The organism is Cryptosporangium arvum DSM 44712, from assembly GCF_000585375.1.
Taxonomy (GTDB): Bacteria; Actinomycetota; Actinomycetes; order Mycobacteriales; family Cryptosporangiaceae; genus Cryptosporangium; species Cryptosporangium arvum.
In genome coordinates, this window is record NZ_KK073874.1 from 3,463,752 (window position 1) to 3,925,124 (window position 461,373).

General features: G+C 71.3%; 308 protein-coding genes and 20 pseudogenes (2 of these 328 running past the window's edge). 165 read left to right on the forward strand and 163 right to left on the reverse strand.

Annotated features, from left to right (window positions below; genetic code table 11):
* Together CRYAR_RS15985 and CRYAR_RS15990 are read right to left on the reverse strand one after the other, a co-directional pair.
* Nucleotides 1–779, reverse strand: the 5' portion of a protein-coding gene (locus tag CRYAR_RS15985; RefSeq protein WP_035851700.1) for an NAD(P)/FAD-dependent oxidoreductase. Its footprint begins 541 nt before the window's first position; only the first 779 of its 1,320 coding nucleotides appear in the window; it begins with the start codon at nt 777–779; its stop codon lies off the left edge, out of view.
* 30 nt (nt 780–809) lie between these two features.
* A complete protein-coding gene (locus CRYAR_RS15990) occupies nt 810–1,562 on the reverse strand; it encodes an SDR family NAD(P)-dependent oxidoreductase (RefSeq protein ID WP_051570338.1) in 753 nt (250 codons plus the stop codon).
* A 108-nt stretch (nt 1,563–1,670) separates the two neighbouring features.
* Here CRYAR_RS15990 and CRYAR_RS15995 point away from each other — a divergent pair, with 108 nt between their 5' ends.
* From CRYAR_RS15995 to CRYAR_RS16010, 4 genes are read left to right on the forward strand one after another with little or no spacing between them, the layout of a single operon-like run.
* Nucleotides 1,671–2,588, forward strand: a complete 918-nt coding sequence (locus CRYAR_RS15995; protein ID WP_035851701.1) for an AraC family transcriptional regulator — start codon at nt 1,671–1,673, stop codon at nt 2,586–2,588.
* 58 nt (nt 2,589–2,646) lie between these two features.
* Complete coding sequence (locus CRYAR_RS16000; protein WP_035851703.1) at nt 2,647–3,069, forward strand: MerR family transcriptional regulator; 423 nt, start codon at nt 2,647–2,649, stop codon at nt 3,067–3,069.
* Between the two features lie 5 nt (nt 3,070–3,074).
* Complete coding sequence (locus tag CRYAR_RS16005) at nt 3,075–4,046, forward strand: SDR family oxidoreductase (protein ID WP_035851705.1); 972 nt, start codon at nt 3,075–3,077, stop codon at nt 4,044–4,046.
* A gap of 40 nt (nt 4,047–4,086) precedes the next feature.
* The gene (locus CRYAR_RS16010; RefSeq protein WP_157017751.1) at nt 4,087–4,518 is read left to right on the forward strand and encodes a hypothetical protein; all 432 of its coding nucleotides are present in this window, start codon (nt 4,087–4,089) and stop codon (nt 4,516–4,518) included.
* Nucleotides 4,519–4,690: 172 nt separating this feature from the next.
* Here the strand turns inward: CRYAR_RS16010 and CRYAR_RS16015 are convergent, their stop codons facing one another.
* Nucleotides 4,691–7,582 carry an AAA family ATPase gene (locus CRYAR_RS16015; protein WP_169745041.1) on the reverse strand — a complete coding sequence of 964 codons (2,892 nt, stop codon included), beginning with the start codon at nt 7,580–7,582 and terminating at the stop codon, nt 4,691–4,693.
* Nucleotides 7,583–7,635: 53 nt separating this feature from the next.
* Here CRYAR_RS16015 and CRYAR_RS50175 point away from each other — a divergent pair, with 53 nt between their 5' ends.
* Nucleotides 7,636–7,758: a hypothetical protein gene (locus CRYAR_RS50175; protein ID WP_281174587.1), complete on the forward strand. Its 123-nt coding sequence runs from the start codon at nt 7,636–7,638 to the stop codon at nt 7,756–7,758.
* A 28-nt stretch (nt 7,759–7,786) separates the two neighbouring features.
* The gene (locus CRYAR_RS16020; RefSeq protein ID WP_035851709.1) at nt 7,787–8,347 is read left to right on the forward strand and encodes a TetR/AcrR family transcriptional regulator; all 561 of its coding nucleotides are present in this window, start codon (nt 7,787–7,789) and stop codon (nt 8,345–8,347) included.
* 8 nt (nt 8,348–8,355) lie between these two features.
* Here the strand turns inward: CRYAR_RS16020 and CRYAR_RS16025 are convergent, their stop codons facing one another.
* The 6 genes from CRYAR_RS16025 to CRYAR_RS16050 all read right to left on the reverse strand — a co-directional run bounded on the left by CRYAR_RS16025 (nt 8,356) and on the right by CRYAR_RS16050 (nt 15,455).
* A complete protein-coding gene (locus CRYAR_RS16025; protein WP_035851710.1) occupies nt 8,356–9,156 on the reverse strand; it encodes a class-II aminoacyl-tRNA synthetase family protein in 801 nt (266 codons plus the stop codon).
* A complete protein-coding gene (locus CRYAR_RS16030; protein ID WP_035851711.1) occupies nt 9,153–10,292 on the reverse strand; it encodes an acyl-CoA dehydrogenase family protein in 1,140 nt (379 codons plus the stop codon). The genes CRYAR_RS16025 and CRYAR_RS16030 overlap by 4 nt, the downstream gene beginning before the upstream one ends.
* The gene (locus CRYAR_RS16035; RefSeq protein WP_035851714.1) at nt 10,289–10,546 is read right to left on the reverse strand and encodes an acyl carrier protein; all 258 of its coding nucleotides are present in this window, start codon (nt 10,544–10,546) and stop codon (nt 10,289–10,291) included. The genes CRYAR_RS16030 and CRYAR_RS16035 overlap by 4 nt, the downstream gene beginning before the upstream one ends.
* Before the next feature lie 31 nt (nt 10,547–10,577).
* Nucleotides 10,578–11,774 carry a hypothetical protein gene (locus CRYAR_RS16040; RefSeq protein WP_157017753.1) on the reverse strand — a complete coding sequence of 399 codons (1,197 nt, stop codon included), beginning with the start codon at nt 11,772–11,774 and terminating at the stop codon, nt 10,578–10,580.
* 64 nt (nt 11,775–11,838) lie between these two features.
* Nucleotides 11,839–13,716, reverse strand: coding sequence for an ABC transporter ATP-binding protein (locus CRYAR_RS16045; RefSeq protein WP_035851719.1), 1,878 nt, complete (start codon nt 13,714–13,716; stop codon nt 11,839–11,841).
* Nucleotides 13,713–15,455: an ABC transporter ATP-binding protein gene (locus CRYAR_RS16050; RefSeq protein WP_035851722.1), complete on the reverse strand. Its 1,743-nt coding sequence runs from the start codon at nt 15,453–15,455 to the stop codon at nt 13,713–13,715. The genes CRYAR_RS16045 and CRYAR_RS16050 overlap by 4 nt, the downstream gene beginning before the upstream one ends.
* A gap of 113 nt (nt 15,456–15,568) precedes the next feature.
* On the opposite strand from CRYAR_RS16050, the gene CRYAR_RS16055 reads away from it, so the two are divergent.
* Nucleotides 15,569–16,231: an O-methyltransferase gene (locus CRYAR_RS16055; RefSeq protein ID WP_035851724.1), complete on the forward strand. Its 663-nt coding sequence runs from the start codon at nt 15,569–15,571 to the stop codon at nt 16,229–16,231.
* 6 nt (nt 16,232–16,237) lie between these two features.
* On the opposite strand, the gene CRYAR_RS16060 is transcribed toward CRYAR_RS16055, so the two are convergent.
* Genes CRYAR_RS16060 through CRYAR_RS16075 form a run of 4 tightly spaced genes read right to left on the reverse strand, consistent with a single transcriptional unit; the run spans nt 16,238 to nt 19,552 of the window.
* Nucleotides 16,238–17,305, reverse strand: coding sequence for an HAD-IIIC family phosphatase (locus CRYAR_RS16060; RefSeq protein ID WP_035851725.1), 1,068 nt, complete (start codon nt 17,303–17,305; stop codon nt 16,238–16,240).
* Nucleotides 17,306–17,307: 2 nt separating this feature from the next.
* Nucleotides 17,308–18,423 carry an acyl-CoA dehydrogenase family protein gene (locus CRYAR_RS16065; protein ID WP_035851727.1) on the reverse strand — a complete coding sequence of 372 codons (1,116 nt, stop codon included), beginning with the start codon at nt 18,421–18,423 and terminating at the stop codon, nt 17,308–17,310.
* Nucleotides 18,416–18,706, reverse strand: a complete 291-nt coding sequence (locus CRYAR_RS16070) for an acyl carrier protein (protein ID WP_035851729.1) — start codon at nt 18,704–18,706, stop codon at nt 18,416–18,418. Before CRYAR_RS16070 ends, CRYAR_RS16065 begins: the two co-directional genes overlap by 8 nt.
* Before the next feature lie 9 nt (nt 18,707–18,715).
* Nucleotides 18,716–19,552 carry a 3-hydroxyacyl-CoA dehydrogenase family protein gene (locus CRYAR_RS16075; protein WP_157017755.1) on the reverse strand — a complete coding sequence of 279 codons (837 nt, stop codon included), beginning with the start codon at nt 19,550–19,552 and terminating at the stop codon, nt 18,716–18,718.
* A 133-nt stretch (nt 19,553–19,685) separates the two neighbouring features.
* Here CRYAR_RS16075 and CRYAR_RS49605 point away from each other — a divergent pair, with 133 nt between their 5' ends.
* From CRYAR_RS49605 to CRYAR_RS48715, 4 genes are read left to right on the forward strand one after another with little or no spacing between them, the layout of a single operon-like run.
* Nucleotides 19,686–47,186 carry a type I polyketide synthase gene (locus CRYAR_RS49605; RefSeq protein WP_035851732.1) on the forward strand — a complete coding sequence of 9,167 codons (27,501 nt, stop codon included), beginning with the start codon at nt 19,686–19,688 and terminating at the stop codon, nt 47,184–47,186.
* A 15-nt stretch (nt 47,187–47,201) separates the two neighbouring features.
* Entirely contained in the window at nt 47,202–57,626 is a 10,425-nt protein-coding gene (locus CRYAR_RS47070; protein ID WP_051570342.1) for a type I polyketide synthase, read from the forward strand.
* Nucleotides 57,562–61,278, forward strand: coding sequence for a type I polyketide synthase (locus tag CRYAR_RS47075; RefSeq protein WP_051570344.1), 3,717 nt, complete (start codon nt 57,562–57,564; stop codon nt 61,276–61,278). The genes CRYAR_RS47070 and CRYAR_RS47075 overlap by 65 nt, the downstream gene beginning before the upstream one ends.
* Before the next feature lie 32 nt (nt 61,279–61,310).
* Nucleotides 61,311–79,169, forward strand: a complete 17,859-nt coding sequence (locus CRYAR_RS48715) for a type I polyketide synthase (protein WP_051570346.1) — start codon at nt 61,311–61,313, stop codon at nt 79,167–79,169.
* 47 nt (nt 79,170–79,216) lie between these two features.
* Here CRYAR_RS48715 and CRYAR_RS16095 read toward each other — a convergent pair whose 3' ends face one another.
* Nucleotides 79,217–80,590: a glycosyltransferase gene (locus CRYAR_RS16095; RefSeq protein WP_035851734.1), complete on the reverse strand. Its 1,374-nt coding sequence runs from the start codon at nt 80,588–80,590 to the stop codon at nt 79,217–79,219.
* A gap of 180 nt (nt 80,591–80,770) precedes the next feature.
* On the opposite strand from CRYAR_RS16095, the gene CRYAR_RS50180 reads away from it, so the two are divergent.
* The 7 genes and pseudogenes from CRYAR_RS50180 to CRYAR_RS16120 all read left to right on the forward strand — a co-directional run bounded on the left by CRYAR_RS50180 (nt 80,771) and on the right by CRYAR_RS16120 (nt 175,387).
* Nucleotides 80,771–124,297, forward strand: coding sequence for a type I polyketide synthase (locus CRYAR_RS50180; RefSeq protein ID WP_035851737.1), 43,527 nt, complete (start codon nt 80,771–80,773; stop codon nt 124,295–124,297).
* Between the two features lie 51 nt (nt 124,298–124,348).
* A pseudogene (locus tag CRYAR_RS49625) lies at nt 124,349–150,094 on the forward strand (type I polyketide synthase); the annotation flags it as partial.
* Nucleotides 150,095–150,188: 94 nt separating this feature from the next.
* Nucleotides 150,189–150,344 (forward strand): hypothetical protein, encoded by a 156-nt coding sequence (locus CRYAR_RS47200; RefSeq protein WP_157017759.1) that lies wholly within the window; start codon nt 150,189–150,191, stop codon nt 150,342–150,344.
* Nucleotides 150,345–150,494: 150 nt separating this feature from the next.
* Nucleotides 150,495–172,550, forward strand: coding sequence for a type I polyketide synthase (locus CRYAR_RS48880; RefSeq protein ID WP_051570351.1), 22,056 nt, complete (start codon nt 150,495–150,497; stop codon nt 172,548–172,550).
* 68 nt (nt 172,551–172,618) lie between these two features.
* On the forward strand, nt 172,619–173,956 hold the full coding sequence (locus tag CRYAR_RS16110; RefSeq protein WP_035851739.1) for a glycosyltransferase: 1,338 nt from the start codon (nt 172,619–172,621) through the stop codon (nt 173,954–173,956).
* 25 nt (nt 173,957–173,981) lie between these two features.
* Nucleotides 173,982–175,178, forward strand: coding sequence for a cytochrome P450 (locus CRYAR_RS16115; RefSeq protein WP_035851741.1), 1,197 nt, complete (start codon nt 173,982–173,984; stop codon nt 175,176–175,178).
* An 8-nt stretch (nt 175,179–175,186) separates the two neighbouring features.
* Nucleotides 175,187–175,387, forward strand: a complete 201-nt coding sequence (locus CRYAR_RS16120; RefSeq protein ID WP_035863166.1) for a 4Fe-4S domain-containing protein — start codon at nt 175,187–175,189, stop codon at nt 175,385–175,387.
* 24 nt (nt 175,388–175,411) lie between these two features.
* Here CRYAR_RS16120 and gmd read toward each other — a convergent pair whose 3' ends face one another.
* Nucleotides 175,412–176,422: a GDP-mannose 4,6-dehydratase gene (gene gmd / locus CRYAR_RS16125; protein WP_035851743.1), complete on the reverse strand. Its 1,011-nt coding sequence runs from the start codon at nt 176,420–176,422 to the stop codon at nt 175,412–175,414.
* A 140-nt stretch (nt 176,423–176,562) separates the two neighbouring features.
* On the opposite strand from gmd, the gene CRYAR_RS16130 reads away from it, so the two are divergent.
* Genes CRYAR_RS16130 through CRYAR_RS16150 form a run of 5 tightly spaced genes read left to right on the forward strand, consistent with a single transcriptional unit; the run spans nt 176,563 to nt 182,070 of the window.
* Nucleotides 176,563–177,339, forward strand: coding sequence for a thioesterase II family protein (locus CRYAR_RS16130; protein WP_035863174.1), 777 nt, complete (start codon nt 176,563–176,565; stop codon nt 177,337–177,339).
* Nucleotides 177,339–178,208, forward strand: coding sequence for a metallophosphoesterase family protein (locus CRYAR_RS16135; RefSeq protein ID WP_035851745.1), 870 nt, complete (start codon nt 177,339–177,341; stop codon nt 178,206–178,208). Before CRYAR_RS16130 ends, CRYAR_RS16135 begins: the two co-directional genes overlap by 1 nt.
* Before the next feature lie 10 nt (nt 178,209–178,218).
* Nucleotides 178,219–178,914, forward strand: coding sequence for a 4'-phosphopantetheinyl transferase family protein (locus CRYAR_RS16140; protein ID WP_211247479.1), 696 nt, complete (start codon nt 178,219–178,221; stop codon nt 178,912–178,914).
* 9 nt (nt 178,915–178,923) lie between these two features.
* A complete protein-coding gene (locus CRYAR_RS16145) occupies nt 178,924–179,979 on the forward strand; it encodes a DegT/DnrJ/EryC1/StrS family aminotransferase (RefSeq protein ID WP_035851746.1) in 1,056 nt (351 codons plus the stop codon).
* 48 nt (nt 179,980–180,027) lie between these two features.
* Nucleotides 180,028–182,070, forward strand: coding sequence for an SDR family NAD(P)-dependent oxidoreductase (locus tag CRYAR_RS16150; protein ID WP_051570353.1), 2,043 nt, complete (start codon nt 180,028–180,030; stop codon nt 182,068–182,070).
* A 72-nt stretch (nt 182,071–182,142) separates the two neighbouring features.
* On the opposite strand, the gene CRYAR_RS16155 is transcribed toward CRYAR_RS16150, so the two are convergent.
* Nucleotides 182,143–182,349: a DUF5988 family protein gene (locus CRYAR_RS16155; RefSeq protein WP_035851750.1), complete on the reverse strand. Its 207-nt coding sequence runs from the start codon at nt 182,347–182,349 to the stop codon at nt 182,143–182,145.
* A gap of 24 nt (nt 182,350–182,373) precedes the next feature.
* Nucleotides 182,374–183,069, reverse strand: a complete 696-nt coding sequence (locus CRYAR_RS16160; protein ID WP_211247480.1) for a helix-turn-helix transcriptional regulator — start codon at nt 183,067–183,069, stop codon at nt 182,374–182,376.
* A 599-nt stretch (nt 183,070–183,668) separates the two neighbouring features.
* Here CRYAR_RS16160 and CRYAR_RS16165 point away from each other — a divergent pair.
* Nucleotides 183,669–184,430 (forward strand): DeoR/GlpR family DNA-binding transcription regulator, encoded by a 762-nt coding sequence (locus CRYAR_RS16165; protein ID WP_035851753.1) that lies wholly within the window; start codon nt 183,669–183,671, stop codon nt 184,428–184,430.
* A 115-nt stretch (nt 184,431–184,545) separates the two neighbouring features.
* Here CRYAR_RS16165 and CRYAR_RS16170 read toward each other — a convergent pair whose 3' ends face one another.
* Nucleotides 184,546–184,722: a hypothetical protein gene (locus CRYAR_RS16170; RefSeq protein ID WP_157017761.1), complete on the reverse strand. Its 177-nt coding sequence runs from the start codon at nt 184,720–184,722 to the stop codon at nt 184,546–184,548.
* Between the two features lie 5 nt (nt 184,723–184,727).
* The gene (locus CRYAR_RS47255) at nt 184,728–184,868 is read right to left on the reverse strand and encodes a hypothetical protein (RefSeq protein WP_157017763.1); all 141 of its coding nucleotides are present in this window, start codon (nt 184,866–184,868) and stop codon (nt 184,728–184,730) included.
* A 932-nt stretch (nt 184,869–185,800) separates the two neighbouring features.
* Here CRYAR_RS47255 and CRYAR_RS16175 point away from each other — a divergent pair.
* The 3 genes from CRYAR_RS16175 to CRYAR_RS16185 all read left to right on the forward strand — a co-directional run bounded on the left by CRYAR_RS16175 (nt 185,801) and on the right by CRYAR_RS16185 (nt 187,806).
* Entirely contained in the window at nt 185,801–186,073 is a 273-nt protein-coding gene (locus CRYAR_RS16175) for a hypothetical protein (RefSeq protein WP_035851758.1), read from the forward strand.
* Between the two features lie 72 nt (nt 186,074–186,145).
* On the forward strand, nt 186,146–187,054 hold the full coding sequence (locus CRYAR_RS16180; RefSeq protein WP_035863208.1) for an ATP-binding cassette domain-containing protein: 909 nt from the start codon (nt 186,146–186,148) through the stop codon (nt 187,052–187,054).
* Nucleotides 187,051–187,806, forward strand: a complete 756-nt coding sequence (locus CRYAR_RS16185) for an ABC transporter permease (RefSeq protein ID WP_035851762.1) — start codon at nt 187,051–187,053, stop codon at nt 187,804–187,806. The genes CRYAR_RS16180 and CRYAR_RS16185 overlap by 4 nt, the downstream gene beginning before the upstream one ends.
* Nucleotides 187,807–188,010: 204 nt before the next feature.
* Here the strand turns inward: CRYAR_RS16185 and CRYAR_RS47260 are convergent, their stop codons facing one another.
* Together CRYAR_RS47260 and CRYAR_RS51285 are read right to left on the reverse strand one after the other, a co-directional pair.
* Entirely contained in the window at nt 188,011–188,214 is a 204-nt protein-coding gene (locus CRYAR_RS47260) for a hypothetical protein (RefSeq protein WP_035851763.1), read from the reverse strand.
* Between the two features lie 110 nt (nt 188,215–188,324).
* A pseudogene (locus tag CRYAR_RS51285) lies at nt 188,325–188,499 on the reverse strand (recombinase family protein); the annotation flags it as partial.
* Between CRYAR_RS51285 and CRYAR_RS47265 the strand changes: the two are divergent.
* Nucleotides 188,473–188,679, forward strand: a complete 207-nt coding sequence (locus CRYAR_RS47265; RefSeq protein WP_157017765.1) for a hypothetical protein — start codon at nt 188,473–188,475, stop codon at nt 188,677–188,679. The pseudogene CRYAR_RS51285 and the gene CRYAR_RS47265 overlap by 27 nt on opposite strands.
* Before the next feature lie 313 nt (nt 188,680–188,992).
* Here the strand turns inward: CRYAR_RS47265 and CRYAR_RS16200 are convergent, their stop codons facing one another.
* From CRYAR_RS16200 to dnaK, 8 genes are read right to left on the reverse strand one after another with little or no spacing between them, the layout of a single operon-like run.
* Nucleotides 188,993–189,607, reverse strand: a complete 615-nt coding sequence (locus CRYAR_RS16200) for an HdeD family acid-resistance protein (RefSeq protein ID WP_035851768.1) — start codon at nt 189,605–189,607, stop codon at nt 188,993–188,995.
* A 20-nt stretch (nt 189,608–189,627) separates the two neighbouring features.
* Entirely contained in the window at nt 189,628–191,310 is a 1,683-nt protein-coding gene (locus tag CRYAR_RS16205) for an FAD-dependent oxidoreductase (protein ID WP_035851770.1), read from the reverse strand.
* A complete protein-coding gene (gene trxA / locus CRYAR_RS16210; protein WP_035851772.1) occupies nt 191,307–191,729 on the reverse strand; it encodes a thioredoxin in 423 nt (140 codons plus the stop codon). Before trxA ends, CRYAR_RS16205 begins: the two co-directional genes overlap by 4 nt.
* Nucleotide 191,730: 1 nt before the next feature.
* Nucleotides 191,731–194,355: an ATP-dependent chaperone ClpB gene (gene clpB / locus CRYAR_RS16215; RefSeq protein ID WP_035851774.1), complete on the reverse strand. Its 2,625-nt coding sequence runs from the start codon at nt 194,353–194,355 to the stop codon at nt 191,731–191,733.
* On the reverse strand, nt 194,346–194,630 hold the full coding sequence (locus tag CRYAR_RS16220) for a chaperone modulator CbpM (RefSeq protein ID WP_245620466.1): 285 nt from the start codon (nt 194,628–194,630) through the stop codon (nt 194,346–194,348). Before CRYAR_RS16220 ends, clpB begins: the two co-directional genes overlap by 10 nt.
* A gap of 44 nt (nt 194,631–194,674) precedes the next feature.
* Nucleotides 194,675–195,649 (reverse strand): DnaJ C-terminal domain-containing protein, encoded by a 975-nt coding sequence (locus CRYAR_RS16225; protein WP_035851779.1) that lies wholly within the window; start codon nt 195,647–195,649, stop codon nt 194,675–194,677.
* Entirely contained in the window at nt 195,650–196,180 is a 531-nt protein-coding gene (locus CRYAR_RS16230) for a nucleotide exchange factor GrpE (protein WP_035851782.1), read from the reverse strand.
* A 7-nt stretch (nt 196,181–196,187) separates the two neighbouring features.
* Nucleotides 196,188–198,095: a molecular chaperone DnaK gene (gene dnaK, locus CRYAR_RS16235; RefSeq protein ID WP_035851783.1), complete on the reverse strand. Its 1,908-nt coding sequence runs from the start codon at nt 198,093–198,095 to the stop codon at nt 196,188–196,190.
* A 546-nt stretch (nt 198,096–198,641) separates the two neighbouring features.
* Here dnaK and CRYAR_RS16240 point away from each other — a divergent pair.
* Nucleotides 198,642–199,781, forward strand: a complete 1,140-nt coding sequence (locus tag CRYAR_RS16240; protein ID WP_169745043.1) for a hemerythrin domain-containing protein — start codon at nt 198,642–198,644, stop codon at nt 199,779–199,781.
* Here the strand turns inward: CRYAR_RS16240 and CRYAR_RS16245 are convergent, their stop codons facing one another.
* The 4 genes from CRYAR_RS16245 to CRYAR_RS16255 are packed head-to-tail and all read right to left on the reverse strand — an operon-like array spanning nt 199,782 to nt 200,848.
* Nucleotides 199,782–200,051 (reverse strand): UBP-type zinc finger domain-containing protein, encoded by a 270-nt coding sequence (locus tag CRYAR_RS16245; RefSeq protein ID WP_035851788.1) that lies wholly within the window; start codon nt 200,049–200,051, stop codon nt 199,782–199,784.
* Between the two features lie 18 nt (nt 200,052–200,069).
* Nucleotides 200,070–200,132, reverse strand: a complete 63-nt coding sequence (locus CRYAR_RS51290) for a hypothetical protein (RefSeq protein ID WP_425389393.1) — start codon at nt 200,130–200,132, stop codon at nt 200,070–200,072.
* 20 nt (nt 200,133–200,152) lie between these two features.
* On the reverse strand, nt 200,153–200,401 hold the full coding sequence (locus CRYAR_RS45695) for a DUF1931 family protein (protein ID WP_211247973.1): 249 nt from the start codon (nt 200,399–200,401) through the stop codon (nt 200,153–200,155).
* 21 nt (nt 200,402–200,422) lie between these two features.
* A complete protein-coding gene (locus tag CRYAR_RS16255; RefSeq protein ID WP_035863219.1) occupies nt 200,423–200,848 on the reverse strand; it encodes a membrane protein in 426 nt (141 codons plus the stop codon).
* 164 nt (nt 200,849–201,012) lie between these two features.
* On the opposite strand from CRYAR_RS16255, the pseudogene CRYAR_RS50730 reads away from it, so the two are divergent.
* The 14 genes and pseudogenes from CRYAR_RS50730 to CRYAR_RS50735 all read left to right on the forward strand — a co-directional run.
* Nucleotides 201,013–201,126: pseudogene (locus CRYAR_RS50730) on the forward strand (BON domain-containing protein); the annotation flags it as partial.
* 106 nt (nt 201,127–201,232) lie between these two features.
* Nucleotides 201,233–201,688 carry a BON domain-containing protein gene (locus CRYAR_RS16260; protein WP_211247483.1) on the forward strand — a complete coding sequence of 152 codons (456 nt, stop codon included), beginning with the start codon at nt 201,233–201,235 and terminating at the stop codon, nt 201,686–201,688.
* A 165-nt stretch (nt 201,689–201,853) separates the two neighbouring features.
* Nucleotides 201,854–203,137, forward strand: a complete 1,284-nt coding sequence (locus tag CRYAR_RS16265) for a winged helix-turn-helix domain-containing protein (protein ID WP_051570355.1) — start codon at nt 201,854–201,856, stop codon at nt 203,135–203,137.
* 26 nt (nt 203,138–203,163) lie between these two features.
* Nucleotides 203,164–204,035, forward strand: a protein-coding gene (locus CRYAR_RS45700) for an IS5 family transposase (RefSeq protein ID WP_169744990.1) whose coding sequence is annotated in 2 segments (ribosomal slippage) — nt 203,164–203,550 and nt 203,553–204,035 — 870 coding nt in all. Because the reading frame shifts where the segments join, the coding sequence is not laid out codon by codon here.
* A gap of 97 nt (nt 204,036–204,132) precedes the next feature.
* Nucleotides 204,133–205,293: a LuxR C-terminal-related transcriptional regulator gene (locus CRYAR_RS16280; protein WP_035851789.1), complete on the forward strand. Its 1,161-nt coding sequence runs from the start codon at nt 204,133–204,135 to the stop codon at nt 205,291–205,293.
* Nucleotides 205,294–205,481: 188 nt separating this feature from the next.
* On the forward strand, nt 205,482–206,591 hold the full coding sequence (locus tag CRYAR_RS16285) for a hypothetical protein (RefSeq protein ID WP_035851792.1): 1,110 nt from the start codon (nt 205,482–205,484) through the stop codon (nt 206,589–206,591).
* Between the two features lie 121 nt (nt 206,592–206,712).
* Complete coding sequence (locus tag CRYAR_RS16290; RefSeq protein WP_035851795.1) at nt 206,713–207,630, forward strand: PrsW family intramembrane metalloprotease; 918 nt, start codon at nt 206,713–206,715, stop codon at nt 207,628–207,630.
* Between the two features lie 38 nt (nt 207,631–207,668).
* A complete protein-coding gene (locus CRYAR_RS16295) occupies nt 207,669–208,478 on the forward strand; it encodes a SigB/SigF/SigG family RNA polymerase sigma factor (RefSeq protein ID WP_211247484.1) in 810 nt (269 codons plus the stop codon).
* 185 nt (nt 208,479–208,663) lie between these two features.
* Nucleotides 208,664–209,206 carry an SRPBCC family protein gene (locus CRYAR_RS16300; protein ID WP_035863243.1) on the forward strand — a complete coding sequence of 181 codons (543 nt, stop codon included), beginning with the start codon at nt 208,664–208,666 and terminating at the stop codon, nt 209,204–209,206.
* A complete protein-coding gene (locus CRYAR_RS16305; RefSeq protein ID WP_035851796.1) occupies nt 209,203–210,378 on the forward strand; it encodes a zinc-dependent alcohol dehydrogenase in 1,176 nt (391 codons plus the stop codon). The genes CRYAR_RS16300 and CRYAR_RS16305 overlap by 4 nt, the downstream gene beginning before the upstream one ends.
* A gap of 30 nt (nt 210,379–210,408) precedes the next feature.
* Nucleotides 210,409–211,050 carry a DUF2267 domain-containing protein gene (locus CRYAR_RS16310; RefSeq protein ID WP_084700569.1) on the forward strand — a complete coding sequence of 214 codons (642 nt, stop codon included), beginning with the start codon at nt 210,409–210,411 and terminating at the stop codon, nt 211,048–211,050.
* A gap of 175 nt (nt 211,051–211,225) precedes the next feature.
* The gene (locus tag CRYAR_RS16315) at nt 211,226–212,935 is read left to right on the forward strand and encodes a PucR family transcriptional regulator (protein WP_035851802.1); all 1,710 of its coding nucleotides are present in this window, start codon (nt 211,226–211,228) and stop codon (nt 212,933–212,935) included.
* Between the two features lie 13 nt (nt 212,936–212,948).
* Nucleotides 212,949–213,548, forward strand: coding sequence for an MEDS domain-containing protein (locus CRYAR_RS16320; protein WP_035851804.1), 600 nt, complete (start codon nt 212,949–212,951; stop codon nt 213,546–213,548).
* Between the two features lie 9 nt (nt 213,549–213,557).
* A pseudogene (locus CRYAR_RS50735) lies at nt 213,558–214,031 on the forward strand (DUF1345 domain-containing protein); the annotation flags it as partial.
* Nucleotides 214,032–214,135: 104 nt separating this feature from the next.
* On the opposite strand, the gene CRYAR_RS16325 reads toward CRYAR_RS50735, so the two are convergent.
* The 4 genes from CRYAR_RS16325 to CRYAR_RS43175 all read right to left on the reverse strand — a co-directional run bounded on the left by CRYAR_RS16325 (nt 214,136) and on the right by CRYAR_RS43175 (nt 217,026).
* Nucleotides 214,136–214,426 (reverse strand): STAS domain-containing protein, encoded by a 291-nt coding sequence (locus tag CRYAR_RS16325; protein WP_051570357.1) that lies wholly within the window; start codon nt 214,424–214,426, stop codon nt 214,136–214,138.
* A gap of 72 nt (nt 214,427–214,498) precedes the next feature.
* Complete coding sequence (locus CRYAR_RS16330; RefSeq protein WP_051570359.1) at nt 214,499–215,116, reverse strand: response regulator transcription factor; 618 nt, start codon at nt 215,114–215,116, stop codon at nt 214,499–214,501.
* 436 nt (nt 215,117–215,552) lie between these two features.
* Nucleotides 215,553–216,350 (reverse strand): VOC family protein, encoded by a 798-nt coding sequence (locus CRYAR_RS45710; protein ID WP_084700571.1) that lies wholly within the window; start codon nt 216,348–216,350, stop codon nt 215,553–215,555.
* A 4-nt stretch (nt 216,351–216,354) separates the two neighbouring features.
* Nucleotides 216,355–217,026, reverse strand: coding sequence for a TetR/AcrR family transcriptional regulator (locus CRYAR_RS43175; RefSeq protein WP_051570362.1), 672 nt, complete (start codon nt 217,024–217,026; stop codon nt 216,355–216,357).
* Nucleotides 217,027–217,264: 238 nt separating this feature from the next.
* Between CRYAR_RS43175 and CRYAR_RS51295 the strand changes: the two are divergent.
* Nucleotides 217,265–217,465 (forward strand): annotated as a pseudogene (locus CRYAR_RS51295) (DDE-type integrase/transposase/recombinase); the annotation flags it as partial.
* 57 nt (nt 217,466–217,522) lie between these two features.
* Nucleotides 217,523–217,756, forward strand: coding sequence for a hypothetical protein (locus tag CRYAR_RS16345; RefSeq protein WP_035851807.1), 234 nt, complete (start codon nt 217,523–217,525; stop codon nt 217,754–217,756).
* 157 nt (nt 217,757–217,913) lie between these two features.
* Here the strand turns inward: CRYAR_RS16345 and CRYAR_RS49630 are convergent, their stop codons facing one another.
* Nucleotides 217,914–218,456, reverse strand: a complete 543-nt coding sequence (locus CRYAR_RS49630) for a TetR/AcrR family transcriptional regulator (protein ID WP_035851808.1) — start codon at nt 218,454–218,456, stop codon at nt 217,914–217,916.
* 90 nt (nt 218,457–218,546) lie between these two features.
* Between CRYAR_RS49630 and CRYAR_RS16355 the strand changes: the two genes are divergently transcribed.
* From CRYAR_RS16355 to CRYAR_RS16375, 5 genes are all read left to right on the forward strand, one after another.
* Nucleotides 218,547–218,951: a nuclear transport factor 2 family protein gene (locus tag CRYAR_RS16355; RefSeq protein ID WP_035851811.1), complete on the forward strand. Its 405-nt coding sequence runs from the start codon at nt 218,547–218,549 to the stop codon at nt 218,949–218,951.
* Nucleotides 218,948–219,754 carry a Rossmann-fold NAD(P)-binding domain-containing protein gene (locus CRYAR_RS16360; protein WP_035851814.1) on the forward strand — a complete coding sequence of 269 codons (807 nt, stop codon included), beginning with the start codon at nt 218,948–218,950 and terminating at the stop codon, nt 219,752–219,754. Before CRYAR_RS16355 ends, CRYAR_RS16360 begins: the two co-directional genes overlap by 4 nt.
* Nucleotides 219,755–220,021: 267 nt before the next feature.
* Complete coding sequence (locus tag CRYAR_RS16365; protein WP_157017767.1) at nt 220,022–220,279, forward strand: hypothetical protein; 258 nt, start codon at nt 220,022–220,024, stop codon at nt 220,277–220,279.
* Between the two features lie 14 nt (nt 220,280–220,293).
* The gene (locus CRYAR_RS16370; protein WP_035851816.1) at nt 220,294–221,805 is read left to right on the forward strand and encodes a sensor histidine kinase; all 1,512 of its coding nucleotides are present in this window, start codon (nt 220,294–220,296) and stop codon (nt 221,803–221,805) included.
* Nucleotides 221,806–221,815: 10 nt separating this feature from the next.
* Complete coding sequence (locus CRYAR_RS16375; RefSeq protein WP_035851817.1) at nt 221,816–222,484, forward strand: response regulator; 669 nt, start codon at nt 221,816–221,818, stop codon at nt 222,482–222,484.
* A gap of 175 nt (nt 222,485–222,659) precedes the next feature.
* Here CRYAR_RS16375 and CRYAR_RS48100 read toward each other — a convergent pair whose 3' ends face one another.
* A complete protein-coding gene (locus tag CRYAR_RS48100) occupies nt 222,660–222,878 on the reverse strand; it encodes a hypothetical protein (protein ID WP_035851818.1) in 219 nt (72 codons plus the stop codon).
* A gap of 58 nt (nt 222,879–222,936) precedes the next feature.
* Between CRYAR_RS48100 and CRYAR_RS45720 the strand changes: the two are divergent.
* Both CRYAR_RS45720 and CRYAR_RS16385 read left to right on the forward strand, forming a co-directional pair.
* A pseudogene (locus CRYAR_RS45720) lies at nt 222,937–223,207 on the forward strand (helix-turn-helix domain-containing protein); the annotation flags it as partial.
* Between the two features lie 390 nt (nt 223,208–223,597).
* On the forward strand, nt 223,598–224,266 hold the full coding sequence (locus tag CRYAR_RS16385; RefSeq protein ID WP_211247485.1) for an arginase family protein: 669 nt from the start codon (nt 223,598–223,600) through the stop codon (nt 224,264–224,266).
* 665 nt (nt 224,267–224,931) lie between these two features.
* Here the strand turns inward: CRYAR_RS16385 and CRYAR_RS51300 are convergent.
* Nucleotides 224,932–225,477 carry a hypothetical protein gene (locus CRYAR_RS51300; protein WP_425389369.1) on the reverse strand — a complete coding sequence of 182 codons (546 nt, stop codon included), beginning with the start codon at nt 225,475–225,477 and terminating at the stop codon, nt 224,932–224,934.
* A gap of 87 nt (nt 225,478–225,564) precedes the next feature.
* On the opposite strand from CRYAR_RS51300, the gene CRYAR_RS16405 reads away from it, so the two are divergent.
* A complete protein-coding gene (locus tag CRYAR_RS16405; RefSeq protein WP_035863285.1) occupies nt 225,565–225,855 on the forward strand; it encodes a hypothetical protein in 291 nt (96 codons plus the stop codon).
* A gap of 19 nt (nt 225,856–225,874) precedes the next feature.
* Here the strand turns inward: CRYAR_RS16405 and CRYAR_RS16410 are convergent, their stop codons facing one another.
* Complete coding sequence (locus tag CRYAR_RS16410) at nt 225,875–227,389, reverse strand: ISL3 family transposase (RefSeq protein WP_425389394.1); 1,515 nt, start codon at nt 227,387–227,389, stop codon at nt 225,875–225,877.
* Nucleotides 227,390–227,622: 233 nt separating this feature from the next.
* Here CRYAR_RS16410 and CRYAR_RS16415 point away from each other — a divergent pair.
* The 3 genes and pseudogenes from CRYAR_RS16415 to CRYAR_RS16425 all read left to right on the forward strand — a co-directional run bounded on the left by CRYAR_RS16415 (nt 227,623) and on the right by CRYAR_RS16425 (nt 230,930).
* A pseudogene (locus tag CRYAR_RS16415) lies at nt 227,623–229,091 on the forward strand (IS21/IS408/IS1162 family transposase).
* A gap of 13 nt (nt 229,092–229,104) precedes the next feature.
* Nucleotides 229,105–229,859 (forward strand): annotated as a pseudogene (gene istB, locus CRYAR_RS50740) (IS21-like element helper ATPase IstB).
* A gap of 144 nt (nt 229,860–230,003) precedes the next feature.
* A complete protein-coding gene (locus CRYAR_RS16425) occupies nt 230,004–230,930 on the forward strand; it encodes a leucine-rich repeat domain-containing protein (protein WP_157017769.1) in 927 nt (308 codons plus the stop codon).
* Between the two features lie 129 nt (nt 230,931–231,059).
* Here the strand turns inward: CRYAR_RS16425 and CRYAR_RS51305 are convergent, their stop codons facing one another.
* Nucleotides 231,060–231,704: a glycoside hydrolase family 2 TIM barrel-domain containing protein gene (locus tag CRYAR_RS51305; protein ID WP_425389395.1), complete on the reverse strand. Its 645-nt coding sequence runs from the start codon at nt 231,702–231,704 to the stop codon at nt 231,060–231,062.
* A gap of 871 nt (nt 231,705–232,575) precedes the next feature.
* Here CRYAR_RS51305 and CRYAR_RS43180 point away from each other — a divergent pair.
* Nucleotides 232,576–233,010, forward strand: coding sequence for a peptidoglycan-binding domain-containing protein (locus CRYAR_RS43180; RefSeq protein WP_084700573.1), 435 nt, complete (start codon nt 232,576–232,578; stop codon nt 233,008–233,010).
* Nucleotides 233,011–233,092: 82 nt separating this feature from the next.
* Here the strand turns inward: CRYAR_RS43180 and CRYAR_RS50750 are convergent.
* From CRYAR_RS50750 to CRYAR_RS16455, 5 genes and pseudogenes are all read right to left on the reverse strand, one after another.
* A pseudogene (locus CRYAR_RS50750) lies at nt 233,093–233,431 on the reverse strand (TauD/TfdA family dioxygenase); the annotation flags it as partial.
* 50 nt (nt 233,432–233,481) lie between these two features.
* Nucleotides 233,482–235,077: a dipeptide ABC transporter ATP-binding protein gene (locus CRYAR_RS16440; RefSeq protein ID WP_035851842.1), complete on the reverse strand. Its 1,596-nt coding sequence runs from the start codon at nt 235,075–235,077 to the stop codon at nt 233,482–233,484.
* Nucleotides 235,074–236,063 (reverse strand): ABC transporter permease, encoded by a 990-nt coding sequence (locus tag CRYAR_RS16445; protein WP_035851845.1) that lies wholly within the window; start codon nt 236,061–236,063, stop codon nt 235,074–235,076. Before CRYAR_RS16445 ends, CRYAR_RS16440 begins: the two co-directional genes overlap by 4 nt.
* A complete protein-coding gene (locus CRYAR_RS16450; RefSeq protein ID WP_035851848.1) occupies nt 236,060–236,992 on the reverse strand; it encodes an ABC transporter permease in 933 nt (310 codons plus the stop codon). Before CRYAR_RS16450 ends, CRYAR_RS16445 begins: the two co-directional genes overlap by 4 nt.
* The gene (locus tag CRYAR_RS16455; protein ID WP_035851851.1) at nt 236,989–238,683 is read right to left on the reverse strand and encodes an ABC transporter substrate-binding protein; all 1,695 of its coding nucleotides are present in this window, start codon (nt 238,681–238,683) and stop codon (nt 236,989–236,991) included. Before CRYAR_RS16455 ends, CRYAR_RS16450 begins: the two co-directional genes overlap by 4 nt.
* A gap of 580 nt (nt 238,684–239,263) precedes the next feature.
* Here CRYAR_RS16455 and CRYAR_RS47270 point away from each other — a divergent pair.
* Nucleotides 239,264–239,407: a hypothetical protein gene (locus tag CRYAR_RS47270; protein WP_157017771.1), complete on the forward strand. Its 144-nt coding sequence runs from the start codon at nt 239,264–239,266 to the stop codon at nt 239,405–239,407.
* A 672-nt stretch (nt 239,408–240,079) separates the two neighbouring features.
* Here CRYAR_RS47270 and CRYAR_RS16460 read toward each other — a convergent pair.
* The 3 genes from CRYAR_RS16460 to CRYAR_RS16470 form a co-directional block, all read right to left on the reverse strand.
* Nucleotides 240,080–240,550: a hypothetical protein gene (locus CRYAR_RS16460; RefSeq protein WP_035851855.1), complete on the reverse strand. Its 471-nt coding sequence runs from the start codon at nt 240,548–240,550 to the stop codon at nt 240,080–240,082.
* Between the two features lie 62 nt (nt 240,551–240,612).
* Nucleotides 240,613–241,047: an SRPBCC domain-containing protein gene (locus tag CRYAR_RS16465; protein WP_035851860.1), complete on the reverse strand. Its 435-nt coding sequence runs from the start codon at nt 241,045–241,047 to the stop codon at nt 240,613–240,615.
* On the reverse strand, nt 241,040–241,378 hold the full coding sequence (locus tag CRYAR_RS16470; protein WP_035863304.1) for an ArsR/SmtB family transcription factor: 339 nt from the start codon (nt 241,376–241,378) through the stop codon (nt 241,040–241,042). Before CRYAR_RS16470 ends, CRYAR_RS16465 begins: the two co-directional genes overlap by 8 nt.
* A gap of 65 nt (nt 241,379–241,443) precedes the next feature.
* Here CRYAR_RS16470 and CRYAR_RS16475 point away from each other — a divergent pair, with 65 nt between their 5' ends.
* On the forward strand, nt 241,444–242,826 hold the full coding sequence (locus CRYAR_RS16475) for an MFS transporter (RefSeq protein ID WP_035851863.1): 1,383 nt from the start codon (nt 241,444–241,446) through the stop codon (nt 242,824–242,826).
* Between the two features lie 50 nt (nt 242,827–242,876).
* Here the strand turns inward: CRYAR_RS16475 and CRYAR_RS51315 are convergent.
* Both CRYAR_RS51315 and CRYAR_RS16485 read right to left on the reverse strand, forming a co-directional pair.
* Nucleotides 242,877–243,073: pseudogene (locus tag CRYAR_RS51315) on the reverse strand (IS5/IS1182 family transposase); the annotation flags it as partial.
* Nucleotides 243,074–243,539: 466 nt separating this feature from the next.
* On the reverse strand, nt 243,540–244,517 hold the full coding sequence (locus CRYAR_RS16485; protein ID WP_035863315.1) for a phosphotransferase family protein: 978 nt from the start codon (nt 244,515–244,517) through the stop codon (nt 243,540–243,542).
* A gap of 106 nt (nt 244,518–244,623) precedes the next feature.
* Between CRYAR_RS16485 and CRYAR_RS16490 the strand changes: the two genes are divergently transcribed.
* Nucleotides 244,624–244,866, forward strand: a complete 243-nt coding sequence (locus CRYAR_RS16490) for a DUF1877 family protein (protein WP_245620706.1) — start codon at nt 244,624–244,626, stop codon at nt 244,864–244,866.
* Between the two features lie 203 nt (nt 244,867–245,069).
* Here the strand turns inward: CRYAR_RS16490 and CRYAR_RS16495 are convergent, their stop codons facing one another.
* Entirely contained in the window at nt 245,070–246,644 is a 1,575-nt protein-coding gene (locus CRYAR_RS16495) for an alpha/beta hydrolase (protein ID WP_035851866.1), read from the reverse strand.
* Nucleotides 246,645–246,728: 84 nt separating this feature from the next.
* Here CRYAR_RS16495 and CRYAR_RS16500 point away from each other — a divergent pair, with 84 nt between their 5' ends.
* Nucleotides 246,729–247,493, forward strand: a complete 765-nt coding sequence (locus tag CRYAR_RS16500; RefSeq protein WP_035851869.1) for a MerR family transcriptional regulator — start codon at nt 246,729–246,731, stop codon at nt 247,491–247,493.
* A gap of 55 nt (nt 247,494–247,548) precedes the next feature.
* Here CRYAR_RS16500 and CRYAR_RS16505 read toward each other — a convergent pair whose 3' ends face one another.
* The 3 genes from CRYAR_RS16505 to CRYAR_RS16515 are packed head-to-tail and all read right to left on the reverse strand — an operon-like array spanning nt 247,549 to nt 249,301.
* On the reverse strand, nt 247,549–247,953 hold the full coding sequence (locus CRYAR_RS16505) for a (4Fe-4S)-binding protein (RefSeq protein WP_035851872.1): 405 nt from the start codon (nt 247,951–247,953) through the stop codon (nt 247,549–247,551).
* Entirely contained in the window at nt 247,946–248,275 is a 330-nt protein-coding gene (locus CRYAR_RS16510) for a GNAT family N-acetyltransferase (protein ID WP_051572073.1), read from the reverse strand. The genes CRYAR_RS16505 and CRYAR_RS16510 overlap by 8 nt, the downstream gene beginning before the upstream one ends.
* A 36-nt stretch (nt 248,276–248,311) precedes the next feature.
* A complete protein-coding gene (locus CRYAR_RS16515) occupies nt 248,312–249,301 on the reverse strand; it encodes a zinc-binding dehydrogenase (RefSeq protein WP_211247490.1) in 990 nt (329 codons plus the stop codon).
* Nucleotides 249,302–250,097: 796 nt separating this feature from the next.
* Here CRYAR_RS16515 and CRYAR_RS16525 point away from each other — a divergent pair.
* From CRYAR_RS16525 to CRYAR_RS16535, 4 genes are all read left to right on the forward strand, one after another.
* On the forward strand, nt 250,098–250,403 hold the full coding sequence (locus CRYAR_RS16525; RefSeq protein ID WP_035851879.1) for a DinB family protein: 306 nt from the start codon (nt 250,098–250,100) through the stop codon (nt 250,401–250,403).
* Nucleotides 250,400–250,540 carry a hypothetical protein gene (locus tag CRYAR_RS48905; RefSeq protein ID WP_211247491.1) on the forward strand — a complete coding sequence of 47 codons (141 nt, stop codon included), beginning with the start codon at nt 250,400–250,402 and terminating at the stop codon, nt 250,538–250,540. The genes CRYAR_RS16525 and CRYAR_RS48905 overlap by 4 nt, the downstream gene beginning before the upstream one ends.
* 356 nt (nt 250,541–250,896) lie before the next feature.
* Nucleotides 250,897–252,309: an alpha/beta hydrolase gene (locus tag CRYAR_RS16530; protein WP_051570371.1), complete on the forward strand. Its 1,413-nt coding sequence runs from the start codon at nt 250,897–250,899 to the stop codon at nt 252,307–252,309.
* 528 nt (nt 252,310–252,837) lie between these two features.
* Nucleotides 252,838–253,476 (forward strand): hypothetical protein, encoded by a 639-nt coding sequence (locus CRYAR_RS16535; RefSeq protein ID WP_035863368.1) that lies wholly within the window; start codon nt 252,838–252,840, stop codon nt 253,474–253,476.
* 21 nt (nt 253,477–253,497) lie between these two features.
* On the opposite strand, the gene CRYAR_RS47275 is transcribed toward CRYAR_RS16535, so the two are convergent.
* The 5 genes and pseudogenes from CRYAR_RS47275 to CRYAR_RS16550 all read right to left on the reverse strand — a co-directional run bounded on the left by CRYAR_RS47275 (nt 253,498) and on the right by CRYAR_RS16550 (nt 255,767).
* Nucleotides 253,498–253,659, reverse strand: coding sequence for a hypothetical protein (locus CRYAR_RS47275; protein ID WP_157017773.1), 162 nt, complete (start codon nt 253,657–253,659; stop codon nt 253,498–253,500).
* Between the two features lie 69 nt (nt 253,660–253,728).
* Nucleotides 253,729–254,025: pseudogene (locus CRYAR_RS16540) on the reverse strand (ATP-binding cassette domain-containing protein); the annotation flags it as partial.
* Between the two features lie 90 nt (nt 254,026–254,115).
* On the reverse strand, nt 254,116–254,805 hold the full coding sequence (locus CRYAR_RS16545; RefSeq protein WP_211247492.1) for a GOLPH3/VPS74 family protein: 690 nt from the start codon (nt 254,803–254,805) through the stop codon (nt 254,116–254,118).
* Complete coding sequence (locus tag CRYAR_RS50195; protein ID WP_281174593.1) at nt 254,802–254,936, reverse strand: hypothetical protein; 135 nt, start codon at nt 254,934–254,936, stop codon at nt 254,802–254,804. Before CRYAR_RS50195 ends, CRYAR_RS16545 begins: the two co-directional genes overlap by 4 nt.
* Nucleotides 254,937–255,011: 75 nt before the next feature.
* On the reverse strand, nt 255,012–255,767 hold the full coding sequence (locus CRYAR_RS16550) for a helix-turn-helix domain-containing protein (protein ID WP_051570377.1): 756 nt from the start codon (nt 255,765–255,767) through the stop codon (nt 255,012–255,014).
* A gap of 160 nt (nt 255,768–255,927) precedes the next feature.
* Here CRYAR_RS16550 and CRYAR_RS16555 point away from each other — a divergent pair, with 160 nt between their 5' ends.
* Nucleotides 255,928–256,629 (forward strand): GOLPH3/VPS74 family protein, encoded by a 702-nt coding sequence (locus CRYAR_RS16555; protein ID WP_035851882.1) that lies wholly within the window; start codon nt 255,928–255,930, stop codon nt 256,627–256,629.
* A gap of 48 nt (nt 256,630–256,677) precedes the next feature.
* Here CRYAR_RS16555 and CRYAR_RS16560 read toward each other — a convergent pair whose 3' ends face one another.
* Nucleotides 256,678–257,031, reverse strand: coding sequence for a MerR family transcriptional regulator (locus CRYAR_RS16560; protein ID WP_051570379.1), 354 nt, complete (start codon nt 257,029–257,031; stop codon nt 256,678–256,680).
* A 110-nt stretch (nt 257,032–257,141) separates the two neighbouring features.
* Between CRYAR_RS16560 and CRYAR_RS16565 the strand changes: the two are divergent.
* A pseudogene (locus CRYAR_RS16565) lies at nt 257,142–259,784 on the forward strand (ATP-binding protein); the annotation flags it as partial.
* 45 nt (nt 259,785–259,829) lie between these two features.
* Here CRYAR_RS16565 and CRYAR_RS49640 read toward each other — a convergent pair.
* The 7 genes from CRYAR_RS49640 to CRYAR_RS16595 are packed head-to-tail and all read right to left on the reverse strand — an operon-like array spanning nt 259,830 to nt 265,985.
* Nucleotides 259,830–260,621 (reverse strand): MFS transporter, encoded by a 792-nt coding sequence (locus CRYAR_RS49640; RefSeq protein WP_157017775.1) that lies wholly within the window; start codon nt 260,619–260,621, stop codon nt 259,830–259,832.
* A gap of 25 nt (nt 260,622–260,646) precedes the next feature.
* The gene (locus tag CRYAR_RS47285; RefSeq protein WP_157017777.1) at nt 260,647–260,802 is read right to left on the reverse strand and encodes a hypothetical protein; all 156 of its coding nucleotides are present in this window, start codon (nt 260,800–260,802) and stop codon (nt 260,647–260,649) included.
* Nucleotides 260,803–260,817: 15 nt separating this feature from the next.
* The gene (locus tag CRYAR_RS16575; protein ID WP_035851888.1) at nt 260,818–262,095 is read right to left on the reverse strand and encodes an LLM class flavin-dependent oxidoreductase; all 1,278 of its coding nucleotides are present in this window, start codon (nt 262,093–262,095) and stop codon (nt 260,818–260,820) included.
* The gene (locus tag CRYAR_RS16580; protein ID WP_035851889.1) at nt 262,092–263,126 is read right to left on the reverse strand and encodes an LLM class flavin-dependent oxidoreductase; all 1,035 of its coding nucleotides are present in this window, start codon (nt 263,124–263,126) and stop codon (nt 262,092–262,094) included. The genes CRYAR_RS16575 and CRYAR_RS16580 overlap by 4 nt, the downstream gene beginning before the upstream one ends.
* 11 nt (nt 263,127–263,137) lie before the next feature.
* Complete coding sequence (locus tag CRYAR_RS16585) at nt 263,138–264,199, reverse strand: LLM class flavin-dependent oxidoreductase (protein WP_035851892.1); 1,062 nt, start codon at nt 264,197–264,199, stop codon at nt 263,138–263,140.
* Nucleotides 264,196–265,305: an LLM class flavin-dependent oxidoreductase gene (locus tag CRYAR_RS16590; RefSeq protein ID WP_035851894.1), complete on the reverse strand. Its 1,110-nt coding sequence runs from the start codon at nt 265,303–265,305 to the stop codon at nt 264,196–264,198. The genes CRYAR_RS16585 and CRYAR_RS16590 overlap by 4 nt, the downstream gene beginning before the upstream one ends.
* Nucleotides 265,302–265,985, reverse strand: coding sequence for an LLM class flavin-dependent oxidoreductase (locus CRYAR_RS16595; protein ID WP_035851895.1), 684 nt, complete (start codon nt 265,983–265,985; stop codon nt 265,302–265,304). The genes CRYAR_RS16590 and CRYAR_RS16595 overlap by 4 nt, the downstream gene beginning before the upstream one ends.
* A 177-nt stretch (nt 265,986–266,162) precedes the next feature.
* Between CRYAR_RS16595 and CRYAR_RS16600 the strand changes: the two genes are divergently transcribed.
* From CRYAR_RS16600 to CRYAR_RS16620, 5 genes are read left to right on the forward strand one after another with little or no spacing between them, the layout of a single operon-like run.
* Nucleotides 266,163–267,239: an LLM class flavin-dependent oxidoreductase gene (locus tag CRYAR_RS16600; RefSeq protein ID WP_035851896.1), complete on the forward strand. Its 1,077-nt coding sequence runs from the start codon at nt 266,163–266,165 to the stop codon at nt 267,237–267,239.
* Between the two features lie 23 nt (nt 267,240–267,262).
* Nucleotides 267,263–268,831: an ABC transporter substrate-binding protein gene (locus tag CRYAR_RS16605; protein WP_245620468.1), complete on the forward strand. Its 1,569-nt coding sequence runs from the start codon at nt 267,263–267,265 to the stop codon at nt 268,829–268,831.
* 3 nt (nt 268,832–268,834) lie between these two features.
* Complete coding sequence (locus CRYAR_RS16610) at nt 268,835–269,815, forward strand: ABC transporter permease (RefSeq protein ID WP_035851899.1); 981 nt, start codon at nt 268,835–268,837, stop codon at nt 269,813–269,815.
* The gene (locus CRYAR_RS16615; protein WP_035851901.1) at nt 269,812–270,666 is read left to right on the forward strand and encodes an ABC transporter permease; all 855 of its coding nucleotides are present in this window, start codon (nt 269,812–269,814) and stop codon (nt 270,664–270,666) included. Before CRYAR_RS16610 ends, CRYAR_RS16615 begins: the two co-directional genes overlap by 4 nt.
* Nucleotides 270,663–272,249 carry a dipeptide ABC transporter ATP-binding protein gene (locus tag CRYAR_RS16620; protein WP_084700579.1) on the forward strand — a complete coding sequence of 529 codons (1,587 nt, stop codon included), beginning with the start codon at nt 270,663–270,665 and terminating at the stop codon, nt 272,247–272,249. Before CRYAR_RS16615 ends, CRYAR_RS16620 begins: the two co-directional genes overlap by 4 nt.
* Before the next feature lie 350 nt (nt 272,250–272,599).
* Here CRYAR_RS16620 and CRYAR_RS16625 read toward each other — a convergent pair whose 3' ends face one another.
* Nucleotides 272,600–273,052, reverse strand: a complete 453-nt coding sequence (locus tag CRYAR_RS16625) for a MarR family winged helix-turn-helix transcriptional regulator (RefSeq protein WP_063725916.1) — start codon at nt 273,050–273,052, stop codon at nt 272,600–272,602.
* A 93-nt stretch (nt 273,053–273,145) separates the two neighbouring features.
* Between CRYAR_RS16625 and CRYAR_RS16630 the strand changes: the two genes are divergently transcribed.
* A complete protein-coding gene (locus CRYAR_RS16630; RefSeq protein WP_051570383.1) occupies nt 273,146–273,607 on the forward strand; it encodes an SgcJ/EcaC family oxidoreductase in 462 nt (153 codons plus the stop codon).
* A 428-nt stretch (nt 273,608–274,035) separates the two neighbouring features.
* On the opposite strand, the gene CRYAR_RS16635 is transcribed toward CRYAR_RS16630, so the two are convergent.
* Together CRYAR_RS16635 and CRYAR_RS16640 are read right to left on the reverse strand one after the other, a co-directional pair.
* Nucleotides 274,036–275,352, reverse strand: coding sequence for an FAD-binding oxidoreductase (locus tag CRYAR_RS16635; RefSeq protein WP_051570385.1), 1,317 nt, complete (start codon nt 275,350–275,352; stop codon nt 274,036–274,038).
* Complete coding sequence (locus CRYAR_RS16640; RefSeq protein ID WP_035851904.1) at nt 275,349–276,227, reverse strand: LLM class flavin-dependent oxidoreductase; 879 nt, start codon at nt 276,225–276,227, stop codon at nt 275,349–275,351. Before CRYAR_RS16640 ends, CRYAR_RS16635 begins: the two co-directional genes overlap by 4 nt.
* 82 nt (nt 276,228–276,309) lie before the next feature.
* On the opposite strand from CRYAR_RS16640, the gene CRYAR_RS16645 reads away from it, so the two are divergent.
* Nucleotides 276,310–276,705 carry a winged helix-turn-helix transcriptional regulator gene (locus tag CRYAR_RS16645; RefSeq protein WP_051570388.1) on the forward strand — a complete coding sequence of 132 codons (396 nt, stop codon included), beginning with the start codon at nt 276,310–276,312 and terminating at the stop codon, nt 276,703–276,705.
* Nucleotides 276,706–276,733: 28 nt separating this feature from the next.
* On the opposite strand, the gene CRYAR_RS16650 is transcribed toward CRYAR_RS16645, so the two are convergent.
* The 3 genes from CRYAR_RS16650 to CRYAR_RS16660 form a co-directional block, all read right to left on the reverse strand.
* Nucleotides 276,734–278,842: a transglutaminase TgpA family protein gene (locus tag CRYAR_RS16650; RefSeq protein WP_169745045.1), complete on the reverse strand. Its 2,109-nt coding sequence runs from the start codon at nt 278,840–278,842 to the stop codon at nt 276,734–276,736.
* A gap of 77 nt (nt 278,843–278,919) precedes the next feature.
* Complete coding sequence (locus CRYAR_RS43185) at nt 278,920–279,990, reverse strand: DUF58 domain-containing protein (RefSeq protein ID WP_169745046.1); 1,071 nt, start codon at nt 279,988–279,990, stop codon at nt 278,920–278,922.
* 70 nt (nt 279,991–280,060) lie between these two features.
* Nucleotides 280,061–280,969 carry an AAA family ATPase gene (locus tag CRYAR_RS16660; protein WP_084701918.1) on the reverse strand — a complete coding sequence of 303 codons (909 nt, stop codon included), beginning with the start codon at nt 280,967–280,969 and terminating at the stop codon, nt 280,061–280,063.
* Nucleotides 280,970–282,225: 1,256 nt separating this feature from the next.
* Here CRYAR_RS16660 and CRYAR_RS47290 point away from each other — a divergent pair.
* Complete coding sequence (locus tag CRYAR_RS47290) at nt 282,226–283,305, forward strand: hypothetical protein (protein WP_157017781.1); 1,080 nt, start codon at nt 282,226–282,228, stop codon at nt 283,303–283,305.
* Nucleotides 283,306–283,316: 11 nt separating this feature from the next.
* Here the strand turns inward: CRYAR_RS47290 and CRYAR_RS16670 are convergent, their stop codons facing one another.
* On the reverse strand, nt 283,317–286,118 hold the full coding sequence (locus CRYAR_RS16670) for a toll/interleukin-1 receptor domain-containing protein (RefSeq protein WP_035851914.1): 2,802 nt from the start codon (nt 286,116–286,118) through the stop codon (nt 283,317–283,319).
* 375 nt (nt 286,119–286,493) lie between these two features.
* On the opposite strand from CRYAR_RS16670, the gene CRYAR_RS16675 reads away from it, so the two are divergent.
* Nucleotides 286,494–287,054, forward strand: coding sequence for a YciI family protein (locus CRYAR_RS16675; protein WP_035851917.1), 561 nt, complete (start codon nt 286,494–286,496; stop codon nt 287,052–287,054).
* Nucleotides 287,055–287,168: 114 nt separating this feature from the next.
* Here CRYAR_RS16675 and CRYAR_RS16680 read toward each other — a convergent pair whose 3' ends face one another.
* The 4 genes from CRYAR_RS16680 to CRYAR_RS16690 all read right to left on the reverse strand — a co-directional run bounded on the left by CRYAR_RS16680 (nt 287,169) and on the right by CRYAR_RS16690 (nt 290,264).
* A complete protein-coding gene (locus tag CRYAR_RS16680; protein ID WP_035851919.1) occupies nt 287,169–288,095 on the reverse strand; it encodes a TIGR03619 family F420-dependent LLM class oxidoreductase in 927 nt (308 codons plus the stop codon).
* A 294-nt stretch (nt 288,096–288,389) separates the two neighbouring features.
* Entirely contained in the window at nt 288,390–288,992 is a 603-nt protein-coding gene (locus tag CRYAR_RS16685) for a DUF3455 domain-containing protein (RefSeq protein WP_211247494.1), read from the reverse strand.
* 498 nt (nt 288,993–289,490) lie between these two features.
* Entirely contained in the window at nt 289,491–289,619 is a 129-nt protein-coding gene (locus CRYAR_RS50200; RefSeq protein WP_281174596.1) for a hypothetical protein, read from the reverse strand.
* Nucleotides 289,620–289,829: 210 nt separating this feature from the next.
* On the reverse strand, nt 289,830–290,264 hold the full coding sequence (locus CRYAR_RS16690) for a hypothetical protein (protein WP_035851925.1): 435 nt from the start codon (nt 290,262–290,264) through the stop codon (nt 289,830–289,832).
* Nucleotides 290,265–290,797: 533 nt separating this feature from the next.
* Between CRYAR_RS16690 and CRYAR_RS49645 the strand changes: the two are divergent.
* Nucleotides 290,798–290,959, forward strand: a pseudogene (locus CRYAR_RS49645) (RraA family protein); the annotation flags it as partial.
* Nucleotides 290,960–290,966: 7 nt separating this feature from the next.
* On the opposite strand, the gene CRYAR_RS16695 reads toward CRYAR_RS49645, so the two are convergent.
* Nucleotides 290,967–291,419, reverse strand: coding sequence for an ATP-binding protein (locus tag CRYAR_RS16695; protein ID WP_035851928.1), 453 nt, complete (start codon nt 291,417–291,419; stop codon nt 290,967–290,969).
* A 124-nt stretch (nt 291,420–291,543) separates the two neighbouring features.
* On the opposite strand from CRYAR_RS16695, the gene CRYAR_RS16700 reads away from it, so the two are divergent.
* Complete coding sequence (locus CRYAR_RS16700) at nt 291,544–291,975, forward strand: STAS domain-containing protein (RefSeq protein ID WP_035851929.1); 432 nt, start codon at nt 291,544–291,546, stop codon at nt 291,973–291,975.
* A gap of 370 nt (nt 291,976–292,345) precedes the next feature.
* Here CRYAR_RS16700 and CRYAR_RS16705 read toward each other — a convergent pair whose 3' ends face one another.
* Entirely contained in the window at nt 292,346–293,230 is an 885-nt protein-coding gene (locus tag CRYAR_RS16705) for an alpha/beta fold hydrolase (protein ID WP_051570393.1), read from the reverse strand.
* Nucleotides 293,231–293,324: 94 nt separating this feature from the next.
* Between CRYAR_RS16705 and CRYAR_RS16710 the strand changes: the two genes are divergently transcribed.
* The gene (locus CRYAR_RS16710; protein WP_035851935.1) at nt 293,325–294,212 is read left to right on the forward strand and encodes an AraC family transcriptional regulator; all 888 of its coding nucleotides are present in this window, start codon (nt 293,325–293,327) and stop codon (nt 294,210–294,212) included.
* On the opposite strand, the gene CRYAR_RS16715 is transcribed toward CRYAR_RS16710, so the two are convergent.
* Complete coding sequence (locus tag CRYAR_RS16715; RefSeq protein ID WP_035851939.1) at nt 294,206–294,703, reverse strand: SRPBCC family protein; 498 nt, start codon at nt 294,701–294,703, stop codon at nt 294,206–294,208. The two genes, CRYAR_RS16710 and CRYAR_RS16715, sit on opposite strands and share 7 nt — an antisense overlap.
* Nucleotides 294,704–294,774: 71 nt before the next feature.
* Between CRYAR_RS16715 and CRYAR_RS16720 the strand changes: the two genes are divergently transcribed.
* Nucleotides 294,775–295,644 carry a helix-turn-helix domain-containing protein gene (locus CRYAR_RS16720; protein WP_035851943.1) on the forward strand — a complete coding sequence of 290 codons (870 nt, stop codon included), beginning with the start codon at nt 294,775–294,777 and terminating at the stop codon, nt 295,642–295,644.
* A gap of 209 nt (nt 295,645–295,853) precedes the next feature.
* Here the strand turns inward: CRYAR_RS16720 and CRYAR_RS16725 are convergent, their stop codons facing one another.
* On the reverse strand, nt 295,854–296,297 hold the full coding sequence (locus CRYAR_RS16725) for a MarR family winged helix-turn-helix transcriptional regulator (RefSeq protein WP_051570395.1): 444 nt from the start codon (nt 296,295–296,297) through the stop codon (nt 295,854–295,856).
* 169 nt (nt 296,298–296,466) lie between these two features.
* Here CRYAR_RS16725 and CRYAR_RS16730 point away from each other — a divergent pair, with 169 nt between their 5' ends.
* A complete protein-coding gene (locus tag CRYAR_RS16730; protein WP_063725722.1) occupies nt 296,467–297,945 on the forward strand; it encodes an FAD-dependent monooxygenase in 1,479 nt (492 codons plus the stop codon).
* A 167-nt stretch (nt 297,946–298,112) separates the two neighbouring features.
* Here the strand turns inward: CRYAR_RS16730 and CRYAR_RS50755 are convergent, their stop codons facing one another.
* From CRYAR_RS50755 to CRYAR_RS16740, 3 genes are all read right to left on the reverse strand, one after another.
* Nucleotides 298,113–298,529, reverse strand: a complete 417-nt coding sequence (locus CRYAR_RS50755; RefSeq protein WP_157017783.1) for an NUDIX domain-containing protein — start codon at nt 298,527–298,529, stop codon at nt 298,113–298,115.
* Nucleotides 298,530–298,700: 171 nt separating this feature from the next.
* Nucleotides 298,701–298,832: a hypothetical protein gene (locus CRYAR_RS50760; protein WP_342673832.1), complete on the reverse strand. Its 132-nt coding sequence runs from the start codon at nt 298,830–298,832 to the stop codon at nt 298,701–298,703.
* 49 nt (nt 298,833–298,881) lie between these two features.
* On the reverse strand, nt 298,882–299,130 hold the full coding sequence (locus tag CRYAR_RS16740; RefSeq protein WP_035851945.1) for a hypothetical protein: 249 nt from the start codon (nt 299,128–299,130) through the stop codon (nt 298,882–298,884).
* A 208-nt stretch (nt 299,131–299,338) separates the two neighbouring features.
* Here CRYAR_RS16740 and CRYAR_RS16745 point away from each other — a divergent pair, with 208 nt between their 5' ends.
* Entirely contained in the window at nt 299,339–300,169 is an 831-nt protein-coding gene (locus CRYAR_RS16745; RefSeq protein WP_084700587.1) for an alpha/beta fold hydrolase, read from the forward strand.
* Between the two features lie 81 nt (nt 300,170–300,250).
* On the opposite strand, the gene CRYAR_RS16750 is transcribed toward CRYAR_RS16745, so the two are convergent.
* Together CRYAR_RS16750 and CRYAR_RS16755 are read right to left on the reverse strand one after the other, a co-directional pair.
* Nucleotides 300,251–300,811: a hypothetical protein gene (locus tag CRYAR_RS16750; RefSeq protein ID WP_035851947.1), complete on the reverse strand. Its 561-nt coding sequence runs from the start codon at nt 300,809–300,811 to the stop codon at nt 300,251–300,253.
* Entirely contained in the window at nt 300,811–301,926 is a 1,116-nt protein-coding gene (locus CRYAR_RS16755) for an acetamidase/formamidase family protein (RefSeq protein ID WP_211247495.1), read from the reverse strand. Before CRYAR_RS16755 ends, CRYAR_RS16750 begins: the two co-directional genes overlap by 1 nt.
* Before the next feature lie 190 nt (nt 301,927–302,116).
* Between CRYAR_RS16755 and CRYAR_RS43195 the strand changes: the two genes are divergently transcribed.
* The gene (locus CRYAR_RS43195) at nt 302,117–302,896 is read left to right on the forward strand and encodes a helix-turn-helix transcriptional regulator (RefSeq protein WP_051570399.1); all 780 of its coding nucleotides are present in this window, start codon (nt 302,117–302,119) and stop codon (nt 302,894–302,896) included.
* On the opposite strand, the gene CRYAR_RS16765 is transcribed toward CRYAR_RS43195, so the two are convergent.
* The 3 genes from CRYAR_RS16765 to CRYAR_RS16775 form a co-directional block, all read right to left on the reverse strand.
* The gene (locus CRYAR_RS16765; RefSeq protein WP_051570401.1) at nt 302,878–303,522 is read right to left on the reverse strand and encodes a DNA-3-methyladenine glycosylase family protein; all 645 of its coding nucleotides are present in this window, start codon (nt 303,520–303,522) and stop codon (nt 302,878–302,880) included. The two genes, CRYAR_RS43195 and CRYAR_RS16765, sit on opposite strands and share 19 nt — an antisense overlap.
* Before the next feature lie 140 nt (nt 303,523–303,662).
* Nucleotides 303,663–304,259 carry a DUF6461 domain-containing protein gene (locus tag CRYAR_RS16770; protein WP_035851952.1) on the reverse strand — a complete coding sequence of 199 codons (597 nt, stop codon included), beginning with the start codon at nt 304,257–304,259 and terminating at the stop codon, nt 303,663–303,665.
* A 46-nt stretch (nt 304,260–304,305) separates the two neighbouring features.
* Complete coding sequence (locus CRYAR_RS16775; RefSeq protein ID WP_169745047.1) at nt 304,306–306,327, reverse strand: AfsR/SARP family transcriptional regulator; 2,022 nt, start codon at nt 306,325–306,327, stop codon at nt 304,306–304,308.
* Nucleotides 306,328–306,717: 390 nt separating this feature from the next.
* On the opposite strand from CRYAR_RS16775, the gene CRYAR_RS16780 reads away from it, so the two are divergent.
* Nucleotides 306,718–309,450, forward strand: coding sequence for an AAA family ATPase (locus CRYAR_RS16780; protein WP_051570406.1), 2,733 nt, complete (start codon nt 306,718–306,720; stop codon nt 309,448–309,450).
* Nucleotides 309,451–309,473: 23 nt separating this feature from the next.
* Here CRYAR_RS16780 and CRYAR_RS16785 read toward each other — a convergent pair whose 3' ends face one another.
* The 4 genes from CRYAR_RS16785 to CRYAR_RS16800 form a co-directional block, all read right to left on the reverse strand.
* Nucleotides 309,474–310,124 (reverse strand): helix-turn-helix transcriptional regulator, encoded by a 651-nt coding sequence (locus tag CRYAR_RS16785; protein ID WP_035851956.1) that lies wholly within the window; start codon nt 310,122–310,124, stop codon nt 309,474–309,476.
* 155 nt (nt 310,125–310,279) lie between these two features.
* Nucleotides 310,280–311,089, reverse strand: a complete 810-nt coding sequence (locus CRYAR_RS16790; protein ID WP_035863545.1) for an alpha/beta fold hydrolase — start codon at nt 311,087–311,089, stop codon at nt 310,280–310,282.
* A gap of 58 nt (nt 311,090–311,147) precedes the next feature.
* Nucleotides 311,148–314,309, reverse strand: a complete 3,162-nt coding sequence (locus tag CRYAR_RS16795) for an ATP-binding protein (RefSeq protein WP_051572077.1) — start codon at nt 314,307–314,309, stop codon at nt 311,148–311,150.
* An 82-nt stretch (nt 314,310–314,391) separates the two neighbouring features.
* Complete coding sequence (locus tag CRYAR_RS16800; protein WP_211247496.1) at nt 314,392–317,457, reverse strand: ATP-binding protein; 3,066 nt, start codon at nt 317,455–317,457, stop codon at nt 314,392–314,394.
* Between the two features lie 240 nt (nt 317,458–317,697).
* Here CRYAR_RS16800 and CRYAR_RS16805 point away from each other — a divergent pair, with 240 nt between their 5' ends.
* The gene (locus CRYAR_RS16805) at nt 317,698–320,754 is read left to right on the forward strand and encodes an ATP-binding protein (protein ID WP_035851958.1); all 3,057 of its coding nucleotides are present in this window, start codon (nt 317,698–317,700) and stop codon (nt 320,752–320,754) included.
* 4 nt (nt 320,755–320,758) lie between these two features.
* Here the strand turns inward: CRYAR_RS16805 and CRYAR_RS16810 are convergent, their stop codons facing one another.
* Complete coding sequence (locus CRYAR_RS16810) at nt 320,759–323,956, reverse strand: ATP-binding protein (protein WP_051570409.1); 3,198 nt, start codon at nt 323,954–323,956, stop codon at nt 320,759–320,761.
* 288 nt (nt 323,957–324,244) lie between these two features.
* On the opposite strand from CRYAR_RS16810, the gene CRYAR_RS16815 reads away from it, so the two are divergent.
* The 3 genes from CRYAR_RS16815 to CRYAR_RS16825 all read left to right on the forward strand — a co-directional run bounded on the left by CRYAR_RS16815 (nt 324,245) and on the right by CRYAR_RS16825 (nt 325,661).
* A complete protein-coding gene (locus CRYAR_RS16815) occupies nt 324,245–324,937 on the forward strand; it encodes an alpha/beta fold hydrolase (RefSeq protein WP_035851960.1) in 693 nt (230 codons plus the stop codon).
* Between the two features lie 135 nt (nt 324,938–325,072).
* Nucleotides 325,073–325,321, forward strand: a complete 249-nt coding sequence (locus tag CRYAR_RS16820) for a hypothetical protein (protein ID WP_035851962.1) — start codon at nt 325,073–325,075, stop codon at nt 325,319–325,321.
* Nucleotides 325,322–325,403: 82 nt separating this feature from the next.
* Nucleotides 325,404–325,661, forward strand: coding sequence for a hypothetical protein (locus tag CRYAR_RS16825; protein WP_035851964.1), 258 nt, complete (start codon nt 325,404–325,406; stop codon nt 325,659–325,661).
* Between the two features lie 20 nt (nt 325,662–325,681).
* Here the strand turns inward: CRYAR_RS16825 and CRYAR_RS16830 are convergent, their stop codons facing one another.
* The 3 genes from CRYAR_RS16830 to CRYAR_RS16840 form a co-directional block, all read right to left on the reverse strand.
* Complete coding sequence (locus CRYAR_RS16830) at nt 325,682–326,083, reverse strand: DUF6924 domain-containing protein (protein ID WP_084700589.1); 402 nt, start codon at nt 326,081–326,083, stop codon at nt 325,682–325,684.
* A gap of 66 nt (nt 326,084–326,149) precedes the next feature.
* Nucleotides 326,150–326,929 (reverse strand): SigB/SigF/SigG family RNA polymerase sigma factor, encoded by a 780-nt coding sequence (locus CRYAR_RS16835; RefSeq protein ID WP_035851965.1) that lies wholly within the window; start codon nt 326,927–326,929, stop codon nt 326,150–326,152.
* A 229-nt stretch (nt 326,930–327,158) separates the two neighbouring features.
* A complete protein-coding gene (locus tag CRYAR_RS16840) occupies nt 327,159–327,986 on the reverse strand; it encodes an oxidoreductase (protein WP_035851967.1) in 828 nt (275 codons plus the stop codon).
* Nucleotides 327,987–328,107: 121 nt separating this feature from the next.
* Between CRYAR_RS16840 and CRYAR_RS16845 the strand changes: the two genes are divergently transcribed.
* Together CRYAR_RS16845 and CRYAR_RS16850 are read left to right on the forward strand one after the other, a co-directional pair.
* The gene (locus CRYAR_RS16845) at nt 328,108–328,974 is read left to right on the forward strand and encodes an AraC family transcriptional regulator (protein ID WP_051570411.1); all 867 of its coding nucleotides are present in this window, start codon (nt 328,108–328,110) and stop codon (nt 328,972–328,974) included.
* A 256-nt stretch (nt 328,975–329,230) separates the two neighbouring features.
* A complete protein-coding gene (locus CRYAR_RS16850) occupies nt 329,231–330,829 on the forward strand; it encodes an ISL3 family transposase (protein WP_063725720.1) in 1,599 nt (532 codons plus the stop codon).
* A 19-nt stretch (nt 330,830–330,848) separates the two neighbouring features.
* On the opposite strand, the gene CRYAR_RS16855 is transcribed toward CRYAR_RS16850, so the two are convergent.
* The 3 genes from CRYAR_RS16855 to CRYAR_RS16860 form a co-directional block, all read right to left on the reverse strand.
* Nucleotides 330,849–331,139, reverse strand: coding sequence for a hypothetical protein (locus CRYAR_RS16855; RefSeq protein ID WP_035863285.1), 291 nt, complete (start codon nt 331,137–331,139; stop codon nt 330,849–330,851).
* Between the two features lie 1,018 nt (nt 331,140–332,157).
* Nucleotides 332,158–332,316, reverse strand: coding sequence for a DUF6578 domain-containing protein (locus CRYAR_RS47295; protein WP_157017785.1), 159 nt, complete (start codon nt 332,314–332,316; stop codon nt 332,158–332,160).
* A gap of 197 nt (nt 332,317–332,513) precedes the next feature.
* The gene (locus tag CRYAR_RS16860; protein ID WP_035863626.1) at nt 332,514–333,182 is read right to left on the reverse strand and encodes a formylglycine-generating enzyme family protein; all 669 of its coding nucleotides are present in this window, start codon (nt 333,180–333,182) and stop codon (nt 332,514–332,516) included.
* Between the two features lie 616 nt (nt 333,183–333,798).
* Between CRYAR_RS16860 and CRYAR_RS47300 the strand changes: the two genes are divergently transcribed.
* Nucleotides 333,799–334,869: a hypothetical protein gene (locus CRYAR_RS47300; protein WP_157017787.1), complete on the forward strand. Its 1,071-nt coding sequence runs from the start codon at nt 333,799–333,801 to the stop codon at nt 334,867–334,869.
* A gap of 308 nt (nt 334,870–335,177) precedes the next feature.
* Here CRYAR_RS47300 and CRYAR_RS16870 read toward each other — a convergent pair whose 3' ends face one another.
* From CRYAR_RS16870 to CRYAR_RS16880, 3 genes are all read right to left on the reverse strand, one after another.
* Nucleotides 335,178–335,702: a DUF3995 domain-containing protein gene (locus CRYAR_RS16870; RefSeq protein ID WP_051570414.1), complete on the reverse strand. Its 525-nt coding sequence runs from the start codon at nt 335,700–335,702 to the stop codon at nt 335,178–335,180.
* Nucleotides 335,703–336,351: 649 nt separating this feature from the next.
* Nucleotides 336,352–336,480, reverse strand: coding sequence for a hypothetical protein (locus CRYAR_RS50205; RefSeq protein ID WP_281174598.1), 129 nt, complete (start codon nt 336,478–336,480; stop codon nt 336,352–336,354).
* A gap of 158 nt (nt 336,481–336,638) precedes the next feature.
* Nucleotides 336,639–336,965, reverse strand: a complete 327-nt coding sequence (locus CRYAR_RS16880; RefSeq protein WP_051570416.1) for a hypothetical protein — start codon at nt 336,963–336,965, stop codon at nt 336,639–336,641.
* A 393-nt stretch (nt 336,966–337,358) separates the two neighbouring features.
* Here CRYAR_RS16880 and CRYAR_RS16885 point away from each other — a divergent pair, with 393 nt between their 5' ends.
* Both CRYAR_RS16885 and CRYAR_RS16890 read left to right on the forward strand, forming a co-directional pair.
* On the forward strand, nt 337,359–338,651 hold the full coding sequence (locus CRYAR_RS16885; protein ID WP_051572081.1) for an alpha-hydroxy acid oxidase: 1,293 nt from the start codon (nt 337,359–337,361) through the stop codon (nt 338,649–338,651).
* An 84-nt stretch (nt 338,652–338,735) separates the two neighbouring features.
* Nucleotides 338,736–340,181, forward strand: a complete 1,446-nt coding sequence (locus CRYAR_RS16890) for an Nramp family divalent metal transporter (protein WP_035851972.1) — start codon at nt 338,736–338,738, stop codon at nt 340,179–340,181.
* Between the two features lie 312 nt (nt 340,182–340,493).
* Here CRYAR_RS16890 and CRYAR_RS16895 read toward each other — a convergent pair.
* Nucleotides 340,494–340,712 (reverse strand): annotated as a pseudogene (locus CRYAR_RS16895) (alpha/beta hydrolase); the annotation flags it as partial.
* Between the two features lie 601 nt (nt 340,713–341,313).
* On the opposite strand from CRYAR_RS16895, the gene CRYAR_RS16900 reads away from it, so the two are divergent.
* Nucleotides 341,314–341,898, forward strand: a complete 585-nt coding sequence (locus tag CRYAR_RS16900; protein WP_084700595.1) for a peptidoglycan-binding domain-containing protein — start codon at nt 341,314–341,316, stop codon at nt 341,896–341,898.
* A gap of 538 nt (nt 341,899–342,436) precedes the next feature.
* Here CRYAR_RS16900 and CRYAR_RS16905 read toward each other — a convergent pair.
* Nucleotides 342,437–343,235 (reverse strand): annotated as a pseudogene (locus CRYAR_RS16905) (transposase family protein).
* Nucleotides 343,236–343,351: 116 nt separating this feature from the next.
* The gene (locus CRYAR_RS16910; RefSeq protein ID WP_051570420.1) at nt 343,352–344,017 is read right to left on the reverse strand and encodes a class I SAM-dependent methyltransferase; all 666 of its coding nucleotides are present in this window, start codon (nt 344,015–344,017) and stop codon (nt 343,352–343,354) included.
* 446 nt (nt 344,018–344,463) lie between these two features.
* On the opposite strand from CRYAR_RS16910, the gene CRYAR_RS47305 reads away from it, so the two are divergent.
* Nucleotides 344,464–344,823 carry a hypothetical protein gene (locus CRYAR_RS47305; RefSeq protein ID WP_157017789.1) on the forward strand — a complete coding sequence of 120 codons (360 nt, stop codon included), beginning with the start codon at nt 344,464–344,466 and terminating at the stop codon, nt 344,821–344,823.
* A 160-nt stretch (nt 344,824–344,983) separates the two neighbouring features.
* Here the strand turns inward: CRYAR_RS47305 and CRYAR_RS16915 are convergent, their stop codons facing one another.
* Genes CRYAR_RS16915 through CRYAR_RS16925 form a run of 3 tightly spaced genes read right to left on the reverse strand, consistent with a single transcriptional unit; the run spans nt 344,984 to nt 347,776 of the window.
* A complete protein-coding gene (locus tag CRYAR_RS16915) occupies nt 344,984–345,763 on the reverse strand; it encodes a citryl-CoA lyase (protein ID WP_035851977.1) in 780 nt (259 codons plus the stop codon).
* Nucleotides 345,760–346,950, reverse strand: coding sequence for a CaiB/BaiF CoA transferase family protein (locus CRYAR_RS16920; RefSeq protein WP_035851979.1), 1,191 nt, complete (start codon nt 346,948–346,950; stop codon nt 345,760–345,762). The genes CRYAR_RS16915 and CRYAR_RS16920 overlap by 4 nt, the downstream gene beginning before the upstream one ends.
* 55 nt (nt 346,951–347,005) lie before the next feature.
* A complete protein-coding gene (locus CRYAR_RS16925; protein WP_051570424.1) occupies nt 347,006–347,776 on the reverse strand; it encodes an IclR family transcriptional regulator in 771 nt (256 codons plus the stop codon).
* Nucleotides 347,777–348,165: 389 nt separating this feature from the next.
* Here CRYAR_RS16925 and CRYAR_RS16930 point away from each other — a divergent pair, with 389 nt between their 5' ends.
* From CRYAR_RS16930 to CRYAR_RS16960, 7 genes are read left to right on the forward strand one after another with little or no spacing between them, the layout of a single operon-like run.
* On the forward strand, nt 348,166–349,581 hold the full coding sequence (locus tag CRYAR_RS16930; protein WP_035851981.1) for an aldehyde dehydrogenase family protein: 1,416 nt from the start codon (nt 348,166–348,168) through the stop codon (nt 349,579–349,581).
* Nucleotides 349,581–350,585, forward strand: coding sequence for a zinc-dependent alcohol dehydrogenase (locus CRYAR_RS16935; RefSeq protein WP_035851983.1), 1,005 nt, complete (start codon nt 349,581–349,583; stop codon nt 350,583–350,585). Before CRYAR_RS16930 ends, CRYAR_RS16935 begins: the two co-directional genes overlap by 1 nt.
* Complete coding sequence (locus tag CRYAR_RS16940) at nt 350,582–352,306, forward strand: thiamine pyrophosphate-binding protein (protein WP_035851984.1); 1,725 nt, start codon at nt 350,582–350,584, stop codon at nt 352,304–352,306. Before CRYAR_RS16935 ends, CRYAR_RS16940 begins: the two co-directional genes overlap by 4 nt.
* Nucleotides 352,307–352,358: 52 nt before the next feature.
* Nucleotides 352,359–353,483 carry an ABC transporter substrate-binding protein gene (locus tag CRYAR_RS16945; protein ID WP_035851986.1) on the forward strand — a complete coding sequence of 375 codons (1,125 nt, stop codon included), beginning with the start codon at nt 352,359–352,361 and terminating at the stop codon, nt 353,481–353,483.
* A gap of 52 nt (nt 353,484–353,535) precedes the next feature.
* Nucleotides 353,536–354,405 carry a branched-chain amino acid ABC transporter permease gene (locus CRYAR_RS16950; protein WP_035851989.1) on the forward strand — a complete coding sequence of 290 codons (870 nt, stop codon included), beginning with the start codon at nt 353,536–353,538 and terminating at the stop codon, nt 354,403–354,405.
* Nucleotides 354,402–356,297 (forward strand): branched-chain amino acid ABC transporter ATP-binding protein/permease, encoded by a 1,896-nt coding sequence (locus tag CRYAR_RS16955; protein WP_051570426.1) that lies wholly within the window; start codon nt 354,402–354,404, stop codon nt 356,295–356,297. The genes CRYAR_RS16950 and CRYAR_RS16955 overlap by 4 nt, the downstream gene beginning before the upstream one ends.
* Nucleotides 356,294–357,025: an ABC transporter ATP-binding protein gene (locus CRYAR_RS16960; RefSeq protein ID WP_035851991.1), complete on the forward strand. Its 732-nt coding sequence runs from the start codon at nt 356,294–356,296 to the stop codon at nt 357,023–357,025. The genes CRYAR_RS16955 and CRYAR_RS16960 overlap by 4 nt, the downstream gene beginning before the upstream one ends.
* 85 nt (nt 357,026–357,110) lie before the next feature.
* Here CRYAR_RS16960 and CRYAR_RS16965 read toward each other — a convergent pair whose 3' ends face one another.
* Complete coding sequence (locus CRYAR_RS16965) at nt 357,111–358,055, reverse strand: ThuA domain-containing protein (RefSeq protein ID WP_035851992.1); 945 nt, start codon at nt 358,053–358,055, stop codon at nt 357,111–357,113.
* A 225-nt stretch (nt 358,056–358,280) separates the two neighbouring features.
* Between CRYAR_RS16965 and CRYAR_RS16970 the strand changes: the two genes are divergently transcribed.
* From CRYAR_RS16970 to CRYAR_RS17000, 8 genes and pseudogenes are all read left to right on the forward strand, one after another.
* Nucleotides 358,281–360,464: an outer membrane protein assembly factor BamB family protein gene (locus tag CRYAR_RS16970; protein WP_169745048.1), complete on the forward strand. Its 2,184-nt coding sequence runs from the start codon at nt 358,281–358,283 to the stop codon at nt 360,462–360,464.
* 104 nt (nt 360,465–360,568) lie between these two features.
* Entirely contained in the window at nt 360,569–361,252 is a 684-nt protein-coding gene (pqqC, locus tag CRYAR_RS16975; RefSeq protein WP_051570430.1) for a pyrroloquinoline-quinone synthase PqqC, read from the forward strand.
* Nucleotides 361,249–361,698: a hypothetical protein gene (locus tag CRYAR_RS43200; RefSeq protein ID WP_157017791.1), complete on the forward strand. Its 450-nt coding sequence runs from the start codon at nt 361,249–361,251 to the stop codon at nt 361,696–361,698. The genes pqqC and CRYAR_RS43200 overlap by 4 nt, the downstream gene beginning before the upstream one ends.
* A 133-nt stretch (nt 361,699–361,831) precedes the next feature.
* Nucleotides 361,832–362,044 (forward strand): annotated as a pseudogene (locus CRYAR_RS50210) (SPASM domain-containing protein); the annotation flags it as partial.
* A gap of 96 nt (nt 362,045–362,140) precedes the next feature.
* A complete protein-coding gene (locus CRYAR_RS16985) occupies nt 362,141–362,794 on the forward strand; it encodes a TetR family transcriptional regulator (protein ID WP_035863723.1) in 654 nt (217 codons plus the stop codon).
* A 90-nt stretch (nt 362,795–362,884) separates the two neighbouring features.
* The gene (locus CRYAR_RS16990) at nt 362,885–364,207 is read left to right on the forward strand and encodes an MFS transporter (protein WP_035851995.1); all 1,323 of its coding nucleotides are present in this window, start codon (nt 362,885–362,887) and stop codon (nt 364,205–364,207) included.
* Complete coding sequence (locus CRYAR_RS16995; RefSeq protein ID WP_035851996.1) at nt 364,204–364,959, forward strand: N-acyl homoserine lactonase family protein; 756 nt, start codon at nt 364,204–364,206, stop codon at nt 364,957–364,959. The genes CRYAR_RS16990 and CRYAR_RS16995 overlap by 4 nt, the downstream gene beginning before the upstream one ends.
* A 3-nt stretch (nt 364,960–364,962) precedes the next feature.
* Nucleotides 364,963–366,630, forward strand: coding sequence for an FAD-dependent oxidoreductase (locus CRYAR_RS17000; RefSeq protein ID WP_035851999.1), 1,668 nt, complete (start codon nt 364,963–364,965; stop codon nt 366,628–366,630).
* On the opposite strand, the gene CRYAR_RS50765 is transcribed toward CRYAR_RS17000, so the two are convergent.
* The gene (locus CRYAR_RS50765) at nt 366,533–367,225 is read right to left on the reverse strand and encodes a phosphotransferase-like protein (RefSeq protein WP_342673868.1); all 693 of its coding nucleotides are present in this window, start codon (nt 367,223–367,225) and stop codon (nt 366,533–366,535) included. The genes CRYAR_RS17000 and CRYAR_RS50765 overlap by 98 nt on opposite strands.
* On the opposite strand from CRYAR_RS50765, the gene CRYAR_RS47315 reads away from it, so the two are divergent.
* Nucleotides 367,215–367,730: a hypothetical protein gene (locus CRYAR_RS47315; RefSeq protein ID WP_035852008.1), complete on the forward strand. Its 516-nt coding sequence runs from the start codon at nt 367,215–367,217 to the stop codon at nt 367,728–367,730. The two genes, CRYAR_RS50765 and CRYAR_RS47315, sit on opposite strands and share 11 nt — an antisense overlap.
* Before the next feature lie 225 nt (nt 367,731–367,955).
* Here the strand turns inward: CRYAR_RS47315 and coaE are convergent, their stop codons facing one another.
* Together coaE and CRYAR_RS17015 are read right to left on the reverse strand one after the other, a co-directional pair.
* The gene (gene coaE / locus CRYAR_RS17010) at nt 367,956–368,879 is read right to left on the reverse strand and encodes a dephospho-CoA kinase (RefSeq protein WP_051570436.1); all 924 of its coding nucleotides are present in this window, start codon (nt 368,877–368,879) and stop codon (nt 367,956–367,958) included.
* Between the two features lie 157 nt (nt 368,880–369,036).
* Nucleotides 369,037–369,399, reverse strand: coding sequence for a VOC family protein (locus CRYAR_RS17015; protein WP_035852010.1), 363 nt, complete (start codon nt 369,397–369,399; stop codon nt 369,037–369,039).
* A gap of 413 nt (nt 369,400–369,812) precedes the next feature.
* On the opposite strand from CRYAR_RS17015, the gene CRYAR_RS50770 reads away from it, so the two are divergent.
* Complete coding sequence (locus CRYAR_RS50770) at nt 369,813–370,139, forward strand: tyrosine-type recombinase/integrase (protein ID WP_157017793.1); 327 nt, start codon at nt 369,813–369,815, stop codon at nt 370,137–370,139.
* 49 nt (nt 370,140–370,188) lie between these two features.
* Here CRYAR_RS50770 and CRYAR_RS45760 read toward each other — a convergent pair whose 3' ends face one another.
* Nucleotides 370,189–371,013 carry a pentapeptide repeat-containing protein gene (locus CRYAR_RS45760; RefSeq protein WP_084700609.1) on the reverse strand — a complete coding sequence of 275 codons (825 nt, stop codon included), beginning with the start codon at nt 371,011–371,013 and terminating at the stop codon, nt 370,189–370,191.
* Between the two features lie 955 nt (nt 371,014–371,968).
* Here CRYAR_RS45760 and CRYAR_RS17030 point away from each other — a divergent pair.
* Both CRYAR_RS17030 and CRYAR_RS45765 read left to right on the forward strand, forming a co-directional pair.
* On the forward strand, nt 371,969–372,202 hold the full coding sequence (locus tag CRYAR_RS17030; protein WP_035852014.1) for a hypothetical protein: 234 nt from the start codon (nt 371,969–371,971) through the stop codon (nt 372,200–372,202).
* A 571-nt stretch (nt 372,203–372,773) separates the two neighbouring features.
* Nucleotides 372,774–373,580: a toll/interleukin-1 receptor domain-containing protein gene (locus CRYAR_RS45765; protein ID WP_084700611.1), complete on the forward strand. Its 807-nt coding sequence runs from the start codon at nt 372,774–372,776 to the stop codon at nt 373,578–373,580.
* A gap of 326 nt (nt 373,581–373,906) precedes the next feature.
* Here CRYAR_RS45765 and CRYAR_RS17035 read toward each other — a convergent pair whose 3' ends face one another.
* Nucleotides 373,907–374,371, reverse strand: a complete 465-nt coding sequence (locus tag CRYAR_RS17035; protein ID WP_035852015.1) for a hypothetical protein — start codon at nt 374,369–374,371, stop codon at nt 373,907–373,909.
* A 232-nt stretch (nt 374,372–374,603) separates the two neighbouring features.
* Between CRYAR_RS17035 and CRYAR_RS17040 the strand changes: the two genes are divergently transcribed.
* Complete coding sequence (locus tag CRYAR_RS17040; RefSeq protein WP_035863750.1) at nt 374,604–374,915, forward strand: NIPSNAP family protein; 312 nt, start codon at nt 374,604–374,606, stop codon at nt 374,913–374,915.
* A 104-nt stretch (nt 374,916–375,019) separates the two neighbouring features.
* On the opposite strand, the gene CRYAR_RS50215 is transcribed toward CRYAR_RS17040, so the two are convergent.
* From CRYAR_RS50215 to CRYAR_RS17050, 3 genes are all read right to left on the reverse strand, one after another.
* The gene (locus CRYAR_RS50215; RefSeq protein WP_281174599.1) at nt 375,020–375,148 is read right to left on the reverse strand and encodes a hypothetical protein; all 129 of its coding nucleotides are present in this window, start codon (nt 375,146–375,148) and stop codon (nt 375,020–375,022) included.
* A gap of 421 nt (nt 375,149–375,569) precedes the next feature.
* Nucleotides 375,570–376,022 (reverse strand): hypothetical protein, encoded by a 453-nt coding sequence (locus CRYAR_RS17045; protein ID WP_169745049.1) that lies wholly within the window; start codon nt 376,020–376,022, stop codon nt 375,570–375,572.
* A gap of 529 nt (nt 376,023–376,551) precedes the next feature.
* Nucleotides 376,552–376,998: a GNAT family N-acetyltransferase gene (locus CRYAR_RS17050; protein WP_035863763.1), complete on the reverse strand. Its 447-nt coding sequence runs from the start codon at nt 376,996–376,998 to the stop codon at nt 376,552–376,554.
* Nucleotides 376,999–377,140: 142 nt separating this feature from the next.
* Between CRYAR_RS17050 and CRYAR_RS50775 the strand changes: the two are divergent.
* Nucleotides 377,141–377,664: pseudogene (locus tag CRYAR_RS50775) on the forward strand (HAD domain-containing protein).
* 18 nt (nt 377,665–377,682) lie between these two features.
* Here the strand turns inward: CRYAR_RS50775 and CRYAR_RS50780 are convergent.
* The 7 genes from CRYAR_RS50780 to CRYAR_RS48925 form a co-directional block, all read right to left on the reverse strand.
* Nucleotides 377,683–377,853 (reverse strand): hypothetical protein, encoded by a 171-nt coding sequence (locus tag CRYAR_RS50780; protein WP_342673833.1) that lies wholly within the window; start codon nt 377,851–377,853, stop codon nt 377,683–377,685.
* 86 nt (nt 377,854–377,939) lie between these two features.
* Nucleotides 377,940–378,263, reverse strand: a complete 324-nt coding sequence (locus CRYAR_RS50220) for an Imm21 family immunity protein (RefSeq protein WP_211247501.1) — start codon at nt 378,261–378,263, stop codon at nt 377,940–377,942.
* 390 nt (nt 378,264–378,653) lie between these two features.
* On the reverse strand, nt 378,654–379,280 hold the full coding sequence (locus CRYAR_RS17065; protein ID WP_211247502.1) for a GNAT family N-acetyltransferase: 627 nt from the start codon (nt 379,278–379,280) through the stop codon (nt 378,654–378,656).
* A 1,070-nt stretch (nt 379,281–380,350) separates the two neighbouring features.
* Nucleotides 380,351–380,884: a hypothetical protein gene (locus CRYAR_RS17070; RefSeq protein ID WP_035852019.1), complete on the reverse strand. Its 534-nt coding sequence runs from the start codon at nt 380,882–380,884 to the stop codon at nt 380,351–380,353.
* A 67-nt stretch (nt 380,885–380,951) separates the two neighbouring features.
* Complete coding sequence (locus CRYAR_RS17075; RefSeq protein WP_035852021.1) at nt 380,952–382,388, reverse strand: CU044_5270 family protein; 1,437 nt, start codon at nt 382,386–382,388, stop codon at nt 380,952–380,954.
* The gene (locus CRYAR_RS17080) at nt 382,381–383,016 is read right to left on the reverse strand and encodes an RNA polymerase sigma factor (RefSeq protein WP_084701920.1); all 636 of its coding nucleotides are present in this window, start codon (nt 383,014–383,016) and stop codon (nt 382,381–382,383) included. Before CRYAR_RS17080 ends, CRYAR_RS17075 begins: the two co-directional genes overlap by 8 nt.
* Nucleotides 383,017–383,123: 107 nt before the next feature.
* Entirely contained in the window at nt 383,124–383,666 is a 543-nt protein-coding gene (locus CRYAR_RS48925) for an antibiotic biosynthesis monooxygenase family protein (RefSeq protein WP_211247503.1), read from the reverse strand.
* Between the two features lie 286 nt (nt 383,667–383,952).
* Here CRYAR_RS48925 and CRYAR_RS47325 point away from each other — a divergent pair, with 286 nt between their 5' ends.
* The gene (locus CRYAR_RS47325) at nt 383,953–384,246 is read left to right on the forward strand and encodes a hypothetical protein (RefSeq protein WP_157017795.1); all 294 of its coding nucleotides are present in this window, start codon (nt 383,953–383,955) and stop codon (nt 384,244–384,246) included.
* Between the two features lie 125 nt (nt 384,247–384,371).
* Here CRYAR_RS47325 and CRYAR_RS43205 read toward each other — a convergent pair.
* Nucleotides 384,372–384,734: pseudogene (locus CRYAR_RS43205) on the reverse strand (GNAT family N-acetyltransferase); the annotation flags it as partial.
* A 21-nt stretch (nt 384,735–384,755) separates the two neighbouring features.
* A complete protein-coding gene (locus tag CRYAR_RS17100) occupies nt 384,756–385,700 on the reverse strand; it encodes an NAD-dependent epimerase/dehydratase family protein (RefSeq protein ID WP_035852025.1) in 945 nt (314 codons plus the stop codon).
* A gap of 70 nt (nt 385,701–385,770) precedes the next feature.
* Between CRYAR_RS17100 and CRYAR_RS17105 the strand changes: the two genes are divergently transcribed.
* Nucleotides 385,771–386,208 (forward strand): MarR family winged helix-turn-helix transcriptional regulator, encoded by a 438-nt coding sequence (locus tag CRYAR_RS17105; RefSeq protein WP_035852032.1) that lies wholly within the window; start codon nt 385,771–385,773, stop codon nt 386,206–386,208.
* Between the two features lie 30 nt (nt 386,209–386,238).
* Here the strand turns inward: CRYAR_RS17105 and CRYAR_RS17110 are convergent, their stop codons facing one another.
* The gene (locus tag CRYAR_RS17110; RefSeq protein WP_051570442.1) at nt 386,239–388,065 is read right to left on the reverse strand and encodes an AfsR/SARP family transcriptional regulator; all 1,827 of its coding nucleotides are present in this window, start codon (nt 388,063–388,065) and stop codon (nt 386,239–386,241) included.
* Nucleotides 388,066–388,203: 138 nt separating this feature from the next.
* Between CRYAR_RS17110 and CRYAR_RS17115 the strand changes: the two genes are divergently transcribed.
* The 3 genes and pseudogenes from CRYAR_RS17115 to CRYAR_RS17125 form a co-directional block, all read left to right on the forward strand.
* Nucleotides 388,204–389,049, forward strand: a complete 846-nt coding sequence (locus CRYAR_RS17115; RefSeq protein WP_035852034.1) for an SDR family NAD(P)-dependent oxidoreductase — start codon at nt 388,204–388,206, stop codon at nt 389,047–389,049.
* Nucleotides 389,050–389,071: 22 nt separating this feature from the next.
* Nucleotides 389,072–389,527: a cupin domain-containing protein gene (locus CRYAR_RS17120; RefSeq protein WP_157017797.1), complete on the forward strand. Its 456-nt coding sequence runs from the start codon at nt 389,072–389,074 to the stop codon at nt 389,525–389,527.
* Nucleotides 389,528–389,582: 55 nt separating this feature from the next.
* Nucleotides 389,583–390,347: pseudogene (locus tag CRYAR_RS17125) on the forward strand (NAD(P)-binding domain-containing protein); the annotation flags it as partial.
* Between the two features lie 254 nt (nt 390,348–390,601).
* On the opposite strand, the gene CRYAR_RS45770 reads toward CRYAR_RS17125, so the two are convergent.
* A protein-coding gene (locus tag CRYAR_RS45770) for an IS5 family transposase (RefSeq protein WP_245620473.1) occupies nt 390,602–391,473 on the reverse strand; the annotation gives its coding sequence in 2 pieces (ribosomal slippage) (nt 390,602–391,084 and nt 391,087–391,473; 870 coding nt in all).
* Nucleotides 391,474–391,741: 268 nt separating this feature from the next.
* On the opposite strand from CRYAR_RS45770, the gene CRYAR_RS17140 reads away from it, so the two are divergent.
* Nucleotides 391,742–392,596, forward strand: a complete 855-nt coding sequence (locus CRYAR_RS17140) for an MBL fold metallo-hydrolase (protein WP_035852038.1) — start codon at nt 391,742–391,744, stop codon at nt 392,594–392,596.
* Between the two features lie 36 nt (nt 392,597–392,632).
* On the opposite strand, the gene CRYAR_RS17145 is transcribed toward CRYAR_RS17140, so the two are convergent.
* Nucleotides 392,633–393,544 carry a LysR family transcriptional regulator gene (locus CRYAR_RS17145; protein WP_035852040.1) on the reverse strand — a complete coding sequence of 304 codons (912 nt, stop codon included), beginning with the start codon at nt 393,542–393,544 and terminating at the stop codon, nt 392,633–392,635.
* Between the two features lie 108 nt (nt 393,545–393,652).
* Between CRYAR_RS17145 and CRYAR_RS17150 the strand changes: the two genes are divergently transcribed.
* On the forward strand, nt 393,653–394,585 hold the full coding sequence (locus CRYAR_RS17150) for an NAD-dependent epimerase/dehydratase family protein (protein ID WP_035863832.1): 933 nt from the start codon (nt 393,653–393,655) through the stop codon (nt 394,583–394,585).
* Nucleotides 394,586–394,932: 347 nt separating this feature from the next.
* Here the strand turns inward: CRYAR_RS17150 and CRYAR_RS47330 are convergent, their stop codons facing one another.
* The 3 genes from CRYAR_RS47330 to CRYAR_RS17165 form a co-directional block, all read right to left on the reverse strand.
* Nucleotides 394,933–395,352: a hypothetical protein gene (locus tag CRYAR_RS47330; protein WP_157017799.1), complete on the reverse strand. Its 420-nt coding sequence runs from the start codon at nt 395,350–395,352 to the stop codon at nt 394,933–394,935.
* Nucleotides 395,349–395,858 (reverse strand): peptidoglycan-binding domain-containing protein, encoded by a 510-nt coding sequence (locus CRYAR_RS45780; RefSeq protein ID WP_157017801.1) that lies wholly within the window; start codon nt 395,856–395,858, stop codon nt 395,349–395,351. The genes CRYAR_RS47330 and CRYAR_RS45780 overlap by 4 nt, the downstream gene beginning before the upstream one ends.
* Nucleotides 395,859–395,932: 74 nt before the next feature.
* A complete protein-coding gene (locus tag CRYAR_RS17165; protein WP_035852043.1) occupies nt 395,933–397,339 on the reverse strand; it encodes a protein kinase domain-containing protein in 1,407 nt (468 codons plus the stop codon).
* 194 nt (nt 397,340–397,533) lie between these two features.
* Here CRYAR_RS17165 and CRYAR_RS17170 point away from each other — a divergent pair, with 194 nt between their 5' ends.
* From CRYAR_RS17170 to CRYAR_RS17180, 3 genes are all read left to right on the forward strand, one after another.
* On the forward strand, nt 397,534–398,256 hold the full coding sequence (locus CRYAR_RS17170) for a hypothetical protein (protein WP_051570452.1): 723 nt from the start codon (nt 397,534–397,536) through the stop codon (nt 398,254–398,256).
* Nucleotides 398,246–399,805, forward strand: a complete 1,560-nt coding sequence (locus CRYAR_RS17175) for a serine/threonine protein kinase (RefSeq protein WP_035852044.1) — start codon at nt 398,246–398,248, stop codon at nt 399,803–399,805. The genes CRYAR_RS17170 and CRYAR_RS17175 overlap by 11 nt, the downstream gene beginning before the upstream one ends.
* Nucleotides 399,806–399,892: 87 nt before the next feature.
* Nucleotides 399,893–400,498, forward strand: a complete 606-nt coding sequence (locus CRYAR_RS17180; protein ID WP_035852046.1) for a TetR/AcrR family transcriptional regulator — start codon at nt 399,893–399,895, stop codon at nt 400,496–400,498.
* Nucleotides 400,499–400,514: 16 nt separating this feature from the next.
* Here CRYAR_RS17180 and CRYAR_RS17185 read toward each other — a convergent pair whose 3' ends face one another.
* From CRYAR_RS17185 to CRYAR_RS17195, 3 genes are read right to left on the reverse strand one after another with little or no spacing between them, the layout of a single operon-like run.
* The gene (locus tag CRYAR_RS17185; RefSeq protein WP_035852050.1) at nt 400,515–401,432 is read right to left on the reverse strand and encodes an alpha/beta hydrolase; all 918 of its coding nucleotides are present in this window, start codon (nt 401,430–401,432) and stop codon (nt 400,515–400,517) included.
* 10 nt (nt 401,433–401,442) lie between these two features.
* The gene (locus CRYAR_RS17190) at nt 401,443–402,159 is read right to left on the reverse strand and encodes an ABC transporter permease (RefSeq protein ID WP_035852053.1); all 717 of its coding nucleotides are present in this window, start codon (nt 402,157–402,159) and stop codon (nt 401,443–401,445) included.
* Nucleotides 402,160–402,169: 10 nt separating this feature from the next.
* Nucleotides 402,170–403,075, reverse strand: coding sequence for an ABC transporter ATP-binding protein (locus CRYAR_RS17195; protein WP_035852056.1), 906 nt, complete (start codon nt 403,073–403,075; stop codon nt 402,170–402,172).
* 197 nt (nt 403,076–403,272) lie between these two features.
* Between CRYAR_RS17195 and CRYAR_RS17200 the strand changes: the two genes are divergently transcribed.
* The 4 genes from CRYAR_RS17200 (at nt 403,273) to CRYAR_RS17215 (ending at nt 406,515) form a co-directional block, all read left to right on the forward strand.
* Nucleotides 403,273–404,025, forward strand: coding sequence for an SDR family NAD(P)-dependent oxidoreductase (locus tag CRYAR_RS17200; RefSeq protein ID WP_035863879.1), 753 nt, complete (start codon nt 403,273–403,275; stop codon nt 404,023–404,025).
* A gap of 35 nt (nt 404,026–404,060) precedes the next feature.
* On the forward strand, nt 404,061–404,408 hold the full coding sequence (locus CRYAR_RS17205) for a MerR family transcriptional regulator (RefSeq protein WP_051570456.1): 348 nt from the start codon (nt 404,061–404,063) through the stop codon (nt 404,406–404,408).
* A gap of 20 nt (nt 404,409–404,428) precedes the next feature.
* Complete coding sequence (locus CRYAR_RS17210) at nt 404,429–404,818, forward strand: DUF2255 family protein (protein ID WP_051570459.1); 390 nt, start codon at nt 404,429–404,431, stop codon at nt 404,816–404,818.
* 125 nt (nt 404,819–404,943) lie between these two features.
* Complete coding sequence (locus CRYAR_RS17215) at nt 404,944–406,515, forward strand: alpha/beta hydrolase (protein WP_084700623.1); 1,572 nt, start codon at nt 404,944–404,946, stop codon at nt 406,513–406,515.
* Nucleotides 406,516–406,635: 120 nt separating this feature from the next.
* Here CRYAR_RS17215 and CRYAR_RS17220 read toward each other — a convergent pair whose 3' ends face one another.
* Nucleotides 406,636–407,040, reverse strand: a complete 405-nt coding sequence (locus tag CRYAR_RS17220; protein ID WP_084700625.1) for a putative glycolipid-binding domain-containing protein — start codon at nt 407,038–407,040, stop codon at nt 406,636–406,638.
* 56 nt (nt 407,041–407,096) lie between these two features.
* Here CRYAR_RS17220 and CRYAR_RS17225 point away from each other — a divergent pair, with 56 nt between their 5' ends.
* Nucleotides 407,097–407,792 (forward strand): hypothetical protein, encoded by a 696-nt coding sequence (locus tag CRYAR_RS17225; RefSeq protein ID WP_157017805.1) that lies wholly within the window; start codon nt 407,097–407,099, stop codon nt 407,790–407,792.
* A 30-nt stretch (nt 407,793–407,822) separates the two neighbouring features.
* Here the strand turns inward: CRYAR_RS17225 and CRYAR_RS43210 are convergent, their stop codons facing one another.
* Nucleotides 407,823–412,514: a TIR domain-containing protein gene (locus tag CRYAR_RS43210; RefSeq protein ID WP_051570463.1), complete on the reverse strand. Its 4,692-nt coding sequence runs from the start codon at nt 412,512–412,514 to the stop codon at nt 407,823–407,825.
* Nucleotides 412,515–413,560: 1,046 nt separating this feature from the next.
* Between CRYAR_RS43210 and CRYAR_RS47335 the strand changes: the two genes are divergently transcribed.
* The 6 genes and pseudogenes from CRYAR_RS47335 to CRYAR_RS17255 all read left to right on the forward strand — a co-directional run bounded on the left by CRYAR_RS47335 (nt 413,561) and on the right by CRYAR_RS17255 (nt 416,696).
* Nucleotides 413,561–413,701, forward strand: a complete 141-nt coding sequence (locus CRYAR_RS47335) for a hypothetical protein (RefSeq protein WP_157017807.1) — start codon at nt 413,561–413,563, stop codon at nt 413,699–413,701.
* A gap of 13 nt (nt 413,702–413,714) precedes the next feature.
* A pseudogene (locus tag CRYAR_RS50790) lies at nt 413,715–414,361 on the forward strand (response regulator).
* Between the two features lie 87 nt (nt 414,362–414,448).
* Nucleotides 414,449–414,943, forward strand: coding sequence for a DUF6301 family protein (locus CRYAR_RS17240; protein ID WP_157017809.1), 495 nt, complete (start codon nt 414,449–414,451; stop codon nt 414,941–414,943).
* Nucleotides 414,933–415,331 carry a TY-Chap domain-containing protein gene (locus tag CRYAR_RS17245; RefSeq protein WP_157017811.1) on the forward strand — a complete coding sequence of 133 codons (399 nt, stop codon included), beginning with the start codon at nt 414,933–414,935 and terminating at the stop codon, nt 415,329–415,331. The genes CRYAR_RS17240 and CRYAR_RS17245 overlap by 11 nt, the downstream gene beginning before the upstream one ends.
* A gap of 124 nt (nt 415,332–415,455) precedes the next feature.
* Nucleotides 415,456–415,947, forward strand: a complete 492-nt coding sequence (locus CRYAR_RS17250) for a SigE family RNA polymerase sigma factor (RefSeq protein WP_035852065.1) — start codon at nt 415,456–415,458, stop codon at nt 415,945–415,947.
* 14 nt (nt 415,948–415,961) lie between these two features.
* Entirely contained in the window at nt 415,962–416,696 is a 735-nt protein-coding gene (locus CRYAR_RS17255) for a hypothetical protein (RefSeq protein WP_035852068.1), read from the forward strand.
* A 45-nt stretch (nt 416,697–416,741) separates the two neighbouring features.
* Here CRYAR_RS17255 and CRYAR_RS17260 read toward each other — a convergent pair whose 3' ends face one another.
* Entirely contained in the window at nt 416,742–417,329 is a 588-nt protein-coding gene (locus tag CRYAR_RS17260; RefSeq protein WP_035852071.1) for a TetR family transcriptional regulator, read from the reverse strand.
* Nucleotides 417,330–417,430: 101 nt separating this feature from the next.
* On the opposite strand from CRYAR_RS17260, the gene CRYAR_RS17265 reads away from it, so the two are divergent.
* From CRYAR_RS17265 to CRYAR_RS45795, 9 genes are all read left to right on the forward strand, one after another.
* Nucleotides 417,431–417,970, forward strand: coding sequence for a cupin domain-containing protein (locus tag CRYAR_RS17265; RefSeq protein WP_063725724.1), 540 nt, complete (start codon nt 417,431–417,433; stop codon nt 417,968–417,970).
* Nucleotides 417,971–418,017: 47 nt separating this feature from the next.
* Nucleotides 418,018–418,611: a carboxymuconolactone decarboxylase family protein gene (locus CRYAR_RS17270; protein WP_035852073.1), complete on the forward strand. Its 594-nt coding sequence runs from the start codon at nt 418,018–418,020 to the stop codon at nt 418,609–418,611.
* 127 nt (nt 418,612–418,738) lie between these two features.
* Entirely contained in the window at nt 418,739–419,281 is a 543-nt protein-coding gene (locus CRYAR_RS17275) for an RNA polymerase sigma factor (RefSeq protein WP_035852076.1), read from the forward strand.
* Nucleotides 419,278–420,105: a hypothetical protein gene (locus CRYAR_RS17280; protein ID WP_035852079.1), complete on the forward strand. Its 828-nt coding sequence runs from the start codon at nt 419,278–419,280 to the stop codon at nt 420,103–420,105. Before CRYAR_RS17275 ends, CRYAR_RS17280 begins: the two co-directional genes overlap by 4 nt.
* Nucleotides 420,102–420,776 (forward strand): hypothetical protein, encoded by a 675-nt coding sequence (locus CRYAR_RS43215; RefSeq protein WP_051570467.1) that lies wholly within the window; start codon nt 420,102–420,104, stop codon nt 420,774–420,776. Before CRYAR_RS17280 ends, CRYAR_RS43215 begins: the two co-directional genes overlap by 4 nt.
* The gene (locus tag CRYAR_RS43220; RefSeq protein WP_051570469.1) at nt 420,773–421,552 is read left to right on the forward strand and encodes a hypothetical protein; all 780 of its coding nucleotides are present in this window, start codon (nt 420,773–420,775) and stop codon (nt 421,550–421,552) included. The genes CRYAR_RS43215 and CRYAR_RS43220 overlap by 4 nt, the downstream gene beginning before the upstream one ends.
* 11 nt (nt 421,553–421,563) lie before the next feature.
* Nucleotides 421,564–422,487 carry an ABC transporter ATP-binding protein gene (locus CRYAR_RS17295; RefSeq protein WP_051570470.1) on the forward strand — a complete coding sequence of 308 codons (924 nt, stop codon included), beginning with the start codon at nt 421,564–421,566 and terminating at the stop codon, nt 422,485–422,487.
* A 129-nt stretch (nt 422,488–422,616) separates the two neighbouring features.
* On the forward strand, nt 422,617–422,868 hold the full coding sequence (locus CRYAR_RS48935; protein WP_211247506.1) for a hypothetical protein: 252 nt from the start codon (nt 422,617–422,619) through the stop codon (nt 422,866–422,868).
* Nucleotides 422,869–423,325: 457 nt separating this feature from the next.
* Nucleotides 423,326–423,586: a hypothetical protein gene (locus CRYAR_RS45795; RefSeq protein ID WP_157017813.1), complete on the forward strand. Its 261-nt coding sequence runs from the start codon at nt 423,326–423,328 to the stop codon at nt 423,584–423,586.
* 130 nt (nt 423,587–423,716) lie between these two features.
* Here CRYAR_RS45795 and CRYAR_RS17305 read toward each other — a convergent pair whose 3' ends face one another.
* The 3 genes from CRYAR_RS17305 to CRYAR_RS17315 form a co-directional block, all read right to left on the reverse strand.
* The gene (locus tag CRYAR_RS17305; RefSeq protein ID WP_169745050.1) at nt 423,717–424,169 is read right to left on the reverse strand and encodes a nuclear transport factor 2 family protein; all 453 of its coding nucleotides are present in this window, start codon (nt 424,167–424,169) and stop codon (nt 423,717–423,719) included.
* 84 nt (nt 424,170–424,253) lie between these two features.
* On the reverse strand, nt 424,254–425,720 hold the full coding sequence (locus tag CRYAR_RS17310; protein ID WP_035852086.1) for an MFS transporter: 1,467 nt from the start codon (nt 425,718–425,720) through the stop codon (nt 424,254–424,256).
* Nucleotides 425,721–425,793: 73 nt separating this feature from the next.
* Nucleotides 425,794–427,992, reverse strand: coding sequence for an MMPL family transporter (locus CRYAR_RS17315; protein WP_035852089.1), 2,199 nt, complete (start codon nt 427,990–427,992; stop codon nt 425,794–425,796).
* A 323-nt stretch (nt 427,993–428,315) separates the two neighbouring features.
* On the opposite strand from CRYAR_RS17315, the gene CRYAR_RS43225 reads away from it, so the two are divergent.
* Nucleotides 428,316–429,581, forward strand: a complete 1,266-nt coding sequence (locus CRYAR_RS43225; protein WP_157017816.1) for a sensor histidine kinase — start codon at nt 428,316–428,318, stop codon at nt 429,579–429,581.
* The gene (locus CRYAR_RS17325; protein ID WP_035852092.1) at nt 429,578–430,252 is read left to right on the forward strand and encodes a response regulator; all 675 of its coding nucleotides are present in this window, start codon (nt 429,578–429,580) and stop codon (nt 430,250–430,252) included. The genes CRYAR_RS43225 and CRYAR_RS17325 overlap by 4 nt, the downstream gene beginning before the upstream one ends.
* 121 nt (nt 430,253–430,373) lie before the next feature.
* Here the strand turns inward: CRYAR_RS17325 and CRYAR_RS47340 are convergent, their stop codons facing one another.
* Complete coding sequence (locus CRYAR_RS47340; protein WP_157017818.1) at nt 430,374–430,691, reverse strand: hypothetical protein; 318 nt, start codon at nt 430,689–430,691, stop codon at nt 430,374–430,376.
* Between the two features lie 516 nt (nt 430,692–431,207).
* On the opposite strand from CRYAR_RS47340, the gene CRYAR_RS43230 reads away from it, so the two are divergent.
* On the forward strand, nt 431,208–431,654 hold the full coding sequence (locus CRYAR_RS43230; RefSeq protein ID WP_051570473.1) for a helix-turn-helix domain-containing protein: 447 nt from the start codon (nt 431,208–431,210) through the stop codon (nt 431,652–431,654).
* Nucleotides 431,655–431,676: 22 nt separating this feature from the next.
* Nucleotides 431,677–431,943: a transposase gene (locus CRYAR_RS17335; RefSeq protein ID WP_051570474.1), complete on the forward strand. Its 267-nt coding sequence runs from the start codon at nt 431,677–431,679 to the stop codon at nt 431,941–431,943.
* Between the two features lie 10 nt (nt 431,944–431,953).
* On the opposite strand, the gene CRYAR_RS17340 is transcribed toward CRYAR_RS17335, so the two are convergent.
* Nucleotides 431,954–432,493 (reverse strand): GrpB family protein, encoded by a 540-nt coding sequence (locus CRYAR_RS17340; RefSeq protein WP_035852094.1) that lies wholly within the window; start codon nt 432,491–432,493, stop codon nt 431,954–431,956.
* A gap of 250 nt (nt 432,494–432,743) precedes the next feature.
* Between CRYAR_RS17340 and CRYAR_RS17345 the strand changes: the two genes are divergently transcribed.
* Nucleotides 432,744–433,235: a hypothetical protein gene (locus CRYAR_RS17345; protein ID WP_035852097.1), complete on the forward strand. Its 492-nt coding sequence runs from the start codon at nt 432,744–432,746 to the stop codon at nt 433,233–433,235.
* Between the two features lie 153 nt (nt 433,236–433,388).
* Here the strand turns inward: CRYAR_RS17345 and CRYAR_RS17350 are convergent, their stop codons facing one another.
* Nucleotides 433,389–434,042: an NAD(P)-dependent oxidoreductase gene (locus CRYAR_RS17350; protein ID WP_035852100.1), complete on the reverse strand. Its 654-nt coding sequence runs from the start codon at nt 434,040–434,042 to the stop codon at nt 433,389–433,391.
* A gap of 79 nt (nt 434,043–434,121) precedes the next feature.
* Between CRYAR_RS17350 and CRYAR_RS17355 the strand changes: the two genes are divergently transcribed.
* Nucleotides 434,122–434,736 (forward strand): TetR family transcriptional regulator, encoded by a 615-nt coding sequence (locus CRYAR_RS17355; RefSeq protein ID WP_063725725.1) that lies wholly within the window; start codon nt 434,122–434,124, stop codon nt 434,734–434,736.
* 33 nt (nt 434,737–434,769) lie between these two features.
* Here CRYAR_RS17355 and CRYAR_RS17360 read toward each other — a convergent pair whose 3' ends face one another.
* Nucleotides 434,770–435,588 carry a GNAT family N-acetyltransferase gene (locus CRYAR_RS17360; RefSeq protein ID WP_035852103.1) on the reverse strand — a complete coding sequence of 273 codons (819 nt, stop codon included), beginning with the start codon at nt 435,586–435,588 and terminating at the stop codon, nt 434,770–434,772.
* Nucleotides 435,589–435,814: 226 nt separating this feature from the next.
* On the opposite strand from CRYAR_RS17360, the gene CRYAR_RS17365 reads away from it, so the two are divergent.
* Genes CRYAR_RS17365 through CRYAR_RS17385 form a run of 5 tightly spaced genes read left to right on the forward strand, consistent with a single transcriptional unit; the run spans nt 435,815 to nt 439,917 of the window.
* Entirely contained in the window at nt 435,815–436,357 is a 543-nt protein-coding gene (locus CRYAR_RS17365; protein ID WP_035852106.1) for an RNA polymerase sigma factor, read from the forward strand.
* Nucleotides 436,354–437,145, forward strand: coding sequence for a zf-HC2 domain-containing protein (locus CRYAR_RS17370; protein WP_035852109.1), 792 nt, complete (start codon nt 436,354–436,356; stop codon nt 437,143–437,145). The genes CRYAR_RS17365 and CRYAR_RS17370 overlap by 4 nt, the downstream gene beginning before the upstream one ends.
* Before the next feature lie 8 nt (nt 437,146–437,153).
* Nucleotides 437,154–437,951 carry an ABC transporter ATP-binding protein gene (locus CRYAR_RS17375; RefSeq protein ID WP_035852111.1) on the forward strand — a complete coding sequence of 266 codons (798 nt, stop codon included), beginning with the start codon at nt 437,154–437,156 and terminating at the stop codon, nt 437,949–437,951.
* Nucleotides 437,951–439,303, forward strand: a complete 1,353-nt coding sequence (locus tag CRYAR_RS17380; protein WP_035852113.1) for a hypothetical protein — start codon at nt 437,951–437,953, stop codon at nt 439,301–439,303. The genes CRYAR_RS17375 and CRYAR_RS17380 overlap by 1 nt, the downstream gene beginning before the upstream one ends.
* Nucleotides 439,300–439,917 (forward strand): hypothetical protein, encoded by a 618-nt coding sequence (locus CRYAR_RS17385; protein ID WP_035852126.1) that lies wholly within the window; start codon nt 439,300–439,302, stop codon nt 439,915–439,917. The genes CRYAR_RS17380 and CRYAR_RS17385 overlap by 4 nt, the downstream gene beginning before the upstream one ends.
* A 340-nt stretch (nt 439,918–440,257) precedes the next feature.
* On the opposite strand, the gene CRYAR_RS17390 is transcribed toward CRYAR_RS17385, so the two are convergent.
* Nucleotides 440,258–441,019 carry a nuclear transport factor 2 family protein gene (locus CRYAR_RS17390; RefSeq protein WP_035852127.1) on the reverse strand — a complete coding sequence of 254 codons (762 nt, stop codon included), beginning with the start codon at nt 441,017–441,019 and terminating at the stop codon, nt 440,258–440,260.
* A gap of 76 nt (nt 441,020–441,095) precedes the next feature.
* Between CRYAR_RS17390 and CRYAR_RS17395 the strand changes: the two genes are divergently transcribed.
* Nucleotides 441,096–442,031: a helix-turn-helix domain-containing protein gene (locus CRYAR_RS17395; protein ID WP_084700633.1), complete on the forward strand. Its 936-nt coding sequence runs from the start codon at nt 441,096–441,098 to the stop codon at nt 442,029–442,031.
* A 233-nt stretch (nt 442,032–442,264) separates the two neighbouring features.
* The gene (locus tag CRYAR_RS17400; RefSeq protein ID WP_035852130.1) at nt 442,265–443,353 is read left to right on the forward strand and encodes a PDDEXK family nuclease; all 1,089 of its coding nucleotides are present in this window, start codon (nt 442,265–442,267) and stop codon (nt 443,351–443,353) included.
* A 77-nt stretch (nt 443,354–443,430) separates the two neighbouring features.
* Here the strand turns inward: CRYAR_RS17400 and CRYAR_RS17405 are convergent, their stop codons facing one another.
* The 8 genes from CRYAR_RS17405 to CRYAR_RS17435 all read right to left on the reverse strand — a co-directional run bounded on the left by CRYAR_RS17405 (nt 443,431) and on the right by CRYAR_RS17435 (nt 451,275).
* Complete coding sequence (locus CRYAR_RS17405; RefSeq protein ID WP_157017823.1) at nt 443,431–445,002, reverse strand: hypothetical protein; 1,572 nt, start codon at nt 445,000–445,002, stop codon at nt 443,431–443,433.
* Between the two features lie 51 nt (nt 445,003–445,053).
* The gene (locus tag CRYAR_RS17410; protein WP_051570481.1) at nt 445,054–445,530 is read right to left on the reverse strand and encodes a S26 family signal peptidase; all 477 of its coding nucleotides are present in this window, start codon (nt 445,528–445,530) and stop codon (nt 445,054–445,056) included.
* Complete coding sequence (locus CRYAR_RS17415) at nt 445,527–447,350, reverse strand: ABC transporter ATP-binding protein (RefSeq protein ID WP_211247507.1); 1,824 nt, start codon at nt 447,348–447,350, stop codon at nt 445,527–445,529. The genes CRYAR_RS17410 and CRYAR_RS17415 overlap by 4 nt, the downstream gene beginning before the upstream one ends.
* Nucleotides 447,351–447,403: 53 nt before the next feature.
* The gene (locus CRYAR_RS17420) at nt 447,404–447,658 is read right to left on the reverse strand and encodes a hypothetical protein (protein WP_035852138.1); all 255 of its coding nucleotides are present in this window, start codon (nt 447,656–447,658) and stop codon (nt 447,404–447,406) included.
* Nucleotides 447,659–447,893: 235 nt separating this feature from the next.
* Nucleotides 447,894–448,070 (reverse strand): hypothetical protein, encoded by a 177-nt coding sequence (locus CRYAR_RS47345; protein ID WP_157017825.1) that lies wholly within the window; start codon nt 448,068–448,070, stop codon nt 447,894–447,896.
* Nucleotides 448,071–448,189: 119 nt separating this feature from the next.
* The gene (locus CRYAR_RS17425; protein WP_051570486.1) at nt 448,190–450,064 is read right to left on the reverse strand and encodes an AfsR/SARP family transcriptional regulator; all 1,875 of its coding nucleotides are present in this window, start codon (nt 450,062–450,064) and stop codon (nt 448,190–448,192) included.
* Between the two features lie 220 nt (nt 450,065–450,284).
* The gene (locus tag CRYAR_RS17430) at nt 450,285–450,530 is read right to left on the reverse strand and encodes a hypothetical protein (protein ID WP_169745051.1); all 246 of its coding nucleotides are present in this window, start codon (nt 450,528–450,530) and stop codon (nt 450,285–450,287) included.
* Nucleotides 450,531–450,561: 31 nt separating this feature from the next.
* Nucleotides 450,562–451,275 (reverse strand): hypothetical protein, encoded by a 714-nt coding sequence (locus tag CRYAR_RS17435; protein ID WP_157017827.1) that lies wholly within the window; start codon nt 451,273–451,275, stop codon nt 450,562–450,564.
* Between the two features lie 269 nt (nt 451,276–451,544).
* Between CRYAR_RS17435 and CRYAR_RS17440 the strand changes: the two genes are divergently transcribed.
* Nucleotides 451,545–451,769 carry a hypothetical protein gene (locus tag CRYAR_RS17440; RefSeq protein WP_157017829.1) on the forward strand — a complete coding sequence of 75 codons (225 nt, stop codon included), beginning with the start codon at nt 451,545–451,547 and terminating at the stop codon, nt 451,767–451,769.
* A 174-nt stretch (nt 451,770–451,943) separates the two neighbouring features.
* Here the strand turns inward: CRYAR_RS17440 and CRYAR_RS17445 are convergent, their stop codons facing one another.
* A complete protein-coding gene (locus tag CRYAR_RS17445) occupies nt 451,944–452,684 on the reverse strand; it encodes an SDR family NAD(P)-dependent oxidoreductase (RefSeq protein ID WP_035852149.1) in 741 nt (246 codons plus the stop codon).
* Between the two features lie 166 nt (nt 452,685–452,850).
* Here CRYAR_RS17445 and CRYAR_RS17450 point away from each other — a divergent pair, with 166 nt between their 5' ends.
* The 3 genes from CRYAR_RS17450 to CRYAR_RS48940 all read left to right on the forward strand — a co-directional run bounded on the left by CRYAR_RS17450 (nt 452,851) and on the right by CRYAR_RS48940 (nt 454,364).
* Entirely contained in the window at nt 452,851–453,759 is a 909-nt protein-coding gene (locus CRYAR_RS17450) for a LysR family transcriptional regulator (RefSeq protein ID WP_035852153.1), read from the forward strand.
* 146 nt (nt 453,760–453,905) lie between these two features.
* Entirely contained in the window at nt 453,906–454,130 is a 225-nt protein-coding gene (locus tag CRYAR_RS17455) for a hypothetical protein (protein ID WP_157017831.1), read from the forward strand.
* 87 nt (nt 454,131–454,217) lie between these two features.
* Nucleotides 454,218–454,364: a hypothetical protein gene (locus tag CRYAR_RS48940; protein WP_211247508.1), complete on the forward strand. Its 147-nt coding sequence runs from the start codon at nt 454,218–454,220 to the stop codon at nt 454,362–454,364.
* A 353-nt stretch (nt 454,365–454,717) separates the two neighbouring features.
* Here CRYAR_RS48940 and CRYAR_RS17460 read toward each other — a convergent pair whose 3' ends face one another.
* Genes CRYAR_RS17460 through arsM form a run of 3 tightly spaced genes read right to left on the reverse strand, consistent with a single transcriptional unit; the run spans nt 454,718 to nt 456,836 of the window.
* Nucleotides 454,718–455,158 carry an arsenate reductase ArsC gene (locus CRYAR_RS17460; RefSeq protein ID WP_245620474.1) on the reverse strand — a complete coding sequence of 147 codons (441 nt, stop codon included), beginning with the start codon at nt 455,156–455,158 and terminating at the stop codon, nt 454,718–454,720.
* A 2-nt stretch (nt 455,159–455,160) separates the two neighbouring features.
* Complete coding sequence (locus CRYAR_RS17465) at nt 455,161–455,964, reverse strand: aquaporin (RefSeq protein WP_211247509.1); 804 nt, start codon at nt 455,962–455,964, stop codon at nt 455,161–455,163.
* Entirely contained in the window at nt 455,964–456,836 is an 873-nt protein-coding gene (gene arsM / locus CRYAR_RS17470; protein WP_063725726.1) for an arsenite methyltransferase, read from the reverse strand. Before arsM ends, CRYAR_RS17465 begins: the two co-directional genes overlap by 1 nt.
* 93 nt (nt 456,837–456,929) lie before the next feature.
* Between arsM and CRYAR_RS17475 the strand changes: the two genes are divergently transcribed.
* Nucleotides 456,930–457,304, forward strand: a complete 375-nt coding sequence (locus tag CRYAR_RS17475; RefSeq protein ID WP_035852160.1) for an ArsR/SmtB family transcription factor — start codon at nt 456,930–456,932, stop codon at nt 457,302–457,304.
* Between the two features lie 368 nt (nt 457,305–457,672).
* On the opposite strand, the gene CRYAR_RS17480 is transcribed toward CRYAR_RS17475, so the two are convergent.
* Complete coding sequence (locus tag CRYAR_RS17480) at nt 457,673–460,393, reverse strand: helix-turn-helix transcriptional regulator (RefSeq protein ID WP_035852162.1); 2,721 nt, start codon at nt 460,391–460,393, stop codon at nt 457,673–457,675.
* Between the two features lie 598 nt (nt 460,394–460,991).
* On the opposite strand from CRYAR_RS17480, the gene CRYAR_RS17485 reads away from it, so the two are divergent.
* Nucleotides 460,992–461,373: the 5' portion of a cupin domain-containing protein gene (locus CRYAR_RS17485; RefSeq protein WP_035864112.1), read on the forward strand. It continues 155 nt past the right edge of the window; only the first 382 of its 537 coding nucleotides appear in the window; its start codon is at nt 460,992–460,994; its stop codon lies off the right edge, out of view.

Genomic DNA, 461,373 nt, shown 5'->3' on the forward strand with positions numbered 1-461,373 from the left:
GACTCGACTCCGGTCACTGTCTCGACCTTCACCCCGAGTTCGTCGAGCCCGACCACCCTGGCACCGAGACGGACGTCCACGCCGATCTTGCGCAGTCGGCGCTCGGCCTTGGCGGACAGGCGCGGGTCGAAGGTCGGCAACACCCGGTCGACCGCGTCGAGCAGGACGATGTGCGCCTGCCGAGGGTCGATGCGCCGGTATTGCCCCGGCAGGGTGCGGTGGGCGATCTCCGCGATCTGCCCGGCCATCTCGACGCCCGTGGGGCCTGCGCCGACGATCGCGAACGTCAGCCAGTGCTGCTGTTCCGCGCGGTCGGTGGCGAGTTCGGCCATCTCGAAGGCGCTGAACACCCGCCCACGAATCTCCAGTGCGTCGTCGATCGTCTTCAGGCCGGGGGCGTACGTGGCGTATTCGTCGTGCCCGAAGTACGACTGCGTGGCGCCCGCCGCGACGACGAGCGTGTCGTACTCGATCCGTCGAGTGGTGCCGTCGGACGCGGTCACGGTGACGTTCCTGGACGACGGGTCCACGTCGGTGACGGTGCCGAGCACGAACTCGGTGTTCCGCTGCCTGCGGACCACCTCGCGGACCGAAACGGCGACCTCGCCGGGGGAGAGGATGCCGGCTGCCACTTGGTAGATGAGCGGCTCGAAGATGTGGTGGTTGGTCCCGTTGATCAGAGTGACGTCCGCCGGGGCTCGCTTCAGGGCCCGGGCGGCGTACAGCCCGCCGAAACCAGCGCCGACGATCACGACCCGGTGCCGCGCCTGCTCGGTCATGTCAGGCTCCTCGTGTGTCCGTTGTCGTCCTCAGGACGCCGGCGCGGACGAGAACGTGACACCCACGAGCGCAGGAATCGTCGCCTCGAAGCGCCGGCGGTGGGCGACCATTTCCCAGTACGCGTCCGCCAGTTCCTCCGGGGCGATGCTCGGCAGCTCCACCCCGGGCGGCAGTGCCACGGGTAGTTCGCCGGAGGTGATGGCCCGGTGCCCGGCGCTACCGCGGACCAACGCGTTGACGTTGATCGTTCCCACGTAGACGCCGTGGTCGGCCAGTTCGCCGTGCAATGAGGCCAGGTAGTTGCGGGCGGCCGCCATCGCCGGGCCGACGCCGCTCATACCGGGCATCGGCTCGACCGCGGAGGCGCCGTGCGTCACCAGGATCGCGCCGTCGCCGCGTGCGATCATGCCCGGCACGACCGAGCGCACGATCGCCATCGGCGTGAACACGTAGAGGTCGAGGTAGCGCTGGAGCGCCTCCGGCGTCAACTCGGCTGCGGGGGTGAACGGCGCGGTGGTGATCGGCGCGTATTCCACGACGTCGATCGGCCCGAGCTTTTCCTCGACGGCGGCGAGCAGCGCCGGCACGTCCGCGGTGGCGGTCAGGTCGGCCGGAAACGCGTACGCCTCGACGCCGCCCGCGGCCAGCTCGCGGACGAGATCGTCGAGCGGCGCCGGTCGACGGGCGACGAGTGCGACACGGTAGCCCTCACGGGCGAATCGACGGGCAATCGCGCTGCCGAGGCCGGTGCCGGCGCCGAAGACGGCGATGGTGCGAGACATGGAGCTCCTCGTGCTGGTGAATGTGCACACTCACCGTAAGTGGGCGTCAACGAGACGATCCATGTCTTGGATCACGGCTATTCATATCCGTTCGTCTATCCTGCGGGGGTGGATGTAGTTGGAGAGGCGCTGATGGCAATGCGTGCGGGTCCGGCGGTTTCCCGCCGGGCCGCGCTCCGCGGCCCGTGGGGGCTGCGCGTTGCCGGCGGGCCCGGGCTCGGTTTCCACGTGGTACTTCAGGGATCGGCCTGGCTCGTGCCGCCGGACGCCGCGAACCCGACCGAGCTGACGACCGGCGACGTCGTCCTCGTGCGCAACGGCTCCGGTTACGGTCTCGCCGACCATCCGGGCAGCCCACTTCCCGACGTGGCGGTTCTGGAGCTTTCGGGAGACGAGGACCTCGCTGTCATCGGCACCGACGGCGAGCCGTCGACCGTCGTCCTCTGCGGATCGTTCGCCTTGCGCCACAATCGTCCGCACCCGTTGATCGCCGGCCTACCCGAGGCGGTGCACCTCCCCGCGCGGACGGGCGTCGACCAGCGACTGCGGTCGGTCGTGGACCTTCTCGGCGCCGAACTCGACGGCGACGCGCCGGGTACCAGCGCCGCGATTCCCGCGTTGCTGGACCTGCTGCTCCTGTATACCGTCCGCACCTGGTACGACCGGCAGGCCGACCGCGGCGTCGGAGGCTGGGCGGCGGCCCTCCGCGATCCGGCGATCAGCCGCGCTCTGTTTCACCTCCAACGCGCGCCCGAGCGATCGTGGACGGTCGCGGACCTAGCGTCCGTAGCGAGTCTGTCCCGGCCGGTGTTCGCCCGCCGCTTCACCGACCTCGTCGGGCAACCACCGCTGACGTACCTGACCTGGTGGAGGATGACGCTCGCCGGCCGGATGCTGCACGCCGACGACAGCACGCTCTCGGTCGTCGCGGCCCGCGTGGGCTATGCCTCCGAGTTCGCGTTCAGCAAGGCGTTCCGCCGGGCCTTCGGCGTTTCCCCCGGAACCTACCGACGTTCGGCGTCCTGATCACCGGGCCGGCTACATCCCTTGACTTGAAGCGCTTCAGGTTCTGCACACTCGGGGCATGGTTCCGATCCAGGAAGTCGCGCGCCGGAGCGGGCTGCCCGAGGCGACGCTCCGGTACTACGAGCGCATCGGGCTGATCGCGCCCGTTCCGCGCGACGAGAGCAGCGGGCACCGCCGCTACGACCCGGACATCGTGCAGACGATCGAGGCCCTGGCGTGCCTGCGCACGGCCGGGATGGGCATCGACGACATGCGTGCCTACCTGCGCGGAATGTCGGACGCCCCCGACGCGGCGGGACGCCAGCGCGAGCTGTTCGAGAAGCACGCGGCCCGGATCGCCGAACAGATCGACACGCTGCGCAGTCGACAGCGGTACCTCGAGGCGAAGGTGCTGCTGTGGGGGTCCAGGGAGCGCGGCGACGGCGCGGCCGAAGAACGGGCGATCGACGAGGTCACCCGGGCCGCATCCGAGTTGAGGTGAGTTGGATGGCACAGGTATTGGTCACCGGCGGCAGCGGTTTCGTCGGTGCGCACACGATCGTCCGGTTGCTCGACGCCGGTCACGAGGTCCGCACGACGGTGCGGTCGCTGCGGAGGGCCGGGGAGGTCCGGGCGATGGTGGCCCGCCCCGGCGCCGCGCTGACGTTCGCCGAAGCCGACCTGACGGTCGACGACGGGTGGGTTGCCGCCGTCGAGGGGTGCGAGTACGTCCTGCACGTAGCGTCCCCGTTCCCGGCGGGTGAGCCGTCGGACCCGGAGGAGATCATCGCGCCGGCGCGCGACGGCGCCGTGCGGGTGCTGCGTGCGGCCTCCGCGGCCGGTGTCCGCCGGACCGTGCTGACGTCGTCGTTCGCGGCGATCGGTTACGGGGATGCGCTCGACCGGCCGTATGACGAGTCGGACTGGACGGATCCGGCCGGCGATCTGCCCGCCTACATCCGCTCCAAGACGATCGCCGAGCGCGCCGCCTGGGACTACGCCGCCTCGGTGGGGGCGGAGTTGGCTGTGATCAACCCGACCGGCATTTTCGGACCCGTCCTCGGACCGGACTACTCGACGTCGATCGGCCTGGTCAGAGCCATGCTCGACGGCAGGATGCCCACCGTGCCCAAGGCGTCGTTCGGCATCGTCGACGTGCGTGACGTGGCCGACGCGCACATCCGGGCCATGACGACGCCGGACGCCGCCGGCAAGCGGTTCCTCTGCACCTCGGCCGCGGCCGACGACCCGTTCGCCGGAGCACAAGGCAGCTACCTGGAAATCGCCCGGATCCTTCGGCGCCGGTTCCCCGCGCTGGCCGATCGATTCCCGACCGAGGAAGCAACCGGGCCGGAGGTACCGGCGAAGGCGTACCGGATCGAGCGGATCCGGACCGTCCTCGGCTGGGATCCCCGCTCGGCAGAGGGCGCGGTGGTAGCGACAGCGGAGAGCCTGGTACCCCTCGCCGACGCCGCATAGGTCACTGTCACGAACTTCCGGGATGCGGAGTCCTTGTCGCATGACATGGGAGACCTCTTGGCGCTGGATGCGCGTCGGCTTGATTCTGCTCGCCGGCCTCGACGGGCTGGTCGGTGCGTGGCAGTACTTCTTTCCGCGGTCGTTCTTCGACGACTTCCCGACCGTGCGGCTCGACCCGCCGTACAACGAGCACCTGGTGGCCGACGTCGGCGGGCTCAATCTCGCGATCGTCACCGTGCTGGTGATCGCCGCCGTGGTACTGGAGTACAAGATCGTGATGGCCGGACTGGCCGGCTTCGCGGTGTACTGCGGGACGCATTTCGTGTATCACGTGACGAACTTCGACGGGTTCCCGGTGCAGGACGCGGTGGCGGTCGGGACCGGACTCGGCATCGAGTTCGTACTGACGATCGCTCTGCTGTTCTTCGGCTATCACATCCGGACGCGCGAGCCTTCCGCTGCGGAAAGGTGACTGCAGGTCGTCAAACGGCGGGTACACGTCGGCCATCACTGCCCCGACCGCGTCTTCGGCCTGCGAGACCGTCGCGCCGCAGAAACACGACTACCTTGACCAGTTTTTGGTACACCTCCCGGAGGAAGTCGTCGAACGTACCGGCGCGCGACATTGCGCGCCGGTGCATTCGTCACAGCCGGGCCGTGCCTTCCGCGCGCAGCGCATCCGCCAGGTCACGCCGGGACCGGACGCCGCGCTTCAGGAACACCTTGCGGAGGTGGTACTCCACCGTCCGGACGCTAAGAAACAGGCGGGCGGCAATCTCGCGGTTCGACAGGCCGTCCGCAACCAGGCGCGCCACGTTCGCCTCCTGCACCGTCAACGCGTCGCCGGGATCGACCAGGCGGCTCAGGGCCGTTTCCCCGGTCGCTTCGAGTTCGCGGCGTGCCCGCGCGGCGAACGCGGCCGCGCCACGACCGGACAGCAACTCGTACGCGGTGCGGAGTTCGCCCCGGGCATCGATGCGGCGGCGACGGCGGCGCAGCCATTCCCCGTAGGCCAGCCGAGCGCGGCCCTCGTACACAGCGAGACCACCCCGCCGGTAGCGTTCGACCGCTTCGCGGTGGTGGGCCTCGGCGTCGGCCGGATCGCTGGTCAGCGCCCGGCCGGCCGCGAGCATGCCCAGCGCCCAGTCCCCGCCGACCGGCTCGGTGAGTGCGGTGAGCTCAGCGAGCGCGCGGTCGGCGATGGCTCGGTCGCCGACCCGCACCGCCGCCTCGACCAGTTCGGCCAGGATGCGTGAGCTGTAGGTGAGCAGGTGGATCTGATCCAACTCCCCACGGCCGACCCGCAACACGTCCTCCGGGTTGCCGACACCATTGGCCAGAATCGCCTCGGCGAAGTTGGCGATGGTCGGCGTGACCAGGTCTCCCGCGGCGACGTTCTGCCGGAGCTCACTGGCCAACCGCGACACGGTCCCGGTGTCTCCGCGCCAGGCCGCGGTCAGCAACCGGTGGGTCCGCCGGAACGGGTGCCCGATCGCGTCTTTGATCACGTCGATCTCGTCCGCGATGAGTTCGGCCTCGGCGAGTCGGCCCTGCGCCAACCGGGCGGCGCCGGCGTACGACAGGACCAGCGGAAGCACGGTCAGCTGCCCGTCGGCACGCGCCAGCCCGACGTGCCGATCGGACAAGGTCCACAGCGCGTCCACGTCCCAGGTTTCGATGGCGGCGTTGCTGTCCAGGCCGGCCGATCGGGAGGGGATGAGGGGCGCGGACGCGTCGATGAGGCCGGCCACGGCGCGGCGGAGCACTGGGATCGCCTCCGCGCGTTTTCCGAGCCCGATCAGCGCGCGGCCACGCAGCAACAGGTCCATCGGGTGAGTGGAGTCGGCGTCGGTCGCGTCGAACACCGCCCGGCAGAGATCGCTGAAGGGGACATCACCTGTGCCGGGATCAGACCGTGTACCTCCGAGTGTGTACTGCGCGATGAACAGAGCCTCGTAATGCGCTTTGCGCACGAAGTCCGCGTCGTGGACGTCTGGCCAACTCGCAGCGGCCAGGATCTCACGCACGACTCTCGGGCTCCGGCGCCGGGCGAAGTCGGCCTGCGCACGGAGGAGCGCGACCTGGGCCGTGCCGATCGGATCGAGGGCATCGGCCGGCAGGACGCTCAGCAACCGCTCGGCGGCCTCCGGGGCGCCGGCTTCGAGTTTGGCCCGCGACGCGGCCAGCAGCCGGCGTGCCCGGTCGGCCGGCCTGGGGGTGAGAGCGGCCGCCCGCTCCAAGAACGCCGCGGCCGCGGCGACGCCTCCGCGACCCCGTGCCCGCACGGCCGATTCCTCCAGCACCCCGGCGATCTCCTCGTCCGGCTCGACCGCGGCCTGGCCGCGGTGCCAGGCACGCCGGTCCGGATCGAGTTCGACCGGTGTCGCTTCGGCGAGTGCGGCGTGTGCTCGGCGCCGGTCGGGCGGTGACGCGGTGCGATAGATCGCCGAACGGATCAACGGGTGCCGGAAACCGACACGTGTACCGAGGGTGAGCGCGCCGGAGCGTTCGGCCTCGTCGATCGCGTCCGGGCTCAATGACAGCCCACGGACCGCCGCCCGGAGCAGCTGAGGATCGCCGGTCGGGTCCGCTGCGGCCACCAGCAGTACCCGGCGGGCGGCCTCCGGCAGGCTGCCGAGTTGATCCAGCAGACTCTTTTCGATCCGGGTGGTCAGCGTCGTATTCCCCGCGACCGTGTAGCCCCCGGCGATCTCGGTGGGGCTCAGAGCCGACGGCAGTTCATGCAGCGCGAGCGGATTCCCGCGTGCCTCGGAGACGAGGCGGTCTCGGACCCGCGCGTCGATCCGGCCGGGCAGAACCTGGGCCAATAGCCCGCGGGCGTCGTCGTCGTTCAGACTGGGCACGGCCAACTCGGGAAGTCCGCGGAACGTCGCGTCGACCGTTCGCATCACAAAGACCAGCACGACGCCTTCGGAACCCAACCGGCGGGCGCTGAAGGCCAGGGCTTGTCGGGAAGCGTCGTCGAGCCACTGCGTGTCGTCGATCAAGCAACAGATCGGTCCCTCGACGGCCACCTCGGTGAGGAGCCCGAGAACGGCCACACCGATGAGAAAAGGGCTCGGGGCGTCACCGGTGCGTAGGCCGAGTGCTCTCTCCAGCGCGTCGCGCTGAGGGGCTGGTAGACCGGCAGCCCGATCGAGCATTCCCGCGGTCAGCTGATGCAGGCCGGCGTAGGGCAGCTCCATCTCCGATTCGACGCCGACCGTGCGCTCGACCCGCATCCTGGTCGTGAACCGGCCGAGTGCCGCCTCGGCGAGCGCGGTCTTGCCGATGCCCGGATCGCCGTGCACCACCAGGGCTGCGCTGTTACCGGCGCGGGCGTCGTCGAGGAGCTTGCGGACGACCTCCAGTTCCGCGACGCGGCCCCGCAGCTCCGACCCGGTCGAGGGGGCCACGTCAAGTCGCCGGTTCCACTCAACCACAGATGCGAACGCCCTGAGCCGGCTGCGTAACCACGCACGCGAACATGAACGAACCCTATCTACGCCGGGGCGCTCCTGCGACGCGATGTCCATGGTCGGCCGAGAGGTCGAGCTGGCCTTGATGAACGAGTTGTTGGACGATCGCGATGTTCTGGGCGCGGCTGCGCACGGGCTTCGACCTGGATGCCGACGAGATCTGCGACGCGTTCGACCGCGCCGTGGGCACCGTGCTCGCTCGTCTGCCCGAGGCGACGTGGGCGCAGCCATGACCGAGGGCGGCGCGGGGCGGGTGCAGCGGTGACCCCGGCGCTGAGTGGCACGCAGCCGGCGATCCTCGCCGCCTACGCCGAGCTGATCGAGGAGGTGGGCAGCGACGACGTGTCCAACCGGGCCATCGGGCGCCGGGCCGGTATCGGCGAGCGCACGGTGTTCCGCAACTTCCCGACGCGTGTCGACCTACTGCTGGCGACCGCGGCGTGGATCGAGGCGACGCTGTTCGCCCGGGAGGAGTCGGCCTCGATCTTCGACGTCCCACTGGCGATCCGCGACGCGATGCAGCGGTACGACGCGCGGCCGGAGCTCGCGCACGTCGTCGCCGAGACCGCGATGCGCGGTGTGAGCGGCGCGGCGCCGTCACCAGGCCGGGCGCAGCTCGAGCGGCTGCTGGACGCCGAGGTGCCGTCCCTCGGCGCGGCGGAGCGCCGGTCGGTCGTCGCGGCGCTGTCACACCTGGACTCCGCCGGGGCCCGGGTGACGTTCCGCCGCGAGTTCGGGATGGACCGGCGTGACATCGCCGACGCCGCCGCGTGGGCGGCGGAGGCGGCGCTCGACACGATCCGCGACCGCGCCGCCCCGTAGCGGGGGACCTACGACAGCAGCGACCGGACCTCGGGCGGCCACCCGGACACGTCGTCGCCGTGGCGTCGGCGCAGGGCGAGCACGACGCGGTCGAGACCGAACGCCAGGCACGAGCTGTGCGCCGTACCGGCGTCGGCGTCGGCGATGCCGAACACCTCCCCGAAGTGTTCCTTGTGGTAGTTGACCGACGCGATCGCCTGCACGAGACCGTCGTCGACCTCGGCGGTGAACTCCGACTTGAGCCCCTGCGACCGTTGCGTCGACGCCAGCAGCACCCCGGTCCGGCCGAAGAACGGGTCGTTGGCGGCGACGACGTTGATGCCGAGCCCCAGCTCCCGCAGCCATCCGGCGGCACCGGTCAGCGTGCGGTCGCGCCACTCCTCGACCGCGCCGGCCGGGCCGAGGCACACCACTTCGTACATGCGGAACGACCGCAGCCGCCCGGTCTCGCTGGTCGCCTCGCCGCGGTAACACGCGGCCTCGACGCTGGCGACGACCGGCGACGCCAGCGCGCGGTCGGCGAACACGGGATAGAGGTGGTGGCAGGCGGCCGCGGTGAGCACGAGGTCGGTGGCGGCGACGGGCCCGCCCTGCGGTGCGCCGTACACCGACCCCAGCAACTGCGGGAACGACTCCGGGTAACCCACCAGCTCGACGACGCGGCGGTCGATCACCGGTGGCGCGACGAAATGCTCCACGCAAGGGCCGAAGCGCCGGTCGATACCCCTTCGCAACCCGTCGACCAGCTCGGCCTCGGACCGCGGCGTCAGCCGGACGCCGGGAGTGCCCAGCGTGCTGGACGTCGTCACCGTGCGCCGCCGGACATCAGCAGCATCTGGGAGTTGGCCGCGACCAGGCGGCTGTTGCCGATCATCACCGGACCCGACAGCACGTCACGCATGATGCGGGCGACGGAGTACGGGCCGGCCTCGCCGAACCCGGCCAGGCCGCAGACGCCGAGCGCGAGCCGGACGACGTCGACAGCGCCCTCGGACACGCCGATCTTCAGGTCGTTGAGTTCGACGGTGAGCGCCAGGGTCGGCTCCTCGTCGCCGACGAGGACCGGGTCGGCGGCGAGCGTCGCCGCGGTCAGCTGCGCCTTGAGCCCGGCCAGCCGGACGTGCGCGAGGCCGAGGTTGGGGTTGTCCGCGACGGCGGGGCCGCGGCTCTTGGCCCGGCTGGCCCGGATCGCCCGGTCGACGGCCTCGGTCGCGAGCCCCACCCAGATGGCCGCCCACAGCAGGTGCGACATCGGCACCATCGTGCGGGCCGCGATGTCGCGGAACGGCACCGGGAGGATCTGGTCCTGGTCGAAGACCATGTCGAGGTGGAAGGCCGGGCTGCAGGTGCCGCGCATCCCCAGCGTGTTCCACGTGCCGGTCTGCTCCAGTGTGGTCTGTTCCCGGCTGACCAGCACGGAGACCTGGTTACCGGCCACCGCGCCCTCGTCGGCGCGCGCGGTCACCAGGTAACCCTGGGAGTGGGCGCCGTAGGACACCGCGCTGGCCTGCTTCACCAGCGTGTGCGATCCGCCCTCGCCACCGCCCACCCCGGCCCGGCTGCTGCGCAGGTCGCCGCCGATGCCCGGCTCGCTCGCCACCGACGAGACCAGCCACTGCTCGTCGATCGACCGCTTCACCATCGCCGATTCGGGATGATGGCGGACCATGCAGGCGAGGTGGATCTGGTGCATCGCCCACACCATCGCGGTCGCGCCGCAGGCGCGGGCGAGCCGGGTGGAGATCGTGACCAGCTCGGCCGGGTTCAGGCCCAGGCCACCCATCTCGACCGGCGCCGCGGCGTTGAGCAGGTTGCCTTCGCGCAGCGCGGCCACCGCCTCGGACGGGAAGCGGGCGTCGCGGTCGACCTCCGCCGCCGCCTCGGCGGCCCGGTCCGCGGCGTACGCCACGGCTTTGTCGACGTCATCGGTCCAGCCGTTGTTCATCGGGTGACCCCTTCCCGGGACGCCACGACCGCGGAGACGGCGGCGGCGATGGCCTGGATGCTGCCGAACGTGTCGCGGGTGAGCGCGTCCTCGCTGAACTGCAGGTCGAAGTGGTCCTCCAGCCGCACCATCACGTGGACGCTCGTCAACGAGTCCATCCCGGCGGCCCACAGGTCCGCGTCGACGGGGAGCGTGTCGACGACACCGGCCAGCTTCGGCACGGTGCGCAGCACCGCCCTCACTTCCTCGTGCATGTCACTTCCTCTCTGCGAGCACTGCGGATCCTCAGGCGGGCAGTGCCGCGAGTGAGGTTTTGATGCCGTCCAGCAGCCGGCCGCCGAGTCCGGCCATTCCGGGACCGTCGTCGCCGCACAGCACGAGCTCGGTCCGTTTCGCGGTCTCGACGATCGTCAGCACCGGCATGACGTTGAGCCCGCACGTCGGCAGCACGTAGGCCGTGCTCGCGGCGAAGCCCCCGCCGCTGTACGCGGCGAGGTCGAGGAGCCCGAAGTGGGCCAGCGCGAACGCCGGCTGCGGCACTCCGCCCCGGGCCAGCAGGCCGTCCGCGGTGCGCACCATCGGCCGGAGCACGCCCATCGGCAACCGCCCGAACGCGTCCATCAGCCGCGGCCCGCCGAGCGTCCAGAGGTCCTGGTTCGCGGTCAGCGCCCGCTGCAGCTGCCGGTACACCTGCAGCCAGGTCGCGTCCTCGGCGGCGGACACCAGCACCGCTCCGGACAGGTTCGCGGTCGAGCGGACGTCCGGTACGTGCCGGCGCAGGTCGATCGGGATCGTGAAGTAGCCGGTGCCGAGCGCGCACAGCCGGGTGAGCGCGACCGCGATCTTCGGCACGCTCGCCCAGTGCGGGGTCGGCAGCGTGCGGCGCAGGAAGAACGTGCCGCGCCGCTCCAGCGTCGCGCGGGCCCGCAGCGGCGGTGCCGAGGTCATCCGCGGTGGCGGCGGGCGTTCGCCGGGGCCGTGCGCGCGCAGTACGTCGGACATCGTCAGGTCGGAGACGGCCGGCTGCGGTTCCTCGCCACGCAGCGCGCGGAAGACCTCGCCGGCCCAGAGCAGCAGGCCCATGCCGTCCATGGCGGCGTGGTGGACCCGGAACACCAGGCCGGGGCGCGCGCCGGTCAGCTGCACCACCTCGCAGGTCGGCGCGCCGCATTGCCCGGACAGCGGGCGGAACATCGTGTCGAGGCCGTCGAACGTGTACCGGTCCAGGGTGTCGCCGTCGTGCACCCGGACGGCCGGTGGCGTCGTGCTGTCGACCCAGCGCCGGCCCCGGCGGGTCAGGCGCGCTCCCGGGCAGGCGTCCGACGCGGCCGCGACCGCCGCGGACAGCGCGCGCGGGTCGAGCGTCCCGGTGCCCTCGACGAACAGCTGGATGTACGTGTGGATGCCCGGTGGGTTGGCGAGCTGGACGCGCTCGGCGAGCGACATCTTCCGGGAGTAGGGCTTTCCAGCGACAGGCCGCATGCCGGCTCCCGAGGATCTCGAGGAAACTGAACGCCATCGAAGCACCGGGTGCGGCGGGAAATCCCTAGCGTTCATCTGCCCCGCCGTCTTCTTCGAGCGGCGCTGCCGTGCCCGTCGCGTACAGCCGGGCGTAGCGGCCACCGGCCGCGACCAGCTCGTTGTGCGCGCCGATCTCCACGATCCGGCCCGCGTCCATCACCACGATGACGTCGGCGTCGCGGATCGTGGAGAGCCGGTGCGCGACGACGAACGTGGTCCGCCCGGCTCGCAGCGACCGCAGCGCCCGCTGGATCAGCACCTCGGTGCGGGTGTCGACCGAGCTGGTCGCCTCGTCCAGGATGAGGATCGCGGGGCGGGCCAGGTAGGCCCGCGCAACCGTGACGAGCTGCTTCTCCCCGGCGCTGAGCGTCGTGTGCTCGTCGTCCAGCCGGGTGTCGTAACCGTCGGGCAGACCGCGCACGAACTGGTCGACGCAGGTCGCCTCGGCGGCGGTGACGACGTCGGCCCGCGAGGCGTCCGGCCGCCCGAACGCGATGTTCTCGGCCACCGTGCCGCGGGTGAGCCAGACGTCCTGGGAGACGAGCCCGATGCGCGAGCGCAGGTCGTCGCGGGTCAGGTCGCGGATGTCGGTGCCGTCGAGCAGGACGCGGCCGGCGGTGGGCTCGTAGAAGCGCATCAACAGGTTGCCCAGCGTCGTCTTGCCCGCGCCGGTCGGCCCGACGATCGCGACCGTCTGCCCCGGTCGGGCCACCAGCGACAGCGACTCGATCAGCGGAGTGTCGGGGGAGTACCGGAACGCGATCCGGTCGAACTCCACCCGCCCGACGGTCGGGCCCGGCACGACCGGGGGCCACGGGTCCGGGCTCTGCTCCGGGGTGTCCAGCAGCTCGAAGACCCGCGCGGCCGACGCCAGGCCCGACTGCAGCTGCGCGGCGATCGCGGCGAGCTGCCCGACCGGCTGGTTGAACTGCCAGGCGAACTGGATGAACGCCTGCACGGAGCCGATCGACAGCGAGCCCGACGCCACCCGCAGCGCACCGACGACCGCGACGAGCACGTAGTTGAGGTTGCCGGCGAACGTCATCACCGGCTCGAGCGTGCCGGACAGGAAACGGGCCCGGGCCCCGGCGAGGCGCATCGCGTCGTTGTGCCGGTCGAACGCCTCCGCGGCCAGGTCACGGCGGTCGTAGCCGACGACGAGCGCGTGTCCGCTGTAGATGTCCTCGATGTGGGCGTTCAGCGCGCCGGTGGCCGCCCACTGCGCGTCGAACCGCGGCTGCGAGCGCTTGCTGATGAGCGTCATCACGGCGATCGACAGCGGCGTACCGGCGAGCACGAGGACGGCCAGCAGCGGCGAGAGCGCGAACATCACGGCGATCACCGCGACGATCGAGAACGCCGCGCCGATCAGCTGCCCGACGCCTTGCTGCACCACCTGCTGGAAGTTGTCGACGTCGTTGGTGACCCGGCTGAGCAGCTCACCCCGCGGGTGACCGTCGAAGTAGCTCAGCGGCAGCCGGGTGAGCTTGCGCGCGACGTCGCGGCGCAGCCCGGCGGCCACCCGCTGGACGATGCGCGCGGTCAGCCGGTCGCGGACCGCGGTGAGCACCGACGCGGCGACCATGAGCACGAGGGTCAGGCCGAGGAGCCGCCCGACGGCGGCGAGGTCGATGCCGGCGCCGGGAGCAAAATCCACTGTGGAGAGCACGGCGGCGAGGCTGTCGCGGTTTTGCGCGCGCAGCGCGGCGATCGCCTCCGCGCTGGTGGTACCGGACGGCAGCCCGCGGCTGAGGTAACCGGCGACGACGAGGTCGGTTGCCCGCCCCATGAGCAGCGGGCCGACCAGGTTGAGCACGGCGCTGAGCAGCCCGAACGTGATGATGACCAGCACGGCGGGGCGGAACGGCCGCAGCATGCGCAGCAGACGCCGGGCTGGGCTCATCGCGCCACCTGCGCGGTGAGCTGGGAGAGCGCGAGCTCGCGGTAGGGCGCACAGTCGCGCATCAGCTCGTGGTGGGTGCCGGTGCCGACCGCCCGGCCCTGCTCGAGCATGACGATCCGGTCAGCCCGGCTGACCCGGCCGACCTGCTGGGTCACCAGGATCACGGTGGCGCCGTGCAGGTGCGGTGCCAGCGCGTCCTGCAACGCCTCGTTCGTCGTGTTGTCCAGCGCCGAGAAACAGTCGTCGAACAGGTAGACGCGGGGCCGGTGCAGCAGGGTGCGCGCGATGCCTAGGCGCTGCCGCTGGCCGCCGGAGAAGTTCGCGCCACCCTGGGAGACCGGCGCGTCCAGGCCCAGCGGCAGCCGCTCGACCTCGGCCAGGACCTGGGCGATCTCCAGCGCGCGCCACATGTCGTCGGCGGTCGCTTTCGGGTTGCCGAACCGCAGGTTGCTCGCCACCGTGCCGGCGAACAGGTACGGCCGCTGGGGCACCAGGCCGACCGCCGCGGCGACCGCGGACGGCTCGAGCTCACGCACGTCGACGCCGTCGAGCAGCACCGCGCCCGCGGTGGCGTCGTACTGCCGCGGTGCCAGGCCCAGCAGCGTCGACTTGCCGCTGCCGGTGCGGCCGAGCACCGCCACCGTCTCGCCCGGCGCCGCGCACAGGTCGACCCCGTGCAAGGCCGGCCGGGCCGCCGCCGGGTAGCGGAACCCGACGCCGCGCAGCTCGAGGACGGCACCGCGGGAGGCCGTCGGAGCCGGAGTGCGCGGGTGCGCGGGTGCCACCACGCTGGCGTGTGTCTCGAGCACCTCGGTGATCCGCTCGGCGCAGACGTGCGCCCGCGGCGCGCTCAGGAACATCAGCGTGGCCATGATGACCGAGACCAGCACGAGGACCAGGTAGCCCAGGAACGCGGTGAGCGTGCCGGGTGCCATCAGCCCGTCGTCGATGCGCAGCGCGCCGAACCACAGCAGCGCCACGGTGAAGCCGGTCGTGACGATCAGGATCACCGGGTACATCACGGCGACCAGCCGCCAGACCCGCAGGCTGACGTCGGCCAGGTCGTGGTTGGCGCGCTCGAACGACGACAGCTCGTGCTGGTCGCGCCGGTAGGCGCGGATCACCCGGACGCCGGTGATCTGGTCGCGCAGCATCCGGTTCAGCCGGTCGACGCCGGCCTGCAGCAGGTCGTGCAACCGGCTCAGGCGGCGCAGCGACACCACCACGACGACGCCGATCACCAGCACGAATCCCAGCACCATCAGCGCCAGCGCGCTGTCCTGCCCGAAGGCCAGCACCACCGCGCCCACGCACATGATCGGCGCGGTCACGGCGGCGCCCGCGGCCAGCTCGACGAGCGTCTGCACCTGCTGGACGTCGTTCACGGTGCGGGCGATCAGCGACGGCGCCCCGAAGCGGGCGACCTCCCGGCCGGAGTAGCTCAGCACCCGGTGGAAGACCGCCGCGCGCAGGTCGCGACCGATCGACATCGCCACCGTCGGCCCGAGGTACGCGGCACCGGCCGCGCACGCGAGCTGCCCGATCGCGACGAGCACCATCACGACGCCGAGCCGCCGGATGTAACCCGGGTCGCCCTTGATCAGCCCGTTGTCGACGACGGCCGCGTTGAGCGTCGGCAGCAGCAGCGAACCGGCCACCTGGCCGAGCTGGAGCACCACGAGCACGACCAGATGCCGGCGGTACGGCCGGGAGTAGCTTCGCAGCAGTCGGATCAGCACCTGCGGCGCTCCTGAATACGGTGTCAGTGGGTGCAGTCCACCGCAGTCCGGGGCCGGGATTCACCAGTCTTTGACTGGGGATTTGCCGGGCTGGGCGCGGTTACGGTCGCGCCATGGCCGGACAACTCTCGATCACCCCGGAACTATCGGAGTACGTGCGACGCGTGTCGCTGCGCGAGGACGAGATCCTGCGCTCGCTGCGCGAGGAGACCGCGCTCCTCCCGATGGGCACCGCCATGCAGGTACCGGCCGAGGAGGGGCAGTTCCTCGCCTTCCTCGTCGGGCTCACCGGCGCGTCCACCGTCGTCGAAGTCGGCACGTTCACCGGGTACAGCACGCTGTGCATGGCCCGGGCGGTGCGCCCCGGTGGCCGGGTCATCACCTGTGACATCAGCCCGAAGTGGCCCGACATCGGCGCGCCCGCGTGGAAGCGCGCCGGCGTCGCGGACCGGATCGACCTGCGGATCGGCGAGGCCACCCGGACCCTCGCCGCGCTGCTCACCGAGCTGGGCCCCGGCTCCGTCGACCTCGTTTTCATCGACGCCGACAAGGCCGGCTACGCGCGGTACTACGAGGCGGCGCTGGCGCTGCTCGCGCCGGCCGGGCTCATCGTCGTCGACAACACGCTGTTCTTCGGCCGGGTCGTCGACCCGGCCGCGACCGACGTCGACACCCGGGCGATCCGGGAGTTCAACGAGCTCGTGCGCGACGACCCGCGGGTCGAGCTGACCCTGCTCCCGACGGCCGACGGCATCACGCTGCTCCGTCGGGTGTGAACTCCGTCAGCGAGCGGTCCCCGCGGGCTCCGGCGCCTCCAGCGTCATCGTGTCCGGCGGGGGCTGCTCCGCGGTGACCAGGTGCAGCCGCTGCAGCCCGTCCCCGGCGAAGCCGAGCGCGGCGCGGCAGGCGCAGTCGTCGTCGGTGAAACCGCTGAACCGGTAGGCGATCTCCATCATCCGGTTGCGCTCGGTGCGCCGGAAGTCGGCCAGGATGTGTGCACCGGCGCGCGCGGCCTGGTCGTCGAGCCAGCGCAGCAGCACCGCACCCGCGCCGAACGCGACCACCCGGCACGACGTCGCCAGCAGCTTCAAGTGCCACGCCGGGCCGCCGACCTCCATGAGTACGACGCCCACCGCGCCGTGCGGCCCGAACCGGTCGGCCATCGACACGACCAGCACCCGGTGCGCCGGATCGTCGAGCAGCGCCCGCAGCGCCTCGAGCGAATAGTGGACGCCGGTGGCGTTCATCTGGCTGGTGCGCAGCGTCAGCTCCTCGACCCGCAGGAGGTGCTCCTCGGTCGCGTGCTCGATGCGCATCACCAGGTCCAGCGAGCGGACGAAGTCGGCGTCCGGGCCGGTGTGCTCCTCGCGTGCGCTGTCCCGGCGGGCGGCGGCCCGGTACATGCCGCGGCGGTTGCGCGAGTCGGCGGTGACCACGGGCGGCGTGAGGTCGGGTAGCGCACCCAGCTCGGGGATCCGCGCCGCGTCGTAACAGCGGACGTCGGGCCGGTGGTACTCCACTTCGGCCCGTTCGGCCGGCTGGTCGTCGATGAACGCGATCGTCGACTCGGCGAAGCGGAGCTCCTCGGCGATCTGCCGGACCGACTCGGACTTGACCGACCAGCCGATCCGCGCGGCTACGAAGTAGTCGGCCACGCCGAGCTGTTCGAGCTTGGCCCAGGCGTGGTCGTGGTCGTTCTTGCTCGCCACCGCCTGCAGGATGCCGCGCGAGTCGAGCAGTTCGAGCAGGTGCCGGGCCTCGGCCGTGACCTGTACGTCGTCGCCCTCCAGCAGCGTGCCGTTCCAGAGGGTGTTGTCGAGGTCCCAGACCACACATTTCACGGTCTTCATCGTCACCGTCCTCGTGTCGTACCGGACACGGCGTGTTGGGCGAGCAGCAGCCGGCAGATCTCGTTCGTGCCTTCGATCAGCTCCATGAGCTTCGCGTCGCGGTAGGCGCGGGCGACCACGTGCCCGTCGCGCGCGGCCACCGACCCGAGCACCTGCACGGCGTCGGCCGCGCAGCGCGCCGCCGACGTGGAGCTCACGTACTTGGCGACGACGGTGGCCATCACGAGCTCCGGCGACCGGTCGTCCCAGCAGCGGCTCGCGTGCTCGCACACCGCGGTGGCCGCGCGTTCGGCGGCCAGCAGATCGGCGAGGTGCCCGGCGACGAGCTGGTGCTCGGCCAGCGGCTTGCCGAACTGGTGCCGGCGCGCGGCGTGCGCGGACGCCTCGGTCAGGCACGCGCGCAGGATGCCGACGCACCCCCAGGCGACCGACATGCGGCCGTAGGCGAGCGCGGTGGTCACGAGCATCGCCAGCTGCTGGCCGCCGCCGAGCACGGCGTCGGCGGGCAGCCGTACCCCGTCGAGGCGCACGTCGGCATGCCCCGCGGCACGGCAGCCGCTCGGGTGGGCGACCGGTGTCACGGTCACGCCGGGCGCGTCCGTCGGCACGACCACCGCGGCGCCACCGTCACCGTGGCGACCGACCACGACGATGAGGTCCGCGTAACGCGCGGCAGTGGTCCACACCTTCTGCCCGTCCACGACGACGCCGTCGCCGTCGGACGTGATCGTGGTCGCGATCGCCGACAGGTCGCTGCCGGCATCGGCCTCGCTGAACGCGACAGCGGCCAGATCACCGTCGACGAGCCGGGAGAGGTACCGCCGGCGTTGGCCGGCGTCGCCGAGCCGGCTGATCGTCCACGCGGCCATGCCCTGCGACGTCATGACGCTGCGCAGCGAGCTGCACAGCGCGCCGGCGTGGGCGGTGAGTGCCCCGTTGTCGACGCTCGTCGCGGCCAGGCCGCCGTAGGCGGCGGGCACCTCGGCGCAGAGCACACCGCGCTTGCCGAGCGCGCGCAGCAGGTCCTCGGGGAGCAGCCCGGCGAGGTCCCACTCCGCGGCCGAGTCGCCGACACCGGCGTCGAGAACCGCGCGGGCGTCGGCGAGCCAGTCAGGCATCGCCGCCGTCCGGCGCGGCGGACAGGCGCTGGACCAGCGCCGCCATCTGCGTGATCGTGCGGAAGTTGTCCAGCCGCAGGTCCGGGCCGACGATCGCGACGCCGTACGTCCCTTCGAGATGGACGACGAGCTCCATCGCGAACATCGAGTTGACGAGCCCCGCCGCGAACAGGTCGGTGTCGTTCGGCACGGGGGTGTTGAGTCGCTCCCGCAGGTAGGCGCCGAGCTCCTGCTCGACGACGTCGGCGGAGACCCGTTCGGTCTGCTCCGGAACTGTGCTCACGAAAGCCTCTCAGTACTCGTAGAAACCCTGACCTGACTTGCGCCCGAGGTGCCCGGCCGCGACCTTCTCCTCGAGCAGCTCGCACGGCCGGTAGCGATCGATGCCGGTCCGATCGGCGAGCGCCCGCAGCGCGTCGGCCAGGTTGTCCAGTCCGATGAGGTCGGCGGTGCGCAGGGGCCCGGTCGGGTGGCCGAGACACGCCTGCATCAGCTCGTCGACCGCCGCCGCCGACGTCACGCCCTCGCCCACGATGCGGGCGGCCTCGTTGATCATCGGGTGCAGCAGCCGGCTGGTGACGAAGCCGGGGGAGTCCCGCACGACGATGCCGCGCCGCCCCATCCGGGCCAGCAGCGCGGTGATCGTGTCCATCGCCGCGTCGCCGGTCGCGCTACCGCGGGCGACCTCCACCGTGGTGATCAGGTAGGCGGGGTTCATGAAGTGGATCCCGACCAGTTCGTGCGGCCGGCCGACGGCCTTGGCCAGCTCGTCGATCGGGATGCCGGACGTGTTGGTCACCAGCGGTGTGCCCTCGTCCAGCCGCGCGCAGACGTCACCCAGCAGGGACGTCTTCACCTCGACGTCCTCGACGACGGCCTCGACCACCGCGACCGCGTTCCCGACGGCACCGCGGTCGGTGCTCGTGGTGAGGGCCGCGACCGCGCCCGGCACGGCCCCCATCAGCTGGGCGTGCCGCAGCTGTTGCCGGACCCGGTCCCGCGCGTCGGCGAGCACCTCGTCGGAGACGTCGATGAGCGTCACCGGGATGCCGTGCGCGAGCGCGAGCGTGGTGATGCCCGTGCCCATGACGCCGGCGCCCAGGATCGCGAGACCACGCTCCTGTGTCATCAGCAGTCCTCCCCTCGTCATCGCCGGCTCACGGTAACGCCGGTCCAGGCGTCCTGTTCCTAAGGTTTTTCCCGAACCGTCGTGCCCAGGATGTGGAGCCCGGACCAGTGCCCCGCCGAGATGGGTTGAGTGGATGGACAACGAGCAGAAGCTGCGCGACTACCTGCGGCGGGCCGGAGCCGACCTGCAGCGCACCCGGCAGCGGCTGCGCGAGGTCGAGGCCGCCGCGCACGAACCGATCGCCATCGTCGGCATGGCCTGCCGGTACCCGGGCGGCATCCGCGGGCCTGAGGACCTGTGGCGGATGGTCGACGCGGGCGAGCACGGCATCTCCGGGTTTCCCGACGACCGCGGCTGGAGCCCTGAGCTCGTCGCCCAGGCCGCGATCCAGGCCGGGGGGTTCCTGCGCGGGGCCGCCGAGTTCGACGCGGACTTCTTCGGCATCTCACCCCGCGAGGCGCTCGCGATGGACCCGCAGCAGCGGCTGCTGCTGGAGGTGTCGTGGGAGGCGCTCGAGCGCGCCGGCCTCGACCCGACCTCGGTGCGCGGCACCGACACCGGCGTCTTCATGGGAGCGATGGCGCAGGACTACCGGGTGGGGCCCGGCGACCGCATCGACGGCTTCGGGCTCACCGGTGGCATGAACAGCGTGCTGTCCGGACGCGTCGCCTACACGTTCGGTCTCGTCGGCCCGGCCGTCACCGTGGACACCGCGTGCTCCTCGTCGCTGGTGGCGATGCACCTGGCGTCGCAGTCGCTGCGGGCAGGCGACTCCTCGCTGGCACTGGCCGGCGGGGTCACCGTCATGTCCAGCCCGGCCACGTTCATCGAGATGGGACGGCAGGGTGGCCTGTCCGCCGACGGGTTCTGCCGGTCGTTCGCCGACGCCGCCGACGGTACCGGCTGGGCCGAGGGTGTCGGCGTGCTGGTGCTGGAGCGGCTGAGTGACGCCCAGCGGCTCGGGCACCACGTCCACGCCGTGCTGCGCGGCTCCGCGGTCAACCAGGACGGCGCCTCCAACGGCCTGACCGCGCCGAACGGCCCCTCGCAGCAGCGCGTTATCCGGCAGGCGCTGCGCAACGCGCGCCTGAACGCCCACCAGGTCGACGTCGTGGAGGCCCACGGCACCGGCACCACGCTGGGCGACCCGGTCGAGGCCCAGGCGCTGCTGGCGACGTACGGCCAGGACCGGGACACGCCGTTCAAGCTGGGCTCGATCAAGTCGAACCTCGGGCACTCCCAGGCCGCCGCGGGCATCGCCGGCGTGATCAAGATGGCCATGGCGATGCGCCACGGCCGGCTGCCGCGCACGCTCCACGTCGACCGGCCGTCGTCCCACGTGGACTGGACAGCCGGCGCGGTGCACCTGCTCACCGAACCGGCCGACTGGCCCCGCGGCGACGAGCCGCGGCGCGCCGCGGTGTCGTCGTTCGGCATGAGCGGCACCAACGCGCACACGATCCTGGAGGAACCCCCGCCGGTCGACGCCCCGGAGGCCGACCGCGCGGAACCCCCGGGCTCGCTGCCGATCCTCGTCTCCGGCCGTACCGCGGAGTCGCTGCGGGCGCAGGCCGCGTCGCTCGCGACCGTCGCGGGCGGGCTCGACTTCGCGTTCTCGGCCGCCACCACGCGCGCGAGCCTCGAGCGTCGCACCGTGCTGCTCGCCGACTCGCCGGAGCAGGCCAGGGCCGCGCTGCTGGCCGTCGCCGACGGCGCCACGCCGCCGGACGCCGTGGAGGGCGTCAGCCGCGGCCGACGGCGGGTGGCTTTCCTGTTCACCGGGCAGGGCGCGCAGTCCCTCGGCATGGGACGCGGGCTCTACCAGCGGTTCGAGGTCTTCGCCGAAGCGTTCGACGCCGTCACCACCGAATTGGACCGGCATCTGGACACCCCGCTGCGCGAGGTCGTCTGGGGCGACGACGAGGAGCGGCTCGCCCGCACCGGGTACACCCAGCCCGCGCTGTTCGCCGTCGAGGTCGCGCTGTTCCGGCTGGCCGAATCGTGGGGCCTGCGTCCGGATCTGCTCATCGGCCACTCGATCGGCGAGCTGGCCGCCGCCCACGTGGCCGGGGTGCTCGACCTTCCGGACGCGTGCCGGATCGTCGCCGCCCGCGGCACGCTGATGCAGGCGCTGCCGGCCGGAGGGGCGATGGCCGCGGTCGAGGCGACCGAGGCGGAGGTGGTGGAGTCGCTGCCGGCGGGTGCCTCGATCGCCGCCGTGAACGGGTCGCGCGCCGTCGTCGTGTCCGGCGACACCGCGGCCGTCGACGAGGTGGCGGCCCGGATGACCGCGGAGGGGCGCCGGGTCAAGCGGCTGAACGTCTCCCACGCGTTCCACTCCCATCACATGGACCCGATGCTCGACGAGTTCCGCGCCGTCGTGCGGGAGGCTTCGACGCAGCCGCCGCTGATCCCGTTCGTGTCCGGGGTGACCGGTGAGCCGGCGACGGTCGAGCAGGTGACCTCGGCCGACTACTGGGCCGCGCAGATCCGCGAACCCGTGCGCTTCGCCGGCGGTCTCGCCTGGGCGCGCGAACACGACATCGACGTGTTCCTCGAACTCGGCCCGGACGGAGTCCTCACCGCGATGGCGGGAGGCGACTCGGTTGCTGCGTTGCCGGCGATGCGCGTCGGCCGCGACGAGGTCCGCACGATCACCACCGCGCTCGCCGGCCTGCACGTACGGGGTGTGCCGGTGCGCTGGGACGAGTTCTTCGCCGGCACCGGGGCCCGCCGCGTCGACCTGCCGACGCAGGTGTTCCAGCCCCGCCGGTACTGGCCGAGCGGTGACTACGCGCAGGTCGCGGACGTGCGCGCGGCCGGTCTCGGCGCCGCCGGGCACCCGCTGCTGGCCGCCGCCGTCGCGCTCGCCGACTCCGAGGGCGCGCTGCTCACCGGGCGGCTGTCGCTGCGCTCGCACACCTGGCTGTCCGATCACGTCGTCGGTGGGGCCGCGCTGCTGCCGGGCACCGCGTTCCTGGAACTCGCGATCCGCGCCGGTGACGAGGTGGGCTGCGACCGGGTGGAGGAGCTGACGCTCGCCGCGCCGCTGGTGCTGCCGGCCGAGGGCGGCGTGCAGGTGCAGCTGTGGGTGGGGCGCCCGGACGACGCCGGTCGTGCGCTCAAGATCTTCTCGCGTCCCGAGGGCGGCGACGATCCGTGGACGTTGCACGCGACCGGCCTGCTCGGAGTGGGGCCGGGATCGGTGCATGTGGACGCGGAGTGGCCACCGCTCGGTGCCGAGCCGGTCGACCTCGAGGGGCTTTACGACCGGCTGGCGGGCGACGGTTTCGAGTACGGCCCCGCGTTCCGTGGTCTGGCGGCGGCCTGGCGGCTCGGCGACGAGGTGTACGCCGAGGTGCGGCTGCCGGAGGGCGTCTCCGCGGAGGCGTTCGGTGTTCACCCGGCGCTGTTCGACGGGGTGCTGCACACGATCGGGCTCGTCGGCCTCGGTGAGGAGGCCCGTGGGGCGATGCCGTTCGTCTGGGAGGGCGTGACGCTGCACGCGTCCGGCGCGACGGACGTCCGGGCCCGGATCAGCCCGGCCGGGCCGGCGGTGGTGTCGATCGCGCTGAGTGACGCGGCGGGTGGTGCGGTCGCCTCGGTCGAGTCGCTGACCCTGCGCGCCGCGCCCCGGGAGCAGCCCGACCGGATCGTCCGCGACGCGCTGCTGCATCTGGACCGGGTACCACTTCCGCCCGACCCCGGGAGCGCCGCGGTCTCCGTGGCGGTCTCCGGCGACGACCCGTTCGGCTTGGCGGAGGCGTTCACCGGGGCGGACGGTCCGTCCCTGGGTGGGGTGCTGCTGGTCTCGGTGCGCACCGAGGCGGGCTCCGACCCGGCCTTGGTCGCTCATGACCTGGCCGCGGACGCCCTGGTGCGCCTGCGGGACTGGCTGACCGGTGAGCGGGCTCCCGGCTCGCGGCTCGCGTTCGTGACCCGCGGCGCGACGGACGGCCGGGACCTCGCGGCCGCGGCCGTATGGGGCCTGGTGCGCTCGGCGCAGTCCGAGAACCCCGGCCAGTTCGTCCTGCTCGACCTCGAAGACGGCGCACCCGTCGACCCGGGCGCGCTGCGTGCGGCGCTGGCGTCCGGTGAACCGCAGATCGTGGTGCGCGACGGCGTCCCTTACGCGCCGCGCCTCGCGCGGACGTCCGCCCCCACCGGGGAAGCCCCCGCCTGGAATCCCGACGGCACGGTGCTGATCACCGGCGGCACCGGCTACCTGGGCCGGGCGCTGGCCCAGCACCTCGTCGCCGCGCACGGCGTCCGGCACCTGGTGCTGATGAGCCGCGGCGGCGCGACGACGGACCCCGGTGACCTGGCCGGCCTCGACGCCGACGTGCGGATCGTGGCCGGCGACGCCGCCGACGCCGACGCGCTGCACCGGGCACTTGCCGACATCCCCGCAGACAATCCGCTGACCGCGGTGATCCAGACGACCGGCGTCCTCGCCGACGGCGTCATCGAGACGCTCACCCGCGAGCAGCTCGACACCGCGCTGCGCGCCAAGGCCGACGCCGCCTGGAACCTGCACCGGGCGACCGCTGACCTGAACCTGGCCGCGTTTGTGCTCTACTCGTCGGCTGCGGGTGTGCTCGGCTCGGCCGGTCAGGGCGGTTACGCGGCCGGCAACGCGTTCCTCGACGCGCTCGCCGCTCACCGCCGGGCCGCCGGGCTGCCTGCGGTGTCGCTCGCCTGGGGACCGTGGCAGGCCGACGGCGGCATGACCGGGGCGCTCGCCGACGCCGACGCCCGGATGGCCCGCACCGGGCTGCCGCCGCTCACCGTCGAACAGGGTCTGTCGCTGTTCGACGCCGCGCTGGCCGGCGCCGAAGCGGTGGCCGTCCCGCTGCGGCTCGACCTGGCGACGCTACGCGCGGCGGCCGACGCCAGCGGCGCGGTACCGCCGCTGCTGCGCGGCCTGGTGCGGACGCGGTCGCGGCGCCGCACGGCCACCGGCGAGGACCTCGCGACCGGCCTGCAGCAGCGGCTGCACCAGCTCGACGAGCCGCAGCAGCGCACGCTGCTCGCGGAGCTGGTGCGCGGCCAGGTCGCCGCCGTGCTGGGCCACGCCGACGCCGAGGCGATCGACCCGGACCGGCCGTTCCAGAGCCTCGGCTTCGACTCGCTCAGCGCGGTGGAGCTGCGCAACCGGCTCAGCACGGTCACCGGTCTGCGGCTGCGCGCCACCCTCACGTTCGACTACCCGAACGCCGGTGTGCTCGCCGGGTACCTGCTCGACGAGTTGCGCGGTGCCGCGACGCCCGTCGCCGCGCCGGTCGTGCGCGGCGCGGTGGCCGACGATCCGATCGTCATCGTGTCGATGGCCTGCCGGTACCCGGGCGGGATCGAGTCGCCGGAGGACCTCTGGCGGCTGGTCTCCGACGGCACCGACGCGATCTCCGGCTTCCCGGCCAACCGCGGGTGGCCCCTGGACGCGCTGTACCACCCCGACCCTGACAACCCGGGCACGTCGTACACCCGCTCGGGGGGCTTCCTGCACGAGGCCGGTGCGTTCGACCCGGAGTTCTTCGGGATGAGCCCGCGCGAGGCGCTGGCCACCGACGCGCAGCAGCGGCTCCTGCTCGAGGCGTCGTGGGAGGCCCTCGAACGGGTCGGCCTCGACCCGGTCTCGTTGCGGGGCAGCCGCACTGGTGTGTTCGTCGGCGTCATGTACAGCGACTACAGCGCGGTGCTGGGAGCCAGCGCCGAAGGGTTCCAGGGCAGCGGCACGTCGCCGAGCATCGTCTCCGGGCGGGTCTCCTACACGCTCGGGCTGGAGGGCCCGGCCGTCACGGTCGACACCGCGTGTTCGTCGTCGCTGGTCGCGGTGCATCTCGCGGCGCAGGCGCTGCGCGCGGGGGAGTGCTCGCTCGCGATCGCCGGCGGCGTCACCGTGATGTCCACGCCGTCGGTGTTCGTCGAGTTCTCCCGGCAGCGCGGGATGGCCGCCGACGGGCGGTGCAAGGCGTTCTCGGACTCGGCCGACGGTGTCGGCTGGTCGGAGGGCGTCGGGATCGTCGCGCTGGAGCGCCGGTCCGACGCCCGGCGCAACGGCCACGAGATCCTGGCGGTGCTGCGGGGGAGTGCCGTCAACCAGGACGGCGCCTCGAACGGCCTGACCGCCCCGAACGGCCCCTCTCAGGAGCGGGTGATCCAGCAGGCGCTGGCCGCGGCCGGGCTGTCGACGGTGGACGTCGACGTGGTGGAGGGGCACGGGACCGGTACGACGCTCGGCGACCCGATCGAGGCGCAGGCGCTGCTGGCGACGTACGGCCGGGACCGGGACCCGGATCGCCCGCTGCTGCTCGGGTCGGTCAAGTCGAACCTGGGGCACACGCAGGCCGCTGCCGGGGTGGCCGGGCTGATGAAGATGGTGCTCGGGATGCGGCACGGGGTCGTGCCCAGGACGTTGCACGTCGGTTCGCCGTCGTCGCACGTCGACTGGGAAGCCGGTGCGGTTGAGCTCGCCACCGAACAGGTGCCCTGGCCGGAGACCGGCCGCCCGCGCCGGGCCGGCGTGTCGTCGTTCGGCATCAGCGGCACAAACGTCCACACAATCGTCGAAGCGCCCCCGGCGGTAACCCCCGCGGCGCCGGCCGAGATGGCGGTCGCACCGGTTGCGTGGGTGCTCTCTGGGCGGACTCGGCCGGCGTTGCGGGCGCAGGCCGCGCGGTTGCGGTCCCATCTGGATGGCCACCCCGACCTGTCCCCGGCTGACGTCGCGTACTCGCTCGCCACGACCCGGTCCCGGTTCGCGCACCGCGCGGCGGTCGTCGCCGATGACCGCGACGCACTGCGCCGGGCGCTCGGCGCGCTGGCCGACGACGAACCCGACCCGGGCATCGTCACGGCACCGGCCGCGTCCGGCCGCACCGCGCTGCTCTTCTCCGGGCAGGGCAGCCAGCGGATCGGCATGGGCCTCGACCTGGCCGAACGCTTCAGCGTCTTCGCCGAGACCCTCGACGCCGTCCTGGCCGAACTCGGCCTCGACCGCGACGTCCTCACCGACCCCGAGCGGCTGGACCGCACCGGCTGGACCCAGCCGGCGCTGTTCGCCTACGAGGTCGCCCTCTTCACGCTCCTGCGTCACCTGGGCGTCCGCCCTGACCTCCTCGCCGGGCACTCGATCGGCGAGCTCGCCGCGGCACACGTCGCCGGCGTGCTCTCCCGGGCCGACGCCTGCGCGCTCGTGTTCGCCCGCGCGCGCCTCATGCAGGCCCTGCCGCCCGGTGGTGCGATGGTCGCCGTCCGGGCGAGCGAGGACGAGGTCACCGCGCTGCTCACCGCCGGGGTCTCGATCGCGGCCGTCAACGGCCCCGAGGCCGTCGTCATCGCCGGTGACGAGCGCGAGACGCTCGACCTCGCCGCCCGCCTCGCCGCCGACGGCCGCCGCACCACGCGGCTGCGGGTCAGCCACGCGTTCCACTCGCCGCTGATGGAGCCGATGCTCGCGGAGTTCCGGCAGGTCGCCGAGGGGCTCACCTACCACCCGGCGGAGATCCCGGTGGTGACCGGAACCGGCGGCGACGTGAGCACCCCGGAGTACTGGGTGCGCCACGTCCGCGACACGGTCCGGTTCGGCGACGCGGTCACCGCGCTGCGCGCCGCCGGAGCGGGCACGTTCGTCGAGGTCGGGCCGGACGGCGCGCTCGCGGCGATGGTGCCGGGCATCCTCGGCGACGGCGTCGACGGGATCGCCGCCCAGCGCGCCGACCGCCCCGGGACGACGGCGCTCGTCGCTGCCCTGGCCTGCCTGCATCTCGCCGGCGCGACACCGGACTGGGCGGCGTTGCTCGGCCCGGTCCGTCGGGTCCCGCTGCCGACGTACGCGTTCGAGCACGAGTTTTTCTGGCCCGAGGCGGTCGCGGTGCCGGACACCGCCGGCTCCGCACCGGGCGACCGGCGGCTGTGGGCCGCCGTCGAGCGCGGCGACGACGGCGAGCTCGCGGCGCTGCTGCGCCTGGAGGACGCCCAGCGCGAGTCGCTCGCCGCGCTGCTGCCCGCGCTGTCGTCGTGGCGGCACAACGCGGCCGAGAAGACGCGGCTGGACGCCTGGCGCTACCGCGTCGAGTGGCGGCCCGTGCGCCCGGCGCCGGACCGGGTGCCGTCCGGCACCTGGGCCGTGCTCACCACCGACGACGTCGACCCCGCGCTCGCCGCGGCCGTCGGCGAGGCGCTCGGCGCACCGCTGGTCACCCTCGACGACGACTGCCTCGACCCCGACGTACTCGCCGCCCGCCTCGCGCCCGCCACCGGTCTGGTCTCGCTCGTCGCGCTCGACGAGCGGCCGGTCGAGCGGTACCCGTCGACCACCCGCGGGCTCGGCCTCACGATCGCCCTGCTCCGCGCGGACGTCGACGCACCGGTGTGGGCACTGACCCGCGGCGCCGTCTCGACCGGCCCCGCCGACCCCGTCACCCGGCCGCACCAGGCCGCCGTGTGGGGCCTCGGCCGGGCCACCGCCCTGGAACAGCCGGGCCGCTGGTCCGGCCTCGCCGACCTCCCCGAGAACCTCGACACCGCGGCCCTGCGCCGCCTGGTCGACGTCCTCGCGCAGCCCGCACCGGCGGAGGACCAGGTCGCGATCCGGACGCACGGCGTGCTCGGGCGTCGCCTGGGCCGCCACCCGGTCGGGGACATCCCGGCCGCGCGCGACTTCACCGTGCGCGGCACGGTGCTGGTCACCGGCGGCACCGGCGCGCTCGGCGCCGAAGTGGCCCGCTGGCTGGCCCGCGCCGGAGCCGCCCACCTCGTGCTCACCAGTCGCCGCGGCCCGGACGCGCCCGGCGCCGCCGAGCTGGCGGCCGAGCTCACCGCGCTCGGTGCCGAGGTGAGCGTCGTCGCGTGCGACGCCGCCGACCGCGCCGCGCTCGCCGACGTGGTGGCGCGCTACCCGATCACCGGCGTGGTGCACGCCGCTGGCACCGGGCAGGCGTCCTCCCTCGCCGAGACCGGGCCGGCCGAGGTCAACGCGGTACTGGCGGCCAAGCTCACCGGCGCCGCGAACCTCGACGAACTGCTGCCGGACGCCGAGCTGTTCGTGCTGTTCGGGTCGCTCGCCGGCGTCGTCGGCAGCGCCGGGCAGAGCGCCTACGGCGCGGCCAACGCGTACCTCGACGCCCTCGCCGACTACCGCCGGGGACGCGGCGCCGCGGCGACGTGTGTCTCCTGGGGCCCGTGGGCCGGCGGCGGTATGGCCCTGGACGACGCCGTCTCCGAGAGCCTGCTCCGGCGTGGCCTGCGGTTCCTGCAGCCGGACGCCGCGATCGCCGAGCTGCGCCGGGCGATCCTGCAGCGTGACACCGCGGTCACGGTCGCCGACCTCGACTGGGACCGCTACCACCCGCTGTTCTCCTCGGTGCGGCCCAGCCCGCTCCTCGCCGATCTGCCCGAGGTCCGTGCGCTCACCGAAGCCGCGTCGCAGCGGAGCGGGGCCGCGAACGAGCTGGTCACCCGGGTGCGTTCGCTCGGCGAGAGCGACCGCCGACGTGTGCTGGTCGACCTCGTGCGCCGCGACGCCGCCGCGGTGCTCGGGCACGCGTCGACCGAAGCCGTCGGCGCCGAGCGCGCGTTCCGCGACGCCGGGTTCGACTCGCTGACCGCTGTCGAGATGCGCCGGCACCTCGCCGCCAGCACCGGTCTGACGCTGCCGAGCACGATCGTTTTCGACCATCCCAACCCGATCGCCCTCGCCGAGCACCTCGCGGCGCTGATGCTCGACGCCGAGGCCCCGGACACCGTCGCTCCCGCGATGGCACCTGCCGCCGACGAGCCGATCGCCATCGTCAGCATGAGCTGCCGTTTCCCCGGCGACGCCTGCTCACCCGAGCAGCTGTGGGAGCTGCTCGCCGCCGGGCAGGACGCCATCACCGACTTCCCGGCCGGTCGGGGCTGGGACGCCGCGGCGCTCTACGACCCCGACCCGGAACGCGGCGGCACCACGTACTCGACGCGCGGCGGGTTCCTGCACGACGCCGGTGACTTCGACCCGGACTTCTTCGGCATCTCCCCGCGCGAGGCCCTCGGCATGGACCCGCAGCAGCGGCTGCTGCTGGAGACCGCGTGGGAGGGCATCGAGCGGGCCGCGATCGACCCCCGCACCCTGCGCGGCAGCCGGACCGGCGTCTTCGTCGGCTCCAGCTACCAGGAGTACGGCCGGGGCGCCGGGGACGGTTCCGAGGGGCACATGGTCACCGGGAGCAGCCCCAGCCTGCTGTCCGGCCGCCTGGCGTACGTGCTCGGCCTGGAAGGCCCGGCGGTCACCGTCGACACGGCGTGCTCGTCGTCGCTCGTCGCGCTGCACCTCGCGGCGCAGGCCCTGCGCAACGGCGAGTGCGACCTGGCGCTGGCCGGCGGCGCTACCGTGATGACCACCCCGGCGGCGTTCATCGCGTTCAGCCGTCAGCGCGCGCTCGCGGCCGACGGCCGCTCCAAGGCCTTTTCCGACGACGCCGACGGGATGACGCTCGCCGAGGGCGTCGGGCTCCTGCTCGTCGAGCGGCTCGCCGACGCCCGCCGCCACGGCCACGAGGTGCTGGCCCTGGTGCTCGGCAGCGCGGTCAACCAGGACGGCGCGTCCAACGGCCTCACCGCGCCCAACGGCCCGTCGCAGCAGCGGGTCATCCGCCAGGCGCTGGCCGCCGCCCGGGTGTCCGCGGCGGACGTCGACGCCGTCGAGGCGCACGGCACCGGCACCGCGCTCGGCGATCCGATCGAGATCCAGGCCCTGCAGGCGACCTACGGGGCGGGGCGGACCGCCGATGATCCGGTGCGGCTCGGCTCGATCAAGTCCAACATCGGCCACACCCAGTCCGCGGCGGGTGTCGCCGGGGTCATCAAGATGGTGCAGGCGATGCGCCACGGTGTGCTGCCCGCGACGCTGCACGTCGACCGCCCGACGTCGCACGTGGACTGGTCGGACGGGACGCTGGAGCCGCTGACCGAGGCGGCCGAGTGGCCCCGCGGTGACCGGGTGCGCCGCTGCGCGGTGTCGTCGTTCGGGATCAGCGGCACCAATGCCCACGTCGTGCTGCAGGAGGGGCCATCGCCGGCGGCCGTGGACGCGGAACCGGGAACGGCGCCCGCGCTGGCGTGGGTCGTCTCGGCCCGGGCCGAGGCCGCGGTGGCCGAGCAGGCCGCCCGGCTCGCCGCGCACCTGGACGAGCGACCCGGCCTCGCCGCGGCCGACGTCGGCCACACGCTGACGACGGCCCGCTCCTCGTTCGAGTACCGCGCGGTCGCCGTCGGCCGCGACCGGGAGGGGCTGACCGGAGCCCTGAACGCCCTTTCCGCCGGCGCCCCACACCCCGGCGTCGTGCGCGGCACCGCCGACGTCGACGGCCGGACCGTGCTCGTCTTCCCCGGTCAGGGCGCGCAGTGGGCCGGGATGGGAGCCCGGCTGCTGGACGAGTCACCGGTGTTCGCGGCGCGGATTGCCGAGTGCGCGGCCGCCCTGCACCGCTGGCTGGACTGGTCGCCGCTCGCGGTCCTGCGCGGCGAGGACAACGACGTCCCGGTCGACCGCGTCGACGTTCTCCAACCGCTGTCGTTCGCGGTGATGGTGTCGCTCGCCGCGCTGTGGGAGCACCACGGCGTGCGGCCGGACGCCGTCGTCGGACACTCCCAGGGAGAGATCGCCGCCGCGGTGGTGGCCGGTGCGCTGTCGCTGGAGGACGGCGCGCGGGTGGTCGCGCTGCGCAGCCAGGCGATCTCCCGAAGCCTGGCCGGCCGGGGCGCGATGCTGTTCGTCGCGCTCCCCGCCGCCGACGTCGAACCCCTGCTCGCCGCCGACGGCCTGTCGCTCGCCGCCGTCAACGGGCCCGCCGCCACCATCGTGTCCGGCGACGCGGAGGCCGTGCGGCGCCTGCGTGACGGCCTCGTGGCACGTGGCGTCCGGGCCCGCCGGGTCGAGGTCGACTACGCGTCGCACTCGGCGCACGTCGAGGAGCTCCGTGCCGAGCTGATGGCCGAGCTGGCGGTGGTGCGGCCCGGCCGCCCGCTCATCCCGATGTACTCCACAGTGACCGGCGGCTGGGTCGAGGAGGGTGAGCTCGACGCCGGCTACTGGTACCGCAACCTGCGTGACACCGTCCGGTTCGGGCCCGCCGTGAGTGCGCTCGTCGACGAGGGCTACCGGGTTTTTGTCGAGTCGAGCCCCCACCCGGTGCTGACCGTCGGCGTCCAGGACGTTCTCGACGCGTCGGGTGAGCCCGCCGCGGTGACCGGCACGTTGCGCCGCGACGACGGCAGCCTGGATCGCTTCCTCACCTCACTCGCCGAGGTCTTCGTTCGCGGCGGCACGGCCGACTGGACTCCCTGTTTCCCCGGCGCCCGGGCGGTGCCGCTGCCCACGTACGCGTTCCAGCGGCAGCCGCTGTGGCTGGTGCCGGCCGCTCCGCCGGTGATCGACGCGTGGGACGCGGAGTTCTGGACCGCGGTCGAGCAGCGTGACGTCGACGTGCTCACCCGCGGCCTGCACATCGACGAGGAGAGCCTCGGGCAGGTGCTGCCCGCGCTCTCGTCGTGGCGGCAGCGGCGCCGCGACCTGTCCACCGTCGACTCGTGGCGGTACCGCGAGCAGTGGCGTCCCTGGCGGCCGACCGCGCCTGCGGTGCTGACCGGCGATTGGCTGCTGGTCGCCGCGGAGGCGGACGCGGGCGCGGCCGAAGAGGAGGCGCTGACCGCCGCCGGGGCGCGGGTACACCGGCTGGTGCTGGACGAGAGCTGCGTGGACCGCGTCGAGCTGGCCTCCCGGCTGGCGGCCACCGGCCCCCTCACCGGGGTGCTGTCGGTGCTGTCCGACGCGGAGGAGCGCAGCCGGGCGTATCCGGCGCTGACCGTCGGTGTGGCGCTGACCGTGTCGCTGGTGCAGGCACTCGGCGACGCCGGGATCGACGCGCCGCTGTGGTGCGTGACCCACGGCGCCCCGGTCTCGGCGCAGGTGTGGGGGATCGGTCTGACCGCCGCGCTCGAGCACCCGCGCCGCTGGGGTGGCCTGATCGACCTGCGTGGACCGGTCATCGGGCTGGTGCGGGCGCTCGCCGACGCCGGCGAGGACCAGATCTCGGTCCGCGACACCGGCCTCTGGGTGCGACGCGTCGTGCGGGCACCGGCCGCCGGCCAGCGTCCGGCCCGCCGCTGGCGTCCGCGCGGGACCGTGCTCGTCACCGGGGCCACCGGCACGATCGCGCCGCACCTGACCCGCTGGCTGGTCGAGCAGGGCGCTGATGACCTGGTGCTGCTCAGCCGTCGCGGCCCGGACGCACCGGGCGCGGCGGACCTCGTCGCCGGGCTGTCCGAGCGCGCCACCGTCGAACTGGTCGCCGCCGACGTCACCGACCGGGACGCGATGGCCGCGCTGCTGGCCCGCCTGGCCGGCGACGGCCGGGTCGTGCGCTCGGTCTTCCACACCGCCGCCGTCATCGAGCTGCAGGACCTCGACGAGCTCGACCTGGCGTCGTTCGCCACCGTCGTCGGCGCCAAGGTCGCCGGTGCGCAGGTGCTCGACGAGCTGTTCGACGACGCGGACCTGGACGCGTTTGTCCTCTACGCCTCCACCGCCGGGATGTGGGGCAGCGGGAAGCACGCGGCCTACGTCGCCGCCAACGCGCATCTCGGCGCGCTCGCCGCCGACCGGCGTCGCCGCGGGCTGCCCGCGACCGCCGTGCACTGGGGCATCTGGGCCGACGACGCGAAGCTCGGCCGGATCGACCCCGAGCAGATCCGCCGCTCGGGCCTGGAGTTCATGGATCCGGAGCTGGCCCTGTCCGGCCTCGCCCGGGTGCTCGACGACGACGAGACGTCGCTGGTCGTGGCCGGCGTCGACTGGGAGTATTATCACCCGGTCTTCACCTCCGGGCGGCCCACCCGGCTCTTCGACGAGGTGCCGGAGGTCGAAGCGGCCAACCGGGCGAAGGCGACGGCCGGTGCCCAGCGGTTCGCCGCGCGGCTGACCGGGCTCGCGGACGTCGAGCAGGAGCGGTTGCTGACCGAGCTGGTGCGGGCCGAGGCCGCGGCCGTGCTGGGGCACGGTTCGCCGGACGCGCTCGCCGAGCGGCGGGCGTTCCGCGATGCCGGGTTCGAGTCGATCACCGCCGTGGAGCTGCGTAACCGGCTCGCTGCGGCCACCGGGCTCCGGCTGCCCGCGACGCTGGTGTTCGACTACCCCAACCCACGCGCGCTCGCCGCGCAGCTGCGCGCCGAGCTGCTGGACGCGGAGGAACCGGGGCTCACCGAGGACACACCGGTCAGCGCCGAGGTAGCCGACGACCCGATCGTCATCATCGGCATGAGCTGCCGTTACCCGGGCGGTGTCCACTCACCGGAGGACCTCTGGCGGCTGGTGTCGGAGGGCACCGACGCGATCTCCGCGTTCCCCGTAGATCGCGGCTGGGACGCCGACGCGCTGTTCGACCCCGACCCCGACCACACCGGCCGCTCGTACTCGGTGCAGGGCGGCTTCCTGCACGACGTCGCCGAGTTCGACAGCGGGTTCTTCGGCATCTCCCCGCGCGAGGCTCTCTCGATGGACCCGCAGCAGCGCCTGCTGCTGGAGACCGCGTGGGAGGCGATGGAACGCGCCGGCATCGACCCGCACACGCTGCGCGGCAGCCGGACCGGCACGTTCATCGGCGCCAGCTATCAGGACTACACGGCCGGGGTGCCCAACGCGGCCGAGAGCTCCGAGGGGCACATGGTCACCGGCACGCTCTCCAGCGTGCTCTCCGGCCGGATCGCCTACACGTTCGGGCTGGAGGGCCCGGCGGTCACGCTCGACACGGCGTGCTCGTCGTCGCTCGTCGCGCTGCACCTGGCCGGGCAGTCGCTGCGCACCGGGGAGAGCAGCCTCGCGCTCGCCGGTGGCGTCAGCGTGATGGCGACACCGGCGGCGTTCGTCGGGTTCAGCCGGCAGCGTGCGCTCGCCGCCGACGGCCGGTGCAAGGCCTATTCGGACGACGCCGACGGGATGACGCTCGCCGAGGGCGTCGGGTTGCTGCTCTTGGAGAGGCTTTCCGACGCCCGGCGGCTCGGCCATCCGATCCTCGCGGTGGTGCGCGGGAGCGCGGTCAACCAGGACGGCGCCTCCAACGGCCTGACCGCCCCCAACGGGCCGTCGCAGCAGCGGGTGATCCGCGCCGCGCTGGCCGGCGCTGGACTGGCCCCGGGCGACGTGGACGCGGTGGAGGGCCACGGCACCGGTACCGCGCTCGGTGACCCGATCGAGGCGCAGGCGCTGCTCGCCACGTACGGCCGGGACCGGGGCACGCCGCTGCTGCTGGGCTCGATCAAGTCGAACATCGGCCACACGCAGATGGCCTCCGGTGCGGCCAGCGTCATCAAGATGGTGATGGCGCTCAACCGCGGTGAGCTGCCCCGGACGCTGCACGCCGACACGCCGTCGTCCTACGTCGACTGGTCGTCGGGGGCGATCCGGCTGCTGAGCGAACCGGAGCGGTGGCCGGACGTGGACCGCCCGCGCCGGGCGGCCGTCTCGTCGTTCGGGATCAGCGGCACGAACGCGCACACGATCCTCGAACAGGCACCGGCAGCAGGACCGGTTTCGGACCCAGCGCCGGTTGCGGCGCCGTCGGCGGACACGGTTGTGCCGCTGCGGCTGTCGGCGCGCTCCGAGGCGGCGTTGCGGGACCAGGCCGTTGCGGTCTCCGCGCTGCTGGAGGGCGGTGCGGCGCTGACCGACGTGGCCGCCGGCCTGGCCGGTGCGCGGTCGGTGTTCGAGCACCGGGCGGTGGTCGTGTCCGCAGACGCCGGTTCGGCGGTCGCGGGGCTGACGGATGTCACGTCGCGGGTGGCCGGTGACCGGACGGTCGGGGTCGTGTTCTCGGGGCAGGGGTCGCAGCGGCTGGGCATGGGCCGGGAGTTGTACGAGCGGTTCCCGGTGTTCGCGTCGGCGTTGGATGAGGTTCTCGCCGGATTTGACGCGGACGTGCGGTCGGTGATGTGGGGCGCGGACGCCGAGGCCCTGGCCCGTACGGGCTGGGCTCAGCCGGCGTTGTTCGCGGTCGAGGTGGCGCTGTGGCGGCTGGTCGAGTCGTTCGGGGTGCGTCCGGCGGCGGTGGCGGGGCATTCGATCGGTGAGGTGACCGCTGCTCACGTGGCGGGTGTGTTGTCGCTGGCGGATGCGTGTGCGCTGGTGTCGGCGCGGGCTTCGTCGATGGATGCTCTCCCGCCCGGTGGGGCGATGGTCGCTGTGAACGCGTCGGAATCTGACCTTCTTGATGTGTTGGGAGAGGACCTCGCGCTCGCGGCCGTGAACGGGCCGCACGCGGTGGTGCTCTCGGGCACCGCCGAGGCCGTGGATCGCGCGATGGAGCGCCTGGACTTCAAGTGCACGCGGCTGAGCGTGTCGCACGCGTTCCACTCGCCGCTGATGGAGCCGATGCTCGCGCCGTTCGCCGCCGCGCTGCGGGACGTGCGGTTCGAGGGCGCCCGCCTGCCGGTGGTGTCGACGGTGACCGGCGAGGTGGCCGCGCTCGATGGCGTCGAATACTGGGTTCAGCAGGTGCGCGAGCCCGTGCGCTTCGGGGACGCGGTCGCGACGCTGCGCTCGCTGGGCGTCGACACGATCCTGGAACTGGGGCCGGACACGGCGCTGACCGCGCTGGTCGAGGACGGCGTCGCGGTGCAGCGGCGGGACCGGCCCGAAGCCGCGTACTTCCTCACCGCGCTCGGGCGGCTGCACACCGAGGGCGTCGACGTGGACTGGACCGCGGCGTTCACCGGCCTGGCGACCCGCCGCGTCGACCTGCCCACCTATTCGTTCCAGCGCCGCCGTTACTGGCCGGCCGTCACCCCGGTCGCGCCGGTGGACGAGCCGGTCGGCGTCGACCGCTGGTGGTCGGCGGTACGGGCGGCACCACCGGGAACCCTCGCGGAGCGGCTCGGCGTCGACCCGGGCGCGGTGCACACCGTGCTCGACGGCCTCGACGCCTGGCGAGCCGAGGACTCCACCCGCCGGGCTGCCGACGGCTGGCGGTACCGGGAGGTGTGGCGACCGCTGCCGTCCGCGCCGCGTACGGCCGGGCCGCGCGGGCGATGGCTCGTCCTCGTCCCGCCGGGCATCGCCGCACCGGACTGGGTCGGCGACCTGGCCGACGCCGTGGTGGTGGACGTCGACGGCGACCGCTCGGCAGTCGCGGACCGGCTGCGCGCGGAGAACGGCCCGTTCGCCGGGGTGCTGTCGCTGCTCGGGCTCGCGTCGGCGGTCACCGCCGTACAGGCCTTGGGCGACGCCGGGGTCGACGCTCGCCTGTGGCTGGTGACGCGGGGCGGCGTGTCGGTGGGGCGTGCCGATGGCGCCGCGGATCCGTCCCAGGCCGCCCTGCTCGGGCTGGGCCGGGTCGTGGCGCTGGAGCACCCGGACCGCTGGGGTGGCGTGGTCGACCTGCCGGCGGATCCGGACCCGGGTGTGGTGCGGCGGCTGGCGGGTGTGTTCGCCGGACCGGTTCCCGGCGAGGACCAGTACGCGGTGCGCGCGTCCGGGGTGTACGTGCGCCGGTTGGTGCACGCGGCGGCCGGACGCGACGAGCCGGTGGGCTGGTCGGGTGCGGTGCTGGTCACCGGCGGCACGGGTGGTCTCGGTGCGCGGGTCGCGCGGTGGCTCGCGGGGCGGGGCGTGTCGTATCTCGTGCTGGTGTCCCGCCGCGGGCCCGAGGCGCCGGGCGCGGCCGAGCTGGCCGCGGAGCTCGAGCCCCTCGGCGTCGGCGTGCGGGTGGTGGCGGCCGACGTGACCGACCGGGCCGCGATGGCGTCGGCGGTGGCGGGGTTGCCGGTGCCGTTGACCGGCGTCGTGCACGCCGCCGGAGTGTTGCGTGACGGAGTGCTGGACGGACTGACCCCCGACGCGCTGGACGAGGTGTGGTCCGTGAAGGTCGAGGGCGCCCGCGTCCTCGACGAGGTGACCGCCGTATCCGGACTGCGCGCGTTCGTGGTGTTCACGTCGATCGCCGGGGTGTTCGGTTCGGCGGGGCAGGCGAACTACGCCGCCGCGAACGCCGCGCTGGACGCGTGGGCGGCCGCGCGGCGGGCCCGCACCGGCGTGGGCACCGCGATCGCGTGGGGCCCGTGGGCGTCGGTCGGGATGGCCGCCGACGGCGGAACGGTCGAGCAGCGCGTCCGCCGGGGCGGGCTGGCGCCGATGGCACCCGACCTGGCGCTGACCGCGCTGGGTGCGGCGGTCGACGCCGGTGACGCGACCGTCACGGTCGCCGACGTCGACTGGACCCTGTTCGCGCCCGGCGCCCCGCTGCTCTCCGAGCTTCCCGGGACGGCGGCCGCGCCCGGCACGGACAGCCGTGCGGCGCGGGTCCCGGCGTTCGGGCCGGACACCGCGCTGGAGCTGGTGCGCACGCTCGTCGCGCGGGTACTCGGCCACGACGGGCCGGACGAGATCGACGCCGGCCGCGCGTTCCGCGACCTCGGTTTCGACTCGCTGACCGCACTGGAGCTGCGTAACGCGATGGCTGCGGCGACCGGGCTGCGGCTGCCCGCGTCGCTCGTGTTCGACTACCCCACGCCCGAGGCCCTGGCCGAACACCTGATCCGCGAAGTACACCCGGAACCGGCAGCGGCCGACGTGGTGCGGGCCGCACCGGTGACCACCGACGACACCGTGGTCATCGTCGGCGTCGGCTGCCGGTACCCGGGCGGGGTCACCGACGCCGAAGGGCTCTGGCGGGTCGTCGCCGACGGCGTCGACACGATCGGTGCACCGCCCGCCGACCGCGGCTGGGACCTGCCCGGGCTGCGGGGCGGTTTCCTCGACGGCGTCGCCGACTTCGACGCGGCGTTCTTCGGGATCGCGCCGCGTGAGGCGCTGGCGATGGATCCGCAGCAGCGGGTGCTGCTGGAGACGGTGTGGCAGGCGTTGGAGGACGCGGGGATCGATCCGACGTCGTTGCCGGGTTCGCCGACCGGTGTGTTCGTCGGTACGAACGGCCAGGACTACGCGGCGGTGCTCCGGCGGGCCGCCGAGGTGCAGGGTTACGTCGCCACCGGTAACAGCGCGAGCGTCCTGTCCGGCCGGGTGTCGTACGTGCTGGGTCTGCAGGGCCCGGCGCTGACCGTCGACACGGCGTGTTCGGCGTCGCTGGTGGCTCTGCATTTGGCCGCGCAGGCGTTGCGGTCCGGTGAGTGTGACCTTGCGGTCGCCGGTGGGGTGTCGGTGATGTCGGGGCCGGGTTCGTTCATCGAGTTCGGGACGCAGAACGGCCTGGCCCCGGACGGTCGGGTGAAGGCGTTCTCGGACGACGCCGACGGCACGGTGTGGGGCGAGGGCGCCGGGGTGTTGGTGTTGCGGCGTCTGTCGGACGCCGAAGCCCGGGGTGACCGGATTCTCGCGGTGGTGCGGGGCTCGGCGGTGAATCAGGACGGAGCGTCGAACGGCCTCACCGCCCCGAACGGCCCGTCGCAACAGCGGGTGATCCGGTCGGCGTTGGCGTCGGCGGGGCTGTCTCCGGCGGATGTTGATGTGGTGGAGGCGCACGGCACGGGTACGGCGTTGGGTGATCCGATCGAGGCGCAGGCGTTGTTGTCGACCTACGGGCAGGGGCGGGAGTTTCCGCTGCTGATCGGGTCGGTGAAGTCGAACATCGGGCACACCCAGGCGGCGGCCGGGGTGGCGGGGATCATCAAGATGATCGGTGCGTTCCGGCATCGGAGTTTGCCGCGGACGTTGCACGTGGAGTCTGTGTCCGGGCATGTGGATTGGGCTTCGGGTGCGGTGTCGGTGTTGGCCGAGCCGGGTGAGTGGCCGGTGGTGGATCGGCCGTGGCGGGCCGGGGTGTCGGCGTTCGGGATCAGTGGGACGAACGCGCACGTGATCCTGGAGCAGCCGCCTGCTTTTGCCGCGGCCCCGCCGGGAACGGGCCTTACGCCGTGGATCGTGTCGGGGAAGACACCGGAGGCTTTGCAGGCCCAGATCGACAACCTGGTCGCGGTGTCGGATGCGGATCCCGCGGCTGTCGCGCACACACTTACCACCCGGGCGGTGTTCAGTCACCGGGCGGTGCTGCTGCCGGGGGAGACGCCCCGCGAACTCGCCCGCGGCACCGCTGATGTGGTCGGCCCGGTCGCGTTCCTGTTCCCCGGCCAGGGGGCCCAGCACCTGGACATGGGCCGCGGGCTCTACGAGCGGTACCCCGCGTTCGCCGACGCACTCGACGAGGTGTTCGCGCACTTCGACCCGCACCTCGACCGGCCGTTGCGTGACGTGATGTTCGCCGGTGCCGAGCCCGGCCTGCTCGACCGCACCGGGTACACGCAGCCGGCGCTGTTCGCCGTCGAAGTGGCGCTGTTCCGGCTCCTCGACACGTTCGGTGTCACCCCCACGCACCTCGCCGGTCACTCGATCGGCGAGGTCGCGGCCGCCCACGTCGCCGGGGTGCTGTCGCTCGCCGACGCGTGCGCGCTCGTTGCGGCCCGGGCCGGCCTCATGCAGGCGCTGCCGCCGGGCGGGGCGATGGTCGCGGTCGAGGCGTCCGAGGACGACGTCGTGCCGCTACTGACCGGCGGTGTCTCGCTCGCCGCCGTCAACGGGCCCGGGTCGGTGGTCATCGCTGGTGACGAGGCCGAGGTCCTCGACCTCGCGGACCGGCTCGCGGCCGGTGGCCGCCGGACCTCCCGGCTGCGGGTGAGCCATGCGTTCCACTCGCCGCTGATGGAACCGATGCTGACGTCGTTCCGGTCGGTCGCCGAGGGCCTCACGTACCACGCGCCGCGCCTGCCCGTCGTCGCCGCCGGTGACGTCAGCACGCCGGAGTACTGGGTCGGGCAGGTGCGTCGCACGGTCCGGTTCGGCGACGCGGTCGACGTGCTGCGCGACTGCGGGGCTTTTGTCGAGGTCGGGCCGGGTGCCGTGCTCTCGGCGCTGGTGCGTGAGCAGGTGCCGTCCGCGCTCACTGTTCCGCTGCTACGCCGCGACCACGACGAGGACACGACGCTGACCACGGCCCTGGCGCGGTTGCACGTGCGGGGGCTCCCGGTGGATTGGCGGGCGCACCTTGCCGGTGCCGGCTGGCGCGTCGACCTGCCCACGTACGCGTTCCAGCGCAGGCGTTTCTGGCCGGACGGCGCGGTTGCGATGCCGTGGGACCTGCCGGCCGACCCGGCCGACGCCGCGCTGTGGACGGCCCTGGAGGAAGAGGACCCGGAGAGCCTCGCCGCCGCTCTCGACCTGGACACCGGCACTGTCGCCGCGATCGTCCCCAAACTCACGTCCTGGCGCCGCCGCCGCCTCGAACGCTCCGCCGTAGATGGCTGGTTCTACCGAGAGGCGTGGTCACCCGTACCCGCCGGTGGAGCGGACTCCGTACCCGCGGGTGGGGCGGCGTCGGCCTCTGTGTCCGCGGTCGGAGCGGCAGCGGCCTCCGGGGCGGTGTTGGTGTTGGTGCCGGAGGGTGCTGCGGACGATCCGTGGGTGAGTGCGGTTGTCGGCGCGCTGGGGACGGGCGCGATCTGCGCTGCTGACCCGGCGGACGTCGACGTGCCGGCGGGGCTGACCGCCGTGGTGTCGCTGCTGCCCGCGGCGGCCGGTGTGCTGCCGGACGCGGCGGCGTGGCCGTCGGCGACGCTCGACCGGCTGGCCGCCGCTGGCATCGACGCCCCGCTGTGGTGCGTCACCCGCGGCGCGGTCGCGGTCACCGCGGACGACCCCGGGCCGCACGCCGGCCAGGCCGCCGTGTGGGGCGAGGGCCGCGTCGCGGCGATCGAGCACCCGCGGCGCTGGGGTGGCCTGATCGACCTGCCGGCCGAACTCGGGCCGGAAATCACCGAGCGGTTCGCGCGGACGCTCGCCGACCACGGTGACGAGGACCAACTAGCCGTCCGGGCCACCGGCGTGCACGCCCGACGCCTGGTCCACGCCACTCCGCCGGCCGACGGCTGGACGCCACACGGGACCGTGCTCGTCGTCGGCGGCACCGGCCCGACGGGTCAGCTGGTCGCGCGGCGGCTCGCCGAGCAGGGCGCCGAGCGTCTCGTCCTCACCGATTGGCCCGGCACGCCGACGCCGGACCTGTCCGCGCTGACCGGCGTCGACGTGCGGATCGTGCCGTGCGACCCCACCGACCCGGCCGGCCTCGCGGCGCTGGAAGCCGCCTTGATCGGCCACGAACTCGATGCGGCGTTCTTCGCCGACGCCCCACCCGCCCCAGCCGCTGCCGCAGCCCCGGCCGAAGCGGCCCCGGCCGGAGCGGCCCCCGGGGGAACAGCCCCATCGGTGCCGGAGACCGTTGCTGCCGCGGTGGCGGGGGTCGAGCGGCTCGGCGCGATGCTCGGCGACCGGCCGCTCGTCGTCTTCAGTTCCGTCGCCGCGACCTGGGGACGCCAGGGCCGGGGCACGGAGGCGGCGATTGGCGCCTACCTCGACGCCTACGCCCGCACCCGCCCCGACACCGTCATCGTCGCCTGGAACGCCTGGACCGACGTCACCGACGAGCGCCTCGCCCGGCACCTCCGCACCGTCGGCCTGCCACCACTGGACACCGACGCCGCCCTCACCGCGCTGCTGCGCGCGGCCGCCCCGCACCACGGCGAGCCGAGCCTCACCGTCGCCGACGTGCGCTGGGACCTGTTCGCACCGGCGTTCACCGAGCACCGGCCCGCGCCGCTGCTCGACGGCGTCCCGGAAGCGCGCGCCGCCCGGCCACCGGTGCCCGAGCTCCCGCCGCACCTGCTGGCGCTCACCGAGGCCGAGCGCGCCGACCATCTCGCCGCGCTGGTGCGCACCACCGTCGCCACCGTCCTCGGCCACGCCGACGCCCACGCGGTCGACCCGCACACACCCTTCCGTGACCTGGGCTTCGACTCGCTCATGGCGGTGGACCTGCGCGCGGCCCTGGCCACCGCCACCGGCCTGCGGCTCCCCGCCACGCTGGTCTTCGACCATCCCACCCCGGCCGACGTCACCGCACACCTCGCCGCCGAGATCCTCGGCGCGCCCGCCGCCACAACCGCCCCCGCCCACGTCAGCCCTGCCGACGACGACCCGATCGTGATCGTCGGCATGAGCTGCCGCTATCCCGGCGGCGTCCGCTCGCCGGAAGACCTGTGGGCTCTGCTCGTCGCCGAAGCCGACGCGGTCGGGCCGATGCCCGCCGACCGCGGCTGGGACCTCGACGCGCTCATCGCCGGCGGTGCCAGCGCCACCGGGCAGGGCGGTTTCCTCGAGGAAGCGGCCGAGTTCGACCCGGGATTCTTCGGCATCTCCCCGCGCGAGGCGCTGGTCATGGATCCCCAGCAACGCCTGGTGCTGGAGACCGCGTGGGAGGCCCTGGAGCGCTCCGGCATCGACCCGTCGACGCTGCGCGGCACGGACACCGGGGTGTTCGTCGGCGGCGGCAGCGGCGACTACCGGCCACCGGTCGAGGAGGTCGGCCAGTGGGAGACCGCCCAGTCGGCGAGCCTGCTCTCCGGCCGCCTGTCGTACACGTTCGGCCTGCAGGGCCCGGCGGTCTCGGTCGACACGGCGTGCTCGTCGTCGCTGGTCGCGCTGCACCTCGCCGCGTCCGCGCTCCGAGCCGGCGAGTGCTCGCTCGCGATCGCCGGTGGCGTCACCGTGATGGCGACCCCGTCCGGGTTCATCGAGTTCAGCGTGCAGGGTGCGCTCTCGCCCGACGGGCGCTGCAAAGCGTTCGCGGAGAGCGCTGACGGCACCGGCTGGGCCGAAGGCGCGGGCATGCTCGTCGTCGAACGGCTCGGTGACGCGCGCCGCAACGGCCACCACGTGCTGGCCGTCCTGCGGGGCAGCGCGATCAATCAGGACGGCGCCTCCAACGGCCTCACCGCGCCCAGTGGCCCCGCCCAGCAGCGGGTGATCCGGCGCGCGCTGGCCGGCGCCGGGCTCACCCCGCAGGACGTCGACGTGGTCGAGGCCCATGGCACCGGCACCCGGCTCGGCGACCCGATCGAGGCGCAGGCGCTGCTGGCCACCTACGGCCAGGACCGCGAGCGGCCACTGCTGCTCGGCGCGGTCAAGTCGAACATCGGGCATACCCAGGCGGCCTCCGGCGTCGCCGGCGTCATCAAGATGGTGCTGGCGCTCCACCACGGCCTGCTGCCCAAAACACTGCACACCGACGAGCCGACGTCCCACGTGGACTGGTCCGCCGGGAGCGTCGCGCTGCTGCGCGAGCCGACCGCCTGGCCGGCGACCGGGCGCCCGCGCCGCGCCGGCGTCTCGTCGTTCGGCGCCAGCGGCACGAACGCTCACGCGATCCTCGAGGAGCCACCGCCCGTGGCGGCACCCGGCCACGTTGCGGAGCTCGGGCGGCTGCCGCTGCTGGTGTCGGCGCGCACCGAACCGGCACTGCGCGCCCAGGCCCGGCGCGTGCGGGCCCGCCTCGACCGGCCGGGCACCCGCCTGGACGACGTCGCCTACTCGGCGGCGACCACCCGGTCGGCGTTCGAGTACCGCGCCGCGGTCCTGGCCGACGACCCCGACGCCGCCCGCGCCGGGCTCGACGCGCTCGCCACCGGGGCGTCCGCCCCGCACGTCATCACCGGCGGGACGGTCGGCCGCGGCAAGATCGCGTTCCTGTTCTCCGGGCAGGGCTCGCAGCGTCCCGGCATGGGCCGCGATCTGGCCGCCCGGTTCCCGGTGTTCGCCGACGCGCTCGACGGCGTGCTGGCCGAGCTCGGCCTGGACCGGGACGTGTTCGCCGACGAGGACCGGCTGCACCGGACCGGGTGGACCCAGCCGGCCCTGTTCGCGTTCGAGGTCGCGCTGTTCCGGCTCGTCGAGTCCTGGGGCGTGCGGCCCGATCATCTCGCCGGTCACTCGATCGGGGAGCTCACCGCCGCGCACGTCGCCGGCGTGCTGACCCTCCCGGACGCCTGCCGCCTGGTGACCGCCCGCGCCCGGCTGATGGAGGCGCTACCGGCCGGTGGCGCGATGGTCGCGGTGCAGGCGAGCGCCGACGAGATCAACGGCGACCTCACGCCCGACGTGTCGCTCGCGGCCGTCAACGCACCCGGCGCGCTGGTGCTCTCCGGCGCCGAACCCGCGGTGTCGGACCTCGCCGCGCTGTTCGCCGCCCGCGGACGCAAGGTCACCCGGCTCGCGGTGAGCCACGCGTTCCACTCGCCGCTGATGGAGCCGATGCTCGACGAGTTCACGGCGGTCGCCCGCAGCGTGACCTACCACCGCGCCCGGATCCCGGTCGTGTCGAACGTGACCGGCCGCGTCGCGGCGCCCGACGAACTGTCCACCCCCGGCTACTGGGTCCGCCACGTCCGGGAGACCGTCCGGTTCGCCGACGGGATCGCCGCCCTCGACGCCGCCGGCGTGCGGACTTACGTCGAAATCGGGCCGGACGCCGTGCTCACCGAGCTCGCCCAGCACAGCGCCGAAGGTGCGGACCGCGTGTTCGTCCCCGCCCAGCGCCGGAACCGCGACGAGGTCGACACGCTGGTGACCGCCGTGACCCGGCTGCACGTCCACGGCGTCACCATCGACTGGCCCGCGTTCTTCGGCACGGCCGACCGTCCCTGGGTCGACCTGCCCACCTACCCGTTCCAGCACGATCGGTTCTGGCCGGGAGCCCGCCCGGCGGCTGCGCCGTCCACGACGGCCGCGGACGACGAGTTCTGGGCTGCCGTCGCGGGAGAGGACCTCGACACGCTCGGCTCGACGCTCGCCGTGGAGAGCGACGCGCTCGCGCACGTCCTGCCCGCGATGCTGCGCTGGCGCCGGGAACGACAGGACCAGTCCGTCGTGGACGGCTGGCGGCACCGCATCACCTGGGCGCCGCTCTCCGCCGGTGCGTCGGCCGCGCCCGACGGCACCTGGCTCGTGGTCGTGCCGACCGGCTCCGACCACGCCGACGTCCTGGCCGCCCTGCCCACCGCGACCGTGCGGCTCGACGTCGGTGACGAGCCCCGCGACGTGCTCGCCGACCGGCTCCGGTCAGTCGGTGCGGTCTCCGGCGTCGTCTCGCTGCTGGCTTTGACCGAGCCGGGCGCCGACGGGAGCACCCCGCCGGGGCTCCCGCGCACCGCGACACTGCTGCAGAGCCTGGACGACGCCGGCCTGGCCGCGCCGTTGTGGTGCGTGACGCGCGGCGCGGTGTCGGTCGGGCGCACCGACCCGGTCCGCCGGCCCGACCAGGCGGCGGTCTGGGGCCTCGGCCGGGTCGCCGCGCTCGAACACCCCGACCGCTGGGGCGGCGTGATCGACCTGCCCGACCGCCTCGACGAACGCAGCGCCGCCGCCTTCGCCGCGGCCCTCACCGGCCGCGGCGGGGAGAACCAGGTCGCGGTCCGCGCCTCCGCGACGTACGGCCGGCGGCTCGTTCCGGCCCCCGCACCGGACCCGGCCCGCCGCTGGGAACCGCGTGGCACCGTGCTCGTCACCGGCGGTACCGGCGCGCTCGGCGGGCACGTGGCCCGGCGGCTCGCCCGGTCCGGCGTCGAGCACCTGCTGCTCGTCAGTCGGCGGGGAGCGGACGCGCCGGGCGCCGCCGAGCTGCGCGCCGACCTGGCCGCGCTCGGCGTCGGGGTGACGATCGCCGCCGCTGACGTGGCCGACCGCGACGCGGTGCGTGCGCTGCTCGACACGATCCCGGCCGACCGGCCGCTGACCGGCGTCGTGCACACCGCGGGCATCCTCGACGACGGGGTCATCGGTCGGCTCACGCCCGATCGGTTCGCCACCGTCTACCGCTCCAAGGTGGCCGGGGCCGTGCACCTCGACGAGCTCACCCGCGACCGGGACCTGTCGGCGTTCGTGCTGTTCTCCTCGGCGGCGTCCGCGGTCGGCAACCCCGGGCAGGGCAACTACGCGGCCGCCAACGCGGTGCTCGACGCCCTCGCCGAGCGGCGGGCCGCCGACGGGCTGCCCGCGACGTCGATCGCCTGGGGTGCCTGGGGCGGCGGGGGCGGCATGGCCGACGGTGACCGCGCCGCCGGCGCCGCCCGCCGGGTCGGCGTCGGAGCCATGGACCCCGACCTGGCCTGCGACGCGCTGCTGCAACTGGTCGCGGAGTCCGCACCGACCGCGGTCGTGGCGGACGTCGCACCGACCCGGTTCGTCCAGGGCTTCGGCGGCGGGCGACCGAACGCGCTGATCCGCGAGCTGACCGGCGACGACCGCACCGGGGCGGCCGCGGGACCTGGCCTGCGCGAGTCGTTGCTGGCCGAACCGGCGGACCGGCGGCGAGAGGTCGTCGTGGAGCTCGTCCGGCAGCGGACCGCGGACGTGCTCGGCTACGCCGGCATCGACGAGGTCGGGCCCGAGCGTCCGTTCCGCGACCTCGGCGTCGACTCGCTCGGCGCGGTCGAGCTGCGCAACCAGCTCAACGCCGCGACCGGGCTGCGGATGGCGTCGACATTGGTGTTCGACTACCCGACCCCGGCCGGCCTCGCCGACCACGTCCTCGGCGAGCTGTTGCCCGAGGGGGCGGCGGACGAAGCCGCGATCCGGGCCGCCCTGGCCTCGCTCTCGCTCGCCCAGCTGCGCGAGATGGGCGTCCTGCAGCCGCTGCTGCGCGTCGTCGGTCTCACCGATACCGACACCGCGTCCGCCGCCGACGACGCGGACGACGCCTTCATCGACGAGATGGACGTGGACGCGCTCGTGAACACGGCGCTCAACGGCCGACCCGACCACGCGTGAGTGATGGGACAGAGCATGGGCGAGAACGGTCGGAAGGTGGTCGACGCACTGCGCGCCGCCGTGAAGGAGACCGAACGGCTACGCAGGCAGAACCGCAAACTCGTCGACGCGGCCACGGAGCCGATCGCCATCGTCGGGATGGGCTGTAAGTACCCCGGTGATGTCGCCTCGCCCGGCGACCTGTGGGAGCTGGTGCGTTCCGGCACGGACGCGATCTCGGGGTTCCCGATCGACCGCGGCTGGGACTTGGCCGCGCTGAGCACCGGCGAGGTCGACGAGCGCGGCACCAGCATCAGCCAGCAGGGCGGGTTCCTGCGCTCGGTCGCCGACTTCGATCCCGGGTTCTTCGGGATCTCACCACGCGAGGCGCTGACGATGGACCCGCAGCAGCGGCTGCTGCTGGAGACGACCTGGGAGGCGATCGAGCGGGCCGGCCTCGACGCCGTCCGGCTGCGCGGCAGCCGGACCGGCGTGTTCGTGGGCACGAACGGCCAGGACTACGCCTACCTGCTGATCCGGTCCCTCGACGACGCCACCGGCGACATCGGTACCGGCATCGCCGCCAGCGCGACATCGGGCCGCCTCTCCTACAGCCTCGGGCTGGAAGGCCCGACGGTCACCGTCGACACGGCCTGCTCGTCGTCGCTCGTCGCGTTGCACCTCGCCGTCCAGGCGCTGCGCAACGACGAGTGCTCGCTGGCGCTCGCCGGCGGGGTCAACGTCATGTCGATCCCCGGAGCGCTCGTCGAGTTCAGCCGCCAGAACGGGCTGGCGTCCGACGGCCGCTGCAAGGCCTATTCCGACGCCGCCGACGGCACCGGCTGGGCCGAGGGCGTCGGGATGCTCGTGCTGGAACGCCTCTCCGACGCCCAGCGGCTCGGCCACGACGTCCTCGCGGTGGTCCGCGGGTCGGCGGTCAACTCCGACGGCGCGTCCAACGGGCTCACCGCGCCCAACGGACCGGCGCAGCAGCGTGTCATCCGCACCGCGCTCGCCTCCGCCGGGCTCGACGTGTCCGACGTGGACGTCGTGGAGGGCCACGGCACCGGCACGGTGCTCGGCGACCCGATCGAGGCCAACGCGCTGCTCGCCACGTACGGCCAGGGTCACCCGGCCGACCGTCCGGTCTGGCTCGGGTCGATCAAGTCGAACTTCGGTCACACCCAGGCCGCGGCCGGTGTGGCCGGAGTGATCAAGATGGTGGAGGCGCTCCGGCACGCCGAGATCCCGCCGACCCTGCACGTCGGCGAGCCGTCGTCGCACGTCGCGTGGGAGTCCGGGGCGGTGCGGCCGGTGACCGCGCGGATGCCGTGGCCGGAGCGGGACCGGCCGCGCCGGGCGGCCGTGTCGTCGTTCGGGATCAGCGGGACGAACGCGCACGTGATCCTCGAGCAGGCTCCGGCCGTGGAACCGGTGTCGGCGTCGGACGCGTTGGTGCCGTGGGTGGTGTCGGCGAAGTCCGCGGATGCGCTGGACGCGCAGGTGGCCCGGCTGCGTGACGTGTCGGGTTCGTCATTTGTCGACGTCGGGCACACGTTGACGCAGCGGTCGGTGTTCGAGCACCGGGCCGTGCTGCTGGCTGACCCCGGCTCGAGCGAGGCCGTGAGCGTTGCGGCCGGGGTGGCTCGCGGTGGCACGGATGTCGGGGTGGTGTTCTCGGGGCAGGGGTCGCAGCGGTTGGGGATGGGCCGGGAGTTGTATGAGCGGTTCCCGGTGTTCGCGGATGCCCTGGACGAGGTGCTGGCGGGGTTCTCGGGTGCGGTGCGGGAGGTGATGTGGGGCGATGACTCGGGCGCGCTGGCGCGGACGGGGTTCGCGCAGCCGGCGTTGTTCGCGGTTGAGGTGGCGCTGTGGCGGCTGATCGAGTCGTTCGGGGTGCGGGCGTCGGTGGTGGCCGGGCATTCGATCGGTGAGATCGCGGCGGCGCATGTGGCCGGGGTGTTGTCGCTGGCGGATGCGTGTGTGCTGGTGTCGGCGCGGGCTTCGTTGATGGAGGCGCTGCCCGAGGGTGGGGTGATGGTGTCGGTGCGGGCGAGCGCTGACGTGGTCACGCCGTTGCTGACCGAGGGCGTGTCGATCGCGGCCGTGAATACCCCGGGTTCGGTGGTGCTCTCCGGTGAGGAATCGGCCGTGGACGCGGTGGTCTCGGCGTTGGGTGCGAAGAGCTCCCGGCTGTCGGTGTCGCACGCGTTTCATTCGGCGTTGATGGATCCGATGCTGGAGCCGTTGACCGAAGTGGCTACCGGGTTGTCGCTGAGCAAGCCGACGATCCGGTTGTTGTCCGGTGTGACCGGGGCGGCGGTGGAGCAGTTGGAGCCGTCGTACTGGGCCGCGCAGGTGCGGGAGCCCGTGCGGTTCGCGGACGTGGTCGCTGGGATGGACGTCGGTGTGATTCTGGAGGTCGGCCCGGACGGCGTGCTGACCGCGTTGATCGACCGGGCCGCCGTGGCGACGCTGCGCAAGGACCGCCCGGAGGTCGCGGCGCTGCTGACCGGGTTGGCCGGGCTGTTCGTGCGTGGGGTGCCGGTCGACTGGGCTCCCGCGTTCGCGGGTCTCGGTGCCCGCCGGGTCGATCTGCCGACCTACCCGTTCCAGCATGAACGCTTCTGGCCGAACCGGCTCGCCGCAGCCGGGGACGGTGGGGGCGACGGCTGGTGGTCCTGGGTGGAGTCCGAGGACCCCGCGGTGCTGGCCGCGCGGCTCGGCGTCGACGAAGAGGCCGTGGCCACCGTGCTGCCGGCGCTGGCGTCGTGGCGCCGCGGCGAGCGCGAGCGTTCGGAGATGGACGGCTGGCGGTTACGCGAGGTCTGGAAGCCGATCAGCGTCGGGACCAGTGCGCCGCCTGGGACCTGGCTCGTCGTCGTTCCGTCCGAGGTGCTTGACGAGGCCTGGGTCGGCGCGGTGTCGGGTGCGGTGAGTGCGGTGCGGTGGGACGTCGCGGAGCCGGACCGGGACGCGTGGGCGGCGCGGCTGCGTGAGTGGGGTACGGATTTCTCGGGTGTGGTGTCGCTGCTGCGTGATGTCGTGGCGTCCGCGACGTTGGTGCAGGCGTTGGGGGACGCCGGTGTCACTGCGCCGGTGTGGGCTCTGACCTGTGGTGCGGTCAGCGCGGCGCCCGGCGACGTGATCGAGGACGTGGATCAGGCGGCGATCTGGGGTTTCGGGCGGGTGGTCGCGCTGGAGCGTCCGGCCGGGTGGGGTGGCCTGGTCGACCTGCCACCGGACATCGACGCACAGGTGGCCCGCCGTCTCGCCGGAGTGCTCACCGGCGACGAGGACCAGGTCGCGATCCGGAGCCGGGGTGTGTTCGGTCGACGTCTGGTCCAGTCGGGCCCCGGACAGTCGTCGTGGGATCCGTCGGGCACAGTGTTGATCACCGGTGGTACCGGTGCGCTCGGTGGTCAGGTCGCGGTGTGGCTGGCCGGGCGCGGCGCCGAGCGGATCGTGCTCGTGTCGCGGAGCGGCGATGCCGCCGAGGGTGTCGCTGAGCTGGTCGGCCGGATCGAGGCGAGCGGCGCGCGGGCCGAGGTGGTCGCGTGTGACGTGGCCGATCGGGACGCGGTGGCCGCGGTGCTCGATGGAATCCCCGATCTGACGGCGGTCGTGCACGCGGCCGGTGTGCTGGACGACGGGACCGTCGAGGGGCTGTCGGCGGAGCGGTTCGCGTCGGTGCTGCGGGCGAAGGCGTCGTCGGCAATTGTTTTGGACGAGTTGACCCGGGACCGGGACCTGGACGCGTTTGTGTTGTTTTCCTCGACGGCGGGCGCGGTCGGCAACCCGGGTCAGGCGAACTACGCGGCGGCGAACGCCGTGCTCGACGCGGTCGCCTACCGACGGCAGGCCGTCGGGTTACCGGCGACGTCGATCGCCTGGGGTGCCTGGGCCGGAGCCGGAATGGCGGCCCGGCTCGGCATGGCCGGAATGGATCCCGCGCTCGCGCTGACCGTGCTCGGCCAGGTCGCGACCGCGGGCGCCCCGTACGTCGTCGTGGGCGACCTGCGGCGCCCGGGAATCCTCCGCGCGCTGCTCACGCTGCGCCCGGCACCCCTGCTGAGCGACCTGCCCGACGCCGCGGAGATCCTCGCCGACGTGCGGGCCGGGCAGGCGCGGCAGGAGGAGGCGGCGTCCGGTCTGCGCGCGACCCTCGCGGGCCTCGACCCGGCCGCGCGGGCCGCGTTGCTCGGCGAGACGGTCCGGGAACATGCCGCGGCCGTGCTCGGCCACACCGGCGCCGACCGCGTCGATCCGGAGCGGGCGTTCCGTGACGCGGGTTTCGATTCGTTGACGGCGGTGGAGCTGGCGACGCGGTTGTCGGTGGTGACCGGTCTGCGGTTGTCGAGCACGCTGGTTTTTGATCATCCGACTCCGCAGGCGCTCGCGGCGCACCTTCTCGGTGAGCTCGGTTCCGGGCCGGGGGAGGTCCAGCCGTCGGTGCCGGTTGCGGTCGTCGATGAGCCGATCGTCATCGTCGGCATGGCGTGCCGGTTTCCCGGCGGGGTGCGGAATCCGCAGGATCTGTGGCGTCTGCTCGTGGACGGCGAGGACGCGATCGGACCGTTCCCGACCGACCGCGGCTGGGACCTGGGTCTGCTCGCGGGCGGCGAGCGCGGGGGCAGCGCGACCGGCGTCGGCGGCTTTCTGGACGGGGCGGGCGACTTCGACGCCGGGTTCTTCGGTATCTCTCCGCGTGAGGCGCTGGCGATGGACCCGCAGCAGCGCGTGCTGCTCGAGGCGTCCTGGGAGGCGCTGGAGGACGCCGGCATCGAGCCCGGTGGCCTGCGCGGTAGCCGTACCGGCGTCTTCATGGGCACGAACGGTCAGGACTACACGAGCCTGGTGCTCAACGCCGCTGAGGACCTCGAGGGCCACGCGGTGACCGGGCTCGCGGCGAGCGTGATCTCCGGGCGGGTCTCGTACATGTTCGGGCTCGAAGGTCCGTCGGTGACGGTGGATACGGCGTGTTCGTCGTCGCTTGTGGCGTTGCATTGGGCGGCGCAGGCGTTGCGTAGTGGTGAATGTGACCTGGCGCTGGCCGGTGGGGTCACGGTGTTGTCGACCGCGATGAATTTCGCGGGTTTCAGCCGGCAGGGCGGCCTGGCTACGGACGGGCGTTGCAAGGCGTATGCCTCCGCTGCGGACGGTACTGGTTGGTCTGAGGGTGTCGGGGTGATCGCTGTGGAGCGGTTGTCCGACGCTCAGCGTCTCGGGCATCGGATCTTGGCCGTGGTGCGGGGTTCGGCGGTGAATTCCGATGGTGCGTCGAATGGGTTGACGGCGCCGAATGGTCCGTCGCAGCAGCGGGTGATTCGGGCGGCGTTGGGTTCGGCGGGGCTCGCGCCGGGTGACGTGGATGTGGTGGAGGGACACGGCACCGGCACGGTGTTGGGGGATCCGATCGAGGCGCAGGCGCTGTTGGCGACCTATGGCCAGGGTCGGGATACGCCGTTGTGGCTGGGTTCGATCAAGTCGAATCTGGGGCACACGCAGGCTGCCGCTGGGGTTGCCGGGCTGATCAAGATGGTGCTCGCGCTGCGTCACGGGGTTCTGCCTCGGACTCTGCATGTGGATTCGCCGTCCTCCCGGGTGGACTGGGAGTCCGGCGCGGTTCGTGTCCTCACCGAGGCGACGGACTGGCCCGACCTGGAGCGGCCGCGCCGGGCGGCCGTGTCGTCGTTCGGGATCAGCGGCACGAACGCGCACGTGATCCTCGAGCAGGCCGCGGCCGGTGAACCGGCGTCGGCGCCGGACGGGCTGGTGCCGTGGGTGGTGTCGGCGAAGTCGGTGGATGCGCTGGACGCGCAGGTGGAGCGGCTGCGGGCGCACCGCGGTGCCCGGTCTGTCGACGTCGGGTACACGTTGATGCAGCGGTCGGTGTTCGAGCATCGGGCCGTGGTGCTGGCCGGCGAGGATCTGGTGCGTGTGGCGAGCGGTGTGGCTCGGGCTGAGGCTGCGGTCGGGGTGGTGTTCTCGGGGCAGGGGTCGCAGCGGTTGGGGATGGGCCGGGAGTTGTATGAGCGGTTCCCGGTGTTCGCGGATGCCCTGGACGAGGTGCTGGCGGGGTTCTCGGGTGCGGTGCGGGAGGTGATGTGGGGCGATGACCCGGGCGCGCTGGCGCGGACGGGGTTCGCGCAGCCGGCGTTGTTCGCGGTTGAGGTGGCGCTGTGGCGGCTGATCGAGTCGTTCGGGGTGCGGGCGTCGGTGGTGGCCGGGCATTCGATCGGTGAGATCGCGGCGGCGCATGTGGCCGGGGTGTTGTCGCTGGCGGATGCGTGTGTGCTGGTGTCGGCGCGGGCTTCGTTGATGGAGGCGCTGCCCGAGGGTGGGGTGATGGTGTCGGTGCGGGCGAGCGCTGACGTGGTCACGCCGTTGCTGACCGAGGGTGTGTCGATTGCGGCGGTGAACACGCCCGGCTCCGTGGTGGTCTCGGGGGAGCGGGACGCAGTCGACCGGCTGGTCGAGGCCCTGGGAGCGAAGAGCACCCGGCTGCCGGTGTCGCACGCGTTCCACTCGGCGTTGATGGATCCGATGCTGGCTCCGTTGACGGCGGCCGCGGCGGGGTTGTCGCTGCATGAGCCGACGATCCGGCTGATGTCCGGTGTGACCGGGGAGGCGGTGGAGCGCCTCGAACCGTCGTACTGGGCCGCGCAGGTGCGGGAGCCCGTGCGGTTCGCCGACGTCGTCGCGGGGATGGACGTCGGTGTGATTCTGGAGGTCGGCCCGGACGGCGTGCTGACCGCGTTGATCGACCGGGCCGCCGTGGCGACGCTGCGCAAGGACCGCCCGGAGGTCGCGGCGCTGCTGACCGGGTTGGCCGGGCTGTTCGTGCGTGGGGTGCCGGTCGACTGGACACCGGCGTTCGCCGGGCTCGGCGCCGGCCACGTGGACGTCCCCACCTACCCGTTCCAGCACGAACGCTTCTGGCCGACGCCGAGGCCCGCCGCCACTGTCGACGGGGCCGATGACCTGCGGTGGGCGTCGGAGGATCCGGCGGCCCTCGCCGCGCGGCTCGGCGTCGGCGTGGAGGCGGTCACCGAGGTCGTCCCCGCGCTGGTGTCGTGGCGACGCGGTGAGCGCGAGCAGTCCGAGATGGATGGCTGGCGCCTCCACGAGGCCTGGCGTCCGATCAGCGTCGGGAACAGTGCGACGCCGACCGGGACCTGGCTCGTCGTCGTCCCGGCCGGACACGCCGACGAGGCCTGGGTCGACGCGGTGTCGGGTGCGGTGAGTGCGGTGCGGTGGGACGTCGCGGAGCCGGACCGGGACGCGTGGGCGGTGCGGCTGCGTGAGTGGGGTACGGATTTCTCGGGTGTGGTGTCGCTGCTGCGTGATGTGGTGGCGTCGGCGACGCTCGTGCAGGCTCTCGGGGACGCGGGCGTGTCCGCCCCGGTGTGGGCTCTGACCTGCGGTGCCGTCCACGCGGTCCCCGATGACGTCGTCGTGGACGTGGATCAGGCGGCGATTTGGGGTTTCGGGCGGGTGGTCGCGTTGGAGCGCCCGGCTGGGTGGGGCGGGCTGATCGACCTCCCGCCGACGCTGGATGCGCGCGCCGTCCGCCGCCTGAGTGCGGTTCTGGTGGGGGACGAGGATCAGGTCGCGATCCGGAGCCGGGGTGTGTTCGGTCGTCGCTTGGTCCAGTCGGGCCCCGACCTCGCCGCACCGTGGCAGCCGTCCGGCACGGTGCTGATCACCGGCGGTACCGGTGCGCTCGGTGGTCAGGTCGCGGTGTGGCTGGCCGGGCGCGGCGCCGAGCGGATCGTGCTGATGTCGCGGAGCGGCGACGCGGCCGAGGGCGCCGCCGACCTGGCCGCGCGCGTCACGGCGGCCGGTGCCCAGGTGCACGTCGTCGCCTGCGACGTGGCCGATCGGGACGCGGTGGCCGCGGTGCTCGATGGAATCCCCGATCTGACGGCGGTCGTGCACGCGGCCGGTGTGCTGGACGACGGGACCGTCGAGGGGCTGTCGGCGGAGCGGTTCGCGTCGGTGCTGCGGGCGAAGGCGTCGTCGGCAATTGTTTTGGACGAGTTGACCCGGGACCGGGACCTGGACGCGTTTGTGTTGTTTTCCTCGACGGCGGGCGCGGTCGGCAACCCGGGTCAGGCGAACTACGCGGCGGCGAACGCCGTGCTCGACGCGGTCGCCCAGCGGCGGCACGCGCGGGGACTGCCGGCGACGTCGATCGCCTGGGGCGCGTGGGACGGCGCCGGCATGGCGGCCGACACCCCCGCCCGGGACGGGCTGCGGCGTGTCGGTGCCACCGGTCTCGACCCGCGCCTCGCCCTCACTGTCCTCGGTCAGGTCGCCACCGCGGGGGAGCCGTACGTCGTTGTCGGTGAGCTCCGCCGCCGGCCGATCCTGACCGCCCTGCTCACCCTGCGCCCCGCCCCGCTGCTGAGCGAGCTGCCCGGCGCCGCCGACGTGCTCGCCGAGGTTCGCGCAGCCCGCGAACTCCAGGCCGAAGCGGCGTCCGGTCTCCGGGGTCAGTTGTCCGAGCTCGACGCGGACGGTCGCACCGGCCTCCTCCGCGACGTCGTCCGCGAGCAGGCCGCCGCCGTGCTGGGGTACCCCGGACCGGACCGCGTAGATCCGGAGCGGGCGTTCCGTGACGCGGGGTTCGATTCGTTGACGGCGGTGGAGCTGGCGGCGCGGTTGTCGGTGGTGACCGGTCTGCGGTTGTCGAGCACGCTGGTTTTTGATCATCCGACTCCGCAGGCGCTCGCGTCGCACCTTCTCGGTGAGCTCGGTTCCGGGCCGGGGGAGAGTCGGCCGTCGGTACCCGCGGCGGTCGTTGACGAGCCGATCGTCATCGTCGGCATGGCGTGCCGGTTCCCGGGCGGCGTGCGTGATCCGCAGGATCTGTGGCGTCTCCTGGTCGACGGTGACGACGGGATCGGGCCGTTCCCGACCGACCGTGGCTGGGATCTCGGGCTGCTCGCGGGTGACGGCCGGGGAGCCAGCGCGACCGGCGTCGGCGGGTTCCTGGACGGGGCGGGCGACTTCGACGCCGGGTTCTTCGGGATCTCTCCGCGTGAGGCGCTGGCGATGGACCCGCAGCAGCGGTTGTTGCTCGAAGCGTCCTGGGAGGCGCTGGAAGACGCCGCGATCGAGCCCGGCGGGCTGCGCGGTAGCCGTACCGGCGTCTTCATGGGCACCAATGGCCAGGACTACAGCAGCGTGGTTCTCAACGCGAACCAGGACCTCGAAGGGCACGCCGTCACTGGCCTCGCCGCCAGTGTCCTGTCCGGGCGCGTCTCGTATGTGCTCGGGCTGGAGGGCCCGTCGGTGACGGTGGATACGGCGTGTTCGTCGTCGCTTGTGGCGTTGCATTGGGCGGCGCAGGCGTTGCGTAGTGGTGAATGTGACCTGGCGCTGGCCGGTGGGGTCACGGTGTTGTCGACCGCGATGAATTTCGCGGGTTTCAGTCGGCAGGGTGGGTTGGCCTCGGACGGGCTCTGCAAGGCGTATGCCGACGGCGCGGACGGCACCGGGTGGTCCGAGGGTGTGGGTGTGATCGCGGTGGAGCGTGCCTCCGACGCGGAACGTCTCGGTCACCGGATTCTAGCCGTGGTGCGGGGTTCGGCGGTGAACTCGGATGGTGCGTCGAATGGGTTGACGGCGCCGAATGGTCCGTCGCAGCAGCGGGTGATTCGGGCGGCGTTGGGTTCGGCGGGGCTCGCGCCGGGTGACGTGGATGTGGTGGAGGGACACGGCACCGGCACGGTGTTGGGGGATCCGATCGAGGCGCAGGCGCTGCTCGCGACCTATGGCCAGGACCGGGGCACCCCGTTGTGGCTGGGCTCGATCAAGTCCAACCTGGGGCACACGCAGGCTGCCGCTGGGGTTGCCGGGCTGATCAAGATGGTGCTCGCGCTGCGTCACGGGGTCGTGCCCCGGACTCTGCACGTGGATACACCGTCGTCCCGGGTGGACTGGAGTTCGGGCGCTGTTCGCGTTGCCACCGAGGCCACCACGCTGCCGCCGCTCGACCGGCCGTGGCGCGGGGGTGTCTCCTCGTTCGGGATCAGCGGGACGAACGCGCACGTCATCCTCGAGCAGTCTCCGATCCCCGAACCGGCACCGGACGCGCTGGTGCCGTGGGTGGTGTCGGCGAAGTCGGTGGATGCGCTGGACGCGCAGGTGGAGCGGCTGCGGGCGCACCGCGGTGCCCGGTCTGTCGACGTCGGGTACACGTTGATGCAGCGGTCGGTGTTCGAGCACCGGGCCGTGCTGCTGGCTGACCCCGGCTCGAGCGAGGCCGTGAGCGTTGCGGCCGGGGTGGCTCGCGGTGGCACGGATGTCGGGGTGGTGTTCTCGGGGCAGGGGTCGCAGCGGTTGGGGATGGGCCGGGAGTTGTATGAGCGGTTCCCGGTGTTCGCGGATGCCCCTGGACGAGGTGCTGGCGGGGTTCTCGGGTGCGGTGCGGGAGGTGATGTGGGGCGATGACTCGGGCGCGCTGGCGCGGACGGGGTTCGCGCAGCCGGCGTTGTTCGCGGTTGAGGTGGCGCTGTGGCGGCTGATCGAGTCGTTCGGGGTGCGGGCGTCGGTGGTGGCCGGGCATTCGATCGGTGAGATCGCGGCGGCGCATGTGGCCGGGGTGTTGTCGCTGGCGGATGCGTGTGTGCTGGTGTCGGCGCGGGCTTCGTTGATGGAGGCGCTGCCCGAGGGTGGGGTGATGGTGTCGGTGCGAGCGAGCGCCTCGGCGGTCACGCCGTTGCTGACCGAGGGCGTGTCGATCGCGGCCGTGAATACCCCGGGTTCGGTGGTCCTGTCCGGCGAGGAACCGGCCGTAGCGGCGGTGGTCGAGGCGCTGGGCGCAAAGAGTACGCGTTTGCCGGTCTCGCATGCGTTCCACTCGGCGTTGATGGATCCGATGCTGCAGCCGCTGACCGAGGTGGCCGCCGGGCTGGCGATGACGCCGCCGGTGGTGCGCCTCCTCTCCGGTGTGACCGGGGCGGCGGTGGACCGCCTCGAACCGTCGTACTGGGCGGCGCAGGCGCGGGAACCGGTGCGGTTCGCCGACGTCGTCGCGGGGATGGACGACGTCGGCGTGATCCTGGAGGTCGGCCCGGACGGGGTGCTGACCGCGCTGATCGCCGACGATCCGGACGATCGCGCGGTGGCGACGCTGCGCAAGGACCGCCCCGAGGTCGCGGCGCTGCTGACCGGGCTGGCCGGGCTGTTCGTTCGTGGGATGCCGGTCAACTGGGCGCCCGCGTTCGCCGGGCTGCGGCCCCGCGTCACCGAGGTACCCACGTACCCCTTCGAGCGCGAGCGGTACTGGCCGACGGCTGCGATCCGGCCCGGGGACGCCGCCGGGCTCGGGCTCGCCGCGGCCGGGCATCCCCTGCTCGCCGCGGCGGTCGACCTGCCCGGCGACGAGGGCGCGGTGCTGACCGGCGTCCTCTCCGTCGCGACCCACCCGTGGCTCGCCGACCATCGGATCGGTGGTGTGGTGATGGTTCCCGGCACCGCGCTGCTCGAGCTCGCGGTGCGCGCCGGTGACCAGATCGGGCGGCCCCGGGTCGACGAGCTGACGCTGGTCGCGCCGCTGGTGCTCGACGAGAGCCGCGCCACCGTCGTGCGGGTACGCGCGTCGGCGACGGCGGTCGACGTGTCCGCCCGCCCGGCCGACGCGCCCGGCGCCCCCTGGACCCGGCACGCCACCGGCACCCTGTCACCCCCACCCGGAACCACCCCGCCGTCCGCCGCCGAAACCGCCCCATCCGCCAACGCCGACGGTGCCGCCCCACCCCGGCCGGCCGACGCGGCCCCGCCCCGACCGGCAGACGCCGTCCCCGCCCGGCCGGCTGATGCCGTCGAGATCGGGCTCGACGGGCTTTACGATCGCCTCGCCGGGGACGGCCTCGCATACGGCCCGGTGTTCCAGGCGCTCCGTGCGGCGTGGCGGGACGGTGACACGGTCCACGCGGAGGTGGAGCTGCCCGCGGACGAGGCCGGGAGCGCCACCGCGTTCGGGATCCACCCCGCGCTGCTCGACGCCGTCCTCCACGCCGGCGCCCTCCTCGCTGACGAGACCGGCGACGGGCCGCGGGGGCTGCCGTTCGTGTTCAGCGGCGCGACGCTGCACGCGGCCGGTGCGTCCGCGGTCCGTGCCACGCTCCGCGCCACCCCCACCGGACTGCGGGTCGTGGTCGCTGACGTCCTCGGCGCGCCGGTGCTCACCATCGACAACCTCGTCCTGCGAATCCCCGAGGCCGCGCCTCCCCCCGCACCGGCAAGCGACCCGATCCACGGCGTCGACTGGGAACCCGTGGCCGCGGTACCGGCCGACGGGGCACCGGCCTGGGTTGTCCTCGGGCCCGACGACCTGCGGTTGGGCGGCAGGGAGATCACCTCACCCGCCGACCTCGGCGACGCGCGACTCGCGGTGCTAGCCATCCAGCCGGCGGAGTCCGCCGCACTCCCGGAGGCCGCCCACACCACCACCGTGAACGTGCTCGCCGCTCTCCAAAACTGGATCGAGCAGACCCAGGTGCCGCTGCTCGTCGTCACCCGGCACGCGGTCGGTGTTGACGCCGGCGACCCGGTGGACCTGGCCGTCGCGCCGGTCTGGGGTCTCGTCCGGGCGGCGCAGGCCGAACATCCCGGCCGGTTCCTCGCCGTCGACCTGGACCGGCCGGAGGACTTCACCACGCTCCTGCCCGCGATCGCCGGGGTCCTCGCCACCGGCGAACCCCAACTCGCCGTCCGAAAAAACGTCATACGCGCCGCCCGACTCGCCGCCCTGCCCGCCCCACCGGCCGACAAGCCTGCCGACGCGGCGACCGGCGCCCATGCCTGGGACCCCGACAAAACAGTGCTCATCACCGGCGGCACCGGCGGCCTCGGCGCGATACTCGCCGAACACGTGGTGACGTCCTGGGGAATGCGACGGCTGGTACTGGCCAGCCGCAGCGGCCCGGACGCACCCGGCGCTGCCGAGCTGCTCGAACGGCTGAAAGGCGCCGGAGCCGACGTCCGCATAGTCTCCTGCGACGTCACCGACCGCGCCTCCGTCGAACGCCTGGTCGCCGACGCCCGCCCGCTCACCGCGGTCGTCCACACCGCCGGCGTCCTCGACGACGCGATGCTCACGTCGCTGACCCCGGACCGCGTCACTGCGGTTCTGCGGCCCAAGATCGACGCCGCCTGGTGGCTGCACGAGGCGACAAAAGACGACGACCTGGCGGCGTTCCTGCTCTACTCGTCGGTGTCCGGCGTTGTCGGCGCCCAGGGGCAGGCCAACTACGCGGCGGCCAACAGCTTCCTCGACGCGCTCGCCACCACCCGTCCCAGCACGATGGCGCTGGCCTGGGGCCCCTGGGCGGCCGACGCGGGCATGACCAGCGCGCTGAGCGACGCGGCGATAGCGCGTCTCGGCCGCTCCACGATGCCGCCGCTCACCCCGGAGCAGGGCCTGGCGCTGCTCGACACCGCCGTACGGAGCGACCGGCCCCTCGCCGTGCTCACCCGAATCAACCCCACGGCTCCCACGGCGGTGCCGCCGATCCTGCGGCGACTGGTAACCCCACCTCGTCGCACCGCCGCCACCGCCGTCACCACCGACCTGCGCGCGGAGCTGGCCGGGCAGGACCCGATCGACCAGCGGCAGCGGGTCCTCGACCTGGTACGGGCCGGGGCCGCGGTCGTGCTCGGCCACACCACGGCCGACCGGGTACGGGCCGACCTCGAGTTCCGCCAGCTCGGCTTCGACTCGCTGACCGCGGTCGAGCTGCGCAACCAGCTCGGCACCGCCACCGGCCTGCGGCTGCCGTCCACGATGGTGTTCGACTACCCGACGCCGGACAAGCTCGCCGGGTTCCTGCTCGATGAGCTGCTCGACGACCTCGGCCCGGCCGTCGCGCCGCTCACCGCCGAGCTCGACCGGCTCGAGGCCGCACTGGCCGCCGCCGGCCCCGACGAGGCCGACCGGGCCGGCGTCCCGGCCCGTCTGCGTCAGCTGCTGAACCGGCTCACCGCCGCTCCGGCCGGAGCCGGAGCCGGAGCCGGAGTGACCGAACAGATCCACGCAGCCAGCACCGCTGAGGTCCTGGCGTTCATCGACAACGAGCTCGGCCGGGCCACCAACCGCTGACGCTTGCGAGACGACAGGAAGGTCCATCGGCGATGGCGAACGAAGAGCAGCTCGTCGAATACCTCAAGTGGGTCACCGCGGATCTGCACCAGACCCGGCAGCGACTCGAAGAGGCCGAGGCCGGTCAGCGTGAACCGGTCGCGATCGTCGGCATGGCTTGCCGTTACCCCGGCGGTGTCGCCGGGCCCGATGACCTGTGGCGGCTCGTCGTCGACGGCGGCGACGCGATCGCCGGGTTCCCGCGTGACCGCGGCTGGGACCTCGACGCGCTCGACGGTGACGGCCTGGGGCGCAGCGCCGCCGGCGCGGGTGGTTTCCTCTACGACGCGGCCGGTTTCGACGCCGGGTTCTTCGGGGTCTCGCCGCGTGAGGCACTGGCGATGGACCCGCAGCAGCGGCAGGTGCTGGAGACGGCCTGGGAAGCCGTGGAGAGCGTCGGGCTGGACCCCACCGGTCTGCGCGGCACGTCGACCGGCGTGTTCCTCGGGAACATGTACGCCGACTACGGCTACGTCCTGATGGGCGCGCAGGAGGACGTGCAGGGGCACGCGTCGACCGGCACCGCGTCCAGCGTGCTGTCCGGCCGGTTGTCGTACCTGTTCGGGCTGGAGGGGCCGGCGGTCACGATCGATACGGCGTGCTCGTCGTCGCTGGTCGCGCTGCACCTGGCGGTGCAGGCGCTGCGTGGCGGCGAGTGCGACCTGGCGCTGGCCGGCGGCGTGACGGTCATGGCGACGTCGACCACGTTCGCGGGTTTCACCCGCCAGGGTGGGCTCGCCGCCGATGGCCGGTGCAAGTCCTATGCCGACGCGGCGGACGGCGTCGGCTGGGGTGAGGGCGCCGGCATCCTCGTGGTCGAGCGGCTCGCCGACGCCGTGCGGAACGGGCACGAGGTGCTCGCGGTCGTGCGCGGCTCCGCGGTCAATCAGGATGGTGCTTCCAACGGCCTCACGGCCCCGAACGGACCGTCGCAGCAGCGGGTGATCCGCGCCGCGCTCGCCGCCGCCGGGCTCGGCGTCGCCGATGTCGACGTCGTGGAGGGGCACGGCACGGGCACGGTGCTCGGTGACCCGATCGAGGCGCAGGCGCTGCTCGCGACCTACGGTGCGGGGCGCCCGGCGGATCGGCCGCTGCTCCTGGGCTCGATCAAGTCCAACATCGGGCACACCCAGGCCGCGGCCGGGGTGGCCGGGGTGATCAAGATGATCCAGGCGATGCGGCACGGGCTGGTGCCCCGCAGCCTGCACCTGGATCGGCCGTCGTCGCACGTGGACTGGGAGTCCGGCGCGGTCCGGCTGCTCGACGAGGCCGTCGACTGGCCCACGGTGGACCGCCCCCGCCGGGCGGCCGTCTCGTCGTTCGGGATCAGCGGCACGAACGCCCACGTCATCCTCGAACAGCCCCCGGTCCCCGAGCCCGAGGCACCGGCGCCGGACGCGCTGGTGCCGTGGGTAGTGTCGGCGAAGTCCGCGCCGGCGCTGGAGGAGCAGGTGGCGCGCCTGCGTGAGCTGACCGGCCTCCGCTATGCCGACGTCGGTCACGCGCTGACCACGCGCTCGCTCTTCGACCACCGCACGGTCCTGCTCGCCGACCCGGCCACCGGCACCACCGTCCGCCCGGTCGGGCCGGGCGAACCGGACGCGCCGGTGCAGGCGACCGGCGTCGGCGTCGTGTTCACCGGCCAGGGCGCGCAGCGCCTGGGCATGGGACGTGAGCTGTACGAGCGGTTCCCGGTGTTCGCCGAGGCCCTGGACGAGGTGCTGGCGGGGTTCCCGGGTGAGGTCCGCGACGTGATGTGGGGCGACGACGACGCCCGCCTGTCGGAGACCGGCTGGACCCAGCCCGCGCTGTTCGCCGTCGAGGTCGCGCTGTGGCGCCTGCTCGAGTCGTTCGGAATCAAGGCCTCGGCCGTGGCCGGGCACTCGATCGGCGAACTGTCCGCCGCGCACGTCGCCGGGGTGCTCTCGCTGCCCGACGCGTGCACGCTCGTCGCCGCGCGGGCCTCGCTGATGCAGGCGCAGCCGAACGGCGGCGCGATGGTCTCGGTGCGCGCCGGTGCCGACGTCGTGGCCCCGCTGCTCGGCGACGACGTGTCGATCGGCGCGTTCAACACCCCCGACTCGGTCGTCATCTCCGGTCCCCGCGCGGCGGTCGACCGGGCCGTCGACGCGTTCACCGCGCTGGGGCACACCTGCACCCGGCTCGGGGTCTCGCACGCGTCCCACTCGGCGCTGATGGAGCCGGTCGTCACTCCGCTCACCGCTGTCGCCGCCGGTCTGGACCTGCGGCCGCCGCTGCTGCCGCTGGTGTCGGGGATGTCCGGCACGCTGGTCACCGACGAAGTGACCGACCCGGCCTACTGGGCGGCGCAGGTCCGCCGCCCGGTGCGCTTCGCCGACGCCGTCGCCGCCCTGCGTGACACCGGTGTCGGGACGATCATCGAGGTCGGCCCGGACGGTGTGCTCACCGCGCTGGTGGCCGACTGCCTCACCGGCGACGACGACCCGGCCGCGATCGCGCTCCAGCGCAAGGACCGGCCCGAGGTCGTGTCGCTGTACACCGGGCTGGCCCGCCTGTTCGCCCGGGGCGTTCCGATCGACTGGGCACCGGCCTTCGACGGCCTGGAATCCCGGCGGATCACGCTGCCGACCTACCCGTTCCAGCACGAACGGTTCTGGCCGACGGCCGCGCCGCGCCTCGGCGACGCCACCGGGCTCGGCCTCGGCGCGGCCGGGCACCCGCTGCTGGCCGCGGTCGTGGAGCTCGCCGACGGCACCGGTGTCGTGCTCACCGGCATGATCTCGCTGGGCACCCACCCCTGGCTGGCCGATCACCGCGTCGGCGGGGTCGTGATGGTGCCGGGTACCGCGCTGCTGGAGCTGGCCGTGCGGGCCGGTGACCAGATCGGCCTCCCACGGGTCGACGAGCTGACGCTGATCGCGCCGCTGGTGCTCGACGGCGACCGGCCGGCCCGGATCCAGGTGCGGGTGTCGGACCTGACCGTCGGCGTCTACTCGCGGCCCGCCGGTGACGCCGACGGCCCCTGGATCCAGCACGCCACTGGAACGCTCGCCCCGCCCGACCCCGCCGTCGTCACCGGCGCGAGCTGGCCGCCGGACGACGCGACCGAGGTCGACCTGGACGGTGTCTACGAGCGGCTCGCGGGCGACAGCCTCACCTACGGGCCGGTGTTCCAGGGGCTGCGGCGGGTCTGGCGCGGCACCGGGGGAGCGGCGTACGCCGAGGTGGAGCTCCCGCCCGAGCAGACCGACGCGGCGGCCTGGTTCGGGCTGCACCCCGCGTTGCTCGACGCCGTGCTGCACGCGAGCGTGTTCGTGGACGGACTCGCCTCCGGCGGGCTGCCGTTCGTGTTCTCCGGCGTGACCCTGCACGCCGCCGGTGCCACGATGCTGCGCGCGCGGCTGGACCCGACGCCGACCGGCCTGCGCATCTCGGCCGTCGACGCCGCCGGGGCGCCGGTCGTCACCGTCGACGAGCTCGTCCTGCGAGCCCCAGTAGCCGCGGTGGCCCCGGCCGCCGCTCCCGACGTGGTGTACGGGGTCGACTGGGTGCCGTCGCCCATCGAGGCGGGCCCGGACCCGGTGTGGGTGACGCACGGCGCCGGGACCGACGGCGCGGAGCTGGTGGTGCTTCCGGTGGAGTCGCCGGAGGAGGAGTTGCCGGGTGCGGCGCACACGGTGGCGGTGGACGTGTGGGAACACGTCCGGGACTGGGTGGCGCGCGCGGACGGTGTTCCGCTGCTGGTGGTGACGTCCGGCGCGGTGGGCGTCGAACCCGGTGACGTGGTCGATCCGGCGGTGGCGCCGGTGTGGGGTCTGGTGCGGGCGGCGCAGGCGGAGCATCCGGGCCGGTTGTTACTGGTGGACGTGGAGGACCTGGACGACCTTCCGGCGGTGTTGCCGGGTGTGGTGGCGGTGCTGGCGAGCGGTGAGCCGCAGGCGGTGGTCCGCGACGGCATCGTCCGCATCGCACGCCTCGCCGCGACGACCGGCGGCCTCACCGAGCCCGGCGGCGCCGCATGGCGCCTGGCGATCGACGCACCGGGTGCGCTCGACAACCTGCGCCTGACCGAGTGTCCGAGCGTGACCGAGCCGCTCACCGGCCGCCAGGTGCGGATCGCGGTGCGCGCGGCGGGCGTCAACTTCCGGGACGTGCTGACCACGCTCGGCATGTACCCCGGCGACGGGCTCGTGCTCGGCCAGGAGGGTGCGGGCGTGGTGGTCGACGTCGGCCCGGACGTCACCAGGTTGCGCCCCGGAGACCGCGTCCTGGGACTGATCGCCGACGCGTTCGGCCCAGTGGCGATCACCGACGAGCCCTACCTCGTCCCCGTACCGGCCGGGTGGTCCGACGACGTCGCCGCCTCCGTGCCGCTGGCGTTCCTCACCGCGTTCTACGCGCTCACCGACCTCGGCGCGGTGCGGCCGGGTGACCGGGTGCTCGTGCACGCCGCCGCCGGTGGCGTCGGGATGGCCGCGGTGCAGTTGGCCCGCCACCTGGGCGCTGAGGTGTTCGCCACGGCGAGTGAGAGCAAGTGGGACACGTTGCGGTCGCTGGGTCTGGACGACGCGCACATCGCATCGTCCAGGACGCTCGAGTTCGAGGAGCGGTTCCGGGCCACCGGCGTCGACGTCGTGGTCAACTCGCTCAGCGGCGAGTTCATCGACGCGTCGCTGCGGCTGCTCAGCCCGGGCGGCCGTTTCGTCGAGATGGGCAAGACCGACCTCCGGACGCCGGACGTGAACTACCGGGCGTTCGACCTGATCGAAGCCGGTCCCGACCGGACCCAGGAGATGCTCGCAGAGCTGGTCGCCCTGTTCGCCGCCGGCCGGCTGCGTCCGCTCCCGATCACCACCTGGGACGTGCACCGCGCCGCCGAGGCGTTCCGGCACATGAGCCTGGCCAAACACGTCGGCAAGCTGGTGCTGCGGATCCCACGGCAGTGGGACCCCGAGGGCACCGTGCTGATCACCGGCGGCACCGGTGGTCTCGGTGCGCTGCTCGCCGAACACCTGGTGACCTCGCGCGGCGCCCGCCGCCTGGTGCTGGCCAGCCGGAGTGGTCCGGACGCGCCCGGCGCGGCGGAGCTGGTCGAGCGGCTGACCGCCGCGGGTGCGGAAGTACTTACCGTGGCCTGCGACGTCGCTGATCGGGACGCGGTGGAGCGGCTCGTGGCGGAGTGCCGGCCGCTGACTGCCGTGGTGCACACCGCAGGTGTGCTGGACGACGCGGTGATCACGACGCTGACCCCGGAACGTCTGAGCGGGGTGCTGCGCCCGAAGGCGGACGCCGCGTGGTGGTTGCACGAGGCGACGAAGGACGACGACTTGGCGGCGTTCGTGCTGTATTCGTCGATATCGGGCGTGCTGGGTGCGGCCGGACAGGCGAACTACGCCGCCGCGAACACGTTCCTGGACGCGCTGGCCTACGTCCGGCCCGGGGCGTTGTCGCTGGCCTGGGGGGCCTGGACGGCCGGCGCGGGCATGACCGGCGCCCTGCGTGACGAGGACATGGCCCGCCTCAACCGGTCCGGGATGCCGCCCCTCACCCCCGAGCAGGGACTGTCGCTGCTGGACAGCGCGCTGCTTCGACCCGACCGGCCGCTCGCCGTCCTCACCAGGATCAACCCGGCCGCGCTCGCCGCGCAGCAGGGTCTCCTCCCGCCGCTGCTGCACGGGCTCGTGCCCACCCGTCGTCGCACCGCGGCGGCCGCGACCGGCGGCGACGCCGGACTCGCCGACCGGCTCCGCGCCCTCCCGGCGGACAAGCGCGTCCGAGCCGTCCTCGACCTGGTGCGCGCCGAGGCCGCCACCGTCCTCGGTTACGCCTCATCCGACGAGGTCACGCCCGACCGCGAGTTCCGCCGGCTCGGCTTCGACTCGCTCACCGCGGTGGAACTGCGCAACCGCCTGGCCACGGTGACCGGTCTGCGGCTCACGTCCACGCTGGTCTTCGACTACCCGACCCCGGCCACCCTCGCCGAACACGTCCTCGGCCGGATCATCGACGTCGACGCCCGGCCCGCCGCCCCGCCCGCCCGCCCCGTCCCGGTCGCCGACGAACCGATCGCGATCGTCGGCATGGCCTGCCGCTTCCCCGGTGGTGTCGACAGCCCCGACGACCTGTGGCGGGTGGTCGCCGACGGCGTCGACGCGATGAGCGCGTTCCCCGAGGACCGCGGCTGGGACCTCGCCGCGCTCACCGACGGCACCAGCGCCACCACCGTCGGCGGGTTCGTGCACGACGTCGCCGACTTCGACGCCGCCTTCTTCGGCATCTCGCCACGCGAGGCCCTCGCGATGGACCCGCAGCAGCGCCTCGTGCTGGAGTCCGCCTGGCAGGCGCTCGAACGCACCGGCATCGATCCGACCGGTCTGCGCGGCACCCAGACCGGCGTGTTCATGGGCACTGTCGGCCAGGACTACGGGCACCTGCTCATCGGCGCGCGGGAGGACGTCGAGGGGCACACCGTCAGCGGCCTGTCGACGAGCGTCATCTCCGGGCGGCTGTCGTACTCGTTCGGCCTGGAGGGACCGGCGGTCACCGTCGACACCGCCTGCTCGTCGTCGCTGGTCGCGCTGCACCTCGCGGCGCAGGCGCTGCGCGGTGGGGAGTGCGACCTCGCGCTGGCCGGCGGGGTCACCGTGATGGCCACCTCGGGAGGCTTCTCGGCGTTCACCCGGCAGGGCGGCCTGTCCGGCGACGGCCGCTGCAAGGCCTTCGCCGACGGCGCCGACGGCACCGGCTGGTCCGAGGGCGTCGGTGTGCTCGTGGTCGAGCGGCTCTCCGACGCCCGCCGCCGCGGCCACGAGGTCCTCGCGGTCGTCCGTGGCTCCGCCGTCAACCAGGACGGCGCCTCCAACGGCATCACCGCCCCGAACGGGCCCTCGCAGCAGCGCGTCATCCGCACGGCGCTGGCCGCGGCCGGGCTGCGCGCCGCCGACGTCGACGCCGTCGAGGGGCACGGCACCGGCACGGTGCTCGGTGACCCGATCGAGGCGCAGGCGCTGCTCGCGACGTACGGGCAGGACCGCCCCGACGACCGGCCGCTGCTGCTGGGCTCGATCAAGTCGAACATCGGCCACACCCAGGCCGCGGCCGGTGTCGCCGGTGTGATCAAGATGGTGCAGGCGATGCGCCACGGCGTGCTGCCCGCGTCGCTGCACGTCGACGCCCCGTCGTCGCACGTGGACTGGGACGCCGGAGCCGTGCGTGTGCTCGCCGGGCCCGCCGGGTGGCCCGCGGTGGACCGCCCCTGGCGCGCCGGTGTCTCGTCGTTCGGCATCAGCGGCACGAACGCCCACGTCATCCTGGAGCAGGGCGACGCCGCGGCGGCCCTCGCGCCGGACGCCGCTGTGGCGTCCCTCGCGCCGGGAGGCGACGCGGTCGTGCCACTGCCGGTGTCCGCGCGCTCCGAGGACGCGCTGACCGAGCAGGTCCGGCGGTTGCGGGACTGGATCGCCGACCGGCCGGGAACCCGGTTCGCCGACGTCGGGCACTCGCTGGCCGAGCGCTCGACGTTCGAGCACCGCACCGTCCTGCTCGCCGACCCGGCCACCGGCGACCTCGTCCGCGCCGCCGCCGGGTCCGGCCGGGCCGGTGCCGAGGTCGGCGTCGTCTTCACCGGCCAGGGCGCGCAGCGCCTGGGCATGGGACGTGAGCTGTACGAACGGTTCCCGGTGTTCGCCGAGGCCTTGGACGAGGTGCTGGCGGGGTTCGCCGGTGAGGTCCGGGCCGTGATGTGGGGTGACGACGAGGGCGCGCTGGCGCAGACCGGGTTCGCGCAGCCCGCGTTGTTCGCGGTCGAGGTGGCGCTGTGGCGGCTGCTCGAGTCGTTCGGGATCCGCGCGGCCGTCGTCGGCGGGCACTCGATCGGGGAGGTTACCGCCGCGCACGTCGCCGGGGTGCTGACGCTTTCCGACGCGTGCGAGCTGGTCGCGGCCCGGGCCGGCCTGATGCAGGCGCTCCCGGCCGGTGGTGTGATGGTGGCCGTGCGCGCCGGCGTCGACGCGGTGACGCCGTTGCTGACCGACGGAGTGTCGATCGCGGCCGTGAACGCCCCCGAATCGGTGGTGCTCTCCGGGGACCGCGACGCCGTCGACCGCGTCGTGGGTGCGCTGGGGGTCGAGAGCACCCGGCTCAGCGTGTCGCACGCGTTCCACTCCGCGCACATGGACCCGATGCTCGCTCCGCTCACCGAGGTCGCCGCCGGGCTGTCGCTCCACGCGCCCGCGGTGCCGCTGATCTCCGGTGTCACCGGCGCGGCCGTCGAGGACGAGCTGTCCGACCCCGCGTACTGGGCCGCGCAGGTGCGCGAGCCGGTGCGCTTCGCCGACGTCGTCGCCGGGATGGACGACGTGGACGTGATCCTGGAGGTCGGCCCGGGCGGGGTGCTCGCCGCGCTGATCGACGAGCGGGCGGCGGTGGCGGCGCTGCGCAAGGACCGGCCCGAGGTCGCGGCACTGTTCAGCGGGCTGGCGGGCCTGTACGCCCACGGCGTTGCGGTCGACTGGGCACCGGCGTTCGGCGGTCTGAACCCCCGTCGGCTGCCCCTCCCGACGTACGCGTTCCAGCGTCGCCGGTTCTGGCCGTCGTTCGTCGGCCGTGGCGGCGACGCCTCCGGGCTCGGGCTCGGCACGGGCGGGCACCCGCTGGTGTCGGCGGCGGTGGAGCTCGCCGACGGTACCGGTGTGGTGCTCACCGGCATGATTTCGCTGGGTACGCACCCGTGGCTGGCCGATCACCGGGTCGGTGCGGTCGTGATGGTGCCGGGTACCGCGCTGCTGGAGCTGGCGGTGCGGGCCGGTGACCAGATCGGGCTGCCGCGGGTGGAGGAACTCACGCTGCTGTCGCCGCTGGTGCTGACCGACGCGCAGGCGGTGCGGCTCCAGGTGCGCGCGTCCGGGACGACCGTCGAGATCTACTCGCGCCCGGCCGACGAACCGGACGCGCCCTGGGCCCGCCACGCGGCCGGGACGCTAGCCCCGGCCGCCCCGGCCGCCCCGGCCGCCCCGGCCGACCTGGGCGTCGTCGGCGGCGGGAGCTGGCCGCCGGACGGTGCTGCGGACGTGGACGCCGACGGTGTGTACGAGCGGTTCGCCCGCGACGGCCTGGTGTACGGCCCGGTGTTCCAGGGCCTGCGGCGGGCGTGGCGCGGCAGCGGTGGCGAGGTGTACGCCGAGATCGAGCTTCCGGCCCAGCAGGCCGAGACCGCCGCCGCGTTCGGCGTCCACCCCGCGCTCCTCGACGCCGTGCTGCACGCCGGCGTGTTCGTCGAAGGGCCGGCGGAGGGCGGTCTGCCGTTCACGTTCACCGGAGTCACTCTGCACGCGACGGGCGCCTCCGCGGTCCGGGCACGACTCACGTCCACCGGCTCCGGCCTGCGCGTCGACGTTGTCGACGGAACCGGCGCGCCGGTACTGAGCATCGGCGAGATGGTGCTCCGGCCCCCCGCTGCCGCACCGTTCCGCCACGGCACCGACGTGGTGTACGGCCTGGACTGGGCGCCGTCGCCCGTCGGGGCGGGGCCGGCTCCGGTGTGGGTGACCCACGGCGCCGAGACCGACGGTGCCCAGCTGGTCGTGCTTCCGGTGGTGACGCCGGAGGAGGAGTTGCCGGGCGCCGCGCACACGGCGGCGGTGGATGTCTGGGAACACGTGCGGGAGTGGGTGGCGCGCCCGGACGGTGTGCCGCTGCTGGTGGTGACCTGCAACGCGGTGGGCGTCGAACCAGGCGACGTGGTTGATCTGGCCGTGGCGCCGGTGTGGGGTCTGGTGCGGGCGGCGCAGGCGGAGCATCCGGGCCGGTTGCTGCTGGTGGACGTGGAGGACCTGGACGACCTTCCGTCCGTGTTGCCGGGTGTGGTGGCGGTGCTGGCGAGCGGTGAGCCGCAGGCGGTGGTCCGCGACGGCATCGTCCGCGTTCCCCGCGTGACCACCGCCCGGGGACTGGTGGCCCCGGTCGCACCGGCCTGGCGGCTGACGATCGACGACCAGGGCACCTTCGACAACCTCCGCCTGACCGAGTACCCCGCGGCCACCGAGCCGCTCACCGGCCAGGAGGTGCGGATCGCCGTACGCGCGGCCGGCGTCAACTTCCGGGACGTGCTGACCGCCCTCGGCATGTACCCCGGCGAACGCCAGGTGCTCGGCCAGGAAGGCGCCGGTGTCGTGGTCGAGACCGGCCCCGACGTCGAACACCTGCGTGTCGGCGACCGCGTGTTCGGCCTGGTGTCCGGCGGGTTCGGTCCGCTCGCTGTGTCCGCGGAGCCCTACCTGACCCGCACCCCGGACGACTGGGCCGACGAGGTCGCCGCGTCGGTGCCGATGGCGTTCCTCACCGCCCTGTACGGGCTGGTCGACCTCGCGGAGGTCCAGCCGGGCGACCGGGTGCTCGTGCACGCCGCCGCCGGTGGCGTCGGGATGGCCGCGGTGCAGTTGGCCCGGCATCTGGGTGCCGAGGTGTTCGCGACGGCGAGCGAGTCCAAGTGGGACACGTTGCGGTCGCTGGGCTTGGACGACGCGCACATCGCGTCGTCGCGGACGCTGGAGTTCGAGGAGCGTTTCCGCGGGATCGGCATCGACGTGGTGCTCAACTCCCTCAACGGCGAGTTCATCGACGCGTCGCTGCGGCTGCTCAACCCGGGCGGCCGGTTCGTCGAGATGGGTATGACCGAGCCGCGCTCGCCGGACGTCGTCTACCGGGCGTTCGACCTGATCGAGGCCGGGCCGGACCGGGCACGCGCGATGCTGGCCCGGCTGATGGACCTGTTCGCCGCCGGTGACCTGCGGCCGTTGCCGCTGGCCTGCTGGGACGTGCGCCACGCGGCCGAGGCGTTCCGGCACATGAGCCAGGCCCGGCACGTCGGCAAACTGGTGCTGCGGATCCCGCGGCAGTGGGATCCCGACGGCACCGTACTGGTCACCGGCGGCACCGGGGGCCTCGCCGGGTTGCTCGCCGAGCACCTGATCGGCACGTGGGGCATGCGCAGGCTGGTACTCGCCAGCCGCAGCGGCTCGGACGCGCCCGGCGCGGCGGAACTCGTGGAACGTCTGACCGCCGCCGGTGCGGACGCGCGAACCGTGGCCTGTGATGTCGCCGATCGGGACGCGGTGGAGCGGCTCGTCGCGGAGTGCCGTCCGTTGACCGCTGTGGTGCACGCCGCGGGTGTGCTGGACGACGCGGTCGTGACGTCATTGACGCCGGAGCGTCTGAGTGCGGTGTTACGCCCGAAGGTGGACGCTGCCTGGTGGTTGCACGAGGCGACGAAGGACGACGATCTCGCGGCGTTCGTGCTGTATTCGTCGGTGTCCGGGGTGCTGGGCGCGGCGGGGCAGGCGAACTACGCCGCGGCGAACACGTTCCTGGACGCGTTGGCGTACGCCCGGCCCGGCGCGATGTCGCTGGCCTGGGGACCGTGGGCGGCGGGCGTCGGCATGACCGGAACGCTGCGGGACGAGGACGTCGCCCGTCTGACCCGGTCCGGGATGCCTCCCCTCACGCCGGAGCGGGGACTGTCCCTGCTGGACGCGGCCACCCACCGCGCCCCGCAGCCGCTCGCGCTGCTGGCCCGGTTCAGCCCGGTCCCGCAGGTGCCACCGATCCTGCGCAACGTCCTGAGCGCGCCGCGCCGCATCGCGGCCGGCAACCAGACCACGAGCTCACTGCGGCAGCGTCTCGCCACTCTCCCGGCCGACGAGCAGCACACGACGCTCCTCGAGCTGGTCCGCACCGAGGCCGCGCTCGTGCTCGGCCACACCACGGCCGACCCGATCACCCCCGACCTGGAGTTCCGCCGGCTCGGGTTCGACTCGCTGACCGCCGTCGAACTGCGCAACCACCTCGGTACGGTCACCGGCCTGCCGCTGCCCGCGACCCTCGTTTTCGACTACCCCACCCCGCAGCGGCTCGCCGCCCACCTGGTCGGCGAGCTCGTCGAGGCGGTCGGCGGCACCACCGGCCCGGACTCGCATGTCGTCCACGTCACCGACGACCCGGTCGTGATCGTCGGCATGGCCTGCCGGTACCCCGGCGGTGTGGCCGGGCCCGACGACCTGTGGCGGCTCGTGGTCGACGGCGGCGACGCGATCGCCGGGTTCCCGCTCGACCGCGGCTGGGACCTCGAGACGCTCGGCGGCGACGGCCAGGGCCGCAGCGCTACCGGCGCCGGCGGTTTCCTGTACGACGCCGCCGATTTCGACGCCGGGTTCTTCGGCATCTCGCCCCGCGAGGCCCTGGCGATGGACCCGCAGCAGCGGCTCGTGCTGGAGACCGCGTGGGAGGCGGTCGAGCAGGCCGGACTCGACCCGGTCGCGCTGCGCGACTCCCCGACCGGCGTGTTCCTCGGAAACATGTACAACGACTACGGCTACGTCCTGATGGCCACCCAGGAGGACGTGCACGGCCACGCCTCGACCGGCACCGCGTCCAGCGTGCTGTCCGGCCGTCTGTCCTATCTGCTCGGACTGGAGGGCCCGGCGGTCACCGTCGATACGGCGTGCTCGTCGTCGCTGGTCGCGCTGCACCTGGCGGTGCAGGCGCTGCGCGGCGGCGAGTGTGACCTGGCGCTGGCCGGTGGGGTGACGGTGATGTCCACCTCCGGGACGTTCGCGGGCTTCACCCGCCAGGGTGGGCTCGCCGCCGACGGCCGCTGCAAGTCGTTCTCGGACGCGGCGGACGGCGTCGGCTGGTCCGAGGGTGTCGGCATCCTCGTCGTGGAACGCCTTTCCGACGCCCGGCGCCTCGGCCACGACGTGCTCGCCGTCGTCCGCGGCTCGGCCGTGAACCAGGACGGGGCGTCCAACGGGCTCACCGCGCCGAACGGACCGTCGCAGCAGCGGGTGATCCGCGCCGCGCTCGCCGCGGCCGGGCTCGACGCGTCTGACGTCGACGTCGTCGAGGGCCACGGCACGGGCACCGTGCTCGGTGACCCGATCGAGGCGCAGGCGCTGCTCGCGACGTACGGCCAGGACCGGCCCGACGACCGGCCGCTGCTGCTGGGCTCGATCAAGTCCAACCTCGGCCACACCCAGGCCGCCGCGGGAGCGGCCGGGGTGATCAAGATGATCCAGGCGATGCGCCACGGGTTGGTGCCCCGCAGCCTGCACCTGGACGAACCGTCGTCGCACGTGGACTGGGAGTCGGGTGCGATTCGCCTGCTCACCGAGACCGCCGGCTGGCCCGGTGTCGACCGGCCGTGGCGGGCCGGTGTGTCGTCGTTCGGGATCAGCGGCACGAACGCCCACGTCATCCTCGAACAGGCCCCGGCCGCTGAACCGGCCCCGGCGCCGGACGCGCTGGTGCCGTGGGTGGTCTCGGCGAAGTCCGCGCCGGCGCTGGAGGAGCAGGTGGCACGCCTGCGCGACGTGACCGGTCACCGCTACGTCGACGTGGGCTTCTCGCTCACCCGGCGCTCGCTCTTCGACCACCGCGCCGTGCTGCTCGCCGACCCGGTCACCGGCGACGTCACCACGGCCTCCACCGGCTCCGGACGGGGGAGCACCGACGTCGGTGTGGTGTTCACCGGTCAGGGTTCGCAGCGCCTGGGCATGGGACGGGAGCTGTACGAACGGTTCCCGGTTTTCGCGGACGCGCTGGACGAGGTGCTGGCGGGGTTGCCCGGTGAGGTTCGGGCCGTGATGTGGGGCGACGACACGGGCGCGCTGGCGCTGACCGGGTTCGCGCAGCCCGCGTTGTTCGCGGTCGAGGTGGCGCTGTGGCGGCTGCTCGAGTCGTTCGGCGTCCGGGCCGCGGTCGTGGGCGGGCATTCGATCGGCGAGATCACGGCCGCGCACGTCGCCGGCGTGCTGGCGCTGCCGGACGCGTGCGTGCTGGTCGCGGCGCGCGCGGGCCTGATGCAGGCGCTTCCGGCCGGTGGGGTGATGGCCGCGGTGCGGGTCAGCGCCGACGTCGTGGAGCCGCTGCTCACCGAGGGTGTGTCGATCGCTGCGGTGAACACACCGGGGTCGGTGGTGCTCTCGGGGGAGCGGGCCGCGGTGGAGCGCCTGATCGACGTGCTCGGGGCGAAGAGCACGTCGTTGAGCGTGTCGCACGCGTTCCACTCGGCGCTGATGGACCCGATGCTGGAGCCGTTCACGGCCGCGGCCGCCGGGCTCGCGGTGCACGCACCGCGTATTCCGCTGGTGTCGGGCGTGACGGGTGGCCTCGTCGAGGAGGCGCCGGAGCCCGGCTACTGGGCGGCGCAGGTGCGGGAGCCGGTGCGGTTCGCCGACGTGGTCGAGACGATGCGCGGGGCCGGCGTCGGGGCGATTCTGGAGGTGGGCCCGGACGGCGTGCTGACCGCGCTGGCCGCGGACTGCCTGACCGGCCCGGACGCTCCGGCGCCGATCGCGACGCTGCGCAAGGACCGCGGTGAGGAGGTCGGCCTGTACCTGGGGCTGGCCGGACTGCACGTGCGGGGCATCGACGTCGACTGGAGCACGGCGTACGCCGACCGGCGGCCCCGGCGCGTGGGCGTGCCGACGTATCCGTTCCAGCACGAGCGGTTCTGGCCCGCGATGAGGATGCGACCGGTGGACGCCGCCGGACTGGGTCAGGGCATGGCCGACCACCCGATCCTGTCGGCGGTCGTCGACCTGGCCGGCGACGAGGGCGCGGTGCTGACCGGCGTCGTGTCGCTCGGGACCCACCCGTGGCTGGCCGACCACCGCATCGGCGGAACGGTCATGGTGCCCGGTACCGCGATGCTGGAACTGGCCGTCCGCGCCGGTGACCAGGCCGGATACCCGCAGGTCGACGAGCTGACGCTGCTCGCGCCGCTCGTGCTGGAGGGCGCTCGGGCGGTACAGATCCAGGTGCGGGTGACCGGCACCGACGTCAGCATCCACTCCCGCCCGGCCGGCGAGAACGACCAGCCCTGGAGCCAGCACGCCGCCGGCCACCTGGCCGCGGCGGCGAGCCCCCCGTCTCCCGACGACGTCCGGCCACCGGAGGACGCGTCCGAGGTGGACGTCGACCGGGCATACGAACGGTTCGCCGGCGACGGACTCGCGTACGGCCCGGTCTTCTCCGGCCTGCGGCGGGCCTGGCGCGCCCGCAACGGCGACGTGTACGCCGAGATCGTCCTCCCGCCCGAGCAGACCGACGTCGCCGCCGCGTTCGGCATCCACCCCGCGCTTCTCGACGCGGTGCTGCACGCCGGTGCGTTCCTCGTCGACGACGAGGGGCAGCCGATGGCCAGTGGCCTGCCGTTCGTGTTCTCCGGCGTGAGCCTGCACGCGGCCGGCGCCGCGACCGTCCGGGCGAAACTGGAGGTGACCGGCACCGGGCTGCGGGTCTCCGCCGTCGACATCGCCGGTGCACCGGTCGTCACGATCGACCGGGTCGTGCTGCGGAATCCGTCGGCCGCCCCGGCCGGTGCCTCCGCCGCCGTGGTCTACGGGCTCGACTGGACCCTCGCCGACGTGGCGGCGACCGGCCTGCAAGGCCCGCGCTGGACGGTGCTCGGCGCCGACCGGCTGGGTCTGATCGGGGCGTCGGCGGTGGTGGCCGCGTCCCCGGCCGACGTGGCCGACACCGAGCTGGTGGTGCTGCCGGTCGGCGGCGCCCACGGCGACGACGTACCGGGCGCCGCGCACACGACCGTCCTCGACGTCCTCGCGACGCTGCGCGACTGGTTGTCGCACCCGCACCTGGCCGCGGTGCCGCTGCTGGTGGTCACCAGCGGCGCGGTCGGCGTGGATCCGGCCGACGCGGTCGACCCGGTGTTCGCGCCGGTGTGGGGGCTGGTCCGGGCCGCCCAGGCCGAGTACCCCGGCCGGTTCCTGCTCGCCGACGTCGACCGTCCGGAGGTCTTCGAGAAGGTGCTGCCGTCGCTCGCGACCGTGCTCGCCACCGGCGAGCCCCAGGGCGCCGTGCGCGGCGGCGAGGTGCGCACCGCGCGTCTGGCCTCGCTGCCGCCGGTCGAGCGGGTCGGCACTCCCTGGGACCCGGACGGCACCGTGCTCATCACCGGCGGCACCGGTGGCCTCGGTGCGGTGCTCGCCGAGCACCTGGTGTCGGCGTGGGGGATGCGGCGGCTGGTGCTGGCCGGCCGGCGCGGCCCGGACGCTCCCGGCGCTGCCGAGCTCGTCGACCGGCTGACCAGCGCCGGAGCCGACGTGCGGGTGGTCTCCTGCGACGTCACCGACCGCGCCGCCGTCGAGCGGCTGGTCGCCGACGCCCGCCCGCTCACAGCGGTCGTGCACACGGCCGGCGTCATCGACGACGGGGTTCTCACGTCGCTGACCCCGGAGCGGGTCGCGGCGGTGCTGCGGCCGAAGGTCGACGCGGCCTGGTGGCTGCACGAGACCACCGCGGGCGACGACCTCGCCGGGTTTGTCCTGTACTCCTCGGCGTCGGGAGTGTTCGGCACGCCGGGACAGGCCAACTACGCGGCGGCCAACAGCTTCCTCGACGCGCTCGCGGCCCACCGGCGCGCCCAGGGGCAGCCCGCGACGTCGCTCGCCTGGGGGCCGTGGATCGGCACCGCGGGCATGACCAGCACGCTCAGCGAGACGGCGATCGCCCGGCTCACCCGGTCGGGCATGCCGCCCCTCACCGTCGAACAGGGATTGGCGTTGTTCGACGCCGCCCTGGCCAGCGACCGGTCGCTGGCCGTGCTCGCCCGGATCAACACCGCCGCGGCCGCGCGGCAGCCCGGGCCGCTGCCGCCGGTGCTGCGCGGCCTCGTCCCGGCCGTGCGGAGGGCCGCGGCCACCGGTGGCTCCGGCGCCGCCGACCTGCGTCAGCGGCTCGCCCAGCTGCCGGAGACCGAGCGGCGGCAACTGCTGGCCACCGTTCTCCTGGAGAGCGTCGCCGGTCAGCTCGGTCACGGCGACGCCGGTGCGGTCGACCCGGAGCGGGACTTCTTCGACCTCGGCTTCGACTCGCTGATCGCGGTCGAGCTCGCCAACCAGCTCACCCAGCTGGTCGGCATCCGGGTGTCGTCGTCGACGGTGTTCGACCACAACACCCCGGCGCAGCTGACCACCTGGCTGTACGAACAGGTGGAGACGCAGCAGTCGGTAAACGGTGGGCTGGCGCCGGCGGCGGTGGACCCGGACGACACCCTGAGCGGCCTGTTCTACAACGCGGTCACCGCGGGCAAGACCCGGGAGGGCATGAAGATGCTTCTCGCGGTCGCCGCCGCCCGGCCCATGTTCGACTCCCCGGCCGAACTGCCCGAGCTGCCGATGCCGGTGCCGCTCACGACGGGGCCGCGCGGGCCGAAGATCATCTGCGTGTCCGCGCCCGGCGCCGGCGAGGGCATCCACCAGTACACGCGGTTCGCGTCGCACTTCAAGGACCGCCGCGACGTCTCGGCGCTGTCGCTGATCGGGTTCGGCACCGGTGAGCCGCTGCCGTCCACCGGTAAGGCGGCGGCGCGGGTCATCGCCGAGAGCGCGCTGCACGACAGCGACGGGGAGCCGTTCGTGCTGCTCGGCCACTCCTCCGGCGGCACGCTCGCCTACCTGGCGGCCGGTGTGCTGGAGGAGACGTGGGGCGTCAAGCCGGAGGCGATCATCCTGCTGGACACCCTCAGCATCCGGTACGGGCTCGGTGAGGACATCGACTTCGACCCGGTGCTCGGCGCCTACCTGGAAGGAATCAAGTCGGTGGCGCTCAACACCGCCCGACTCTCGGCGATGGCCCACTGGTTCTGGCAGATGATGGCGGTCGACGTGCCGCCGCCGACCGCGCCTACGCTGCTGATCCGCTGCCCGGGATCGGCCGCGACCGTGGCACCGGTCCCGGCCGACGCTACCCGCCTGATCGACGCCAGCCACAGCTCGATCGTCCGCGAGGACGCCGGGGTGACGGTCGGTCTCATCGAGGAGTGGCTGACCAGCTCACTGCCGATCGACGCCTGAAGCACACGGAAGCGCCCGGCCCCGCGGGGCCGGGCGCTTCCGTGTGCTCAGCGGGTGGACAGTTGCGGCAGGGCCTGGAGGAGGTCGGCGGCCGTGGCGCGGCCACCGGCCGCGTGCAGCCGCGCACCGAGCCGCTGCGCCCGGTCGCGGAAGCCGAGGTCGTCCAGGACGCGCGTGAGCTTGTCGACGACGTCGTCCGGGTCGACCCGGTCGGGGTGGTCCAGGGTCAGGCTGATGCCGAGATCCTGGCCGCGGATCGCCTCGTCGTAACAGTCCACCCAGAGCGGCCGGGCAACCTGCGGCTTGCCGAAGTAGACACCCTCGTGGAATCCGTTGCTCCCGGCATGGGTGAAGAAGAGCCGCACGTTCGGGTGGGCCAGCACGTCCAGTTGCGACGGTAACCAGCTCTCGACGCGCAGGTTCGGCGGCAGCTCCTCCGGCAGCCACTCGCGCTGCTCCGGCGGCAACCTCCACAGCAGGTGGTGACGGCCGTCGAGCCGGTGGGCCACCTCCACCATCGCGTGGACCTCGTCGGGTGTGAACCGCGTGATCGTGCCGAAGGCCAGGTAGACGATCGACGGGTGCGCGTCGAGCCAGGCCGACAGGTCGTCGTCGCCGGAGGTCTGGGGGAGCGGCGGCACGACCGTACCGACCATCTTCATCTTCTCCGGGATCCGCAGCGGATAGTCCAGCTCCGGGATCGAGTAGCACAGCACCATCTCCGCGCGAGCGATGATGTCGCTGGTGCCGTCGGCGATTCCGAGCTCCTTGCGCACCGCGGCGTCCTCGGCGACCCGCGCGCGGATCGCCGGCGACACACCCATCGCGGCGTTGCGGAACTTGAAGAGCAGGTTCACGGCCCTCTGCTTCGGCGTCATCACGAACGGCAGGCCCGAGTGCGGCACCGGAAAGCCCCGCGACGCGTGCCCCTTCACGAACGGGATGTGCGGCGCGAGCAGCGTGCTGGGCAGGAACGGGGTGCTCACGACAAACGGGATGCCATGCGTGATCGCGACCTCGCGGCCGAACTGACACAGGCTCTCGACGACGATCAGCGCGGGCCGCACCCGCCGCACGATCTCTTCCAGCCGCCGGTACTTCTCGACGCGCAGCCGCGGGACGAACGTCTTCTCGACGACAGCGCGGTGCGCGCCGAACCGGGAGCCCTGGGTCACCTTGCGGTAGGTCTCGTCGTCCCACGTCTGCGCCGACAGCTCGGGGACGACGTCGCCCAACGACGCGAACTCGACCGGTGTCTCCACCTTCAGCGCGGCGACGTCGTCGGCGCGGATGTCGTCGGTGGCGAACCACAGATCGTCCACGCCGCGCCGGGAGAGTTCCTCCGCCAGCACGAACAGCGGATTGATCAAGCCGGCCTCGGGATAGCTGACGAACAGGATCGGTCGCCGGGCTGAGCCCATCTCAACACCCTTCGCCGGGTCGGGGATCTCGGCCCCCACGCTGGCACGGACAGGTGCTGGAAAACCCCAGAGTCACGCCGGAGAGCGGCGCCCGTTTCTGGGGGTTTTCGGGGTGGCCGCTACCCAGACTGTGCGCGGACGTGTCGAAGATCGGCGCGACCTGGTCACTAGGAGCCGCGCGTGAACCCCTCACCGGATCAGGGCCTCGCGATCGCGATCGTCGGCTTGGCCTGCCGGCTGCCCGGAGCGCCCGACCCCGGCGCGCTGTGGCGGCTGCTGGCCGGCGGGGACAGCGCGATCAGCGACCCGCCGCCCGGCCGGTACCCCGACGACGCGCAGGGGCCGCGCCCCGGCGGGTACCTCGACCGGGTCGACGGCTTCGACGCCGGATTCTTCGGCATCTCGCCGCGCGAGGCCAGGGCCATGGATCCGCAGCAGCGACTCGCGCTGGAGCTCAGCTGGGAAGCGCTCGAGGACGCCGGGATCGCGGCCGACGCCCTGCGCGACAGCGCCACCGGTGTGTTCATCGGTGCCATCGCCGACGACTACGCGGTGCTCGGGCGCCGGGCCGGTCTCGACGGCATCGGCCACCACACCGTGACCGGCCTGCACCGCAGCATCCTGGCCAACCGCGTCTCCTACTTCCTCGGGCTGCGCGGCCCGAGCCTCACCGTCGACACCGGACAGTCGTCGTCGCTCGTCGCGGTGCACCTGGCCGGCGGTAGCCTGCGCTCCGGCGAGGCCGACCTGGCGTTGGTCGGCGGCGTGCAGCTCAACCTGGTGCTCGACAGCGCGGTCGCGACCGAGCGGTTCGGCGCGCTCTCGCCGGACGGGCGCTGCTTCACGTTCGACGCGCGCGCGAACGGTTACGTGCGCGGCGAGGGCGGCGCGATGGTCGTCCTCAAACCCCTGGCGAAGGCGCTCGCCGACGGTGACCACGTGTACGGCGTCATCGACGGCAGCGCGGTCAACAACGATGGTGCCGGTGACGCGCTCACGGTGCCGAGCCCGCGCGGTCAGGAAGCGGTGATCCGGGCCGCCTGCCGCACCGCCGGCGTCGACCCGGCGAGCGTGCACTACGTCGAGCTGCACGGCACCGGCACCCGGGCCGGCGACCCGGTCGAGGCCGCCGCGCTCGGCGCCGCCTACGGGGCCGGCCGCACGGGCGAGCCGCTGTGGGTGGGGTCGGCCAAGACGAACGTCGGCCACCTCGAGGGCGCGGCCGGCATCGTCGGCCTGGTGAAGGCCGCGCTCGCGATCGAGCACCGGATGATCCCGCCGAGCCTCAACTACGCCTCGCCGAACCCGGAGATCCGGTTCGATGACTGGCGGCTGCGGGTGGTGCGTGAGCCGATGCAGTGGCCGGCCGGGCACCCGCGGGCCGGGGTCTCGTCGTTCGGCATGGGCGGCACGAACTGCCACGTCCTGCTCTCCGCGGCCCCGGAGGCCGCGCCGTCCGAGGCCGCGCCGTCCGAGGCCGCGCCGTCCGAGGGCGTGGTGCCCGAGGGCGTGGTGCCCGGGGTTGTGGCGTCCGGGGCCGTGCCGTCCGGGGCCGTGCCCTCCGAGGCCGCGGTCGCCGGGGCCGTGGCGCCGGTCGTGGCGTCGGGCGGCGGCGGGCGGATGCCGTGGGTTCTTTCGGCGGCCGGTCCGGAGGCGCTGCGGGCGCAGGCGGCCCAGCTGGGTGGGCAGGTGCCCCCGGACGACGATGGGCGGGCGGACGTCGGGTTCTCGCTCGCCACGACCCGGGCCCGTCTGCCGCACCGCGCGGTCGTCCTCGGGCGCGACCACGACCGGCTGCTCGCCGGCCTCGCGGCGCTCGCCGACGGCCGCGCCAGCGCCGACGTCGTCACCGGCACCGCGGCGCCGCGCTCCGGGCCGGTCTTCGTTTTCCCCGGTCAGGGCTCCCAGTGGGCCGGTATGGGCCGCGATCTGCTGCGCACCGCACCCGCGTTCGCCGACGCGATGGCCGCCTGCGACGCGGCGCTCGCGCCGTACGTCGACTGGTCGCTGCTCGACGTCGTCGAGGGTGACGGCCCGCTGCTGGAGCGCGCCGACGTGCTGCAGCCGGTGCTGTGGGCGGTGATGGTCTCGCTGGCCGAGCTGTGGCGCTCGCTGGGCATCACCCCGTCCGCCGTCATCGGGCACAGCCAGGGTGAGCTCGCCGCCGCGTGCGTCGCGGGCGCGCTCTCGCTCGAGGACGGCGCGCGGATCGTCGCGCTGCGCGGCAAGCTCATCGCCGGGTCGCTGTCCGGCGACGGTGGCATGGTGTCGCTCGCCGCCCCGGTCGCCGAGGTCCGTGAGCTGATCGCCCGCTGGGATGGGCGGCTGCACGTCGGTGCGGTCAACGGGCCGCGCTCGACGGTGGTTACCGGCCCGCTCGACGCCCTGGACGAGCTGATCGCCGAGGTGGGGGCGGTAATCCGGCACGGCCGGGTCGGCATCGACTACGCGTCGCACTCGCCGATCGCCGAACGCATCGAGGCGCCGTTGCGCGAGGCGCTCGCCCCGGTGCGGCCGCGTGACACCGGCGTGACGTTCTACTCCACTGTCACCGGGGAGCCCGCCGAGGGCCACACGCTCGACGGCGGCTACTGGTACCGCAACCTGCGTCACCGGGTCGAGTTCCACGCCGGGGTGCGTGCCGCGCTCGATGACGGTGCCGACACGTTTGTCGAGGTCTCGCCGAATCCGGTGCTGCTCGAGCAGGTCGAGCTCGCCGCCGCGGCGCTGGATCGGCCGGTGGCGGTCGTCGGCACCGTGCGGCGTGGTGCGGCCGACTTCGACCGGGTGGTCGCGTCGCTGGCCGAGCTGCACGTGCGTGGCTTCCCCGTCGACTGGACGCCGTTCTTCCCCGGCGCCACCCGCACCGCCCTGCCGACCTACCCGTTCCACCGCGAGCGCTACTGGCTAGACGAAGCCCCCGCCTCCGCGAGCGGTCCCACTCCGACCGCGCCCGCCCCGGACCCGGCCGCGACGACCCCGGCCGCCCCGGACCCGGCCGCGACCGCTCCGGCTGCCTCCAGCCCGGCCGCGACCGCTTCGGCCGCGCCCGACCGGGCCGCGACCACCCTGGCCGCGCCCACTCCGACCGCGGCCGATCTGCTCGCGCTGGTGCGCACCGACTGCGCGGTGGTGCTCGGTACCGACGACCCCGGCCGGGTCGACATCGCGAAGTCGTTCAAGGCGCTCGGCTTCGACTCCTCGATGATGGTCGAACTGAGCCGCCGCGTCACCGCGTCCACCGGCACTACGCTGTCCACGACAGACCTCTACGACCACCCCAGCCCGGCCGCCCTCGCCGCCCACCTCACCGCCCCGGCAGAGGTAGCCGCCACCGCCGCCCCGGCGGTGACCGACACCCCCCGGGCCGCGGACACCGACGACCCGGTCGTCATCGTGGGGCTCGGCTGCCGCTACCCCGGCGGCCTCGACGACCCGGACAAATTGTGGCAGCTGCTCACCGACGGCCGCGACGTCATCGGACCGGTGCCGGCCGATCGCGGCTGGCCCCACGACTGGCCCGGCGGCTTCCTCACCGGCGCCGGTGACTTCGACGCAACCTTCTTCGGCATCTCCCCGCGCGAGGCACTCGCGATGGATCCCCAGCAGCGGCTGCTACTCGAGACCGCATGGGAGACGCTCGAACACGCCGGCATCGACCCGGCCACCCTGCGCGGCACCGACACCGGCGTCTTCATCGGCGCGATGGCGCAGAACTACGGCACCGACGACGGCGACGACAGCGAGGGCTACCTGCTCACCGGCCGGTCGCCCAGCGTCATCTCCGGCCGCGTCGCCTACACGCTCGGGCTCGAAGGCCCCGCCGTCACCGTCGACACCGCCTGCTCGTCGTCGCTCGTCGCGCTGCACATGGCCACGCAGGCGCTGCTCTCCGGGGAGTGTTCGCTCGCCCTCGTCGGCGGCGTGACCGTGATGGCCGACTCCGGCGTCTTCAGAGACCTGGCCCGGCAGGGCGGGCTCGCCCCCGACGGCCGCTGCAAGTCCTACGACGACGCCGCCGACGGCACGGTCTGGGCCGAGGGCGTCGGCCTGCTGCTCGTCGAGCGCCAGTCCGACGCCCGTCGCCACGGCCACGAGATCCTCGCGGTGGTCCGCGGCACGGCGGTCAACTCCGACGGCGCGTCCAACGGCCTCACCGCGCCCAGCGGCCGCTCCCAGCAGCGGGTGATCCGCCGTGCGCTGGCCGGGGCCGGGCTGGCCCCGGGTGACGTGGACGCGGTGGAGGGCCACGGCACCGGTACCGCGCTCGGTGACCCGATCGAGGCGCAGGCGCTGCTCGCCACGTACGGCCGGGACCGGGGCACGCCGCTGCTGCTGGGCTCGATCAAGCCGAACATCGGCCACACCCAGGCCGCGGCCGGTGTCGCCGGGATCATCAAGATGGTCCTGGCGATGCGCCACGGCGTGCTGCCCGCGACGCTGCACGTCGACACCCCGTCGTCGCACGTCGACTGGTCGGCCGGTGCGGTCCGGCTGCTCACCGCCCCGGAGCCCTGGCCCGCGGTGGACCGCCCGTGGCGGGCCGGTGTGTCGTCGTTCGGCATCAGCGGCACGAACGCCCACGTGATCCTCGAACAGGCACCCGCGGTGACGGCCGCGACGCCCGGCGACGACGACGCCGTGCCGGTGCTGCCGTGGGTGCTGTCCGCGCGGTCGCCGAAGGCCCTGGCCGCGCAAGCACTGCGGCTCGCGGCCCTCGACGCCGGGTCCGCGGCGGACGTCGCCTGGTCACTGGCTACGACCAGGGCACGCTTGCCCTACCGCGCCGTGGTTCTCGGCGACGACACCGCGACGCTGCGGGCCGGGCTGGCGGCGCTGGCCGCCGGAACGCCCGCCGCCGGCGTGGTGACCGGTGCCGCAACCGCCGAGCAGAGCGGCCCGGTGCTGGTGTTCGGCGGCCAGGACGCCGGCTGGATCGGCATGGGCCGGGAACTGCTGTCGGCGTCGCCGGTGTTCGCGGCACGCCTGGCGGAGTGCGCCCAGGCGCTGGGCCGCCCGGTCGCCGACGAGCTCACCGACGACGACGCACTGGGCCGCGTCGAGGTCATGCAGCCGGCGCTGTGGGCCGTGATGGTGTCGCTCGCCGCCGTGTGGGAGTCCGTCGGCGTCCGGCCGGTCGCCGTGATCGGGCACTCGCAGGGTGAGGTGGCCGCCGCGTGCGTGGCCGGCATGCTCTCACTGGCCGACGGCGCCCGCGTCGTGACGGCGCGGGCCGAGCTGATCGCGGCCCGCCTGGCCGGGCACGGTGCGATGATGACCGCGCTCACCTCGCCGGAGCGCGTACCCGAGCTGATCGGCGACCTGGGCGACCGGGTATCGATCGCCGCCGAGAACGGCCCGCGCACGGTCACGGTCAGCGGTGACGCCGACGCGGTCACCGCGCTGGAGCGACGGCTGTCGGCCGCGGGGATCATGCGCTGGCGGCTGGCCGGTGTGGGTTTCGCCGCCCACTCACCGCAGGTGGAGGCGCTCGAAACCGACCTGCTCGACCTGCTGGCCGGGCTGGCACCCACTACGGGCACCGTTCCGTTGTTCTCCACCGTGGACGAGCGCTGGGTCGACGGCACCGAGCTCGACGCCGGCTACTGGTACCGCAACCTGCGCCGGCCGGTCCGGTTCGCGTCCGCCGTGCGTGCCCTGCTCGACGCCGGGCACCGGAGCTTCGTCGAGGTCTCGCCGCACCCCGTCCTCGGCGTCGGGCTCAACGACACCGCCGAGGAGGCCGGCACCGCGGTTGCCGTCGTCGGTTCGACGCGCCGCGACGACGGCGGCCTCGACCGGTTGCTGACGTCATTCGCCGAGGCGTGCGTGGCCGGCGTCGACCTCGACTGGCGACCCGTCCTCGCGCCGGCCCGCCCGCGCCGCGTCGCCCTGCCCACCTACGCGTTCCAGCGCCAGCGGTTCTGGCCGGAGCCGGTTGTCTCCGAAGCCGCTCACACCGAACCGGGGCGCTACCGGGAGGAGTGGGTCGCGGTACCGCCCACCGCGCCGGTGGGCACGGGCGAACTCCTCGTGGTGGTCCCCGACGACGCCCCGGAGTGGACCACTACGGTCCGCGACGCGCTCGGTGGCACCGCCGTGACCCCGGACGGCGTCACCACCGGTCCGTACCGCGCTGTCGTTTCCCTGCTCGGGCTCGGCGGCACGCTCACGCTGCTGCAGACGCTCGGCCGCGCCGGAGTTGACGCCCCGCTCTGGGCCGTCACCTGCGGAGCGGTCACCACCGGCCCGGCCGACCCGGTCACCGACCCCGGCCAGGCGACGGTCTGGGGCCTCGGACGGGTCGCCGCGCTGGAACACCCCACCCGCTGGGGCGGTCTCGTCGACCTCCCCGAACACCTCACCGACACCGTCCTCGACGCGCTGCGCTCCACCGTCGGCGGCCCCGAGGACCAGCTCGCGATCCGCGGGTCCGGCAGGTACGCCCGTCGGCTCGTCCACGACACCCCGGACCCGCAGCGGCCGGTGTGGTCACTGCCGGAAGAGCCCGGCACGGTCCTGATCACCGGCGGCACCGGTGGCCTCGGCCGCGAGCTGGCCCGCTGGGCAGCCGCGCAGGGCGCCGCGCACGTACTGCTCGTCAGCCGTCGCGGCCCCGCCGCCCCCGGCGTCGACGCGCTCGCCGAGGAATTGGCCGGAACCCGTCTCACCGTGGTGGCCGCCGACGTGTCGGACCGCGCCGCGCTCGCCGGGGTGCTGGCCGCGGTGCCTGTCGACGCTCCGCTGCGAATGGTCGTCCACGCCGCCGCGGTCCTCGACGACGCGCTCCTCGACGACCTGACCCCGGACCGCCTGGAACAGGTGCTGCGGGTCAAGGCCGGGGGGGCGTGGCACCTGCACGAGCTCACCGCCGGGCTGCCGCTCGACGCGTTCGTGCTGTTCGCCTCCACCGGAGGGGTGTTCGGCCTGCCCGGCCAGGGCAACTATGCGCCCGGCAACGTCTACCTCGAAGCGTTGGCGTCCTACCGCCGTGGCCTCGGGCTGCCCGCGCAGGCGATCGCGTGGGGCCCGTGGGCCGGGCCCGGGATGGGCGAGTCCGCGGGTGAGGCCGCGCGGCGCCACGGGTTCGCGCTCCTGCCGCCCCGGCAGGCGACCGCCGCCCTGTCCGGCGTGCTCGGCTCGGCCGACCCGTCGGTCGTCGTCGCGGACGTGCGCTGGGACCGGTTCGCCGTGGCCTACACCGCGCTGCGGCCGAGCCCGCTGCTCGCCGGGCTCCCCGAGGTCGCCGCGCTCGCGCCCGCCGTCGAGGGCGTCGCGCGCGACTGGACCGGGCTCGACGAGCCCCACCGGCGTCGCGCCGCCGAGGACCTGGTCCGCGCGCAGACCGCGGCTGTCCTCCGGTACGCCACAGTGGATGACGTGAGCGCCGGCACGGCGTTCCGCGACCTCGGCGCCGACTCGGTCAGCGCCGTCGACCTGCGCAACCGGCTCGCCGCCGCCACCGGGCTGCGGTTGCCGACAACCGTTGCGTTCGACCACCCGACCCCGGAGCGGCTCGCGGAGTTCCTGCTCGGTGAGCTGTTCGGCGTCACCGCGGCCCAGCCGGACGTCGTCCCGGCTGCTCCGCTCGCCGACGACCCGGTCGTCATCGTGGGCATGGCCTGCCGGTATCCCGGCGCGGCGGACGACCCCGACCAGCTCTGGCAGCTCCTGGTCGACGGCACCGACACGATCGGGCCGCTGCCCACCGGCCGCTGGGACACCACCCATCCGATCCAGGGTGGCTTCCTCACCGACGTCGGGCACTTCGACGCCGGGTTCTTCGGCATCTCACCGCGCGAGGCCACCGCGATGGACCCGCAGCAGCGGCTGCTGCTGGAGACCACGTGGGAGGCGTTCGAGCACGCCGGGATCGACCCGACCGGCCTGCGTGGGAGCGCGACCGGCACGTTCGTCGGCACGAACGGCCAGGACTACGGCGCCGTTCTCGACGACGCCCGCGTCACCGTCGGCGGGCACGCCGACACCGGTCTGGCCGCGAGCGTGCTGTCCGGGCGGGTGCCGTACGTGTTCGGCCTCGAAGGCCCGGCCGTGACCGTCGATACCGCGTGTTCGTCGTCGCTCGTCGCGCTGCACCTGGCCGCGCAGGCCCTGCGTAACGGCGAGTGCACGCTGGCGCTGGCCGGCGGCGTGACAGTGATGAACACCGACGGGGTCTTCGCCGAGTTCATCCGCCAGGGCGGGTTCGCCGGCGACGGCCGCTGCAAGTCGTTCGCCGACGGCGCCGACGGTGCCGGGTTCTCCGAAGGCGTCGGCGTCCTCGTGCTGGAGCGCCTCTCCGACGCCCGGCGCGCCGGGCACCGGGTGCTCGCCGTGGTCCGCGGCTCCGCCGTCAACCAGGACGGCGCCTCGAACGGCCTCACCGCACCGAGTGGACCGTCCCAGCAGCGCCTCATCCGGCAGGCCCTCGCCGCCGCCGGGCTGTCCGCCGCCGACGTCGACGTCGTGGAGGGCCACGGCACCGGCACCGCGCTCGGCGACCCGATCGAAGCGCAGGCGCTGCTCGCGACGTACGGCCAGGACCGGCCCGCCGACCGGCCGCTGCTGCTCGGCTCGATCAAGTCCAACCTCGGCCACAGCCAGGCCGCCGCCGGTGTGGCCGGGGTGATCAAGGCGGTCCAGGCACTGCGGCACGGCCTCGTCCCGCCGACGCTGCACGCCGACCGCCGCACGTCCCAGGTGGACTGGAGTTCCGGCGCGGTCGAGCTGGTGACCGGCACCACCCCGTGGCCGGAGACCGGCCGCCCGCGCCGGGCAGCGGTCTCCGCGTTCGGCATCAGCGGCACGAACGCCCACGTCATCCTCGAACAGCCGCCGACGGCGGCCGGTGGGTCCGACGTCGTCGGGCCGGTGGTAGTGCCGTTCGTTGTTTCGGCGCGTTCACCGGAAGCGCTCGACGCGCAGATGGTCCGGCTGCGTGACTGGATCGCCCGGCGTCCCGGCACGCGCCCGGCCGACGTCGCGTTCTCGCTCGCCGACCGGGCCCGGTTCGCCCACCGCGCCGTCCTGGTGGGCGACGCGCAGGTCCGCGGCGTCGCCCGGCCCGGTCTCGACGTCGGTGTGGTGTTCACCGGCCAGGGGTCGCAGCGGCTCGGGATGGGCCGGGAGTTGTACGAGCGTTTCCCGGTGTTCGCCGAGGCCTTGGACGGAGTGCTGGCGGGGTTCTCCGGCGAAGTCCGGGCCGTGATGTGGGGCGACGACCCGGCGCTGCTGGCACGAACCGGCTTCGCCCAGCCCGCGTTGTTCGCGGTCGAGGTGGCGCTGTGGCGGCTGGTCGAGTCGTTCGGGGTGCGCGCCGCCGTGGTGGGCGGGCACTCGATCGGTGAGATCGCGGCCGCCCACGCCGCCGGGGTGCTGTCGCTGGCCGACGCGTGTGCGCTGGTGACGGCCCGCGCGGACCTGATGCAGGCGCTCCCCGTCGGCGGCGCGATGGTAGCGGTCCGGGTGCGCGCCGAGGTGGTGGCGCCGCTGCTGACCGCCGGGGTGTCGATCGCCGCGGTGAACACGCCGGATTCGGTGGTGCTCTCCGGTGAGCGGGACGCCGTCGAGCGGCTGGTCGCGCAGTTGGAGTGCAAGAGCACGTGGCTGACCGTGTCGCACGCGTTCCACTCGCCGCTGATGGATCCGATGCTCGAGCCGTTCACCGCCGCGGTCGCGGACCTGCCCGTGCGGGCACCGCGGATCCCGCTGGTGTCGGGTGTCACCGGTACGTACGTGCCGGGCGAGCCGGAGCCCGGTTACTGGGCGGCGCAGGTGCGGGAGCCGGTCCGCTTCGCGGACGTGGTCACCACCATGCGCGACGCCGGTGTCGGCGCGATCCTGGAGATCGGCCCCGACGGTGTGCTGACCGCGCTCGCGGTGGAGTGTCTCGGCGACGGCGCGGACGTTCCCGCGCCGGTCGCGACGCTGCGCAAGGACCGCGGTGAGGAGCTCGGCCTGTACCTGGGGCTGGCCGGGCTGGACGTGCGCGGCGCCGACGTCGACTGGACCCCGGCGCTCGCCGGCGCCCGGCCCGAGCGCGTCGACCTGCCCACCTACGCATTCCAGCGCGAACGGCACTGGCCGGAGCCCGCGCCGCGGCCCGTCGGCGGTGATGGGGAGTCCGTCGACGCCGCGGACCTGGCCGAGCGGCTGGGCGTTGAGCCGGCGTCGGTCTCGGCCGCGCTGGAATCCTGGCGCCACGACCGGCGGGACCGGTCGACGATCGACGGCTGGCGGCTGCGCGAGGTGTGGCGGCCGCTCCCGGACGCCCCGGCGGCGGTGCCCGCCGGGATGCTGCTCGTGGTGGTGCCGCCCGGGGTCGCCGCCGACCCGTGGACGGAGTCCGTCGTGGCCGCGGCCGGCCCCGGCGCGGTCCGCTGGGACGCCGGTGAGCCGGACCGGGCTGCCTGGGCCGCCCGGCTCGCCGACTGGGCCCCCGGCATCACGGGCGTGGTCTCACTGCTGGCCCTGACCGACGGGCTGTTCGAGGGCGCGGCCGCGACCACAATTCTCGTGCAGGCGCTCGGCGACGCCGGGATCAGCGCTCCGGTGTGGGCGCTCACCCGCGGATCCGTCGCGGCGACCGGCACCGACCCGGTCACCGAAGTGTCCCAGGCCGCGGTCTGGGGCCTCGGCCGGTCGATCGCGCTCGAACGCCCGGACGCCTGGGCCGGTCTGGTCGATCTCCCGGACGATCTGGACGCGGCCACGGCCCGTCGGCTCTCGGCGATCCTCGCCGGGACCGTCGCCGAGGACGAGCTGGCGCTCCGCCCGGGCGGCACGCACGCGCGCCGCCTGACCCCCGACCGCTCCGACCCGCGACCCTGGACCCCGACCGGAACGGTGCTGGTCACCGGCGGCACCGGTGGGCTCGGCGGCCAGGTCGCCGAGTGGCTCGCCGAACACGGCGCCGACCACGTCGTGCTGCTCTCCCGCCGTGGCTCAGCCGCTCCCGGCGCAGCCGAGCTCACGGCCCGGATCGAGGCGCTCGGCACCCGCGTCACGGTGGCCGCCGCCGACGCGGCCGACCCGGCTGCGGTCGCGGCGGTGCTCGCCGCGATCCCGGCGGAGACCCCGCTCACCGCGGTCGTCCACGCCGCCGGTGTCCTCGACGAGGCCGACCTCACCGACGTCACCCCGGACCGCTTCCCCGCGGTGTTCCGCGCGAAGGCCGAATCGGCGCTGGTGCTCGACGCGCTCACCGCCGACCTCGACCTGACCGCGTTCGTGCTGTTCTCGTCCGCGTCGGCAGCGATCGGCAACCCCGGCCTGTCCACCTACGCCGCCGCCAACGCGGTCCTCGACGCGCTGGCCCAGCGCCGGCACGCCGCCGGCCGGGCCGCCACCGCGATCGCCTGGGGTGAGTGGGCCGGTGCCGGCATGGCCGAGCAGTCCCGGGGCCGCGACGGGCTGGACCGCGCCGGCGCCACCGCGATGGACCCGCGGCTCGCGCTGACCGCGTTCGGGCTCTCCGCCACCGCCGGGCCCTACGCGGTCGTCGCCGACCTGCGTCGCCGCCCGCTGCTCGCCGCGATGCTCGGCGTGCGTCCGTCTCCGCTGCTGCGGGAGCTGCCGGAGGCCGCCGAGATACTCGCCGCTCTCAGCCCGGCCGTGTCCGGGCTCGCCGACCGGTTGTCCACGCTCGACCCGGCCCGGCACCTCGACGTGCTGACCGACCTCGTGCGTACCGAGGCCGCCACCGTGCTCGGGCACCCGGACCCCGGTCGCGTCGACGTCACCGCCGCGTTCCGTGACCTCGGCTTCGACTCGCTGACCGCCGTCGAGCTGCGCAACCGCCTGGTCGAGGTGACCGGGCTGCGGCTGTCCACGACCCTCGTCTTCGACCACCCGAGCCCGGTGATCCTCGCCGGGCGTCTGCTCGACGAGTTGGTCACCGCTCCGGCGCCCGGACCGGCCCCGGTGCGCCCCGCGCCGGTCGTCGACGAGCCGGTCGCGATCGTCGGCATGGCCTGCCGGTACCCGGGCGGCGTCGAGAGCCCGGAGCAGCTCTGGCAGTTGCTCGTGGATGACGGCGACGCGATCACCCCGTTCCCGGCCGACCGGGAGTGGGACCTCACGGCGCTGCGGACCGCCAGCACGACCGGGCACGGCGGTTTCCTCGCCGGAGCGGGCGAGTTCGACGCCGGGTTCTTCGGCATCTCGCCCCGCGAGGCCCTGGCGATGGACCCGCAGCAGCGGCTGCTGCTGGAGACGTCCTGGGAAGCGCTGGAAGACGCCGGGATCGACCCCACCGGCCTGCGCGGAAGCCCCACCGGCGTGTTCATCGGCACGAACGGCCAGGACTACGGCTCGCTCGTCCGCCAGGCCGCCGAAGACCTCGAAGGACACGCCGTCACCGGGCTCGCCGCGAGCGTCATCTCCGGCCGCGTCTCGTACACGCTAGGCCTCGAAGGCCCGTCGGTGAGCGTCGACACCGCCTGCTCCTCGTCGCTGGTCGCGATGCACTGGGCCGCGCAGGCCCTCCGGGGCGGCGAGTGCGATCTCGCCGTCACCGGTGGCGTCACCGTGATGGCGACACCGGGCAGCTTCACCGGTTTCAGCAGGCAGGGTGGCCTCGCCCCGGACGGGCGCTGCAAAGCGTTCGCCGAGGGCGCCGACGGCACCGGCTGGTCCGAGGGCATCGGCGTGGTCGTGCTGGAACGGCTGTCCGACGCCCGCCGCAACGGCCATCCGGTGCTCGCGGTCCTCCGCGGCTCGGCCGTCAACCAGGACGGCGCTTCGAACGGGCTCACGGCCCCGAACGGGCCCTCGCAGCAGCGGGTCATCCGCCAGGCACTGGCCGCCGCCGGGCTCGGCGCGGCCGACGTGGACGCCGTCGAGGCGCACGGCACCGGCACGACGCTCGGTGACCCGATCGAAGCGCAGGCGCTGCTCGCCACCTACGGACAGGACCGCCCGGAGCCGCTGCTGCTCGGCTCGGTGAAGTCGAACCTCGGCCACACCCAGGCCGCGGCCGGGGTCGCCGGGGTGATCAAGATGGTGCTCGCGATGCGGCACGGTGTGCTCCCGCGGACGCTGCACGTCGACAGCCCGTCGTCGCACGTGGACTGGGACTCCGGCGCCGTACGCCTGCTGACGTCGGCCACCGACTGGCCGTCGGTGGACCGGCCGTGGCGTGCTGGCGTGTCGTCGTTCGGCATCAGTGGCACGAACGCGCACGTGATCCTCGAGCAGGGCCCGCCGGAGTCGGACGAGGGGCGTCCGGCGGACGCGGTCGTGCCGTGGGTGCTCTCCGCCCGGTCCGCGGAAGGGCTGGCCGGCCAGGCCGCGCGCCTGTCGGCGGCGCTCGACGAGAACCTGTCCACCATGGACGTCGGCTGGTCGCTGGCGACGACGCGGGCCGCGATGCCGCACCGCGCCGTGGTGATCGCCCCCGACCGGGCCGGTCTCCTGGACGGCCTGGCGGACCTGGCCGCCGGCCGTCCCGGCATCGTGCGTGGCCTGGCCGGTGACGCCGGGCGGGTCGTGATGGTGTTCCCCGGCCAGGGGTCACAGTGGGCCGGAATGGGCCGTGAGCTGCTCGCCGCGTCGCCGGTGTTCGCGTCCCGTTTGGCGGAGTGCTCGGACGCGCTCGGCTGGTCGGTGGCCGACGTGCTCGATGATGCCGACGCGCTGCGCCGGGTCGAGGTCGTGCAGCCGGTGCTGTGGGCCGTGATGGTGTCGCTCGCCGCGGTCTGGGAGACCGTCGGCGTCCGTCCGGCCGCAGTGGTCGGTCACTCGCAGGGTGAGGTCGCCGCCGCGTGCGTGGCGGGGCTGCTGTCGCTGCGCGACGGGGCCCGGATCGTCTCCGTCCGCGCCGCGCTCGTGGCCGAGCACCTGGCCGGCCGGGGCGCCATGCTGTCGGTGGCGCTGCCGCCGGACGCTGCATTGACCGACATGGGGCTACCGGACGGCGTCTCGGTCGCGGTGGTGAACGGCCCGTCGTCGGTGGTGCTCTCCGGCCACGCCGCGGCGCTGGACGAGCTGGCGGCGGCGTGGAACGCGTCCGGCGTGCGGGCCCGGCGGGTCGAGGTCGACTACGCGTCGCACTCCCCGCAGGTGGACGTGGTGCGCGAGGAGCTGCTGGCCCGGCTGACCGGCCTGACCCCGGCGGAGTCCGCGGTGGGCATGTTCTCGACGGTGGACGGCCGCTGGGTCGAGGCCTCCGAGCTGGACGCCGAGTACTGGTTCCGCAACATGCGTGAGCCGGTCCGCTTCGACGTGGCCGTCCGCGGGCTGCGCGACGACGGATTCGGGACGTTCGTCGAGGTGTCACCGCATCCGGTGCTCGGGATCGGCCTGGCCGACGTGCCGGTGGTCGTGGGGACGTTGCGTCGTGACGACGGCGGCCCGGCCCGCCTGTGGACGTCGTTCGCCGAGGCGTACGTCGCCGGTGTCCACGTCGACTGGACCGCGCTGTTCGACGACCTCGAACCCACCCGCGTCGCCCTGCCCACCTACGCGTTCCAGCGCCGCCGTTACTGGCCGCGACCGGCAGCAGGCAGTGGTGACCCCCATGGCCTCGGGCTCGCACCGGCCGACCACCCGCTGCTCGGCGCGGCGGTCGCCGTGCCCGGCACCGGCGGGGTCGTCTTCACCGGCCGCTGGTCGCTCACCACCCACGCCTGGCTGGCCGAACACCGCGTCGGTGACGCCGTCGTCGTCCCCGGCACCGCTCTGCTCGAGATCGCGGTCCGCGCGGGTGACGCCGTGGGCTGCGGCCTGGTCGAGGAACTGACGCTCGAGGCTCCGGTGCTGCTGCCCGCCGACGACGCCGTCACCGTGCAGGTCTGGGTCGGCGGCGAGCAGGGCGGGCGCCGCACCGTCGAGATCTATACCGGGGGCACCACCTGGACCCGCAACGCCACTGGCGCGCTGTCACCCGGCACCTCGCCGGACACCGCGGCGGACACGTCGGAGTGGCCGCCGCCCGGCGCCGAGCCGATCGCCGTCGACGGCGCCTACCAGCGGTTCGCCGCCGCCGGGCTGCATTACGGCCCCACGTTCCGGGGGCTGCGCGGCCTCTGGCGCGACGCCGAGCACCTCTACGCCGAGGTCGCGCTGCCCGACCGCGCCGAGGCCGCGCCGTTCGGCCTGCACCCCGCGCTGCTCGACGCCGCCCTCCACGCGGCCGGCGTGGTCGCGCCCACCCCCGACCGGCTGCCGTTCAGCTGGCAGGACACCGCGCTGCACGCCGCCGGCGCCGGGGCGCTCCGCGTCACGCTCACTCCGACCGGGCCGGACACCCTGTCGCTGCGTGCCGTCGACAGCGAGGGCGGCCTCGTCGTGTCGATCGGTTCGCTCGCGCTGCGCGAGATCCCGGCCGACGGTCTGCGTCCGGCTGCCGACGGTCTGTGGCGGCTCGGCTGGACCGCGCTGCCCGCCACCGCGGCCGCCCCCCACTCCTGGATTGACCTCGACGGCCTCGACCCCGCCGACCCTCCGGGTGTCGTCGTGCTGCGCGTGCCGGCCGGCGACGGCGTCCACGAGACGACGGCCTGGCTGCTGGACCGGGTGCAGCGCTGGCTGGCCCAGCCGATCGACGTCCCACTGGTGATCCTCACCCGCGGCGCGACCGACGGCCGGGACCTCGCTGCCGCCGCGGTGTGGGGCATGGTCCGGACCGCGCAGACCGAACACCCGGACCGGTTCGTCCTGCTGGACTCCGACGACGATTTCACCGACGCGACCGCCGGTGACGTGCTCGCCGCGGCCGAGCCGCAACTCGTGCTCCGCGACGGGACGCTGCACCGCGCGCGGCTGGTGCCCGTGACGACGGGCGGTACCGCGGAGCCGTGGGACACCGACGGCACCGTGCTCGTCACCGGCGGCACGTCCGGGCTGGGCGCGCTGATCGCGACCCACCTGGCCCACGAGCACGGCGTCCGGCACCTGCTGCTCGCCAGCCGCCGCGGACCGGACGCGCCCGGCGTCGGCCTCGTGGTTGAACGGATCGAGGCGCTCGGCGCCCGGGTCAGCGTTGTCGCCTGTGACACGGCCGACCGCGCCGCCGTGCAGCGTCTGCTGGCCGGGATCGCACCGGAGCACCCGCTGACCGCGGTCGTGCACTCGGCCGCCCACCTCGACGACGGCGCCGTCGAGTCGCTGACGTCGGACCGGCTCGCGAGCGTCCTGCGCGCCAAGTTCGACCCGGCGTGGATCCTGCACGAGCTGACCGCGACCGTGCCGACGCTCACCCGGTTCGTGCTGTTCTCCGCGTTCGCCGGTTTCCTCGGCGGCGCCGGGCAGGCGAACTACGCGGCCGCCAACACCGCGGTCGACGCGCTCGCCGTGCACCGGCGGCGGCTCGGCCTGCCCGCGGTGTCGCTGGCCTGGGGCCCGTGGGCGCGCGGCAGCGGCCTGACGACCGCGATGGCCGACGGCGGCTTCGAGCGGATGGCCGCCGAAGGCTTCCCGGCGCTCTCCGAAGAACAAGGACTGGCCTGGTTCGACGCAGTGTTCGCGCACGACGAACCGGTCGTGGCCGCGCTGCCGATCGACCGGGTGGCGCTGCGGAGCCGTGGCCGGGTGCCGGCTTTCCTGCGTGGGCTCGTCCCGGCACCGGCCCGCCGCACCGCTGTCGACGGCACCGGCGGCGGGGGCCTCGCCGACCGGCTGCGGCGCCTGCCCGAGGCGGACCGGATCACAGCCGTCACCACGCTGGTCGGTGAGCACGTCGCCGCGATCCTCGGCTACGACTCCGCTGCCCAAGTGCACCGCGACCGCGCGTTCAGCGATCTCGGGTTCGACTCGCTCACCGCTGTTGAACTGCGCAACCGCCTGCACGCCGACACCGGGCTGCGGTTACCCGCCACGATGGTGTTCGACCACCCGACGCCAGCCGTCCTCGCCGAGATGCTGGTCGGGCAGGTGCTCGGCACGGACACCGCCGCGGTGACCACCCGTCCGCGCCCGTCCGCGGACGCCACGGACCCGGTGGTCATCGTCGGCATGGCCTGCCGGTACCCCGGCGGCGTCACGAACCCGCAGCAGCTGTGGCAGCTCGTGCTCGACGGTCGCGACGCGATCTCCGAGTTCCCCGACGACCGCGGCTGGGACGCCGGACTGACCGGCGCGTCCGGTGGTTTCGTCTACGACGCCGCCGACTTCGACCACGCGTTCTTCGGCATCTCCCCGCGCGAGGCCGTCGCGATGGATCCCCAGCAGCGACTGCTGCTGGAGACGGCCTGGGAGGCGTTCGAGCAGGCCGGCATCGACCCGACCGGGCTGCGCGGCAGTTCCACCGGCGTATTCGCCGGCCTGATGTACCACGACTACGCCCACGCCGAGGGTGAGTTCCCCGAGGGCGCGGAGGACTTCCTCGGCAACGGCACCACCGGCAGCGTCGCCTCCGGCCGCATCGCGTACACGCTCGGCCTCGAGGGCCCGGCGGTCACCGTCGACACCGCGTGCTCCTCGTCGCTCGTCGCGCTGCACCTCGCCGCCCAGGCCCTCCGGGCCGGGGACTGCACGCTCGCGCTCGCCGGTGGCGTCACGGTCATGACGACGCCGGACGTGTTCACGTCGCTCGACCGGCAGGGCGGATGGGCCGCGGACGGCCGTTCGAAGTCGTTCGCCGACGGCGCCGACGGGGCCGGGTTCGCCGAGGGCGTCGGCCTGCTGGTACTCGAGCGGCTCTCCGACGCGCGTCGCCTCGGGCACGAGGTGTTGGCGGTGGTGCGGGGGTCGGCGGTCAATCAGGACGGTGCGTCGAATGGTTTGACCGCGCCGAACGGTCCGGCGCAGCAGCGGGTGATCCGGCAGGCGCTGGCAGCCGGTGGTCTGGTGCCGTCCGAGGTGGACGTGGTCGAGGCGCACGGTACGGGCACGACGCTCGGTGACCCGATCGAGGCGCAGGCGCTGCTCGCGACGTACGGGCAGGAGCGGTTCGAGGACCGGCCGCTCTACCTGGGCTCGATCAAGTCGAACATCGGGCACGCGCAGGCCGCGGCGGGGGTCGCCGGTGTCATCAAGATGGTGCAGGCGATGCGCCACGGCGTTCTGCCGAGGACGCTGCACGTGGATCGCCCGTCCACGCACGTCGACTGGGCGGCCGGCGCGGTGGAACTGCTCACCGAGCCGACGGAGTGGCCTGTGGTGGACCGCCCGCGTAGGGCCGGGGTGTCGGCGTTCGGGATCAGCGGCACGAACGCCCACGTGATCCTGGAGCAGCCCCCGGCGGCGCCGGACCGTGGCGCGCACGCAGTCCTGGGACAGCCTCCGGCCGCCGCGGATCGTGGCGCGCACGCGATCCTGGAGCAGCCGTCGGCTGGGTCCGCCTTGGCGTCGGCGGGGGCGTCGTTTGACGCGGTGCCGTGGGTGGTGTCCGGGCGGTCGGCGGAGGCTCTTGCCGGTCAGGCGGGTCGGCTGGCGGGGTTCGTCCGCGGGTCGGCGGCGTCGGCCCTCGACGTGGGGTGGTCGCTGGTGTCGTCGCGGGCGCGGCTGGCGCACCGCGCGGTGGTGCTGACCGGTCTGGCCGGTGTGGACGCGCTCGCGGCGGGTGTCGCGGCCCCGGGCGTGGTGACCGGTAGTGTGCTGCCCGACGCCACCCGTCCGGTGTTCGTGTTCGGTGGCCAGGATGCGGCGTGGGCCGGCATGGGCCGGGAGTTGCTGGCTTCCTCGGAGGTGTTCGCGGCCCGGCTGGCGGAGTGTTCAGAGGCCTTGGGTTGGTCGGTGGCGGATGCCTTGGAATCGGGGATGGTGCAGCCGGTTCTGTGGGCGGTGATGGTGTCCATCGCGGCGGTATGGGAGTCGGTCGGTGTTCGCCCGGCGGCGGTGGTCGGTCATTCGCAGGGTGAGGTCGCTGCCGCGTGTGTCGCGGGGATCCTCTCGCTGGCGGACGGGGCCCGGATCGTGTCGGCTCGGGCGGGGCTGATCGCCTCGGAACTGGCCGGCCACGGGGCGATGCTCTCGGTGCTGGAGTCCGCCGAGCGGGTGCGCGAGCTGACCGCCGACCTGGACGTGTCGATTGCGGCGGTCAACGGCCCCCGGTCGGTGACCGTGAGTGGTGCGCCGGAGGCGATAGGCGCGTTGGAGCGGCGTCTGGCGGCCGCGGGTGTGATGCGGTGGGCCCTGCCCGGGGTGGATTTCGCCGCGCATTCAGCGCAGGTGGAGGGGCTGCGCCCCGCGCTGCTGGAGGCCCTCGAAGGCGTGTCACCGGCGGACTCCGACGTAGCCATGTTCTCCACGGTGGAGGGCGCCTGGGTCGAGGGATCGGCGATGGACGCGGAGTACTGGTACCGCAACCTGCGTCAGCCGGTGGAGTTCGAGACCGCCGTACAGGGACTCCTGGCCGATGGCTATCGGGTGTTCGTGGAGGTGTCTCCGCACCCGGTTCTGGGCGTGGGGCTCAACGACATCGCCGGTGATGAACCGGTCGTGGTGGTGGGCTCGTTGCGCCGGGACGACGGTGGGCTGCACAGGCTGTTCACGTCGTTCGGGGAGGCGTTCGTCGCCGGTGTCGACGTCGACTGGCCGTCGCTGTTCGCCCCGGCGAACCCCCGCCGGATCGATCTCCCCACCTACGCCTTCCAACGCCAACGCTTCTGGCTCTCACCGCGAACCGTCCGGCCCGAGACCAACGACGACGACGCCCGCTTCTGGGACGCGGTCGAACGCCGCGACCTCGACGGCATCGGCCTCGGCGCCGACGACGTCGCCGCGCTCCTTCCCGCGCTGCCGGCGCTGACCGGCTGGCGCCGCCGCTTCCACGACCGCGACACCACCACGTCCTGGCACTACCGGGCCGGCTGGAACCGCCTGCCCGAACCCGCCACCGCGTGGCTTCCCGGGCACTGGCTCGTCGTCGTACCGGCCGACGCGCCCGACTGGGTCACGACGCTGATCACCGCGTTGCACTCCCGGGTCGAGGCGATCACCGTCACGTCGACCCCCGAGCCGGGGGAGTACACGGGGGTGCTGTCGCTGCTCGCGGCCGACATCGCGGCACTTGTCCGGGCCGTCGACGCCCCGGTCTGGGCAGTGACCCGCGGCGCGGTGGCCGCCCCGTCCGGCCGGTCCCTCGCCGACCCGCACCAGGCCACGGTCTGGGGCCTCGGCGGCGTCCTCGCCCGCGAGGAAACGGCCCGCTGGGGCGGGCTCGCCGACCTGCCCGAGCACCTCGACCCGTCGGCCGTCGACCGGTTCGTCGGCATGCTCGCGGCCGGGGCCGAGGACCAGTTCGCCGTCCGCGACTCCGGCGTCTACGGACGACGCCTGCACCGCGCACCGCTCTCGCCCGCCGAGACCGGCACCGCCTGGCGGACGTCCGGCACCTGGCTCCTCGCCGGTGGTACCGGCGAGCTGGGGCTGCACCTGACCCGCTGGCTCGTCGGCCGCGGCGCCGAACACCTCGTGCTGGTCGGCCGCACCGGCACCACCGGCCCGGCCGCCACCGACCGGATCGAGGACCTGCGTCGCCTCGGAGCACGGATCGACGTCGTCGCCTGCGACCTCGCCGACCGGGACGCCCTCGCCGCGGTGCTCGACGGGCTCACGCTGCACGGCGTGGTGCACGCCGCCGCCGACGACATCGACCAGGAACCGCCGCTCGAGCAGGTCGACGCCGAGCGTCTCGCCGCCGCGCTGCGCCCCAAGGTTGCGGGGGCCTGGAACCTGCACGAGCTCACCCTGGGCCACCCGCTCGACGCGTTCGTCGTCTGCTCGTCGATCGGCGCCGTGTTCGGCATCCCCGGCCAGGGCCTGCACGCGCCCGGCGACAGTTTCCTCGACGCGCTCGTCCAGCACCGCCGGGACGCCGGGCTCACCGGTGTGTCGGTCAGCTTCGGTCCCTGGGCCGGCGGCGCCGTCGACGTCTCGCCGCGCGGCGAGGTGGCCCGCCGCCACGGGTTCGCGATGATGGACCCACGGCTCGCGACCGAGGCCCTCGCCGCGGTCCTCGGCTCCGGACGCTCCTCGGCGGTCGTCGCCGACATCCGCTGGGACCGGTTCGGCGTCGCCTACACCGCGCTCCGGCCCGCGCCGTTCCTCGCCGCGCTGCCCGAGGCCCGGCCGCACCAGTCGCCGGTCGCCGCGGACGCCGAGCAGTTCGGCGCCCTCGAGCGGCGGCTGGCGTCGATCGACCCGCGGAACCGGCTCCGCACCGTCCTGGAGCTCGTCCGGGAGCACACGGCGGCGGTCCTCGGCTACGCGTCGGGCGCCCAGATCTCTGCCGAGACCCCGTTCCGCGATCTCGGCACCGACTCCGTCACCGCCGTCGACCTGCGCAACCGGCTGATGCACGGCACCGATCTGCGGCTGCCCGCCACGCTCGTCTTCGACCACCCGACCCCGGCCGCGCTCTCCCGTCACCTGCTCGACGAGCTCTACGGCGGCACCCCGGCGGAACGTCTGACCCCGGCTGTGCCCGCCCTCACCGGGCTCGCCGACGACCCGGTTGTCATCGTCGGGACCGCCTGCCGTTTCCCCGGCGACGTGAGCACTCCCGAGGACCTGTGGCGGCTGGTCGACGAGGGCCGCGACGCGATCGCACCGTTCCCCACCGACCGTGGCTGGGACGCCCGCGCGCTCTACGACCCGGACCCCGACCGGCCCGGCCACACGTACACGGTCGAAGGCGGCTTCGTCAGCGACGCCACCGCGTTCGACCCCCAGTTCTTCGGCATCTCGCCCCGCGAAGCGATGGCGATGGACCCGCAGCAGCGGCTCCTGCTGGAGACCACCTGGGAAGCCATCGAGCGCGCGGGCATCGACCCGGCGCGGCTGCGCGGCTCCCGGACCGGCGTGTTCGTCGGCACGAACGGCCAGGACTACGCCACCGTCCTGCAGCGCACCGACGAGGACGTCGAGGGCCACGCCGGGACCGGCATCACGGCGAGCGTCATCTCCGGCCGGCTCGCCTACACGTTCGGCCTGGAAGGGCCGGCGATCACCGTCGACACCGCGTGCTCGTCGGCACTGGTCGCGCTGCACCTGGCCGCGCAGTCGCTGCGGCAGGGTGAGTGCGACGTCGCGCTCGTCGGCGGGGCCACGATCATGTCCACGCCGGACGCGTTCGTCGGCGGCTCCCGGCAGCGCGTCCTGGCCCGCGACGGCCGCTCCAAGGCGTTCTCCGACGACGCCGACGGCATCGGCATGTCCGAGGGCGCCGGCATGATGGTCGTCGAACGGCTCTCCGACGCCCGCCGCCTCGGCCACGAGGTGCTCGCGGTGGTGCGCGGCACGGCCGTCAACCAGGACGGCGCGTCCAACGGGCTCACCGCACCCAGTGGCCCGGCCCAGCAGCGGGTGATCCGGCAGGCGCTCGCCGGCGCCGGTCTGACGTCGTCCGACGTGGACGCCGTCGAGGCGCACGGCACCGGCACCGCGCTCGGTGACCCGATCGAAGCCCACGCGCTGCTCGCCACGTACGGGCAGGACCGCCCCGCCGACCGGCCGCTGCTGCTCGGCTCGATCAAGTCGAACATCGGCCACACCCAGGCCGCCGCCGGGATCGCCGGAATCCTGAAGATGATGCACGCCATCCGGGCCGGCGTGCTGCCGCGCACCCTGCACCTCGGCACGCCGTCGTCGCACGTCGACTGGGACGCCGGTGCGATCCGCCTGCTCACCGAGCCCACCGAGTGGCCCTCGGTGGACCGGCCCCGGCGCGCCGCCGTGTCGGCGTTCGGGATCAGCGGCACCAACGCCCACGTGATCCTCGAGCAGCCCTCGTCTGTTCCGGACTCTCCGGCGGGGACGCCGTTGGACGTCGTGCCGTGGGTGGTGTCCGCTCGGTCGGCGGAGGCTCTCGCTGGTCAGGCCGGTCGGCTGGCGTCGTTCGTGCGCGGATCCGCGGCCTCGGCCAGCGACGTCGGGTGGTCGCTCGTGTCGTCGCGGGCCCGGTTGAGCCACCGCGCGGTCGTGTTCTCCGTCGACGGTCTGGACGCGGTCGCCGCGTCGGCACCGGCTCCCGGCGTCGTCACCGGCGCCGTCACGGTCGAGGACCAGCGCCCGGTGTTCGTGTTCGGTGGCCAGGATGCGGCGTGGGCCGGCATGGGCCGGGAGTTGCTGGCTTCCTCGGAGGTGTTCGCGGCGCGGCTGGCGGAGTGTTCGACGGCGCTGGGTTGGTCGGTGGCGGATGCCTTGGACTCGAACCTGGTGCAGCCGGTTCTGTGGGCGGTGATGGTGTCCACGGCGGCGGTGTGGGAGTCGGTCGGTGTTCGCCCGGCGGCGGTGGTGGGTCATTCGCAGGGTGAGGTCGCTGCCGCGTGTGTGGCAGGGATCCTCTCGCTGGAGGACGGCGCCCGGATCGTGTCGGCTCGGGCGGGTCTGATCGCCTCGGAACTGGCCGGCCACGGGGCGATGCTCTCGGTGCTGGAGTCCGCCGAGCGGGTGCGTGCGCTGATCGCTGACCTGGACGTGTCGATTGCGGCGGTGAACGGCCCCCGGTCGGTCACGGTCAGCGGCTCCCCGGAGGCCATCGGGGCGTTGGAGCGGCGTCTGGCGGCCGCGGGTGTGATGCGATGGGCCCTGCCCGGGGTGGATTTCGCCGCGCATTCAGCGCAGGTGGAGGGGCTGCGCCCGGCGCTGCTGGAAGCCCTCGAAGGCGTGTCACCGGCGGACTCCGGCGTGGCGATGTTCTCCACGGTGGAGGGCGCCTGGGTCGAGGGATCGGCGATGGACGCGGAGTACTGGTACCGCAACCTGCGGCAGCCGGTGGAGTTCGAGACCGCCGTCCGCGGTCTGCTGCAAGAGGGTTACCGGGTGTTCGTCGAGGTCTCGCCGCACCCGGTTCTGGGCGTGGGGCTCAACGACATCGCCGGTGACGAACCCGTCGTCGTGGTCGGTTCGCTACGCCGGGACGACGGTGGGCTGCACAGACTGTTCACGTCGTTCGGCGAGGCGTTCGTCGCCGGCGTCGACGTCGACTGGAGCGCGGTGTTCGCACCCGCCAATGCTCGCCGGATCGACCTGCCCACCTACGCCTTCCAACGCCAGCGCTACTGGCTCCCGACCGGCCAACCCCGCACCGAAACCGACCCCGAGGACGCCCGCTTCTGGGACGCCGTCGAGCGTCACGACCTCCGCGCCATCGCCGCCACGACGGCGGTCGACGCGGATGCCCTCGCCGAAGTGCTGCCCGCCCTGGCCGACTGGCGTCGCCGACGCCGTGACCGCGACGTCACCGACGCCTGGCGCTACCGGGAGGTCTGGCGGCCGTGGACCTCACCGGCACCGGCCACGCTCACCGGAACCTGGCTGCTGATCAGCGTCGACGGGCTCACCGGCACGTCCGAGGCCGACGCGCTGGCCGCCGCCGGAGCGGACGTGCGCCGGATCGTGCTCGACGAGTCGTGCGTCGACCGCGCCGAGCTCGCGGCACGCCTCCAGGGCGTCGAGGACCTCCAGGGCGTCGTCTCGGTCGTTGCGGGCGCCGGGTGGCGCAGTACGCGCCACCCGGAGCTGACGCTCGGCGTCGCCCTGTCGGTAGTGCTCGTCCAGGCGCTCGGCGACGCCGGGATCGAGGCACCGCTCTGGGCGGTGACCCGCGGCGCGGTCAGCGTCGGCACCGGCGACCCGCTGCTCGACCCCACGCTCGCCCAGGCGTGGGGCGTCGGCTGGACCGCCGCGCTGGAGTTCCCCGGCCGCTGGGGCGGCCTCGTCGACCTGCCACCCGGCGACTCCGTCGACGGTCTCGTCCGTGCGCTCGGCGGCGACGAGGATCAGGTCGCCGTCCGCGACACCGGCCTGTGGATCCGCCGGATCGTCCCCGCACCGGCCGTCCGGCGCTCCGACCAGCACTGGGCGCCGCGCGGCACCATCCTGCTCACCGGCGGCACCGGCACGATCGCACCGCACCTCGCCCGCTGGCTCGTCGACGCCGGTGCCGAGCACCTCGTGCTGGTCAGCCGCCGCGGACCGGCCGCACCCGGAGCCGCCGACCTCGTCGCCGAGCTGTCGCCGCGAGCTCGGATCGACGTCGTGTCGTGCGACGTCACCGACCGCGACGCGCTCGGTGAGCTGCTCGCCGGGCTGGCCGCGGCCGGCCACCCGGTGCGGTCGGTGTTCCACACCGCCGCCGTGATCGAGCTGCAGGCCATCAACGAGCTCGACCTGGACTCGTTCTCCCGGGTCGTGCACGCCAAGGTCGCCGGGGCCACGAACCTCGACGAGCTCCTGGCCGACGCGGACCTCGACGCGTTCGTGCTGTACGCGTCCACCGCCGGGATGTGGAGCAGTGGGCGGCACGCCGCTTACGTCGCCGCCAACGCGCACTTCGCCGCGCTCGCCGCGAGCCGCCGGTCGCGCGGTCTGCCCGCGACGTCGGTGCACTGGGGCAAGTGGCCCGACGATGTCACCGACGCCACGTTCGACCCGCTCGACGTCCTGCGCACCGGCCTGAAGTTCATGGACCTCCGGCTGGCCCTCGACGGGCTCCGGCTGGCGATCGACGAGCAGGACGCCGCGGTCGCCGTCGCCGACATCACCTGGGACACCTACTACCCGATCTACACGTCCGGCCGCGCCACCCGACTCTTCGACGACGTACCGGACGTCCGCAGGGCCCTCGACGCGGCGCGGACCGCGGAGCTCGACGCCGACGGCGCGTTCGCCGGCCGGCTCCGCCCGCTGCCGGCCGCCGAACGCCGGCAGGTCGTCCTCGACCTCGTGCGGTCGCAGGCTGCCGCGGTGCTCGGGTACGCCTCCGCCGATCCGATCGCGGAGCGGCACGCGTTCAAGGACAGCGGCTTCGACTCGGTCACCGCCGTCGACCTGCGCAACCGGCTTTCGACGGCCACCGGCCGCACGCTGCCTGCCACGCTCGTGTTCGACTACCCGACGCCGTCGGCGCTGGCCCAGTACCTGCTCGACGAGTTCATCGGCACCGCGTCCGCGCCGGAAACCGAGGCCCCGACGGCGGTGGCGACGACCGACGACCCGATCGTCATCGTCGGCATGGCCTGCCGGTACCCCGGCGGCGTCGAGCGCCCCGAGGACCTGTGGCGGCTCGTGATCGACGAGACCGACGCGATCTCCGACTTCCCCACCGACCGGGGCTGGGACGCCGGGGCGATCTACGACCCCGACCCCGACCGGCCCGGCACCACCTACGTGACGAAGGGCGGCTTCCTGCACGGCGCCGCCCAGTTCGACACCGACTTCTTCGGCATCTCGCCGCGTGAGGCGGCCGCGATGGACCCGCAGCAGCGTCTGCTGCTCGAGACGTCGTGGGAGGCGATCGAGGACGCGGGCATCGACCCGTCGACCCTGCGCGGCAGCCGCACCGGCGCGTTCATCGGCGCCGGGGCCGCGGACTACGCGTCCAGCGTGCAGCGGCCCGTCGAAGGCTCCGAGGGGCACCTGGTGACCGGCACCGCTCCCAGCGTGCTGTCCGGCCGCGTCTCGTACACGTTCGGTTGGGAAGGCCCCGCGGTCACCCTGGACACCGCGTGCTCGTCGTCGCTGGTCGCGCTGCACCTGGCCGTCCAGTCGCTGCGTTCCGGTGAGAGCACGCTCGCGATCGCGGGCGGCGTCATGGTGATGGGGACGCCCGGCGGCTTCACCGGCTTCTCCCGGCAGCGTGCGCTCGCCGCCGACGGCCGGTGCAAGGCATTTGCCGACGCCGCCGACGGCATCGGTCTCGCCGAGGGCATCGGCGTCGTCGTGGTGGAACGGCTGTCCGACGCCAGGCGCAACGGCCACGAGGTGCTCGCGGTGGTGCGGGGCTCGGCGATCAACCAGGACGGTGCGTCGAACGGCCTCACCGCGCCGAACGGTCCGTCGCAGCAGCGGGTGATCCGCGCGGCGCTGGCGTCGGCGGGACTGTCCGCGACCGACGTCGACGTGGTGGAAGCGCACGGCACCGGCACGACGCTCGGCGACCCGATCGAGGCGCAGGCGCTGCTGGCGACCTACGGCCAGGACCGGCCCGCGGATCGCCCGCTGTGGCTGGGCTCGGTGAAGTCCAACCTCGGTCACGCGCAGGCGGCGGCCGGCGTGGCCGGGATCATCAAGATGGTGCTCGCGTTGCGTCACGGCGTGTTGCCGGCGACGTTGCACGTCGATCGCCCGTCGTCGCACGTGGACTGGGCCACTGGTGACGTGCGTCTGCTGACGTCGGCGACCGCGTGGCCGTCGGTGGACCGGCCGTGGCGTGCGGGTGTGTCGGCGTTCGGGATCAGCGGCACGAACGCGCACGTGGTGCTGGAGCAGGCTCCGGCGGCGCCTGCGCTCCCGGGCTCGGCGGCTCCGGTGGTGCCGGAGGGCCCGTCTCCGGTTAGTGGGGCCCTGGTGCCGTGGGTTGTGTCGGCCCGTTCGGCGCCGGCGGTCCGCGATCAGGCGGCTCGGCTGGCGTCCGCGTTCGCCGCGGGGGAGGCCTCCGCGATGGATGTCGGGTGGTCGCTGGCGACGAGCCGGGCTCGGCTGCCGTATCGGGCGGTCGTGTGGGGCGATTCCACGGCTGAACTGACGGCCCGGCTCGCAGGCGTCACCCCGGGTAGCAGCGCAGACGGGGGCGTCGCCCCGGTGTGGGTGTTCCCCGGTCAGGGCGCGCAGTGGTGGGGGATGGGCCGCGAGCTGTGGGCGAACTCGGCGGTGTTCCGGGACACGGTGACGGAGTGTGCCGAGGTTCTCGATCCGATGGTGGGTGCCTCGATCGTGGACGCGGTCGTGGGTGTCGGTGACGACTCCGTGTTCGACCGGGTCGAGGTCGTACAGCCGGTGTTGTTCACGGTGATGGTGGGCCTGGCGTCGGTGTGGGAGTCGTTCGGAGTGACGCCGGGCGCGGTGGTCGGCCACTCGCAGGGTGAGATCGCGGCGGCGTACGTCGCCGGGGCGTTGTCTTTGCGGGATGCCGCGACCGTGGTGGGTCTGCGGAGCCGGGCGTTGGTGGCGTTGCGGGGTACCGGCGGGATGATGTCGGTGGCGCTGCCGGTGGATGAGCTTGGTGAGCTCCCGGCGGGCGTGGCGGTCGCGGCGGAGAACGGGCCGTCGTCGACGGTGATCAGCGGTCCGGACGATCTGCTGGACGAGCTCCACGCGCGGTTCACGTACGAGGGTGTGCGTGCGCGCCGGGTGCAGGTGGACTATCCGTCGCACGGTCCGCAGGTGGATCAGGTCGCGGACGAGGTGCTGCGGGTGCTGGCCGGGATCCGGCCGATGGTGCCGCGGGTGCCGATGTACTCGACGGTGACCGGGGCGAGGATCGACGGCGAAACGCTGGACGCGTCCTACTGGTTGTCGAACCTGCGGCAGACCGTGCGGATGCGTTCGGCGGTGGAGGCCGCGTTCGTGGACGGTCATCGGGTGTTCGTGGAGATGTCCGCGCATCCGCTGTTGGGGCTCGGCATCGAGCAGACGTTCGAAGCCTGGCAGGGCGGCGACGACGCGGTCGCGGTGGTCGAGTCGCTCCGGCGGGACGACGGCGGCCTTGACCGGTTCGGGGCGTCGCTGGGTGCGGCGTTCGTCGCGGGTGTGGACGTGGAGTGGTCGTCGTGGTTCGCGGGGCTGAACCCGCGGCGGGTGGCGTTGCCGACATACGCGTTCGAGCGGCGTCGCTACTGGCTCGAAGGCAGTGGAGGACCGGTGATCGAGTCCGACGGATGGTGGGAGTCGCTCGGTGGAGGTGACGCCGGTGCGCTGGCGGCGCAGCTCGCGGTGGACGAGGAGACCGCGGCGGTGGTCGCGCCCGCGCTGCGTGCGTGGCGGGAGCGTCGGGACACCACGGCGCGGCTCGATTCGTGGCGGTACGCCGTGGGGTGGAGTCCGCTGCCGGTGAGCGCGGGGCGCTTGGCCGGGCGGTGGCTGCTGGTCCTGCCCGAGGCGCCGGACGCGTGGGCGGTGCGGGTAAGTGAGGCTCTGCGCGCCTATGCCGACGACTTGACGGTCGCTGACGACCCCGGGGCCCACGGCGACCTGACGGTCGCCGACGACTTGACGGTCGCTGACGACGGCGGGGCGTACGACGGGGTGATCTGTCTGCCGGGCTCGCCGCTGGATGTGGTTGCGGTGCTGGCGCGGGCGGACGGTCCGGTGTGGTGCGTCACGCGGGCGGCGGTAGTGGTCGACACCGAGGGTGACGTCGACCCGGCGCAGGCCGCGATCTGGGGTCTCGGCCGGGTGGCCGCGCTGGAGCAGCCCGACCGGTGGGGCGGCCTGATCGACCTGCCGGCGACCCTCGACGAGCGGATCATCACCGGGCTCGCCGGAGTGTTGGGCGGCACCGAGGACCAGGTCGCGGTCCGGGCCGGGGGAGTCCACGGGCGCAGGCTGCGCCCCGCCGCTCCCGCCGCGCTGCCGCCGGGGCACTGGCACACCTCCGGCACCTGGCTGGTCACCGGCGGCACCCGCGGCCTCCCCGCCGCCGTCGCCACCTGGCTAGCCCACCAAGGCGCCGAACACCTGGTCCTGACCGGCGACAGCGCCGCCCCCGACGGCGCGCCCGACTACGGGGCGGCCCCAGACGGCGCGGTCTCCGACGACACTCCCGGCATCGTGAAGCGGCTTCGTGCTGACGGCGTGCGCGTGACCGTCGTGCCGAGTCCCGCTGCCCTGGGCGAAGCGACGGTGCTGCGTGGTGTCGTGCACACTGCTGTCGCGATTGACGACGGGGAGTCGCTCGACCGCGTCGACGGGGATCGCCTCGGGGCCTCGCTGCGCGCCGAGATGGACGACGCCTGGCTCCTGCACCACCTCACCGACGGCGTTGACCTCGACGCGTTTGTGCTCCTGACGTCGATCAACGGCGTTCTCGGAGCGGCCGGACAGGCCGGCTACGCCGCCGCGAACGCGTTCCTCGACGCGCTCGCCGAGTACCGGCACCACCGCGGCCTGCCCGCGACCGCCCTCTCCCTCGGCGGAGTCGACGCCGACCTCGACGAGCCGACCGCCGCCGCGCTGCGCCGCCAGGGTGTCGTCGCGATCAGCGCCGAACAGGCCGTCACCGCGCTCGGACACGCGCTGAGTCGCTCCGAAACCACGGCCACCGTCACCGCGATGGACTGGGACCGCTTCGCCCCCACGTTCACCGCCGTCCGCCCGAGCCCGCTGCTCGGCGAGCTGCAGGTCGCCCGCCCCGGCGACGACGAGCCGACCGACCTCGGCGAATACGCCGCGCAGCTGCGCCGGCTGCCCGCCGCGGACGCCCGCCGGCAGCTGCTGTCGATCGTGCGCACCGAAGCCGCCGCCGCGCTCGGCCGCGACTCCACGGACGCCGTGCTCGAACAGCGAGCGTTCCGCGACCTCGGGTTCGACTCGGTGATCGCCGTCGACCTGCGCACCCGCCTCGCCGCCGTCACCGGGCTGCGGCTGCCCGCGACGATGGTGTTCGACTACCCGGATCCGGTCGCGCTCGTCGACTTCCTCTACACGAAGCTGGCCGGCGAAACGGTCGCCGCGCCTGCCCTGACCGTCACTGCCACCGCGTCGGACGACGACACCGTGGTCATCGTCGGCATGGCGTGCCGCTACCCCGGCGGCGCCGACACCCCCGAGGCGCTGTGGCAGCTCGTCGCCGACGGCGTCGACGCGGTCACCGACGCACCGGCCGACCGCGGCTGGGACCTCGCGGCGCTGTTCGACCCCGACCCGGACCGCTCCGGCCGCACCTACACGCTGCAGGGCGGTTTTGTCGGCGACGTCGGCCGCTTCGACCCAGGCTTCTTCGGCATCTCGCCCCGCGAAGCCCTCGCGATGGACCCGCAGCAGCGACTCGTCCTGGAGACCACCTGGGAAGCCCTCGAACGCGCCGGCATCGACCCGTCCACGCTGCGCGGCAGCCTCACCGGAACGTTCATCGGCGCCGGTTACCCCGACTACGCGCTCGCGCTGCCCGAGGCACCGGAAGGCACCGACGTCCATCTCATCACCGGCACCGCGCCGAGCATCCTGTCCGGCCGTGTGGCGTACACGCTCGGGCTGCACGGCCCCGCCGTGACGCTCGACACCGCGTGCTCGTCGTCGCTGGTCGCGCTGCACCTGGCCGCGCAGTCTCTGCGCAGCGGCGACAGCACGCTCGCGCTCGTCGGCGGCGCCACGATCATGTCGACGCCGGCCGCGCTCGTCGGTGGTTCCCGGCAGCGGGTTCTCGCCCCCGATGGCCGGTGCAAGTCGTTCGCCGACGGCGCCGACGGCACCGTGTGGGGCGAGGGCGTCGGCATGCTCGTCCTCGAGCGGCTCTCCGACGCGCGTCGCCTCGGGCACGAGGTGTTGGCGGTGGTGCGGGGGTCGGCGGTCAATCAGGACGGTGCGTCGAACGGGCTCACCGCGCCGAACGGTCCGGCGCAGCAGCGGGTGATCCGGCAGGCGCTGGCGGCCGGTGGTCTGGTGCCGTCCGAGGTGGACGTGGTCGAGGCGCACGGTACGGGCACGACGCTCGGTGACCCGATCGAAGCCCACGCGCTGCTCGCGACCTACGGGCAGGACCGCCCGGCCGACCGGCCGCTGTGGCTCGGCTCGATCAAGTCGAACATGGGGCACACGCAGGCTGCGGCCGGTGTCGCCGGGCTGATCAAGATGGTGCAGGCGATGCGCCATGGCGTGCTGCCGCGCACGCTGCACGCCGAGACGCCGTCGTCGCACGTGGAGTGGGACTCCGGAGCGGTGCGCCTGCTCACCGAGCCGACGGAGTGGCCGTCGGTGGACCGCCCGTGGCGTGCGGGTGTGTCGGCGTTCGGAATCAGCGGCACGAACGCCCACGTGATCCTCGAGCAGCCCCCGGCTGCTGCGCCGGACCGTGGTGCCCGCGTGACCCTTGAGCAGCCCTCGGCCGCGGCGCTGGACGTGGTGCCGTGGGTGGTGTCCGGGCGGTCGGCGGAGGCTCTTGCCGGTCAGGCGGGTCGGCTGGCGGGGTTCGTCCGCGGGTCGGCGGCGTCGGCCCTCGACGTGGGGTGGTCGCTGGTGTCGTCGCGGGCGCGGCTGGCGCACCGTGCGGTGGTTCTCACCGGGATCGATGGCCTGGACGCGCTCGCCGCGGGCGTTCCGACCCAGGGGGTGGTGACCGGCAGTGTGCTGCCCGACGCGACCCGTCCGGTGTTCGTTTTTGGCGGTCAGGATGCGGCGTGGGCGGGGATGGGCCGGGAGTTGCTGGCTTCCTCGGAGGTGTTCGCGGCGCGGCTGGCGGAGTGTTCGGAGGCGCTGGGCTGGTCGGTCGCTGATGCGCTGGATTCGGACGCGGTCGAGGTGGTGCAGCCGGTTCTGTGGGCCGTGATGGTGTCCACGGCGGCGGTGTGGGAGTCCGTCGGCGTGCGCCCCGCCGCGGTGGTGGGCCATTCCCAAGGTGAAGTCGCTGCCGCGTGTGTCGCGGGGATCCTCTCGCTGGAAGACGGCGCCCGGATCGTGTCCGCGCGGGCGGGTCTGATCGCCTCGAAACTGGCTGGTCGCGGCGCGATGCTCTCGGTGTTGGAGTCCGCGGATCGGGTGCGCGAGCTGATCGCCGATCTGGAGGTCTCGGTCGCGGCGGTCAACGGCCCCCGGTCGGTCACGGTCAGCGGCTCCCCGGGCGCGATCGGCACGGTGGAGCGGCGGCTCGCCGCCCAGGGTGTGATGCGCTGGGCCCTCCCTGGCGTGGACTTCGCCGCCCATTCGGCGCAGGTCGAGGGGTTGCGCCCGGCCCTGCTGGCAGCCCTCGCGAACGTGTCACCCGCAGACTCCGAGGTGGCGATGTTCTCCACGGTGGAGGGCGCCTGGGCCGAGGGCTCCGCGATGGACGCGGAGTACTGGTACCGCAACCTGCGGCAGCCGGTGGAATTCGACACCGCCGTCCGCGGCCTGCTCGCCGAGGGCTACCGGGTGTTCGTGGAGGTCTCGCCGCACCCGGTTCTGGGTGTCGGGCTCAACGACATCGCCGGTGATGAACCCGTCGTGGTGGTGGGCTCGTTGCGGAGGGACGACGGCGGGCTGCACAGGCTGTTCACGTCGTTCGGCGAGGCGTTCGTCGCCGGTGTCGACGTCGACTGGCCGTCGCTGTTCGCCTCGGCGAACCCCCGCCGGGTGGACCTGCCCACCTACGCCTTCCAACGCCAGCGCTACTGGCTCGACCCCGCCCCCACCCACCGGGCACTCACCGACCAGGAACTCATCGACTCCTGGCGGTACCGCGAGGTCTGGTCGCCGCTGCCGACGTCGTCGGCGCGCGCTGAGGGCACCTGGCTGGTCGTGGTTCCGGCGGAGCACGCGGGGTCCGCGTGGGTGTCGCGGCTCCTCGACGTCGTCGGCGATGTGGTGGTAGTGAGCGGTGGCGAACTGCCTGCGGGTGCGTACGCGGGTGTGTTGTCGCTGCTCGGTGACGTGGCGGAGACGTTGTCGTTGGTTCAGCGCCTCGACGGGATCGATGCGCCGCTGTGGTGTGTGACGCGTGCGGTGGCCACCGATCCCGAGCAGGCGCTGGTGTGGGGTCTGGGCCGGGTCGTGGCGATGGAGCATCCGGATCGCTGGGGCGGGTTGATCGACCTGCCGGCCGAGCTGTCGGACACCGCGCTGCAGGGCTTCGCGACCGCGCTTACCGGCGTGGAAGACCAGGTCACGGTCCGCGACTCCGGCCTCTACGGCCGACGGTTGGAGCACGCCGCCGACGTCGAGCGCACCGCGTGGTCCGTGCCGTCCGGACCGATCCTGGTCACCGGGGGCACCGGTGGTCTGGGCCGGGAGGTGGCGCGCTGGCTGGCCGCCAACGGCGCCGAGCACCTCGTTCTGCTGAGCCGCCGCGGTCCGGAGTCCCCGGGCGCCGACGAGCTGCTCGCTGAACTGTCGGACACCCGGGTGACGCTGCTCGCCTGTGACGTGGCCGATCGGGATGCCCTCGCCGAAGTGCTCGCGGGGCTTCCGCCGCTGCGGATGGTGGTGCACACCGCCGCGGTGCTCGACGACGGCCTCATCGAGGACCTGACCCCGGAGCGCCTGGACGGTGTACTCCGGGTCAAGGCCGGTGGCGCCTGGAACCTGCACGAGCTGACGGCCGACATGCCGATCGAGGCGTTCGTGCTGTTCTCCTCCACGGGCGGCGTGTTCGGCGTCCCCGGGCAGGGCAACTACGCGCCGGGCAACGTCTACCTCGAAGCGCTGGCCGCGCTCCGGCACGAGCAGGGGCTCCCCGCGCTCACCGTCGCCTGGGGTACCTGGGCCGGCGCCGGCATGGGCGAGTCCGGAATCGGTGCCACCGCACAGCGGCACGGGTTCATGATGATGCCGCCGCGGCTCGCCACCCAGGCTCTCGCCGACGCGCTCGGGTCGGGGCTGCCGTCGGTGATGATCGCCGACGTCCGGTGGGACCGGTTCGCGGTCGCCTACACCGCGCTGCGCCCGAGTCCGTTCATCGCTGATCTGCCCGAAGTGCGGGCGCTCGCGACCGCCGCGCCGGAGCCGCTCGACGGCCTCGCCGGACGCTGGTCCACGCTGGACGACCGGCAGCGTCACCGCGCGGCGCTCGACCTGGTCCGCGCCCAGACCGCGGCCGTCCTCGGCTACCCCGACGCCGCCGACGTCAGCGCCGCGGCGCCGTTCAAGGACCTGGGGACCGACTCGGTCACCGCTGTCGACCTGCGTAACCGGCTGACCGCGGCGACCGGCCTCAAACTGCCCGCCACGCTGGTGTTCGACTACCCGACCCCGGCCGCACTGGCACAGCTCCTGCTCGACGAGCTCTACGGCGCCGCCGAGCCCGTACCGGCGCTACCGGCAGTGGTCGCGACGACCGACGACCCGATCGTCATCGTCGGCATGGCCTGCCGCTACCCCGGTGGTGTCAGCAACCCCGACCAGCTCTGGCGGCTCGTCGCCGACGGCGTCGACGCGATCACCCCGTTCCCCGCCGACCGGGGCTGGGAAACCGACGCGCTGTTCGACCCCGACCCCGACCGGCCCGGCCGCACCTACACCGCCCACGGTGGTTTCCTCTCCGACGTCGGCGAGTTCGACCCCGGCTTCTTCGGGATCTCGCCGCGCGAGGCCGTCGCGATGGACCCGCAGCAGCGGCTGCTGCTGGAAGCCACCTGGGAGGCGTTCGAGGACGCCGGCATCGACCCCGCGACGCTGCGGGGCACGCCGACCGGCACGTTCATCGGCGCGGGCTTCCCCGACTACGCGCTCAGCGTCCCGGAGGTCGCGGACACCGCCGAGGGACACCTGGTCACCGGCACCGCGCCCAGCGTCATCTCCGGTCGTATCTCCTACGTGTTCGGGCTCGAAGGCCCCGCGGTCACGCTCGACACCGCGTGCTCGTCGTCGCTCGTCGCTCTGCATCTGGCCTGCCAGTCGGTACGGTCCGGGGAGAGCACGCTGGCGGTCGCGGGTGGCGCCATGGTGATGTCGACGCCGGTCTCGTTCGTCGGCATGTCCCGGCAGCGCGCGCTCGCCGCCGACGGCCGCTGCAAGCCGTTCTCCGACGGCGCCGACGGCATCGGCATGTCGGAAGGTGTCGGCCTCGTTGTTGTCGAACGGCTTTCCGACGCTCGGCGTAACGGCCACGAGGTGCTCGCGGTCGTGCGTGGCTCGGCGATGAACCAGGACGGTGCGTCGAACGGGTTGACGGCGCCGAACGGGCCGTCGCAGCAGCGGGTGATCCGGCAGGCCCTGGCCGGTGCCGGACTGACCGCCGCCGACGTCGACGCGGTCGAGGCCCACGGCACCGGCACCGCGCTCGGTGACCCGATCGAGGCGCAGGCGTTGCTCGCCACCTACGGGCAGGACCGACCCGCTGACCGGCCGCTGTGGCTCGGGTCGATCAAGTCGAACATCGGGCACACCCAGGCGGCGGCCGGCGTCGCCGGCGTCATCAAGATGGTGCAGGCCCTGCGTCACGGCCAGCTGCCGCCGACGCTGCACGCCGCGACGCCGTCGTCGCACGTGGACTGGGACTCGGGCGCGGTACGCCTGTTGAGCTCGGCCACCGACTGGCCCGCGCTCGGACGGCCTTGGCGCGCCGGAGTCTCCGCGTTCGGCATCAGCGGCACGAACGCCCACGTACTCCTGGAACAGGCCCCACCCGCCCCGACTCCTGTCTTGGCCCCCGGCCTGGCGACGCTCGGGCAGGCCACGTCTGCGGCGACGCTCGCCCCGGCGGTCGGGCCGGCCGAGTCCGAATCGGCCGCCGCGCCGGTCGGGCCGTCGGGGGACGACGGTGGGGCGGCCGTCGCCTGGGCGGTTTCGGCTCGGTCGGGTGGCGGGCTTCGGGAGCAGGCCTCGCGGCTGGCCGCGTTCTCCGACGAGCGTCCGCACCTGTCCGCGGCGGACGTGGGCTGGTCGCTCGCGAGGACCCGCGCGGCCCTGCCGTACCGGGCCGTGGCGATCGCCGCCGAGCGTTCCGCGCTCGCCGACGCCCTCCGAGACCTCGACGGCCCGGGCATCGTCCACGGCTGGGCGCAGGACCTCGGCCAGGTCGCGATGGTGTTCCCGGGACAGGGGTCGCAGTGGGTCGGGATGGGGCGCGAGCTCCTGACCACGTCACCCGTGTTCGCGGCGCGGCTGGCCGAGTGCTCGGATGCGCTGGGCTGGTCGGTGGCGGACGTCCTCGACGATCCGGCGGTGTTCGATCGGGTCGAGGTCGTGCAGCCGGTGCTGTGGGCGGTGATGGTGTCGCTCGCCGCGGTCTGGGAGTCCGCGGGGGTGCGTCCGGCGGCGGTCGTGGGCCACTCGCAGGGCGAAGTCGCCGCGGCGTGCGTGGCCGGGCTGCTCTCGCTGGACGACGGTGCGCGGATCGTCGCGATCCGGGCGGCGCTGATCGCCGAGCACCTCGCCGGTCGGGGAGGCATGCTCTCGGTGGCCGTACCGCCGGACACGGAGTTGCCGGACGGCGTGGCGCTCGCGGTAGTGAACGGCCCGTCGTCGATCGTGGTGTCCGGCGAGGCCGGGCTGCTGGACGAACTGGCCGCCGCCTGGAACGCCGCCGGCGTCCGTGCCCGCCGGGTGGACGTGGACTACGCGTCGCACTCGCCGCACGTCGACGTGCTGCGCGAGGAGCTGCTGGCCCGGCTGTCCGGCCTCACCCCGGTCGCGTCGGACACCGGGATGTTCTCCACGGTGGAGGGCCGCTGGATCTCCGGGTCCGAGCTGGGCGCCGAGTACTGGTTCCGGAACCTGCGTGAGCCGGTGCGCTTCGACACCGCGGTACGCGGGCTGCTCGACGAGGGGTTCGGCGCGTTCGTAGAGGTGTCGCCGCATCCCGTGCTGGGCGTCGGCCTGACCGACACGATCAGCGCCGCGTCGGCCACGGCCGTCGTCGTGGGCACCCTGCGCCGTGACGACGGAGGCCCGGCCCGGATGCTGACGTCGTTCGCCGAGGCCTACGTCGCCGGCGTCGACGTCGACTGGGCCGCGGTGCACGCGCCCGCCGCACCGCAGCGGGTCGCCCTGCCGACCTACGCGTTCCAGCGGCAGAAGTACTGGCTGGAGCCCGTTCCCGCCGCGCTGGAGCACGACGCGGAGGACACACGCTTCTGGGACGCCGTCGAACGCCGGGACCTCGACGGCAGCGGGTTCGGCACCGACGAACTCGCCGCGCTCGCGCCCGCGCTGCCCGTGCTCGCCGACTGGCGCCGCCGTCACCGTGACCGCTCGGCGGTCTCGGCCTGGCGGTACCGCGAGGTCTGGTCGCCGCTGCCGACGTCGTCGGCGCGCGCTGAGGGCACCTGGCTGGTCGTGGTTCCGGCGGAGCACGCGGGGTCCGCGTGGGTGTCGCGGCTCCTCGACGTCGTCGGCGATGTGGTGGTAGTGAGCGGTGGCGAACTGCCTGCGGGTGCCTACGCGGGTGTGTTGTCGCTGCTCGGTGACGTGGCGGAGACGTTGTCGTTGGTTCAGCGCCTCGACGGGATCGACGCGCCGCTGTGGTGTGTGACGCGTGCGGTGGCCACCGATCCCGAGCAGGCGCTGGTGTGGGGTCTGGGCCGGGTCGTGGCGATGGAGTACCCGGATCGGTGGGGTGGGTTGATCGACCTGCCGGCGGAGCTGTCGGACACCGCGCTGCGGGCGTTCGGGGCCGCGCTGGCCGGAACCGAGGACCAGGTCGTGGTGCGGGACACCGGGCTGTTCGGGCGTCGGCTCGTGCACGACCGCGCCGAGCCCGTCGCGTGGTCCGTGCCGTCCGGGACGATCCTGGTCACCGGTGGGACGGGTGGTCTGGGCCGGGAGGTGGCGCGTTGGCTGGCCGCCAACGGTGCTGAGCATCTGGTTCTGCTGAGCCGGCGGGGTCCGGAGTCGCCGGGCGCCGACGAGCTGCTCGCGGAGCTGTCGGGTACTCGGGTGACGCTGGTCGCGTGTGACGTGGCCGATCGGGAGGCGCTCGCCGGGGCGCTGGCGGGGCTTCCGCCGCTGCGGATGGTGGTGCACACCGCGGCCGTGCTGGACGACGGGTTGATCGAGGACCTGACTCCGGAGCGGCTGGAGGGTGTGCTGCGGGTCAAGGCCGGTGGCGCGTGGAACCTGCACGAGCTGACGGCGGAGATGCCGGTGGAGGCGTTCGTGCTGTTCTCCTCCACGGGTGGTGTATTCGGTGTTCCCGGGCAGGGCAATTACGCGCCCGGCAACGTCTACCTGGAGGCGTTGGCCGCGTTGCGGCACGAGCAGGGGCTCCCCGCGCTGACCGTCGCGTGGGGACCGTGGGACGCGGGCCTGGGCGACGCGGAGACCTCCCGCCGTCACGGCTTCCTGCCGATGGCACCGCGGCTCGCCACCAGGGCTCTCGCTGACGCGCTGGGGTCGGGGTTGCCGTCGGTGATGATCGCCGACGTCCGGTGGGACCGGTTCGCGGTGGCTTACACCGCACTACGGCCGAGTCCGTTCATCGCCGATCTGCCCGAGGTCCGGGCACTCGCCACCGCCACGTCGGAGCCGCTCGACGGACTCGCCCAGCGCTGGGCCGCGCTCGACGCGCAGCAACGGCAGCAGGCCGCCGTCGACCTCGTCCGCGCGCAGACCGCGACCGTCCTCGGGTACACCTCGGTCACCGACGTCAGCACCGACGCCGCGTTCCGCGACCTGGGCGCCGATTCGGTCACCGCTGTCGACCTGCGTAACCGGCTGACCGCGGCGACCGGGCTCACGCTCCCGGCGACGCTGGTGTTCGACTACCCGACGCCGACCGCGCTGGCGCGGTTCCTGCTCGACGAGCTCTACGGCGCGGCCGAGCCCGTTCCGGTGGTACCGGCCGCGGTGGCCACGACCGACGACCCGATCGTCATCGTCGGCATGGCCTGTCGTTACCCCGGCAGCGTGAACAGCCCCGATGAGCTGTGGAAACTCGTCCTCGACGGCGTCGACGCGATCGCGCCGTTCCCCGCCGACCGTGGGAGCAAATCGGATATCCAGTTCGAACCGGACCCGGATCGGCCGGGAGACGCATACACCGTTCGAGGTGGGTTTCTCACTGGAGTCGGCGAGTTTGATCCAGGGTTCTTCGGGATTTCGCCGCGGGAAGCTGTCGCCATGGATCCGCAGCAGCGCCTGCTGCTCGAGGCCTCGTGGGAGGCGTTCGAGGACGCCGGTATCGACCCCACGTCGCTGCGTGGCACGTCGACCGGCACCTTCATCGGTGCCGTGTCGGCGGACTACGGCAGCGACGTGCGGAGCGACGACCCGCACCTGGTGACCGGATCCGCGCACAGCGTCATCTCCGGTCGGGTCGCGTACGTGTTCGGGCTCGAAGGTCCTGCGGTCACGCTTGACACCGCGTGTTCGTCGTCGCTGGTCGCGTTGCATCTGGCCTGCCAGTCCGTGCGGACGGGGGAGAGCAGCCTCGCGCTCGCCGGCGGTGTGATGGTGATGTCCAACCCGGGTGGGTTGATCGCGTTCTCGCGCCAGGGGGGCCTTTCGCCCGACGGCCGCTGCAAGGCGTTCTCCGACGGTGCCGACGGTTTCGGCATGGCCGAGGGGATCGGCGTCGTCGTGGTGGAGCGGTTGTCCGACGCGCGGCGTCACGGCCATGAGGTGCTCGCGGTCGTGCGTGGCTCGGCGATGAACCAGGACGGTGCGTCGAACGGGTTGACGGCGCCGAATGGTCCGTCGCAGCAGCGGGTGATTCGGGCGGCGCTCGGTTCGGCGGGGCTGTCTCCGGCGGATGTGGATGTGGTGGAGGCGCATGGCACCGGGACGGCTCTCGGGGATCCGATTGAGGCGCAGGCGTTGTTGGCGACGTATGGCCAGGGGCGTCGGCGGCCGTTGTTGTTGGGGTCGGTGAAGTCGAACATTGGTCATGCGCAGGCGGCGGCGGGTGTCGCTGGTGTGATCAAGATGGTGTTGGCGTTGCGTCATGGTGTGGTGCCGGCGACGTTGCACGTGGATCGTCCGTCTTCGCACGTGGACTGGGCGGCTGGTGCGGTGGAGCTGCTGACCGAACCGACGGAGTGGCCGGCGGTGGATCGGCCGTGGCGGGCGGGTGTGTCGGCGTTCGGGATCAGTGGCACGAATGCGCACGTGGTGCTGGAGCAGCCTCCGGCGGTGCCGGAACTCCCGGCCCCGACGACCGATGCGCTCGTGCCGTGGGTGGTGTCGGCTCGGTCGGCGGGTGCGTTGCGTGGGCAGGCGGATCGGCTCGCGTCCGCGGTGGTTGGGACGGATGTTCCGGCGGTGGACGTCGGGTGGTCGCTGGTGTCGACGCGGGCGCGGTTGCCGTACCGGGCGGTCGTGTGGGGCACGTCCAGGGCTGAGCTGGTGGGCGCGCTTGACGGTGTTCCGGCCTCGTCCGGTGCCCGTGGTGTCGCTCCGGTGTGGGTGTTCCCGGGGCAGGGGGCGCAGTGGTGGGGGATGGGTCGGGAGTTGTGGGCGAACTCGGCGGTGTTCCGGGACACGGTGACGGAGTGTGCGGAGGTCCTCGATCCGATGGTCGGGGTGTCGATCGTGGACGCGGTGGTCGGCAACGGCGACTCGGCGGTGTTCGATCGGGTTGAGGTCGTTCAGCCGGTGTTGTTCACGGTGATGGTGGGCCTCGCGCAGGTGTGGGAGTCGTTCGGGGTGACGCCGGGCGCGGTGATCGGCCACTCCCAGGGTGAGATCGCGGCGGCCTATGTCGCCGGGGCGTTGTCGCTGCGTGACGCGGCGGCGGTCGTGGGTCTGCGGAGCCGGGCGTTGGTGGCGTTGCGGGGTACCGGCGGGATGATGTCGGTGGCGCTGCCGGTGGATGAGCTTGGTGAGCTCCCGGCGGGGGTGGCGGTCGCGGCGGAGAACGGGCCGTCGTCGACGGTGATCAGCGGTCCGGACGATCTGCTGGACGAGCTCCACGCGCGGTTCACGTACGAGGGTGTGCGTGCGCGTCGGGTGAATGTGGACTATCCGTCGCACGGTCCGCAGGTGGATCAGGTCGCGGACGAGGTGCTGCGGGTGCTGGCCGGGATCCGGCCGATGGTGCCGCGGGTGCCGATGTACTCGACGGTGACCGGGGCGAGGATCGACGGCGAAACGCTGGACGCGTCCTACTGGTTGTCGAACCTGCGGCAGACCGTGCGGATGCGTTCGGCGGTGGAGGCCGCGTTCGTGGACGGTCATCGGGTGTTCGTGGAGATGTCCGCGCATCCGCTGTTGGGGCTCGGCATCGAGCAGACGTTCGAAGCCTGGCAGGGCGGCGACGACGCGGTCGCGGTGGTCGAGTCGCTCCGGCGGGACGACGGCGGCCTTGACCGGTTCGGGGCGTCGCTGGGTGCGGCGTTCGTCGCGGGTGTGGACGTGGAGTGGTCGTCGTGGTTCGCGGGGCTGAACCCGCGGCGGGTGGCGTTGCCGACGTACGCGTTCGAGCGGCGTCGCTACTGGCTCGAAGGCAGTGGAGGACCGGTGATCGAGTCCGACGGATGGTGGGAGTCGCTCGGTGGAGGTGACGCCGGTGCGCTGGCGGCGCAGCTCGCGCTGGACGAGGAGACCGCGGCGGTGGTCGCGCCTGCGCTGAGTGCCTGGCGGGAGCGCCGGGACACGAGCGCGCGGGCGGATTCGTGGCGGTACACGATCGGGTGGAGCCCCCTGGCGACGAGTCCCGGGCGGCTGACCGGGCGGTGGCTGCTGGTCCTGCCCGAGGCGCCGGACGCCTGGGCGGTCCAGGTCCGCGAGGGTCTAAGCACCCACGCCGACGATCTCTCGATCGACGACGACGGAGAAACCTACGACGGCGTGATCTGTCTGGCCGACGACCCGCTGGACGTCGCTGTGGCGCTGCGGCGCACGGACGGTCCGGTCTGGTGCGTGACCCGCAACGCCGTGGCGACGCAGCCCGGCGAGATCGTGGACCCGGCACGGGCGATGATCTGGGGTCTGGGCCGCGTGGCCGCGCTGGAGGAGCCGACCCGCTGGGGCGGGTTGATCGACCTTCCCGACGACGTGGACGACCGGATCGCCGCCGGCCTGGCCGGGGCGCTCGGCGGCGTCGAGGATCAGGTGGCGGTCCGGCCCACCGGAACGTTCGGCCGTCGCCTCCGTCACGCCCCGACCGGCTCGGTCCCGACCGCTGCGGCCCCGACCGGCGCCGCGAACGGCGCGGCTACCAACGGTGCGGCCGCGTGGCGGACTTCAGGGACCTGGTTGATCACGGGTGGGACCGGCGGTGTTGGCGCGGTCGTCGCCGGCTGGTTGGCCCGCTCCGGTGCCGAGCACCTCGTCCTGATCAGCCGCCGCGGCCCGGAAGCGCCCGGCGCTGCCGACCTCGTCGCGCGCCTGCAAAGCGACGGCGCCGAAGCGACAGTGGTCGCCTGCGACGTCACGGACCGGGCGGGCCTCGCCATGGTCGTACAGGACGCCGGACCCCTGCGCGGCGTCGTGCACGCCGCCGCCGTCTTCGAGGGCGACGCGCCCGTCAGCGAGCTCACCACGGAGGGGCTCGCCGGGATCACCGGCCCGAAAGCCGACGCCGGGCGGACCCTGCACGAGCTCACGGCCGACACGTCGCTCGACGCGTTCGTGCTGTTCACGTCCGGTGCGGGTGTCTGGGGCGGCGGCGGCCAGGGCGGTTACGCCGCGGCCAACGCCTACCTCGACGCCCTCGCCCAGTACCGGCACGGCCTCGGCCTGCCGGCCACCGCCGTGTCCTGGGGAGCCTGGGGCGGCGCGGGAGCGGCCGCCGACCCGGCCGTCGTCGAAGGCCTGCGCCGACGCGGTGTCCTGCCGATGCCGTCCGAGCAGGCCCTCGCCGCGCTCGAACAGGCGCTGACCGGCGGGGACACCGCTCTGACCGTGACCGCGATGGACTGGCCACGCTTCGCCGAGACGTTCACCGCCGCACGTCCCAGCCCGCTGCTGTCGGACCTGCCCGAGGTCGCCGACGCGCTGCGCGACGACACCGGCGAGCCGGCCGGCGGCTCGCCGCTGCGGCACGAGCTGGCGCCGCTGCCCGCGGAGGATCGGGTCAAGGTGCTGCTGCGGACCGTCCGCTTGGAGGCCGCACGCGCCCTCGGGCACGACGGTGCCGACGCGATCCCGGCCGGCCGGGCGATGCGCGACCTCGGGTTCGACTCGGTGACCGCCGTCGAACTGCGTAACCGCCTGCGCGCCAGCACCGGCCTGCCCCTGCCCGCCGCGCTGGTCTTCGACTACCCGACGTCGACCGCGCTGGCGCAGCACCTGCACGGCCTGCTGTTCCCCGACAGCAACGGCGCCACGCCGGCCGACCCGGACGCGCAGATCCGTGCCGCGCTCGCCACCGTCCCGATCGCCCGGCTGCGCCGCGCCGGCCTGCTCGACCTGATTCTGCAGGCAGCCACGAACGACGACAGCTCGGACCCGGCCCCGGAAGCCAGCACGTCCCTCGACGACATGGACGGCGAGAGCCTGCTGCGACTGGTCTCCGAGAACACCACGCCCTGATGCAGCCTGGAGAGCGCGATGACCACTCCCGATAGCCAGTACATCGAGGCACTTCGGTCGTCGCTGAAGGAGATCGAGCGACTCCGGGAGCGCAACGCGCAGCTGGTCGCGGCCGCGTCGGAGCAGATCGCGATCGTCGGCATGGGTTGCCGGTACCCCGGCGGCGTGCGGACGCCGGAGGACCTCTGGGACGTGGTCTCCTCCGGCCGGGACGTGGTGTCCGCGTTCCCGGCCGACCGCGGCTGGGACTTGGACGCGCTGGCCGCCGGGTCGAGCGCCGCCACCGAGGGCGGTTTCCTGTACGACGTCGCCGACTTCGACGCGGATTTCTTTGGCATCTCCCCGCGTGAGGCCGTCGCCATGGACCCGCAGCAGCGGCTGCTGCTCGAGGTGTCCTGGGAGGCGCTGGAGCGGGCCGGTCTCGACCCGGCGTCGCTGCGCGGCTCCCGCACCGGCGTTTACGTCGGAACGTCCAGCCAGGACTACGTCAGCGTGCTGACCGAAGCCGGCTTCGACATGTCGCTGTTCGGCTCGACGGGCGCGGTCGCGAGCGTGTTGTCGGGCCGCTTGTCGTACGTGCTGGGGCTGGAGGGTCCCGCGGTCTCGGTCGACACCGCGTGCTCGTCGTCGCTGGTGGCCATTCACCTGGCTGCGCAGGCGCTGCGGGCCGGGGAGTGCGAACTCGCGCTCGCCGGTGGTGCGGCGCTGATGTGCTCGCCCGGTGCGTTCGTGTCGTTCACCGCGCAGGGCAACGGCTTGGCGCCCGACGGTCGGTGTCGTTCGTTCGGTGAGGGTGCGTCCGGCGCGGGCTGGGCCGAGGGTGTCGGGGTACTGGTTCTCGAACGGCTCTCCGACGCCAGGCGCAACGGCCACGAGATCCTGGCCGTGGTGGCCGGCTCCGCGGTCAACCAGGACGGTGCGTCGAACGGGCTGACGGCGCCGAACGGGCCCTCGCAGCAGCGCGTGATCCGGGCCGCGCTGTCGTCCGCGGGCCTGACCCCGGCGGATGTCGACGTGGTCGAGGCGCACGGCACGGGCACGGTCCTCGGTGACCCGATCGAGGCGGACGCGCTGATCGCCACCTACGGCCAGGGACGCCCCGCCGACCGGCCCGTGCTACTGGGCTCGATCAAGTCGAACATCGGCCACGCCCAGGCGGCCGCCGGGGTGGCCGGCGTCATGAAGATGGTCCTGGCGATGCGCCACGGCACGGTGCCGCCGACCCTGCACGCCGACCCGCCCACGTCGCACGTGGACTGGACCGCCGGAGCGGTGCGGCTGCTCACCTCGGCGGAGAACTGGCCCGCCGTCGACCGGCCGTGGCGGGCCGGTGTGTCGGCGTTCGGGATCAGCGGCACCAACGCGCACGTCGTCGTGCAGCAGGCTCCGGCGGCGGCGCCGGTGCCCGCGACGGCGGAGGCGGCGGTGCCGTGGGTGGTGTCGGCGAGGACTTCCGCGGCGCTGGACGCGCAGATCGGCCAGGTGGGCCGGGTCGAGGGGAACCCGGTGGACGTCGGCTGGTCGTTGACGCGCCGGTCGGTGTTCGAGCACCGGGCGGTGCTGCTCGACGGTACGGAGCTGGCGCGAGGGGTGGCCGCGGATCCGACGGTCGGTGTGGTCTTCACCGGCCAGGGTGCGCAGCGCCTCGGGATGGGCCGGGAGTTGTATGACCGGTTCCCGGTGTTCGCGGAGGCGTTGGACGAGGTGCTCGCCGAGTTCGCCACCGACGTGCGTTCGGTGATGTGGGGCGATGACACCGAGGCCCTGGCCCGCACGGGCTGGGCGCAGCCGGCGTTGTTCGCGGTCGAAGTCGCCCTGTGGCGGCTGGTGGAGTCGTTCGGGGTGCGTCCGGCGGCGGTGGCGGGCCATTCGATCGGTGAGGTGACCGCGGCGCATGTGGCGGGGGTGTTGTCGCTGGCGGATGCGTGTGCGTTGGTGTGGGCGCGTGCGTCGCTGATGGACGCCCTGCCCGCGGGTGGGGCGATGGTGGCGGTGAACGCGTCGGAAGACGATGTCCGGGACCTGCTGGGTGAGGATCTGGCGCTCGCGGCGGTGAACGGGCCGCAGGCGGTGGTGTTGTCGGGCACCGCCGAGGCGGTGGAGCGCCTGACCGTGAAGTACAAACGGTTGAGCGTTTCGCACGCGTTCCATTCGCCGCTGATGGACCCGATGCTGGCGGACTTCGCCCAGGCGCTCGGCGGGGTGACCCTGCAAACTCCTGCCTTACCGGTGGTGTCGACGGTCACTGGCGGGGTGGCCGTGCTCGACAGCGTCGATTACTGGGTTCGGCAGGTACGCGAGCCCGTGCGCTTCGCGGATGCCGTGACCAGCATGCGTGAGCTGGGCGTCGACACGGTTCTCGAACTGGGGCCGGACACCGCGCTGACCGCGCTGGTCGAGAACGGGATCGCCATCCAGCGGCGGAACCGTCCCGAAGTCACGATGCTTCTGAGCGGCCTCGCGCAGCTGTTCGTGCGCGGCGCCGACGTCACCTGGGAGACCGCGTTCGCCGGGCTCGACCCGCGCCGGGTCGACGTGCCGACCTACGCGTTCCAGCGGCAGCGCTACTGGCCGGCACCCCGACCGGCCGAACTCGAACCCGCTCCCGACCACTGGTGGTCCGCGGTCCGCGCCGACGGCCCCGAGTCGCTCGCCTCCCGCCTCGGGATCGACGCCGTCGACATGGTCGGCGACGTACTCGACGGCCTCGACGCCTGGCGCGACAGCCTCACCACGCGGACCCTCGCGGACTCCTGGCGGTACCGCGTCACGTGGCGTCCCCTGACGACCGTGCCCGACGGGCCGCCGCCGGCCGGGCGCTGGCTGATCCTCACCCCACCGGCAGGGGACCGGATCACATCGCTCTTCGACGACCTCACCGTCATCGAAGTGACGGACCGGACCGAGACCGCCGAGCGGCTGCGGGCGCAGAACGGCCCATTCGCCGGGGTGCTGTCACTGCTCGGGCTCGCGTCGACCGTCACCGCCGTCCAAGCTTTGGGCGACGCCGGGATCGACGCCCGCCTCTGGCTGGTCACCCGGGGTGCCGTTGCCACCGGACGCGCCGACCCCGCACCCGACCCGGCGCAGGCCGCGCTGCTGGGGCTCGGCCGGGTCGTCGCGCTGGAACATCCGGACCGCTGGGGCGGAGTCGTCGACCTACCCCCCGCAGCGGATCCGAGTGTGCTGCGTCGCCTGTCCGCGGTGCTCGCCGCGCCGGTGGCGGGGGAAGACCACTACGCGGTGCGGCCGTCCGGGGTGTACGTGCGGCGTCTCGTCCATGCCACCGCCGCCCCCGCGGAGCCGGTGGGCTGGTCGGGCGCGGTGCTGGTCACCGGCGGCACCGGGGGGCTCGGCGCGCAGGTCGCCCGGTGGCTGGCCGGTCAGGGTGTGTCGTACCTGGTGCTGGTGTCTCGCCGTGGGCTCGAGGCGCCCGGTGCGGTCGACCTCGCCGGTGAGCTGGAAGAGCTCGGCGCCGGCGTGCGGGTGGTCGCGGCCGACGTGACCGACGAGGCCGCGATGACCGCCGCCGTGGCGGACCTCCCGGTGCCGCTGACCGGCGTCGTGCACACCGCCGGCGTGGTGCGCGACGGGGTGTTGGAAGGCCTCACCCCCGACGCCCTGCGTGAGGTGTGGTCCGCGAAGGTCGACGGCGCCCGCGTGCTCGACGCGGTCACCGCCGGGTTCGACCTGCGCGCGTTCGTCGTCTTCACGTCGATCGCCGGGGTGTTCGGTTCGGCGGGGCAGGCGAACTACGCCGCCGCGAACGCCGCGCTGGACGCCTGGGCGGCCGAGCGGCGTGCCCGCACCGGAGTCGGCACCGCGATCGCCTGGGGTCCGTGGGCGTCGGTCGGCATGGCCGCCGACACCGACGTCGTCGAACAGCGCGTCCGCCGCGGCGGGTTCGCCCCGATCGAACCCGGCGCGGCGCTCACCGCCCTCGACGCGGCCGTGCGTTCCGGCGACGCCGCGGTCGCGGTCGCCGACGTGGACTGGACCCGGTTCACCAACCCGCCGCCGTTCCTCACCGACCTGGCCGTCGCCCCGCACACCACCGCCGCCGAGGAACCGACCGACTGGGCATCCCGGCTCACCGGGCTTCGGCCCGCGCAGCGACCGGCCGCGGCGGTCGAGCTCGTCCACACGCTGGTGGCGCAGACCCTCGGGTATCCCGACGCCCAGGCGCTCCCGGCGGGCCGCGCGTTCCGCGACCTCGGCTTCGACTCGCTGACCGCCCTCGAACTGCGCAACGCGATCGCCGCCGCGACCGGGCTGCGCCTGCCCGCGTCCCTCGTCTTCGACTACCCGACGCCGGACGCCCTGGCCGAGCTCCTGCTCGCCGAACTGCTGCCGGCCGGGAGCGTCGTCGAGACGACGGACGACGTCGCGGGTCGTCTCGGCGAGGACCCGGTCGTGATCGTCGGCGTGGGCTGCCGGTACCCGGGTGGGGTCACCGACGCCGAGGGGCTTTGGCGGGTCGTCGCCGACGGCGTCGACACGATCAGCGGCCTGCCCACCGACCGCGGCTGGGACCTGATCGGCCTCGACAACCTCGCGACCACCGGCCGCGGTGGCTTCGTCGACGGCATTGCCGACTTCGACGCCGAGTTTTTCGGGATCGCGCCGCGTGAGGCGCTGGCGATGGATCCGCAGCAGCGGATCTTGCTGGAGACGGTGTGGCAGGCGTTGGAGGACGCGGGGATCGATCCGACGTCGTTGCCGGGTTCGCCGACCGGTGTGTTCGTCGGCACGAACGGCCAGGACTACCCGAGTGTCCTGCAACGCGCTGTCGACGTGCACGACTACGTAGCCACCGGCAACAACGCCAGCATCCTGTCCGGCCGGGTGTCCTATCTTCTCGGGCTCCAGGGGCCTGCGCTCACCGTCGATACCGCGTGTTCGGCGTCGCTGGTGGCTCTGCATTTGGCCGCCCAGGCGTTGCGGTCCGGTGAGTGTGACCTTGCCGTCGCCGGTGGCGTGTCGCTCATGTCCGGGCCCGGCTCGTTCATCGAGTTCGGCACCAAGAACGGCCTGGCCCCGGACGGCCGGGTGAAGGCGTTCTCGGACGACGCCGACGGCACGGTGTGGGGCGAGGGCGCCGGGGTGCTGGTGTTGCGGCGCCTGTCGGACGCCGAAGCCCGGGGTGACCGGATTCTCGCGGTGGTGCGGGGCTCGGCGGTGAATCAGGACGGAGCGTCGAACGGCCTCACCGCCCCGAACGGCCCGTCGCAACAGCGGGTGATCCGGTCGGCGTTGGCGTCGGCGGGGCTGTCTCCGGCGGATGTCGACGTGGTGGAGGCGCACGGCACGGGTACGGCGTTGGGTGATCCGATCGAGGCGCAGGCGCTGCTCTCCACGTATGGCCAGGAGCGCGAGTATCCCCTGCTGATCGGGTCGATCAAGTCGAACATCGGGCACACCCAGGCCGCGGCCGGGGTGGCGGGGATCATCAAGATGATCGGTGCGTTCCGCCACCGGAGCCTGCCGCGCACGCTGCACGTGGAATCCGTGTCCGGGCACGTGGATTGGGCGTCCGGTGCGGTGTCGGTGCTCACCGAACCCGGCGAGTGGCCGGTGGTGGACCGGCCGTGGCGGGCCGGGATCTCGGCGTTCGGGATCAGCGGCACCAACGCCCACGTGATCCTGGAGCAGCCGCCCGCTTGTGCCGCGGCCCAGCCGGGAACGGGCCCGACACCGTGGATCGTCTCGGGCAAGACACCGGAAGCGCTCCAGGCCCAGATCGACAACCTGCACGCCGTCTCCGGTCTCGACCCCGCCGACGTCGCGCACACGCTGACCACCCGCGCGGCGTTCGCGCACCGGGCGGTGCTCCTGCCCGGAGAAACGCCCCGCGAACTCGCCCGCGGCACCGCTCGCGCCCCCGGTGAGATCGTCCTGGCGTTCGGCGGCCAGGACGCCGCGTGGCTCGGCATGGGCCGTGACCTGCTCACCGAGTCACCGGTGTTCGCCGCCCGGCTCGCCGAGTGCGCCGAGGCTCTCGGCTGGTCCGTCGCCGACGCGCTCGCCGACGACGACGCGCTGCGCCGTGTCGAGGTGCTACAGCCGGTGCTCTGGGCCGTCATGGTGTCGCTGGCCGCGGTCTGGGAGTCCGTCGGCGTCCGCCCCGCCGCCGTGCTCGGTCACTCCCAGGGTGAGGTCGCCGCGGCCTGCGTCGCCGGGTTGCTCACGCTGGCCGACGGCGCCCGCGTCGTCACCGCCCGCGCCACGCTCGTCGCCGAGCGGCTCGCGGGCTCCGGCGCGATGCTGTCGGTGCTGACCGGCGTCGACCAGGTGCGTGAACTCATCGGCGACGCCGACGTCTCGATCGCCGCCGTCAACGGTCCCCGCGCGGTGACCGTCAGCGGCACCCCGGACGCCGTCACGCTCATCGAACAGCGCTGCGCCGCGGCCGGCGTCATGCGCTGGCGGCTCGCCGGTGTCGACTTCGCGGCCCACTCCGCGCAGGTCGAGGCACTGCGCACGGACCTGCTCGACCAGCTCGCCGACCTGGCTCCGACCGCGTCGGACGTCGCCTTCTATTCCACGGTGGACGGAATCTGGGTCGACGGCACCGCCCTCGACGCCGACTACTGGTACCGCAATCTGCGTCAACCGGTGTTGTTCGACGCCGCGGTCCGCGGCCTGCTCGACGCCGGGTTCCGGACGTTCGTCGAGGTCTCGCCGCACCCCGTGCTGAGCGTCGGGCTGCACGACACGGCCGGCGACGAGCCGATCATCGCCCTCGGAAGCCTACGCCGCGACGACGGCGGTCTCACCCGGCTGGTCACCGCGTTCGCGGAGGCCCACGTCGCCGGGATCGTCGTCGACTGGTCCGCGGTGATCGGCGCTGCCGGCCGCGTCGAGCTGCCCACCTACGCGTTCCAACATCGGCGGTTCTGGCCCCGGCTGGCCGTCGGCAGCGGCGACCCCGCCGGGCTCGGCCTCGTCGCGGCCGCCCACCCGCTCCTCGGTGCCGCGACAGCCGTGCCCGACACCGGCGGTGTCGTGTTCACCGCACGCTGGTCGCTCGCCACCCACCCGTGGCTCGCCGACCACGCCGTCGGTGACCTCCTCGTTTTCCCCGGTACCGGGTTGCTGGAGCTGGCCGTGCGGGCCGGCGACGCCGTCGACTGCGGACAGGTCGAAGAGCTCACGCTGCAGGTGCCGCTGGTGGTGCCGCGGGACGGTGCGATCGCCGTCCAGGTGTGGATCGGCGGCGACCAGGACGGCCGCCGTGCGGTCGACGTGTTCAGCCGCCCCGCCGAAACGGCCGGGCCGCTCGGATCGGACTGGGTGCGGCACGCGACGGGCACGGTTAGCGGTGCGGCGTTGCCCGCTCCCACTCCGGTCGACCCGATCTGGCCGCCGTCCGGTGCCACCGCGGTTGTCGTCGACGGCGTGTACGAGCAGTTCGCGGCGTCCGGCCTGCACTACGGCCCGGTCTTCCGCGGTCTGCGTGCCGTCTGGGAGGAACCGGCGGCGAACCGCGTCTACGCCGGGGTCGCGCTGCCCGACGACGTCCACGGCGACGCCGGACTGTTCGGCCTGCACCCGGCCCTGTTCGACGCGGCACTGCACGCGGTGGGCTTCGCCGACCTGTCCCGCGGTGCGAACGGGCGCCTGCCGTTCAGCTGGCAGGACACCGTGCTGCACGCCTCTGGCGCCGCAGCGCTGCGTGTCGTCGTCACCCGGACCGGGCCCGACACCGTCGCGCTGCAGGGCATCGACGCCGATGGGGAGCTCGTCGTTTCGGTCGGCTCGCTCGTGCTGCGTGAGGTGCCCGACGGTGGGCTGCGCCCCGCCGCCCCGGTCGTGGACGGCCTGTGGCGGGTGACCTGGACACCGCTGCCCGCGGCGGCCGTCGTCGCGCCGGAGCGCTGGCTGTCGACCACCGACCTCCGGCGCACCGACCCGCAGGAGCCACCGACCGTCGCCGCCCTGACGGTGCCCACCGGCGACCCTGGCACCCCGCTGCCCGAGCGGGCGCGGGCCGTGACCGGCGAGGTACTCGCCCAGCTCCAGTGGTGGCTGGCGCAGGAGTGGACGACACACATCCCCCTGCTCGTGGTTGCCGGGCCGTCCGTGGCGGCCGCCGGGGTGTGGGGGCTGCTGCGTACGGCTCAGTCCGAGCACCCCGACCGGTTCGTTCTCGTCGACACCGCCGACGAACCGCTTACCGCCGAGACGGCCGCGGCCGTACTGGCCGCCGGGGAACCCCAGATCGTCGTCCGCGGCGGCGTCCTGCACCGCGGGCGCCTGGCCGCGCTACCCACCGTCGACGGCCCCGACTGGGACCCCGACGGCACCGTGCTCGTCACCGGCGGCACCACCGGCCTCGGCGCCCTCGTCGCCACCCACCTCGTCCGCCACCACGGCGTGCGGCACCTGCTGTTGGCCAGCCGCCGCGGACCGGACGCCCCCGGCGTCGACGACCTCACCGCCGGGCTGGAAGCGGCGGGCGCGCGGGTCCGGATCGCCCGCTGCGACCTGGCCGACGCCACCGCAGTACGGCACCTGCTCGACGGCGTCACCGACGAACACCCGCTGACCGCGATCGTCCACTCCGCAGGCACCCTCGACGACGGCGTGCTCGACTCGCTCACCCCGGACCGGATCGACACCGTGTTCCGGGCCAAGGTGGACCCGGCGTGGATCCTGCACGAAGCCACCGCCGACGCGCCCCGGCTCCGGCAGTTCGTGCTCTTCTCGTCGTTCGCCGGCACCGGCGGCAGCGCCGGCCAGGGCAACTACGCGGCGGCGAACACCGTCCTGGACGCGCTCGCCGTGCACCGCCACGGCCTCGGTTTGCCCGCCGTCTCGATCGCGTGGGGACCGTGGTCGGTCGGCAGCAGCCTCACCACCGCGATGACCGACGCCGACTTCGAGCGCATGGCCCGCCAGGGCTTCCCGCCGCTCACCGCGGAGCAGGGCCTCGCCTGGTTCGACGTGGCCGTCGCGACCGGCGAACCCGCCGTCGCCGCGCTGCCGGTCGACCGGGCCGTGCTCCGTACCGCTGGCTGGGTCGCCCCGCTGCTGCGGGGGCTCGTGCCGGTGTCCGCGCGGCGCACCGCCGCCGACGGCACCGGCGGCGGAGGCCTCGCCGACCGGCTCCGGCGCCTGCCCGAGACCGACCGCCTCGACTCGCTCACGACGCTGGTGTGCGGCCAGGTCGCCGCGATCCTGGGCTACGCCTCGGCCGCGCAGGTCCACCGTGACCGGGCGTTCCGCGAGCTCGGTTTTGACTCGCTGACCGCCGTCGAGCTGCGTAACCGCCTCGCCGCGGAGACCGGCCTGCGCCTGCCGGTGACGCTCGTTTTCGACTATCCGACTCCGGCGACGCTCGCCGCGATGCTCCTGCATCAGGTCCTCGGCGACGAGCCCGTAGTGGATGTCCCGGTGGCCGTCGACACGGGCGATGACGACCCGATCGTCATCGTCGGTATGGCCTGCCGGTATCCCGGCGGCGTCAGCAACCCCGACGAGCTGTGGCAACTGCTCGTCGAGGGCCGCGACGCGATCTCCGACTTCCCGGCCGACCGCGGCTGGACCCTGGACGTGACCGGGGACGCCATCCCAGCCGGTGGCTTCGTCTACGACGCCACCGAGTTCGACCCCGGCTTCTTCGGCATCTCGCCGCGCGAGGCCGTCGCGATGGACCCGCAGCAGCGTCTGCTGCTCGAGACGTCGTGGGAAGCGTTCGAGAACGCGGGTATCGACCCCACCGCGTTACGCGGCACCAGCACCGGCGTGTTCGCCGGTCTGATGTACCACGACTACGCGCTCGCCAACGGCTCGTTCCCGGAGGGCTCCCAGGACTTCCTCGGCAACGGCACGTCGGGCAGCGTCGCGTCCGGCCGCGTCTCCTACACGCTCGGGCTCGAAGGCCCCGCCGTCACCGTCGACACCGCCTGTTCGTCGTCGCTGGTCGCGCTGCACCTGGCCGTGCAGGCGCTGCGCTCCGGTGAGTGCGGCCTCGCGCTCGCCGGTGGCGTCACCGTGATGAACACCCCCAGCGTCTTCGCGGCGATGGGCCGGCAGAGCGGCTGGGCCACCGACGGCCGTTCCAAGGCTTTCGCCGACGCCGCCGACGGCGCCGGTTTCGCTGAGGGCATCGGGCTCGTCGTGGTGGAGCGGTTGTCCGACGCGCGGCGTCACGGGCACGAGGTGCTGGCCGTTGTGGCCGGCTCCGCGGTCAACCAGGACGGCGCGTCCAACGGGCTGACCGCGCCGAACGGTCCGTCGCAGCAGCGGGTGATTCGGGCGGCGCTCGGTTCGGCGGGTCTTTCGCCGGCGGATGTCGACGTGGTGGAGGCGCACGGCACCGGGACGGCTCTCGGGGATCCGATCGAGGCCCAGGCGTTGCTGGCGACGTACGGCCAGGGCCGGGAGCGGCCGTTGCTGCTCGGTTCGGTGAAGTCGAACATCGGTCATGCCCAGGCGGCGGCCGGTGTCGCCGGAGTCATCAAGATGGTGCTGGCCCTGCGTCACGGCGTGGTGCCGGCGACCTTGCACGTGGACAGTCCCTCGTCACACGTGGACTGGGAGGCCGGCGAGGTCCAGCTGGTGACGTCGGCCGCGGAGTGGCCGTCGGTGGACCGTCCCCGGCGCGCCGGTGTGTCGGCGTTCGGGATCAGCGGCACGAACGCACACGTGGTCCTCGAGCAGGCCCCAGCGGCTTCCGCGCTCTCAGGCCCGGCGGCGGCGGAGTTGGCGGCCCCGGCGGCGGAGCTGGCGGCACCGGGGTCCGGCGCGCTCGTGCCGTGGGTGGTGTCGGCTCGCTCGGCGGTGGCGTTGGGTGGGCAGGCGGCCCGGCTGGCGTCCGCGGTGGCCGGGACGGACGTCTCCGCGGTGGACGTCGGGTGGTCGCTGGTGGCGACGCGGGCTCGGCTTCCGTACCGGGCCGTGGTGTGGGGATCGACCACGCGCGAGTTGGTCGCTGGTCTGGGCGGCGTGGCCGGCGGCGGTAGTGGCGAGAGTGGCGTGCGGCCGGTGTGGGTTTTCCCCGGTCAGGGGGCGCAGTGGTGGGGGATGGGACGCGAGTTGTGGGAGGGCTCTGCGGCTTTCCGGCGGACCGTCGAGGAGTGCGCCGAGATCCTCGATCCGATGGTCGGGGTGTCGATCGTGGACGCGGTGGTCGGCAACGGCGATCCGGCGGTGTTCGATCGGGTTGAGGTCGTTCAGCCGGTGTTGTTCACGGTGATGGTGGGCCTCGCGCAGGTGTGGGAGTCGTTCGGGGTGACGCCCGGTGCGGTGATCGGCCACTCGCAGGGTGAGATCGCGGCGGCCTATGTCGCCGGGGCGTTGTCGTTGCGGGATGCCGCGACCGTGGTGGGTCTGCGGAGCCGGGCGTTGGTGGCCCTGCGGGGCACCGGCGGGATGATGTCGGTCGCAGTCCCCGTTGATGACCTGGGCGAACTCCCGGCGGGGGTGGCGGTCGCGGCGGAGAACGGGCCGTCGTCGGTCGTGGTGAGCGGCCCTGACGAGCTGCTCGACGAGCTCCACGCGCGGTTCACGGCCGAGGGCGTCCGGGCGCGTCGGGTGCAGGTGGACTATCCGTCGCACGGTCCGCAGATCGATTCGGTGGCGGACGAGGTGCTGCGGGTGCTGGCCGGGATCCGGCCGATGGTGCCGCGGGTGCCGATGTACTCGACGGTGACCGGGACGCGGATCGACGGCGAGATCCTCGACGCCGGGTACTGGTTGTCGAACCTGCGGCAGACCGTGCGGATGCGTTCGGCGGTGGAGGCCGCGTTCGCCGACAGCGCCCGGGTGTTCGTGGAGATGTCCGCGCATCCGCTGTTGGGGCTCGGCATCGAGCAGACGTTCGAAGCCTGGCAGGGCGGCGAGGACGCGGTCGCGGTGGTCGAGTCGCTCCGCCGGGATGACGGCGGCCTTGACCGGTTCGGGGCGTCGCTGGGTGCGGCGTTCGTCGCGGGTGTGGACGTGGAGTGGTCGTCGTGGTTCGCGGGGCTGAACCCGCGGCGGGTGGCGTTGCCGACATACGCGTTCCAGCGGCGCCGCTACTGGCTGGACGACCCCAGTGTGAGCACGCCCGAGTCCGACGGATGGTGGGAATCGCTCGGCGGCGGCGACGCCGACACACTCGCCGCGCAGCTCGCGCTGGACGAGGAGACCGCCGCGGTAGTCGCCCCCGCACTGACCGCGTGGCGGGAGCGCCGGGACACGACCGTGCGACTCGACTCATGGCGCTACACGGTCGGATGGAGCCCTCTGCCGACCACAGCCGGGCGGCTGACCGGACGGTGGCTGCTGGTCCTGCCCGACGCACCGGACGCATGGGCGCTGCAGATCCACGAAGGTTTGCGCACCCACGCCGACGACCTGACGACCGCCGACGACGGCGGGGCCTATGACGGCGTCATCTGCCTGGTCGGTGAGCCGCTGGACGTGGTCGCGGCGCTGGGGCGGGCGGACGGTCCGGTCTGGTGCGTCACCCGTGGCGCGGTGACGACAACCGCCGACGGTGACGTCGACCCGGCGCAGGCGGCGATCTGGGGCCTCGGCCGGGTCGCGGCGCTGGAGCAGCCCGACCGCTGGGGCGGCCTGATCGACCTGCCCGCCGACCTCGACGACCGGATCATCACCGGACTCACCGCCGCCCTCCTCGGCCCCGAAGACCAAGTCGCGGTACGACCCCACGGAACGTTCGGCCGCCGGCTGCGTCGCGCACCGGCCGGTCCCGCCGCGGTGCTGTGGCGGACGTCCGGCACCTGGCTCATCACCGGCGGCACCGGCGGCATCGGCGGTGTCGCGGCCACCTGGCTCGCCGGCCGCGGCGCGGAACACCTGGTGCTGCTCAGCCGGCGCGGCCCCGAGGCCCCCGGCGCTCCCGAACTCGCCGAACGCCTCCGCGCCGACGGCGCCGAGGTCACGCTCGTCGCCGGTGACGTCGCCGACCGGAACGTCGTCGCCGCCGCGCTGCGTGACGCCGGGCCCGTGCGCGGGATCATCCACGCGGCCGCCGTCTTCGACGGGGACCGGCCGGTCGCCGAACTGACCGCTGAGAGCCTCGCCGCGATGGCCGGCCCGAAAGCCCTCGCCGCCCAGCACCTCCACGAGCTCACGGCCGACGCGTCGCTCGACGCGTTCGTGCTGTTCACCTCCGGCGCCGGCGTGTGGGGCGGCGGCGGTCAGGGCGGTTACGCCGCGGCCAACGCCTCCCTCGACGCCCTCGCCCAGCACCGCCGCGCCACCGGCCGGCCGGCCACCGCGGTCTCGTGGGGCCTCTGGGACGGGATCGGCGCGGCCGCCGACCCGGCCGTCGTCGAAGGCCTGCGCCGCCAGGGTGTCCTGGCGATGCCTCCGGAGCAGGCGATCACCGCGCTGGAGCAGGCCCTCGGCCGCGGCGACACGACGGTGACCGTGACCGCGATGGACTGGCCGCGCTTCGCCGAGACGTTCACCGCCACGCGCCCCAGCCCGCTCCTGTCCGACCTGCCCGAGGCGCTGCGGACCGAACAACCCGCCGACGCACCGCTGCTCCACGGCGAACTCGTGCCGCTCCCGCCCGCGCAGCGCGTCAAGGCACTCCTGCGCATGGTCCGTACCGAGGCCGCCGACACACTGGGCCACGCCGACGCCGACGCCATCCCCGCCGGCCGGGCGATGCGTGAACTCGGCTTCGACTCGGTCACCGCGGTCGAGCTGCGCAACCGCCTGCGCGCCCGCACCGGCCTGACGCTGCCCGCCGCGATCGCCTTCGACTACCCGACCGCCACCGCGCTCGCCGAGCACCTCCACGGCCTGCTCTTCCCCGACACCGAGACCACCGCCGACCCCGACGACGACGTCCGCCGCGCCCTCGCCGACATCCCGGTCGGCAACCTGCGCCGCACCGGCCTGCTCGACCTGATCCTCCGCTCCACCGGCGAGCTGCCCGCCGCCGACGAGCCCGCCTCCTCGGCCGAGGTGGCGCTGCTGCGGGAGCAGAACGCCACCCTGGTCGCGGCGGCGACCGAACCGATCGCGATCGTCGGCATCGGCTGCCGGTACCCGGGCGGCGTGCGGTCACCGGAGGACCTGTGGGACGTCGTGTTCTCCGGCCGGGACGTGGTCTCGGCGTTCCCGGCGGATCGCGGCTGGGATCTGGACGCGCTGGCCGCCGGGTCGAGCGCCGCCACCGAGGGCGGCTTCCTCTACGACCTGCCTGATTTTGACGCCGACTTCTTCGGCATCTCCCCGCGTGAGGCCGTCGCCATGGACCCGCAGCAGCGGCTGCTGCTCGAGGTGTCCTGGGAGGCGCTGGAGCGGGCCGGTCTCGACCCGGAGTCGCTGCGCGGCTCCCGCACCGGCGTGTACGTCGGCACCACTGGGCAGGACTACGTCGGCGTCCTCGCGCGCTCCGGCGAGGATGTCGCCGCCTACGGGTCGACCGGCGCCGTCGCGAGCGTGTTGTCGGGCCGCCTGTCGTACGTGCTGGGGCTGGAGGGTCCCGCGGTTTCGGTCGACACCGCGTGCTCGTCGTCGCTGGTCGCGTTGCACCTGGCGACGCAGGCGCTGCGAGCCGGAGAGTGCGGGCTCGCCCTGGCCGGCGGCGTCGCGGTGATGTCGTCGCCGGGTGCGTTCGAGTCGTTCACCGCACAGGGCAACGGCCTGGCGCCCGACGGACGGTGCCGGTCGTTCGGCGACGGCGCGTCCGGCGCCGGCTGGGCCGAGGGCGTCGGGGTACTGGTTCTCGAACGCCTTTCCGACGCCAGGCGCAACGGCCACGAAGTCCTGGCGGTGGTGGCCGGTTCGGCGATCAACCAGGACGGGGCGTCGAACGGGCTGACCGCGCCGAACGGGCCGTCGCAGCAGCGCGTGATCCGCGCCGCGCTCGCGTCCGGCGGGCTCACCCCCGCCGACGTCGACGCCGTGGAGGGCCACGGCACCGGCACGGTGCTCGGCGACCCGATCGAGGCCGAAGCGCTGATCGCCACCTACGGCCAGGACCGGCCGGACGACCGGCCGCTCTGGCTGGGCTCGATCAAGTCCAACATGGGGCACGCCCAGGCCGCGGCCGGCGTCGCCGGCGTCATCAAGATGGTGATGGGGCTCCGCGAGGGCCTGCTGCCCCGCTCGCTGCACTGCGACGTGCCGTCGCGGGAGGTGAACTGGTCCGGCAGCGGCGTCGCGCTGCTCGGCGAGGCCCGCTCCTGGCCCCGGACACCGGACGCGGTACGCCGGGCCGGCGTGTCCTCGTTCGGTATCTCGGGCACGAACGCGCACGTCGTCGTGGAGGAGGCGCCGTGGGTAGAGCCGACAACGGCAACCGCGCCCACTGACGTCGTCGTGCCGTGGGTTCTCTCCGCGAAGAGCCCGGAGGCGCTGCGCGGACAGGCCGAGCGGGTTCTGCACCGCCTGGACCGGACTTCGGCCGGCCCGGCTGACGTCGGCTGGTCGCTCCTGCACCGCACCGGCTTCGACCACCGCGCGGTCGTTGTCGCCGCGAACACCGACGAGTTCCGGCGGGGCCTGACCGCAGTGCTGCACGACCGGCCCGATCCGACGCTCGTCCGGAGCGACGCGGTCACCGACCGGACCGTCGGGGTCGTGTTCTCCGGCCAAGGCGCGCAGCGGCTCGGCATGGGCCGGGAGCTCTACGAGCGGTTCCCGGTGTTCGCCGCAGCGTTGGACGAGGTCCTGGCCGGGTTCGCCACCGACGTGCGTTCGGTGATGTGGGGCGACGACGCCGAGACCCTGGCCCGCACAGGCTGGGCGCAACCGGCATTGTTTGCGGTCGAAGTCGCCCTGTGGCGCCTGGTGGAGTCGTTCGGTGTCCGCCCAGCGGCTGTAGCGGGCCACTCGATTGGTGAGGTCACCGCTGCTCACGTGGCCGGGGTGCTGTCCCTGGCCGATGCCTGCGCATTGGTGTCAGCACGGGCCTCGTTGATGGACGCGCTCCCCGCGGGTGGGGCCATGGTCGCGGTGAACGCATCCGAAGAGGATGTCCGCGGCCTGTTGGGTGAGGACCTCGCGCTTGCGGCGGTGAACGGGCCGCACGCGGTGGTGTTGTCGGGCACCGCCGAGGCGGTGGAGCGCCTGACCGTGAAGCACACCCGGCTGCGGGTGTCGCACGCGTTCCACTCGCCGCTGATGGACCCGATGCTGGCGGACTTCGCCGACGCGCTCCGCGACGTGACGCCGCAGGCCGCGACCCTGCCCGTGGTCTCGACGGTCACCGGCCGGGTCGCCGCGCTCGACGACGTCGACTATTGGGTGGAGCAGGTACGGCAGCCGGTGCGGTTCGCCGACGCGGTCGCCGCGCTGCGCGAGCTGGGCGTCGACACGATCCTGGAACTCGGCCCGGACACTGCGCTGACCGGCCACGTCGAGGGCGGCGTCGCGATCCAGCGGCGGGACCGTCCGGAGGTGACGACGTTCCTGGCCGGGCTCGCCGCGCTGGACACCAGCGCCGTCACCTGGGACGAAGCGTTCGCCCGGCTGGGTGCGCGGCGGATCGACGTGCCGACCTACGCGTTCCAGCACCGGCGCTACTGGCCTGCTCCCCGGCTCGGCGGCACCGCCGACGTCGCTGCCGCCGGGCTCGCCGCGGCGGATCACCCGCTGCTCGGCGCGACGGTCGAGCTGCCCGACGGCGGCGTCGTCCTCACCGGAACGCTGTCGCTCGCCACCCAACCCTGGCTCGCCGAGCACGTCGTCGACGGGCGGGTCCTGCTCGCCGGCACCGCGCTCGTCGACCTGGTCGTCCGCGCCGGTGACGAGGTCGGGCACGACCGCGTCGAAGAACTGACGCTGCAGGCCCCGCTCGTCGTCCCGGACACCGGCGCCGTGCAGTTGCAGGTGCGGGTGGAGGCCCCGGACGCCACCGGCCTGCGCCCGGTCAGCGTGCACAGCCGCGAGGACCAGGACGCCGAGTGGCGTCGCCACGCCAGTGGTCTGCTGGCCGTTCCGGTCCCCGCTCCCGACGCCGACCTGCGGACCTGGCCGCCCACCGGAGCGGAGGAGCTGCCGGTCGGGGGCTGGTACGACCGGTTCGCCGACGCCGGGTTCGGGTACGGCCCGCTCTTCCGCGGCCTCGAACGCGTGTGGCGACGCGGTGACGACATCTACGCGCAGGTCAGCCTGCCCGACCACGCCGCGGTCGCTGGGTTCGGCGTCCACCCCGGGCTGTTGGACGCAGCCCTGCACGGCGCGGCCGCCGGCGCCCAGGACGGCGCCGGAGCCGGCGGCGGACTGCCGTTCGTGTGGCAGGGCGTGTCGGTGTACGCGACCGGCGCGACGTCGCTGCGGGTCCGGCTGCGCCGCACCGCCGAGGACCAGGTGTCGCTGGTCGCCGCGGACGCGGCGGGCGGACCGGTCGTGGTGGTGGAGTCGGTGGTGTTCCGCGCGGCGAGCGGGCCGGTGGCTCAGCAGCTGTACGCGGTGGAGTGGCCGGTGGTGAGCGCGACGCCGTACGCGGGCCGGGTGCTCGAGCTCGGCGACCTGCCGTCGGCGGAGCCGGCGACGGTGCTGTGGCGTTTCGGGGCTGGTACCGGGGATGTCGTGGCGGATACGCATCGTGCGGTGGCCGAGGTGCTGGCGGCGATGCAGGAGTGGCTGGCGTCGGACGTCACGTTGGGTCATCGGTTGGTGTTCGTGTCGCGCGGCTCCGGCCCTGCGGTGGAAGCGGCGTGGGGTCTGGTGCGGTCGGCGCAGAACGAGCACCCCGGGGTGTTCGGCCTGGTCGACGTCGAGCACGAGGATGACCTCGCGCTGGCGCTGGGGTCCGACGAGCCGCAGGTCGTGGTGCGTGACGGAGTGGTGCGTGCGGCGCGGTTGGCGCGTCACTCGGCCACGGGAGAGACGCCGGATCTGCGGGGGACCGTGTTGATCTCCGGTGGGCTCGGTGGCCTCGGTGCGCTCGTGGCGCGGCATCTCGCCGAGCGGGGTGCGCAGAAGCTGGTGCTGGTGGGCCGAACGGCTCGGGGTGCGGCCGAGGCTGTGGCAGAGCTGTCCGCGCTCGGCGTCGAGGTGGTGGTGGAGGCCGCGGACCTCGCCGATCGGGATGCGGCCGCGGCCGTGCTGGCGCGGCACGAGATCAACGCGGTGGTGCACGCGGCGGGCGTGCTGGATGACGGTGTCGTCGGGTCGCTGACGCCTGAGCGGGTCGCCGGGGTGTTGCGCCCGAAGGTCGACGCCGCCTGGAACCTGCACGAGCTCACCAGCGACCTCGACGCGTTCGTCGTGTTCTCGTCGCTTGCCGGGGTGCTCGGCTCCCCGGGGCAGGGCAGTTACGCGGCGGGCAACGCGTTCCTCGACGCGCTGATGGCCGCTCGGCAGGCGCAGGGCCTCCCCGGGCTGTCGATCGTCTGGGGCCCGTGGGACCTCGACGCCGGCATGGTGACCGCCGACAACGTGGCCCGGGTGAGCCGGTCCGGTCTGCCCGCGCTCACCCCCGAAGCCGGGCTCGCCCTGTTCGACGCCGCGCTGTCCTCGTCCGCCGCGGCCGTCGCGGCGATCCAGCTCGACCTCCGCGTCTGGCGCGAAGCGGCCACCGTTCCCGCGGTCCTCCGATCCCTGGTGCGGTCGCGGTCGCGCCGGGTCGCGGTCGCCGGAACCGCCGTTGTCGAAGGGCTCGTCCAGCGCTTGGCCGGACTCGACGACGAGACCCGCCTGGCCACCGTCGTCGAACTGGTCCGTGCGGAAGCCGCGCACGTCCTCGGTCACCCCGACCCGGCGAGCGTCCGGACCGGCCGCACGTTCCAGGAACTCGGCTTCGACTCCCTCTCGGCCATCGACCTGCGTAACCGGCTCACCGCGTCGACCGGACTCCGGCTGCCCGCGACGCTCGTCTTCGACTACCCGACGATCACCGCGCTCGCCGGTTCCGTCGTCGACGAACTGCTGGGCAGCGCGGCACCGGTCGCGGTCGTGCCGGCTACCCCGAAGGTGGCGGACGACCCGATCGTGATCGTCGGCATGGCCTGCCGCTACCCCGGCGGTGTCTCGTCGCCGGAAGACCTGTGGCGGCTCGTCCTGACCGGTGGCGACGCCGTGTCGGAGTTCCCCACCGACCGGGGCTGGGACCTCGCCAACCTCTACCACCCCGACCCCGACCACCCCGGCACGTCCTACTCCCGCGAGGGCGGGTTCCTGCACGAGGCCGCGTGGTTCGACCCGGAGTTCTTCGGCATGAGCCCCCGCGAGGCGCTCGTCACCGACGCGCAACACCGGTTGCTGCTGGAGACGAGCTGGGAGGCGATCGAACGCGCCGGCATCGACCCGGTGTCGTTGCGTGGCTCGCAGACCGGCGTGTTCGCCGGGGTCATGTACAGCGACTACGGCGGCGCGGGTGCGGCGCCCAGCGTCGCGTCCGGCCGGATCTCGTACACGCTCGGCTTGGAGGGCCCGGCCGTCACCGTCGACACCGCCTGCTCGTCGTCGCTGGTGTCGGTGCACCTCGCGGCGCAGGCGCTGCGGTCCGGCGAATGCGGGCTCGCGCTCGCCGGTGGGGTCACGGTGATGGCGCACCCCGCGGCGTTCGTCGAGTTCTCGCGTCAGCGTGGGCTCGCCCCCAACGGCCGGTGCAAGTCCTTCGCCGACGCCGCCGACGGTGTGGGGTGGTCCGAGGGCGTCGGTGTGGTCGTGTTGCAACGCCTGTCCGACGCGCGGCGCGACGGTAACCGGGTTCTCGCGGTGGTGGCGGGGTCGGCGATCAACCAGGACGGCGCGTCGAACGGGATGACGGCGCCGAATGGTCCGTCGCAGCAGCGGGTGATTCGGGCTGCGTTGGCCAATGCGGGGCTGGAGCCGGGTCAGGTCGATGTGGTGGAGGCGCACGGTACCGGCACCACGTTGGGTGACCCGATCGAGGCGCAGGCGCTGCTTGCCACGTATGGGCAGGACCGGGTGGAGCCGCTGTGGCTGGGGTCGGTGAAGTCGAACCTCGGGCACACGCAGGCGGCGGCCGGGGTCGCGGGGATCATCAAGATGGTCGAGGCGATGTCGCACGGGGTTCTGCCGGCGACACTTCACGTCGATCGGCCGTCGTCGCACGTGGACTGGGAGGCCGGGAGCGTTTCGCTGCTCACCGAGAGCACGCCGTGGCCGCAGACCGGACAGCCGCGTCGGGCCGGTGTTTCGTCGTTCGGGATCAGCGGCACGAACGCGCACCTGATCCTGGAGCAGGCGCCGGTGGTGGCCGCCGTGCCCGCGCCCGTGGATGCAGTGGTGCCGTGGGTGGTGTCGGCGAAGACTCCGGCGGCGTTGGACGGGCAGATTGATCGGCTGGAGTCCGTGGACGGGCATCCGGTGGACGTCGGGTGGTCGCTGACCGGCCGATCGGTGTTCGAGCACCGGGCGGTGTTGCTCGACGGTCTTGAGTTGGCGCGGGGTGTGGCCGCGGATCCGGTGGTGGGTGTGGTGTTCACCGGTCAGGGTGCGCAGCGGCTCGGGATGGGTCGGGAGTTGTACGCCCGGTTCCCGGTGTTCGCGACGGCGCTGGATGAGGTGCTGGCCGGGTTCGCTTTCGACGTGCGGTCGGTGATGTGGGGCTCCGATCCGGAGATGCTGGGCCGCACGGGCTGGGCGCAGCCGGCGTTGTTCGCGGTCGAGGTGGCTCTGTGGCGTTTGGTGGAGTCGTTCGGGGTGCGTCCGGCGGCGGTGGCGGGCCATTCGATCGGTGAGGTGACCGCGGCGCATGTGGCCGGGGTGTTGTCGCTCGCGGATGCCTGCGCCTTGGTGTCGGCGCGCGCGTCGTTGATGGACGCGCTGCCGGCGGGTGGGGCGATGGTGGCGGTGAACGCTTCCGAGGACGATGTCCGGGATCTGTTGGGTGAGGACCTCGCGCTTGCGGCGGTGAACGGGGCTCACGCTGTGGTGCTCTCGGGCACCGAGTACTCCGTCGACCGGGCCCTGGAGGCGCTGACCGAACGTGGCGTGAAGTGCACCCGGTTGCGGGTGTCGCACGCGTTCCACTCGCCGTTGATGGAGCCGATGCTCGCTGACTTCGCTGATGCGCTCGACGGGGTGACGCTGCAGACTCCGGTGTTGCCGGTGGTGTCGACGGTCACCGGTGAGGTGGCTGCGCTCGATAGCGTCGAATACTGGGTTGAGCAGGTGCGTGAGCCCGTGCGCTTCGCGGATGCCGTGACCAGCATGCGTGCGCTGGGCGTTGACACGGTTGTGGAGCTGGGGCCGGACACGGCGCTGACCGCGCTGGTGGACGGCGGGATCGCTACCCAGCGGCGGGACCGGCCCGAGGTGAGCACTCTGCTGGGCGGTCTCGCGCAGCTGTTCGTGCGTGGTGCCGGGATCACCTGGTCGGCTGCGTTCGCCGGGCTGGGCGGGCGGCGGATCGAGTTGCCGACGTACGCGTTCCAGCGGCAGCGGTACTGGCCGGCCACCCCGACCGGTAGCGGCGACGCCGTGGGCCTCGGCCTGACCTCCGCGGAACACCCGCTGCTCGGCGCGACCGTCGACCTGGCCGACGGCGGTGGGGTCGTGCTCACCGGTCGGCTGTCGGTGGGTGCGCAGCCCTGGCTGGCCGAGCACGTGGTGGCCGGACAGGTGCTGCTCGCCGGCACGGCGCTGGTCGACCTCGTCGTGCGGGCCGCGGACGAGGTCGGGTGCGCGCGGGTGGACGAGCTGACGCTGCACGAACCCCTGGTCCTCGTTGACCACGAGCCGGTGACGCTGCAGGTGCGGGTCGACGCGCCGGACGCCGAGGGCCTGCGGACCGTGGCGGTGCACAGCCGCCCCGGCAACGACGCCGACTGGCGACAGCACGCGAGTGGCCGGATCGCGCCCTCCGCCGACCCCCGACCGGAATCCGACCTGACGGTCTGGCCCCCCGCCGACGCCGAGGAACTACCGCTCGACGGCTGGTACGAACGGTTCGCCGAGGCGGGCTTCGAGTACGGGCCGCTGTTCCAGGGGCTGCGCCAGGCGTGGCGCCGGGGCGACGAGGTTTTCGCCGCCGTGGAGTTGCCGGAAACCGACGTCGCCGGGTTCGGTGTGCACCCCGCGCTGCTGGACGCCGCGGTGCAGGCCGGCGCGCTCGTCGTGCAGCCGACCGACGCGTCCGCCGACGGCGGGCTGCCGTTCGTGTGGCAGGGCGTGTCGGTGTACGCCGCGGGCGCGACCTCACTGCGCGTGCGGGTTCGGCGCGTGGGGGACGACCAGGTGTCGCTCCTGGCCGCGGATGCGGCGGGCGGAACGGTAGCGGTCGTGGAGTCGGTGTTGTTCCGCGCGTCCGGCGGACCGGCGGCGTCCACGGGTGAGCAGCTGTACGCGGTTGAGTGGCCCGCGGTGACCGGTACGCCGTACGAGGGCCGGGTGCTTTCAGTCGGTGACCTGCCGTCGGCGGAGCCGGCGACGGTGCTGTGGCGTTTCGGGGCTGGTACCGGGGATGTCGTGGCGGATACGCATCGTGCGGTGGCCGAGGTGCTGGCGGCGGTGCAGGAGTGGCTGGCGTCGGATGCCACGGTGGGTCATCGGTTGGTGTTCGTGTCTCTTAACGCGATCGGGTCGGACCCGGTGGTGGAGGCCGCGTGGGGTTTGGTGCGGTCGGCGCAGAGTGAGCATCCGGGGGTGTTCGGGCTGGTCGATGTCGAGCACGAGGACGATCTGCCGCTGGCGTTGGGGTCGGATGAGCCGCAGGTGCTGGTGCGCGATGGTGTCGTGCGTGCGGCGCGCCTGACCAAGTACACCGCGGAGGGGGCGCCCCCGAACTTGGGCGGCACGGTCCTGGGCACGGTGCTGGTTTCTGGTGGGCTCGGTGGGCTGGGTGTGCTGGTGGCGCGGCATCTGGCTGAGCGGGGTGCGTCGAAGCTGGTGCTGGTGAGCCGGTCGGGGATGAACGCTCCGGCCGCGGCTGAGGTCGTGGCGGAGTTGTCTTCGCTCGGCGTCGACGTGGTGGTGGAGGCCGCGGATCTCGCGGACCGGTCGGCGGCCGAAAGCGTGCTGGCCCGGCACGAGATCGATGCGGTGGTGCACGCGGCGGGTGTGCTGGACGACGGTGTGGTCGGTTCGTTGACGGCTTCGCGGGTGGCTGGGGTGTTGCGTCCGAAGGTGGATGCCGTCTGGAACCTGCACGAGCTGACCCCCGGGGCCAAGGCCTTTGTGGTGTTCTCGTCCCTCGCAGGTGTGCTCGGTTCCCCCGGCCAGGGCAGTTACGCGGCGGCGAACGCGTTCCTCGACGCGCTGATGGCCGCCCGGCGGGCTGACGGGCTCCCCGGGCAGTCGATCATCTGGGGACCGTGGCGTTCCGGGATGGCCGCACCGGCCGACCTCGAGCGGATGGGGCGCTCCGGCCTCCCCGCGATGCCGGTCGAGCAGGGACTCGCGCTGTTCGACGCTGCCCTCGCCGCCCCTGGGGCGGACGTTGTCGGGGCCAAGCTCGACTTCGGGGTGCTGCGCGCCTCGGCATCCGTGCCGGCGGTGCTCCGCGGGCTGGTTCGGACGCGGTCGCGGCGGGTCGCGGTCGCCGGAACCGCCGTGCTCGAAGGGCTCACCCAGCGACTGTCCGGACTGGACGACGACACTCGCCGGAACACCGTCGTTGAGCTCGTCCGAATCCAGGTCGCGCAGGTGCTCGGCCACGCGGACGCGTCGGCGATCCCGGAGACCCGGTCGTTCCAGGAGCTCGGGTTCGACTCGCTCGCGGCGATCGACCTGCGCAACAAGCTGACCGCCGCGACCGGTCTGCGGCTGCCCGCCACGCTGGTGTTCGACTACCCGAACACGGCGGTGCTGGCCGGGTTCGTGCTGGACGAACTGGTGGGAGGCTCCGCACCGGCTGTCGTCGCGCCGGTAACCCCGAAGGTGGCCGACGATCCGATCGTGATCGTCGGGATGGCCTGCCGATACCCGGGCGGTGTGTCCACACCGGAGGACCTCTGGCGGCTGGTGGCGTCCGGCGAGGACGCGGTGACCGAGTTCCCGTCGGACCGGGGCTGGGATCTGGCCGGGCTCTATCACCCGGATCCGGACCACGTGGGCACGTCCTACGCCCGTGAGGGTGGGTTCCTGCATGAGGCGGCGTGGTTCGATCCGGAGTTCTTCGGGATGAGCCCGCGGGACGCCGTCGGGACCGACGCGCAGCACCGGTTGTTGCTGGAGACGAGCTGGGAGGCGATCGAGCGGGCCGGGATCGATCCGGTGTCGTTGCGTGGTTCGCAGACCGGTGTGTTCGCCGGGGTCATGTACAGCGATTACGGGGGCGCGGGGTCGTCGCCGAGTGTGGCGTCGGGGCGGGTGTCGTACACGTTGGGCCTGGAGGGCCCGGCGGTGACGGTGGATACGGCGTGTTCGTCGTCGCTGGTCGCGGTGCATCTGGCGGCGCAGGCGCTGCGGTCCGGTGAGTGTGGGCTGGCTCTGGCCGGTGGTGTGACGGTGATGGCGACGCCGGGTGCGTTCGTCGAGTTCTCGCGGCAGCGTGGGCTCGCCCCCGACGGTCGGTGCAAGTCGTTCTCGGACGACGCGGACGGCGTGGGTTGGTCCGAGGGCGTCGGTGTCGTGGTGCTGCAGCGGTTGTCCGACGCGCGGCGCGACGGCAACCGGATTCTCGCCGTGGTGGCCGGTTCTGCGGTCAACCAGGATGGTGCCTCGAACGGGATGACCGCGCCGAATGGTCCGTCGCAGCAACGGGTGATCCGGGCGGCGCTGGCGAACGCGGGTCTGCACCCGGGTCAGGTCGACGCCGTGGAGGCGCACGGCACCGGCACGACGCTCGGTGACCCGATCGAGGCGCAGGCTCTGCTTGCCACGTACGGACAGGATCGTTCGGAGCCGCTGCTACTGGGGTCGGTGAAGTCGAACCTGGGTCACACGCAGGCCGCGGCCGGGGTCGCGGGGATCATCAAGATCGTTGAGGCGATGTCCCACGGTGTGCTGCCGGCGACGTTGCACGTGGGCCAGCCGTCGTCGCACGTCGACTGGGAGTCCGGGAACGTTTCGCTGCTCACCGAGAGCACGCCGTGGCCGGCCACCGGGCAGCCTCGTCGGGCCGGGGTCTCGTCGTTCGGTATCAGTGGCACGAACGCGCACGTGATCCTCGAGCAGCCCCCGGCCGCGGCGGCGCCGGATCGTGGCGCGCACGTGATCCTCGAGCGCGGGTCGGTGGCCGCACCTGCGGACGCGGTCGTGCCGTGGGTGGTGTCGGCGAAGACTTCCGCGGCGCTGGACGCGCAGGTCGGCCGGCTGGCGGCGGTGGACGGGCATCCGGTGGACGTCGGGTGGTCGCTGACCGGCCGATCGGTGTTCGAGCACCGGGCGGTGTTGCTCGACGGTCTTGAGTTGGCGCGGGGTGTGGCCGCGGATCCGGTGGTGGGTGTGGTGTTCACCGGTCAGGGTGCGCAGCGGCTCGGGATGGGTCGGGAGTTGTACGCCCGGTTCCCGGTGTTCGCGACGGCGTTGGATGAGGTGTTGGCGGGGTTCGCTACGGATGTTCGGGCCGTGATGTGGGGCTCCGATCCGGAGATGCTGGGCCGCACGGGCTGGGCGCAGCCGGCGTTGTTCGCGGTCGAAGTGGCCCTGTGGCGTTTGGTGGAGTCGTTCGGGGTGCGTCCGGCGGTGGTGGCGGGGCATTCGATCGGTGAGGTGACCGCGGCGCATGTGGCGGGGGTGTTGTCGCTGGCGGATGCGTGTGCGTTGGTGTGGGCGCGTGCGTCGCTGATGGACGCCCTACCGGCCGGTGGGGCGATGGTGGCGGTGAACGCGTCGGAAGACGATGTCCGGGACCTGCTGGGTGAGGATCTGGCGCTCGCGGCGGTGAACGGGCCGCAGGCGGTGGTGTTGTCGGGCACCGCCGAGGCGGTGGAGCGCCTGACCGTGAAGTACAAACGGTTGAGCGTTTCGCACGCGTTCCATTCGCCGCTGATGGACCCGATGCTGGCGGACTTCGCCCAGGCGCTCGGCGGGTGACCCTGCAACTCCTGCCTTACCGGTGGTGTCGACGGTCACTGGCGGGGTGGCCGTGCTCGACAGCGTCGATTACTGGGTTCGGCAGGTACGCGAGCCCGTGCGCTTCGCGGATGCCGTGACCAGCATGCGTGAGCTGGGCGTCGACACGGTTCTCGAACTGGGGCCCGGGACACCGCGCTGACCGCGCTGGTCGAGAACGGGATCGCCATCCAGCGGCGGAACCGTCCCGAAGTCACGATGCTTCTGAGCGGCCTCGCGCAGCTGTTCGTGCGCGGCGCCGACGTCACCTGGGAGACCGCGTTCGCCGGGCTCGACCCGCGCCGGGGTCGACGTGCCGACCTACGCGTTCCAGCGGCAGCGCTACTGGCCGGCGACCGCGCTCGGCGCGGGGAACCCCGCCGGTCTCGGACAGGTCGCCGCCGAGCATCCGCTGCTCGGTGCGGCCGTCGACCTGGCCGACGGGAGCGGCGTCCTGCTCACCGGACGCATCTCGGTGAGCACCCAGCCCTGGCTCGCCGAGCACGCCGTCGGCGGGCAGGTCACACTGGCCGGTGCGGTCCTGCTCGACCTGGTCGGGCGGGCCGGTGTCGAGGTCGGCTGCGAGCGGATCGAGGAGCTCGCCCTGCACGAACCGCTGGTCCTGACCGGGAACGAGCCGGTCGACCTCCAGGTGCGGGTCGAGCCGGTCGACGCGTCCGGGCTCCGGCCGGTCAGCGTCCACAGCCGGCACGCCGACGACAGCGCGTGGCGTCATCACGCGGGTGGCCTGCTCGCTCCGACGACGCACGCCGGAACCGACAGCCTCGGCGCGTGGCCCCCGGCCGACGCCGTCGAGGTGCCACTCGACGACCGGTACGAGCAGCTCGCCGACGTCGGATTCCACTACGGACCTCTGTTCCAAGGGCTGCGTCAGGCGTGGCGCCGGGGCGACGAGGTTTTCGCCGCCGTGGAGTTGCCGGAAACCGACGTCGCCGGGTTCGGTGTGCACCCCGCGCTGCTGGACGCCGCCGTGCAGGCCGGGGCGATCGTCGGGATCGACGACGGGTTGCCGTTCGTCTGGCAGGGCGTGTCGGTCCACGCGACCGGCGCGACATCGCTGCGGGTCAGGCTGCGCCGGACCGCCGAGGACCGGGTGTCGTTGCTCGCCGTGGACGCGGCGGGGGACCCGGTCGTCACCGCCGAATCCGTGCTGTACCGCTCGGTCGGCGGACGATCCGGACCGGCCGAGCGTCAGCTCTACACCGTGGACTGGCCGGCCGTCCCCGTGGCGCCGTTCGCGGGTGAAGTGGTCTCCTGCGGCGACCTGTCCTCGGCCGACGTCGGCACCGTGCTGATGCCGATCGGCGGCGGCACCGGGGACGTCGTGGAAGACACGCACCGGCTCGTGGCGGAAGTGCTGGCCGCCGTGCAGGACTGGCTGGCCTCGGACGGCACCGTCGGTCACCGGCTGGTGTTCGTGTCGCACAACGCGATCGGCTCCGACCCGGCGGTGGAGGCCGCGTGGGGTCTGGTGCGGTCGGCACAGAACGAGCACCCGGGCGTGTTCGGCCTGGTCGACGTCGAGCACGAGGACGATCTGCAGAAGGCACTGGGGTCGGACGAGCCGCAGGTCATCGTGCGCGGCGGGGTCGTGCGCGCGGCGCGGCTGGTGCGTCACGCGGGCGGCGGGGAGGCGCCGGATCTGCGGGGGACCGTGTTGATCTCGGGCGGTCTCGGTGGTCTGGGTGTGCTGGTGGCGCGGCATCTGGCCGAGCGGGGCGCGTCGAAGCTGGTGCTGGTCGGCCGGACGGCTCGGGACTCGGCTGGGGTCGTGGCGGAGCTGTCCGCGCTCGGCGTCGACGTGGTGGTGGAAGCCGCGGATCTCGCCGACCGGGCGGCGGCGGCGGCAGTGGTGGCCCGGCACGACATCGACGCCGTAGTGCACGCCGCCGGTGTGCTGGACGACGGTGTGGTCGGGTCGTTGACGGCCGAGCGGGTCGCCGGGGTGCTGCGTCCCAAGGTCGACGCGGTGTGGAACCTGCACGAGCTGACGCCGGACGCGAAAGCCTTCGTGGTGTTCTCGTCGCTCGCCGGAGTTCTGGGCTCCCCGGGGCAGAGCAGTTACGCGGCGGGCAACGCGTTCCTCGACGCGCTGATGGTGATGCGGCGCAGCCAGGGCCTTCCGGGGCAGTCGATCGTCTGGGGTCCGTGGGACACCGGCATGGCGGCCGCGGCCGACGTCGACCGGATGAGCCGTTCGGGCGTACCGGCGCTGACCGCCGACGAAGGACTCGCGCTGTTCGACGTGGCCTTGACCGCGGACGCCGCCGCGGTCGTCGGCGTTCGGTTCGACCTGGCGGTCCTGCGCGGGCTGACCGACGTACCGCCGGTGCTCCGGGCACTGGTCCGGACGCGTTCGCGGCGGGTCGCGGTCGCCGGTACCGCGGTTGCGGAGGGCTTGGTCCAGCAGCTCACCGGCTTGGACGACGCCGCGCGCCAGACGTTCGCGGTGGACCTCGTCCGTGGCCTGGTCGCGCAGGTGCTCGGCCACGCCGATCCGTCGGCGATCAAGGAGACGCGTCCGTTCCAGGAGCTCGGGTTCGATTCGCTGACCGCGATCGACCTGCGCAACCGGCTGACCGCCGCGACCGGCCTGCGGTTGCCGGCGACGTTGGTGTTCGACTACCCGAACACGCTGGGTCTGGCCGGGTTCGTGGTCGACGAACTGGTCGGCGGAGCGCTGCCGGTGCCGGTCGCGCCGGCCACTCCGAAGGTGGCCGACGATCCGATCGTGATCGTCGGCATGGCCTGCCGGTACCCCGGCGGTGTGTCCACGCCGGAGGACCTGTGGCGGCTGGTGATGTCCGGCACGGACGCGGTGTCGGAGTTCCCGTCGGATCGTGGCTGGGATCTGGCCGGGCTGTATCACCCGGATCCGGATCATGCCGGGACGTCGTACGCGCGTGAGGGTGGGTTCCTGCACGAGGCGGCGTGGTTCGATCCGGAGTTCTTCGGGATGAGCCCGCGGGACGCCGTCGGAACCGATGCCCAGCACCGGTTGTTGCTGGAGACGAGCTGGGAGGCGATCGAGCGGGCCGGGATCGATCCGGTGTCGTTGCGTGGTTCGCAGACCGGCGTGTTCGCCGGGGTCATGTACAGCGACTACGGCGGCGCGGGTGCGGCGCCCAGCGTCGCGTCGGGCCGGGTGTCGTACACGCTCGGGTTGGAGGGCCCGGCGGTGACGGTGGATACGGCGTGTTCGTCGTCGCTGGTCGCGGTGCATCTGGCGGCGCAGGCGTTGCGGTCCGGTGAGTGCGGGCTCGCGCTCGCGGGTGGGGTGACGGTGATGGCGACGCCGTCGGCGTTCATCGAGTTCTCGCGGCAGCGGGGTCTGTCGCCCGATGGCCGGTGCAAGTCGTTCTCGGACGCCGCCGACGGTGTGGGCTGGTCCGAGGGCGCGGGCGTGCTGGTGCTCCAGCGGTTGTCCGACGCCCGCCGGGACGGAAACCCCGTGCTCGCGGTGGTGGCGGGGTCGGCGGTCAATCAGGACGGCGCGTCGAACGGGATGACGGCGCCGAATGGTCCGTCGCAGCAGCGGGTGATTCGGGCTGCGTTGGCCAATGCGGGGCTGGAGCCCGGTCAGGTCGATGTGGTGGAGGCGCACGGTACCGGCACGACGTTGGGTGACCCGATCGAGGCGCAGGCGCTGCTCGCCACGTATGGGCAGGACCGGGCGGAGCCCCTGCTGCTGGGGTCGGTGAAGTCGAACCTGGGTCACACGCAGGCGGCGGCCGGGGTCGCGGGGATCATCAAGATCGTCGAGGCGATGTCGCACGGGGTTCTGCCGGCGACACTTCACGTCGATCGGCCGTCGTCGCACGTGGACTGGGAGTCCGGGAACGTCGCGCTGCTCACCTCGGCAGCCCCGTGGCCGAGCACCGGGCAGCCGCGCCGCGCTGGTGTCTCGTCGTTCGGGTTGAGCGGGACGAACGCGCACGTCATCCTCGAACAGCCGCCCACGCTCGTGTCGGCCGAGCCGGTGGACACCGTCGTGCCGTGGGTGGTGACCGGGAAGACGCCGGCCGCGCTCGAGTCGCAGATCGGGCGCCTGGCGCGGGCGGTCGACGCGCACCCGGTGGACGTCGGCTGGTCGCTGACGCGCCGGTCGGTGTTCGAGCAGCGGGCCGTGTTCCTTGCCGACGGCACGGAGCTGGCGCGGGGCGCGGGCGCGGATCCAACGGTGGGTGTGGTGTTCACCGGTCAGGGTGCGCAGCGGTTGGGGATGGGCCGGGAGCTCTATGAGCGGTTCCCGGTGTTCGCCTCGGCGTTGGATGACGTGCTGGCCGGTTTTGACGCGGACGTGCGTTCGGTGATGTGGGGCGCTGATGCCGAGGCGCTGGCGCGGACGGGGTTCGCGCAGCCGGCGTTGTTCGCGGTGGAGGTGGCTCTGTGGCGTTTGGTGGAGTCGTTCGGGGTTCGTCCGGCGGTGGTGGCGGGGCATTCGATCGGTGAGGTGACCGCGGCTCACGTGGCCGGGGTGTTGTCGCTGGCGGATGCGTGTGCGCTGGTGTCGGCGCGGGCCGCTTTGATGGACGTGCTGCCGGCGGGTGGGGCGATGGTGGCGGTGAACGCTTCCGAGGATGATGTCCGGGATCTGTTGGGGGAGGATCTGGCGCTCGCGGCGGTGAACGGGCCTCGTGCGGTGGTGCTGTCGGGCACTGCTGAGGCGGTGGATCGGGTTGTGGAGCGTCTGGACGTCAAGTGCACGCGGTTGAGCGTGTCTCATGCGTTTCATTCGCCGTTGATGGAGCCGATGCTCGCGGACTTCGCTGACGCGCTCCGGGATGTCACGTTGCAAGCCCCGGGTTTGCCGGTGGTGTCGACGGTCACCGGTGAGGTGGCCGCGCTCGACAGCGTCGATTACTGGGTTGAGCAGGTGCGTGAGCCCGTGCGCTTCGCGGATGCCGTGACCGCGATGCGTACGCTGGGCGTTGACACGATTGTGGAACTGGGGCCGGATACCGCGCTGACCGCGCTTGTCGACGGCGGGATCGCCACCCAGCGGCGGGACCGGCCGGAAGTGGCCACTCTGCTGGGCGGTCTCGCGCAGCTGTTCGTGCGTGGTGCCGGGATCACCTGGTCGGCTGCGTTCGCCGGGCTGGGCGGGCGGCGGATCGAGTTGCCGACGTACGCGTTCCAGCGCCAGCGGTACTGGCCGCCGGTGGGCGTCGGCGCGCTGAGCAACGTGTCGGCGGCCGGTCTGGTCGCGGCCGAGCACCCTCTGCTCGGCGCGGCCGTCGAGCTGGCCGATACCGGTGGTGTCGTGCTGACCGGCCGGCTCTCGGTGGCCACCCAGCCGTGGCTCGCCGAGCACGTCGTCGGCGGGCAGGTGCTGCTCGCCGGCACCGCGCTGCTCGACCTGGCCGTGCGGGCCGGTGACGAGGTCGGCTGTGCGCGGGTCGAGGAACTGACGCTGTACGAGCCGCTGGTCCTGGCGGGGAACGAGCCGGTCGACGTTCAGGTGCGGGTCGGGGAACCGGACGCGGCCGGGCTGCGGCAGGTGACCATCCACAGCCGGCGGACCGGCGACTGGACCCAACACGCCGGAGGGTTGCTCGCGCCGGCGGCGCGGATCGTGGATGAGGACTTCGACGTGTGGCCGCCGGAGGACGCGACGGAGGTACCGCTCGACGGCTGGTACGACCGCTACGCCGAGGCGGGCTTCGAGTACGGGCCGTTGTTCCGGGGTCTGCGTCAGGCGTGGCGCCGGGGCGACGAGGTGTTCGCCACGCTCGAACTTCCCGGGGCCGACGTCGCCGGGTTCGGTGTGCACCCCGCGCTGCTGGACGCCGCGGTGCAGGTGTCGGCCCTGGCCGACGTCGCCGGTGGTCTGCCGTTCGGGTGGCAGGGCGTCTCGGTGTACGCCGCCGGTGCGACGTCGCTCCGCGTGACGCTGCGCCGGACCGGGGACGACCACGTGTCGCTCGTCGCCGCCGACGCGGCCGGCGGGATCGTCGTGGCGGTGGAGTCGCTGGTGTTCCGGTCCGCTCAGGCCTCGGCCGCGGGGGATGGGCGTCTGTACACCGTGGATTGGCCGGTGGTGAGCGCGACGCCGTACGGCGGCCGGGTGGTGGAGTTCGGTGACCTGCCGTCGGCGGAGCCGGCGACGGTGCTGTGGCGTTTCGGGGCTGGTACCGGGGATGTCGTGGCGGATACGCATCGTGCGGTGGCCGAGGTGCTGGCGGCGGTGCAGGAGTGGCTGGCGTCGGATGCCACGGTGGGTCATCGGTTGGTGTTCGTGTCTCTTAACGCGATCGGGTCGGACCCGGTGGTGGAGGCCGCGTGGGGTTTGGTGCGGTCGGCGCAGAGCGAGCATCCGGGGGTGTTCGGGCTGGTCGATGTCGAGCACGAGGACGATCTGCCGCTGGCGTTGGGGTCGGATGAGCCGCAGGTGCTGGTGCGCGATGGTGTCGTGCGTGCGGCGCGCCTGACCAAGTACACCGCGGAGGGGGCGCCCCCGAACTTGGGCGGCACGGTCCTGGGCACGGTGCTGGTTTCTGGTGGGCTCGGTGGGCTGGGTGTGCTGGTGGCGCGGCATCTGGCTGAGCGGGGTGCGTCGAAGCTGGTGCTGGTGAGCCGGTCGGGGATGAACGCTCCGGCCGCGGCTGAGGTCGTGGCGGAGTTGTCTTCGCTCGGCGTCGACGTGGTGGTGGAGGCCGCGGATCTCGCGGACCGGTCGGCGGCCGAAAGCGTGCTGGCCCGGCACGAGATCGATGCGGTGGTGCACGCGGCGGGTGTGCTGGACGACGGTGTGGTCGGTTCGTTGACGGCTTCGCGGGTGGCTGGGGTGTTGCGTCCGAAGGTGGATGCCGTCTGGAACCTGCACGAGCTGACCCCCGGGGCCAAGGCCTTTGTGGTGTTCTCGTCCCTCGCAGGTGTGCTCGGTTCCCCCGGCCAGGGCAGTTACGCGGCGGCGAACGCGTTCCTCGACGCGCTGATGGCCGCCCGGCGGGCTGACGGGCTCCCCGGGCAGTCGATCATCTGGGGACCGTGGCACACCGGCATGGTCGGCGACAGCGAGGCCGAACGCATGGCGCGCTCCGGCGTGCCGCCGCTGTCACCCGCCCAGGGTCTGGCCCTGTTCGACGAGGCGCTCGCTTCCGACGCGCCGGCGGTCGTCGGGGTCCAGCTCGACCTGCGAACCTGGCGGGAGGCGATCGAGGTACCGGCGGTACTGCGGGCTCTCGTGCGGACGCGTTCGCGGCGGGTCGCGGTCGCCGGCACCGCGGTTGCGGAGGGCTTGGTCCAGCAGCTCACCGCCTTGGACGACGCGGCGCGCCTCGCGTTCGCGGTGGACCTCGTCGGTGGCCTGGTCGCGCAGGTGCTCGGCCACGCGGACGCGTCGGCGATCAATGAGTCCCGGTCGTTCCAGGAGCTCGGGTTCGACTCGCTCGCGGCGATCGACCTGCGCAACAAGCTGACCGCCGCGACCGGTCTGCGGCTGCCTGCCACGTTGGTGTTCGACTACCCGAACACGCTGCTGCTGGCCGGGTTCGTGGTGGACGAGTTGCTGGGCAGCGCGGCTCCGGTTGTGGTCGCGCCGGCCACTCCGAAGGTGGCCGATGATCCGATCGTGATCGTCGGTATGGCGTGCCGGTATCCGGGTGGGGTGTCGTCGCCGGAGGATCTGTGGCGGCTGGTGGCGTCCGGCACGGACGCGGTGTCGGAGTTCCCGTCGGATCGTGGCTGGGATCTGGCCGCCGTTTATCACCCGGATCCGGATCATGCCGGGACGTCGTACGCGCGTGAGGGTGGGTTCCTGCATGAGGCGGCGTGGTTCGATCCGGAGTTCTTCGGGATGAGCCCCCGGGACGCGGTCGGCACGGACGCGCAGCACCGGTTGTTGTTGGAGACGAGCTGGGAGGCGATCGAGCGGGCCGGGATCGATCCGGTGTCGTTGCGTGGTTCGCAGACCGGTGTGTTCGCCGGGGTCATGTACAGCGATTACGGCGGCGCGGGTGCGGCGCCCAGCGTCGCGTCGGGCCGGGTGTCGTACACGCTCGGGTTGGAGGGCCCGGCGGTGACGGTGGATACGGCGTGTTCGTCGTCGCTGGTCGCGGTGCATTTGGCGGCGCAGGCGCTGCGGTCCGGTGAGTGCGGGCTCGCGCTCGCGGGTGGTGTGACGGTGATGGCGACGCCGGGTGCGTTCGTCGAGTTCTCCCGGCAGCGGGGTTTGTCGCCGGACGGTCGGTGTAAGTCGTTCTCGGACGACGCGGACGGTGTGGGGTGGTCCGAGGGCGTCGGTGTGGTCGTCTTGCAGCGCCTGTCGGACGCGGTTCGGGACGGTAATCCGGTGCTGGCGGTGGTGGCCGGGTCGGCGATCAACCAGGACGGTGCCTCGAACGGGATGACGGCGCCGAACGGTCCGTCGCAGCAGCGGGTGATTCGGGCGGCGTTGGCCAATGCGGGGTTGCAGCCGGGTCAGGTCGATGTGGTGGAGGCGCACGGTACCGGCACCACGTTGGGTGACCCGATCGAGGCGCAGGCGCTGCTCGCCACGTATGGGCAGGACCGGGCGGAGCCGCTGTGGCTGGGGTCGGTGAAGTCGAACCTCGGGCACACGCAGGCGGCGGCCGGGGTCGCGGGGATCATCAAGATGGTCGAGGCGATGTCGCGGGGGGTCGTGCCGGCGACGTTGCACGTCGACCAGCCATCGACGCACGTCGACTGGGAGTCGGGGAACGTTTCGCTGCTCACCGAGAGCGCGGCGTGGCCGGAGACTGGTGAGCCGCGCCGTGCGGGCGTGTCGTCGTTCGGGTTGAGCGGCACGAACGCGCACGTGATCCTCGAGCAGGGACCGGTGGTCGCTGCGGCGCCGAACCGTGGTGCGCACGTGCCCGCGCCCGTGCGCGCGGAGGCGGTGGTGCCGTGGGTGGTGTCGGCGAAGTCCGGTGCGGCGCTGGACGCCCAGATCGGGCAGGTGGGCCGGGTTGACGGGCACCCGGTGGATATCGGCTGGTCGCTGACCGGCCGATCGGTGTTCGAGCACCGGGCGGTGTTGCTCGACGGTCTTGAGTTGGCGCGGGGTGTGGCCGCGGATCCGGTGGTGGGTGTGGTGTTCACCGGTCAGGGTGCGCAGCGCCTCGGCATGGGCCGGGAGCTGTATGACCGGTTCCCGGTGTTCGCCTCGGCGTTGGATGAGGTGCTGGCCGGGTTCTCCACTGACGTGCGGTCGGTGATGTGGGGTGCTGATCCGGAGCTGCTGGCGCGGACCGGATTCGCGCAGCCGGCGTTGTTCGCGGTCGAGGTGGCCCTGTGGCGTTTGGTGGAGTCGTTCGGGGTGCGTCCGGCGGCGGTGGCGGGGCACTCGATCGGTGAGGTGACCGCGGCTCACGTGGCCGGGGTGCTCTCGCTGGCGGATGCGTGTGCGTTGGTGTCGGCGCGTGCGTCGCTGATGGACGCTCTACCGGCCGGTGGGGCGATGCTCGCGGTGAACGCGTCGGAAGACGACGTCCGGGACCTCCTGGGCGAGGACCTGGCGCTCGCCGCGGTGAACGGGCCGCGGGCGGTGGTGCTCTCGGGCACCGCCGAGGCGGTGGATCGTGCTGTGGAGCGGCTGGACTTCAAGTGCACGCGGCTGGCCGTGTCGCACGCGTTCCACTCGCCGCTGATGGACCCGATGCTCGCGGACTTCGGCGCCGCGATCCGGGACCTTTCGCTCGCCGGTTCGCGCCTGCCGGTGGTCTCGACGGTCACCGGCGAGGTGGCCGCGCTCGACGGCGTCGATTACTGGGTTGAGCAGGTACGTGAGCCCGTGCGCTTCGCGGATGCCGTGGACGCCATGCGTGCGCTGGGCGTTGACACGATCGTGGAGCTGGGGCCGGATACCGCGCTGACCGCGCTTGTCGACGGCGGGATCGCTACCCAGCGGCGGGACCGGCCGGAAGTGGCCACTCTGCTGAGCGGCCTCGCACAACTGTTCGTGCGCGGCGCCGACGTCAGCTGGACGGCCGCGTTCGCCGGGCTGGGCGGGCGGCGGATCGAACTGCCGACGTACGCGTTCCAGCGGCAGCGGTACTGGCCGACCGCCGTCCTCGGCACTGGCAACCCCGCCGGCCTCGGGCAGATCGCCGCCGAGCACCCGCTCCTCGGCGCGGCCGTGGACCTGGCCGACGACGGAGCGATCGCCCTCACCGGCCGGATCGCGGTGAGCACGCAGCCGTGGCTCGCCGAGCACGTCGTCGGCGGGCAGGTCCTGCTCGCGGGTACGGCGCTGGTCGACCTCGTCGTGCGGGCCGCGGACGAGGTCGGCTGCGCCCGCATCGACGAACTGACGCTGCACGAACCGCTGATTCTCCCGGCGGTGGAGTCCGTGGACCTGCTGGTGCGGGTCGGCGGCCCGGACGCGGCGGGGCTCCGCCCGGTGACCATCCACAGCAGGCAGACAGGCGACTGGCGGCACCACGCCACCGGCCTGCTGGCCCCGTCGGCGCAGGCGGCGCTCGACGTGTTCGCGTCGTGGCCGCCGGAGAACGCGACGGAGGTGTCGCTGGACGGCTGGTACGACGGGTTCGCCGAGGCGGGCTTCGAGTACGGGCCGCTGTTCCAAGGGCTGCGTCAGGCGTGGCGTCTAGGTGACGACGTGTTCGCCACGGTGGAGCTGTCCGACACCGACGTGGCCGGGTTCGGTGTGCACCCGGCGTTGCTGGACGCGGCGGTGCAGGCCGGTGCGCTGGTGCAGGGCGTGGGCGGGCTGCCGTTCGTGTGGCAGGGCGTGGAGGTTCGGGCGTCCGGTGCGACGTCGTTGCGGGTGAGGTTGCGCCCGAGTGGCGAGGGCCGGTTCGGGATCGTGGCGACCGATCCGTCGGGCGCGCCGGTTGTGGTGGTGGAGTCGGTGCTGCTGCGGGCCGGGGGGACGGCGCGCCAGGTCGAGCCGCTGTACGCGCTCGAGTGGTCGGCGGTGAACGCTGATCCGTATCCGGGCCGGGTGCTGGAGTTCGGCGACCTGCCGTCGGCGGAGCCGGCGACGGTCCTGCGGCGCCTCGGCGGCGGTACCGGGGACGTCGTCGCGGATACGCATCGCACGGTGGCCGAGGTGCTGGCGGCGGTGCAGGAGTGGCTGGCGTCGGACGTCACGGTGGGTCACCGGTTGGTGTTCGTGTCGAATTCCGCGATCGGTTCGGATCCGGTGGTGGAGGCGGCCTGGGGTCTGGTGCGTTCGGCGCAGAACGAGCACCCCGGGGTGTTCGGTCTGGTCGACGTCGAGGACGACGACGACCTGCCGCTGGCCCTGGGGTCGGACGAGCCGCAGGTGCTGGTGCGCGACGGAGTCGTGCGCGCGGCGCGCCTGACCAAGTACACCGCGAAGGGAGCGGCCCCGGACCTGGGCGGCGCGGGCTTGGGTGGCGCGGATCTGGGCGGCACGGTGCTGGTTTCTGGTGGGCTGGGTGGGCTTGGCGTGATCGTTGCGCGGCACCTGGTTGAGCGGGGTGCGTCGAAGCTGGTGTTGGTGAGCCGGTCGGGGCTGGATACGCCCGGGGCCCACGACGTCGTCACCGAGCTCTCCGCGCTCGGGGCCGAGGTCGTGGTGGAGGCCGCGGATCTCGCGGATCGAGCGGCGGTCGCGGACGTGGTGGCGCGGCACGAGATCGACGCGGTGGTCCATGCCGCGGGTGTGCTCGATGACGGTGTGGTGGACAAGCTGACGCCGGAGCGGGTGGCCGGGGTACTGCGTCCGAAGGTGGACGCGGTGTGGCATCTGCACGACCTGATCCGGGGCGCCAAGGCCTTTGTGGTGTTCTCGTCGCTGGCCGGTGTACTCGGCGCTCCCGGGCAGGGGAGCTACGCGGCGGCGAACGCGTTCCTGGACGCGTTGATGGCCACGCGCCGGGCATCGGGGCAGCCCGCGCTGTCGATCGCCTGGGGCCCCTGGGACACCGGCATGACCGGCGGGCAGCGGACCGGGATTCCTCCGCTGTCGCCCGAGCAGGGCCTGACGATGTTCGACGCCGCCCTCGAATCGGAGGCCGCCGCGGTGGTGGCGACCCGGTTCGACCTGGCGGTCCTGCGGGAGTCCGCCGAGGTTCCGGCGACGCTGCGGGCGCTGGTGCGGTCCAGGTCCCGGCGGGTCGCGGTCACCGGCGCTGCCGTGGTCGACGGGCTGACGCAGCGCCTCACCGGCCTGGACGAGAAAGCGCGCCGCACGTTCGCGGTGGACCTCGTGCGTGGCCTGGTCGCGCAGGTGCTCGGCCATGCCGATCCGTCGGTGATCAGTGAGTCCCGGTCGTTCCAGGAGCTCGGGTTCGACTCGCTCGCGGCGATCGACCTGCGCAACAAGCTGACCACCGCTACCGGTCTGCGCCTACCCGCGACCCTGGTGTTCGACTACCCGAACACCGGAGTGCTCGCCGGGTTCGTGGTGGACGAACTGCTGGGCAGCGTGGCCCCGGTGGCGGTCGCGCCGGTCACCCCGAAGGTGGTCGACGATCCGATCGTGATCGTCGGTATGGCCTGCCGGTACCCCGGCGGTGTGTCCACGCCGGAGGACCTGTGGCGGCTGGTGATGTCCGGTACCGACGCGGTGTCCGACTTCCCGTCCGACCGCGGCTGGGACCTGGCCAACCTCTATCACCCCGATCCGGATCACCCCGGCACCGCGTACACCCGCGAAGGCGGATTCCTGCACGAGGCGGCCTGGTTCGACCCGGAGTTCTTCGGCATGAGCCCCCGGGACGCCGTGGGCACGGACGCCCAGCACCGCTTGCTGCTAGAGACCAGCTGGGAGGCGATCGAACGCGCGGGCATCGACCCCGTGGCCCTGCGCGGCTCGCAGACCGGCGTGTTCGCCGGGGTCATGTACAACGACTACGGCGGCGCCGGGTCCTCGCCGAGCGTCGCGTCGGGGCGGGTGTCATACACGTTGGGCCTGGAAGGTCCGGCCGTCACCGTCGACACCGCGTGTTCGTCGTCGCTGGTCGCGGTGCACCTGGCCGCGCAGGCGCTGCGGTCCGGTGAATGCGGGCTCGCGCTCGCCGGCGGTGTGACGGTCATGGCCACTCCGGCGGCGTTCGTGGAGTTCTCGCGCCAGCGGGGCTTGTCGCCGGACGGCCGCTGCAAGTCGTTCGCCGACGCCGCCGACGGCGTCGGCTGGTCCGAAGGCGTGGGCGTGCTGGTGCTCCAGCGCCAGTCCGACGCCCGGCGCGACGGCAACCGGATCCTCGCGGTGGTGGCCGGGTCGGCGATCAACCAGGACGGTGCCTCCAACGGCATGACGGCCCCCAACGGCCCGTCGCAGCAACGTGTGATCCGGGCGGCGCTGGCCAACGCGGGCCTGCACCCCGCCCAGGTCGACGCCGTGGAAGCGCACGGCACCGGCACGACGCTCGGTGACCCGATCGAAGCCCAGGCGCTGCTCGCCACGTACGGACAGGACCGACCGGAGCCGCTGCTACTGGGGTCGGTGAAGTCGAACCTCGGCCACACGCAGGCTGCGGCCGGGGTCGCGGGGATCATCAAGATGATCCAGGCGATGTCCCACGGCGTGCTGCCGGCCACGCTCCACGTCGACCAGCCGTCGACGCACGTGGATTGGGAGGCCGGAAACGTCGCGCTGCTCACCGAGAGCACGCCGTGGCCGACCACCGGCCAGCCCCGCCGCGCGGGTGTCTCGTCGTTCGGTCTGAGTGGCACGAACGCACACGTGATCCTCGAGCAGCCCGCGGCTGCGGCGGTGCCGGATCGTGGCGCGCACGTGATCCTCGAGCAGGGACCGGTGGCTGCACCGGCGCCCGCGGACGCGGTGGTGCCGTGGGTGGTGTCGGCGAAGACGCCGGCGGCGCTGGACGCGCAGGTCGCCCGGATTGCTCAGGTCGAGGAGCACCCGGTGGACGTCGGGTGGTCGCTGACCGGCCGGGCGGTGTTCGAGCACCGCGCGGTGCTGCTCGGTGACCGAACCGAGGTCGCCCGGGGCGCCGCCGCGGATCCGACGGTCGGCGTGGTCTTCACCGGCCAGGGTGCGCAGCGGCTCGGGATGGGTCGGGAGCTGTACGCCCGGTTCCCGGTGTTCGCGACGGCGCTGGATGAGGTGCTGGCCGGGTTCGCTTTCGACGTGCGTTCGGTGATGTGGGGCGACGACGCCGAGATCCTGGCCCGTACGGGCTGGGCTCAGCCGGCGCTGTTCGCGGTCGAGGTGGCTCTGTGGCGTCTGGTGGAGTCGTTCGGGGTTCGCCCGGCGGCGGTGGCGGGGCATTCGATCGGTGAGGTGACCGCGGCTCACGTGGCGGGTGTGCTGTCGCTGGTGGACGCGTGCGCCCTCGTATCGGCGCGGGCGAAGTTGATGGATGCCCTGCCGCCGGGTGGGGCGATGGTGGCGGTGAACGCGTCGGAAGAGGATGTCCGGGACCTGTTGGGGGAGGATCTGGCGCTCGCGGCGGTGAACGGGCCCCGTGCGGTGGTGCTGTCGGGCACTGCTGAGGCGGTGGATCGGGTTGTGGAGCGTCTGGACGTCAAGTGCACGCGGCTGGCCGTGTCTCATGCGTTTCATTCGCCGTTGATGGAGCCGATGCTCACTGACTTCGCTGACGCGCTCCGGGATGTCACGTTGCAAGCCCCGGGTTTGCCGGTGGTGTCGACGGTCACCGGTGAGGTGGCCGCGCTCGACAGCGTCGATTACTGGGTTGAGCAGGTGCGTGAGCCCGTGCGCTTCGCGGATGCCGTGACCGCGATGCGCTCGCTGGGCGTTGACACGATTGTGGAACTGGGGCCGGACACGGCGCTGACCGCGCTTGTCGACGGCGGGATCGCCACCCAGCGGCGGGACCGTCCCGAAGTGATGATGCTGCTGAGCGGCCTCGCGCAGCTGTTCGTGCGTGGCGCCGACGTCACGTGGGAGACCGCGTTCGCCGGGCTCGACCCCCACCGGATCGACCTGCCGACCTACGCGTTCCAGCGGCAGCGCTACTGGCCGGCGACCACGCTCGGTGCGGGCAACCCCACCGGCCTCGGCCTCGCCGCCGCCGAGCACCCGCTGCTCGGGGCGACAGTCGAATTGCCGGACGACGGCGGCGTCTTCCTGACCGGCCGCATCTCGGTGACCGCGCAGCCGTGGCTCGCCGAGCACGTCGTGGGCGGGCAGGTCATGCTCGCCGGTACCGCGCTGGTCGACCTCGTCGTGCGGGCCGGGGACGAGGTCGGCTGCGAACGAGTGGACGAGCTGACGCTGCACGCTCCGCTGGTTCTTGCCGGGAACGAACCGGTCGACGTGCAGGTGCGGGTGGACGCCGCGGACAACAGCGGCCGGAGGGCGGTCACGATCCACAGCCGCCAGGCCGACGACTGGCGGCACCACGCCACCGGTGTGCTGGCCCCGTCGGCGCAGGCCGCGATCGACGTGTTCGCGTCGTGGCCGCCGGAGGGCGCGACCGAGGTGCCGCTGGACGGCTGGTACGACCGGTTCGCCGAGCTGGGCTTCGAGTACGGGCCGCTGTTCCAAGGGCTGCGTCAGGCCTGGCGTCTAGGTGACGACGTGTTCGCCACGCTCGAACTGCCCGAGGCCGACGTCGCCGGGTTCGGCGTGCACCCCGCGCTGCTCGACGCCGCCGTCCAGACCGGCGGGCTGGTGCAGGGCTCTGGCGGGCTGCCGTTCGTGTGGACGGGTGTCGAGGTCCGGGCATCCGGGGCGACGTCGTTGCGGGTGCGGTTGCGGCCGAGCGGGGAGGGTCGGTTCGAGATCGTCGCGGCCGATCCGTCGGGTACGCCGGTTGTGGTGGTGGAATCGGTGCTGCTGCGCGCCGACGGGACGGCACAGCAGGTGGAGCCGCTGTACGCGGTGGAGTGGTCGGCCGTGAATGCCGATCTGTATCCGGGTCGGGTGCTGGAGCTCGGCGATCTGCCGTCGGCCGAGCCGGCGACGGTGGTGCGGCGGCTCGTGGCCAGCACCGGGGATGTCGTGGCGGACACGCATCACCTGGTTACCGAGGTGCTGGCGGCTATGCAGGAGTGGCTGGCATCGGACGTCACTGTGGGTCACCGGCTGGTGTTCGTGTCGCGCAACGCGATCGGTTCGGATCCGGTGGTGGAGGCCGCGTGGGGTCTGGTGCGTTCGGCGCAGAATGAGCATCCGGGCGTGTTCGGTCTGGTCGACGTCGAACATGACGACGACCTGCCGCTGGCCCTGGGGTCGGACGAGCCGCAGGTGCTGGTGCGCGACGGAGTCCTGCGCGCGGCGCGCCTGGCCACGCGCACCGCGGCCGGAGCAGTGGCTCCGGACCTGGGCGGCACGGTGCTGGTTTCTGGTGGGCTGGGTGGGCTTGGCGTGATCGTTGCGCGGCACCTGGTTGAGCGGGGTGCGTCGAAGCTGGTGTTGGTGAGCCGGTCGGGGCTGGATACGCCCGGGGCCCACGACGTCGTCACCGAGCTCTCCGCGCTCGGGGCCGAGGTCGTGGTGGAGGCCGCGGATCTCGCGGATCGAGCGGCGGTCGCGGCCGTGGTGGCGCGGCACGAGATCGACGTGGTGGTCCATGCCGCGGGTGTGCTCGATGACGGTGTGGTGGACAAGCTGACGCCGGAGCGGGTGGCCGGGGTACTGCGTCCGAAGGTCGACGCCGCCTGGAATCTGCACGAGTTGATCCCGGCGGCTAAGGCGTTTGTGGTGTTCTCGTCGCTGGCCGGGGTCCTGGGTTCCCCCGGGCAGGGCAGCTACGCGGCGGGCAACGCGTTTCTCGACGCGTTGATGGCTGCCCGCCGGGCGCAGGGGAAGCCCGGGTTGTCGATCGCCTGGGGCCCGTGGGATACCGGCATGATCGGCGCTCAGCGCACCGGGATTCCGCCGCTGTCGCCGGAGCGGGGTCTGGCGATGTTCGATGCCGCCCTCGAATCCGAGGCCGCCGCGGTAGTAGCGACCCGGTTCGACCTGCGGATCCTGCGCGAATCCGCGGTACCGGCACTCCTGCGGACGCTGGTCCGGACGCGCTCCCGGCGGATCGCGGTCGACGGCACGGCCGCCGCCGAGGGACTCGTCCAGCGGCTCACCGCCCTGGACACGGAGGGCCGCCAGGCCGCCGTCGTGGCCATGGTTCAGGCGCAGGTCGCCCAGATCCTCGGCCACGCGGACGCCGCCGCGATCACCGTGACCCGGTCGTTCCAGGAACTCGGATTCGACTCCCTCGCCGCGATCGACCTGCGCAACCGCCTTACCGCCACGACCGGTCTGCGGCTCCCCGCGACCCTGGTGTTCGACTACCCGAACACCGGCGTGCTGGCCGGGTTCGTCGTCGACGAACTCCTGGGCAGCGCGGCACCGGTTGTGGTCGCGCCGGCTGCCCCGAAGGTGGCTGACGATCCGATCGTGATCGTCGGCATGGCTTGCCGGTACCCGGGTGGTGTGTCGACACCGGAAGACCTCTGGCGGCTGGTGATGTCCGGCGCCGACGCGGTGTCCGACTTCCCGACGGACCGCGGCTGGGATCTGTCGAGCCTGTACCACCCGGACCCCGATCACCCCGGCACCGCGTATACCCGTGAAGGCGGATTCCTGCACGAGGCGGCCTGGTTCGACCCGGAGTTCTTCGGGATGAGCCCCCGGGACGCGGTCGGCACGGATGCCCAGCACCGGCTGTTGTTGGAGACCAGCTGGGAGGCGATCGAACGCGCGGGCATCGACCCCGTGGCCCTGCGCGGCTCGCAGACCGGCGTGTTCGCCGGGGTCATGTACAGCGACTACGGCGGCGCGGGTGCGGCGCCCAGCGTCGCGTCGGGCCGGGTGTCGTACACGCTCGGCTTGGAGGGCCCGGCGGTCACGGTGGATACCGCGTGTTCGTCGTCGCTGGTCGCGGTGCATCTGGCGGCGCAGGCGTTGCGGTCCGGTGAGTGCGGGCTCGCGCTCGCGGGTGGGGTGACGGTGATGGCGACGCCGTCGGCGTTCATCGAGTTCTCGCGGCAGCGGGGCCTGTCGCCGGACGGTCGCTGCAAGTCGTTCTCCGACAGCGCGGACGGTGTCGGCTGGTCCGAAGGCGTCGGTGTGCTGGTGCTCCAGCGCCTGTCCGACGCTCGGCGCGACGGCAATCCCGTCTTGGCCGTGGTGGCCGGTTCGGCGATCAACCAGGACGGCGCGTCCAACGGGATGACGGCGCCGAACGGGCCGTCGCAGCAGCGCGTGATCCGCGCGGCGCTGGCCAACGCGGGCCTGAACCCCGCCCAGGTCGACGTCGTGGAGGCGCACGGCACCGGCACCACGCTCGGTGACCCGATCGAAGCCCAGGCGCTGCTCGCCACCTATGGGCAGGACCGGGCGGAGCCACTGTGGCTCGGGTCGATCAAGTCGAACCTCGGCCACACCCAGGCCGCCGCCGGGGTTGCCGGGATCATCAAGATGATCCAGGCGATGGCCCACGGCACGATGCCCCGCAGCCTCTACGCCGACGAGCCGTCGACCCACGTCGACTGGGAATCGGGGAACGTCGGCCTGCTGACCGAGAACGTCGACTGGCCGACGACCGGGCAGCCCCGTCGGGCCGGCGTCTCGTCATTCGGGATCAGCGGCACGAATGCACACGTGATCCTGGAGCAGCCGCCGGTGACGCCGGTGCCGGAGACCACCGACGCGGTGGTGCCGTGGCCGGTCTCCGCTCGATCCGCCGCCGCGCTCGATGCCCAGCTCACCCGGCTCACCCAGGTCGACTACCACCCGGTGGACGTCGGCTGGTCGCTGACGCAGCGGTCGGTGTTCGAGCACCGGGCCGTAATCCTCCCCGGAGGCACCGAGCTGGCGCGAGGCACCGCCGCGGATCCGACCCTGGGCGTCGTGTTCACCGGCCAGGGCGCACAGCGCCTCGGCATGGGCCGGGAGCTCTACGAGCGGTTCCCAGCGTTCGCCAAGGCGTTGGACGAGGTCCTGGCCGGGTTCGCTCCCGACGTGCGCTCGGTGATGTGGGGCGACGACGCCGAGACCCTGGCCCGCACCGGCTGGGCCCAGCCGGCGCTGTTCGCGGTCGAGGTGGCCCTGTGGCGCCTGATCGAGTCGTTCGGGATCCGTCCGAAGATGGTTGCCGGCCATTCGATCGGCGAGGTAACCGCGGCTCACGTCGCCGGAGTGCTGTCCCTGGCCGACGCCTGCGCGCTGGTGTCCGCACGCGCATCGTTGATGGACGCCCTGCCCGCGGGCGGAGCGATGGTCGCGGTGAACGCCTCGGAAGAAGACGTGCAAGGCCTCCTGAGCGACGACCTGGCGCTCGCGGCGGTGAACGGCCCCCACGCGGTGGTGCTGTCCGGCACCGCCGAGGCCGTGGAACGCGCCACCGAGCGCCTCACCGCGAAGTTCACCCGCCTGACTGTCTCCCACGCGTTCCACTCGCCGCTGATGGACCCGATGCTCGAGCCGTTCGCCAACGCGATCGGCGGGATCAGGCTGCAAACCCCTGCGTTACCGCTGGTCTCAACGGTCACCGGCGACCAGACCGAGATCGACGGCGCCGACTACTGGGTCGAGCAGGTGCGCCGACCCGTGCGCTTCGCCGACGCCGTCGCCGCGATGCACGAGCTCGGCGTCAACACGATCCTCGAACTCGGCCCCGACACCGCGCTCACCGCACTGGTCGAGAACGGCATCGCTGTACAGCGGCGGAACCGCCCCGAGGTGCCGACGCTCCTCACCGGCCTCGCCACCCTCTACGTGAACGGAACCGACGTCGACTGGACGGCCGCCTACGCGGGCCTCAACCCACACCGGATCACCCTGCCCGCGTACCCGTTCCAGCGGCAGCGGTACTGGCCGGCCGGCACCAGCCGCACCGGCGATGCCGCCGGACTCGGCCAGACCCCCACCGAGCACCCGCTGCTCGGCGCCGCGGTGGAGCTGGCGGGTGGCGCCGTTGTGCTCACCGGCCGGATCTCGGTGAGCACGCAGCCGTGGCTCGCCGAGCACGTCGTCGGTGGGCAGGTGCTGCTCGCCGGCACCGCGCTGGTGGACCTGGTCGTGCGGGCCGGGGACGAGGTCGGCTGCGAACGGTTGGACGAGCTGACGTTGCACGCTCCGCTGGTTCTTGCCGGGAACGAACCGGTCGACGTGCAGGTGCGGGTCGAGACCGCCGACAACGACGGTCGGCGTGACGTCTCGATCCACAGTCGCCATGACGGCGACTGGCGGCACCACGCCAGCGGTGTGCTCGCACCGTCGGCGCAGGCTGCCGCGGAGACGTTCAGCACCTGGCCGCCGGAGGGCGCCGCCGCGCTCGACGTCGACGACTGGCACGACCGGCTCGCCGCGGCCGGCTTCTCCTACGGCCCGCTGTTCCAGGGCCTGCGGCAGGCCTGGCAACTCGATGGCGACGTGTACGCCCAGCTCAGCCTGCCCGACGACGTGCCGGTCGACGTCAGCGGCTTCGGTGTGCATCCGGCGTTGCTGGACGCCGCGGTGCAGGCCGGTGCGTTGCTGCAGGGCGTCAACGGGCTGCCGTTCGTGTGGACGGGCGTCGAGGTCCGGGCGTCGGGAGCGACGTCGTTGCGGGTGCGGTTGCGCCCGACCGGCGACGACCGGTTCGAGATCGTCGCAGTCGACGCTGCGGGTACACCGGTCGCGGTGATCGAGTCCGTGCTGCTGCGGGCCGAGGCGACGGCACAGCAGGTCGAGCCGCTGTACGCGCTCGAGTGGTCGGCAGTGACCGCGGCTCCGTACCGGGGCCCGGTGCTGAAGCTCGCGGATCTGGCGTCGGCCGAGCCGGCGACCGTGCTGTGGCGCCTCGGCGGCGGTACCGGGGGCGTCGTGGCGGACACGCACCGCACGGTCACCGAGGTGCTGGCGGCTATGCAGGAGTGGCTGGCATCGGACGTCACTGTGGGTCACCGGCTGGTGTTCGTGTCGCGCAACGCGATCGGTTCGGATCCGGTGGTGGAGGCCGCGTGGGGTCTGGTCCGTTCGGCCCAGAACGAGCACCCCGGGGTCTTCGGTCTGGTCGACGTCGAACAGGACGACGACCTTCCGCTGGCCCTGGGGTCCGACGAGCCGCAGGTGCTGGTGCGCGACGGAGTGCTGCGCGCGGCGCGCCTGGCCACGCGCACCGCGGCCGGAGCAGCCCCGGACCTGGCCGGCGCGCGCCTGGGCGGTGCGGACTTCGGCGGCGCGAACCTGGGCGACACGGGCCTGGGTGGCGCGGTGCTGGGCGGCACCGTGCTGGTTTCTGGCGGGCTGGGTGGGCTCGGCGTGATCGTCGCGCGGCACCTGGCCGAGCGGGGCGCACGGAAACTCGTGCTGGTCGGCCGGTCCGGGATGGACACACCCGGTGCGCACGAGAAAGTCACCGAACTCATCGCGCTTGGCGCCGAGGTAGTGGTGGAGGCCGCGGACCTCGCGGATCGGACCGCGGCCGAGGACGTGCTGTCGCGCCACGACATCAACGCGGTCATCCACTCCGCGGGTGTGCTCGATGACGGTGTGGTGGACAAGCTGACGCCGGAGCGGGTGGCCGGGGTGTTGCGTCCGAAGGTCGACGCCGCCTGGAACCTGCACGAGCTGACCCCGAACGCCACAGTCTTCGTGGTGTTCTCCTCGCTGGCCGGGGTCCTGGGTTCCCCCGGGCAGGGCAGCTACGCGGCGGGCAATGCGTTTCTCGACGCGTTGATGGCTGCCCGCCGGGCGCAGGGGAAGCCCGGGTTGTCGATCGCCTGGGGCCCGTGGGATACCGGCATGATCGGCGCTCAGCGCACCGGGATTCCGCCGCTGTCGCCGGAGCGGGGTCTGGCGATGTTCGATGCCGCCCTCGAATCGGAGGCCGCCGCGGTAGTAGCGACCCGGTTCGACCTGCGGATCCTGCGCGAGTCCCCGGTACCGGCACCGCTGCGGACGCTCGTGCCCGCGCGGGTCACGCGGGCCGCGGTCGACGGCGCCGCCGCGGCCGAGGGCCTCACCCAGCGGCTCGCCGCCATGGATCCGGCGACCCGCCGCGAGACCGTCCTGACGATGGTCCGCACGCAGGTCGCGCAGGTGCTGGCCCACGCAGACGCGGGCGCCGTCGACGACGACCGCTCGTTCCAGGAACTGGGCTTCGACTCGCTGACCGCGATCGAGCTGCGTAACCGCCTCACCGCGGTCACCGGGATCCGGCTGCCGGCCACGCTGATCTTCGACTACCCGACGCCGGCCGGGCTCGGCGACTACGTGCGCGAGGCGCTCGTGCCGGATACCGCCGACCCGCAGGACGCGGTGCTGACGCTGCTGGAGAGCCTGGAGCGGGCGCTGGCGGCCACGACCGTCGACGCCGGACTCGCCCGGGAGGTCGAGAGCCGGCTCGACGGGGTCCGGGCCCGCCTCGGCGACCACGGCACCGGGTCGGCCGACGGGTTCGACTTCGCCGCGGCCTCCGACGACGAGGTGTTCGCCGCGCTCGACGCCGAGCTAGGGCCCGACGACAAGCTCTAGGGATTCCCTGGTCCGGGTCCTCGTATCGTCCGAATTCGGGAGTACCGGCGACATCGGAGGCTGGCGGCATGGACGCGACGCGACGCCCGATCCTGTTCTCGTGCACCGAGTCGGCGGGTGTGTTCAACCCCCACGTCCTGCTCGCCGGCGAGCTGGCCGGGCGTGGCGTCGACGACCTCTGGTTCGCCACCGACGAGAACCGGCGCGGCGACGTCGAAGCGGCCTCCGACAAGACCGACGTGCGGTTCCTCTCGATGGGGGAGGTCAACCCGCGGGACGTCGTCACGAACTACGACGACCGGACCTACCGTGCCGTGACCCAGCCGGAACCGTTCAAGGCCTACCTGGCCCGGGTCAAACAGTCACTTGACCTGGACGGCCACTACGCGCGGTACCACCGGCTCGCGGCCGCCGTCGACGAAATCCGGCCCGCGCTGCTTGTCATCAACAACCTGAACATGCACGCGGTGCACCTCGCGGTCACCCGGAACATCCCGTTCGTGCTCGTGGCGCCGTGCCTGCCGAGCGACGTGCTGAAAGCGACGCTGCCCCCGGAGTACCCCGCGCCCGGCACCGGCCTGCCACTGCGGATGGACGCCCGGCAGCAGCAGGCGAACCGCCGGTTCCGGCGGCGCAAACGCACGATGTTCCTCGACGGCACCGTCCTCAAGCACAGCATCGCGTTCGAGAAGGCCCGGAAGGCCGCAGGCATCGACGCCAAGGTGCTCAACTCGGCCGCGATCATGGATCAGGTCGAGCTGATCCTCTGCTTCTCGGTGTTCGGCCTGGAATACCCGTTCGACGCGACGGACAAGCTGCGGATGCTGGGCGCCGCCGTGCCCCCGGTGCCCGACGGCCCCGCCGACGACGTGGTTACGTGGCTCGACGCGCACCGCTCGGTCGTCTTCGTGTCGTTCAGCTCCGGCATGCGGCTGACCGAGGCGGAGATCGTCGCCGTCACCGAGGCCGCCCGGCGGCTCGGCGACCACAGCGTGCTGTGGAAGCTCCCGCCGTCGCAGCAGGCGCTGCTGGGCGACCTGCCGCCGAACCTCCGGGTGGTCGACGCGGTCCGCTCGCCGGCCGAGGTCCTCGCCCACCCGCACGTCCGCGCGTTTGTCAACCACGGCGGCAGCAACAGCGTCAACCAGGGCCTGTATTTCGGACGGCCGCTCCTGATCCGGCCGCTCTGGCTCGACGGGCGTGACCACGCCGTCCGGGTCGCCGACAGCGGCGTCGGCCTCACCGTGGACGCCCTGACCGCCGATGCGCTGCACACCGCGCTGACCCGGCTGCTGACCGAGCCGTCCTTCACCGAGCGCGCCGACCACCTCGGCCGCGCCCAGCGGTCCGCCGGCGGTGTGCCTGCCGCGGCTGACCTGATCCTCGAGACGCCGTCGATGCGATGAGCGCGCTGATGACCGGAGCGAACCGATGACCGAGACCGAGACCGAGACCGCACTCGTCGACTTCCCGCTGCGGCAGCCGGGCCAGTCGTTCCCGCCGGAGTCCTACGCCGGCTACCGGCAGCAGGACCGGCTGGTGCGGTCGAAGCTGCTCAACGGCGCGATCGTCTGGCTGGTGTCACGCCACGAGGACGTCCGCGCGGTGCTCAGCGACCCGCGGATCAGCTCGAACCCGACGCACCAGGGTTTCCCGAACGCGCAGCGCACCGGCGGGGTGCCGTCGACCGACGAGGTGCCCGGCTGGTTCGTCGCGCTCGACCCGCCCGACCACACCCGGTTCCGCAAGGCGCTCATCCCCGAGTTCACCGTGCGGCGGGTCCGGGACATGACCGCGGCGGTGCAGGGCATCGTCGACGACCGGATCGACGCGATGCTCGCCGCGGGGGACACCGCCGACCTCGTGTCCGACCTCGCTCTCCCGGTGCCGTCGCTGGTGATCTCCAGCCTGCTCGGGGTGCCCCGGGTCGACCGCGACTTCTTCGAGGCGAAGACCCGTGTCCTGGTCACGATGTCGTCCACCGACGCGCAGCGCGAGAAGGCCGCCGGTGACCTGCTGCGGTACCTGACCCGGCTGATCGCGATCAAGCGGCGGCGCCCCGGCGACGACCTGCTCAGCCGCATGCTGGCGAACGGCGACATGACGCCCGAGGAGATGTCCGGCGTCGGCATGCTGTTGCTCATCGCCGGGCACGAGACGACCGCGAACAACATCTCGCTCGGCGTGCTGACGCTGCTGCAGAACGCCGAGTGGATCGGCGACCCGCGGGTGGTGGAGGAGATGCTGCGCTTCTGCTCGGTCGCGGACCTCGTCGCGCTGCGGGTGGCGGTGCGGGACGTGGAGATCGGCGGGCAGCTCATCAAAGCCGGCGAGGGCATCGTGCCGCTCGTCGCGTCGGCGAACCACGACGCCGCGGTGTTCGCGCACCCGGAGCGCTTCGATCCGGGCCGGCCCGCGCACGGCCACGTCGCGTTCGGCTACGGCGTGCACCAGTGCCTCGGCCAGAACCTCGTGCGCCTGGAGATGGACGTCCTCTGCCGCACGCTGTTCACCCGGATCCCGACGCTGGAGCTCGCGGTGCCCGTCGAGGACCTGCCGTACAAGTACGACGGCGTGCTCTACGGCCTGCACGCGCTGCCGGTGCGCTGGCAGCGGGACACGCCGTGACGGGCGCTATCCGCGTGCGCGCCGACGTGGAGACCTGCGTCGGCGCGGGCCAGTGCGTGCTGTCCGCCCCGGACGTGTTCGACCAGGACGACGACGGCATCGTGCGACTGCTCCAGGACGCGCCACCCCCGGACGCCGAGAGCGCGGTCCGGCTGGCCGGCCGCACGTGCCCCTCGCGTTCGGTCCACGTCGACGTCGCCCCCGGCTGATCCCCCGGGGGGCGTCCGCCCGCGTCAGATGTCGACGCGCACCAGGCGTCCGCTGCGCTCGTCGTCGAGCAGCTGCCGGTCCGCGTCGACCATGATCCGGACCAGGTCGCTGAACCGGGTCTTCGGTGTCCAGCCCAGCACCCGCTCGGCCTTGCTCGCGTCGCCGATCAGCACGTCCACCTCCGACGGGCGGTAGTAGCTCGGATCGATCCGGACGTACCGCTCCCAGTCGAGGCCGGCCTGTGCGAAGGCCGCCACGACGAACTCGCGTACCGAGTGCGCCTCCCCGGTGGCGATCACGAAGTCGTCCGGCTCCGGGTGCTGCACCATCATCCACATCGCCTCGACGTACTCCGGGGCGTACCCCCAGTCCCGGATCGCGTCGAGGTTGCCGAGGTAGAGCACGTCCTGCAGACCGGCCTCGATCCGCGCCACCGCCCGGGTGATCTTGCGCGTCACGAACGTTTCGCCGCGGCGGGGGCTCTCGTGGTTGAACAGGATGCCGTTCGTCGCCTTCAGGCCCCAGGCCTCGCGGTGGTTCACCGTCGCCCAGTACCCCAGCACCTTCGCGCAGCCGTACGGGCTGCGCGGATGGAACGGCGCCGTCTCCGACTGCGGCGGGGGAGTGGCGCCGAACATCTCCGACGAGGACGCTTGGTAGAACCGGCAGTCCAGGCCGGCCACCCGGATGGCTTCCAGCAGGCGGACGGTGCCCATGCCGGTGATGTCCGTGGTGTAGCCGGGCAGGTCGAACGAGACCCGCACGTGGCTCTGCGCGCCCAGGTGGTAGATCTCGTCGGGCTGGATGCGGCAGAGCAGATGGGCCAGCGACGCTCCGTCGGCGAGGTCGGCGTAGTGCTGGAAGAAGCCGGCGTCGGGATCCCAGAGGTCGGAGTCGAAACGGTCGATGCGGTCGGTGTTGAACGACGACGACCGGCGTTTCAGTCCGTGTACCTCATAACCCTTGCGGAGCAGCAGCTCCGCGAGGTAGCTGCCGTCCTGGCCGGTGATTCCAGTGATCAGGGCAACGGTCACCGGCGCAGTCTGAGGCCGGTCCGGATGGGGAAACGACCAGATGATGGCGCGAGGAACTGGTCATTTTCGCGGGAGTTCCAGGCTTCACTCCGGGGTGGACGGGCAGCCGATTGCCCGTGCCACCGGCGAAGGGACCGACCGTGACGATCTCCGACACCGCGACCACGTCGTGGATCCGGCGCTACAAGCCCACTGAGGGCGCCGACGTGCGGCTGGTCTGTTTCCCGCACGCCGGCGGTTCGGCCAGTTACTTCAACTCGGTGGCGGCGCGGTTCTCGCCCGGCGTCGACGTCGTGGCGTTGCAGTACCCCGGCCGGCAGGACCGCCGGCGCGAGCCGGTCCTCCGTGACCTCGGCGAACTCGCCGACCTGGTCACCGCGGAGCTGCTGCGCCTGCGCGAAGTGCCGACGGTGTTCTTCGGGCACAGCATGGGAGCGGTGCTCGCGTTCGAGTGCGCCTGGCGGATGGAGGAGAAGGGCCTGGCCGACCCACAGACGCTCCTGCTCTCCGGCCGCCGCGCCCCCTCGGCGCTCCGGGACGAGCAGACCTACCGCGGCGACGACGCCCGGCTGCTCGCCGAGCTCCGGCAGCTCAACGGAACCAGCTCCGCGCTGCTGGAGGACGACGACATCCTGCGGATGGCGCTGGACACGCTGCGCGGCGACCTGGAGGCGGTCGAGACCTACGTCGACAGCGGGCACCGGGTCACCGTCCCGCTGGTCGTCCTCACCGGCGACGACGATCCGAAGACGACGGTCACCGAAGCGCAGCGCTGGTGCGAGCACACCGAGAGCACCTGCCGGGTCCTCACGTACCCGGGTGGCCACTTCTACCTGGACCGCCACGCCGCGGCCGTGGGCGACGTGGTCGCCGCCGAGCTGGCGAAGGTCCGCCCGACGACGATCGGAGCCCACTAGTGCCCGCCGGCACGCTGTACGCGATCAGCGATCTCCACGTCGCGTACGAGGAGAACCGGCAGATCGTGCGTGACATGCGCCCGACGTCGGCGTCGGACTGGCTGATCGTCGCCGGTGACGTCGGCGAACGGTTCGAGGACGTGCGGTGGGCGCTGGGGGTGCTGGCCGAACGGTTCGAGCGCGTCATCTGGTGCCCGGGCAACCACGAACTCTGGACCCCTCCGGACGATCCGGTGCAGCTGCGCGGCGTCGAACGCTACGACGCGCTGGTCGAGCTGTGCCGCGAGCTCGGCGTGAGTTCGCCGGAGGACGAGTACGCGGTCTGGACGGGCGCCGACGGTCCGGTGGTCCTCGCGCCGCTCTTCGTGCTCTACGACTACAGCTTCCTCGTCCCCGGGGTGCGGACGAAGGCCGAGTCGCTGGCGCGCGCGTACGAGGTCGGTGTGGTGTGCACGGACGAGATGCTGCTGCACCCCGATCCGTTCCCGTCCCGGGAGGCCTGGTGCGCCGACCGGCTGGAGCGCACCGAACGGCGGCTCGCCGAGCTGCCGTCGGATCGGGAGGTCGTCCTGATCAACCACTTCCCGCTGGTGCGCGCCCCGACGCGGATCCTGCGCTACCCGGAGTTCGCGCAGTGGTGCGGCACGACGAGGACGGCCGACTGGCACGTCCGGTTCGGTGCCCGCACCGTCATCTACGGCCATCTGCACATACCCCGGGTGACCTGGCACGACGGGGTGCGCTTCGAGGAGGTCTCGGTGGGCTATCCCCGTGAATGGCGGCGTCGGCCCGGTGCCGCCGGTCGGCTGCGCCGGGTGCTCGGCACGCGGGCTCCGTCGACGCCGGCCCGCGTCGGTGCGCAGCGGTAGGGCCGGCACCGTGCTCACCACGCTGGCCGGGCTGCTCGAGCGGCTCACGCCGTCGACGGTCGCGGCCGAGGAGACGTTCACCGACCGCGCCGACGTGCGCCTGTACCCCGCGGAGGAAGCGGCGATCGCGCGGGCGGTGCCGAAGCGCCGGCGCGAGTTCGCCACCGTGCGGTCCTGCGCGCGCACCGCCCTGACCCGCATCGGGGTAGCACCGGCGCCGATCGTCCCCGGCCATCGCGGCGCACCGGCCTGGCCGGCCGGAGTGGTCGGCAGCATGACCCACTGCGCGGGCTACCGTGCGTGCGCGGTCGCCCTCGCACACGACGTGATCACGATCGGCGTCGACGCCGAACCCGCACAGCGGCTGCCCGACGGCGTGCTGGACGTGATCTCGCTGCCGGCCGAACGCGCCGCGCTCGCCGCACTGGCTCAGCAGGCACCCGGGATCGCCTGGGACCGGATGCTGTTCAGCGCCAAAGAGGCCGTCTACAAAGCCTGGTTTCCGCTGATGCGCGCACCGCTGGACTTCTCCGAGGCGACGGTCGACTTCGACCCGGTGGGGCGGACGTTCACCGCTCGCCTCCTGGTACCGGGCCCGGCCACCCCAGCCGGGCAACTGACCGAATTCAGCGGTCGCTGGCTGCAGGCGCGAGGTCTGGTGCTCTCCGCCATCGTCGTGCCCGCCCCGTCCGTCGTCGCAGCTTGAGGAGGCACGATGAGCTACGCCTACCCGGTCTCCAAGCCCTGGCTCGGCGACCGGGAACAACAGTTGGTCGGCGAGGCGATCGCCAGCGGTTGGATCTCGTCGCAGGGCCCGGAGATCAAGCGGTTCGAGGCCGCGTTCGCCGAGTACAACGGCGTCGCGCACGGCGTCGCGTGCTCGTCGGGGACGGCGGCACTGACCGTCGCGCTGGCCGCGCTGGGAGTCGGGCCCGGCGACGAGGTGATCGTGCCCGAGTTCACGATGATCGCCTCGGCGTGGGCCGTGAACTACGTCGGCGCGACGCCGGTGTTCGTCGACTGCGGCGACGACCTCAACCTCGACGTCACGAAGATCGAGGCCCGGATCACGTCCCGGACCGCGGTGATCATGCCGGTGCACGTCTACGGCCGCCGGTGCGACATGGACGCGATCATGGAGCTGGCCTACGACTACAACCTGCGGGTCGTGGAGGACTCGGCGGAGTCGCACGGCGTGCGACCGGTGGGTGACGTCGCCTGTTTCTCGTTGTTCGCCAACAAGATCATCACGGCGGGGGAGGGCGGCATCTGCATCACGAACGAGCCGCGCCTGGCCGAGCAGATGGCGCACCTGCGGGCGATGGCCTTCACCAAGGACCACAGCTTCCTGCACAAGAAGATCGCCTACAACTTCCGGATGACGAACCTCCAGGCCGCGCTCGCGAGCGCGCAGCTCGAGCGGATCGACGAGATCCTGAGCCGGCGGCGGGCGATCGAGAAGTACTACGACGCCGCGCTCGCCGGGATACCGGGCGTGACGCTGATGCCGCCCCGCGACGTGCTCTGGATGTACGACGTGCGCGTCGAGCGGCGCGCGCAGCTCCAGGCCCACCTGGCCGAGAACGGCGTCGAGACGCGGCTGTTCTTCAAACCGATGAGCCGCCAACCGATGTACTTCGACGCCGGGTGGCCGGAACTCAAGGCCGCGGCGTTCAGTGAGGACGGCCTCTACCTGCCGACCTACCCCGAGCTCACCGAGGCCGACCAGGAGATCATCGTCGGCCACATCCGGTCCTTCTACCGGCCCTGACGGCCGGTCCGACCGCGGCGCCGCCGCCGCGACTTCCTGGAGCGAATCATGACGACGCCGGCTGACGAGGCCGCGGGCGTGCTGCACGCGTCGCGGAAGGAGACCGAACGCCCTCGCCGCTATGGCGTCAGCCGCGCCGTCACCGGTGCACCGGTGACCCGGACACCCCGTCGTCCCGGCCCGGCGCCTGAGCTGCTGCGGGTGCGGTGGGTGGAGGTGCGCGGGTCCGGGGCGGGGTTCCCGGCCGGTTTCCGGACCGGCTTCGTGACCGCGGCTGGCGCTCTGCCCGAGCCGGCCGGCGGGCGGGTGCCCGACCTGGTCGTCGTCGAGACCGACGAGTCGTGCGACGCGTCCGGCGTGTGCGCCCGCGTGCTCGGCCCGCTCCGGGCGTTCCTGTCCGACCGTCGGTACACCGGTTCGCGGCTGGCCGTCGTGACCCGCCTCGGGGTCGCGGTCGAGCCGGGCGCGCCGGTCAACGTCGCCGTCGCGGCGGCCTGGGGACTGGTGCGCGCGGCGCAGAACGAGCATCCGGGGCGGGTCGTGCTGGTCGACGTGGAGGCCGACGAGCCCGCGCTGCTCAGCGTGCTGGCCGCGGTGACGGCCACCGGTGAAGCGCAGGCGGCGGTCCGCGGCGGGAGCGTGCTGGTGCCCCGCCTGGAGGCGCTCGACGACGGTGGCGGCCTGCTGCCTCCGCCCGGCGCGACACCGTGGCGCCTCACGCGCGGTGGGGACGGCCTCACCCTGCTGCCGTGCCCGCAGGTCGGTGCGCCGCTCACCGGCCGGCAGGTCCGGATCTCGGTCCGGGCGGGCGGGGTCAACCCCAGCGACGCGTCGGGCAGGTTCCGGAACCTCGGCCGGGAGGCGGCGGGCATCGTCCTCGACGTCGGCCCGGAGGTTGCCGGCCTCCGTCCCGGGGACCGGGTGACCGGGCTGGCCGACGCGTGTTTCGGCCCGGTGGCGCTCAGCAGCGAACCGCTGCTGCTGCCGGTACCCGAGGACTGGACGTTCGAGCAGGCAGCGACCGTTCCGGTCGCGTTCCTGACCGCCTACTACGCGCTGGCGGACGTCGCTCCGGGGGCGTCGGTGCTCGTCCGTGACGGCGCCGGCGGGGCGGGCACGGCCGCGATCCAGCTGGCTCAGCATCTCGGTGCTGACGTTTACGTGACCGCCGCCGAATCCACCTGGGACGTGCTCCGCGACCTGGGCCTGCCGGACGACCGCATCGCCGTGAGGTGGCCGACCACCAGGTTCGACGTGGTGTTCGAGAATCGGTATTTCGACGCCGGGCCCGACATCGTCTCCGCGATGCTGGCCGAGCTGGCCGAGCTCTTCGCAGCCGGCGTGCTCGACCCCCTGCCGGTCACCGCGTTCGACGTGCGCCGGGCCCGGGACGCGCTGTGGCACCTGAGCCGGGGCGAACACACCGGCAAGGTCGTGCTGACGATCCCGCACGGGTGGGACACCGACCGGACGGTGCTCGTCACCGGTGGCACCGGACACCTGGGGCGCGACATCGCCCGGTACCTGGTCACCGCCCGGGGGACGCGCCGCCTGGTGCTGGCCGGTCCGGCCGCGCCGGGCACGGATGCGCTGCGGAGGGAGTTGACCGCGTCCGGCGCGCGCGTCGACGTCGTGGTCTGTGACGTGGCCGATCGGCGCGCGCTCTCCGCGCTGCTCACCACGCACCCGGTGGACGCCGTGGTTCACGTCGCCGGCCCCCTGGACGGTGGGGCCGTCGGGTCGCTGACCCCGGATGAGCTGGGGAGCGCGCTGCGCGCCAAGCTCGACGTCGCCTGGCACCTGCACGAGCTGGTCGGCGACGCGCCACTCGTCGTGTTGTCCTCTCCGGCCGGGCTGCTGGGCACGCCGGGGCGGGGCGCCGACGCCGCGGCGAGCGCGGGGCTCGACGCCCTGATGCACCAGCGGCAACGGCTGGGCCTTCCCGGTCTGTCGCTGGCCTGGGAGAGCGGGGAGACCGCGCTGCGGCTGTTCGACCTGGCGATCGGCAGCGACGAGGCCCTGATCGCGCCGTTCCGCGTCGACGCGTGGGCCGACCTGCCGGTGCCGCCGCTGTTCGACCGGCTGGTATAGCGGAACGCCCCGATCGTCCGTGATGACGATCGGGGCGTTTGCCGTCGTGGGTCAGCTCAGTCGTGGGTCAGTTCATTCGGCGATCCGGGTGCGGTCGCACCAGACGAATACCGGGAGTTGTTCTCCGTCGAGCACTCGGAAGGTCCCGTTGTGGGTGTAATGCTCGTAGCCGTTCCCGTGCGCGATCTTGATCCGGCTTTCCAAGCCGCCCGCATCCACGCGGTAGCTCGTACCGAGGAACTCGTGCGGTCCACCGTCGAGCAGAACAAACGTGGTCACGTCGTGCTCCTTCCCAGGTCCGGGTCAGATCGTGAAGTCGGTTAACACGCGGGGAGGCCAGGAGCCGAGCCGGAAGATGCCCATCGAGTAGGCCTTCGAGACCAGCGCGGGGCGGTTGTTGACCTTCAGCTTCCGCAGCAGCATGGCGACGTGGTACTCGACGCCACCGCGGCTGAGGAACAGCGCGGAGGCGAGCTGCACCGTGGACACTCCGGCCGCGACGCCCTCGAGGACGCGAGTCTCCATCGAAGTGAGCAACTGCTGGCGACGGGCCAGCTGCTGATCGTCGTTCCCGGCGTCGGGGCTGAACAGTACGACGATTTTCTCGATCATTCCGGCACTGCCGGTCACGGCGATCCCGGTGAGCTCGCCGGCGAAAGCGGTGTCGTCGGGACGGAGGACGATCATCGTCTCGTCGAATCGCACCCGCTGGCCGGTTGCGAGCCGGCCGAACTGCTCGGCGATTTTCTCGCGAAAGCTGGGATGGAGTAAATCGCAGAATTGCTGACCGCAGATCTCCCACGATGCTCGACCGAACTGCCGAACCAATTCGACGTTCACGTCGATGATCGTGCTTTTGCGGTCCAAATTGGCTACGCACATGCCGGGACGGCCTGCTCGGACGCGAGCTCGAGCCGGGTCGATTCGCGTGGCCTGCAGAGACGTCATCGCGTTCGCGTACAAATCGTCGGTCTCGAGTTCGGTGGTGCGGGCAGCCATGACTCACCAGCCCTTCGTGAAGAGAGGATTCCCGAGGTCCGGAAAGCCACGGTGCTCGAACGAATGAATCCGTTCAACGCCCGGCGCGCACGATCCGTTTTTTGTACGTCACCCGACGCATATTCGGGCGTCCGGCTCCGGCGCTGGCGCTCACTCCGACCTCCCTATTCCGGATAAGCCCGAGTTCTTTCCGTACGAAGAATTATCTAGCACTCGTCCGCGATGTGAACAGGCTCACAGCTGAGCTATCAACGCCCGGTTTTGCCTAGTCCGGTGTTGGTGTGATGCCCGTTTACGAGCGGAGATGCGGTCCGCGGGAGCGCGGGAGTGCCCGGATGGGCCTGCTGGGCGGCCCGATCGTGCCCGATTCGCGCCCGGCGCCGGAGATGTTCCGTCGTGGAGAGGACGCGGTGCTCCGCTGCCGCTCGGCCGGGCGCCCCCAATGACTAGGCAATATCCGGTCGCCGCGGCGACAACATGGAGTCACGTGCTGTCGCCGTCGGGGGTCGGCGAACACGCTTACACAGAGGATTTCCGAGACATACCAACATTCTGTCGTGTAGACACTCGACACCCACAAAGGACGAGGGGGAGCAACGGTGCACCACTCGGAACGACAACGCCGCATCCTGTCCACAGCACGCAGCGCGGGATATACCGACGTCGCGAAGCTGGTCGCGGATCTCGCGGTGGCCCCCGAGACGATTCGGCGTGATCTCCGCATACTGGAACGCCGCGGTCTGCTGAAGAGGACACATGGCGGTGCCTATCCGGTCGAGACAGCCCGCTTCGAGACCAGTCTGGCCACCCGGACCACCCGCTATCTCGGCGAGAAGCGCCGGGTCGCGTCGGCGGCGATCGAACGGATCGGCAGCGCACGCACGATCTTCATCGACGAGGGTTTCACTCCGCAGCTCATCGCGCAGGAGTTGCCCCAGGATCGACCCCTCACCGTGGTGACCGCCTCGCTGGGTGCCGCCGCGGCCCTCGCCCACAACACCGCCGTCAGCGTGATTCTGCTGGGCGGCCGGGTGCGCGGCCGCACGCTGGCCACTGTCGACTTCTGGGGCACGGACATGCTGTCGGGGTTGGACATCGACCTGGCGTTCCTCGGCGCGAACGGCATCTCGCTCCAGCACGGACTCACCACTCCCGACCCGGCCGTCGCCGACGTGAAGGCGCAGGTGGTCCGAGCCTCGAGACGGCGCGTGTTCATCGGGGTCCACGAGAAGTTCGGTGTCTGCAGCTTCTGCCGTTTCGCCGAGATACCCGACCTCGAGGCGATCGTGACCGACGCCGCGCTACCCGGCGAGGAGGCCGAGCGGTACATGCGAGTAGGGCCTCAGGTCTATCGCGCGTGATCACAGCTGTCCCGTCCCGGCTGTCCCGTCCCGGCTTCGAGAGCCGGGACGGGTCACGCGTCGTCGCGCGGCACGTCGACGTGGGTGACGAGGTTGATGCCACCGTCGACGTGGATCACCTCACCGGTGACAAAGGGACCGTGGTGAGCGCCAGAACCATCGCCGCGACGTCGGACGGTAACCCGAGCCGGCCCAGCGGCGTCATCGCCCCGGTACGCGCCGCCCGCGAGGCGAGGCTGCCCGACGTCAGCCGGGTGTCGACCGGCCCCGGGGTGTCGGTGCTGGTCGGCATGTCCGTCACTCCTCACCTGGTTCGGGCCACGTGCCACCCATTTCCTTGGTGAGCCGCTCGCAGGCGGCCTTCAGCGCCGTGGCCTCGCGGGAGTCCAGCGCCGCGGGCAGCATCCGCTCGGTGCGACGGCCGCGATCGTGGCGCACATTCCGGCCGCCGCGAACACCGGCGCCGCGAGGATGTAGATGCCGCGGTGGTTGACGTCGCTGCTCATCCCCGGCGATTCGATGCAGAGGACTGGACCGCCACAGGCGTCGATACCGACGCGATCGAACGCACTCAGCAGGCAGTCGCGGAATGGATCGAAGACTGGGCAGCTGACCCACCCACCGTTCAGTGCGGCGCCATTTCGCTGGTCAACACCAGCGGCGGTGGGCTCATGGTTCGGCTCGGTCCTCGGACACGTCAACCCCCACGAGCGGTGTTTTCGCTGGTGGGGGTATCGCTTCGTGCGGTGCCGAGGCTTTCGGGCTCCTGTCGGCTTGGGCGGAGACGGTGTTGACTGCTCGGGCGGCGATGAAGACCAACCCGGGGTGCGCGATGTTGGGGAAGACAACCCGATCTGTGCCGGATGTCCATCGGCGGTCGCCGAACCGTACAGCGGGGTGGGTTGCGCTCGGGGTCGTGGCCGGACGGGCAGGGAATGCCGGCGTCGTCAAGAATGCGAACGATGCGCGCGACGCTGTGTCCGGCGCGGCGTAGGGCGAAGATCCAGGCGACGTTGAACGCCGTGGTCGCGTCGGGTTCCAGGCGGTGAAGCCGGCGACCCCCGTGCGCCACGTCGAGCGGGCGACGGCCTGGCGGGTCTTCTCGGCGACCAGGGGGCGCGGGCCGGGCACGGGGGACGTCACGCCCGGCAGGGTGGCCGCGCGTGCTCGTGCCGGTGGGTGGATCGCGGTACGCGCAGCGATCGGCACCGGTGTCGCGATTGTCCGGGCAGCCCGAGGGCCGGGCCGAACGTCGCCGCGTCCGAGGCCGATCCGCCGGTGGTCACCGAGAAGGACCGGGTCGAACTCACCCGCGTCCACCGGCTGCCGACCACGTTGCCTCCCGTCGAGGCCGGGATACTCGTGGGCCGATGGACCCCGCCAGTGGCGGCGGAGCGGCGTTCGTCGAGTTCGCGGACGACGGCACCCGGACGGGTTCGGACGGCTGCAACGGCCAGGGAGACCGGTGGACCGTGACCCCGACGTCGCCGCTGGCCACCGACGGCCCGAGCGCGCTGATCGGCTGCGACGGCGCTCCAGTGGGTGGCTGGCTCGCCGTGACCGCGATGGCGGGCTTATCGAGCGGTGTGCTGGTGCTCCTTGACCCGACCGGCGCCGAAGAAGGTCGTCTCCGGAGGTACTAGCGGCTTCCCAGAGTTCTCACAGAAGCTCTGCGACGGCGGCTAGGCGGGCCCGTCAGCATCACCGGCATGGCGATGATCGACGTAACTGGACTGACGAAACGATACGGCTCCACGACGGTGGTGGACGACCTGTCGTTCACCGTGCGAGCCGGGCAGGTCACCGGCTTCCTCGGCCCGAACGGTGCGGGAAAGACCACCACTATGCGCATGATCGTGCGACTGGCCGCCCCGGACGGCGGCTCCGTCACGATCGACGGCCGCCGGTACAGCGACCTCCCGACGCCGCTGACCGAGGTGGGCACGCTGCTCGACGCCGGCGCGGTGCACGGAGCGCGGAAGGCGTACGACCACCTGCTGGCGCTCGCGGTCAGCAACGGCCTCCCCCGGCGACGCGTCGACGAGGTGCTGGCCCGAACCGGAATGGACAGCGCGGCGCGCAAACGGGCCGGCGAGTTCTCGCTCGGCATGCGGCAGCGCCTCGGCATCGCGGCGGCTCTGCTCGGCGACCCACCGGTCCTGATCTTCGACGAGCCGGTGAACGGGCTCGACCCCGAAGGCATCCGCTGGGTCCGCGAGCTCATGCGCTCACTGGCCGCCGAGGGTCGCGGTGTGCTGGTCTCCAGCCACCTGATGAGCGAGATGGCACAGACCGCCGATCACTTGGTCGTCGTCGGCCGGGGCAAGCTCATCGCCGACACCCCGATGAGCGACTTCATGCGCGCCGCCGGCGGCGGCACGGTCCAGGTCCGGGTCGACGACCCGGGCGCCCTGGCGCTCCGGCTCACCGCCGCGGGCGCGACCGTGCGGAACGGGCTCGAGTCCTCGCTGGTGGTGTCCGGCGTGACGGCCGGGGAGATCGGCGCGGCCGCGGCCGGTCTCGGCCTGGTGCTCAGCGAACTCACTCCGCAGCGGGCGTCGCTGGAGGACGCCTTCATGGAACTGACCAGCGACAGCGTCGAGTACCAGGGGGTAGTGGCATGAACCGCGCGCTGCAGTCGGAGTGGGTCAAGTTCCGTAGTCTGCGCTCCAGCTGGCTGACGCTGGCGTGCCTCTTCTTCGTCGGTCTCGGCATCACCGCCCTGTCCGCGGGCAACGCGGCAGCGGCGTACGCGGACGCCGGCGCGTCGTGGGACCCGACTGCCCACAGCCTCACCGCCTATATCGTCGCCCAGCTGATCGTCGGGGTACTGGGCACGCTGATCGTGACGTCGGAGTACGCCACCGGTCTGATCCGCTCGACGTTGGCCGTCACACCGCGCCGCCACCGCGTGCTGGGAGCCAAGGTGGTGATCGCCGTTCTCGTGGCCGTGGTGGCAGGCCAGGTGCTGATGTTCGCGGCCTTCCTCATCGGACAACCGCTGATCGCCGGTCAGGACGTACCGGAGGCAGGGCTCGGAGACCCCGGCGTGCTGCGCGCCGTGCTGGCCGGTGGGGTCTACCTCGCCCTGATCGCGTTGTTGGCCGTCGGGCTCGGCGCGATCATGCGGGCCACGGCGGGCGCGCTCACGGCCCTGGTGGGCATCGTCTTCCTGGTTCCCGCCCTGGCGGGCATCTTCCCGACGTGGATGCAGGACCTGTTCGCGATCTGGCCGACGCTCGGCGGGGCGGCCGCGCTGAGCACCGTCGCGGATCCGGACTTCCCCCACCCGTGGTGGAACCTGGCCGGTATGGGCGCCGCGATCGTCGGGGTGCTGGCCGTCGCCTTCCTGGTCGTGCGACGTCGCGACGTGTGAGTCGGCCGGTCGCGCTGGCGCGCGGCTCCAGGTGGTACGGAACGACGTGGTGGGCCGGGCGCGCGGACGCCCGGCCCGGAGCGAGCCGCCACGCCGACGATCGGCGTCTGTGCACGCGCGACGGTTCTCTGCGCGCGTGTCCGCCCACGGCGGCCGTGGCGCCGGAGCTGGGGTAGGGCGCGGAGTACGCGATAAGGCGGCTACTCAAGCCGCTACGAGACCGTTAGCCGTGCCCGCCACGCGCCCGCTCCGGTAGACCTGTGCTCGGTCGATCGGGTCGGCGTCGATCGGGATGCGGCGGAGACCGCCTAGTGCGTTGACCAGCGCATTTATCTCTTCGCTGGTCATCCGCTGGCGTCCGGTCAGCTCGCGGATCTTGGCCTCCGCCTGGACCCGTTCGGCGTGCACTTCGGCGGCCCACTGCTGGATGAGCGCCGGGTCGGTGCCGGCGGGCTCCCGCGGCCGTGAGCGCCTGGACGCCTTCGAAGTCCTCGGGCGTGACGATCGCGGGATGCGTCGGCTTCGTTGACCAGATCCGCTCGAACGGCGGACTTGCTCCACGCGACGCCGGTTCGGTGGCTGTTGCGCTTCCGGTCGTGGGCGGAGGGGCACAGGATGCCGTCTCGGGTGAGTCCGCCTGCCGTCCGCGGCCTTGGCGGGGTTGGGGTGCGGGCCAGCGTCACCGAGTCGGTACCGGCTCTGGTTCCCGATCGTGTTCGTTCGGGGCTGGCCTTCGGTTCGGCGGCGTTGGATTGCCACGGCCGGGTCAACGACCGCCCGATCCTGACCACGCTCGGCTGGGTGGGCGGGCAGCGGCTAGCGGTTCGTGAAGAGCCGGGCCTGATCGTGGTGGCGATCCCTGCGGCGTCTTGACACGGAGGGGAGCCTTCATCGCGCTTCACACCGCCGCGGGCGATCGATGTCCTCGACACCGGCAGCGGGCCAGCTACCGGTCGGTATCTCGGCGCGTGGTGGCGATCGCGGTGGGCCTGGGCGCCGGTCAGTCGGCGTCGGCGACGCAGAGAAAGTGGAACCGGGCGTGGGCTTGGTCGATCAGCAGAGCGCGGCGAACCACCGAGCGGTCGGGTCGGCGGCGACCACCTCGAAGCCCGCGAGCAGGACGCCGCCGTTGCGGTGTACCTCGGTCAGTGCAGCCAACAGCCGAGCGACGGCTCGGCGGACGCCGTCAGGTGGTGGCGGGTCGACGGTGGTGGCCCGTCGCTGCCGGATCGGGGCGTCCCATCTGGCGCAGACGTAGACCGAGCATCAGCAGCGTGACGCCGAACGCGATGGCAGCGACACCGATCAGGACGACCAGGGTCAGGACTCCGGCGGTCGGCCAGACGATCAGCAGAACGCCGAACAGCACGGACAACGCGCCGCTGAGGGCAAGCAGCCATTCGCGTCGCATCTCTTTGCGGAGGTGGAACGCGGCGACGATTTCCAGCAGGCCGGTCACGACGGCCCAGACAGCGATCACCCAGAGCAGCGCGAGGGCGGTGATCCCGGGCCAGATGAGCGCGATGACGCCGGCCAAGACGCCGGCGATGCCGCGGGCGAGGAGCCAGGCGCGGCGGCCAGGTGTGCGGCGCCCGTCCCGGTCGCCGCTCCGCTCGCCGGTCTGGTCGCCGAACGCGGTGATCAGAGTGAACACGCCGTCGACCAGCGCGTAGGCGCCGAAGGCGATGACCAACGCGAAGACGGTGATTTCGGGCCAGACGAGGGCGAGCACACCGAACAAGACCGCGGCGACGCCACGCAGCGCCACCGCCCACCACTGACGGCTGAGTGTCTCCAACATCGGGGGTTCCCTTCCAGACGTCATGTAGAGGACCGCTGCCGGTCGGCAGCAGGTCCGAACCTGGCCAGATGGTCGTGGATCAGGCGGACGGCCATGGACCCCTCGCCGACCGCGGACGCGACCCGCTTGATCGAGCCGCTGCGGACGTCACCCACGGCCAGGACGCCGGGGCGGCTGGTCTCGAGCGTCACCGGCTGTGGTGCGTCGGTGTGCACCTGCGCTCCGGTCAGCACGTAACCGCGCTCGTCCAGATCGACGCTGGACGCCAGCCAGTCGGTGCACGGCTGCGCCCCGATGAAGACGAACAACAGCATCGTCGGGATCTCCTGTCGCTCACCGGTCCTGATGTCGCGCAGGCCGAGCACCCGCAGCCGCCCGTCGTCGCCGATCAACTCGGTGATCTCCGTGTGGCGCAGCACTCCCACGTTGGGCAGTCGCTCGATCTGGTCCACCAGGTATCGGGACATGTCGCGGTTCAGATCGTCGTGCCGGATGATCAGCCGCACCTCCGCGGCGTGCCGGGCGAGGAAGACCGCGGCCTGGCCGGCCGAGTTGCCGCCACCGACGATCGTCACCGGCTGCCGCTCGCAGAAGACCGCCTCCATGAACGTGGCGGCGTAGTACACGCTGGTGCCCTCGAACTCCGCGAGACGGGGCACGTCGAGCTTCCGGTACTGCGCACCGGTGGCGATCACCACCGTCCGGGTCCGCAGCTGTGTCCCATCGTCGAGGTGCACGATCTGGTCGCTGTCGTGCCACCGGAGCCGTACCGCCTTGACCGGAACGTTGAGGTCGGCGCCGAACTTCTTCGCCTGCACCACGGCGCGGTCGGCCAGTTCGGCGCCCGAGATGCCGGCCGGAAAACCCAGGTAGTTCTCGATCCGAGAGGACGTGCCGGCCTGCCCACCGGTGGCCACCGCGTCGAGGACGACCGTCGCGAGTCCTTCGGACGCGCCGTACACGGCGGCGGCGAGGCCGGCCGGGCCCGCGCCGACCACGACGACGTCGCACATCGCATTGTTCGGGACGGAACGTCGCAGGCCCGCGAGGCGGGCCAGGTCCGCGCTCGAGGGGTTGCGCCACACCTCGTCGCGCCAGATCACCACCGGCGTCTCCGTCGCGCTGATGGCCAGCCGGCGCAACAGCTCCTCGGCCCCCGGATCCTCTTCCAGGTCGATCCAGGTATGGGGCACCCGGTTACGGGCGGCGAGTTCGCGCAGGCGGCGGGTGTCCGGGCTGAACCGCGAACCGACGATCTTGAAGCCGGCGATGCTGCCGATCAGCAGTTCGCGGCGGGCGAGGAAACTGCGCAGGATCAGGTTCCCGAGGTCGGGCTGCTCCCGGACCAGTTCGTGCAACCCGGGCAGGGGGACCGCGAGAACCCGCCCCGGTTCCTGCGCGACCATCGAGACGAAGGACGGCTGACCGGTGAGAAGGCCGAGTTCGTCGAGAAACCGGCGCGGGCCGTGCACGCGGACCGGCCGGGCTTTCGGAGAGTCGTACCCCTCGATCACCGCGACCTGGCCGGAGAGCACGACAAAAAAGTCGCGGTCCCGTTGGCCTTCGGCGACCAGCACGTCACCGGGCTCGACCGACCGTTGTTCGCCACGCCGGCTCAGCAGGTCGATCTGCTCGTCGGAGAGGCGAGGATAGGCCCCACCGATGTCCGGTGTCTCGGCGAGCTGCTCCTGGTCCGTGTTCATGCCGGGCTCCGCAAGGCGTCGTCCAGCCAGCTGCGTAGCGCCGATGCGGGTGCGGCGCCGGCTCGCCGGGCGATCACCGTGCCGTCCCGCAACAGGATCAGCGTGGGGACGGCCTGGATCGTGAACCGCTCCGACACCTTCGGTGCCTTGTCCACGTCGACCTTGACCAGTTTGACCCGGCCGGCCAGATCGCGGGCCACTTGCTCCAGTGCGGGGCTGACCTGACGGCACGGGCCGCACCAGGTCGCCCACATGTCCACCAGCACCGGGAGCTTGCCCCGCTCGGCCACGTCGGTGAAATCGTCATCACCGGCCTCGGCGATCCAGGGCAGTGGTTGATGACAGTTGCCGCATCGCGGGCTCCCCTCAGCGGCCGCGGGCACCCGGTTCTTGCGTCCACAGTTCGGGCATTCGATCACGTCACTCCTCCGTGGGGTTCCCGTGGGCGACGGTCAGCTCGCCGTCGATCACGTCCACCCTGATCACCGCGCCGTCGCCGGCGTCCCCGGCGAGCAGCGCACGTCCGATCCGGGTCTCGACCTCGCGTGCGATGAAGCGGCGCAGCGGCCGGGCGCCGTACACCGGATCGAAGCCCTGGCGGGCGATGAACCGCTGTGCTTCCTCGGTGACCTCCAGCGTCATCCAGCGCGCGTTCAGCCGCTCGCGCAGCTCGTCGAACATCAGGTTGACGATGCGCTCGATCTCCGGCTGGGTGAGCGGCTTGAACAGCACGATGTCGTCGACGCGGTTGAGGAATTCGGGCCGGAAGTGCCGCCGGAGCTCGCCCATGACCAGCTCGCGGCCCTCGGGCTTGATCTCACCGGCGTCGGAGATGCCCTCGAGCAGGTACTGGGAGCCGATGTTCGAGGTCATGATGATCACCGTGTTGCGGAAGTCGACGGTGCGGCCCTGCGCATCGGTGAGACGTCCGTCGTCGAGCACCTGCAGCAGCGTGTTGAACACGTCCGCGTGCGCCTTCTCGATCTCGTCGAAGAGCACCACCGAATACGGCTTACGCCGGACCGCCTCGGTCAGCTGTCCGCCCTCCTCGTAACCGACATATCCGGGCGGCGCCCCGACCAGCCGGCTCGTGGTGTGCCGTTCCTGGTACTCGCTCATGTCGATCCGGACCATGTTGTCCTCGGTGTCGAACAGAGCCGCCGCCAGCGTCCGCGCCAGCTCGGTCTTGCCGACGCCGGTGGGACCGAGGAAAACGAACGAGCCGATCGGCCGGCGCGGGTTCTTGATGCCGGACCGGGCGCGGATGATCGCGTCGGTGACCAGTTGCACGGCCTCGTCCTGGCCGATCACCCGTTCGTGCAGGATCTCGTCCAGACGCAGCAGCTTCCGGCGTTCGCCCTCGGTCAGCCGGCTGACCGGGATGCCGGTCCACCGGGAGACGATGCCGGCGATCTCGGCCTCGGTGACGACCTCGCGGAGCAGCCGGTGGCCACTCTGCTTCGCGGCGAGCCGCTGTTCCTCGGCCTGCAGACGGCGTTCCAGCTCCGGGAGCTTGCCGTGCCGCAACTCGGCGGCCCGGCTGAGGTCGTAGTCGCGTTCCGCCTGTTCCGCCGCGTGCCGGAGCTGTTCGATCTCCCGGCGCAGCTCCTGAACCCTTCTCAGGGCCTGCCGTTCGGCGTCCCACTGGGCGCGCAGCGCGTCCACCTGGGCGCGGAGGTCTGCGAGTTCCTTGCGGAGCTGGTCGAGCCGGGCCAGGCTGGCGGAATCCTCCTCCTTGGACAGCGCCGCTTCTTCGATCTCGAGTCGGATCAGGCGTCGGCTGAGCTCGTCGAGTTCGGCCGGCATCGAGTCGATCTCGGTCCGCAGCATGGCGCACGCTTCGTCGACCAGGTCGATGGCCTTGTCCGGCAGGAATCGGTCGGAGATGTACCGGCGGCTGAGGACCACCGCGGCGACCGACGCCGCGTCCTGGATCTTCACGCCGTGGAAGACCTCCAGGCGCTCCCGCAGCCCGCGGAGGATCGAGATGGCGTCCTCCTCCGTCGGCTCCTCCACGAGCACCGGCTGGAAGCGGCGCTCCAGCGCCGCGTCCTTCTCGATGTGCTTGCGGTACTCGTCGAGCGTCGTCGCGCCGATCATGTGCAGTTCACCGCGGGCGAGCATCGGTTTGAGCATGTTGCCGGCGTCCATGGCGCCCTCGGAGCCGCCCCCGGCGCCGACGATCGTGTGCAGCTCGTCGATGAACAGCAAGATCCGTCCCTCGGCCGCCTTCACCTCGGACAACACGGCCTTGAGCCGTTCCTCGAACTCGCCGCGGTACTTGGCCCCCGCCACCAGGGAACTCATGTCCAGGGCGAACACCACCTTGTCCCGCAGTCCGTCGGGTACGTCGCCGGTGGTGATCCGCTGGGCCAGGCCCCCCACGATGGCGGTCTTCCCGACGCCTGGTTCACCGATGAGCACCGGGTTGTTCTTCGACTTGCGGGAGAGGATCTGGACCACCCGGCGGATCTCGCCGTCGCGTCCGATGACCGGGTCCAGGATGCCTCCGGCAGCGTCGGCGACCAGGTCGCGGCCGTACTTGGCCAGCGCCTCGTAGGCGACCTCCGGCATCGCCGAAGTCACCCGCTGGTTCCCGCGGATCTTCGTCAGCTCCTGGAGGAAGCCGTTCCGGGTGAGTCCCGCCTCGCTCAGCAGCCGACCGGCGGTGGAGCTCGGTCCTTCGTGAAGCATCGCGACGACCAGATGCTCGACCGAGACGTACTCGTCCTTGAGTCGCTTCGCCTCGCGCTCGGCGGCATCGAACAGCCGGGACAGGCGCTGGGTGACGAAGACCTGGCCGGGGGCAGCACCAGGTCCGCTGACCCGGGGACGCCGGCCCAGTTCCGCCTCCACCTTCTCTTGCAGTTCGCCCGGGTCGACACCCGTCGCCGAGAGCAGCCTGGGCACCAGCCCCTCGGGCTGTTCGATCAGGGCGAGCAGCAGGTGCTCGACGTCGACCTCGGTGTGACCGAACCGCAGTGCCTTGGTCTGGGCGTCGTGCACGGCCTCCTGCGACTTCTGGGTCAGGCGGTTCAGGTCCACGAGCTGCCTCCGGTGGGTCGAGGGGGCGGGGCACGAAGGTCACGCTCGAGGGCGGCGATGCGGTCGAGGAGGTCGATCACGAGGCCGAGAGCGGTGTAGTTGATGCCCAGGCCGGCGCGTAGTCGCCGGACGCGGGCCAGGGTGAGCAGCTGGTCGCGCTCGAACCACAGGTCTCCGGCGGCGTCGCGTTCGGGGTCGAGGATGCCCAGCACGACGAGCCGTCGGACCAGATCCGGGTGCACACCGCCGGTACGGCTGAAGGTGGTCAGGCTCAACCGGCCGATCGCACGTCCCGGGGTCCGGACGAGGGGATAGGTCATTACTGCCCCCGCGGGTCGAAGGTGGAGACCGCGGCGAGTTGCTCGAACAGTCGCCGTTCCTCGTCGGACGGCTCGGGTGGCACCATGATCCGAGCCTCGGCGTACAAGTCACCTGGCCGGCCGCGGGGGTTGGGCAGCCCTCGTCCGGCGAGCCGCAGTCGTCGACCGCTGGGGGTGCCCGCGGGAACCCGCACCCTCGCCTCGCCGGCCGGGGTTTCGACGGCGACCGACGCGCCGAGGGCGGCCTCCCACGGGGTCAGCGGCAGGGTGGCGGTGATGTCCCGTCCGGCGACCCGGTATCGCGGATGCGGTGCCAGCCGCACCACGAGGTAGAGGTCTCCGTCCGTGGCGCCGTCCCCGCCGCGGCCGCCCTGGCCGCTCAGCCGGATCCGCTGGCCGTCGGTCACCCCGGGCGGAATCGTCACGTTCAGCGTGCGGCTGCCGTCCGGACCGGACAGCGTGACGGTCCGGCGTCCGCCGGTGTGGGCCTCCTCGACCGTCAGCTCGATCTCGGCCTCTTGGTCCGCTCCCGGAATCGGGCCGAAGCCACCGTCGCTCCGGCCGCCGAACACGCCGCCGAACATGCTCTCGAAATCGATGTCCTGGAAGCCACCGGACCGGGTGTACACGTCCTCCGGCGGACCGCCGCCGCGACGCGCGCGTCCACCGCGTTCACCGCGGCTGCCGCGGGTGCGCCCGCCGTCGGCCCCTGCGCGGGCCCGGGCCTGCGGATCCACGTCCGGCGGCACGTCGCGGAAGTCCGGTCCGAAGGCGTCGTACCGGTGCCGCTGCTCCGGATCGGAGAGCACGTCGTACGCCTCGGAGATGTCCTTGAACCGCTCCTCCGCCCCCGGATCCTTGTTGACGTCGGGGTGATAGGTCCGGGCCAGCTTGCGATACGCCCGCTGCATGTCGTCCGCGCTGACGTCTCGGGCGACGCCCAGCGTGGCGTAGAAGTCGCGGGACGGCGCCACTCAGGCGCCCTTCGCGACGACGACCGCGGCCGGTCGCAGCGGGCGCGCGTCCGTGCCGTACCCGGGCCGGACGACCTGCAGGATCGTGCCCGGCTCGGCGTCGGTGGCCGGCAGCACCGCCACTGCTTCGTGCCGACTCGGGTCGAACCGCTCGTTCAGGTCGTTACGCAGCGGGTAACCGAGGTCGGCCAGGACGGCCAGCGCCTGTTGGCGGACGGCCTCCAGCCCGGACAGGATCGACGCCGGTTCGGCGGTGGCGTGGTGCAGGGCCAGTTCCAGATTGTCGACGACGGGCAGCCATCGCGCTGCCACCCGGGCCCGTTCGTCCTCGCGCTCCCGGTGGGCATCCCGCGCCGTCCGTTTGCGGAGGTTGTCGAAGTCGGCCACCGCCCGCCGGTAGCGCTCGTCCAACTGCGCCACCTGGGCGCGTAGCTCGGCGGTCTCGTCGCGGACCTTCGGGGCCGCACCGTCGGCGACCGGCTCCGGCGGGCCGGACGACGTCGCTCTCGGCTCTTGCGCCTGATCGGTCACCTGTCGTTCACCCGGTCGTGAATTCGGCGTCGATGACGTCGTCGTCCTGACTGCCCGACGAGTCGCCGCGGGATGACGAGCCATCGGCGGCCGGGCCGCCGTTCGATCCACCGGACGCCGGGCCGCTGCCGGCACCGAGGCTCTGGTAGACCTGCCGCAGTTCCGCGGTCAGTGTGCGGAGCCGGTCGAGCGGCGCGTCGTCCTTGATCGCCTGACGCGCGTCGCCGACGAGCATCTCGGCGCGGCCCTTTTCGTGCACGGGCACCGCGTCGCCCAGGTCCTTCAGGCGCCGTTCCACCTGGTAGGCCGCCGAATCGAGCTCGTTGCGGGCGTCGATCATCTCGCGCAGCCTGGCGTCCTCGCCCTGGTGGCGTTCGGCGTCCCGGACCATCCGGTCGACCTCACTACTGTCCAGGTTGGAGCTCTCGCTGATCGTGATGCGCTGTTCGGCGCCGGTGTCCTCGTCCTTGGCGGACACGTTGAGGATGCCGTTGGCGTCGATGTCATAGGTGACCTCGATGTGCGGCTCGCCACGGGGCGCGGGCCGGATGTTCTCCAGCCGGAACCGGCCGAGCACACGATTGTCGTCCGCTTTCTCCCGCTCGCCCTGCAGCACCACCACGTCCACGGCGGGCTGGTTGTCGGCTGCCGTGCTGAAGGTCTCGGCACGACGGGCCGGAATGGTGGTGTTGCGGTCGATGACCCTCGTCATCACCCCGCCCATCGTCTCGATGCCCAGCGACAGCGGCGTGACGTCGAGCAGCAGGACGTCCTTGACCTCGCCTTTGATGATCGCGGCCTGCAATGCGGCGCCGAGCGCGACGACCTCGTCAGGATTGACCGTCATGTTCGGGTCCTTGCCGCCGGTGAGGCGGCGAACGAGCTTCTGCACGGCCGGGATCCGGGTGGAGCCGCCGACGAGGATGACCTCGTCGATGTCGTTCGCGGTGACCTTCGCGTCGGACATGGCCTGCTGCACCGGGCCCAGGCACCGCTCGACGAGGTCGTTGGTGAGATCTTCGAACTTCGCCCGGGCGATCGTCAGGTTGAGGTGCTTGGGACCGTTGGCGTCGGCCGTGATGAACGGCAGGTTGACGGTGGTTTGGCTGACCGACGACAGCTCGACCTTGGCGCTCTCGGAGGCCTCGAAGAGCCGCTGCAGGGCTTGCGGGTCGCGGCGCAGGTCGATGCCGTCGGTCTTCTGGAATTCGTCGGCCAGGTGGTCGACGAGCCGGCGGTCGAAGTCGTCGCCGCCCAGATGGGTGTCGCCGGCGGTGGAGCGGACCTCCACCACGCCATCACCGACGTCCAGCAGGCTGACGTCGAACGTGCCGCCACCCAGGTCGAAGACCAGCACGGTCTCGTGTTCCTTCTTGTCGAGGCCGTACGCCAGCGCCGCCGCTGTCGGCTCGTTGACGATCCGCAGCACTTCGAGGCCGGCGACGCGGCCGGCGTCCTTCGTCGCCTGGCGTTGGGCGTCGTTGAAGTAGGCGGGCACGGTGATGACAGCTTCGGTGACGCGCTCACCCAGGAACTTCGAAGCGTCCTCGACCAGCTTGCGCAGCACCAGCGCGGAGATTTCCTCGGGCGCGTAGAGCTTGTCGCGGACCTCGAACCGGACCGCGTCGTCGGGACCGGGCACCACGTCGAACGTCACCGCGTTCAGCTCGCTGGACACCTCGTCGAAGCGGCGTCCGATGAAACGCTTCGCCGAATAGATGGTGCCCTTGGGGTTGAGGATCGCCTGACGGCGGGCCAGCTGACCGACCAGTCGCTCGCCGTCTTCGGTGAAGGCCACTACCGAGGGGGTGGTCCGTGAGCCCTCCGCATTGGCGATGACCGTCGGCTGCCCGCCTTCCACGGTCGCGATAACCGAGTTCGTGGTGCCGAGGTCGATGCCGACTGCCTTGGGCATGAAGCTCTCCTCCGACGTCGCGGTGGGTTGTCGAGATTCGCTGCTCCCTTCAGCGCACCAGCAGTCGCCGAGAGTGTCGATTGGCAGATCTACCAATCCGGAGCCCGGCGGCTGACCCGCCGCGGGTGAGCGGCACCGGAAACCACCCACGCGAGGTGATCCGTTCTCGCCCGCTCCCACCCGACGATGTCGCCGGCGGACCCACCGGAAGGGGAATGGGGCCGGCCGTATCCGCGACGCGGAGGAGATCTCGTGTTCGATCCGCTGGAACACCCCGGTATCCCGGTCGGCCACCGTCGCCGGCACTGGCGCGAATTCGACGTCGAGCCGGTTGACCCGCGCGCGACCGACCCGTACACCCGCTGCCGGATCAGGATGGGAGCGGTCGTCGAAGCGACTGCCGAGCTCTTCGACCGGCAGTTCGCCGACCACGTCCGAGGCGCCGACGAACATCGGGTGGTGAGCAGACTGGGTGACGCGGCCGCCGAGCGGCGCCGGCACGCCACGGCGGCACGGGCAGTGCCCCGTAGCGCGGTGGAGGAGGCGATGGACCGCGAATGGGCGGCGTTCGACCTGGCCGGTTGGGCGGCTCGCAACGAGTGCGAGCCGGACCGGTCGACGGCGTACCGGCAGGAGGCGTGGCAGCACCTCGAGCGCCTGCACCGCTACACCGGGTTCGGTGCCCGCGCGCGCCTACCCGGCGCCGATCAGATCGCCGACGAGGTGCAGGGGTTGTCCCTCCCACCGGTGGTCACCGCGCCGGCCGACAGCCGGCCACCCTCCGCCCCGGTGACGCAGCCGCTGTCCCTGCTGCACGACTGGATGATGCACGCCGCCGGTCGATCGGCCGCCGGGTTCCGGGCCGGGTCTTCCGACGCCGGCTGGGCAGCGCTGGTGGTGAACGAGTCGGCGAACTGTTATCTGTACTACGGGTTCCTGGCCGAAGAGGACGACCGGCGGCTGCGGCCGGTGTGGGAGCTCCAGTTGCAGATGCGGCTGACGCGGCTGCACGCGGCGTCGGACCTGCTGCGTCGGTACGGCGGTCGCGACCCGCAGGAGGTGATCGGTGAGGGCCTGCCCGAGCCGCTGAGTCTGCGGACCGACCGGTCGTCGCTCCCGGCCGACGAGCCGGATGCCCTTCGACCTCCCGACCGGGACCAGGATCGGAAGGGACCGGACGTGTTGGAGCTGCTGACCGGGCACCACGACCGGATGAAGCGGTTGTGCGGCCGAGCCGCCCGATCGGCTCGGGACGACGCATACGTGGCGTTCGGCGAGCTGGCCCGGTTGATCACGCTGCACGAGATCGCGGAGGAGCAGATGCTCCACCCGCTCGTCCGGCGGTTGCGGCCCGACGACCAGTTGGTCGACCATCTGCTCGACGAAGAGAGCCGGATCAGCGACGCGCTGTCCGACGCGGTACGCGCCGCCGCCCACGGCCACCTCGACGACACGATCGGCGGCCTGCGCGAGATGGTGACCGCCCACGCCCGTTGCGAGGAGCACCACGAGTTCCCGCAGCTCCGTAGCAGCGTGCCGGTGCCGGAGCGCAGGGAGATGGGCCGCGCGGTTCGCGCGGCCGAGGCAGCGGACGCCGAAGCGGGACCGCCGGATCCGGAGCCGGTCGGCCCGCGGGCCTTGGCGCAGACGGTGGAACGCGTACGCGACGCGTTCGCCGGCCGCTAGCTAGACCATCGCCTCGTCCACGTAGCACCAGCGCCAGACCTCTCCGGGCTCGAACGATCGGACGATCGGATGACCCACGGTGTGCGCATGCGCATGCGCACGCGCGTGGCGCATCGGTGACGAGTCGCAGCAGCCGACGTGCCCGCAGGTCAGGCACAACCGCAGGTGCACCCACGGAGTGCCCAGTTCCAGGCATTCAGCGCAGCCTTCCGGTGTCTGCGGGCCGACCGGCCGGATCATGACGACGTGCGGGTCGAAGACGGCGGTCATTGTTCAAGCATCCTTTGCTCACACGAGTTCGTCGAAGATCCGCACGGCGCGTTCCCAGTGCTGGGCCTGGGGATTCCTCACCTCGGGGTCGAGAATCTTGATTACCTTGGCCAGTGCCAAGCCCAGCCCAGCCCGCCGACGATTTCGGGCAGCCGCACTTCGGTCTCCGCGCTCGGCGTGCGGTCCAGCGGCGGGTACGGCGCCAGTCGGTCCAGGATCGGCTTCAGCTCGACGTCGTCGTCCATCTTCCGAAACCGGTGGATGTTCTCCCGAAGTCCCTCGGTGATCGGCAGGTCGTGCGGCTCGACCAGATCCCGGCCGTTGGAGGACGCCGTTGCCTGTCCGGCCAGGAGAAGGTCGTAGAGCTGCGGTCAGGGCTCGTCGTGGCCGAGCCCGTCGACGAGCAGGCTGAGCGCGATGCCCAACATCCAGACGTCCTTGGCGAGGGTCTGGCCCTGCTGGGTCGGGCGCAGGCTGCCCTCCGTCCGCATCCCGGGTACGCGGAGGTACAGGCCGAGCAGACCGGTCGAGAAAGCCGTCAACGCGGCGCCGGCCACTACCGGAGGTACGACCGGAAGCAGCAGCGCGGTGCCCAGCGCCAATTCCCCGGCGCAGACCAGGCGAACGAATCGCTGGGGCGGTATCGCGCGAAGGAACGGGTAGGCCGCAGCCGCCATGCCGTGCAGGGCCGCCGCGGTGTCGTCATCCGTATGCCGCTTGGACAGGCCCGAGTTGACGATGAACACCCCGGTGGTGAGACGCTCCGGCAGCTGCCGGAGCCGCACGCGTCGTGACATGTTTTCTCCTCGCCTCACCTCCATCGCAGCAGCATTCCCACCCGGCGTCGATTGGCAGAAATGCCAGTCGGACCGGCTGTATCTACCGCCGTGGGGGTGAGCCCGGCTCATCCTTCCCCGGCCGACAGTCGGCTCATCCGTACGTAGCCGAGGGAGGCACCGAGATGGCCACCGCAGTAGCCCAGCAGACCGACGAGGACATCCAACGTGAAGTGCTGCACGAGCTGAAGTGGGACGCCAGGATCGCACCGAACGAGATCGGGATCGCGGTCAAGAACGGAGTCGTCACGCTTTCCGGGGACGTGGAAACGTTCACGAAGAAATGGGCTGCCGAGCGCGGCCTTACGGGTCCGAGGAGTCAAAGGCGTCGCCAACGAGATCGAGGTGCGCCTTCCGTCCGCGAACAAGCGGACCGATCCGGAGATCACCGAGGCGGCCGCCCGGGCACTCGACCTGAACTCCGTCGTGCCCAAGGACGCGATCAAGGTGGTCGTGTCCCAAGGCTGGGTCACGTTGCAAGGCGAAGTCGGATGGCAGTACCAGCGGCGTGAAGCCGAACGTGTCGTCCGGAATCTGCGTGGGGTGAGGGGCGTCACCAACCTCGTCACATTGCGGCCGCGCACCAAACCGTCGCCGGAGGAGCTGCGGAAGAAGATCGAGGACGCGCTGGTGCGCACGGCTGAGACGGATGCCGAGAACATCACCCTCACCATGGAGGGCAGCACGGTCATCTTGTCCGGGACCGTCCGTTCCTGGGCGGAGGCACGAGAAGCCGAGCGGGTGGCGTGGCAGGCGCCCGGTGTCGCCGAGGTCGAGAACCGGATCCGTCTGCGACCCTGAGCACGACGTGGCCCCGGGCGCCCGTGCCGGACGGTGAATGGGTAGTCCTGCCAATCGACACGCGGCGCCCGGGCTGGTCGGATCGACGGTGTGCAAGTTGGACTGAAGGCCGGTCCCGTGGATCGACCACCGCACCACGTGCCACGACCACGGCTGATCGCTCGTTTGGACGACGCCGCGGCGCCCGTCACCGTGGTGTCGTCTCCGGCCGGCTGGGGCAAGTCCGCGTTGCTGGCATCCTGGGCTGCCGGTCGGCAGGACCGGGCAGCGTGGGTCGCCGGCGGTGACCGGGACGGGTTTTGGGGCCGGGTCGTCTCGGCGGTGACCAGCACCGTGGGGGAGCCGCCGTTCGCCGGTGAGGTGGCCGCGCCGACGGGTCCGGCGCGACTGATGGAGGTGTTGCAGCGCACGTCAACGATGCCGGTGATCGTGGTCGACGACTGCAATGACGCCGCCGATCCCGGCGAACTGGTGACGCTCGCCGAGACGATCCGCACCAGCGGCACCGGGACGCGGCTGGTCGTCGCCTGCCGGGGTGTTCCGAACATTCCCCTGCACCGGTGGCGTTTGGACGGTCGGCTCGCCGAGATCTCCGGTGCGGACCTGGCCTTCACCGTGGACGAGACGGCCGACCTGTTCGCCGGCCACGGGCTGATCCTGCCGTGGCCGGCCGTCGCCGATGTGCACGCGCGGGCAGAGGGTTGGCCGGGCGGTCTGCGCCTCGCTGCGATGGCGCTGGGACACCACCCGGTCCCGGCCGAGGTCTTCGCCGGATCGGCCGCGAGCGAAGCCGTCACGGACTACCTCACGGCCGAGGTGCTATGCCCCCTGGACCCCCAGGCGCGCCGAGCGCTGACGGAGATCTCCGTGGCGGAGCGGCTGACGCCGGACTTCGTCAACGCCATGACCGGCCGGGTCGACGGCGCCGCGCTCCTCGCCGATCTCCAGCGCGGTGGTGCGTTCGTCACCCGGTGCGCCGGAACCGAAGACACGTATCGCCTTCATCCGATGCTCAGCCGGACGCTGTATCACGAACTCGGCCGGCACGACCGGGAACGAACGGTGCGGGCGCATCACCGCGCCGCGGATTGGCATGCGGCTCACGGACCACCTGCCGACGCGCTCAGGCATCTGCTGGCGGCCGGCGACTGGACATCGGCGATCCGCGTCGCACACCGCCATTGGGCCGAGATCGTGGTCGGGAGCCGGTGCCTCGATCAGCTCGCCACCGCGATACCGGGGCCGGACGGCGAGGCGCCCCGGCGCCTGTGGTTCGCGATGGCCCTGGAGCGACTGGACGCAGGCGACGTCGTGGGGTCGCGACGCTTTCTCGGACTGGCACGCGCCGAGGAGACGGCGCCCGCAGTCGGTTCAGCCGCCGAACCGCTGCCGTTCGCGGCCCTGGAGCTGACGGCGACCCGACTGGAGGCGGCCCTAGGGCGTGTTTGAAAAGCGCTTCGTTCGTTGGGTGATGCGTGGCTCGTGGTGATCTGACGAATGCGGAGTGGGAAGTCTTGTCGGCGGTGTTGCCGTCGGCTAAGCCGGGTGGTCGGCCGCCGCGTTCGCGGCGGCAGGTCATTGATGGGATCCGGTGGCGGGTGAGGACCGGGGCGCCGTGGCGGGACCTGCCCGAACGGTATGGGCCGTGGGAGACGGCGTATGCGCTGTTCCGGGACTGGCAGCGGGACGGGACCTGGGCGCGCATCGTGTCCGATCTGCAGTCCCGCGCCCAGGCCCGGGGGCTGATCACCTGGGACGTGTCCGTCGACTCCACCGTGGTCCGGGCTCACCAGCACGCCGCGGGCGCCCGTAAAAGGGGGTCGATCAGAAACAACCGCCGGGAGGGTGCACCGCAGAGCCCAACGACCATGGTCTGGGACGGTCACGCGGCGGGTTGAGCACCAAGATCCATCTCGCGGCCGAGGGCGGACAGCGTCCGCTGTCGCTGCTGGTCACCGCCGGGCAGGCCGGAGACGCGCCGCAGTTCCAGCCGGTGATCGACGCGATCGGTGTCCCCGGTCGAGTCGGCAGGCCTAGGACACGGCCGGCGCGGGTCCTAGCCGATAAGGCCTACGGATCCCGCGCCAACCGCGTCTACCTGCGCCGACGCGGAATCCGCGCCACCATCCCCGAACCAGCCGACCGGTTGGCCCACCGCCGACGTCGCGGCAGCGCCGGCGGCCGCCCACCGACGTTCAACGCCGAGACCTACAAGCAGCGCCACGCGGTCGAGTGCGGGATCAACCGCCTCAAGCGCTACCGGGCGGTCGCGACTCGCTACGACAAACTCGCCGTCCGCTTTCTCACGACGCTGCACATCGCCGCGATCAACGAATGGCTACGGTGACCAGCTTTTCAAACAGGCCCTAGACGGCGGGTGTCTGCTGGCAGCACCGATACTGGCGACGCCGGCACCCGCCGAGGGTCGGGCCACCGGCACCGCGGTGACACTGCGCTCGCTCGCGCTGCTGTCGCGCGGCGCCGCGGAGTTGAAGCGCGGGAACATAGCGGGGGCGGATCGCGATCTCCGCGACGCGCTGACGTTGGCCCGACGGTGCGATCTGGGACGCGCCGCGATCAGTGCCGCCAGCCATCTCGCCGCCTGTCACGCTGCTCGGGGACAGCTGCGGCAAGCGGCGCGATGTGCCACGGAGACCCTCGCGCACGCCGACCGGCTCGGCCTGGCGCAGCTGGTGGACCTGGGCTGGAGCCGGCTGGCGCTGGCCGAGGCGTACTTCGAGCGGAACCGGATCGAGGACGCCGAGCGCTGGGCAGCGGCCGCCGTGGGCGGTTCGCGCGGCGATCGACTGATCCAGCTGTGGGGCACGATCCTGCAGGCGCGGATACGGACCGCCACCGGCCGGCCGGGCGAAGCGCACCGCATGATCCAGGCGGCCTCGCGCGAGATTGTCGTCTCCGACCTGCCGCCGGTGGCGCTCCGGGGCGCGCTGTCGCTGGTGGAGGGTGAACTACGGCTCGCGTGTGGTGACCTGCTCGGAGCACACGAATTCGTGCGGACCTGCCGGGACGCCGGTGCGTTGCCCGCTGCGGCGGCCGTCCTCGAAGCGTCGGTGCTGCTCGCGGAGGGCCGGCCGGCCCTCGCCGCCGCGGTCGTCGAACCGCACGTGGCGGCGCACGACGAATTCAACTCCCGGACGTGCCGGGCGTGGGCAGGCCTGGTCAGTGCGCTGGCCGGGCAGAGTCTGGGTCGTCATGACCAGACGATGCGGGGCCTCGAAATCGCCCTGCGTCTGGGGGAGGAGGAGGATCTTCGACGGGGGTTCGCCGTCGGCGGGTTCCGGCTACGTGCACTGATCGAATCGGTGGCGCCGACGATGCCGGTGTATCCGTCGGTCAGGGCGGTGCTGACGGCAACGCTCGACGCAGCGACGTTCCCGGCCGGATCCACGATTCCGCCCCTGACCGACCGTGAACTGACCGTGCTGCGTTATCTGCAGAGCACACTCTCGCACGTCGAGATCGCCGCGTTGCTCCACATCTCGGTGAACACGGTGAAGACCCACGTCAAGAACGTCTATTCGAAACTCGGCGCCAACCGGCGCAAGGACGCGATCCAGCGCGGTCGCGAGCTGCGGCTCCTCTGAGGGGCCAGATCAGGGACAGCGAGTGAGTCGCTGTACGTGGTACTGCTCAGTGCGTAGCGTCAGCGATCGTTCGGACAGGCACGGCCCCGGACACCGTCGATGGACGTGCGGACGCCACCTCGGCCTGTGCGCCGGGAACGAGCGCGTCGACGTGCGGGGATCGCCTCGGCTATCGGGCAGGAGCTCGAATGATCCGCAGTGAACAGAACCCGCCGGAGATCGTCGTGGGACTGGTGGCGACCCCACCGGACCACCCCGCCCGAGTGACCGCGCACCTCGCCGCCGAGCTGGCTGACCGGCTCGGCGAGCGGACGGACGGAGAAGTGCGGTGGACGGTCCGGGAAGGCTGGGGTGAGGTCGCGCCCCGCCGCGACGGCGGTGTCGAGGCGCTGCTCGACGATCTCGCCCGCCGGCGCACGGACGAGCGGTGGGACCTCGCAGTCTGCCTGACCGACCTGCCGCTGCACACCGAGCGGGTGCCGCTGGTCGCGCAGACCTCCGCCCGGCGCCGAGTCGCGATGGTGTCCCTGCCCGCGCTGGGACTGCGCCAGCTGCCTGCGGTCCGCGCAGTCGTACCCGATCTGGTGGACCGGCTACTCACCGACGCCTCCGACGACCGGGTACCGCCGGCCGGCTGGGCACCGGCCGAGCTGGCACACCGGGTCACCGCCGTTCATCGGATGGCCGGCGAGGGCGACGCCGGGGAAGTGCGTTACGTCGCGTCACGGCTGGCCGGCCGGGCTCGGTTGCTGATCGGGATGGTTCGGGCCAACCGTCCGGGGCGTGCCCTGCTGGGTCTGTCCAAACTGCTCGTCGGCGCGTTCGGCACGGCGGCCATCGCGCTCACCAACTCCAGCGTGTGGCAGCTGGGTCAAGGACTCAGCCCACTTCGGCTCGCGGTCATCATGGTCCTCGGGCTGACCGGGTTAGTGGCCTGGCTGATCGTCGCGCACGACCTGTGGGAGAAACCCGATCAGGACACCTCCCCCGAGCTGGCCCGGCTGTTCAACCAGGGGACCGTCCTCACCCTCGCCCTGGCCACCGCCGTCTCCTACCTGGTGCTGTTCGCCGGGACGATGCTCGCCGGGGCGTTGCTGATCGACACGTCCGTGCTGGAGCAGACCCTGCAGCGGCCGGTCGGCCTCAACGACTACCTGGCAATCGCCTGGCTCATCAGTTCGCTGGCCACCGTCGGCGGCGCGATCGGATCCGGGCTGGAGGACGAGGAGACGGTGCGGGCCGCCGCGTACGGCTACCACCCCGACCCCGGCGGCTGGAAGGACGAGCGAGACACCTGAGTGGATCTCGGCCGGCCGGTGCCGGCGGCAGCATTGGCAAAGCTGCCAATCGACGCCGACGGCCGAGCCCGGCAACTTGGGACCCGGATCGCAGTGCTGGCAGCCGACCGGAAGGTCCGTCGTGGTCGAGGTCGTAGGTACTCAGGAGAGCGTTTCGCATCGAGCACGCCGGACGTGGCTGCGAATCTTCGTCGTCGGCGCGGGGCTCTGGGTGGCCACGGTGGTGGTCACTTTCCTCACCGGTAATCCCAACCTGATCCCCACGCTGGTCCTGCTCGGCAGTTTCCTCGTGCCGGTGACCTTCGTCGCGTGGGCTTTCGAACGCCGGGGCACCGGCGAGTTGACCTCGAGCCTGGTGTTCTCGACGTTCCTCACCGGCGGTGTGCTGGGTGTGCTGGGCGCCTCGGTCCTCGAGGCTTACCTGCTGCATCCCTCGGCGTGGTTGTTCTTCGGCGTCGGGCTCATCGAGGAGGCGGTGAAGCTCGGTGCGCTGGTGGTACTGACCCGCCATCTGCGAACCCGGTCGCTGCGTGACGGGATGATTCTCGGCGCAGCAGTCGGTTTCGGCTTCGCCGCCTTTGAATCCGCCGGCTACGCCTTCACCGCTCTGTTCACCGTTGACGGCTTGTCGATCGACCAACTCGTGCAGACCGAGTTGCTCCGGGGCCTTCTGGCGCCGGTGGGCCACGGACTCTGGACCGCCATCCTGGGCGGAGTCTTGTTCGCCACCATGCGGCACGGCCGTGCCATCGTCAGCGGCAGGCTGATTCTCGCGTATCTCGGCGTCGCTGCCCTGCACGGCCTGTGGGACTCGATGCACAGCATTGCGTTGTACCTGACCCTGTTGTTGACCGATGGTGAACGGCTGCGCCCGTCGCCGCAGGGCTGGCTGATCGAACCCAGCGTCGAGCAGGTCAATCTGTTCTCCGGTCTGGAATGGGCGGGCCTGGCCCTCATCTCGATTATCGGGATCGTTTGGCTGGCCGTTCTGTGGCGCCGGTCGGCCCGGGGTGCCTCGGTGATACCTGCCGCGCTGTGACGAGGGCCTATTCCGACAGATAAGGGGAGGAGTTCGCCGTGACCAGCGGCGCAATGACGGTATCGGTCGAGTCCGATGCCGTCATGGACTATTCGAACTACCCGATGGTCGAACCGTTGTTCCGGCGCCTGGCGGCGCTGGATCGGGCTGATCCGGTCCGTCGGCAGCTCAGGAACGAGATCGCCCTTCTCCACCTTCCGCTGGCACGGAACCTGGCCTACCGCTATTGCCGCCGCGGTCAACAAACCGAAGATCTGCTGCAGGTCGCCCGGGTCGGCCTGATCAAAGCCGTCGACCGATTTGACCCCGACCGAGGCGTCGGCTTTCTGCCGTTCGCCATTCCTACGATCACCGGCGACCTCCGGCGGTTTTTCCGCGACACCGCCTGGGACGTCCGCCTTCCGCGAAGGCTGCAGGAGCTGAACCTGCGGATCAATGCCGGCATCGTCGAGCTGTCCCAACGCACCGGGCGGGCCCCCACCGCCGGCGAGCTGGCGGCCCACATGGAGGTACCGCGCGAGGACGTCATCGAAGGCCTGCAGGCCGGCGCTGCCTACACCGCCAAATCACTCGACGTTCCCGCTGCGGCGAGCGCCGAGGCGCCTACCCTGGCGGAGTCGCTGGGTGGTGACGATCGTCGATTCGAGGCGGTCGACAACCATGAAGCGCTGATCGATCTGCTGGCCGCGCTGCCCGCCCGCGAAAAACTGATTCTGAGACTCCGTTTCTGCGAGGACATGACACAGATTCAGATCGCGCGAGTGATCGGGGTTTCCCAGATGCACGTGTCGCGCCTGCTGGCTGCGGTCCTGGATCGACTGCGCACACAGTTGCTGGCGGAGCCCTGATCGAGGGTGCGGCCAGGCGGGCTGTCGACGGCAACTACGTAACGTATGCGGGTTTAGCCAGTTTCGCGAGGGTAGTCCGCCTCATGCGCGGCGCGCCGGATCAGCGGCGTGAATGCGAACCGACGTTCCGGGTGACGGAGATCGGCTCCGTGCCGTCGGCACGGAGCGCACGCGAAGGAGGATCGATGGAACTGACAGCCACGACAACCATCCGCAAGCCCGTGCCGGAGGTGTATGCGTACTGGCGCGATTTCGAGAACCTTCCGGCGTTCATGGCGCATCTCGAACTGGTCCGCACAACGGGCGACCGTACGAGTCACTGGTCCGCTGCTGCGCCGTTCGGCACGAACGTCGAATGGGACGCCGAAATCACCGACGAGACGGTCGCCGAGATCATCGTGTGGCGGTCGACCGGGGATGCCGACGTGCCGAATGCCGGCACGGTCGCGTTCGTGCTCGCGCCGGACGGGGTGAGTACCGAGGTGCACGTCGCCCTTTCCTATGACATTCCCGGTGGGACGGTCGGTAAGGCGGTCGCCAAGTATTTCGGCGAGGAACCGCACCAGCAGCTCGATGATGACCTGCGTCGGCTCAAGCAGGTGCTGGAGACCGGCGAGGTGGTCCGGTCCGACGGTTCGCCCTGGGGCAAGCAGGCCCGCAAGGAGTTCCCGCAGCGTCCGGCGCAACCGCTGTCGGACGCCGAGCTCGAGAAGGGGCCGGAGTCATGAGGGCGAACACCTGGGCGGGCCGCAACAAGGTCGAGGTTCGCGACGTACCGGACCCGAGAATCCTGAACAAGCGCGACGCGATCGTGCGGATCACGTCCACCGCGATCTGCGGCTCGGACCTGCACCTGGTCGACGGGTATGTGCCCACCATGCAGGACGGCGACGTCCTGGGGCACGAGTTCATGGGTGAGGTGATCGAGGTCGGCTCGGGCGTCCGGGCCGATCGCCTGCGCGTCGGGGACCGGGTCGTCGTGCCGTTCCCGATCGCCTGCGGCGCATGCTCCGCCTGCGCCGCCGAGCTGTATTCCTGCTGCGAGAACACCAACCCCAACGCCGGCATCGCGGAGAAGATGTTCGGACATCCGGTCGCCGGGATCTTCGGCTACTCGCATCTGACCGGCGGCTTCGCGGGTGGTCAGGCGCAGTACGCGCGGGTGCCGTTCGCCGACGTCGGTCCGTTGAAGATCGAGTCCGATCTGTCCGACGAGCAGGTGCTGTTCCTCTCCGACATCCTGCCCACCGGCTACATGGGCGCCGAGATGTGCGACATCCAGCCCAGCGACGTGGTGGCGGTGTGGGGTGCCGGTCCGGTCGGCCAGTTCGCCATGGACAGCGCCCGGGTGCTCGGCGCCGCGAAGGTCATCGCCATCGACAAGGAGCCGTACCGGTTGCAGATGGCCGAACGCGCGGGCCACATCCCGGTGAACTTCGACGAGGTCGACGTCCGGTCCCGGCTGCTGGAGCTGACCGGAGGGCGAGGACCGGACAAGTGCATCGAGGCGGTCGGTTTGGAGGCCACCCACGGCAGTGCGCACGTCGCTGCGTACGACCGGGTCAAGCAGGCCGTACGGTCGGAAACCGACCGCCCGCACGCACTGCGTCAGGCGATCATGTCCTGCCGCAGCGGCGGTGTGGTCTCGGTGATCGGCGTGTACGGCGGTCTCCTCGACAAGTTCCCGGCCGGCGCGTGGATGAACCGATCCCTGACCCTGCGGACGGGGCAGTGCCACGTGCAGCGCTACATGAAGCCGTTGCTGCAGCGCATCGAACGCGGGGAGATCGATCCGACGCGGATCATCACCCACACCATTCCGCTCGACGAGGCGGAACGCGGCTTCGAGATGTTCAAGAACAAGCAGGACGACTGCGAGAAGGTCGTCCTCAAACCCTGAGCACGGAATCCGGCGCGCGGGAGAGCAACTATGGCCAAGGAAATGGAAGGCGACAACCGGAAGCGCCGGGCACTCGCCCGCGACGCACGCGACGAGGACAAGAGTCCCAGCGCGAGCGGGGTGACGCTGGGCTCTTCCAAGCAGCGCGAGCACACCCGTAGAGGTCGGAGGGACGGTCCGCCGCCGGCCGGTGCGCACAAGCCGGGGCCGGACGCTCCGGTCGCGCACCGGCCGCACGGGGACACGGAGCCGACCCCCGCGGACGAACCCGGCGATCGCGCCACGCCGGACGAAGGTTCGTTGCGCCTGCGCTACCGCGAGGTGGTCAGCGCAGCCGCGGCCCGGGCCGGCGTGGAGTTCGACGACGGTAAATCCGCTGCCCGCGCGACGATCGCCGTGTTGGCGGGGACACTCGACGCGGACGACCGGCGGCGGCTGGTGGCGGCGTTGCCGGCGGAACTGACCGTCGGGCCGCGTTTCCCGGCGCCGTCACCACCGGCCGGGGAGGCGGACTTCGTGCGCACGGTCGCACTTCTCGCCGGCTGCGCACCCGAGCACGCCCAGCGCCGCGTGCAGGCGGTATTCGCCGCGATCAATGACGAAGACCCGGACGTTCTGCGGGCGCTGAGCGTGCCCGCCGGGATCGAGGAGCTCGTGCTGTCAGCACCGTGAAGCGCGGCGTTCGGTCGGCCCGTCCCCGGTAGGGGACGGGCCGACCGGCATTTGAGGGGATCTTCGCTGCCCCCCGGATCTCGGCTCGGTGGAGCAGACTCACGGGTGTTGGTTTCGGTCCGAACAATCCGGTCAGGTGAGTGTTTTGATTTGAGCCAGAGGGGACGGGGTAACGATGCCGCCCGACACTCCGAACACGAAAGTCGGCGATTCGGAACACCCGGACAACTGGTGGCGGGAGCAGCTGTCGAATCTCTACGGCTTGTTCGTCGTGTCGATGATGATGTTCGACGGGCGCGACCCCGATGACATTCTCCGCCTGGCGACCACCTCCCTGCCCGCGCTGTGCGAGTGCATCGCCGACACGGTGTACCTGCGAGTCGATCGGGCGCTGATCCCCGCGCACGGCGACACGCCGGATCCGGACCTGGTGACTGCTCTGCTGAGCCTGGACGGCCAGAGCGGGCCCGTCCCGACCAAGGACGGTCGGTGGCGGTGGGCGATGGCGCTGGGTAGTCCGGCAGAGTTGCTCGGCTACCTCGTCGTCTGCTCCAGGTCGGAACCGTCCTCCGAGGAGTTCTTCCTCATCAAGGCACTCGCCCAGCAGACGTCCGGCGCGTTGGCCAGCGCCCGGCTGCATCAGCGGGAACGCGAGCACGCCACGGCGTTGCTGACCCTCAACACCGAGCTGCAGGCGCTCAACGGCCGGCTCTCGGAGTCCGTCGCGCGGCTGGAAGCCCAGACCAGGGTGCACGAACGGCTCGGCGAGGTCTCCGCGTCGGGCGCGGGAGAGGCCGGAATCGCGCTCGCCCTGCACGAGTTGACCGGCCTGTCGGCGGCGGTGGAAGACCGGTTCGGCAATCTGCTGGCCTGGGCGGGCCCCGACCGGCCCGACCCCTATACCAAGGTGGTTCCGCATCGTCGGGAGGCGCTTCTGCGGCAGGCGGCCGCGGTGCCGCATCCGATCCGCGTGCAGACCCGCGTGATCTCGCTGGCCAAGCCCCGGCAGGAGGTGCTCGGAGTGATCGCGCTCGTCGATCCCCGGCACACCGCCGGCGCTCACGAGGTGTTCGCGCTGGAATACGCCACCACGGTCCTGGCCCTGGAGCTGTCCCACCAGCGCAGCCTCGCCCAGGCCGAACTGCGGCTACGCCGCGACCTGGTCGACGATCTGATCGCGGGCACCGACGAGCACAGCGCGTACGCCCGGGCCGACGCGCTCGGCCACGACCTGCGCGGTACGCACCAGGTCGTCGTCGTGAAGTGGAGCCGGACGCAGACCGATGACGCGGTCGCGGCAGCCGCGGCTGCTGCTGCGGCCGCGCTGCAGCTGCCGAGCCTGATCTCCCGGCGGGCGGGCAGCGTGGTGCTGCTCGCGCCCGGGCCGCTGGTCGGCGTCAGCCTGCATCGGGCTCTGGCCGACAAGCTCGGCGGGACGGCCGGAGCGGTCGGGGTCGGCGGCCGCTGTCGTGGGCCCACCGACGTTCCTCGTTCCTATGCCGAAGCGGTGCGCGCGGCCGACGTCCGGCGCGGCTCCCGATCTCCGGACGGTACGACCTCCTACGACCAGCTCGGGCTCTACCGCATCCTGGACACCGGTGCCGGGACCGGTGAGGTCCAAGCGTTCGTCCAGGAATGGCTGGGCGAGCTGCTCACCTACGATCAGCGCAAAAGCGCAGATCTCGTCCACACGCTGTCCCAGTACCTGGAGTGCGGCGGCAATTACGACGAGACCGCCGCCGCGCTTCTCATCCATCGCAGTACTTTGCGTTACCGGCTGGGTCGGATCCGTAATATCTGCGGGCACGACCTCACCGATGTCGACGACCGGTTGAACCTGCACGTGGCTACGCGGGCATGGCAAGTGCTCAGGCGGCCGGAGTGAACGGAGACGCTCGGTGAACCTCGAGCCGGAGAAGACCACGACCGTGACGCTCGGCGGTGCGACGCTGGGCGCCGGTGACCACCTCTGCGTTTTCCATCGCGGCCAGGAGGAGCGCGACCAGCTGCTCGTCCCGTTCTTCGCCGAGGGGTTGGGGGCCGGCGACGCGGTGCTCTTCCTCGGCCGGGACGGCGGGAAGGAGACGATACCGGCGCTGCTGGGCGAGCACGACAACCTGCAGGTGACCGAGCCGGAGAACGGTCACCTGCGGAACGGCCGGTACTCCCCGGACGACCTGTTCGTCCGTCTCGACGACTGGGTCGGGCGCACTCTGGTCTCGGGTGCAGCGCCGTTCGGCCGGACCGCCGGCGACATGAGCTGGGCGAGTCAGCTGATGTCGCCGACGCTGCTGCCGGAGCTGATCGGCGAAGAGATCGCGGTCACCAGCTGGCTGCGTGAATACCCCCTGGTCGTGCTCTGCCTCTACGACCTCGAGCTGTTCGGCGGTGATCTGATCATTCCGATGGTCAAGGCCCACCCCAAAGTCTGGATGGCCGGCACGCTGGTCGAGAACCCCTACTACCTGAGGTCGGCGGAGAACGGCGTCCGGCACTGACCGCTCCGCATCGACGCGGCTGCCACAACGAGCCTGGTCTGGGTCTGGCGGACGAGCTGGCCGCGGGATCAACCGGGCACCAAGCGCCTCGCCGAGGCCGAAGCCCGTACCCGCTCCACCGACACCTGGGTACTACTGGCCGCGGTGGCCAGCCTCGCGGCCGTGGTCTGGGCGCTCGTGCGCTCGTCCGGTCAGCAGGATGCGCGGGCCGTCGCGGCGGTGATCCTGAGCGCGCTCGCGGTAGTGCAGTCCTGGGCGCTGGTCAACACGGTGTTCGCGCTGAAATACGCCCGGCTCTACGACCTGGACAGCGACGGCGGCATCACGTTCAACCGGTCCGATCCGCCGACCTACAGCGACTTCGCCTACCTGGCGTTCACCATCGGCATGGCGTTCTCGATGGCCGACAACGAGCCGAACACCAGCGCCATCCGGAAGGTGGTGCTGGCCCACGCGCTGCTCTCCTACGCGTTCGGGACCGGCGTGCTCGCGGTCGCGATCAACCTGGTGACGAACCTCGGCCAGAGCCGAGGCCTTCGGCGATCACCCGCTCCCGTCGTCCGTGTTGCCGGTGTCTTCGGGCATCGTCACGAGACCACCGGCAGGGCGTCGGTCAGCTCGGTCGCGGCCAGTACGCGCCGCAGCATCGGTGTGGGCTCCACGAGTTCCAGCGAGACTCCGGAGTCGCCGAGGAACGCCCGCGCGTACAGCAGAGCGTTCAGCCCACGAGCGTCGATGAACCACAGGCAGCCGCAGTCGAGGACGGCCCGGCCACCGGTGGACGTCTCCAGGTGCTCGACGCGGCGCCGCAGCACGAGCGCGCCCTCCTGGTCCAATTCGCCGAGAAGGCTGAGGCGGTGGCCGCTACCGGTCCGCATTACTCGGATGAGCAGCGGTGGACAGGATCGGGTAGGTGGAGTGTCGTTCACGGTTCCGTGCTCTCCGGAGGATCAGCAGCTCCAGGCGCGCTCTATCGGCGGTCCTGCCCATGGCCGTGATGTACGTCCGCGCCGATCGACGAGCTGAGCCGGCAGATACAGGCCGTGCCGGACGGCGTACAAGGCTGCCGCCGTCCGCGTCGGGGCGCGAATCTTCGAGCGAATGTGCTCCAGGTGGGCCGCGACCGTGCGGGCGGTGATGAACAGGACCGACGCGATGTGCTGGTTTGCGCCTCCGTCCACCAACAGACCGAGAATCTGGAGCTCGCGCGGCGTCAGGCCGTGCGTATCCCTTATCGGCTGGAGCAGGATCAGGCCCGCGGGTCGGGTCGGCGGCGAGGCGTCGCACGCGAGGCCCGTGATCCGTACGTAGTTGTCCTGGACCGGTCCCGCGTGCGTCGGCGCGGACCGCCAGGGCCAGAGGAACGCCGTATGAGGCTGATCGCTGACCAGTTGGGACACCGCGAGCTTCACCACGGGAGATTCGGCGCCGAGCAAGGGATGGCCGGGGATCCCGGACAGCGATGAGACCCTCCCGAAGGCATCGACTGCCACGGCGGCATGTGGCTCGGAGAGGACACGGGCCAGGCGGCCGAACGTGTCGCCGGGGTCGTGCATCGCACCGGTCATCGGATTGAGCCCGCCGGCCCGGGCGATCGGGATCGGGCTGGGCTTGCTCGCTCGGGCACCGGAACGTCGCGATCGGCCTCCATCGGTATCGCGCGAGGCGCTCGGCGATCCGGGGATTGTTCGGCGAACGGTTCGCTGTACCAAAATGGGTTGTACGTAAACAATTTCATCGCTACACGCTCCTTCGTGATGTGTCGGCCTAGTGGGACACACAGCACACGATCACAGCGGTGGCGAGAGGCCGCGTGGGCACGGCAGGTCGAAAGCCTCTCCGTTTGTCGGCCTGGCGAATCGAGGCTCGCCCGGCCGGGCGCCGGGTCGGGCCGCCGGGGGAGCGAGGCGGCGTTCTCGATGGTCCACGGCGGAGGAATCTGTTGACGACGGCCCCAAGGTCGTCAGCGCCGTCACTCCGGGGCGGACCCGACACGTCCCCGAGCTACGGGAGGTCGGCGCGTTCCTCGCCGAGTTGCCAGGCCTCGCCGTCCGCACTGGCCACCACCACGGAGTACCCGTCGGGGTCGCGGAGCCAGATCTCCCGGTGGGCCGGTCCATTGCCACCGCCCGCAGGCGGATTGCGGTGTGGCGCCCGCACCACGGTGGCCTGATACTCGGTCACGCGGGCGAGCACACCGTCGAAGTCGGCGACTTCCCCGAGCCAGACCAGCACGCCGTTGCCGACCGGGCCGGCGGGATCGGCGATCACCGACCCGTGATCGTGGTCGACGTCGACGTGGTGGAGCTGGAGCACGAGTTCGCCGTCGGCGGTCAGCCGCTCGTAGGAGGGTCCACCGTGGTCGCTGACCAGACCGAGGATGTCCTGGTACCAGCGGCTGGAGGCCTCCACGTCGCGGACGGCGAGGAGGGTCTGCGCGGTGGCCGTGCGCGCGGTCGCGACCACGCCCAGGTGGTTGCCCGCTGGATCCTCGACCTCGGCCAGCCAGCGCTTCCTGTGGTCCAGGACCGGCCGGGTGCGGACGGAGCCTCCGTGCTCGGTGACGGCGGTCAGCGCCGGTGAAAGGCGGTCGACGGTGATCCACAGGAGCGGGCCGCCGCCCGTCGCCGCCTCACGGCCGGTGGTCCATTGGCCGATGACGCCGGGCGCCTCGAAGCTGCCGAACTCAAGGTCGGCGCGCCAGCCGAACACCGCCTGGTAGAACTCGGCGGACCGGGCGAGGTCCTGCGTCGGGAGCTGGAGATAGCCGATCGAGCCGTGCGCGGGGTGCTGCGGGATCATGGCGTCAGCCTTCGCGTGGCATGGACGTGGTCGGGGGTTCCGTCGGGAGGTCGTCGGGAACGAGCAGGGTGCGGAGGGATCGGGCCATCCAGTCCTGGTACCGGGGCATGCTCCAGTCGCGGTGCCGGGTGAGCCGGACGAACACCGCCGGGTCCATCAGCAGCCACACGGTGTCCACGGCATCCGCGCGGGTGAGTCCGGTCCGGAGCGGACTGCGCGCAGCGACCTGATCGGCGATCCACCCCGCCGTGACCGCGCGCTGCGCGACCAGTTGCTCGCTCACGACGCCGAGATCCCGGTCCGTAATCGACGCCTCGAGCGCGGCCAGCACGAGCCCGGCCGACCGTTCCTGAGCGGCGCCGAGGACGCCCACTACCACTGTGAGTAGGCCTGGCACGTCGCCGGCGGCCCGCGCGCGGACGCTCCACTCGCGGTCGAGCACCGGGATCTGCTCGTCGTCGCCCGCGATGGCCACGTCGATCGTGGCCTTCAGCACCGCGGCCTTGGTGCCGAACAGCAGCTCCACCGTGGGGACCGAGACCCCGGCCCCGGCCGCGATCATCCGCATGGTCGTCCCGGCATAGCCGCGGTCGATGAACGACACCCGGGCCGCCGCTAGGACCTCGCGGCGGGTGTGCCGTGCCCGTTCCTCGCGGATGCTCGACCGGTAAGGCATGCCGCCATGGTTGACTATGGCATCACCATAGTCAACCTCACGACGGGCCAGCGGACGTGTTCGTGACGCGCGTTGACCGGCTCGGTCGATCGGGTAGCGCTGACCTGGAACCAGTCTGTTGCGTGGGGCGATTCCCGTGTCGTCAGGGACGATTGAACATGCGCAGCCGCTTTACCCCTCGTCTCCCGGTCCCTGCTTGTGCGTTGGCCGGGTTCCGGTTCGCTCCCCGAGATGATCCGATCTGGCCGCCGCGCGCCGGTTCTTCACCCGGGCCCTGCGGCAGGGCCGACCGGCGCAGGTGACCACCGACCGGGCCGCGGTCTACCCGCGGGTCCTGGACGAACTCCTACCCGAGGTCCACCACCTCGATGCCCGGTAGGAGAACAACACGCCTTCGTGCAAACATCCGACGCGGACACTACGAGCTCGCCCAGGCCGTCTGACCGAACAAGGTCGGACCTCAACACGTCCGTCCTCGCTCAACGCAACAGCGCCCGTGACGGCGGCGATCGCCGGCGCCGCGGCGAACTACCGGTCCGCGCAACTGCCCGCACACGCGGATCGGTACGAGCGCGGCGGCGAGTTCGAGGAGGTCGTCACCCGGCTATGGGAGGCCTGGGAACCCGACGCCCCGATCCCCCGCTCACCCCCGGGGCGTCCGGTGCTGGCCCAAGTCGGGTCGTCGCCGGCGGGGATGGCGCTCGGTGCGCGCTGGTTCTCGCGGACGTAGACCGCTCGGTCCGGCCCGGCTCGCCCGACGACAGTCGACGGCCGGTCCGCCGCCCACCCCTCCGGTCCAGGACGAGGTCAGCAATAGATCGGTCGGCCGGGAACGTCGTCGCGCAGCGAGAACGTCGCTGCGCGACGACGAGTGCGGCGAACCGGGGTTATGGGGTGCCTGCGAAGACGGCGTGTACCAGGGCTCGTAGGCCCGCCTCGGTGTCGGCCTCGGGCTGATCACGCAGGTGTTCCACCAGGTCGGCTCGCACCGCGGCGATCAGCGCGTGGGCCAGGAAGTCGGCCGGGCCCATCCCGGCGGCGACCAGCAGTCGGGTGATCTCCGCGTGGAAGCGCTCGTAGCTCTCGTTGCGGTACGGGCTGCCTCGCCCGGCGCGTTCCAGGGCCAGGGCCAGGCCGCGGTTGCGCACCTTGAACCGCCACATCCTGGTCAGCAGCTCGACCGCCTCGTCGGAGGGATCGAGCCCGCGGCCGGTCGGCAGGGTGTCGAGCTCTTCGGTGATCCGCTTGACGTACAGCGCACGCACCAGGCCGAGCCGGTCGCCGAAGCCGCGGAACAGCGTGCCTTTGCCCACGCCGGCGGCGGCCGCGATGGCGTCCATCGAGACCGCGTCGGGGTCGTCGGCGGTGTCGAACAGGCGCTCGGCGGCGGCGAGGACGGAGTCCTGGTTGCGTGTCTTGTCGGCCCGCACTGATGACCTCCTGGCGAAACGGACCGCCAGTCCGCTACGGTGAAAGCGGACCGACAGTCCGTACGGTATCGCACCGATCTTCGGAGGATCATGTCCGACAGCCCGTCCGCCGTCGTCCGGCAGGCGCTCGACCATCTCCTCGCGCACGACATGGCGTCGTTCGTCGCGCTCTACGCCGATGACGCGGTCATGGAGTTCCCGTTCGCCCCGCCCGGGCGCCCGGCCCGGCTGGAGGGCCGGAGCGCGGTCGAGTCCTACCTCGACGGCTACACCGACCTGGTGAACATCCAGCGCATCCACGACGTGGACCTGCACCAGACGACCGATCCCGACGTGATCATCGGCGAGTTCGCCGCGAGCGGCCTGGTCGTCGCCACCGGCGAGCCCTACACCGCGCGCTACATCGCCGTCCTCACGATCAGCGGTGGTCGCATCCAGCACTACCGCGACTACTGGAACCCGCTCCTGCTCAGCGACGAGCGGGCGACCGCATGACCGTGCTCGTCCTCGGCGCCCGCGGCACCACCGGCAGCCGGCTCGCGCGGCAACTGACCGACCGTCACGTCGACGTACGCCGGGCCGGCCGGTCCGCCGGTACCGACGTGTACTTCGACTGGTCCGAACCGGACACGTTCGCCCCGTCGCTGCACGGGGTCGGCGCGGTGTATCTGCTGGCCCCGGTGGGCGTCGTCGATCCCGAACCGGTCATCCTCCCGTTCCTCGGCGCGGCCGAGAAGGCCGGCGTGGAACGCGTCGCGCTGCTCGGCTCGTCGGCGATCCCGATGGGCAGCCCGGGGCTCGGCACGGTCGGTACCCGGCTGCGCGACTTCGTGCCCGGCTGGGCGGTCCTGCGGCCGACGTGGTTCGCCAGCAACTTCACCGGCGACCACCTGCACGCCCGCACGATCCGGTCGCACGGGGAGATCGTCAGCGCCACCGGCGACGGTCGTGTGCCGTTCATCGACCCCGATGACATCGCCGCGGTCGCCCGGCGGGTGCTCGTGGGCCCGGCCGCCCCGCAGCGCGACCTGATCCTCACCGGCCCCGAGCCACTGAGCTTCGACGACGTCGCGGCGCAGCTCACCCGGCCGGACCGGGCGGTACGGCACCGGCGCGTCACCGAGGCCGAAATGTCCCGCCGCCTCCGGGAGGACGGGATACCGCCCGCTTTCGCCGACCTGCTCGCCGGGATGGACACCGCGATTGCGCGCGGAGCCGAGGATCGCACCACCGGCACGGTCGAGGAGATCACCGGGCGGCCGCCGCGCTCGTTCGCGCGGTTCTCGATCGACTCGTAGCCGCCGGAATCGCAGAATGCGGGCATGGCGCTGTTACTGCCCGCCGACGTGCTGCGTCCCCCGCCGGGTGGACGAACACTTCGCCGGCGAGTTCGACGCCGCTCGCAGCCTCGGCCACCCGGTCGCGCTGAGCGGCGCTGAGCCGGCCGGGACGGCGTGGCGTGCCGCCCGGGTCCGAAGACGTCAACCGAAGTCGTAGAGGCACCGAGCGGATTTCAGTCGTTCCGCAGAAGCGGGAAACCCGTCCCGATCGGCATGCTTCTGCCCATGACGACAATCATGGTTATCCTCGCGATCGGCGCTGCGGGCGTCGGCATGATCGTTCTCGCGGCCGTCCTGAACCGGCGCGCCCGGCTGGCCCGGGAGGGTCGGTCGGTCGACCTCGAGGCGGTGCGCGCCGAGGTGCTGGCGGCGCTCGACCGGGGAGACCCGATCGGGGCCGTCAAGGTCTACCGCTACGAGACCGGCCTGTCGCTGGTGGAAGCCAACGACGCCGTACAACGCATCGCCATCAACCGTCGCTGACGAAGTGAGGAGCCGTGAACCGGGACCTGCTCCGGGCCGCGGACGCCGGGCGCGTGACCTACGAGGTCGCGTCGACATTGCTCCTGACGGGCGGGGTCACGTTCTGGGCGGTGGCCGACCCGCCGCACGCGCTCGCGCCGTGGTTGCTCGGCCTGCTGACCCCCGTCCTGTGGCTGCTGCGGCTGACCCGTCCGACCGCCGCGTACGTGGCCGCCGCGGTATTGGGCCTCGGCACCGGCGGGGAGAGCACGCTGTTGCTCGCGGTGCTGAGCGCCTCGTTCGCGTACCGCGCCGGTACCTGGCGGCACCTCGCGGCCGGGCTGACGGTGGCCTGGGCCTGCTGGGTGGGGTCCGGCTGGTGGTGGGGCGAAGACCCCGACGTCGTGGACGGCGTGTTCCTCTCCGGCATGTTCCTGCTGACCGCGCTGCTCCCCGCCGGGATCGCCCGGTTCGTGCGGCGGCAGCGCGCTCTGGTCGCCACCATGCATCACCGCAACGAACAGCTGCACGGCGAGCAGCGTGAGATCGCCCGGCGGGCGCAGGCTCGCGAACGGGCGCGGATCGCCCGCGACCTGCACGACTCGCTCGGGCACAAGCTCACGCTGATCTCGCTCTACGCCGCCATGCCGCGATCCACGGACCCGCCCGCCGAGACGACGGCCCGCGACCAGGCGAACCTGCTGCGCGAGACCTCCTCCGCGGCGATGACCGAGTTACGCCAGATCCTCGGGATACTCCGACAGGACGACGATCAGCCCCCGGTGCGCCCGCTGACCGGTCTGGACGAGTTGGCCGCGAACGCGCGCGGGTCCGGTGCCCGGGTCCGGTTCGAGCAGGTCGGCACCGCCCGGCCGCTGTCGTCGCTGACCGAGCACGCCGCGTACCGGGTGATCCAGGAAGGCCTGACGAACGCGCTGCGCCACGCCCACGGCAGCGAAATCGTCCTGACGCTGCGGTACGAACCCGACGCGCTCGTCGCCACCGTGGTCAACTCGGCCGGCCGGAGCCTGGTGGGCGCCACGTCCGAACAGGGGCTTCTGGGCCTGGCCGAACGCGTCCGGGTGGCCGACGGGGTGCTGCACCACGGCCCCACCGCTGCCGGTGGATTCCGGCTGGCGGCGACGCTGCCCTATCCGACGCCGGACGGGGCCGCGCCGCCGCCCGCTCCGGGAGACTTCACCGAGGTGATGCATCGGTCACGCCGGAGGTCCCGGCTCGTGCTCGCGGCCACCGCGGCCGGCATCAGCGGTCTGCTGGCGTTCTGCGTCGCCGGAGCGTGGGTCTCCACGGCGCTGGTGAGCGTCGATCGCAGCACGTACGACGCGGTGCGCGTCGGCCAGCCGGAGGACGAGGTCCGCTCGGTGCTGCCCAACGAGAAGGCAGGCGACCCCAGTGTGTCCGGCGGCGCGGCCTGCGTCGACTACCAGGCCTCCCTGGTGGAGCAGGTCCGGGTCGGCGGCGGGCTGGTCTACCGCTTTTGCTACCGCGGTGGCCGGCTGGTAGACAAGCAGGCCTTCACCGCGTGAAAGACGACGGATGAACGAAACGATTCGGGTACTGCTCGCCGACGACGACGGGCTGGTGCGGGCCGCGATCGACGCGATCCTGCGTCCCCTGGCCGGGATCGAGCTGATCGCGCAGGCCGCCGACGGACGCGAGGCGGTCACCCTGGTGCAGCGGCACCGGCCCGACGTAGCCCTGCTGGACATCCGGATGCCGAACGTCGACGGCCTGGCTGCGCTGCGGGAGATCCGGCGTCTCGCGCTCGGGGTCGACGTCGTCATGCTGACGACGTTCGGGGAAGACGAGTACGTCGCGCAGGCGCTCGGCGCCGGGGCGTCGGGATTCCTGTTGAAGGACTCCGCCGTCGATGAGTTGGCCCCGGCGATCCGGGCCGCCGCCGCCGGCGAGGCGTTTCTCTCGCCCAAGGTCACCCGGCAGGTGCTGAACCAGTTGCCCGCCACGTCCGCCGCGCCGCGGTCTGAGCTGGCCCGGATCGAGTCGCTGAGCCCGCGTGAGCGGGAGACCCTGGTGCTGGTGAGCCAAGGGCTGTCCAACGCCGAGATCGCCGGTCGGCTCCAGGTCAGCGAGGGGACCGTGAAGACGCACGTCTACCGGATCTACGGGAAACTCGACTGCGACAACCGGGTGAAGGCCGCCATGGTGGCGCAGCGTGCGGGCCTGCTCGACGAACCACCCGCCTGAGCGCGGCCGCCTAGGGCACAGATGATTGCCCGACCCGACGCGTTCTCGCTCCTCCACGCGGCCGAGCGGAACGGCTGGGGGCGGCGGTGACGACCGAGCGGAGGCGCTCGGCCGGGCTCCGGCTGATCAGGTCATCGACCGCGGCGCGCCAGCGGCCACCCATCGCACGAGGAGTTCAGAAACCGGCCTGATCGGCGAACCCATAGGGCACGAACAGCGTTACCGATCGGCTACCGCTGCTCCAACTGAATCCACCCGAGTGGCCTCCGGGCCAGATGCGGTCGAGACAGGCTGACCGAAGGCGCTCGACCGCCTCGGTGAACTCAGCCGATAGTTCGCCAGCTTCGTCGCCGAGAGCTTCGACGAAGTCGCCGCGGTCGAGCTCGACGGGCACGTACCAGCGCGACGGTCGGACCCGGGTCTTTCTGCTCCGCTGGGTATGCTGCGGTGGATCCATGCGGCAGCTCGGGCCACTGTTCGGGGTCTCTCATTCGGCGGTCCACAGAGTGCTGGACACCCTCGGGTCGCTGCTCGCGCTGGCCCCGGCGCGCGAACGACGCCTCGATCAGGTGGCGCTCGTCGACGGGACGCTGGAGCCGACCCGCGATCACGCCCGCCGCGTACGGGAAGAACTACCGGTGCCCCACCAATCTGCAGGTCGCCATGGACGCCGACGCCTGCCTGGTCATCGAGGTCGGTGACCCGCAGCCAGGCAACCTCAACTTGGTTGGCGGCGAATTCGCCGCCAACTGATCAGGCGCTATGACTCCACCTACCGAGCCGAGTCAACCGAAGTCTGGGCAGTCCCGGGACTTGGTCTGCGAGATGTGGTCGGCCCGAATCTCTTGCCGGGACGTGCATCGGTCAGCTCAGGTGGCAGCCAGGGCGGATCCCACTACGCTCTGGCGAAGGAACGCAGCGGAGGGTGCTCGATCACACCTGGCCGTCGAAGGGAGAGCGTGACACCGTATGGCTGGTCACAGCACCGCCGGTACTTGGGAACCGATAGTCACGCCCTGGCATCTCGACGAGGCACTCCGAAATTTCCCTGTCCCGGTCACCGCGACACAGGTCATTGTCCCGCCGCTTCCCGACGGTTCTGTCGCCGCCCGCATGAACCGGCTGCACCAAGCAGCCGCCGACGTGGTGGCGCAGGCGTCCAGGCCGCTGGTCCTCTCCGGCGACTGCCCCACCTCACGCGCAGCGGTGAGCGTGGTCCAGCGCCGTCATCAGGATCTGGCTGTGGTGTGGCTGGATGCCCATGGCGACTTCAATACACCCGTGATCACGACCAGCGGCTACCTCGGCGGCATGGCGCTGGCCATGTTGACCGGCCGGACACCCGATCTGTTCGACGACACCCTCGGCCTGACACCCCTCCCCGATACCAGCGTCGTCCTCGCCGATGGCCGCGACCTCGACCCCGCCGAGCGGGACTCCTTGAACGCCAGCCAGGTTCGGCGGGTCTCCGCCGACCCGACCGCCGTGGCCTCCGCCCTCGGCGACCTCGGTCCCACCCCGGTCTATCTCCACCTCGACATCGACGTCATCGACAGCGCGGAGTTGCGCGGCGCGCGCTTTCCGTCCGGCCCCGGGCCCTCCCTCTCCCAGATCGAGGAGTGCCTGACCGCCGCCTGCGCCATCGCTGACGTGAGAGGCGCCTACCTCGCCTGCGCGTGGCTCCCGGACCATGTCGGCCAGCCCACCTCGCGGGACACGATCACCCGGCTCACCCGGGCGCTCGGCGCCGACCTCGCCTGGCCTGAGTCGGGTGGCCACTGACCGTTCATCCACGGCACTGGAGGAGCGCGAAGACGTTTATCCAGCCGTTGTCGGGTGGCGGTCGACGATCGAGCCGGCGATTCTGCGCACCTGGTCGGCTTCACCGACGAGCTTCGTCGGTGGGTTGGTCCGCAACGTGAAGGCGGGGGTCTCACGGTTGTTAATCCCCGGGCGGAAGGCGGCTTGGAACGCGTCGAGGTGGGAGAGGTCGTGTTCCTCGAGCTCCGGCCGGGTGTGGCGAGCCAGCTGATGAGCGTCTCCGGGGCGCAGGAGAAACATTTTCCAGCGGGCGCCGGCCGAGATCGCCAGTGGGGTTTCGCGGGGAGTTGGGTGAGGTTCTGGGGGAACGCGAGGCCGAGGTGATAGCCGCGAGCCTGCGGCAGCATGTCGTCGACCGAGCCGGGCAGGTTGAGGAAGTTGTGTGCCTCGTCGATGTAGGCGAGCGCGTCCCGGCGGTCGGCCTCGGCGATGCTCGCGCCGCCGATGGCTGCCTGCCAGGCCGACGCCACGACGAATGACCCCGTCAACCAGAGTGGCGTTTGCCGAGGCCAGTGGCGGGCGCGCAGGACTCGTGGAGACGGCCATCGCGTGAAGCTTCGAACTGAGTTCCCACTCAGGACCGAAAGGAGACGAGGCAGCTCTTGACGGTCTAACCGCACGCAGTCTCACGCGGGAGAGTCCTCCACCTTTGGGGATTCCGCTGAGACGGTCACGGTCCCTGCCCCGGTCGGTCGAACCAGGGCAAGAGCCCGCCCCTGGAACGTCAGGTGATGGGCGTCGCCGAAGGGCAGCTCGTTGTCAGGGCGACCGCTGCCCAGGGCTTGAAGGACCGCGTGACCGGCAACGGCAACGTGAACTTCGCGGTCGCCGGCGGTGTGCAGGACGCCGTTCCCTTCCGTCAGACGGATGGTGACGTAAGCAAGGTCGGTGTCGTCTGGCGGATGACCGAGCGGTCGACCTCGACGTAGGCGATAGCCGTCACGTCCCCCCGTCGCCGGTGATGTCCTGGTCTCCGGACCAGGCCGCGATCCACGGGTAGGGGGCCTCGAAGACCGGCATTTTGTCGGCGTAGTGCACCCGGTCGATGCCGACTTCCCCAAGGTGGTCCCAACCCGTCCAGGTGAAATCTCGGATGACGTGCGGGTTGTCCTCGACGAGACGCCAGAAGCGGGCGATGCCGGGGGGAAATATTTCGCTGCCGACGATGACACGATTCGGAAGGGTTCTCTTCGCGGTTCGTGGGTTCTGGCTCGAATTGTGTGACGGGCTTGCTGTGCTCCCGGCGCTATCGTGACGGCGTGATCGATCTGCAGGTGCGGGGCGAGTCCGGGCAGGTCCTGGCACGCGCGCGAGGCTTTGAGTGGACTCAGGAACTGATCGATCTTGATCGTGCAGAGTTTCCGATGCTGGCAGGGCTCTGTGCGTTCTCGGACACCGTGTTCAACTGGCGGCAAGTCCCCATGCTCCTCAATGACCTGCAGCGGCTGCCAGACGGTGTGATTCCGGAACCGGCCTGTGCGGCGATCCGCGAGTTCGCGGCAACGGTTGAAGAGGGATCGCACCTGTATTTGTGGTTCGTCGGAGACTGAGCCGGCTGGGGGTCGGCCGTCATCGGGCGAGCAGCACCCGCTTGCGGAGGAGGTCGAAGCGGGCGCGGCCATACATCTGTCGTTTGATCATCTTGATCCGGTTGACGTTGCCCTCGACCGGCCCGGAGTTGTGCGGCTGGCTCAGGCCTGCCGTGACCGCGGCCAGATCGTTGGTCAAGCTGGTGGCGAAGCGCGCGATCGGCGACGGCGCGGAGGCCTGGGCCGAGGCGATCCACGTGCCGAGCCGGTGTCCGTGCAGGTGGGTGAGCATGTCCGCGAAGGATCGCACCAGCTCGGCGGCGGTGTTCAGTTCAGGGCATCGCTCGAGGATCGCCTGGAGACGCTGGCTGTCGTGTTCAACCAGGTTGTCGGGGTGTCGGCAGATCCAGCCGGTCACCTCTCGCACCGACGCCGGCCGCCGCACCCGCTCCAGGTCGGGCTTCATGCGGTGCTGTTCGACGAAGGCTCGGACGATTCCGTAGCCGCCGGTGAAGCCCTGCGTGGTGACTTCGCGGTGCAGTCGGGTGGCGCGCAGACAGCCCTGATCGATGCGTTCACGCAGGTAGGGGATGAAGGGGTCGAGGAGGCTGGGCCGTGGTTTCTGGCCGACCATCAGCTCCTGCCAGGCTTTGGCGTGCGCATACCGGGCCACTGTTCGTTGACTCCAGCCCAGATGCTCCGCGATCTGCCGGAAACTCGCGCCCTGGGCGACGAGGTCGTGGACAAGCGCGTGGTTGGCCTTGCGGCGATCGGCCATCGCTCCGGTCGGCTCGGTGGCGGGTGACCTGGAGGTCTCGGCAGCCGGGACAGCGGGCTCTTCCAGGCACCTCTTGTGTCCGATGACGGTGCGTTCGACCGCCGTGGCGAGGTTCTGCCACAGGTGGAAACGGTCAGCGACCTGTTGCGCCTCGGGTGCCCCGGTGGCGGCGCCTTCGGCATAGGCGGTGGCCCTGTCCCGGCAGATCACCACCGGTTTCGGGTGCGCCTGCAGCCACTCAGCGAGTGGGTCGGCGTCCCTGCCGAGCAGCAGGTCGATGGCTTTCCCGGTCTGGCAGTCGACCAGCACGGTGCCGTAGTGATGGCCGCGTTTGACCGCGTAGTCATCGACCCCCAGGACCGTCACCGGACTCACCGGACTCACCGGCGGATCCGGTAAGCCTCTGACCAGCCGAAGCAGGCTATGACGGCTGACTGGCATCCCTAACACGGCGGTCAGACGAGCTCCGGCTCGACCAGCCAGCGCCAGCCCGACCGCGGTCAGCATCCGCCGCAAACTGTCGGTGCAGCGCGCCCACCGGCGCGTCAACCCGGCGACCTGCTCGACGAAGGTCTTCTTCTCGCAGGCGGTGTTCTCGCAGAAGAACCGGCGCACCCGCAGCCAGATCTGAGTGGACCGACCGGCCGTCGGCGCGTCGGCGATCCTGCGCCGATACCGGGAATGCACCCGCGTCGAGGACGCGGTGCATCCTGGACACTCGGCACGCTGTCCACGAACTCCGGCGGCCAACAGCACTCCGGACTCGCCGCCGACCACCTCGTCGATCTCGATCCCAGCCAAATGAGGCAGCAACTCCTGAGCGGCTTCACACCGCTGGACAACGAGCCACGACCGCTTCAATCACACTCTTTGAGCCAGAACCGGTTCGTGACCGCGTTTGTTCGTGAGTTCTGACCGCAGTCCTCGGCCGCCGCTTTGATGCTCGTGAGTTTTGACCGCGGTTGAACGGTTGCGTTACCACCTTCGGTGTGCCTCGGTAAGGAGCGTCGATGGCGGTCTCGAAGGTCGAGTTATACGCCGCGATCCGTCGTGATGCTCGGACGGGGATGTCGGGCCGGGCGTTGGAGCGCAAGTACAACGTCGGGCGCCGCACGATCGTGAAGGCGATCGCGTCCGCGTGGTCGGAGCCACGCAAAGCGTTGCCGCGGCGGGCGTCGAGGCTCGATCCGTTCAACCGTTCATCGAGGACGTGCTCCGCGCGGATCTGGACGCGCCGCGCAAGCAGCGGCACACGGTCAAGCGCCTGGTCGACCGGCTGATCGCCGAACAGGGCAGCAGGTGACCTGCTCCTGTTCGCGTTCCGGCTGTCGTTCTCCGGCAAAGCAGTCCATCGGGTGTTCGCCTCTGGCGGGCAAGAGGCGTTCTTCGAGGGCCACGCCCACGCACTGCAGGCGCTGGGTGGGGTGCCATTCGGACAGGTCCGCTATGACAACTTGAAAGCGCGGTCGCTCAGGTCTTGGGCTTCAACCGGGCACGCGTGGAGACCGAACGCTGGACGGCGTTTCGCTCCCACTACGGCTTGGAGGCCTTCTACTGCCGGCCTGGCATCGACGGCGCGCACGAGAAGGGCGGAGTCGAGGGCCAGATCGGCTACTTCCGCCGCAACCACCTCGTCCCCGTGCCCGACGTCGACTCGTTCACGGAACTCAACGCGCAGATCGACCGATGGGACCTCGATGACGAGGCCCGTCGGATCGGCTCCCGCCCCCGCACCGTCGGCGACCTGTTCGCCATCGAGAAGCCGCTGCTCAAGCCGCTACCGGTCGAGGACTTCGAGACCGGCCGCTGGTTCACCCCACGGGTCGACCGATTCGCGCAGATCACCGTCCGCACCAACCGCTATTCGGTGCCGGTCCGGCTGATCGGCCGCCGCGTCCGCGTCCTGCTCCACGCCTCGGAGATGGTCATCTACGACGGCCGGACCGAGGTTGCCCGGCACGAGCGGCTGATGGCCAAGTCCGCGACCTGCCTGGAGTTAGATCACTACTTGGAAGCGCTAGTTCGCAAAGCCGGCGCACTGCCTGGAGCAACCGCGCTCGAGCAGGCTCGCTCGGCCGGAAAGTTCACCCCAGTTCATGACGCGTGGTGGGACGCTGCGCGCCGAGCCCATGGGTCCACCGTCGGAACGAAGGCACTGATCGAGGTCCTTCTGCTGCACCGGCACCTGGCGCACGAGCACGTCGTCACCGGTCTGGCCGCCGCTCTGCGCGCCGGTGCTCTCACCGCGGACGCCGTTGCCCTTGAAGCGCGGAAGGCCGCCGAGACCGACGAGCACGTCGACGCCGGCATCGCGACCGCGATGGCAGACGGGTCGAAGCCCGCAGCGGTGGTGTCCTCGCTGACCGAACGCCGGCTACGCGCTCTGCCCGCCGACTCGCGGCCACTGCCGTCGGTCGCTGCTTACGACCAGCTCCTGACCCGCACACCGCGCAGAGCAGCTCCCGGCGCAGCCACCTGAAGGGAACTCCGTCATGACTACCACTCGCCACCGCGGCCTGACCGAACAAGCCGCCGACGCCGCGGTCGACCAGGCCTGCCGGATGCTGCGGCTGCCCACCATCCGCACCGAGTTCCCCGACATCGCCGAAGCCGCGGCCCGCGAGCAGATGTCCTACCGGGCGTACCTCGCCGAACTGCTGATGGCCGAGTGCGACGACCGGGCCCGCCGACGCTCTGACCGCCGCATCAAAGCTGCCGCGTTCCCGCGCGAGAAATCGCTACGCACCTTCGACTACGACGCCAACCCGAACACCGATCCGGCGGTCATCCACACTCTCGCGGCCGGAGAGGTGACTCCGGGACCGGGAAGTCCCATCTGCTCATCGCGCTGGGCACCGAAGCGGCGTTGCAGGGACACCGCGTCCGCTACACCCTCGCGACGAAGCTGGTGAACGAGCTGGTCGAGGCCGCCGACGAGAAACACCTGGCCAAGACCATCGCCCGCTACGGCCGCGTCGACCTTTTATGCATCGACGAACTCGGCTACATGGAACTCGACCGGCGCGGCGCCGAACTGCTCTTCCAAGTCCTGACCGAACGGGAGGAGAAGAACTCCATTGCGATCGCCTCCAATGAGTCGTTCAGCGGCTGGACCAAGACCTTCACCGACCCGAGGCTCTGCGCCGCGATCGTCGACCGGCTCACCTTCGGCGGCAACATCATCGAAACCGGCACCGACTCCTACCGGCTCGCTCGAAGCAAAGCCCGTGCCGACTCGCCAGCCTGAGCTGGTCTCTAAGGGCGAGTCGCTGCTGGCACTCTGCGGTCTCCTGCCCTGGAATTAGTGTCATCAGCCTGACACGCATCAGCGTTCGCTGACCTCGGGCAGAGCTGTCGTTGCCGACCGGTGATCGGCTGCGAAGGGAGCACGGTGAGCGGAACGCTGAAGATCGACTGGCGAGACGGTGAGCACGGGATTTGGGTGGTGCCGCGAGAGCCATGGACGCCTGCGCATACCCAGCGGTTCATCGAACTCGGCGCTGCCGGCCTGAGCCTCGGCGCTGCTGGATGGCGCGCCGCGACTCACGAGACCAGCGTCGCCTTTCTTCGCGACCTCGTCGGTTTGAGGCATCTGCTCGTGATGCCGATGGAGGGCGAGCACGATTGGTCGGTGCTCGGCGAGTTGCCCCACTTGGAGACCCTCTGGCTCGATATCCCCGGCCTGAAACCGATCCCAGATCTGGAGCGCCTGACCGCTATCCGCCGGCTGATCCTGGAATGGCATCCTGGGCAGGAACAGCTCTTGATGTCGATCCCGCCGCTGGCCGAGTTGGGAATCGTGCGGTGGGGATTGGCCGACCTCACAGCACTCACCACCCACCTCACGACACTCCAGCAGCTGCACCTGACCTCCGCGCGGCGAATAACCAGCCTCGGAGACCTCGAACCAGCGACCACCCTGGAATCGTTGCGCCTGACCTACTGCACGCGCCTGAACACCTTGGAACCACTCTCACAGCTGACCGGGCTGCGTCGTCTGGCCATCGATCGCTGCGGGAAACTCTCCGACTTCTCCGCGCTGGGCACTCTGCGCAACCTGCGCGCCCTCGAACTCGCCAACACCACGATCGACGACCTCGACGCCCTCCGCGGCCTACCCGACCTTGAGTATCTGTCCATCGACGGCAACGTCCGATCCGGCGACCTCTCGCCGCTCCTCGCCCTACCAGCGCTGCGCATCCTGTTCTTCCAGAACCGGAAGCACTACAGCCACCGCGTCACCGAGATCCAGGAAGCGCTCGGCCTCGACCCGGCCGCCTATCCCGAGCCCGGCCTTCGCTCCGAAGAAATCAAGTAGAGCCCCCGCCTCCAAGCACCCTTAGCCGGCGGAACACCTCCACCGCGGCCGTCGACCGCGGTCAAATCTGACAAACACTCACCTGCCAACCGGCCCTCAACCGCGGTCACGACTGACGAACAAACACGGTCACCTCTGGCAAGCGAAATCATCGGAAAGAGGTCCTTGTCGACCAGGTAGCTGGTTCATGAAATCGGCAGCGGAGTTCATGAGGTCGTTGACACCGCCACCGGCTGCTTCTTGCCCGCTGTCGCGTTGTCGGGTGGCGTTGGCCTGCATCATCTGGACGACGTCCAGGACGGAGACGAACCCGGTGATCCCGTCGAAGGTCTCGTCCGTGACGAGGACTCCGAGCCGGTCACAGGCATCGAGCATCGCTTGACTCATCGGGTCGTGAGAGCTGCGGATGGCATTGAAGCCGGCGGCTTTCAAGAGCTCGACGCGTCGCTCTTCCGCCCGGGCGATCGTGGCCGAGCCCAGGAGGCCGTTGTCGTGGTGAACGCACGCCCCGCGCAGTTTGACGGTCTCGCCGTTGATGCGAAGGCCCTTGATGGGGTCGAGCTGTAGGGCACGGATGCCGAGGCTCGTCTCGTGACGGTCAAGGACGTCGGCGTCATCGCGGAGGACGGAACGCGCGGTGTAGAGAGACGGCGAGTCCGGGCTCCACAGCGAGGCGTCCGTGGGGTGGACTCCCTGGTTCCGTCGTGGGGGATGTGTGTCAGGCCGGACACGATCAGTCGGGTGTCGCGATAGATTCCGGCTCCGGTGTACCAGCGTGAATCGTCGTGAGACCGCGCATCGACGCGGATGGTGTTCTGATCGCCGTGACGAAGGAACGGGCTCTGGTCGACCACGAAGGTGGCGTAGCCCGACGGGCGTTGCGCGGCGAAGGTTCCGTTCACGAACACCATGGCGTCGCGGTACACGCCTTGGAACTCCGGGCGCACGACCTTGTCGTGGTAGGCCTGCGGAACGTCGAAGGTCACCGACGCGGGGGAGCGCTCTGCAACTGTGCGTAGGGGCTGACCTTGGGTCGGACGGTCCACGAGTCGTTGAAGGAGGTGATGCTCACGTCGCTGCTTCTGGTTTGCCCGGACGTGGACCGCGCCGGGGTGCTGGATGTGGTTGGCGAGGGCCTATTCCTTGGGGTGGCGGCAGCGTAGTGGGGCGCCGGGATTTGCCGCTGGCGGCTTCGAAGGTCTCTGGGGTCACGATTGCGGGGTGGCTGGGTTCGGCTGAGCGCTTCCGCTCGTCTTGGGCGTTTCAGCGCATCCGGGTTTTGTGTCCGGGAGCACGTCTTCGACGCTGACCGGCGCCGGCACGCCGACCCGGCGAGGCGCATGTACACCGAGACGATTCTGGATCTGATCCTCGCCCGGCGTGCCGCAGCGTCGACGCTGCGTCCCGTGCGACGTGCGGCTATCAGCAGCACTACTGCCTGAGGGGTTCCTGAAGGGTTCCTGAGCGATCGATGGTGTACCGGTTCGGTTGCGGCATGCGTAGCGTGGCCGACGCCGAACTGGCTTGGGGCCCGCCATACCTGGATGAATGCCCAATGCCCAGGTCTGTCGTGTCCAGAAACGCAGTGCTCCGCTCAGCTCGATAGAGGAATGATCGGGAATCCGTGCGAAAGGTTCGACGCCTCATGAAACGAATTGCTTTCAGGAAAACCGTCATCACGTCGACCGTCGCGCTGGCTATTGCCGGTGGCATGGTCGGTGTCGCCCAGCCGGCGTACGCCGCACCGGATTGCAGCACGACGGTCAACGTGCATGTCCCGCAATATCCCGTCCACAAGGTGGTTCCGGCTACCGGCAGCGGCAGCGTCGATTGCGAGCTGGGCTACGGCAACCAGAGTTCCGCCGTGCGCGCTCTGCAGGTGTCGCTCAACTACTGCCACGGGGCGGGCCTGGACACCGACGGGATGTACGGACCCGCCACGAGGAACGCGGTCCGCAACGTCCAGCGCGCGAAGGGCATCCCGGTCGATGGCCGCTACGGCCCGCAGACCCGCAACGCGATGAACCACGCGTACTTCTGGGATGCCGGCGGATTCCAAAACTGTGGCCCTTACGCCTGAGGTCGGCCGGGGAGGATGAGGGGCTGGACGGCGTTGACGAGGCGGGTGGCCTGGTTGGGGCCGGTACTTGCCGCGTGGGCGGAACCCGGCTGCGCGAGCTCGTCGGCTGGGACGTCAGCGCGTCGCGATGACCATTCGGTAGCGGGCGGGGCCCGTCGGCGTAGCGCTTCACCGGTTCGGACAGGTCGTCGTATGCCGCTTGGAGGTCGGCCCAGAGCGTATGACCGCCGATTTCCGGCACCGCCTGGTACGTGAGCGATTCGATGCTGAACGGCGGGTTCCGCCACACCCCGCCGACGTGCCAGGCACTCGCCTTGCCGGTGCGCTGCACGTCGTAGGGGTAGGAGAAGCGGTTGCCGTCATCGCGGATCGCGGTCGGGTGGTCGAAGGGCTCACCGAAGATGCGGGTGGCCGCGACGTGCTGGGTCGATCACCTCCAGCAAACAGCATTCTCGACTTTTCCGATAGGGATTAGTCAATATTGATCAGGGTGCGTCGCCGTAGTTCGCGGCGGCGTCTGGCTTCGACCGGGTCGGTCACCGGCATGGCCGCCAGCAGGGCGCGCGTGTAGTCGTGCTCGGGAGCGGTGTAGACGCGTTCGGCGTCGCCGAGCTCGACGATCCGGCCGGCGTGCATCACGGCGATGCGGTCGGCGACCCGGCGGACGACCGCGAGGTCGTGGGAGACGAAGACGAGCGTCAACCCGTCTTCGCGACGGATGTCGTTCAGCAGGGCGAGAACCTGGGCCTGGGTGGTGACGTCCAGTGAGGAGACCGGTTCGTCGCAGAGGATCAGCCGGGGGTGCGGGGCCAGCGCGCGGGCGATGCCGACGCGTTGGCGCATGCCGCCGGATAGTTCGTGCGGGTAGCGGTCGTAGGCGGCCGCGGTGAGACCCACGCGTTCGAGGAGGTAGTCGACACGCTCGCGCGCGTTGGCCGCCTTGATCAGGCGGAGGGGTTCGGTGATGCTGTCGCCGATGGTGCGCCGCGGATTGAGGGAGGACAGCGAGTCCTGGAACACCATCTGGATCGCGCCGGGAGGCCCGTCGAAGCTGCGCGTGCCGTCGGTCGGGGACACGAGCCCGGCCATGATCCGGGCGAGCGTGGACTTGCCCGTGCCGCTCTCGCCGACCAGCCCGAGCGTCTCACCCTCGTGGACGTCCAGCGTCACGTCGTCGACCGCACGCATTCCCTCCACCCTACGGAGGCCCCGCCGAGGCAGCGGATAGACCTTCGTGACGCCCTCGAGCCGCATCAGCGCGCGGCCGCCCTGTTCGTTCGCGTTCCGGGGGCCCCCGTCCGCGGTGGAAGGGACCGCGGCGACCAGTTCGCGGGTATAGGGGGCGGTGGGGCGGACCAGTACCTCGTCGACCGGGCCCTGTTCGACCTCGCAGCCGGCGCGCATGACGACGACCTCGTCGGCGGAGCCCGCCACCACGCCCAGATCGTGGCTGATCAGGACGAGCGCCGCTGACGTCGTCGCACGCACTTCGTCGAGCAGATCGAGGATCTGTGCCTGGACGGTGACGTCGAGCGCGGTCGTCGGTTCGTCGGCGACGATCAGCCGGGGCCGGCACGCCAGCGCCATCGCGATCAGCGCCCGCTGGCGCATCCCCCCGGAGAACTCGTGGGGGTGGGCCCGGGCCCGGCGCGCCGCGTCGGGGATGTGCACCTGGTCGAGCACCTCGACCGCCCGGGCCCGCGCCTGTTTCGCCGACGCCCCGGTGTGCAGCCGGTACACCTCGGCGATCTGGTGCCCGACCGAGTGGAACGGGCTCAGCGCGGACAGCGGGTCCTGGAAGACCATCGCGATCTCGGCGCCGCGCAGCGCCCGGAGCGTCGAGGGGTCGGCGGCCACCAGATCGACGTCCCGGTAGACGATTCGACCGGTCACCCGGGCGTCGGTGTGCAGCCCGAGCAGAGCGAGCGCGGTGGCGCTCTTCCCCGACCCGGACTCCCCGACGATCCCGAGGGCCGCGCCGGGTTCCAGCGTGAACGACAGATCGTCCACGGCGTGGGTCGCGCCGAAGCGGATCGACAGGTTCTCCACCGTCAGTAGCGCGGTCATCGCAGTTCCACCCGGGGGTCGACGGCGGCGAGCAGCATCTCGGCGACCGTGTTGCCGATGATCACGACGCCGCCGGCGACCAGCGTGACGCCGACGACGACCGGCAGGTCGATCGTGGTCACTGCTCCCACCAGCAGCTGGCCGATCCCGGGCAGGCCGAACATCGTCTCGGTGAGCACGGCGTTCGTCATCATCTGGGCGAGGTCGATCGCGGTCAGCGTCGTCAGGGGAATGAGCGCGCTGCGCAGGGCCCGGGTGCGCAGGATGCGGCGCTCGGACAGGCCGTAGGCCCGTGCGGTACGCACGAAGTCCTCGGCCAGCGCGCCTTCCACCCCGGCCTGGGTGAGCCGGGCGTACCCTGCCGACTGGATCAGCGCGAGCGCGATCCAGGGCAGGATCAGGTTCTGCGCCCACTGCGCCGGGTCATCCGTCAGCGGCACATAGGACGGGAACGGCAACCACTGCAGCCGGACGCAGAACAGCAACAGCAGCGCCAAGCCCCAGAGGAACACCGGCACCGCGAAGCCGACGAGCACGAAGCCATTGACCGCGCGGCGCAGGAACTGGAACCGGCCCCGGCCGGACAGCAACCCGGCGCCCACCCCGAGGATCAGAGCCAGGATCTCCGCGCCCAGTGCCAGCGAAGCCGAGACCGGCAACCGTTCGGTGATCATCGAGGACACGGGCTGATCGGTCTCGAACGAGTACCCGAGGCACGGCGCCCCGCAGTGCCGTACGTCAGGTCCGGACGAGTAGTCCCGTCCGACGAAGACGCCCCGGAGGAAGTGCGCGTACTGCACGGGAACGGGGTCGTCGAGCCCCATCGCGGTGTGCACCTCGGCCAGCCGCTCGGGCGTGCAGCCCTTGCCGCAGGCGAGCGCGGCCGGGTCCCGCGGTGCGAGATAGAACAACGCGAACACGATGATCGACAGGCCGAGCAGCACCAGCGCGCCACTGGTGATCCGCCGGGCGAGGTAGCCGGTCATCGTGCCGACCGGGGGTCGAGCGCGCGCCGCAGGCTGGTCGCGGCGAGCGTGAACGCGAGCAGCGTCAGGAACAGGAGGCCGCCGGGCACGATCACGTACATCGGGTCCGAGCGGAACCACGTCGTCGCGGACGACAGCATCTGGCCCCACGACGCGGTCGGCGGCCGGACCCCGACGCCGAGGAACGACAGCGCGGCCTCCGCGATCATGTTCTGCGGCACCAGCAGAGCCGCGTAGGCCAGCACCGGCGCGGCCAGGCCGGGCAGGATCTCGCGGCGCGCGATCCGGGCCCGGCCTGCCCCGGCCAGGCGCGCGGCCGCCACGTAGTCCCTGGTGCGCAGCGAGACCGTCTCGGCGCGGGTGATCCGTGCGGTGCCGCCCCAGCCCAGGAACCCGATGACGAGGGTCAGCAGCAGCGGCCGCGGCCACGAGTCCGGGACGATCGCCAGCAGCGCCACGGCGAGCACCAGGGACGGGAACGCGATCGCCAGGTCGGCGAAGCGACCCAGCACGGCGTCGGCGATCCGGCCGCCGAGCCCGGCGGCGAGCCCGACCGTCACGCCGATCAGCACCTCGACGAGCGTGGCGGCGACACCGACGCCGAGCGACACGCGTGCGCCGTAGAGCACCCGCACGAACAGGTCACGCCCGGTGCCGGGCTCGACGCCAAGCCAGTGCGTCCCGTCGATCCCGCCGAGTGGCCCGATCGGCACCCCGCCGCGCGCGGAGTCGAGCAGGTCGTCGTGGAACGTGGTGGGATCTTGGCCCTCCCAGGCCGCGAGCAGGGGAGCGGCCAGCGCGAGCAGCGTCATCACGACCGCGATCGCGGCGCCGGTGACGAACGCCGGGTCGCGCGCCAACCGGTGCCACACCGAGCGTGCCCGCAGCGGCGCCGGATCCAGCGCGTCGGCCGGCTCGAGAACCGTCACTTCACCGAAACGCGAGCGAGGTCGTACTGGCCGCGCCACCCGTCGGGCACCGCGTTCTTCACCCCCTTGCCGAACAGGTAGGTGTCCTTCTCGTGGGTGAGCGGCACGTAGAGCGCGAGCTTGCCGAGCTTGGCGTCGAGGGCGCCCCACCGTTTCGCGGCCGCGGCCGGGTCGGTGAGCGCGTTGATCGCGTCGATCTCGGCGTTGACGGCGTCGTCGTCGTACTGGGCGAGGTTGAAGTTTCCGCCGCCCTTGATGATCTGGCGGCCGTCGAAGATCGGGATCAGGAACGGGCCGCCGGAGGGCCAGTCCGCGCCCCAGCTGTTCAGTGAGAGCGCCGGCTGCGTGGCGGGTTTGCCGACGACTTCGCGGTAGGACGCGGAGTCGATCGCCTTCGGCCGCACGGTGATGCCGGCCTGCTTGAGGGCCTCCTGGACCGCGGCCGCCACCTTGGGGCCGAGACCGTTGGAGTCGTCGTTCTCGTAGGCGAAGTCGACGGTGAGGCCGTTGGGGTAACCGGCCTCGGCCAGTCGTTTCTTCGCCGCCGCCGGATCGCCGGATTTGCCGGCCGGGAAGTAGTCGTAGGCTTGGTAGCCCAAGGCCTCCTGCGGCGGGAGGAACGTGGTGGAAGGCCCGGCGGACGCGGTGCCGCCCAACGCGTTGACCACCGAGGTGCGATTCACGGCGTGCGAGACCGCCTCCCGTACACGCACGTCGTCGAACGGCGTCTTGGTGGTGTCGAACGCCAGGTACGTGGTCGACGGGAACTCGCCGCGAGCCACCCGCTTGTCGAGCTCGCTGCCGGTGCCCAGCTGGGCGAGCTGGTCCGGCCCGATGATGCCGTCAGTCGTCACCGCGTACCGGTCCTTGCCCGAGCCGGTGGCGATCCGCTGGTTGATCACGGCGGAGTTCAGCCCCGCCGTGACGTCGATCTGGTCGGGGCAGGCGTAGCGCAGTTCGTCGGACTTCTGGTCCCACGCGGTGTTGCGCACCAGTGCCAGGTGCTTGCCCTTGTCGTACGAGGCGATCTTGTACGGCCCGCTGGACACCGGCTTGTTGCCGTAGTCGACCCCGTTGTCCTTCGCCTTCGGCACCGGGGCGAACTGCGTGGCGGTGGCCAGATAGGGGAAATCGCCTTCAGGTTTGCGCAGTCTGAAGACGATCGTCTTGTCGTCCGGCGTCTCGATGGACTTGAGGCCGGCCGGCTGTTTGTACGGGCCCTGGTAGTCGGCCGCGCCGATCAGCCAGTCACGCAGGTAGGGCGCGCCGCCGGGCAACTCCGGGGCGAAGGAGCGCTCGATGCCGTACTTGACGTCAGCCGCCGTGATCGGGGTGCCGTCTTCGAAGTAGATGTCGTCGCGCAGGTGGTAGGTCCACGACTTCGCACCGTCGGTGGAGGTACCCAGATCGGTGGCCAGGTCGGGTGCCGGCTTGGTGCCGGCCTGGCCGGGCTGCCGGTTGCGGGTGGTCAGCGTGCGGAACAGCAGCGAGGGAACGTTGCCGCCGCCGGAGGTGTAGAGGCGCGCCGGGTCGAGCTGGGAAATCCCGCCCTGGTTGAGCACGACGAGCGTGCCGCCCCGGCAGTTCTCGGGGTCGAACGCGGTCGACGAGCCGCCGCTGTCGTTGTCGCAGGCAGCCAGCGTCGCGGAGCCCAGGGTGAGGGCGAGCGCGACGGCCAGGGATTTACGCATACCGATCCTTCGTGGGGTCAGCTAGGTCGTACTAATCCGATCTGCTCGGTAGGTTAGAGGGTCGAGTCGAATATGGACAATGGGGGTGACCGATCCGGTGCGGGCGTGTCGTGCCCGACGCTTTTCTCGCCCCGTCCACCGCGCCGACAGCGCGACGCTCCGCGAGGCCTTCCGCGGTGTCTTCGATCGGATCGCCAAGGACTCCGCCCAGCGGGGGAACAGCCGCGCGCTCGTCCACGACCAGGGTGAGCAGTTACATGCGCTGGTCCGTGACGGCGGCCGGGTGGGATCTGTCGTCGATACCGCCCTACGCCGACGAACTCGGATGGTCACCCCCGCGGGTCGCTGAGCAGGTGCTGGCCGGTGCTGGCTACGCAGGATCGGACGCGGACTGGTGGACGTGGAGCTGCCATCCGACAACGCCTGTCCGGTCGGACTTGGGCTGGTTCTGGATCTGCTGGCGGGCGTTCGAGGTCATCGTCGGCGCTATGGCGGCGCTACGTGGGCTCCGGCCGCTCACGGCCGACCTCGTCGTCGGGACGACGATGGTCGAGGTGAAGGTCTACGCCCAGCCAACTCGGTGGCGCTGTCCGAGTTCCTCGCTCAACTCGCGGGGGCCGAGGCCGTCTCGCTGCGCGCCGAGCGGGACGCGTTCACCGCCGTTGCGTCGGACTACGTGGACCGCGCGTACTTCGCGCGTCACGGCCGGTCCCGCCCCGGCTAGCGTGCACGCCCAGGGCGACGTTCACCGCCGTACCCGGAATTCGAGGCGATTCCTCTCGACCGTGAGCGACGCGATGGTGGCCCGAAGCTGGACGTGCGAGAAGCGATGTCGCGGGCCGACCGGTACGAGCAGCTCGGCATTGACCAGTTCGTCGAGAAGCAACAGCCGCGCCGCCCGGCGACTCCGAGAACACCGGTGCGAAGAACCAGAAGGGCCCGAGGTACAGCGGGGCGGAAGCTGCACTGACGGACACGCAATAGGCAACCTCGCCGTGCCGGGCGCCGCGTTCGAGGTCCTTGGCGGAGACGCCGTCCTCGGGGTCGAGAGCGGAATCGAAGGCGGAGCCGAGGGCTGCGACCAGCCCGACGGCGATCCCGATGGTCGGTCCGACGATCAGAAGCTGCCAGCGAGGGTCCTGCCGTGACACGGCCATGCCGGTGTACACGATGACGCTGACCACTGTGCCGACGGAGGTTCCGCCGACGAGTCCGACAAGCAGCTCGCCGAGAGTAGGCCAGCGTAGGGCCACCCGGGAGGGTTGGGCTCTCAATCCTGACGCGACGCCGGTGCCCACCGTGGTTGCTGTCGTCAGGCTGGAACCGATCACGATGGCCGAGGCGGCGGGGCCGAACCCGGCCATGAGCGTCATCCCCACCCCGACGTTACACAGGGCTACCAGTGCGCTGACCGCCACCGCGAAAGGCACCCCAGGAAGGAAGGCCACCACTTCCCACCAGCCGAACCGGGCGGCATCCTGCCGCGCGGTGCCGTGTCCCGTCCCTCTGCAGTCGCGGCGCGCAGCCGTTCGAGCGAGGGGTCGTTCCGCAAGCACGCCTCGCGCAGCATCGCCGCCATCAGCGGTGTCGTGATGTGGCCGACGACATCCGCGAGGCCATCGGAGTGCTCGCTTCGCCAGCGGCGGCGGATGTCCGAGCGGCCGCCGTTTCGGCGCACGTAGTCGATCACCTCGTGGGCGTCGAGCGGCTGCAGTTCCAACGCGGTGGATCGGGACAGCAATTCGCCAGGCGCCGCCGCGGACAAGGCGCGGTAGGCGTCCTCCGTACACGTGGCGACACAGGGACGGCCCTCGACGAGGGACCGGTTGATGGATGCGAGGGCGATCGTTTGGCCGGACGGTGACAACCGGTCGAGGCTCCGGTGGTCGGCCGGGGACGCTCGTCTTCACGGGTGGGTTGAATTCCCGGTCAGGCTGCCTTCAGTGCTGCGGCGAGGGCGTCCAGCCAGTTCGCGGTTCCCCGTTCACGCCACGCCGGGTCCTCATGGCCGTCGAGGAAGCTGTCCTGCTCGATGAGCAGCAGCCGGGTGCCCTCGCCGTCGGGGAAGAACTGCACGGTCGTGAGGGACACGGTCACCGGACGGTCGCCGTCGGCCAGCGCGGAGCTGTAGACGATTCGTTCGCCCGGGACGATGTCGTGATAGGTCGAGGTAAACGTCAGCGCCTCGGAACGGTTCGCCTCGCGACCGCCGATCCGGAAGTCGAGCTCGTAGTGGTCGGCGGTGGGCGCGAACCACTCGCGTTTGGTCGCGGGGTCCGCCCAGGCCGCGAACGCCGTGGTGGGCGGGACCGGGTAGTCGCGTTCCAGGGTGAAGGTCGACGTGATCACCGAGCGGTCAGTCATTGTCGTCTCCTGACTTGTTGAGGATGTCGCCGAGGCGGTCGAAGTTCCGCTCCCAGCCGGTTCGTTGCCGAGCGATCCAGTCTTCGGTCGTGCGCAGTGCGCCGGGCTCGATCCGGCAGGTACGCACCCGTCCGGATTTCTCCGAGACGACCAGTCCCGCCTCGATCAGGACCTGCAGGTGCTGGAGAACCGCGGAGAGCGACATGCCGAACGGGCGCGCGAGGTCACTGACCGCGGCTGGACCCTCGACGAGTCGCTCGACGATCGCCCGGCGGGTGCCGTCGGCGAGGGCCTGGAACAGGCGATCGAGCGGATCCTGACGGTTAAGCATGCACTTCACTTTAGCGCGTGCGCTGCCTATGGTGAAGCGATTACTTAACTTTTCTAGGAGGCGCGGTGGAGTCGTCCCAGCGGACAGTCCTTCGAGCGGGTCGTCGTGAATGGGTCGGTCTGGCGGTACTGGCCCTGCCGACGTTGCTGCTCGCGTTGGACTTCAGTGTCTTGTTCCTGGTGCTGCCGCGGCTCAGCGCGGACCTGCACCCCAGTGCGGTCCAACTGCTGTGGATCACCGACGCCTACGGGTTCTTGATCGCGGGCTTCCTGATCACGATGGGAACACTCGGGGACCGCATCGGACGGCGACGTCTGCTACTCCTGGGCGCGGTGCTCTTCGCCGGCGCCTCGGTCTTCGCCGCCTACTCGACCGGCCCACTGATGCTCGTCGCTGCCCGGGCGCTGATGGGCGTCGCCGCAGCCACCCTGATGCCGTCGACATTGGCGCTGATCAGCACGCTGTTCGCTGATCCGGCCCAGCGAGCCCGCGCGATCTCGGTCTGGGTCGCGTGCTTCATGGGCGGCGCAGCCCTCGGCCCGATCGTCGGCGGCGCGTTACTGACGACGTTCTGGTGGGGATCGGTCTTCCTGCTCGGCGTCCCGGTGATGGTGCTGCTCCTGGTCACCGCCCCGTTCGTTCTGCCGGAGCATCGTTCGCAGAAGGTTGGCCGGATCGACGCGATCAGTGTGCTGCTCTCGCTCGGCGCCGTGCTCCCGACTGTCTACGGGATCAAGGAATTGGCCGGTACGGGCGGGCTGCTGCCAGCCTTCACCGCGCTCGCCGTCGGGGGAGCCGCGGGATCGGCGTTCGTCCGCCGCCAGCGTCGGCTGTCCGAGCCTTTGGTGGATGTCCGGCTGTTCCGCAGCCGGGCGTTCTCCGGTGGGGTGGTGGGGATGACGCTGAACAGCGCGATCATGGGCGGGACGGCGCTACTGATCAATCTCCACCTGCAGACAGCGGTTGGCCTGTCACCGTCGGAGGCGGCGCTGTGGTTGGCCCCGGGCGCACTGGCGATCGTGGTCAGCTCACTCGCCGCGCCTCTGCTCGTCCGTCGCCTCCAGCCGGCCGACGTGATCGCCGGTGGCATGGCGGTTGCCGCAGTCGGGTATCTCTTGCTCAGCCGTGCCGACGCAGCCGGGCCGATCCTCGCCGCGAACGTCCTCATCGGCCTCGGCGCGGGTCCGATCACCGCCCTGGTTACCGACCTGATCGTCGGCTCCGTGCCGGCCACCGAGGCCGGCTCCGCAGCGGCGATCTCCGAGACGGGCGGCGATCTCGGCATCGCGCTCGGGGTCGCTGTCCTGGGCAGCCTGGGCACCACGATCTACACGGGAGCAGCCGGCCTGACCGCCGCCGGATTCCTCGCCGCGGCCCTCGCGGTCATGATCGGCGTGCTGGCAATCACCACCCTGCGATCGTCTGCGCCCAACAGACCGACGGCTTGACCTCCCTTCGGTTGCGCTGAGGGCCGCCCCGCCGGAGGTTCGAGATCGCTTCATCCTGCGGTAGGTAGGTGTCGGTGGCGGATCAGGGCGCAGGCGAGTTGGAGTAGGCCAGGTGGAGGTCGGCGCGGCGTTCCCAGCGGGTGCGTAGCCGTTTGACGCCGTGCAGTCAGGCGAGGCCGCGTTCGACGACCCAGCGGACCTTTCCCAGACCGGAGCCGTGGGGTGTGCCGCGCCGGGCGATCCGGGGCCGGCGGACCACGTGTCTGGCTGATCGAACGCCTCTCCGAGCATCTGCACTCCGTGCCGCGCGGTGACCTCTCACGTCCGTCGGGCCGCTACCGTCCGGCGCGGTGGGCGATCATCTCGGCGCTGGCCCCGGAGAGCGCGTCGGAGGGCCCGACTCCGGTTCCACCGTGGCCGCTCGGGCCGCTCGGGCCGCCCTCGGCGGGCCGGCGGGCCGCCTGCGTCGTGGTGGCCGGAGCGGACGCTGACGCCGCTGCGCGACTCGTCGGCTCGGCACCCTGGGAAAGACAGTGGCGCCACGGCCCGACCCTGTACCAGGTCCGGTGTCCGGGTCCGGCACGGCTCCCTTGCGGCGAGAACCGCCAGATCAACAACGCCGCCCGTCCGACGTCGTCTATCGCACCGTGACAGGGTGTTCACGAGGCCCGAGGGGTAGCGGCTGATGGCGCGCTTGGATGGGCGTTCGGGGTTCAGAGCGCGGCGAGTGCTTGCGTGATGTTCCATTGGGCCAGGTCGATCATCCATTGCCGGTTCGGATAGTCCGTGTCGGCGATCCGCAATGGTCCTTCGATCAGCGACAGGATTTGCGCGTATCGGTAGAGCTCCAGTCGGTGGGGGTCCAGGTCGACCGGGCGCAAGGCCGGGTACGTGTCGCCGAAGCGCATGCGCAGCCAGGCGTGGTCCCACTCGGCGTCGAAATACGCGAGGCCTTCGATGTCGATCAGGGCGGATTCGCCGGCTGGGGTGACGAGGACGTGATCGGGTCCGAGTTCACCGTGGACCAGGACGTAGTCCTGGCGGGCCTCGACTGCGCCGCGCAGGTGATGAAGGTGATCGGCGATGCGTTGATGGGCGGCGGCGATCCGTGCGTCGCGCGGTGCGGCTGCGTGGAGGTGCCCGAGTGCCCGGTCGACGATGATGTCCTCGGTGCGGCGTTCCTGGGACGCCTCGCTCCGCGTGAGGGAAGCGAGTTTGCCGTAGTGCGGCCCGCGGGTGGTGTGTAGGCGGCGCAGGGCGTCGCCCAGGCGGGAGAGCGGTGCGGCGGCAGCGGCCGGATCGTGGTCGATCAGCGTTTCGAGGGTCGTGGCGCCGGCGTCCTCTACCAGCGCGATGTCGGCGTCGAGGTAGCGGTGGTCGCGGTCGAGCATCAACAGCCGCGGGGTGGGCACTCCGGCCGCGGTGAGGGCGGCATGGCCGGCGGCGAACAGCTCCGCGCCGGACGCGTCGGTGAAGGGGTCGTCGGGGACGTTTGGTGCGGACGGCCAGTAGTTCTCGCTTTCCGACCAGACGTAGAGGATCACCGTCGTCTGGTCGTCCAGCCGAAGCCGGTAGACACCTTTCTTGCTTCCGCCGGTCAGGCGATCCATGGTGTTGAGCCGACGGTCGACACCGAACTGGTCTGCCACCACGTCGTGCACGTCGTCCGGCCGCAAGAATGCTCGTGTCATGGCCTCCATTCTCGGCTTGGTAGGCCGGTAGCCCGATACCCGCCCTGCGGCGTTTCGGGGGTCTGGAGTCCCCGACTGTCCCGGCCCAGGAGGTCGCGTCGTGAGCATGCAGCTGATCGGGCGACGGCTCTCGAGCGCCGAGGCGCGGGTGCTGCTGGACGATCCGACGACGGTAGAGACGTTGCTCTACGGCGACCCAGACGATGACGAGATGGTTCAACCCGAGCTGGATCTCGGCAAGAACTGGCACGCCCTCCACTACATACTCAACGGCTCGGCTTGGGGCATCGGTGAGGGTGCCGGCGCGGCGATCCTCGGGGGTGTCGAAGTCGGTGAGGACAACAGTTAGCCGAATTGCGCTGGTTCTATCGGGCTGCGGGTGAACACGGTCAAGCGGTGCTGCTGGCCATCTGTTGATGCTTCGGTACTCGAAGATCGCGCTGGCCGGCTCCAGCCGGGCGCTCCGTGATCGGGATGTATGACCAGCCCGGGCGCTGAGTCGCCCGGCAATCGATCGACCAGCCGACGACGCGGCGTGAGGTCGCAGGATGCTCACGCCGTGCACGTCGGCATCGTGGGCGGCAGCTTCAGGTTGATCAGGTAGTCCGCGGCGATCCTCTCGACGCACGTGTTCTTCCCGGACGAGACGACCGTGTGCCCCTCGCCCTTCACGGTCAGCAGGGCACTTCCCAAGGTGTCGGCGAGGCTGATCGCGCCGGTGTGCGGGGTGGTGGGGTCACCGGTGATCGACACGACGAGCGTGTCCGGCAGTCCGGCGATGTTCTGGGCATAGGGGATGCCGAGCGTCGGCTGGGCCGGCCAGAACTCGCAGCCGTCGCGTGCGCCCCTGGCCGCCTCCGCGGGATCTCCGCCGGGGAACATGAAGGGGGCGACCTCGTATGTCCGGATGCGCAACCGAACCGCTTCCTCCGGCGTGAGGCGTTGCTCATCCATGCAGTTGATCGCGTAGAGCGCTTCGGTGACGTTGCCGTTGACCGCGGTGTCGGCCTCCCCGCCCTCGATGTCGCGCAGCAGCTGCAGCAGCGTGTCCCCGCGTCCTTGCCGCACCTGCGCGAGGCCGCTCGTGACGCTGGGCCAGAGCTGGGGTGCGTACAAACCGGCCATCACGCCCCCGAGCGCACCGTCGAAGTCGAGCTCCTGGTCGAGCGCGGGAATGGGCTTGTCCCGTAGCGGCTGGATGATGGCCTGGAAGGTCGACGTCCATGCCTTCGGGTCGGTTCCCAGCGGGCACGAGGCGGCTGCGGCGCAGGCGGCCGCCATCGCGTCGAATGCCTGCTGGAATCCCCGGTACGCCGCGAGCCGGCGATCGACCGTTCCCAGGGTGGGGTCGAACGCCCCGTCGAGAACCATCGCTCGCACCCGCTGCGGGAACTGCTCTGCGTACACCGCTCCGAGGCGGGTGCCGTAGCTCTGGCCGAGGAAGGTCAGCTTGTCGTCACCGAGTGCTGCTCGCAGCACGTCCATGTCCCGGGCGGTCGTGCGCGACCCCATCTGGATGAGCGCTTTCGCGCCCCCGGATCCCTCGGTGCAGCGTTCCGCCACCGCGCGCGTGTCCTCCTCCGTCAGGGCGACGTTCGTCGGCAGCAGTGGGAACACCGTGTCGCCCCGGGTCGTGCCGTCCTCGGAGTAGCAGTCGGCCGCCGGCTTGGTGGCGCCGACGCCACGCGGGTCGAAGCTGACGACGTCGAAGGTCTCGGTGATCGGGCTCTTGGCCAGCGCGCGAGCGACAGCCAACCCACCGAGGACGCCGGAACCACCGGGGCCACCGGGATTGAAAACCAGCGAGCCCTGCGCCTGCTTGCGCGCCGCGACCCGCAGGACCGCGACGGACGCGGTGGCGCCGCCCGGATCGTCGTAATCGAGCGGTACGGTCAGCGACGCGCATCGGGCGGCCGGGTCCGCGAGGAGTTCAGCCTCCCGCTTGCTGGTGGCGAAGGCGTTGCACCCCGTCCACCGCAGCGTCTGGTCATAGAACTTGCCGAGGCCGACGTCGGACGAGCGCGCATCCGACTCGGATTCCTCCGGTGAGCACGCCAAGAGCGAGACGGCGCACAGCAGCATGCTGAGGTTGATCACGACGAAGCGCCGGAGAGTGGTGCGGTTCATCAGCCCAGCTGAAACCGTGTCCACGGAACCAGGTCAAGCAGCGTCTTTTTGTACCGATCGGATCAGAGGTGTTAGCGTCCCGACGTGGCGTGGAGCACCCGTGAGCTAGCGGAACTTGCCGGCACCACGGTGAACACCATCCGCCACTACCACCGACTCGGCTTGCTGGAGGAGCCGGAGCGCCGGTACAACGGGTACAAGCAGTACGGCGTCGAGCATCTGATCTGCCTGCTCCGGATCCGACGGCTCGTGGAGCTGGGAGTGCCGCTCGCGCAGATCGGCGAGGTCCGCACCAACGGAGCTATCGCCCCGGACGTGCTGCGTCAGGTCGACGCCGAACTCGCTGCGGAGGCCGAGCGCCTGCGGCGAGCCCGCTCGGACATCGCCACCATCCTGTCCACCGGTGCGTCGGCTGACACGCCGTCCGGGTTCGAGTCCGTCGCGTCACGCCTGTCTGAGGCGGACAAGTCACTCATTCATGTTCACACGCGCCTGTACGACGAGGACGCGATGAAAGACCTGCAAAGGATGGCGGAAGCCGACGAGGATCCCACCAACGGGGAGTTCGACGCTCTCTCGCCCGAGGCGGATGACGCGACTCGCCAGCGCCTGGCCGAGAGGATCGCGCCGGTCCTCGTGCGGCACCTGGCCGACTACCCTTGGTTGAGCGATGCGACGGGTCGCACGTCCATGGATGAGCGGGCCACGCGGGAGACGTTCATCGACGCCGTGGCCAACCTGTACAACCCCGCGCAGCTCGACGTGATGGGCCGGGCCGGCGTCCTCGCGCAGGAGCAGCTGCGCGCCGCGCGCGAGACGCCCCCCGACGACGTCACGGCCGCCGGCTGAGCATCAGCGGATCAACGGCGTATCCAGCCGCGACGTCGACCGCGGAGCCCAGGTCTCAGGTACGGCACGCGTTGTCGCAGAACGGCCGCTTCGCCGATCGGCCGCACGCGCACAACGCCATCCGGTTCTGCCGGTGAGACGGCTGGAGCGGCTCGGTCAGCACCAGGTTGCCGTGCAGCAGGATCGGTCCGCTCTCCACGGCGGTGACGACGGTCGGGTCGGGCGGCACTTCCTCGGCCCCGTCACGGCGGGAGTACTGCAGCGCGCCGCTAGGGCAGCGTTCCACGACATCGGCCACGACGGCGGCGTCGGCGTTGTCCGGGCTGATCCACGGCCGGGCGGTCACGTCGAAAACCTCGGGCAGCCCACGCACGCATTCGGCGAAGTGCAGGCAGCGGCCACCGTCGAACGTGACCGCGATGTCGGAACCCTGGTACGACTTCGGTCCCGGCTCAGTCACCGTGCTCGCCCAGCACGACTCGGTCGGCCTGGCCGCCGCTGCGAGTCAGATCTTGGTACTCCGGGTGATTCCGGATGTACTTCGCGAAGAAGGGGCATGCCGGCACCACACGCAGGCCTCGCCCGCGGACGTCGTCGAGCGCTCGTTGGGCCAGCCGGCTGCCCAGGCCCCGTCCTTCGTACGCGACCGCCACCTCGGTGTGGATGAAGACGATCCGTTGCCCGTCGAGGTAGTACACGGCGAAGCCCGCGAGGTCGTCGTTCACCGTGACCTCGTAGCGGTGCTGAGCAGGGTTGTCGTGCACGTGGACGTTGTCGCTCACCAGAATTCCTTTCGGCTCGGCCGGCACGTTCGTGCGTCAGCGGAGATCGATGACGGCCTTGCCGTGGAGGGTGCCGCGGCGCAGGGCAGTGATCGCATCATGAACGTGCTGCCACGATCCGCGCCAGTTGATGGACGGCAGTAAGGCACCGCGCGTCAGCTGTTCGCTGAGCCAGGTGAAGTCGGGCCCCAGCGGAGTGCCGTCGAACTGGTGGAAGCTGACGATGGTGCGGTTCTGCCCCGGGCCGGCCATCAAGGCGCCTCGTGGGAACGATTCCGCTCCGGTGGCGAGGTGCCCGAGCGCGATGAGTACGCCGCCGTTGTCCAGCCGGTCGAAGGCGCGTACGAGGAGCGGGCCGCCGACGGTGTCGATGACGGTGTGCACGGGGTCGGGACAGTCGGCCGGATCGGCGATGACGGCGTCGGCGCCGAGGCCGCGGAGCTCGTCGGCGAATTCATCCGGGTATCTGGTCACCGCGACCGGCTGAGCGCCGGCCATGCGCGCGAGCTGGATCGCATAGCGGCCGACGCCGCCGGTGGCGCCGGTGATCATGATGCGTCGGCCCAGGGTCGGGCCGCTCCGGCGGAGAGCGCGCAGCGCGCTGTTGGCCGCCACCGGAACCGTGCTGATCGCTGCGAGGTCGGCACCCTTCGGAGCGGTGCCCAGCATGCCGACGTCGACGGCGCGGTATTCCGCCCAGGCGCCGGTGACGCCGAAGGTGGTGACCGGGGTGCCCACGGCAGGACCGGATCCGTCGCCGGCCGCCTCGATGACGTAGCCGGCCGCTTCCCACCCGGGAACGTCGCCGTCGCCCATGTCGATCGCGGTAGCGAGGTCACCGTTGTTCAGCGCGAACGCGCCCACCTCGACCAGTACCTCGCCCGGGCCGCGCGTCGGGGGCGGGACGTCGCCCAGCCGCAGTCCCGAGGGCTGGGCGTGATCGACGATCAGCGCACGCATGCAGATCCCCATCAGTTCGACGTCCGCGGTGTGGCGGCCCGCCTTCCGCTCCGACCCAGCTGACACCCTGTGGCCGGAACACAGTCAAACGCGCGCCCGGTCGGGTTCCCCGGTGAGGCAGCTCCGCCAGGATCATCACCGCCACCTCCGTCAGCGTCTCCGCAGTGCCGGTGTCCTCACGAACACACAGACGATCCGCCGCCAGCGGCACGGTGGTGCCCTGAATCAGCAGGGTCAGGACAATGATCGCGACCGCCGCGGTACCTCGTCCGACCTCCGCGAGGTGCTCCCCACCGTCGAGGGAATGGCTGCGCTCGACCGCTCTTCGCGTCTGGTCCCGAGCCGCCACCGGCGCGGGACACGGCGAGATCGACGTCGACGGCCTGCGGATCCGAGTCGCATTCCACCCGCGACGTCGGCCGCGAGGACGAGGTCGACCAGGCTCTGCGCGTCCGCTACGGCCACGACTCCGGCCTCCGTCGGATGACGAGCTCGCCGGCGCGCGAGGCCACCCTCCGGGTGGCTCCACTCGTCTGGGCCCGGTGGATCGTTGACCCTGTTCCGGCCACACGGTGTGGCCTGTGGCCGTGCACAGCGAAGCGGACTGCGTAGTCGTCGGAGGGCGCCGCACCGCCGTTCGACACCGCCACGGACGCGGCGGTGTCGAATCGGGACCTGGGCGGCTCGATCCGGGCCACGACGGGGTGCCGGCGCGGATGGGCGGCGCAGCGGTGGGGCTCCACCCGCTCTCGCCGACCAGCGCCGGCCCCGGTCACGCCCACGCTGCCGAGCGGCAACACGGCCGCGCCGATCATGGCGATCGGCTGGAGCGCGGCCGACCTCATCCAGAACGGAGTCTCCGGTGACGATCGTCGATGTGCTCGACGACCTCGCGCGAGTGGCCGCTGCCACCACCCCCGACCAGTACGCGCTCGCGACCCCCTCCGCGGGCCTCGACGTGCTGGCCTTGCGGCGGCACCTCACCGGCGGCCTGATCTACTTCGAAGCCGCCTTCCGCAACCCCCGCGCCGCGAACAACGGCGCCGACCCGCACACCTACTCGGGCCCCGACGACCTCGAGGCCGTTCTGGCGCGGCTCTCCGGGACCCTGCGTGAGGCCTTGGACGCCGGGGCGACCGCCGCCCAGGCGCTTGCGTTCTACGGATGACCATCAAGCCGGAGTGGCGCGGGCCGGGCATGGCGTTCGGCTACGAGGTGACGGTCGGGGACGACGCGCCGGTGATGGACCGGGTTGTCGCGTTCGCCGGGCGAGCCCCGAAGTGGACGCACGAAACGGCTCGATAGGTCCCATTCCCGAGGACTCGGTCCGCGCCGGGCACGCTGTGGGTAGAGACCAACGGCGTCCATCGGGCGCCGGGTCATCGTCCAGAACGCCGGCCTTTTGTCGCCGCCTCAGGCGCCGAAACCATGTGCTAGGAACCGACTTTGCTGTGCCATTCTCGCGATCTGTATCGCCTACTTGGATAGGTCAGCGAATCGTCATGAAGAACTTGGCCATTCTCGTCGCCGCACTTCTTTTGGCGGCTGGGGCGCCGGCGTCAGCGACCGCTGCACCGGCGGCCCCCACACCCCCGGTCCCGAAAATCTCCTGGAAGAGTTGCGGCTCGGCGCCCGCGCTCGCCGATTTCCAATGTGCCCAGGTGGAAGTGCCCACCGACTACGACGACCCGCGCGCAGGCACCACGACTCTGGCGGTCACCCGGTTACCGGCCACGGACAAGGCGAAGCGGATCGGCTCGCTGTTCACCAACCCGGGCGGCCCAGGCGTGCCCGGCGTCAGCTTCGTCCAGATCGTCGGCAAGCTCGCGTGGACGCCCGCGGTCCGGGCGCGCTTCGACATCATCGGCTTCGACCCGCGCGGCGTCGGCGCGTCCGATCCGGTCACGTGCTTCACGACATCGCAGAAGGAGTTGGCGTTCTTCGCCGACGATCCGGTGTTCCCGATGACCGGGAAAGAGGTGCAGCAGAAGTTCGCGACCGCGAAGAAGCTCGCCGCCGCCTGCCGGGACCGGTCCGGCGACCGGTACGCGCACGGCTCCACGGCGAACGTTGCCCGTGACCTGGACCTGCTCCGGCGGGCGGTCGGGGACGAGAAGCTGACCTATCACGGCTACTCGTACGGCACCTTCCTGGGCGCCACGTACGCGAAGCTGTTCCCCGGCGACGTGCGTGCACTGGTGCTCGACGGTGCGGTCGATCCTGCGGCCTACACCGGTTCCAACGGGGACCGTCGTCCGCTCGCGGTGCGGCTCGGCTCACACCTCGGTGGCGACGAAACCATCGACCAGTTCTACAAGAAGTGCCGCGAGGCGGCGTGTGCACTGGCCGAAGTCGGCGATCCGGAGCAGGTGACCGAGCGCGTGCTCGCCGGCTTGACGAAGCGGCCGATCCGGAACGTCCTGCCCAACGGCACGACGTTCGAGGTCTCGTACGACGACGCGGTCCAGCTGATCCACTCGGCGCTGTCCTCGTCGGCGTCGTGGCCGCAACTCGCCACGCTGCTGACCGTATACGCGAAGGTGCAGGCCGAGGGCAAGACATCGGTCACGCTGACCGTGGCCCAGGCGCCGAGCGAGTTGCTCGCCATGTCGCCGCGGCCGGAGGAGTACACGTCCGGAGCGCCGAGTTTCGGCGTCTGCTCGGAGACCGCGCCGGCCGGAGGCTTGCGCAAGCTGCCCCGACTCGCCGAGGAGGCCGAGGCCGAGGCGCCGCACTTCGGGCGCAACCGGGCGTGGAACAGCACGATGTGCGAGACCTGGACCGTGCGTGACCGCGATGCGTTCACCGGCCCGTGGGATCAGGCCGTCAAGGCGCCCGTGCTGGTGGTCGGCACCCGATGGGACCCCGCCACCCCGTACCGGTACACCCGGACGGCCGCCGACTACTTCCCGGACGGCCGGGTGCTGACCGTCGACGCCTGGGGTCACACGTCGCTGGCCAAGAGCGCCTGCGCCGACACGGCGATCGAGCGCTACCTCGTCAGCGCTGAGGCGACCGACGGCACGGTGTGCGCCGCCAACGGCGGCCCGTTCGACCCCCGACCGGCGAAATAGCCGCCTCGGGCGAGCACGCGCTCGAGCGCCGATCGAACCGCGGTGCGCCGGGTGGCAACGTCGAAGGCGTCCGGATCAACCGCCGCCAGCGGGTTCAGCCCTTCGACCAACACGACCAACCCCTTGGCGAGGTCGGTCACCCGCCGCACCGCTCCGCGCCGGGGCCTGTCGGGTGGTGCGGGAAGCGTTGACACGCGCCGGGACGGCCGACCGTGGTGCGGGTCGATGCCTTCCGCGCAGGTCGGCGAATTCCCGGTGGGGACAGGCTCGTCGAAGCCATCAACGCGCACGACATCGATTCGGCTACCGGGGCTTCCGTCGAGTCGGAGGATGAATTCTGGTGCGAATCCCGTATGCCGGGTGTCCTCGCCGGACAGGGCTGAACTCGCGGTGCGACCGGCTTGACCCGGTGGCGGGAACATGGTTTCGACTGGCGCCGAGGAAAGGACTCCGCGCCATGCCGGAACGACGAGGGAACGCGTGTTTCGGCGCCGCGCCGGCCGGGCGGCTGACGGGGGAGCGGTGCTGATGTTCGACGACCTCCGGCAACGCATGGCCGCGAAGCGTGTCCGTCCCGGCGACGGTCGGCCGCTGGAGAGATTCCGCTGGTGGCAGTTGTTCACCGGGCGCAAGCTCTTCTCGCTTCAGGTCGGCGAGACCGCCTACGCCGTGGACGTGCGCCTCACCGGCAAGCAGGCGGGTGACGACGGGATGGCGCACCTGTTCGTCAACGGCCGGCACCAGGCCCGGTCGCGGATGCCCGCCGCCTTTCCGGTCGCCGGCGGCACGATCCAGGTAGCGCAGTCGACCGTGGGCCTCAAGCGCGCCCATTACGTGACGACCCAGGGCGGGGAATACCTCCTGACGCCCGATCCGAGGTCGGTGATCGGCCGCCGGCTGCGCTTCGCCCGCGAGCACCGGGTCCTGAGCCGCTGGATCGCCGCGTTCTCGGTGGTGGCGCTCGTCTGCGGCCTCGGAATCAACCTTGTGCAGCTGCTCGAGCCGATCCTGGGGGTCCCGCCGATCGTCGAGCGGTTCGGGCGCTTCGAGTCGCCGATCGACCTGCCCGTGTGGGTCAACGTCGCGCTCGGCGCCGCGGCCACGCTGGGGGCCGTCGAACGCAGTTGGCGGTTGCGTCACAACTGGTTGGACAGCCTGGGCACGTGATCTGACGGAGCGTCTGCCGCGCTATTGGCGCTGCTCCCGGCGGAACAGTCGCAATGCGAGCGCGATCGCCACCACGACCCAGGCAACGGTAGGAATCAGCAGCGCAAGCTCCTCGGTGCCGGTGATGCCGCCCACCCAGTTGGCCACCGCGATCATCCCGAGGCTGATCTGCGGCGTGGTCACCTGGGCCTGCTCGGGTGTCCGGGGCCGTCAACCTGACCGGCAGCGTCAGGCCGGTCAGGATGGCCAGCTGCGGTCGGCGCGCTGCTGCGCCTCCTCCCGGTAGTGCGTCGTCAGGATGACTGTCGATCCGTCGCGGCGAAGTTTCTCACGGCCTCCCCACAGCGCGTCGCGCGACTGGATGCCCAACCCGGTCGTGGGTTCGTCGAGGAAGATCAGCTCCGGTTGCCCGTACACAGCGGTAGCGAAGTCGAACCGGCTTTTCTCGCCACCGGACAGTGGCCCCGCCCGGGTCGTCTCCTTGTGGGTGAGGCCGACGACGTCCAGGACGCGATCGATCGGGTCCGAAGTGCTCACGTTTCCGTCGATCTGCGTCCATCGTGGCTCCAAGACGCCGAACCACCTGCACGGGCTTCCCGGGGGAGGTCGCGCGGCGTCACGCTGCGGAGCGACCTCGGCTCAGTAGAAACGTCGTTCTCGCCACACGGTCCAGCCCGCGACGGCGACGTTGCCGACGATGGCCTCGGTGACGGTGCGGGCGATTGCGTCGGCGGTGGTTGCGGCTCCCCAGTTGCCTCGCTGGAGCGTCTGCGCGCGGGCGACGACCGGGGGAGTCCACGGAATCTCCGGGTCGAATTGCGGAAGCGTGCCGCTGCCCGACAACAGTGCGACCAGTGCGGCGGCCCGCGGCTGCGGGTCCGCGCCGTCGACGAGTACCGCTCGGACCTCGGCGACCAGCCGACCCCGACGCCCGGAACCGCCGGGCCTGACGACGAACGCCCCGGCCCGGCCGCACCGGCGCAGGTCGCCGCGCCGGACGAGCCGGTCGAGCACCGCGGCTCGCACCGTGGAACCGATCACGGCGAGCGCAGCCTGGGCACCGCGGGGACCGGCGGCGATCTGGTCCCACGCGGACGACAGGATCTCGTCAGCCGGTCGACGGCCCGCGACCGCCTCCACCCGGATCGACCCGCCCCATCCGGGCAGGGGGCGGACGTGCCCGCCATGCGCGAGATCGGCGAGGACAGCTCCGGCGAGGACGTGGCCGAGCGTCGTCTCTCCGGTGAACGAACCCGAGCCCGGCCGGAAGAGCAGCAGCAGGAGATCTTCCGCGAGGGTGACGTCGACGGCGTTCACGGCGCCCCTCACCGCGCGATCCGGTCCGAGTCGAAGCAGGGGATCGCCGTGGCGAGGACGACGAGCAACGGCAGGAACACCCCGGGCGCCTCAACCGGAAGGGGCCAGAGCTCGTGGACCAGGGCGTGGATGAGGGAGACCAAGGCAGTGCTCCTCGCGGGACGAACAGCGTCGGTCCGAGTGGAAACCGCGTTCCCGGAACCGAGTCAACCCCGTGATCAGACGCGGTGCTGGTCGGCGTCCGCCAGGCGGGCACGCAGCAGTTCCGTTGCGCGGACGCTCGCGCGACCCATCACGTCGAGCTGAGCGGTGTTGTAGAGGCTGACCACCGCGTTGATGAACGTATCCCGGGTGACGTGCTCGCTCTTCGACAGGTGGGCCGCAGGATCGCTCAGCCACGGATAGTCGATGAGGTGCTGCGCCAGGACGGGTGCGAGCCGCTCGGCGAGGTCGCTCCGCGTCTCCTCGTCCGCGTCGGCCGGAAGGGACTTCAGGGCCGCGCTGACCGGGTCGGTGTCGGCCTCGATCATGCGCTGCAGGTCCTTCATCGCCTCCTCGTCGTAGAGCTGCGTGTAGACGTGGATGAGCGAGCGGTCGGCCGCGGACAGGCGCGGCCCGACCGACTCGGAGCCCGCCGGCCCGTCCGCAGGCGCACCGTCACCGAGGATGATCGCGATGTCGGAGCGCGCCCTCCGCAGGCGCTCGGCTTCCGCGGCCAGATCAGCGTCCACCTGGCGCAGCACGTTCGGGGAGAGGTCGCCGTTCGTGCTCACCGCGCCAACCTGCGAGAGCGGCACGCCCAGGTTGACGAGTCGCCGGATACGCAACAGGCGCACCAACTCCTCGACCCCGTACTGCTTGTACCCGTTGTGACGTCGCTCCGGCTCCTCGAGCAGGCCGAGCCGGTGGTAATGCCGGATGGTGTTCACCGTGGTGCCGGCGAGTTCGGCGAGCTCACGGGTGCTCCAGGCCACGTCTTCCCCTTCCTGGACGAACCGAGCACGTGGGGCGTAATCGGCGCCTGCGACCGATTTGACACTCTGTTCCCACCACAGGGTCAAGCGGCGTCGTGCTTGACCCTGTGCCTACGACACGGTCTCTACTCATTCAGTCGCGCCTGTCGAAGGGGAACGGATGGCTCAGCCCGCACAGCTCGGAGTTCCGACGCTCGCCGAAGATCTCCTGCTCCTGCTGTTCCAACCGGACTCGCGAACGATCGTCGGCGAGAACACGCTGTTCTACACCCTCGCCGGCGCGGTGCTCGCCGATCTCGCGCTCGGCGAGCACGTCCGGACCGGCGACGGCCGGGTCGGATCGACGGTCGTGCGGGTGGTCGAGGATCACCCGCCTGCGGACACCATCCTGCGCTCCGCGTGGGACTACGTTGCCGCGAAGCCCCGGGGCGTCCAGACCGTGCTCGCCGCGGTCGGACCGCCGTTACGCAGCCAGGTGCTGGAGCGGCTCGTCCTCCGCGGCGAGCTGCGCCGGGAGACCCGCAAGACGCTCGGCCTGTTCAACCGGAGCGTCCTCGAGGACGGCGGGACCGGCCACCGGGCGCGCCTCCTCGACGACGTACGGCAGGTGCTGGTCGACGGCGCGGAGCCGCAGCCGAGAGTCGCCGCGCTGGCGGCGCTGATCTCGGGGAGCGGGACGCTGCCGCAGTTCGACCCCGAGATTCCGTGGTCAACCCCGGTGATCACCCGAGCCAAGCAGCTCGAGCGAGGGAACTGGGGCGCCGGTGCCGCCGCGGAGGCCGTTACGCGTACCGTCACCGCGACGATCATCAACAGCGTGATCGTCACGGCGACCGCAACTCCCCAGCCGGGCTCGTCCTGAAGCATCGGCGGCGGCGGTCGATTCCTGGATGGACTACCAGGGTCCGATCTACTGACTGCCGGCCGGGGCCGGGGCTTGGACACTGTCGCGCAGGATGACCGCGATGTCGCAGCGGGCCCGGTGCAGCCGGTCGACCTCCGCGGCCAGGTCCGCGTCGACCTGGCGCAGGATCTTCGCCGTGAGGTGCTGGTCCGCGAGCACCTCGGCGATCTGGGAGAGCGAAGCGCCCAACCCCACCAGGCGCCGGATGCACAGAAGTCGGTTGAGGTCCTCGGCGTCGTATTGCTTGTACCCGTTGTACCGACGCTTCGGCTCCGCGAGCAGACCGAGCCGGTGGTAGTACCGGATCGTGTTCACCGTGGTGTCGGCCAGCTCGGCCAGCTCACGGGTACTCCAAGCCACGAAAGCCCCTTCCACCTGCAAAAACTTCGGTTCCGACCCGCTCGAAACGAAGCTAGCCCGCGTACTCGACGGATGCCTGAGTCAAATTGCTGCCATCTAGAGTGTTGGGCGTGAACCCGGCTGGGTCAGGTCTCGTAGGGCGAGCGGCAGAGCTGGACCGTCTGGACTCGCTTCTCGACGAAACGGCACGAAACGGTGCTGCCCTCGTTCTCTCGGGCGAGCCGGGCGTCGGCAAGACGGCGCTGCTGAACGCGGCCGCGGAGCGCGCGGTGGCACGCGGAATCCGCGCGATCCGCGGCGGCGGCGTCGAGTACGAGACGGAGATCAGCTTCGCGGGCCTGCACCAGCTCGTCAGCCCGCTCTTCCCCGAGCTGGAACGGCTGCCGGAGTCGTCGCGTGCGGCGCTGGAGGTCGCGCTCGGCGTCGGAACCGGGCTCGGGCGACCGGAGATGGCCGTCCTGCACGCCGCTCTCGCACTGTTCTGCGAGGCGGCCGCCGCGCAGCCACTGCTCTTGATCGTCGACGACCTGCACGTCCTCGATCGGGCCAGCCGATCGGTGATCAGCTTCGTCGCCCGGCGGGCCGGCGGTCACCGCGTCGGTGTGCTCGCCGCCGTCCGGACCGGTACCGACCAGTCACCGGAACGCATCCGGCTGCCGGAGATGCCCATTCTGCCGCTGGGGGACGCGGCGGCGATCCGGCTGCTGTCGGAGCGGTTCACCCACCTGTCCCGCCGGACGATCGACGGCGTAGCTCATCAGGCGCAGGGGAATCCGCTGGCCCTGCTGGAGTTCGGTGCCCTGGCCGGGGCGCCGGGGTCGCCCCGCGGTGACCACGCCCGCACCGGTACCGGTCCGGCGGAGGAGGTACGGGCGCTGTATGCCGCGCGCGTCGCCCGGCTACCCCCGACCACCCGTGAGCTGCTGCTGCTCACCGCCCTGGAAGGGACCGGGGAGCTCAGCGTCCTGGCCGCGGCCGGCGGAGCCCTCGACGCGCTCGACACCGCCGAGCGGGACCACCTGATTCGCGCCGCGCCGGACGGGCGCACGGTGCGCTTCCAACACCCGCTGGTCCGATCGGCCGTCGTCGAGCAGGCGACGCTCGAACAGCGTCGGAGTGCCCATCGACGGCTGGCCGAGGCGCTGGCCGATCAGCTCGAGCGCCGGTCCGATCACCTCTGGATGTCCGCTACGGGTCTCGACGAGTCGGTCGCGCAGATCATCGAGGCGGGGGCCCGGCAGAGCCTGCGCCGAGGCGACGCACTGGGGGCACTGTCCCGGTTCCGGCGGGCCGCGGCCCTGAGCCCGGATCGGGAGGTCGGGCGCCGCCGTCTCGCCCAGGCCGCGTACGTCGGGGCGTACATCGCCGGTCACCTCGAGCTCTCCCATCAGCTCATGCGGGAGCTGGACGACCAGCCGGACGTCAGCCGATCGCTGTCGGAGGCCGCCGCGGCCGGATACCTCTACCTGATGACCGACGGCGATGCCGCCACCGCCCACCGGCTGCTGGTCGAGGCAATCGGATCCCCCGTTCCGAACGATGCCGACCTCTCGCCGGCCCTCTTCACGCTGATGTTGACCTGTTCCTACGCGGCGCGAGCGGACTACTGGACGCCGGTGCGGGATCTGGTCGCGACGCTTCCCGCCGGGTCCGCGACCTCGCCGGCGTCGCTGGTGCGGATCCTGGAGAACCCCGGTGCGGTTCCGGACGAGCTCCTCCGGGACCTCGACGAGCAGCTGGCCCGGCTCGACGAGGTGACCGACGCCGATGTCCTCACCCGGACCGCGCTGGCCGCGTTCTACCTCGATCGCCTCGCCCGCTGCAGCGCGCCGCTGGCCCAGGCGGTCCGGGACGCGCGTGACAGCGGAACGATAGGCGGAGGACTCCCCGCGCTGGTCCTGAGCGCGTGGGACGACCTGTACGCCGGTCGGTGGAGCCAGGCCCTCGTATCCGCCGGTGAGATCGTCACGTTCGGGGAGAGCACTGGTTATCGCTTCTACAGTCAGGCGGGGCGCTACGTCACAGCGCTCGTCGCGGCCCATCGCGGTGATTCCGACGAGTGCGCGGCCCAGTGCCAGGTGCTGTTCGAGTGGGCCGGGAGCCGCGGCCTCGAACGCCTCGCGCACTGGGCCCACCTGGCACAGGCCCGGGCGGCGCTCGGCTCGTCGGACTTCGAGGCGGCCTTCGGCCACGCGTCGGCGATCACCGCACCCGGCGAGCTGCCACCGTTCGTTCTCGAAGCGCTCTCGACTGCGTTCGACCTGGTGGAGGCGGCGCTCTACTCCGGACGCAGCGACCAGGCGCTCGCGCACGCGGCGGCGGTACGGAGTGCTTCGCTCAGCCGGGTCTCGCCCCGGTTCGCGCTCGTGACCGCGGCGGTCACCGCGATGACGTCGGACCCGTCCCAGCTGGCCCGGCACTTCGACGAGGCGCTCGCGCTGCCGGGCGTCGAGCAGTGGCCGTTCGAGCTCGCACGGACGCAGCTGGTCTACGGTGAACAGCTGCGCCGCCAGGGGCTCCGAGTCGAGCCCCGGGTTCACCTCGCCGCGGCGAGGGAGCGCTTCGAGCAGCTCGGCGCGGTGTCCTGGGCGGCGCGGGCCACTGCCGAACTGCGTGCCAGCGGGGCGACGCGCACGGCCGGGTCCCGGGTCGGGGATGCGCTCACCCCGCAGGAGCTCGGCGTCGCGGAGCTCGCCGCCGCGGGACTGTCCACGAAGGAGATCGCCGCCCGCTTGGTGCTCTCGCCGCGCACGGTGTCCGCACACCTGTACCGGGCGTTCCCCAAGCTCGGCATCACGTCACGGGCTGCGTTGCGCGACGCGCTCAACGAGCGGGCGGGCGGCCGCGACACGGATCACCAGAGCGAGGGCGCCACCGGCTCGGACGGCCAGGCCGATCGGCAGGAGGCGGGCGCCGAGCCGGCCGTAGATCCGCGAGCTGACCGACGAGGCCGCGATCCGGGCCAGCGCGCCCGGGATGAGGACCGCCGCGACGGTCAGCGGGCTCCAGCGCAGCCCTTGCAGCAGGGAGATCGTCAACACGGTCGAGTGCGCGATCAGGCCTCCGAACCACAGTGATGCCACCAGGTTCCCGGCCGCGAATCCCCGGGAGGTCATCAGCGCGGGCACGAACAGGGGCATGCGGCCACGGGCGGCGTACCGGTACTCCCAGACGCCGGTCGCCGCGACCAGCAGGCCGCAGATCCCGAGAATGCTCCGGAGCCGATCGCCGTCGATACCCGGGTCGATCACCGGCAGGGTCACCAGCAGCACGAACGCGCCGACCAGGACGATCGCCGGCAGATCGAGGTCCATCCGGCCCGCCTCGCGCGTCCGGACCGGGATGAAGCGGAGCGTGAGCAGCGCGGTCGCGAGGACGAACGGCAGGCTCAGGGCCAGCACCGCCCGCCAGGCCAGTGCGTCGGGCACCACGGCCAGTAGCAGCCCGGCGGCGAGCGGCCCCACGACCGCGGCGGCCGCCCCGGCGGCGGAGTAGGCGGCCAGTGCCCGGACCCGCCGCAGGCCTCTGAAGTGGTCCTGGATGATGCCCAGCACCTGAGCGCTGATCAGCCCGGCGCCCAGCCCCTGCACGGCGCGTGCCGTGGCCGCCGACCAGTCAATACACGGACAGGAACCACTGCGCCCCGCCGGTCGGTGCACCCAGTTCGGTGGCGAGCGAGGGAACCGCGTAGTTGACGACGCCCTGATCCATCAGCGTCGCGAACCCGGCGCCGGCGCAGCAGGCGAGCACACCGAGCTCCGTGCGTCGCATCGACCCCGACAGCCCCTACGGCCGGGGAAGGTCGAGGTGCTCGCGGAGTGTGGTGCCCGTGTACTCGGTGCGGTAGATACCTCGATCCTGGAGGGCGGGCACCAGCCTGTCGACGATCTCGTCGATCGTGCCGGGGATGAGCTGCGGGATCAGGTTGAAGCCGTCGACGACGCCGTCGCCCACGAAGCGGGCCCACTCGTCGGCGACCTGGCCGGGCGTCCCGACGAAGCCCTCGTGCCGCGGGGTGACCTCGGCGACCAGGTCGCGGATGGAGAAGCCACCTGCTTCGGCCAGCACCCTCCACTGGGCGATCCGGTCGAGCTTGCCGGTCCGCCACTCGATCGGGAGCGTGCCGCGGGAGGGGTCCAACTCGCCGTCGGTGGGCTCGATGTCCGGGAGCGGGCCGTCCGGGTCGTAGTCCGAGAGGTCCTTGCCCCAGAACTGTTCGAGGAACGCGATGGCCCGCGGGCCGGTGGTCTGCTCCCGGCGGATCCACTGGGCCCGGTCGGTGGCCTCGGCCGGGGTGTCACCGAGCACCACCGAGGTTCCCGGCAGGATCCGTAACGAGTCCGGTGCGCGGCCGTATGCGGCCAGCCGGGCCCGGAGATCGTCGGCGTACGCAGCGGCCTCGTCGTAGGTGCTGTGCGCGGAGAAGACGACGTCAGCGTGGCGGGCGGCCAGGTCGCGGCCGCCCGGGGAGTCGCCGGCCTGGAAGATCACCGGACGGCTCTGTGGACTCTTCGGCGTCGTTGCGGCGGCTCGGAGGGTCACGAGATCCGTGGCGCGCTCCACGGTGTCCGGACCCGACCAGAGGGCCTTCGCCGCGTCGACGAACTGGGCGGCCCGCTCGTAGCGCCGCTCGTGGGGCAGCCAGCCGCCGTGCCGGAAGTTCTCCCCGGTCCAGGCGTTGTCGGTGGTCACGACGTTCCACCCGGCCCGGCCGCCGGAGATCAGATCGAGCGACGCCAGACGCCGGGCCAGGTCGGCCGGGTAGTTGTAGGTCGCGTTCTGAGTGGCGACCAGGCCGATCCGCTCGGTGACCCCGGCCAGCACGGCCAGTTGGGTGATCGCGTCCGGACGGCCGGCGACGTCCAGGGAGTGGACCCGGCCCCGGTTCTCTCGGACGCGCAGCCCTTCACCGAGGAAGAAGGCGTCGAACAGGCCGCGTTCGAGGGTCCGGGCGACGTGGACGAACGTGTCGATCTCGGTGTGCGGGGCGTGCGTGGGGTCGGTCCAGAGCAGCTGCGGGCCGACACCGGTGTAGAAGACGCCCAAGTGCAGAGTCCTGCTCACGACGCGGTTACCTCTCGGGAGCTGGTGGCGAAGCGGTTGATCGGGCGGGGGAGGCGCAGCGTCTCGCGCAGGGTGGCGCCTCTCAGCGGTCCGAGACCGTTCAGCTGCTCGACGAGTCCCGGCAGATCGACGTCGAGGACGGCCGGATGCAGGCGGACGCCGTCGACGTGTTCGGCGAGCCGGCGCAAGAGGTCACGGAGGGCCTCGGGTGAGCCGACGTGCCGGAGGCGGGTCGGCGGACCCCACGGCGTGCGGGCGTCCAGGGCTTCGAGACGCGTCTGCGCCGATTCGTCGGTGCCCAGGAGGACGTCGAGCTCGGCGAAGACCCGGGGTGCCCCGTCCCGCCGGGCCCGGGACACCTGACGTTCGAGGTCGATCCCGTCGACGAGGGCGATGTCCAGCTGCCCGGTGACGCCCAGGGTGTCGGCACCGAGGACGACGACCTGGCCCTGCGGGGGTCGCGGGGTGATCAGCGGCCCGATCACCGAGAACGTGTCGCCGACGAAGTTGATGTGGTGGACACGGTCGGGATCGAGGAACTGGCCGGTGGCGACGTCCTTGATGATCGCGTCGTCCTCCCAGGAGTCCCAGAGTTGCCGCCCCACCTCGATGACGTCGCGGACCTCCTCACGGAGGGCCTCCACGGCGAGCGGTTCACGGCCGACGGTGGCCAGGGCGGCGGCCGAGTTCTGCGCGCTCACGAGCCAGGCCGCCCGTCCGTGAGTGGCGATGTCGAGGCTGGCCAGCTGCGTGGCGAGGTGGAACGGCTCGGTGGTCGTGACGTGCAGGGCCGGGGCCAGACCGATCGTCTGGGTGCGGAGGGCCAGATATGCGGCACGCACCCCCGCCTCGATTCCGCCGCCGGAAGGCTGGGCCGAATCGTCCAGCGTCACGAGGGCGAACCCGGCGTCGTCGGCGAGACGCGCGACCCGGGTCAGTTCGTCCGGATCGAAGGCGGCGCCGGGCGGCCCCGCAGCCGCCGGATGGGCACCCGGTCCGCTGATTTCCACCGCCAGATGCGGATACGCCATCGTGCGTCCTCCTAGGAAGGTTCGCGCAGCAGCGGCAGGAGCTGGTCGCCCTGCCGCTTGATCTCCGGCAGATAGGGGGTGTCGGAGAGCAGGAAATGGGTGATGCCGAGCTCCCGGTAGCGGCGCAGCGACGTCGCCACGTCCTGCGCGGAGCCGACCAGCCACGTCGTCGCCGCGCCCGCGGCTCCGAACCGGCCCGGAGCGGTGTAGAGGTTGTCGTCGAGCACGTCCCCGCGCTCGGCGAGACCCAGCAGGCGCTGCTGACCGACGGCGGTCCGCCAGTCCGCGTCGCGGGCGATCGTGCCTTCGGCCATCTTCGCCACCCGGGCCTGTGCGTCGATCCAGGCCTGCTCGGTGGTGTCGCGGACGAGCGTGGTGACCCGGAGGCCGAACTCCAGCGGAGCATGCTCGCGCCCCAGTGCGTCGCTCAGGCGCTTGAGCCGTTCGATCCGCTCGCGGACGTCGTCCAGCGGCTCGCCCCAGAAGAGCTGGACGTCGGCCTCGGTGGCCGCCACCTTCTCCGCCGCCGCGGAGGCGCCACCGAAGTAGAGCCGCGGATGGCGGCGCCCGGGCCGGACGACGGGTCGCTGGGCGATCGTGGAGTCGGTGACGTGGAAGTGCTCACCGCGGAACGTGACGTGCTCCCGCGTCCACAATTGCCGCACGAGCCGCAGAAACTCTTCGGTGCGGGCGTAGCGCTGGGCCTGGTCGCCCTCGCTGTCGCCGTAGGCGGCCAGGTTGTCCTGGCCCGAGACGACGTTGATCAGCACCCGGCCCGCGCTGAGCTGGTCGAGGGTGGTGACCGCGGCGGCGAAGTGCGCCGGGTGCCAGTAGCCCGGCCGGGCCGCGATCAGGGGCTGGAAGGTCGTCGTGCGGGCGGCCAGCGCCGTGGCGACGGTGAAGGTGTCCGGGCGGTTCCAACCGGCCCCGAGCAGCGCCCCGCCCCAGCCGTGCTCCTCGATCGCCAGGGCCTGCTGGGTCAGCGCCGGCAAACCGTTGTGGTCTTCGACGACGTCGTCCCCGCGGTGGCCGGCCCGCACCTGGTTGGGGACGTACCAGAGGAACTCGCTCATGACGCCACGGAGTTCCACTCCTTGGCCAGCAGCTCGTACGAGCGCACCCGGTCCGCGTGGTCGTGGGTGATCGTGGTGACGACCAGTTCGTCGGCGTCCGTGGCCTCCTGCAGTTCGAGCAGGCGCCGCGCGACGGTGTCGGGGGCGCCGACGAACTGCGTCTCGAGCCGGTCGGCGACCAGTTCCCGGTCCTCCTCGGTCCAGGGGAACGCGGCGGCCTCGGCGGGCGTCGGGAAAGCGATGGCCCCGGCGGCCGTGCGGATGCTGCGGACCCACGGGGCGTATCCGGCGGCCAGCTCCCGGGCGGTGGCGTCGTCGTCGGCCACGACCACGTCGGCCGAGACGCTGACGTAGGGCGCGTCGAGATACTCCGACGGCCGGAAGGCGGCCCGGTAGGCGGCCACGGCTTCGAGCACTCCGGCCGGAGCGACGTGGTAGTTCGCCGCGAATCGGAGTCCGCGCTCGCCGGCCACCGTGGCACTCTGTCCGCCGCTGCTGCCCAGGATCCAGAGCTCGACGTCCGCGCCCTCGCCGGGGCTGGCGTGCCCTTCGACGCCTTCGTACTGGTAGGTGCCGTGCAGCAGCGCGAGCAGGTCGTCGATCTGCTCCCCGTAGTCCGGCGGTTGCGCACCGGGCAGCTGCAGCAGACGCTGGTGCAGCGCGATCCGGGGTGAACCGAGCAGCCGGGCGAAGGAGAACGGCTTCGGCACGACCAGCCCGTTGCTCGGCCGGGCGGGCGCGGGCGTCGCCTGCGTGCTGGGCGGACGCCCGCTCGACCGGCCGAGTCCCAGGTCGATGCGCCCGGGATGCAGCGCGTCGACCAGGCCGACCTCCTCCACGACCGACAACGCGGTGCGGTGACCGAGCTGGAACCCGGCCGAGCCGAGCCGGATGCGTGAGGTCGCCGCCGCGGCCAGCGCGATCAGGACGGACGGGGACGAGCCCAGGACGCCGGGATTGAGGTGGTGTTCGGCGAACCAGTACCGGCGGTAGCCGAACTCCTCCGTCCGGCGGGCCAGATCGACGGCGTTGCGGACGGCGTCTGCGGTGGTGGAGCCGGAGCTGACCGGGACCAGGTCGAGCACGGAGAGCGGGACGCGGGTCATGAGTCTCCTTCGCTGCCGCTCGGCGGACGCCAGCCGAGCTCCGGTGCCAGATGCATCCGGACGTCGTGGAGGATCTGCAGGTAGTCCTCGTGTTCGAACTCGTAGGGCAGCTCGATTTGGAAGTCGCTGACCTGCGCCAGGACCGGATCGGCGGAGAGCTGTTCGAGGATCTGCTCGGTCGGGCCGACCAGGTCGCGGAAGAAGAGGATCCGCTTCGGACCGTTCGGGGCCAGCGTCCGTTCGTAGCGGCTCTCGGCATACGCGAGATACCGCTTCCGGGTGGTGAAGTCGTCGGTGCCCTCGCCGGTGATGACGTGGCCGGGGCTGTAGGGCTGGACGCGCGGCCGCTGGATGTTGCCGGGGGAGTGGATCACCGTGCTCTCGTCGCCGATGAAGTCGCCGCGCAGGTTGTCGACGAGCCGGCTCACCCGGTTGTGGGACAGGTCGTACGTGCGCCAGTCGCCGTCGAAGGCCAGATGCCCGATCAGCTCGGCGTGCGGCGGTGTCCCGGCGCTGAAGCCGACGCCGTGTTCGAGGTGGCGCTGGCGGATCCAGGCGCCGTCGAAGCCGAGCTGCTCGCCGTACTCGAATTGACGGAGCGTGTTCTCCAGACCCAGATACGGGTCGTCGTCAGGATAGTTACCCGGCGTGAGGAACGCGAGCGACTGGATGGTGGTCATCGGCGCTCCTTCGTGCGTCAGGCTTCGACGTTAGTGATGAACCGGCAGCCTAGTCAATTCCTATCTAAAAAGTAGGGAAACCTGCCCGCGGAGGCATTGACAGGATATCCGATCTGCTTACTATGAATTGAACGAGCGGTTTGCCGCCGTCGCCGCTACTCCGCATTGGACGGTGTTGTGAGGTTCCTTGCCATCACGTTGATCGTGCATGCCCCGCACCCGGTGAGCGGCGTGCAGAAGTCCACCAACGACCGTTTCCGCGAGGTCGTCCAGAACGCACTGCTGGCCGAGGAACTCGGGTTCGACGGCTTCGGCGTCGGCGAGCGTCACGAGCGGCCGTTCATCTCCTCCTCGCCGCCCGTCGTGCTCAGCCACCTGGCCTCGTTGACCCGCGAGATCCGGCTGTTCACCGCCGTCACCACGCTCAGCCTGCTCGATCCGGTCCGCGCCGCCGAGGACTACGCAACGCTCGACCACCTCTCCGGTGGTCGGCTCGAGCTGATCATCGGCAAGGGCAACGGCGCGGCGCAGCGGGAGCTGTTCCACGTCACGCCCGAGGACCAGTGGGAGCGCAACGCCGAGAGCTACGAGCTCTTCCGCGACATCTGGCGCGACGGCAGGGTGACCGCCACGCCGAAGTTCCGCCCTGCGCTCCAGGACGCCGAGGTGTGGCCGCGCCCGTTACAGCAGCCGATACGGGTCTGGCACGGCAGCGCCACCAGCAAGGAGTCGGTCGACGTCGCAGCCCGCTACGGTGACCCGCTGTTCTCCGCGAACGTCACCAATCCGATCGAGCCGTACGCCGAGCTGGTGCGCTACTACCGCGAGCGGTGGGAGCACCACGGCCACGACCCGGCGTCCGCCGTGGTGGGGGCGGGTACGGCCGGGTACTACGCGGCCCCCAACTCGCAGGACGCCATCGAGGCCTACCGCCCGGTGTTCGAAGGTCAGCGCGCCTTCCAGAAGCGGCTCGGGCTCGAACCCGTCTTCGCGACGCTGGAGGACTTCGTCGAACGCAGCTCGGCGCTGATCGGCAGCCCGCAGCAGATCGTCGACAAGGTCCACCGCTATCACGACGCCTTCGGCCACACCGTGATGCACCTGCACGCCGACGCCGGCGGCCTCACCGACGTCCAGCACCGGGACTCCCTCGAACTGTTCCAGTCCGACATCGCCCCGGTGCTCCGCAAGGAGATCCCCGATCCGCCCTGGGGCTGGGGTAGCCCCACCCCCGATGAGAAAGCAGCTCAGTGAACAGACGTGTGCCCGCATCAGCCGTGGCAGTGACCGCTGCGCTCGCGCTCGCCGCATGCGGTGGGAGTCCCGGAGGTTCCGGGTCGTCCGGCACCCCGCAATCGGGCGGCACGCTCACCTTCGCCGTCGGATCCGACCAGGGCTGCGTCGACCCGCAGCAGGTCGGCAGCAACGACAGCATCTACTCGCTGCGCCAGACGGTCGACTCGCTGACCGACCAGGACCCGCGGACCGGCCGGATCGTGCCTTGGCTCGCGGAGAAGTGGGAGGTCAGCCCGGACGCGAAGACCTTCACTTTCCACCTGAAGCCCGGTGCCACCTTCAGCGACGGCACGCCGGTGAACGCCGCCGCGGTGAAGGCCGACTTCGACGCCGTCCCCACGCTCGGCGTGAAGGCCCAGCTGGCGATCGGCTACCTCAGCGGTCTCGACGAGACGAAGGTCGTCGACGAGCACACGGTCGAGGTGTCGTTCAAGCAGCCGAACGCGCAGTTCCTGCAGGCGACCTCGACGTTCTCGCTCGGCATCGTGTCGCCGGCCAGCGCCGCGAAGACCCCCGACCAGCGGTGCACCGACGGCATCATCGGCTCCGGACCGTTCGTCCTGGACAAGTACGTCGCGAACCAGTCGATCACCCTCTCCAAGCGCAAGGGCTACGACTGGGGCTCGTCGCTGTGGACGAAGAAGGGCGAGGCCTACCTCGACAAGCTGGTGTTCAAGGTGGTGCCGGAAGCCGGCGTCCGGACGGGCAGCCTCCAGTCCGGCCAGGTCGACGCGATCGGCAGCGTCGGGCTGGCCGACGAGAGCGCGCTGAAGGCCGGCGGTGTCGAGCTGAAGGCACGCGCGAACCCCGGCCTGGTCTTCGGGCTGACCTTCAACAACTCACGGCCGATCGCGCAGGACAAGGCGGTCCGGCAGGCGATCGTCGCGGCGATCGACCGCCAGCAGATCGTCGAGACGGTGTTCCCCACCGGTAGCAAGCCGGCGACCAGCGTCCTGGCCGGCACCACGCCGTTCTACACGAATCTCGGTTCCAAGCTCGCCTTCGACGCGAGCAAGGCCAAGTCGCTGCTGGACGGCGCCGGCTGGAAGCCGGGCGCCGACGGCATCCGGGCCAAGAACGGCACCCGGTTGAGCCTCACCGTGACCTGGGCGGCCAACGCGGGCACCAACCAGCCCACGCTCGAGCTGCTCCAGCAGCAGCTCAAGGCCGTCGGTGTCGAGCTCGAACTGAAGGAGATCCAGATCGCGACGTTCCCGCAGGTCCTCTCCTCGGGCAGCTTCGACGTCTTCTGGGGCAACGCCACCCGGGCCGACCCGGACATCCTGCGCAGCAGCTTCTCGACCAAGCTGGCCAACTTCTACAAGGTGCCGCCGAGCGAACTGGACGACGCCCTGGCTGGTGCGGCGGCCACCGTCGACGCCGCGAAGCGCCAGACCCTGGTGACGCAAGCCCAGAACCTGCTCGTCGACAACGCCTACACCGTCCCGGTGGTCGAGCTCACCACCGAGCTGGGCGTCGGCAAGAACGTGCACGATCTCAACTTCGAGGCCTCCAGCCGGATCCAGCTGCACGACACCTGGAAGGGCTGACCGGTGCGCCGCTACGTGCTGCGCCGGCTCGGCCAGGCCGCCGTCGTGCTACTGGCCGCCTACACGGTGTCGTTCCTGATCCTGGATCTCCTCCCCGGCGATCCGGTCTCGGCGATGGCGGCCGGTGGCCTGGACGGCAACCCGATCGATCCGGCGCAGCTGGCGGCGCTGCGACACGAATACGGCTTCGACCAGCCGGTGTACCTGCAGTACCTGGACTACCTCGGGCGCGCGGTGCGCGGCGACTTCGGCAACTCCGTCGCCACCGGCCGTCCGGTGACCACCACGATCGCCGAGGCGTTGCCGCAGACGCTCCAGCTCACGGGGGCGGCCCTGCTGATCGCGGTCCTCGCGGGGGGCGGGATCGCGATCCTGGCGACCTACAGCCGGCGGCGTTGGCTGCGTCAGGTGCTGCTCTCGCTGCCGCCGCTGGGCGTCTCGGTGCCGACGTTCTGGATCGGGCTGATGCTCGTCCAGCTGTTCTCGTTCCGTATTCACGCCTTCCCGGCGTTCGGGAACGACGGCCTTCGCGGGCTGGTCCTGCCGGCCGTCACCCTCGCGGTCCCCACGGCCGCGCAGCTCGCCCAGGTGCTGGCCAAGAGCCTGTCGACCACGCTGGGGGAGCCCTACATCGAGACGGCGAAGGCCAAAGGCGCGGGCCGGCTCCGGATCCACTTCCGGCACGCCCTGCGTAACGCCGCACTTCCCACGCTGACGCTGGCCGGGCTGCTCGTCGGCAACCTGGTGGCCGGATCGGTGGTGGTGGAGTCGGTGTTCGCACGCAACGGCCTCGGTCGCGCGACCATCCAGGCCGTGACCGTGCAGGACATCCCGGTGGTCCAGGCCATCGTCGTGTTCGGCGCACTCGTCTTCGTGACCGTCAACCTGGCCGTCGACCTGGCCTACCCGGTCCTCGACCCCCGGATCGTGCTTTCCGGGCCGCCGCGGCCGACGGCACCGCTGCAGGTGGGGAGCGCCCAATGAGCTTGACCCTGGATCGCGCGCAGGAACAATCCGACGTCGGGACTCCGCCGACGCGCAGGCGGAAGTTGCCCCCGCCGGGGCTGCTCCTCTCGATCGGCCTGGTGGCCTTCATCGTGCTGGCCGCGTTCCGGCCGTCGTTGTTCGCCTCGCGCGACCCGTTGACGGGGGTGCCCGCCGACCGCTTCAGCGCCCCCGGCGCGAGCCACTGGTTCGGCACCGACGAACTCGGCCGCGACCTCTACACCCGGGTCGTCCACGGCGCCGCGCTCTCGCTCAAGGCCACGCTGATCGCGGTGGTGGTCGCGTTCGTGATCGGCGGCGCGATCGGTCTGCTGGCCGGGTTCGTCGGCGGCTGGCTCGAAGACGTCCTGATGCGTGTCGTCGACGTCCAGCTGGCGATCCCGCCGCTGTTCCTGTCGCTCGCGCTGGTCACCGCACTGGGCTACGGCACGACGAAGGTGGCGGTCGCGGTCGGCGTCGCCAGCATCGCGAGCTTCGCGCGGGTGATGCGCGCGGAGGTGCTGCGGGTCCGGCAGTCAACTTATGTCGAGGCCGCGTACTCGCTGGGCACCCGCTGGTACACGATCCTCTGGCGCCATGTGCTTCCCAACGCGATCGGGCCCATCGCGGTGCTGGTCACCCTCGATTTCGGTATCGCGATCCTGGCCGTTTCGTCGCTGAGCTTCCTCGGCTACGGGGCGGCACCACCGGCGCCCGAGTGGGGAACGCTCGTCTCCAGCGGCCGGAACTACCTGGCCAACGCCTGGTGGCTCTCCACCCTCCCCGGCCTCACCGTCGCCGCGACCGTGCTGGCCACCAACCGGATCGCCCGAGCATTGGACGGACGTTGACCCTGCTGCAGATCCGCGACCTGGCCGTCTCCTACCAGACCCGGTCGGGTCCGATCCAGGCCGTCACCGGGGTCGACCTGGACGTCGAACCGGGCGAGACCGTGGCCCTCGTCGGTGAATCCGGCTCCGGCAAGAGCACCACCGCGCACGCGGTGATCCGGCTGCTCAGCGGCAACGGACAGATCGAGCGCGGCAGCGTCGTCTTCGACGGCCAGGAACTCACCGGGCTCTCCGAGCGCGAGATGCGCGCGATCCGCGGCGCCCGGATCGGGCTCGTTCCGCAGGACCCGACCGTCTCGCTCAACCCGGTGAAGCGGATCGGGGAGCAGGTCGCCGAGGTACTGCGCCTGCACGGGCTGACCCGCGGACGCGCCGCCGCACTCGACGCCATCGAGCTGCTCGAACGGGCCGGGTTGCCGGATCCCGCACTGCGGGCGAAGCAGTATCCCCACGAGTTGTCCGGCGGGATGCGTCAGCGCGCGCTGATCGCCGTTGCCCTCGCGGCCCGCCCGGCGCTGCTCATCGCCGACGAGCCCACCAGCGCCCTCGACGTCACCATGCAGCGGTTGATCCTCGATCACCTCCAGCACCTGAGCGAGGAGCAGAACACCGCGATCCTGCTGGTCACCCATGATCTCGGCGTTGCCGCCGACCGGGCAGAGCGCATCGCGGTGATGTCGCAGGGCACGATCGTGGAGGCCGGGCCGACCGGTGCGGTGCTCGCCGGGCCGACCCACGACTACACCCGGCACCTGCTGGCCAGCGTGCCCGCCCGCGTCGCCGGCCCGCCGCCGGTCCGGGAGGATCCGCTCGTCGTCGTCGAAGGGCTCAGTAAGGACTTCAAGGACACAAGAGTTGTCGACGAGGTGAGCTTCACGATCCATCGTCACGAAACCCTCGCACTGGTCGGAGAATCCGGCTCCGGTAAGACCACCACGGCTCGGATGGTGCTGCGCCAGATCGAGCCGAGCGACGGCGCGATCTCCTTCGGCGGCACGGACGTCACCCGGGCGAAGGGTCGGGCACTGCGTGCGCTGCGACGCCGGGCCCAGCTGATCTACCAGAACCCGTACGCGTCGCTCGATCCGCGCTTCTCGATCGCCGAGGTCATCGTCGAACCGTTGCGCGCGTTCGGCATCGGGAACCCGGCGCAACGGCTCGAGCGGGCCCGTGAACTGCTCGACCAGGTCCGGCTGCCGTCCTCGACCCTGCGCAGGCGCCCCGCGGAACTCTCCGGCGGCCAGCGGCAGCGCGTCGCGATCGCCCGGGCGCTGGCCCTCTCCCCGGAGCTGGTGGTCTGCGACGAGCCGGTGTCGGCCCTGGACGTGTCGGTGCAGGCGCAGGTGCTCCAGCTCCTGACCGATCTCCAGGCCGACACCGGGGTCGCCTACCTCTTCATCTCCCACGACCTGGGTGTCGTCCGCCAGATCGCGCACCGGGTGGCGGTGATGCGCGCCGGCCGGATCGTCGAGACCGGCCGGACCGACGCGCTGTTCACCGACCCGGGCCACGAGTACACCCGCGAACTGCTGGCGGCGATCCCGGGTGGACCGGCCGGGAGCGGGGTCGGGGCGCGCTTCTGAGCCGCGGGTTCGACGTGTCCGGTCCTGCCGCGGACGGCGACGCCGAGCTCCGTGCGGGTGTGCTGGATGAGCTCACGCTCTTGTCGGGCAGCGGTGCATCCCTCGGTTGGCCGGGCCGAGCGCCGTTGCCCCTGCCGCCACCACGTCACCGGACGCTTGGCGATGTCATGTCGAGTATCTGCTGCAAGCCGTCGCTGCCGACAACCCCTAACCCCTACCGGCGCCACCCGCCCGAACCGCTCTTCTCGTACCGTGCGCGAACGGCCTGGCCTGGCCCACCGGACGAGTGGGGTCGCCGGCTGGTTCCCGTCCGGGGGTCGGAGCGACCCGCGGCTTCCCGACGGTGGAGGTCATCGTTCGCGGCGGATGAACGCCTGGCTCACGTCGGCGAGCTGACTCAGTACGTCGCGGACGGCATCCAGGCTCTTGACGTCGAATGACCGCAAGACGCTGTCCGTGGCGTCCGACAGCGGGCCGTAGATCTCGGCGAGCTTCTCCTCGTGCTGGCCGGTCGAGCGCACGTACACCTTGCGACGGTCGGCCGCGTCCCGGTAGCGCTCGACGAACCCGCGTTTTTCGAGCCGATCGAGCAGCGCCGTGACCGCGGACGTACTCATGCCCGTGACGTCGGCGATCCGCCCCGCGGTGAGAGCCTCCTCGCGCGCGGCCAGATCGAGGCACTTGAGGTCCGTCGGGTTCAGACCGAACTGGTCGGCGACGGCCTGATGCAGCACCAGTGCCAGCCCCGACTGCAGGCGCAGCAGATCGCCGATCGATCCGATGAGCTCGTCACGTCTTGACACGGCCACCTCTCTCAGCCAACATCTCGATCAATCAAATATCTCGATAGATCGAGACTTCCTGCCCACGGAACGATCCTACCGAAGGGAACTCCGATGTCCGACGAGGTCGCGATCCGCTCATTGTTCGACTCCACACTCACCGCCTGGAACAACGCCGACGCCGAGGCGTACGGAGCGGCGTTCACCGAGGACGCCGACTACGTGATCTTCGTCGGCACCCACTACCGTGGCCGCCGGATCATCACAGACATGCACTCGGTCCTGTGGCGCAAATTCCTGAGGGGCAGCCGGCTGCTCGGTCACATCACCGACGTCCGCTTCGTCACCCCCGACGTCGCGGTGGTCACAAGCGTCGGCCGGGTGCTGAAGTCGCGGTTCAGCCGCCGGAAGCCCGACAAGGCGCAGACGTTCGTCGCGGTCCGCGAGAACGGCGAGTGGAAGTTCGCCGCGTTCCACAACACCACGCGCCGGCCGCTGCTGGAGTGGATATCCTCCCGCAGCGACCGGCGTCTGGCCCCGAACACTCCGCCGGTACCGGCAGTCCTCGCCGGCTGACGCCGGCGCCCGGCCGACCGGCGACGTGCTGCTCCACGTCGAGCACAGCATCTGGGGCGACGAGTGGGGTCCGCGTTCTGGCAGACGGTCTTGGCACCGGCTGGAGCGGCGTGGAGTCGGGCCGATCATCGCCGGAAAGGTCCTCGCCAGGTCGGTGACGTCCCCCGGTTCGCCACTCGCACGGGTTGACACACAGAGGCGCTCTTGAGCCACACCGACCCGTGACGCGGCGCTTGCTCGGCCTACTCCGAGAGGGCGCTTGACCGCCTGCTCACGTCGGGCTGGTCGAGCACGACCACGAGGAGGTCGTGGACGGCCGCGACCGGCGTTAGGGAGCGCTGGCCGAAGTCGCGGGCCCGGCGGTCCTACCAGGACTGACGTGGGCGGCTCACGCATCCGCCGCATCGGCGACCGATCGGTCGCGTCCTCTACGACAACGTCCCCGGGTACAGGGTCGAGCGGAAGATGCCGTCCGGGTCGTGGTGACGCCACATCGCCAGAACGCGGTCGCCGGTGGCTCCGGGGTAGAAACGCCGGAAGGCCGCCGCGTCGAGACGGCTCTCGAAATTCGCGTACGCGCCCCGTGTGTACGCGCCGATCGGACGCCAGATGTGGTCGAGCGTCGTCCGGTCGTGCGGCGGGAAGACCGTGCCGACGACCAGCACGGTCGAGTGCCGATGGGCGTAGGCGGTGGCATCCGCGGCCACGTCGTTGACGGCCCCGCCGACCGAACGCAGTTGCATCAGCGCCGGTCGCGGTCCGGTGACAGCCGCCGTGATGGCACGGGCGACGTCCGGGGTCATGGTGGGTAGTAAGCCGTTGGTGGTATCGGTCGGCTGCTGGCCGAGGTTCGGGTGCAGATGTGCGGTCGACACGAGGGCCGCGTGCGACGCACTCTGTTGGGTCTGATCGAGCAGAGCGCCGATCTTCCGCAACGGCATGACGGCTCCGCGCACGCGCCCGGCGTCCGTCCCGGCGTACACCGCGGTCAGCGAGAGGATCGCCTGCCGCCCGTGAGACATGAGCATGGCCGCTGTGCTGAGTTGGCGGGGCGCTCGGGCCAGGTGCTCGGCCCAGCGGGTCAGCGTGCTCCCGTCCGGGTCGACCGCCAGGGTGAGCTGCGCGACGGTGATGTCGCGCAGCTCAGTGGCCTCGATCTCGAACGCGGTGACGATGCCGACGCCGGCGCCGGCGCCGCGTACGGTCCAGAACAGGTCGGGCTCGTGCTCGGCGTCGGTGCGGACGACGCGGCCGTCAGCGAGCACCACCTCGGCCGCCCGGACGTGGTCGATCGTCAGGCCGTAGTCGCGGACCAGCCAGCCCACGCCGCCCGCGGTGGCCAGGCCGCCGACGCCCACGTTGCCGTGATCGCCGGAGCTGATCGCCAGCCCGGCCGGTTTCAGCGCTTGAGCCACCTCGGCCCACCGTGCTCCGACGCCGACTCGCACCAGCCGGGTTTTGCGGTCGAGGACGCGGACCTCGTTGAGCCCGGAGAGGTCGATGACCACCCCGCCGTCGTTGGACGAACGCCCGGACAGGCCGTGTCCGCCGCTGCGAACAGCGATCGGCAGACCACTGTCGCGGGCGTACCGCAACGCGACGACGACATCGGTGACGCTCTGCGGAAGGACCACCATCGCGGGTCGCGACACCCTGGTGTAAGTGGAGCGCAGGAGCCGATAGCGCGGGTCGGACGGCAGCACGACCTTGCCGTCCAGTTCCTTCGGGAGGGTCGCCGGCGTCATCGGCTCACCCGCTTCCGCAGGGCCGGGACGACCTCGCCGGCGAACAGTTCGAGCTGGGCCTGTGGCTGCGCGACCGGCCAGAAGATGAACGTGTCGAAACCCAGGCGGGTGGACCAGTCAGCCAGCGTGTCGACCCACTGCTCGACGTCGCCCGACAAACCGGGTGCCCTTCGGTCCGATCCGATCCACCCGATGACGTTGTAGATGCGGCTGATCGCGGCGGGGTCGCGACCCGCTGCCCGGGCCGCCTCGTCGATGATCTTCTGCTTGGCCGGTACCTCGTCCGGCTTCACATAGATGTTCAGCGGCGAGATCCAACCGTCGGCGTAGCCGCCGGTGACGGCGAGCATCTTCGGACCCTGAGCGCCGAGCCACACCGGCACCGGCCCGGCCGGGGCGGGCCCGGCCTGGTAGCCCTCGATCCGGTGGTGCGCACCGTGGAGCCGGACGAAGTCGCCGGCCAGCGCTGGCCGCAGCACCTGGAAGGCCTCTTCGGTGTAGGCCACCATGTCCGAGTTGCTCCGGCGGGTGCCGCCCATGGCCGCAATGCCGTCGGGGAACGCGCCGCCGCCGACGCCGAGGGCCAGCCGACCGTGGTGCAGCCTGCTGAAGGTGAGCGCCGCCTTGGCGAGCATGGCGGGGGGTCGCAGTTGCAGGTCGGCCACGTCGGTCAGAAGACCGATCCGGCTGGTCCGTGCGGCCAGATGGGTCAGCCAGGTCCAGCTGTCGAGGTGACCGGCCTGGTACGGGTGGTCCTGCACGGCTAGGTAGTCAAGCCCGGCTTCTTCGGCGGCCGCGGCCAGCCGTACCGCATCGTCGGCACGCGCCGCGTCCGGGTCGAGACTCAACCCGAAGCGGAGAAGGTTGTTCAGCACGTTCTCAACGGTCTTCGAGCGCCCTCGCTTCTTCAACTACGGCGTTAGTTACTTACAAAAAGTAAGTGTCTATACTCGCGGCATGACACAGCTTCCGATCAGGCCTTCGCCCGAGGGGGCTGCCGCCGAGTGCAGGCGGGTCCAGTCAGTGCTTGACACGGTGGGTCGCCGCTGGTCCGGCGGCATCATGGTCGCAGCCAGCCGCGGCGCGCGCCGGTTCACGGACTTCCGGCGCGCCGTGCCGGGCATCTCGGACCGCATGCTCTCCCAACGACTCAAGGAGCTGGAGAACCTCGGTCTGCTGAGTCGCACAGTGGTGCCCAGCACCCCGGTGCAGATCCTCTACGAGCCGACCGCGCGCGGCCTGGAGCTGCTGCAGCTCTTGCAGCCCCTCTTCCGATGGGGCGAGAAGCACCTGCCGGCCCTGCCCCCGGACGAGTCCCTGATTCCCACCGAGTCCGAGAAGCCGCGTCGATGATTCGACTGATCCACAGAGAAAGTAGATCTCACCGGCGACTCGTGCCGGGGGAGCCGCTCGGGCGCAGGCCCTTCACGCCATGTCGACGAAAGAACCCTGCTGATCGCCCGTGGGCAATGGGTGGCTGCGGCCAGATCCGTCGCGGCGAGAGCGCGATCACCAGTCGGGTCGGGATCGCACGCGCGCGGGAGAGGCGACGGCGCGCGCGGTCGGCGAACCACCAAGCGCTTTGCGCGTCGGTCTCGGTCGGACCGATCCGGCTGTAGCGGGCGGCGTCGGCCAGCGCGGCCAACGGGCGAACCTCGCCGATCGCCGCAGTGGAGAGCTCGCTCGCCGCGACCAGCACGGACTCGGAGCTCGAGACGATCCGCGGGTCGATCCGGTCTCCTGCGAGAGTCTCGATGAGGTCCTCCCAGGCTCCGGCCGTCCGACCGCGGGGGGACAGCAGGCGGCGGCGCGTCCGCCGGCGCAAGCGGGGCACTACCTGAGCCGCGGTGACGTACGCCGCTGCGAGTATCAGGAGAGCGGCAGTGGCCCAGACGCCGATCGGCCGTGTGGGCGTCGGTGCTGAGCGCAGCCGCGGATTGACGACTTGGGGCACCGACGACGGAGCGAGGGCGTCCGGCCTGGCTGCCGGTGGCGGCGCCGCGGTCGGCAAGGGAACCTCTGCGGGCGCTTCCACTCGGGCCTTCCGGGCCGGCCGTGCGGGGCCGGCTGGCTGCAGTCCGGCCCATCCACCGGCAAGATGCACTTCGGTCCACACCGATACATCGCGAGCGAGGACCGTCGAGCGTCCGCTCGGACAGAATCCGACGACGATCCGACTCGGCACTCCGAGTCGTCGGGCCGCCAACGCCAGCGTCACCGCGAACTGCTCAGTAGTTCCCGATCGCCGGGTCAGGAAGCGGCGAACATCGCCGTACGTGTGGCCGCTCTCCGCGAGGGGATCGTTTCGATAGTCATCGCGCAGTAGCTTCTGCATGGCGACGATTCGTGCGTACGCCGACGTTCCGGGGCTCGCCTCCACGGCGTTGTCGAGCACGTCCGGCAAGCCGGCCGGGAGAGAGAGCGCGTCGGTGGGGCCGGAAGCGGGCCGGGTGTCGGTCGGATCGATCAGAGGCACCGACACCAGGGCGTACGTTCGTCCCCGTTCGACCGGAGCGATGGAGAGAAGGTCGCCCGTTTCGGTGTCCACCGCATCGACACCGCTACGGAGTCGGACCGGGCGATCAAGAGCGGGGAGGAAGGTGCCGCCGAGGCCGGCGATCGTCACTCTCTGCGCAATGCTGACCGGTCCCTCGGTACGTTCCCGGCTGGGCGGCACACCGAGGCCGGCCGGGGTGTAGCTCGTCGTGCCTGCGGTCCAATTCAGGCCGTCGAACCGAGACAGTGTCGTCAGTCGCCAGCACCGTGCTCCCGCCGCGGCCGCGGCGGTGAACAGCACGTCGTTCGGGCGCACGAGCCAGGCGGAGACCCGATCGAGGGGATTGACGTCAGGACGCACCGCAACCGGGAGAGGCAGGACGCTCCGCGGGTCGGCCGGTTCGAGGTGCGTCCCCGCTACCCCGGCCACGGTGGCGACCAGCAAGAGGGCGACGGTTTGGACCGACGCTGCCGTCCGCCGCCCGGCATCGCTGTTGCTGACGATCGCGCAGGCGAAGGCGGCGGCGAGCACCAGCGCGCCGGGCAGGACCGTCGCGAGCGCGTCCTGAGCTGCGGGCGCGGGTAGGGCGACCGCCAGACCGACGGTGAGCAGCGCGGCGGCGGGCACCATCGGAAGGAGGACCGAGCGCGATCGGACCGCCAGGTCCGCGGCCAGTGTGGTGCCCACCCACAGCAGCACGAACGGAACCGCCACCAGGTCCGGACGGGCCGGGGCCGGCAGCGTGATCGCGAACAAGCCGATCCACCCTCCCGTCAGCTCCGCCACCAGGTGACGAGGGCTCGACGAGACCGCCACTGCGAACACCGCCAGGCCGGCCGCTACCAGGGCCATGTGCGACCCGCCGCCCAGCGGTCGGCCCAGTCGTAGCAACGCGATCGCTATCGCTCCGAGAGGCACGACGACAGCGAGGACGAGCGGGACCACCACGTCCGCGAGTTCGAAAACGGCACCGAAGATCGCACCGGCCGCCACCACCCCCGTCGTCGCGGCGCCGATTCGTCCCGCCGCGACCCGGCGAGTCCAGTGCCGAGGAGATGGGCGGGGACTACTCACTGCTGTCCCCGCGTAGCGGCTGCCGCCAACCGCGCCCAACCAGCCAAGGCCGAGCGGAGATCGGCTGCGTCGACGATCGCCCACCGCGCCGACGCGACCGGCAGGTCGGCCGGCCGCACGTCGACCCGGACGACGACTGACCGTCGGCCCGGCGGCACCGCCGTGAGCAGGTCTGATGCCCCGCCGCTTCCCGTCACCACGGTAAACAGACCGGCGGGCCGGAGTGCCGGCACGGCTCGCCCCGGGCTGAGTCCGACGGTCCGGAGAAGCTCGTCGATCGCGTGCGGCGTCCGAGCGGTCTCGCCGGAGACGACCGTCAGCGTCGCCGCCGCGCCGACCCGCCGTGTCGAGTCGAGGATCGACGCGCTCACATCGACGGCCGTCTCGAAGGCGGCGGAGGCGTCCGGCCCACGATAGGCGGCGGGATCCGTGTCGAGCAGGACCTCGATCGAAGGGTCGACCGGATCGACGTTCTGTCGGATCAACAGCGTCCCATCCGCCCGGCGACGGCTGGCCAGCCAGTGCACACGGCGGACGTCGTCGCCGAACTGGTACTCCCGGAGGCTCGCGAAGTTGACGCCACCCTCCTGCCCGCCGAGCTGTCGCGGGGCGTCCGGATTCTGCCGGCCGCGGGCCCGGCCGATCTCCACCGGCAGGATTCTCGGCCCGACCTCGACGGCGACCGGTTCGCCCACCTGCTCTCTCCGGTCGAACAGCCCAAGAAGGTCACGATGGGCGATCGCGGGCGGCCCGATGACCAGTTCGCCTCGCCGGTCGGTCGGGACGTCGATCTCCAGCGGAGCCGCGGCCCGGCCGGAGCCGCGCCGGACCGGGACGACGATCTCCGCGCCGCCGCACGGCACCACCAGGGTGAAGGCGCCGCCGCGCGCGGACCGGCGGGTGACGTGAATCGCCACCCGGACCACTTCGCCGCGCATCACCCGCCCTACCGCGGGGACCAACGAGACACTCGCCCGGCGCCGTGACCGCGCCGTCCACAGGAACGCGACGAGCACGGACACCGACGCTCCGGCCGCGAGCAGCACCACGCCTGGGTATCGCGTCACCAGAGAGATCGTCGCGAGCACAGCGGCGGCCGCGCAGACCTGCGCGCCGTTCCGGGTGATCATCTGACGCTCAATGGACGCCGGTCGGAATCATCGGTGCCGTAGCGAGCGCGTCGTCGAGGACCCGCGCGGGGTCGACGCCGTCCAGTTCGGCCCGGGGCGTCAGCAAGATCCGATGACCGAACACCGGCACGGCGAGGGCACGGATGTCATCGGGGACCACGTAGTCCCGTCCGGCGGCGGCGGCGTAGACCCGAGTTGCCGCGACCATCGCCTTGCCGCCGCGCGGACTGACGCCGAGCGTGACCAACGGATGGTTCCTCGTCGCGTCCGCGATCGTCACGATGTGGGACAGGATGCTGTCGGCGATGTGCGTCGTCTCCGCTTGCCGAATGAGGGCCTGCACCGTCGGCGGATCGAACGGGGGCGCCGCGCCCGTGGCCGACGCCGGAGCTCCGCGCAGCATGCGGACCTCGGCGTCGTGATCGGGATAGCCGAGGTGGATCCTCATCAGGAATCTGTCGAGCTGGGCCTCCGGGAGGGGATAGGTACCCGCCATCTCGACCGGGTTCTGAGTCGCGACGACGACGAACGGACGCGGTACCGGCCGCGGGTCGCGGTCGATCGTCACTTGGCGTTCTTCCATCACCTCGAGCAGCGCCGACTGCGTCTTGGGAGAGGCCCGGTTCACCTCGTCGCACAGCACGATGTTCGCGAAGATCGGTCCCTCCCGGACCTCCTCACCACCTCCCGGATGCAGCACGAGAGTGCCGGTGATGTCGGTCGGGAGGAGGTCCGGCGTGAACTGTATTCGCCCCCAGGTGCCGCCGACCGCGGTCGCCAACGCTCGGGCCAGGGACGTCTTGCCGACTCCGGGAACGTCTTCGATCAGGAGATGCCCCTCCGCAAGAAGGCAGACCAACGCGAGGCGTACGGCGCCGGGCTTCCCGATGATCGTCTCTTCGACCACGTCGGACATTCGCGCGAAAGCCGCCGCGAACGCGGTCGCGGGCCCGACGTCCGAGCCGATCCGTTCACGCCCTCGAAGCCTGTACCGGCCTACCGCCGGGTTCTCGTCGTCCTCCACCGCCACCCCCGCGTCCCCCTGCGCCGCTAGCTGGCATGAGCATGGGCTACCGCCGGCCACCGAGCTGTTCCGCCTCGTAGATCCAGCCGAAAGACGAGGCTGTGGTGTCCGGCAAGGACACCCAGTGCGCACGTTCGGCGGAGCTGCACCTGTTCTCGCGGTCGATCGACGGAACTACCGTGATCGCTGGGGCGTGATCGCCAGGGGGAGCAATGACACCATCGACGCTACGGAACCGCGGTCCACGGTGGCAGATCCTGCTGCGCCTCGGCCTCGTGGCGGCACTGCTGGGAACCGTGTTCGGCGTCGCCGCGCTGGGACGCTCCGGAGAGCTGGCCGGTCTCACCATGCGGTCGGCCACGGCCTGGCTGATCAGCACTCGTCCTGGTCTGGTTACCCGAGTCAACGGTCTCTCCGCCGCCCCGGAGACAGCCATCGCGCTCCCGACCGTGCGCGGCCATGATGCCGACACCGGCCAGATCGGCTCCGCCGTGCTGGTGGCCGATCGGAAGACCGGCGAGGTGACGCGTGTCGACACGGCCGCCCTGCAAGCCGGCCAACCGACGCCGCTCGGTCGTGAGGCGTCCCGGCTGCTCGCCTCCCCGACCGCCGCGGCACTCGTGGATCTTGCCGCCGGAACGGTCACCTGGGTAGATCCCGCAACGGGTACTCCCCGAGGGGAGTCGTCCCCGCTCGGTACCCCGTTCTCCGACGCGGTGATCACGGCGGACGGCACGGTGTGGGTCGTCGCACCTGGGCTTGGGTCGGCGATTCCGCTGCGCTCGTCCGGCGCCGGGAGTCCGGTTCCGGTGGGCGACCCGGGAGAGGCTCTCGGACTGACTCTCCTGGCTGGTCGCCCGGTCGCGGTGGACGCCGCGACCGGCGTGGCGCGGCGAGTCGACACCGCGGACCGCGCTGTGATCGCGCGGCTCCCGGCAGGCGTGGATCCGGTAGCGGCGGCCGGCTCGAACGACGGTTGGAGTCTCGTCGCCGTCGTGGGGAGTCCGACCAGGTTGATCAGCGTCGACGTGCGCTCGGGCCGGACCACGACGATCGCGCTGCCGGGCGTCGACCTCGGCGATCTCGACGAGCCGGTCCTGGCCGGTGGACTGACCTACCTACCCGACCACCGGCGTGGCCGGATCCTGGTGACGGACGGAACCGGCTCGCCACCGCAGAGCGTGCCTGTCACCGGCCACGCCGGCGAGTTGCAGGCTTTCGCGCAGGACGGGCTCGTCTGGGTCAACGCCCCGGCGCGTCCGGAGGCCGTCGTCTTCAGCGGGAGGGTGCACCGGCCGATCCGGAAATACGCGGCCGTCGCCGGATCTCCCGAGCCGACAGCGACGGCCACATCGAGCCAGTCGCCGTCGCCGGAGCCGACGAAGAGCCCTCCGCCGTCGGCACAGTCCAGCGTGGGGCCGACCGCCAGTGCGAGCAGTTCCAAGAGCACGGACTCCTCCGGTTCGGAGCCAGGCAGCTCGCCGACGCCCGACCCGGGGCAGAGCAGCGGTCCGGAGGCCCCGAGTCCCAGCCCGACCGCGGCGCCGCCGGCTTCGCCCGTGCGCTGCGGAGCGACCCTCACCGAGAGCGCGACGCTCGACCACGACCTCGACTGCACGACGTCGATCGGTGTCATCATCGGCGCGAACGACGTGACGCTCGACCTCAACGGTCACACGATCCGCTACACGTCGGGCTTCGCCGGAGACGAGCGGCCGATCGGGATTCGGATCACCGGCGTGCGCGGAACCGAGATCCGCAACGGAAGCGTCCGCGGTTTTCGCGACTACATCGATATCCGGGATGCGCAGGACGTCCTGCTCTCGGGACTCGATCTGGTGGATTTTCGGGTCGGCCTCCGGATCAACGACTCACGTGGAGTCCACCTCGAACGAACTCAGGTCGTCAATGCGGACAACGGTGCGGTCACCGTCGACGTCGCGAACTCCGAGATTCAGGGCACCGACGGCACGAACATCGCCGGCTTCCAAGGAAACTGCTATCAAAGCACCTGCACCATGCTCGACAGCTCGATCGGGCATCGCTACTTCTACATCAACAATGGCAGTACCTTCGTTTTCCGCCGTGGCCAGTTCCTCAACCGCCTCACCGTGGTGTACGAGGGGTGCTCGTTGACCGTCACGGACAGCCGTCTCGGAAGCGGAAACCTGGGCGGAACGGGGGAACGTGTCCTCGAGAACAACACGGGGACCATCAACGACAACTGAGCGGTCCGCCACTACCGCCCCTGAGGGCAGGCCAGACCCTCCGCCGGGACGTCGTGTCCGGTCACCGTCGTCCACTCCGCCGAGGTGAGCTGCCGTCCGGCGACCCGGCAGACGATCGCCGACCACGACTGACGCGCGAGATTCCACCGGGTCAAGTAGCCGTCCGCGGACAACGTCAGCAGTTCCGACGTACCCGGACGAGAAACCACGGTGGTCCGCTGGGCGGACGCGGGCGAGTGCTTCCCCGGTTCGCCCCGCATCGGCAGGGGAAACCCGCCCAGCAGGTAGCCGCTGTCCGCGTCGACGATCTCGACTCCACCGCTGGTCGTCACCCGAGCGAACCAGCGGCCCCCGCGGTCCAGCGCGCGGCCTCCGGCGATCGTGTACTGGGCGGGCCCCACGGGCAGTGTTCGGACAGCCTGTCCGGTGCGCCGCGAATAGATGATCAGCGAGCCGTCCCGGCGAGAGGCGGCGAGGTCACCGCCGGCCGTGAACCACAACGAATCGGGCTCCGGCCCGGTGAGTGTGATGGTGGAGAGTGGCGAGCGCAGGGCGGTCCACTGGATCCGTCCGTCCACGACCTGTGCCACCGACGACCGGTCTGCGGCCACCGCGGCCGCGTCATAGGAGGACGATTCGTTGGAGCCGTTCCGCCAGACGCGGATCCGGGTGCCGTCCACGCGCCGTTCCTCGATCTGCCCGCGGGGCCCCAGGACAGTAAGACTGCGCTCACTTGAGTCGGCCTGCATCGCTCCGAATGGAAAGGCGCTCCCGGCCGGCCTCTCCCATGCGCCGGCCGTGGTGACCGCGCCGCCAGGGCGCCACAGGGCAGGGTCGTACTCAGTGTCGACTCCGAGCACCAGGTGGCCATTCGAGGACACCCAGTCGGGCCGGGCCAGCGCCGTTGTCGAATCGACAGCTCTTCCGGTGGTCAGATCGACCAACGTGGTACGGCTACCGACCAGGACGTCCTTGTCCTCACCGGAGATCGCCGCGAACCGCCCGTTGTCGCTGACCGCTACGTCCGGTGCGGACATCGACTGACGCCGGTTCCAGCTAAAGCTGAATCCCGCCGTGGTTTGGGCCAGTCTTCCCGGTTGCTCCAGGTCCCACAGAACGACCGTCGTTCCGAATGCCGAGATCAGCCGGCGGCTGCCCCCGTAGAACTCGAGTGCACTCGCGCCCGGCACGCCCGACAGCAACTCGGACGATGCCGTGAGACCGTACGGCGCGGCACCTTGTTCGCCGATGCCTGCGACGTGGATCCCGTCGGCACTTGGAACAGCGACGAGCTTGCCATCCGAGCTGACCGCAGTCGCCAACTCGTCTGCCACGCCAGTGTCCGCGTGTGCGGTCTCGGCCGACTTGGTTGCCGCCGTCGCCGTCACCGTGACGCTGCCGTTGATGGAGAACCCGTGGAACTCGCACCCCGCGGAGTAGCTCTCCTGACCTAGGCGAGACACCCAGGGAAAGAGCATTTCTGGGGTGTACGCCGCAATCTGTGAAAGATTGGTACCGCCGTACGTGACCACGCGCCGAAATCCTCCGCACGCACGGACGGTGTCGTCGTCGACGAACCTGAGCCGGCGCAGGGTGAACCCGTTGATGGGTCCGCGCCGGATCTCCTTCCCCGTTGCCGCGTCGTTGATCGTCAGAACGGTGTTGGTGTCACTTACGACCCACGCGACGGCAACGCGCCGCTGTGACGCGGAGAGCCCCACAGCGCCGACAGCAGAGGACCCCCTGATCCGCTGCTGGGACGCACCCTGGGGATGCCACACCACGACGTCGCGGCCCGCTACGGCCACCACGGTCTTTCCGTCGTTCGCCACGACGACCTGACTGATCTGCCGATCACCGGTGTCGGTGGCGCCGATCCGGTTACCCGCTGCGTCCCAGGCGAGCAGCCGACCGTCCCGAAGACCGGCGACGGCCACGCTGCCGTCCGCCGAGCCCGCGACCGCCGACACCTCAGCACCGGTAGGAAGGAAGCGACGCAGGCTTCGGCTGGCCGAGATGACCTGGAACAACGTGGATTGGATCCGCGGATCCCCGGGGCGCAGGCGGTAGGCCTCCACAGCCAAGAGTCCGGCGAGATCCAGACGTGTCGGCAGCTGTGCCTGCGCCGCCGCCGACAGCCGCTGCGCCTCGGTCGCGATCCGTTCCGCGGCCAGGGTGGTCCTCCGGTTGTGCCAGATGAACCCCGTGGCGGTAGCGGCGAGGACGACCGCGACCGCCATCGCGGTGAACGACGCCACTCGCTGGCGCGCGCGTTTGCGGTCGTCGTCGAGCAGGGACGCCATCGGACGTTCTCGCACCGGCGCCAGGATCATCGCCAACCGCTGCCGATCGAATCGTGGACGTCCGTCCACGATCGGGGTGGTGCTCAGATCAACCAGGACACGCTCGCGCGTGAACACACCGTAAAGGTCACGCGGAAGTGCGGTGCTGGACGGAGCGAAGTCACGACCGACCCAGTTGATGGTCCCCGAGGTCCAAGCGACGAGGAGACGAGAGGGATCCCGATTCCGGAGCCACCACTGCACCTCGTGCCGGACCCACCGCGAATTGGCCGATTCCGGGGAGGCGAGCAGAAGGAACCAGTCAGACCGACTCAGCGCTGCCTGGGCGGTGTCGTCCAGTTCGACACCTGCGGCCATGTCGGTCTGATCACGGAAGACCCGCAAGCTCCGCAGGGCCCACCACGGACGCGCGAACCGCTGCAAATCGGTTTGCAGCGCCTCCGCGGTTGTCGAGTCGGCTCCGTGGTTGTACGAGATGAAGAGGTCGTACCAGCGATCGGACCTACTCATGGAGTCCCCCCAAGGACGGCAGGTCGCCAGTTTCGCCAAGCTCGACCAACGGAGTTGTCCGCCGACTGGTTCGTTCACCGCTCCGGACCAGCGTTGCCGCCTCACACGATCGGATGGTCCGACTCGGCTTCAGAGTCAGATTCGCTGGCCGACCAGCAGCGCCGGGGCGGAGATCCGGCGCCGAGCGGTCGGGGTCGTCACGGCGGCAGATGGGAGCGCCCGATGAGTCCCGAGCGAGGAGACCACGCCTTCCGATGTGCTCCCACGCGGTGCGCAGGAATCGGCAGGTGGTCGGTCAGCCAGTGGTCGAGACGATCCGGTGTCGTCGCTGGACCGGGGTAGGCCGTTGCCGGTTCGGTGTCGACACTGTCGGGTATGGAGTTCCTGTGTTATCACCGTGACCGGCCTGGCTCCGGGTCGCTTCGTGACGAGTTGCTCGAAGAGCACTGGGCCTACATGGACCGGTACGGCGCGCGGTTGATCGCCCGCGGGCCGATCCTCACGGGCGACGGGTCCGTGGCGACCGGCAGCCTGCATATCGTCGATCTGCCGAGTGCGGCCGCTGCCCGCGCGTTCGCGTTCGCGTTCGAGGAGCCCAACTACCAGGCCGGTGTGTACCGCGACGTGCTGGTGCGCAGGTGGCGCAACGGCCTGGGACGCAGCATGTGGGAGTTCCCCGGCGGCGCGACCGGCGACAACCGCTATCTGGTGCTGGCCTTCGGCGCGGGGCGCGCGGTCGATCTGGCGCTGCCGGCTCCGGTGGACCAGTTGATCGCCTATGGGCCGATGCTGTCGGACGACGGTGTGAACTGGCTCGGAACCGCGATGCTGGTGCGGTTGCCCGATCAGGAATCGGCTCGTGCGCTTCTCTCTCCGGAGCATTACGCCGAGATCGAGGTGCACGACTGGCAATTCGGAGGGCGGCGCCAGGAGTAGGTTCCGCTGCCACCCTCGGGTTCGACCGAGGCGGCAGCGTGCGACCAACGAAACGGGCCGCTCGCAGCTCTCCGCTGTGAGCGGCCCGTTTGCCGAGGCGTGGCGGGTGAGGTGTCAGTCCGCGAGGAGACCGGCTTCCTGGGCGGCGCCGTACACCTGCTCGGCCGCGTCGATCAGTTCCTTCAGGTCGCTGAACCCGTACGGCAAGGTCAGGTACACGTGCTCGACGCCGCCTGCGGCGAGTTCGGCCAGGTCCTCCATCAGCTGCGCCGGGCTTCCCGCGTACGGCGCCCGCTCCGCCGACGACACCTCGGCCAGGCTGGTGTAGCCGACCTGGGTGATGCACGGCAGTTCGGCGCCCGCCGAGTCGCGGAGCCGGGACAACATCTCGGTGGTCTGGGCCGGCGACAGTCCGGTCGGCAGCCATCCGAGCCCACGCTTCGCGATCCGTCGGAGTGCCGGTTCGCTGATCCCACCGAGGAAGATCGGCAGCTCGCCGGTCGGTTTGGGGTTGATGTAGGCGGGAGGGAGACGGAACGTCGTCCCTTCGACGGAGACGGGGTCCGCGGCCCAGACGGTCGCGGCGACGTCGAGGAATTCGTCCAGGGCCGCGCCGCGCTCGGTGATCGGCCGGGGCGCGACGGCGTCGAACTCGTCGATCGACCATCCCGAGCCGAGCCCGGCGATCAGCCGGCCACCGGACGCGACGTCGAGCGAAGCAATGGACTTGGCCAGTTGGACCGGGTTGTGCAGTGGAGCGACCAGCACCCCGGTGCCCAACGCGACCCGCGTGGTGACCGCAGCCGCCTGCGCCAGCGTGACGAACGGGTCCGTGGTCCGCTGGTAGAGATCGGGCCACGGCAGGTCAGGGAAGCCGTACAAGCCGTGGGCGCCACTCTGGTCGGTCGGCGTGAGCACCCGTTCGAACACCCAGAGGGAGGCGTACCCGATGCGCTCCGCCTCGCGCGCGAAGGCGGGAACATCCTTCGCCAAGTCGTATGGGATGGCTTGGGGAAGGCTGAGGCCGAGCTTGAGCGGCACGAAGAACTCCTTCGGTGAGACGGCGAGGGGCTTACCTGTGGGCGCCACCGCCGGTTCGCCCAGCCTGACCGGGGACTCGTGGGCCCTCGGGCCGACGGCTGGGCGAGCCGCGTGGCGCCTACTACGTCTACATCGGAGGGAAATCGGGCGCGAACCCGGGCCGTGACGTCGTGATGCCGACGCCTACGGCGGCCGTCGCCACGTCGCGTGGGACTCCGCCGTCACGGTGCGGGGCGCCTCGGCGCACTCGGTGGAACCGGCCGCGGCGAGTCGCCGTCGACCGCGCCGTGGTGCTCAGTTTCCCCAGAAGATGTAGTTGGCGTTGTAGGGGACGCTGATCTTCTGACCGTCGGTGCACGCGGTGGTGGGGGCCACGCCGCCGAAGGTGTTCATCCGCTGGATGTGGGTGACGGTGCTGAAGAGGCCCTGACCGGAGTGTGTCTTGACCTCCAGGAGCAGCTCCGGGATGGATCCGGGCACCGGGGAACTCGCCACCGGCGCGGCGTTGATCAGCGAGCCGTCCGACTCGGACTGCCAGCTCGGACCGGCGAAGTGATGAACCTTGCGGTTGGCGCCGTCGAAGAGCCGTGCCTCCGGAACCGACGAGCCGCTGAACTTGCCCGCCGTGCAGGTGTAGGTCTGCGTCCCGCTGCCGACCACGAACTGCCCGAGGATCTTGAGGCCGTTCGGTGGCTGCAGGGAGGGAGGTTCGGCCGCGGAGGCTGGGGACGCGCTCGTGGATACACCGGCTGTGACGATCGCCGCGGCGGCAGCGGCGATCGCAATCTTCCTACTGAGCGTACGCATATTTCGTACTACGCATCGAAGTCGGCGCTGGTTCAGCTCGAAAGAGCGGAAACCGACGGTCTCCGCCGCACCCGCCGGCGTCAGCGCCATCGGCCCGATCGGCTCCTCCGGGCAGCCGCCGGTGCGGCCACTGGCCGGAGGAGCCCGCGCCTCCGAGCGGCCCAGCGTGGCGCCAGCGGACCGACGCCGCGAGGGGAGTGTGTTCGATGAGGTGGCTCGCACAGCAGCACAAGGCGATCTTGGTGATCAGATTGTTCATGGTGGCCGTATTCGTGATGTGCGGCTCGGTCAAGCTGGCCGGTGGCCAGTTCTACGGCTAGTCCTCGGTCTACGGACGTGTGACTGGCCTGTTCGAGTTGCTCCCGGCCATCATGCTGCTTTTCGGCCGAACATCGTTGGTTGGTGCCGGGGCATTGTTCGCGGTAGGTCCGAACATCACGGCGATGGATTTCGCCTTTGGTTTCCCGGCGGTGAAATACTTCACGCTGTTCTACACGGTGCTGACCGTGGTACTGGTGTTGCTGGAAAAGGAAAAACTATCGGTGTTGTCGGGTCCCCCCGGACGAAGTGAACCGGAAGCCGACGACGTCACCGCCCACTGTCGACCCAGACCTGGTTCACCCGGACGTACAGCACCTCGAACCCGGCCCTGATCATGTTGTTCAGCGACGGGTTCGTGCCCTCGACCGGCGGGACGTACGTCTCCGCGACCAGCACCTCGCAACCGGCCGTCTCGGCCGCGGCGGCCCGGGCTGCGACCAGCGCGGACTGTGCGCGCCGGTGTTCGCGCCGTTCCGGACGGCTCCGCCCCGCCGCACCTCGTAGCCCACACCACCTCGACCAGCACACGAACCCCCCGCAAGTCAAGAGACCGCAGGGAGTCCGATGTGCTGGTCGTCGTGTCAGATTCTCGTAACGCTCCGCAGATCAGGCGTCGAATATCAGAACGTCGATATCGTCGCCGCAGTAGAGGTTTATCGGCGACATTCCGGTGTACGCCTGAGCTCCCGTTGCCGGGTCGAAGGCTTCAATCGCCACCGTGCCCGTGCCGTTCGGACTGAAGTGAATGTAACCCTCGCGGTTCGGGCCGCCGGGGGCTTGGAGTCGACCGGTGGTGAAGATGACGCGCCCATTGACTACCGCATTCCAATCCGGATAGTCGCTTGGGGCACCTACCAGGAGCCGTACCACGATGTCGTACCTGGTACGTCCCCGGCCGACGTTGTAATCGAATTTGATGTACGCCTGGCCGATCCGACACCGGGCGCCATGATTGGGATTCCGGCGGGAATGCACCTGCACGTCGAAGCCCGCAGCGGCCGCCTGGGTGTGCACCGCCTCGGCGCGGGCCGGCCGGACCACGGACGCACCTGCTGGCGCCTGCACAACAAGAGACGTCAACAAGCCAGCGATGAGGAAACCGAATCGAAGTCTCGGACGATCCGGCAATGAATTTATGCGCATAACGGGACTTTAGCCCTGAAAGGGGAGTTATGTGGTTCGTCGCGACTCTGCAAATCATGAGGCCTTTTTGCTTTCACGCACAAACGGCGTCAGGCAGTTGCCGTGGTGGTGGGTCGGCGTCACCTACGCGGTCGGACGAGCGTCACGGTTGTTCGGTGACGTCACAGCAGGGTGCGCGGCGCTCTGGAACGTCTGGCCGGACGTGATGCCCAGGTGACCTCCCGCGCTCCGAAGTGAGCGGGGCGACCCGGTTTTGGTCCCGGCGATTCCGATCGCACGAACCGGCGCTACCGGCTCAACCGCGGTGGTGTCGCCGGATGCTCGGTGTGTCGCTGGGCGCGGATGGTTCGGCGGGGAACGGCCGCGGCGGGCGGCGAGGTCTTCGATCCAGCCGAGGAGCACGAGCAGAGCGCGACGAAGGCCCAGATGCCCTGCAGTCGTGCGACACCCAGTTCCGCCAGTTCGGTGGCCGGACGCGCTTCTCCGGGCCGATCGTCACGGTCGAGTGCTTTGAGGACAACGCGCTGCTCAAGTCGGTGCTGTCGGAGCCGGGTCAGGGCCGGGTGCTCGTCGTCGACGGGGGTGGGTCGGTGCTCGGTCTCAGCTACCAGCCGGGGGAGCGAAGAACCTCGCCCACACATGCTTGACCGATCCGGCGCCGTCGTCGTCGATGTACCAGCCCAGCTCCGAGGCCAGATCGCGAGCGAGCTTCAGTCCCAGGCCCCCGGCGCCGGGCGGGCGGCCCTCGGCGTACTCGGGAACCCGGTGGGGATCGTGGTCGACGACGTCCAGCACGTACGAGTCGTTCGTGCTGAACAACGTCACGACGGTCGGCGGCCGGCCGTGCCTCAACGCGTTCGTGGCCAGCTCGGAGGCGACCAGCACCATTCGCTCCGCGACGCCGTCCAGACCGACGTCGGACGGCAGTGGCCGCCCGGTGACGGCGTGGAACACACCGCGCCGCAGCTCCTGGAGCTCGGCGTCACTGCTCAGCACCCAGCGCCGCAGCTGGACACGACGGGCCGGCAACGACGCGGTTGGCAGTGGGGGCATGACACAGCTATGCCCTGCCCGTCGGCACCTCTCACCATTTTCCCGGGCCGGTTTCGTGCGTCATCTACCGGCGGGAGTGGGTACTGCCATTTCACTGTTGCCCCCTACGGATGCCCGGGACGCGATGACCAATCACCACCTCGACGTGCCCACGCCGCCCGAGGGCATCCGTCTGCCGCCGGGACACACCTACGACCAGATCCACGGCGCGAACGGAGATCTCCTGCTCGCGGCCTACACCCGCGTGGATCCCGGGGCGCACCGGGCCACTCTGCAGGTGCTGGGCGAGATCGACGCGGTGAGCGTCGGGTGGTTCCGCGACCGGCTGGCGGCCGCGATCACCGAGGCTGCCGCGGTCGGGCACCGTCCGACGATCTACCTCGATCTGCACTCGGTGAGCTTCTTCAGCGCCGCCGCCGCGGGTCTCCTGGCCGGCCTCACCGCAGCGGGCAGCGAACTGGTCGTCCACCGTCCCTCTCGCATCGTGTCCCGCGTCCTGGCGCTCACCGCCACCCTCCCGCTGCTGCGCGTCGACCCCACCGAACCACCGCTGTGACCCGGCGGGGCCGGGCCGAGCACTGGCCGGTTTCGGTCACAGCGCGGTGGTGCTCCGCCCACCCGTGGTGCTCGTGGAGACCCGCGATGCGGTGTGCCGCCTCCAGGAACTGGTCGAGGGTGTCGTAGCGGAAGAGAAATCCACCAAGGCTTCGGTCGACGCCGTCCTCGGCGAGCTCGGTCAGCCGGTCCGCGACGTGCTCCACGGTCTCACCGGGCTCGGCGTTGACCCGGACCACCTGACGCGGCCGGGCCGGATCGCGGCCCGCCTCCTCCACCGTCCGGCGTACCGGGCGGAACCCCGGCGAGCGTGTGGTAGCCGGCCACGCGCCGAGCGGTGGCGGTGTCAGCGGTCGGCGTGGCGAGGGGTGTCAGCTGTGCCGCTGGAGCAGCGATACGGCGGCGGCGGTGAACAGGCTGGGCTGCTCGACGTGGGCGAAATGCCCGCTCTCGGGCAGGAGGTGCAGGTGTGCGCCCGGGATGCCCTCCACCAGGAGGGAACCCCACCGGGGACCGCACAGGAAGTCCTGCTCACCGACGATCACCACCGTGGGTACCGCGATGTCGCCCAGCCGGTCGCTCACGTCGAACGGCACCGGATCGGACGCGCCCGCGGCCTCCGCCGCCATCAGGACGGTGGCCCGGAAGGCGGCGTACTCGCTCTTCCGGGAGTAGAAATCCGCGAAGTAGACGGGGAGCGCGGCCGCGAACGCCCGGTTCAGGCTGTCCTCGTCGGTGGCGGTCAGCGCCTGCTGGAACGCGGCCGGTACGCCTGCGGCCTCGGGAACGTCCGGATGCCGCTGGGGGTGGGCGGCCAGCGCGCTCATCCCCTCGGCCCAGAACTCCGGCCCGGCCTGCGGCGACGTGGAGTACAGCACCAACCCGGCCAGCCGCTGGGGGGACGCCAGCGCGTAGCTCTGGGCGACGAAGCCACCGTGCGAATGACCGAGCAGGTGCACCGGCTGGTCCAGATGCTCGATCAGGGCGGCCAGGAAATGACGGTAGACGTCCACGCCGTAGCGCGGGGGGCGACCGGAGCGTCCGGTACCGACCGGCTCGGGATACACGACGGTGAAGTGTTCCTCGAGGTCGGGCGAGCGCAGGTAGGCCCAGTGCAGACCCGGCCCGCCCGGGTGGGCCACGCACACGGGGCCGCGGCCGGCGACGTGATAGACCTGCCGCACTCCGTCGGTGCTGATCTCGTGCGTGCCCGGTGCGAGGGGACCCGTGCCGGAACCGGTGTCGGTGGCTGCCATGTCGTCATTCGATCGCGGCGGCCGGTCCCGCACCATGTCCCGGTGGATCGAGCGGCATACGAGTCCTTCCACCCGCGTCGCTAGGATCGGCTCGATGGACCTGATCAACGAGGTGGTGGCCCGCGCCAGGGCCGGTCGGGCCGTCGCCCGCCGCAGCCGCTACGCCGGCGACTGGGCCACCCGCTTCCCCGCGGTGAACGGCTCCGGCCTGCACGTGGTCCAGCGCGGCTCGCTCTGGCTGATCCCCGAGAACGGTGACCCCGTGTCCCTGCGCGCCGGCGACGCCGTGTTCGTGCCGCACGGCCCCCCGCACGGCTTCAGCCATGCTCCGGCCCCGTTCTCGTCGCTGTCGGAGACCGGGGCGTGGATGCCGGGCGGGGACGCGTTCGACGTCGAATTCGTCTCCTGCTGTTACCACCTGGACCGTGGACAGGTCCACGAGTCGCTGACCGGCCTGCCCGACGTGATCACGCTGACGATCGACGGGCACCAGCACCCCCAACTGCCGGTCCTGGCCGAACTGCTGGGCGACCACGCCGACGGGGCCGGTTCCGGCAACGACATCGGTCTGGCGGCGGTCGTCGACCTGATGCTGGTGCACCTGCTCCGCGCCTGGCGCGGGCTGCAGGACGAGCAGGTCCGACGCCGGACGCCCGACCCGCAGATCGCGCACGTCCTGAAGGCCGTCCAGGACGAGCCGTACCGGGCGTGGAGCGTGCGGGAGCTGAGCGACCGGACCCGGCTGTCGCGGGCCGCCTTCACCCGCCGGTTCACCGCCGCGCTGAACGAAACTCCGAGCGCCTACCTGACCCGGCGGCGGCTGGAACAGGGTGCGCACCTGTTACGGCACACCGAACTGCCGCTGGCCTCGGTGGCGGAGCACCTCGGCTACGCCACCGAGTTCAGCTTCTCCACCGCTTTCCGTCGCCACTACGACATCGCCCCCGGACGTTTCCGTTCCCAGCACCGCGTCGATCAATGAGCGGTGTGCTCCTCGACGACCGCGACCATGCGGTTCAGCGCGGCCTGCATGTAGCGCTGCCACAGCGGTTTGAACGGCCCGGCGAGGACCAGACGACGTCCCGGGCGGGGCTTGAACTCGTACGTCCAGCGGATCGTCGTGCCGCCGCCGTCGGGGAGGAACGAGAACTCACCGCGTACCCCCAGCGCGAGGGTGGCCAGTGTGTTCGTGAAGCCGGTCAGCTCGTAGGCGAACCCGTGACCGTCCACGTACTCGGTGAGCGACTCGGTGACCTGCGATCCGTCGGTGAACCGCGGCCGCCGCGAGACCCCGGCGTGGTCCCACGTGTCGGTCTGTCCCTCGACGCCGGCGACGCCGGGGAACAGCCGGTCGGCGAGGAAGACCCGGCTCAGGTCGATCGGGGCGACGATCCGGAAGGCCACGTCGGGAGCCGCGGACGTGCGGGCGAAGACGGTGATCGGAACGGTCTTGTCGGTGCGTGCGATGAGCATGTGGTCAGCTTCCGGCCGGCGCCGCGCGGCAGCCAGACACCTGTCAGTACACAGGCTGGGAGCATGCGTCGATGAACTTCGGAGCGTTGGTACGACAGTGGCGCGATCGGCTGGACCCGGCTGACGCCGGTTTCACCCGGACGGCCAAGAGCCGCGCTCCCGGTCTGCGGCGCGAGGAGTTGGCCCACCTCGCCGGGCTCTCGGTCGAGTACGTCCTCCGCCTCGAGCAGGGTCGCGCTACCCACCCGTCGACGCAGGTGGTGGCCGCGGTCAGCCGCGCTCTGCAGCTGCGGCGCCCGGAACGCGACCAGCTCTACCGCGCCGCCGGGCTGTTGCCGCCGCAGGACAGCATGGTCGACGACCACGTGCCGCCCGGCGTCGCCCGGCTGGTCGCGCGGCTCGGCGACGTACCGATCGGGATCTTCGCCGCCGACTGGCGACTGCTGTCGTGGAACGACCTGTGGATCGCCCTGCACGGCGACCCGGCCCTCGTGCCGGAGCGGGAGCGCACGATCGCCCACATGCTGTTCGGCACCGGAGCGGCGGCGGCCTATCTGCGGCCCCTGCGCTCGGAGTCCGGCCCGGACGCGTTCGCAGCCGCGATCGTCGCCGACCTCAAGGAAGCCACGGTCCGCTACCCCGCGGATCCGGGTCTGGCGGCCCTGGTGACCGGTTTCCGGCAGACGTCGCCGAACTTCGACCAGCTCTGGACGACGGCGGGCGCGTCGATGATCACCAGCGAGGAGAAGACGATCAGCCACCCGGAGATCGGCGACGTGACGCTGGACTGCGACGTACTCACCGTCCGCGGAGTCGACCTGCGCATCGTCACCTACACGGCGGCGGCGGGCTCGGCCGACGCGGGCAAGCTGGATCTGTTGCGGGTGACCTCGGGCCAGTCGTTCCGCTCAGCGGGCCGAGAGGCCGAAAGTCGCCGGTGACGACACGGTGCCGGCCCTACGACCGGTTCCCGGGCTTGTCGCGGCCGCCTGGGCTCCGGAACCTTCGAGCAGTCACGTGCCGCCGGCAGCGACGGTGCTCGGGTGACTGAACAGCAGGCGCCCACCCGGCCAGGGCGCGGAGTTGACCGCTCCGCGGCTGCCTGGGCCTGGCCGGTCATGGTGTCGCCCGTGGCCGCTGCCGATGGCGTTCATGGTGGGCCTTCCAGGTTTTCCAGCACCCGGGCGAGCAACGCCTTGAGGGTTTCCACCTCCTCCTTGCCGAGCCCTTCGACGGCCTGACGTTCAAGGTCCATCAGCCGTTTGCTCCCCTCGTCGATCCGACGATCGTCGGGGTCGGCGAGCACGATCGTGCGGCTGCGCGCGTCCGTCGGGTGCGGCCGGGATTCGATCAACCCGTCGCGGTCCATGCGCGCCAGCAGCTGAGCCATGGACGGTTGCTCGATGCCGGTCGCGTCGGCGAGCGCCTTCTGCGTCAGCCCGGTCCGCATCTTCAGCAGCGCGAACACCGGGATCTGGGCGTACCGCAGGCCCAGGGGCTTGAGTGCGGCATCGCCGTGCCGGGCCAGCGCCCGGGCGACCCTGTTTATCGACTGGGACAGGCTCGGTGACGCTTCGGCGGTCCGTGAGGTCATGCCTCCGACTTTACATCGGATCCTATGTTTATTAGGTTGCATTGGATCCTATGGAGTTCGACGCCACTCGAAAGGTCACTGACATGTCCAGCACTGCCCAGGTGGTCATCGCCGGCGCCGGTCCGGTCGGCCTGATGCTCGCCGCCGAACTGCGCTCGGCGGCATCGAGGTGCTCGTCGTCGAGCGTCGGCCGGCCGGCACGGTCGGTGAGTCACGCGCTCCCGGCATCAACGCGCGCAGCCTGGAGATCCTCGCCCAACGGGGCCTGGCCGACACGTTCCGCGCGGCGGGCAAGCCGATGCCCGGGGTTCTGTTCTCCGGCATCCTGCTGGATCCGCGCAGCATCGATCCGGCCTGGCCGGACGCGTTGATCCTGCCGCAACACCAGAGCGAGCGGATCCTCGCCGAGCGCGCCGCCGAACTCGGCGCGCGGTTCCAGTGGTCCACCGAGGTGACCGGCATCGACCAGGACCAGGACGGCGTCGACGTGCAGTTGCTCTCGGTGAACGGGCCCGAGCGGGTGCGCGCGGCCTACCTGGTGGGCTGTGACGGCGGGCGCAGCACCGTGCGCACGAGCAGCGGCATCGAGTTTCCCGGCCTGCCCGGCGAGACCTGGTGGGTGGTCGGTGACCTGGACCTCGCCGCCCCGCCGGACCAGGGATTCGGCTACAACGACCGGGTCGGCTTCTACCAGATCTCGCGCACCGAACCGGACTGGATCCGGCTGTCGGTGATGCGCCAGAACCCACCACGGGACCCCGACCAACCGACCACTCTCGACGAGATCCGCGAGGCCATGATCCACGCCTTCGGCACCGACTACGGCCTGCGTGGGGCGCGCTGGATGTCGCGCTGGTCCGACGGCTACCGCCACGCCGCCACCTACCGTGCCCAGCGGGTCTTCCTCGCCGGCGACGCCGCCCACATCCACACCCCGGTCGGCGGCCAAGGACTGAACCTCGGCATCCAGGACGCGGTGAACCTGGGCTGGAAGCTCGCCGCCGTCCTGCGCGGCGACGCACCCGACAGCCTGCTCGACACCTACCACGCCGAGCGGTACCCGGTCGGCGCCAACGCACTGAAATGGTCGATGGCGCAGACCGAGGTCCTCAAGCCCGGCCGCCGCCGCGAAGCCGTGCGGGAAATCTTCAGTGACCTGCTCGCGGCTCCGCAGGCCACCCTGCAGCTCGCCGGTGGGCTCAGCGGCCTCGCTCTGCGGTACCCGCTCGGCGACTACCACCCGCTGCTCGGACGACGCATGCCCAACCTGGCCCTCACCGGCGGCACCGACGTTTTCACTCTGTTGCACGACGCCCGCCCCGTCCTGATCGACCTGGGCGCCGAAGGCATCACCGACACCCTCGCCCCGTGGGCCGACCGGATCACGCACGTGACCGCCGAATACCGCCCCGACGAGCGCGAGGGCCTCTGGCACGTCCCGGTCTTCGGCGACATCCCGCCCTTCGCGGCCGCTCTCATCCGCCCCGACGGCTACGTCGCCTGGGTCCAACCGGCCGCGACCCCTTTCGAACCCACGACCCTGACCGACGCCCTGACCCGGTGGGTCGCCACCGTCGACCAGAGCCGTGACCCCCACCCGATCACGGAAGACACCGCCGACAGGACCGACACCGTCGACGGCACCTGAACCCACTGCACGGCCACGGTCGAGAACGACACCATGTCCGGCAAGGCCGAAGCGGCAGAAACCCCGCGCACCCCACCGAGGCCGGAGGACGTCGTGGACGATGAGGGTGCCGACGGTGACCAGGGCGGCCTGCGACACGCGCAGCACAGCACCGCGAACCCAAGCGGTCAACGCGCTAGAGACCGAGCTGGACCGGGTGGTCCGGCGTCCCCGCGGTGAGCAGTGCGGTCAGGGGAGCGGTGAGGTCGCGGGGCGAGAAGAGTTCCGGTCCCGTATGGCCGGCGATCTCCGAGAGCTGCCACCACCGGAAGGCGGTCAGGTTCCCTATGGTCGGCGGACACGACTTCCTGGTGCCAGACATGCGGCGGATCGGCGGTGATCACCAGACCGGTCTCCTCACGCAACTCGCGACGCAAAGCCGTCAGCCGGTCTTCGCCGGGTTCGATGCCGCCGCCTGGGGCTGCCCAGACGGCCGTCGCCTGCGCCGGAGCCGCCGGGTGAGGAAGGTCGAACCGGCAGAGCAGGATGCGGTCGCCCTCATCAAGGATGATCGCGCGGACGCCGCGTCGCAGTTGCGGCGTCATGGCGTTTCGGACTTGCCGGTGAGGCGGATGCCGATCGACACCGCCGCAGACCAACCCGCATTTCGTACCGTCGAGCGCGGCATGACCGGAGTTTCGCGGCCGGACCCGACGGCCGTGCCGGGACGCGTCGGCTCGGTCACACGGTGCGCCCGGCGATCCGGGGCCGCGGCCTCAGAGCACGCCGCATCGCCAGAGGATGAAGGGACTGCTCAGGAAGAAGATCGGACCGGCGTACCTGCGGAGCAGCCAGCGCAGGACCGACGCGTCGCCGAGTAGCAGCGTTCCGACGAGGAAGAGCAGCACGAGGAACGCGAAGATCGCGAGCCCGCAGCGGCGCAGACCGCGACGAGAATCAGACCTGCGACCAGCAGCAGCGCGGCCGCGCTCGACTGGCTGCGAACTCCGGAGAGCCGCACCACCACGACGGTGAGCACCAGAACGACCAGGTTGCCGAGGAAGGCGCCGAGGAGGTTCTGGCCCGGCACGAGAAGGCGACGCCGAGGCTCAGGCCGAACAGCAGCACGGCGGCGCCGGTGTTGCTCTCGACGCCGCCGAACCGAACCAGCAGGAAGACGCCGACGAGCGTGCCGACGTTTCCCACGCGAGCCTCGAGCGCGGCGTGGTGTATCTCCCCATGTGCTCACCGTAGGGAGCAAACGCCCGCGAGGGTCGAGCGCGTGCTTGACGATCCGTGGACGGATCGTGCTCCGCCCGCCGCCGGCTTGCACTGATCCTCAACCGGCTCACGCTTTTCTTCGGGCGGGGTCGTGACCGACCTCTGACTGATCCCGCCACGACCAGGAGCGCTCATGCTTGAGCACCATCGTCCTTCGCCGAGCCGCCGGGCTCGCAGATCGATCGTCGCCGTTGCCGTCGCCGCGCTGCTCGCGACGGCGTTCGCGTCGCCCGCGGCGGCCCAGAGCCCCGGCCCCAAGTCCAAGCCGACGATCGTGCTCGTGCACGGAGCCTGGGCCGACGGCGCGAGCTGGGCGCGGGTGACCGAGCGCCTGCAGGCGCAGGGTTATCCGGTGCTGGCGGTGCCGAACCCGCTGCGTGGTCTGAGCAGCGACGCCGCGTACCTCGGCGCGTTCCTGAAGGATCACACGAGCGGTCCGGTGGTGCTGGTCGGCCACTCGTACGGTGGCGCGGTGATCACGTCCGCGGCGGCGTCCGATCCGGACGTCGAAGCGCTCGTCTACGTGAACGCCTTCGTTCCCGATCGCGGGGAGTCGTTGCTCGGACTCCTGAGCAGCGAGGGCCCGGTCGACACGAGCATCTTCGAAGCCGTCGCCTACCCGGGTGGGTCGGGGGACGTCGACCTCTACGTCAAGGCGTCGGTCTTCCCGTCGGCGTTCGCGAACGACCTGAGCCCGGCGACGGCGAAGCAGCTGGCGGCGGCGCAGCGTCCGATCACCCGGAGCGCGCTGGGCGAGCAGGCCGGTGCGCCGGCGTGGAAGTCGCTACCCAGCTGGTATCTCCTGGGCACGGCCGATCACATCATCAGCCCGTCGCTGCAGGAGAAGATGGCTGAGCGGGCGAAGAGCAAGATCACCAAGGTCAACGCTTCCCACCTGTCGATGATCTCGCAGCCGCGCGCGGTGGAAGCCGTCATCACCGCGGCCGCGCGGTCGGTCCGCTGACGGCTTATCCGGGGTGCCGGTGCCGACCCGGCTGATGTCGTCGGCGGCTCGGGGCAGGGGAAACCCTGCCCCGAGCGGTGGTCAGGGGGGTGCGATCAGGCCGCCGGCGAAGAACAGGAAGTACAGGGTGCCGACGAACGCGGCCAGGATCGCCCCACCGACGGCGCGGCCGCCCAACCGTCCGTGCGTGCCCGCCCAGATCGCGAGGCCGGCCACCGCGAACGCACCCAGCACGACCTCCTGCAGCACGATGTGGGTGACCGACATCCCGGCCGCGTCGGCGAACCGGGCCAGCAGGACCATCTCGACGATCTGGACGGGCACGGTCACCAGCGCCAGATCACCCAGCGGGCGCGGGTCGTAGCCCTTGAGCTGCACGATCGTCGTAGCCAGGAACTGCAGACCGTACATGCCGGTGATCGCCGAGAACAGGAGTTGCAGGCGGACGGCCGGTCCTTCGGTGCCGAGCGGCGCCGCGACGATCAGGTGCGCCGACATGAACAGGAGCGTGACGGCGCCGAGGAGGCTGGCGGAGACCGCGACGCTCTTCACGTCGGCGGTTCCCCGGAGGTTGGCCAGGCCGTTGCCCCACAGCGCGAACGCCAGGCCGACCATGCCCAGCGTGATGGGTGCGAGCCCCATCAGATGAAGATGTCGAGGGGGAGGACGGCGGTGACGACGAAGTTCGGTACGTCGACCATCTCGGAGATCTTCAGGTCCACCGCGACCGAGCAGATCGTGTAGGCCTGCTGCTCGTCGTAGCCCCACTCGTCGACCAGGTAGGCGATCATCTGGTGCAGCGCGTTGGCCGCCGCCAGGCTGGTGTCCTCGGATTCGTTGGTGCCGTCGGCCCGGATGGGGAGTCCGGTGGTGGCGTAGAAGCGCGTCGGCGTCGACCAGGCCGGTTCCGTGGTGCCGTGACCGGTGGCGAGGGCATCACGGAAGAACTGCAGGCCCTGCACCCCGCGCCGCCTCGCTTCACCCTTGCGCAGACGCAGCTCCGCGGTGAAGGTCGCGGCCACCTCGATCGCGGTTCCGCAGACCTCGCCGTCCCCCTGCGCGAAGTGGGCGTCGGCGACGGAGAACAGCGCGCCCTCGGTGGCGACCGGGATCAGCATCGTGGTCCCCGCCGTGAGCTGCTTGACGTCGATGTTGCCGGCGATCTCCCGCGGCGGAATCGTGCGCAGCGCCTCGTCGGCGATCGCCGGATCAGCGGGTACGGCGCCGCGCGGCTCCGGACCCTTGACCGCGCCGCCGCGAGCCAGCAGCTCGGCCTCCCGGCGGAGGTAGGTCTCGCGCAGCGACGTCGACGGAGCCACTCCGATCGATCCCATGAACGGTGCTCCGGGGATCCGCACGCCGGGGATCTGTTCACTGGTGGCCCAGTTGTCGGCGATATCCCACTTGGTGATGTGCGGAGCCTGGTACGTCTCGCGCAGGAACCCGAATCCGGGCACCTGGACGGTGTAACCCCAGCGATCACATCGCGTCGGCCCGATGCGGACCTCGAGCAGATCACCCGGTTCGGCGTCCCGCACGTACACCGGGCCGGTGTGCGGGTGGACGAGGTCGGTGGTCGCCCGGCCGACGTCGTCGTTGGTCGTGTCCTTGTCGAACTGGGAGTCCCAGGCGTCGCGGACGTCGAGGACCACGGTGTCTCCGGGGTCGACGGTGAGGATCGGCGGGATGTCCTCGTGCCAGCGGTTGTGCCCGGTGAGGGGCTCCTCGGCCAAGGTCTTCGTTTTGTCGATTTTCACGTAGTGCGTGGTGCCTGCCATGGGATCCAGACAAGCGGGCGGCGAATCGCGGCGACAGGCATTCCGCGCTGATCTGCCCGGCGATTCGCGCACCGCGGAGAGCGGGTTACACGGCGGACACCCGCACCCAACGCGACGGCAATGAGCTGCGACGACGCTCAGTCGAACAGCCGGATGCGGAGGATACGACATGGCGCTCGGTGAACTGTCGCAGCAGGTGCTGGAGCGGCTGCCGCGACCGGTGTGGGTCGTCGACGGCGGCGGCGAGATCGCCTTCGCCAACCTGGCTGCCGCGGCGGAGCTCGGCTGGTCCGACCCGCACGCGCTCAACGGGCTGCCCAGCCACGAAACGGCCCACCACCGGCACCCCGACGGCTCGGACTACGCGCGCGGCGACTGCCGGGTCCTGCGGCGCGGGACGGCGTTCCCGTACACCCCGGCGTCCGACGAATGGTTCATTCGCCGCGACGGCACGATGTTTCCGATCGCGTGGGCGTGCACCCCGATCGAGCTGCCCGGCGGCCCGGGAATGATCGTGTCCTTCGACGACGTCAGCGAACAGCGGGAGCAGACCCGCAGACACCGCGGCGCGCTCTGGGAGGCCGTCCGGGCCGAGCTACCCCACACACGGACGACGCCCGACCGCGACGCGTTGCTCGGGCGCATCCGGCGCTTCGTGGCCGAGAACGCCACCGATCCCGACCTGGACCCGGCCGCGTTGGCCCGGGCCCATCACATCTCGCTGCGACTGCTGCAGGCGTTGTTCGCCGACTCCGGCTCCTCACCGGCCCGCTTCATCCGCGACCAGCGGCTCCTGGAAGCACGCCGGCTCCTCGACGAGGGGGAGTCGATCTCCCGGGCCGGTTCCCTGAGCGGCTTCCCCGATCCCGGAACGTTCACGCGCGCCTTCCGGCGGCGGTTCGGCTGCACGCCGTCGGCCTTTCTCAACGGTTACCGGACGCTGCCCTGAGGCGGTGGCTTCGTGATGCTCCACAGCAGAGCCGCGGCGTACGAGCGGTTCGGCGACCAGGGAAGTCCCAGCGCGATCGTCTCCTTCACCGTCGGCTCGGCGGGTAACTCCATCAGCTGTTGCACGCCGCGACGGATCCAGAGGTCCGGAGCGGGAAGGATGTCGGGCCGGTGCAGCTGATGGAGGACGAACAGCTGGGCGGACCAGACCCCGATACCGGGCTGCGCTACGAGCTGAGTGATCGCTTCGCCGTCGGAGAGATGGTCGAGATGCTCCAGGTCGATCCGTCCCTCGACCTGTGCGTGCGCGAGCGCGTTGAGGTACCGGGCCTTCGCCCCGGAGAGCCCGGCCGCCCGGAGCTCGACGATCTCCAGCTCCGCGAGTCGCGCGGCGGTCACCTCACCTCCGGCGCGCTGCGCGAGGCGGCCGAAGATCGTCTTCGCGGCGCGCACCGAAATCTGCTGCCCGACGATGTGGAACGCCATCGCGGCGAACTTGCTGCGGTCCGGCTCGTCGCTGTCTTGCCAGCGGAACGGGTCGACCTCGCCGTACAGGTCGACGAGACGCGCGAACCGCGGCTCGGCGGCCACGAGCTCGCGGTAGTGACGGTTGCTTCGCAGGTCCATGGTCTCGATCCTCGGCGTGCTCCGGCCCTGGTCGACGCGGAATCTACGGGGGCGCAGTGCACGGCCACTGGAGTTGCCCGCCCGGTGACTCGAAGTGATCTCCGGCGCGCCGGCCGAGGCTCCAGCGCCGGCCGGCCGGCCTAGGCCGTGAACCGGACGGGGGCGCCGGGCGCGGGCACCGCCACGTCGTGGACCGACGGATGGATGCCCACGTACTCGCAGGCCACCCGCAGCAGGTCCGGCATGCCGTCGGCGTCCGGATCGTCCTCGTCCTCGAACGGCTGGAAGGCGTCCGCCACCAGCGCGAGGAGCACCTCGCGCAAGGCGGGGTCGTCGGTTCGCACCACCTCGGGCTCGTCGGCGTCGACCTCGGCGACCGCCGCGCCGTCCCGAGTGATCACGAGCCGCTCGGCGCCGCTGCTCGGGCTGAGATACGCGGTCACCGCGACCGTGCCCATCGACAGCGGCCCACCCCAGCGGTAGAGGCCCATCCCGCCGTTCTCCTCGACCAGGACGGCGTGCCCGCCGACGTCGAACGCCGCGACCGGCACGTAGTCGCCCCCGAGCAGCCGGGCTTCCCGCCGGAGGGCGTCGTAGACGCGGGGCAGCACACCCGGCACGCCCGCTCGCCGCAGGGCCTCGGTGGACGAGATCGCGAGCGCGATCGTGATGCAGTAGCCCGGGCCGAGGTCGAGGCCGGCCCGGCCGATCCAGTCCGGCGAGTATTCGTCGAGCACAGCAGTTCTCCGTTCGGTCCGGGGCGGCGGGCGGTGGCCGGCGCGCTCAGCCGGCCAGAGGAGGGGGGAGCTCGCTGCGTACCGGTGGTGCCTCGAGCAAACCTGCCGTGTGCGAGTCGCCGCGTGCGTAGTACTGGCTCAGGCGGGTGACCGCGGCGGCCCGGTCCGGCGTGGAGTCGGTGGCGAGCGACACCTCGTGGCCGTAGGCGCGTACCAGTACGTGCGCGGAGTACACGCCCCGGTCGTCTTCCTCGAGCAACGTCGCGAGCGTGAGTTCACGCAGCGACGCCCGAACGGCCGCCGGCGTGGTGCCGCACAGGCTCGCGCAGGCCCCCGCGGTGGCACCCGCGGACAGGGTCAGCGGGAACAGCCGGAGGAGCCGGGCGGCCTCCGGGCTGAGCCGGCGGTACGACCATTCGAAAGCCGACAGCAGATCGCTCAGGGGAGAGCCACCGGAGAAGCTCGTCGGGCGCTCGTAGCCGTCGCGGAGCTCGTTCGCCACGGTGGCGAGCGACCGGCGCGGGCGGGAGCTCAGCCACCCGGCCACGCTCGCCAGCGCGAGCGGCAGACGTCCGCACCGGGCGATGATTTCGTCGAGGGTCGTCGCCTGGGCCGCGAGCTCGGCGGCGGACAGGTGGCGCGAGCGCTCCAGGCGTCGGCGGAGCAGCGACCGCGCGGACGGGAGGTCCGGAAGGTCGACGTGCAGCAGGTGGGCGCCGTCGTGCACGGCGAGGCCGACGAGGGGCGTGCGGCTGGTCACGAGAACCAGGCAGCCGGTCGAATTCGGAAGCAACGGACGTACCTGCGCCACGTCCCGGGCGTTGTCCAGGACCACGAGGATCCGCTTCCGCGCGGTCAGGCTGCGGTAGGCCCCCGTCCGGGCGTCGAGCGTTGCCGGGATGTTCCCCTCCGGCACGTCGAGTGAGGACAGCAGTGAGCGCAGCGCGTCGCCGGCCGACAGGTCGTCCTCGTCCGCGCAGTCTCCGCGCAGGTCCAGGTAGAGCTGTCCGTCGGTGAACCGGTCGGCGACCTGGTGCGCGAAGCGGGTGGCCAGCGCCGATTTCCCCACGCCGCCCATCCCGTCCATCGCCACGATCAGCGGGCTCGTCCGGACCTCGGAGAGCAGATCGGCGAGGAACGTCAGCTCGCGGCCGCGCCCGACGAACGTCGGCAGGGCCGGCGGGAGCTGGGCCGGTTGTGCGTCCGGGCCCGGAACCGGTGTGTCGAGCGGCTCGTGGTCGGGCGCCGAGGCGCCGGTCTGACTCAGGACCTTCCGCTGTGCCTCCTGGAGAGCCGGGCCGGGATCGATGCCGAGCTCCTCGGCGAGTCGCTCCCGGGTCGCCCGGAACACCGCGAGGGCCTCCGCCTGCTGACCGTCGGCGGCCAACGCGCGCGCGAGGCCGGCCTGGACGTGTTCGTGCAGCGGCGCCATCCGTGCCGCCAGCCGCAGCGACGGCAGCACCCGGGACGATTGGTTCAGCGCGACCGCGAGGTCGGCGGCCGCGCAGCAGGCCTCGTGGAACTCGCCGTCCAACGCCGTATGGAGCCCGGTCGCCGCCGACTCGCGGGCCAGCGCGTCCGCCGTGGAGCCGCTCCAGAGACGGAGCGCGTCGACGTACCGGTCGAGAGCGTCGTCCGGGCGGCCCGCCGCATGCTCGTCCTTCGCCGCCTTGGTGAGCCGGCGGAAGCTCGTCAGGTCGAGAGTTCCCGGGCGAGCAGTGAAGAGGTAGCCGTTTCCCTGGCGCACGAGGTAAGAGCCCATCTCCCGGGCGGGAAGCGCCGGCTCCAGCAGCCGGCGCAGCAATCCGACGTACTTGTGGATGACGTTGAGCGCGCTGGCCGGGGCCTTGTCGTCCCAGATCAGGTCGATGAGGTCGTTCGTGCTGATCGGCCGTCCGTCCCGGGAGAGCAAGAGGGCCAGCAGGTAGGCCTGCTGCGGTGGGCCTGCGTCCAGCTCGACCCCGTTCCGCCAGATCCGTAGCGGGCCGAGTATCTGGAGCCGGAGGTCGGCGTCGGCCGCCGCCCGCGGACCGGTGGCCGTGCGGAGAGTGCTGACTGATGCGGACACGTCCGTCCCCCTGATCGGTAACCGGTTCATGCGACGTGTTCGGCCAGGTCGAACCGCCGGCGATCTGTTGACCGCGCCTACGTCACCCGCTCAGCCTCGGACGGGCGGCTGGCCCGTGCATCCGCCACCGGCCGGTGGTGGGTGGCCGGCGCGGCCCGGCCGGTCGGCGCGCGCCGGTCGGACCACTGGCTCCCGGTCAGTGCCGGCCGGATCGAGGTCAGTGCGGTTGAAGTAAGACGTCAGTTCGCCTCGGCAGACTGCCCGTGCGATCGGCAGAAGTGGGGTCGCCGCAGCAGAAAACGGGGATGACCTAATGACGAGAGAGCTTTGCCGCGGTAGTGGGCGGCTATGACCGTTTCAGCGAATGTTCCGGCGAAACGTGCGGGATTGGTGGGCCGCGACGACGAGTGCCGCGTGCTCGACGACGTGCTCGAGGCGGTGCGCGCCGGCGAGAGTCGCGCCCTCGTGGTGCACGGTGAGCCGGGGATCGGGAAGAGCGCCCTCCTGCAGGCTCTCGTGAACAAGGCCGGTGATCTGCGAATTCTCGCGACGGTCGGCATGCCGTCGGAGGCGGAGCTGCCGTACGCCGGGTTGCACCAGCTGTTCGGGACGATGACCGACCGGATCGATCGCCTCCCGGTTCCGCAGCGCAACGCTCTGCGGGTGGCGTTCGGACTGCAGGAAGGCGACTCGCCCGACCGGTACGTCGTCTCGCTGGGGGTGCTCGGCCTGCTGGCCGATCTGTCGCGCGAGTGCCCGGTGCTCTGCGTCGTCGACGACGAGCAGTGGATGGACCGGGAGACCGTGCTGACCCTGACGTTCGTCGCTCGCCGGATGAAGTCCGAGGCGGCGGCCGTCGTGTTCGCGTCCCGGGAGGGCCGGGAGGAGTTCCAAGGGCTCCCGACGCTCGTCCTGACCGGGATCTCGGCCCGCCACGCACGCGAACTGCTGGACTCGGTGATGGCCGGCCCGCTCGACCCGAGCGTGCGGCGCCAGATCGTCACCGAGACGCACGGAAACCCGCTCGCGCTGCTCGACGTCGCTCGTGGCGTCGGGCCGGCGGAGCTGGCGGGGGGCTTCCGGTTCCCGGGCGCGGTACCGCTGTCTCCGCAGGTCGAGCGGGGCTACCGCCAGCGTCTCGACGCGCTGCCGCCGGCGGCACGTCAGTTCCTGCTGCTGGCCGCCGCCGACCCGGTGGGCGACCCCACGACGCTGTGGTCCGCCGCGGACCGGCTGGGTCTCGAGCTCTCGGCAGTGACACCCGCGCTCGCCTCCGGCCTGATCTCGCTCGGCGCCCGGGTCGAGTTCCGTGACCCGCTGGCGCGTTCGGCCGTGTACCGGGCGGCGGGGCTCGTCGCTCGTCGCGAGGTGCACGAGGCGTTGGCCGCGGTCACCGATCCGAGCTCGGATCCGGACCGCAGGGCCTGGCATCGGGCGCACGCAGCGGACAGCCCGGACGAGGACACCGCCGTCGAGCTCGAACAGTCCGCGGGCCACGCGCGCGCCCGGGGTGGGCTCGCCGCGGCCGCCGCTTTCCTCGAGCGCGCCGCGGAGCTCACCGCGGACCCGTCGACGCGGACCCGCCGTCTGATCGCCGCGGCGGAAGCGACCCGGGACGCGGGGGGCCACGAGGCCGCCCTCTTCCTCCTGGACACCGCGAGCATGCGGCCGCTCGCCGACGAGCAGGCGGCGCGCGTCATGCGGATCCGGGGGATCATCGCGATCGAGCAGCACCGCCGCGCCGACGGCGTCGAGCTGCTCCTCGGCGCCGCGGCGCGATTCGGGCCCGACCACGCCGAGGAAGCCCGGGCGACGGCGCTGGAAGCGCTGGCGGGCACGTTCTGGGACGCGAGGCAGAACGATCCGCTGTTCGCGAAGGCCGCCGCGTCGGTCGCGGACATCGTCCGGAGGTCCGGTGATCCGTCCACGTTCACGGACCTGCTGCTGGAGGGGCTGTACGTCCGGATCGTCGACGGCTTCGTCGCGGCGGTGCCGCTGTTGCGCCGGGCCGTCGACCTGCTGGTGACCGCCGCGCCGACCGATCGTTGGCCGGTGTTCGGCGTGAACCGGCTGCTCCTGATGCTGGCGGAGGAGCTCTGGGACGAAGAGGCGATGGGCGTTCTCGCGACGCGCCAAGTCGTCGTCTGCCGGCGCGACGGCGCGCTCGCGGCCCTGCAGCAGGCGCTGAACTACAGCGCCTTCCACCGGATGCACGAGGGCGATTTCCTCGCGGCCGGAGCCCTGATCGAGGAGTCGCTCGCCGTCGCCGCGGTCAGCACCGGTCGGACGAATCGCCACGTGGAGGTGGTTCTCTCGGCCTGGCGGGGCGACGAGATCCGGACTCCGAAGCTCAGCGCCGAGGTGCGTCAGCAGGTCCTCGATGGCCGCGCGACGTTCGGCTTCTGCGCCGACTACGCGGACGCCGTGCTGTCCAATGCGCTCGGCCGGTTCGACGTGGCGCTCGAGGCGGGGAAGAGGGCCTTCGACTCCGATCAGCGGATCGTGGCGTCGATGGTGGTGTCCGAGATCATCGATGCGGCCTCGCGAACCGGTGACCTGAACGAGCTCCGCTCCATCCGGGACTGGCTGGCCGAGCGGGTCGCCGCCACCCCGCGGGCCTGGAACTTCGGCCTGCACGAGAGGTGCCTGGCGCTGCTCCGCGACGACGACCGGGCGGAGGACCACTACCTGGAATCCATCGCGCAGCTCAGCACCACCCGGGGGCAGCTCGAGATCGCGCGTTCCCAGCTGCTGTTCGGGGAGTGGCTGCGTCGGAAGGGCCGGCGGGGGGACGCCCGCCGATATCTGCGGAAAGCGCACCAGACGTTCCACGCACTCGGCTCCGTCGGGTTCGCGGGCCGGGCGGCGCGCGAGCTGCAGGCCACCGGGGACGTCACGACCCGGGCCGCCGAGAGACGCCATCCGTCGCTCACCGCACAGGAAGCCCAGATCGCGGCGCTGGCGAGCGCCGGACTGACCAACCCGGAGATCGGCGCGCGCCTGTTCATCAGCCGCCGAACGGTGCAGTACCACCTGCGCAAGGTGTTCATGAAGCTCGACATCACCTCGCGTGCCCAACTCACCCAAGCGTTACCACCCGAGGCCGCAGCGCTTCCCGTGTGAGCGCGGCCGCGGTCTGCTGCCGCTCACAAGTAGCCCTCACGGAGAACGTGGGCCACCGCGTGGGTGCGGTTCCGGAGCCCGTAGCGGGCGGTGACGCCGTAGAGGACGTTCTTGACGGTCCGTTCGGAGAAGGACAGGTGCGCGGCGACCTCGCGGGTCTCCATGCCCTCGGCGATCAGGCGCAATACGTCCAGCTCGCGCTGGGTCGGGGGCCGCTCGTCGTCGCGACCGGCGGGGTCGGCTCGCCGCAGCCGGACCACCACGTCGACGAGGTGGCCGACGGCGTCGGCCGGCAGGTCCCGGTCGTGGCGAGCCGACGCCCGGACGGCCCGCAGCAGGCGGTCCGGGGTCACGTCGTGGCGGAGCAGGATCGCGAAGACGTCGGCGTCCAGTGCCCGCAGCAACTCCGGCTCCCGGAGGTGGGCGACGATCAGTACCGCCTTCCACCCGCTGCTCAGCGCACGGAGGCGGCCCACCGCGGCCCGGTCGACCCGGTCGGTGGCCACCACCGCGACGCCGGGCCGATGATCCCCGTCCGGGGTCGCCGGCCGCAGGTCGATGTCCGGACCGGACTGTAGGTGGGCGATCAGGCCCGCACGGGTCAGCGGATCGTCGCCGATCACGGTGACCGGGATGCGCCGGGCTCCCGCGGCCGGCGCTCCGTGGTTGGACACCGAACGTGCTCCTGACTCCTCGACCGTCGTGGGCGCAGGATAGTGAGCGGCTACTGAACCGGGACTTACCGGCGGCCGAGCGGGGATTCAGAGCGCGGTAAGTGCGCTCCGGCCGGGACGGACTCCTACCGTGGAGCGGTCCACTGGACCCGCTCTCAGGCGTGACTGACGACCTGACGCTTCACCCAGCTCTCGACCTGGTCGGCGACGTCCGCCCAGCCGTGGTCGAACGGAGCCGAGTGTCCGCGCCCGGGCAGCTGGATCAGGTCGGCGACCGCCGGGGAGTCGCGGTACAGGCGGTGCGCCGCGCGGGTCACGACGTCCGGCACGGTGTGGTCGCGCTCGGCGGAGACGAACAGGAGCGGAGCCCGCTGCCCGGTCCGGGTGTCCACCGCGGCGGGTGAGCTGCTCCGGAAGTTCGACGTCGCCACCTCGAACAGCGGCCGGCCGGGGCCGGGAATCGCGAAACGTTCGTGGAGTTCGTCCGACTCATCGGCCGTCAGGGTGTTGCCGAAGCCGTAGCGGAACTGCTCGGCGCTCAACGCGATCACCCGCTTCTGGTTGCCGGGGCTGCGCAGCACCGGGAACGAGGACCGCAATTGGGCGAGCGGGAGCGCCCGGACGCCCTTGATCGGGGCCGGGTTGAGGACCACCGCGGCGCACAGGTCGCTCGTGAGGTTCAGCTTCTGGACGACGGTGCCGCCGACGGAGTGTCCGATGACGATCGGCGGCCGGTCGAGATCCTCGATGATGCCGCGGTAGTGCGTCGCGATGTCCTCCAGCCCGACGCCGGCGAGACGCCCGGGCCGTGCCCGGGTGTCGGCCACGGTCTCGCCGTCTCCCGGCCAGCCCGGGGCGATCGGCTGGTAGCCGGCGGCGTGAAACAGCTCTACCCACGGTGTCCACGACGACGAGTGGATCCACAGGCCGTGGATGAAGACGACGGGTATTCCTGGCGCAGTCATGTGCGCGAGTGGAGCCGAGAGCAGGAGATTTCCGGTGGACGTCGTCTCCACCGGTCGTTCAGTCGGTATCCAGCGCGTCGAGCATCTCCTGCGCGCGGCGCGCGAACAGGTACGCCTCGCGTTGGCCGGAGAGCACCCGCGCCCGCTCCGCCGCGGCTCGGACGTCGGCGAGAGGCGCACCGCGTGCCTGGAGCAACCGGGCGCGCAGCAGCAGAACGAGGCCCTCGGCGTACCGCTGGTCGTTGACGCCGAGGAAATGCTCGGCCCGCACGAGCGCGGCCTCGGCCCGGTCGGGGGCGTCGGCCGCGAGCCACATCTCGGCAATCAGCCCGTACCAGGTGGCGACGCCACTCAGCGGCGGGTCGACGAGGGTGGCGCTCAGGATCCGCTCGGCCTCGACCGCGGCGCCGGCGGGGTCGTCGCCGGTGACCGCGTGCGCCCAGTGCCGGGCCATCCGGAGGTAGGCGCCGAAGAAGACGAACGAGAACCCGGGGTCTTCGGCGATGCCGCGCTCCGCGGACCGCAGGGCCCAGGCGGGCTCGCCCGCCAGCGCCGCGCTGGTGGCGGCGAAGGTGGACCAGATCGTGACGACGTACGGATCGTCGCCCGCGGTGGCCTCCAGCCGCTCGATCACCGTGCGTGCCGAGTCGACGTCGCCGTGCAGGGTGGTGACCAGGGCGAGCATCACCGGCGACTTGAGCTGCAGGTCACGTCGGAGGCGGTTCTCGTCGCGCCAGGTGAGCTCGTCGAGCACGAGCGGGTCGGCCTTGCGAAGGTAGCGGAACGCCTCGCCGATGTTGCCCCGGTCCCACTCCTGGATGCCCCAGCTGACCAGACCGTACGCGCGCAGGACCGGGTCGGGGGAGGCTTGCCCCTCCTCCAGCAGACGCCGGGCCAGTGGGCCGCTGCGGTCGAGCTGCGCCGCTTCCGAGTAGGCGGCACGACGGGAGAACCGGAAGTCGGCGGCCTCGAGCTCGCGGCCCAGGTCGCGGGCCAGCTGCTCGGCCCGCTCGAGCAGGTCCAGCGCGGCGCCGACGTACCCGGCGCGCATGCCGACGACCGCGGTGAGGTGCGAGAGCGCGGAGAGTTCGAGCTCGCGCAGCCCGCTCGTTCTGGCCAGCCGGGCGGCCGAGCGGAGCTGCCGCTCGGCGTCCTGGAGTGCGAGCTTCGTGGCGGCGCTCCGGCCGGCGCGAATCAGCGCCGCGGTGGTGCGGGCGGGGTCGGCGAGTGGTCCGGCGGCCCAGAGATGGTGGGCGAGGCGTTCGGCGACGGACCGCCCCGGCGTCTGCTCGAGCGCGTCGGCGATACGCAGATGGAGCCGGGGCGCGCGCAGCGGCGGGGTCGTCTCCGAAATCGATTCGCGCACGAGGTCGTGGGCGAAACGGTAGGCGAAGGGATCGTCAGGAGCGGGCTCCAGCAAGCCCAGGGTTTCGACCGGCTCCAGAAGTCCCAGGCTGGTCTGGACGTCGACGCGGGCGGCGTGGGCGAGCAGCCGGAGATCGACACCCCGCCCGACGAGGGCGGCGATCTGGAGCAGGTCCGTGGCGCGATCGTCGAGCCCGGCCATCCGGTCGCGGACGACGTCACGCACCGTCGACGGCACGCCGGTGCTCACCGCGCTGCGCTCGGTGAGCACCCCGCCGTCGGCCGTGAGCAGCCGGGCCAGCTCGCGGACGAAGAACGGGTTGCCGGCCGTGCGGGCGGAGATGGTGCGGGTGACGGCTGCGTCCGGAACCTGGCCGGTCTCCCGCCGGACCAGCTCGGCCACCTCGTCCCGGTCGAGCACGTCGAGGCGCAGACGTCGATGACCAGGCACGCGGCTGGCCGCCGCGAGCATTCCGACCAGCTCCGTACCGGGCAGCGGGGCGCGGGTGCGTAGCGTCCCGATCAGCAGGACGCCACTCGGGAGCCGGGCCGCGAGGTGGCCGAACAGCTGCACCGAGGCGACGTCGGCCCAGTGCAGATCGTCGATGATCAGCAGAACCGGCCGCTGGCGGGCGGCCTGCCCGACGGCGTGCACGACGTGTTCGAACAGGCGGAACTGTGCGGTGTTGTCCGGCAGCACCGGGGTGTCGGAGACGCCGTCGTCGGGTTCGGCGAGCCGGCCCAGCCGACCGGCGAGCCACTCCTCCCGGCTCGGATCGGGGAGGGTGTCGAGGATCGCGCCGATCGCTTTCACCCAGGGCCACATCGAGGGCGAGCCGTCGCCCTCCAGGCAGTGACCCCAGACGACGAGTGCACCACGGCGGGTCGCCTCGCCGGCGGTCTCCTCCAGCAACCGGGTCTTGCCGATTCCGGGGTCGCCCTCCACGACGAGCAGACCGGTTCCGCTGGCGAGGACCGAAGCCACCGCCTGCCGGAGGACCGACAGCTCGGCGGCTCGGCCGACCAGCTTCGACGCGGGTTCCGCGGCCGCGGGGCGGGGCGTCGCCGGCCGGTCGCGGATCCGCCGCTTGGCGTCGCGCATGGCCGGCCCGGGGTCGATGCCGATCTCCTCGGCCAGGCGGGCGCGCACCCGCTCGTAGAGCGAACGAGCCTCGGCGTGCTGTCCGGCCGCGGCGAGCGCGGTGACGAGAGCGGCCTGCACCCGTTCGTGCAACGGGGCCATCGACGCGGCGAGGCGCAGGGGACGCAGGACGCGTTGCGGCCGGCCGAGCGAGACCGCCAGCTCGGCCGCGGCCGAGCACGCGGTGAAGAACTCCTCGTTGAGCGAGGCAAAGAGGGGTGCCGCCGCCCGCCCCGGGTTCAACCCGTCACCGGCCGGGCCCCGCCAGAGTGCCAGCGCGGCCGCGAAGTCGTCGAGCGCCGCCCGGGGCTCCCGCTGGGCGAGCCGGCGGTGGGCCGCGGCGACCAGGGCCCGGAACGCGGCGACGTCGGAGGCCTCCGTATCGGCGACGAACAGGTAGCCGTTGCTGTGTCGCCGCAGGTAGGCGCCGTTGCTCCGGGCCGGCAGCTCCGGCTCGAGCAACCGCCGGAGCGCACCGACGTACCGCTGAACCACGTTGAGGGCGCTGGGCGGGGCCTCGTCGTCCCAGATGAGCTCGATCAGATCGTCGACGCTGACCGGTTGGCCGGCTCGCGCCAGCAGGAGACCCAGTAGGTAGGCCTGCTGGCGCGGGCCCAGGTCCACCTCGACGCCGTTCCGCCGGATGCGTAACGAACCGAGGATGTCCGACCGCGCTGAGCCACCGGCGGCTGGTGTTCCCGGCGAGACGTCCACGCCGCCGATCACCCCCGAGCCGGTTTCTGACGGAGCGCCCTTGACCCGTCCGGAAATGTACCCGCAGTGCGTGGGTACGCCATCAGGGCGCGTCCTCGGAGGACGATGGCCGGAGAGGTCGGTCGAGCTCGGTGAGCAGTTGGTCGACGCGCTGAGCGAACAGGTGGGCCTCGCGCTCGACCGACAAGGCGCGTGCCCGTCGCGCGGCCTTTCGGACGGTAGCGGCGGATTCGCCGCGCGCCTGGAGGAGCCGGGCGCGTTGGAGGAGGACGAGCCCCTCCGCATATCGCTGACCGAAGGTCTCGAGGGCCTGGTCCGCCCGGTCGAGCGCGTCGGCGGCCTCGTCCGGAGCCCCGGCCGCCAGCCGCATCTCGGCGAGCAGCGCGTACCAGGTGGCGACGCACGAGACCGGCGGGTCCAGCAGACGGTCGGAGAGGAGCGCCCGGACCTCGGCCGCCGCGGCCTCCGGGTCGTTCCCTCGCATCGCCAGCGCCCACGCGCGGACCAGCCGCTGATAGGTGCCGAGAAACGCGAAGGAGAACTCGGGGTCGACCGCGATGCCCCGCTCCGCGGCTCGGAGAGCCCAGCCGTGGTCTCCCACGATCGACGCGGTTCGCGCGGAGATGGTCGCCCACACCGTGATCGCGTACCGATCCTCGCCGGCCGCGACCTCCAGTTCGTCCAGGAGCGCACGCGCCGCGTCGACGTCGCCGTGGAGTGCCGTCACCTCGCCGAGCATCGCGGCCGAGAGCAGCCGGAGGTCGTAGCGGAGCGGGTTCTCCGCGCGGGGGACGAGGTCGGCGGGCAGACTCCGGCCCAGACGGGCCAGGTGCCGGTAACCCTCGCCGACGTTGCCGGTCGACCACTGCTGGAGCCCCCAGGCGTGCAGACCGTAGGCCTGCACCACGGGGTCGCCGGAGGTCTCGCCCGCGACGAGCAGCCGGCGCGCCAGGCGCTCGCTCCGGTCGAAATCCATGCCTTGGACGTGCACGACCCAGCGGGTGAAGAGGAAGTCGGCGGCCTCCCGTTCCCGGCCCAGCCGGGCGGCCAGCTCCTCGGCTCTCGCCAGCCGGTCGAGCGCGGGGGCGCCGTACATGGATCGCATCCCGGCGACGGTGATCAACTGCCCCAGCGCGGCCAGCTCCCGTTCCGGCCGGTCCGCGGTGCGCGCCGTGCGAGCGGCCGACCAGAAGTGCTGCTCGGCCGCGTCGAACGCGGACTTGGCCGCGGCCCGGCTACCGGCGCGCAGCAGCGCGTCGGTGATCCGGGCCGGGTCGGCGAGCGGTGCGGCGGACCAGAGGTGATGGGCGAGACGTTCGTCGTCGGACGTGCCGGCGAGCGTGAGCGCGTCCGCGATGCGCAGATGCAGCGAGTGGGCCCTCATCGGCGTCACCGTTCCCGACACGGCTTCCCGGACCAGGTCGTGGGAGAAGCGGTAGGAGAGCGGAGCCTCGGGGGAGAGCCCGACGAGACCGAGTGACTCGGCGGGTCCGAGCCGACGGCGGCTGGTCTCGGTGTCGAGTCCCGCGGCGTCGGCGAGCAGTTCCAGGTCGATGTCGCGGCCGAGGAGCGCGGCGATCCGCAGGAGGTCCCGGCCGTCGTCGTCGAGCCCGGCCATGCGGTCCAGGACGACGGCTCGCACGGTGGACGGCACCTCGGTGCGCGCCGGGGCGTCCGTGCTCAGCGAGTCGCCGGCCGCGAGCAGCCGCGCCAGCTCGCGGACGAAGAACGGGTTGCCCGCCGTGCGCGCGTGAATGTCGCGCGCCACGCCGGGAGCGGGGGTCTGCCCGATCTCGCGGCGAACCAGCTCGATGACCTCGGCCGAATCGAAAGGCGCCAGCCGGAGGTGGCGATGCCCCGGCGTGCGGCCGGCGGCGGTCAGGACGCGGACCAGCTCCGCACCGGGCCGGGGGGCGTGGGTTCGCACCGCGCCGACGAGGACCGCGCCGCGGGGCGCGTGCGCGGCCAGATGCCCGAACAGCGTCAGCGACGCCGTGTCGGCCCACTGGAGGTCGTCGACGATCAGCATCGCCGGCCGCTGCGCGGAGATCGACGCCAGCAGGGCCACGACCGCGTCGAAGAGCCGGAGCTGGCCGCCGCCGTCCGGGAGCAGCAGGGAGCCGAGGGATTCGCCGCGTGGCTCGACCAGGCGACCGAGCTCCCCGGCGAGCCACTGTGCCCGCGGCGCGGCGGGGAGCCCGTCGAGAAGCGCGCCGACGGCCTCCACCCACGGCCACATCGACGGCGTGCCGTCGCCGTCGAGGCAGTGGCCCCAGACGACGAGGGCGCCGGACCGTTCGGCCGCCGTGCCCGCCTCCTCCAGGAGGCGGGTCTTCCCCGCGCCGGGCTCACCGTCCACGACGACCACGCGGCCCTCGGCCGACGCGGCCGAGTCCAGGACCTCTCGCAGCGTGGCCAGCTCCCCGGTCCGGCCGACGAGGCCGACGGCGTGAGCGGACCGGATGCGTCGGTCCGGGACCGGGGGCGGCCGGGTGCTCCTGGCGGCGGCCACGGTGGAGGCGAGCGCCGCTCGTGCGGGTTCGTGGAGCGGTGCCATCGACACGGCCAGCCGGAGCGGGGCCAGCACCTCCGCCGGCCGGACCAGGGACATCCCCAGCTCGGCCGCGGCCACGCAGGCGTCGACGAATTCGGCGTCGAGCGCGGTGAAGATCGCGCGTGCGGCCGGTCCGTGGGAGAAGTCGCCGCCGGCGGCGCCGTGCCAGAGCGCCAGGGCGTCCAGATAGGTCTCGAACGCGGCCTCGGGGCGCCCGTCGGCCTGCGCGGACTCGGCTTCCGAGACCAGGCGGCGGAAGTCGGCGAGGTCGAGAACGCCCGGACCGGCCACGAATCGGTACCCGGTGCCCTGGCGTTGCACGTACGTGCCGGCCTCGCGGGGCCGCAGTTCGGGTTCCAGCAGTCGCCGCACCGCGCTGACGTGCTTCTGGATCACGTTCGGCGCGGTGGCGGGAGCGTCGTCGCCCCAGACCAGGTCGACCAGCTCACCCATTCCGATCGGCCGGTTGGCGCGGGTGAGCATCAAGGCCAGGACGTACGCCTGCTGGCGCGGGCCGGCGTCCGTCTCGTGGCCGTCCCGGACGATCCGCAACGGACCCAGGACGTGCAGGCGTAGGCGAGTCGAGGCGGTCACGGGGCTGATCGCCTCTCCTCTGGCCGCGCGCAGATCTGCCCGAACGGGCACGTGGGATGTTATCGCGTGCAGCTGGAACGATCCGGTCCACGGGGTTCACCACCGACACCCGTGCCGATTCGCGGTGATTGCCCCTTCGGGCAGGTTCGACGGAGAAGATCCGGTCAGTTGGTCGGGGCGTGGACAGCGGGTACTTTGACGGCGTCGAGAATCCGTACGTGCCGGGGGTTCCACGGGGTGATGGCGGAGCTGCCTGTCCGGTCGGCCGCCGACGGTGCTCTCCGCCTGCACATCCTCGGCCCGCTGCGCGTCGGGCGCGCCGGCGTCGGCCTGGACGTCGGGCCGCCGCGACAGGCTCGCCTCCTCGCCCTGCTGCTCGCGCAGGCGGGCCGCCCGTTGAGCACGGCGATGCTCGTCGACCTGCTCTGGGGTGACGACGCGCCGGCCAGCGCACCCAACGTCGTCCAGCGATACGTCGGCGCGCTACGCCGGCTGCTGGAGCCGGAGCTGCCGGCCCGGGAGCCCGGCTCCTATCTCCGGCGGCAGGACTCCGGCTACCTCTTCGTGCCGGGGGAGGGGATGCTCGACCTCGTCGCCTTCCGGCAGCGGGTCGAGGCGGCGCGGGCGGCTCTCGCGGAGCAGCGCCCCGAGGCTGCGCTCAGCGACTACATCCGGGCCCTGGAGCTCTGGGAGGGTCCTGCGGCCGACGGCCTGCGACACGGGGCCGGGGCGACCGGGGTCTTCGCGGCGCTGGACGGCGAGTTCTTCGATGCGTGCGTCGCCGCTGCCGAACTGTCGATTCGGCTCGAGCGTCCCCAGCAGGTCCTGCGTCCCCTGCGCCTGGCGTCGGCGATGGACCCGTCGTGCGAGTCGGTGAATACCGCCCTCCACGCGGTGCTGACCGCCGCCGGCCCGCCCTCGGCGACCGCGGACGACGCCACGGTGACGCGCGAGTCCGTCGTCGGACGGGCCGCCGAGCGGGTGACGCTCCAGCGGGCCGTGAGCGCCTCACTAGACGGAGGCACCGGCCTGGTCTTCCTCGAGGGTGAGCCCGGTGTCGGGAAGACCCGGCTGCTGGAGGAGGCAGCCCTCGACGCGGACCGGCGCGGGGTGCTCGTTCTCTGGGGCCGCTGCCGGGAAGGCGACGGAGCGCCGGCGATGTGGCCGTGGATCCAGATCGTCGAGGGTGTTCTCGACGCGCGCGGGAGCGCCGACCGGGACCAGGGACCGACCGGCGAGCTCGTCCACCTCGTGCGGCAGCGCGAGGGCGACGTCGTCGAGGCGGCCCTACCGGTCGAGGGATCCCAGTTCCGCCTGTTCAGGCAGGTCGTCGACCTTCTCGCCCGGACGGCGGCGCCGCGCCCGGTGCTGGTGCTCCTCGACGACCTGCAGTGGGCCGACACCGCGTCGCTCCAGCTGCTCGGCTACCTGGCGGAGTGGCTGCCGGAGCGAACCGTCGTCGTCGGCGCTCTCCGGGAGCACGGCGTTCTCTCGGACCCGGAGCTGACGCGGATGCTCTCCACGGTGAGCCGCGTGTCCGGCCATCGCCGGATCCACCTCGGGCCGCTCGGTCCGGACGAGGTGACCGAGCTCGTCCGGCGCGAGATCGGCCGGGATCCGGCGCCGGAGGTCGCCCGGGGCATTTACACGCGGACGGCGGGAAACCCGTTCTTCGTCCGGGAACTGGCCCGGCTGCTCGCCGACGGCGGCGTCTTCACTCCGGAGGCCCTCACCCGGGGCGGAGTGCCCTCCACCGTGCGAGACGTCGTCCGCGACCGGATGGACGGACTCGGCGATCGCACGTCGGAGCTGCTGCGGACCGCATCGGTCGTCGGCCGGGACGTGGATCTCCGGCTTCTCGCGGGCATCACGCGGCTCGACGTGGCGTCCTGCCTCGCCGCCCTGGAGCCCGTGCACGCGCTCGGTCTGCTCGCGACCGTGCCGGGCGATCCGTTCTCGGTGCGCTTCACGCACGACCTCGTCCGGGAGTCGGTCGCCAGGGACATTCCGCAGGCACGGGCGGCTCGGCTCCACCTGGCGGTCGCGGACGGGCTGGAGAAGGTCGACCTGGGGGACGTGTTCACCGCGGAACGCCGTGCCCACCACCTGTGGGCCGCCGGCCCGCTCGCCGATCCGGCCCGGACCGCGGCGGCGCTCGTCGCGGCGGGCCGGCGCGCGGCGGCCCGGTCCGCGCTCGTCGCCGCCGAGCAGCAACTGCAGTCGGCGGCGCAACTGGCACGCGACGCGGACCTCCCGGAGTGGGAACTCGCCGCACTGTCCCAGCTCACCGCCGTGGTGGGCATGCGGACGGGGTACCGCGCGTCGGCGTTCGACGCGCTGGAACGCGCCGAGCAGCTCGCCCGGACGCTCGGCCGCGAGCGCGAGGCCGCCGACTTCCTGTTCTCCCGCCGGGCCGCGTACTCCCAGGCGGGCCGGCTCGATCGGAGCGGCCCACTGGCGCGTCGCCTGCTCGAGCAGGGCAGCGACTCGCCGGATCCGCTCGTGTGCGCGTACGGCCTGCTCGCGTGGGGCATCCACCAGTGGGACGTGGGCGATGTCGGAGAAGCGTTCCGCTACCTCGGCCGGGCCAACCGCACGCTCGTCGAGGATCTGGCCGAGCGAGCGGAGCGGCCCCTCCGCTACGACCTGCAGCTCATGTCGCTCGGCATGCTCGCCGAGGTCACGGCACTGCACGGCGACGTCGACGCGGCACGCGCGTTGCTCGACGGGATGGAGATCGCCGCCGGGGAGGACTCCTACGCGATCACCGTCTGGACCAGCTTCGCGGCGCGGATCGCGGCGATGGCCGGAGACCCGGAGTGGGCGCTGCGCGTCGCGAGGGAGGGCATCGCCGAGGACCCCGAGTTCTCCTACCGGTTCTTCGGCCTGTACCTGCGGCTCGCCCGGCTCTGGGCGCTCGCCGTCACCGGCCGGGAGCCCGCGGTCGCGGCGGCGGAAGCCGAACGGCTCATCGAGGCGATGCTGCTGGATCCACCGCGCTCGAACGTGCCCACGTGGTGCGGACTGCTCGCGGAGGCATGGCTGGCGGCCGACCGCCCGGCGAAGGCCGCCGCGGCCCTCGACCGGGCCGAGCACTTCCTCGAGTCCACCGGGCAGCGCTACGCGGAGGCACTGCTCCTCCTGCTGCGGGCGCGCCTGCTGCGTGCCACCGGAGGCGAGGCGTCGTCGGTGGCCGAGCGGGCCGGAGCGCTCGCCCGCGAGCGGGAGGCCCACCTGTTCGCCCGCCGCGCCGCGGACTTCCTGGCCGGTCCGGATGCCGGAGACCGTCCGGCCTGACGAGTCACTTGAGCTCGTCGGCGCGCCGGGCGAACAGATGTGCTTCGCGTGCGACGCACAGGGCCCTCGCTCGCTCGGTTGCCGCCCGGACCACGGCTGCGGGCTCTCCTTCGGCGCGCAACAGCCGCGCCCGCACGAGGAGAAGGTGTCCCTCGGCGTCGCGCTGGCCACCGATCCGGAGGAAATGCTCCGCCCGGTCGAGGGCCGCGGCGGCCCGGGCGAGGTCCCCCGCGGCCAGCCACATCTCGGTCAACGCCCCGTACCAGCCGGCGACCGACCGCAGCGGAGGGTCGGCCAGCGTCGTCAGAATGAGCTCTTCGGCCTCGGCGGCGGCCCGGGCGGGGTCGCGGCCGGTAGCCGCGTGGGCCCAGTGCCGCGCCAGCCGCTGATGCGTGCGGAGGGTCGGGAAGACCAGGTCGGAGTCGGTGACGAGCCCCCGCTCCGCCGCGCGGAGCGCCCAGGCCGGGTCGTTCGCCTGGACCGCGGTGAGCGCCGAGAACGCCGACCAGACCGCGACGACGTACGGGTCGTCGCCCATCTCCTCCTCGACCGCGTCGAACAGTTCCCTCGCGCCCTCGACGTCGCCGTGGGCGGCGGTCACCTGAGCGAGCCACACCGGCACCTGCACGGCGAGCCGGAGCGGATCGCCGGCCGGCCCGGCGTCGCCGCGGGGGAGGCCGTGAGCGCACCGGCTCAGGAAGCGGTACCCCTCGCCGGCCTCGCCCAGGTGCCACTGGTGAATGCCCCAGGCGAACCACCCGATCGCGCGCACCGACGGTTCCGGTGATGCGTCGCCCCGATCGAGCAGCCGGCGAGCCAGCGGGGTGGCGTGCGTGAAGTCCAGAACCTGGAGATGGGCGGTCCAGCGAGTGAGCAGGAATCCGGCCGCTTCGACCTCCCGGCCGAGCGTCCACGCCAGGGTCTCGGCCCGCTCCAGCAGGTCGAGGTCGGCGCTGACGTAGCCCGACCGCATCCCGTGGGCGGCGTTGAGCTGGGTCAGCGCGACCAGCTCCAGTTGCGTGAGGTCGGCGGCCCGCGCCACCCGGACCGCTGAGCGCAGCTGCTGTTCGGCCGCCTCGAGCGCGCCCGCGGCGGTGGCGTTCCGGCCGGCGCGGAGCAGCGCGCCCGTGGTGCGGGCCGGATCAGCGAGCGACCCGGCCGCCAGCAGATGGTGGGCGAGGCGCTCGGCGGCGAACTCGCCGCCGGGCTCCCCGGGCGCTACGGCGTCGGCGATCCGGAGGTGCAGCCGACGGGCGAGGTGCGCGGGTACCGCCTCGACGAGCGAGTCACGGATCAGGTCGTGCGCGAACCGGGCCGTGAAGGGGTCTCCCGGCTTGGGCTCCAGAAGCCCCAGCCCTCTCACCGGCTCCAGGCGATCGAGGCACTGGAGCGTGTCCACGCCGGAGGCCGCGGCCAGCACGCGCAGATCGACGTCCCGGCCGACGAACGCGGCGATCTCGAGCAGGGTCCTGGTCTGGTCGCTGAGGCCCGACATGCGGTCGCGGACGACGTCACGCACCGTCGACGGCACGCCCGCGCGTTCGGTGGCGGCTTCGGTGACGACGCCGTCTTCGGCGAGCAGCAGCGAGAGCTCGCGGACGAAGAACGGGTTGCCCGCGGTCCGGGAGGAGAGACTCCTGACAATGCCCGCGGTCGGGTTCTGACCCGTCTCACGCCGGAAGAGCTCGGCGACCTCCGCGGTGCTCAGCGGACCGAGCGGGATACGGCGGTGGTCCGGCAGCCGGCTGACCGCGGCGAGCATGCGCGCCAGCTCCTCCCCGGGCGCGGGGACGGGGGCTCGATCGCGGAGCGCACCGACGAGCAGGACGCCCCGGGGGAGCACGCCGGCCAGATGGGCGAACAGCTGCAGCGAGGTGTCGTCGGCCCAGTGCAGGTCGTCGAGCACGATCAGAAGCGGACGCTCGGCGGACGCGTGGGCGACGACGGCGACGACCTGCTCGAACAAGCGGAACCGGGCACCGCGCGGCGGCCGCGCCGGTTCGTCGGAGGCGTTCGGGTTCAGGAGCGGACCGAGTTCGCCGGTGAGCCGACGTTCCCCCGCAGTGGTCGTCGGTCCGCCGAGGAGACCGTCGACCACGCGTGCCCAGGGCCACAACGGCGGCGCTCCGCTGCCTTCCAGCGAGTGCCCCCAGACGACTCGCAGGCCCCGCCCTCGCGCCTCCGCCGCCGCGTGCTCGAGCAGACGGGTCTTGCCGATGCCGGGTTCGCCCTCGACCAGCGCCACCACCGAGCCGTGGTCCACCACGGCGTCGGCGGCTCGGCGGAGCGCCGAGAGCTCCTCGGCCCGGCCGACCATCTCCGGGGGCGGTGCCGGCTGTCCGGCCTCCGGCTCCGGCGACGGTGCTCGTCGCGTCGGCGTGCGGGGGACGGGCTGTTCGAGCGTGCGGAGGTGGGCGGCGCGCAGCCGCGGACCCGGCTCGACTCCCAGCTCCCCGGTGAGCCGGGTGCGGACGGCCTGGAACGCCGCCAGCGCCTGCACCCGGTGTCCGGCGGCACCCAGCGCCGAGACGAGGCTCGCGTGCACGGGTTCGTTCAGCGGCCCGATCGCCGCGGCGACACGCAGGCACGGCAGCACGGACTCGGGTGTGCCGAGCGTGATCGCGATCTCGGCCGCGGTGACGCACGCCGCGAGGAACTCGTCGTCGAGCGCCGAGAACACCGGCATCGCAGCCGGGGGATGAGCGAAGCCGTCACCGGCCGGGCCGTGCCACAACGCGGTCGCGGCGACGTAGTGACGCAGGGCGTCCTCCGGCCGCTGCTCGGCCACGGCCGTCTCCGCCGCCTCGACGAGCGCGTGGAACGTGACGACGTCGAGCCGGACGCCGTCGGCGACGAACGCGTAGCCGTCCCCGTCACGCCGTAGGTAGGAGCCCGAGCCGCGCGCGGGCAGCGTGGGCTCGAACAGCCGTCGCAACGCGCCGACGTGCTTCTGGATGACGTTCAGGGCGGTGACCGGAGCGTCGTCCTCCCAGAGCATGTCGATCAGCTCGCCGACGCCGAGCGTCCGGCCCGGTTGGGCGAGCAGCAACGCCAGCAGGTAGGCCTGCTGACGGGGACCGGCGCTCAGCTCCACGTCGCCTCGCCAGATCCGCAGCGGGCCGAGAAGTTGCAGCCGAAGGGACTCCCGCGGCGGCGCGGGACTCTCCGCGTCGCCGCGGAGGTCGCCGACCGTCGGCGCCACGGTGCCACCTCCGGACCTAGGGTTCTCTGCGCACTGTAATCCCGCGCACCTCCGGCTGCCGCGCGGCGGCCCTGGTCACGACGCCGAACGCGCCGGGCGCGCGACACCGCCGCGGCGCTCAAGTCGCCGGTAGGAGCGTGTGTCAGCGTCCCCGGCGAACCTGGATCCCGGTGGGCCGCCCGGTACGACGACTGAAGTCGCGCGGCCCGGCGGAGCCGCGCTCTTCAGTGGTTGTCCACCGGCGTGCGGTGGGGTTCGCACGAGTCGCAACCCGCTGAAGGAGATCCAATGAGCGCCACACCAGTGCGCAACGTCGTCCTCGTCCACGGAGCGTGGGCGGACGGGTCGGGATGGCGTGCCGTCCACGACCTGCTGACCGGGGAGGGGTACGCGGTGAGCGTCGTCCAGCACCCCACCAGTTCGCTGGCCGACGACGCCGTGATCACCCGTCGTGTCCTCGACCAGCAGGACGGCCCGGCCATCCTGGTCGGACACTCCTACGGCGGTGCGGTGATCACCGAGGCCGGCACCCACGAGAACGTCGCCGCGCTGGTCTACGTCGCGGCGTTCGCGCCCGACCAGGGCGAATCGGTCAACACGCTGATCTCGGACCCGGTGCCGGGCGCGCCGACGCCGCCGATCCTGCCGCCGGTGGACGGCTACCTGCTTCTCGACCGGGACGCGTTCCCGGAGGCGTTCGCGGCCGACCTCCCGGCCGCCGACGCTCGTTTCCTGGCGGACTCCCAGCTGCCCTGGGGGCTGGAGGCCGTCGGAGGCCCGATCACCGAGGCCGCCTGGCGTGCCAAGCCGAGCTGGTACCTGATCGCCGCCGAAGACCGGATGATCCCGCCGGCCGCCCAGCGGGCGATGTCGGAGCGGATCGGCGCCTCGGTGACCGAAGTGACCTCCAGCCACGCCGTCTACATCTCGCACCCGGACAGCGTGGTCTCGCTGGTCCGCGCGGCGGCGGCCGGGGCCTGAGCAGCGGCCGCACCACGGCGCCGGGGCACGCCGGGCCCGGCGCCGTGGAGCCGCGACGGGCGGTCGCCGACCGGCGACGGACGGTCGGTCTCCGATCCGTCCGACGCCTTCGAGCGCGCGGCCTGCTGGCTCTTCGTGCTGGAGTCCGCCCTGCACGCACACGGCGCGCCGACGACGAGCGAACAGATCCTGATGCGCGACTATCCGAGCAGCGGTGCGAGCTCCGGCATGAGCGGGGCGTTGATACGGGGCGGCCTCGCCGTGAATCTGGAGCAGACGGCGGCGAGCCTCGGCGCGGGGCCGATCGACCGCGCCCAGCTGGCTCAGCACCACCGCTGGAGGACATTGCGGCCGACCTGCGCAAACACCGACCCCCGTCGGTGACCAGCACTCCGCGCAGCATCAACCCGTACGCCACGACCGACCCGCCCTCGCTCTCGGCGCGTCGCTCGATGCCGACACCGTCGTGACCTACGAGGACCCCAACTACGGCGAGGCGGAGATCGTCGTGTCGCTTCAGCAGTTCGCGCGCATGGCGGCCGGCGAAGACCTGGCCGCGGAGCGGGTACGCGTCACCTCGGTCGAGTCCGAGCGGCGTCGGCGCCGCCGGGAAGCCGCCGGGCTGACGAACGACCAGATGTGCGAAGAGGCCGCCCCCCGACTACCGGGCGGACGCCGTGATCTTCGGCAGCCCGACGCGATTCGGACCAGGCTCGCCGCGTGACGGCGGATCGGCCGGTCTCCTCAGCCTCGGAAGACGCCGTCTTCGTCGCAGCGGCGGAGGTACACGTCGAAGCTGATGTTCGAGAGCTCCAGCGCTTCCTGGACGGCGGCCACTCCGGGCGCGACGACGCGGAAAGCGCGTCCGGGCAGGTCCGCCAGGTCGACCACCAGCACCGGGTGCTCCGCCGTTGCCAGCGTGCTCGCATCGGCGACGAAGGCGAAGCTCCGCTCGGGATCCGCGCCGAGGTCGACGCCGAGCTGCTCCGGCGTGCGACCGTCGAATGCGCGCTCCTCGACGAACCGCAGCTCGGTGCCACTGTCCCGGGCGTGCCCTTCCAGAAGCCCGCGGACGGCGAGCCAGCCCGCGTCGTCGGTGAAGTCCGTGCGGATCAAGAGGGTTCGGTCGACCGGCAGCTCGATCACGGGTCTCCTTCGTCGGTAGGCACGAACGAGCGTAGGGGCGTGCTGTGGACGACCAGTGGACGCCGGTCAGCCGTCGGCGAGAAGCTGGAGACGGAGCCGGCCGAGGGTCTGGGTGAGCAGTCGCGAGACGTGCATCTGGGAGCAGCCGACGCGCGCGGCGATCTGGCTCTGCGTCAGGTCCTGGAAGAACCGCATGCCGACGATGCTGCGCTCTCGCTCCGGCAGCCGCGCCAGCGCCACCCGGAGCGCCTCGTGGTTCACGACCGTCGCCAATGCTGGATCGTCGACGCCCAGCAGCTCGCCCTCCGGTGCGCCACCGGGGTGAGCGTCCAGGGAGATCGGCCGGTAGGCGTGGGTGAGGGCCAGTGCCTCGGCGACGTCGCCGGGGGAGGCCCCGAGGTAGCCCGCGATCGCGGTGGCGTTGGGGGCGCGATTGTCGCGTGCGGTGAGATCGCTGATCGCGGTGTTGATCCGCAGGTGCAGGTCGTGCAGCCTCCGCGGAGGACGCACGTACCAGCCGGCGTCCCGGAAATGACGCCGTACTTCGCCCAGGACCGTCGGCACGGCGTAACTCAGGAAGGCGAAGCCGAGAGCCGGATCGAACCGATCGATGGCTCGCACGAGGCCCAGCCGTGCCACCTGGGTCAGGTCTTCGAGGGGTACGCCACGCCGGTCGTAGCGGCGGCTGATGTGGTCAGCGATCGGGAGATGGATCACGACCAGCCTCGTACGGAGCGCGCGGCGCTCGTCGGTGTCGGACGCGAGGCCGGCGTAACGCCGGAACAGCGGTTCGACGTCGGCGTAGACCGCGTAGTCGGCCGTTTCCTCAGCGGGGGTGGTGGTCATTCGTAGTCCCCTCGGGGTGAACCTGTTCCCCGCGACGGTAGGAATTCGTGGTGCACGAACAGTGAAGAGACTCCGGACGCGGCGGGCGTCCCGTGGCCCGGCGTGTGTTCCCCGTGTGCATTCAGGTTGGCGCGGATCGGTCGACGGCTCGATCGGTGCGGCGGCGGACGCGATGTTCACCTGCGGACACGTCCACTGCTCCGCCGGGCGGTGCGCGCCGGGCGCCCTCTCAGAAGTCGGTCGAGAGAGCCAACGCGCGCCAACGATCGCTCTCCTGGCGGACGAGATCCAGCTTGCCTTCGACCAGGCGCAGGCTGTCGCTGCCCAGCTGCAGCCGAAGCGGCGGGTTCGCGCCGGCGACGAGCCGACGGATCGCGGTCGCCGCGGCCGCCGGGTCGCCGGGCTGCTTGCCGTCGTTGGCCTCGATGGCGGCCAGGAGGCTCCCGACCGTGTCGGTGTAGTCGTCGATGCCGACCGCCACCTGTCGTGCGCTGTTGGCGCTCAAGAAGTCGGTCCGAAACGAGCCGGGCTCGACGATGGTGACGTGGATTCCGAGTGGCCGCAGTTCCTCCTGGAGCGCCTCCGAGACCGCTTCGACGGCGGCCTTCGACGCGCTGTACATCCCGCGCCCGGCGCTGGAGGCGAAGCCGGCGCTCGAACTCATGGTGATCACGTGCCCGCTGCGCTGCCGGCGCAGCACGGGCAGCACCGCTCGGGTGACGTTGAGCAGTCCGAAGACGTTCGTGTCGAACAGCTGCCGGACCTCCACGTCCGGGGTCTCCTCGACGCTGCCGAACAACCCATACCCGGCGTTGTTGACGAGCACGTCGATGCGTCCGAAGCGATCCTTCGCCGCGTCGACGGCCGCCGCCACCTGGCCGGCATCCGTGACGTCGAGGTCGACGGCCAACAGGTCGTTGCCTGCCTCCGGAAATGCCTTCGTGACCGTACGAGCGTCCCGGGCACCGGCTACGACCTTGTCGCCGCCGGTGAGCGCCGCACCGGTGAGAAGCCGCCCGAAGCCCCGCGAGGCTCCGGTGATGAGCCAGACTGTCATGTCTGATCCTCTCGACGTGAGTCACGCCTGATTGCTTGTCTTCCCCACGTTAGGAACGTGGAGGTCGTTCCGCCCAGCGCTCCACTCGCAGTTTCGTGCCGGATCCTCTCAAGGAGGTCATGTGTCGCTCGAAGCACTCACCGCCGGCATCGAACGCCACGCCCAGACCCGCGGCGTATCGACGGCGGTGCCGGGCCTGGTGCTGGCGCGTGAGGACCGCGAGGTTCAGGACATCGACCTCGCCTACCGGCCGATGCTGTGTTTCGTGGCGCAAGGAGCCAAGCGAACCGTCGCCGGGCGCCGGGCCACCCGTGTCGCACGCGGCGAGGTGTTCCTCAGCCTGCTCGACGTCCCGGTCGTGGCGACCTACGAAGTCCCGTTCCGCTCGGCGACCCTCGACATCGACGACGAAAAGCTCGCTCAAGTGATCTCCCAGCGTCACACGGTTTCGCCGGTTCCGGTGCAACGCCCGACCGAGGGGTTCGCGGTCGCCGCCATGGACCAGGGGCTGGTCGGGGCCGTCGATCGCTGGGTGGGTCTGCTCGACGAACCGCATCATCGAGACGTCCTGGCGCCCCTGCTCGAGTACGAAATCCTTCATCGCGCGTTGTCGAGCCCGCTCGGTCCAGCGCTACGTGCCGCGGTCAGCACCGGGCCGGTCCGGGCGATTCGCGAGGCCGCGGCGGAACTCCGTGACCATTACGCCAGGACGATCCCCATCCACGAGTTGGCCCGCGCGGCCGGCATGAGTCCGGCTACGTTCTACCGGCATTTCCGTGCCGTCACCGGCCTGTCCCCGAACCAGCTGCAGCGAATCACGCGGCTGCAGAACTCCCGACGCCTTCTGGCCGCGGGCAAGCCGGTCACCACGACGGCACAAGCGGTCGGCTACGCCAGTGCGTCACAGTTCAGCCGCGACTACCGGCTCCAGTACGGACGATCGCCCGCGGCGGACGCCCGAATCATGCGGGCTGACCCGCCGGACTGAGTCGGACCAGCCGCTCCACGAGTCACGTCGGCAGCCGGGCCATCGCCGGAATCACGACGCGAGCTGCTCGAGGTGCCGACGGCTCGCGGCCAGCATGTCGATCAGCCTGACGACCCCGCTCGCACCGATCGTCACGGCCTCCCAGCGGCGATGCGTCGATGGTGGCCGCCGTAGTCCGGATCCAAGGCCGACGTCACCGGTCATCCGGCGTGCTGGTTTTGTCGATGTGTTCCAGGTTCTGGCTCAAAGAGTGTGATTGAAGCGGTCGTGGCTCGTTGTCCAGCGGTGTGAAGCCGCTCAGGAGTTGCTGCCTCATTTGGCTGGGATCGAGATCGACGAGGTGGTCGGCGGCGAGTCCGGAGTGCTGTTGGCCGCCGGAGTTCGTGGACAGCGTGCCGAGTGTCCAGGATGCACCGCGTCCTCGACGCGGGTGCATTCCCGGTATCGGCGCAGGATCGCCGACGCGCCGACGGCCGGTCGGTCCACTCAGATCTGGCTGCGGGTGCGCCGGTTCTTCTGCGAGAACACCGCCTGCGAGAAGAAGACCTTCGTCGAGCAGGTCGCCGGGTTGACGCGCCGGTGGGCGCGCTGCACCGACAGTTTGCGGCGGATGCTGACCGCGGTCGGGCTGGCGCTGGCTGGTCGAGCCGGAGCTCGTCTGACCGCCGTGTTAGGGATGCCAGTCAGCCGTCATAGCCTGCTTCGGCTGGTCAGAGGCTTACCGGATCCGCCGGTGAGTCCGGTGAGTCCGGTGACGGTCCTGGGGGTCGATGACTACGCGGTCAAACGCGGCCATCACTACGGCACCGTGCTGGTCGACTGCCAGACCGGGAAAGCCATCGACCTGCTGCTCGGCAGGGACGCCGACCCACTCGCTGAGTGGCTGCAGGCGCACCCGAAACCGGTGGTGATCTGCCGGGACAGGGCCACCGCCTATGCCGAAGGCGCCGCCACCGGGGCACCCGAGGCGCAACAGGTCGCTGACCGTTTCCACCTGTGGCAGAACCTCGCCACGGCGGTCGAACGCACCGTCATCGGACACAAGAGGTGCCTGGAAGAGCCCGCTGTCCCGGCTGCCGAGACCTCCAGGTCACCCGCCACCGAGCCGACCGGAGCGATGGCCGATCGCCGCAAGGCCAACCACGCGCTTGTCCACGACCTCGTCGCCCAGGGCGCGAGTTTCCGGCAGATCGCGGAGCATCTGGGCTGGAGTCAACGAACAGTGGCCCGGTATGCGCACGCCAAAGCCTGGCAGGAGCTGATGGTCGGCCAGAAACCACGGCCCAGCCTCCTCGACCCCTTCATCCCCTACCTGCGTGAACGCATCGATCAGGGCTGTCTGCGCGCCACCCGACTGCACCGCGAAGTCACCACGCAGGGCTTCACCGGCGGCTACGGAATCGTCCGAGCCTTCGTCGAACAGCACCGCATGAAGCCCGACCTGGAGCGGGTGCGGCGGCCGGCGTCGGTGCGAGAGGTGACCGGCTGGATCTGCCGACACCCCGACAACCTGGTTGAACACGACAGCCAGCGTCTCCAGGCGATCCTCGAGCGATGCCCTGAACTGAACACCGCCGCCGAGCTGGTGCGATCCTTCGCGGACATGCTCACCCACCTGCACGGACACCGGCTCGGCACGTGGATCGCCTCGGCCCAGGCCTCCGCGCCGTCGCCGATCGCGCGCTTCGCCACCAGCTTGACCAACGATCTGGCCGCGGTCACGGCAGGCCTGAGCCAGCCGCACAACTCCGGGCCGGTCGAGGGCAACGTCAACCGGATCAAGATGATCAAACGACAGATGTATGGCCGCGCCCGCTTCGACCTCCTCCGCAAGCGGGTGCTGCTCGCCCGATGACGGCCGACCCCCAGCCGGCTCAGTCTCCGACGAACCACAAATACAGGTGCGATCCCTCTTCAACCGTTGCCGCGAACTCGCGGATCGCCGCACAGGCCGGTTCCGGAATCACACCGTCTGGCAGCCGCTGCAGGTCATTGAGGAGCATGGGGACTTGCCGCCAGTTGAACACGGTGTCCGAGAACGCACAGAGCCCTGCCAGCATCGGAAACTCTGCACGATCAAGATCGATCAGTTCCTGAGTCCACTCAAAGCCTCGCGCGCGTGCCAGGACCTGCCCGGACTCGCCCCGCACCTGCAGATCGATCACGCCGTCACGATAGCGCCGGGAGCACAGCAAGCCCGTCACACAATTCGAGCCAGAACCGTGTTCCAGCAGCGGGTGTCGATCAGACGCGACAGCGCGGTTTCTCGCGGCATGTCGATGTCGATCAGTCTTGACAGCGCCGACGGCCTCGACATCGGGCAGGTGGTCAGGCCTGGACCTTTCCGCTGGCTATGCCGCCTGCGGCGGCCCGGAGCAACTATGGACGGTCGGTGGTTGGTGGCCGGACTCCTGAACTACCGCGGATAGCCGACCGAAGCGGCGCGCAGACGTCCGCTCCTGCCGACGAGACTGTGTCTCGACGGACATCCGACCGATCGCCTCCATCCTCGCCTGCCTCCGGGCTTCCAGCGGTAGGCATGCTGGGAACCAACAAGCAGAACCCCTGCCTGGAAATCATCCAGTTCGGACGGAGGGTGGGACCCACGGCTAGAGCCTCCGTGCCCTGGCCGCGACGGAGCCAGGCATTCAACCCGGCACGCAGCCAACTAGAAAAGACTCGGCAGAAGGATCTCCGCACTCGTCGGGTTCTGGGCGTCCGTCAGGAATAGCGGTACCGGATAGAATCGTCAGCGGTCAATTCGAAAGCAGTTCACCCATTCACCGGAGGGGAAATGGGCTTATTGCCAGAGCGCATCGAAGATGTGTCAGGCGTCTGTGCGGTCGGTGGCGTCAACACCGCAGATGACCACGGCGGTCACAGGAGTATTGATGTATTGCTGGAGTGACGATGGTCCACGAGTCAATCCCAGCAATAGCATTTCTACCGTCACGGCGGCCTGGATAGCGCTCGGGCGTGCTGACGCGAAATGCTATTCCGCAGTCTATACGCGAGACGGGTTTTCGATGTCAATAGAGTCCGGCCGGTAGGCTGCTGGCTGGGATTCTTGAACGCATTCACACGCCGCAACCAGGAGAGGCGCGACCGCAGACGACTTCGACGCCGAACGAGTGACAGAGACGGAAGGAGATGACTGTGTAGGGAGGTATCGACGCCCGTCGCTCAGGACGGCGACGGCGACGGCGTTTCGTCCACCTCGACGATGTATCCGACGAATTGTTGGCCGTCCAGCTCAGGTTCGTGTCGGTCGGTGGACTGGATCGCGAACGGCTCACCGCAGCACTCCATCTGCCAGCCGTCCATCCATACCGTGATGGTCACAAACCGATTCTGCTCCCAACCCTGCCGAACCCACGGTTGGGGCTCGGCGCTCGCTGGCAGTCGGGCTAGCCGACGCTCGCTCGTGCCGCGGACGGCCCGTTGGCGGCGTCGCGTCAGAGCAACGGGCCGGCGTGGCCTGCCGGACACAGCCAGCGCCCGTCGTCGCGGACCTACACATCCGCTCATCAGCAGTGCGGTCAGTGGCCGGAGCGGGCCAATCGGAATCCGACGTCGTCAAGGCGGAGGGTGGGGTGGCTGCGCCGGCGGACGGAAGCGCGGCAGCTCCACTGTTCGTCGAACCAGCCGCCGCCGCGCAGCACGCGGTAGCTGCCGTAGACCTCGGCGTCGTAGATGTCCCAGCACCACTCCCAGGCGTTGCCGAGCATGTCGTGCAGGCCCCAGGCGTTCGGGTGCTTGCCGCCTACCGGGTGGGGTTGTTCCTGGGAGTTGCCGCGGTACCAGGCGATCTCGTCGAGCTCGCCGTAGCGTGGACCGGTCGTGCCGGCGCGGCAGGCATGTTCCCATTCGGCTTCTGTCGGGAGCCGGTAGCCCGTGGACGATGCGTCAGGTTCGACGCTGTCCTCGGTGCCGAACCGGTAAGCGGCAGACAGCCCTTCGCGCCGCGAGAGGGCGTTGCAGAACCGAACCGCGTCCCACCACGAGACGTCGATCGCCGGCAGGTGGCCTTCGTCGGCGGCAGGAGGCGGTTGACCGGTTGTGACGAGGTATTCGGCGCGGGTGACTGGGTAGACGCCAATCCGGTAGGACTCGAGCGCGATCGACCAGCGGCGCTGCGTGCGTCGGTCCGACAGTTGAGCTACTCCCGGGGCGACGTCGATCATTCGGGTCTGCTCGCGGGTATTCACCGGCAACAAGGATAGAGCATTCCATCCGCGCGAAGGCTTCGGGTTGAACGGGCACACTCTCGTGCCGCTACCAAGGCGTTCGGTGCTACAGCCTCTGGTCGGCGACGCGTCTTCGTTCTGATAGCCGCCCAGCGAGTAGAACGACAGGTCAGCACCGTTGGCAGCGCCGGTCTTCAGCGTCAGGCGCGACGGAGACCGCGACATTCCGCGCCAACTGCTCGGCTACTCGCAGGAGCAGCGTGCCCGACATAAGGATAGTTCGACTTCCAGCGAAGCACCCCCGTGCCGCCAAGCGCCTGTTCAGTCGGAGCCGACCGACCAGGCCAGACTGAGCGATGGCTCGGTCCGCAGCCGCAGAATGCCGACAGGAGTCGCGTCGGCGAGATCGATACCCATACGACCGATCGACGTGGTCGCCCGCGCAAAGGGGAAACGCGAACCGGCTGACGCTCTCGCTCCCGGGCGTTCGATGAATGACGGCAGCGAGTGCCGGGTGTCCTGTGCAACCTTTCTCGCCGGTCGGCTTCAGCCGGATAGGCCGCCGTCCGTGCTATTGGCACCGACTGAGACCCTCCTCTCCACTAGACCGGACTCGGACCGCAAAGAAAGTAGCCCGATGGCGCAGCCGATCGACCCCCGTCAGCTCCGTCCGCGACGCCTCTGGTACGGCATAGCCGTCTTCATCGCCGTCCTGTCGATCGCGCTCGGCATCGGCGGCCTGGCTGTCAGTGACCACTTGATGGACAACACATACCCGGATTTCCAGACCTATTCCGGCAAAGAGGTGTCATTGATAGAGGTCGATGCCAGCCGGGACTATGGCCTGTATGTGCCCAAAAATGCTAGGCAGTTCTGCACCGTCGGGTCGTTAACCGCCACGCCCCGCGACGAGGAACCCTGGGAGTTCACACGCTCCGGCCAGCGATGGGTCCACGTAGACACCGTGCGCCCCAACGAGTCGGGTCCTTACTCCGTGAAGTGCGACGCCCCGACCTACGGGTTCGGCGACCCGCCGCCCTTCGACCAGTACCGACTCCAAGCTGGGAGCGGCCTGGCGGCGCTGCTGGGCCTGCCTTGCCTCGGCCTCACCATCTGCTTCGCCATCGCTCTGGTGACCGGATTGCGCCGAGGCCGCCACAAAGTGCGGCTACAGGCGGCGCGGACGGCCACGACGCCCAATCCCGGCCCGCCCAATCTCGGTCCGCGATATCTCGGTCCGGTCGGATCCGGCCCAGCCCTCTCCGGCTCCGCCCTCTCAGTTCAGCCGAGCGCTCCACCAGCTCCGCCCATGACTCCCCCTCCACTTCCGACAGTGCGGCGCCGTCCGGCGTCGATCGCCGTCGCGGTCCTGATGATCGGGTTGTTGGTGGCCCACTCGGCGATCGCCGCCGTCCTGGCCGTACTGAATGACTCCGGGGGGAGCGGCGCGAACATCTTCACGGCCTTTCTCGCATTCGTGCTCGGCGTGGCTCTGTGGCAAGGCACCCGGGTGGGGTGGATTATCGCGCTGGCGATCGGCGTCATCCGGCTTCTGCTCACTGGGCTGGCGTTCCTCGTCGACGGCGACGACCCGAGCGGTGGGTGGATCTTCGCCGTCATCGGGATCGTGATCGGCGTGCTGCTCGTGGCGGCGCTGCTGCTACCGGCGAGCCGCGACTACTGCTGGGGGGAGAAGCCGGGCCTCTAGATGCTTGCTCCCTCACCTGGGTGGTTCACGACCCGACCGCGCCGCGCGGAGCGCTCTGAGAATCCTCGGGCCAGCCGGTCACTGCAGCACCGACTGCTGCGGAATCCCGCCAGGACGCGACGCCGATCCGCGGCCGAGGGGCGAGCAGAGGAACCGCGTTCCGATCCGACGGTAGATACCGGCGCACAACAACCTGACGGTCAGACATGACGACTTAGTCGCAACTGAGGTAACGGTTGATAATGCCTGACACAAAGATGGTTCGACTTACAGCCAAGCACTCACATGCCGCTGTTCGCGCCTGGCCGTCACCGAGACAAACGCGATGTCTGTTCCGTAGTGACGTGAGTCCGGTTGCGGCTGCACCACAGTCCGATCAGGAGGGCGCAACCCCAGATCGTGAACAGCGGGTCCCACAGCAAACCGTGCCCGATCATCGTCTCCCGGTCGTATCCACCGGTGGGTGTGATGACGCCCGTCAAGACCGCCCAGGCCGAGAGGGTCGACACACCTCCCCACGCCACGAGGACGACGCCGGCAGACCAGCCGAGGAAACGAATCCACCGGTAGTACCGGGTCTTCCGACGTTCATTCACCAGCGGGACGATCGCGACGGCGCCCTTCACCAGAGCAACGAGTGTCAGGCCGAGACCGGCTTCCACCGGATGGTCGTCAGCTAACTGGACGGCCCAGTCGCCCACCGATTCCAGTTGCCAACGGCCGCCCAGAGCCCAGAAAAGGCTCACCGCCGCGTGGAGCAGACCCGTGGCAGCCGCGATGCGCAGGGGCCACCAACCACTGCGGTGCCGGTTCCCGGAGCCTCGAACGTCCATGTGGCGACCCTAAGGCTGCGTCAGTTCGCGCGCATCCAAGAATATTTCCGGAATCGGAGCACGGACAGATCCCCGTGGCGTCGATCGCGAAGAACTGACTCCGTTCCATCCCGACAAGACATCCGCTCATGCCGCGAGGCGCTCAACAGCAATTTGATGGTCGCGAGTGTGATCGGGCTGCTAGGAATCCCACATGACGACCTTCATGCGCAGGTCCCAGTTGGCGTTGGGTGCCCTATGGCTCGTCGTGGGATTTGGCTGGCTGGTCCTGGCCGTCGTCTGGTTCGGACGGGGCGGCATGGGTGACCCCGGGTTCTACACCGGCCTTCCCGTCGGCCCCGTCATGTTCCTTGCCGCTTGGTGGAACTTCAGGCGAGCGCATAGAGGCTCGGGGCCAATTGGACGAGACGAGGCTGCCTGACAGGGAGGCTGACTTCGTCAGCGGCCTCGGAAGCGGACTTGGGGCGTCCGCGGCAGCGACGGCCGACCAACACACTCTCATGCCGCGTCCAGCGCGAAGCATTGCTCTGCCGCAGGTGGTGGCGCATCGGCCGCTGTCCTGATCGGGTCGAGGCCTGATCGGCGTTCGTGCGGACGCGCCAAGGGCCGGGAAGCGTGTGCTCCCCGGCCCTGGTGCTGCTGGTGTGGGTCAGCTGCAGGGGTTGTAGTCCCAGCAGTCGTTGTAGCGCTTCTTGTGGTGGCGGCGACGGCGCGGCTTGCACTCGTTGTAGTCCCAGTCGTTGCACTGGTTGTAGTCGTAGTCGTAGCAGCCGCTCATGTCGTCCAGCCTCCAGAAGTGTGGGTGTGTTCCTGCTGTGCCATGAGCTTCGCGCGGATCGGCGGCGGGCTCGATCGCCGGCGCGACGGGCGCAACGTTCGCTTCCGAACACTCGCTCATGCCGCGCTGCGGTCGCAGCTTGCTGGCTCCTGCGTATATCAGCTGGGCGTCAACTTGAGCCAGTTCGGCACCGGTCCGCCGCAGTCCATCGCTAGGAGATCGTCCAGCATCCGGTCGAAGTGGTCATCGGCGACGCCGAAAGCGCCACCCACGCACATGCCCTCGTGCGGCCTCGCCCAGCGGTACGCCGCGACGTCAACCACCGGACCCCGAAACAGCGCGATCTGCCCGTCCGAGCTTCCGCCCGTGAAACTCAGCAGCCACGTCGGATCCATCCCCGACGGCAACAGTGGACCGCGCAACTCGAGGGCCAGCTCGCGGCCGTGCCGATCGGCCCACCCGGCCAGAACCGCACTGAGTCCCACTTCGCCGACTCGTTGTTCGCCCGGCGTGCATCAACGCGCTGATCGGCCGCCTCTTCCACGACCGGCCCTCGCGATTTGCCCTCTCGCAAGCCGGCAGTTGTCGGCGAAAACATCAGCTGCCGGAGCCGCTCCGGAATTGAAAGAATCGACGTTGTCCGCGCGGTATCGCCGAACCTGACGACGCTTGACGCCTCACCGGACTCCAACCTACAGTGCAGCAATTGGAATGCCGTTTCGCATTTCCGGGCGCACGGATGCTCTACGTACGGATGCTTTAAGTAAGGCGTCGCAATCAGTGACGGCCGAGCCCTCCGGTTGATTCTTGACGAGCAGCTCCACCCTCCCCGCTCGACGGAAGGAGCGACCGTGAGCAATCAGGATGACGTAGGGCCCCTGTTCCGGCCGGCACCGCCGGCCGTACTCGCCCCGATCGCGACCGTCCGGCAGATTCCGAGCTGGTCGGAGCTGCGCGAGGTCGTACAGTTCCGCAGGCCGCGGCTAGGCCGCACCCGGCGGCGGCTGGAGCGTTCCCATTCGATCCGCGACCTGCGTGAGGCGGCCCGGCGCACCACCCCTCGTGCGGTCTTCGACTACGTGGACGGCGCGGCGGAGGAGGAGATCACCGCGGCGCGGAACGTCGCCGCCTACCGGCGGATCACCTTCCGACCGGACGCGCTGCGTTCGGTCGCTAGTCCCGACTCGAGCATCATTCTCCTGGGGCAGCGCATCGCGATGCCGCTGATGTTCGCGCCCACCGGCTACACGCGGATGATGCACCACCACGGTGAGGCGGCCGTCGCATCGGTGGCTCAGCACGTCGGAGTGCCGTACGCGCTGTCGACGATGGGCTCGACCTCGATCGAGGACGTCCGTGCCGCGGCGCCGGGCGGTGACCTCTGGTTCCAGTTGTATCTCACGGCGAACCGGCGTCTGAATGAGGAACTGCTCGCGCGGGCCGAGGCAGCAGGATACTCGACGGTCCTGCTGACCGTCGACACGACGGTGTCGGGCATGCGCCTGCGTGACGTCCTCAACGGCCTCACGATTCCGCCGACGCTGACGGCCCGCACCGCGCTGAACATGTCCCGGTTTCCGACGTGGTGGTTCAACAAACTGACGACCGGGGGGATGACGTTCGCTTCGCTCGACGGCATTCCGGGCAAACCGACCCCCGGCGAGGTTGCGAACATGTTGTTCGATCCTGGCCTGAACCTCGAGTCGCTCACCTGGCTACGTCGGCGGTGGCGGGGCAATCTTCTCGTCAAGGGCGTGACGACGCCCGCATCTGCGCGCGAGATCCTGGAGCACGGCGCCGACGGCGTCGTGGTGTCCAACCACGGCGGGCGGCAACTCGACCGATCGGCGGCGACCCTCGACGTGCTGCCGGCCATCCGGGCGGCGGTCGGGCTGGAGGCGACCGTACTCATCGACGGCGGTGTGCTGCACGGACAGGACATCGTGGCGGCTCGTGCGCTCGGAGCGGACGCGGTCATGATCGGCCGCGCCTACCTCTACGGCCTCATGGCCGGCGGTCAGGGCGGGGTGCTCCGCGCGTTCGAGATCCTCGCCGAGGGATACCAGCGGTCGATGCAACTGCTCGGCGTCCGGCGCAGCGAGGACCTGTCCGACCGGCACGTGGCGTTCGCGTCGCACGCGGCCGGCGATTACCCGCACGTCTCGGTCTGACCGCCGTCGCGGTACGCGTCAGGTCGCAGAACGCGGACTGACACCGCATCTGCGGCGACCCAACCAAAGGATGAAGGAGGCGCCATGGTCAGCATCCCTCACACCGGCGGAAGCCACTCCTCGGTGGTGGACCTGTTCCCGATCAAGCATCTGGCCGCTCCCGAGGTCCGGGAGCTGCCCGAGCCACCGGCGACCTTCCGACACGTCATCGGACCGGGAATCGTGGCCGCCGGCGTCGGCATGGCCAGTGGCGAATTCATCCTCTTCCCCTACATCGCTTCCCAGGTGGGGCTGGTGTTCGTCTGGGCCGCGTTCGTCGGCCTGGCCACCCAGTACTTCCTCAACATGGAGATCGAGCGCTACACGCTGGCCACCGGGGAGACCGCGCTGACCGGCTTCAGCCGGTACTGGCGGCACTGGGGTCTGCTCTTCGCGATCATGGCCTACTTCGCGAACCTCTGGCCCGGCTGGGCAACCAGTTCGGCGACCTTGATCACCTATCTCGTCGGCGGCAACCGGGTGCCGATCGCCGTCGGGATCCTGTTTCTGATCGGCATCGTCCTGACCATGACGCCGGTCGTTTACCAGGCCCTCGAGAAGATCGAGATGGTCAAGGTAGCGGCGATCCTGCTGCTGATCGTCGTCGGTGGCGTGGCCGCGATCGGCGCTACGGCCTGGGCCGACAGCCCGCGGATCATCACCGAGGCGGGGGTGCCGCACCAGGAACTCGGCTTCGCGCTGCTGCTCGGGGCGCTGGCGTTCGCCGGGGCCGGAGGCGGGCAGAACCTCTGCCAGAGCAACTGGATCCGCGACAAGGGCTTCGGCATGGGTGCGTACGTCCCCCGGATCGTCAGCCCGGTCACCGGCCAGCCGGAGGCCGCGCCGTCGACCGGTTTCGTCTTCGAGCCGACGCGGGAGAACCTCGACCGGTGGCGGCGGTGGTGGCGGTTCGCCAACCTGGAGCAGTTGAGCACCTTCGTGCTGATCAGCTTCCTGACCATCTTCTTCACCTCCCTGCTCGCCTACGCCACGGTCTTCGGCCGGGAAGGGCTGAGCAGCGACATCTCGTTCCTGAAGGTCGAGGGTGACGCGCTAAACGAGTCCGTCGGCGGCTGGTTCGGCACGTTCTTCTGGATCATCGGCGCGCTCTCGCTGTTCGCGGCGGCGCTCGGGATAGTGGACTACACCAGCCGGCTGGGAGCCGACGTCCTGAAGACCGCGTACCTGAAGTCGACGAACGAGAGCAAGATCTACTTCGGGCTGGTGTGGGGTCTAGTCGGCATCGGTGTCATCGTCCTGCTGTCCGGGCTCACCCAGCCGCTGATCCTGCTCGTCATCTCCGCGGTCACGGGCGGGCTGATGATGTTCTTCTACTCGGCGCTGCTGCTCCTGATCAACCGGCGGGTGCTACCGAGGGAGATCCGCCCGAGCGCCGTCCGGGTCGTGGCGCTGATCTGGGCTTTTGTCCTCTTCGGCTTCCTGTCCGCGCTGACTTTCAACGAGCAGATACGAAAGCTGTTCGAGGGCTGAGCCGGCCCTCCTGCACCGGCACACGGGCACGGCCGTCGACGCCTATGAGCGACCGTCCTCGAAGGCTGCCACCCGGGGACGGTCCAGATCCCGGCCGCTCCGGACACCTGATCCCGGAGATCAGCGCTCTCCCAGCCGTATGCCCCGGGCCTGGTCGGAGGCGTCGGTGACGATGGTTTCCTGCAGGGTGATCAGGTCGGCCGCGAGGTCGGCGAAGCCGTGCCGGAGGACGGCGCGGCCAGTCGCCGCGCATGCCCCATGTGTTCAGCGTCGGCACCCGCAGCGCGCGCTCGTCGACCGACGACGGGCGGCTCACCGGTCGCTCTCCGGGCAGAGGTGGCGCAGCGCCCAGGCGCCGAGGATGCGTGCCGCGCGGACGGCCTGCCCGGGGTCGTTCAACAAGTGCTTCGCCTCCAGCGAGACGAAGCTAAACGGATGGCGCGCCGTCCGGAAGATCTCGCCGGTGTTCTCGATGCCGACCGTGGCGTCCGTAGGCGAATGCAACACCACCAGGGGCAGCCCGAGCTCACGGCCAACCGCGAGGTGGACCTGATCGCCGCGACAGTCGATGACGATGCGCATCAATAGACGCAGCGACGCGCACAGGTGGCTCATCACTCGCTGATGGACCGTCGGTCCCCCTCGGCCCGAAGGGGCGCTCTACCGAGAAATGACACAGTCCGGCTACAGCGAGTATCGGATTTGACCTCGACGCTCGTGCCCGGATCACTAAGGACACTACGGGACGCGACAGGTTCGCCATGGAATTGCGACTTCTCTAGGCAGGGAAACCGAATTGCTACTTACTCTTATGCCGCGATGCGTCTCTCGCGAAGCGCCACTTGGGTAGCAGTTGGTTGCAGGCCCTGGGCACGGAGCGTGAAGCCGACAGCAAGCGGCTCCGCCCACTTCCCGTCTAGGCCGTGCTGCGTACGAGCGGCTGGCCTCGGCGTCCTGCCGGAACCTTTTTCGACGTCCGCATCACCTCGCTTTGGGGGCACACCACTCCGCTCGTCCACGCGTTACCGTGAGTCGCCTGTACTAGCAAACTGGGGGGAACGAGTTGTTAGGTACTAGCCGAACCACGAAGCGAATCCCAAATTTCGTTTCGTTGCTGCTGAGCCTTGCAGTAATGGCGGTGGCAATGGGCGCCGCGCCGTCCGTCGCGCGCGCCGATGACACGAATAACCGGAGTTTCGCGGGTTGCCCGCTGCTCATCGAACGGTTCAGCGGCGACTGTGTCGTCAAGCTCCAGCATTATCTGAACGTCGTCAATCCCGGCTACGCACTGGCCGAGGATGGAAAGTTCGGCCGTCTGACCCGGATCGCCGTCCTCGATTTCCAGGGCCGCAATCGCCTGGGCGCGGATGGCAACGTCGGTGGGATCACCGCGGACGCGCTGACTGCGCAGTACAACGCCAAGCAGCCGCCGCCGCCTCCGGCGAACTCGCCGATCAGCTGCCTGGCTCAAGGCAAAGTCAGCGACCATAAAGGAAACTGCGTGTCCGATGGTGTCGTTGGTGGGGGTAAGCCCCTCGGCGAATGCCTCAAGGAGGCCGCGATCGACGAGGCGACACAGAAAACGCTGGAGCGCGCCTTCACGCAGGGCAAATTCAGCAGCTGGAAAACCGCACTGAGCACGGTGAAGAAGATTTCGCCGTTCCTCACGGCTGCTGAGGCGTTCAAGTGCGGCTGGTGGGATCGTCCCGGCAGCTAATCGACGACCGGTCCTGCGCCCCTGCGCGGCGGGGGCGCAGGATCGACTGCTCCCAGGGCCCGGGACCGCGAGCGACGAGCCCGAGCGCTGGTGGCCCGTAGTGGCGTGTCGCGGGCGATCCAAGCCATCAGAGTCAGTGAACTCTTTTCAACCTGGTGTTGGCGCAGGTAGCGGCATAGTCCAAACCGGCCCGCGACAAGAGAGCCACGCTCCACGACCGCCTGACCTCGCCACGGCTGCCGCATGCGTCTCCTCATGTGGTTCGGCGAGGAGCCGACCTGCCGGTCCGAGCCAGGTTGAAATACGTTCAGTTGGCTAGCCAGGGATCGACGAGATCGACGCGAGCCTGGTGGAAGTCCTTGGGTTTGCGGTGCGGGTAGCGAGGAGTCACGTGCCGGCTTCTGGGGTCATCCGCCAAGGTTGCCAGCGACGTCGCGCGCTGCAGGAATCCGGCTCCAACAACATCCGCTTCTGCCGCGCAGTGCGCATCCAACTCGGGATCATCGGAGGTTGGTCCAGTGAGCCTTTGCCAACCTGATCATGCGCTGGCGATCATGAGGGTCTGAACTGCGGCGATGAGCCGGTGGGCGGTGTTCGGGCTGGAGCGGATCTTCCGCAGAACCCGCCAGTTCTTCAGCTCGGCGTTGGCCCGCTCACCGGGTCCACGGCGGCGGGCGTGGGCGGTGTTGACGTCCTTCTGGTTCCGGGACGGGCGCCGGTAGCGGCCGGTGCCTGGATCCTTCCGACGGCGCCGCTGCGGAACCGCGACCGTCGGCCCGGCGCCCTGAGAGGCGGTGTCGGCCGCCGCGGGGATCTCGTGGGTGGCCAGCGCGTCGATGATCCCGTGCTCGCGGGCAGCGCCCATGTCATGTCTCGCGCCGGGCAGCGGCGGCGAGATCCACACCAGCCGGCCGATCGGGTCGGCGACGACCTGCACGTTCAGCCCGTGGGCCTTGTGCGTGCCGGAGTAGAAGGCCCGGTCATAGCCCGATGTCATGCCTACCCGGTCGATGCGCAGCAGGGTGCCGTCGAGGATCACGAACGCCTTGCGGCGGGCGACCTCGATCGCCTGGGCCAGGGTGGGAGCCATCGCGGCGAGCAGTTCGAGCGCCTCACGGATGTGCCGGTACACCGTCGAGGTCCCGATGCGGAAGCCGCAGGCCAGGTCGGCGTGGGTCTCGCCCTTACGCACGTGCGCGACCACGAGCAGCGCCTGCCGGCCGGGCGAGAGCTTCCGCCACCGGGTTCGGCGCTGGTTGCGCTGCGCTCGCAGCGCATCGGAGAGCACGCCGAGGGCGCGGCTGGACACGGTCATCCCCGGACGGGTAGGACAGCACGTTGAAGCTCCTGGTGGGATGTGTTGATCTAGGCAATCGCCCGTCTACCAGGAGATTCACCCATTCGACGTCACGCCACGCTGCACACCGCTGACTGCCCGCCCAGGTCGGCAAATTCATTCGTTACTTCTGGCGTCATGGCGCGCCAGCAGGTATCCGGCGGGCGGCTTGCCGGGCGCCGGAGCAACGATTCGCAGGCGTCCGATCTCGGCGAAGTCGTGCTCGCGCAGTCGGTCGGCGAGCGCGTCGAGGGTCCACAGATACGCCGGTGAGGCTCTGTGGTCGTACGGGACCCAACCGTTGGTGTCTGCGGTGTCGGTGATCTGCACACCGATCAGCAGGGGTCCGCCCGGCTCTACCACTCGGGCGAACTCGGTCAGGACACGCGGAAGCAGGTCCGGCGGCGTGTGGATCAACGAGAAGTGCGCCAGGATGCCCGCGATCGACTCGTCCCCTGCGTCGAGACGGAGCATGGAACCGACCTCGTAGCGCAGGTCGGGACGATACCGGCGGGCGATCGCGATCATGGCCGGTGACAGATCGATCCCGTAAGCCCGGATACCGGCTCGATCCAGGTGATCGGTCCACTGTCCGGGACCGCAACCCGCATCGACCACAGCACCCACCGACCCACCGGCGCGGACGAGGTCGGCGAAGGCGTTGATCATCCCTGCTGACAGCGCATCGATGACTTGGTCACCCTGTCGCACCATGTCGTCGTACAACTCGGCGACCTCGTCGTAGTCTCGGCGGGTCCGATCCAACGCTTCGTTCTCACTCACCCGCCGGACTCTAGGGAACAGGTCGGACGTAGGAGTGTCGGACACTCCAACCGCGAAGGCGACGCGATCGGTCCGTCCGCTCAGGACGGTGGGCACCGCCTTCACCACCGCCCCCACCAAGCTGTCCACGACGGCCGCAGCGCTGGCACATCCACTCCCGGGCCGCACGCCACGCGCACAACCGCGGGCCAGCCCCCAAGACCGCGCCTGTCACCTAGGTTCCCCGCTCTCGCGGGATCGCCATCGATGCCAGGCGCCGTGCATCCGGGCAGGCGACCATCATGCGGGGAGTAGTCGCCAGGTAGCGGCCTGGGAAGGCATCCTGACGAATCGGCCAGGTAGATCTGGGGCAACCGACCTCACAGGATGGACTGATCGGTCGGATCCCGAACGCCGTCCGCAGGACTGCTGAAAATTGTCCGGCCGGGCGCCACACCTTGAGTTCCATGCCGATCGTCGCGGATTCGAGAGCCGCCCGCGGCCGTGCTACGACTGCAGGAGTTGATCTGGCGGGCTATCCGCTCTTGCCGCGCTCAGTTTGTTCGAGGCTTGCACCCGGTGACCGTCAGTATCCGCGACAAGCGATACGGAACGACCGTGACGACGCGGCCCGCACCGAGGCCGCACCAGTGACCGGCAAGGTGCTGTACGAGACCAAGGGCACCGTGCGTCGCGAGGTGGTGCGCATGGCGCTCGTCAGATTCCTTCCGCAGGCAGCAGCGACGGCGATCTTCCGCCAGCCCGGCACGCCACCGGAAAGCCCCGGCCCGAGCGCCGTTCAGCGCGTGTGCGCAGGTGCGACTTGATCCTCGCGGGCGGGGTGGTAGGTCAGCCTGAGGCGCGGACCAGCGAATCGATCTCCTCGGTGGTCGTGGCTTCGGCCGGCACGCGCTGGGCCGGCACTTCGGCGGTCACCCATGGGGCTGACGCGCTGAGACACGTACTACTGCGGAAAAGAGCGATCGACTACGGGCTGTGACGGTAGGTCGGCCGGATCGACCGGGGGAGCGGCCCCTTGTTGCGCTGACCGCTCCGACTTTCCTCCCACGCGTGGGCGAGGATGCCTACGCTCCGGCTCAGGACGAACAACCCGCGGGCGAGCGGCGCGGGGAATCCGAGCTCGGCGTAGATGACCGCGGTCGCGCCGTCGATGTTCATCGGGATCTGCCGGGTCCGGTCCCGGTTCAGCTCCGCTTCGACCGCCCGGGCGGCGGTGGCGTACTGCCCGGAGACGACGCCGTCCGCCGCCGCGGCGTCGACCAGCGCCAGCAGCGGGTCCCGCCGCGGGTCGACCGGATGGAACCGGTGGCCGAAGCCCGGCAGGTAACGGTCCCGCGCCCGCCATCGGGTGACGGTGGCGGCGGCATCGCCGGACGAAACCACTTCCGTCAGCAACTCGACGCACTGCTCGCCGGCGCCGCCGTGGACGTCGCCGAGCAGGTTGACGCCGGTCGCCATCGCGTTGTTCAGTCCGATGCCGCAGGTGGCCGCCATCCGCGCGGCCGCGATCGACGGGGCTTGCGGACCGTGGTCGACCGAGGCCACCAGAGCGGCCTCCAGCAACGCCGCCTGCTCCGGCGTCGGCATGTCACCGCGCACGAGGAACCAGATCATGGCGGGGAAACTCAGCGAGCCGATCAGCTCCTGCACCGGTCGGCCGCGCAGCTCGACGACACCCGGCTCGATGCGTGAGATCGACGTGGCCCACCAGTCGGCGACCTCGCGCCGGACGGCGTCCGCGCTCACGAGCGCACCTCGGCCGGCGTGCCCCAGCGGGCCAGTAGTTCGGGGATCCGCGCGGTGTCGCTGCCCAGTACCGGTGCCGGGCCGGGTGGCCGCAGCGGTTCGCCGTCGAACAGGACGCCACTGCCGGAGACCCGCGCCGTGCGCCCGTCGGCGCCGGGGAAGGGAACCTCGGTGAAGAAGCAGCGGTGGTCGAGCTGATCGAGCTCGACGGCTTGCGGCACGGTGAGGATGCGCGCCGCCGGGACTCCGGCTGCGGACAGGATCTCCTCCCACTCCCGGGCGGTGCGGACCCGCAGTGCGGTGTTGAGTTCCGCGTTCAGCGCCGTCCGATGGGCCTTGCGTGCTTCCCGCTCCGCGAAGCGGGCGTCGACGAGCAGGTCTTCGCGACCGACCAGGCGGCAGAGCGTCTGGAACTGCTCCTGGCGGTTGGCGGCGATGTTGAGCGGCCCGTCGGCGGTCTCGAACGTGCCGGACGGGGCGGCCGTCGCGTTCTGGTCGCCCATCGGTTCCGGTGCGACGCCGCTGATCAGGTAGTTGGACACCGCCCAGCCCATCGAGGACAGCGACGCTTCGAGCATCGACACGTCGAGGAAAGCGCCTTCGCCGGTGCGGGTCCGGGCGGCCAGCGCCGCGGTGATGCTCAGCGCGGCGGTCAGCCCGCCGACCGTGTCGGCGACGGGAAATCCGACGCGCATCGGCACCGTGTCCGGCGTGCCGGTGATGCTCATCATGCCGGCGAGGCCCTGGATGATCTGGTCGTACGCCGGTGCCTGGCTCATCGGCCCGGTCTGGCCGAAGCCGCTGATCGCGCAGTAGACCAGGCCGGGGTTGAGCGCGCGCAGCTGCTCCCACGGGAACCCCATGCGCGCCAGGACGCCCGCGCGGAAGTTCTCGAGCAGGACGTCCGCGCCGGACACCAGCCGCGTGAACGTCTCGCGATCGGCGGAGTCCTTGAGGTCCAGTTCGATGGACTTCTTTCCGGCGTTCTGGGCGAGGAACGACGCGCCGACGCCGGCCCGGTTGAGTTCGGCGTCCGGGCCCAGCTGTCGGGCCAGATCACCCCGGCCCGGGGCCTCGACTTTGACGACCTCCGCTCCGAGCAGTGACAGGTGGTAGCTGCAGTACGGCCCGGCCAGGACGTTGGTGAGGTCCAGGACGCGGATGCCCTCCAGCGGTCGTCCCTGCATCGGCGTGCTCCTTCCGCGGCTGCGATGGGTCCGGCCGCGTCCGAGGGTGGTGTTCTCAAGCGCCCAGCGGATGGTCGAAGCCGCGCTCCGACAACTGGCGGCCGACGTCCACGAGATCCCGCGCGAACGAGGCCACTTCGGACTCCCCGAATCGGACCGTCGGACCGCTGAGCGTGAGCGCGGCGACGATGCCGCCCGATCGTCCTTCGATGGGCACGGCGACCGCGGAGAGCCCGGCCTCGCGTTCGCCGTGGCTGACCGCGTACCCGCGGTCCGCGGCCTCCGCGATCCACGCCTGGAGCGTCGGCAGGTGCTCCGCGCCGTCCGGCGCGGTGCGCACGATGCGCCGCAGACGCTTCTCGTCGGCGTCCCGGAGCAGCACTTTCGCCGAGGCGCCACCCCAGAGGGGGAGCTCGTCCCCGATCCGGACGACGTGCCGCAACGGTTGCGGGCTCTCCTGCTGGGCGAGGCAGATCCGGGTCAGATCGCGTGCCCCGTAGAGGTTGACCGTCTCGCGGTGCCGTGCGGACAGGTCACGCATCGCCCGGGTCAGCTCGGGTGGCATCTCCCAGCTGCTCCGCGCGAGGTGGGCCCATCGCCAGAGGGCCGGGCCGGCGAGGTAGCCCCCGGTGGTCGCCCACAGCAACCCGGTCCGCTCCAGTGTCTGCACCAGCCGGATGACCGTCGTCTTGGCCAGCCCGGTTCCCTCCACGATGTCGCGGATGGTCACGACCGGCCGGTCCTCGGTCAGCAGCGACAGGATGTCCATCGCGCGCTGGACGCTTCGCACTCCCGAGGCTTCCGACTGTTCCACTGCAGCACTCACTCTTCGAACCTTTCCCGAGCGACGTCGAACGCTTCCGGCGGTGATTCTTCGCCAGGGTGGCCGCGTCCTCCATCGGCAACTTCTCCGCCCCCGCCTATTGCCAGCGGCGAGAGGGCACCCGTACGTTACACGGAGTCCGCTTAGCGGTCCATAAGGTCCACAGAGTGGTTCACACGGCAAAATCGGGACTTCTTCAGCGGGGTATCGATCCAGATCTATCTCGGCCGGAGTCTCGTCCCTAACGTGTACGTACTAGTTCGAACATTGCGCATCGCGGCGTTCCGAGGAGTGTGCAAGTGAGTCCGAATAGGGCAAACCAGCTCGGTGGGAGCTCAGTTCTGAGCGCGCTACTGTCCCCGGAGGAGAGTTCGGAGCCGACGCGCGCGCCCATGCTGCTGGCGGGGAGCTGGCTCATCGACGGACCGACGGCCGACCGGACCGGCCCGTACACCCGGACCGTGGTCAGCCGGGCCAGAGTCGCGCAGGCCGGAGACGCCGAGGCCGCGGGCCGGTACGCGCGCGCGGCGGCCCGGACGGTCGCCGCCCTCGCACCCGCCACGCGGGCGGACGTCCTCGACCGCGCGGCGAGCGCCGCCGCGACCCACCGCGACGCCGTGGCGCGGCTGATCGCACTGGAACTCGGCAAGCCGCTCAAGGACGGCCGCGGCGAGATGGACCGGGTGGTCGACACCTTCCGCGTCTGCGCGGCGGAAGCCCGTCAGATCGGGGGCGACGTCCTGCCGGTTGCCGGGTTCGGTCGCGGTGTCGGCACCACCGCGCTCACCTACCGCGCGCCGGCCGGGGTGGCCCTGGCGATCACGCCGTTCAACGCCCCGGCGAACCTGCTGGCCCACAAGCTCGGTGCGTCGCTCGCGGCCGGCAACACGACGATCGTCAAGGCGCCACCGCAGGCCCCGGCGACATCCGCGGCGATCGTCGCTCTTCTGCTCGAGGCCGGTGCGCCCCCCGAAGCGGTCCAGTTGCTCCACGGCGGCGGCGGGATCGGTGCCGAGCTCTGCGCGTTACCCGAGGTCAGCGTCGTCAGCTTCACCGGTGGCGCGGCGACCGGCGCCGCCGTGGCCCGCGCCGCGGGTGCCAAGCGTCTGGTGCTCGAGCTCGGCGGCAACGCCGCCACGATCGTCTGCGCGGACGCCGACGTGGCCCACGCCGCGGCCGTCTGCGCGAAGACCGGTTACACGAACTCCGGTCAGAGCTGCATCTCCGTGCAGCGCGTCTACGTGCACCGCTCCCGCTACGACGAATTCCTGGACGAGTTCACCAAGGGCGTCGCGGCGCTGAAGGTCGGCGACCCCTTGGACCCGGCGACCGACGTCGGCTCCATGGTGGACGAGGACGCGGCCGAACGGGTCGTCCGGTGGAGCCGGGACGCCGGCGGCACGGTGCTGGCCGGTGGTACCCGCGACGGGGCCACCGCCGCGCCGACGATCGTCGCCGACCCGTCGCGCACCGCGAACGTCGTCACCGAAGAGGTCTTCGGAGCGCTCGTCGCGGTGCTGCCGTTCGACGACTTCGACGCGGTGGTCGAGGAGTGCAACCGCAGCCGCTACGGCCTGCAGGCCGGCCTGTTCACCCGCGACGTCGGCACGATCTTCACCGCCTGGCGCGAGCTCGAGGTCGGCGGGCTGATCGTCAACGGATCCTCGAACTACCGCCTCGACCACGTGCCGTTCGGCGGTGTCAAGGACTCCGGCTTCGGCCGCGAGACACCGCGCTCGATGGTCGAGGACTACACGGTCGTCAAGACGCTGATGCTTCGGGGCGTCTCGCTCTGGGGCGACCGCTGATGCGGGCGGTCGTGCTCGCGGAGCCCGGCCGGGTCGAGGTCCGCGACGATCTGCCCGAGCCCACCCCCGGCCCGGACGACGTCGTCGTGCTCGTGCGCGCGGTCGGGCTCTGCGGCTCCGATCTCTCGGTCGTCGCCGGCCATCGAGCGGTACCGGAGTTTCCGTGGGTGCTGGGTCACGAGGCGCTCGGCGAGGTCGTCGCGATCGGCGCGGACGTCGTCGACCGCGCGATCGGGCAGCGCGTGGTGATCGAACCGAACTACCCGTGCGGAAGGTGCGAGCCGTGCCGGAACGGCACCACCGCCGGATGCGTCCGCCGCCGCATCGTCGGCATCACCGAACCCGGCGTGCTGGCCGAGCGGATCACGGTCCCGGCCGCCTTCGCGTGGCCGGTTCCGGACCGCACCGGGCCCGCAGGCGGTATCCGCGACGACGACGCGCTGTGCGCCGAACCTCTCGCGGTGGCGCTCACCGCGGTCGACCGTCTGGGGATCGCGCCAGGCACCCGCTGTCTGGTGATCGGCGCCGGCGCGCAGGGCCAGCTCGTCAGCCTCGCGCTCCGGGCCCGCGGCGCCGTTCCGGTCGTCACCGACGTCAACACCGAGCGCGCGAACCTCGCCGTCGAGCTCGGTGCCGAGCCGTTCCTCCGGAACGACGAACGCTTCGCCGCCGTCGTCGAGGCGTCGGGCGCACCGTCGGCCCTCCCCGAGGCGATCTCACGCACCGCCCACGACGGCAGCATCGCGCTGATCGGCCAGAGCGAGCAGACCAGCCCGATCCGGACGTTCGACCTCGTCCAGAAGCGGCTGACCATCCACGGCTGCCTCATCTACGACCACCCCGGCGGCTTCGCCGCGACGCTCGACCTGCTCCGGACGCACGACGTGCGGCCGGGTCGGATCCTGCGCCACCGCTTCTCCTTCGACGACGCCGCCACCGCGTTCCGCACCGCGGGCGCCGCGGCCGGCAAGTCGTGGATCTCCCTCGGAGGAAACGAGTCATGACGACGACAGCAGCAGCCGCGCTCACCGCGCAGCTCGAGTCCTACGGCGTCGAGTACGTCTTCGGGACGTGCGGCCACACGAACATCGCGCTGCTGGACGCGCTCGGGCGCAGCAGCATCGAGTTCGTCATCGCCCGGCACGAGCAGGCCGCCGCGCACGCCGCCGACGGATACGCCCGCGCGAGCGGGAAGCCCGGTGTCGTCCTGCTGCACGTCGGTCCCGGGATGATGAACGCCGTCACCGGCGTGGCCACCGCCGCGCTGGACTCCGTCCCGTTGATCGCGATCGCCGGTGACATCCCGTCCTACTACCACGGACGGCATCCGCACCAGGAGGTCAACCTCCACAACGACGCTGATCAGACCGCGATCTACCGCCCGTTCGTGAAGCGGGCCTGGCACGTCCAGCGGGTCGAGGACCTGCCGCGGTTCACCGAGCGGGCGTTCACCACCGCGGTCAGCGGCCGCCCCGGCGCGGTGCTGCTCGACGTCCCCATGGATCTGTTCAGCCGCCCGCAGACCGCCGAGAGCTACCCGATGCCGGGTGAGCTCACCCGGCCCGACCTCCCGGAAGGCACCGCCGAACGCATCGCCGACGCTCTCGTGGCCGCGGAGCGTCCGCTGATCTACGTCGGCGGCGGGCTGTCCGCGGGCCCGGGCCGCGAGGCGCTGACGGCTCTCGTCGAGCACTTGGACATCCCGGTCGCGCACTCGTTGATGGCGAAGGGCAGCCTGCCCGACGACCACCCGCTGGTCATGGGCATGCCCGGGTTCTGGGGCCTGGAGGAGACGAACCGCTACGCCCGCGAGGCCGACGTCGTGCTGGCGATCGCGACGCGCTTCGCCGAGACCGACGCCAGCTCCTGGAACGACCGTTACACCTGGAGCTTCCCGCCCACCCGGCTGATCCAGATCGACATCGACCCCGCGGAGCTCGGCCGCAACTTCCCGGTGGAGATCGGCGCGGTCGCGGACGCGGCGCTCGCGATGCGCCGGATCGCCGCCGCGGCCCTCCGCCGCCCGGAAGCGTCCCGGCCCGCGCTGCGCGAGAGCATCACCGCTGCGCGCGGTGCCCTGTTCGCGGGCAGCGCGGAGCGGGGGCGCAGCGACGACTTCCCGCTGCGCCCCGAGCGCATCCTGCTCGACCTCCGGGAGACGCTGCCCGCCGACACCGTGCTCGTCACGGACGTCGGCTGGAACAAGAACGGGGTGGCCCAGGCCTACCCGCTGCCGGTGGAAGGCCGGTTCATCACCCCGGGCGGGGCGTCGACGATGGGCTTCGGCCCGGCCGCGGCGCTCGGCGTCCAGATCGCCTGGCCGGACCGGCCGGTCGTCGCGCTGATCGGCGACGGCGGGATGAGCGCCCAGCTCCCCGCGCTGCCGATGGCGGTCGAACGTGGGCTGCCGGTGCTGTTCGTGGTGATGAACAACCAGGCGCACGGCACGATCGCCGACCTGCAGGCCGCGAACTTCGGCGCCGGCTACGGCTGCGAGTTCACCGACGCCGACGGGAACCCCTACAGCCCTGACTTCGCCGCGCTGGGCCAGGCCTGCGGTGCCGACGGCTACCGGATCGAAGAGCCCGGCGACCTGCGGAAAGCACTGCACGCGGCCTTGGCCAACCGGCGCCCCGCCGTGCTCGACGTGCCGATGGTCAACGAGCCGGTGCCCACTCCGGGCCACTGGAACATCAAAGACATTTACGCCGGAATCTTCGAGTAACCCAACCCCCCGAGGAGAATCCGTGTTGAAAACCCGCACTACCCGTCGCGCCATGGTTGCCGCGGCGGCGGTCCTCGCCCTCACGCTCGGCGCCTGCAGCGCGCCGGGTGAAAACTCCGAGGACGAGGGTGGCGGCGACGGTCCGATCAAGCTCGCCGTCGTCAACGCCCAGAGCGGCCAGCTCTCGTCCCTGGGCAAGTGGGAGCACAAAGGCGTCAAGCTCGCCGTCGACGAGTGGAACGCGAAGGGCGGCATCGACGGCCGCACGATCGAGCTCGGCCTCTTCGACGACCAGGGCGACCCGACGATCGGCACCAACCTCGCGCGCAAGATCGACAGCGAGGGCTACATCGCGATGCTCGGCACGGCGGAGAGCGCGGTGACGATCGCGATGGCGCCGATCCTGCGGCAGGCGGAGATCCCGAACATCACGTCCGGCCAGTCGCCGGGCCTCACCGCGGTGAAGAGCCCCTTCCTGTTCCTCAACGGGCCGACCAGTACGACCTACGACGAGAGCCTCGCGAAGCACATCGTCGATCAGAAGAAGATCACGAAGATCGCGATGATCACGAACAACGGCGGTTACGGCAAGGGCGAGCACGACGCGTTCACCAAGGCGCTGGCCGGCCGCGGCATCAAGCCTGTCGACGACCAGGTCGTCACCACCGAGCAGAAGGACTTCAGCGCCGCGCTGACCAGCGTGCGGCAGAAGAACCCCCAGTTGATCTTCCTCGGGGCCGAGGAGGTGGAGTCCGGCCTGATCGTCAAGCAGGCCCGATCCCTGGGCATCAGGGTTCCGTTCGCGGGCGCCGCGCCGCAGGGCACGCCCGTGTTCCTCGACACCGCGGGCGCGGCGAACGCCGAGGGCACGATCGTCTCCTCGCCGTACCTGAGCAACGACATCAGCGAGGCCTCGAAGACGTTCGCGGCCGACTACCAGAAGGCCTTCGGCGAGGAGGCCGAGCTGCACGGCGCCAAGGCCTACGACGGAGCGCAGATCATGCTGACCGCGCTGAAGAACACCAAGGGCGCGGGCGGCAAGGAGCTCGCGGACGCGATCCGCGCGGTCAAGCACCAGGGGCTGCTCGGCAACTTCGCGTTCGACGACACCGGCGTCGGCATCTTCGAGACCTCGATCGGCACCATCACCGGCGGGAAGCTCGTCGCCGCCAGTTGACCAGTCGTGGGGCCGCCGTCAGGTGGCCCCACGCTCGGCTTGGGAGAACGGAATGCAAGTCTTCGTCCAGACGCTCGTCGGGGGCATCAGCCTCGGAGCGATCTACGCGCTGGTCGCCCTGGGTTTCTCCCTGGTCTACCGCACGATGGGCCTGGTCAACTTCGCCCACGGCAACGTCGTGATGATCGGCGCCTACCTGGCCTCCACGTTCTACCTCTCGGTGAAGCTGCCCTTCGCGCTGGCGATGGTCGTCGCGATCGCCGTCACCGGGCTGATCGGCGTCATCATCGAGCGGGTTCTCCGACCGCTGGAGAACAAGGACTTCGACCTGATGCTGATCGGCACGATCGGCTTCGGCATCGTGCTCGACGCGTGCGCGATCCTCATCTGGGGCGCCACCGGGCGCGCCGTCCCGTCGCCGGTGCGGTCCGCGCCGCTCGACCTGTTCGGCATCCGCGTCCGCACCTACGACCTGGTCGTCCTGGCCGTCGTGGCGGTGGCCACCGTGCTGCTCGTGCTGTTCCTCCAGCGCACCAAGCGCGGCGCGGCGATGCAGGCGGTCGCGATGGACCACGAGGCCGCGACCGCGGTCGGCATCCACGTCGGCCGCAGCAACGCGATCGCGTTCGTCATCGGTGCCGGTCTCGCGGCCCTCGCCGGTGGCCTGGTCGGCCCACTGCTCTACGTCAGCCCGTCGATGGGCGGAGCGCTGGGAATCAAGGGGTTCGCCGGCGCGATCCTGGGCGGCTTCGGCAGCATCCCCGGCGCGATCGTCGGCGGCATCGCGATCGGCGTCCTGGACTCGTTCGCGGCCGGCCACTTCCAGGGCTACTCGGAACTTGTGACGTTCGTCGTCTTCGCGGTGCTCATCACGGTCCGGCCGACCGGAATCTTCGGGGAGAAGACGGTGAACCGCGCATGAGGTCGTTGTCGAAAGGCGGCATCCTCGCCGTGCTCGCGGTCGTCGCGGTGGTCCTGCCGTACACCGTCGGCCGCTACACGATCCACGTCATCGACGTGACGATCATCTTCGCGATCCTCGCCATCGGCATGGGACTGGCGATGGGCATCTCCGGCCAGATCAACCTGGCCCAGATCGCCTTCTTCGGCCTCGGTAGCTACGTGACCGCGATCCTCACCGTGCGCGAAGGCTGGGGATTCTGGACCGCCTCGGTGCTGGCCGTACTCGCCACCGTCGCCGTCGGGCTGCTGGTCGGCACACCCGCACTGCGCGTGCAGTCGCACTACCTCGGCATCGTCACGCTCGGTCTCGCGCTCGCGTTCACGAACTGGCTGACGAACACCGAACTGACCGGCGGGGCCGAGGGCATCTCCGGGATCCCGGTGCCGTCGCTGCCCGGGGTGGACCTCTCGAGCGAGTACCTCTACTACTACCTGGAGATCCTCGCGTTCGCGGTGCTGCTCACGTTCGGGCAGTTCGTCGTCCGCACTCCGCTGGGTCGCCGGTTGCGCGCGATGCGCGACGATCCGCTCGCCGCCGGGGCGATGGGCGCCGAGGTGCCGATGCTGCGGATGACCGCCTTCGCGCTCTCCAGCGTCTACGGAGGGTTGGCCGGCGTGCTCTACGCCGGGCTGATCCGGTACGTCGCCCCGGAGACGTTCAGCATCGCGAACATGTTCCTGCTGCTGGCGATGGTGATCATCGGTGGTCGTCAGTCGCTGGTCGGCTGCGTGGTCGGCGCGGTGGGGCTCTCGCTGGTGCGCGAGTGGCTGGTCGACTACCCGACCTACGCCCAGATCGCCTACGGCTCGGTCGTCGTCCTCACCGTGCTGTTCGCGCCGACCGGTCTGGCCGGGCTGCCCGAGCGCGTCCGCGGCGCCTACCGGCGCCGGCGTCCGGCGGCGGCTGATCGCGCGGTGCTGCGCCCCTTCCAGCCCTATGGCGACGCCGGGGAGCGCGCCGGGTCCGCCCTCGAGATCGCCGGGCTCAGCAAGAACTTCCGCGGGCTGAAGGCGCTCGACGACGTGTCGCTGTCGGTGCCCGCGGGCCAGATCCGCGGCATCGTCGGGCCGAACGGCTCGGGTAAGACGACGCTGTTCAACGTCGTCAGCGGCTTCTACAAGCCGAGCCGGGGTTCCGTGCGGGTCGGCGGGCGCACGCTGACCAACGCGAGCTCCCACCGCTTGGCGCAGGCGGGCGTCGCGCGGACGTTCCAGAACCTCCGCCTCTTCCCCGCGATGACCGTGCGCGAGAACGTGCTGGTTGCCCTCGACCAGACCCGCACCCGGAGCATCTGGCGGTACGCGGTCTGGCAGCTCGGGGTCTGGCGGCACGACCGCGCGTTGCGGTCGTCGGCGAACGCGGTCCTCGAACGGTACGGGCTCGTCGACTTCGCCGATTCGCTGCCCGGCGCCCTGCCGTACGGCATCCAGCGGAGAGTCGAGATCGCCCGCGCGATGGCCCGCTCGCCGCGGTTGCTGCTGCTCGACGAGCCGGCGGCCGGGCTCAACGGCGACGAGGTGCGCCAACTCGGCGAGATCGTGCGTTCGATCCGCGACAGCGGCGTCACGGTCGTGCTGATCGAGCACAACATGGGGCTGGTCATGTCGCTCTGCGAGCACGTCACCGTGCTGGCCGGCGGCCGCGTCATCGCCGACGGCACCCCGGACGAGGTCGCGACCGCGCCGCAGGTGATCGAGGCCTACCTCGGCGACTCGATGGACGACGTGCTTCCCGCCGAGGCTTCGTCCGGCCCGGCGCCCGAAGCCGCCACCGACCCGGCGCCCGAAGCCGCCACCGACCCGGCGCCCGAAGCCGCCACCGACCCGGCCGTGAAGGAGATCCAGCGGTGACCCAGACCGTCACGGCCACCGACGACCTCGTCGTCGAAGGCCTGAGCGTCCACTACGGCGGCGTCTCCGCCGTCCGGTCGGTCGATCTGACCGTGCCGGCCGGCACGGCCGTCGGCATCATCGGCGCCAACGGAGCGGGCAAGACCTCCACCCTCCGCGCGATCATGGGCCTGGTTCCGCGTACCGCGACCGCGATGCGCTGGGGTTCGGTCGACCTGACGAAGGTGCCGGCGCGCGACATGGTCCGTCGTGGCGTCGGGTACGTGCCGGAGGGGCGGCACGTGTTCTCCGGCTTGTCGGTGGAGAAGAACCTGCTTCTCGGCGCCTACTCCCGGCCGTGGAGAGCGGAGACCAAACAGGTGCTGGACGAGGTCTACGACCTGTTCCCGGTGCTCGGCGAGGCGCGTGGACGGCTGGCGGGCGCGCTCTCCGGCGGACAGCAGCAGATGCTCGCGGTGGGCCGGGCCCTGATGTGCCGGCCGCGCCTGCTGTTGCTCGACGAACCCTCGATGGGGCTGTCCCCGAAGCTGGTGGGGGAGATCCTCGGCGTTCTGCAGCGACTCTCCGCGGAAGGCCTGAGCCTGCTGCTGGTCGAGCAGAACGCGAAGCTGACGTTCGAGGCGACGAGCACCTGCCTGGTCGTGGAGAACGGTGAAGTGGCGATGGTCGGAACCTCCGAGGAGTTACGGCACGACCCGAATGTGCGCCGGATCTATCTCGGACTGTGAAGGGCCGGCCGGGCGCGGGACTCGTGCTCCGGACCCGCTCGTGACGGTGCGGTGCCGACCTGGAGGGTCGGCACCGCACCGTCGCTCACTGGCAGAACGGCTTCTCGCCCATCGCCGACTCGATGCCGCCGGACAACAGCGTCTGGAAGTTCTGCGCCTCGGCGCCGGTGCCGAAGATGTCGGCACCGTGTCCGAGGGTGGTCAGCCAGGCGCGTCCGCCGTCGTAGTACTGGCACCAGGCCACCGGGTGGTTCCGGCCGTGGCCCGGGTGGCCCTGACTCCCGCGGACACCCTGTTTCAGCGTCGGCTCGTCCACCGTGGCCAGGACCCGGACCTTTGTCGGCGCCGGCACGAGGTTGTACCACTCGTCGGTGAAGTTCCAGCGGGCCGGGAGGCCGGTGCTCCGGCCCACGGTCTGCACGACTCCGGGCTGAGCGGGGCCGTGGTCGTAGAAGTTCGCGTTCCCGAGCAGTCCCTCGTACCACGGCCAGTTGTACTCGGTGCCGAACGCGTTGTGGACTCCGACGAATCCGCCGCCGCCGCGGACGTACTGCCGGAGCGCGGTCTGGGCAGCGCCGTCGAGCGTGTCGCGCGAGGTGCTGAAGAAGATCACCGCGTTGTACTTGAACAGGGCGGACGGTGTGGCGAGCCGGGTGACGTCCTCGGTCCAGTCGACGGTGAAACCGTTCTTCTCGCCGAGCGCGACGACGCCGTTCTGCACCACGTTGGCCGCGGTCAACGTCGGGTTCAGGCCGGCGCCGAGCGCGGGGCCGAGGTTCGCGTGTCGTGGGCCGGCGGTGCGCGTGTAGAGCAGCACCCGGTAGCCCTTGGCCGGGTCGAAGTTCCCCCAGTCGTGGTAGCAGCGCGCATCGGTGCCGCGGCAGACGCCGTAGTCGGGGTCGCCGAGTTCCTTGGCGCCGCCGGCGCTCGGCGGTGCTTGCACCGTGCGGGCCGCGCCGGGCAGGCCGGTCGCGAGAACGGCGAGTGCGGCCGCGAGCACGGCGAACAGGGAGAGTCTGCGGAGATCCATGCGGTGGGACGCTCCTGTCGGTGGAGATCAGCAGGTCCGCTAGGTGGACCTATTGGACCGCTAGAGAGTTCGCTCACGATAGGGCTGGTCCAGTAGGGACGCAAGAGGTGCAGTTTGCGGATGCCCCTTGTGTGTGCGAGGGGCGAGGGCCTACCGTTCGGCCATTCAGTTTCCCGCCAAGCGGTACATCAGGTCCGCCTAGTGGCACTCCATGGTGGAGGCTTCATGGAATCGACCGACACAGCTGCCCACCGGCTCGGCCGGCGAGCATTCCTCGCGGGCGCCGCCGCCTCCGCGACCGCGGCCACCGTGCCGATCGCTGCTCCCGCCCGGGGGGCGGAGACCGATGCGGTGGCTGTTCCGCGTCAACCGGCCGGGCTGGGGGCGACCGGCAAGGACTCGCCGAAGGTCGGTGGCGATCTGGGCAACCAGAACCACTCGTCGCTGAAGCAGATCACCCGGCGCAACGTCTCCACGCTCGGTGGGGCGTGGCACGTCAACCTGGAGGCCGGCAGCACCGCCTCCGCCCAGCAGAGCACGGTCGTCGTCGAGAACGGCGTCCTCTATGTCCAGACCACGCAGCAGAACGTGTTCGCGATCGACGGCAGGTCCGGCAAGACCAAGTGGACGACGAACGTCGGTACCAAGACGACGAACATGCGAGGGGTGGCGCTCGGTGAGGGCCTCGTGTTCTCCACCTCCGGCGAGAACAACGTCTACGCGCTGGATCAGGCGACCGGTGCGGTGAAGTGGAAGCGCGCACTGATCACGGCGGACGAGGGTGGTGGCGACACCGGCGGCTGCGACCCGCAGAACGGACAGTGCGGCGGCGTGACCGGCACACTCGCCGGCGCGGTCGTCTACTGGGACGGGTTGATCTACGTCGGCATGCAGGGCAGCACCGGCGGCGCGCGCGGCCGGGCCTACGCGTTGAAGGCCGCCACCGGTGAGGTGGCCTGGACGTTCTGGGGCGCACCTGGCGAGGGGGAGTTCGGCAACGACAGCTGGGAGGGCGACTCCTGGAAGACCGGTGGCGCGGTGCCGTGGATCCATCCGGCGATCGACCCGGCCCTGGGGCTCGTGTACTGGACGTTCAGCGGTCCGTACCCGCGTACCGACGGGTCGAGCCGGGCCGGCGACAACCTGTTCGCCAACTCGATCGTCGCGATCGACGCCAAGACCGGGAAACGTCGCTGGCACTTCCAGTCCGTGCACCACGACATCTGGGACATGGACAACGTCATGGCCCCGGTGCTCGTCGACCTGACGATCGGCGGCCGGAAACGCTCGGTGGTCGTCTACGGCAGCAAGGTCGCGATGTACTACGTCCTCGACCGCGCGACCGGGAAGCCGATCCACGGCATGACCGAGCGCGAGGTCCCGCAGGACGCCCGACAGAAGACGTCGCCCACGCAGCCGTTCCCGGGCGGTAAGCCGTTCCTCACCCAGGCGCCGCGCGCGGACAAGCCGACGCGGCCGGTGCCGCACTACGACTGGGGCGGTCTCTACACCCCGCACTGGGACCGGCCCACGATCATCTTCCCGGGCGCCGGCGGCGGTGCCGACTGGTCGCACCTGTCGTTCAACCCGTACACGGGCTGGATCTACGTCGGCTACGGCCTCATCAACTCCGGCTTCTCCAACGCCCGCGACGGCCGGGTCAACACCTCGCGTCCGCTGGGGGAGTACTTCGGCGGGGGGATCGCCGCCGTCGACCCGCGCACGAACACCCCGGTGTGGACGAAGGACGGCGACTGGTCGCTCGCCCACGGCAACGGCATTCTCACCACGGCCGGCCGGGTGATGTTCCAGGGCGGCCCGGACGGCGTGCTGCACGCGATGAACGACGAGACCGGTGAGTCGCTCTGGAGCTTCCAGTGCGGCGCGGGTGTGCACACCAGCCCGGTCGCGTACGAGATCGACGGCGAGCAGTACCTCGCGGTCTTCGCCGGCGGCAACGGCCTGCCCTACCCGGACATCCCGAAGGGTGACCACCTCTGGGCGTTCAAGCTCGGCGGCACGGTGGCCCCCGCCGCCGCTCCCACGCCGCCGAGCAAGCGCAACCAGATCCGCGCCGCCGCGGTCGCCGGTTCCGCGGTGGACAACACGGTCACGCTCGGCCGGATCTGGGACCCCGCGACCGGCAAGCCCGGCACCACCGAGAACACCGTGGCGCAGAACGCCGTGTCGCCGCAGCACCTGCGCATCCCGGCCGGCACCACGGTGACGTTCGTGAACCCGGCGGACAACGCCAACCCGCACTCGGCCGACTCGTTTTTCGACAACGAGTTCAACACCGGGATCGTGATGCCCGGTCAGTCGAAGGCTCACAAGTTCGACAAGCCGGGCGAGTACTTCTACAACGATGCGTTCTTCGCCCAGAACACCGGAAAAGTCGTCGTCTACTGACGCGGAGGGGAAACCATGAAACCACGCCGTACCTGGAAGAAGTCCACCGTGCAGTGCCTGGACGCCCGGCCCGAGATCTCGGCGTACTCCGGGGACGACCAGCTGTGGCCGAAGCGCAACCGCTGACCCGGCCGGGGCTCGAGGCCGCCCTGCGCGGCCTCGAGCCCCGGTACTGGAGCCACCACCCGTTCCACGTGCGCCTGCACGCCGGGCGGTGTTCGGCCGACGAGGTGCGGTCGTGGGTCGCCAACCGCTGGTACTACCAGCAGATCCTGGCGCGGAAGAACGCGGCGGTGATCGCGGCCTGCCCGCTGCCGGACGTCCGCCGCGCCTGGCTGTCGCGGGTCTCGTTCCACGACGACGGGGGCACGGACGACTGGTTACTCCTCGCCGACGCGGTCGGGCTCTCCCTCGAGGAGGTCGTCGACGAGCGGTGGGTGCTCCGCGGCGTGCGGTTCGCCGTCGATGGCTACCTGCACTTCTGCCGCACCCGGCCGTGGATCGAGAGCGTGGCCGCGGCGCTGACCGAGATGTTCTCGCCGGAGCTCATGGCGGCCAGGGTGGTCGCCTGGCGGGCGCACTACGACTGGATCAAGCCCGACGGGTACGCCTACTTCGAGACCCGCATCCCGGCCGCGCGCGCGGACAGCGCGGACACCCTCGACCTCGTGCTCAGCCACTGCGTCACCCGTCCCCAGCAGGACGCGGCCGTGGCCGCGCTCGCCTTCAAGTGCGACGTCCTCGGCGCGATGCTCGACGCGATCGACCACGCGGGCGGCCCGCGATGAACATGTCCGACCGCCCGGGGTTCCGGCCCGGAACCTACCTGGTGCACGACCCGGTCCGGCACGAACCGGCGTTGCTCCACCCCGAGGGCGTGCTGATCCTCGGCGAGACCGCCGCCGCGGTGCTCCGCCGGACACGGGTACTGAGTGACGCCCGGCTGGGAGCAATGGTCGACGCCGGGCTGGACCACCTGCAGTTCTCGCTCCAGGACGCCGACGGGGTGAACGGCGACACGATCGCCGGCGTCCGGGTGCACGAGCGGAAACGGGCAGCGGCGGCGTTGGTCCGCGACGCGGGACTCCCGCTGACCGCCACGTCGTCCTGCACGCGGCCAACCTGGATCGCGTGGCTGCCGTCGCGGACCCGGCGGTGGAACTCGGCGCGGCCCGGCTCGAGCTGGCCCACGCGCAGTTCTACGGGTGGGCCCTGCGTAACCGGGACGCGTTGATGCCCACGGCTTCCCAGGTCAATGCGGCCGCCGATGCCGTCGAGCAGGCTCGGCTCCGCCACTCCGGCGCGCTGGAGATCATCCATGTCCGGCCGGCCACTTCGGTGATCGCCCGAAGCCCTGCTCGAACGGGTGGGGCCGCCGGCAGCTCGCGGTCGCTCCGAACGGCGACGTGCTGCCGTGCCTGGCTGCCGCGACGATCCCGGACCTCGGCGTCGAGAACATCCGGGGCGGCACGCTGGCCGAAGCCTGGTACAGCTCCGCGGCGTTCAGCCGGTTCCGCGGCACCGACTGGATGCAGGAGCCGTGCCGCAGCGGTGCGCTCCGCGACGTCGACCACGGCGGTTGCCGCTCGCGCGGCCGTCCCCGCGGACGGCGAGGAGCTGGACTGGTGGGACGAGTACCGTACCAAGCGGTACGTAACCGGCGGGGAAGAGGCGGCATGGCGAGCGGCGCGCAGGTGATACCGACGGAACGTACCCGGGACGCCGAGCGAACCCGCGCGGAGATCCTCGACGTCGCGACCCACGAATTCGCCGAGCACGGATACGCCAGCGCGCGCGTCGACGCGATCGCCGGTAAGACCAGCACGACCAAGCGGATGATCTACTACTACTTCGGCAGCAAGCAGGGGCTCTACGTCGCTGTACTGGAGCACGCCTACCGCCGGATCCGGGCGTTGGAGCAACGGCTCGACGTGGACGACCTCGAGCCCGTGGACGCACTGCGTCAGCTCGCCGAGCTGACCTTCGACCACCACGAGACGCATCAGGACTTCGTCCGGTTGGTCAGCATCGAGAACATCCACCATGCCGAGCACCTGCTCAGTTCGGAGGCGCGCGAGGGCCTGGCCGCGCCGGCGTTGGCGGTACTGACACGCATCATGCAGCGGGGCCGCGCAGCCGGCGTGTTCCGCTCGGATCTCGACGCGCTCGACGTGCACATGATCATCAGCTCGTACTGCATCTTCCGGGGCGCCAACCGGTACACGTTCCAGGCGATATTCGGGCGTGACCTGTTGGATCCGGACAGGCGTGCCCACCTGCGGCGGCTGCTCGGCGATTTGGTCGTCGATCACGTCACCGCCGTGCGGTAGGGCCGGTGTCTTGACAGTTCGAGTGTTTGCTCGCAGGCTCACGAGCGTACTAACCGTTTAGTACATTCGGCCGTCGTCGAGGAGGACGAGATGCCCGCCGCCGAGAACGAGCGTCCGCACGCGTCGAGAACTGCGGCTCGCGCCGCCTGGATCGGCAGTGCGTTGGAGTATTACGACTTCTTCCTCTACGGCACCGCCGCGGCGCTCGTGTTCGGCACCGTCTTCTTCCCGGACGAGGACCCGGCCGTCGGCACGCTGGTGTCGCTGGCGACGTTCGGTGTCGGCTACGCCGCCCGCCCGATCGGTGCGCTCGTCCTCGGGCACGTCGGCGACCGCTACGGCCGCCGACGCGTGCTGATGATGACCGTGATCGCGATGGGCGCGGCGACGTTCCTGATCGGGTGCCTGCCGACCTACGACGCGATCGGCGTCACCGCGCCGCTGCTGCTCGTGCTGCTCCGGCTCTTACAGGGCTTCTTCGCCGGTGGTGAGCAGGCCAGCGCGAACTCGATGACACTCGAACACGCACCCGATCATCGACGGGCGTACTACAGCAGCTTCACGCTCGGTGGCACGCAGGCCGGTCAGGCGATCGCGACCGCGATCTTCATCCCGATCGCGACGCTGCCCGACTCCGCGCTGAACAGCTGGGGCTGGCGGGTGCCGTTCTGGCTCAGCGCGGTCGTCGCGATCGTGGCGGTGGTGATCCGCCGGTCGCTGGAGGAGACCCCCGTGTTCGAACGCGAGGCGGCGGAGGGTGAGGTTCCGCGGATCCCGATGGCCGAGTTGTTCCGTAACCACTGGCGCGCGGTGCTCCGGGTCGTCTTCGCCGCGGTGATCGCGACACCGAGCACGATCTTCACCGTCTGGGCCCTGTCCTACGCGGTGAACACGGTCGGGTTGGAGCGGACGCCGATGCTCCTGGTCGGCGTGCTGGCCAACCTGCTCGCGCTGGTGACGATCCCGGCGTGGGGCAAGCTGTCGGATCGCATCGGTCGCAAGCCCCAGTTCATCGGCGGTTCGATCGGGTCGGCGGTGATGACGTTCGTCTACCTGTGGACGATCACCACCGAGAACTACGTGCTGATCTTCCTCGCCGGGATCCTGTTCTTCGGAGCCGTCTACACCGCCACCAGCGCGGTCTGGCCGGCGTTCTACGGCGAGATGTTCACCGCCCAGGTGCGGCTGTCCGGCACGGCGTTCGGTACGCAGATCGGGTTCGCGATCGCCGGCTTCGTGCCCTCGGTGATCACCGCGGTGGCCGGTGACGGGCGGGGCTCCTGGGTGGGCGCGTCGCTGATCACCGCGCTGCTGTGCGTCGTCAGCATCGTGGCCGTGGCGAGCGGACGCGAGACGTACCGGATGCCCACCGCTGACCTGGGAAAGCCGGCGAAACAGGGGGTGTCGGCATGAGGCCGGCCACCGGCTACGCCGTCTACGCGCTGCAGTACGGCCGCCGGGCGGGTGTGCGTGGGGAACACTTCCTCGGTTGGGACGCCACGTCGGGGGAGCGGCACGACACGGCGTACTACGCCTGGCTCGTGCTCTCGCGCGACCGGACGATCCTGGTGGACTCCGGGATCGACCCGGGTGCCGAGCCGCCCCTGTCCGGGTGGGAGTACCGGACGTCGGTGCCGGCGCTGCTGGACTCGCTGGGTATCGCCGACGTCGACACGCTGGTGCTGACCCATCTGCACTACGACCACGCCGGCGGTATGCGGTCGTTCCCGACCGCGCGCGTAGTCGTGACCGCCGCCGAACTCGACTACTGGAACAGCCCGGACGCCGCCCGGAACCGGCGGGAGGCGTGGCTGGTGGACAAAGCCGATCTGCTGTATCTCGCGGACCACCGGGGCATCACCGGCGACACCGAGATCGCCCCCGGTGTCTCGGTGCACCCGGTGGGCGGGCACACCGCCGGTATGCAGGTCGTGCGGGTGGACACCGGGTACACGACCGTGGTGCTGGCCTCGGACGCCAGCCACTTCGCCGAGAACCTCGACACCGACACGCCCGGCAACATCCTGCACAGCATGCCGGGGGTGTATCGCGCGTTCGACCGTGTGCGCGAACTGGCCGGTGAGGGGCTGATCGTCCCGGGCCACGATCCGGGGGTGATGGAGCGGTTCCCTTCGGTCGCCGAGCACGTCGTCCGGATCGCGTGAGGCGTGGACGTCGACCTGCTCGTCGTGGGATCCGGTGCGGGCGGCCTCGCGGCCGCGCTGGTCGGCGCGGACGACGGACTTTCCACGCTGGTCGTGGAGAAGACCGAGTGGCTGGGCGGGACCACCGCCTACTCCGCGGGCACGGCGTGGATCCCCGGCCACCGGTACACCGCCGACGCCGCGGCGGACGTGGCGGCGGCGCGGGGCTACCTCGACGCGCTCGTGGGCGATCGGGCGCCGGGGGAGCTCCGAGAGGCCTACCTGGCGCACGGACCGGAGACGATCGACCACCTGGCGCGACTGGGGATCTCGTTCCGGCACTCGGCATCGGTGGTCGACTACCACCCCGAGGTCAGCGGGTGGGGCGTCGGCCGGGCGCTGGAGCCGGTGCCGTTCGACGGGCGGCGGCTCGGTGTGGAGCGGTTCCGACGGGTCCGGCGCCCGGTTCCCGAGTTCGCGTTGTTCGGTGGCACGCTGATGATCCGTCGAGCCGAGGCCGACCAGTTGCTGCGGCTCTTCGACGGGTCACCGCGGGCGGCGGCACTGGCCGCGCGGCTCGGCGCGCGCTGGGCGCTCGACCGGCTGCGCTACCCGCGCGGGACCCGGCTGACGATGGGCAACGGGTTGGTGGCCGCTCTGTACCACCAGCTCGTGCGACGGTCGGGGGCGGTGTTGTTCGGTGCGCCCGCCACCGAGCTGATCACGAACGGGGGCCGGGTCGTCGGCGCGGTCGTGGAGCACGATGGCCGCACGCGACGAGTCGCCGTTCGCCGTGGGGTGGTGCTGGCCGGCGGCGGGTTCGCGGCGAGCCGGGAGCTGCGGGCCACGTATCTGCCCCGGCCGGTCGCGGCGCACACCCGGGCATCGGACGGCGCCACCGGCGATTCGTTGGCTCTGGCCCGCTCGGTCGGCGGTGCGGTGTCGTCCGGCGTCGACGACAACGCGTTCTGGTTCCCGGCGTCGATCGGACGGCGGCGGGACGGCTCGGAGGCGGTCTTCCCACACATCTGGGACCGGGCGAAGCCCGGCATCGTCGCGGTCGACTCAGCGGGGCGCCGGTTCGTCGACGAGTCGGTGTCGTACCACCGTTTCGTGCGGGCGATGTACGCGCGGTCGGCCATCCCCGCGTGGCTCGTGCTCGACGCGCGCACGCTGGCCCGGTACGGCCTCGGCATGGTACGTCCACATGCACCGGGTGCGTCGCGGCGTCACCATCTGCGAACCGGGTACCTGCGGGGTGGCGCCACGGTGCGGGACCTCGCCGCGGCGATCGACGTCGATCCGGCGGGGCTGGAGCGCACGGTCGCTGCGGCGAACGCGGCCGCGAGCCGGGGCGTCGACGACGAGTTCGGGAAGGGTACGAGCCCGTACGGCCGGCAGTACGGAGACGCGGTGCACCGGCCGAATCCCAATCTCGGTCCGATCGACGAGCCGCCGTTCTACGCCATCGCGGTCGTACCGACCCCGCTCGCGACCGCGCTGGGCCTGCGCATCGGTACCGAGGCGCAGGTGCTCGATCACACCGGCGAACCGATAAGGGGTCTGTACGCCTGCGGCAACGACGCCCAGTCGGTCACGGCGTCGGAGTACCCCGGAGCGGGGTGCCAGGTCGGCGCAGCGTTGACGTTCGGACATCTCGCCGCACGGCACGCGGCCGCGAATGCCCGCTGAGCGCGTGCCGCAGCGAAGTCGCCGAGAAGCGGGTGGATGAGCCACGGCGCCTTACGCAGCGCGGACGTCCCACGCGACTCACGTCGTAGCGGATGTCACCGCTGATCTGGCATTCACGGTCACCGAGGATCAAGCAGACCTCCCGCCGGGTCAGGGTGCGCCTCCGCAGGCAGTGGTGGAAGCCGTCGAAGAAGCGCGGCCGTACCTGATGCCACCAGTCGAAGGTTCCGCCGTCGTTACGGCGCTCGGGCAACATCCCCGCCGCGACGAACTGGTCGGACGACACGTGCAGGAAGGGCTCGGAACGGGCGTACGCCTTGGCCAGCGAGGACTTACCCGAACTCGAAGCGCCGTCGAGCAGGATCACCCGCCCGGCGGATCGGCATGTTCGACCACGAAGGTCAGCTCCCTCGGTGTCCTGTCCGGGACCGGCGGGCAAATTGGCTCGCGCGGGTCGCGACGCGCTCTCGTAGCCGCGGAGCGGGCGGCCGTCCGCGGGTGCGCGCTCATCCGGCCCATGCCTTCCGCGAACCAGTAGCGCAGGGCACGTGCCGTCGGGGCGCCCGTGCTGACACGCTGGTGCCGTGGCCAACATCGCGGACTCGACCGTCACGTTCTTCGCGCTCGACCCGGCGGTCCTGGTCGCGGTCCGGGACCAGGTCCGCCCGGCCGTCCCGTGGTCCCCGGCGCACGTCCTGAGCCTGGAGGCCGCTGTACCCACCGGCCTCGACCTGGACGACTGGGACCACGAGCGGGCATTCGCCGCCTGGGGCACCTCTCGACCGGAGGTGGACTCCGAGCTGCTGGAGGAGCACGCCGACCGCCTCGTGTACCGGGTGGGGACGGCGTGGTCCGGGCCGGAGACGGTGTGGGCGACGCTCAGTGCGCAGCACCCCGGCCTCGTCGTGCACAGCGTCTCGTCCGACGGCTCGGAGTTCTCGTCCTGCGGCTGGTACGTCGCCGGGCGGGCGGTCCGCTGGGAGGAGGGCGAGCCGGACGTCCAGGACGACGGGGATGAGGAGGTGAGGCACCCGGCGGAGTGGGCGTTCTCGGAGAGCGTCGCCCGCGAGGTGCTAGCGGACAGCGGGCCGGTCAGTTGACGATCTCCGCGTGGGAACGCGGCAGGATGCGGGCACGGGTGTTCATGTTGGCGAAGGTCATGTCACCGTCTTGTGCGTCGCCGGCTAGACGTCGCTCGGCGCGACCCTCGCCTCGATCGGCCAGGCCCGATGGCCGAGCGGTCGTCGCGGCCTTCTGGGACGCAGTCGACAGGGCCGAAAATTCCGCAACCTGAGCCTGTGGGGGTGCACGATCCACAGCACATTTCAGGGCTGCCAACCGCTGCGTTGAGCCCACCGAGCTGCCCGGTCCAGGGCAGCGTGGATCCAGGGCATCTTGTCGCGACTGTAGTCATCGACATGGGCCACCTGAGCCGCCAGGCCATGCTTGAGCGCGGCATACTCCACCCGCTCGGAAGGGGTCGCACGAAGCCAGTCCCGGAACAGCAGCGCCTGACGCCACACCGGCGCGTCCACCGCCCGGATGTTGATGTTGACCGGGCGCCCCGGGTCAGCGTCGACGACCACCTCCTCGGGGTGCTCGACGCCGTACCGGTCCAGGCCGGTCCAGCGTCCCGCCCGGACGAACCCGGCAACCCGCACGGCCTCCGCCACCTCAACGGCCTCATCGAGGTCAGCGACGACCATCTGGATGTCGATGAGGTCCTTGGCGGGTAGGCCGGCGACGGAGGTGGAGCCGATGTGGTCTGCACGCAGTATCCGGCCCTCCGAGGCGGCTACCAGCCGGGCGATCAGACGGCGGGCCTGCGCCGGCCAGGTGGGATCGGAACCGCACAGCACCGGCCGGCGACGCCTTGCCGTCCGTCGACCGTCCCGTAAGTTCGCCTCGAACGGCACCAGACGATCACTCCACAGCTGCGACACGGCGCGGCCCAGCTCGTCGGCCGTGACGCTGGCGTCGAAACGCACGTCAGCGGCCTCCTGCGCAGAGACGTCGAAGCCCGCCCCAGGCAGCAGCACCAGATGAAGCACCGCAGCCGATCCGGCGACCGCCGCCGGTGGGACCCGCTGGACGACGATGGCGTCGCTGCCCTCGACCTGTCGACGCGTCAGCCCCGCATCAGGCCCAGAGGCGTCGGCCCGGGCCGGACCGACAACCGTCGCGCCGAGCTCGGCCAGCAACCCGGCAACGCCGGGCCGCGCTTCATCGATCAGCCCGATCTTCAACACATTTTCGAGCCTATCCACCAGGGAAGAACCGGTCGGCAAGCTCTGCCCGGCCGGCGCGCCCGCCCGCCAGCACGACACTCGACGTCCGATCAGGCCGTGCCGCGCGGAGGGCGCCTCGAGTGCCGCGCTGCACCTTGCGTTGCGTCTGTCAGGCCGGCTAGTCCGGTGTGAACGGTGTCAGGCAGAACGGATGGCCGGCCGGATCGAGCAGGACGCGCCAGCGCGGGTCCGGTTGCACTGGCAGCGTGGCTCCCAACGCGACAGCCCGCTCCGCGGCGGCGCCGAGATCGTCAGCGGTGAGGTCAAGGTGCACGATCGAGCTTCCCGGCCAGGCCGGAGGGACGTATTCATCCACCTGCTGGGCTATCAGCACTGCGCCGGGCACCTCGATCCCGACGCTGGATTCCTTCGCCCACAACTGGCGGCCACCGAGCAATTCGAGGTAGAACTCGGCGAGCCGTTGCGAGTCGGGGCAGTCCAGGGAGATCCCCACCAGCCTCGCCGGGCCGTTCGCGGTCACATCGCCACCCTACGGCCGAAGGGTGCCGCGGCCGTTTGAACTCCGCGTCTGCCGCCGCCAGCTCGTGGCTGCGGCTCGGGCGTTCGCGACTGACCGTGAGGTATGGCTACCTCTGCTGAGTTTCGTTCTGACCCGGCTATCTTCGATCAGGCCGTCGTGGCTTACCTCGGTCGCTACCGGGGGACGTCCCGGCTGCACTCCGAGTCCGATCTGCGCGTCTACCTGCGCTGGTGCGCCAGCGATCCCTGGATCCGCTGGCGGCTGCGAGGAACACGGCCATCGCGTTCTACGCGTCCGCCGCAAAGGCGGCACGGTAGTCCTCGTCCCGCTACCGCCCGCCGTGGGCCGGGCACTCGACCGCACCGTCGACGAACGATCCGGCAGACCGATCCTGCAACATCCGCGGCGGGCGAATGGATCGGCACGCCGCGACCCGCCGGCTCAAGCGCCTCGCGGCGACCGCCGGGATCCGGATGCCCAGGATGCACCCGCACATGCTCAGACACACCTTTGTGACCACGATGCTCGACGCCGGCGTCAGCCTCCGCGACACCCAGATCGCCGCCACGCCGACCCACGCACCACGATGCGCTACGACCGCGCCCGCAAGAACTCCGGCCGTCACCCCAACTACATCCTCGCCGCCTACATGGCCTCCGGGACGTAACGCCGCCGCACGACCGTGCCGACGAGCGGTTGTTCTGATCAGTGCGTTCGACTTACCTTGTATTCGCGTCTAGATTGGAGGCGTTGGGTGTTGCCAATGGCAACTCGAGAATTCTGCGGGGGTCACGGGACGCGGCCACGAACTACGCTAAATGCCGATCGCGGCACCAGCAGTTCGGCGGTTGTCCAATCACATGGACGATTCTCTCTGACAGCTGGACATTCGAGACCTACGACGCCGTCGAGAAGGGCGCCCGACAGGCGCGCACCACCCACGGCCGCCCCAGTGAGGTCTGCGTCGCCCAGGTCGGCGCGGGTGAGGTCGGCGCCCAGATTAGCGGTATCGTTCTCACTGCTTACTCTCCCGGAGAGGTCAGCCTTCGCCAAGCGGGCTTTGAACAACTTCGCACCGGTCAACTGGGCCAGAGTCAGATCTGCGCCTTGGAGATTGGACCCCGTGAGATCCGCGAAGGCGAGCTTCGCCCTGGTCAGGTTTGCCCCCGTCAGATCGGTGTAGCTCAGGTTCAATGTCCGCCCAGCGGGATCCCATCGAGGGATCGGATATCCGTCTATCGCATAGTCGGTTGGGCGTCGGCCTAGAACGGTCAATGCGGCTTGGACATCACCGGGCACGATAGATGAATCGATAACCGACTGCAGGGGCCGGTGATTTCTGACAAAGGCGGCAAGAATGTCGACAATGATGTCCTGATCGGTAGAGGACTCACGCATGATGCGCTCCAAGGCGTAGATGCCGCCCGTGCGTGCGTCGATCCCCTGGGCACCCAGTTGGTCGATTGCCTGGCTGTAGCGCTGGCGAACCTGGCCTAGTCGGGTAAGGCGTAGCTGCTCACGGGTGGCTTCGACGGACTCCCTTGCAGCGCGGCTCTGTTGTCCAGTGAACACGAGCGCCGCAATCGCAGCGGCGGCGGTGACCGCCGCCGTCAACGAACTCGGGCTGTTCCAGCGGTCGTGGTGCCCACTCGGTGTAGCCGCCACAGGAGTGGCACTGGCCTCCGACGCCGGTCGGCCAGCATGTCGGGCTGCTACGAGAAGTAGAACGGTGCCACCAGAGAAAAGGAGAAGCGCCTCCCATCGTGCGCTCCGCAGCCACTCCCACGCAGAGGACCATCGGTAGAGACCGAGTTCAGCGCAGCCGGCAAGCGTCAAAACCGCCGCGCCCGCACCGAGATAGATCCGATTATCAATCTCCCAACTCTTCACATGCCGATGATGGGTTATATCGACTCGCCCATGGCTCAACGACACTAGTAGTGCTTGGTCACGTCGAAGGTTGCAGCGCGCGTCTTTTCCGGTGGCGGTGTCGTAGGAGGGTGTGACTCCGGATGAGGTCGCTGCGGCGCGGGGTGAGTGAGAGGCGTTCGCGCGGAATGATCAACGCCGGTGGCGGCAGATCTATCTGCGGGGAGTGTTAATCGATAGGAACCCTCGCTAGCAGGGAAAGCCCAGCTAGCGGGCCGTTCGCATTCCGTTCCGTTGCGCGTAGCGGAGCGCGTGGCGGCCGCTCGCCGTCAGAGGCCGTCAATGGTTCAGGACCGCTACCGGACGACGCACCAGCCGTCCGCAGGCTGTATGTGCGCCCCGACACGCCCGACGCTCGGCTCGAACGGCGCTCGCCAGGAGCGGGGTGGTGACCTGGTCGGCGGCGCGGCCCACGCCCCTGCCCGAGTCGCCTGCGCCGTCCCCGCGCGGAGAACAGGACCACCTCGGCCGCGCGCCGACAGCATTCCTGAGCTGGGTACCGCTCGGGAGAGACTGATGATCGATCGAGGAGCGCGGACGTTGAGTGAAGCCCGGATCGAGCTACGAGGCGGTCCCGCGAGCTACACCAACCTCACCGTCTACCGCGACAACAACCACCAGCTCCCAGCCCACCGTCGAAATGCTCGTCGCCGACAGCATCCTTGACTACAAACTCACCAGCGCGACCACCACGGCCGACGGCTACCCGATCTACCGCTGCCCCACGAACTGGCGACTTGCCGTACGACCGACCCAACCCACCCCACCCGGGCACGACCCGGCGGAGACGCCGGCAGCGCCGGCAGCCGAGATCGACCCCTTGGACGCGCTGCTCGCCGCGCTCGACCACCAGGACACCCACGACCGTCTCTGACCAGCCAGACGCGGGCAGCAACCCGCCGAACGGTGCCGCCAGGAGACGCACAAGCACCTCAGACGACGAGAGACATCCTCACGACAACCCGGGCCATCTCATCGACACACCATCGCGGGCGCGAACGCACCAATTTGCCGATGAGCGGATGTTCTGCCAGTGCCCTTGACTCGTCGGTTTCGGGACATCACCGAACTGTCGGTCGAATAGCGGTGTTTCTGTCCAGAGCAATCGCTGCACCAGAATCCGACGGTCGTTGAGTTGCTCTTGCGTCAATGAGAAGATGGTGCGGTCATCGCGCAGCTATCCCTAAAAAATCTTATTCGGAGGTCGGTAGCGGTCGTCACTCTTCTCACCGCTGTGTGGCTTGGCCAGCCTTGCTCATCGTCGCAGATGCGACGAGTGTCGAGGAGAGACTGCCCATTATATCTGCGCTCGCCACAATAATTCCTCTTCGATCTGACGTTGCCGCAGGCCGCAAATCAGGTCTATAGGTAAAGACGTGCACAGCAGGCCATCTATTTGTCCCGCGCCCACGATAACGATGTACGACTGATCTGGTGGAGGTCTGATGGCGGCGTCGGTGTTTCTGAGCTATAGCCGGAGCGATCGGGGCTACGCAGAACAGCTCGTACCGTTTCTCCGAGCCGCCGACCTCACCGTGTGGTGGGACTTCGAGCTATACGCCGGTGAGGTCTGGACTCGGGAAATCGCGCAACGCATCAACATGTGCGATGTCTTTCTGGTCATACTCACACCCGAGGCGGTGAAATCGCCGTGGGTGCTACGAGAACTTCATTATGCGTCTGAATCCGGCAAGAGGATCGTGCCGTTACTCCTTGATGCCTGCGAGCTGCCGTTGCTGCTAGCCGGGGTGCACCGAGAGGACGTTCGGGGCGGTGATTTACCGGGTACCCAGTTTCTGGTCGATTTAGGTGGCGTCGCGAGCCCGCGCCGGAAGCGATTCTCTCGGAGGGAGCGGTCCACCAATTCGGCGCTACCGCAATTTGCTGCCCAGCAGGCCCTACTCGTGGAAGAAGTTCGCTGGCTAATGGCACACGACAGAAAGAGCTCGGTATCGATCACGGTACCTGGAAGCTTTCTAACGGTGCAGCTATACCGTCTCGATTTGGGTATACGCGTCGACATCGGCTTCGGTTTTGGCCGAACCAGGATCGCCGATGCGCAGCATGATTCTTTGACACGCAACGGTTGGGCGGGTGTAGATGTCAGCTTCGGGCCCATTCAAAAGACCTTCGCGATCAGTTCAGTCGAGGACCACTACGCTGCGGCGCGGCAGATAGTCGATGCATTAATCAATGCGCATGGCCTCGAGTCAAGCGAGCCTCTCAAGGTTAAAAAGCGATTCGCGCGCTGAATCCCATAGTTCAGATCCGCATCACGCTCTCCTCGGCGACGAGACGTCCTCTTCGGCTCGCCTCTGTACCAGGACAGAGCAGGAGACGGCGTTCTAGGGTGTTTGATCGAGTATCCGGAAGGTGGCTTTCCCGAAGCGCGCGGTCGGGTATGGAGTGGGCCGCGCTGGAGTCAGATATAGCCTGAGCTAATTGCGGCTGTCCGGCTATAGGCAGGGCCGGTCATTCTGCTATCCTGACCATCCCTCGAGTCTGCGAGCGGCCAATGGTGGGTTCACTCACATGCCGCGATTAGGCAACCAACTGTGCGTGGAGACGATGGGAGGTCCTATTCGGTCAAATACTTTTCGAGCCCAAGTTCCATCCGCGCGGCGTCAAGGAAGACGCCACGAGCAATCCGTTTCGGAGATCGGTCTGTCACGCGTTTCCGAGCTTGGGCCTGAAGGGCGTCGCTGTAGGTGTTGGCGGCTCGGCCCAACTCTGGGCTGCACGAGATGATGACCTCCTTCACGGCCAGCCACATGGCGTGAAGCTCGTCGTCGGATGGCTGGGGACCCCCCTCGATGTCGTCCCGTGCCGTGTCCAGACTCTGCTCAACTCGCTGGGTTGTATCAAGAAACCGCATGATGACCGCTTTCAGCTCGTTCCTGGCATCACGGATTCGTTGCTCGGCATCTTTAGTCCGTGCGGACCGCGCGTTAATCCACTGCCCGGCGAGAGTGGCCGCAGCACCTGCAAGCACCCCACCGAGGGCGATGATCTGAGTTGCGAAGGCCGAAACATCGCTCGCCACTACCCACTCCTCACGACCCGGCGAGGTGGTCCGCCGGAAGCTTTGCCAAATGCTACGGGCGTTTCAGCTAGATGTGTCCAGACGACTACTTTGTGGTGTCGGCAACATCCGATCATGCCGCGCGGTGTGCATTCCGAGGCAGGTGCGGAGCGAGCTCATGCTGACGGCGGACGACTCCGCGATCGCATGCTCCCGCGGTGGGCGGACCGGAGACCACTGCAATGCTGATGCCGTGATCACCTGCGTCGTGCACTACATCATCGATTCAACTCAGATCGAGGCATTCGAACGCTTCGCCCACGAATGGATGCGGCTGGTGGCTAAGCACGGCGGCGTCCACCACGGCTACTTCTTGCCGGCGGAGGGCGCCAGCGACCGGGCCGAGGCGTTGTTCAGCTTCGAGAGCTTGGCCGCCTATGAGCGTTACCGCACCCGGTTCGGCGAGGACCCGGAGTTCATCGCAGCAGACAACATCCGCGAGGAGTCCGGCTGCGTCCTGCGATACGAGCGGACCTTCATGCGCCCCCTCCTGCCCAACGGCTGAACGCACTCTTCTGGCGCCGAGTGCTCGTTCGGCGCGGTGACCGGTGTGCGGACATGACACGGCCCGGAGCGCGGGTGCGTTCCGGGCCGTGTCGATGAGGAAGGTCAGCTGCAGGGGTTGTAGTCCCAGCAGTCGTTGTAGCGCTTCTTGTGGTGACGACGACGACGCGGCTTGCACTCCTCGTAGGAGTAGTCGTTGCACTCGTTGTACGAGTAGTCGTAGCAGCCGCTCATGTCGTCCAGCCTCCAGAAGATTTCGTTCGCGGGGTGTTTTCCCCGTCCTGACACCAGGTTCCCGCGAAACGACTCCCCGCTCGATCGCCGGCCTGACGCCACGAACGTTCGGTTCGCAACACTCGCTCATGCCGCATAGCGCGAGCGGCCCCTAATATCCGGCCAATGACGGCCAGCGCACGCAGAAGACGCGCGAGCGCTGGCCGCCGTTACGGCGCATGGCAGGAGTCCATACGTTCGGCCGGAGCGCTCAGAATTCCGGAATGGTGGCGTCCCATCACCGCCGACCCAGGCAAGCCGAACGGCTCGCAGACGGGGGCCTCCGTCGTCTGGGCATCACGTGTCCGATGGGCTGGCGCGTGGCAGCCCCGATAGCAGCGCGGACATCGCGGAGTGGGCAATGGCGACGGGATGAGCGAGGTCAGGACTGCTGGCCGAGGATCCGGCCAGGACGCGCGGTGCCGTCTAACTGCGTGGCCAGGTGAGTCTCGACAGCGGCGCGTGCGCGGTCTGAGTAGCCACCGCCAACACGGAGCAGGCCGTAGCTGGGACCGGGGCAAAGTAGCTCCGTGCCATCCCGGAGGTTCAGCGTGAGCTGGCCCCGATGTCCCCACCGCGAGTTGCGGGTTACGTTGTCGATGTCCTGCCACGCAATGCGGCGGCGCGGAGGCAGATAGTCGTAGAGGGCGATCTCGTCGTTGCCGAGCACGATGCGCGGTCGCCAGGCCAACCAGAGCAAGAGTGCTGCTATTGCGACGCCGTACAGCGGATCGAGGCTGGGTCCTGACGCCAACTCGCTCTGGACAGCGACTGTCAAAACGACACAGGCGCACAGCGTCGCGATCCATGCGGCCCGCCACGGTCTGTGGACCACGACCGACCTCCCGCGAGCGCTGCGCGGCAGGTGGCCGCTCTCGCATAGCCTGCCATGCTCCAGGTCGTTTCAGGGCTGTCCGTGCCGCGATGGGGCCTCCAAAGCGTGGAAATCCCGACTAGTTCTACCGTCGGCGCCCCACCTCCACCGCATTTTGGGGACCGGAGTCCAGCCCTCCGAAACAAATCGATAGCTCTTGAGTTGGATTGTCAAACGTACGCTCTTGCCGCGATGAGCTTATGTGCGTTGCTGGCCTCCCTTCTTGCAGGCGGAGGGTGTCACGCCGAGGTGCGCGGGGGCTCTGGACCCTCGGCGTGTAGGACCGAGATGCCGTACCGGTCGCGGCGCTGACCGTAGGGTCGTGGCAGGGTGTTGTGCTACCGGTCTCTTACCCGGGCCACGGTTGTCAGACGCGGCGCGCGCCCTACTTGACGGCGCGCTCATCGTTGATATCGAGGTCACAATACCAGTGGGTTGGAAACCCGAACTAACGCTCATGTCTCCGAGCGGCCGTACGCGCCGGGGAGCTTTAGTGGGCGTTTGCTGCACCGTCGACGCCGTAGCCTCGGGGCCGTTCGAGGTACATGTGGTCGGGTTTGGAGAAGCCGAGTCGCTCATAGAGGCCGTGGGCGTCGGCGGTGTGCAAACTCCAACGGAACGCCGCGCCCGGGCCGCCGTCGATCATCGCCGTGACGACGGCAACGCCCAATCCGCGTCCGCGCGCCTCGGGGAGGACGAACACATCGGCCAGGTAGGCGAATCGACAACCGTCGGAGATCGCTCGTGCGAATCCGACCATCCTCCCGGTCCGTGACTCGTAGGCTCCGACGACGCGCCAGGCAACGGCCACCTGGGTGTCGAATTCTGCTCGCACTCGGTCGGCGTTCCAGTACGCCTCGGTGCTCAGGAATGCCCAGGCCGCGTCGCGGTCGATCCGGGACGCGTCATCGTCTATCTGGTATTCGTCGAACGCGATGATCACGGCGGTGACGCTAACGCCTCGCCCGCTCTCAGCGAACGGATTTCTCGGCTGGCCCGATGTGCAGCGGACGCACACATCTGCCGCCGTCGGGGTGCTCGGCACCGCCGCAGTGTGCCGCCCGAATATGTTCTAGTGGATGGTTACCCGTGACGACCGCCCGCTGCTCTTCCTGGACGTGGATGGACCGTTGATCCCGTTATGTGCCCGACCTGCCGGGCACGTGCGCGCCTTGAACGCCGCCACCAACCCAGCGGAGGTTTCGGGTAATCCGCTGGTGGACCGCCTCGACCCAGCGGACGGGCGCCGACTGCTGGCATTGGGGTGCCAGTTGATCTGGCTACGACGTGGATGGCTGACGCGAACGAAATCGTCGCGCCCAGGCTCGGACTGCCGGAGCTACCTATCGTCGACTTCCCGGACGACGCAGGCCCCGCGAGAGGACTTCATTGGAAGACGAAGTTCCTCACCCAGGAAGCAGGCGGCCGCCCGTTCATCTGGCTCGACGACGAGATCACCGACGCCGACCGGCGATGGGTCCGCACCCACCATCATGAGCCGGCCTTACTGCACCGCGTCGACCCCCTCCTCGGTCTCACCGACACCGACTTCGCCGCGATCCGCCGGTGGCTAAACAGCTCGATAGCAGGGTTCAAGAGTTAACTCTCATGCCGCTGGGCGTTAGCCGACTGGAACGAGCTGGACGATGCCAACCCACGGAAAGTCCTCGGTTCGGTGAAGCGCTCGAACGCTCCAACGTCCGGCTGGAAGAGGAACGATCGCGCATTCGGGCCGACCTGTGCCGTCCAGGTACTCGACGTCGAGGTCGGCTCCGGCGTGGGCGGAGTCCATCAGGATCGCTGTTCCGTCGGTCTCCCAGACCCCGCAGTCCTCTCACTCGGCGGCGGCACCACAGACGATGGCCGTTGCGGCGTCGATCAGTTCAGCGGCCGAATCTGCGGTGAGCCAGCGAACGAAAGTGTTCGGTTCGGGCAGATAGCAGGTGAGAGCGGGTTGTCGGCGAGCACGAGCGCGAGGGCTTGCGGACCGTTGCTGATCACCCCAGCCCATCCCTCCACCTGGCACGCTCTGTCGTAGTCGTCGCGGATCGTGCCGTCGCCGATCATCGCGCCGCTCTCTGTGCAGCCGGCCCATTGGTCAACCGCCGACACCGGGATGGCTACTAACGGGCCGCCGCCCGACGATATCCACGCCAGGTCGGTACCTGTCGCGTCGTTGCCATCAGCAGCAGTCTCATCCACGTCAACCGCGTGCCATGTGCTCGGTGGAGCCCGCGAGACCGAACAGATCCGGCGCCGGTGGCGCGGCTGACAATGGTGACCTTGGTCGAAGCCGGTGACTGCGCCGTTGAGCTACCGCGACCGCTACTCCTCCATCCCGGCGAACATGTCTGGATCGTCGGTTCATCGCTTTTCGTTCGGCAATCAGACGGCGAGGTGGCGCGCCACGCGGGGGATGGCGTCTGGCTTTGCCGTTGAGTTCCGCTTCCGGGCTTGATCAGCGTTCGGCTAAACCGTCGGGCGGAACGGTCGATCGGCTCACTTCTCTTGGCCACCGAACGCGCGGAGCGCACACTCTGTTGCCGCGGAGCGTCGTTGTGATCCGGCCGCGCACCGCGGCACGAGCAGCGGTCACCGGACGGCCGCATCCGGGTCAGGTCTGGGCAGTGGCTTGCGGAGAATGTAGTTGAAGCCGAATTCGGTCTCGCTGGTCCGGACGTCGAGGTAGCCGAGCCGCTGGTAGAAGCCGTGGCCGGTGATGCTCGCGCCGGTCTCCATGAAGGCGTAGCCGTCGGCTGCGGCGAGAGCTTCGACGTGGACCATCAGGTGTCGGCCGATACCCTGGCCGATCGTTCGTGGGTGGACGAACATCGTGTAGACCTTGTTGCCGTCCCGGGACACGGTGCCCACGACGTCATCCTGGTCAACGGCGACGAACATCTGTCGCTCGGCGGCGAGGCGCTCGATCTGTCGTGGAGTGAAGTGTGCGCACATCAACTCGATCGTGTCGCTCGGATAGTCCCGGCTGTTGACTTCGCGCAGGCATCGCTCGATGACGTCGGCGACGGCGGCACTGTCGGCGGGGCGAAACCTCCGGATCTCCACCGTCACAGTATCTGGGGCCAGAGAGCCCTTCTCCGCCTTCAGCTTTCCGAACCGCACCGGCCTGGTGGGGAGACAGGCCGTCGGCCAGCGCAGCAGTCGGCCGCGCCAGCCTCGGGCGACGGAAGCATTTTCATGCCGCGCCAAGATCGCCACAACGCCAAGCGACAACCCGCGGCCTCCCGAGGTCGCGCACGAAGTCTTCCCAGGCAGCATGGACCATATGCGGCCTTCAGTCGCGCTCTGCGCTGTGGACGTCGGCCTCCACGGCCGAGCGTTCACTCGGCGGCATTCGGCGGCGCGCCTTACTCTGACCGGGGGCCACTGCTGGGAGGTCTGAATGTCGTCTGGCAATACGCGAGAGTGGGCACTCGGTGGCGGCGCACCCACTGCTTCGCTCGACGCCATCCAATCAACGTATCGGCCCAGTTGGGCGAGACCAGCGCCGATTGGCCAAGCCCTCAGCGTCACAGACGATCGTCCGCGTCGCGCGGATACAGAGCGCAGCTACCAGGTCCGGAGCCTTCGTACGGTGCCCGCCACCACGCACGAACGCCACCGCTGGACGTTCAAGCGGCCGGCCGTGATGGTGCGATTTGCGGACGGCCTCACCGTGACGTCAGGTCCGCTAGTAATGCTCAGTATCGCCGCGGACGTCACGGGACTGTGGTCGGCGGGATGGTGGGAAGCGGCTTTAGCGCTCGTTCTGGCTGCTGCCGCTCTTCTCGTACTCGGATCCCGCAGCCGTACCTGAACGTCCGTGGTGAGAGGTCCGTCATGGGCTCCCCGACCGGCCCCGTCACCCGATCGATTCAACGATCTTGTCGTCCGGAACGGGTACCGAAATCGCGCTGCGTACCCGTCAGTCATAGCGAGAGACCAGTGCGTGCCCTGCACGATGCACTCCCTTGCCGCTGGCCGGGAGTCGCCGTGCCGATCGGGATCGCCGGGGTTGCGTGAGGATGGTGACGGGATTCGCTCTCACTGAGCCGTACGGCCCGCTCCGCGCGCGAGCGGGACGCCCGCCGCCTTCTCGCCCAGGGAAAGACTCGCGGTAGCGCTCCCGGTCATGCCGCACTGCGAGAGTTCGCGATATCGGACCGGTGCGGTCACCGGCCGGCGCCGACCGCCTCGTGGGATCTGACCACTCCACGGTCGTCGACGGGTGCTTTACCGACGCGCGGAATTGAGTGCTGAGCAACGCGTCGACGCCGCTCGAAACCGGCCTAGTCCTCCCAGGCGAGCCAAGGGGCCAGGCGGCAGTCCGGGTCGTCGCAGCACTCGTGCAGGGTGGCGAACGCCTCCCAGAGCTCGTCGGCCTCATAGCCCCAGGTCCCGTCCGGGTCGATGAGCTCCAAGCGGTCGGCGTCGACGTCGGAGATGAACGGGCCGTCGACGACCCGGTTCAGGACCCCACCGCACGTGGCGCACTCCAGCCACGGCACGACGACCGGCGGTGTCTGCCGGTCCACCGCCGCCACGGGCGGGGCGAGCCGGACGCAGGTGCCGCCGGCCGGGTCGGGGCGAGCGCGCCGAAGGGCGTCCTCGACGCGGCCGCGGACACCCCACACCTCGGCCAGCACGGCGATCTCGGCCCGGACGTTGTCCGCGGCCGGGACTCCGTGCTCGAGCAGCCCCTCGACGAGCGTCTCGACGCCCGCTTCCTGCTCGCCGATCATGCGGAAGCCGACCACGTCCTCGGCCTGCGCCGGAGGTAGCAGCACCGCCAGGGCCGTCCACTGCTCGATGCTCGCATCCACCCGGCCACCCTAGGTGAGGCCGCGCCGCCGGGCGCTCCGCGGCGTCGTCGAGGAGCGCCCGGACGGATCAGTTCTTCCTGGTGAAGCGGTCGCCGTCCCAGTGGTACCGCTGTCGGACGCCGCCGGCGGGCGTGACGGTCACGGTCGTACCGGAGGCCTCGACCGACACCGCATCGGGGCCGGGGTCGATCCACGTCACGAGCTTCGTGGGCCCTCCCTCGGCGTGCGAGAAGTCCAGGAACAGCACCGCCCAGGCGGTCTGTGCGTCGGGCAGGCCGGCCGTGTGGACCCGGAGGAGCAGAACCGGTCCCTCGACCCGCCCGAGCAGGTTCGCGAACGCGACCGGCCGGCCGGAGACCATCTCGTAGCGGAGCGTGCGGCCCTCCGCGTCCCTCCGGGTGGCCACGCCGCCCTGGAACGCCAGCGTCGGCAGGCTGCTCGCGTCGGAGTTCGACGCCGTGCCGAAGTGCTCGTCCACCGGCACCACGAACGTCTCGTCGGCGTAGTCGAGGCCGCGGACGGTCCGGTCACCGGGCCGCTCCGGCGGCGTCGTGCCGACCGGTGCGCCCTCCGGCCGCTCGCCGATGCGGTCCACGACGGCGTAGCGCTCGTAGGCGGTTCCCCGCCGGCCCAGCAGCTCGCCCGTGTCCGGGTCGACGACCAGGTCGAAGCTCGAGCGGTCGATCCGCAGCGAGAGCACCGCGCCCCGGCGGCCCAGCAGGTCGGCGCCGTCCGGGTCGTACCGCACACCCGGAATCAGCGCGGCGACATGGTAGAGCAGCGCGCGGACGCGCGGGAACGCCAGGCCGCCGGTGTCGAGCATGGTCTGGACGCGGTCGAACGCCCGCTCGGCGGCGGGCGCGCCGGGCGCCGACAACCGGTTGATCGCTGCCAGCAGCGCGGCCGGTTCGACGTTCGTGAGACCGCTCAGACGCGACGGGTCGGGATAGAGGACCGCGGCGTCGAGCGCAGGCGTGCCCGCGGGCGGCTGTTCACCGCTCTCGTACACGTCGACCGACGTGGCCTTGCCGTCCAGCACTCCGTAGCGGGTGCCGTCAGCCGAGTGCCACTCCTGTTTGTTCTGCGGCGGATCACCCGGCTGGAAGTTGTTGTTGTCGAGCGACCGCACGTACAGGAACTGGGTCGCGCCGACCACCGTCGGCGGTTGACGATCGGCGGCCGCGTCGACGCGGCGGAGCAGGTCGGCGAGCGTGGCGGCGGACAGCGTCGTGCCGTCGCCCGTCCCGGGTGCGACGGATTCCTCGTTGTTCAGGCCGATCACGGTCGTGCCCGCGGCGGCCACGGCGAGCGTGGCGGCCAGCGCACCCGCGGCCAGCATCGGCGCGGGCACCCGCAGCCGTCCGACTGTCCAGCGACGGGCGCGGGCCGCCGATCGCGTCGCACGCATCTCGTCCATCAGCGCGATGCGCTGGCGGTCGGCCTGGGGCAGCGGACGGGGCGGGCGCGTGCGGAGCAGGGTGGCGAGGTCGTCGCGCTCATCCATGACGGTGCTTCCTTCCGGTCGGTGTCGGGCCGGCCGCGGGCTCGGCGAGGGGAGGGTGTCCGGCCGGGCGCAGGCCGGTCGGCGGCGTCGCGTCCGAACGCTCCAGTTGGGCCCGGAGCTTGGCGCGGGCCCGCGAGAGCCGTGACCGGACGGTGCCGACCGGGATGCCGAGCGCCTCGGCGGCCGACGCATAGTCCAGTTCCGCGTCGACGCAGAGCGCGACGACCTCGCGTTCCGCGCGGCGCAGCCCGTCGAGCGCCGCCTGGGCGGCCGGGAGCAGCGCGTCGTCGTCGATCCGGCTCGCCACCGCCTCGCTGAAGTCGGGCTCGGCGGTCGGCGGGGGTAATCGCGACAACGCGGCGCGGTACCGGCGCCGGGCCCGGGCGAAGTCCCGGGCGTGGTTGGTCGCGATCCCCAGCAGCCAGGGCAGCAGCGAGGCCCCGGTCGGCTCGATGCGATCTCGGCGCCGCCAGGCTTCGAGGAACGTCATCGAGACGACTTCTTCGGCGGCCGACCAGTCGCTGAGCAGCCGGTACGCGTAGTTGTATACGCGCTGTGCGAATTCGTTGAACAGGTCGCCGAAGGCGTCCGGTTCGCCTGCGCGGAGGCGGTCTCGCGAAATCGTCATCACGCACCTACCCTGGCCGCTCGCGGCGGGCGGTTCCCGATCTCCGCAGTCGAGGGTCATCGGCACCGCGGAGCGATCGTCGGGCGTCCCGTCGTGGGACGTCCTGGTCAGGCGAGGTCGACAGCGACCTCGTGGTGGTCGACCCGCTGATCCCAGCGGATCAGTGTTCGACGGGCGGCCGGCTCGACGACCGCTCGTTCGGGATCCTCGCCGGCGAACGCCCGAACCGCTGCCATGTCGGCGAAATAGACGATTGAGGTGAACAGGACGTCGGCTCCGTCGGTCCGGCGGAGTAGTCGCGCTCCGCGGAATCCGGGTACGTCGCGAAGGTGCTCGCTGACCTCGGTCTCGTAATGCCGTTGGTAGTCGTCGGCGGTGGCCCGCGGAGCCCAGCCCCGCCATGTTCGTGCGATCACGTCCGGACTCCGATCGGTAGGCGAGGTCTTGGTGTGGCCCTGCTCGTTTACGGCCGCGTCGCCCGAGCCGGCCTGCGTGTGAATACCGACTGCCCGCAGTAGCCGCCGCGTTCCCACCGAATCGCGGACCACTTCTGCTGGCAGTTTCCTCTGGCTCTCGCGTACTGCGATGGTGGCGTCAGCGCCGGAGGTATTGCGAGGCCTGCGCTCGTGCCAATCACCCCGGATCGCCATGGCTTGCCGGCTCGGTGCGGCCGAGGCCGCTCGTCGGCGCCCGCTTCGAGTAGCGGCTCACGGCTCCCGCGCCGCGCAACGGCACTGAGTCGTACGCCGCCACCGACGTCGAGCGGGAGTACTCGGCACGTACCGTCGTCCAGGAGCTCATGGCGTCGACAGCCGAGCCGTACAGAACGTGTAGAGATCGTGTAGATCCGCCCGCAGTACACCGTCAGAGCGGTTGACGGCACCTTTTGCCGATTCCACTATGGACACGTTCTGATCGCCGTTTCAGGGAGCGTTGATGAAACTTGTCGCCAAGCTCGCCGCCTGCGTCCTCGCGGCGGGTGCCGCCGTCTTACCCGCCTCACCCGCACAAGCCTTGCCCGGCAACTGCAGCCACGGATATGTGACGCCGTCCAAGACCACCAGCTGGGCGACGTGCACTACGGGCAACGGCAGGTTCGCGGCACTGGCCCATTGCACCGACGGCTACTACTACGGGGGTCCCTGGAAGTACGTCGGCACCGGCTACTCCTACGCGACGTGCCCTTCGGACACCGTGATCAACGGCCACAACATGTACACCGAGGACTGATCCGCTTCCCACTGACGATCGAACGGGCCGGGACGTCGACAACGGCGCCCGGTCCGTTCGACGCTCAGCTCCGTGCGCTGGTGTGCTGGCACTGGCCGGGAGAAGTCTCCATCGCGATCGCCACTTCACCGACCCGGCTCTGCGCCGCGATCGTCGACCGGCTCACCCTTCGGCGGCAACATCGGCGGAACCGGCACCGACTCCTCCGGTTCGCCCAAGCCCACACCCGCGCTGAGCAGCACTGACTTCACGGCCAGCACGAACCCGACCCTGCGGTACACCGCGTTCGACGCCGGGTCGTCCACCGCCGGGAAGGCGTGCAGCCACCGCGGCCGACCGGTTCCGGCGGCATGAGCCGTAGCTGCCGCTGCGGCCTGGCCCGCGATGCCCCTGCCCTGGAACTCCGGCAGCACGGTCCGGCCCATCTCGAAGACGCCACGTCCGCTCGGCGTATCCGACGCTGCCCACCGGGTCGCCGGACGCGCGCAGGCGCACGCGACGGCCGGGCGTCAGCGCGGATTTCCCGCCCGCAGCCAGGCGATGTAGTCCGCGGCCGCAGCGGCGGTGTCGTACCGGGGTTCGAACGTGGTGTCCTCGCGCAAGCGGGTGATGTCGAGCCAGCTCAGCGGGCGCTGGCCGTCCGAGGGGAGGTCGCATCGGAAACCGGGCTCGACGGAGCGGATCGCGGTGACGACGTCGGCGTTGCTCGTGGCCCGACCGGAGCCGACGTTGTACGTGGAGTGGTGCAACTCCTCCGCGAGCTGCAGCAGTGCGAGCGCGCGACCGGTGTCCTTGACGTAGAGCAGGTCGAGCGCGTCCTCTGCCTTCGGGGGTGCGAGGAGCCCCGACAGGTCGGGCTCGGCCCGCAGGGCTGCGGCGTGGGCCAGGGACGGAGCGGCGAAGAACGGGTCGGGCAGGTGTCCGCCGGGTCCCCAGGTCCCCGAGATGCGTGCGTTGACGACGTTCACATCGGTCACGTCCGAGAGGTGGCCGGCGAGGAGTTCGGTGATCTTCTTGAACGTCGGGATGGGGTGGATGTGCTCGAAGGAAATCGGCATGTCCTCGGTCAGCGCGCCGTGGTAGGCGAAGCCGTAGACGCCGATCGTGCTCGCGGTCACGACACGGCGCACGCCCCAGGCCTGGGCGGCGCGGACGATGTTGAGGAACGCCTCCAGGGCTGCTCCCGTGGCCTCGATCGGGTCGCCGTCGGTCACCGGCCACGGCAGGGCGACGGCGAGATGCACGATTCCGGTGATCGGGTACTTCCGGCCGACGTCGAGCAGGGCGTCGAGGTCGGCGACGTCGGCCTGGACGACGTGGATCGGTAAGTCGGCCAGGTGCGGGGGGACCTGGGGGGTGCGGCGCTGGAGCAGGACGCACTCCTCGCCGGCCTCGGTGAGGGCGCGGACGGTGTGCGAGCCGATGAAGCCCATCCCTCCGGTTACCAGGATCATGGTGGCGCCTTTCGCAGTAAGTCTGATGATCAGTAGTACTGACGATCAGCCTACGCCTAAGATGGGGGCCATGGCTACCCCGTCGAGCACCAGCGCTGACCCGCACGAAGTCCTGGGCTACCTCCTCAAGCACGCCACTCAGAAACTCATGGCGCTGACGGATGCGGCGCTCGAGCCGTTGGGGATCGACAGCAAGGACTACGGGGCGCTCCGGGTACTGGCCCACCGCGAACCGACGTCGCAACTGCAGGTGGCGCAGACGCTCGGCATCGACCGCACCACGATGGTGGCGTTGCTGGACGTGCTCGAACGCAAGGGCATCGTCACGCGCCGACCCGACCCCGCGGACCGACGCAAGAACGTCGTCGAGCTCACCGAACAGGGGTTGCAGACCTACGACGCGGCCCAGGTCGCGTACGAAAAGGCCGAGAGCGGGTTCCTGGCGGGGCTCAGTCCGAGCGCGTCGAGTCAGCTCCGCCGAACGCTGCGAACCCTCGTGGTGAACTGACCCGGCTGGGCCGACCGGATGGCGGGCGGCTCACACCAGCGCGCGGCTCGCTTCGCTGCGGTGATCACGGTGAGCGCCGACCAGGCCGGCCAGCGCCGCGCGGCAACGGTCCGGCCCCTCGACCTGCTGGGCACGGCGTCGCGCGAAGGCCTGAACGAGGGGTGAGTACCGATAGGTCTCGGCACCGACCGCCTGGAGCAGATCAGCGTCCACCAGGTCTTCCAGTGCGGCGTGCGCCTCGGCGCGCGGCAGTCCGGTCATCGCGGTCACGTCGTCCACGCCGCGCACCGGCGTGACGAGGAGGGCGCCCAGGCGGAAGACGGTGGCCACCACCGCATCGAGCCGACCCTCCGCCCGGCGCATCGGCTCGTCGACGATCTTGCAGTCCTCGTGCATGACGACCGGCTCGCGAAAATCCTCGTCCAGCTGCGCCACGATCCGCTCGACCGTCCACATCGGCCTGTCCAGGAGCCGGGCGGCGGCGACGCGCACCGACAGCGGGTGGCCCGAGCAGGCGGCCACCAGCTCGGAAGCCGGGTCCGGCTCGACGGCGATCCGGTGGTGCCCGGCGATCTCGCCCAGCAGGTTCAGCGACTCGTCGTCGCTGAGCGGCCCGAGCCGCAGCCAGGACACCGCGGACAACCGCAGCAGCCGGCGTGTCGCCGTGACGATCACGGCGCAGGCCGGCAACAGCGGCTCGACTTGAGCACTGCTGTCGGCATCGTCGAGAACCACCAGCATCCGGCGGCCGGACGCGATCGTGCGCCACAGGGCGGAGCGCTCGGCCACCGTGTCCGGCACGGAGACGCCCGGCCGCACGGTGCGGAGCAGTGATCCGAGCGCCTCGTGGACGCCCATCGGTCGTCCGGTGCGAGCACCCAGGTCCAGGTGCACCCGGCCGTCCGGGAAGTGCTCGGCGAACAGGTGAGCCACGTGTACGGCCAGGGTCGACTTGCCCGAGCCCCCGAGACCGGTGATGCCGGCCAGCGCTGCGCCGTCCCGGGTGAGGATGTGGCGCAGCCGGTCGACCTCGGCTCGACGGCCGGTGAAGTCCTGGATGTCGGGGGGCGTCTGGTCGGGCCGGACGGACCGCGGCTCGTCCGGCCCGGTCGGCGGAACGACCACCTCGTCACCCCGCAGCAACCGCTGGTGCAGCCGCTGGAGCTCCGGACCGGGCTCGATGCCGAGCTCCTGGTGCAGGCGGGTCCGCAACCGCCGGAACGCCTCGAGCGCCTCCACGGTCCGGCCGCTGCGATGCAGAGCGGTCATCCACAGCTCGGTGAGACGTGCATCCATCGGCCGTTCGGCGACCGCCGCACCCAGATCTGCGCAGATCGCCTCGTGTCGACCGAGCGCCAGCTCGGCGTCGAACCACTGCTCACGGGCCGTGCGGTAGGACTCTTCCAAGCGGGTGCGCTGGGCGGCGGCGAATTCAGCGTGCACGCCGCCGAGGGCCGGCCCGGCCCACAGGTCCAACGCTCGACGCAGGGCCGCCGCGGTCTCCGTCATGTCGCCGGATCGCCGGGCGACGCGCGCCCGGCGTACCAGAAGATCGAACTCGTCCGCGTCGACCTCGGCTCGGTGCCGCACGAGGGAGTAGCCACTCGCTGATCGCCGGAGCTCCGCTTCCGCAGCGGGAAGGACCTGCCGTAACCGGGCGGCGTAGGTGCGCACGGTGCTGTGCGCCGACGGCGGCGGCTCTGCACCCCACAGAGCGTCGACCACGTCCTCGATGGGCACGGGCGTGTTCCGCAGGAGCAGCAGGCTCAACAGTCCGCGCTGCTGAGGCGAACCGAGGGTGAGGTCGCCGGCGTCCGTGACCGCCCGAACCGGGCCGAGCAGAGTGAAACGCACCATTTGATAGTCCCGAACGACGGTGAATTCTCCAACTGCATGCGGCGTGACGTGCGTGACGCTTCGGGTATGCGCCGCGTCAACGTTTCGTCGGCGCCGGGGGAGGACGCTCGATTTCACGACCTTGATGAAGGAGCCGGCATGGATTCACTGATCGGGAAGGTTGCCGTCGTCACGGGTGCGACCAGCGGAATCGGGGTGGATGTGGCGCGCGCGTTCGTGGCCGAAGGGGCGAACGTCGTCCTGGCCGGACGCCGCCGGGAGTTGGGCGAGGCGCTGGCCGGGGAACTCGGACCGGCGGCGTCTTTCACGGCGACCGACGTGTCGGACGAAGGTGCCGTCGCCGCGCTCCTGGACCTCACCGTCGAACGGCACGGGCGTCTGGATGTTCTCGTCAACAACGCCGGGTCGCCGTCACAGTTGGGCAGCATCGAAGACGTGGACGCCGCGGCGTTCCGCGCCGCCCACGAGGTCAACCTCATGGGTGCGCTGTACGGGATCAAGCACGCCACCGGGCATCTGCGCAGGCAGGGGAGCGGCGGCAGCATCATCAACATGGCCAGCATCACGGGGACGCGGGCCGTCTACGCCGGTGTCGCCTACTCGACCTCGAAGGCCGCGCTCATCAGCCTCTCGCAATGGGCAGCCGCCGAGTTGGGCAGCTACGGGATCCGGGTCAACTGCATCTCGCCGGGCTTCGTCACGACGGGACGCTTCGGCAAGGCCGCCGGCGTCGCCGAGGAGACGGCGCAGGCCCGCCTCTCGGCGCTCGAGGCGTACGCACGTGAGCAGGCCCGCTCCCTGCAGGCCCTGCCTCGGCCCGGTTTCGGCCCGGACGTTGCCGGAGCGGCCGTCTATCTCGCCGGCGATGCGAGTGCCTACGTGACGGGTCACGACCTGGTGGTCGACGGCGGCCTGTCCCTCGGGCAGCCGCTCGAGGCCATGGTGCGGCTCCGCGACGCGATGGCCGCCATCTATCTCAGCTGACGCCGCAGAACGGAGACGTCTCGTGTCAGTCTTCACCACCCCTGACGACCAGCCGGTGTACCGGCTCCTGAACTCGGATGCCCGGATGCTGGCTACCGGCCGGCAGACCGGAGGCGACCTCACCGTCGTCGAGAGCACCGGCTTGCGTGGTCACTCGACGCCCCGGCACCGGCATCTGCTGGCGACCGAGACCTTCGTCCTGCTCGACGGCGAAATGCTCATCCAGGTCGGCGACGAGCGCAGGGAAGCCGCCGCCGGGCACGTGGCCGTCCTCCCTCGAGGAATACCGCACAGCTTCGTCGTGATCAGCCCATCGGTCCGATACCTCACGCTGCACTCGCCCGGCGGCTTCGACGAATTCGTGCGTGAACTGAGCGAGGCGTCGGCGGCGGGTGGACCGACGGATCCCGGTGCGCTGATGGCGGTCGCCGCCCGGCACCACATCGAGATGCTCGGCCCCGGTATTTCCCTGCCCTGACGAGTGCCGTCCGTCCCTCAGTCCCACGACGGAGCCGCGCGGACAACACCATTCGCTTCCTGTGCGCACCGGCGTCGCAGTTGAATCGCACACCGTGACCGACGGGGTCCATCTGCTCACCGTCGACGACGGCTCGGTGATCGAAGCCGAGTCGGTGATCGGGACGACCGGCGCATTCGGCACGCCATGGGTACCCCCGTTCGCCGCCGAGCTCGATCCGTCCGTCCGGCAGCTGCACTCGGCGGAGTACCGACGGCCGGACGACCCGCGGCCGGGGCCGGTCCTGGTCGTCGGCGCGGGTACGTCGGGCGCCGACGTCGCCATGGACCTCGTCGGCGAACACGAGGTATGGATGGCCGGTCGCAGCACCGGATCGGTTCCGGTCGCGTTGGCGCGCAGCCGGACAGTGCGGCGGCTGGGGTTCGGCCGCCGAGTTCCATCCGGACCGCTCGGACGGTTCCTGCGGGGCCGGCCGAATCGCGCGGCCCCGCTGGTCTGGCAGTCCCCGGCGACCCTGCGCGCCGCGGGCGTCCGACGGGTTCCCCGCGTCGCCGGTGTTCAGGACGGCCGGCCCCGCCTGACCGACGACCGTGTACTCGATGTGCCGAACGTCGTCTGGTGCACCGGCTACCGGCCGGGCTTCCAGTGGCTGGTTCCGCACGCCGTCGGTCCGGCCGGTTGGCCCTGGCACGAACGCGGTGTCTCCACGTCGATTCCCGGCCTCGGGTTCGTGGGCCTGCCGGGGCCCGCGAGGCATGGCCGCCGGCGTCCACGACCAGGTTCGCGTCGGCACTGGATCCGTCCACCGCGACCCCGGTAACGCGGCTGTCGTCCGCCGGGGTCAGCAGACCCGTCGCCGTGCTGCCGCCGAGGACCTCAACGTGTGCGGGTGGATCATCCGACCATCGTTTGACCAGTGCGGATCCGCCGCCACGTCGCCGAACGGCGCCCCGGCAATCCGGCTATCGATCCGCCCACGCTGATGCCGGTTGAGGTAGGCGCAAGGGCCATGTGCGCGACGTCAACGTTCTATCGGCACGCGACTGATCGGCTAGGGCCTGTTTGAAAAGCTGGTCACCGTAGCCATTCGTTGATCGCGGCGATGTGCAGCGTCGTGAGAAAGCGGACGGCGAGTTTGTCGTAGCGAGTCGCGACCGCCCGGTAGCGCTTGAGGCGGTTGATCCCGCACTCGACCGCGTGGCGCTGCTTGTAGGTCTCGGCGTTGAACGTCGGTGGGCGGCCGCCGGCGCTGCCGCGAGGTCGGCGGTGGGCCAACCGGTCGGCTGGTTCGGGGATGGTGGCGCGGATTCCGCGTCGGCGCAGGTAGACGCGGTTGGCGCGGGATCCGTAGGCCTTATCGGCTAGGACCCGCGCCGGCCGTGTCCTAGGCCTGCCGACTCGACCGGGGACACCGATCGCGTCGATCACCGGCTGGAACTGCGGCGCGTCTCCGGCCTGCCCGGCGGTGACCAGCAGCGACAGCGGACGCTGTCCGCCCTCGGCCGCGAGATGGATCTTGGTGCTCAACCCGCCGCGTGACCGTCCCAGACCATGGTCGTTGGGCTCTGCGGTGCACCCTCCCGGCGGTTGTTTCTGATCGACCCCCTTTTACGGGCGCCCGCGGCGTGCTGGTGAGCCCGGACCACGGTGGAGTCGACGGACACGTCCCAGGTGATCAGCCCCCGGGCCTGGGCGCGGGACTGCAGATCGGACACGATGCGCGCCCAGGTCCCGTCCCGCTGCCAGTCCCGGAACAGCGCATACGCGGTCTCCCACGGCCCATACCGTTCGGGCAGGTCCCGCCACGGCGCCCCGGTCCTCACCCGCCACCGGATCCCATCAATGACCTGCCGCCGCGAACGCGGCGGCCGACCACCCGGCTTAGCCGACGGCAACACCGCCGACAAGACTTCCCACTCCGCATTCGTCAGATCACCACGAGCCACGCATCACCCAACGAACGAAGCGCTTTTCAAACACGCCCTAGCACCATGGCCGAATCGATCGGTACCGATACCGCATTCTCGGCGCCGACGCGCTGAGGACGAATCGGTACGCCCCCAGGTGGGTCCAGGCGGCGCTCGGCTTCGCCGCAGCGCACGAACTCGCCGTGGCCGTGGGTGCCGAGACCGACGGCACCCGCCCGCGCTCGCCCCTGAGCATCCGCCCGCTCAGGGGCGACGACCGCGTCGCCTCTGACGCAAAGGAGTGCACATGAGTGCTGTCCCCGCTGACACCACCGCCCTCGACCTCGGCGAGATCACGCTCACTTTCGTGCCGGACGGTGAGCTCCGCGCCGATCCGGCCGTGGCCTATCCGGCCGGGCACGAAGACATCTTCACCGACGGTCTCGACGTCGTCGACGAGGACGGCATGCTGCTGCTCAGCATCGGCGCCATCCTCGTCACCGCCGGCACTTCCCGGGTTCTCGTCGACGTCGGCATCGGTGACCGCAGGATCCCCCTCATCCGGCCCGGAGCCTCCCGGGACGGGTACATGGGCGGAGGAGCACTACTGCGCAACCTCAGCGCACTCGGCGTGGAACCGGAGCAGATCGACACGATCCTGCTCACCCACCTGCACGCCGATCACGTCGGCTGGATCGGCGACGGGGACGCCACGTTCCCGAACGCGGAGTACTGGGTCGGCGAAGGCGAGTGGCAGTACTGGATCCGGCCGGAGAACAGCGGCGGCCCCGTCGGGCCGCGCCCGAACGAGCTGGAGATCATCGGCTCCAGGCGCCGACGCCTCGTCGACGGAGCCGAGCCCGTCGACGGCATCACGGCCGTGGACACCGCCGGGCACACGCCCGGCCACTTCGGCTTCGCGGTGCGGGGAACCAACGCCTGCGCGTTCGTCGTCGGCGACGCCCTGCACTGTCCGGCGGAGGCGTTGCGGCCGGACCTGGCCTGGGTCGGCGACGTCGACGGGGGAGCCGCGATCCGGACCCGCCGCAACATCGCTGCGCACGTCAGGGACACCGGTGCGGTCCTCGTCGGTCCCCACTTCCCGAACGCGGTGTTCATGGAGTACTCGTCGTCCGGGCTCATCCCGTTCGCGACGACGTGACGCGACTCGTCATCGGGTCAGCACCCTGCGGCTCCGCTAGGACCCGCCCTCGAGTTGGTTCTTCACGTCCCGGGGCACGCGTACACCGCGGGTACGCAGGTCGGCGATGAAGCGGGCGGAGAGCGGGTCCGGCTCCGGCAGCGTGACCGCGAACAGCGGGCGAGTCCACCGGGGTGAGAAGGAGCGGACCACGCCGGGGAAGCCGGAGCTGACGGCGCTGACCGGGGTGATCGCGATCCCGAGTCCGGCCGCGGCGAGCTGTGGTGCCGCAGCGGTGACCGATGTTCTCAGCACCGGTTCGAGGCGAAGGCCGGCTGCGCTGAGCGACCAATCGAGCCAGCTGCTCAAGCCGTTGTCGGGCGCGAAGTGCACCAGTCCCTCACCCGCGAGCTCGGACAGGCCCACCGATCTCCGCTCCGCCAGCCGATGACCCTTCGGTGCCGTCAGCACGATCTCCTCGTCACCGAGAGCCGTGGACGTGTACGGGCCGTCCAGAGGGCCGGAGAGCACCAGCAGGTCGGCCTCCCCATCCTCGAGGAGTTTCGGTAGGCCGTCCGGCACGACCACCTCCCGGAGGCCGATCGCCACGTGCGGGTAGTGCCGGTGCCAGGCGCGGATCACCGGGGCGATCAACGGCACGGTCAGACTCTGGGCGCAGACCAGGCGCAGCGATCCGCCCTTCGCCTCACCCGTTGCCCTGGCCGAGCGGACCGCGGACGCCGCTGCGTCGATGGCTCGCCGGGCGTCCGCGACCGCCGCCCGGCCGGCGGGGGTGAGTGAGACGCCACGGGGTTCCCGCCGCAGCAGAGGCGTACGGGTCTCGCGCTCCAGCGCGGCGATCTGCTGGGACACCGCCGGCTGCGACGAGTGCAGCAACCGGGCCGCCTCGGTGATCGAGCCGGTGTCGGTGACCGCGACCAGACATTCCAGCGCACGGAGAGTAGCCATTCAAAGATCTTATGGGAGACCCTCGAAAGATAGATATTCCTGAGGGAAGTGGCGCCGGTCGCCGAGCGCTGGACACAGGTGGAGACCATTCCGATCGAGGAGAACGACATGGCACAGACCTTCGTCACGGGCGGTTCCGGCTTCATCGGCCGCAAGCTGGTCACGCGCCTGCTGGCCGACGGGCACGGGGTCAAGGTTCTGGTCCGCAGCGCGGCGTCCGCCGACGTCGTGGCCGCGCTGGGCGCCCAGCCGGTGCGCGGCGAGCTGACCGATCCCGATTCCTGGCGCGCCCAGGTCGAGGGCAGCGAGGTGCTGTTCCACCTGGCCGCGGAGACCGACATCACGGCTGACCGGGAACGGCAGGAGCTGGTTACGGTGGGCGGCACGCGGGCGGCCCTGCAAGCAGCCCGGCAGGCCGGGGTGGCCCGGTTCGTGCACTGTGGCAGCGAAGCCGCCCTGCTGGCCGGCGAGCCGCTCGTCGAGGTCGACGAGAGCGCGCCACTGCGACCGGACTCGGAAGCCGCGTACTGCGCGACGAAAGCGGACGCGGAGGCGTTGGTACTGGCCGCGAACGCGCCGGGCTTCGTCACCGTGTCGATCCGCCCGCGGTTCGTCTGGGGACCGGAGAGCTCACTGGTCGAAGGTCTGGTGCAGGCGGCCCGCAACGGCGAGTTCGCCTGGGTCGAGGGCGGCCGGCACACCACCGACGTCACGTTCGTCGACAACGCGGTCGAGGGCCTCGTTCTGGGATGGCTGCGCGGCCGGCCGGGCCAGGCGTACTTCGTGACCGATCAGCACCGCGTGATCCTTCGCGAGTTCCTCGAGGAGAACTTCGCGCTCTACGGAGTCGACGCCACGATCCCCGACCTGGACGCCGACACGGCTGCCCGCGTGATTCCCGTACCGGCGCGCTGGTTCCTGGAGCAGGCCTGCACCCTGCGCACCGACAAGGCCGTCGCCGAACTCGGATATCGAGCGATCCTCACGCAGGCCGAAGGCTTGGACGCCGTGCGGAACGCGGTCATCCGCAGCGCCGCCTGAGTCCGCGTCACCGCCTGAGTCCGCGTCACCGCCTGAGTCCGCGTCGCCGACGGCAGGATCGGCGGGGAACGGGCAGCCGACGACGTGGCGACGATCATGGCTCAGTGGACACGGCCGTCCTCGGAGTGCCCGCCCAGGAAGCCCTGCGTGGTGGCGGCACGTTCGCCCCGCCGCCGCTGCGGGCAACCAGGGTGGTCGTTCAGGAGGTGCTCGCCAACGGCTCGGCCCTGGTCGCCGCCGGGCATCGTCCGCTGACCGTCGGTCTACCGCGCTACCACCGCGGTGCCCCTCGGGGCGGAGCCGCCATCAGTACGAGGGGACGGCGGCTCCGCCCCGATCGCGACGGATCAGCAGGTCGGCGAGTCCATGATCCGAAGCCCGACGACGTCGCCGAGGCTGGCGCGCATCCGACCGAGGTCGATGAACTGGTTGGGCGGCAGACATTGGGTGATTCCGCTGGAGAAGCGGAGGAAAGCGCCGTCGTCGTTGCGGCTGTTGTAGGCGAAATCAGCGCCTCGGCTCCGGGAGCCGAGGGTCTGGAAGCCGCTCGTCAGGTCCTGGTACGACGCTGTCGGTGAGCTCGAGATCCAGTTCGCGGTGCTCAGGTAGAAACAGACCTTCGGCCAGGCGCACCCCCGGACGTCTGGTTCGGCGGTGGCCGGCGACGCGGTGAACAGTCCGCCGGCGAGCACGGTCGTCGCGACGACGGCCGTCGACAGCATGGCTTTCTTCAGGCTGTTCGACGTGCGGATTCCCTGGGCCCTCATTGGTAGGTCCCGCACGTGAGGAAAGCGCCGCCGCTGTAATAGTAATGAGCCCAGAGCATCGCATTGCGCGTCTGCGGGCCGTAGACCCCGTCCTGGGCGATATTGGCGCCGCGCTGCACGTTGCGGACCGCCGTGGCGGTGCGTGCGCCGTAAATGCCGTCAACGGTGAGCCCGGCGCCGTGGCAGCGGTTCAACGAGTCCTGGAGGGCCCGCACGGCGGAACTCTGATTTCCGTTTCCCAGAGTGCAATTGGTGTCGCGACCGATAGCGGGGATGAGCGCTCGGGTCTTCCCGTTGGTGTTGGGGCGGTCGGCCGTCCCGGTGCAACTGGCCGCCAGCGCGGGTTCCGCGGTCAAGCCGAGGCCCGCGGCGATTCCTGCGGTGACGAGTGCAGCGCTGAGTGCATTTCGAACACGGTTGGTTTTCATCGGCGCCTTTCCGGCAATCCGCGAAGAGAAACTCGCGGAGGAAGGGTGAATGGTCTTGCGTGGTGCGGCGTGGATCAACCGGAGCTCCGGACGTCATCCAACAGTCATTTGTTGACGATTCACCACTGCGCCCCCGCAGGGACCGCCCGGGCTCAGCACCGGCGGAATCCGGGAACGCGGCGCACGGTCACGGCGGCTGCCAGCTGCCATTCGGGCGGGACGCCGACGACCTTCCACTTTTCGCCTGCGCGCAAGGCGCGCTGCCAGGACGCGAGCAGGACCGCGCGGTCGGCCACGAAGACTTCAACGACGAAGTGGTCGCCGACGGCCGAGGCGTCGCCGAAGAACTGGTAGCCGTACCAGGTCCGCAACCGGTCGGGCTGCTGCCAGTTCTCGACCGGCTGCGCCCAGCGCGTCCGATCGTCGGCCGAAGCCGATCGCCGCGTGAGCACCATCGTCCGGTGCGGGGGAAGGTCGGACGTGCCGACAAAGGCCTGGCAGCCTTGGACGTCCTGGCCGGACCGCGGAGACGTGATCTGCACCTCCCGGCTGGCGTAGGCCGGAGCCGCCGCCGGCCGGGCCGGGAGCTCTCTGGCCGGCAACGCCACCGTCGCCACGGACAGCGTCAGCGCCAGGATCAGCGCGGTGACGGACGGCCTGCGCCGGGCGGGCGGGAGCGCTGCCAGCCGCCGGAGCCGTGCGGCCCAGACGACCGGGTCCGTCGGCCGGGCGGCCGGATCGGGATCCATCGCGGCGAGCACCTGGTCGATGAGCGCTTCGCTACCGGGGAGACGCAGCGCGCCGAGGCCGGCCGCGAGCGTCTTCCTGCTGACGTTCACGTAGCCGGGATCGGACGCTGCGGGCGGACCGACCCCGGTGAGGCAGTAGCAGGCGACCGCACCCAGCGCGTAGATGTCCGACGCCGTGCTCCGCGGCGCGCACGGGTCCCGGAGCACCTCGGGGGCCGCGTAGCCCGCGGTGTGCATCCCCCGCTCGTCGGCCGGCTCTTCCAGCAGGCGAAGACCGCCGAGATCGACCAGGATGAGACCGTCGGCCGGATCGATGACGCAGTTGCTCGGTTTGACGTCGCTGTGCAGCAGGGAGTTGCCGCTGGCGGCGGAGCGGGTGTGCAGGCCTCCCAGCGCGTGAGCGAGGTCCTCGACGAGCGCGAGCCGCTCGTCGAGGTTCCGATGGGTGATCGGCGCGTCGGCCACCTTCTCGGCCAGGGTCGGGCCGGAGATCCAGGGCATCACCACGTGCGGCACGCCCGGCCCGTCCCCCTCTCCCTGGTGGGCGAGGAAGAAGTCGAGCATCGGGACCAAGCGGGGAACGTCCAAGCTGGCCAGCAGGATCCGGTGGTCCTGCCAGCGCTGCCGGTCGGCCGCGGTGGGCCAGTCGGCCCCGACCCCGGGCGGGCGGTGGAGCTGTTTGACGGCGAACCACGGACCGTCGTCCCGGTCGCCTCGGAAGCGGGCCCGCCACGCGACGCCCTCTCCACCGTGTCGCGCGGATCCGACCAGCTCGAAGCGGTCCGGTTGGTCGGGTGGTCCGGCTCTCACAACGGCTCCACTGTGGTCACTGCGGCCGGGCTGCTTCGAATGTAGTCGGCGAGCGGCCCTGCGGGGGTGCAGTTACCGGACCGGTTTCGCGTGTATACGACTACCGCAGCCGAGTACCAACGACCACGGACCCGGTCGAGCATCGTCCACAATGGCGTCGACTGTCGACGTCAGACGTCCGGGAGGTACGCGCGATGGGACATCCGGTCACCGTCCATCACGAGCGGCGGCTCTACCCGGTCACGCACGGGGAAGAGCTGATCTTCGGGAGGGGGCGGAACTGCCAGATCCGGCTCGCCCATGAACCCGAAGACACCCGGGTTTCCCGGACCGCCGGGTCGTTCAGCCTGCTCCCGGACTCGGTACTGATCCGCAATCTCTCCACCAGCAGGGAGCTGTACCTGGTCGCCGCGCAGACGCCGGATCGTGTGCTCGAGCCGCACAGCGCGACGACCTCGCTACCCCACCTGACGTTCGATCTGGTGGTCGTCGGCAACCACGGCCGAACCTATCCGCTCCGGGTCGACGCGTCACGACTCACCGCTACGCCGGCGGTCCGGCGTCCGAGCCGCGCTCAGGCGGGGGAGAAGTTGACCGCTCCGGGAGCCGACGACCTCAACCTGACCCCGGCCAGACGACGACTACTGGCCGCGCTCTGCCGGCCGTTGCTCGACGGGAAGGACGATCCGGCCACGTATCGCGAGATCGCCGTCCGGCTCGGTCTGAACGCCGGGCACGTCCGGAACAGCCTCCGGGAGGTGCGCGAAATGCTCGCGGGCGCCGGTGTACCGGGGATGGTCGTCGCGGCCGCCGATGCCTCCCCGGATCTGCGCATCGCGCTGGCCCGCTGGGCGATCCGCAACGGAGTGGCCGCCGACTCCGAACTCGTCGTCCGCGAGGATCGCCATGGCGTCTGACTACGAGGATCCGCCGACCCGGACGGGCTCCGGCGAGCCGGCCTTTCCGAAGGCCGTTCGGCCGGAGCCGCCGATCGCCGGCGAGACGGTCTGGTTCGTCGGCCCACCGGAGGAGCCGGACCGCTTCGAGGTCAGCGGCCCACCGACAGCCGGTTCCGAGGGCGTGACCTGGCGGGCGCGGTACACCGGCAGGCTCAACAGCCCGCTGGCGATCGCCGTGAAGCAGCTGAACCGGCCACCCGGGGCAGGTCTCGACTGGCCGTCGCCGGCTGAGTTCAGCCGATGGCAGGACCATCGCATCCTGCTGCAGAGCATGCTGGCGCCGCATCTGGTCTCGGTGATCGACGTGTTCCTCGGCAGTCCGCCGCACCCGGCCGACGCCGAGGAGTCTCCCGGACTCATCCCGTACGTGGTGATGCCGTGGATCGAGGGTCCGTCGCTGGCCCGGTACGTGGAGGGCTCCCGGGCCACCGTGCGCTCGCTGTCCGAGCGGCTCGCGCTGGTCCGCGATCTGGCCGAGGCGCTGGGCTCCCTCCACGCGATCACCCGGGCCGGGGGCAACGTTCTGACCCACCGCGACATCAAGCCCGGCAACTGCATCGTCACCCCCGACCGGGGACTGGTGCTCGTCGACCTGGGCACACTGCGGCTCACCGAGGACGGCTTCGACGACCTCGGGATGCACACCCCGGAGTACGCGGCACCGGAGGTGCTCGCCGACCCCCGAGCATCCCGCGGGAAGCCCTCCGACGTGTATTCGCTCGGCGCCGTGGCGTATTTCGCGCTCGTCGGCGCCGATCCGCCGGCCGCCGACCGTGGCGACGTGACCGGGGTCCACCTGAGGTCGGTTGCCGCCTCGGCGCGGATCCCGGATCCGGAGGCGTTCGCGGACCACCTGCTCACCGCGATGCACTCCGATCCGGCCGTGCGGCCGACCGACCCGGTGAACTGGGCGAACGAACTCGTGCGGCGAGGCACGCCGTCCGGCGCGCCGGCCACGCGGATGCTTCCGGCAGCACTGGTCGCCGTCCTGGTGGCCGTGCTGTGCGCGGTGGCATTGGTGTGGGGGCAGTCGATCGGCGGCCGATCGAGCACGCCGGCCGTCGGTACACCGCCCACCGTCGGGTTCACCCCGCCGATCCCGACCCGCTACGGGGTACAGATCGTTGAGCCCGCGCCGGCCCAGCGCGTTCAGCGCTGCGCGGTCTTCCGTGGCCGATCGGCGCTGCCCGCAGGCAAGACGATGGTGCTGGCGATGCGCAACCGGACAAACGGCGAACCGGTCCGCTACCTCGTCGAGGTCGACGGCTGGGATCGTCCGTCGCGCCTGGCCACCTGGCGGGGGAAACAGTTCTTCGGTACCGCTGACAGCTCGGTCGGGCAGGAATACACCGTCGAGGTGCTGGTCGTCGATCTCGGTGCGGTCACCAGGAGCATGCGCGCAGCGCACGCGGCGGGTGAACTCTGGACCCTCGAAACGCTCCCGGCGACCTGGGAGGTCGCTGCCGCCGTCACGGTCCGCCGTATCGCCGGGCCCGGGAACTGCTGATCGGTCGATGCATCGGGCCGGACGTCAGCCGAGCGGCCGCCCCAGTGGTTCCGGACCGGTCGGTACGGAATGGGTAAGCTGGATCGCATGGACACCCAGCGCGCGCCGATCGGCCGACCTCGAGGCTTCGACGCCACTGAGGCCTTGGAACAGGCGATGAGGGTGTTCTGGGAGCACGGCTACGAGGGCGCGAGCCTGCCCGACCTGACCGGGGCGATGGGGATCAGCCGCACGAGCATGTACGCGGCGTTCGGCAACAAGGAAGAGCTGTTCCGCAAGGTCCTGGCGCGCTACACCGCGGGCCCGGCGTCCTACGGTGCGGAATCGCTGGCCGAGCCGACCGCCCGCCGGGTGGCGCGGGTGTTCCTCGACGGCGCGGTCCGGAGCAGTACCCTGCCGGATTACCCGACCGGCTGCCTGAGCCTGCGCGCGTCCCTGGTCGGGAGCGAGGACGGCCGGGTGATCCGGGAACTGCTGGCCGCGTGGCGCGACGAGACCAGAAGCCATCTGACCGAGCGCTTTCAGCGGGCTCTCGACGAAGGCGATCTGCCCGCGGGAACCGACCCGGCGTTCCTCGCGGTCTACCTCATGACGCTCGACAACGGCATCTCCGTGCAGGCTGCGGGCGGCGCCGACCGCGAGACCCTGCAGCGCATCGCCGACGCCGCCCTGCAGCACTGGCCACCCGTCTGACACCTCGGCGCTCCGGTCAGAGGTGCTCGGTGTAGAAGCCGACGAGACGCTCGGCGGCGGCGTCGACGTACTCGGGCACGTCGTACATCTCGTAGTGGCGGGCACCGGCGATCACCAGGCGGTCGACGGGGTTGGGTGCCATGGCCCAGAGCCGCTTGCCCGACTCGTCGAAGCCGGTCCCGGCGAGGTGCTCGGCGAGCACGAGCAGCAGCGGCTGGGTCAGGAGCTCGTCGACCAGGTGGTAGGCGTCGAAGCCCAGCAGCAGCGAGTCGCCCCGGCTCAGGCGGCGGTTGGTCGAACGCTCGTGGTGGCCGCGTCCGGTGCGGTAGTACCTGATCGCCTGGAGGAGGTCGACGTCGGTCACGCCGGCCGTCTCGGCGTCGGCCATGGTGTCGGGGAGCCAGTTCTCCCGGGTCAGCCGGCCGGTGCGCGTCTCCTCGAGGCGTGCGTCCGCCAGCGCCTCGAGCGCGGCCACCGGCCCGTCGGACTGGAAGCCGCGGAACGACGCGCCGATCTCGCCGGGATCGACCGTGCCGACTGCCCGGATGCGGTGGTCCGTGCGGGCCACGTGGACCGCGTACCCACCGCCCGCGCAGATGCCGAGGACGCCGACGCGGCGCGGGTCGACGCCGGGGACGGTGCTCAGCGCGTCGATCGCGTAGGAGATGTCTTCGCTGCGGCGGTACGGGTCCTCGAGATCGCGCGGCTCGCCGCCGCTCTCCCCCTGGTGCGCGGGGTCGAAGGTGAGCGCGGCGATCCCGCCGGCGGCGAGACGGGAGGCGTAGTTCGCGCCGATCTGCTCCTTCACGCTGCTGCCGGGCGTCGAGAGCACCACGGCGCGCAGCGGGGCCGACACGTCGGCGCCGCCGTCGGGCAGATGAAGGTCGCCGGCGAGCTCGATCGGCCCGCGGGGAATCGGGAGGTGCTGGATCATCGAAGACTCCTCAACGTCGGGGTTCCCACCGGAACAGCTTCAGCGCGAGCACGACGGCCACCACGACCCAGGCCAGAGCCGGGCCCAACAGTGGCAGCGACTCCGCGAGCGGCACGCCGCCGTTCCAGGAATTCACGATCAACTCGGCGGCCGAGCCGCCCGGCAGCAGGCGCTTGAGCACGGTCAGCTCGTCCGTGCCGGCGATGCCCACCCAGCTCGCGACGCCGATCGTCAGCAGGCTGACCGGCAGCGTCGTGACCTGAGCCTGCTCCGGCGAGCCGGTCAGGCCCGCGGTGGCCAGTGCCAGCGCGATCATCATCAGGAACGTCACCAGGATCGCCACGATCAGGAGCACGCCGTCGGCGGGCCCGTCGGTCACCGCGGCGAACACCGCGAGCACGACCACCGCCTGGACCGTGGCCAGCACGCTGACCGGCAGCGTCAGCCCGGAGAGGATCGCGGCGTCGCCCGCCGTGGTCGAGCGCAGCCGCTTGAGGAACAGATCCTGCCTGCGGGCCGCGAGGGTGGTCACCGCGGTGGCGTAGAGGCTGAAGGCACCGATCGTGATCACGAGGATCGCCGCCACGTACCCGTCGCTGCCGAGCTGGGCGAAGATGTCGCGGCGGTAGATGAAGAAGGCGCTGACCGCGAGCGGCATGAGCGTCGAGATCAGCACCGCCCGGTTGCGGAAGATCTGCACGAACTCGCTGGATGCGATGGGGAACACGGCGACGCCTCTATCGGGTCGGGGTGGGGGCCGGGTCGGCCTCGATGGCGCGGAAGACGTCGTCGAGCCGGGTCCGGGCGGCGGAGAGGTCCCGCAGCTCGACGCCGCGCGCGGCGGCCCAGTTCAGCAGTGCGGTGAGATCGGCCTGCAGCTCGAACGTCTCGATCGTGTAGGACAGCCCGTCGGCCGCCGGGGAGCCGATCGGTGGCGCCTGGGCCCCCGGGGCGAGCGAGAACCGGATCGAGGAGGGCAACGTCCGAGTCAGGTCGGCCACTGTTCCCTGATGGCGGAAGGTTCCCCGGTGCATGAGCCCGATCCGGTCGGCGTACTGCTGGGCTTCCTCCAGGTAGTGCGTGGTGAGCACCACAGTGGACCCGTGGTCGCGCAGGTCACGCACGGCCTCCCACAGGGCGTCCCGGGACTGGATGTCCAGCCCCGTGGTGGGCTCGTCGAGGAAGATCAGCTCCGGCCTCCCGTAGACCGCGGTGGCGAAGTCGAGCCGCCGCTTCTCACCGCCGGACAGCTGCCCCACCCGGACGTCGGCCTTGCGGTGGAGGTCGACGACGCCGAGGACCCGGTCGACCGAGTCTTCGCGGCCGGAGAGCCGGCCGACCAGCCGGACGGACTCGGCGACGGTGAGGTCGCCGGCGAAGCCGCTCTCCTGCAGCATGATTCCCATCCGGGGCCGGATCGCCCGCCGGTCCGCCGGGCTCGCGCCGAAGACCCGGACGGCGCCCGACGAGACCTTTCGATGACCCTCGACGGCCTCCAGTGTCGACGTCTTCCCTGCTCCGTTCGTGCCGAGGAGCGCGTAGAGCTCGCCCTGCTCGACCCGGAAGGTCAGGTCCTCGACGGCGCGGAAGTCTCCGTAGGAGATGGTCAGACGGTCGACTTCGATGACCGCGCTGGGCGACACGCTTACCTCCACTGACGGGTGTCCGTCGGTCCGCCTGACGACCGACGTGAACCAGTGGAAGCCATGTCCTGGGAACACAGTCAAGGCCTGGCGCGACTTCGGCACCGATCGATACACAACTCTCCGTGCCGCGCTACACTACTTCTGGACCGATCGGTCGGTACAGAAATACGCGAGCCTTGCGAGGAATGAGAGACATGAACGACTTAGCAGGAATGACCGCCTTGGTGACCGGCTCCACCACCGGAATCGGCCGCGCGACCGCGGTCGCGCTCGCCGCGCGAGGCGCCAGCGTCGTGGTGACCGGCCGCAACGCCCAGCGCGGCGCCGAGGTGGTCGAGAAGATCCGGGCCGACGGCGGCGCGGCCCGCTTCGTCGCCGCTGACCTGACCAGGCAGGAGGACATCGCCCGGCTGGCTCAGGACGCCGGCGCCGTGGACGTGCTCGTGAACAACGCCGCGGTGGCCAGCTTCGGCCCCAGCGCCAGCATCACGATCGAGCAGTACGACGCGATGCTCGAGGGCAACCTGCGCGCGGTCTACCTGCTGACCGCCGCGCTCGCTCCGCGGATGGCCGAGCGGGGGAGCGGAAGCGTGATCAACGTCAGCAGCGGATCCGCCCAGGTCGGGGACGACAACAACGCGGTCTACGCCGCCACCAAGGGCGCGGTGAACGCCTTGACCCGTGCCTGGGCGGCGGAGTACGGACCGGCCGGGGTGCGCGTCAACGCGGTCGCGCCGGGGCCGGTCTACACGGGCGTACCGGTCGAGTACCTCGACCGGTACATCCCGCTCATCCCGCTGCGCCGCGTCGCCCAGCCGGAGGACGTCGCGGAGGTGATCGCGTTCCTCGCCGGCCCCGGTGGCTCGTACGTGAACGGAGCCACGATTCCGGTGGACGGCGGTCTCACCGCGGTCGAGCCCCCGAAGCAGCCGGTGGCGGCGGCCTGACGGCAGGCCCGAGCCCGATCATCGAAGGAGCGCTGGTGGCCTGGAGTACCCGCGAGCTCGCCGAGCTGGCCGGCACCACCGTCAACGCCATCCGGCACTACCACCGGATCGGACTGCTCGAGGAGCCGCAGCGTCGGCAGAACGGCTACAAGCAGTACGGTGACGAGCAACTCGTCCGACTCCGACGTATCCGGCTGCTCGTGGAGCTGGGTGTCCCGCTGGCCCGGATCGCCGAGCTGGGGCTGGACGAGGCGCTCGCGCCGGCGGTCCTCCGAGAGATCGACGCCGACCACTCGGCCGAGGTCGAGCGTCTCCAACGCGCCCGCTGCGCCATCGCCGTCCTGCTGCGCGACGAGGCGCCGTCGGAGCGATCGTCCGTATGAGCCTGCTGGAAAGGACCGCTGTGACACCCGATGCACCGGAGCTGCGCGCCTGGACCGCAGCCGAGCGGGAACTGCTCGACCGTGCTCCGCTGATCCGTGTCGCGGGTGTGCGGGACGACGCGACGCTGCGGCCGTTCGTACTCATCGGACATGTCCGCGTCGGGCCGGACGAGCTCGTGCGCTCACTCAACGGTATCGGTGGCACCTGGTACCGCGGAGCGGTCCGCACCGGCCGCGGCGAGATCGACGTCGACGGTCGGCGCATCCGGGTCGCGTTCCTCCCCGATGCCGGCCGCGAGGACGAGGTCGACCGTGCTCTGCACGCGCGCTACGGCAACGACTCCGGCGTCCGCCGGATGACGTCGCCCCGGGCGCGGGAGGCGACGCTGCGGGTGGTTCCGCTCGTCTGACGACACTGTGACGTGGGTCACCAGGTCCGAGCATTGAGTATGTTCCCACACCCGGGTTTCTCCTGGGGCGGCGACGACGGAGCACTCTCCGCCGTCGTCACCCCGGGAGAAGGAGAGGGACGAGCATGCCGTTGCTCGGTTCGAGCCCCGCGTCGCGGTTCGGTACCGCGCTCGTCACCGCCGCCCTGCTGCTGACCGGGTGCACCGCAACGTCGCCGGCGGAGCGGAAAACCACGCCGATCACCTGGAGCCCGTGCGGAACCGCACTCGAATGCGGCACGGTTCCGGTGCCGCTCGAGTACACCGAGTCCGACGACAAGCAGATCGCGCTGACCGTGATGCGCCACCCGGCCACCGACCCGGCGCAGCGCATCGGCACCCTGTTCTTCAATCCCGGCGGCCCGGGATACCCCGCCACCGAGCTGATGAAGACGCTGGACTCGCCCACCGGGATGTTCTCGCCCGACGTGCTGGCCCGCTTCGACATCATCGGCGTCGACCCCCGCGGCGTCGGGCGCTCCTCCGGCGTCCGCTGCCTCACCGACGACCAGCGGGCCGACGCCGTGGCCGCCGACTTCGACCCCGCGATCCCCGGCGGCAAACCACTGCCCCGACTGCTCGCCGACGCCACCGCGTTCACCCGGGGTTGCGCCGACCACCAGAGCCGAGCGTTCCTCGCCAGCCTCTCCACCGACAACGTCGCCCGCGATCTGGACCAGGTCCGTGCCGCGATCGGCGAGGAGCAGATCAGCTTCTACGGAACCTCGTACGGCACCGTGGTCGGTCGGATGTACGCCACGTTGTTCCCGGATCGCGTGCGCCAGGTGGTGCTCGACGCCCCCGTCGACACCGGACGCTGGTTCGGTGATCCGCTCGCGTTCCTCAACGAGGTGGCCGTAGCCAGCGAGCGGACCCTCGACGCCTGGTTGGCGACCTGCCGCGCCGAGGGCGTGCGGGTGTGCCCGTTCGGCGACGGGAACCCCGGAGCCGCGCTCGACACGCTCCTCACCCGGCTGGAGGCGAAGCCGCTGCCGGTGAAACCCGTGGCGGGCCTGACTCCGGGCGGCACGCTCGACGGCGCCAGGGCACTCGAGGCCGTCCGGGCCGCGGCGGGCGCCGCGGTCACCTGGCCCGTTCTCACCGCGGCGCTGCTCGGCGCGCAGCGGGGCGACGGGGCGCTGCTGCACTTCCTGTGGACGGCGGTCACCCTCTCGCCCTTCCCGGTACCGACCGCCCTGAACGAGGTGCACACCGCGGTGCGCTGCGCCGACTGGAACACCCCGGCCGACGTCGCCGCGCACACCGCCGCCGCCCGCGACGTCGTCGAGCAGGCGAAGCGAGTGGGCACCCGGGCCGCCTACAGCGCACTGAACTGCGCCCGCTGGCCGGCGCCGAACACCGACCGCTTCACCGCGCCGCTCACCGGCGCCGGCGCACCGCCCACGCTGGTGATCGGTGGCCGCCTCGACCCGGCGACGCCGTACCACTGGGCCGTGGCCACGACCGCGACCCTCGAGTCGGCGGTGCTGCTCACGCGCGAGGGCGTCGGCCACGGCTCCTACCGGACGAGCAACTCGCCGTGCGTCGACAGCGCGGTCGACGCCGCGCTGATCAGCCGGGCGCTGCCCGCGGACGGGACCGTCTGCACCCCGGACGCGCCCGCCACCACGAAGCCGCTCGCCACCCCGCCCCGCTGACCCGTGACGGCTCGGGGGCCGGTGATGTCGCCGTCGGTGGTGAACGCGTAGCCGAAGTCGAGGTGACAGTGCGCTGGGGGAGCGACGGTACCGAGGTCGATACCGGCTTCCTCGGTCAGCTCACTCAACGCGGCATCCATGGGGGTCGAGTCGGCCGGCGATGTCCGTGTCGCTGATCGTCATCGGGCCCGGGTAGTCGAGCACCAGTCCCTCCGCGTCGACAGGTAGGTCGGCCGTGAGGCCCCCGTCGAGGCTCGTGAACCGGTAGACGTCCGCCCCGTCCCGGTCCAACCGCGTGTAGCGCTGCGGCTCCGGCCAGGGCTGCAGATCCATCCCATCGACATAGGCGACGGTGATGTCGGCGGCAGCGCCGCGCACCAGTCCGAGCCGGCGGACCGGCAACGTGTTCGTGAACGGCGTGTCGGCGATGTCGACGTATTTGCAGCCGTCGAGGTTCCCAGAAGACGTCATCCACCGGAGCCTCCGATCTCGCCGACGTGTCAGAGCGACAGCGCCGGACACCATACGTGCTTCCTCCCGCCGCCGGAGCCGAACGGTGGTGGCAGGCGACCATCAGTGCGATGGCCGAGCACGTGTGGGGTCGCGGAGAATGCCGAGGACGACGGCGGCCGGCGCCAACGTCGAGCCGGGCTCTGGAGGACGCCGTGGTGATGCCGCTCATCGACTCGACCCAGGTGCGCCCGCGCCGGCGATGGTATGCGCTGGCGGGCGTGCTTCCGGTCCTCGGCATCATCGTGGGCGTCATCGCGTTCGTCTTCGGCCTGTGGGCCAGCGTCGGTGTGCGGCCCGACGTGGCCGTCGAGTCCCGTGGCGGCGCCGAGTCGTCGGCGTCGATCGTCAGCAGCAGCACGTACTGGATGGTGTACGTGCCTCGAGGCACCGCCCCCGTTCCTCCCTGCACCGCCTCGCCGGCCACCTCCGTCGAGGTCACCCCGCTCAGGGGCGACCTTTTCTCCTACCGCTCGGGCGGCACGCGTTGGGAGGCTCAGTACCGGCTGGTCGTCACCAGCCCCGGCTATTACACGATCAACTGCGGCGGGACGCCGTTCGTGGTCGCCGACGCGACCAGGACCGCCAACGCCGCTGCCTTCGGCACCCTGGGCGCGCTCGGTGGGCTGCTGGGCCTGCCGTGCGTGGGTCTCGTCGCCGGATTCGTCGCCTGGCTCGTCGTATTTCTGCGGCGGAGAGGCAGCCGCAAGCGGCTCGAACTCGCCGTTGCCCATCAACCGTACGGGTGGCCTTCCACCCGGTGGTGAGTTGACCGGGGCGGTGGGCGCCGGCGGAAATCAGCCGCCCAGTAGCCGATTCCGCGCGGCGGCCGCGATCGCGGTCACGACGTCGGCGGGAAGCGCCTGCGGATCCTCCACAACGGTTCGCCACGAGCCGTTGCGCAGGGCCAGGCAGACGATCGGCAGCAGGCCCTCGTGATCGGAGCGTTCTCCGGCCGCCGCGACCAGTGCCCGCGACGACTGGGGCTGCGGCATCAGCAGCGCCAGCTGGCGGCACCGCTGGTAGTCACCGATGATCGCCATCGTCTTGACCAGCTCGACGAGCACCTCGGTCTGCCTGGCCACTCGAACCGCCTTCGCGCGCTCGGTCAGCTCACGGGCCGAGACGCGGTCTCCGGTCCGCGCGACGGTCCGGGCCAGCGCGGCCAGCGCGCGGGCTTTGAGCTTCGAGTCCTCGATCCGGTCGGCCCAGCGCGCGGCCTCCTCGCCGAAGCGGCGGGTCTCCGAGGGACGCTCGCCGGCCGCCTCGACCAGCGTCGTGAAGGCGACGCACCGGCTCCTGGGGTCGGTCAGCGTGGCAGCCCACTGCTCGGCCGCGGCCAGGCCGTCCTCGGCCACCAGCCGCCGGGCCTCCGCGACGGCCGCGAGCGCCGGATTCTCGGCAGCCGTGCCGGTGCTGCTCCGCTCGCCGGGGACGGCCGTCCGGGTCGGCGCCCGGCCGCCGGCGGCGAAGTCGTCGTCGTCGGCCAGCGCCTCGGCGAGCGTCAGCTGCAGCCTCGTCCGTTCGGCACCGTCGCGCATGGCCCAGATCACGGCGTGGGCCAGGTCGTGGTCACCGATCGTCAGGGCGATCCGGGCCAGGCCGGTCTGGACGCCCATCGACCACTCGGTGCCGATGCTGGGCGGGATCAGTGCGGCGGCCCGCTCGGCCAGCGCCTGGGCGCGTTTCTCGTCACCGGCCCCGGCCGCGGCGCAGGCCAGGTCGCGGAGGGCGGCTGAACGTTCGCCCGGATCGAGCAGGAGATCGGCTTCCGCCTCCGTCGTCGTGCGATCCGTCCGCCGGGGGGCATTCGGGGCGGTCGCGGCGGCCAGCCGTGCCCGCGCCGCGGCTCGCTGCCCGGGGTGCGAGATCGTCCCGATGACGCCCTCGGCCCGACGCGTCAGGCTCCACGCCTGCTGCCGGCGTCCGGCCGCCTTCGCCACCGCGACCAGCGTCCCCAGCGCCTCGACCCGATCGGCCAGGTCGTCGACCCGGTCGGCCGCCCGCCGCGCCTTGTCCAGCACTGTGCCGCAGTGCGCGTCCTGGCCGGCGCTGGCCGCCGCCCCGGCGACGGCGGCCAGCGCGTCCGCCTGCTGCCGGGCCGGCCGGACCGCGAGCGCATGCTGTTCGGCCAGGTCCAGGCAGCCCGCGTCGGCCAGCGCGACCGCCAGGTCCGCCACGCACTGACCAGGCCGGTAGGGCGCGGCGACCGCACGCGCGGCTCGCCAGGCGACGTCCTGGTCACCGACGTCCTGTGCCGTCTTGGCGACCTCGAGGGCTGCGACCAGCCATCGCTCCCGGTCACCGATCAGGTCCAGACGCCGCTGGGCCTCGGCCAGCAGCAACCCGGCCGGGCCGTCGGGCTCCTGGTAGGCGCGCGCGGCCGCGCAGGCGTCGAGGACCGCTTCGGCCTCGTCGTCGTGGCGGACCACCTCCTCGGCCCGCCCGGCCAGCTCACGAGCGACGTCCATCAGGCCTCTGTCGAGCGCGGCGCCGGCCACCAGGACGAGCGTCGCCGACCGTCGCTCGCGGCTCCCGATCGACGCGCAACAGCGGACGGCGCGCTCGGCCAGCGTCCGCATCCGCGTCTCGTCGGTCTCGTCGGCCAGGCGCAGCATCGCCGCGTATCCGCTGGCCCGGCCCTCCGCGGTCGGAATCTCGGCAACGACGGCGTCCGCCGCACCGAGGTCACCGTTGGCCAGGTGCACCTGAGCCAGCGACACCAGCGCCTCGACGCGCCGCTCGGGCGGCCGGATCGAGCCGGCCAGCTCGCGGGCGAGCGTGGCATCCCGCCGGGCCAGCAGCGCGACGACCTCGGTGGTCGCTCTCACCCTGGCCTTCGCGTAGCCGGGAGAGCTGCCGTAGAGCCGTAGTACGGAGATCGCCCCGGCGGGCTGTTGGGACTCCGCAACCAGCTTCGAGACCCTGGGCAGCGCGTTGATCCGCACCCTCGGGGTACTGATCCGGCCGAGGAGCTTGCAGGCCCCCACCGCGTCGCCCTGTCGGGCCAGCGCGCTGGCCCGCCGGAACCGGATGTTGTCCTGCGAGGTGGCGTCGTCGGGCGGGATCTGCCGCTCGGACCGCCCGGCCCGGCGCATGAGTTTGTCCATCGTGCTCCGGTCGCCCTTGTCCCTGGCGATCTCCGCGATGTCCAGCCAGGCCGCAGTCTCCCAGTAGGGGTGACCTATCCGGTGCGCGACCTGCTCGGCGCGGTGCAGCTCACCGGACTCGGCCAGCGCCGCCGCCAGTGCCGCGAGCACCCTCCCTCGCTGCGGGCCGTCCTCGAGCGACACGCCCACCGACTCCGCGCCGGAGTACACGCCCAGATCGATCAGGGCCAGCCCCAGCGCGAGGAGCACGCGGCCTTGTTCGCGTTGGTCGGTGACGGTCCGCGCCAGCGTCACGGCGCGCGCGACCTGGCCGGCCTGGGCCACCGCCCGCGCCAGCGCGGTGATCGCCTGGACGTGCTTGGACTCCACGAGCTGCGCCGCCCGGGCCGCCGCCTCCTCGATGACCGGCTCGGCCAGCGTGGCCCGGTCGGCCTCGGCCAGCGACTTGACGACCATCGTCAGCGCGTCGGCACATTGGTAGGGGTCGGTGATCCGCCCGGCCATCCGGAGGACCTCGGCGACCAGCCGCGCGGGGTCCACCGCCGACCCGATCGCCCGCGCCACCGCCTGGATCCACTGGTACTCATTCAGTGGCGTCGCACTCGGCTCCGGGGACGGGTCGGCGCGACTCAACGCCCGCTGGGCCTCCTTGCTCCGGTCGAGGTCGGTGATCGACCTGAACAGCGCAGCGGCGCGGGGCCGGTCACCCAGCGCCAGCCACAGCGCGGGCAGCGTCACGGGCAGGTACCTGTTGCGGTGCAGCAACCGATCGCGGGCGGCCGAGACCCCGGCCAGCACGGTCAGGTCGGCGACGGCGGGCCGGCCCGTGGCGCAGATCAGGTCGTGCGCCTCCCTGGTCTCGGCGAGTGCCGCGGCGTCGCTGGAGGTCTCCGCGTAGAGGCGGTCGTGGCGGAAGGCGTCGGTGGCCAGCCGCGTCAGTGCGTCCTGCTCGCCCGCCGCGCGCAGCATGCCGGGGTAGTCGAACAGCAGATAGGGAGGCGTCGTCCCGGCCGGCCATCTCCGCGCCGCGTAGGCATCCGCCCAGGCGATGATCTCGCGGCGGTGGCCCGGGAGACGGTCGGCGAGCCTGGCCTCGGCTGTCGCCTGCAATGCGGCATGGGCGAACGTCAGGGTCGACCCGCCGCCGTCCGCGGCACCTCCCTTTTCCGCGGCCACGCGCACGATGGTGCGGCCGAAAAAACTTCCGAGCATCCGCTCGACGTCCCGGAGCGTGAGCCCGGCCAGTTCGGCCAGGTCCTCGGGTCGGAGGCCACCCCCCGCCGCCGTGATCAATCCGAGCAGTCCGCCGTGCACCTGTTCGGTGTCGAGCAGCACATCCAGTTCCTGGCCGGCGCGTCGCTCGTCGTCGGCGGCGTACCCCAGCTGGGCCAGCCGGCGGGGCGTGCACGCGCGCAGCGGATGGTCGTCGCGGACGTCGGCGGGCAGGCCCGGCTCGGGACGGCTGGTCACCAGGATCCGCACGCCGTCCGGGAGCCGGATCGGCAGCAACGTCGCAATGCTCGGAACCCCGGCCGACCGGCGATCCTCGTCGAGGCCGTCCACCAGCACCAGCAACCGGCGGCCCGACCGGCGGACCCGCTCGGCCGCCTGTTCCAGCAGCATCAGCCAGCTCTCGCCGAACGAGCCGATCGCCGCATCCGCCTGACCGGCGGTGACCAGATCCGACAGCTGCGCCCCGATCGACTCCACGAACTCCGCGCCGGTCGCCTCGGCCAGCCGTCTCGAGTCGACGAAGAACGACACGACCTCGAGGTCGTCCGGCGGCTTGAGGGCGAACTCCGACATCAGCGCCGACTTCCCGGCCCAGGCCTCGCCGACCCACCACGCGTAGGGGGCCTCGCCACGGCAGAAGGCGCTCAGTTCCGCCAGTTCGGACTCGCGGCCGAGCAACCCGCCTGCCGGTGGGTACTGCCGGATCCGGACCCGCTGCCGGTCCAGATGATCGCGCCGCCGGGCGGGCGCGGCCGCCGCGACCACCGGCCCGCCCGCAACGGCGGTCAGTAATCGATCGCGCCCGACCGGCGTCCTGCCCACATCGAACAGATCGCTGTAGACGACCTGAGGTAACACACCCTGGAGCGCGCAGTCCTCGATGCGAACCGGGATCAGCCGCCGAGTGTCGCCGACCGGATCACGGGCCCACGCGGCCGTCCATTCCGCCCGGCACACCGCCGAGTCCAGGTAGGCCGCCGAGACGACGGCCACCGTGTGATCGGCCTCCACCGCCTCGTCGACCTTCGACGGCCACTGCGTACCCGGCGTCATCGACCAGGGTTGAAAGATCACGTCGTAGCCCGCGTCGCGGAGCGCCAGCGCGATCCATTCCGCCCATGAGGCGTCGTCAGCAGTGAACGACACGAATACCTTCAGTGTCCCGCTGCTCGCTCGTTGTATTCCCCCCACGCGTGCAGCATCCCACGAGCCGTCAGGCGTCACTCAAACGCGAGACCGTCAGGTCTTCTTCTTTGCGCTCCGACATCAGAGACTTGCCGATCACGACTCGACAGTGGTTCCGACCGCCCTCAGCCAGCAAGCTCCTCCCGACCGGGGACCTGGCTGCGCATCGGGCGGCGCCCACCGCGGCGCGCACGAGGGGCAGCCGGCGTCGGCAGCCACCGGTTCCGGTGACCAACCGACGGGGGCTCGACAGCGGACTCGGAAAGGACGGGCGGCAGGCCGAACGTCCTCAACTGGCTCCCCTCTGTGTCAACCCGCGGCAGCGGCTGCCGTTCTAGGGTGGTGATCGGCGGGTCCGGGAAGTGACTTTTCCGAAGTGCCGGCGTCGGGGTGTGAGCCGGTCGCGATGGAGTCAAGAGTCGTCCCCGGTTGTCCTCCCGGGCCGGTCCGGGAGCCCGTGGCCGCTCTCATGGTGTCGTTGAGCATGGTGCGATAGACGAACGTCGGACAGGCGGCGTTTGAGCGCGCGCATCGCTTCCATCGAGGTTTTGCCTTCGCTCTTGCGGCGGTCGTAGTAAGCCCGTCCGATGGTCGCGTTGCGTAACTGGACCACGGCCATGATGTGGAGCACGCGGTTGATCTGCCGGTTGCCGCCGCGGGAGAGCCGGTGCCGGACATGGGCGAGCCCTTCGATCGAGGTATGGGGGCAGGAGAATCGCACTGTTCGGTGCAGAGCGACCCGGGCTCGCACGATCAGAGTCCGTCCGTCCCAACTGCCGCCCGGGCATGGTTGTGGCAGCTGACCGCGAAGCATGATCGCCTCTGCTGAAATCGCCCCGATCTCGTCCGTTCGATGCCGTTGCGGTAGCCCACCTCGGCCGCCACGGCGAATCGTTCCGCCTGTTTCCGAGTCCGGCCTGCAGAACTGCGCTGGTGTCTAGTCCCTTGCCTGACCCGCCCTCACACAATCGGGCTCGTTCTAGCCATCCACAGCGCCCCATGCCGCGGTGGCCACGCATCTGGGCACCCGACAGGACGCCGCCCTGCGGACGATCGAGCAGGTCGGCCGCAGCGCATTGGACGACGTTCGGTCGGTGCTCACCGAGTACCGGGGCAGCCGGACGGCGGATTCGCCGTCCGTGCAGTGATTCCGCTGGGCCGATGATCGGTCGACTGACTCGCGTCGTGCTCGCGGACGACGAAGCCTCGTACCGCGGCGCCGTCCGGGAACTCATCGACGCGACACCTGACCTCACGGTTGTCGGCGTGGCCGAAACCGGTCGCGAGGCGATCGCCGTCGCTGGAGCCTCGCGGCCCGACGTGGTTCTGATGGACGTGCGGATGCCGGACGGCGACGGAATAGCCGCCACCGCACGCCTCACGGCCGGAATGGCCCCGCTACGGATACTCGTGCTGACCACCTTCGATGTGGACGACCATGTCTTCCGCGCGCTCCGCGCAGGGGCGAGCGGATTCCTGCTCAGAGACGTCCCGCCCCCGCGATAGCTCGACGCGATTCGAACGATTGCCGCGGGCGAGTCGCTGCTCGCTCCCCGGGTGACTCGGCGGCTGATCGCTGCCTGGATGGACCGGACGCCGCCGCGCCGCGTGCTCGATGGTGTGACGCCCAGGGAGCGCGACGTCCTCGCGCTGACCACTCGAGGGTTGTCGAACACGCAGATCGAGGCGGCGTCGCGGGTGAGCCGGGGAACTCTCAAACCCATATCGGGAACTTGCTCGCCAAGTTGGCGGCACGTGATCGGGCGCAGCTGGTGATCGCCGGCTACGAGGCCGGACTTGATACCTGAGAACCGGAGCAACGGCTCGGACGCACGCCATGCGTTACTGTGCGCACCCAGATCGACGTGCGGGCTACCAGAAGTGAGGTGACGTGCGTGTCGACAGCGGGCACGGTCGACGAGGCGATGGTCCGGCACTTGTTTCGTGCGCTGGCGGACACGAGTTGGTCTTGGACGGAGACAGCGCTCGCGGATGTCGTCTCGCGGCTGGGTTGGACCCTCTCCCGGCGCACCGAGCGGATTGTGTCGGCGGACACGGGTCTTGCCCTGGAGGATCCTTTCGCGCGATTCCAGGTCGACGGGGTGGGAGGCATCGACGTGGCGCGGTTGATGCTGACGCCTCTCCGTGTGGACGACCCCATTGTCCGGGCTGCGGTCGACGACGTCTTCGCCGCGGTGACGGCCACGGCGACCGTGGTGCTGGGAACGCCCACGCGCCGGCTGCCCGGAGCCTTTCCCGAGGTCCGCTGGCGCGGTACGGGCGCTTCGATCGTGCTCAGGGCATCACCGAGTGCCGTGGAAGTGGAGTGGGCGGGCACCTCCTATCTGGAACAGATGGACAAGTTGAGAGAGCTGGAAGATGCCGGTTGACCGATGGGCGGCGTTGAGCGAGGCGTTGGCGCTGGGGCTGACCCGGCTGGCGATCGACGATTTCTTGGTACTCGATGCGGCGGCCGGGTACGTGCAGTGCTACCAGCACGATGACCGGCTGCTGACCGAAGCGTTGGATACCGGGGATCCGCGGTTGCGTGAACTTGGCTGGGGAGACCCGGACGAGGTGGATCAGAATCTCTCGGTGGTGGTGGCCTGGCCGTTCTCGCATGGCGCTGCGTGCGAACTGGCCGAGCGATGGGTCCGCACGTTGCGTGACGTCTATGACGCCGATCCGAATACTCTGCGGTACCTGGCGGCGAACGCGTCCTCGAATGACGACTGGGACGCGGGATATTTGGGGATCGCACAGCGGCTCGACGAATGAGCGCAGCTGCTGGGCCGGGATGGCGTCGGCTCGGCTCGGAGCGTCGATCTCTCGCGCGCATGCAACCTTTCTTCGCGGAACCTCCGTCCTTCTGGCGTGACATCGTGCGGCGAGGAGGCCTGATTTGCGGAGAGCCGATGAGGAACAATTCCGTGTCTTCGTGAGTGAGCGCATGGAGCGCTGGCGACGCGGCGCGTTCCTGCTGTGCCGCGATTGGCACGCCGCCGACGACGTGGTCTCGGTGACGGTGGGCAGGATCTTCGAGAAGTGGCGGAAGGTCGCCGCCGCGGACAACCCCGACGCCTATGCGCGGCGCATGCTGGCCCGAGCCTGGGCCGACGAGTGCCGCCGCTCGTGGCGTCGGGAGTTACCCAGCGACGACCTGCCCGACGGCGCACTGCCCGCGGATCACCGGATCGAGGACCAGCAGTCGCTGGCCGAACTCCTCGACTCGCTGGGCCCGCGGCAGCGCGCGGTGGTCGTGCTGCGGTTCTACTTCAGCCTGTCGGTCGAGGAGACGGCAGAGGCATTGGCCATCTCATCCGGAACTGTGAAGAGCCAGTCGGCGCGTGCACTGACCACGCTGCGCTCGCTCGCCAACTCTCCCCAAGCCTGACAGGAGGCGACAGAATGACGCAGCAGATGTTCGAGGACCTGGTCGGCCAGCCTCCGCCGTCGACGGTCGACGTGGACGCGATCATCCGGGACAGGACGCGGCGACGGCGAATCCGTCAGGCCCCGATGGTGATGGCGGCGGTAGCAGTGGTCGCGGTCGGCGCGACCATCGCCGGCTTCGGCCACCTCGGCACCGGAACGACCTCCAGGGATGACGTCGTCGTCGGCAAGGCACCGGCCGGCGGCACCAAGATCCGGCTGGTCGTGGACACCGCTGAGGGTAAGGCCAAGAGCGCGGAAGAGCTGACCAAGGCCTACGACGAAGCGGTGAAAAAGGCGGTGCGCGGCGCCGAATGGAAGGACGGAAAGCCTCCTCGGGTGACCGATGAGGAAGCCGCGCCCCCGGCCGAATTCATTTTCGGCGCGACCCTGATCGTCGACGGCAAGCCCGGAGCGCTGGTCATCCAGATCGAGAACGCCGGCGAAGGGCCCGATGACCTCGCCACGTTCCCCCTGAACTGCGACAACCCGGATGGACACTGCAAGATGACCGAAGGCCCCAACGGGGAGAAGCTCGTTGTCCGCCGATGGGACTACCGGGACGGCAACTGGCAAAAGGGTGACGTCTATACCAACGTCACCGTCGGTCTGGGCGAAAACCGGACGCTGAACCTGGAGTCGCACCAGGATCTGCTGACCGAGAAGCAGATCAGCGCGATCGTCTCCGACCTCGCCAGCCGCATCGAGTAACGCCGGAGCGCCGGGGTCCGCGTTCCGGGGTGCTGCCCGGCCTCGTCACCGGCTCGCGGGCGCGGTCAGGCCGGCTGCGGCGCGGACGGTCAGGTCGAATTCGCGGTCGGCGAAGCCGGCGAACGCGCGGTAGGTCGGGCTGGCGGCCCAGTGCGCGTACGCCGCGTCGAGGGTGGCGGTGCCGGCCAGTCCGGCCAGCTCCGCCGTCCGGGTGGCGACGTCCCGAGCCTCCAGCGCCTCGGTCATCGTCCGGGCGAGCACGGCGCGCTTGAGCACGGCGCGCTCGTGCAAGGTCGCCGAAGAGGCGATCAGGCGTTGACGGGTTGCGGCACGGCGATGTCGGTCGGCGTCGAAAACGGGGTCGGCGGCGAGGACCGCCGCACGCACGAGCTGGAGCGGCGAAGCATCCGCCGCGCCGTCGGCGATGGCGTGCCGGAAGGTGGCCGCGAGCAGGTCCTGGCCCCAGAACAGCACCTCGGGCTTGTCGGGGAAGTGGCGGAAGAACGTCGCCTTGGTCAGCCCGGCGCGGGCGGCGATCTCGGCGGTGGACACCGCGTCGAACCCGCGCTCGGCGAAGAGCTCGAGGGCGGCGTCCTCGAGCCGCGCGTGCGCGTCCGGTTGCCAGCGGGCCATGTCCCCACCCTAGCGTCGCGATGTGACTCGGTCTCGTCGAGGTGTACGCTTTTTGATGAGACCAAGACTCATCACTGGGTCACGTCCGAGGAGAGAACATCATGAGACGTCTGACCGTTCGCCGCGTCGTCACCGGGCACGACAGCGAGGGCAGGTCGCGTGTGGTCGACGACCGGGACGTGGAGGCGATCACCTCCGCGCTGATGCCCGGCTTCGCCGCGTACCGGCTGTGGGGTGGCGACGAGCCGCCCGCCTTCCCGAACGACGGGTCGCCCAGCGGCGTCGCGACGTGGTTCCCGCCGCCGGAGGGATCGCGTTTCATCGTCATCACGCATCCCCCGGAGGGACAGACCCCACCGGTGGGCGTGGACGCAGCCGCAGCCACCGCCGAGCTGGAGCGGCAGATGCCCGGCATGTTGACCTCGATGGAGCCCGACGGCTCCGGGATGCACACCAGCGACACGATGGACTACCTGATGGTCGTGCACGGTGAGGCCACGCTCGAACTCGACGACGGCGAGCGAGCCGTGGTGCGGGTAGGCGATGTGGTCGTCCAGAACGGCACCCGGCACGTGTGGCGCAACTATGGCACCGAGCCCTGCACGCTCGTCGCTGTCTCGGTCGGCGGGAGCCGGCCGTGACGGAGGGCCTGGCGGTCCCACGCCGCAGCAGCGAACGGAGAACTTCGATGGCGGCCGGAGACCATGGTCTGGGCGGGCGTCTCCCGCTCGTCGACCCCGCCGCGTTGACCCCGGCCCAACAGCCCTTCTACGACGCCGCGATGGAGGAGCAGTACCCGTGGTCGCAGCGGGCGGGCTTTCAGTTCGTCACCGAGGATCGACGTCTGATCGGGCCGTACAACGCGTTCCTCCGCCGTCCCGAGGTCTCCGAGAAATTCCAGGAGTTCGCCAAGGCCGCGTCTCGCCACTCGTCGCTGTCGCCGCAGCTGTGTGAGGTCGTGATCCTCGCGGTCGGGTCAGCCTGGGGCTCGGACTACGAGGTTTACGCCCATCGGATCCTGGCGCAGGTCGCAGGAGTCACCGCCGACGACGCGGCGGCGATGGCGGCGGGGCGTTCCCCCGGGAAGCTCGGTCGCGAGGCGGAGCTCGTCTTCGCTCTCGTGCGTCAGCTGACCGTCGAGCATCACGTCGACCGGACGCTCTACGACGAGGCCCGGTCGGTCTTCGGTGAACAGGGCCTCGTTGACATCGCCGCGTTGACGGGCGTGTACCTCACCGTCAGTAGCGTGCTCAATCTCTTCGCCGTGCCCGCGCCCGAGTAACTGCTCCTCGTCGGTCCACCGGGTCGAGCTCAGCGAAACCCGGTGCATCACTCGCTTCCTCCGCGGCATTGCACCGCGTTCGCTACCGCGGTGAACCATCACGTCCCGGGCTGCTACTCAGAACCTGATGGACGATCCCGATCTGCCTCTGCTCACCGCCGTCGCCCGTGGCGACCAGCGCGCACTCGAGGTGCTCTACGAGCGGCACGGTCAGGCACTGCTGGCGTACGCCGTCTCGATGCTCGGTGACCTCGCAGCCGCGCAGGAGGCAGTCCAGGACACCATGCTGGCCTGCTGGCGGCAGGCGTCCGGATTCGCCTCCCGCTCGACCGTTCGAACGTGGCTGTTCGGCATCGTCCGACGCCAGGGCCTGAGCCGTTTACGCCGACGGACCGAGCCATCGATGGATACCCGCGACCTGTCCGTGGCTGACTCGTCACCCGGACCGGAGCAGACGGCGCTGGCCCGCGCCGAGGTAGCGGAGGTCCGGGCTGCGCTGAAGCACCTGTCCGATGAGCACCGTGAAGTCTTGTGGCTGACGTTCGGCGCCGAACTTCCCCAGGCCGGAATAGCCGAGATGCTCGGAATCCCGGTGGGAACCGTCAAGAGCCGTCTGCATCTCGCGCGCGCCGCATTGGGCGCTGCTCTGCCCGAGGAGGCACACCGATGACGCAACCCTCCGATCGTGACGCCGCGGCCTGGCGCGTCACCGCAGCCGCCATACGCGCCGAGGCCGCGGCCGTCCCCGCGCCGGGGCCGGAACTCTTCGCCCGAGTGGCCGCGCAGTTGTCGTCGCCTCACCCGGCCACCACGCCGAACCCGGTTGTTCGCCCGATCGCGGGCTACGGCGCCGCCACGCATCGGCTCACGGCACGACCGGCCGTGGCGGTACGACTGATGCTCGCGCAACTGCGGATCCTGCACCGCGCGGTCTGGCCCGCGACCGCGCTGGTGCTCGCGCTCGGCGTCACGCTCGCCGCGATCGGCCCCGACCACCGCGCAGCCGACCTGCTCGGGCTGATCGCACCCCTGGTCGGAACGCTCGCGCTGGCCGCGCTACCGGCCCCCGGCGCCGAGCCCGAGTTCGCCGTCGCCTCCGGCACCTCCCCGCGAACCGTGTTGCTCGCCCGGCTCGCCGTGCTGTCGACCTGGACCGCCGGGCTGGCCTTCGTCGCGTCGCTCGTGCTGACCGGCGACAACACGCTGACCACTCTGGTGGAAAGCTGGCTCGGCCCGTTCGCGCTGCTCACCGCGGTGAGCGTCGTCGGGGCGGTGCTGTCGCGCCCGAGCGTGGGAGTGGCGGCTGCCGTGGCGCTCTGGGGTCTGCGCTGCGTCACGCGCACCCCGGGCGCGTGGGAACCGCTGGCCCGCGTCGTCGACCGCTGGTGGACCACCAACCTCACCGTCCTCGCGGTCGCGGTCACGGTGACAGCGGTGGCCGTGGGGCTCGCGCCGGTGAACCCCCACCGCCTGCGGAACTACTCAGAAGCATGAGACCCCTTGCCCTCTGGCGTCACGAGTTCGGCCGCGCCGGGTGGATCACGCTGGTCGCTCCTCCGCTGGCGCTGCTCGCTCCGCTGGCCCTCACCGCGCTCGGTGGCGCCGAGCGGCAGCGGCTGCTGCTGGCCGGCCCGGAGGCGGTTCTGCCGCTCGCGGTCGCGCTGGCCGCGGTGAGCATCGTCGCCCGTGATCCGGTCACCGAGCTGCATCTGACCCTGCCCACCCGCCTCCGCGCGACGCTCCTGCGCCGACTGGCGCTGCTGCTCCTCGTCGCGGGCATCGTGGCCGGGCTGTATTGCGCGTTGCTGATCGTGTTCGACGCCTGGGCCGGACCGCGGAGCACGCCGCTGCCCCAGAGCCTGCTCCTGTGGTCCGCCCCGACCCTCGCCCTGACCGCGGTCACGGTCGCCGTCGGCGGACTCACTCGCAGCCTGACGCTGGCCACCACCACCGCGGGCGGCCTCTGGCTGGTCGAGCAGCTGTTCGCGGGCGTGTTCACCGAGCACGTGCCCTGGCTGTACCTGTTTCCCACGTTGAGGCTCGGCGTCGGCCCGGACTGGACCGCGAGTCGCCTCACGCTGCTCGCCGTCGCGCTGGTCGTCGCAGTCGGCGCCGCGTGGACGCTCGGTCGTCCCGAGCGGCTGCTCACCGAGGAGGACCGATGACCGCGCTGCTCGCTTCCGCGCGCTACGAGTTCGCGATGCAGATCCACAAGATCTCGCTCTGGATCGCGCCCCTCGTTCTCGCCGGCGCGCTGGTCGTCCTCCAGGGCGAACGCGGTCCCCTCCGCGCCGGGGACACGATGGACGGGCGCCAGGTCATGGCCAGCTGGGCCCTGCTCTTCGGCTTCCTGGTTCCGATCGCCGCGGGAATGGTGCTCGCCGACCGCGGTGTCCGCGACCACCGGCTGCACGTCGAGCCGATCCTGGCGAGCCTCCCGGCCTCCTTCGGGACGCGGTTGACCGGCAAGTACCTCGGGTCGGTGGCGGCTACCGCGGCCCCGCCGCTGCTCGCGCTGCTGGCCGCGGGCTGCTACGAAGCCGTCAGCCGTGGCGAACCGCTCGTCGTCGGGTGGGCGCTCGTCGCTTTCGTACTCGTAACGCTGCCGGGCTTGCTGTTCGTCGGCGGATTCGCGCTGGTCTGCCCGCCGCTGATCTCCGCACCGCTGTTCCGGGTGCTGTTCCTCGGCTACTGGTTCTGGGGCAACCTGACCTTTCCGAAACTCATGCCGACGCTCTCCGGGACCCCGCTCGCACCCATCGGTGACTACGCCGCCAGCTGGCTGATGGGCACCCCCGCGCTCTACACCGCCGCCGGCGGCGTCCTGCGGCCGGACGTCAGCGCCGCCACCGCCGCGCTCAGCGTCGCTCTCCTCGTCGTCGGCGGCCTGCTACCGCTGTTCATCGGTGCCGGCCTGCGGGCCCGGGCCGCCACCCGCTGAAGGGAACCCTCGTGGACGCCATCCAGATCGCCGGACTCACCCGGCGCTTCCGCCGCGTCGACGCGCTCCGCGGCGTCGATCTCACCGTGCCGGGCGGGATGTTCGGTCTGCTCGGCAGCAACGGCGCCGGCAAGACGACGCTCATGCGCACGCTGGCGGGGGTGCTCCGGCCGACGTCCGGCACCGTGATCGTCAACGGGCACGACCTCACGAGCCGCGACGGGCGGCTCGCCGTCCAGCGTCGGCTGGGCTACCTACCGCAGGACGTCGGCGTCTATCCGGACCTGACCGCGGCCCAGTTCCTCGACTACGTCGCCCTGCTCAAGGGCCTCGACGACAGCACCGCCCGGCGTCGCCAGATCGAGGCGCTGCTGGACACCGTCGGGCTGTCCGACGTGGCCGGACGTCGGCTCAAAGGTTTCTCCGGAGGCATGCGTCGCCGCGTCGGCATCGCCCAGGCCCTGCTCGGGGATCCGACGCTGATCATCGTTGACGAGCCGACCGCCGGGCTCGATCCAGAGGAACGGATCCGGTTCCGCACACTGTTGAGCACGATCGCCACCGGGCGCACCGTGCTGCTCTCGACGCACATCGTCGAGGATGTCGCCCAGACGTGCGGAACGACTGCGGTGATGGCCGCCGGCCGGGTCATCTACACGGGCCCGGTTTCGGACGTGGTCGCCGCGGGGAACGACCGGACCTGGGAGATCAGCCGCCCCGGCTCGGCCGGCCCACTCCCTCCGGGTGCGGGCACCGTGGTGTCCGCGGTCGCGGTCGGCGCCGCGGTCACCTACCGGGTCATCGCCGAAGGACAGCCCGCTGCCGACGCCACCCCGGTCGCGCCGACACTCGAAGACGGCTACGTGGCCTTGATGCACCGGGCCCGGACCGCGGAGGCCGGTAGCGGGGTGGGGAGCGGTCAGCTCCGGGGCTGACGATCCGGCTCACGCGGCCACCGTTTCGTGGTCGCGTGTGTCTCACGTCCGGCGTGGAACGGACGGCTGGACCCGGCGTTGGCGGAGACCACCTACCCGGCCGGTCGACGAGTGAGGGAGCGACCGAGGATGGCCAGAGTCGTCATGCAGGCTGTGGTTTCGGCCGACGGCTACATCGCCTATCCCGATGACACCGTCGGATCGCTCTTCGAGTGGTATGGCAACGGAGACTGCGCTGTCAAGGCCCACGAGAAGTGGGCGTTCGACGTCAGCCGCGCCTCGGCCGAAGAGGGCCTTCTGGGACGCCATCAAGGTCACGGTGATCGGCCGTCACCTGTTCGACACCACCGATGGCTGGGCGGGCATACCCGCTGCCGGTGATGAGCTCGTCGTCGTCACACATCGGCCGCTTCCCGACGAATGGCTCGCCAGGTTCCCCGAGGCACCGTTCCGCACCGCTGACTCGGCCGGGGCCGGAATGCCCTTGCCGAGCAGATCGCTGGTAACGGACTGGTCTGCGTGACCGCAGGCGACATCGGAGGACAAGCGTTCTCGATGGGTCTGGTCGACGAGGTGGCGATGGATGTCGTCCCGGTAGTCATATGGGCACAAGGATCCGGTTCTTCGGCAGCCACAGGCAGCGCACTGCCAGCGGCATGAGAGTCAGCAGTTCCCCCTCGACGTCGATGTCGACGATCTCGCTGCCGCGCTCGGGCTGGACGTGACCCGTCTGGTGCTGGGCCGGCAGGTCGCCCGGCCTCGCTACGCGCCGTCTGATCGGATGGTGTTGGTGTGGCCGGGCCACCACCTTCCGCGGGAATGCCGGCCGGTTTTCGTCGTGACGCCTGAGACGGTGTTGCGGTGGCACCGGGAGTTGGTTGCCCGCCGCTGGACCTACCCGCTGACCGGCGGCAACCGGCGTTGCCGACCCGAGCCGACCGTGGACCTGGTGCTGCGGCTCGCCCGGGAGAACCGCCGCTGGAGTGCGCGCCGATCGTCGGGGGAGCCCGCAAACTCGGCATCACGAGGGCCGGTGTCCCAGAGCGGCACGATCGAACGCCGCGACCTGCGCTACGGCCTCATCCACGAGAGGCCGTAGCGCAGGTACAGCGAACCGCTGGGACGATCACTTCCGGTTCAAACCGGAACCCGGCGAACGCAGACGCAGCTATCGGAAGCGACGGCGCACGCTCCATCGTTCCTGATCACAACGGTGATCGGCCGACGCATCAGTCCCGGTCCGACGGGGAGCCCGATCGGACCGGCTGCCGGCGCTCCAGCATGCGGCCCCGAAGAACCAGCAGGTCGATGCCCTCGTACCGGCCGAAGTATTCGACATATCGGCTGATGAGACCGTCCCGGAACGTCAGGACGATGCAGTTCTCCATCTCCACGCGCTCGCCGGCCGGCGCCAGCCCCGGTCCGCCCTTGCTGACGCCGTGCCACAGCATCTCGATGACGACCGCGTCACCGGAGGCGGTGATCCGCTGAACGTCGATGGTTCGGTCGTCGACGAGGTTCGCCGCGTTCGATCCCGACGTGGTTTCCCATCCTGCTCCGTGAGAAATGTTCAGGGCGGGGAATTCGACCCGGCCGTCTTCGGTCATCAGCGCGGCCTTGCGCTCGGCGTCGTGCGCGTTGTAGGCGGCGATGAATTCACGTGCGATCTCTGTGTTGCCCATGACCACTCTTTTCTCGGATGATGCCGGTCTCATTGATCCGGTCGACAATTGCGCCGCCTCCCTCGGCGGTGCTTCAGGCTCGAGTCATCGCATCGCGGCTCGCTCGGGCTCCGGCGACGACGAGTCGCCGCGGCGGCGAGTGGTTCGGCCGAGCATGATCACCAGCACCGTCGCGACGGCGAACGCGCCGGAAGCGAACGCGATGTAGCTGTACACGCCGGTGGCTGAGTTCGAGGTTTCGCCATCGACGGCCACGGCGGTGAACTTGAGCATCGCCGCGCCGACGAAGTCGAGCACCACCGACCCGATCGAGACCGAGACCATGATCAGGCCTGAGACGACGCCCTGCCGTTCCGGGGACGCCAACGTTCCCGCTGTGTTGAAGCCGGAGGTCAGGAGTGCTCCCGCCACCACGCCGAGGGCGAGCGCGCAGCAGAGCGCGAACGCGAAGTGGGAAGCCCCGACGAACATCCCGACGCTCACTACCGTTCCGAGCGTGACCACGCCGGCCAACGCCGGAATCGGGCCGAGGCGCGCGGCGAGCCACCCCGCCAACGGACCTCCGACCATGATTCCGATTCCCGCGCTGCCGAGCAGAATCGCCACGGATCCCGTGCCGGCCAGCCCGTACCCGAGGTCTTCGTCCGGAGAGACGTCGCTGATGAGCGAGATGAGCTGGAGCATGCTCTGGAACGCACCGGCGCCCAGGGCGACGATGAAGAGTGTGAGCCCCAGGGGCTTTCCGAGGTTCCGGATGTCGATCAGGGGATCGGGTTTCCGCGTCGAGACGAGGAACCACCACGCCAGTGCCGCGGCGCCACCTACGAGCAGAGCCAGCGGACCGGCGGAAAGCCAGCCGAGGCCCGAGCCCAGACTGATGTAACTCAGCACGCCGGCCAGGCCGCCGCCGAGCAGAAGGGCACCGCTGAAGTCGATCGTGCCCGGTGTCGTGATCGACGACTCGGGGATGAGGGCGCGTACGGCGAGCGCCATCGCGAAGGCGACGCCGGCCGCCAGGACGAACAGGATCTGGAAGCCGTAGTCCTCGGCCAGTTTCTCGATGAGGAACCGGGACGCGATGTTGAGCACTGCGGAGCCGGAGGTCACGATGCCCACGACGATCAGCCCGATACGGGGCGCACAAAGGCTTCGCACGATCGCGACGGCCAGGAACACCGCCGCCAACGCCGATCCCTGCAGCATCCGCCCCGGCACGAACAACCAGATACTCGGAGCCACCGCGCACAACACCGCGCCCGCGCCACTGATCAGCAACGTCAACACGAGTATCTTGCGCCGACCATGAATATCGGCACTCTTACCCAGCAGGGGAGCCCACGCCACTCCCGCCAACGTCGCGCTGGCGTTGAGCCACCCCACCTGATCGGTGTCGAAATGGTCCAGCATCTCCGGAAGGACGAGCAACGGCGCAGAGACGGCCGAGTCGGCGACGAAGCTGACCAGGGCCAGTACGGCCACCAGGCCGATCAGCCGCGCGTTCCACTTCGTGTGCAGCCCCGCGTCTGCGGTTTCGATCGTGCGTTGCCGCATCGACGACTCCTTGGTCCAGGCGGCGGTGGCCGCACGAATGATGTGTTCAACAAGGGATCCAGGCCACGAGGCGTCAGATCGGGACGCGCACGGGTGCCGATCGGACCCGTTGGGGGGCGCCGTCCAGTCGGGAGCGCAGCTTCTCGCCCTCGACGTCCACATCGGGCAGTAGCCGGTCGAGCCAGCGCGGAAGCCACCAGGCCGACTTGCCCAGCAGGATCATGGCGGCCGGAACGATCGTCATGCGGACGATCAGCGCGTCGAAGAGCACGGCGGTGCCGAGGGCGAACCCGATCGACTTGATGAACGCGGCCGGTGCGAGGACGAACCCGGAGAAGACGCTGATCATGATGATCGCGGCGGCGGTGACGACCCGGGCGCCGTGCTCGAATCCGCCGATTACCGCGGAACGGGCCGGGGCGCCGTGAACGTACTCCTCGCGCATGCGGGTCACCAGGAAGACCTGGTAGTCCATGGCCAAGCCGAAGACGATGCCGATCAGGATGATCGGGAGGAAGCTGGTGATCGGCCCGACCTGGTCGACGCCGAGCGCACCCGCGAACCAGCCCTTCTGGAACACCGCGACCACGGCGCCGAAGGTGGCCGCGACGCTGAGCAGGAACCCGGCGGTGGCCTTCAGGGGCACCAGCACCGACCGGAACACCAGTGTGAGCAGGATGAACGCGAGGCCCACCACGACCGCGAGGTACGGGATCAAGGCGTCGCCGAGTTTGGTCGAGATGTCGATGTTGAGGGCGGTCAGACCGGTGACGGCGATAGTCGCGCCGGGTACGAGGCCGTCCTGCTGCCGGATCGCCCGGACCAGATTCTTGGTCGCGTCGGTGCTGGGACCGCTGTCCGGGATGACCGTGAGGATGGCGGTGTCGCCGGCTTCGTTGACCGCCGGGTCGGCGACCGCTCCGACGTCGTCGATGTCGTGGATCCGCGTCGCCACCTGCTCGGCCGCCTGCGACGCCGTTCCGCTCCGTGCGTCGACGACGACGATCAGCGGACCGTTGAAGCCGGGCCCGAAGCCCTCGGAGAGCAGGTCGTACGCCTTGCCTTGAGTGGTCTCCTCGGACGCGGTGCTGTCGTCGCCCAATCCCAGCCGCATGTCCAGCGTGGGCAGCGCGACCACGCCGAGCCCGATGACGGCGAGCAGCAGCACCGCTAGGGGCCGTCGGGCGATCATCCGCACCCACCGGGCGCCGAGGGTGGGACGGCTGTAGGTCTGCGAGAAGTGGGTGTGCTGCCCGGATTTCCGATCGCCGCGGATTCGCCGGCCGGCGAATCCCAGCAGCGCCGGTAGCAGGGTCAAGGCGATCACGACGGACACGGCGACGGTGAACGCCGCGGCGAGGCCCATCTGGGTCAGGAACGGGATACCGACGACGGCCAGTGCGGCCAGGGCGATGATCACGGTGAGACCGGCGAACACGACCGCGGAGCCGGCGGTGCCGACCGCCCGGCCGACGGCGTCCTCCCGCTCCCGGCCGGCAGACAGTTCGTGCCGGTAGCGGGAGACGATGAACAACGCGTAGTCGATCGCGACGGCCAGGCCGAGCATCAGCGCGAGGGTCGGCGTCTCCGACGACAGGTCGACGAATCCGGACGCGGCGGTGATCACGCCGATGCCGATCGCGATGCCGAGGATCGCGGTGAGCAGCGGCAACCCGGCGGCGATCAGCGACCCGAACGTGATGGCGAGCACGACGGCCGCGACCACCACACCGATGATCTCGGTGAAGCCACCCTCGTCCTCGCCGGCCACGGCGTCACCGCCGGCCTCGACCCTCAGGCCGCCGGCCCGTGCGCGCTCGAGGACGCTCGTGAGGGCATCGTGTGCGCCGTCGGACACCTCGTCCCCTGGCACTTCATAGGTGGCCTCGGCGAATCCGATCGTGCCGTCTTCGTTGACCGCGTCGGCGCTGAACGGGTCGGCGACCGCGGCCACCTGCGGCGACTGCTTCAGCTCGGCGACCGCGGTGTCGATCGCACGCCGGTACGCCGGGTCGCGCAGCGTCTCGCCGTCGGGCGCGGCGAACACGACCCGGGCGGTGGCACCGCCGGCCGATGCCTCCGGGAATCGCTCGGCGAGCAGGTCCATCGCCTGCTGCGACTGGGTGCCCGGGATGGTGAACGAGTCCTTTGTCGGCTCTTCCAGCGCGGACGCGCCGAACAGCGTCGCGGCCAGGACCGCTAGCCAGGCGGCGGCGATCCACCGTCGGCGGCGGAAGGCCAACCGGCCAATCCGGTAAAGGAGCGTGGCCATGGAACATTTCTCCTATCGAGGACGTACGGGATCGTTGTTCGCGGACAGCTGCGAACGCGACGCCGCTGGTTGCCGCGGCGCGGGTCGACCAGACCGGTCGTCGGCCGCGCCGTCCGGCGTCGAAATGCGACACATGGATCGTTCGCCAGGACGGCCGCTCCCGTCATCGGCCCGTCGCGGTGACTCCACCCGCCGCGATCGCGGTGGCCCCGGGTGGCCCGCTACCGCGATCGCAGGTGCTGTTCCGGCCGGGCGCGGCGTCGCCTACTGCGCTCGCAGTAGAACGTTTGTAGCCGCGCGCACGACCTGGTTACTGTCGTTTCGTGAATGCTGACGAGCCGGTCGGCGGCCGTCTCGTGGCCGCGAAACATCGTGCGATCGCCGACCCGGAGCGGGTGGCCGACCGCCTGCGCCGGTTCGCGGTCACGCATCCCACCGCCACTCGCCTGATCGGGGTCGGCGTCCTCCTTCTGCTCACCGTGATCGTCACCGCGGTGCCTGACCCGTCCGCGTTCACGCCGACCGCGATCGTCACCGCCGTCGTGGTGGCGGCGAGCTTCGTCGTCATTCCGGCACTGCACTGGCCGGATTGGTTCATCCCGGCGATCGCGACCGCGGGCGTGATCGCCGCGACGCCGTCCGGGGCGACCGACTCGCCCGCCCGGTCCGCCCTGATTCTGGCGATCTTTCTGTTCTCGTGGCGCTCCGAGAACGTCCTTGCGGTCGTCGTCACCACCGCCGCGAGCGTCGCCGCGGTGCTGGCCGGCGGCGCGGTGGCCACCGTCTACGACCACATCGGGTGGGACGCCTTCGAGGTCCTGCCGTGGGTCGTGGCGGCCGCCGCGCTCGGGCAAGCTTTCCGGGCCCACCAGGCGCGGCGAGCCATGCTCGTGGAGCGGGCCCGCCGCGCGGAGCTGGGCCGTGAGATCGAGGCACGTAACCGCGTCCAAGCAGAACGGCTACGCATCGCGCGCGAGTTGCACGACGCGGTCGGCCACCAGGTCGCGCTCATCAACGTCCAGGCCGGCGCCATGACCCTCCTGCTGGACCGATACGACCTCGACCGGGCCCGCCAATCACTGGAACACATCCAGGACGCCAGCGAAGCCGCGCTCTCCGAGCTCAAGCTCACCGTCGGCCTGCTGCGCCAGCCCGGCGAGCACGAGCCCGTCGAACCGGCCGGACGGCTCAGCCGGCTCGACGAGCTGATCGCCTCCTTCACGGCCACCGGGCTACGGGTCGCCTGCAACGTCATCGGTCCGGCCAGGCCACTACCCGACGCCGTCGACCTCACGGCCTACCGGCTGATCCAGGAATCGCTGACCAACACCGCGAAACACGCTGCGGGCACCTCCGCATCGGTCCGGCTCGACTTCCGTCCGGGAGTCCTCACGCTGACGGTCGAGGACGACGGTCCGGCGGCCCGGACCGGGCCACGGGTGGCAGCCGAGGGCACGATAGGGCACGGCATCATCGGCATGCGCGAGCGAGCCGCCGCACTCGGCGGCCGGCTCTCCGCCGGTCCTCGCCCCGAAGGTGGCTTCCGGGTCACCGCCGAGCTACCTACTCTCGTCGGCGCGACGGCGTGACGGGGGTACGCGTCCTGCTCGCCGACGACCAGGACATCGTCCGCGCGGGCCTGCGCCTCATGGTCGACAACGCCCCCGATCTGACGGTCGTCGGTGAAGCCGCAACCGGCACCCATGCCGTGCGAATGGCCCGCCAGACGCGCGCCGACGTCATCCTCATGGACATCCGCATGCCCGAGCTCGACGGCCTCGCCGCCACCCGTCGGATCTGCGCCGATCCCGACCTCGCCGGCGCGAAGGTACTGATCCTGACCACCTTCGAGGTCGACGAGTACATCTTCGAAGCGCTCCGTGCCGGTGCGAGCGGATTCCTCGGCAAGGGCGCACGGCCGGAAGCTCTGATCGACGCGATCCGCACCGTCGCCCGCGGCGAGTCCCTGCTCTCACCCGCAGCTACCCGCGGGCTCATCGCCCGCTACCTCGCCCTGGAAGACCAGCCCCCGGCCCCGGCCTCCGGAGTTCTCGACGGGCTCACCGAACGGGAACACGAAATCGTCGCCCTGGTGGCCACCGGCATGTCGAACAACGAGATCGCCGATCGCCTCACGCTGAGCCCTCTCACCGTCAAGACGCACGTCAACCACGCCATGACCAAGCTCGACGCCCGCGACCGCGCTCAACTGGTCGTCATCGCCTACCAAGCCGGTCTCCGCGGACCGCGGAGTGGATGACGCTCCTGGGCACCCCCGCGGGTCACCCCCGCGTCTGGACGCCACCTCGCCGGACCACGTCGTGGGTCCATCGAACGAGTAGCCGCGGAATAAGCGCAGCGGCACGCACCATGCCGCTGCGTCAGGTGCCGGGCCGCACCGGGACGAGGATCCAGCGAGCAAGCAGTTCGGTGTACGACGAAGCGTCGACTCGGTACTGCGCGGTGCGAGCTCTCAGCCGGAGCGAGCGGACGCCGGCCGCGACATGCGTCTGGCGAGCCTTAACGGCCGACTGCCCGCCCTGGAAAACCGTGCCTGGCGCGGTTCGTGGATTCTGGCTCAAACAGTGTGATTGATCGGGTCGTGGCTCGTTGTCCAGTTGCTGCCTCATCTGGCTGGGATCGAGATCGACGAGGTGATCGGTGGCGAGTCCGGCGTGCTGCTGGCCGCCGGAGTCCATGGTCAGCGTTCCGAATGTCCGGAGTGCACCGCGTCCTCGACGCGGGGCATTCGTGGTATCGGCGCAGGACCGCCGCCGCGCCCACCGCTGGTCGGTCCACCCAGATCTGGCTTCGAGTGCGCCGATTCTTCTGCGAGAACACAGGCCGGTGACGGTGCGCGGGGTCGATGACTTCGCTCTGAAACGTGGCCATCACTACGGCACCGTGCTGGTCGATTTCCTGACCGGGAAAGCCATCGACCTGTTGCTCGGCCGGGACGCCGATCCGCTGGCTGACTGGCTGCGGGCGCATCCGAAGCCGCTGGTGATCTGCCGCGACCGTGCCACCGCCTATGCTGAAGGCGCGGCCACCGGGGCCCCGAGGCGGAGCAGGTCGCTGACCGTTCCCACCGGTGGCAGAACCTCGCCGCGGCGGTCGAACGCACCGTCGTCGGACACAAGAAGTGCCTGGAAGAGCCCACCGCGCCAGCCACCGAGACACCGGCCCCGCCACTCGATGCGGAGCCGACCGGGGCGATGGCCGAGCGCCGCAAGGCCAACCATGCGCTGGTCCACGACCTCGTCGCCCAAGGGGCGAGTTTCCGGCAGATCGCGAAGCATTTGGGCTGGAGCCAGCGCACGGTCGCCCAGTATGCGCACGCGAAGACATGGCAGGAACTGATGGTCGGCCATAAGCCGCGGCCCACCCTCCTGGACCCATTCGTCCCCTACCCGCGTGAACGCATCGGTCAGAGTTGTCGGCATGCGACCCGGCTTCACGGCGAGGTCACCGCGAAGGGCTTCACCGGCGGCTACGGGATCGTCCGAGCCTTCGTCGAGCAGCACCGCACGAAACCCGACCTCGCGCAGGTGCGGCGGCCGCCCTCGGTGCGGGAAGTGACCGGCTGGATCTGCCGGCATCCCGACAACCTGGTCGAACACGACGGTCAGGCGTCTCCAGGCGATCCTCGATCGGTGCCCTGAACTGAACACGGCCGTCGAACTGGTGCGCTCCTCCGCGCACATTCTCACCCACCTGCACGGCCACCGTCTCGGCGAGTGGATCACCTCGGCTCAGGACTCCACGCCGTCGCCGATCGCGCGGTTCGCCACCGGCTTGACCAACGACCTGGCCGCGGTCACCGCCGGGCTGAGCCAGCCGCACAGTTCAGGACCGGTTGAGGGCAACGTCAATCGGATCAAAATGGCCGCACCGGGTTCGACCTTCTCCGCAAACGCGTGCTCCTGGCGCGCTAACCAGCCGCAGGGCTGACGCGACGCTCTCACCGGCGCAGGACTGTCCTGATGAAGTCGGACTTCGCGCGGGTATACGCCTCCCGATCCGATCCATAGACCTCGCTCAGGCGCCGCTTGAGGATCTCGTACTCCTGGGCCAGCCTCTCGTTCCGCCGCAGCGCATCCCGGAACGCCAGCTGCTCCGCCCAGCGGGCATGACCGGCCGTGATCACATGCAGGTGCGCGACTCGGCGTTTCCCGGCGGCGTCGGGCTTGACGAAGAAGCGCCGCCACGGTCGGCGATCCAGCTCGGGCGGCACATAGCTCCAGCCAGCGGCAAGAAGGTCCCTCGAACAGTGGCCGACCACGCCGTCCATGTCGCGGACTGACGCCATGAGATCGACGATCGGTTTCGCGGCGAGGCCGGGAACGGCGGTCGAGCCCACGTGCTCCACTCCGTCGACCAGCCACGGAGCCAGCAGATCGCTCAGGCGGCCACTCTCCGCCCTCGCCAGCCCCACCCACTCGGTGTTATAGGAGTGAAGCTTTGCTTTCTCATGCGCCCACGCAGGAACGGCGCCGCTCATGACCCGAATACTACGACCGCGAACTCCAAGCGATCTTCACACTTATTGAGCCGGAACCGGTTCGTGATCGCGTTTGTTCATGAGTTCTGACCGCATCTCCGGCCCGGGAATATCGGTGCTTGCGAGTTTTGACCGCGGTCGAGAGCTTGCGTGACGACCTTGGGCGTGCCTCGGCAGACGCTGGAACGCTCGAGCTGTCCCGTACGGCCGGTGCCCGGCTCGCCGCACGTCGTTTACTGAAGGAGCACCCGTGTCCGCGTACGGCCCAGCGGTTTTCCTGTCCCGTCGCGACGGTGTCGAGCCGACCGACAACGAGCGGCAACGCGTGCTCAGCCTGGTGATGGAGGCGGCGGCCCGGCTTCGGCTCACGGACGAGAACGGCGAGCCGGCCCGCCCCCGCCCGTACGGTGATCCGTTGGGTGTTCTGCTCTACTCCGGCTACATCCACGGGCAGATGCCCACGCCGATCCAGCGGGACCAGGGCGAGATCCGGACCACCCAAGGCCAGCGCGTCGCCGCCGAGGTCGAGAAGGCCGCACCAGGCGTCTACACGTTCGAGGCGGGCCGCGGCCTACCCGCGGGGGCGCTGTTGCGTAGAGCGAGGGTAGACGCGCGAAGGTTCGGTCTCGTCGCGAGTTCGGAGCCAGAATGCCGTCGGCGACGAGCATGTCGACGGTGGGCGGTGGGCGGTGTTGTCGCGGTAGACGGTGAGGGCGGTGTAGTTGGCTGGACCGCCGCGTGAACGGTACCCACGTGAGGCTTGCCGTCAGCAGACGGCTGCTCGCCTCTGTGTCGACCGGTTGCGCGGTGGACATCGCCTCGATCGTGGCGTGTGACCAGCGCGCTGAGCAGCGGCGGACCGTCTCGCTCTCCGGGCCCGGCCGCGCTGTCGGGGTCACCGGGGCTTACGGTAGGCGCTCGGATCGCAGGTGTGGACGGCCGTCGGGTCCGTGACGAGTCGGTACGTGTAGGACGCGCAGTCGACGAACGTCGCGATGCTGATGGCTTTGGCGGACCGTTCGAGGACACCCTTCGACGGGCCGTCCGAGCCGATTCCCGCGCGGTGGACGATCCACTCGATGTCCATCGCCTCGTCGGCGAGGTATCGCATGACCGCTTCGTTGTCCTCGTGCTGGCCGATGTAGCCGCGGGCGATGCTGTTCCGGACGGCCCGGAGGTAGAGCGGCAGTCGTCGGCCGGGCGGGGCGCTGAGGCCGCCGGCCTGGTAGACGAATCGGGCGACGCCGGCGCGTCGCAGGGCGGGAACGAGGTTGCGCACGAACGGCGTGTTGATTTTCTGCGACTTCTGCAGCTCTTTGTCGCCCAGCAGGCAGATGACGGCGTCGACGCCGTCGGCGAGCCGGTCGAGGTCGAGGTCGTCGGTGATGGATCCCTGGTGGATCTCGAGGTTCGGGCTGTCGGTCGCGAGCTTGCGGGGGTTGCGCACCAGCGCCCTGACCCGGTGCCCGTCGTCCAGCGCGATAGAGGTGAAGTGTTTGCCGGTCTGTCCGGTCGCGCCGAACACGAGGAACGTCTTCTGGGGGCTCATGTGCTTCTTCCTAGGTAGCGATGACACGTCGTGTCATCACCTCACTATGACACGTCGTGTCATCGCTTACCATCGGTCCATGCGATGGGCTCCCGATACGCGCAGCAGGCTCGAACGAGCGGCGTTGGAGCTGTTCTCCGAGCAGGGGTACACGGCGACGACCGTGCCGCAGATCACGGCGCGCGCCGGCCTGACCACGCGGACGTTCTTCCGGTACTTCGCCGACAAACGCGAAGTGCTCTTCGGTGGGAGTGAGGTCCCCGACATGGCCGCGGCCCTCATCCGCGAAGCGCCGCCCGAGTTGCGGCCGATGGACGTCATCAGGCACGTTCTCCATCAGGTGGCGGCGGCGCGGTTCGACGGTCAGAGGGAGCGGACGGCCGCGTGGAGGCGAATCATCAACGCGAACGACTCACTCCGTGACCGCGACGCCCGCAAGCGCGCCGACCTCGTCCTCAGCGCCCGCACGGCGTTCGTCGAGCGTGGCGAGTCGCCACTCAGCGCCACGCTTCACGCCGAGGTGGGAGCGCTCGTGTTCCACGTCGCGCTTGAGGAATGGCTGACCGAGCCGGAACCACGACCGATGGCGGAGACCGTCGACGACGTCCTCACCCGAATCGACGTGACGATCGCGGCCGACGAATCGCGTGACGTGCCGCCCGGTGATCCGGTCACCGCGTCCGATCGTCCGTGATCGGCGTTCGAGGGTGCGGCCGGCCGTTCTGCTTCACCGCCCGCGGTTGACCCAGACCTGATTCACCCGGACGTACAGCACCTCGAACCCGGCCCTGATCATGTTGTTCAGCGACGGGTTCGTGCCCTCGACCGGCGGGACGTACGTCTCCGCGACCAGCACCTCGCAACCGGCCGTCTCGGCCACGGCCGCCCGGGCGGCGAGCAGTGCGGACTGTGCGCCGTGGCCCCGGTGCCCGGGTAGCGTCGCCGCGCCGTACATCGATGCGGTCGGTGGCGCGAGCCGGGTCGCGGCGGCCGCCACCATCTCGTCGTCGTCCCACGCCGCGAAGCCCAGGAACTCGCCCGACCGCCAGGCGGGCGCGTACAGGCCGGCGACCAGCGTCGGGTCCATGCCGAAGCCCGCGGCGATCACCGCTGCGGCCCGGTCGGCGTCCGCGTCGGTGACCGGGCGCACCCGTAATCCGGTTTCTCCGGGTCGGAACGCGGCCATCGGGCAGGCCAGTTTCACCCACGACGAGCCGGCGTTGATCCCGTGCCGGGCGGCGATGTCGTCCCAGTCGTCCGGCAGCCGGTCCGGGGCGATCTGGAAGGTGGCCCGGGTGCTTCCGTGAGCGGTGAGGAAGTCCACGGCGGCGTCCACCACGCCGGCGGTCACCGGTTCGGTGACGCCCAGTCCGAGGACCTTCGTCCAGAAGCCGGTCGGGTCCTCCGGCGTCGATACCACGACGCCGCCGCCGAGCCGGGTCGCGGCGATCCCGAACGTCTCCCGGTCGGCCGGGCTCGTGCCCGAGGCCAGCGCGTAGAGCGACTCGGCTTCGGCCGTTTCGGCGATCGCACCCCAGTGCCGCATGGTTTCTCCGCTTCCCGCCGGACAATTCAGGTGCGACGGTAATGGCCCGGACAAACTTGTCACGCGGCTCCCCGAGATCACGAGCGACGCCCCAACCCGAGCGGGTGACCAGCGTCCGACAGGGCCTGCTCGTGGTGCGGACCGCGAAGGCGCACCGCCGCTCGGTGTGACCTAGGGCACAGAGGCCTAGGAAACCCGACGCTCGGCGCCGGACGATCAGTCGGATGTGAAACCGACCGTCGTCACCGAGGAGCAGCTGCTCCGGCGCATCGCGCGGGGGGACCGGGACGCCTTCGACGAGCTCTACCGGCGTACGTCGCCCTATCTCGCGATGCGTCTCCGCCGGCGCTGCGCCGACGAAGGCCTGGTGGCCGAGGTCCTGCAGGACACCTTTCTGAGCGTGTGGCGTACGGCCGGATCCTTCGGGTCGGTGCGCGGGGCCGGGGGAGCGGGCTGGCTCTGGACCATCGCGGCGCGTCGGCTCGTCGACGCGTTACGGGCGCGGCAGCGTGTCCGGGAGGTGCCGACCGACGAGCTGCCGGCCCGCAGCGCGCCCCCGGCCGAGGACGAGGCGCTGGCCGGCGCGGTGGGGGACGAGCTCGGCGCGGCGCTCGCCGCCCTCGCCCCGGACCTGCGCGAGGTCCTGCGCGCCATGGTGCTGGACGGCCTCACCGTCCGGGAGACCGCGGTGCTGCTCGGGGTGCCGGAAGGAACCGTCAAGACGCGCGCGCGGCGGGCGAAGATCGCATTGCGGGGGGCTCTGTCGTGACCAGTCATGTTCCGGGGAAATCGCTCGCCGCCTACGCCCGTGGCGAGCTCGACGACGCGTCGTCGTGGACGGTCGAGGCGCATGTGGACAGCTGCCCGGTGTGCGTGATGCGGCTCGGAGACATGGCCGGGCCGGACGTCGAGGCGATGGTCGACGCCGGACGGGCGGGCATCGCGGCGCACTGGCCGGTGACCGCTCCGGTGCGCCGGCGCGCCTGGCAGCCCGCGTGGCGACGATGGACGAGCTGGTCGTTGGTGGCTCCGGCGGTCGTCACGGTGCTGGCGCTCCTCGCCGCTTTCGTGTTGGACCGGGAGTATCCCGACCGGCCGTCGCTGGTGCTGCTCCTCGCGCCGGTCGCGCCGCTGGCCGGCCTGGCGCTCGCCTGGTCGCACCACGGCGACCCGGGCTGGGAGGCGGTGGCCGGAACCGCACGGGCCGGCCTGGACCTGCTGCTGCGCCGCTCTCTGGTGGTGCTGGCCGCGGTGGTTCCCCCGCTGGCGGTCGTCGGCTGGGCCCTCGGCCGGGCCCCGGCCCTGTGGCTGTTGCCCTGTCTCACCTTCACCTCGGCGACGCTCCTGCTGGGCAGCCTCGTCGGCGTGTCTCGGGCCGCGGCCGTGCTGGGCGGCGGCTGGGTCCTCGCGATCGCGACGCCGGCCGTCGTCGCCGGTGTGTCACCGGTGCTGATCCAGCCGGCGAGCGTGCCCGTCTGGGCCGTCGCCGGTGTCCTCATGCCCGTTCTGACTTTGCTGCGTTCAGGCGCCATGCGGCGCCTGAACAGCTGGAGATAGGAGTTCCGATGATCCGCGCAGTCAGCGATCACGAGATTCAGCCGCCCGGGTACGCCTGGTCGATCGACGCCGCGGGGCTGCGGGTGAAGGCCGGTAAGCACCGCGCGGTGAACGACCTGAACCTGTCGCTGAGCACCGGCGTGCACGGTCTGCTCGGCCCGAACGGCGCCGGCAAGACCACTCTCATGCGTGCCCTGTCCACGGTGATCAAGCCGGAGGACGGTGTCCTGCGCCTGCTCGGCACGGACGCGCGGCGTAGCGACGGTCTGCGGCAACTGCGTACCAAGCTCGGCTACCTGCCTCAGCACTTCGGCTTCTACCCCAAGTTCACCGTGCGCGACTACGTCGAGTACATGGCCTGGTTACGGGAGATGCCGAAGCGGGCGGTGCCGGCGGCGACCCAACGCGCGATCGACCGGGTCGGCCTGACCGACCGCGCCGACTCCCGGCTGAAGTCGCTGTCCGGCGGCATGCTGCGCCGTGCGGGGATCGCGCAGGCGATCGTCAACGATCCCGCGGTGCTGCTGCTCGACGAGCCGACGGTCGGACTCGATCCGGAGCAGCGGGTCGAGTTCCGCGGCCTGCTCCGCGACCTCGGCGCCGACAGCTGTGTCGTGGTCTCCACGCACCTGGTCGAAGACGTCGTGGCGGCCTGCACCGACGTGGTCGTGATGGCGGCCGGCTCGAGTGTCTTCCAGGGTGTGCCGGCCGACCTGATCCGCCTCGGTGACGACGGCGGGATCGGCGACAGCCCGGCCGAGCGCGGCTACTCCCTCCTGCTCCAGCGCCATCGGGACGGTGTCTGATGGCCGGTCCGACGCGCATCGAGCTGCGCCGCTCGAACGCGCGCGCCCTCGGGCTCGTCGTCGGTGTCGTCGCCGCGGCCTGGTTCGCCGGCGAGACCGGCCACTGGTGGCGCCAATGGAACTCGTTGGCCATCGTGGCGACGTCCGCGATGTTCGTCCTGGCGCCGCTGGCACTGGCCGGGGGCGCGATGTTCGGCCGCCGGGACGGGCTGACCCGCGCCGACGAGCTCATCAGCAGCACCGGGCGACCGCGTTGGCACCGGGTCACGCCCGGGATCGCCGCCCTCACGATCGCGACGACCGTCGGGTATCTGCTCGTCGTGACCGTGGACGCCGTGGTGGTCGCGGTCAACGGCAGCTATCTCGGTGTCGCCGGTCTGCTGTCGATGCTGGTGGACGTCACCGTCCTCGCCGGTGCCGTCTGGGTCGGGATCGGCGTCGGCCGGGCCTGGCCGTCCCCGATGGTCCCGCCGGCCTTGGCCGTCATCGGTCTGGTGGTCCAGCTGGCCGGTGACACGATCACCGGGCCCGACGGTTCGGCCACCCCGCTGGCTGCCCTGTCGATGCTGGTCCAGCCGCTGGGTGCCGACTGGGAGACGGCCAGCCGGGCGGCGGTCCTCGGCCGGCTGGCCCTCGGTCTCGGCCTGCTGGCCGGGGGCGCTCTGCTGACGGTCGGCGCCTCCCGGCTCATCCGCGCCGGTGGCCCGGTCGCGGTGGCGGCCGGTGTGGCGGTGATGATGGTGGTGTCGCCGACCGCCGCGTCGCGACCCACCAACCAGATCGACGCCGCGGCTCAGCGTCTGGTCTGCGCGAACAATGGTCCGCAGGTGTGTGTCACCGCGGTGCACGCCTACCTGCTGCCGTCGGTGGTTCCCCAGGCGCGCGCCGCGCTGACGAAGCTGGCCAAACTCCCGGACGCGCCGACGCGGATCGTCGAATGGCACGCCGACACCGTCGGCACCGGCGACGACTTCGACTATCTGAGCGACACCCCGAAGACCGAGCCCGGCACCGTGTTCTTCCGGCTCGACCTGGCCGATCAGGACCGGGACACCGACATCGAGGCCAGCATCCTCAACGGCGCGGGCACGACCGCCAACGGCTGCCGGCTCAACGACCCGGACGCGTTGTGGGCGGCCGGTGCCTGGCTCGCCGGCGGCGACACCCTCGACGTGAAGGATTTCGTCTTCGGTCTGAAGCTGTTCCCCGACGACTACCAGCCGGTGCTGCGAAAACTACGAGAGGCTCCCGAGAAGGAGCAGATCCGCCGCGTGACGGCGTTGCGTGACGCCGCCAACGCCTGTCGGACGACCAACCTGACCGCCATCCTCACCGGGACGAGCGCCGCATGATCCGCTGGACGGTGCTGTACGTGCGTTCCCGACGTCTCCCGGCGGCCGTCGCCTTCTCAGCGGTCGCGGTCGCGGTGGTGGCCGGCGTCTGGCGGCTGTTCTCGGACAGCCCGGCGACACCCGCGAACCTTGCCGTCGGCGTGGGCCTCCTGGCGTTGGCCCCGCTGATCCCGACGCTGAGCGGCGACGACGACGCCCTCGAGTCGACCGCCGCCCTGCCGTGGCCGCCCCGCCGGGCCGCGCACCTGGTCGCGCTGTTCGGCGGAGGGGTCGCGCTACTGACCGTCGCCGCGGCCCTGGGCATCGAATTCGGAACCGGATGGCAGATCGTTCGCAACGGCGCCGGTCTGACCGGACTGATCGGTCTGGGCGCCGCGCTCACCGGCGCCCAGCTCGCCTGGCTCGTCCCGGTCGTCTGGACCGGTATCCAGGTGATGGGCGCGGCCGCCGCCGCGGGCGGGGTCGAACGGCAGCTTCTGTTCTGGCAGCTGCAGCCGGACAGCAGCCGCGCCGCCGCGGTCGTGGCCGTGGTGCTGGCGGCGGCCGGTCTCCTCACGTACGCGATCCGCGGGTGCCCCCGGCGTTCGCCCGGTGAGGTCACCGTGGGCCAATGAGCCCGGACCGACACGTTCGGACCGGTCGAGCCCGCCCCACCGGAACCCGTGGATACCGCGTGGTCGCGGGCATCCGACCGACCGGAGACGGGTCGACCCAGATCGAACTCGGTCCGCCGGACCTGCGGCCGGCGTAGTTCGACCCTGCCGAGGGGGGTGCGTCGGCGCCGCCGGGCCCACCCCAGTCCGACGATTCGCGGCGTGCCTGTGCGCTGGACCCGCGGCGGTCGGACGGACCGGCACGCGGCCACCCGGCGGCTCGAGCACCGCCTGGGCGATCGGGGCGAAGGCCGGGGCGGCTGATCGACGTCGATCAGCCGCCGACACGGCCCGATGCCGATCAGAACAGGCTGTTCCCGTGGGGCAGGGTGGCCGGGATCTCGGGGGTGACGTCCCAGTGCTCGACGATCCTCCCGGCGTCGACGCGGAAGAGGTCGTAGAACGCGGTCGGGGTCGGCCCGAACCTGCCCTCGGACACCGTGAGCACGAAGTTGCCCTCGGCGATCACCTGGTGGACGGTGTCGTAGACCATCGCGATGCCCTGGTCGGCCAGCGCTTGGAGCGCGGATCCGAGCCCGTCGAGGTTGTCGCCGATGGCGACGTTGTGCTGGGCGTAGCTCTCGGTGCTGAGGTACTCGGTGAGCAGGTCGACCTTGCCGCCCTTGAGCACGTTCTCGACGAAGCCGGCCACCAGTTCCCGGTTGGCGTCGGTCTGGTCCAGGTCGGTGACCTCGGTGGGGCCGTCGGTCTGCGAGCGGCCGGACACCGTCTCGGCGACGACCGGAGTGAGCGCGTCCCAGTGCTCGGCGAGCACGCCGTCGGCCACACGGAAGATGTCGAAGGCGACGAGCGGGTCGGGCCCGAAGCCGTGGTAGGTGCCGTGCAGGGCGACCAGGTCACCGTCGGCGACGACCCGGTGCAGGTCGTAGCGGAAGCCGTCGGGCAGGTTCTCGACGAGCCCGCGGATGCCCTCGGGGCCGTCGGCGGCGAGGCTGCTGTGCTGGACGTAGTCGGGGGAGACCCAGCGGTCGACGGCGGTCGCGTCCTTGTCGCCGAACAGCTGGCCGGTGGCGGTCAGAACGACGTTCTTGGTGGTGGTCATGATTTCACTCTCCTGTTCCGTTGGTCCCAACGTAGGAGAGGGACGGTGATGTGACCGGGTACGGTAGTGACCTGTGATGGTCAAAAACCGCCAAGCGATCCGGGAGATCGGCTTCGCTGCGCCGGCCGGGGTCTCGCGTGGCGTCGAGGTCCTGAGCCTGGCGCAGTTCCGGTCCCGGGTCGTGTCCGGTCCGCCGCGGCGGCCGACCTTCCATCACCTGCTGACGATCGAGCGCGGTTCGTTGCGGCACACGGTCGACTTCACCGGCTACACCGTGTCGTCGGGCGACTGGCTGTGGGTGCGGCCGGGGCAGGTGCAGCAGTGGGGCGAGCTCGGTGACGTCGGCGGCACGCTCATCCTGTTCGAACCCGATTTTCTCGATTCCGCCACGGTGGCCGCCGCGCGGCTCGGGGACACCTACGCTCCGGTCGTCTACCAGCCGGCCGAGGACGAGCGGCAGCGGTTGACCGACGCGGCCGTGCATCTCTCCCGGGCGTTCGAGGCGCCAGGAGGTCTGCCGCTCGACATCCGTCAGACCGTGCTGCGGCACCTGCTCGCGGTACTGCTGCTGCGGCTGGCGTTCGTCCCGGGCGACAGCACGTCGGAACCGGGCGACACGTTCCGGCGCTTCCGCGACGCGGTCGAGCACGCGTTCGTGCGCACCCGGCGGCTGGAGGACTACGCGCGCACGCTCGGCTACTCCAGCCGCACGCTGTCCCGGGCCACCCGGGCGGCGGTGGGGATCAACGCGAAGGATTTCATCGACCAGCGCGCGGTCCTGGAGGCCAAGCGTCTTCTCGCGCACAGCGATCAGACCGCCGCGCAGGTCGCGGTCCGGCTCGGCTTCAGCAGTGCCACGAACTTCACCAAGTACTTCCACCAGCGCACGGGCACCACACCGATCGCGTTCCGCGCCGCGATGCGCGGCGCCCCCCACGCCTCTCCAGGGCCGACGCCCGCTCACCTCGCGAGCGCGCGGCAGAGCTCGCCGCCCCGTGGCGAGCCCAGCTGAGGCGCTGTCGTACAAGGTGCTTGTTGCTGATCGGGGGCGGCGGGCGTCTTCTCCCGCCCGCGGTGGTCAGCGTCGTGGCGCGCCGGTGGTCGACCGCCGTTCCGGGTCCGCGACCGGTTGACGTACTGACTGCTCTGCCAGTCGGGGGAGGATCCAACCTCCGAATCGACGAAAGGCCCAAATAGGTATTATCGCTCGTAGAGACGCTCTGGCGCGCATATTTCGGGGGGATCATGCCGGTCGAAATCGCGCTGTGGCGCGCTGATACCGACCCGCCATCTCGTCTGGCGCCCACGGGTGTGCCGCTGGAGTCCCAGCTCGAGCAGCTCATCGAGACCGACCCGGCAATCCTCGGCGAACCCTTGCTGCTGATCGGCCGACAGGTGCCGACCGGCTACGGCACGTTCATCGACCTGCTCGCGGTCGATGCCGAGGGTGGTCTGCACGTCCTGGAGCTCAAACGCGCCCGGACGCCGCGGGAAGTCGTAGCGCAGACCCTGGACTACGGATCCTGGGTGGTCGGGCTCAGCCACTCCGACGTCCATGAAGTGTTCGCCGGCTACCGGCCCGGCCTCCCGTTCGAGGCGGCCTTCGCCGAGCGGTTCGGAGCAGCCCCGCCCGACGAACTCAACACCCGCCAGCATCTGACGATCGTCGCCAGTGACATCGACCCAGCGACCGAACGCATCGTGTCCTACCTCAACACCGGCTTCGCTGTACCGGTCAATGTCTTGTTCTTCCGCTACTTCACCGACGCAGATCGCTCCTACCTAGCCCGTACCTGGCTTCTCGACGACGCGCCCAGCATCGGCGGCCGCCCGACGGGCACACGCCGCGGCACTCGCGAGGAGTGGAACGGACAGGACTGGTACGTCGCGTTCGGCGAAGAGGCCGGCTCACGGAATTGGGACGACGCGCGCAGCTACGGCTTCGTCTCGGCCGGCGGCGGGACATGGTTCACCAAGACGCTACGAGCGCTTCCGGTCGGCGCCCGCATCTTCGTCCATATTCCCAAGAACGGGTACGTCGGCGTCGGAATCGTCGCCGGCCCCGCTCAGACATCCACCGACGCGGTCCTGACGATCAACCTCGACCGGCAGCAGTTCACCGACCTCGCCCTGCAGGGGTCCTACCGGCTCGGCGAACCGATCGACCCGGACCACGCCGAGTACATCGTCCCCGTGGAGTGGATCCATACCCGCGACCGCGATCAGGCGATCTGGCAGCGCGGAATGTTCGCCAACCAGAACAGCGCGTGCAAACTGCGTAACCAATTCACTCTCGACGCGCTCAGCCGCGCCTTCGGCCTCGAGAACGGCTGACGAGTGACGCGCTCAACTGCCGGGCGCCACGCGTCGGTCGTACCGCACGGATCGTCTGCGCTTCGGGAGTTCGGACGTCACTCGAGGAGACCGATGCTGGCGAGCACCGCCGAGCGGTAGAGCACCAGCGGGTCAGCCGACCCGTCCAGGCGCACGAGGACGATCTGGTCCCGCGCGCCGAGCGACGCCCGGCCGCCGGCGCCATCGCGGAGCGACACGACGACGTGTCTTCCGTCCGGGGTCGCGACGATCTCGCCGAGCCGTTGATCGTCGCCGACGTCGAGGAGCTCGGTGCGTCGGCCGTAGATGTCCGCCACGAGGAGGGCGTCGTTCCGCTCGTACAGCATGCGGCCACGGGTCAGCGCGAGCCTCGGCTGCGCGTGCGACGGTGCCCTGGTGACGTCACCACCCGCAGTGAGTGTGAGAACTTCACCCCCGGGTGAGAACCGCAGTCCGGCCGGGGAATCCGCGTCCATCCCGGCGACACCGGTAGCCGCCGGCGTCGCCTTCACCGCACGGAGCTGAGCGATGGCCAGATCCGACGACCAGACGCGGGTGGGCGACGGCGTCCCGAGGTCGGGATCCTCGTCCACCTCCGCGATCAGCGCGTAGTCCCCCGCGAACGTCGCGGTGACTCTCCCGAGGTCCGCCGGCCCGCCGATGATGGGGCGGACCTTCCCGCTCGGAAGGTCGACGACGAGCAGGCGGGCGTCCGCCGTCGCCACGGCGTAGCGCCCGTCCCGGGCCAACGACACGTCACCGACCGGGCGCACCAGCGTCCGGACCGTACCCGCCGGGCTGATCAGGCTGAGCGCCCGGAGCCCTCGCACCAGATGCACGGCGACGAACGCCCCCTCGGCGAACACACCCCGCGTGAACGCCGGGACGGTCGTGCGCACGGCGCCCGTCGCCGTGTCGGCGATCACGAGCGAGCCCGACCGTTTCGCCGCCAGGTACCGGCCGTCCGACGACACCGCGGTCGGATACTCCGGCAGCCCCACCGCCTTCGACGGCGCGCCGGACGCCAGATCGATGCCGCCGAAGCGCGCGCTCGCCCCCTCGGCCCAGTACGCCCCACCGTCACGAGCGAGTTCGCAGGTACCCGCGGGCCGGTTGGTTCGCCGATCCGGTCCGATGGTGAGGCAGCCGGTGCCGGTGGCGGTGACCGTGGCCGAGAGGGGGAACACGCGATCGGGGTGGACGGAGTCCGGCAGCGTCACATCGAATACCCGCCCTCCGCTCAACAAGGCCGATCGCCGTTCGTCGCCCGGCCACCGGGCAACGGTCGGCAGCGTGGGGTTCCCCTGCGCGAGCCGCACGTGCTGCCGGACGGGCGCGACACCGGCGATCTCGTCGCCGAAACGCGCGACCGCCCGCAGCCCGGGGAGGTCGGTGCGCGACCCGTCCGGCGTCAAGAACACGGCCGGGCCCAGCCCGGTCACCCCCGCCGGGAGTGCGTTGACCCGCTCCGGCAGCGATTCGTCGGCGCGGGACCCGACACAGCCGCCGGCCGCCAGCACCAGGACCACCACTGCCGCCACCACCCGCTTCACGCCGTGACCCACACCCGGTGGGCCGACGGGGGCACGCCGCACTGCCGCCCCGAACGTCCGGGCGAACGCACTGACGTCGGTGGACCCCACTCTCACCGCGATCTCCCCTGGACGGCGCCGGCAACGTCAACAGGGTCATCGCACACATCAGCCGTGTCCGCAGCAGATCCGTGCAGACTGCCGCCGCTGTGCCCGCGGACGCACGACGGCGCCGAGGAGGTTGCCGCCGGCGAAGTAGCCGAACTGACGCGAGTCCGTCCCCGCCGGATTGTCGCCGAGGACGACCAGGCAGTCGTCGGGCACCACGTCCTCGGCGACCGCACCCAACGCCGGTACCCGCGTTCGGGGGACGGGATCGCCCGGCGCGGCCGCGACCCGTTTGATGACCCAGAACGGGTCGTCGATGGGCGGCGGCCCGCCCAGTCGCTTACCCGCGAGGATCACGATCACCTGCCCGGCCCGGACCGCGGAGACGTGGCAGCGACGCACCAGGACCCGGTCACCGGAACGGTACGTGGGCTCCATGCTGAAGCCGGTGACCCGGACCACCACCAGGTTCCGCCGGACCCACACCGCGGCGGCGAGCACGCCACCGATCGGTGCCAGCGCCGCGACGATGTTCACGGTGCCGCCTCGACCGTCGCTTGATCTTCGAGGTAGCCGGTGGCCTGCAGCAGGAACAGGTGAGCGTAGATCCCGCCGGTGTTCATCAGGTCGGCGTGCGTGCCCTCCTCCACGACGACGCCGTCGTCCATCACCGCGATGGCGTCGGCGTTCCGGATCGAGCCGAGACGGTGGGAGATGAGCACGCTGGTGCGCCCGGCGCGGTGCCGCTGCAGTCCGGCATGGATGCGGTACTCCGCCTCGGCGTCCATGCCGGACGACGGCTCGTCCAGGATCATCAGGTCGCGGCCGTCGCGCATGAAGGCGCGGGCGACCGCGAGCCGCTGCCACTGGCCGCCGGAGAGGACCACCCCGGTGGTGGGATCCTCGCGGTCGGTCTCGGTCATGAAGATCCGCGACAGCAGCGTCTGATAGCCGGCCGGGAGACCGGCGAGTTCGTCGTCGACACCGGCCCGCTGCGCCGCGGTGCGGATGCGGTCCTCGTCGTCGATCGCGGTGACGTCGCCGACGCCGATGTTCTCCGCCGCGGTCAGGTCGTACTCGACGAAGTCCTGGAAGACGGCGGTCACCCGCTCCCGCAGCGACGCCGGGTCGAGGTCGCGCAGGTCGACGCCGTCCCAGTACACCGCGCCCCGCTCCGGGTCGTAGAACCGGCACAGCAGCTTGATCAGCGTGCTCTTCCCGGAACCATTCCGCCCGACGAGCGCGGTCGCCCGGCCGACGGGGATCGTCAGGTTGACGCCGCGCAGCGCCCAGGGCGCGTCCGGTGTGTACCGGAACCACACGTCGCGCAGCTCGATGCCCTCGCGCAGCGGTGGCGCCTGCCGGGGGTGCGCGACGGCCGGTAGGTCGGACGGGCCGGTGACCACGGCACGGTAGTGGTCGAAGATCAGGAACTTCTGATGAAGCAGCGTGAACTGCCCGATCGCGTTCGACAGCGCGCTCTGCACTCCGGCGGTCGCACCGATGAACAGCGCGATGTCGCCGATCGACAGGTCACCCTGCCGGGCGGCCCGGACCGCCCACACCAGGCCGCCGCCGGCGACCGCGGCGCCGAGCAGCGCGAGCCCGCCCTGCACGGCGAGCTCCCGGCGGTCGACGGCGCGGCGCGCGGCGTCGGCCTTGCGGCGTTCGGTGAGCATCCGCCTCTGCAGGAAGCCCGCGATCCCGAAGAGCCGGGTCTCCTTCGCGGCGTTGGCCCGCAGCAGCAGCTCGCGGTAGAACAGCTCACGGCGCTCGTTCGGACTGATCGTGAACGTCATGTCGGCGCGTCGGCGGGACAGCGCGAGTTCGGCGAAGAGCACCGGGATCGCGGCGACCACGACGACGACCGCCATCACCGGGCTGATCACCACGAGCGACACCAGGAAACCGACCAGCGCGAGCACGGACCGGGCGGCGCCGAGACCACCGGCGACGACGTCGGCGGGTCCGCGTTCGGACATCACCGCCATCTGGAGCCGGTCGAGGAACGCGGGCTGCTCGAACCGGACCAGCCCGATCAGCCGCCCGACCGACCCGTGCAGCCGTTCGATCGCGGTCAGGCTCGCCGTCCGGTTCAACTCGGCCTGCAGGTACTGGTCCAGTTGCGGCAGCGTCGCGGTCACGACGCCGGCGAGCGCCACGCCGGTGGCGAGTCCGACGAGGAGACCGGCCGGTCCGCCGGCGACGATCTGGTCGATCACGGCCCGGGTCAACCAGGTGACGGCGACCGGAGCCGCGGCACCGACCAGCGCCGAGACGGCCAGCAGCACCACGGCGCGGGGCGAGGCCAGCCAGGCGATGCGGACGGCCATCAGCGCGGCCGCCCGTGGCGACACGTCCGGCGCCGTCGGTCCGGCGGCGGGTGGCATCCCGCCGGGTGGCGGCGTGGTCACGGGATCGGGACCGGCGTCAGCTCACCCAGCACGGCGGCAGCCGCCTCGCGGGTGCCCATGACGACGGCGATGACCCGGGACGCACCGCTGGGGAAGAAGTCCGTAGCCGTGCTTCCGACCGGCAGCACGGCGTCGTGCGGGCCCGGGACGGCGCTGACCTGGCGGAGCGTGCGGACGACCCCGAGGGTCAGCAGGAGGTTGAGCAGACCGAGCACACCCACGGCGAGGACGGCGGCGACGAGGTAGGGCACGTCAGATCCTCTCCGTCGCGGGACCCGTCCCGACCGGCGTCGACCGGTCGGAGAGGAGGTCCGCGACGTCGTCGAAGGAGATCGTGAGAACAGCGAGGACGAGGGGGCAGAAGATGGCGACGCCGACGCGCGCACCCGAGCACGAGATGGGCGCACGAACATCCGCCTCCACGGTGCGGCCGCTGCCGGCGCGCCGCCGGACCGGAACGGACCCGGTCCGGCGGCGACGGCGAACTCAGCAGGTGCCGCAGCCGCGGCACTGCTTCACGTAGCCGCCGCTGGACTGCCAGACCCAGTAGCACATCCTTCCGATGTAGGAGGACTGGCAGGAGTACTCGCAGAACGACGACGCCGCCGCCGCGGAGGTGGTCGGAACGAACAGGGACAACAGACGGTCCGCAAGCCGGGTCATGTACTGCTCCTTCGCTCGGACTGGTCGGTGAAGCCTCGCCACGATAAGCAGGCCGGCTCACCGTCAGCAATGCACAAAAGCGCAGCTCAGAGGCGTCTTCTACGCCGGTTCCACCGGAACTAAACGGGGCGCCGGCCGACCGCAGCCGTGCCGACGACCGGAGGACGGAGGAACGCCGGCCGTGCGCGGGGGGCGGTCCGTCTGGGGGGTGTGCACAGCACGGGCGTCGCGTGTTCCTTCGCGAACAGCCGGGTCAGCGTGTGGACGCGGTACCAGGGTCGCCCGTACCGGTCCACCCCGGCGGTCGCGAGCAATCGTTGATCGACCAGCGCGCGCAACGCCTCCTCCGCGCTGGCCTCGTCGAAGCCGGAGACCACGTCGGCGACCCAGCCGGGGAAACTGACGACCTCGAGCATCGCGAGCCGCTGCAGCATCAACCGGGCCCGGTCGTCGAGCAGGACCCAGCCTTTCCGGATCGCCGCCCGGACGTCGAGGTCGCGCAGGTGCAGCTCGTCCAGCCGACGGCGTTCCTCGCCCATCTTGGCGAGGAGCCAGGTGAGCGACGTCTCGGGGGTGGCCGCGGCGCGGGCCGCGACGATGCGTACGGCGAGGGGAAGCCGACCGCACAGCTCGATCAGCCGCCGCGCCGCGTGCCGCTCCGCCTCCAGACGAGCGGTGCCGACCGCCCGCTCCAGCAGGCGCCACGCCTCGTCGAACGTGAACACGTCCAGGTCGACGAGCCGGCAGCCGGCCAGGCCGGACAGGCACGTGCGACTGGTCACGACCACCGCGCATCCGGCACCACCGGGGATCAGTGTCCGCACGTCCTGCTCCCGGTGGGCGTTCTGCACCAGGAGCAGGACGCGCCGGTCGGCGACTCGGCTGCGGAGCAGCGCAGCGCATTCGTCCGCACCGTTCGGAATGACGGAATCGGGTACTCCCGACGCTCGCAGGAACCCGGCGAGCACACCGCGGAGATCCGCGATCCGTCCGGGACCCCCGTCGAGATCCGCGTAGAGCTGGCCGTCCGGATAGGCCCGGCGCAGATCGTGGGCGAGCCGGACCGCGAGCGCGCTCTTCCCGACCCCGGGCGGCCCGGAGATCGCCAACACGCGGACGGTCGTCGGATCCGCCGCATCCAGCGCCTGCCGGCCGAACCGCAGCTCCGCCTCCCGCCCGACGAAGTCCGCCAGGTCGGCGGGTGTCTGCGCGGGCGCCGTCCAGCGGTCGGCACCGTCCGGCCGGCGAGCACGGGGTGCGGGACTCATCGTCTGATCGACGTGCTCCGCCGCCAGTACATCGCGGTGCACGGCGCGCAGTTGCGGTCCGGGAACGATGCCGAACCGGTCGACGAGCCGGTCGTAGGTGACCCGGTAGGCGTCCAGTGCCTCGGCCCGCCGCCCGGTGGCGGCCAGGGCGCGCATCCACTGCCCGGCCAGCCGTTCCCGGGTCGGATGCTCGGCCACCAGCGCGCGGAGCTCCCCGAGGACCGCGCTCTGACGGTGGGCGCGCAGATCCGCTTCGATCCGCGCCTCCAGCGCCACCAGCCGCCGCTCCTCCAGGGCCGCGGCGTACGCCGCTCCGGTGCGGGTCGGCGGTACGTCCACGAGCGCCGGTCCCCGGTACAGGGCGAGCGCATCGGTCAACAGCAGCGAGGCGTCCTCCGCGTCGCCTCGCTGCAGCGCCTGGTGTCCCGCCACGCAGATCGCGTCGAAGCGGTGGACGTCGACGGCTTCCGGCGGCAGGTCGAGTCGGTAGCCACGGCCGTGCCCGACGACGCAACTCGCGCCGTCCGCCCCGAACGTCCGTCGTAGCGTCAGCACGTACCCCCGCACGAGGCTGTCGGCCGACGCCGGCGGTCCGTCGCCCCAGATCTCGGCGACGAGCCGATCGAGTGGCACGAGCTGACCGAGTTGTACGACGAGCACGGCGAGCAGCGCGCGAACCTTCGCGCCGGCGACCAGCCGCCACTCGTCACCGTTGTGGATCTCCATCGAACCAAGACAGCGACAGCGCAGAGTTGTCATTGTCGGCAATCACCCCTCCGGGGGAGTCGATGCGCAGCGTGGGGACTTGATCTGTCCTTTCCTGACGGTGAGTCGTCCGATGCCAACGCGGCGCAGTATTACTCCCCGAGTGGTCGGCGTGGGCGAGAGCAGCCGATACTGTGCCCGGAGTTGAGGGTTCCCACAGCAGTGACAACCCGGTCGGCCTTCAGCCCACGTGTGGACCGCTCACGATGCGGAGCTCAGCGGGGCGCCGGCCGGGCGACGTCACCGCGGATACCGCGTCCGTGCCCCGGGTCGTGGTGGGCGGTGCCGCGGTCACCCACGCCGTGAGCCGGTCGAGGCCGACTGCGGCCCGGTGCCCGATGACGCGGTCGTCGTGGCCCTCGGCGTGCACGAGGTCCACGGTGAGCCCTTCCGGCCGGCGGTGGGCGGGTGGACCCGGGGATCTCACTCCCGAAATCTCCGGAGGCCGGGATGCGCCGTCAGCGCGGAGCCCGGTCGGCCTCCGGGTGAACCGGCAGCGGCCGGCTCGCGATCAGGCCACGGCGGTCGGACCAGCGGAACACCCGCCGAATCGGGTTCGAGCGCGCTCCCTTGACCGACTGCCGGACATCGACGGCGCCGGAGCGGGCGTCGATGCCTTGCACGACCCACTTCGCGTTCGCCTTGAACTCCGTGGACGTCACGTAGTCGCGGACGTAGGGCCGGTAGTTGATCTTGCCGTGGTAGCCGTACACCTTCTTGAAGCTGTAGACGTAGTACCAGGTGTAGCCGACGGTGGTTTTGGTCGTCAGGCAGTTGAACTGGATCAGCTGGTCCGGCTGACCGTCCCGGGTCACATCGGCGGTGTCGACCTTGCGGACGTAGATCGAGTGGCGGCCGAGCTGGACCTTCCCGAAGTCGCTCTCGGCCGGCGTCTGCCGCTGGAACGACAGCCGCCCACCGGGGCACCTGCTGCCGTCCGGCAGGCGCGGGGTCGTCCACGGCACGTCCAGCGTCGCCTTCCGCCAGTCGAACTTCTCCGGCGAACTCGCGATCGTGAGCGACCGCTGGCCCGGCGGGGGCGCGCTCGCTGCCGTGGTCGGCGTCCCGGCCGCGGCCGCCGGGGCGCTGATCGCCGCACCTCCGGTCGCCGCGGCCACGACCGCGATCGCGGCCGCAGCAGCCCACCGGCTACGTATTGTCCTGCTGGTCATCTCGGTTCTCCCCGTTCCCACCGGATCGTCCGGTGACATCGGAGAGCATGCGCACGGCGTCGGGCGCCTCGCCATTCGTCGTCGGCTGTCTGACAGGCACGCAACGGAACGACACCCGCTCGGTGGCGGAGCGGACGGTGCGTGCTGGGCCTGTCGGCCTCGTAAGAGGGACCCCTGGGCCTGGTGCGTGCCGTCGCTACGATCCTGATCGGACGGCCGACGGCCGAACGTTCGACTCCACGGGGAGTTGTGAAGACAAGGAGACGTCCGTGAAGCGATGGATCGCACGACTAGCCGTTCCGGTGATGATCGGCGGCGCGACGCTGGGGATCGCGGCCCCGGCCTCGGCGGGACAGTGGGTGTCAGGCGGGCACTACGAGTACCTCAGCGGGTGTCTCAACGTCGGAGCCGCTCGGTACGCGCACGGGCTCTACGAGAGGTACGCCTGCGAGCGTGACTCGCCGGGATATCTGCTTCGGGGCTACATCGCCTGAGTCATCCCCGGGCGCCGCGGTCTTACCGGCCGCGGCGCCCACGCCTTCACTTCGACCCACAGCTCGTTGAGCCCACGCAGCCAGTAACGGTGCATCCGAGCGTTCTCCGTGGTTCGCCGAGCCGGTGCGTCGGTGGTCCGGGGATGCCGTGGACCGGCGACTCGTAGCGCCGCGCTACAGGATGGTTCGTCCACCGTCGACGGCCAGCGTCGCCCCGGTGATGTAGCTGGCCCTGGGCGAGGCCAGGAACGCCACCGCCTCCGCGATCTCGTGGGGTTGAGCGGCGCGGCCGAGGACGCTGTTCTTCGTTCCGATGGCCTCGACGGTTTCCCGCCCGCTGGCGTTCACGACGCCATCCGAGAGGAAGGTTCCGGGTGCGACGGTGTTGAAGCGGACACCCGACGCCGCGAACTCCTTCGCCCAGGTACGGGTGAAGGATTCCATCGCGGCCTTGGTGCCGCTGTACACCCCGAGGCCGGGTTCGGCCTGCCGGACCGCGTGGGTGGAGATGTTCACGACGCTGCCGCCTCCCCGCTCGATCATCGTCGGCAGCAGCGCCTTGGTCAGGAAGTACGGCGCTCGTACGTTCACCGCGAACAGCAGGTCGAAGGGCTCGGTCTCCTGCTCGAGGGTGTGCGCTGCGGGAAAGATGCCGGCGTTGTTGACGAGAACGTCGACGGGGCCCGCGGCCTCGGCCAGGCCCTGGACCGAGGCGGAATCGGCCAGGTCGGCCCGGACGAAGCGCGCGGTGCCTCCGGCTGCCTCGATCTCGCGCACGACGGTGCTCCCGCGTTCGCTGTCGCGCCCGGAGACGATCACCGATGCGCCTCGTTCGGCGAGCAGCCGCGCCGTCGCGCGCCCGGCGCCGTTGGTGGTGGAGCCGGTCACCAGCGCGACGAGATTCTCGAAATCCATAGGATTTTCCCCCTGTAGTAATGGACGTTTCTCCCGGTGGCGCCGGCCGGTGGGAGGAGAGCTCCGCAACCGCGAGCCACGCTATGAGGGGACAGCCATAGAATCAAATAATCGAATACGATGATCTATATAAGTGTTCTCTATGTCAGTTCGGAGCAGTGGGCACGTGAACCTGCGGCAGTACGAATACGCCCTGACCGTCGCCGAAGAAGGCTCCATGACGGCGGCAGCGGAGCGCCTGCGCGTATCGCAACCGTCCTTGTCGCAGCAGATCGGCGCTCTGGAGAAGCACCTGGGCGTTCGGCTGTTCACCCGCACCCCGAGCGGAATGGCGGTGACGGTCGCCGGGCGGGCTTTCCTCGCGGAGGCGAGGATCGCGACCACCGCATCCCGCCGGGCACTCGCGGCAGCCCGCGCGGCCGACGGAGATCTGGCCGGCGAACTCATCATCGCGGTGCACATGGGTCTGGGTGCGCGCCAGCTGCCCCGGGCGCTGGGGCGACTGCGTCAGCGCTACCCGAAGCTCCGGGTGACCCTCCACGAGGAGCCCGATCCCACGGAGATGGAGCGACTGGCCCGGGAGGGCACCCTGGACGCCATTCTCGTGCACCGGATCCCCGCCGGGTGCACGTTCGACACCCATGTGCTGGGCGAGGAGTCCTACGTCGCCGTGCTGCCGGACGGGCATCCGAAGCTGGCCGGCGGGACGGCCCTGAGCCTCGACGATCTGGTGACGGAGGGATGGGTGCGATTCCGCCGAACGAGCAAGCTCGACGACTATCTCGCCCGACTGCTCGACGACACGGGAACCAGCCCGACCATCGTGGCCAGCGCCTCGCAGATCACCACCGCGGTGCGACTCGCGGCGCAAGGCCTCGGCGTCACCGTGGTCCCGGCCTCGGCCGTCCCCGAAGGCCTCGAAAGGCTGGCCCGTCCTCTTCTGCCGCCGCTCACCGAGCCGGTTCTGCTCGGGTTGCGGCGCCACCCGGGGCCGGCGGAGAAGGTGCTGCTCGACCACCTCCGCCAGGAGGACTGGCGCGGCGTGGACGTCCCTGCCCCACCGGCGTCGACCTGACCTGCGCGGGCGAGGTCGCGATCGCCGAGGCCGGCACCCGCCTGGTCATCGCGGTCGGCGACGCGCAGCCGGGCCGGACGCCACCGGGAGTCGCTCCGCACGGACGTTCTCGGGGCCACTGTCGGTTTGCGTTACGGTGGTGCCCCGTGAAGCGACAGCGGGTGGGCTCCTCGCTCGTGGAGGACGTGCAGGCCGAGCCGCGGGAAGAGGTTCTGCCGGGGTTGCACTCCCTGCCCGATGCCGTCCGGGACTCCGTGGTCGCCGCCTACCAGCGCGCCCTCACCCCGGTGTTCCTCTACCTGGTACCGCTGTTCGCCGTCGGTGTCGTGCTGGCCCTTCCTTTGCCGGAGAAGGAGCTCGCGGACACCTGATGTGCCGACCACCCGCATGCGTCGAAGGGGTGATCGCGCCCTGACCTGACCCGGGTTCCCCGGTCGTGTGGCGGCGGGACGCCGGTAGTGTTCCCGGATCGTGGAGTCGACCTGGTGGACGTGCTCGGCCGCGTTCGGGGCAGATCTGCTGATCGCGGTGGTGACCTCGCCGGCGGGGGTGTCGGGGCGGTCTTCCTGCTGCCGGTGCGGCTGAGCGTGTTGCCGGTGCGGTGACTCCGACGAATTCGTTGTTCAACGTGGTGGCCGGGCCGGGTGCGCTGTGGCGGTATGCCCGTACCGGGCAGCTGCGCGGCCGGTTGACCCGGCAGTTGCCCTGGTCTCTGGCGGTGTTTCCGGACGGTGCGACGCCGACCGGCGACTCCGAGGCGGGAGTGGCCCGGTGCGGTGATCACCGGGCTGGCGCCCCGTACTGGGAGCTCGGGCTGCTCGCCGGCGCCGGCGGACTGGTCGGCGGGTACGCCGGGTCCGGCTGCAGCCGAGGCTCCCGAGACGCTGCTGCGGGTCCTGCTGGGCGTCGTCGCGACTGGTACCGGTCTGCTGTACCTGGTCCGGTGAGCCGCCGGATGTCAGCGGCGAGTCAGGTCGGTGAGCAGGGTCTCGACGTGGCCGCGGATCTCGTCGCGGATTTTCCGGACGACGCCGACGTCCTGGCCGGCGGGGTCGGTGAGGTTCCAGTCTTCGTAGCGTTTGCCGGGGAACACGGGGCAGGCGTCGCCGCAGCCCATGGTGATGACGACGTCGGAGGCTCGGACGTCGTCGACGGTGAGGATCGTGGGTTTCTGGTCGGTGAGGTCGATGCCGACCTCGCGCATCGCCTCGACCGCGGCGGGGTTGATCGTCTCGGCGGGCGCCGACCCGGCTGACCGGACCTCGACGGTGTCACCGGCCAGGTGGGTGAGCCATCCGGCGGCCATCTGGGAGCGCCCGGCATTGTGGACGCAGACGAACAGAACGCTGGGCTTGCCGCCCAGTGCGGTCTCCGCGCCGGTCGACGGCATTTCGGTCATCGTCAGTTCCTCTCGGGGAGCACGGTGCGGTTTTCCGTGATGTCGTCGTGGTGCGTGACGAAAGGGTCGTCGTCCACGATGTTCCTGCCGGTGGGGTAGAGCGCGGCGACGAGGCCGACGGCCAGGACGAGGCCGAGGAGTTGGGCGGCGACGAAGGCCGGGACCGAGGCGGGCGCGATGCCGGCGACGGTGTCGCTGAACGCGCGGCCGATCGTGACGGCGGGGTTCGCGAAGCTGGTGGAGGAGGTGAACCAGTAGGCGCCGCCGATCCACGCCGCGACCGCGGCCGGGGCGAGGGCGGTGCGGTGCGAGTAGGTCAGTGCGGCGATGAGCAGGAGCAGCCCGGTGGTGGCGACGATCTCGCCGAGCCAGAGCGGCCCGCCGGTCCGGTCGTGCGAGGCCGCGGTGACCGCCGGGAGGCCGAACATGGTGTTGGCCAGGATCGCGCCGCCGATCGCGCCGAGGACCTGCGCGGCGGTATAGACGGCCAGCTCGGACGGGCGCAGGCCGGTCCCGGTCCGGCGGCCCAGCCACCAGTCCGCCGCGGAGACCACCGGATTGAAGTGCGCGCCGGACACCGGCCCGAACATCAGGATCAGCGCCGCCAGCGCGAACACCGTCGCCAGCGAGTTGGCCAGCAACTGCAACCCCGGCTGCCCCGGGGCCAGCCGGACGGCCATGATCCCCGACCCGATCACGGCGGTGACCAGCAGACCGGTGCCGAGGAACTCCGCGAGTAGCCGACGGCTCAGTTCCACCCCGGCGGTGGGCGCGGGGCGGATCTGCGGGGCGGGATCAGCTGCCACTAGCAGCAGCCGCCGGACGACCGGTCCGTCGTCCGACCGGTCGCGGTGAGTTCGGTCGCGGTGAGTTCGGTCGCGGTGAGATCGGCCGCTGGGGCGGTGGGTTTGGTGGCGCGGATGATCGCGCCGTGCAGCCCGTCCCCGGCTTCGTGGGTGAACGCCACGCTGGCGTCGGTGAAACCGGCCGCGGCCAGGCCGTCGAGGTACTCGGTGCGGGAGAGCGCCCCGGCGATGCAGCCGACGTAGCTGCCGCGTTCGGCCCGGTCGGCCGCGCTGAGGTGGTCCTCGGCGACGACGTCGCTGATCCCGATCCGCCCGCCCGGGGCGAGCACCCGGAACATCTCGGCCAGCACCGCGCTCTTGTCGGTGGACAGGTTGATCACGCAGTTGGAGATCACCACGTCGATCGAGCCGGCCGGCAGCGGGATCGCCTCGATCTGGCCCTTGAGGAACTCGACGTTCGTCGCTCCGGCTTTCGCCGCGTTCGCGCGGGCCAGCGCGAGCATCTCGTCGGTCATGTCCAGACCGAACGCCCGGCCGGTCGGCCCGACCCGGCGGGCGGAGAGCAGCACGTCGATGCCGCCACCGGACCCGAGGTCCAGGACGCGTTCGCCGGGTTCGAGGTCAGCGACCGCGAGCGGGTTGCCGCAGCCCAGCGACGCCGCGACGGCCTCGGCGGGCAGACCGTCGGTGTCGTCGCCGTAGAGGCCGGCACCGAACCGCTCGTCGATCTCCAACGCCTCCGGCGGCCCGCTCCGGTCGCTCGGGCCGCAACACGACGCGTCGTCGGTCGCCCCGTCGAGAACCGTCAGCGCCGCCTGGGCGTAGCGGTCGCGGACCTGCTCGCGCAGGGCGTTCTGCGTGTCGTCGCTCATGACACCATCCATCCGTAGATATTGATGACCGTCGATGTGTGCCACTGTTGCTGATCCATCGACACTCGTCAATGCCTGAGGCAGACTGGGGTCATGGCGACCTCTCCGGTGACCGCGCCGACCCGCCCGGACGCGACCTCCGACGCGGCGTTGTGCTGCGCCCCGATCACCGGGACGCCGCTGTCCGCGTCGGAAGCGGACCAGCTCGCGGCGCTGCTCAAAGCCATCGCCGAGCCCACCCGGTTGCGGCTGTTGTCGCTGGTGGCCGCGCACGAGGGCGGCGAAGCGTGCGTCTGCGACCTGACCGACCCGGTCGGGCTCTCGCAGCCAACGGTGTCCCATCACCTCAAGGTCCTGGTCGATGCCGGTCTGCTGACCCGGGAGAAGCGCGGCGTCTGGGCGTACTACCGCCTCGTGCCCGGTCGGCTGTCCCAGATCAGCCAGGCACTGTCGGTGGCCTGCTGCTAGGCCGCGTCCTGCGGCTCCGCCCATCGAGATTCGCAGGACACCACCTAGCCAGGGGCTGGTGCTCGCGGGAACGGTGATCGCAACGCGGTCGATGGCGGCGCCGTCAGCGCGCGGCGATTCCGGCCGGGCCCGAGGCGGCGACGGAACACAGCGGAGGGCCGGGCCCGCTGCCGGGATCTCGGCAAGCGACGGCCGAGGTCGGGGCGGCGCTCCGCGCGAGGCGGAGTCGGAGGCCGCGCGCGCCGCACCCTGGGCTCACCCGGGATTTTAACGGTCGTCTCAGATTCGCTCGGTGCGAGATGTAGCTCGTACCTCGGAGGCTCGCGATGGCCGTCGACGCCGCGCCGTCACGCGAGCGTCACCGTTTCTCATAAGTGGTTGAGGGCGTCGCGCAGGCCGGCCCGGGAGGTCACGCCCAGTTTGGGGAAGACGCGGTAGAGATGAGCGCCGACCGTGCGGTGGGACAGGTAGAGGCGCTGAGCGATCTGTTTATTGGTCAGGCCGGCGGCGGCCAGGTTGGCGATCTCCATTTCCTGGGTGGTCAGGGCGGCCGGCGGTCGGTCGGCGGCCGTCGGCCGGTGTCCGGCGGCGCGCAGTTCCCCGACGGTCCGGTCCAGCCACGGTTCGGCGCCTATCGCGGCGAAACCGGTTCGGGCCGCCAGCAGATGCGTGCCGGCGCGGCTGTACTCCTTGCGCCGGCGCAGCTTTTCGGCGAACACGAGCCGGATGCGTGACGAATCGAAGAGCCAGCGCTCGGTGGCGGGGTCGGCCAACGCCTGCTCGAGCCGGTCGCCGGCCTCGTCGTCGAGGACGAGCGCGTCGACGCCGTGCTGGATCAGCCGCATGCGGGTGGACAGCGCGGCGACGTCCGCGGTGCGCATGGCCTCGGCGTGGGCCCGCGCCTCGGCCGTCCGGCCGGTGCGCTGAGCGGCCTCGACCACGTCGAGCATCACCCACATGGCGGTCGGCGCGTACGGCGCCAGCACGCCGGCCGGGCTGATGGTTGTCGCGTGCCGGTAGGCGGCCTCGAAGTCGCCCGCGGCCGCGGCGGCCAGCGTGCGGGGGAGATGTGCGACGGCCAGCATCGCCGCGACGCCGCGCGGCGCCGCCCAGTGAGTGATCTCGTCGGCCAGGTCGTACGCCTCGCCGAACCGCCCCCGGCCGGCGGCGACGACGGCCCGGTTCAGCAGGAAGTACCACCGCAGGAAGGGAAGCCCGCTCTCGTCCGCGACGCGCTCACCTTCGGCGGCGAGTTCTTCGACCTCGTCCCAGCGCCCGGTGTAGTAGTCGTCCTCGCAGAGGTGCATCAGCCCGCTCACCTGCCACTGGGGCGCGCCGCCTTCGCGGCCCTGACGCACGAGCCGCCACGAATGCTCGCGAAGGTCGCCCAGCCGGCTGAGGTGAGCCGAGGCGGTACCCGTGCGAACGATCCGGGTCAGGTCCGTCTCGCCGGGCAGGGCCGCGATCAGTGCCTCGAGATCGGGCAGGGCCGCCGCAGCGGTGCGAACGGGGTCGGTGAAGGTCCGGCTCAGCACCGACAGGAGGTCGCCCGGTTCCGGCTGGAGCCTGGCCAGCAGGCGGTGGAAGGTGGCCCAGTGATCGGGACTGCTCGCGAACGAGGAGAGCAGCAGCAGGGTGTGCATGGCTTCGTCGAGGGCCTGGTCGTCGGCCCGCCAGCCGTGTTCGCCGGTCTCGATGGCCCCGGCGAGCAGGCGGTGCGCGGTGCGGACGTCGCCGTCACCGTTGATCATCAACAGGGCGGTCGCGTTGGCGGCGTGCAGCGCACCGGCGGGGCCCTGGCTCATCGACCGCGCGTCGGCCAGCAACGTCGTGGCGTCGCCGGCGACGCCGGCTTCCGCGCCGGTGTACGCGGCCTCGGCCAGCCGTCGGGCCGCGTCCTCGGGCGTGCTGCTCATTTCGGCAGCGCGTACGAGCGCGGCGACGGCACCGAAGGCGTCGCCGCGACGCAACACCACGTGCGCGGCCTCTTCGAGCTCCGCGGCGACCACCTCGTCCGGGCCGACTGTGGCCGCGGCGAGATGCCAGGCGCGGCGCTCCGGGTCGCCCGGCAGCGCGGCGGCGATGGCTTGGTGGGCCTGTTGACGCTCCTCGGAGGTCGACATCGCGACGATTGCCGACTGGATCAGCGGGTGGCCGAAGACGATGCGCCCGCCGGCGTCGTTGACGCGCACGAGCTGGGCCCGATCGGCGGCGGCGAGGGGGGCCAGGTCGGCCAGGCCGCGCAGGGTGCGCAGGTCACCGCTTCCTTCGAACGTGGCGAGCAGGAGCAGCAGGCGAGTGGACTCGGGCAGACCCGCGATGCGGGTGGCGAAGATGGTCTGCAGCCGGTCGCTGAGCGGCACCACGTCGGCCGGCGGGGTGGAGTCGGTGAGGCTACCCGGCAGTTCCAGCAAGGCCAGCGGGTTGCCTTGGGCGAGGTCGAGCAGGCGCTGCCGCACGCGGTCGGTCAGGGCCGGGAAACGTGTATCGACCAGCCGGGCGGAAGCCTCGTCGCTCAGGGGGTCGACGGTGACCTCGGTCAGGCCGCGCGAGTCGAGGAAGCTTTCCGTCCCGGTGCGCGAGGCGGCGATGACGCCGACGGGCGTTCCCCGTACGCGTCGGGCGACGAACCCGAGCACGACGGCACTGGGCCGGTCGACCCATTGGACGTCGTCGACGATGAGGAGCGCGGGCTTCTTCTTGGCGACGGTCGTGAGCAGCATCAGGGCGGCGTTGCACACGAGCAGGGCGGCGGGCGCCGGGCCGGAACCGAAGCCGAGAGCGACGGTGAGGGCGTCGCGCAGCGCCGGCGGCAGCTTCTGCATGTCGGTGTACAGCGGCAGCAGCAGTTGGTTCAGCAGTGAGTAGCTGATCTCCGCCTCGAACTCGGAGCCGTTCGCCGGCAGCACCCGCATGCCTTCGGCGTCAGCAAGATCCGCGGCCGCGGCCAACAGCGCCGATTTGCCGACGCCGGGCTCGCCTCGGACCATGCGCATGTCACCGCCGTGGCGGATCGACTGCAGAAAGCGGCGGATGTTGGCCAGCTCGACCTCGCGGCCGAACAACGTCTCCAGCTCGGCGTGCGGCATGCAATATATTGCACTCGGCGGAGCGGGCCGGTGTCAATGCTCGGCGCGGCCGGTGCCTTCGTGGCATGCACGAATTTGCCGGAAACGGGCTCCGTCCGGCGTTGGCGGCGCAGCACGGCCGCTGCTCTTGGTGGAAGGAGCGGACCGGGCGGGCCGCGAACGCCGCGCCGCGCCCCGGACCGCTGTCCGCCGGTAGCGTCAGCCGCCATGAACTGCGGTTTCCCCCATGCGGCCGATCGAGCGCCTGATCGTTCACCGGTCCCGGCCGGGCCGGGCGACGGTCGCGGGACGACTCCGCCACGGCCACGGCGACCGGTCCGACCGCGCCGCGAGGCGCAGCTACCGGGCCGACGCCGTGCACGAGAAGCCGACGGGATCGGGCCGATCGGGCACGGCCGCCTGGGCTCGAGGCCCGGGCGAACGGGCGCTACCGGCCAGACCCTCGGCCCGGCCGGTGCGGGCCGCGACGCGGCTGGCCGCGGCGATGGTCGTCAGGCGAGACCTCGTCGCCGCGCTCGACGGCGGGCGACTGAACTCGGAGCCGCCCCGCCCGTCTGTGGGGGCGAACCGGAGCACCACAACGAGAGCGGTGATCTGCATGAACCCGCAAGTACCGATTCCCGGGCCCGACGACCCCATCTGGACCGCCGCCCGGGGGTTCGTCGTTCGTCGGAAGGAGGGACCGCTGAAACTCCTCAACGGCGGACAGGAACAGGGCCGCGTCAAAGTCACCGGAGATCGCACGGACGGCCGACTTGGCCTGCTCGAGCTGTACGTCGCACCGGGATTCGGCAACATCGCCCATGCCCACGGCGACGAGGACGAGGCGTTCTACGTCGAGTCGGGTGAGTTCCGCTTCGTCAACGGCTCGACCCAGGTCGACGCCGGTCCCGGAGACTTCGTCTACATACCCCGTGGCACCCGGCACGCGTTCAAGAACATGACCGACGACACCGGCACGCTGCTGGTGTTCTACACGC

What these genes read in the sequence shown, in the direction of transcription:
- CRYAR_RS15990 (WP_051570338.1), bottom strand. Translation starts at nt 1,562, where the DNA reads ATGTCTCGCACCATCGCCGTCTTCGGCGCCGGCACCGGCCTCGGCAGC.
- CRYAR_RS16000 (WP_035851703.1), top strand. Translation starts at nt 2,647, where the DNA reads ATGGTTCCGATCCAGGAAGTCGCGCGCCGGAGCGGGCTGCCCGAGGCG.
- CRYAR_RS16005 (WP_035851705.1), top strand. Translation starts at nt 3,075, where the DNA reads ATGGCACAGGTATTGGTCACCGGCGGCAGCGGTTTCGTCGGTGCGCAC.
- CRYAR_RS16010 (WP_157017751.1), top strand. Translation starts at nt 4,087, where the DNA reads ATGACATGGGAGACCTCTTGGCGCTGGATGCGCGTCGGCTTGATTCTG.
- CRYAR_RS16015 (WP_169745041.1), bottom strand. Translation starts at nt 7,582, where the DNA reads ATGGACATCGCGTCGCAGGAGCGCCCCGGCGTAGATAGGGTTCGTTCA.
- CRYAR_RS50175 (WP_281174587.1), top strand. Translation starts at nt 7,636, where the DNA reads ATGTTCTGGGCGCGGCTGCGCACGGGCTTCGACCTGGATGCCGACGAG.
- CRYAR_RS16030 (WP_035851711.1), bottom strand. Translation starts at nt 10,292, where the DNA reads ATGAACAACGGCTGGACCGATGACGTCGACAAAGCCGTGGCGTACGCC.
- CRYAR_RS16035 (WP_035851714.1), bottom strand. Translation starts at nt 10,546, where the DNA reads ATGCACGAGGAAGTGAGGGCGGTGCTGCGCACCGTGCCGAAGCTGGCC.
- CRYAR_RS16040 (WP_157017753.1), bottom strand. Translation starts at nt 11,774, where the DNA reads ATGCGGCCTGTCGCTGGAAAGCCCTACTCCCGGAAGATGTCGCTCGCC.
- CRYAR_RS16045 (WP_035851719.1), bottom strand. Translation starts at nt 13,716, where the DNA reads ATGAGCCCAGCCCGGCGTCTGCTGCGCATGCTGCGGCCGTTCCGCCCC.
- CRYAR_RS16055 (WP_035851724.1), top strand. Translation starts at nt 15,569, where the DNA reads ATGGCCGGACAACTCTCGATCACCCCGGAACTATCGGAGTACGTGCGA.
- CRYAR_RS16060 (WP_035851725.1), bottom strand. Translation starts at nt 17,305, where the DNA reads ATGAAGACCGTGAAATGTGTGGTCTGGGACCTCGACAACACCCTCTGG.
- CRYAR_RS16065 (WP_035851727.1), bottom strand. Translation starts at nt 18,423, where the DNA reads ATGCCTGACTGGCTCGCCGACGCCCGCGCGGTTCTCGACGCCGGTGTC.
- CRYAR_RS16075 (WP_157017755.1), bottom strand. Translation starts at nt 19,552, where the DNA reads ATGACACAGGAGCGTGGTCTCGCGATCCTGGGCGCCGGCGTCATGGGC.
- CRYAR_RS49605 (WP_035851732.1), top strand. Translation starts at nt 19,686, where the DNA reads ATGGACAACGAGCAGAAGCTGCGCGACTACCTGCGGCGGGCCGGAGCC.
- CRYAR_RS47070 (WP_051570342.1), top strand. Translation starts at nt 47,202, where the DNA reads ATGGGCGAGAACGGTCGGAAGGTGGTCGACGCACTGCGCGCCGCCGTG.
- CRYAR_RS47075 (WP_051570344.1), top strand. Translation starts at nt 57,562, where the DNA reads ATGCCCCTGGACGAGGTGCTGGCGGGGTTCTCGGGTGCGGTGCGGGAG.
- CRYAR_RS48715 (WP_051570346.1), top strand. Translation starts at nt 61,311, where the DNA reads ATGGCGAACGAAGAGCAGCTCGTCGAATACCTCAAGTGGGTCACCGCG.
- CRYAR_RS16095 (WP_035851734.1), bottom strand. Translation starts at nt 80,590, where the DNA reads ATGGGCTCAGCCCGGCGACCGATCCTGTTCGTCAGCTATCCCGAGGCC.
- CRYAR_RS16110 (WP_035851739.1), top strand. Translation starts at nt 172,619, where the DNA reads ATGGACGCGACGCGACGCCCGATCCTGTTCTCGTGCACCGAGTCGGCG.
- CRYAR_RS16115 (WP_035851741.1), top strand. Translation starts at nt 173,982, where the DNA reads ATGACCGAGACCGAGACCGAGACCGCACTCGTCGACTTCCCGCTGCGG.
- CRYAR_RS16145 (WP_035851746.1), top strand. Translation starts at nt 178,924, where the DNA reads ATGAGCTACGCCTACCCGGTCTCCAAGCCCTGGCTCGGCGACCGGGAA.
- CRYAR_RS16150 (WP_051570353.1), top strand. Translation starts at nt 180,028, where the DNA reads ATGACGACGCCGGCTGACGAGGCCGCGGGCGTGCTGCACGCGTCGCGG.
- CRYAR_RS16160 (WP_211247480.1), bottom strand. Translation starts at nt 183,069, where the DNA reads ATGGCTGCCCGCACCACCGAACTCGAGACCGACGATTTGTACGCGAAC.
- CRYAR_RS16170 (WP_157017761.1), bottom strand. Translation starts at nt 184,722, where the DNA reads ATGCCGACCAGCACCGACACCCCGGGGCCGGTCGACACCCGGCTGACG.
- CRYAR_RS16175 (WP_035851758.1), top strand. Translation starts at nt 185,801, where the DNA reads ATGGACCCCGCCAGTGGCGGCGGAGCGGCGTTCGTCGAGTTCGCGGAC.
- CRYAR_RS16180 (WP_035863208.1), top strand. Translation starts at nt 186,146, where the DNA reads ATGATCGACGTAACTGGACTGACGAAACGATACGGCTCCACGACGGTG.
- CRYAR_RS16185 (WP_035851762.1), top strand. Translation starts at nt 187,051, where the DNA reads ATGAACCGCGCGCTGCAGTCGGAGTGGGTCAAGTTCCGTAGTCTGCGC.
- CRYAR_RS16200 (WP_035851768.1), bottom strand. Translation starts at nt 189,607, where the DNA reads ATGTTGGAGACACTCAGCCGTCAGTGGTGGGCGGTGGCGCTGCGTGGC.
- CRYAR_RS16205 (WP_035851770.1), bottom strand. Translation starts at nt 191,310, where the DNA reads ATGAACACGGACCAGGAGCAGCTCGCCGAGACACCGGACATCGGTGGG.
- dnaK (WP_035851783.1), bottom strand. Translation starts at nt 198,095, where the DNA reads ATGCCCAAGGCAGTCGGCATCGACCTCGGCACCACGAACTCGGTTATC.
- CRYAR_RS16240 (WP_169745043.1), top strand. Translation starts at nt 198,642, where the DNA reads ATGGACCGCGAATGGGCGGCGTTCGACCTGGCCGGTTGGGCGGCTCGC.
- CRYAR_RS16245 (WP_035851788.1), bottom strand. Translation starts at nt 200,051, where the DNA reads ATGACCGCCGTCTTCGACCCGCACGTCGTCATGATCCGGCCGGTCGGC.
- CRYAR_RS16255 (WP_035863219.1), bottom strand. Translation starts at nt 200,848, where the DNA reads ATGTCACGACGCGTGCGGCTCCGGCAGCTGCCGGAGCGTCTCACCACC.
- CRYAR_RS16285 (WP_035851792.1), top strand. Translation starts at nt 205,482, where the DNA reads ATGATCCGCAGTGAACAGAACCCGCCGGAGATCGTCGTGGGACTGGTG.
- CRYAR_RS16300 (WP_035863243.1), top strand. Translation starts at nt 208,664, where the DNA reads ATGGAACTGACAGCCACGACAACCATCCGCAAGCCCGTGCCGGAGGTG.
- CRYAR_RS16305 (WP_035851796.1), top strand. Translation starts at nt 209,203, where the DNA reads ATGAGGGCGAACACCTGGGCGGGCCGCAACAAGGTCGAGGTTCGCGAC.
- CRYAR_RS16310 (WP_084700569.1), top strand. Translation starts at nt 210,409, where the DNA reads ATGGCCAAGGAAATGGAAGGCGACAACCGGAAGCGCCGGGCACTCGCC.
- CRYAR_RS16315 (WP_035851802.1), top strand. Translation starts at nt 211,226, where the DNA reads ATGCCGCCCGACACTCCGAACACGAAAGTCGGCGATTCGGAACACCCG.
- CRYAR_RS16325 (WP_051570357.1), bottom strand. Translation starts at nt 214,426, where the DNA reads ATGCGGACCGGTAGCGGCCACCGCCTCAGCCTTCTCGGCGAATTGGAC.
- CRYAR_RS16330 (WP_051570359.1), bottom strand. Translation starts at nt 215,116, where the DNA reads ATGACCGGTGCGATGCACGACCCCGGCGACACGTTCGGCCGCCTGGCC.
- CRYAR_RS45710 (WP_084700571.1), bottom strand. Translation starts at nt 216,350, where the DNA reads ATGATCCCGCAGCACCCCGCGCACGGCTCGATCGGCTATCTCCAGCTC.
- CRYAR_RS43175 (WP_051570362.1), bottom strand. Translation starts at nt 217,026, where the DNA reads ATGCCTTACCGGTCGAGCATCCGCGAGGAACGGGCACGGCACACCCGC.
- CRYAR_RS16355 (WP_035851811.1), top strand. Translation starts at nt 218,547, where the DNA reads ATGTCCGACAGCCCGTCCGCCGTCGTCCGGCAGGCGCTCGACCATCTC.
- CRYAR_RS16360 (WP_035851814.1), top strand. Translation starts at nt 218,948, where the DNA reads ATGACCGTGCTCGTCCTCGGCGCCCGCGGCACCACCGGCAGCCGGCTC.
- CRYAR_RS16365 (WP_157017767.1), top strand. Translation starts at nt 220,022, where the DNA reads ATGACGACAATCATGGTTATCCTCGCGATCGGCGCTGCGGGCGTCGGC.
- CRYAR_RS16375 (WP_035851817.1), top strand. Translation starts at nt 221,816, where the DNA reads ATGAACGAAACGATTCGGGTACTGCTCGCCGACGACGACGGGCTGGTG.
- CRYAR_RS16385 (WP_211247485.1), top strand. Translation starts at nt 223,598, where the DNA reads ATGAACCGGCTGCACCAAGCAGCCGCCGACGTGGTGGCGCAGGCGTCC.
- CRYAR_RS43180 (WP_084700573.1), top strand. Translation starts at nt 232,576, where the DNA reads ATGAAACGAATTGCTTTCAGGAAAACCGTCATCACGTCGACCGTCGCG.
- CRYAR_RS16440 (WP_035851842.1), bottom strand. Translation starts at nt 235,077, where the DNA reads ATGACCGCGCTACTGACGGTGGAGAACCTGTCGATCCGCTTCGGCGCG.
- CRYAR_RS16445 (WP_035851845.1), bottom strand. Translation starts at nt 236,063, where the DNA reads ATGACCGGCTACCTCGCCCGGCGGATCACCAGTGGCGCGCTGGTGCTG.
- CRYAR_RS16455 (WP_035851851.1), bottom strand. Translation starts at nt 238,683, where the DNA reads ATGCGTAAATCCCTGGCCGTCGCGCTCGCCCTCACCCTGGGCTCCGCG.
- CRYAR_RS16465 (WP_035851860.1), bottom strand. Translation starts at nt 241,047, where the DNA reads ATGACTGACCGCTCGGTGATCACGTCGACCTTCACCCTGGAACGCGAC.
- CRYAR_RS16470 (WP_035863304.1), bottom strand. Translation starts at nt 241,378, where the DNA reads ATGCTTAACCGTCAGGATCCGCTCGATCGCCTGTTCCAGGCCCTCGCC.
- CRYAR_RS16485 (WP_035863315.1), bottom strand. Translation starts at nt 244,517, where the DNA reads ATGACACGAGCATTCTTGCGGCCGGACGACGTGCACGACGTGGTGGCA.
- CRYAR_RS16490 (WP_245620706.1), top strand. Translation starts at nt 244,624, where the DNA reads ATGCAGCTGATCGGGCGACGGCTCTCGAGCGCCGAGGCGCGGGTGCTG.
- CRYAR_RS16495 (WP_035851866.1), bottom strand. Translation starts at nt 246,644, where the DNA reads ATGAACCGCACCACTCTCCGGCGCTTCGTCGTGATCAACCTCAGCATG.
- CRYAR_RS48905 (WP_211247491.1), top strand. Translation starts at nt 250,400, where the DNA reads ATGACCATCAAGCCGGAGTGGCGCGGGCCGGGCATGGCGTTCGGCTAC.
- CRYAR_RS16535 (WP_035863368.1), top strand. Translation starts at nt 252,838, where the DNA reads ATGTTCGACGACCTCCGGCAACGCATGGCCGCGAAGCGTGTCCGTCCC.
- CRYAR_RS16555 (WP_035851882.1), top strand. Translation starts at nt 255,928, where the DNA reads ATGGCTCAGCCCGCACAGCTCGGAGTTCCGACGCTCGCCGAAGATCTC.
- CRYAR_RS47285 (WP_157017777.1), bottom strand. Translation starts at nt 260,802, where the DNA reads ATGCGACGCACGGAGCTCGGTGTGCTCGCCTGCTGCGCCGGCGCCGGG.
- CRYAR_RS16580 (WP_035851889.1), bottom strand. Translation starts at nt 263,126, where the DNA reads ATGGCGTATCCGCATCTGGCGGTGGAAATCAGCGGACCGGGTGCCCAT.
- CRYAR_RS16585 (WP_035851892.1), bottom strand. Translation starts at nt 264,199, where the DNA reads ATGAGCGAGTTCCTCTGGTACGTCCCCAACCAGGTGCGGGCCGGCCAC.
- CRYAR_RS16590 (WP_035851894.1), bottom strand. Translation starts at nt 265,305, where the DNA reads ATGACCCGCGTCCCGCTCTCCGTGCTCGACCTGGTCCCGGTCAGCTCC.
- CRYAR_RS16595 (WP_035851895.1), bottom strand. Translation starts at nt 265,985, where the DNA reads ATGACCACCATCCAGTCGCTCGCGTTCCTCACGCCGGGTAACTATCCT.
- CRYAR_RS16615 (WP_035851901.1), top strand. Translation starts at nt 269,812, where the DNA reads ATGAGCTTGACCCTGGATCGCGCGCAGGAACAATCCGACGTCGGGACT.
- CRYAR_RS16630 (WP_051570383.1), top strand. Translation starts at nt 273,146, where the DNA reads ATGTCCGACGAGGTCGCGATCCGCTCATTGTTCGACTCCACACTCACC.
- CRYAR_RS16635 (WP_051570385.1), bottom strand. Translation starts at nt 275,352, where the DNA reads ATGACGCCGGCGACCCTCCCGAAGGAACTGGACGGCAAGGTCGTGCTG.
- CRYAR_RS16645 (WP_051570388.1), top strand. Translation starts at nt 276,310, where the DNA reads ATGACACAGCTTCCGATCAGGCCTTCGCCCGAGGGGGCTGCCGCCGAG.
- CRYAR_RS16660 (WP_084701918.1), bottom strand. Translation starts at nt 280,969, where the DNA reads ATGTCCGACGTGGTCGAAGAGACGATCATCGGGAAGCCCGGCGCCGTA.
- CRYAR_RS16670 (WP_035851914.1), bottom strand. Translation starts at nt 286,118, where the DNA reads ATGAGTAGGTCCGATCGCTGGTACGACCTCTTCATCTCGTACAACCAC.
- CRYAR_RS16675 (WP_035851917.1), top strand. Translation starts at nt 286,494, where the DNA reads ATGGAGTTCCTGTGTTATCACCGTGACCGGCCTGGCTCCGGGTCGCTT.
- CRYAR_RS16685 (WP_211247494.1), bottom strand. Translation starts at nt 288,992, where the DNA reads ATGGCGCTGACGCCGGCGGGTGCGGCGGAGACCGTCGGTTTCCGCTCT.
- CRYAR_RS16695 (WP_035851928.1), bottom strand. Translation starts at nt 291,419, where the DNA reads ATGCCCCCACTGCCAACCGCGTCGTTGCCGGCCCGTCGTGTCCAGCTG.
- CRYAR_RS16700 (WP_035851929.1), top strand. Translation starts at nt 291,544, where the DNA reads ATGACCAATCACCACCTCGACGTGCCCACGCCGCCCGAGGGCATCCGT.
- CRYAR_RS16705 (WP_051570393.1), bottom strand. Translation starts at nt 293,230, where the DNA reads ATGGCAGCCACCGACACCGGTTCCGGCACGGGTCCCCTCGCACCGGGC.
- CRYAR_RS16710 (WP_035851935.1), top strand. Translation starts at nt 293,325, where the DNA reads ATGGACCTGATCAACGAGGTGGTGGCCCGCGCCAGGGCCGGTCGGGCC.
- CRYAR_RS16715 (WP_035851939.1), bottom strand. Translation starts at nt 294,703, where the DNA reads ATGCTCATCGCACGCACCGACAAGACCGTTCCGATCACCGTCTTCGCC.
- CRYAR_RS16720 (WP_035851943.1), top strand. Translation starts at nt 294,775, where the DNA reads ATGAACTTCGGAGCGTTGGTACGACAGTGGCGCGATCGGCTGGACCCG.
- CRYAR_RS16725 (WP_051570395.1), bottom strand. Translation starts at nt 296,297, where the DNA reads ATGACCTCACGGACCGCCGAAGCGTCACCGAGCCTGTCCCAGTCGATA.
- CRYAR_RS50755 (WP_157017783.1), bottom strand. Translation starts at nt 298,529, where the DNA reads ATGACGCCGCAACTGCGACGCGGCGTCCGCGCGATCATCCTTGATGAG.
- CRYAR_RS16745 (WP_084700587.1), top strand. Translation starts at nt 299,339, where the DNA reads ATGCTTGAGCACCATCGTCCTTCGCCGAGCCGCCGGGCTCGCAGATCG.
- CRYAR_RS16750 (WP_035851947.1), bottom strand. Translation starts at nt 300,811, where the DNA reads ATGGGGCTCGCACCCATCACGCTGGGCATGGTCGGCCTGGCGTTCGCG.
- CRYAR_RS43195 (WP_051570399.1), top strand. Translation starts at nt 302,117, where the DNA reads ATGGCGCTCGGTGAACTGTCGCAGCAGGTGCTGGAGCGGCTGCCGCGA.
- CRYAR_RS16765 (WP_051570401.1), bottom strand. Translation starts at nt 303,522, where the DNA reads ATGGACCTGCGAAGCAACCGTCACTACCGCGAGCTCGTGGCCGCCGAG.
- CRYAR_RS16790 (WP_035863545.1), bottom strand. Translation starts at nt 311,089, where the DNA reads ATGACTGCGCCAGGAATACCCGTCGTCTTCATCCACGGCCTGTGGATC.
- CRYAR_RS16805 (WP_035851958.1), top strand. Translation starts at nt 317,698, where the DNA reads ATGGCGGAGCTGCCTGTCCGGTCGGCCGCCGACGGTGCTCTCCGCCTG.
- CRYAR_RS16815 (WP_035851960.1), top strand. Translation starts at nt 324,245, where the DNA reads ATGAGCGCCACACCAGTGCGCAACGTCGTCCTCGTCCACGGAGCGTGG.
- CRYAR_RS16835 (WP_035851965.1), bottom strand. Translation starts at nt 326,929, where the DNA reads ATGACCACCACCCCCGCTGAGGAAACGGCCGACTACGCGGTCTACGCC.
- CRYAR_RS16840 (WP_035851967.1), bottom strand. Translation starts at nt 327,986, where the DNA reads ATGACAGTCTGGCTCATCACCGGAGCCTCGCGGGGCTTCGGGCGGCTT.
- CRYAR_RS47300 (WP_157017787.1), top strand. Translation starts at nt 333,799, where the DNA reads ATGGCGCAGCCGATCGACCCCCGTCAGCTCCGTCCGCGACGCCTCTGG.
- CRYAR_RS16870 (WP_051570414.1), bottom strand. Translation starts at nt 335,702, where the DNA reads ATGGACGTTCGAGGCTCCGGGAACCGGCACCGCAGTGGTTGGTGGCCC.
- CRYAR_RS50205 (WP_281174598.1), bottom strand. Translation starts at nt 336,480, where the DNA reads ATGAGCGGCTGCTACGACTACGACTACAACCAGTGCAACGACTGGGAC.
- CRYAR_RS16890 (WP_035851972.1), top strand. Translation starts at nt 338,736, where the DNA reads ATGGTCAGCATCCCTCACACCGGCGGAAGCCACTCCTCGGTGGTGGAC.
- CRYAR_RS16900 (WP_084700595.1), top strand. Translation starts at nt 341,314, where the DNA reads ATGGCGGTGGCAATGGGCGCCGCGCCGTCCGTCGCGCGCGCCGATGAC.
- CRYAR_RS47305 (WP_157017789.1), top strand. Translation starts at nt 344,464, where the DNA reads ATGCCGATCGTCGCGGATTCGAGAGCCGCCCGCGGCCGTGCTACGACT.
- CRYAR_RS16920 (WP_035851979.1), bottom strand. Translation starts at nt 346,950, where the DNA reads ATGCAGGGACGACCGCTGGAGGGCATCCGCGTCCTGGACCTCACCAAC.
- CRYAR_RS16930 (WP_035851981.1), top strand. Translation starts at nt 348,166, where the DNA reads ATGCTGCTGGCGGGGAGCTGGCTCATCGACGGACCGACGGCCGACCGG.
- CRYAR_RS16935 (WP_035851983.1), top strand. Translation starts at nt 349,581, where the DNA reads ATGCGGGCGGTCGTGCTCGCGGAGCCCGGCCGGGTCGAGGTCCGCGAC.
- CRYAR_RS16940 (WP_035851984.1), top strand. Translation starts at nt 350,582, where the DNA reads ATGACGACGACAGCAGCAGCCGCGCTCACCGCGCAGCTCGAGTCCTAC.
- CRYAR_RS16945 (WP_035851986.1), top strand. Translation starts at nt 352,359, where the DNA reads ATGGTTGCCGCGGCGGCGGTCCTCGCCCTCACGCTCGGCGCCTGCAGC.
- CRYAR_RS16950 (WP_035851989.1), top strand. Translation starts at nt 353,536, where the DNA reads ATGCAAGTCTTCGTCCAGACGCTCGTCGGGGGCATCAGCCTCGGAGCG.
- CRYAR_RS16955 (WP_051570426.1), top strand. Translation starts at nt 354,402, where the DNA reads ATGAGGTCGTTGTCGAAAGGCGGCATCCTCGCCGTGCTCGCGGTCGTC.
- CRYAR_RS16965 (WP_035851992.1), bottom strand. Translation starts at nt 358,055, where the DNA reads ATGGATCTCCGCAGACTCTCCCTGTTCGCCGTGCTCGCGGCCGCACTC.
- CRYAR_RS16970 (WP_169745048.1), top strand. Translation starts at nt 358,281, where the DNA reads ATGGAATCGACCGACACAGCTGCCCACCGGCTCGGCCGGCGAGCATTC.
- CRYAR_RS43200 (WP_157017791.1), top strand. Translation starts at nt 361,249, where the DNA reads ATGAACATGTCCGACCGCCCGGGGTTCCGGCCCGGAACCTACCTGGTG.
- CRYAR_RS16985 (WP_035863723.1), top strand. Translation starts at nt 362,141, where the DNA reads ATGGCGAGCGGCGCGCAGGTGATACCGACGGAACGTACCCGGGACGCC.
- CRYAR_RS16990 (WP_035851995.1), top strand. Translation starts at nt 362,885, where the DNA reads ATGCCCGCCGCCGAGAACGAGCGTCCGCACGCGTCGAGAACTGCGGCT.
- CRYAR_RS16995 (WP_035851996.1), top strand. Translation starts at nt 364,204, where the DNA reads ATGAGGCCGGCCACCGGCTACGCCGTCTACGCGCTGCAGTACGGCCGC.
- CRYAR_RS50765 (WP_342673868.1), bottom strand. Translation starts at nt 367,225, where the DNA reads ATGTTGGCCACGGCACCAGCGTGTCAGCACGGGCGCCCCGACGGCACG.
- CRYAR_RS50770 (WP_157017793.1), top strand. Translation starts at nt 369,813, where the DNA reads ATGGATCGGCACGCCGCGACCCGCCGGCTCAAGCGCCTCGCGGCGACC.
- CRYAR_RS17030 (WP_035852014.1), top strand. Translation starts at nt 371,969, where the DNA reads ATGCTCGTCGCCGACAGCATCCTTGACTACAAACTCACCAGCGCGACC.
- CRYAR_RS45765 (WP_084700611.1), top strand. Translation starts at nt 372,774, where the DNA reads ATGGCGGCGTCGGTGTTTCTGAGCTATAGCCGGAGCGATCGGGGCTAC.
- CRYAR_RS50215 (WP_281174599.1), bottom strand. Translation starts at nt 375,148, where the DNA reads ATGAGCGGCTGCTACGACTACTCGTACAACGAGTGCAACGACTACTCC.
- CRYAR_RS50780 (WP_342673833.1), bottom strand. Translation starts at nt 377,853, where the DNA reads ATGGACTCCGCCCACGCCGGAGCCGACCTCGACGTCGAGTACCTGGAC.
- CRYAR_RS17075 (WP_035852021.1), bottom strand. Translation starts at nt 382,388, where the DNA reads ATGGATGAGCGCGACGACCTCGCCACCCTGCTCCGCACGCGCCCGCCC.
- CRYAR_RS17080 (WP_084701920.1), bottom strand. Translation starts at nt 383,016, where the DNA reads ATGACGATTTCGCGAGACCGCCTCCGCGCAGGCGAACCGGACGCCTTC.
- CRYAR_RS48925 (WP_211247503.1), bottom strand. Translation starts at nt 383,666, where the DNA reads ATGGCGATCCGGGGTGATTGGCACGAGCGCAGGCCTCGCAATACCTCC.
- CRYAR_RS47325 (WP_157017795.1), top strand. Translation starts at nt 383,953, where the DNA reads ATGAAACTTGTCGCCAAGCTCGCCGCCTGCGTCCTCGCGGCGGGTGCC.
- CRYAR_RS17100 (WP_035852025.1), bottom strand. Translation starts at nt 385,700, where the DNA reads ATGATCCTGGTAACCGGAGGGATGGGCTTCATCGGCTCGCACACCGTC.
- CRYAR_RS17105 (WP_035852032.1), top strand. Translation starts at nt 385,771, where the DNA reads ATGGCTACCCCGTCGAGCACCAGCGCTGACCCGCACGAAGTCCTGGGC.
- CRYAR_RS17110 (WP_051570442.1), bottom strand. Translation starts at nt 388,065, where the DNA reads ATGGTGCGTTTCACTCTGCTCGGCCCGGTTCGGGCGGTCACGGACGCC.
- CRYAR_RS17115 (WP_035852034.1), top strand. Translation starts at nt 388,204, where the DNA reads ATGGATTCACTGATCGGGAAGGTTGCCGTCGTCACGGGTGCGACCAGC.
- CRYAR_RS17140 (WP_035852038.1), top strand. Translation starts at nt 391,742, where the DNA reads ATGAGTGCTGTCCCCGCTGACACCACCGCCCTCGACCTCGGCGAGATC.
- CRYAR_RS17145 (WP_035852040.1), bottom strand. Translation starts at nt 393,544, where the DNA reads ATGGCTACTCTCCGTGCGCTGGAATGTCTGGTCGCGGTCACCGACACC.
- CRYAR_RS17150 (WP_035863832.1), top strand. Translation starts at nt 393,653, where the DNA reads ATGGCACAGACCTTCGTCACGGGCGGTTCCGGCTTCATCGGCCGCAAG.
- CRYAR_RS47330 (WP_157017799.1), bottom strand. Translation starts at nt 395,352, where the DNA reads ATGAGGGCCCAGGGAATCCGCACGTCGAACAGCCTGAAGAAAGCCATG.
- CRYAR_RS17170 (WP_051570452.1), top strand. Translation starts at nt 397,534, where the DNA reads ATGGGACATCCGGTCACCGTCCATCACGAGCGGCGGCTCTACCCGGTC.
- CRYAR_RS17175 (WP_035852044.1), top strand. Translation starts at nt 398,246, where the DNA reads ATGGCGTCTGACTACGAGGATCCGCCGACCCGGACGGGCTCCGGCGAG.
- CRYAR_RS17180 (WP_035852046.1), top strand. Translation starts at nt 399,893, where the DNA reads ATGGACACCCAGCGCGCGCCGATCGGCCGACCTCGAGGCTTCGACGCC.
- CRYAR_RS17185 (WP_035852050.1), bottom strand. Translation starts at nt 401,432, where the DNA reads ATGATCCAGCACCTCCCGATTCCCCGCGGGCCGATCGAGCTCGCCGGC.
- CRYAR_RS17200 (WP_035863879.1), top strand. Translation starts at nt 403,273, where the DNA reads ATGAACGACTTAGCAGGAATGACCGCCTTGGTGACCGGCTCCACCACC.
- CRYAR_RS17215 (WP_084700623.1), top strand. Translation starts at nt 404,944, where the DNA reads ATGCCGTTGCTCGGTTCGAGCCCCGCGTCGCGGTTCGGTACCGCGCTC.
- CRYAR_RS17220 (WP_084700625.1), bottom strand. Translation starts at nt 407,040, where the DNA reads ATGGTGTCCGGCGCTGTCGCTCTGACACGTCGGCGAGATCGGAGGCTC.
- CRYAR_RS17225 (WP_157017805.1), top strand. Translation starts at nt 407,097, where the DNA reads ATGGCCGAGCACGTGTGGGGTCGCGGAGAATGCCGAGGACGACGGCGG.
- CRYAR_RS17245 (WP_157017811.1), top strand. Translation starts at nt 414,933, where the DNA reads ATGCCGGTTGACCGATGGGCGGCGTTGAGCGAGGCGTTGGCGCTGGGG.
- CRYAR_RS17255 (WP_035852068.1), top strand. Translation starts at nt 415,962, where the DNA reads ATGACGCAGCAGATGTTCGAGGACCTGGTCGGCCAGCCTCCGCCGTCG.
- CRYAR_RS17260 (WP_035852071.1), bottom strand. Translation starts at nt 417,329, where the DNA reads ATGGCCCGCTGGCAACCGGACGCGCACGCGCGGCTCGAGGACGCCGCC.
- CRYAR_RS17265 (WP_063725724.1), top strand. Translation starts at nt 417,431, where the DNA reads ATGAGACGTCTGACCGTTCGCCGCGTCGTCACCGGGCACGACAGCGAG.
- CRYAR_RS17270 (WP_035852073.1), top strand. Translation starts at nt 418,018, where the DNA reads ATGGCGGCCGGAGACCATGGTCTGGGCGGGCGTCTCCCGCTCGTCGAC.
- CRYAR_RS17275 (WP_035852076.1), top strand. Translation starts at nt 418,739, where the DNA reads ATGGACGATCCCGATCTGCCTCTGCTCACCGCCGTCGCCCGTGGCGAC.
- CRYAR_RS17280 (WP_035852079.1), top strand. Translation starts at nt 419,278, where the DNA reads ATGACGCAACCCTCCGATCGTGACGCCGCGGCCTGGCGCGTCACCGCA.
- CRYAR_RS43215 (WP_051570467.1), top strand. Translation starts at nt 420,102, where the DNA reads ATGAGACCCCTTGCCCTCTGGCGTCACGAGTTCGGCCGCGCCGGGTGG.
- CRYAR_RS43220 (WP_051570469.1), top strand. Translation starts at nt 420,773, where the DNA reads ATGACCGCGCTGCTCGCTTCCGCGCGCTACGAGTTCGCGATGCAGATC.
- CRYAR_RS48935 (WP_211247506.1), top strand. Translation starts at nt 422,617, where the DNA reads ATGGCCAGAGTCGTCATGCAGGCTGTGGTTTCGGCCGACGGCTACATC.
- CRYAR_RS17305 (WP_169745050.1), bottom strand. Translation starts at nt 424,169, where the DNA reads ATGGGCAACACAGAGATCGCACGTGAATTCATCGCCGCCTACAACGCG.
- CRYAR_RS17310 (WP_035852086.1), bottom strand. Translation starts at nt 425,720, where the DNA reads ATGCGGCAACGCACGATCGAAACCGCAGACGCGGGGCTGCACACGAAG.
- CRYAR_RS17315 (WP_035852089.1), bottom strand. Translation starts at nt 427,992, where the DNA reads ATGGCCACGCTCCTTTACCGGATTGGCCGGTTGGCCTTCCGCCGCCGA.
- CRYAR_RS47340 (WP_157017818.1), bottom strand. Translation starts at nt 430,691, where the DNA reads ATGGACTCCGGCGGCCAGCAGCACGCCGGACTCGCCACCGATCACCTC.
- CRYAR_RS43230 (WP_051570473.1), top strand. Translation starts at nt 431,208, where the DNA reads ATGGCCGAGCGCCGCAAGGCCAACCATGCGCTGGTCCACGACCTCGTC.
- CRYAR_RS17340 (WP_035852094.1), bottom strand. Translation starts at nt 432,493, where the DNA reads ATGAGCGGCGCCGTTCCTGCGTGGGCGCATGAGAAAGCAAAGCTTCAC.
- CRYAR_RS17350 (WP_035852100.1), bottom strand. Translation starts at nt 434,042, where the DNA reads ATGAGCCCCCAGAAGACGTTCCTCGTGTTCGGCGCGACCGGACAGACC.
- CRYAR_RS17355 (WP_063725725.1), top strand. Translation starts at nt 434,122, where the DNA reads ATGCGATGGGCTCCCGATACGCGCAGCAGGCTCGAACGAGCGGCGTTG.
- CRYAR_RS17360 (WP_035852103.1), bottom strand. Translation starts at nt 435,588, where the DNA reads ATGCGGCACTGGGGTGCGATCGCCGAAACGGCCGAAGCCGAGTCGCTC.
- CRYAR_RS17375 (WP_035852111.1), top strand. Translation starts at nt 437,154, where the DNA reads ATGATCCGCGCAGTCAGCGATCACGAGATTCAGCCGCCCGGGTACGCC.
- CRYAR_RS17380 (WP_035852113.1), top strand. Translation starts at nt 437,951, where the DNA reads ATGGCCGGTCCGACGCGCATCGAGCTGCGCCGCTCGAACGCGCGCGCC.
- CRYAR_RS17385 (WP_035852126.1), top strand. Translation starts at nt 439,300, where the DNA reads ATGATCCGCTGGACGGTGCTGTACGTGCGTTCCCGACGTCTCCCGGCG.
- CRYAR_RS17390 (WP_035852127.1), bottom strand. Translation starts at nt 441,019, where the DNA reads ATGACCACCACCAAGAACGTCGTTCTGACCGCCACCGGCCAGCTGTTC.
- CRYAR_RS17395 (WP_084700633.1), top strand. Translation starts at nt 441,096, where the DNA reads ATGGTCAAAAACCGCCAAGCGATCCGGGAGATCGGCTTCGCTGCGCCG.
- CRYAR_RS17400 (WP_035852130.1), top strand. Translation starts at nt 442,265, where the DNA reads ATGCCGGTCGAAATCGCGCTGTGGCGCGCTGATACCGACCCGCCATCT.
- CRYAR_RS47345 (WP_157017825.1), bottom strand. Translation starts at nt 448,070, where the DNA reads ATGACCCGGCTTGCGGACCGTCTGTTGTCCCTGTTCGTTCCGACCACC.
- CRYAR_RS17425 (WP_051570486.1), bottom strand. Translation starts at nt 450,064, where the DNA reads ATGGAGATCCACAACGGTGACGAGTGGCGGCTGGTCGCCGGCGCGAAG.
- CRYAR_RS17435 (WP_157017827.1), bottom strand. Translation starts at nt 451,275, where the DNA reads ATGACCAGCAGGACAATACGTAGCCGGTGGGCTGCTGCGGCCGCGATC.
- CRYAR_RS17445 (WP_035852149.1), bottom strand. Translation starts at nt 452,684, where the DNA reads ATGGATTTCGAGAATCTCGTCGCGCTGGTGACCGGCTCCACCACCAAC.
- CRYAR_RS17460 (WP_245620474.1), bottom strand. Translation starts at nt 455,158, where the DNA reads ATGACCGAAATGCCGTCGACCGGCGCGGAGACCGCACTGGGCGGCAAG.
- arsM (WP_063725726.1), bottom strand. Translation starts at nt 456,836, where the DNA reads ATGAGCGACGACACGCAGAACGCCCTGCGCGAGCAGGTCCGCGACCGC.
- CRYAR_RS17475 (WP_035852160.1), top strand. Translation starts at nt 456,930, where the DNA reads ATGGCGACCTCTCCGGTGACCGCGCCGACCCGCCCGGACGCGACCTCC.
- CRYAR_RS17480 (WP_035852162.1), bottom strand. Translation starts at nt 460,393, where the DNA reads ATGCCGCACGCCGAGCTGGAGACGTTGTTCGGCCGCGAGGTCGAGCTG.